Raw genomic sequence first — 443,945 nt, forward strand, 5'->3', positions numbered from 1 at the left:
AATGGTTCGAGGGCAACTTCGAGGATTACGAGGAAGACAAGAAGCGGAGGCTTGGGCCTGATGCCCTTGAGCCGAAGCGGATCAAGTACAAGAAGTTTGCGCGGTAGGGACTTCATTTTCAGTGAAGCGACCGGCAGTACGAACCTGCTGGTACTAGAATCTTAGAGTTCATGTTACAGATAAGGCGCGCCCTAGGGTGCGCCTTGTTTTTTAATTTTTATGCCCATGGTATTTCTTCGCGGTGTGCCGTGTATTTGTTTCTTCTCGAATGATTTCTGGCGGAGGTTATTGTGCAATATTTGACGGACCATATTCGTGCAGCTTATCGGTGTGGGCATATTATCCTGTCGCGTCTCTGGGGGAGCCGCAGAAGCCTGCTTGCTATCATTCTCGTCCTGGGAATTTTTCTTGTTTGGAACGGTGCAGAGCGATCGAAATCCATCGAGGAAGCCTACGGTGATACGGTCGCGAACCTGGGGCTGATCCCTGTATATCCACCAAGAGAGGACATTCGCGTCGGTGATGTCTTCTTCGTGAGCCATGATGGTGATCCACGGGATGCTAGGATCGTTCTGGTGCATAGAATTGACAGCCAGGACCTGGTGGAAAGATACCTGAAGGACATTCCCGCCTATGAGCAGACGGTGCTTGATGGTGGAAAAGTGTCGTTGGCGCAGGCTGACTTGCAGAACGAGAATGTCGTTGCTGCCAGGTCTGAGGTTCCTACCTTTGGATTGCCGGTGGCCGCATTTCCGGACATCACGGGTGTATCTTCCAGCTCGATTGCAGCCCGAAACGGGCGTGTCCTTGGATTTCTCGGCGCTGGTGCGGCGAGGGAAGTGAGAGAAACGCTCTCGTTCGAAACCGTGCGAACATACGCGGCATATCCAGAGGACCTATGGCTGGAACTGACGAGCTTCCTCAAAAAGTCGGATGAAGAATGCGTCAAGTTTAGATGCCCTTCCGGCGGAGATGATTGCGCAGAAACAGCAATACCGCTTTGCACAGGAGAGGCGAACTCTATTCGTCTGGGTGTAAACCTGCTTCGAGCGACTGAAAGCTTCCGGCCCGAGAGCCGCTACTGCAAAGGCGAAAATGTTTGCAGCTTGTATGTCGTCACTCGGCTCTATTTGACCCGAGAGATCAGATACACCTACTCGGGGTCCGTGTCTGGATATCTTGGGGATCCTGAAATATCCACCGCCGATAGTATTGATGTCGGTAATCCCAATTTGGATGCTGCCAATCGAAAAGAGTCTGCTGTGCGCATTCCAGTCAGCGCAAGTCACCAGCAGAGCCAGGGGGTCGGATACTCGACGGTTTTCCCTCGGCCTTTGGTGATCGCTTGGGAAGGCCTCTCTTTTACGTTTGACGCAGATGAGGTGAAGTCAGTGCTGGATAGTATGAACTGAAACATATTCGGAGTTGAGATTATGCTTGCTAGAAGATTTGCGATCCTGGCGCTGTTGAGTTTTCCATCTGTTTCGCTTGCAGAGGAAGATCTGTCTTCGCTTATCGGCGTGGAGAGCGGTGGCTATGGCTGGATGCGGTACGACGTTACCATTCCAGAACTTCATAACTATAGCGAACCTGGACCATATTCGATCTTTGTCAGCCCCCAGGGTGAGTGGGACGTGCTTTCCAAAGGAACTCAGCCAATAGATTGTCCAAATCTGTGCCCCAATCCCAAGTACTGTATTTGCCTTGGCGGTCCCACGCCGCGGGGTGAAGAGGTCGACGCATTGTTCCAGGACATGATGTCAATTGACTGGGATGAGAGTGATGCTGGGGTTGTGGACTTTGACAGCGTGCGGATCGAATTTCAGAGATTGATGTTCCCCCAGACGGAATAGAGGGTCGAGAGCGGGCGCGTTGCTTGACACCCGTGCTCTGCGCCGGACAGTTGAGCGTGATGACATTTCGAACCTACAACCTGAGCAGGCGCCATGTCTGGGGCCCCCGCCGATGAGCGGCGCCGAGGCCCCCCTGGCCGGCAACCGCCGCGTGACCGCCTCGGACGTGGCGAAGGCGGCTGGGGTGTCGCAATCGACCGTGTCGCGCAGCTTCAGTGACGACAAGCGGATCTCGGCGGCCACGCGCGACCACGTGCGCGCCGTGGCGACCCGCATGGGCTATACGCCCAATGCCCTGGCGCGCTCGCTGATCACCAGCCGGTCGGGCATGGTGGCGGTGATCGCCACGCGGCAGTCGATCCTGGCCATGCCCGAGATGCTCACCGCGATCTCCGAGGCGCTCGGGCGGCGGGACCAGCGCATGTTGCTCTTTGCGCCGGCGGATGAATCCGACGTGCAGAACGCCGTCAACGAGGCCTGGAGCTTTCCGCTCGAGGGGGCGATCTCCTGCGTGACGCTCGATCCGGTTCACCTCGAGGGGTTCCGCCGCAATCGCATTCCCGTGGTGCTCTACAACCGTCGCGCGCCGGGGCTGGCGGATTCCGCCTGCACCAGCCATCGCAGCGCCGCCGCGGAACTGGCCGAGCGGCTCTGGCAGCGCGGGCAGCGGCGCTTCCTCTGCCTGGCCGGCCCCGATGATGCCCCCGTCGGGCGCGAGCGGGCCCTGGGTTTTGCCGAGCGAATCACCGCCCTCGGAGGGGCGCCCGTGACCATGGTTGCCACGGACTTTTCCTATGACGGAGGCCATGCGGCGCTGCTTGCCGCCCTGCGGAACAGCCCGCTTCCCGATGCGGTTTTCTGCGTCAACGACCAGTTGGCCATGGGCGCCGCGGATGCGTTGCGCCATGAGATGGGGCTGTCGGTGCCCGCGGATATCTCGGTCCTGGGCTTCGATGACGTGCCCGAGGCGCGGCGCCCCGCCTACCTGCTGACAACCGTGCGCCAGGACCTGAAATCCCTTGCGGAACAATCCGCTGCGCTGCTCGAGGCGCGCAGTGCCGACCCCGCGTCGCCGGTGCGGGAACTGGACATCCTGGGCGAGCTGATCGAGCGGCAGAGCGCAAGGCTCTGACGGAAGATCTGCCCGAGAAATAGACAATTGCCACGAAAATTCCCGAAGCCGACAAGAAGCGATTGAAATCGGCTGCACGGATATGCATACGTATGCATAAGGGCATAGACCCAGAAGACAGAGAAGGCGGCACACCGCCCGGACCAGCCAACCGCAGAGAGGAAACCTCGTGAACCGACTACTCAACGTATCTGCCGCCGCCCTGCTGAGCGCGCTTCCCTTCGCAGCCCAGGCCGATTGCGGCATCGCCGAAAGCGGCTCTGTCCGCATCCTGGCGAATGACTTCGGCGCGCTCGACCTGGTGATGGACCGGGCCGCGTCCTGCGCCTCGGACGGCGTGACGGTCTCGATCAACCAGACCGAAGAGCACAAGAACCTGCAGGTGCCCGCGCTCTCCATCGACCCGGCCGAATACACCGTCGCGGTGATCGCCAACAACTCGCTGCCGCCGCTCCTGAACGAAGATCTGGTGCAGCCGCTGGACGAGCTGGTCGCCGAATATGGCCAGCAGCTGACCCCCTCGCAGCTGATCCGCATCGACGGCAAGGTCATGGCCATCGCCTTCATGGTGAACGGCATGCACCTGTTCACCCGTTCCGACATCCTGGAAGAGGCCGGCATCGAAGAGACCCCGACCACCTGGGCCGAAGTGCTTGAGGCCGCCGAGGCGATCCGCAGCGCCGGCATCCTCGAATACCCGCTGGCCGGCGCCTATGCCCCCGGCTGGGAACTGGCCGAGGAATTCGTCAACATGTACACCGCCACCGGCGAGCCCTTCTTCAAGCCAGGCACCGCGGAACCGGCGATCAACTCCGCCGCGGGCGTCGAAGTGCTTGAGACCATGAAGGCGCTGACCGAGTACATGGACCCCGATTACCTGTCGATCGGCTCGCTGGAGGCCTCGAAGATGTGGGGCGCCGGGGAAGTGGCGATCATGAACCTCTGGGCCAGCCAGGCCGGCCCGCTGATCGACGCCGAAGGGGATTACCCCGAGGTCGCGCCGCAGACCGTGCTGACCGCCGCGCCGACCCTCGGCGAAGGCGAGATCCCCTCGGGCGCGCTCTTCTGGGACGGTTTCTCGGTCGCCGCGAACATCTCGGATGAGGATGCTGCGGCGTCCTTCCAGGCGATGATGCATGCCATCGCGCCCGACCTGGCCACCGAGCACCCGAGCGGCGCCAGCTGGATGATCGACGGCTACGTGCCGACCGCCAATGCCGTTGGCATCATGGCCAATGTCGCCGAAGGCGGCCGGTCCTACCCGACGCTGCCCTACATGGGGCTGATGCATTCGGCACTGGGCACCGAGCTGGTGGACTTCCTGCAGGGCAACGAGACCGCCGAAGAGGCGCTGGCCGGGGTCGAAGCGGCCTATACCGCCGCCGCCCAGGAAACCGGCTTCCTTCAGTAGGCCTGACCTCCCCGGCCCGGATCGCGCCCTGGCGCTGTCCGGGTCCCCCGGTCCGCAAGGACCATGGCGGGCGGCCTTGCCCCGAGGCCGCCCGCGCATCCGCCCCGAATGTGTCCCTTTCCCATGCAAATCAGATCCGTTTCTGTAGGCTGGTAGCGCGTTGCGTTGCCGCGCCCGCCCCCGCCTTGGCCAATGCCTGGCCGACCATCCGATAAAAGCGCCCCTGGTGCCCCCGCCTTCGTCCGTCTTCTCCCGCCCTCAAGGAGTACCCCATGCCCCATAAGGCCTTCGCATGGTTCATCCTGCCCTCCGCCCTCGCGATGCTGCTGTTCATCGCGCTGCCGCTGGTATCGATCGTGATCCAGTCCCTCTACGTCGAACATCCGCAGGTGCTTGAGCAGGTCGAAAGCTGTTCGCCCTTCGGCGGATGCACGATGGAGACCAGGGTCGATGCCCAGGCCACCGCCGCCCTGCGCGAGGCCGAGCCGCTTGGCCGTTTCAACGGGCTGGGCACCTACCTGAACCGCAGCCACCTCGCCACGGGCGAGATCGCAGAGATCCTGCGCAGCTCGGACGGTTTCGCGGACAGCCTGCGCCAGATCTACCAGCTGCCCTTCTACCGGGCGCTGCTCTTCACCCTCTGCTACACCTTCCTGGTCACGCCGCTCGGCATGCTCATGGGCTTCTGGATCGCGCTGGCGGTGAACCGCATCCCGGCGATGCTGAAGGGGCCGGTGATCTTCGTGTCGCTGCTGCCGATGATCATCACGCCGCTGATCGGCTCGCTGGTGATCTACTGGATGGTCAACAGCCGCGGCATCCTGGGCAGCCTGCTGCAATGGGTGACCCAGGACCCGACGCTCTCCATCGCTGCCTCCGGGCCCCTGACCTGGGCGATGCTGTTCCTCTACGGGATCTGGATCGCCGCGCCCTTCAGCTTCGTGGTCTTCTATGCCGGTCTGCAGACCGTGCCGCAGGACACGCTGGAATCGGCGATGATCGACGGCGCCAACCGCTGGGAGCGGGTGCGCTTCGTCATCATCCCCCACCTCGTGCCGCTGGCCACCTTCGTCTCGCTGGTGCAGCTGATGGACAACTTCCGCGTGCTGGAACCGATCATCGGCTTCAACGCCCAGGCCCGTGCCACCTCTCTCAGCTTCAGCATCTACAATGATCTGCAGGCCGAGAATGGCCAGCTCTTTGCCTCGGCCGCGGCCACCTCGCTGCTGACGATCCTCTTCGTGATCGTGCTGCTCTTCCCCGTCCTCATCCGTACCTGGCGCGATTTCTCGCGCAAGGGCGCCCACTAAGGAGGCCTGACATGAGTTCGACCCCTTCCCGCCCGAACCATACGCTGACCATCATCGCCACGCTCTTCGTGCTGGTATGGCTGGTGGTCGCGGGCTTCCCCTTCCTCTGGACCACCTGGGGGTCCTTCAAGGTCGAGGCCGACTTCTTCAGCCGCGCCGACTGGACCAATGCCCTGAGCGGGGTGAACACGATCCGCCAGACCGGCGGTGCCTTCACCCTGGACGGCTACGAGGGCGCCTGGATTCAGAACGAGTTCTGGCGCGCCGGGCTGAACACCGCGATGGTGACGGTGGTGGTGACCTTGCTCAGCCTGGTGCTGGGCACGCTGGGGGGCTACGCCCTGGCGCGCTCGGGCTATCGCTATGCCTTCTGGATCCTGATCATCGCGCTGGTCTTCCGGGCCATGCCGCATATCACGCTGGTCTCGGGCTACCTGGTGCCCTTCTTCGAGCTCAACATCTGGGGCACCCTGCCGACGGCGATCATCGTGCTGGTGGCGATCAATCAGCCCTTCACCCTGTGGATGCTGCACAGCTTCTTCCTGTCGATCCCCAAGGATCTGGACGAAAGCGCCATGGTCGACGGCTGCACCCGCTTCCAGGCCTTCCGCGAGGTGATCGTGCCGGTCATGTGGCCGGGCATCATCACCACGGGCCTCTTCAGCTTCCTGCTGGCCTATAACGACTTCGCGGTCACCGCGATGCTGCTGCGGCAGGAAAACCAGACCATGATCCCCAAGATCGCCTCTTTCCTTGGCTCGATCGAGAGCGAGGGCAACGTGATGTTCGCCGTGTCCTCCGTGGTCTCGGCTACCGTGCCGCTCTTCCTTCTTGTCATGTTCTTCCAACGTCAGATCGTGGGCGGCCTGACCGCCGGCGCCGTGAAAGGATAACCCGATGGCCGAAATCAAGCTCAAAGGCATCACCCGTCGCTGGAACGACTTCATCGGCGTCGACAACCTGAACCTCGATATCCCGGACCGCGAATTCCTTGTCCTGCTCGGCCCCTCGGGCTGCGGCAAGTCGACCACGATGCGGATGATCGCCGGCCTGGAAGAGGTCAGCTCGGGCGAGATCTGGCTGGGCGACCGCATGGTCAACAACCTCGAGCCCAAGGACCGCGACATCTCGATGGTGTTCCAGAGCTACGGGCTCTATCCGAACATGTCGGTCTACGACAACATCCGCTTCCCGCTGCGCATCCGCAAGGTGCCGGCCTCCGAGCACAAGGCCCGCGTCATGCGCGCCGCCGAGATGGTCGAGCTGACGCAGTTCCTGGATCGCCGCCCCGCCGCCCTGTCCGGTGGTCAGCGCCAGCGGGTGGCGCTGGCCCGCGCCATCGTGCGAGAGCCCAATGCCTTCCTGATGGACGAGCCGCTGTCGAACCTCGACGCCAAGCTGCGGGTCTCGACCCGCGCCCAGATCGCCAACCTGCACCACGAGCTGCAGACCACCACGGTCTATGTCACCCACGACCAGGTCGAGGCGATGACGCTGGCCGACCGCGTGGTGGTGATGAAGAACGGCGTGGCCCAGCAGATCGCCCCGCCGATGGAGATCTACAACAAGCCCGCCAATACCTTCGTCGCCAGCTTCATCGGCGCCCCGGCCATGAACCTGATCGAGGGCGAGCTGAACGATGGCACCTTCAGCTCTCCGGTGCTGAAGGTCAGCGGTCTGCCGCATCGCCACTCGGGGCCCGTGACGCTTGGCTTCCGGGCCGAGGACGTCGAGGTGGTCAGCGAGGGCGGCAACCTGGCCGCGCCGGTCTATTCGGTGGAACGTCTGGGTGACAGCACCATGTTCGCCATCCGCGCCAAGGAGGACCTGATCTCTCTCAAGGCCGACAAGGCCGCCAGCCTCGAGATCGGCGAAACCGTCCGTGCAGAGGTCACCCCCGAGGTCAGCCATATCTTCGACGGCGCGACAGGTCAGCGGATCGAACCCGTGCTGACGGCGGCGTAACGGATCAGGGCAATGACAGAAGCAACCAACTCCACCGCGCCGGCGCGGATCAACGGCATGCGCAAGATCTGGTGGAAAGAGGCCGTGGCCTATCAGATCTACCCGCGCAGCTTCATGGACAGCGATGGCGATGGCGTCGGCGATCTGCGCGGCATCATCGGCAAGCTCGACTACCTGGCCGAGCTGGGCGTCGACCTGATCTGGCTCTCGCCGCATTACGACAGCCCCAATGCCGACAACGGCTACGACATCCGCGACTACCGCAAGGTGTCAGAGCAGTTCGGCAGCATGGAGGATTTCGACGCCCTGCTGGAAGGTCTGCACGCGCGTGGCATCCGGCTGATCGTCGACCTGGTGGTCAACCACTCCAGCGACGAGCACGCCTGGTTCGCCGAGGCCCGTCAGGGCCGCGACAGCGCCACGCGCGACTACTACATCTGGCGCGATCCGGCGCCCGACGGCGGCGTGCCCAACAACTGGCCCAGCTTCTTCTCCGGTCCCGCTTGGACCTGGGACGAGGCCTCGGGGCAATACTACCTGCACCTCTTCGCGCAGAAGCAGCCGGATCTGAACTGGGACAACCCCGCCCTGCGCGGCGAGGTCTGGGACCTGATGCGCTTCTGGCTGGACAAGGGCGTGGATGGCTTCCGCATGGACGTGATCCCCTTCATCTCGAAGGACCCGACGCTGCCCGCGCTGCCCGAGGGCGTGAAGCCGCAGCGCCATTATGCCGAAGGCCCGAAGCTGCACGACTACCTGCGCGAGATGCGCCGCGAGGTGCTCTCGCACTACGATTGCGCCACGGTGGGCGAGGGCAATGGCCTCGACCAGGAGCAGATGCGCCGCGTGGTCGATGAGCGCCGCGAAGAGCTGGACATGATCTTTCAGTTCGACGTGGTGGAATTCGACCGCGACGCGGCGGGCAATCCCCGCGACTGGACCCTGCCCGAGTTCAAGGAGATCTTCGCCCGACAGGCCGCCAGCATGGACGGACACGGCTGGACCACGGTCTACCTGGCCAACCACGATTGCACCCGCCCCGTCAGCCGCTACGGCGACGACAGCCCCGAATGGCGCGCGGCCTCGACCAAGGTGCTGAACGCGCTCTTGCTGACCCAGAAGGGCACGCCCTTCCTCTACCAGGGCGACGAGTTCGGCATGACGAACTTCCCCTTCACCGAAATCGGCCAGTTCGAGGATATCGCGGTGCGCAATGCCTGGGCCGCCGCTGAGGCCAATGGCACTGCGGATGAGGCCGCCTTCCTCGCCCGTCTCAACCGCACCAGCCGCGACCACTCGCGCACGCCCATGCAATGGAACGCCGCGCCCCAGGGCGGTTTCACCACCGGCACCCCCTGGTTGGCGGTGAACCCCAACCACGCCACGATCAACGCCGAGGCCGCGCTGGCCGAGGTGGACGGCCCCTGGCAGTTCACCCGCGACCTGATCGCCCTGCGCAAGGCGCAGCCCGCGCTGGTCTATGGCGACTACGAGGATCTCGCGCCGGATCATGCCGCGATCTTCGCCTACAGCCGCGCCATCGGCGGGGCAGGCATCGCCGTTGTGCTGAACTTCGGTGCCGAGGCGCAGGTTTTCGACCTGCCAGAGGCGCTCTCGGCACCGCAGGTGCTGCTGTCGTCCGGCGCGACGTTGCAGGGGCAAAGCGTCTCTCTGCCCGGCTGGACGGCGCTGATCTGCGCATGGGGGCAGGCATGACCTCTCGCCCTGATCCGATCCCTTCGAGCCGCCCCGAGGTCCATGACAATCACGGCGGCCTGATGCTGCTACTGTCGCTGGCCTGCGGCCTTCTGGCGGCGAATGTCTATTACGCCCAGCCTCTTGCGGGCACCATCGCGGCGGATCTGAACATGTCCGAGAGGGCGGCGGGTCTGGTCGTGACCCTGACCCAGATCGGCTATGGCGCCGGGCTGCTGCTGGTGGTGCCGCTGGCCGACCGGCTCGAGAACCGCCGCCTGATCCTGGGCCTCGTCGCGCTGGCGGGGCTGGCGCTTTGCCTTGCGGGGTTCACCGGCATGGCCGGGGTCTTCCTGGCGGCGAGCCTGGCCATCGGGCTTGGCTCTGTCTGCGTGCAGGTGCTGGTGCCCTATGCCACCCACATGGCCCCGGAAGAGCGGCGCGGCCGCACCGTGGGGACGGTGACCACCGGGCTGATGCTGGGCATCATGCTGGCGCGCCCTGTCTCGGGCTTCGTCGCGGGGGCCTTCGGCTGGCGGGCGATGTTCTGGATCAGCGCTGCGCTGATGCTGGCGCTGATCCTGACGCTGGCGGCCCGGCTGCCCGCCCGCCGTCCGCCCCATGATCCGAACGCCGAGCCCATGCTGCCCGCCATGGCCCGCGCCCTGGCCTCGATGCCGCTGCTGCGCCAGCGCATCCTCTACCAGATGGCGCTCTTCTCGGGCTTTTCGCTGTTCTGGACCACGGTACCGCTGTGGCTGTCGGGCCCCGGCTGGGGCTGGAGCCACGCGCAAATCGGCCTCTTCGCCCTCGCCGGTGCCATGAGCGCCATTGCCGCGCCGATCGCCGGCCATCTTGCCGACCACGGGCATTCCCGCGCCGGCACCGCTGCCGCGCTGGCCTCGGGCGTGCTGGCCTTCGCCCTTGCCGGGATCGCGCCTGCGGGGACGGTGACAGGCGCCGTGACTCTGGTGGCCGCCGCGCTGCTGCTGGATCTGGGCGTGACGCTGAGCTTCGTCATCGGGCAGCGCACGATCTTCGGGCTGGCACCGGGCAACCGGGCACGGCTGAACGGGGTCTACATGGCCAGCTTCACGGCAGCGGGCGCCGTTGGCTCTGCTGCGGGAGCATGGATCTTTGCCACCAAGGGCTGGGGCTTCGTCGCCCTGCTGGGCGCGGTGCTGATCCTGCTGGCGGGGCTGCGCTTCAGTCTTGCGAAAGAGCGCGCGTAGAGCCGCGCCGCACCAGTTCGACCGGCAACATGACCTGGCGCGGGCCCTCTTCCTTGCGGGCCAGCGCCGCCATCAGGGACGAGACCGCCTGCGCCACCATCGCCCTCCGGTCCTGGCGCAGGGTGGTCAGGTCGAAGCTGGGCCAGGCGGCGGCGGGCACGTCGTCGAAGCCCACCACGGCCACGTCATCAGGCACCGAAAGCCCGAACTCGTACCGGATCACGTCGAGTGCGGCGAAAGCCATGTGATCATCGGGCACGAAAAGCGCATCGGGCCGGTCGGGCCGGTCGAAGATCCGACGGGCGGCCTCGCGGGCGGTGTCGTAGTGATAATCCCCGGCCTCGGTCAGGGCGATCTCGGCGCCGGCCTCGGCCAGGGCCTCGGTGAAGCCGGAAACCCGGTCGCGGTCGGTCGAGGCGTTCTCGAAACCGCGCAGCAGGGCGATCCGCTTGGGCTGTGCTTCCAGCAGCACCTTGGCGGCCATCCAGCCGCCGGTGTGGTTGTCACTGGTCACCGAACGCAGCCCGCTGCCGGGCTGGTCGCGGTTGAACAGCATCACCGGGATCGACAGGCCGACGCAGCGCTCGGCCAGCGTCGATGAGAGCGAGACAGAGACCAGCACCAGCGCATCGACCCGGTAGTCGAGGATGCGTTGCACCACGTCCTCGACATCGCCGACGGTGCGTTGCGCCATGAAGAGCAGCACGTGGTAGCCCTCGTCCTGGAGCGCAATGGACAGGCGCTCGACAAGATCGGGGTAAAGCTGGTTCTCGAAGTAATGCACCACCAGCCCGATGATCCGGCTCTTGCCGGTGATCAGCGAGCGGGCCAGTACGTTGGGACGGTAGCCCAGTTCCTCCGCGGCTTCGCGGATACGCTCGGCCATCTTCTTGGACACGGAGGCGCCCGGGGTGAAATACCGCGACACGGCGGATTGGCTGACGCCCGCCTTGCGCGCAACGTCAACGGAAGTCACCGGCTTGTCGGTCATGCCCGGACGGGTCCTCTCTGGTCAGGTGCCCCCGCGCCGGGAAGGGCGCGGGGGCGGAAGGCTCAGCCCTCGATATCGGCCACGGCGGGCCGATCTGCAAGCTGTGCCAGTTTCACCTGTACCAGCATGGAGAGTTCATCGTAGACCGTCCAGTCATCGACGATGCGGCCATCCTTGTAGTGGAAGTGGGACATGCCCATGACCTGGATGCGCTTGCCGGTCGGATCGCCGAGCGATTCCAGCCCGCCGAAGCCCAGGTGGTGGCCCTCCATCACCCAGCGGACGGCGACCTTGGTGCCGCCCTCGACGCAATCGACAGAGCAGACATGCTGCGGCATGAAGACCGCATCCGGGATGGCGCCGACGAGGCCGATCATCTGGTGGCTGACGGCGGTGACGCCATAGAGCTCTTTCATCAGGGGGCCGTGGTACATGACGGTCGGCGCATAGACATCGCGCAGCACGCCGAACATCTTGCGGTTATAGGCCGCATGCAGCCATTCCAGCGTCTTCCGCTCGAGGTCGGTCTCGGCGATGGAGGTATCCAGCGGCAGCTCGGAGGGCGGGTACTGACCCATCATCAGGCCGTTTTCGCCGATATCGAGGCTGGTCAGCCCCTGCGACAGCTTGGTTGCGGCGATCTTCTCGGCGAAGGCATGGGGGTCGAGACCCAGCTGACGGATGATCGCCATCTGATCAGCGACGACCCATTCGCGGTAGATCTTGTTCTCGAAGACCATGCAGTCCGCCACGGTGCGCGAGACGAAGGGACGCCCCGTCGCCGGGCCATAGTGCCCGTTCTGGCTGTGACGGCCCGAGCCTGTCACCAGGTGCGAGGTATAGAAACCGTCGACGTCATTGCCCTTCCAGACCACCTGGGTGGCCATGCCGCGGCGCTCGGGCAGCGAGACCAGGCGCTGGATCGTGTCGCGCACCACGTCTTCGCGGTTATACATGGTGCCCATGGTGCCATAGAGGACGCAGTTATGAGTGTAGTGCGTGTAGATCAGGCCCACGTCGCGCTCGTCCCAGATCTTGTGGGTGCAGCGGATGATGTAATCCACGATGTCCGTGTAGCAGTCGTCGAAACCCTTCATGGACTGGGCGCGGGGACGGTCCTCGGGCACCAGGTCGGTGAAGTCGAGCCGCTCGCACTGCAGGACCTCGGGGGCCGCCTGCTTGGCGGGCTTGGGGGCAGCGGGGGCTGCGGATTTCTCGGGTGTCGTCGCCATGTCGGTCTCCTGTTGTGTCACGGCCTGCGGCCCGGTTCAGAGGTCTCGGGCGCTTGCCTCTTGCCAAGTCTTGTGCCGCATGTTGAATACGTATGCAATACGAGTTTTCGGGGAAGCCCCCGAGGACGAGAGATGAAACGGAGGGCAGCCCATGGCTGATGAAAAGCTGAGCCTTGAGGATCTGCTGGTGCGGCTGGAAGAGAAGGGCGTGACGCTGGCGGAGGATGAGCAGGCGGCCGCCCTTGCTGCGGCGCGGGACCTGCGGCGGCGCGCGGCTCTCCTTGCGCAGCAGAGAGGGCAGGCCGATGACTGACTGGATCGACCGATCGCTGAGCGCCCAGGCCGAAGCGCTGAGGGCGGGACAGGTGAGCGCTGTCGCGCTGATGGAGGCTACGCTGGCGCGAATCGATGCGCGCAGCGCGCTGGACGCGGTGACCTGGATCGCCCCGGACGCGCTTGAGCAGGCCGCCGCCGCGGATCGCGCCCTGGCCGAGGGCCAGGAGACCGGCCCGCTGCACGGGCTGCCCGTGGCGCTTAAGGACCTCTTCGAGGCGGAGGGGCAGCCGAACACCTGCGGCTCCCGCTCGATGCCAGAGGGGGGGATGCCTGCCGACAGCGCCCCGGTCGCGGCCCTGCGCCGAGCCGGTGCTCTGCCGGTGCTGCGGGTGGCCACCTACGAGTTCGCCCTGACCGGCCCGGCCTGGGATCAGCCCTATCCGCCCGCCCGCAATCCCTGGAACCCCCGGCATATCACCGGCGGTTCCTCCTCGGGCTCTGCTGCCGCTGTTGCCGGCGGGTTGGTGCGCGTGGCGCTTGGCACAGATACCGGCGGCTCGGTCCGCAGCCCCGCGTCCTACTGCGGGATCGTCGGCTTGAAACCGACGCGGGGCCGGGTGCCGGACAGCGGGGTATTCCCCCTTTCGGGCACGCTCGACACCGTCGGGCCGCTGGCGGCCAGTGTCGCGGAAGCGGCGCTGATTCTCGACGTGATCTCGGGGGAGGGCATGGCTCCGGCCTCGGGCGAACTGGGGCAGGACCCCGCGGGCATGCGCATCGGCTTCGCCCGCGACTGGGTGCTGGACCCCGAAGCCGATCCGAGTCTGTTGCCGCTGCTGGACGATGCGGTCGGTGTGCTGTCGCGCCTTGGGTTGGGCGTCGATCTGATCGAGATGCCGGATTACGCCCTGGCCGAGGCGGCGGGCTGCGTCATCATCCAGCACGAGGCCTGGCAGATCCACGCCGCGCGGCTGGCCGAAAATGGCGCTGCCTACGGGCGCGATGCGCGGCTGAACCTCGTCACCGGCGCGGCCTTGGATCAGGCGGATGTGCAGGCGGCAGAGGCCCATGCGCGGGACCTCACCCGCGCCGTGGACCGCGCGCTTGAGGGACGTGATGCCATCGTCTCCGCCACGACGCTGACCCCGGCTCCGGCCTTCTCGGATTTCGAGAATGGTGCGGTCTGGACCCCGATGCGCACCTTCCCCTTCAACATCACCGGCCACCCGGCGATCTCACTGCCCTGCGGCCTGCTGGACGGGCTGCCCATTGGCCTGCAGATCATCGGTCGGCATGGAGAGGAGGCGCGGATCTGCCGGATCGCCGAGGCCTTCGAGCTGGCCACGGATCACTGCCTGCAACACCCGCCGCTCTGATCCGCGAGGGGGCGGAAAAAAGCCCGGCCGCGATCGCTCGCGGCCGGGCTTTTTTCATGCCTGAAGGCGGTCGAGGCGCAGTTGCGCGGCGCGGCGGTGACCTTCCAGGCCCTCGCTCTTGGCCTGGCGCGCGGCGGGCGGAGCCACCTGCTTCACGCCTTCCGCATCCAGCCACTGGTGCGTGGCGGTCTTGATGTAGGCGCCGACCCAGAGCCCGCCGGTATAGCGGCCCGCCGCCATGGTCGGCAGCGTGTGGTTGGTGCCCGAGCACTTGTCGGAATAGACCACGCTGGACAGCTCTCCGATGAAGAGCGAGCCGTAGTGGCTGAGCTTCTTGGCGAAGTCGCGCGGCTCGGCGGTGTGGACCTGAAGGTGCTCGGCGGCGACCTCGTCGGAATAGGCGATCATCGCGGCCTCGTCGGCGACCAGGGCGATTTCGCCGTAGTCGTTCCAGGCGGGGCGGGCCACCTCGGCGGTCGAGAGCGTCTCGAGCTGCTTTTCCACCTCGGCCAGAACGGCCTCGGCCAGCGGGCGGTGCGTGGTGATCAGGCCGACGCGGGTGCGCACGTCGTGCTCGGCCTGGGCCAGCAGGTCGGTGGCGATCATCTCGGCGTCGCCGGTCTCATCGGCCAGCACGAAGATCTCGGAGGGGCCGGCCAGCTGGTCGATGCCCACGGGGCCGAAGACCTGGCGCTTGGCCTCGTTGACGAAGGCGTTGCCGGGGCCGACGATCTTGTCGACGCGGGGCACGCTCTCGGTGCCGAGAGCCATCGCGGCGATGGCCTGGGCGCCACCGATGCGGAAGATCCGGTCGGCACCCGAGAGGTGGCAGCCGGCGATCATCGCGCGATGCGCATTCGGCGGCAGGCAGGCCACGACCTCTTTCACGCCGGCGACCTTGGCGGGCACGATGGTCATGATCGGCGCCGACAGAAGCGGGAAGCGACCGCCGGGGACGTAGCAGCCGACGCGATCCAGCGGGATGTTGCGGTGACCAAGGTGGACGCCCGGCAGGATCTCGACCTCCAGCTCACCCAGGGTGCCCAGCTGGGCCTCGGCGAAGGCGCGCACGTTGGCGATGGCGAACTCGGTATCCGCGCGGGTCTGCGGGTCCAGCTCGGCCAGGGCCGCTTCGCGGTCCTCTGCGCTGACCTCGAAGACCTCGAGGTCGGACTTGTCGAAACGCTGCGCATAATCGCGCACGGCCGCATCGCCCTCGGTGCGCACACGGGCGATCACCTCGGCCACGGTCTTTTCGACGGGGGCGTTGTCGGCCACGGCGTTGCGGCCCGGTGCCTTGATGAATTCGGGAGCTTGGGAGCTGGTTTTGCTGTTGGTCATGGCCTCACATCCACTGTCTGATGCCCCGTCGATAGCAGTTTTGCATACGAATGCAATATCCCTGTTCGCCCAGCCGCCTTCTGGTGTCTCCGCTGCCTGTCGCGGCAGCAGGAAAGGCAGGGCGGGCGGGAAGATCCGGCGCGGGGCCGGGCAGAAAACTGGACAAGAGCGGCCCGGATGGGGATGATTCCCGTCAACAGTTCCGGATTTTCCGAGATTGACCGATGCTCATCAGACGTTCCTTCCTGCTGCTCATCCTACCTGTCTTCCTGGCGGCCTGCGCCACCGCGCCGGCGGAGTTTCAACCCGGCACCCAGTTGATCCTGGTGCGTCATGCGGATCGCTCGGGCGATCTGCTGAACCGGATCGGAGAGGCCCGCGCGGCGGCGCTGCCGGACGCCTTGCAGGATTACGACATCGCGGCGATCTACCTGCCGGACGTCACTCGCAACCGGCAGACCGCGGCGCCGCTGGCAGCGAAACTGGGGCTCGAGCCGCAGGTCATCAACGCCGAAAACCCGACTTTCGAGCTGCTGCGCGCAGGCGCGGGACAGACCATTCTTTGGGTCGGAAACAAGGGAAATCTGGTCAGAATCTGGGAGACCCTGAACGCCCAGGGACCACCCCCGGTAGAATACGGTGACGTTGCCGTAGTCATGCTTTCGCCGGGCGGAAATCTTGTAGTGCACAGATTTGATTGGGAAATTTGAGGCACTCCTGCCTGGGGATAAGACCAAAGGCCCCTGTGGATACCCTCTTCCCGGAGCGCTTCTGATCTGCGATAATTGGGCTGCTAAAGCGACTTCTATCGATACCCTGTTACTCTACCCGGCGACAGTCTCGACTAGACGAAACTGATGCCACTCCGTCGCAATGACGCGGACGGTATGACAAACAGGAGATACGGATCATGGCCACTGGCACCGTAAAATGGTTCAACACCACCAAGGGCTACGGCTTCATCGCCCCCGAGGGTGGCAGCAAGGACGTCTTCGTCCACATTTCCGCCGTCGAGCGCGCAGGTCTGACCGGCCTGCAGGATGGCGCCAAGATCAGCTTCGAGATCGAGACCGGCCGGAACGGCCGCGAGTCCGCCACGGATCTCGCCCTGCTCTGAGCCCATACGGGCCCTGTCCCGGTGCTCTCGCAGTGCCGGGGCTTCTGCCCCCGAGCTGGCCGCACCCCGCCTTGCCTGCAAGGCCCGCGAGCGCCAAGGGGGCAACCTTTTCCCAGATACCGACCGTACCCGACACGGCGCGCGCGATGATCACCGCTGCGCCGAGCCTGCGCTTGCCGCTGGCCTCGGTCCAGGTGCGATGGCCGCGCTATTCCCTCGGTGCGCCGCCCTGGAAGGCATTGTCGACGTCGTAGCGGCAGGGGTCTTCCTGCATCTGCAGATGCAGCTGCCCGCCCTCGAAGGGATGGGCGCGGGCCAGAGCCTCGTCGACCTCGATCCCCAGCCCCGGCGCGTCCGAGAGCATCACATGGCCTTCCTCGACCCGGATCGCGCTCTTGATCAGGGCGTCGTGGAAGGGGGTCTCGATGGTCTCGGCCATCAGCAGGTTGGGGATGGTCGCCGCCAGCTGCAGGTTGGCAGCCCATTCCACCGGTCCGGCATAGAGATGCGGCGCGACCTGGGCGCCATGTCCCTGGGCAAGTGCCGCGATCTTGCGGGTCTCCCAGAGGCCGCCGGCGCGGCCCAGGGCAGGTTGCAGGATCGCCGCCCCGGCCTCCAGCGCGGCGCGGAACTCGGGCAGGGTGGTCAGGCGCTCTCCGGTGGCGACGGGCAGGCCCGAATTGCGGCAGACCTCTGCCAGCCCCGTCAGATCATCCGGCGGCACGGGCTCCTCGAACCAGAGCGGATCGTAGGGGGTGATCGCACGGGCCATCCGCAGGGCACCGGCCGCGGTGAACTGCCCATGGGTGCCGAAGAGCAGATCCGCATGGGTTCCCACGGCCTCGCGTACCGCCGCGCAGGTGCGGGCCGAGAGCGACAGGTCCGAGAGCGCGGGCATGTGACCACCGCGAATCGTATAGGGCCCCGCCGGGTCGAACTTCACCGCGGTATAGCCTCGTGCCACCAGGTCGCGGGCGCTTTCGGCGGCCATCTCGGGGTTGCTCCAGAAGGCGGAAGCGTCGTGGTGGGGCAGGGGGTAGAGGTAGGAATAGCAGCGGATGCGCCTGTTCATCATCCCGCCGAGCAGCGCCCAGACGGGTCGCCCGCGCGCCTTGCCGAGGATGTCCCAGCAGGCGATCTCGAGACCGGAAAACGCGCCCATGACGGTCAGGTCCGGGCGCTGCGTGAAACCGGCGGAATAGGCGCGGCGGAACATCAGCTCGATGTTCTCGGGGCTCTCGCCCTGCATGTGGCGGGCGAAGACATCCTCGATCACCGCCCGCATCGCGCCTGGCCCGACCGAGGCGGCATAGACCTCGCCCCAGCCGGTGATGCCGCAGGCGGTCGTCAGCTTGACCAATATCCAGTAATGCCCGCCCCAGCCGGGTGCCGGCGGGGCGGTGACGATGATCTCTAGCTCGCTCAGTTTCACAGGGTGGCGGCCCCCCTCGGGCCTATTTCAGCATGATCACGTTGCGCCGGGCGCGGCCCTCCAGCGTATCGGCGATTGCCTCGTTGATCTGTTCAAGCTGCCAGCGCCCCGAGATCAGCTCGTCCAGCTTCAGGCGGCCCTGGCGATACATGTCGATCATCCAGGGGATGTCGCGCTTGATCACCACGTTGCCCATCTTCGAGCCGACGATGCCCTGGCCTGCATCCGCCATGATCAGCGGCGAATAGCTGGAGGTCTTGTCGCCATGCGGCATCCCCACCATGACGACCCTGCCGCCACGCGCAAGGTAGCGCGGTGCCATGTCGTAGACCGGAGCCACGCCGACGGTGACCAGCACTGCGTCTGCCCCGCGGCCGAGGATCTTCTTCACGGCGCTCCAGGGTTTGCCCTCGGCGCTGACCACGTCGGTGGCGCCGAACTCCTTCGCCGCTTCCAGTTTCTCGTCCACCAGGTCGACGGCGACGATGCGCCGGGCGCCGGCAATGCGCGCGCCCTGGATGGCGTTGAGGCCGACGCCGCCGGCGCCGATCACCACCACGTCGTCCCCGGCGCGGATCTCGCTGGCGTAGACGGCGGCGCCGACCCCGGTGATCACCCCGCAGGAGATCAGCGAGGCCGCATCCATCGGCATGTCATCGGGGATCGTCACCACCTGGCTCTGGTCCACCACCATCTTCTCGGCAAAGGCGCCCGAGGCCATGGCCTGCATCACCGGCGTGCCGTCGGGCAGGCTGAGAGGGCTCTGGCCGATGGGATCATGGGGGGTCTCGCAGATCGTCGGTTGGCCCGAGCCGCAACAGTCGCAATGGCCGCAGGCGCGGATCAGGGTGACGCAGACCGCATCGCCGACCTTCACCCCCTGGACGCCCACGCCGATGGCGGTGACGCGGCCCGCAGCCTCGTGGCCGAAGACCGCCGGCGCAGCGCCGCCGAAACCGCCCTGCCAGAAAGAGATATCCGAATGGCAGATCGCCACCGCTTCCAGCTCTACCTCGACCTCGCCCATCTCCGGCGCGCGCAGCCGCACCTCCTCGATGGTCATCGGTGCGTTGAATTCCCGGCAAACCGCCGCCTTGATCGTCTGCATTTCAAACTCCCCTCGGGTTCTCCGGGACCTTCGTAGCGCGTTTAGGCGATCTGCGAAATAAATTTCCTCATGTCGGAATTAGCTTCCCGCTGCGGTGGAGCGACGCGGCAGGTAGAGCGCGATCAGCACCATGGCGGGCAGCATCAGCAGGGCCGAGGCGCCGAAGGGCGCGCCGGGCAGGTAGACGGGGGCGTCCTCGGCGGTGAAGATGCGGAAGATGGTGGTCATCAGCATCGGTGTGAAGATCATCGCCACCGCCTGCAGCGACGAGAGCACGCCCTGCAGCTCTCCCTGCGCGTCCTCGGGGGCGGCATCGCTGGCGATGGCCGACATGGCGGGCTGGCTGATCTCTCCGAGCGCGGTGAAGGGGGTCATCACCAGGGTCAGGGTGCCGTTCTTGATCACGGTCAGCCAGGCAAAGAAGAAGGTGTTGATCCAGAGCCCGGCCAGCACCGTCGTGCGCGGGCCGAGGCGGCGGTAGATCGGGCCGAAGAGCACCGCCTGCACCACCGCCAGCGCGACGCCGTAGATGGTCAGGGAAAGGCCCACCAGGGTGACCTCCCAGCCGAATTGCGCCTGGGTGAAATAGGCCCAGATCACGCCATAGACATGCAGCCCGATGAGATAGAGCAGATAGGCCAGGAGCAGCGGCTTCAGCCCCGGCAGCTTGCTGGCGGCCAGCAGGGCGCCGAGCGGATTGGCGCGGCGCCACCGGAAGGCGCGGCGCGCCTCGGGGCGCAGGCTTTCGGGCAGGATCAGGAAGGCCATGGAGAAGTTGAAGACGCAGAGCAGCGCGGCCGCCCAGAAGGGGGCGCGGACCCCCAGCCCCGCCACGAGCCCGCCAAGCGCCGGACCCAGCACGAAACCCATGCCGAAGCAGGCCTGCACCAGCCCGAAGTTGCGCGCCTTGTCCGATCCCTTCGAGATATCGGCCATGTAGGCGCTGGCCGTGGCCACCACCGCCGCCGTCGCCCCGGCCACCAGCCGGCCCGCGAAAAGCAGCCAGATGTTCTGCGCCAGCGCCATGATCACATAGTCCAGCGCCATCACCGCCAGGGCGATCAGCACCACCCGCCGTCGCCCGTAGGCATCCGAGAGATTGCCGATCAGCGGGCCGCAAAGGAACTGCGTCGCGGCGAAGGCGGTGATCAGCACGCCGCCCCAGATCGCCGCTTCCGAGAGCGTGGCATCCAGGATCTCTCGCAGCAGGTCGGGCATGACCGGGAAGATCACGCCGACGCCCATGGCCTCGATCACCACCGTCAGCAGGATGATCAGGCGGGGCAGGCGGCTGGCGGCTTGCTGGGGGTCGGCATTGATGGTCATCGGCGCTCCTCGTCGTGGCGCCGAAGGGCGCGCCGCCAGCTAGGACCGTGGCGCGCCCGTGGTCAATTCCGGAATGAGCCCCTTTGCCCGGCTGTGGTCAGATTGCTGCCACGGCGGCGGCGAAGGCGCGGGCATTGGCGGGGGCATCGCCCATTTGCTCTTCCGGCGTGAACAGGCCCGAGAGGTCGAGATCGGGCAGCGCTTCGGCGGCCAGCTCTCCCAGCGGGCGGCCGGTGGCCAGCACCTGCTGGGCCAGCTCCTTGACCTTGGCCTGGGCCTCGGGGCGGGGCATCTGGCCGGCCAGCCGGAACGACAGTGCCTCGGCGTGCAGCAGGCCCAGGGCCTCGGTGAAGACGGCGCGCATTTCGGGGGCCTTGGGGCTGAGGCCGGGCGCCATGGCGCGGGCCGTTTCCAGCGCGGCGGAGGCCGAGAGGCAGAGCTGCGGAAAGACCAGCCATTCGGTGAACCAGGCGGCGCCGTCGCGTTCCTGGCGCGGCATGCCCGCGCCGTCCATGACGGCTTTCAGCCCCATCACCTGCCGCGCCAGCGCCAGCAGGGCCGAGGGCTGCACGGGGTTCTGTTTCTGCGGCATGGTGGAAGAGCCGCCCGAGGCCGACAATTTGACCTCGGAGGCAGAGCTTTGCGCCATCAGGATCAGGTCGTCGCCCATCTTGCCCAGCACCTGCGCCATGCGCGCCAGCCATCCGGCGATGCGCAGCACCGGGCCACGGTCGGCATGCCAGGAGCGGCCTGGATCCCCCAGGCCCAGCCCCTTGGCCAGCGCGGCGCGCAGCTCGGCGCCCTTGCCGGCGAATTCCGCGCCGGTGCCGGCGGCACCCGACAGCGAGACCCAGAGAGAGCCTTCGCGCAGCGCGGGCAGCTCTTTCAGCAGATCCAGCAGCGGCCAGCCCCAGGCGGCCACGTGGCTGCCGAAGCTGACGGGGGTGGCGAACTGGCCGTAGGTGCGGCCCGCCATCGGCAGCTCTGCGTGATCGGAGGCCTGGGTTGCCAGCGCCGCCAGCAGCTCTTTTAGCCCATCCTCGCAGAGCGCCAGAAGCTGGCGCAGGCGCAGCATCTGGCCGGTGTCCGCGATGTCCTGCGAGGTCGCGCCCCAGTGGACGTATTGCGCGTGCTCCGGCGCCTCCATGGCCTTGCGGAAACCGGCCACAAGTGAGGGCACCGGCACCCCGTTCTTGCCCACGCCCTCGGCCAGCCCCCCGGGATCCAGTGGGATCTCGAGCGAGGCCCGGTGGATGAAGGCGGCCGAGACCTCGGGGATCATGCCAAGCTGCCCCTGCGCCTTGGCCAGCGCCCCCTCGACGATCAGCATCGAGCGCACCTCGGCGCTGTCGGTGAAGAGCCGCCCGGCCTCGCCCGCGTTGAAAAGCTTCGAGTAGATCAGGCTGTCATGCACGGAACCGGCCATCAGATGTCCTCCGCGATGCGCGAAAGCAGGGCGGCGAGGCCCTCGGGGTCTTCGAGGAAGGGGGAATGTCCGGTGGGCATGTCGTATCTGTCCTTCGGGTCACAGCGTTGCGCCATCTCGGTCTGGGCGTCCGGCGAGATGGTCAGGTCCTTGGTGCAGCGGATATAGGATCGCGGCACCCGGCGCCAGTTCTCGCCCAGGGCAATCGGCTGGGTATGGGGCCGCATGGGCTCCGCGACGAGACGCGCGCGGGCCTCGGCGCGCAGACCGCCGGGCAGGCCGTGGTAGAAGCGGCTATCGTCGGCGGCCTCGTCGACCTCGTAGCCTGCGCGGTCGGCGGTCTGCCGGGCGATGCCCTTCAGTGGCGGTTCGGGCCAGGCATTGGCCATGTCGACAAGCGAGCGCCCGTCCTCGGGCAGGAAGGCGCAGAGGTAGACCAGCCGCTGCACCCGCCAGGGTGCCAGCTCGGCCGCGCGGGAGATCGGGAAGCCGCCCGCGGAATGACCGACCAGCACCGAGGGTTGCTCGGCGTGGTCGAGGACCGTGTGGGCGTAGTCCTCGAGCGTCAGGTCTGAATGGGGGCGGGGGTCGCCACCGTGACCGGGCAGGTCGGGGGCCGTAACGAGATGTCCCCGAGCCAGAAGCTCGGGGATCACCAGGTGCCAGCACCAGCCTGTGTGGCAGGCGCCGTGGATCAACACGAAACGGGCCATCAGGAGAAGGCCATCAGATGTCCAGGAACACCGTCTCGCCTTCGCCCTGCAGGCGGATGTCGAAGGTGTACTTGCCCTCGGCGGTCTTCTTGGCGATCAGCGTGTCCACGCGGGGGCGCTGTTCGATCCGGTTCAGCAGCGGGTCTGCGGAGTTGTCCTCATCCTCGAAGTAGATGCGGGTCTGCAGGCCAATGTTGATGCCGCGCGCCACGATCCAGACCGAGATATGCGGCGCCTGGACCATGCCGCCCCGGCCCTTGGTCGCGCCGGGCTTGACGGTGCGCAGGGTGAAGAAGCCGGTTTCCTTGTCCGCGGTGAAGCGGCAGAAGCCCGAGACCTTGGGGTCCGCGCCGTCGGTGCCGGGGTAGATCCCGGCGGCATCGGCCTGCCAGCTTTCCATCATCGCGTCACGCATCGCCCAGCCGGTGCCGTCGAAGACCTGGCCGGTGATCTCGATGATCTCGCCCTTGGCGCCATCTTCGATGGGCGAAAGGGCCAGGTCCTCGGGGTAGATGCCTTCCAGACCGGCGAAGGTCGGGACACAGCCGATGTGGACGTAGGGGCCAGCGGTCTGCGACGGGGTTTCCTGCAGCGTATCGAGTTGCTGTGCCATGAGTTACATCCCCTCCAGCTTGTTTTCGAACATCGTCTGACGGCGGCCGCGCAGGACCACGTCGAACTTGTAGGCCAGGAAGTCCATCGGACGCGCCTTGGCCATGTCCAGCGGCGCGACCAGGCGGTCGAGCTGGCTGCGGCTCTTGATCGTCGCGGCGATCGGGCAGCGGTCGATCAGCGGATCGCCCTCGAAGTAGAGCTGGGTGATCAGGCGCTGGCCGAAGGAATGGCCGAAGACCGACATGTGGATGTGCATCGGGCGCCAGTCATTGCCACGGTTGGGCCAGGGATAGGCGCCGGGGCGGATGGTCAGGAACTCGTAGTAGCCGTTCTCGTCGGTGATCGTACGGCCGCAGCCGCCGAAGTTGGGGTCGAGCGGGGCAAAGTAGGTGTCCTTCACGTGGCGGTAGCGACCGCCCGCGTTGGCCTGCCAGATCTCGACCAGGGTATGGGGCACGGGGCGCCCGTTCTCGTCCAGCACGCGGCCATGCACGAGGATACGCTCACCCACGGCGGGGGCGGCGCCCTTGGTCCAGTTCAGGATCAGGTTGTTGTCCAGCGCGCCCAGAAGACCGTGACCGAAGCGCGGCCCCGTTTCCTCGGACGGGGTCGATTCCATCGACAGCAGCGGCAGGTAGGGCGAGCGGGTGATGCTCGTCTTGTAGCCCGGATCATAAGGAACCGGGTGGACCTCGCGGTTTCGCGGGATCAGCGGGCCGAGATCGGTCATTGGTCTTGCTCCTCCATTTCGGCGTAAGTGGCTTTTGCGAGCTTCAGCGCATGGTTGGCGCGCGGAACGCCCGCGTAGATGGCGACATGCTGGAACGCCTCCAGCACGTCCTGTTTGCTGGCGCCGGTGCGGGCCGTGGCCCGGATGTGCATCGGGATCTCCTCGAAATTCCCGGTGGCGGCGAGCAGCGCGAGGGTGATCATCGAGCGTTCGCGGCGCGAGATGCCGTCGCCGGCCCAGACGTTGCCCCAGGCCCCTTCTGTGATCAGGGTCTGGAACTGCAGGTCGAAGTCGGTCTTCGCGGCCTCGGCGCGGTCGACATGGGCGTCGCCCAGGACCTCGCGGCGGACCTTCATGCCTTTGTCGAAGCGATCATTGGACATGGCCGGTCTCCTTGATGAAGTCAGAGAGGATACGGGCGTATTCCTCGGGTTTCTCGACGCAGGGCAGGTGACCCGCCCCGCGGATCAGCTCAAGCCGCGAGCCGGGGACCAGGTCCACGGTCTCGCGCACCAGGTCGGGCGGGCTGGCGCCGTCCTCGGTGCCGGCGATGCCCAGGCAGGGCAGGCGCAGGCCTGAGGTCGGCGTGTAGAAATCCGTGCCCGCGATGGCGGCGCAGCAGCCGGTGTAGCCCTCGAGCTCCTGCCGGGCGAGCATGTTTTGCCAGGCGGCAAGCTCGGGCGTGGCGCGGAATTTCTTGCCGAACCAGCGCTCCATGGTGGGCGCGGCGATCGAGGCGACGCCCTCGGCGCGGCACTTGGCGATGCGGTCGTGCCACATCTCCGCCGTGCCCATCTTGGCCGCCGAGTTCGAGATCACCAGCGCGCGCACCAGGTCCAGCCGTTTCACCGCCAGCCCCTGGCCGATCATGCCGCCGATGGACAGGCCGACGAACAGCGCATCCTTGACCTTCAGGTGGTCCAGCAGCGCTTCCACGTCCGAGATCAGCGTGCCCATGGAGTAGGGCGCGGGCGTGCCCTCGGTCAGCCCGTGGCCGCGCTTGTCGTAGCGGATGATCCGCAGCCCGGCGGGCAGCAGCGGCACCAGCTTGTCCCAAAGCCGCAGATCCGTGCCAAGCGAGTTGGCAAAGACGATGGGCGCGCCCTCGGGGTCGCCCTCGTCGGTATAGTGGATCTTGAGTCGGTCGAGGTCGGCGATCTTCATCAGTAAGGCAACCCCACGTAGTTCTGAGCCAGAACCTTCTGCGCCTCCTTGTTGTCGCGCAGGAAGTTCAGTTCGGCCTGCTGCATCTTGATGTCGAAGGGCCCCTGTTCGGGGAAGCGGTGCAGCAGGTTGGTCATCCACCAGGAGAAGCGCTCGGCCTTCCAGACGCGCAGCAGGGCCTTTTCCGAATAGCCCTCGATGCCGCTGTCATCACCCTCGAGGTAATGCGCCTTGAGCGCCTCGAAGAGGTAGTGGATGTCGGAGGCCGCGGTGTTCAGACCCTTGGCCCCCGTGGGCGGCACGATATGGGCTGCGTCGCCGCAAAGGAAGAGGCGGCCCCAGGACATCGGCTCGGTCACGAAGGAGCGCAGCGGCGCGATGCTCTTCTCGATCGACGGGCCGGTGACCAGCTTCTCGGCCACTTCAGCGGGGATGCGGCGCTTGAACTCGTCCCAGAAGCGCTCGTCCGACCACTCCTCGACCTTGTCGGTGAGCGGGACCTGCACGTAGTAGCGCGACAGGTTGGCATTGCGCATCGAGCAGAGCGCGAAGCCATGCGGCGAGTTGCAGTAGATCAGCTCTTCGTGCACCGGGGGCGTTTCCGACAGGATGCCCAGCCAGCCGAAGGGATAGACCTTCTCGAACTCCTGTCGGACGTCCGAGGGGATGGTCTGGCGGCTGACACCGTGGAAGCCGTCGCAGCCCGCGACATAGTCGCAGTCGATGCGGCGCTCTTCGCCGTGCACGGTATAGGTCAGGTAGGGCGCATCGGTCTTGGCATCGTGGATCACCACGTCCTCGACCTCGTATTCGATCTGGCCGCCGGCCTTCTCGCGCGCCTCGTAGAGATCGCGGGTCACCTCGGTCTGGCCGTAGACCAGCACCGGGGTCCCGGTCAGCTCGGTGAAGTTCAACTCGATCAGCTCGTCGGCATTCGAGATGACGGTGCCGTCGTGGACGAAGCCCTCGGCATCCATCCGTTCCGAGCAGCCCGCCTTGCGCATCAGCTGCACGAAGCCCTGCTCCAGCACACCGGCACGGATGCGGCCAAGGACATACTCCTTGGTCTTCCGCTCCAGCACGATGGAGGAGATCCCGACGGTGTGAAGAAGTTGAGAAAGCAGAAGCCCCGAGGGGCCACCACCGATAATGGCGACTTGTGTTTTCATGTCGTCCTCCCGTTCGCTGACAAGACAAGTGACAAATATGATTGTCTGCGTCAATTAAAATCCGGGTGAGCGGGTGCAGGAACGGCATTTCTCGGGGTGTGGCAAACGCGAAGGGGCCGCCCGGCCTTGCGGCGGGGCGGCCCCTGAGAGCGGTCTTCAGATGCTCTGCTCTAGAGCGTGGCGAGGGCGCGGCTGAACATCTCGGGGTCGACATTTCCCCCGGAAATCATGGCGATCACCGTATCGCCCTCAAGCTCCTGCGCGTGGTAGAGCGCGGCGGCCAGAGCCACGGCGCCGCCCGGTTCGGCGACGATCTTCAGCCGCAGGAAGGCCTGGGCCACCGCGGCCAGAGCCTCGTCCTCAGAGACCGCGATGCCGGGGCCGCAAAGCTCTTTCATGATCGGGAAGGTGATCTCTCCGGGCTGGGGAGTGATGATCGCGTCGCAGATATTGCCCGACAGCGCCGGGTTGCGGCGAATCTCTCCGTCCTCGAGCGAGCGCTTCACATCCTCGAAGCCCTCGGGCTCCACGGGGCGCACACGCAGGCCCGGCGCATGGGCGGCGCAGGCCAGCGCCACGCCCGAAGTCAGCCCGCCGCCACCGCAGCAGATCAGCACCTCGGCCTTGTCGATGCCAAGCGCCTTCGCGTCCTCGGCGATCTCGAGCCCCGCAGTGCCCTGCCCGGCGATGACCAGCGGCTCGTCGAAGGGCTTGATCAGGGTCAAGCCGCGTTCCTCGGCCAGCCGGCCACCGATCTCGTCGCGGTCCTCGGTGGCGCGGTCATAGGTGACCACCTCGGCGCCAAGGGCGGCGGTATTGGCCAGCTTCAGCGCAGGCGCATCGGCGGGCATGATGATGACCGCAGGCGCGCCATGCATCTTCGCCGCCAGCGCCACGCCCTGGGCATGGTTGCCCGAGGAAAAGGCGATGACGCCGCGCGCGCGCAGCTCGGGGTCCAGCGCGGAAATCGCCGACCAGGCGCCGCGGAACTTGAAGCTGCCCGTGTGCTGAAGGCACTCGGGCTTCACCAGCACCCGGCGGCCCGCGATTTCGTCCAGGAAGGGCGAAGAGAGCAGCGGCGTGCGGCGGGCATGGCCCTTGAGGCGCGTTGCGGCGGCCTCGATCATTTCGATGTTCATGTCAGGTCTTCCAGCCAGGTTCCGAGGACAGAGAGCGCTTCGGGCTCATCCAGGAAAGGGGTATGACCCCGGTTCGGCACCTCTGCAAGATGCAGCCCCGGCGCACGCGCCTGCATCCCCGCGACTGTCTCTTTGCTGAGCAGGTCCGAGTTCAGCCCCCAGATCAGCGCCAGGGGTTTCGTGGCCAGGGCCTCGAAGAGCGGCCAGAGGTCGGGGGCGACCTCGGGGGCGTTTTCCAGCACCGCTTCGCGCAGGGCGGGGTCGTAGTCGATGACCAGCCCCTCCATCGTCTCGCGGGTGTTGTTGGAGATCATCTGGCGCCAGCGGGCGGCGGGCACATCGGGGAAGGCGGGATCTCCGACACGCACGGCGGCGGCTTCGTCCAGGGTGGCGAAGCCGGGGTTGCGGCCCAGGTAGCCCGCGATGGCGCCGATGCCCTGGGTCTCGATCACCGGGCCCACGTCATTCAGCGCCGCGCCCAGAAGCCGGTCCGGGGCCATTACGGCCAGCAGCATGGCAATCAGCCCGCCGCGCGAGGTGCCGAGGATCGCCGCCTTGTCGAGTCCCAGATGATCCAGCAGCGCCAGCGCGTCCTTCGCCTCTTGCGGCAGCGTATAGGTGGCAGCGCCGGTCCAGTCCGAGCGCGCCCGGCCCCGGTAGTCCATGCGGATCAGGCGGACCCCGGCCAGATGCGGGGCGACGAAGTCGAAGTCGCGCCCATTGCGGGTCAGCCCCGAGAGGCAGAGCAGGGGCAGGCCCTCTCCGGCGTCTTCGTAATAGAGCGAGGCGCCGTCGGCGGCAGTGAAATGAGGCATCAGTAGAAATCCAGATCGGGCAGGGAAGTGAGGTCGGAAAGTTCCAGCGCCGGGGTGCCCGGCAGGCGCTCTCGTGGCTGGCCAGCGCGATTCACCCAGGCGGTGACGAAGCCGTAATCCGCCGCGGCCGAGGCATCCCAGCCGTTGGACGAGACGAAGAGCACCTGGTCCGGCGCGCAGCCGAAGTGCTGGCCCACCAGGTCGTAGACGGGGCGCGCCGGCTTGAAGATGCCGACGCTCTCGACCGAGAGCACGGCATCCAGCAGCTCCTCCAGCCCCGCTGAGCTGACCGCGCCGTCCAGCATGTCGGGCGCGCCGTTCGACAGGATGCCGGTGGCCAGCCCTCGGCCGCGCAGGGCGGCCAGCATCTGCGGCACCTCGGGGTAGGCGTCGAGTTCCCAGTAGAGCGCCAGCAGGCGTTCGCGCAGCTCCGGGTCCTCCAGCCCCTCCGAGGCCATGGCCCAGTCCAGCCCGTCCTGTGTCACCTGCCAGAAGCTGCAATGTCGGCCGCGGATCGCGCGCAGCCAGGAATATTCCAGCTGTTTCAGGCGCCACTTCTCGGCCAGGGCGGGCCAGCGTGCGGCAAAGGCCTCCCGTCCCGGCTCGGCAGCGGCGGCACGGGCGGCGGCGCCGACGTCGAAGAGCGTGCCATAGGCGTCGAAGATGCAGGTTGTAACGGCCATGGGCAGTCCTCTCCCGGCCCGTTCGGCGGGCCCTCGGCAAGAGCCTGCCACGGGGCCCTCGGGGTGGAAAGGGGCGATCCTGTCGCTTGTTTGCGGTTTTTGGCGCGTTGCGATAGCATCGGGGTTGAGAGCAGGCACCCGCGGGCAAGGCCCCGGCCCTCCAAACCCACCCCGACACGATTGGACAAGCGATGAGCACAGCCAAAGCGGGCGATACCGTCCGGATTCACTATACCGGTACCCTGACCGATGGCACCAAGTTCGACAGCTCCGAAGGCCGCGAGCCGCTGGAGTTCACCGTCGGCTCCGGCCAGATCATTCCCGGCCTCGACAACGCGATCCCCGGCATGGCCGTAGGCGACAGCAAGACCGTCGAGATTGCCTGTGAAGAGGCCTATGGCCCGCACAACCCCGACGCGCTGCAGGAAGTGCCGCGCAGCGCCATTCCCGACACGATCCCGCTGGAGGTTGGCCTGCAGCTGCAGATGCAGACCCCGCAGGGCCAGGCCGTGCCGGTGACCGTGACCGAGATCAACGACGAGGCCGTGACCCTGGACGCCAACCACATGCTGGCCGGCAAGGACCTGGTCTTCGCCGTGGAGATGGTCGAGATCCTGTGATCTGACCCCGCCGAACATGGCACCCGAACATGGCCCCCCGCCCCTGGACTGCGCTCCCGTGGGCGGGGGGCATCCCCCTTCGGAGCCGCCTCCGACGATATCCCCCCTTCCGGAAAGACTTGACCGTCATCGCCCTGTCATGGCCCGATCCTATTTCGACGGGATCGTGATGGAGGCCTGGAATGAACGACAGGGTCGAAGAGCTGCGCGCGCGGATCGGCGCGTTGCAGGTGCAGCTTGAGCAGGAATACGAGGCCCGCCGGGCTCGCATCCGGCACCGCATCGAAAACGGCAGGGTAATCTGGGAAGACGGCGTGCGCCGCAGCCACCTGGCCCTGCGCCAGCGCATCCCCGCCTTCCTGCGCAACAGCTCGGTGCGCTACACGATCACCGCGCCGGTGATCTACTCGCTGATCATTCCCTTCGCGCTGCTGGATCTCTTCGTCTCTGCCTACCAGGCGATCTGCTTCCCGGCCTACCGAATCCCCAAGGTGCGCCGCGCCGATTACATCCGCATCGACCGCCATCAGCTGGCCTATCTGAACTGGATCCAGAAGCTGAACTGCGTCTACTGCGGCTATTGCAACGGGCTCATCGCCTATGTCCGCGAGATCTCTGCCCGGACCGAGGCCTTCTGGTGCCCGATCAAGCATGCCATGCGCGCCAGCGGCACCCACCCCTACCACGACCACTTCTCGGACTACGGCGATGCCCAGAACTTCCGCCCTGAGTGGGAGGCCTCCCGCGCGCGGATGCAGGCGCTGAATTGCGAGGCCCTGAAATGCGACAAATGCGCGGGCGGTGACCGGGATGAGTGACGGCGGCAAGTGACGGGGGCGGGGTCCGGGGGACAGACAGCAAAAAGGCCCGCGCCAGAGGCCGGGCCCTTCATCGGTCTTGCGGGCGCTCAGCCCTTCTTGCGCAGGCGGATCACCACGTCGACCTTCGAGATCGCCGCCCCGTCCGGTGCCTTCGGCAGCCGCGCGATTTCCAGCTCGTCCGACGGCGCATCCGACAGGGAGCCGTTCTCTTCCCAGAAGAAATGCGGGTGGTCGTGCATGTTGGTGTCGAAGTAGCTGCGCGAGCCGTCGACGGTGATTTCCCGAAGCAGCCCGGCGTCACAGAAGGCGCGCAGGGTGTTGTAGACGGTGGCAAGCGAGACCGGCTGGCCGGCGTCCTTGGCCGCGGCAAAGAGGCTTTCGGCCGTGACATGCCGATCCTCGCCGTCACCGACGAGAAGGGCCGCCAGGCCAAGCCGCTGCCGTGTGGGGCGCAGGTCGGCCTTTGCCAGCCAGGTCGCTCCGCGTTCGGTTGCCGATGTGCTCATGCCGTTCTTGTATCCTTCAGCTCAGCCGACAATATAGGAAAAAAGACCCCTCCAACGCAACCGCTCAGCAGATTGAGCGCTGCGGCGGCGGGTGGCTCGCACCTTGCATGGTTCGCGCACGCGGTGATAGAGGGGTCGGGATGCATAGAAAGACATGGAAAGGGGCGCGCCTTAATGGCTGACTATCCCAGCAGTTTCGATCGGGACGATCTTCTGAAATGCGCACGCGGAGAGCTTTTCGGCCCCGGCAACGCGCAGCTGCCCGAGCCGCCCATGCTGATGATGGACCGGATCACGGATATCTCTGCCGATGGTGGCGCCCATGGCAAGGGCCATGTCCTGGCCGAGTTCGACATCACGCCGGACCTCTGGTTCTTCGATTGCCACTTCCCCGGCAACCCGATCATGCCGGGCTGCCTCGGCCTTGACGGCCTGTGGCAGCTGACCGGCTTCAACCTGGGCTGGCGTGGCTGGCAGGGCCGCGGCTATGCGCTTGGCGTCGGCGAAGTGAAGCTGACCGGCATGGTCCGCCCGGACCGCAAGATGCTGACCTACAAGATCGACTTCACCAAGGCGATCCAGACCCGCCGCCTCACCATGGGTGTGGCAGACGGGATCGTGGAAGCTGACGGCGAAGTCATCTATCAGGTCAAGGACATGAAGGTCGCTCTCTCCGAGAGCTGATCCAGCGAAACGACAGCTCCCAGGAGCGAAGGAGGGCACCATGCGTCGAGTCGTGGTCACCGGATTGGGGATTGTCTCCTCGATCGGGAATAACGCCGAAGAGGTCGAGGCCTCTCTGAAAGCGGGCAAATCCGGGATCGAAGCATCCCCGGAGATGGCCGAGCACGGCTTCCGCAGCCAGGTTGCCGGGACGCTGAAGATCGACCCTGCCGAGTTCGTGGACAAGCGCACCCTGCGCTTCATGGGCGGCGGTGCCGCCTATGCCCATATCGCCATGCAGCAGGCCATCGCCGATGCCGGGCTCGAGGAAAGCGATATCGTCAACGAGCGCACCGGCCTCGTGGCGGGCTCTGGCGGCCCGTCCACCTCGGCCATGTTCCAGGCGCACCAGACCGTGCTGAAGACCGGCGCCACCAAGCGCATCGGGCCCTTCGCCGTGCCCAAGTGCATGTCTTCGACGATCTCGGCCAACCTGGCGACGGCCTTCAAGATCAAGGGCATCAACTACTCGATCACCTCGGCCTGCTCGACCTCGCTGCATTGCATCGGCAATGCGGCCGAGCAGATCATGATGGGGAAGCAGGACGTGATGTTCGCCGGTGGCGGTGAAGAGCTCGACTGGACCCTCAGCTGTCTCTTCGACGCCATGGGCGCCATGAGCTCGAAGTACAACGACACGCCCGCGCTGGCCTCGCGCGCCTTCGACGCGGACCGCGACGGCTTCGTGATCTCGGGCGGCGGCGGCATGGTGGTGCTGGAAGACCTGGACCACGCCCTGGCGCGCGGTGCCAAGATCTATGCCGAAGTGACCGGCTTTGCCGCCACCTCGGACGGCCACGACATGGTGGCCCCCTCGGGCGAGGGCGGCGAGCGCGCGATGCGCCTGGCGCTGCAGACCCTGCCGGAAGGCCGCAAGGTCGGCTACATCAACGCCCATGGCACCTCGACCCCGGTCGGCGACGTGGGCGAAGTCGAGGCGGTGCGCCGGGTCTTCGGCGAGGGCTCGACCCCGCTGATCTCGTCCACCAAGTCGATGACGGGCCACGCCCAGGGTGCAGCCGGCGCGCTGGAGGCGATCTTCTGCCTGATCATGCTGACCCGCGATTTCATTACGCCGTCGATCAACATCCAGAACCTCGATGAGGCCCTGAGCCCCTCCGAGATCGCCCGCTCGCTGGTCGAGAAGGCAGGGCTGGATACGGTGATGACGAATTCCTTTGGCTTCGGCGGCACGAACGGCTCGATGCTGCTGTCGCGCTATACCGGGTGAGTGAGTGATGACAGGACAGATGCAGGGCAAACGCGGTCTCGTTATGGGGGTCGCGAATGACCGCTCGATCGCTTGGGGTATCGCCAAGGCAATGCGCGAGGCGGGGGCCGAGCTGGCCTTCTCCTACCAGGGCGACATGTTCGGCAAGCGGGTCGAACCCCTGGCTGCCTCGATCGGTGTCGAGTACCTGCTGGACGTGGATGTCTCAGACGATGCGTCGATGGATGCGGCCTTCGCCGACCTGAAGGAAAAGTGGGGGCAGATCGACTTCGTCGTCCATGCCATCGCCTATTCCAACAAGGACGAGCTGGCGGGGCGGTTCATCAACACCAGCCGGGACAACTTCAAGCACTCGCTGGATATCTCCTGCTACTCGCTGATCGACGTGGCGCGCCGCGCTGCCCCCCTGATGAAGGATGGCGGCACGATCCTGACCCTGACCTACCAGGGCTCGAACCGCGTGACGCCCTATTACAACGTCATGGGCGTGGCCAAGGCGGCGCTGGAATCGGCGGTCCGCTACCTGGCCAACGACCTGGGCCCCGATGGCATCCGCGTCAACGCGATCTCGCCCGGCCCCATGAAGACCCTGGCCGGCGCCGCGATCTCGGGCGCCCGCAAGACCTTCCGCCAGACCGAGGCCAATGCCCCCCTGCGGGCCAACGCCACGCTGGAGGCGGTCGGCGGCACCGCGGTCTACCTGGCCTCGGACGCCGGCAGCTGCACCAGCGGAGAGATCATCCGCGTCGATGGTGGCTACCACGTGCTGGGCATGCCGCAGCCCGAGAACCTCTAAAGGCAATCGGCGCGCCCCTTGCGGGCGTGCCAATGCCTCCGGCGGCAGTATTTTCGGCCGTCGGATAGAGAATATTAACTCTGCTCCAGAATGATCGAAGCGCGGTACAGGGTGCAGACCCGATGACCGCGCCGAAGGATGGGCCTCTCGTCACGTTGGTTCGGGCGAGAGGTTCTTCTTTATCTATCCGACGGCTGAAAATACTGCCGCCGGAGGCATCGGGCCGTCCTGCGGCCCGAACCCCTCAGCGCTTGCGGAAGGTCAGGTAGTGGGGCGTGCGGTCTTCGCGCAGCGCCTTCTGCTCGTAGCGGGTCGAGATCCAGTCATCCCAGCTCTGGCGCCAGTCCTCGGGGCCTTCCGCCAGCCATTCAAACCCGGCCTTGGGCACTTCCTGCAGGGTCTGGCGGACGTAGTCGGGGATATCCGTGGCCACGCGGAAGATCGCGCCGGGCTTCAGCACGCGGTTCAGCGGCTCCAGGTGTTCCGGCGTGACGAAGCGGCGGCGGTGGTGGCGCTTCTTCGGCCAGGGGTCGGGATAGAGCAGGAAGGCGCGGCTGATCGAGGCCTCGGGCAGCACGTCGAAGAGGTCGCGCGCATCGCCGGGATGCACGGCCAGGTTCTCGACCCCCGCCTCGCGGATCTTGCCCAGGAGCATCGCCACGCCGTTGATATAGGGTTCGGCGCCGAAGATGCCGACATCGGGATTGCGGGCGGCCTGGTGGACCAGGTGCTCGCCGCCGCCGAAGCCGATCTCCAGCCAGACATCCTTGCCGCCGAAGAGCGCCTCGAGATCCAGCAGGGAGCGCTCGGGGTTTTCCTCCCAGGTCACGGCACCGGGCGAGAGCTTGGCAAGGTCCTCTTCCAGGTAGGCTTCCTGGTTGGGGCGCAGGCTCTTGCCCTTGAAGCGGCCATAGAAGTTGCGCCAGGGCGCGCCGGAGGGGTGTTTGTCGGGGTTCTGGGTCATGGCCGCTCTGTTAGCCGCAGCCGGGGCGCAGATCAATGGCCGGGACAGCCTGCCAGGAAGTGACGTACCGCGCGGGGCTTCGCAAGGGATGCGGCGGTTTGCAGTCCGGCCAGTGCTCCGGCAGCCGCGCCATGCCGGGTGCGCGGCGGGGCGTATAGCGAAGCGGGCGGTGCGCGCTGCCGAGGAACGGGGCGCAGCCGGGGCAGCAACACTGGTCGCAATGGGTGACCGGCAGGGAGAGGGCCAGCGTCGGCTCGCCTGAGCCTGGCCCGCCGATGATCATGATCCGTTGCAGGGCAGCCTCAAAGCAAAACGCCCGGCCCGCAGAGAGCGGGGCCGGGCGTTTCAGATCAGGCGTATCGCCTCAGATCGCGGCTTTCAGCGCCTCGACCAGGTCGGTGTTCTCCCAGGAGAAGCCGCCGTCTTCATCGGGCGCGCGGCCGAAGTGGCCGTAGGCCGCGGTGCGCTGGTAGATCGGCTTGTTCAGCGCGAGGTGCGAACGGATGCCGCGCGGGGTAAGGTCCATGACCTTGGCCACGGCCGCCTCGATCTCGGCCTCGTCGACCTTGCCGGTGCCGTAGGTGTCGGCATAGATCGACAGCGGCTTCGAGATGCCGATGGCATAGGAGAGCTGGATCGAGCATTTGCCCGCCAGACCCGCCGCCACGACGTTCTTGGCCAGGTAGCGCGCCGCATAGGCCGCCGAGCGGTCCACCTTGGTCGGATCCTTGCCCGAGAAGGCGCCGCCGCCGTGCGGGGCTGCGCCGCCGTAGGTGTCGACGATGATCTTGCGGCCCGTAAGGCCCGCGTCGCCGTCAGGGCCGCCGATGACGAACTTGCCGGTGGGGTTCACCCACCACTCGGTCTTGTCGGTCAGCCAGCCCTCGGGCAGGACCTCGCGGATGTAGGGCTCGACGATCTCGCGGATATGGGCCGAGGTCTGGCCTTCGTCCGCGTGCTGGGTCGAGAGCACCAGCTGAGTGACTTCGACCGGCAGGCCGTTCTCGTAGCGCAGCGAGAGCTGGGACTTGGCATCGGGGCGCAGGGTCGGCTCGGTGCCGTCCTTGCGCACTTCGGCCAGCCGCTTGAGGATCTTGTGAGCGTAGAGGATCGGCGCCGGCATCAGCTCGGGCGTTTCGTCGGTGGCGTAGCCGAACATGATGCCTTGGTCGCCTGCGCCTTCGTCCTTCTCGTTCGAGGCGTCGACGCCCTGGGCGATATGGGCCGATTGCTCGTGCAGCAGGTTGGTCACTTCCACGGTCTCGTGGTGGAACTTGTCCTGCTCGTAGCCGATGTCCTTGATGCAGGCGCGGGCGATGTCCTCGATCGAGGCCATGTAGTCCTGCAGCTTGTCCTGGTCGGCCAGGCCGACCTCGCCGCCGATGACGACGCGATTGGTGGTGGCGAAGGTTTCGCAGGCGACGCGCGCCTCGGGCTCCTCCGCGATGAGCGCGTCCAGAACAGCATCGGAAATGCGGTCGCAGACCTTGTCGGGGTGACCCTCTGAAACGGATTCAGAGGTGAAGATGTAGTTCTGGCGAGTCATGAGAATTGCTCCGATAATTTCAGACCTGCCCCGTCAGGAAGCCGTTGGGGCGGCGTGTAATCTTGGTTAAGACGCTCGGCGGTCAGGGTCAATTCCCTTTATTGCAAAGGGCCTAATCTACGGTGAACAAGCCGAGGCAGGGCGGCAAAGAGCAGCAAAAGGGCCCCGAGAAGCGCCGGGATGTCGCCGAAACGGCTGTAGGGCGTCGGCGCGGAGGGCGGAGGCAGGGCCACGTCGAGGTAGCCCGCCTGGCCCAGGGGCAGGCTGTCGAGCAGCTCGCCATCGGCCGAAATCAGCGCCGAGACACCGGTGTTGGCGACGCGCACCATGGGCAATCCGCTCTCGACGGCGCGCAGCCGGGCCTGGGCCAGGTGCTGGTAGGGACCCGCCAATTGCCCGAACCAGGCATCATTGGTGATCTGCAGCAGCAGCTCTGGGCGGGCGGGCGCGGCGCGGATATCGCGCGGGAAGATCGCCTCGTAGCAGATCAGCGGCAGGGCCATGCCGATGCCCGGCAGATCCAGCAGGCGGGCGCCGGGGCCGGGGCGGTAGCCGTAGCCCTGCTGCGAGGCCAGCGCCGAGATCCCCAGTTTCGCCAGCTGATCGCCGAGGGGGACATATTCGCCGAAGGGCACCAGGTGGTGCTTGTCATAGGTCTGGGCCAAGGTGCCCTCTGCGTCGAGCAGGGCGAGGCTGTTGTAGTAGCTGCCCGCCTCGCGGCGCTGGATGCCGACAACCAGCGGGCTGCCTGCGGCGGCACGGGCCAGGATGTCGGTCAGGGACTTGCCCTCGTTCAGCAGGTAGGGGACCGAGGTCTCGGGCCAGATCACCAGGTCGGGGCGGCGCCCGTCCGGGCGCTCGGCGGCGGTGTAGTCCAGCAGGCGGCGAAAGAAGATGGGTACGAACTCGGGCGCCCATTTCAGCCGTTGCGCGGCATTGGGCTGTACCAGGCGCAGCAGCGGTGCCTCGGGGGCCGCGGGCAGTGCGCGGGGCGGCAGCATCAGCGCCAGAGCCAGCGGGGCGGCCAGGAGCAGCGCGGCCAAGGCGCCGGGCAGCAGCGCCCGGCCAGCCGAGGGGCGCGCCAGGGCGAGCCCCAGCAGGGCGGCGGGCAGCAGCAGCAGCAGGGTCAGCCCATGGGCGCCGATGTAGCTTGCCAGGGCCAGTTGCGGCGCGCCGATCAGCGCATGGCCGATCTCGGCCCAGGGGAAGCCGGTGAAGATCCAGCCGCGCAGCGCCTCGGCCAGAGTCAGGGCCCCGCAGAGCACCAGCACGGCGGCCAGCCCCCTTGGCGCCAGCGCCTTGGCCAGCCAGAGCGCCCCGCCCCAGAAGAGCGCCAGCCCGCCTGCCATGAAGACCAGCGCGAAGGGAGCCATCCAGCCATCGCGGGCCAGATCGACCAAGAAGGGCTCGACGATCCAGAAGAGCGCCCCGGCGAAATAGCCGGTGCCGAAAAGCCATCCCATGCGCGCTGCGCGGCGCGGGGAGGGGGCTGCGAGGTGGGCGTGAAAGAGCAGCGCGTAGCCGAGAATCGCAACGGGCCAGAGCGCCAGTGGCGCCTGGCCCGAGGCCGTGACAAGACCCGCCAGGGCGGGCCGCAGGACGGGCCAGAGACGTTGTAGCCTCGACATCGACATCGGCGTGTCCGGGCTCACTCCGCCGCGTGGGCGCCGAGCCGCACCCGCAACCGCTTGATGCGGCGGGGATCGGCGTCGACCACTTCAAACTCGTGCCCGTCGGGATGCACGACGACCTCGCCGCGAGCGGGCACGCGACCGGCCAGCATGAAGACCAGCCCGCCGAGGGTGTCGATCTCTTCCTCGTCCACCGAATCGTCTTCCGTCAGGTTGACCGAGGTCGCCTCTTCAAAGTCCTCGAGCGGCGCCTTGGCCAGCGCGAGATAAGAGCCCGAGGCCTCGCGGGTCCAGAGCGCGTCCTCGTCGACGTCGTGTTCATCCTCGATCTCGCCGATGACTTGTTCGATCAGGTCCTCGATGGTCACCAGGCCATCCACGCCGCCGTATTCGTCGATCACCAGCGCCATGTGGCGCCGCTCGCTCTGCATCTTCTGCAGCAGCACTCCGATGGGCATCGAGGGCGGCACGAAGAGCAGCGGGCGCAGCAATTGGCTGAGATCGAAATCGCCATGTCCGTTCCAGCCGTGCTTCAGGGCGAAGTCCTTGAGGTGGACGAGGCCCTTGGGGCTGTCCAGCGTCTCGTCATAGACGGGCAGGCGAGTCATGCCGGTGTCACGGAAGACATCCACCAGGTCATCCTGGGTGATGGTCATCGGCACCGAGACGATCTCGACCTTGGGGATGGCGACATCCTCGACCCGCATGTTGCGCAGGTTCAGCAGCGAATGGCGGCGGCCGTTCTGCTGCGGGTTCTGCGGGGTGCCGGCGGTGGTCCCGGAGCGGGTGTCGCCCCGGCGCTGGCCCAGCAGGCGGCCGAAGAACCCCGGACGTGACCCCGTAACGGGCGCGGCCGTGGTCGCCGGCTGCGCCATGGTGGCGGCCGGTACGTTGGCGGTCTTGCCGTTCATGGGGGTCCCGTGGGCCGAAGTCATGCCGGTCGACATCTGGCCCGCAACGGGGCCCGATATGGGGGTGGTTCTGCCCGTGTTGTCGACCATGCGAGCCGCATTGTGCGGAGCGGGGTCGGGGGTCTGGGGACGCGCGCGCTGCGCTGCGTTAGAAGACCCGTCTATACTGTCGCCCATCGTTCCTTTCCAGATACCGGCCGCAACGGTGCGGCCTCGCGCTATATGGGTATTAATATGGGTCAGCGATACCCATCTTGCCAAGTATTTCCGTCTCGAGCCCTTCCATCAGCTCCGCGTCGCCGTCCCGGACGTGGTCATAACCCAGAAGATGAAGGATTCCGTGAACCAGCAAATGGGTCACATGGTCGGAAAAGGACAGCCCGCCGGCTGTGGCTTCGCGGGCACAGGTGTCCCATGAAATGGCGATATCTCCCAGCTCGGCGGGGCCGAAGAGCGCCTCTTCGGGATCGACCTGGGGCAGCTCGGGCGTGGCGCCCTCGTCTTCCGGGGCCAGCTCTTCGGCAGGCCAGGAGAGCACGTTGGTCGGCGTGGGCTTGCCGCGGAACTCGGTGTTCAGCGTGGCGATGCGGGCATCGTCGCAGCCCATGACGCAGATCTCGAAGGCGGCGGGGTCAAGCCCCAGCCGGTCGCAGACCGCCAGCGCGGCGCGCGCGGCATGCTCGGGCAGCGCGGCGTCTTCCCAGCGGGGATCTTCGATCACGCAATCGACGATATCGGGGGTCTCGGTCATGGCAGGCCCATACAGCAACAGCCCGGAGCCGCCAATCCTTGATCGCGGGCTGCCCCGGCGGGGACAGCCCGAAAGCCGTCAGCTTTCCTCGTCGGCCTCGTAGGCCTCGATGATCTTGGCCACCAGGTGGTGGCGTACCACGTCCTTGGCGGTGAAGTAGTTGAAGCTGATGTCGGGGATCGCCGAGAGCAGGCGCTCGGCATCCCTCAGCCCCGACTGCACGCCGCGCGGCAGGTCGACCTGGCTGCGGTCGCCGGTGATCACCATGCGAGAGCCCTCGCCGAGGCGGGTCAGGAACATCTTCATCTGCATGGTGGTGGCGTTCTGGGCCTCGTCGAGCACCACGAAGGCATTGGCCAGGGTCCGGCCGCGCATGAAGGCCAGCGGCGCGATCTCGATCTTCTTGGCCTCGCGCAGCTTGCCCACGTCCTTGGCGCCGAGGAAGTCGTTCAGCGCGTCATAGAGCGGCTGCATGTAGGGATCGACCTTCTCTTCCTGGGTGCCGGGCAGGAAGCCCAGGCGCTCGCCCGCCTCGACGGCGGGGCGGGTCAGGATGATCTTGTCGACATTGCCCTCGATGAAATGGTTCACCGCCACGGCGACGGCGAGATAGGTCTTGCCGGTGCCCGCCGGGCCGATACCGAAGCTCAGCTCGTGCTTGAACAGGTTGCGGACGTAGTCCTTCTGCGCCTCGGTGCGCGGCTCGACCATCTTGCGGCGGGTCTTGATCTCGACATCGCCACCCCGGAACATTTCCAGCTGGTCGCCGTCCGGCGTCGCGGTCGAGGGGTTCTCGGCACCCGGTTCGCGCATGCGGATTTCGCGGTCGATATCGGCGGGCCCGACCTCGCGGTCCGCTTCGAGCCGGGCATAGAGCGCGCGCAGCACGTCGACGGTTTCCTGGGCAGCGACTGCCTCGCCATGGGCGACCAGGTGATTGCCGCGGCGCAGGATCTGTATGCCCAGTTGCTGTTCCAGGTAGGCCAGGTTCCGGTCGTACTCGCCGCAGAGCTCGATCAGGAGGCGGTTATCGGGGAATTCGACGGCAACTTCGGCAAGGGGGGTGTCGTCCGTGCCGGGGGTCAGCAGGCTGGTGGCCAAAGAGCGCTCCTTCAGATCTTGGCCGGTGCGTGGCACCGGCGAGCCATGGTCTCAGCGTGGCAGGGGCCGGGGCGGGGGGCAAGCACCGATTGCGCGAAGGCCGACCATGGGACGGAAAATGCCGCAAGCGAAGGCTTGCGGCATCTGGGTGGTTACTCTGCGGCAGGGCGCTCGCCCCCTCGTCTCGGGGCGATCTCCGGGGAGCTGCCCCAGCTCCGGGTCTCAGGTTCCGGGCGCCTGGGTCGGGTCGGGAACCGGCGAGCCGCGCTTGAAGCCGCCGGTGGCGGTGTTGGGCGGCGCGGTGCCCGAGCAGACCGGCTTGCCGTATTTGTCCAGCCGCTGCGACAGGTAGCCTTCCAGGCCATCGTCGATGATCCAGTGGTCACAGCCGTTGGGGTCGACCCAGATGCCGGCCTTCATGGTCGACAGGTGGTGCGAGTTGAAGCCCCGGTCGATGCTCTTGTCACCGGGCACGTTGGACGGGTGTCCGCAGGCGGCCAGAGAGGCCAGCAGCAAGATACCCGAGGCAGCTTTCATGAGTTGCATGTCGCGGGTCCCCTCAGCGGATGCAGATGATTTCGACGCGCCGGTTGGCAGCCATGCCGGCGACGGTGGTATTGGGCTCTGCGGGCATGCGCTCGCCATAGCCGCGCACATCGGCGATCCGCGCGCCGACGGAATTGGCCACCTTGGCCACCGAGTTGGCGCGGTTGTACGAGAGCCGCATGTTGTAGGCATCCGAGGCCCGGCTGTCGGTATGGCCGACGATGATGTAGGAGGTGGCATTCGCCTGGCGGAAGAAATCGGCCAGACGCTGCTTGTTCGCCGCGCTGATGGCGTAGCTGTCGGTGGCGAAGAACTGGTCGCTCGGCATGACGCCGCAGACGTTGCCTCGTCGGCAGACCGGGATGCCCTCGCGGGTGACGTGGGGCGTCATGTAGCCCTCGGCGCCGTCATCCATCACCCAGTGCTCGCAGCCATCCGGATCGACCCAGATCGTCGGCACATAGGGTTCGTTCCAGCCCTTGCCCTGGGCCCGTGCCGTGCCTGGCACGATTGCCAGCATAAGCATCATGGCGCAGGCCATGGCCACGACAGCCAAGGGCCGGAACCGCGTTTTCTCCGCAGTTTCAACTACCACAACCAATTCCTTTCTGTCCCCGCGGGCTTTGGGGCGGCTGCTGTCCCGGCATCCGTCCAAGTCCGGCAATCATATGCGCTTTCACCATGACGCAGCGAAAAGCGCTTGTGAAGAGCGATCGCCCCGGCCGCGACCCAAATATGGTTTTGCGGCCACGCGGCTGAACTAGCTGTGGGGAGAGTGCCGAAGGATTGCGCCGCAGGGGCGCGGCAGGTCCGGCGGCGAGGGGCAGCGCAGACTGGCGAGGTAGCGGGGGCTTGCCGGGGGCAGGCTTCGGGGGCGGGTGGCCCCCGGCGCGGGCGCTCAGACGAGCTCTGCGGCCAGGGAGTTCGCCCCGGCGCTGGTCACCCGCACGCGGCGCAGATCGCCCGGCTTCAGGCCCTCGGCGGTGACATGCACCGCATGGAGGTGGTCGGACTTGCCGACCATTTGGCCCGGATGGCGGCCCGGCTTCTCGAAGAGCACGCCCACCTCTCGGCCCACCATGTCCTGCATGAAGGCCTGCTGCTGACGGCTCAGCAGCGCCTGCAGCTCGATCAGCCGGGCAGAGGCCACGTCGCCGGGCACCTGGCCGCCGCGATCGGCCGCCGGGGTGCCGGGGCGCGTGGAGTACTTGAACGAGAAGCAGGAGGCGTAATTGACCCGTTCGACCAGGTCCATGGTGTCGCGGAAGTCCTGGTCGGTTTCCTCCGGGAAGCCGACGATGAAGTCACCGGAAAGCGCGATATCGGGGCGCGCCTCGCGGATGCGCTCGATCAGCGCCATGTAGCTATCGCGGGTATGGCTGCGGTTCATCCGCTTCAGGATGCGGTCGCTGCCCGATTGCACCGGCAGGTGCAGGTAGGGCATCAGCTTCTCGCAATCGCCATGGGCGGCGATCAGGTCGTCCTCCATGTCGTTGGGGTGGCTGGTGGTGAAGCGGATGCGCTTGAGGTCGTCGATCTCGGCCAGGGTGCGGACCAGCCGCGCCAGGCCCCAGTCCCGGCCATCGGGCCCCTCGCCGTGGTAGGCGTTGACGTTCTGGCCCAGCAGGGTGATCTCGCGCACGCCGCGCTCGACCAGGTCGCGGGCCTCGCGCAACACGCGCTCGACCGGGCGAGAGACCTCGGCGCCACGGGTATAGGGCACCACGCAGAAGGCACAGAACTTGTCGCAGCCCTCCTGCACCGTCAGGAAGGCGGTCGGGCCGCGCTTCGCCTTGGGACGGGCCTTCAGCTTCTCGAACTTGTCCTCTTCGGGCATCTCGGTATCGAGCGCCTTCCTGCCCGAGCTGACCTGCGCCTCCATCTCGGGCAGGCGGTGGTAGCTCTGCGGCCCCACCACCAGGTCGACCATGGGCTGACGCAGCATGATCTCGCGCCCCTCGGCCTGGGCCACGCAGCCAGCCACGCCGATCTTCAGATCGGGCTTCTCGGCCTTCAGGTGCTTGAAGCGACCAAGCTCGGAGTAGACCTTCTCGGCTGCCTTCTCGCGGATGTGGCAGGTGTTGAGCAGGATCATGTCCGCCTCGTCCGGCGAAGAGACCTCGGCATAGCCCTGACCGCCCAGGGCCTCGGCCATGCGCTCGCTGTCGTAGACGTTCATCTGGCAGCCGTAGGTCTTGATGAAAAGCTTCTTGGGCTCGGACATCTGGGGCCTCTTCGGGGTAGCGGGTCAGGGCGTGTTGCTACACCGAAACGCGGGGTGCTTGCAATCGCCGGGCGGGTCGGGCTTCCTTGGCGGCAGACGCGACGACGGGGTGCCGGGGGCATATGCAGTTCGATTCTCTTCAGACCTTCCTGCGAAAGGGCCGGGACCTGCTGGCCAGGGGGCCCGTGGCGATGATCTTCGCCGAGGACGAGGTCGAGCTCGACAGCACCCTGCGCCACCACCGGGACGCCGGTTTCGCCGAGGTGCTGCTCTTTGCCCCCGAGGCGTTTACGGTCGCCGCCGACCTGGCCCGCGACATCCACCGCATCAGCTACCTGATGACCCGGCCCGAGGCCCTGAGCCAGGCTGTCAACGCGGTGATCGAGGCGGCGGCTCCGGGCACCTGGCTCTACTATTGCTACAACGCGGAATATCTCTTCCACCCGTTCTGCGAGACCCGCAACGTCGTCGAGCTTCTGGCCTTCCACGCCGAAGAGCGCCGCGATGCGATGCTGACCTACGTGATCGACCTCTACGCCGACGACCTGCAGGCGGCGCCGCAGGCGGTGTCGATCGAGCGGGCCCACCTGGACCGGGCGGGCTACTACGCCCTGGCGCGGCTGGACGAATGGGGCAACGAGCGCGAGCGTCAGCTGGATTTCCACGGCGGTTTGCGCTGGCGCTTTGAAGAGCACGTGCCCGAGAACAAGCGCAAGATCGACCGGATCTCTCTCTTCCGGGCGCGGGCGGGGCTGGTGATGGGCGAGAACCACCTTTTCAACGATCCCGAGTACAACACCTATTCCTGCCCCTGGCACCACAACCTGACCGCCTGCATCTGCTCTTTCCGCACCGCCAAGGCGCTGACCACCAACCCCGGTTCGCGCTTCGATATCCAAAGCTTCACCTGGCACAATTCCGCGCCCTTCGAGTGGCACTCGCGGCAGTTGCTGGACCTGGGGCTGATGGAGCCCGGTCAGTGGTTCTAGACCGGGCGCGGATCGCCGGAGGCAATGGGGCCGGAAGATTGTATCAACCGTTCCGCCCCGGCTCGTCTGGGTTGCTTGAGAAGAGCGCGATCTTGTTGCCCTGCGGATCGCGCAGGTAGCCCACGTAGAAACGTGGCCCATAGGCCTCGCGGAACCCCGGCGCGCCCTCGTCCGTTCCGCCGGCTGCCAGCGCTGCGGCATGCAGCCTGCGCACCTCTGCCTGGGTGCCCGCCTCGAAAGCCACCATCGTTCCGTTCCCGGCCGAGGCCGGGGCTTCGTCGAAGGTCGGTTTCACGTAGAAATCCGGGGCCGCCCCGCCCGCGCGCGGCAGATAGCTGAGCCCCTCCGGCCCGGTCTTGAGCGTGAAACCCAGATCGGGCAGGACGGCCGAGTAGAAACGCTCTGCGGCGGCAAGGTCATCGGCGCCGAAGGTGACATAGGCGATCATGGGGGCGGCTCTCCTGTCCTGCCGGGGGTGCTTTGCTTCTACAGCATGGGCGACGCGGGCTCACCCCGCGATCAGGAAACTTCGGGCGGCATCGCGGATCGCGCGGGTCAGCGGTGCAAGGCCCGGCGCCATGAGGCGCGAGACCTGCCAGAAGAGCGGCGTGTCGTGGGGCGTGTCGGGGATCAGCTCTACCAGCCGCCCCGAGGCCAGGCCCGGCGCCATCAGCACCTCTGGGTTCAGGCCCCAGCCCAGCCCCGCCTCGGCGGCCAGCACGAAGCCCTCGGTCGAGGGCAGGCGGTGAGTCGGGGGCCGCAGGCCGGGTCCGAAATGGGTCTGAAGCCAGAGGCCCTGCAAGCCGTCCTTGTCGTTGAAGCTCAGCATCGGTGCCCGCGCCAGCGCCTCGGCGGTCGCGCCCTCGGGCAGGTGGCGCGCCATGTAGCCGGGGCTGGCGGTGGCGCGGTAGCGCAGGGCGCCGAGCGGCAGTGCATCGCAGCCCAGCAGGCTGGCCCCCTCCGACGTGATCGCGCCCGAAACCTGGCCCTCGCGCAGCCAGCGGGCCGAATGGTCCTGGTCGTCGACCTCGACCTCGAAACTTGTGCCGGGCATGGCGTCCTGGGCGCGGGCCAGGGCGGCGGGCATCCAGGTGGCCAGGCTGTCGGCATTGACCGCCAGCCGCACCCGCGCCGCGCCGGGGGCCAGGTTCATCCGCTGTAGGGTCTGGGCCTCCAGCAGGGCGATCTCGTCGGCGTGCCGGGCCAGCTGTGCCCCCGCCTCGGTGGCGCGGGCCGGCGGGCCCCGGCGAATGAGCGGCGTGCCGATCCGCTCTTCCAGCGCCCGAAGCCGCTGCGAGACGGCGGATTGGGTGATCCCCAGCTCGGCCGCGGCCCGGTCGAAGCTGCCATGGCGCAGGATCGCCGCCAGGGCGGCCAGTTGAGCGCGGTCGAGTTGCATCAGTTTTTCTAATCCATACTGAAAATCATTCATTGGATATATCGCCCCGCCCGGCATAGGCCAAGCGCCTGAGCATATGGGACCGGGTGAAGGACGAGCGGCATGGGTGAGGCATTCTGGGCGGGGTTGGGACTGGGGCTGTCACTGATCGTGGCGATCGGTGCGCAGAATGCCTTCGTGCTGCGGCAGGGCATCCTGCGCCAGCACGTGGGCCCTGTGGTCCTGCTTTGCGCGGCCTCGGATGCGGTGCTGATCCTGGCGGGCGTGTTGGGCTTCGGCGCGCTGAGCCAGGCGCTGCCCTGGGCGGTGGAACTCATGCGACTGGGCGGCGCGGCCTTCCTGCTGGTCTATGGCGCGCTGGCGTTGCGCAGCGCCTGGCGCGGCGGGCAGGCGCTGGAGGCCGCCGAGGCCGCGGCAAGGCCGCTCTGGCAGAGCCTGGCGATCTCGGCGGCGCTGACCTGGGGCAACCCGCATGTCTACCTGGATACGGTGGTGCTCCTGGGGGCGGTCTCGGCGGATTTCGCCGACAAGCGTGCCTTTGCCACCGGGGCCATCTGCGCCTCCTTCGCCTTCTTCGTCACGCTTGGCTACGGCGCGCGGCTGCTGGCGCCGGTCTTCCGCCGCCCCCTGGCCTGGCGCTGCCTCGATCTTTCGGTGGCGCTGGTGATGTGGAGCGTCGCCCTGTCGCTGCTCTGGTCCTGAACAGCCTCGCGCGCGGACGGCCGCATCCGACCCCGAGGCGCTTGCCTCGACGCCGCAAGGCGCCTAGGACAAATGCATGACGAAAGCACGCAATTCCCCGGCCCCAGAGCCCGAACCCCCCGAGGCACAGGCCACGGAGTTCCAGCCGCTCGTGGCCATCGGCTGGATGCTGGCGACGGGTTTCTGCTTCGTCGGGGTCACGGCGCTGGTCAAGACACTGGGCACCGAGGTGCCCGCGCCTCAGGCGGCCTTCCTGCGCTTCCTGATGGGGCTGGTGTTCCTCGCGCCGGTGCTGCCACGGCTCCTGCATCTCAGGCTTTCGGGATTCCAATGGCGGCTCGTGGTGGGGCGCGGGGTCTTCCACTCCTTCGGTGTGGCGCTGTGGTTCTTCGCCATGGCGCGGCTGCCGCTGGCCGATGTCACCGCGCTGAATTACCTCAACCCTATCCTGATCACCCTCGGGGCCGGGATCTTCCTGGGCGACAAGCTGGCCGCGCGGCGGCTGGCGGCGGTCGGCGTGGCGCTGATCGGGGCGCTGATCATCCTGCGGCCGGGGCTGCGCGAGATCAGCCTGGGCCATATCGCGATGCTGGGCACGGCCAGCGCCTTCGCGGGCTCCTACATGATCTCGAAGCGGCTCTCGGATGACCTGGATCCGGCGCTGATCGTGGCGCTGATGTCGGTGACGGTCTCCATCGGGCTGCTGCCCGTGGCGCTGCCGGTCTGGGTGACGCCCACGGGGCTGCAACTGGTGCAGCTGGCGGGCGTGGCGCTGCTGGCGACCCTGGGGCATTACTTCATGACCCTGGCCTTCCGGGCCGGGCCGATGACGGTGACACAGCCGGTGACCTTCCTGCAACTGGTCTGGGCGGTGCTCCTGGGCGCGCTGGTCTTCGGCGAAGAGCCCGACCCCTACGTGATCTTCGGCGGCGGGCTGATCCTGGCCGCGGTCAGCTTCATCACCTTCCGGGAAGCGCAGCTGAAGCGCCGCGACGCGGGTCGCGCGGTCGAGGCGACGAAACCCTGAGCCTTCGGCGTCCGCGCTTGATCAAGGTCAAAGCCGCAGGGCGGAATCACCATTAGACCTTTGCTTCGGACAAGAAGTGAAAGGACAGGGCGATGTCGCATACCCCTCATACGCTGGACCAGGAGTTCCCGGAATTCGTCGAGCTCATCGACGCTCTGAAGGGCACGGATGCGCATTTCGCGCGACTGGCAGAAGAGTACCACGAGGTGAACCGCAAGATTCACCGCCAGGAAACCAACGTCGAGCCGGTCGAGGACCTGGTGCTGATCGAGGCGCGCAAGCGGCGCGGCGCGCTGAAGGACCAGATCTACGCCGTTCTGCGGGCCAACCATCTGACTGCCTGAAACGTGAGAACCGCGCGCGGCGTTCAGCCCACCTCGTAGGGCAGGGTACCGCGCGCATTGCTGTCGATGGTCAGGCGCCGTTCCAGCGGCGGGACCGAGCGCTGGTGGCAATGCTCGCGCTCGCAGATCCGGCAGGAGATCCCGATGGGCTCGAAGGTGCCGGGGCCCGACAGGTCCAGGCCATCCGCGTAGACGAGCTTGTCCGCATGGGCGACCTCGCAACCAAGCGAGATGGCGTAGCGCCGCACCGGCGCCCCCCAGCGTCCCCCCGATTTCGACACGTCCCGCGCCAGGCTGATGTAGCGCACCCCGTCCGGGGTCTCGGCCAGCTGGCGCAGGAACTGGCCCGGAGTCTCGAAGGCGCGGTGCACGTTCCACAGCGGGCAGGCCCCGCCGTAGCGGGCGAATTGCAGCCGCGTGGCCGAATGGCGCTTGGTGATCGTGCCGGCCTGGTCGACGCGGACGAAAAAGAACGGAATGCCCTTTGCTCCCGGCCGCTGCAGGGTCGAGAGACGGTGGCAGACCTGTTCGATCGAGGCGCCGAAACGCATCGAGAGCACCTCCAGGTCGTGGCGCGTCTCCTGCGCGGCCTCAAGGAAGCGGGTGTAGGGCATCAGCGCCGCCCCGGCGAAGTAATTGGCCAGGCCGATCTTGGCGATGGCACGGGCGGTGTCGGACTGGAAGCGCGCCAGGTCCAGCGTCGCCTCCAGCAGCTTGTCCTGCTCCAGCAGCGCGACCTGAAGCAGCAGCTGGAAGGTCTGGGTCTCGGGCGCGGCACGCAGGGAGAGCGTCAGCTCCTTGCGCTCGGGGTCGTAGCGGCGCAGCTCGTGGATGTCGTCGAACTTGGTGCGCACTCCGAGGTTGCCGAGCGCCGAGACGGCGCGCACGCGGATGTTGTTCTCGTTCCGCAGGGGCGTGGCGAAGCGTTCGGCGGCGCGGTCCACGGCGTCGATGTAATTGTCGCAATAGTGGAAGAAATCGCGCACTTCGTCCCAGGGGCTGGGGGTGGCGCGGGCATCGTCGCGGCCAAGCGCCTCGTCCAGCGAGGCCAGGCGTTCGTGGGTCTGGCGGTAGGCGCGGTGCAGGTGCAGGAAGGCCCGTGCCAGGGCCGGCGCATTCGAGGCCGTCAGCCGCAGATCCGCCATCGGCGGCGACAGATCGGCCAGCACCGGATCCGCCATGGCCTCTCGCATGTCCGAGACCAGGCGCTCGCTGTCGCCGGTCGAAAGCTCGGTCACGTCGAAGCCGAATTCCTGCGCCAGGGACAGCACAACCGAGGTCGAGACCGGCCGGTTGTTGTTCTCCATCTGGTTCAGATAGGGCAGCGAGATGCCCAGCTTGGTGGCGAATTCCTTCTGGGTCAGGTCCAGCTTCTGGCGCGTCTCGCGCAGCTTCGCCCCGGCGTAAAGTTTCTGATTGCCCATGCCCACCTGTCCCGACGCTGCAAGGCCACCGGAAATCCCGGTGGCTTTGCAGATTAACATCCCGAGAGGCTAACTTTGCAAATCTTGCTTAACAAGCCGTAAGACAGGACGTGGCACATGCGTGTCAGAGCGTCGCGGCATAGGCCTCGAGCTGGCTGGCCACGGTGCCCCAGCCATCGAAGAAGCCCATCTGTTCATGTTGGGCGCAGGCCTCGGGCGAACGGTGCCGCACGGTGACGGTATAGCGGGTGCCTTCGCCGTCGTCCTCGAAGTCGAGGATGGCGGTCATGAAGGGATCGGGGGCGGGCTTCCAGCCCTCTGAGTAGGCATCGGTGAAGACCAGCCGGCGCCCCTCGATCACTTCGAGGTAGACTCCGGTGTTCTCCATCACGTTGCCCTCGACTTCGAAGGTCGTGTTGAAGCGCCCGCCGACGCGCAGGTCGATGTCGCAGGCCGTCACGCGGTGCGGCGCGGGGATGAAGAAATGCGGGATATGCTCGGGGCGGGTCCAGCATTCCCAGACCAGTGCGCGGGGCACCGCGAGGTGGCGGGTGAAGCTGAGGTCGGTGCGCGGGCTCTGGTCGGTCATGGCTTTCTCTCTTCCGAAATTTGGGTGACATAGGCGTCGAAACGATCAAGGCGGCCCTGCCAGAGGGCGCGCTGTTCGGCCAGCCAGTCCTGCACCGGCGCGAAGGCCTCGGGCGAGAGCGCGCAGCTGCGCACCCGGCCCTCCTTCTTGCTGGTGATCAGCCCCGCGCTTTCCAGCTTCTTCAGATGCGCAGTGAACGAGGGCAGAGACATGTCATGGACAGCGTGCAGCTCGCTCACCGTGGCAGGGCCACGGGCGAGACGTTCCAGGATCCGACGTCTGGTCGGATCGGAAAGGGCCGCGAAGGCCATGTCGAGGGCGGGATCAAGCTTAGCCATATGGCTAAGTAATCAGCCTGCCGCGAGTCGGGCAAGCGAAAACTTAGCTGAGTGGCTAAGTGTCTTCAGGCCACGCCAAGGCGGCGCTCACGCCGCATGACCGCCAGGATGCAGCAGACCGAGGCGATGCCGCAGACCAGCATCAGCCAGATCAGCGGGAAGGCCCCCGTGCCAGGTGCCAGCAGGCTGCCCGCCAGCGCCGAGAGCGCGGCGCCGCCACCGATCATGATCGCGCCGCCAAGTCCCGCCGCCGTGCCCGCAAGGTGGGGCCGGACGGACAGCATCCCGGCATTGGCCGAGGGAATCGTCATGCCATTGCCGAAGCCCACGAAGATCATCGCTCCGAAGAAGGCATAGGGGCCGCCGAAATCGGCCAGGGCGCAGAGCAGCGACAGCAGCATGCCGAGGGTGACGATGAGGCCGCCGGACAGGATCATCCGGTTCATCCCGACGCGCGAGGCATAGAGGCCGGTGAACCAGTTGCCGATGAAGTAGCCGATCCCGGCGGCGGCGTTGAACATGCCGAACTGCGCCGGCGACAGGCCGAAGACCGAGGTGGCAACGAAGGGGCCGCCGCCGATATAGGCGAAGAAGGCGCCGGACGAGGTCGCGGCGGCCATCGAGTAGCCCCAGAAGCGCGGCGAGGTCAGCAGCTCGGGGTATTCGCCGAACTGGCGCAGGATCGACAGGTCCGAGGGCGCGGCGGTCTCACCCAGGTCGGCCCAGGTGATCCAGAAGATCACCAGGCCAGAGGCCAGCAGCAGCCAGAACGAGGCCTGCCAGCCGAAGAATTCATCCAGCACCCCGCCGAGGACCGGGGCGAACATCGGCACCATGGACATGCCCATGGTGACATAGCCCATCATCGCCGCGGCGCGGTCGGGGGTGTTGATGTCACGCACCACGGCCCGCGACAGCGCCATGGAGGTGGCGACCGAGGCCTGCAGGATGCGGAAGACCATGAAGGTGGCGAAGTTCGGCGCCAGCAGGCAGCCGATGGTCGCCAGAACGAAGATCCCCAGACCCCAGAGCAGCAGCGGACGCCGCCCGTAGCGATCGGCGAAGGGCCCGACAAAGAGCTGCAGGAAGCCGCTGGCCGCCAGGTAGCCCGCGACGGAAAGCTGGACCACCTTGTAGTCGACGGCGAAATAATCTGCGATCTTCGGCAGCGACGGCAGGAAGACGTTCATCGTCATCGCACCGATTCCGGCAAGCAGGATCAGCGTCGACAGATGCGGAGGGGTGCTGCGGTCCAGGTACCGGCGGGGTTTGGTCTGGGTCATTGCATTGTGCTAGACGTATGAAACTCGCATGTCCATGCGCCTGTCACGTAGTTTGCAGTTTTGCAGTTTGCTAGAGGGGCTCTGCCAAGACTTTGCAAATTTGCCCCTTTTCCCTTTTTACCTGTTCTTTCGGACTCTATGCTTCCCCTGCATGCATGCGAAGATCCGGCAAGGCCGGACCTGAGGGAAGGAGAGCGCGATGACGGATATCCTGGAAGAGCTGAAGGCACGGCGCGAGACGGCCCGGCTGGGCGGTGGCGAAAAGCGGATCGCGGCACAGCACGCCAAGGGCAAGCTGACCGCGCGCGAGCGTATCGACCTGCTGCTGGATGCCGACAGTTTCGAGGAATTCGACATGTTCGTCGCGCATCGCTGCACGGACTTCGGCATGGAGAAGCAGCGCCCCTACGGCGACGGCGTGGTCACCGGCTGGGGCACGATCAACGGTCGGCAGGTCTATGTCTTCAGCCAGGATTTCACCGTCTTCGGCGGCTCGCTCTCTGAAACCCATGCCCAGAAGATCTGCAAGATCATGGATATGGCGATGCAGAACGGCGCGCCGGTCATCGGGCTGAACGACTCGGGCGGGGCCCGCATCCAGGAAGGCGTCGCCTCCCTGGCCGGCTACGCGGAGGTCTTCCAGCGCAACGTGATGGCCTCGGGCGTGGTGCCGCAGATCAGCGTGATCATGGGCCCCTGTGCCGGTGGCGCGGTCTACAGCCCCGCCATGACCGACTTCATCTTCATGGTGAAAGACAGCTCCTACATGTTCGTCACCGGCCCTGACGTGGTGAAGACCGTTACCAACGAAGTGGTGACCGCGGAGGAACTGGGCGGCGCCTCGACCCACACCAAGAAATCCAGCGTCGCCGATGGCGCTTTCGAGAATGACGTGGAAGCCATGGCCGAGGTGCGCCGCCTGGTGGACTTCCTGCCGCTCAACAACCGCGAGAAGCCGCCCGTGCGGCCCTTCTTCGACGATGTGAACCGGATCGAGACCAGCCTCGACACGCTGATCCCCGACAACGCCAACAGCCCCTACGACATGAAGGAGCTGATCCTGAAGATCGCCGACGAGGGCGATTTCTACGAGATCCAGGAAGACTTCGCCAAGAACATGATCACCGGCTTCATCCGACTGGAAGGCCAGTCGGTGGGGGTGGTGGCGAACCAGCCGCTGGTGCTGGCCGGGTGCCTCGACATCGATTCCAGCCGCAAGGCCGCGCGGTTCGTGCGTTTCTGCGACGCCTTCGAGATCCCGATCCTGACCCTGGTCGACGTGCCGGGTTTCCTGCCGGGCACCAGCCAGGAATACGGCGGCGTCATCAAGCACGGCGCCAAGCTGCTCTTTGCCTATGGCGAAGCGACGGTGCCCAAGGTAACGGTGATCACCCGCAAGGCCTATGGCGGCGCCTACGACGTGATGTCCTCGAAGCATCTGCGTGGTGATTTCAACTATGCCTGGCCGACCGCCGAAATCGCGGTGATGGGCGCCAAGGGCGCGACCGAGATCATCCACCGTGCCGACCTGGGCGACGCCGAGAAGATCGCGAAGCACACCAAGGACTACGAGGACCGCTTCGCCAATCCCTTCATCGCCGCGGAACGGGGCTTCATCGACGAGGTGATCCAGCCGCGTTCGACCCGTCGGCGTGTGGCGCGGGCCTTCGCCAGCCTTCGCGGCAAGAAGCTGCAGAATCCCTGGAAGAAGCACGACAACATCCCGCTCTGAACGGGCATTCACGAAGGGCAGAGGCCACATGGCGCGCAAAGGCTGGCATATCCTGAAGGACGAGGGGCGGGTCACCGTGACCCGTCGCCTGCCGGTGCGCTTCGATCTCTCGGTCGAGGCAGAGCTGCCCTGTGCCCGCACGGTCTCTCTCACCCGCGTGGCGCAGCAGGTGCGCCAGGACATGTGGCGGCGGCTGCAGGATCTGCGCGGCTTCGCCCCGGCGGTCGAGGTCTCTCGATCCGAGGGCGGGCTGGTGATCCGGGCCGGCGGCGCGCTGGCGGACCCGGTGACGGGCCGGGTGCGCGACAGCCTGGCCGACCTGCTGGAAAGCCCCACCCACCAGGCGCGCTGGATCGCCCATGCCGGGAGGCGCAGCCATGGCTGATCTTCGCCGCAGGGCCCCCCGCAAGCGCCAGGACCTGTCACGCCCAGACCCCGCGCATGTGCCGCATCTGGAGGCACCTCGCCTGCGCCCACAACATGTTGCGGGTCCCCGGCCAAACCCCTATCAGGCTGAGCTTTTCGCACCACAGGAAGTGACCGTGAAAGCGCCCAGATATGAAATCCATCGTGATCGGGCTATGCTTGTCTCATGCCGCCATGGCGCGGCTGAACCGGAATGTCCCCATGTTGAAGGGCCGCAAAGGCTCCGGGGGACCCAGAGGCATGTCAGGAGTTTAGAATGTCCCGATCCATCCACCTTCTTCTCGCCCTCGCGTTCGCAGGCAGCCTTGCTGCCTGCGCCAAGCCCGCGACCGAGGAATACGTCGTGGTCGAGCCCGAGCCCATCTCGAGCGAACCCGTCTACACCGGCAAGTACAAGTAAGACTGGCGGGCGCACGCATCGCCGTGCGCCCCACCCCCTGAAAGGGGGGAAAAGCGCCGATTTTCGTGTGCCGGCGGAAAACTCTTCCAATGGTTGTATTGGCGGATACGGTTTCTCCCATTCGTGTAGTGTAAATGGGAGTTTTGTTTCATGCCGACCTTCAGCCTTCTGCGTCTTGTCGCCGGCGGGTCATGCCTGGCCCTCGTGGCGGCCTGTACGCCTCCTCCGCCAGAGCCGATGCGCCTCTCGCCGCAGCCTACCTACAACAAGATGGGCGGGCTCGAATCCTGTGGCCAGGGCTACACGATCCGCAACGAGACCTGCGTCCCGGATGACGAGTGCTACGAGCTCGACCGCCAGACCGGGCGCGAAATTCCCTGTCCGCCTCCGGGCCGTGATCCCGGCGACGACGACGACGGGCCCAACTACCCGGATCCCCAGTAAGACCTTCCGCGAGGGTCCGGTCTTTGCCCGGGCCTTCGTCCCCGTTTCGCTGCCGGTCCTTCCCGGCTTGCCTCGTACCACCACCAACAAGGGAAGGGCCGAGGCATGCTGAAGCACCGTGGCTTCCCCGGGCGTCTGCCCGGTTCCGATTTCCAGTTCACCATCCGCCGCGCCAATCCCAAGGGCGTGACGCCGATTACCAAGCGCGAGCGCTACAAGGATCGGCGCACCCCCGACAAGCGCGCCGACGAGGCCTTCATGGCCGCCCTCTGGGAGCACTTCGGCGACCAGCCCTTCGAGCGCGGCAACCTCGATGCGGGGCGCCTGTCCTGGCTTTTTGGCCGCGAGGTGCTGCCCGCGGAAGAGCCTTTCGATCCAGAGAGTTACGAAGCCCTCCTCGTCATCGACGAGGCCGCCGCACGTGCCGCTTTCCCAGGCGCCTTTGAAGAGGAGGACTGGGCGTGATCCTGCCTATGTCCGTCCGGATTGCGCGGGTTTCGGCCCAGCTTCGCGGGGCTCCGGTCAAGGGGCTTGCGGGCGTGCGTCCGACGGGCAGCAATGGGCGGGCCGTCATGCCGGGTGCAACGCCCGGAGGCGCGGCGTGTCAATACCGTTACCCTTCCCCTATCGGGCAGCCGCTCGTCCCCAATTCGCGGCTGCCCGTTTTTTCGTCCCGGTCGCGTATCGCCGGGGTGCAGGATCGGCGGCAACGGAACAGATGTGTCGCGGCGGCGGAACTTTTTTCAAGTCTCGGCGTTTCTATCCGCAGAACGCTCCAACACGAAGGTAGGTATCTATGTTCAAGAAAACCTGGATTCTCGCCGGTCTGCTTTGCACCGGTCTCGCAGCATGTGGTGACACCCTCGGCGAACAGGCCGTGCTCGGCGGCGCCGCAGGCGTTGGCGCAGCAGCCGTCACCGGCGGCAGCGTCGGCAGCGGCGCCCTGGTCGGCGCAGCCGGCAACGTGGCCTACTGCCAGGCCAACCCCGGCGCCTGCCGCTAAGGCCTTCGGCGCCTGCGCCGTTGACGCCTGCGATGGTGCGGCAACTGCCGCCCGTCTGACAGTACAATCCAAAGCATGCCCCTCGTTGCGCCTTCCGCGCGGCGGGGGGCTTTCGTTTGCGCGCCGCACAGCTCCGGCGGGCGCTCCAAGACCTCGGGGAGGGGCCTGACATGTTCCAGAAGATCCTGATCGCCAACCGGGGCGAGATCGCCTGCCGCGTCATCAAGACGGCGCGCAAGATGGGTATCTCGACCGTTGCCATCTATTCGGATGCCGACCGCCATGCGCTCCACGTGGCCATGGCCGACGAGGCGGTGCACATCGGCCCGCCGCCCGCCAACCAGTCCTATATCGTCATCGACAAGGTGATGGAGGCGATCCGGGCGACCGGCGCCGAGGCGGTGCATCCGGGCTATGGCTTCCTGTCCGAGAACCCCAAGTTCGCCGAGGCGCTCGAGGCCGAGGGCGTGGCCTTCGTCGGCCCGCCGGTGAAGGCCATCGAGGCCATGGGCGACAAGATCACCTCGAAGAAGATCGCCCAGGAGGCCGGGGTCAGCACCGTGCCCGGCTACATGGGCCTGATCGAGGACGCCGAAGAGGCGGTGAAGATCTCGGGCGAGATCGGCTACCCGGTGATGATCAAGGCCTCCGCCGGCGGCGGTGGCAAGGGCATGCGCATCGCCTGGAACGACGATGAGGCGCGCGAGGGCTTCCAGAGCTCGAAGAACGAGGCCGCCAGCAGCTTCGGCGATGACCGTATCTTCATCGAGAAGTTCGTCACCCAGCCCCGCCACATCGAGATCCAGGTGCTCTGCGACGCGCATGGCAACGGCATCTACCTGGGCGAGCGCGAATGCTCGATCCAGCGCCGCAACCAGAAGGTCGTCGAAGAGGCGCCCTCGCCCTTCCTCGACGAGGCCACCCGCCGCGCCATGGGTGAACAGGCGGTGGCCCTGGCCAAGGCCGTCGGCTACGCCAGCGCCGGCACCGTGGAATTCATCGTCGATGGCGACCGCAACTTCTACTTCCTCGAGATGAACACCCGCCTGCAGGTGGAACACCCGGTGACCGAGCTGATCACCGGCGTCGACCTGGTGGAACAGATGATCCGGGTGGCGAACGGCGAGCCGCTCGGCATCACCCAGGACGACGTGACCCTGACCGGCTGGGCCATCGAGAACCGTCTCTACGCCGAGGACCCCTATCGCGGCTTCCTGCCCTCCATCGGTCGCCTGACCCGTTACCGCCCGCCGGAAGAGATCGCCGCCGGGCCGTTGCTGGAGAACGGCAAATGGCAGGGCGAGGCGCCTGCGGGGGCCGAGGCCGTGCGCAATGACACCGGCGTCTTCGAGGGCGGCGAGATCTCGATGTACTACGACCCGATGATCGCCAAGCTCTGCACTTGGGCGCCGACCCGCGAGGCGGCAATCGAGGCCATGCGCGTGGCGCTGGACGGCTTCGAGGTCGAGGGCATCGGCCACAACCTGCCCTTCCTGTCGGCCGTGATGGACCACGAGATCTTCATCAAAGGCGAGATGACCACCGCCTTCATCGCCGAGCAATACCCCGATGGCTTCGAGGGCGTGGAGCTGCCCGAGGCCGAGCTGCGGCGCATCGCTGCCGCCACGGCCGCCATGCACCGCGTGGCCGAGATCCGGCGCACCCGCATCTCGGGCCGCATGGACAACCACGAACGGGTCGTGGGCACCGAATGGGTCGTCTCTCTGCAGGGCGCCGAGTTCGCCCTGTCGATCAAGGCCGACCGCGAGGGGGCCTCTGTCTCCTTCGCCGATGGCAGCGCGCTGCGTGTCGAGGGTGCCTGGACGCCGGGCGATACGCTGGCCCGGATGAGCGTGGACGGTGCGCCGCTGGTGCTGAAGGTCGACAAGATCTCGGGCGGGTTCCGCATCCGCAACCGGGGCGCCGACGTGAAGGTCCATGTGCGCAACCCGCGCCAGGCCGAGCTGGCCCGGCTGATGCCCGAGCGCGTGGCCCCCGATACCTCGAAGCTGCTGCTCTGCCCGATGCCGGGCCTTGTGGTGAAGACCTTCGTGGAAGAGGGCGAAGAGGTGCAGGAAGGCCAGCCGCTCTGCACCATCGAGGCGATGAAGATGGAGAACATCCTGCGCGCCGAGAAGAAGGGCGTGGTCTCCAAGATCAACGCGGGCCCCGGCGACAGCCTTGCCGTGGACGAAGTGATCATGGAGTTTGAATGAGCCATGCGCGGCAGCCTGCCATATCCCCAGGGGCCCTACGGGGCCCGGACCGGAGCCGGGCAGTGCCGCGCATTTTCGATGAATTCACCGTTTAAGCGCTTCGTCATTCCCCTCTCCCATAAGGCCGAGAGCATTCTCACCTGGGGGCCGGTGACCGATGGACGTGATCCTGCATATCGGAGCGCATCGCACCGCGATGACCTCGTTTCAGAGCTACCTGCGGGCCAATGCACCGGCGCTGGCCGGGCGTGGCGTGGATGTCTGGGGCCCGCGGCGGACGCGGGGCGGGGTGCTGGCGGGGGTGATCCCCGGACCGGGGCCGCTGCCGCCCGCCCGGCAGTTCGACCGGGCCTGCGGGCGCATCGCGCTGAACCTTGCCAAGGCCGAGGCGCGTCTCGTGACCCATCTGCTGGTCAGCGACGAGAACATCCTTGGCCATCCGCGCGCCAACCTGCGACGCGAAAGGCTTTACCCGGATGCGGGGCCTCGGGTCGCGGCCTTCGCGCGGGCCTTCTCGGGGCGGGTCAGGCGGATCGTGATCTCGGTCCGCGCGCCGGAGCGCTACTGGACCTCCGTGTTGTGCTTCGCCCTGGCGCGCGGCCATGCGCTGCCGGGGCGTGCCACCCTGGACCGTCTGGTGACTCAGCCCAGGGGCTGGCGCGAGGTGATCGAGGATGTGGCCAGCGCCGCGCCGGGGATCGAGATCCTTGTCATGCCGCACGAACGCTACGCCGGCCTGCCCGAGCGGCGGCTGGCGCGGATGCTGGGGCTGCCCCCTTGCTTGCCGCAGGCCCATGCGCGGGACTGGCTGAACCGCTCTCCCGATCTTGCCGTGCTGCGGGCGCGCCTGGCCGAACGCGGCGAGGCGGGACTGCCGGAGGGGCAGGGGGCCTGGCACCCCTTCGACACGGCACAGCGCCGGGCACTGAACGATATCTACCGGGACGACATGTCCTGGCTCTCTGCCGGGGCCTCGGGCCTCGCCCGGCTTGCGCCGGACCCCTGGGAGGAGGGGGTGGAGGAGGCTTACCCGACAGGACCAAACGGCGGGCAGCAGGCGGCGATAGATCCGCGCGCCCGTCTCAGGAAGAGAGGACAAGGCGATGACGACGAAGAAGGACGCATGGTCCGCGCGCGCTGAGAAAGAGCTGCGCGGCCGCCCGCTTGAGGATCTGACCTGGCAGACGCTGGAGGGGATCGACGTCCAGCCTCTCTATACCGCCGAGGACACCTCGGACCTGCCCCATATGGACAGCCTGCCGGGCGAGGCGCCGTTCACGCGGGGCGTGCGCTCGACGATGTATGCGGGCCGCCCCTGGACGATCCGCCAATACGCCGGCTTCTCGACCGCCGAGGAAAGCAACGCCTTCTACCGCCGCAACCTGGCCGCCGGTCAGCAGGGCGTCAGCGTCGCCTTCGACCTGGCGACGCACCGGGGCTATGACAGCGACCACCCCCGCGTGATGGGGGATGTGGGCAAGGCCGGCGTGGCCATCGACTCGGTCGAGGACATGAAGATCCTGTTTGACGGCATCCCGCTGGACAAGGTGTCGGTCTCGATGACGATGAACGGCGCGGTGATCCCGATCCTGGCCAATTACATCGTGGCTGGGGAAGAGCAGGGCGTCGACCCTGCGCAGCTCTCCGGGACGATCCAGAACGACATCCTGAAGGAGTTCATGGTCCGCAACACCTATGTCTATCCGCCCGAGCCTTCGATGCGGATCATCTCGGACATCATCGAGTACACCTCGAACGAGATGCCGAAGTTCAACTCGATCTCGATTTCCGGCTACCACATGCAGGAAGCGGGCGCGAACCTGGTGCAGGAGCTGGCCTATACGCTGGCCGACGGCCGGGAATACGTGAAGGCCGCGATCGAGGCCGGAATGGACGTCGACAAGTTCGCCGGCCGGCTGTCCTTCTTCTTTGCCATCGGCATGAATTTCTTCATGGAGATCGCCAAGCTCCGCGCGGCCCGCACCCTCTGGCACCGCGTGATGACCGAGATGGGCGCACAGAACGACCGCTCGAAGATGCTGCGCACCCACTGCCAGACCTCGGGTGTCTCCTTGCAGGAGCAGGACCCCTACAACAACGTCATCCGTACCGCCTACGAGGCCATGTCGGCGGTGCTCGGCGGCACCCAGTCGCTGCACACCAATGCCCTGGACGAGGCCATCGCCCTGCCCACCGATTTCTCGGCCCGCATCGCCCGCAACACCCAGCTGGTGCTGCAGGAAGAGACCGGCGTGACCAAGGTCGTCGACCCGCTGGCGGGCTCCTACTACGTCGAGAGCCTGACCAACGAGCTGATCGAGAAGGCCTGGGCGCTGATGCAGGAGGTCGAGGAGATGGGCGGCATGACCAAGGCCGTGGCCTCGGGCATGCCCAAGCTGCGCATCGAGGAAAGCGCGGCACGGCGGCAGGCGATGATCGACCGCGGCGAAGAGGTGATCGTCGGGGTCAACAAGTACCGCAAGGACAAGGAAGACCCGATCGACATCCTGGATGTCGACAACGTGAAGGTGCGCGACAGCCAGATCGCGCGGCTGGAGAAGATCCGCGCCAGCCGTGACGAGGCTGCCTGCCAGGCGGCGCTCGACGAGCTGACGCGCCGCGCCAAGGAGGGGGGCAACCTGCTGGAAGCCGCCGTCGAAGCCGCCCGCGCGCGGGCCTCTGTCGGAGAGATCAGCATGGCAATGGAGAAGGAATTCGGCCGCCACCAGGCCGAGGTGAAGACCCTGGCCGGGGTCTACGGTGCCGCCTACGAGGGCGACGAGGACTTCGCCGCGATCCAGCGCTCTGTCGAGGCCTTCGCCGAGGAAGAAGGGCGCCGCCCCCGGATGCTGGTGGTCAAGCTGGGCCAGGACGGTCACGACCGCGGCGCCAAGGTGATCGCCACGGCCTTTGCCGATATCGGCTTCGACGTGGATGTGGGTCCGCTCTTCCAGACCCCGGAAGAGGCGGCGCAGGATGCCATCGACAACGATGTGCATGTCATCGGGCTCAGCAGCCAGGCGGCGGGGCACAAGACGCTGGCACCGCAGCTGATCGAGGCGCTGAAAGAGCGGGATGCGGGGGATATCCTGGTGATCTGCGGCGGGGTGATCCCGCAGCAGGATTACGACTTCCTGAAGCAGGCCGGCGTGAAGGCGATCTTCGGGCCGGGCACCAATATCCCCTCGGCGGCGCAGGACATCCTGCAGCTCATCCGCGCCGCGCGGGCCTGAGGGTCGGGGCTAGGCCTCGGGCCCGTCGCGCCCGGGGGATCAGCCCGGCGGCTGCCCCGGTACCCAGCCGGGGCTGGCCAGCTCCCAGCCGTCGAAGGTGAAGCCCGGCGTCACCACGCAAGACACCAGGGTCCAGCCCTTCACCGCCTCGGCGGCCTGCCACATGTGGCGGGGTATGAAATGGCTGGGGCGCTGGCCTGCGGTGACATCGGTGCCCAGCCAGGTCTCGGTCGGTGGCGTGTCGTCGTTCGGAGACACCAGGCAGCGCAGGGGGCTGCCGATGTGAAAATACCAGGTCTCGTCGCAGTCGATCCGGTGCCAGTGGCAGGTCTGGCCCTCTTCCAGAAGGTAGTAGATGGCCGAGACGCCGGGCCGGTTGCCGCCGGTCCAATCCGGTTGCCAGGTGTCCCGGTGCCAGCCCCCCTCGGGGTGCGGCGTCAGTCCGAGAACGTCGATCAACTCCTTCGCGGTTGTCATCTTCTGCTCCATTGTGTCCCGCCCCAACTCTTGGGGGAGGGGCTGTGAAAGGCCAGAGCACCGGGGGCCTATGGGCGTTTCTCGGCACGCAAATGCGCATTTGCATTTGTGTGACGCCCTCAGGCGTCACATATGCTCAGCCGTGAGGCACTTGCCAATCCTGCTGCGCTGCGGAAAGATGGCCTCCGCCAGCCGTGTCGGAGCCCCCATGAGCCTCATCGTTCGACCAATCATTTCAAGTGATTACCCTCGAGTCCTGGAAATCTGGACGCCCTATTACCGCACGACGACCGTCACCTTCGCCTCTGCAGAGAAAACGGCAGAGACCTTGCCGCTCTACGTGGAGACCCGCCGGGCCGCGGGGCGCGAGACCTTCGTGGCCGAGCGCGCGGGCGAGGTGCTGGGTTTCGCCTCCTACGACCAGTTCCGCGGCGGAGACGGCTATGTCCACGCCATGGAGCACACGATCATCCTGGCGCCCGAGGCCAGGGGGCGCGGTGCCGGGCGGGCGCTGATGACGGCGATCGAAGAGCATGCGAAGGCCCAGGGCGCCCATGTGATGGTGGCCGGGGTCTCGGCCGAGAACGAGGCGGGCGTCGCCTTCCATGCGGCTGTCGGCTACCAGACCGTGGGCCGGATGCCGCAGGTCGGGCGCAAGTTCGACCGCTGGCTGGATCTCGTCCTGATGCAGAAGTTGCTTTAGACGCGGGCGCCGCGACCATTGGCCCCGTGATCTGGGCCCCTCGCGGGCCCAGGGGCACGGGACATCCCCAGAGAACCACGCTAGACTTCCCCCATGTCCATCTGGTCCCGAATTCTTGAGGCGCTGCAGGCGCTGGCGAAAGGCGAAGCGCTCTCGGCGGTGTTCGAGAAGCTGCGCACGCCCCGCGAACGCTCGGTCGGCTTCACCATTGCCGTGATCGCCCTTGGCGCCAAGATGGCCAAGGCCGATGGCCTGGTGACCCGCAACGAGGTCACCGCCTTCCGCGAGGTCTTCCGCATCCCGCCCGAGGATGAGGCGGGCGCGGCGCGGGTCTTCAACATGGCGCGCCAGGACGTGGCGGGCTACGAGGAATATGCGCAGCGCATCGCCCGCATGTTCGGCCCCGACAGCCCGGTGCTCTGCGACCTTCTGGAGGGGCTCTTTGCCATCGCGGTGGCCGATGGCGAATACCACGAGGCCGAGGACCTGTTCCTGCGCCGCGTGGCCGAGATCTTCGGGCTGACCGAAAGCCGCTTCCTGCGCGCGCGCTCCCGCTGGGTGCCCGATGCCCGTCCCGATCCCTTTGCCGTGCTGGGCCTGCCCTCGGATGCCACGGTGACCGAGGCCCGCGCCGCCTGGCGCGAGGCGGTGCGCGAGAGCCACCCGGACCGGATGATCGCCCGTGGCCTGCCCGAGGAAGCGGTGAAGATGGCCGAGCACCGCATGGTCGAGGTCAATCGGGCCTGGGAAGAGATCCAGGCGCGGGAAGCTGCCGGCTGAAACCGCCCACCTTTGAGCTGCCGCGACGGGCCCCTATATCTGAGGGTATGAAACAGCTTCTTGCGATTCCCCTCTGTGCCCTGCTGCTGTCGCCGCTGCCGGCGCTGGCCCAGGATGACCCCGCACCCGAACCCGAAAGCGGGTCCGAGAACTCGCAACTGATGCGGGAAGGGCTGCGGCTGCTTTTCGAGGGGCTCTCGGGCGGGCTGGACGAGACGCTTGAAGACATGGGAGAGGCGGCCTCGGAAGCGGCGCCCAAGCTGCGCGACTTCGTCGCCCGCATGGGGCCCGCGCTGATCGAGGCGCTCGGCAAGGTCGGGGATCTGGCCAATTACGAGGCGCCGGTGGTGCTGCCCAATGGCGACATCCTGATCAAGCGCAAGGACGAGGCGCCGGACTACCTGCCGCCTGTGCCCGGAGAGAACCCCGACGGCTCGGTCGATCTCTGAGCCCCGCCCGGCGCCGCTCAGCCGCCGCGCGGTCCGGTCTTCAGGGAAACCTCTGCGTTCAGCGACGAGGCCAGCGAGTTGAACCGCGCCTCGGCCACCTCGCCGAAGAGCGGCCAATGGGCCTCGGCAAGTTGCAGCTCAAGCACCTTCTTCTTGGGGAACCAGCGCAGCTGACCGATGGGGGTGTCCTTCTCGGGCCAGATCATCGCGCCGAAGCGCATGGCCTTGCCCAGCACCTCGGCCTGTAGCTTCTCGTCGTCCGGGATCAGCTCGTAGAGCTCGTCGAACTTGGTGCCCTCGCGCCGGTTGCGGTAGCGGTGCAGCAGCGCCAGGCCCAGGAAGACGCGCTCCGAATGTTTCAGCCCGCCCAGGTTGGCGCGGGTGGCATTGTCGAAACAGACCTCGGCCCGGTAGTCGGGATGGGCGCGCCAGGTCACGTCGTGCAGCAGGCAGGCGGCCTTGACCAGTCGCAGACGCTCGGGCCGCCAGGAGCGGAAGAGCGGCAGGATGAAATCATAGAGCGTGCGTCCGAACCCCGGCAGGCGGGCGTCCTTCTTCTCGGCAAAGCGGCAGGCCTCGATCAGCGGATCGCGGTCGCGCAGCTTCTCGGGCATCTGCTCGTACAGAAGCCCCTCGCGGATCCCGTAGGACGAGATGGCGATGTCGTGGGGCCTGTAGCGCTTCACCACCTCCAGCAGCACCTCCGAGGCCATGGGCACCAGGCCCATCCGGCTGGAGGAGAGCGAGCACCGCTTGCGCAGAACCTCCAGGTCCTGCTCGGCGATCCAGGCGGCGGTGTCGCGCACGGTCTTCGCCGTCATGCGGTATTCGTGCAGCACGTGCAGCGGGTAGCCGCGGCGCTCCATGTCGATGCGGGCGATGGCCCGCCAGGAGCCGCCGACCAGGAACAGCCGGTTGCGGTCGGCGGGAATGGTCTGGGCCAGCTTCTCGACCTCGGCCTTGATATAGGCCCGCCGCCCCTTCTTGCCGCCCTTCACGTCGGCCAGCTTCAGCGGCCCCAGCGGAGAGGTCTGCCGGTCGCCCACGTGGCCATCGTTGATCCGCGCCAGCTCCATCGACGAGCCGCCGATATCGCAGACCAGGCCGTAGGAGCCGGGCCAGCCCAGCAGGACGCCCTGGGCCGAAAGCCGCGCCTCTTCATCGCCGCCGATCACATGCAGCTTCATGCCGGTCAGCCGTTCGACATCCCCGGCGAACTCGGGGCCGTCCTCGGCTTCGCGCACGGCGGCGGTGGCCACGGCCGAAAGCGGCGTCGCCCCCATGCCCTGCGCCAGAAGCTGGAACCTGTGGATCGCGGAAAGCGCACGCTTGCGGCCCACGGGGTTCAGCCGCCCGGTCTCGGACAGGCCGGCACCGAGGCCGCACATGATCTTTTCGTTGTAGAAATAGGCCGGACTGCGCGCGGCGCCGTCAAAGACGACCAGCCGGACCGAGTTCGAGCCCACGTCGACCACGCCAACGCGGCTCAGCTTGCGCGCTTCTGGGTCGTCGAAGAGAGGGCGCCCGAAGGGACCCCAATCGGCAGAGCTTTGCAGGTTATCCCCATCCATCGGCGACAGACCCCCAGACGTGTTTCATCCCTTGTGACAACTGCGCCGCGTCAGGTCAACCAACAGGCGACTGATGGGTCAAATCCGGCACATCCGAAGCCCCGGCAGAGCCGCGCCCCGAGAGCGAGGGATGCTCCATGAAGAAACGGTGGCAGTTGAAGGACCCGCCGGAGGCCGGCGGATCGGCGCGCAGGAAACGGCCATCGGGCTGCATCACCCAGCTCTGCTCGGTGTCGCGCAGGTTGGCGGCCATGATCTGGTGCACGATCTGGTTCTTCACCGTCTGGGTCTTGCATTCCACCAGCGTCTCGACCCGGCGGTTGAGGTTGCGCCCCATCCAGTCGGCGGAAGAGAAGAACACCCGGCAGCCATCCGAAGGCAGCCCCGCGCCATTGCCGAAGCAGACGATGCGCGAATGTTCGAGGAAGCGGCCGACGATGGATTTGACGCGGATGTTGGGGCTCAGCCCCTCGACGCCGGGGCGCAGCCCGCAGATGCCACGGATCACCAGGTCGATCTGCACTCCGGCCTGGCCTGCGGCGTAGAGCGCGTCGATCACGTCGGGCTCGATGATCGAGTTCATCTTGGCCCAGATCTGCGCCGGTCGCCCGGCGCGGGCGTGCTCGGCCTCGGCCCCGATCATGCGGATCAGGTCTCTCTTCATCGTGTGCGGCGAGATCGAGAGGTTCTCGAGCGCCTCGGGCTGGGCATAGCCCGAAAGGTAGTTGAAGACCCGCGCCGCGTCGCGCCCCAGACCCTCGTCACAGGTGAAGAACGACAGGTCGGTGTAGATCCGCGCGGTGATCGGGTGGTAGTTGCCGGTGCCGTAGTGCGAATAGGTGACCAGCTCGTCGCCCTCGCGGCGCACCACGGTGCTGATCTTGGCATGGGTCTTCCAGTCGACGAACCCATAGACCACATGGGCGCCCGAGCGTTCCAGTCGCCGGGATTGCTGGATGTTCGCCGCCTCGTCGAAACGCGCCTTCAGCTCGACCAGGGCGGTGACGGATTTGCCCTCTTCCGCCGCCTCGCAGAGCGCCTCGGTGATCGGGGAGTTCTTCGACGTGCGGTAGAGCGTCTGCTTGATCGCCACCACGTCGGGATCATGGGCGGCCTGCTGCAGGAAGCGGACCACCATGTCGAAGGTTTCGTAGGGGTGGTGCAGCAGCATGTCCTTCTGGCGGATTGCCGCGAACATGTCGCCGTCGTGATCCTGCACCCGCTCGGGCACGCGGGGGGTGAACTTGGGCCACAGCAGGTCGGGCCGCGTGTCGAGCACCAGCTCAGAGAGCGAGGCGATGCCGATCAGCCCGTCGACCTCGATCACCTCGTCGTCGATGACCTTAAGCTCGCGCTTGATGACCCGCGTCAGGGCCTCGGGCGCGCCGGTAGAGATCTTCAGCCGCACCACCTCGCCGCGCCGGCGGCGCTTCAGCGCGGTCTCGAATTCGCGCACCAGGTCCTCGGCCTCTTCCTCGATCTCGAGGTCGCTGTCGCGCAGCACGCGGAAGGTGCAGTGGCCGGTGGCGCGATAGCCCGGAAAGAGCCGTTCCAGGTGGACCAGCAGCACCTCTTCCAATGGCAGGAAACGGTGCTGGCCCTCGGTCGAGGGCAGCGCGACGAAACGGTCGATCTGGTGCGGGATCGGCAGCAGGGCCTGCAGCGGGCGGCGGTCGCGCTTGCGTTCGAGCTGCAGCGCCAGAGAGAAACCGAGGTTGGGGATGAAGGGGAAGGGATGCGCCGGGTCGATGGCCAGCGGCGAGAGCACCGGGAAGATCCGGCGCAGGAAGATATCCCCCAGGAAGGCACGGTCGTCCTCGGTCAGGTCCTCGCGGGTCAGGATCGCGATGTCCTTTTCCAGCATCAGCTCGCGCAGCTCCGAAAGCACCTTCTGCTGGTGCTCCATCAGGCGGCGGGCGTCTTCGTTAATGCGTCCGAGCTGCTCGGCCGGGCTCAGCCCGTCGGCCGCCGGGTTGGTGTTGCCGGCCTTGGCCAGCTCGCGCAGACCCGCGACGCGGACGGTGTAGAATTCATCTAGGTTGGTGGCGCTGATCGACAGGAAGCGCAGCCGTTCGAGCAGCGGAACCGAGGGGTTCTCGGCTTCCTCCAGCACCCGCCAGTTGAAGCCCAGCCAGCTCAGCTCCCGATTGTGGAACCGCGAGGGGCCCTCGGGGTCGATCTCGGGCATCTGGACAGGGGCACCGGCGGGGCGGTGAAGGAAATTCGCGTCGATCATGGGACCTGAATGAAGGAAAAACGTAACGGTTTTACGGGGCTGGCCCCGATGAACCTAGGTTATTCCTTCGCCGCGTCATCTTCCAGACGTTCCAGCAGCCGAGCGGCCATGGCGCGGGTGACGGGCTTCTTTTCGGCCAGCGATTGCGCGTCCAGCGCCGCGGCGACCTGCCGGGCGGCGGTAAAGGAGCGCTCGATCCGCCGCAGCAGGTAGGGGATGACATCGGGATTGGGCATGACCTGGCGCTCGGCGAAGAACTTGGTCAGCAGCGCGCCCAGCAGGATGTCGTCGGGGGCCTCGATGGTGACGGCAGGACAGGCCTGCATGCGGCTGGCCAGGTCCGGGATCACCAGGGGCCAGCGCGCGGGCGGCTGGTCGGCGGTGACCAGCAGCGAATGGCCCTCGGCCAGCACCAGGTTGTGCAGATGGAAGAGCGCCTCTTCCGCGGCGCGGTCACCGGCGATGGCGGGCACGTCCTCGACCGCGACGGGGCCATGGGCCAGGGCGGGGATGTCCTGGTGGGGCAGGGCCGTGGCGGGCAGGATGCGGGCCCCGGCGGTCTCGGCCCAGATATGGGTCAGGTGGGTCTTGCCTGCGCCGCGCGGCCCGACCAGCGCCAGCTTGCGCGAGGCCCAGCTGTCGGGCCAGCTCAGCAGCATCGCCAGGGCCAGCTCGTTGCCCGGTCCGGTGATGTAGTCTTCACGCGTCATGGGCCCCGGCGGCAGGCGCAGGTCGAGGGGTTTCTGCGGTTCGCTCATGTTTCAGCTCTGCGCATCATCGGGGTCCTGCCCCTTGTAGAGCTTGCTCTGCCGGTACTGGCGGACCATGAAGCGGGCCAGCACGCCGATGGCAGCGGCCAGCGGCACCGCGGCCAGCATGCCGACGAAGCCGAAGAGCGACCCGAAGACCGAGAGCGCGAAGATCAGCCAGACCGGGTGCAGCCCCACCGACGAGCCCACGAGGCGCGGCGTCAGGAAGTTGCCCTCGGCCACCTGGCCGGCGACGAAGATCGCCACCACGATGCCGATGTGCAGCCAGTCGCCCCAGAACTGGAACAGCGCCAGCCCGATGGCCAGCGCGCCGCCGACCAGCGCGCCCACGTAGGGGATGAAGGTCAGGATGCCCGCAACGGCGCCGATCACCAGCCCGAAATTCAGCCCGGCCAGCATCAGGGCGGCGGCGTAATAGGTGCCCAGGATCAGGCAGACGGAGCCCATGCCCCGGATGAATCCCGCCATGGACTTGTCGATGTCGCGGGCGATGGCCCGGATCGTCGGGGCATGGTCGCGCGGCAGCAGGCTGTCGATCTCGGCCACCATGTTGTCCCAGTCGTAGAGCAGGTAGAAGGCCACCACCGGCACGATGACGAAGAGCGTGACGACCGAGATCAGCGAGCCGACCGAGGCCAGCGCCGTGTTCAGCACCTCTCCGCCCTTGGACTGGATGGTCTGGCCGAGCGCCGACAGGGACTGACGCAGGACCGAACCCTCGTCGGCCAGCTCGGGGAAGCGCTCTGTCAGGAAATTCTGCAGGTTCTGGAAGAGCTTGGGGGCCGTGTTGAAGAGGTCGAGCGCCTGGTTCACCGCCGTTGGCAGGATCAGCAGGGCGCCAACGACGAAGATCACCACCGCGCCGAGGGTGATGATCGCCGTGGCCGCGGCGCGCGAGGTGCCTATGGCCTCGAGACGGTCGGCGACGGGGTCGAGGAAATAGGCGATGGCCATGCCCAGCAGGAAGGGCAGGATCACGTCGCCGAGCCACCACATCATGAGCAGGAACACCGCTGCCGCGATGCCCCAGTATTTCATCTGCTGACGAACCGGCAAAGCCACCCCGATATCCTTTCTCCGCTTTTCCCCTATGTCGCCTTGCAGGGCGCAATTTTCAAGCGCGAAGGGCGCAGGCCATTGCCGGGCCGCGTGGGTTTCAATAAACCAAGGCCCAACCCTAGATGAGAGGCCCAATATGCGTCTGTCCCGCTATTTCCTGCCCGTCCTGAAGGAGACCCCTTCGGAAGCGCAGATCGCCAGCCACCGCCTGATGCTGCGTGCCGGCATGATCAAACAGGCCAGCGCGGGGATCTACTCGTGGTTGCCGCTTGGCTTCAAGGTGTTGCGCAAGCTCGAGAACATCGTCCACGAAGAGCAGATCCGCGCCGGTCACGTGCCGATGCTGATGCCGACCCTGCAGTCCGCCGAGCTCTGGAAGGAATCGGGGCGTTACGATGCCTACGGCCCCGAGATGCTGCGCATCCGCGACCGCCAGGACCGTGACATGCTCTATGGTCCGACCAACGAGGAGATGATCACCGACATCTTCCGCAGTCATGTGAATTCCTACAAGGACCTGCCGCTGACGCTCTATCACGTGCAGTGGAAGTTCCGGGACGAGATCCGCCCGCGTTTCGGCGTGATGCGCGGCCGCGAGTTCTTCATGAAGGACGGCTACAACTTCGACCTGACCAAGGAAGACGCGCTGCACGCCTACAACCGTCACCTGGTCAGCTACCTGCGCACCTACGAGCGCATGGGCCTGCAGGCGATCCCGATGCGCGCCGATTCGGGCCCCATCGGGGGCGACGACACCCACGAGTTCCTGGTGCTGGCCGAGACGGGTGAGTCCGAGGTCTTCTACGACAGCCAGATCACCGAGCTGACCTTCGGCGACCGCGAGATCGACTATGATTCCGTCGAAGCCTGCCAGGCGGTGATGGAGGAGTTCACCTCGCGCTACGCCCGCACCGACGAGACCCACGACGAGGCCGTCTTCGCCGAGGTCCCCGAAGAGCGCCGCCGCGTGGCGCGTGGCATCGAGGTTGGCCAGATCTTTTACTTCGGCACCAAGTACTCGGACGCCATGGGCGCCACGGTGCAGGGGCCGGATGGCAAGTCGGTGCCGGTTCACATGGGCTCTCACGGGATCGGCGTCAGCCGCCTGGTGGGGGCGATCATCGAGGCCAACCACGATGACCGCGGCATCATCTGGCCCGAGGGCGTGACCCCCTTCCACGTCGGTATCGTCAACCTGAAGTCCGGCGACGCCGAGGCCGATGCGGCCTGCGATGCGCTTTATTCCGCCTTTGTTTCCAAGGGGCTGGAGCCGCTGCTGGATGACACCAACGAGCGCGCCGGTGGCAAGTTCGCCACCATGGACCTGATCGGTCTGCCCTGGCGCATCACCGTCGGTCCGCGCGGTCTGAAGAACGGCGTGGTCGAGGTCACCTCGCGCCGCACCGGCGAGAGCGAAGAGATGTCGCCGGAAGCCGCGATCGAGAAGATCGTGGGCATCTACGCGGCGCTCTGACGTTGCGCCCGGCCGGGGGCGGGGCCTCCGGCGGGAGTATTTTCAGCCTGGTGATGAATGGGGCGGGTGCGTAATCCCGCCCCTTCTGCTTTTTGGGGGAGAGATCTGATGGGCAATGTGCTGGTGCCTGAGCTCGCGGTTTCGGACTGGCAGGCTTCGCGCGAGTTCTACTGCGATCTTCTAGGTTTTTCATGTCGTTACGCGCGCGAGGAAGAGGGGTTTTGCTATCTCGAGCGCGAGGGGGCCGAGATCATGCTGGACCAGATCGGCGCGGGGCGTGATTTCGACGGGGGCCATCTGCCCGAGACGCGGCCCTTCGGGCGTGGCGTGAACCTGCAGATCGAGGTCTCGGACCTGGGGCCGATACTGGCGGCGCTGGAGGCGGCGCGGGTGGATCTGTTCCTGGGACCGGAAGAGAAATGGTATCGGATCGGGGATGAAGCGGGTGGCAACCGGCAGATCGTCGTGGCCGATCCCGATGGCTACCTGCTGCGTTTCTTCGAGGATCTCGGGCGGCGCCCGGCCTGAGGTTCAGGCCGGGTTAACGCGGCGAACGGGACGTCGGTATGACGTCGGTGTCACGTCGGTATTGCGTCGGTGGATCTGCCGACACTCCGGCCGGGGGCGATCAGTAGCCGCGCGCGCGGTCGACGAGGAATTTCAGCGGCTCGCCGGCCTCGCCACGCGAGACGTTCTCGGCCACCACCTCGGCGGCGGTGCGGGGCCGGGTCTCGGAGGCGATATGCGGGCAGACCGTGACCTTCGGGTGGGACCAGAAGGGATGCTCTGCCGGCAGGGGCTCGGTCCGGAACACATCCAGGGTCGCGTGGCGCAATTGGCCCGAATCGAGCGCTGCGACCAGGTCCTGATCGACGATCATCGGGCCGCGTCCGGGGTTGATCACCACCGCGCCCCTGGGTAGCTGGGCCAGGCGCCTTGCGTCCAGCAGGTCGGTGGTTTCCGGGGTCAGGGGCAGCAGCAGGATCAGGATCTGGGCGGTCGAAAGCGCCTCGTCCAGGCCCGCGTCGCCCGAGAGGCAGGTGATGCCGGGGATGTCCTTCTGCGAGCGGCTCCAGCCGGTGACCGGGAAGCCGAGACCCGCCAGCGCCTGGGCGCAGGCGCTGCCCAGCTCGCCGAGGCCCAGCATGGTGACCGGGCGTTCCTCGGCCAGCGGCGGGATCATGCGCGCGCCGTCCCAGTCGCCATCCTGGTGGGCCAGGAAGTGGTCGATATGCAGGTGATGGCGCAGCACGTGGCCGGTGACCCATTCCACCATGCCGCGCGACAGCCCGTGGTCGACCATGCGGGCCAGCGGCTGGGTCAGGGTTTCATTGCCGACGATGGCCTCGACCCCGGCCCAGAGGTTCAGCACCGCCTTGCAGCGGGTGTAGGGGGTGAAATCCTGCAGCGGCGAATTGGGCGCATAGACGATGTAGTCGACCTCTTCGGGGGCAAACTCGGTGCGCAGGTCGACGGCCAGGTCGCGCGCGGCGAAGGCGGCGCGCAGGGGCGCCTCGTAGTCGGTCCAGCGCTCGGCGGTGGCGGCGAAGAGGACGTTGATCATCTGGGGCTCCCTTGGTCTTTCGGGCGGACGCTATCAGGCGGCGGGGAGCTTGCCAAACAGGCTTAGCTGCGCGCCAGCCGGGCCAGCAGGGCCACGGCGCGCAGGGGATCGGCGGGCAGGGTCAGATCCGGGCGCTCGCGCAGCACCTGCGCCAGCTCCGGCGCCTCGGTCTCGAGGAAGGCGGTCAGGGTCTGGGTGTCGCGGATGGCGCGGATGTCGTCGTCCAGCAGGTCCTCGCGGCTGGCCGCCCAGAGGTCGGGGCGGCGGGTGCGGGTCAGCGTCTCGGACATCTCGCGGCGCCAGCGGGCGATCTCGCCGTGGTTGCCGGACATCAGCGTCGGCGGGATCTCTCGCCCCTGCCATTCGGCGGGGCGGGTGTATTGCGGATGCTCCAGCATGCCGTCCGAGAAGCTTTCCTCGACCGTCGATGCCGCATTGCCCAGCACGCCGGGCAGCAGGCGCACGGTGGCATCCAGCATGGCCTGGGCCGCCGGTTCACCGCCGGTCATGACGAAATCGCCGAGGCTGACTTCGCGGATGCCGTAGTGTTCCAGCACGCGTTCGTCGAGACCCTCGAAGCGGCCGCAGATCAGCGTCACGCCGGGGCCCGAGGCCCAGGCGCGGGCCATCTTCTGGTCAAAGCGCGGGCCGCGCGGCGAGAGGTAGTAGATCGGCCGGGGGAAGGGCGCGCGCGCATGGGCCTCTTCGATGGCCGCGCCCATGACATCGGCGCGCAGCACCATGCCGGCGCCGCCACCGGCCGGCGTGTCGTCGACGTTGCGGTGCTTGGTCAGCCCGTGGTCGCGCAGGTTCACCGTGTCGAGCTGCCAGAGCCCGTCCTTCAGCGCCTTGCCGGTCAGGCTTTCGCCCAGCAGACCGGGGAAGGCCTGGGGCAGCAGGGTGATCACCTGCGCCATCCAGACACCGGCGAGGCGTTCGCTGTCGTCCATCAGCGAGCGGGGCTTGAGGCTGGCCGAGATGCTCTTGCGACCATGGGATTTCAGCGCCATCGGGTGTCCTTCCTGTGAGCCCCGGCTATTAGCCCTGCCGGGCCTTGCGGATCAATGCCTTCTTGGCCTCTTTCAGCGCCTCGCGGTCAAGCTCGGAGCGGTTCAGGGCCAGGAACTGATCTGCCAGGCCGCGCAGGCTGGCATTGGCGGGGGGCAGGGCGGGGATGCGGTCGCGGATCTCGCCCGGCACCCCGGCCAGGTCGAGAAGTGGCGTCAGCGGCCCGTGGGGCAGGTCCGAGGTCTCTTCCAGAGCGCGGGTGGCCAGTGTCACTTCGGGCAGGGCCCTGGCAATGCGTCTGGCCATGGCGCGCAGGTCGGTGGCATCGCCCTGGGCCGCCGCATAGCTTGCCGCATCGTCGCGCATCCGGGCGACGCGCAGGTGGTGGTGGTGGCAGGAGCGCACCCAGGCCTCGGGCGCGCGGGTCGAGAGGTAGAGCGTCACCTCGGGCAGCGCGCCCCAGCTTCGGGCAAGCCCGTGCAGCAGCGCGGTCAGCAGCGCCGGCGCCTCGGGGTAGCCCCGCCTGCCCAGGCGGCCGGGGATCAGGCCCGAGAGATCCTCGGACGAGATCAGCAGCGGGCGTGGATCGGCGGGATCGAGTCTGTCGAAAAGACGCGCCGCCTCGGTCTCGACCCGGCCCAGGCTTTCGGGAGAGGGCGCACCGCCATGGTCGCGGGTGGCGGCGGTCAGCGCCTCCATGTCCCGTTTCAGCAGGATGCGGAGCTGGGGCGAGAGGACCTCGCGCGCGGCGTCCAGCATCTCTTGCACGGAAGAGGTGCCGGTCTTGTGGAAACCGGCGTGCAGGATCAGCCGGGGCAGGGCGCGGGGCTTGTGGGCCCCGGCCATGTCAGAAGAGGCCTTCGGGCGGGTCGGCGACGATGCGGCCCGCGTCCAGGTCGACGGTGGGCACGGCCTCGAGCGTGAAGGGAAGAAGGACCGTGTTCGTCTGGCCGGGAGGGGCGATCTCGAGCAGGTCGCCGGCGCCGTGGTCCATCACCGCGCGGACGCGGCCCAGCAGGGTGCCGCCGGTGTCGACCACGTCGAGGCCGATCAGGTCGGCGTGGTAGAATTCATCGTCGGGCAGGGCGGGCAGCCGGTCGCGCGGCGCATAGAGGCGCAGGCCCTTCAGCGCATCGGCCTCTTCCTTTGTCTCGATCCCGCCGATGCGGGCGGCAAAGCCGTTCTTGATCGCCCGCGTCAGGGTGACCGGGTAGCTCTTGCTGCCGTCCTCGGTGCTGAGAGGAGAGTATTCGGCGATATCAGAGGGCTCGGCGCAGAAGCTTTTCAGCCGCACCTCGCCACGCACGCCGTAGGAGCCGGCGAGGGCGCCGAGACAGATCAGGTCGGGGGATGTCTTGTCGGTGGTCATTGGGGGCCTCGGGGCCGTCTGTCGGTCTGCTTCTGGATCTACTCGCACAGGATGTCGGACAGAAGGTCGGCCTTGTCCAGACATTCCTGAGCCACGCGGTCGCGTTCGTAGACAATCCCCGCCAGGAAGGCGAGGCCGAGAAGGATCGGCAGGCGAAACAGACGAAACAACATTCAGGGTCCCGGATGCACGGCAGACAGGCCGCCACGTGGTCGTGGCCATGGGGGGCCAATAGCGCGGAATCGGGACAGAATGATGGCAGGGGAAAGGGAACGGGCTGCGAGGGGAAGTGCTAATGCTTTCCGGGGCCGTGGTTTTTTGCCGTCGGGGCGGCTCGGGCGGCGAAGCCTTGCCGAGCGGTGCCCCCTCCGCATGGCGCGGAGGGGGCGGCCTGAGAGGATTACTCCTCGGCGGCGTCTTCTGCGGGGGCAGCAGCGGCTTCGGCTTCTTTTTCAGCCTTGGCAGCGGCGCGCTCCTGGGCGGCTTTGCCCGGGGTGCCCTTCTTCAGGTTGGCGCGCTCTTTCTTGTCGAGCACACCCGCGGCTTCCAGGAAGCGCGAGACGCGGTCGGTGGGCTGGGCGCCCTGGTCCAGCCAGTACTGCACGCGCTCCATGTTCAGCTTGACGCGGTCTTCGCTGTCCTTGGCGAGCAGCGGGTTGTAGGTGCCCAGTTTCTCGATGAAACGGCCATCGCGCGGCATGCGCGAGTCGGCGGCGACAACGGCGTAGTGGGGGCGCTTCTTGGAGCCACCACGGGCGAGACGGATCTTCATGGCCATTTTATTTCTCCTTCAATGGCGTTCATTTGGCGGCGGGGCCGCGTCTGGTGTGACGGCAGGTGCCGCCGGGTTGGGTGGCGGGGGGAACCCCACCCTTAGGGGGTCCTCCGCCTGGTCTTCACGGGGAGGACGGGATGTCATCCCGTCTGCCCCGGCTGGGCCTCAGCCCTGGTGCTGCCGGTGATGCCGGATCACCTCCTGAATGATGAAGTTCAGGAATTTCTTGGCGAATTCGGGATCGAGATCCGCGGCTTTCGCCAGTTCTTCGAGGCGCGCGATCTGCGCGTCCTCGCGTGCGGGGTCGGAGGGCGGAAGGTCGTGTTCGGCCTTCAGCTTGCCGACGGCCTGGGTGTGCTTGAAGCGCTCGCCCAGGGTATAGACAAGGATGGCGTCCAGCCGGTCGATGCTTTCGCGGTGGCCCTTCAGCACTTCGGCGGCGCGGGCGACGACATCTTCAGTCAAGGGCATATCCTTTCGGCGTGAACAGGGGGTCCTGGTAGGAGCGGATTTCCAGCTCGATCCCGTCCGCCAGCTGGCTGGAGCGCAGCACGGAGGGGGCCGGGTGGCGATAGCAGTACTCGTTGCCATCGACCGAGGCCGCGGTGGTGTCACGGGTGGCGCCGAGGCGTTCGCAAAGCCGGATCGAGGCCAGGTTCTTGGGGTCGACGTAGGACACCGCACCCTCCCAGCCGAGCTGCTCGTAGAAGTAGCGCCGGGCGGCATGGGTGGCCTCGAGGGCGTAGCCCTTGCCGGCGGTCTCGGGCCAGATGATCCAGGCCAGCTCGGCCTCGGGCCAGGTGGCGGGCTTCCAGCCGCCGGCCATGCCAAGCGGCTTGTCCGTGATCTTGTCGTGCATCATCCACATGCCGTAGCCGCGGATCTGCCAATGGCCGATCTCGGCGGCGTAGAGCATCCAGGTCTCGTAGCCGTTCAGCGGCCCGCCCATGAAGCGCGAGCGGTAGGAGCTGAAGGTGGCCTTGAAATCCGGGTAATCCTGCGGCTCGGGGCCACGCAGGATCAGACGGTCGGTCTCGATCACGGGGATATCGGTCATGCGTCCCCCTTCGCCGCTGAGGGGTGGCGGTAGACCAGCACCGTGGTGCCGAAGAACTCGGGCTTCTCGCGCTCGACCGTGGCGCCGAGGCGTTCGGCCAGGGCGCGCGAGCGGGTGTTGTCCGGGTCGATGTAGGAGATCAGCCGGTCGAAGCCCCAGGTCTCGGCGGCGTAGCGGCGGGCGGTGAGCGCGGCCTCGTAGGCGAAGCCGCGGCCCTCGTGATCCGCGAAGATGTGCCAGCCGATTTCGGGCTCGTCCCATTGCAGGTGGTCGATCACGCCGACCCGGCCGACGGTCTCGCCCGAGGCCTTTTCCTGCACGGTCCACATGCCGTGGCCGCGCCACATCCAATGGCCCATGTTCGTCAGGAAGCCGCGCCAGACCTGATCATGGTCGGTCACCGGACCGCCGAGGAACCGCATGCGATCGGCATCGCTGTTGAAGTCGCAGAGCGGGGCGAAGTCCCGCGGCTCGGGGCCGCGCAGGATCAGCCGTTCGGTCTCGAGGACCGGGATCGGCAGCTCGTGGGCGCGTTGTCCAAGGGCGGTCATGCGTAGGCCTCCACGCCGCCTTCGGCCAGCGCCTCGGGGCCGGGGTGACGATAGACATGCACCGGGGTCTCATAGCCCGGAGGGGTGGCCATGCCGTCGGGCGCGGCACCCATGCGGCGGGCCACGGCGGCGGAGCCTGCGTTGTCGGCATCGACCAGCGAGATCGCGGTGGTCCAGCCCAGCACGTCATAGGCATGGGCGCGGGCGGCCAGAGCCGCCTCGGTGGCGTAGCCGCGGCCTTCGTGGCCCTCGAAGAGGTCCCAGCCGATCTCGGCCTCGGGCCATTCCAGCGGGTTCCACAGTCCGACCATGCCGACGGTCTCTCCGGTCTCGGTCAGGTCGACCATCCAGCGACCGTAGCCGCGCAGGGTCCAGTGGCCGATCTCGGTGGCCAGCTGACGCCAGGCCATGGCGCGGGTTTTGGGCCCGCCGACGAAGGCAGAGCGCTCGGAGGCGTAGAAGGTGACCAGCGTATCGACATCCTGGGGGTCGGGGGCGCGCAGGGTCAGCCGTTCGGTGGTCAGGGTGGGGATGGTGACTGCGGTCATTGCAGGCCCTCCAGCAATTTGCGGCCCGCGACGGTGCGCGGCAGGTGACGCCAGATCCGCATGTCGCCGGCCATCCGGTGGTGGAACATGCCCTCGGAGCGCGCGCCGAGGCGCTTGACCATGGCGATGGAGCGGTCGTTCTCGGGGTCCACGAGGCTGATGCAGGAGGCCCAGCCCTTGTCCTGGAACAGCCAGTCGAGCACGCCGCGCGCGGCTTCGGTGGCATAGCCCTTGCCCTCGGCGCCGTCGAGCAGCTGCCAGGAGAGCTCGGGCTCGGGCCAGCCGCGCGGGAACCAGGGGCCGACAAGGCCCACGTCGAGGTCGGTCTCGCGGTCGATCACCGCGAAATGGCCGTAGCCGCGCAGGTGCCAGTGACCGATGATGGTGGCGATGGACCACCAGGCGGCTTCCTCGTCGGGGTGCTGGTCGACGAAGAGGCGGGCGCCGGGCATCAGGTAGGCGGCGACCGGGTCGAACTCGGGCGAGGCGGGGCAGACCAGGCGCAGGCGCTCTGTCTCGATGATGGGCCAGGAGGGAGCGGAGGCGATCATGCGGCGTCCTCCCGCTTGGCGGGCCAGCCCTTGGCGCGGGAAGTGTGGGCAGGCTGGCGGTCGCAGGCACGCTCCTCATCCGTCGGCGCCGTGATGCGGGCCGGGGTCGCCGCGCGATGCGGCGCGATCATGAGCGCCGCGAAGGCGTCACAGGATATGAGGAGCTGGGCGCTCACTTCTTCTTGCCGAAACCGGAGAGGCCGGGGGGCAGGGCACCGCCGCCGAGACCGGGCAGGCCGCCGGGCATGCCACCCTTGCCGCCGAGGGCCTTGGCGGCCTGTTCCAGCTGCTTGGGGTCCATCTGCGAGGGGTCCATGCCTTCGGGCATGCCGCCCTTGCCCATCATCTGCTTCATGGCCTGTTTCATCATGCCGCCTTTGCCCATCTTGCCCATCTTCTTCATCATGTCCGCCATCTGGCGGTGCATCTTCAGAAGCTTGTTGAGGTCGCTGACCTCCTGGCCGGCACCGGCGGCGATGCGCTTCTTGCGCGAGGCCTGCAGCAGCTGCGGGTTGGCACGTTCCTTCTTGGTCATCGACTGGATCAGGGCGATCTGGCGGGTCAGCACCTTGTCGTCCATGCCGGCGGCCTGGGCCTGCTTGGCCATCTTGCCCATGCCCGGCATCATCCCCATGATGCCCTCCATGCCCCCCATCTTGAGCATCTGCTCAAGCTGCATGCGCATGTCGTTCATGTTGAACTGGCCCTTGGTGAAACGCTTCATCATGCGTTCGGCCTGTTCGGCCTCCAGCACTTCCTGCGCCTTCTCCACCAGGGCGACGATATCGCCCATGCCGAGGATGCGGCCGGCGATCCGGTCGGGCTCGAAGGTTTCGAGCGCTTCCATCTTCTCGCCCAGGCCGACGAACTTGATCGGCTTGCCGGTCACGGCCCGCATCGAGAGCGCCGCACCGCCGCGCCCGTCGCCGTCCATACGGGTCAGGCAGACGCCGGTGATGCCGATGCGCTCGTCGAAGTTCTGCGCGGTGTGCACCGCGTCCTGGCCGGTCAGGCCATCGACCACCAGCAGCGTCTCGCGCGGGTTGGCCACGTCGCGGACCGCTTCCACCTGGGCCATCAGCTCTTCGTCGATCGAAAGACGGCCGGCGGTGTCCAGCATGTAGACGTCATAGCCGCCCAGGCCCGCCTGGGTCTTGGCGCGCTTGGCGATGGCCACGGGGTCCTCGCCCTTGACGATGGGCAGGGTGTCGACGCCGATCTGGGTGCCGAGGATGGCCAGCTGCTCCATCGCCGCGGGACGGTTCACGTCGAGCGAGGCCATCAGGACCTTCTTGCCCTCGCGCTCCTTCAGCCGCTTGGCCAGCTTGGCGGTGGTGGTGGTCTTGCCGCCGCCCTGCAGGCCGACCATCAGGATCGGCGCGGGCGGGTTGTCGATCTTCAGCGCACCGGGCTCGCCTTCACCGGCCAGCACCGCGATCAGCTCGTCATGGACGATCTTCACGACCTGCTGGCCCGGCGTCACCGACTTGGTGACCGCCGCGCCGGTGGCCTTCTTCTCGACCGCCTTGATGAAGTTGCGCGCCACGGGCAGCGAGACGTCGGCCTCGAGCAGCGCCACGCGGACCTCGCGCAGGGCGGTCTTGACGTCATCCTCGGAGAGGGCGCCAGCCTTGGTCAGTCGGTCGAAGACGCCGGAGAGGCGTTCGGATAGATTTTCAAACATGCCCCGGCCCTCCTGCGGCCTTCGTGAAGTGCGTTGCCCTCCACTTGGGTGGAGGAGGTGAAAAGCTCAACCACCGGGAGGGTGGTCAGATCGGTCTGTGGTCCCGAGGCCTGCGCCGGAAGCACAAAGGTCAAGCGCACCAGTGGGCGCAACGCGCTGACTGGTGGCGATCCCCGCATAAGGCGATGGGACCGGAATCATTATGGACTCCGGGTATTGGCGGCGCGTTTACGCCCGCCCGGTGAGCGAGTCAACCCGGACGGGCGCCGGCAGGGCAGGAGACACCCGGCCGGAACCGGGCGTGCTTGCGCCCGGCAGCACGGCGCGGGACGGGGAGACCCGGCCGGCTATTGTCACACGGGGGTCGCGTGACGCGGCTCTGCGGGAGCGGCGACGGGGAAGCCCATGCCGCGCAGCATCGCCATGTTGACGTTGTAGGCGGCAAGCCAGAAGGCCGTGCCGGCCATGCAGGTGTAGATGGTGGCCTGCGCCGGGGTCATGCTCAGGGCAAGATCCGGCAGGAATACCGTTGGATACGTGGTCATCTCACTACCCTCTCTGGGGCCCCTCCCGAGGGCGGCCAAGCCTTGCAGCCGGACCCGGTGGCGACGCCCCGATACTGCGGCCGGAGCCGAAATGGCCCGGTCCGCGATGAGGGAAGTATAGCAGAAGACCCCTGAAACGCCTTGCGCCATGTCAAATGCGCCGGATTTGCCCGGTGGCGGAGGGTGCGTCAGAGCGGGGAGGGCCGCTCTCTGCGCATTCCCTGTTGCAAATGCGCACGAAAGCCGCTCTGATTGCCAGGTCGCGTTAGTCTGCGCACAACTTCTGGCAGGACACACATGGATAATTGGGACGAGATCCGCACGGCCTATCAGGTGGCCCGACTGGGCACCGTATCCGGCGCCGCAGAGGTGCTGGGCGTGCACCATGCCACCGTCATCCGTCATATCGACGCGCTTGAGAAGCGCATGGGCGTGAAGCTGTTCCAGCGCCATACCCGAGGCTACACGGCGACCGAGGCCGGTCAGGACCTGCTGCGCGTGGCCCAGGCCACGGACGATCAGTTCAGCCAGCTTTCGGCCCGGATCAAGGGGCGCGGCAACGAGGTCTCGGGCGAGCTGGTGGTCACCACCATCGGCGGGCTGAGCCAGTTGCTGGTGCCGATCCTCGCCGGTTTCCAGGCCGAATACCCGGATGTGCAGCTGCGCTACCTGACCTCCATGCGGCTCTTCCGGCTGGAATACGGCGAGGCCCATGTGGCGATCCGCGCCGGTTCGCCGCCGCAGCAGCCCGACAACGTGGTGCAGCCCTTCCTGACCCTGAGAAGCGCCATCTACGGCAGCAAGGATTACGTCGAGCGCCACGGCATGCCGAAGATCCCCGAGCGCATGGCCGGGCATCGATTCGTCGGCCTCGACGACGTGAACAGCCGTGCCCCCTGGGCGCAGTGGATGCGAGAGACCGTGCCCGCCCACCAGGTGGTCTTCCGCTCGGGCGACACGCGGGCGGTGCGCCAGGCGGTGCTTTCGGGCGTCGGCATGGGCTTCCTTGGCACCTATGAATGCACCCAGGACAACAACCTGGTCGAGGTGCATCCGCCGCTGCCCGAATGGGAAAGCCGGCTCTGGCTGGTGACCCATATGGATCTGCACCGCACGACCAAGGTGCAGGCCTTCCTGCGCTATCTCAAGGACCATACCGAGCACCTGCGCGAGGAAGTCGAGTGACAGCACTATCCCTGCGTGAGAACGCGGCGGAGGTTCGGAAGGGGCATCTGGCGATGCTGGCCTTCTCGGGCCTTGTCGCGGGAAGCTTCCCCCTTGGCTCCATGGCCTCCCAGCATGTCGATCCGGCGGCGCTCACGGCGCTGCGGCTGCTGCTGGCGGCGGTGGCGGTCGGCTCCATCGCGCTGATGCGCACGGGCATGAGTGCGGCGCAGTTCCGCGCGCCCTGGCGCTACCTGCTGCTCGGGGGGCTTTTCGGGGCCTACTTCGTGCTGATGTTCGAGGGGCTGAAGACCACGCGGCCGGTGTCCAGCGCCGCCATGTTCACCCTGGTGCCGCTGATGTCGGCGGGCTTCGGCTGGCTGCTGCTGCGCCAGATCACCACGGCGCGGATCGCGCTGGCGCTGAGCATCGGCGCAGCGGGGGCGCTCTGGGTGGTCTTCGATGGCGACCCGCAGGCTCTTCTGGCCTTCGAGATCGGCCCCGGAGAAAAGATCTACTTCTTCGGCTGCGTCGCCCATGCCATCTACACCCCGCTGGTGCCGCGCCTGAACCGCGGCGAGCCGACGCTCGTCTTCACCTTCGGCACGCTGCTGGCGGGCGCGCTGGTGGTCGGCGCCTGGGCCCTGCCCGAGATCCTCTCGACCCAGTGGCTGACCCTGCCCGCCATCGTCTGGATCACGCTGGTCTATGTTGCCATCATCGCCTCGGCGGTGACCGGCGTGCTGCTGCAGTTCGCCTCGATGCGCCTGCCGGCAGCCAAGGTCATGGCCTATACCTACCTGACGCCCTCCTGGGTGATCCTGTGGCAGGCGGCCCTGGGCCGTGGCCTGCCGCCGGCGATCATCTTCGGTGGGGTGGCGCTGACCGTGGTGGCGCTGCTGCTGCTGCTGAAGGAATAGCAGCGCGCTATTCTTCCTCGTCGTCCGAGCCGTCGTCCTCGGGGTCCGAAAGCCCAGGGTCCGACAGCTCTGACGCAAGGAAGCGCTCGAAGGCGTCGAGGTTCACCGCCTCGAACTGACCGAAGCCCTGCATCCAGATCGAGGCCTCGCGCAGGGCGTCGGGTTCCAGCTTGCACCACTTCACCCGGCCGCGCTTCTCCTGGGTGATCAGACCGGCATTGGCCAGGATCACGAGGTGCTTGGAGACGGCGGCCAGCGACATCTCGAAGGGTTCGGCCACATCGGTGACCGCCATGTCATCTTCCAGCAGCATCGACAGGATGGCCCGACGGGTCGGGTCCGAAAGAGCTGCAAAGACCATATCGAGAGAAGGCGCCATGGCCCCGGATAGGCGGGCAGGGGGAGGGTGGTCAACGCAAAAGCTCAACCGGGGTGTTGAATGTCGGGCGCTGTGCAAGGGGCCGAAATGGCGCGAAAAACCCGGCTGGCGGCAAGCTTAACCGAAAGGTTGAGAATGCCTTTTGCGGCCCTGAGGCGCCTCATGTCGGCGAAACCCCTTGAAACATCACCTATCTGACAGGGGTAAATTCGCCTGTTAACAATGGCTTGGGTCGGCCACGGCTGCGCATTCACGAAGCGTTGACTCGGGCCCCCTGCACCCTTAGCAAAGCGCTAACCAACGCGGGATCTCTCTGCCATGCCCGACACCGACCACCGCAGCAAACTGGCCGCTCTCGAGGCCCGGATCGCCGCGGCCAAGGCGGGTGGCACGAAGCAGGGGCACGCGCATGGACAGGAACATTACTCCGCCGCGCAAGTCGGTTGGAGGATGGTGACGGAGCTGGTGGCGGGACTGCTGCTGGGTTTCGGGATCGGGTTCGGGCTGGATTGGCTTTTCGGTATCCAGCCGGTGATGATGATCCTCTTCACCCTCCTCGGCTTCGTGGCCGGAGTTAAGACGATGCTCCGCTCCGCTCAGGAGCTGCAGGAAAAACCATCCGGCCCAGGTGCCGGGGACGATGACGAGGGATAAGCATGGCGACTGAAGCGCACGGTGCAGAAGAAGGTTCCAGCCTGGTCTTCCATCCGATGGACCAGTTCATCGTGAAGCCGCTCTTCGGTGGGACCGAGGTGCATTGGTACACGATCACCAACGTGACCCTGTGGATGGCGCTGACGATCGTCGCCGTCCTGGCCCTGATGGTGCTGGGCACCTCGGGCAAGAAGCAGGTTCCCTCGCGTGGTCAGTCGATGGCGGAAATGGCCTACGGCTTCGTCTACAAGATGGTGGAAGACGTGTCCGGCAAGGACGGTCTGCGTTACTTCCCCTACATCTTCACGCTTTTCATGTTCATCGTCTTCGCCAACGTGCTTGGCCTGCTGCCGATGTCCTTCACCACGACCTCGCATTTCGCGGTCACCGTGGTGCTGGCGCTGGCGGTGTTCCTGGGCGTGACCATCCTGGGCTTCGTGCTTCACGGCACCCACTTCCTCGGCCTGTTCTGGGTCAGCTCGGCCCCCGGCCCGCTGCGTCCCGTCCTGGCCGTGATCGAGATCATTTCCTACTTCGTGCGCCCCGTCAGCCATTCCATTCGTCTGGCCGGCAACGTCATGGCAGGCCACGCGGTGATCAAGGTCTTCGCAGGTTTCGCAGCGATCGCGGCGGTCTCGCCGGTGTCGATCCTGGCCATCGTCGGCATGTACGGTCTTGAGGTCCTGGTGGCCTTCATCCAGGCCTACGTGTTCACGATCCTGACCTGCGTCTACCTGAAAGACGCGCTGCATCCGGCGCACTGAGTTTCGAATACCCGCGGGGTGGGATCCTCCTCCTCGCGGACCCTATCCAGCCAATTCCAACGTAAGGAGAAAACGAGATGGAAGGCGATATCGCAGAACTGGGCAAGTACATCGGTGTTGGTCTGACCGCCATCGGCATGGGCGGCGCAGCCATGGGTGTGGGCAACGTGGCAGGCAACTTCCTGTCCGGCGCGCTCCGCAACCCCTCCGCAGCAGCCAGCCAGACCGCCACGCTGTTCATCGGCATGGCCTTCGCAGAAGCCCTGGGGATCTTCTCGTTCCTCGTCGCTCTGCTGCTGATGTTCGCCGTCTAAGACTGCCGGAACAGATCCTTACGCGCGGGTGGGTCCTTTTGGGCTCACCCGTGGTAACTTGACTACAGATCCAGTTCCCGGGAGTTCGCAGAGATGGCGACCGAAACGCACGACGCCGTGGAAGGCGCTGCCCACGCAGCGGAATCCGCAGGCATGCCGCAGCTCGATTTCTCGACCTGGGGCAACCAGATTTTCTGGCTGATCGTCACGCTCGTCGTGATCTACCTGATCCTTTCCAAGATCGCGCTGCCCCGTGTGGGCGCGGTTCTGGCCGACCGGGCGGGAACGATTGCCAATAACATCGCCGCAGCGGATGAGCTGAAGCAGAAGGCCAAGGACGCGGAAGCGGCCTACGACAAGGCCCTCGCCGATGCCCGCGCCGAAGCTTCCTCGATCGTCGAGGCCACCCGTGCCGAGAACGCCGAGAAGCTGAAAGCCGCCACCGCAGAGGCCGATGCCAAGATCGCGGCCAAGACTGCCGAAGGCGAAGCGGCGATTGCCGAAATTCGCGCCGGCGCTGCTGTCGCGGCCGAAACCGTCGCCCGCGAGGCCGCAGCCGAGATCGTCTCGGCCATGGGCTTCAAGGCATCCGACGAAGAGATCGCCGCAGGCGTCTCGTCGCGGCTGAAAGGATGAGGACCATGAAGAAACTCGCCCTGACCGCCGCTGCGCTGGCCCTGACCGCAAGCCCCGCCTTCGCGGCCTCCGGTCCCTTCTTCTCGCTCGGCAACACCGATTTCATCGTGCTGATCGCCTTCATCGCCTTCATCGCGGTGCTGGTGTACTTCAAGGTCCCCGGCCTGATCGGCGGTCTGCTGGACAAGCGGGCCGACGGCATCAAGTCGGAGCTCGAGGAAGCCCGCGCGCTGCATGAAGATGCCAAGGACCTGCTGGCCTCCTTCGAGCGCAAGCAGAAGGAAGTGCAGGACCAGGCGGACCGGATCGTCGCCACGGCGAAATCCGAAGCCGCTGCCGCAGCAGAGCAGGCCGACGCGGAGCTGGAGAAGTCCATCGCCCGCCGCCTGGCCGCCGCAGAAGAGCAGATCGCTTCCGCAGAGGCTTCGGCCGTCAAGGAAGTGCGCGACACCGCCGTGACCACCGCGATTGCAGTGGCCCGCGAGGTGATCGCCAAGCAGATGACCGACAGCCAGTCCGCCGCCCTGGTGGACAGCGCGATCGAGGACGTGAAGACCCGTCTCAACTGAGACCCGCTTCACGGCTGATTATCTGAGACCCCCGGCCCTGCGCCGGGGGTTTCGCTTTTGGAGAGGTGCAATCCGGCTGGGCGATTGCGGCGCAGGTGATATCAGCCGCCGGGTCCTTAGCTCCGCGCCAGTCGCATCTGGGCGATTTCTTCCCGCCGTGCCCGATCCAGGTGGCCCTTGTAGGCCTCGCGCACGTAATCCAGATGCGCCTCGACCGCCTGCCGTGCGGCCTCCGGGTCGCGCGCCTGCAGGGCGGTGTTGATCGCCCGGTGCTGTGCCAGCAGCCGTTCCGAGGTGCCCGGACCGTCGAACATGATGTCCCGATTGTAGAAGACACCCGAGCGCAGCAGGTCCAGCATCGAGCGCATCATGTGCAGCAGCACGATATTGTGGCTGGCCTCGAGGATCGCCAGGTGGAACTCGGCATCCAGCCGCGCCTCCTCGGCGGGATCTGCGCGGTCCTTGGCCTGCTCCATGCGGTTAAAGCAGCGATCGACCAGCGCCAGGTCCGCCGCCAGCCCGTCCCGCGCCGCGCGCTCCGCCGCCTGGCCCTCGAGGTCGCGCCGGAAGGAGAGGTAGTCGAAGACCGCTTCCTCGTGACGCTGAAACAGCGCCACCAGCGCCGGAGAGAAGGCCGCGCCCAGCACATCGGCCACGTAGACGCCCGAGCCCGCCCGGCTTTGCAGCAGCCCCCGCGCCTGCAGGTCGGCCAGCGCTTCGCGCAGCGAGGGGCGAGAGACCTCCATCCGCTCGGCCAGCTCACGCTCGGCGGGCAGGCGTTCGCCGGGGCGCAGCAGGCCGCGCAGGATCAGCAGCTCGATCTGGCGGACCACCGCGTCGGCGCGCTTCTCTGAGGGGATCGGCTGGAAAGGCATCTTGGCTCCGTCTTGGATTGGTCAGAAATTATGACCGCGTGAGCCGCGACGCAAGGGCGCTGCGCATAGGAGACGATTAACCCTGCTGCGCCAAGACTGGGCCATGCGCCTGCTCCTGCCTCTTGCCCTGCCTCTCCTGCTGCTGCTCACCGCCTGCGGCCAGCCCGACCCCTACTTCAGGGAGAGCGCCGTGACCCGTGTCGAGGTGCAGGGCGACATCTTCGACGTGCGCCTGCGCGGCCGCCTGGCCGAGGCGGTCCGCCGCAACCCGCGCTATGCGCCGCGCCTCGGGCCGGTCGGGCCCCGTGCGGCAAATGCCATGCAGGCGGTCTCGGGCTGCCGGGTGGCCGAGATCCGTGGCGATGCCGCCATGGTGCTGGGCCTGCTCGATTGCGGCGCCGGCAGCAGCGCCGGCGACCGCCGCAAACGCGCCCCCGCCAGCTGCGAGATCGTCGAACGCTGGCGGCTCCTGGGGGGCCAGGAAGAGGGGCTTTTGCTGGACTGCCTGCGGATCTGAGGCCTCAGGCCCCGGTCACCGCCTTCTCGAAGGTCAGGCTGGTCGGGCGGTCATAGCCCGCATGGGCGGTCCGGGCGATCTCGACAAAGCCAAGGCGCTGGAAGGTGGCGTGGTTCTCGGTGAGTTCGACGCGAGTCTGCAACCGCAGGCAGGGCAGACCAAGCGCCCGCGCCCGCGCCTCGGCATGGACCACCATGCGCCGGGCCATCCCCCGCCCCCGCGCCGCATCCGCGACGGCGAGCTTGCCAAGGTAGAGATGATCGGCCTTCGGCGTCAGCAACATGCAGGCCAGCGGCGCGGCGACGGGCGGCAGGACCCAAAGCTCCTGCGCAGCCGCTTCCCGTGCCAGCGCCTCGGGCGGCAGACGCCCCAGGGACGAGGGCGGGTCGATCCGCCCCTCCATGTAGGCGAAGGCGCGCGTCAGCAGCGCATGGGTCGGCAGGATGTCCTGCTCCGGACCAAGGCGTATCGGCGTCATGGTCTGCACACCCGCTCTCGGCCAGGGCCTTCCGCCCGGCAGGCCGGGCGCAAGACCGCAACCGGCGCTGGTCCTTTCCCCATCCGACGGCCAGCAATACTGCGGGGGAGACAGGCGCAGCCTGGCGGGGGCAGAGCCCCCCTGACCGCCTTGACCGGGGCGCGGGGCCAGCCCGTTTCCCAGACCATCTCAGGCCTCGGCCGTCACGAGGTCCTTGGTCATGAAGACCGACACCCCGTTGTCCTCATAATCCCCGAAGACGCCGCAGCGGGCAAAGCCATTGGCCTCGTAGAGCCGGCAGGCGGCGGCCAGCGCGTCTCCGGTCTCGAGCTTCAGCACCGAGAGCCCCTCGTCCCGTGCGGTGGCCTCGATATGGTGCAGAAGCGCCGTGCCCACGCCCTTGCCGCGCGCGGCCTCGCTGACGAAGAAGCTCTTGACCTCGCCATAGCCCGCCTTGATCTGCAGCGCCCCGCAGCCAAGGGCGAGATCCCCCTCGCGCGCCAGGAAGAAGCGGATGGAGGGCGCGCAGAGCGCCTCGTGGGACAGGAAGTTGTTCTCTTCCGGCTTGTAGAGCGTGCGCATCAGAAGCTGCGAAGCGTCAAGCAGGGCCGAGGCTTCGGGATCGAGCGGCGAGGCGGGGGAAATGGTCAGCGTCATGGGCATCCTGTCGTATTGGCCCTTGGGCCGTTGGATCGGCCATATCTCTGCGGGCCGCGCCGGGAAGGTCAAGGCCCCCCGGCCCCCTGACGCCACCGCATGGAAGGCCGTTTTCAGGCGAGGTTTCGCCATTTACCCACAGTATCTTGTGGAAAACCCAAGGTGCACTCCAAGATACTGCGTCGGCATTGTTGACTCAGGCCACGCTGCTTCGCACCATTCCTGTTCAATATGGAATCACTAAAGGCCAGCGCGAAGGACCGCTCCACTTGCATTTCTCACGCCTCAGACTGACCGGCTTCAAGAGCTTCGTCGATCCGACGGACCTGATGATCAACACCGGCCTGACCGGGGTTGTCGGGCCCAATGGCTGTGGCAAGTCGAACCTGCTGGAAGCGCTCCGCTGGGTCATGGGCGAGAACCGCCCGACCGCCATGCGCGGCGGTGGCATGGAGGACGTGATCTTCGCCGGTGCCGCCTCGCGCCCGGCGCGCAACTTCGCCGAAGTCACCCTGCATATCGACAACTCGGACCGGCTGGCGCCCGCGGGCTTCAACGACGAGGACCAGATCGAGATCGTTCGCCGCATCACCCGCGACGTGGGCTCGGCCTACAAGGCCAATGCCAAGGACGTGCGGGCGCGGGATGTGCAGATGCTCTTTGCCGATGCCTCGACCGGCGCGCATAGCCCGGCGCTGGTGCGGCAGGGCCAGATCTCGGAGCTGATCAACGCCAAGCCGAAGAACCGGCGCCGCATCCTGGAAGAGGCGGCGGGGATCTCGGGTCTCTACCAGCGCCGCCACGAGGCCGAGCTGAAGCTGAAGGGCGCCGAGCAGAACCTGACCCGCGTCGATGACGTGATCGAGCAGCTGGCCACCCAGCTGGCCTCGCTGGAACGCCAGGCCCGCCAGGCCGCCCGCTACCGTGCCATCGGCGCCGAGCTGCGCCAGGCCGAGGGCATGCTGCTGTATCGTCGCTGGCGCGAGGCCGACGAGGCGCGCAACGCCGCGCTCGGGGCGTTCCGCGAAAGCTCGACCCTGGCCTCGCAGGCCGAACGCGCCGCCCGCACCGCTGCCGAGTCGCGCCAGCAGCTGGAAGACCAGCTGCCGCCGAAGCGCGAGGAAGAGGCCATCGCGGCGGCGGTCCTGCAACGCCTGACCGTGCAGCGCGACAGCCTGGGCGCCGAGAAAGAGCGCGCCATGCAGCAGATCCTGACCCTGAAGGCGAGGATCGAGCAGCTGGTGCGCGACCGCGAGCGTGAGGCCGGGCTGAACAAGGACGCCGGCGAGACCATCGAGCGTCTCGACTGGGAAGCGCGCGAGATCGCCAAGGCCCATGAAGGTCATGACGCCCGCCTCGCCGAGGCCGTGGAACTGGCAACCGAAGCCGCCTCGGTCCTCTCCGACCGCGAGGCCGACCTGGCCGAGCTGACCGAGGACGTGGCCCGTCTGGCAGCCCGCCACCAGTCGGCGCAGCGCCTGCTGGAAGACAGCCGCAAGAGCGCCGAACGCAGCGAGGCCGAGGCGCTGAAGGCCCGTGACGCCGTGGCCGAGGCGCGCGGTCGTACCGCCGCCGCCGACGAGGCCTTCGAGCAGGCGCAGGAGGGCGAAGAGATCGCCCGCGCGCGCGTCGAGGCCGCCGAGGAAACCCAGGCCGAGGCCGAGGCTGCCCGCGCCGAGGCCCAGTCGGACGAGGCCGATGCCCGCGCCGCCCGTTCCTCTGCCGAGGGCGAGGCGAAGGCGCTTCAGGCCGAGGTCTCGGCCCTGGCCCGGCTGGTGCAGCGCGATGCCTCGGAAGGGGCGCAGCTGCTGGACGACGTGCGCGTCGATCCCGGTTTCGAGAAGGCCCTGGGCGCGGCCCTGGCCGACGACCTGCGCGCGCCCGTGGTGGGCGGCGAAGAGGTCTCGGGCTGGGTCGACCTGCCCGGATATGACAGGGCGCAGGCGCTGCCCGCGGGCGTGGCGCCGCTGGCGGCCCATGTGCAGGTGCCGGGCGTGCTGGCCCGCCGGATGAGCCAGATCGGCGTGGTGGAGCCCTCGGAGGGCGCCGCGCTGCAATCCGCCCTGCAACCGGGTCAACGGCTGGTCAGCCGCGACGGCGACCTCTGGCGGTGGGATGGCTACCGTTCGGGCGCCGAGGATGCGCCCTCTGCCGCGGCGCTGCGGCTGGAACAGATGAACCGCCTCGACGCCCTGCGCGCCGATCTCGAAGCGGCCGAGGAGCGCGCCGAGGGCGCCCGAATGGCCCATGAGGACCTGGCCGAGGCGCTGTCGCGCGCCTCGGAGGCCGACAAGGCCGCCCGCCAGGCCCGTGCCGAGGCCGACCGCCAGCTGACCGAGGCCGCCCGTGCCCTGTCGCGCGCCGAGGCCGACCGCAGCCTGGCCGCCAGCCGCGCCGAGAGCCTGGCGCAATCGGTGGCCCGCCACGAGGAAGAGGCGCTGGAAGCCCGCGCCCGCCTGCGCGAGGCCGAGGCGGCCGTGGAGGATCTGGAAGATCTGGACGAGGCGCGTTCGGGCATCGAGCAGCTGCGCATGGCGGTCGAGGCCGCGCGCATGGCGATGATGTCGCGCCGTACCGCCCATGACGAGATCCGCCGCGAGGGCGATGCCCGCACCCGCCGCCGCCAGGAGGTGGCGAAGGAGGTCTCGGGCTGGCGGCATCGCCTGGAAAGCGCCGACAAGCGTATCGCCGAGCTGGACGAGCGCCGGGCCGAGGCCGAGGCGCAGCTGGAGGAGGCCCAGGCCGAGCCCGAAGAGCTGGAGATGCAGCGCGAGGAACTGACCGAGGCCATGGAAGAGGCCGAGGAACGCCGCGCCCGCGCCGCCGATGCCCTGGCCCTGGCCGAGGCCGCCCTGCGCGAAGCCGTGGCCGGCGAGCGCGACGCCGAACGGACCGCCTCGGAGGCCCGCGAGGGCCGCGCCCGCGCCGAGGCCCGCGCCGAAAGCGCCGCCGAGGCCGTCACCCAGGCCGCCGAGCGTATCGCCGAGGTGCTGGAACAGACGCCGAAGCAGCTGCTGGAAACGCTCGACATGGCGGTCGAGGACATGCCCGCCTCGGACCAGGTCGAGGCCGATGTGAACCGCCTGAAACGCCAGCGCGACAGCCTAGGCGCGGTCAACCTGCGCGCCGAGGAAGACGCCCAGGAGGTCCGCGAGGAACATGATACCCTGGTCGCCGAGAAGGCCGACCTGGAAGAGGCCATCCGCGCCCTGCGCAACGGGATCTCGGGTCTCAACCGCGAGGGCCGCGAGCGCCTGCTGACCGCCTTCGAGCAGGTGAACACCAATTTCTCGCTGCTCTTCCGTCACCTCTTCAACGGTGGCGAGGCCAACCTGGTGCTGGTGGAAAGCGACGATCCGCTGGACGCGGGCCTGGAAATCATGTGTCAGCCGCCGGGCAAGAAGCTCTCGACGCTGTCACTGCTCTCGGGCGGCGAGCAGACCCTGACGGCCATGGCGCTGATCTTCGCGGTCTTCCTGGCCAACCCGGCGCCGATCTGCGTGCTCGACGAGGTCGACGCGCCGCTCGACGATGCCAACGTGACCCGCTTCTGCGACATGCTGGACGAGATGTGCCGCCGCACCGATACCCGCTTCCTGATCATCACCCACCACGCGGTGACCATGGCCCGCATGGATCGCCTCTTCGGTGTGACGATGCAGGAACAGGGCGTCAGCCAGCTGGTCTCGGTCGATCTGAAGAAGGCCGAGCAGCTGGTCGCCTGACAGCACCCTGACGGCCCGTGCCTCCGGCGGGAGTATTTCCGGCCCGGTGATGGAACAAGGCGCTCCTATTCCCATCACCAGGCTGAAAATACTCCGGGGGAGTCTCCGGTACGGAGACGGGGGCAGCGCCCCCCAGGGCCTTTTCCCGGCTCCCCGCGGGGCGGGGAAAGGCCACCTTCTAGAGACGGTTCAGCAGCGCCGCCGTCGGCCAGCCATCCACGTCCATGCCCAGCTCGCCCTGCACCGCGCGCACCGCCGCGCGCGTACCGGCGCCGAGGATGCCGTCGATCTCGCCCACGTCGTGGCCCCGCGCGGCCAGCTTCTGTTGCAGCTGCTTCATCTGCGCCCCTTCCAGCCCCGGGGCCGGGTTGCCCGCGTCGAAGATCGGCGCGCCCTCCAGGCGGGTGGCGAAATAGGCCGCGGTCAGCACGTAGGTGAAGCTCTGGTTCCACTCGAAGAGCACCGAGAAATTCGGATAGGCCAGGAAGGCCGGGCCGCCCTTGCCCTGGGGCAGGATCAGCGAGGCGGGCTGATTGCCCTGCCAGCCGCCCGCACGGGGCGAGACGCCAAGCGCCTGCCAGTCGCGCGGGGCGAGCTGCGTGTCCAGCCCCGCCTTCGACCAATCCATCGAGGCGGGCAGCACGACCTCCTGCAGCCAGGGCTCATTGGGGCGCCAGCCAAGCGCGCGCAGCATCTTCGCGCCCGACATCAGCGCATCCGGAGCCGAGCTCTTCAGCCGCACGTGGCCGTCGCCATCGCCGTCGACGCCGTTCTCGATGATATCAGCGGGCAGCATCTGCACCTGGCCGATCTCTCCGGCCCAGGCGCCGGTGGTGGTGGCGGGATCGAAATCGCCGTGCTCGTAGAGCTCCAGCGCCGCGAAGACCTGCGGCCGGAAGAGCTCGGGGCGGCGGCAGTCATGGGCCAGGGTGACCAGCGCATTGGCGGTGTTGAAATCCCCCTGGTAGCCGCCGTAGTCGGTCTCGAAGGCCCAAAAGGCCAGAAGGATGCCCCGCGGCACCCCCATCTCGCTCTCGATCCGGTCGAAGACCTTCGCGTATTGCGCCTCCTTGGCGCGGCCATTGTCGATGCGGTTCTGCGAGATCAGCCGCCGCGCGAAGCTGGTGAAATCCAGCTGGAAGACCCCCTGCCGGCGATCCGCCGCGATGACGGCGGGATCCTGGCGGATGGGGGCAAAGAAGGCCGCGGCGGTGGCGGGGGAATGGCCCCGGCGGATGGCCTCGGATTTCATCTCATCGACAAAGGCGGGGAAACTGCCTCCGCAGCCCTGGGCAAGGACGGGCAGGGGGCTGACCAGAAGGCTGGTCAGCAAAAGCGCGTGGCGGATCATGGGGGCTCCCTTTTTCTCTCCTTGGGCAACCTAGCAGGAGACCGCCTTCGGGCAATGCCCGATCCGGGGGGCGGTGCTAAAGCAGGGAGAGCAGCAGGCAGACGGCAAGCAGCACGCCCCAGAGCCGCCACAGCCAGCTGCAGGCGGCCTCGATCCGGGCGGGGCCGGGATTGCGATTGCCGGCCGGGTGGACGAAGGGATAGTCGCGGATCTGCCCGTCGTAGCTGCGCGGCCCCGACAGCGCCACGTCCAGCGCGCGGGCCATGGCGGCCTCGGGCCAGCCGGCATTGGGCGAGCGGTGGCGGCGCGCCTCGGTTGTGATCGCCTGCCAGTCGGACAGCCGTCCCGAGAGCGCCGCCAGCACCAGCGCGGTCAGGCGGGCGGGGACCAGGTTCAGAAGGTCATCGAGACGGGCCGCGGCCCAGCCGAAGTCCTCGTGCCGGGGCGTGCGGTAGCCCACCATGGAATCGGCGGTGTTGACCAGCTTGTAGATCAGCATCCCCGGCAGGCCTGCGACGAGGAACCAGAAGGCCGGTGCCACCACCCCGTCCGAGGCATTCTCGGCGCCGCTCTCGATGGCGGCGCGGGACATGTCGGCGGGCTGCATCGAGCGCGTGTCACGGCTGACGATACGGGCCACGGCGCGGCGGCCCTCGCCGGGCGACATGCGCAGGCCAAGTGCCACGGCGCGCACGTGTTCCACCAGCGAACGCTGGGCCAGAAGCACGGCAGCCACCAGCACCTGAGGCAGCCAGCCGAAAAGTGAGATGAACCAGCCCAGCCCCCAGCCCAGCAGGACCAGCCCGGTCACCATGGCGACCCCCTTCAGGCGGCGGTCACGGCCCTCGTTGAGCCGTGCGTCGGCCAGGCCGATCAGCCGGCCCGCCAGCACGGCGGGATGGGGCAGGCGATCCCACAGCCAGCGCGGCTCGCCGAAGCAGGCGTCCAGGATCAGCGCCAGGGCCAGCATCAGGGCAGCGCTCATGACAGCGCCTCCTGCAGGCGGTCCCAGCCCTCGGGGCCCGGCATGCCGAGGCGGATGGCATGGCGCGACCAGGGGAAGATGCGGCTCCAGATGTGGTGGCGGGCCAGGTGCTCCTGCATGCGGGCGGCATCGGGCACCTCGTAGAGGCGGAAGAGCGACGTGCCGCCCGAAAGGTCGGCCCCGGCCCCGGTCATCAGCGCATCGAGCCGCGCGGCATCGGCTGCCAGCCGGGCGCGGGTCTCTTCGGCCCAGGCCAGGTCCGACAGCGCGGCAGTGCCGGCGATCAGCGCAGGCCCCGAGACCGCCCAGGGGCCCAGCATGTCCTCGAGCCGCTGCAGGGGCTTCTCGGCGCCGATGACGAACCCCAGGCGCAGCCCGGCCAGCCCCCAGAACTTGCCGAAGCTCTTCAGCACCAGCAGGTCGAAGCGCGGGCAGAGACCCACATGAGAGCGCTCGGGCGCCACGTCGCAGAAGCTCTCGTCGATGACGGTGAGGCCGCGGGGCGCGGGCGCGGGGTGGAAGGCGCCCGTGGGGTTGTTGGGATGCACCAGGACGCGGCCGCGCGCCGGGCCCGTCTCGCGGACCTGCCAGCGGTGGCGGTCGAAGGCGGCGGCGTGCTCGTTGTAGGTGGGTCCGGGGATCTCGACGCTGGCGGGGGGCGCCAGGCGGGGGATCTGGGCGATGGCGGCAGAGGCGCCGGGCACCGGCAGGATCGAGGCCTCTTCGGGTATGTTCCAGAACCGCCGCGCCGCCGCGATCAGCGCCTCGCGGGCGCCGGCGTCGGGCAGGGCGGTCCAGGCCTCGCCGGGAAGATCGGGCAGGGGGTAGGGCACCGGGTTGATGCCGGTCGAGAGGTCGAGCCAGTCTGCCCGCGTGCCGCCATGGCGGGCGCAGGCCGCGTCCAGGTTGCCGCCGTGGTCTCGGGCGATCACCTCGGAGCTCATTCGGGCACCCCGCCTTGGGTGCGCGGGCAGAGGGGGCGGCGGTCTGTCTTGGGCATCGGGCTCTCGTTCCTGCTGTCGCTGTCCTTTCACCACAGGCAGCGCGCTTTGCCAAATGGCAAAGCGCCGCCGGTCTTCACGCCGGTCCCGGCGGCGGAACGCCCATTCCCCCCCCGCAAACACAGGGGAGTCGCGGCGATGGTTAACAAGTTGGGAGCTTTGTTAACCGATTGTTAGCATGTGAAGCGGAGACTTCCGGCAGACGACATCGCCGGGCGGCTGATCTCAAGGGCCATGAACCGGCAAGGAGCAGCGCTTTGGGCAAGGTGGTTGAAATCGGGGGGCGATGCCCTCATCCACGCCAGGAGATTGCCGGTTGGACCGGCGATCATATCCGCGCGCTGATCGTCGAGAGCGAACCGAACCTGGGCTGGCTCTGGAAACGCCACCTCGACCGGATCGGCGCAGAGACCTGCCTGGCCCATGGCCAGGACGCGGCCATCGCCTACCTGCAATGCGTCAGCTTCGACGTGGTGGTGCTGGACCTGGTGCTGGACCATGGCTCTGCCCTGGCGGTGTCGGATTTCGCCAGCTACCGCCAGCCCGACGCCAAGGTGATCTTCGTCACCAACACCAATTTCTTCTCGGACGGCTCGATCTTCCGGCATGCCAGCAATGCCTGCGCCATGATGCACTCGGACGCGCCGGCCTCTGACCTGGCCGCGCTGGTCGAGCACTACGGCCGCGCCCCGAAGCCCGAGACCGAGGTGCCGGGCAGCCTGCTGGGCGGCAAGTAGGGGCCCACTTGCCGCCTGGGGCCTCAGCCCCGCCCGTGCGGTGCCAGCAGGTCGAGCTCTGCGGTGATCGGCACGATGCGGTGCGGATTGATGTTGTCGTGGCTGTAGTAATAGTGCCGCGTGATGTGGTCGAAGTTCACCGTGCCGGCGACGCCGGGCGTCTGGTAGAGCTCGCGCAGGTAGCCCCAGATGTTGGGGTAATCCACGATCCGCCGCAGGTTGCACTTGAAGTGGGTGTGATAGACCTTGTCGAAGCGGATCAGAGTGGTGAAGAGCCGCCAGTCGGCCTCGGTCAGCGTGTCGCCGGCGAGATAACGGTTCTCCGACAGGATCTCCTCGACCCAGTCCAGGGTCTCGAAGAGCGGCGCGACGGCCTGGTCATAGGCCTCCTGGGTGGTGGCGAAACCGGCCTTGTAGACACCGTTGTTCACGTTGTCATAGACCCGCGCGTTGATCTCGTCGATGCGGGGCAGCAGGGCCTCGGGGGCGTAATCGTCGGTATTGCCGGTGATCTCGTTGAATGCGCTGTTCATCATGCGGATGATCTCGGCGCTCTCGTTCGAGACGATCTTGCCGGTCTGCTTGTCGAAGAGCACGGGCACGGTGACCCGCGTGGTCACGTCGGGGGTGTCCTTGAGGTAGATGTCCCGCATGTAGCGCGAGCCGAAGAGCTTGTCGCCGGTGGCGCCGTCGAAGTCCTCGCGGAACTCCCAGCCGTCGGACAGCATGTCGGGATGCACCACCGAGACGTCGATATGCTCTTCCAGACCCTTCAGGGCGCGGAAGATCAGCGTCCGGTGTGCCCAGGGGCAGGCGAGAGAGACGTAGAGGTGGTAGCGGCCGCTTTCGGCCTTGAAGCCGTCAGAGCCGCTCGGCCCCGCGCTGCCATCGGCGGTCACCCAGTTGCGGAAGCTTGCGTCCTGGCGGACGAACTTCCCGCCGTTGCTTTCCGTGTCATACCATTTGTCGGCCCATTCGCCGTCGACGAGCAATCCCATGATGAAGTCCTTGTCTGTTGATGCCGGGTGCCTCCCGGAGTGTTAACCCTTAGCTAGCGGCCTCCGGGCCCATGGCAAACAGGCGAGGCCGCGCAGTTGGGGTGCATGATTGCACATTGGCGCCCGCAATGGCATGGCGTTGCGCGTCAGTCGCAGGTTTCCTCAGGGTTGATTTGGCTCTGTCCCCACTTGTGCAATTTGGTTAACCTCAATGAAACGAGTCCTGTCCCAGATTGCGCGGACCGGAGCAGATCGGAGCCTTGGGCCATCATGTCGACTTTTCTCCCGAAAGAGCTTGAAGAGGGGCTGCAGGAGGCCCGCAAGTATCGTGCGCGCAAGGCATCTCGCCTGCGGGTCGAGGCTGACGGCAAGAGCTTTCCCGTCCTGAAGCGTTGGGAAAACGGCTTTTCTGTCGACGCAGAGGTCGTTCCCCCCCTGCGCGGCAACGTCGAATTGTTCGAGGGCAGTCGATTCCTCTCCACCTGCCTGATCATCGCCTCGGCGGAAGAGGGTGGCCAGATGCGCTACGAGTACAAGCGCTCGACCCCCGCGCGGGATGCGGCTCCGCTGGACTTCCAGAAGGACGCCGATGCGCCCGTGGCCCTGCTGGGTCGCGCGACGGACTAGCCCCCGGCCCCTCTGCCCCTGCCTTTGCATGGCCCCTCTGGCCGTCCGCCCCGTGCCGTGCCCCTGATGGCGCGCGCTTGCTTCAAGGCAGAGCGCCGGGGGATGCGTGCAACCTGAGCAATAGGGAAAAGTTGTCAGTGTCAGTATTCTCGCGGATTTGACATGACGCCGACAGCTTTGCATTCTGCGCTGCAAGTGACGCCCTGTCAGGTGTCCGGTTGCGGCCCTGTTCGGATCGCGAGAAGGAAGGGGCGTCCTAGATCCCTCCCATGCCGGAAACCGTCCCGACAGACGCGCACTGTCAGGGAGGATTGACATGACATTTATCAAAACGGCTCTTCGGGGCCTGACCGCGACGGCTATGCTGGCCGCAACCACCTTCGCCGTTTCGGCGCAGGAGGTGACGCTGAAGATGCACTACTTCCTACCGCCTCAGGCCATCGTGCCCAAGGATGTGCTGGATGTCTGGGCCAAGAAGGTCGAGGCCGAGAGCGAAGGCCGCATCAAGATCCAGCAGTTCCCGGCGATGCAGCTTGGCGGGCGCCCGCCCGAGCTGGCCGACCAGGTGCTGGACGGCGTGGCCGACATCATCTGGACCCTGCCGGGCTATACCCCCGGTCGCTTCCCCTCGACCGAGGTCTTCGAGCTGCCCTTCATCGCCGCCGGTCCCGAGGCCACCTCGAAGGCGTTCTGGGAATTCACCGAGAACAACATGATGGACACCGAGTTCGCCGGCATCAAGCCGCTGGGTCTCTGGGTGCATGGCCCCGGCGTGATCCACTCGGAAGATCCGCTGGTCAGCCCTGACGACCTGAACGGCGTCAAGCTGCGCGCGCCGTCGCGGGTGACCAACATGTACTTCAGCCGTCTCGGCGCCACCGCCATCGGCATGCCGGTGCCCGCGGTGCCCGAAGCGCTGTCGAAGGGCGTGATCGACGCCACCGTCCTGCCCTGGGAAGTCACCACCTCGCTGAAGATCGCCGAGCTGGTCGACAACCACACCCAGTTCCCCGACGAGACGCTCTATGTCGCCACCATGTTCATGGGCATGAACCAGGGCGTCTATGACGACCTGCCCGATGACCTGAAGGCGGTGATCGATGCCAACTCCGGGCTCGAGTTCTCGGGCTTTGCCGGGGAAGTCATGGCCAAGGGCGACGTGATCGGTCACCAGATGGCGGTCGATGCGGGCAACAACATCATCTCCCTCACCCCCGAGCAGATCGCGCCGTGGAAAGCACCCGCGGCCGAGATCGAGGCGGAGTGGATCGAAGAGATGAACGGTCGTGGTCTTGATGGCGCTGCAATGGTCGAAGAGGCCAAGGCACTGATCGCCAAGTACGACGCGATGTAATCGCCTGTCTCATGGCGCCCCGTTCCGGGGCGCCGGTTGCGCGGGCTGCCAGGAGGCGCGCCCGCGACTGCCTCAAACCCCGCTCCCGGATCAGGTCCGGGGGCGCCTCCCTGGAGAAAGCTCTTGCGAATTTACCCTCTATTCCTGTGGCTTGCGCGGATCATGGCGATCCTCGGCGGGCTGGTTCTGACGGTGCTTGTCTTGTTGACGGTGGTTTCGGTCACCGGGCGCGCACTCAACGGTGTCATGCATCTTGGCTGGGTCGAGAGCCTGGCCGGGCCGCTGGCCCAGGGGCTGCTCGATGCGGGGCTTGGCCCGATCACCGGCGATTTCGAACTGGTCGAGGCTGGCATCGCCTTCACCATCTTCGCCTTCCTGCCGCTGGCGCAGATCAGCGGCTCCCATGCCACGGTGGACATCTTCACCTCCTTCCTGCCGATCAGCGCCAACCGCGTGCTGATGGCGCTCTGGGAGGTCCTCTTCGCGGCGGCGCTGATCGTCATCGCCTGGCGTCTCTACGAGGGGATGCAGGGCAAGATGCGCTACAATGAGACCACCTTCCTGCTGCAGTTCCCGGTCTGGTGGGCCTTCGCCGCCTCCTTCGCCGCGGCCGTGATGGCGGCACTGGTGAGCAGCTTCACCGCCGCGGCGCGGGTCTGGGAAATGCTTACCGGCGCCTCTGTGCTGCCCGAGTTCGGGGAGGTCGACCATTGACCGATTTTGCCATCGGGATGTGGTCCTTCCCCATCCTCCTGCTGCTGATCTTCCTGCGCATGCCCATCGGGCTTGCCATGTTCGCGGTCGGCTTCCTGGGCCTGTCCTGGGTCACCGGCGGCACCACCGTGGTGCTGTCGAAACTCAAGCTCGAGACCTATTCGACGTTCTCCAGCTACTCGCTGTCGATCGTGCCGATGTTCCTGCTCATGGGCCATTTCGCCACCCTGGGTGGCATGAGCCAGGCCCTCTTCCGCGCCGCCGAGGCCTTCCTGGGCCATCGCAAGGGCGGGTTGGCCATGGCCGCCGTCGGTGCCTGCGCCGGCTTCGGCTCGATCTGCGGCAGCTCGCTGGCCACCGCCGCCACGATGAGCAAGGTGGCCCTGCCCGAGCTGAAGCGCAACGGCTACTCGGGCGGCTTCGCCACCGCCACCCTGGCCGCAGGTGGCACCCTGGGCATCCTGATCCCGCCCTCGGTGATCCTGGTGATCTACGCCATCCTGACCGAGCAGAACATCGCCAAGCTCTTCATGGCGGCCTTCGTGCCCGGCATCCTGGCGGCGGCAGGCTACATGATCACCATCATGGTCTATGCCCGCCTGCATCCCGATGCGGCAGGCCAGCGCCCGCCCATGCCCTGGTCCGAGCGCCTGCGCGCGCTGCTGGATGTCTGGCCCGTGCTGCTGGTCTTCCTGGCCGTGGTCGGCGGTATCTACCTGGGCATCTTCACCCCCACGGAGGGGGCGGCCGTCGGCGCCTTCGGCACCGGACTCATCGCCATCATCAACGGCGGCCTGCGCGGCCGCGCCTGGCTCGAGAGCTTCTATTCCACGGCGCGTTCCACGGCGATGATCTTCTTCATCGTGCTGGGCGCGGGCTTCTACAACGGCTTCCTGGCGCTGACCCAGGTCCCGCAGGAGCTTTCGGTCTGGGTCACCTCTCTGGGCCTGAGCCCCTGGATGGTGCTGGTGCTGATCCTGGTGCTCTACCTGGTGATGGGCTGCGTGATGGATTCGCTGTCGATGATCCTGCTGACCATCCCGATCTTCTGGCCGATCATCTCGGCGCTGGACTTTGGCATGGACCCCGAGGAGCTGGCAATCTGGTTCGGCATCATCGTGCTGATCGTGGTCGAGGTGGGGCTGATCACGCCTCCGGTGGGGATGAACCTCTTCGTCATCAACTCGATGGATCGTGAGACGCCGATTTCGCACACCTACCGGGCGGTCATGTACTTTGTCGCCTCGGATATCCTGCGGGTGGCGTTGCTGGTGATCTTCCCCTCCATCTCGCTGTTCCTGCTGCGTATCTTCCACTAGGACCAGTTCCGCCGGTCCTCGCACAGGGGGCCGGCGGGGGTTTCTCGTGGCGCGTACTCGCCTTAAAGTGGAGCGGCGGGGCCACAGGCAGGAGAGGCAGGATGACAGCGCGGACCGAAAGCAGCGTGACGGCGGCGGACGAGGCCCCCCCGGAGCTCTTCATGCGCGGCCTCGTCGGCCATGCGCTGAAGCGAGCGCACCACCACCTGCATTCCGAAGCCGGGCGCCAGCTGGAAGGGCTGGGCCTGCGCGGCGCGACCTTCTCGGCGCTCTCGGTGATCTGTGACCGGCCCGGCCTGCGCCAGGGCGAGCTGGCAGAGCTGCTCTCGGCGGAGCGGTCCAACATCGTGGTCACCGTCGAGGCGCTGGAAAGCGCGGGGCTCGTGGTGCGGCACCGGATCGAGGATGACAGGCGGGTCTGGCAACTGCATCCGACCGAGACCGGGCGGGCGCTCTGTGCCCGCGCCAATGCCGAGATGCGCGCGCTCGAGGACCGGCTCCTGCGGGGGCTGAACGGGCGCGACAAGGCGCGGCTGATCAGCCTGCTGGAGCGCATCGCTCCGCCGGAAGGCTAGGCCGTTCAAGAATCCTCTGCGCGCTTTCGGGTGCCGATGCTATCCTTTGCGCAGCGTAAAGCCAGGGAGGGCGGCATGGGCGATGTGACAGTTCTCATCGGGACCACCAAGGGGGTCTTTCTGCTGGAGGGCGGCGCGAGGCGCGAGGGCTGGAAGGTCTCGGGCCCACATTGCGGCGGCTGGCCCATCAACCATGTCATCGGAGATCCCGAGACCGGCCGCATCTGGGCCGGGGGCGGGGGCGATTGGTGCGGCGCCGGTGTCTGGCGTTCTGACGACGGCGGCGAGAGCTGGACATGCTCGCGGATGACGCAGGGCATGATGGACGACTGGGCCGCCAATGATCCCGATTTCGCCGCCATGATCGGCTGGACGGAAGAGCCGCTGCCCTTCGGCCATGATTTCAGCCAGGTCTGGTCGCTGCACTATGCCCATGGGGTGCTCTCTGCCGGAACCAAGCCCGCGCGGCTGCTGCAAAGCCATGACGGCGGAGAGACATGGGCCAAGGTCACCGGTCTTTCCGAACATCCCTCTGCCGAGAGCTGGCAGCCCGGTGCCGCCGGGCTGACCCTGCACACGATCCTGTCGGACCCCGACGACCCGGCGCGCAGCTGGCTGGGGATCTCGGCCGCCGGTGTCTTTGCCACCGAGGATGGTGGCGCCACCTGGGACCGGCGCAACCGGCTGTCCAATGCCCAGGCCTGCGACGACCACGATCACCCCGCCGCGCCGCGGGACGGAGAGATCGGCCATTGCGTGCACAACATGGTGCTGGCGCCGGGCGGCGGAGAGCGGCTCTATCAGCAGAACCACCACGGCGTCTGGCGTTCGGAGGATGGGGGCCGCAGCTGGGAGGACATCACCAGGGGCCTGCCCTCGACCTTCGGCTTCCCGGTGCGGGTGCATCCGCGCGATCCCGATACGCTCTGGAGCTTCCCGCTCAACGGCGACATGCAGGGCCGCTTTCCGCCCGATGCCGCCGCCGCCGTCTGGCGCTCGCGCGATGCCGGGGCCACTTGGCAGGCAATGCGCGAGGGGCTGCCGCAGGAGGCCTGCTTCTTCACCGTGCTGCGTCAGGCCATGGGCGGTGACAACCATGATCCGGCGGGGGTCTATTTCGGCACCAACTCGGGCTCTGTCTTCGCCAGCCTCGACGAGGGCGAGACCTGGCAGGAGATCGCCCGCCACCTGCCCACGGTGCTGGCGGTCGAGGTCCTCGACCGCCGCTAGCCCTCAGGAGGCAGGCAGGTTGTAGGGATCGAAGCCGCACATCTCGCCTGCGGCCTGCATGGCCTCGCGGTAGCCCGAGGCCGAGAAGAGCCCGTAGAGCCAATCTTCGCCCAGCCGGTTGCGGCGGATCACCATGCCGATGTCCTGCTGCGCCCCCGCGAAGGCGGCCAGCACGTCACCGACGAAGCCTGCGGTCAAGTCGCCGCGCCCGCCTGCGGGCCAGGCCTCAAGCCACATCTCGTCGCCCAGCCAGGTTTCCACCCCGTCGATCTCGAGCACCGCCTCGTCGATGTCGTCCCAGGGGGTGTCCTCGTCCGGGGACCAGGGCGAATATTCATAGTAGAAGGCCGCGTCGTAGCCGCCGGGGCTGAACTGGAAGACCAGCGCGCCAGAGGTGTCCCGCGCGGCGCGGGTGGTGAAGACATGGCAGCGCTCGCCGATGCGCACGGCGCCCCAGTCCCCGACAGAGACGCCCTGGGCCAGGGCCGGGGGCGCAAGCAACAGCATCAGAATGGCGATCAGGTGGCGCATCGTGGTCTCCTTCCGGGGTTTCAGGTGAATGCCCCGCCCCCTGTCAGCGCCCGGTTAAGGCGGGGCAGGAAACTGCGGAGCATTCTAGCCATCACACCTGGCGCAGCGGCAGGTCCAGGATCTCGCGGGCTTGCTGCCAGCTGGCAACGGGGCGCTCGTACTTCTCGCAGAGCGCGGTGACCCGCTGCACGAGCGCCGCGTTGGAAGGCGCAAGGGTGGTCCGGTCGAGGCGGACGTTGTCCTCGAGCCCGCAACGGGCATGGCCGCCGGTCTCGACCACCCACTCGTTCAGCGTCAGCTGATGCGCGCCGATCCCGGCGGCGCACCATTCGCTGTCGGGCAGCAGGCGGGCCATGGTGGCGCGGTAGTAGTCGAAGACATCGCGGTCCACCGGCATGGCGTTCTTCACCCCCATGACGAATTGCACGTAGGGAGATTTCTCGAGCCGCCCGTCGGCATACATCTTCGCCGCCTGGTGGATGTGGCTCAGGTCGAAGGCCTCGATCTCGGGGCGCACACCGTAGGTCTTCATCTCTGCCGCCAGCCAGTCGACCAGATCCGGCGGGTTCTCGTAGACCCGCGTCGGGAAATTGTTCGAGCCGACCGAGAGCGAGGCCATGTCGGGCGCCAGCGGCAGCATGCCGCCCCGCGTCTGCCCCGCGCCCGAGCGCCCGCCGGTGGAAAACTGGATGATCATGCCCGGACAATGCCGTTCCAGCCCCTCTTTCAGGGCGGCGAATTTCTCGGGGTCCGAGCTGGGCGTCTCGTCGTCGTTGCGCACATGGGCATGGACGATGCTGGCGCCGGCCTCGAAGGCCTCATGGGTCGATTCCACCTGCTCGGAGACCGAGATCGGCACGGCGGGATTGTCGCTCTTGCGGGGCAGCGAGCCAGTGATGGCAACGCAGATGATGCAGGGTTTGGGCTCCATCAGGGCAGTTAGGCGGGCGCTGCGAAAGCTGTCAACCGCGGTGCCTCACGCAGCTGTCACGCAGGCGTGACCAACGAATTGAGAACCGAAGCGACATCGCCGCCGTACTTCCATCAACCAGCCAGCAAGAAGGCTGCCTGGGAACAAATTCTGGAGGAATATGAAGATGACCCGCAAGATCGCACTCACCGCCGCCCTGATCGCTGGTACCGCAACCGCCGCATTCGCAGCTGACAACCCGATGGTCGGCGGCGCGCCGATGATGGCCGACATGACCATCGTCGAGAACGCCTCTGCTGCCCCCAACCTGACCACCCTGGTCGCTGCCGTAAAGGCCGCGGGCCTGGTTGACACCCTGGCCAGCGAAGGCCCCTTCACCGTCTTCGCCCCCACCAATGACGCCTTCGGCATGATCAAGGAAGACAGCCTGAACGCGCTGCTGATGGAAGAGAACAAGGACCAGCTGACGCAGATCCTGACCTGCCACGTGGTCGCCACCGAGGCCTTCTCGACCGACATCGCCGGCATGATCGCCGATGACGGCGGCATGCACGTGGTGCCCACCGTCGGCGGCTGCGAGCTGAAGGCCTACATGGAAGGCGGCGAGCTGAAGCTGGAAGACGAGAACGGCCGTGTCTCCACCGTGACCATCGCCGATGTCGACCAGTCGAACGGCGTCGTCCACGTCATTGACCGCGTCATCCTGCCCGCCGGCCAGGCAGGCTGATACCCAAGCGGTATGTAACGAGTGGCGCGTGTATCGCCGGGACGGGTCACCTTCGGGTGGCCCGTTTTCTTGTGCGCGGTCCGCGACGCGCGACTAGTTCGGGATGTAGGAGATATATTGAACGGGCACCCAGCCCTGTCGCGGGGCGCTGACCTCTCGCCGTTCCAGCGCGCCGCAGACCTCGCGGTTCTGGCCATAGACGATGCCGGCCCAGGTGCCGCGGTACTCGAAGACCAGGAAGGTGTCGCCATGGCTCAGGCCCTGCCGGGTGCGATATTCCTCGCCAGGTCCGGTGCGTATGGGAAAGGTCCCGCCCTCGCCCGGCCCTTCGCCCAGGAAAACCGCCGCCTCGCAATTGCGCCGCGCGTCGCGGGGCAGCTCGTGAATGGCCACGTCAGGCGGTCCCGAGAGCCCTTCGATCTCGACCTGGGTGAAGAGCACGCCAATGCCGCCCACCATGAAGAGCGTACCAAGGAGCAGGCCTAGTCGGATCTGGAATTGCATGGGTTCCTCCGGGCGGCAGTTCCGCCCGCGCCACGCCTATCCCTGGCACCCCCGCGAAGTCACATGAATTCCCCGAAGGATTAGAGGCAAAGGCGCTGCAAACCGCGCCCCTTGCCTCTATCCGACGGCTCGAAATACTGCGGGGGTCCGGGGGCTGGCCCCCGGTCCCGTGCGCTCCACCCGCTCAGGTGCTGCTTCGGCGTCAGGCCAGCAGCCGCCGGGCGATGACCTGGGCCTGGATCTCTGCCGCGCCCTCGAAGATCGACAGGATGCGCGCATCGCAAAGCAACCGCGAGGCCACGTATTCCAGGGCGAACCCGTTGCCGCCGTGGATCTGCAGCGCATTGTCGGCGCAGGCCCAGGCCACGCGGGCGCCAAGCAGCTTGGCCATCCCGGCCTCAAGATCGCAGCGGCGGTCGTTGTCCTTCTCGAAGGCAGCGAAATAGGTCAGTTGGCGCGCTACCATGATCTCGACCGCCATCATGGCCAGCTTGCCCGAGACGCGCGGGAATTGTGCCAGCGGCCCGCCGAAGGCCTTGCGGTCCAGCGCATATTGCAACCCGACGTCCAGCGCAGCCTGGGCCACGCCGATGGCGCGCGCGGCGGTCTGGATGCGGGCGCTCTCGAAGGTCTGCATGAGCTGCTTGAAGCCCTTCCCCTCTTCCCCGCCCAGCAGGTTCTCGCCCTTCACGGCGAAATTGTCGAAACCCAGTTCGTATTCCTTCATGCCGCGATATCCCAGCACCTCGATCTCGCCGCCGGACATGCCCGGCGTGGGGAAGGGATCGTCATCGGTGCCGGGTGTCTTCTCGGCCAGGAACATCGACAGCCCGCGGTGATCGGTCGAGGCAGGATCGGTGCGCGCCAGCAGGGTCATCACATGGGTGCGCGCCGCATGGGTGATCCAGGTCTTGTTGCCGGTGACGCGGTAGTCCTCGCCCTCCTTCACCGCGCGGGTGCGCAGGCTGGCCAGGTCCGAGCCTGTATTGGGCTCGGTGAAGACGGCGGTCGGCAGGATTTCCCCCGAGGCGAGCTTCGGCAGCCAGTGTTCCTTCTGCGCCTCGGTGCCGCCGCAGAGGATCAGCTCGGCCGCGATCTCGGACCGGGTGCCAAGGGAGCCGACGCCGATATAGCCGCGCGACAGCTCTTCCGAGACCACGACCATCGAGGCCTTGGACAGGCCGAAGCCGCCGTGTTCTTCGGGGATGGTCAGGCCGAAGACGCCCATCTCGGCCAGTTCCTCGATCACCGACATGGGGATCAGCTCGTCCTTCAGGTGCCACTCATGGGCGAAGGGCGCGACCTTCTCGGCGGCATAGCGGCGGAACTGGTCGCGGATCATCTCCAGCTCTTCATCCAGGCCGGTGGTACCGAAATGGCCCTGGCCCTGGCGCTCGATCATCAGCTCGGCCAGCCGGGTACGCGCGGCCTGGGTATTGCCGGAGTTGCACAGGGTCATCACCGCATCGGACATCAGCCCGCGCTGGTCCTCCTGGGTCAGGCCAAGGTCCTGCAGGCGCACGATCTCCTGCTGCGACATCTGGATGCCGCCGTAGATCTGCCAGAGGTATTCACCGAAGGCGATCTGACAAAGCAGCCCCTCCATCTCGCCGAAACTGCCCTCGTCAGAGAGCCGCGTGGCCCAGAGGTGCACCTGCCGCAGCGCCTCGGCATAGGTGGCGAGCCAGGCCAGGCCATGGGTGGCGGTCTGTTCGGCCTCCACCGCGCGGGCCGAGACGCGATCCTCGACCACCACCCTCTCGCGGACGCGGTTCCGGGCGCGGGACAGGATATCCTCGACCGGGCCAAGAGCTGCGCCGGTGAGGGTCAGCAGGTCGGGCAGAAGGGCATCGGGCTGCATCGCGGGGTCCTGTCCGTCATGGGGCATCTGGTTTCTCCTCTTCTCGGGCACCGGAATAATCCTTTCGCAGTTGCAGCGCAATATGTTTGCGCAAATCCCCAATCTGAGGATCTAAAGTTACGTGACAGATTTCACTTCTGGCCGGTGCCCTGCGGGTGTAGTCATTTGCCATGACTGAATTTTTGCACCTTCCGGGCCCCGAGGGCCTGACCGCGCTGGCCTGGGTCGCGATCTTCGCCGTGGCGCTGATTGCCGGGCTGGTGAAGGGCATGGTGGGATTCGCCATGCCGATGATCATGATCTCGGGCCTGGGCAGCCTGGTGGGACCGGACTGGGCGCTGGCGGGACTGATCCTGCCGACGCTGGTCACCAATGGCTGGCAGGCGCTGCGCCAGGGGCCGGCCGCGGCCTGGGAGGTGGTGAAGCGGTTCCGCATCTTCCTGGGCGTGGCCTTCGTCATGCTGATATTCTCGGCCCAGCTGGTGCGGGTGCTGCCGCAGCAGGTGATCCTGCTGATGATCGGCGGCCCCATCGTTCTCTTCGCGCTGACCCAGCTGATGGGGAAGGCGCTGACCCTGGCGCATCCGCCGAGACGCAGTGTCGAGCTGGCGGTGGCCAGTTTCGCCGGGTTCATCGGTGGCTTCTCGGGCGTCTGGGGGCCGCCGACCGTGGCCTATCTGACGGCCCTCGACACGCCCAAGAGCGAACAGGTTCGCGTGCAGGGGGTGATCTATGGCCTCGGCGCGCTGGCGCTGCTTGGCGCCCATCTGGGCTCGGGCGTGCTCAGGGCGCAGACGCTGCCCTTCTCCATCGTCATGGTGCCGGTGGCGCTGGCGGGCATGTGGATGGGCTTCCAGCTGCAGGACCGCATCGACCAGAAGACCTTCCGCCGCGCCACGCTCGTGGTGCTGCTGGTGGCCGGGCTGAACCTGCTGCGCCGCGCCCTCTTCGCCTGAGCGCTACCGCTTGCCCGCCCGCTTGGCGCGCGGGCTGCGCGGCGCCACCTTGGCCTCGATATGTTCGATCACCATGGCGGCGATGTCCTTCTTCGAGGTGCGCTCGATCCCTTCCAGGCCAGGCGAGGAGTTGACCTCCAGCACCTTCGGCCCGTCATCGCCCCGCAAGAGATCGACGCCTGCGAGATCCAGCTTCATGGCGCGGGCGGCGCGTACGGCGGTGTCGCGCTCGGCCTTCGAGATCCGCACGGTCTCGGCGGTGCCACCCTGGTGCAGGTTCGAGCGGAAGTCGTCCGGCGCGCCGCGGCGGCGCATGGCGGCGACGACCTTGCCGCCGACGACCAGGCAGCGGATGTCCTCTCCGGCAGCTTCCTTGACGAAGCTCTGCACGAGGAAATCGGCCTTGAGGCCCCGGAAGGCGGAAATCACCGTCTCGGCGGCCTTCTTGGTCTCGGCCAGGACGACCCCCTTGCCCTGGGTCGATTCGAGCAGCTTCAGAACTAGGGGCGCGCCGCCGACCAGATGGATCAGGTTGCCGGAATCCTTGGGGCTGCGGGCGAAGGCGGTGGTGGGCATGCCGATGCGGTGCCGGGCCAGGACCTGGTGGGCATAGAGCTTGTCGCGCGACATGGCGATGCCCTCCGAGCCCGCAAGGCAATAGGTGCCCAGGCTCTCGAACTGGCGCACCACGGCGGTGCCGTAGGAGGTGATCGAGGCGCCGATGCGCGGGATCACAGCGTCGTAGTGGGGCAGGCGGCGGCCGTCGTAATGCACCTCGGCGCCGACGGCGCGGATGTTCATGTAGCAGCGCGAGGTGTCGATGACCTCCAGCGTGTGGCCGCGCGCCTCGGCGGCTTCGATCAGCCGGCGGGTCGAGTAATTGCCGGGCTCGCGCGTCAGCACCGCCAGGCGCAGGGCGCGGCGATGCTGCTTCAGGCGCGGCGTGTCGCGGTAGGCGTCGAAGGAGAGCTCGGGCTGCTGGTAGCTTTGCGAGGGATTGACGATCATGTCCTCGCAGATCGCCGAGCGGCCAAGCAGCATCCGGTAGGCCATGGCGCCCCGGTCGGTCAGGGTCACTTCCAGCGGCCAGCGGCGATCCCCGATCACCACCTCGGTCTCGATGACGAAGCGCAGCTCGGTCTCGCCGTTCGACGAGGTGACCTCGCGCCGGTCCTTGAGCGGCGCCGAGCAGATGATTTCCAGCTCGGGATCGCTGGGGTCGGGGTGGATCGCGAAACGCACCATGGGCTTGTCGGGCGAGCCGAAGGGTTCGATCGAGAAGGCATGTAGCGCGGAGGTCCGCGCCCCGGTGTCCACTTTGGCGCGGATCGCCGGCAGTCCGAGGCCCGGAAGCGAGAGCCATTCTTCCCAGCCGAGAGTGAATTGCGCCATGTCAGGTCCTTCTGAGCTGTCCGCTGCGGGGTGGGGGGAATCGGCGGCCTGGGGCCACCCTATTCAAGTCGCGGCCTTATGACAGGGGCAGGTCTGCCGCAATGGGCCACCTGAGGCGGAGATGATCTTCTCGGGGGCAATGTAGCGGGGGCGCTGCCCCCGTCGAGCAGGGCTCGACTCCCCCGGAGTATTTTCAGCCTGGTGATGATGGCTGGGGGGCGCCAAGAAGGCTCCCTCCTTCTCCGTGAAGAGCGTGCCACGGCCCCGGTTGAGAAGGAGGGAGCCCATCCGGGCAGGGGCCCGCTGCATCACCAGGCTGAAAATACTCCCGCCGGAGGCATGGCCCGGAATGGGCCGGCTCCGCGGGCTGTCCTGGTCTCAGCTGAGGAAGGTATTGCCGAAGCAGATGTCGATGGCCTCGGGGGCCTGCATCGGCTGGACGACCTGGAAGCTCTGACGCAGCAGCAGCTCGTCGCCCTGCGAGACCTCGAAGGTCCAGGTGCCGGTGACCAGCTCGCGGTCGAACTCGAAGTTGAAGCTGCGCACCCCCCAGCGGCTGTCGAGCGCGGGGTTCCAGCTTTCCACTGTCACCTGGCGCGGCCCGACCGGCGGGTGGCGCACGGTGAGAACGTAGGGGCCGGGAGGCGTGTCGGGGGCCAGCCGGATGCGGATGCCGAAGGAGATGCCGATATAGGCCGGGACCACGCGGGTCGAGAGCGCCAGCTCGGGGTTCTCGTCGGTCAGCAGGATGTAGCCCGATTCGGTGTCCGGTGCCGGTTCCCGGGCCACGTGATCGGCAGGGCAGTAGATCCCCGCCTCGGCGAGCTCGAGCGGTGGCTCCAGGATATCGCCGGGCAGGCCGGGGGCCGTGCCTTCGGCCAGGAGCGGCTGCGCCAGGGTGGGCAGGGCCAGTGCGGGCAGTGCTAGGCAGAGGAGAGCGCCGCGCAGAACGGCCATGGCCCCGCCCGGAAGGACGGGGCCAAGAGCCCGGATGGGATGCGCGGCGCGGCTCATGATCAGCCGATCGCGGCGGCTTTCACGTCGTCGTCGATATAGGGCAGGTACTGCTCGAAGTTCTCGGAGAACATGGTGACCAGCTTCGCTGCCTGGGCGTCGTAGCCCGCCTTGTCTTCCCAGGTCTGGCGCGGGTCCAGCAGGGCCGGTGCGACACCGGGGACGGCCACGGGAACCTCGAAGCCGAAGTTCTGGTCCTTGCGGAACTCGGCCTCGTTCAGCGAACCGTCCAGTGCCGCGGTCAGCAGGGCGCGGGTGGCGCGGATCGGCATGCGCGAGCCGGTGCCGAAGCCGCCGCCGGTCCAGCCGGTGTTCACCAGCCAGCAGGTGGCGCCGTGCTTGGCGATCTTCTCGCGCAGCAGGTTGCCGTATTCCTCGGGGCGACGCGGCATGAAGGGCGCGCCGAAGCAGGTCGAGAAGGTGGGGATGGGTTCCACCACCCCGCGCTCGGTGCCCGGGGTCTTCGAGGTGAAGCCCGACAGGAAGTGGTACATCGCCTGCGCCGGGGTCAGCCGCGAGATCGGCGGCAGCACGCCATAGGCGTCGCAGGTCAGCAGGATGATGTTCTTCGGGTGGCCGCCAAGCGCGGTGTCGGACGCGTTGGAGATATACTCCAGCGGGTAGGCGCAGCGCATGTTCTCGGTCAGGCTCGAATCCTCGAAGTCGAGATCAAAGGTCTCTTCGTCGAAGACCATGTTCTCGATCACCGTGCCAAACATCGAGCAGGTGGCGTAGATCTCGGGCTCGGCCTCGGCCGAGAGGTTGATCGTCTTGGCGTAGCAGCCGCCCTCGAAGTTGAAGGTGCCGCGGTCGGACCAGCCATGCTCGTCGTCGCCGATCAGCACGCGCGAGGGGTCGGCCGAGAGGGTGGTCTTGCCGGTGCCCGAGAGGCCGAAGAAGATCGCCGTGTCGACCGGGTTGCCCTTGGCGTGGTTGGCCGAGCAATGCATCGGCATCACGCCCTTTTCGGGCAGCATGTAGTTGAGCAGGGTGAAGACCGACTTCTTGTTCTCGCCCGCGTATTCGGTGCCGCCGATCAGGATGACCTTCTTTTCGAAGTTCAGCGCGATGACGGTCTCGCTGCGGCAGCCATGCTTGGCGGGGTCCGCCTGGAAGCTGGGGCAGTTGATGATGGTGAAATCGGAAACATAGTCATCCAGCGTGTCGCGGTCGGGGCGACGCAGCAGGTGACGGATGAACAGGTTGTGCCAGGCCAGCTCGGAGACCACGCGGACGTTGATCGCATAGGCCGGGTCGGCGCCGCCGATCAGGTCCTGGACGTAGTAGTCCTTGCCCTTCATGTGCGCCAGCATGTCGGCGTAGAGCACGTCGAAGGCCTCGGGGGCCATCTCGGCGTTGTTCTCCCACCAGATCTTGTCGGCCACGTCGGGGGTCTTCACGACGTGCTTGTCCTTGGGCGAGCGGCCGGTGAATTTACCGGTCGTGACCAGGAAGGTCCCGCCCTTGCCCAGGGTGCCTTCCTTGCGCTGCAGGGCAGCTTCGATCAGTGCGGGCTCCATCAGGTTGTAATAGACATTGCCCAGCTCCTCGATCCCTTGATCCTCGAGCCGGAAGTGCGGGTTCACCCGTCCAAATGTCATCTCTAACACTCCTGTAGCCGCGCTGGCGCGGCGGTCCTGTTCTCCTGCGCCGACCTGAAAGGTATCGGAGTGGCCGGACGGAGGAACCGGGGCAAAAGGTCCCGATATCGGGCCTCATAACACGTCAACTTCGATTGTGAACAGTGCGCCGCGGGAGGTTAGCGCAACCATAATCGGTTTAGCGCAACCACTTGCGGGAAGCTGCCGCAGGCTTGGCAGGTCTCTGTCCCTCAAGGAAAAATTCAGGCCATCCTAAGACATTTTCGCCACAATTTCGCCATGGACCGGGGCGATTCGCGTTTCTCGATTGCCTGTAATGCGTGGAAAGGTGATTATTGTGGTAAAATCATGTCGATAAGACCTCCGGACCTGGCCTAAGGATGCGGGCCCCGCAGACCCGCGGGGTGACAGAATGTCCCGGTCGGAATGAGCAGTATGGAAGGAACAACCATGTCCAAGATCGCTCTTGTGGACGACGACCGGAATATCCTCACCTCGGTAGCCATCACGCTCGAGGCGGAGGGCTTCGAGGTAGAGACCTATTCCGACGGCCAGGCCGCGCTCGAGGCCTTCAACAAGGCCCTGCCCGACATGGCGGTGCTGGACATCAAGATGCCGCGGATGGATGGCATGGACCTGCTGCAGCGGCTGCGCCAGAAGACCACCATGCCGGTGATCTTCCTGACCTCCAAGGATGACGAGATCGACGAGGTGCTGGGCCTGCGCATGGGCGCCGACGACTACGTCAAGAAGCCCTTCAGTCAGCGCCTGCTGGTGGCCCGTATCCGGGCGCTGCTGCGCCGCCAGGAAGCCCAGGCCGGCGACATCATCCCCGAGACCGACGACACCAAGGTGATGGAGCGTGGCCACCTGCGCATGGATCCGCTGCGCCACTCGGTGACCTGGAAGGGCCAGGACGTGACCCTGACGGTGACCGAGTTCCTGCTGCTGCAGGCCCTGGCACAGCGTCCGGGCTTCGTGAAGAGCCGCGACCAGCTGATGGACGTGGCCTATGACGACCAGGTCTATGTCGACGACCGTACCATCGACAGCCACATCAAGCGCCTGCGCAAGAAGCTGCGCAACGCCGACCAGGATTTCTCCGCGATCGAGACCCTCTACGGTATCGGTTACCGGTACAACGAAGAATAAAGTCTCGTCCATGGCGCTCGCCGAAGGGATCAGCGTGCAGGACAACTCTCCCCAGGAACGACGCAAGGGTGCCGAACGGCGCGGGGACGTCGTTCTGGGCGAGGAATTCGTCGCGCCCGGCGCGGTGGTGGACGAGGAGTTCCGCGAGCGCCGTGAGCGGCGCGGGATCTTCGCCCTCAAGGCCTCGCCGCTTACCCGCAAGATCATCATCTTCAACCTCATCGCGCTGAACGTGCTGGTGGCCGGGGTGCTTTACCTCAGCTCCTCGCGGGAAAGCCTGCTGTCGCAGCGCCAGGCGGCGCTGGTCAGCGAGGCCGGGCTGATCGCCAATGTCTTCGAGGCGCAGATCGCCCCCGGAGCCGAAGTCGACCTGCGCGCCCGGCGCGGGGTGGACGTGGCCGGCACGCTGGCGGCGCTCGACCTGCGCGCGGGCCTGACCCTGATGGTCTTCGATGACGCCGGAGAGCTGGTCGCCCGCCGCGCCGGGCCCCGCCCCGAGATCATCGAAACCACACCCACCTACGTCACTGATTTCCTGACCACGACCTGGGACGGGATCGCCAGCATCTTCTCGTCGGGCCGGGTGCCGTTGCCCACCATCGCCATCGAGGAAGAGGCGCGCCGCCTGATCGCAGCCAATGGCGTCGCCGGCTCCGAGACCACCACGGCGCGTGGCGCCGAGGGCCGCTTTCATACCGCGCTGACCCCGATCCTGGCCGGAGAGCAGCCCGTCGGTGCCGTGGCCCTGGCCGGCACGGTCGGAGAGATCGACGCCCTGGTCCGCCAGGAGCGTGAGCGCGTGTTGCAGATGTTCATCATCGCCACCCTGGTTTCGGTGGGCCTCAGCCTGGTGCTGGCCTCGACCATTGCCAATCCGCTCTCGGATCTGGCTGCCGCCGCCGAGCTGGGCGGGGACCGGGGCAACACCCGGCCCAAGCCCTCTCGGGTGCGCATCCCCGACCTGACCGCGCGGCCCGACGAGATCGGCCGCCTCTCGGGCGCGCTGCGGGGCATGGTCAGCGCGCTCTACGACCGCATCGACGCCAACGAGCAGTTCGCCGCGGATGTCGCCCATGAGATCAAGAACCCGCTGGCCAGCCTGCGCTCTGCGGTCGGCACCCTCAGGGTGGCCAAGCGCGACGACCAGCGCCTGCAGCTGATGGACGTGATCGAGCATGACGTGCGCCGCCTCGACCGGCTGGTCAGCGATATCTCCAACGCCTCTCGGCTCGATTCCGAGCTGGTGAAGGAAGAGGAAGAGGAATTCGACCTGCTGCGCATGCTGGGCAGCCTGACCGAGTACCTGGGCGAACAGGCGGCGGGCAAGGGCATCGACTTCATCACCGACCTGCCGCGCGAGGACCTGGTGCTGAGCGGGCTGGAAGCGCGGCTGGCGCAGGTCTTCGTCAACCTGATCACCAATGCGATCTCCTTCTGCGAAGAGGGCGACGCGATCCGCGTCTGGGCCCGGCGCCGTGAGAACCGCGTGCTGGTGGTGGTCGAGGACACCGGCCCCGGTATCCCCGACCAGTCGCTGCAGAAGATCTTCAAGCGCTTCTACTCGCATCGTCCGGCCTCGGACTTCGGCAACAACTCCGGCCTCGGGCTGGCCATCTCGAAGCAGATCGTCGAGGCCCATGGCGGCGTGATCTGGGCCGAGAACATCCGCCCCACCGATGCCGACATCACCTCGGATCCCCTCGGCGCGCGTTTCGTCGTGGGCCTGCCGATCTGAGATGGCGGGCGCGAGCGAAGCCCGCGTGATGCACGCCAGCTGCGTGGCGCTTCAGGGCCGCGCGGTGCTGATCCTGGGCGCCTCGGGCAGCGGTAAGAGCAGCCTGGCGCTTGAGCTCATGTCGCGGGGCGCCGCGCTGGTGGCGGACGACCGGGTCATTCTGACCCGAGAGGGCTCCCGCCTGATCGCCCGCGCGCCCGAGACGCTCTCGGGGATGATCGAGGCACGGGGGGTGGGCCTGCTTGGGGCGGCACCGGCGGGGCCGCAGCCGGTGCAGCTGGTGGTCGACCTCGATCAGACCGAGGAAAACCGACTTCCGCCGCATCGCAGCACGAATTTGCTGGGGCTTTCCCTAACCTTGCTTCACAATACCGACACCGCGGCTTTCGCTGCGGCGATTCTGCAATACTTGCGTGAAGGTCGGCGTGCATAGACATGCGCTGCGCGACTTTTCGCCCAGACCAACCAGCGACGGCACCCATGGCCACCGCAGAAGAGCTTAGCCAGAAGACCAGCCGTCTCGTCCTCGTGACGGGACCGTCCGGCGCTGGCCGATCCACGGCGATCCGCGTGCTCGAGGACCTGGGCTTCGAGGCCATCGACAACCTGCCGCTGTCGCTGCTGCCCCGGCTGCTGGATGGCCCGCCGCTGCGCCGCCCGCTGGCACTTGGCCTCGACACCCGCAACCGGGATTTCTCGACCAATGCGCTGATCGAGGCGCTGGACAGCCTGCGTCAGATCCAGGGCGTGCCGCTGGAGCTGCTCTACCTCGACTGCCGCCCCGACGTGCTGTCGCGCCGCTTCTCCGAGACCCGGCGCCGGCACCCCATGGCCCCCGAAGAGACCCCCGAAGACGGGATCGCGCGCGAGTTCGACCTGCTGGGCCCGATCCGGGCGCGGGCGGATGTGCTGATCGACACCTCCGAGATGACGGTGCATGACCTGCGTGCCGAGGTGGACGGCCATTTCGCCCGGCAGGGCGGGCAGGGTCTGGCGGTCTCTCTGCATTCCTTCAGCTACAAGCGCGGTCTGCCGCGGGGCATCGACATGGTCTTCGACGTGCGCTTCCTGAAGAACCCCTATTGGGAGCCCGCGCTGCGCGGGCTCGACGGCACCGATCCCGCGGTGCAGGAGCACGTGGCCTCGGACGCGCGTTTCGCGCCCTTCCTTCGACAGGTCACCGACCTCACGCAGATGCTGCTGCCGGCCTATATCGAAGAGGGCAAGGCCCATCTGGCCATCGGATTCGGCTGCACCGGCGGACAACATCGTTCCGTCACATTGGCCGAAAGGCTGGGCCGGGCCCTTGCGGAGGCTGGCTGGCAGGTGTCTATAAGGCACCGCGAACAGGAACGGCGCCGGGCCGGCGAGGGGGTGAAATGACCTCTGCCAGCGACCCGCAGCGCATACCCGAGGGAAGACCGGCCTTGATCGGAATCGTCATCGTCGCCCATGGCGGGCTGGCAAAGGAATACAAGTCCGCCGTCGAGCATGTCGTCGGCGCCCAGCCGGGCATCTCCGCCATCTCGATCGAGAACAACTGCGACCGCGCCGGCAAGGAGGCAGAGATCTGTCTTGCCGCCGAGGACGTGGACCAGGGCCGGGGCGTGGTGGTCGTCACCGACATGTTCGGAGGTTCTCCCAGCAATCTCTCGCTGATGGCCTGCCGCCCCGATGATCGACGGATTCTTTACGGCGTGAACCTTCCGGCCTTGATCAAACTGGCCAAGTCGCGCCATAAATCGCTGCCGGAAGCGGTGCGCGATGCAACCGAGGCCGGACGCAAATATATTGATAGCCGCAATCTGAGCATGGGGACCTAGGACCCGGCCGGACAGGCAGGAACGGGTTTCGGGATAGGGACGAAGATGAGCGACAGTATTACGCGTGAGCTGACCATCGTGAACGAGAAGGGTCTGCATGCGCGTGCCTCGGCCAAGTTCGTCGAGGTGGTCGAGGCCTTCGATGCCCGCGCCGAGGTCAGCCGCGACGGCATGTCCACCGGCGGTGACTCGATCATGGGCCTTTTGATGTTGGCAGCCGGCAAGGGAAGCTCTATTGAGGTCGAAACCTCGGGCCCCGATGCAGGGGCGCTGGCGGACGCGCTGGAACGGCTGGTTGCAGACCGTTTCGGGGAAGAAATGTAGCGACGGAACTTCTGGTACTTTGCGTTAGACGCTATAAGGGGCCGGAAGACGACGGACAGGTGACCTCTTGGTAGATCAGACGCAAAACCAGTTGAGGAGCGCGGACGGCGCCCCGGAGCAGGTTGCCTACACGAAGTACGACCGTCGTTCGCTGACCTATTCCAACACCTTCGACAATCCGCTGCAGCGCAATACCATCCTCGGCCTGGAATGGCTGACCGGCAAGCTGACGATCCTGCGGCTGATCCGCAAGTTCGAGCGTCAGGGCGCCCCCCAGGGCCAGGCCTTCTGGAAGGCCTGCCTGGATGTCATGGGCATTCCCGTGGTCACCCCCCAGGCCCAGCTCGAGAAGATCCCGGCCGATGGTCCCGTCGTGGTGGTGGCCAACCATCCCCATGGCATGGTCGACGGCATGATCCTGGCCGAGCTCGTGGGCCGTCGGCGGCTGGACTACAAGATCCTCACCCGCTCGGTGCTGACCGGCATCGACGAGGTTGCCTCGTCATACATGATCCCCGTGCCCTTCCCGCACGACCCGGAAGCGCAGAAGAAGATGATCGAGATGCGCGCCAAGGCCATGGCGCACCTGAAGGAGGGCGGCATCGTGGCGCTCTTCCCTTCGGGCGTGGTGGCCAGCTCCGAGACCATGTTCGGCCCCGCCATCGAGGCCGAGTGGAACGTCTTCACCGCGCAGATGATCCGTCGTTCGGGGGCCAAGGTCGTGCCGATCCGCTTCACCGGCTCCAACTCGCGCTGGTACCAGATGGCCAACCAGGTCTCTGCCACCCTGCGCCAGGGCCTGCTGCTGCACGAGATCGTCCATGCGCTGAACAAGCCCCAGGCTCCGGTCATCGGGGATGTCATCGACGACGAGGCGATGGAGCGGCTGACCAAGGACCCGCGCGGCTTCATGGCCTGGCTGCGGGAACACACCCTCTCTCTCGAGCCCGCCCGCGGCTGATCCGGGTGCCGGGGGCTTTGCCCCCCGCCTTGAAGGGGGCTCGATGCCCCCGCGAAGGCGCGCCTGTGTGGGATGTGGGAAGCTGCCCCGCCCGGAGCGGCAGCCGGCCTTACTGGCGGCGCAGAAGCCGGAAGCCTTCGGAGGCGGCCCAGCCCGAGAGCACGGCCACGACGATCGCCATCAGCGCATAGATCACCGCGTTCTCGCGCGAGAGCGCAAAGAGCCATTGCTCAAGCCCCACCTTGCCGACGCGGATCGCGGTCTCGTGCTTCGAGGCGAGCGCCCCGTTGCGCAGCAGGTAGACCTTCACCGTGTAGAGCCCGACGGGCAGGCTCGAGGGCAGCGGCACCTCGGTGCGGAACAGGGTCTGTTCGTCGAAACGCACCGTCCCCTCGCGCATCTGGTAGAGACCCGCGCCCTGGCGGATGCGCAGCAGGGCCTCGACGAAGGAATCCTCGTCCGTCACCTCGTCGCGCGAGCTGATCGAGCGGACGGCGCGGGGGATCGAGATCCGCTGGCGCAGGTCCTCGGTGGCGGTCAGCACCTGTTCGAGCGGAGCGCTGGTGGCCACGGCGTAGAAGCTGGGGGCCTGGTGGATGGTCACCTGGTCGGTGTTGACCCAGATCCCGGCCCGGCGCTCCTTGCGCAGCACGGCGACGGATTCGGTGGGTCCCTCGACGGTGATCACCACGTCCGCACCGGGGCTCAGCTGCGGGCCGGCGCGTTTGACCGCGCCGAAGATCAGGATCTCGGAGCCGTCGAAATTGGCAGTGATCGCCACGCGGTTCTGCGACAGGCCCAGCACCAGCTCTTCCTGGACCAGCTCCTCTTGCGGGGGTACGTCCGTGGCGGGGGCCTCCTGCGCCGGGCTTTGCAGCGGCAGGCCGAGCAGGGTCAGCAGGGATACCAGGCGCAGCAGGCGCATCAGAGCACCTCCGCGATGGTGTAGATTTCCGACGGCGGCAGGAAGAGATCGAGCGCCAGCTTGAAGCAGACCGCCAGCACCAGCATGGCCAGCAGGATTCGCAGCTGCTCGGCCTTCATGCGGGCGCCGATACGGGTGCCGAACTGGGCGCCGACGACGCCGCCGATCAGCAGGAAGAGCGCCAGCGCCACGTCGACCGTGTGGTTGGTGACCGCGTGCAGGAAGGTGGTGAAGGCCGCCACCACGATGATCTGCAGCAGCGAGGTGCCGATCACCACCTTGGTGGGGATGTGCAGCAGGTAGATCATCGCCGGGACCATGATGAAGCCGCCGCCGACCCCCATCACCGCCGAGAGCACACCCACGGCCGCGCCGACCAGCAGCGGCGGGATGACCGAGATATAGAGCCCCGAGGTGCGGAAGCGCATCTTCAGCGGCAGCGTGTGCACCAGCCCGCGGCTCTTGCGCTTCTTGACCGGCGCGCCGCCCTTGGCACGGCGCAGGGCCGAGAGGCTCTCGATGAACATCAGCCCGCCGATGGCACCGAGGAAGACCACGTAGCAGAGGTTGACCAGCAGATCGACCTGGCCCAGCTGTTTCAGCCAGTTGAAGAGCGCCACGCCCGCGCCTGAGCCGACAAGGCCGCCGGCCTGTAGCACCAGCCCCATGCGCAGATCGACGTTCCTTCGCCTGAGATGGGCAAAGAGCCCCGAGACCGACGAGGCGATGATCTGGTTGGCGGAGGTGGCCACGGCCACGGCGGGGGGAATGCCGATGAAGAACAGCAGCGGCGTGATCAGGAAGCCGCCTCCGACCCCGAACATGCCCGAAAGTACCCCCACCATGCCGCCGAGACCCAGCAGCAGGAAGATGTTCACCGAAACCTCGGCAATGGGGAGGTAGATCTGCATGATCTCTGTTAGCGCGACTGCCGCAACGCCGCAATGACGGGGCGCGGCTTGCCGCGAAAATTTCACCGGCTGTTCAGCTTATGGACGTCTGCGCGCTGGCCTCGGGGCCGGGGGAGGGGAGAAGGGCTTCAAGGCGGACGGCCCCGCAACGCAAAAGGCCCACGCCGGGGCGCGGGCCTTCGCAAGGGTCCTGGTGGCTGGCTCAGCGCTCTTTGACGTAGGGCTCGCCCGAGGCGCGCGGCGGGATGGCCGCGCCGACGAAGCCCGCCAGGATGACGATCGTCAGGATGTAGGGCAGGGCGTTCATGAACTGCACCGGGATGACGAAGGCGCCCAGGTCGATGTTCTGGTAGCGCAGCGCGATGGCCTGCAGCAGGCCGAAGAGCATCGTGGCCGAGAGGCAGTACCAGGGCCGCCACTTGGCGAAGATCAGCGCCGCCAGGGCGATGTAGCCGCGGCCTGCGGTCATCTCGCGCACGAAGCCCGCCTGCAGCGCGGTGGCCAGGTAGCTGCCCGCCAGGCCGCAGAGCACACCGGCGATGATGATCGCGGCAAAGCGCAGACGCTGCACCGAGATCCCGGCGGTATCCACCGCGGCGGGGTTCTCGCCGACCGCGCGCAGGCGCAGGCCGAAGCGGGTGCGGAACAGCACCCACCAGGACAGCGGCACCAGCAGGAAGGCCACGTAGACCAGGATCGAATGGCCCGAGATGAGCTCGTAGTAGATCGGGCCGATGATCGGCACGTCTTGCAGGCTCTCGGCGAAGGGCAGGGTGATGTTGCTGTAGCGGCCCTCTTCCAGCGTCGGGGTCCGGCCGCCCTGGGCGAACCAGGTCTGCGCGATCAGCACCGTCACGCCCGAGGCCAGGAAGTTCAGCGCCACGCCCGAGATCAGCTGGTTGCCGCGGAAGGTGATCGAGGCCAGCCCGTGGATCATCGAGAAGGCGATGGCGGCCAGCACACCCGCGAGCAGCCCGACCCAGACCGAGCCCGAGTAATAGGCGAAGGCGGCCGAGAAGAAGGCGGCGGCCAGGGCCTTGCCTTCAAGCCCGATATCCACCACGCCCGCGCGTTCCGAGAAGAGCCCGGCGAGGCACATCAGCAGCAGCGGCGTGCCCAGTCGGACGGTGGAGTCGAGGATCTGGAGAAGTGTCATCAGGTCCATGGGTCAGCTCTCCGATGTGGCGATCTTGAAGGCGGCGAAGGCGAAGAAGACGCCGAGCGCCCCCTCGATCCAGCGCCGCCCGGCAGCATAGGCATGCCGCACGGGGGCGGAGGACAGGATCAGCGCCCAGGCCGCGTGGCAGGTGAAGGAAATCACGAAGGAACAGGCGATGAAGGCCGCCACCACAAGGGCGGAACCGCCCTGGGTCGCGCCGACCGCCGCGATGGCCAGCCAGAAGGCGATGGCCTTGGGGTTGGTCACCTGCATCAGGTAGCCCGCCGCGAAGAGCCGCGAGGCGCTGGCGGGGGCCACTCTGGCCGCTTCGATCTTCGGCGGGTGGATGGCCTTGCGGAAGGCCCCCCAGGCCAGCCAGACCAGGTAGCTGGCGCCGATGATCCGCAGGACCTCCATCGCCCAGGCAAGCTGGCTCAGCAGCAGTCCCACGCCCAGCAGGGTCAGCACGTTGATCGTGCTGGAGCCCGCCGCGATCCCCGTGGTGGCGACCATGGCCGCGCCGCGCCCGCGCGAGGCGGAAACGCCCAGCAGGAAGGCCACGGCGGGACCGGGAGAGATCGCCGCGAAGGTCAGGATCGAGAAGGCCGCCACGAAGCGGGGCAGGTAGGTGATCAGCTCATCCACCCCTCAGCCCTCCTTGCGCAGGGCCATGAAGACCCGCTCCAGCGGCCAGCGGACGATGTTGTCCATGGCGCCGGTGAAGAGGATGACGAGGGCCTGGATGACCACGATCAGCTCGCGCGGGATCGAGGTCCACATCGCCAGCTCGGCGCCGCCCTGGTAGAGGAAGCCGAAGAGGATCGAGGCCAGCAGCACGCCAACCGGGTGGTTGCGCCCCATGAGCGCCACGGCGATGCCGATGAAGCCCGCGCCCTCGGCGGAGTTGAGGATCAGCCGCTCGGCCTCGCCCTGGGTCACGTTGATGCCCATCAGGCCCGACAGCGCGCCCGAGATCAGCATGGCGACGATGATGATGCGGAAGGGCGAGATGCCGGCGTATTTGGCACCGCTCTCGGAATTGCCCTGGGAGCGGATCTCGTAGCCCAGCTTGGTGCGCCAGATCAGCAGCCAGACCAGCACGCAGGCCGCAAGCGCGACGAAGAAGGTCACATTGGCCGGCGCGCCGCGGAACAGCACGCCCTCACCGCCCGCGAAGATGTCGCGGAAGGTGGGCAGGTGGGTGGCATCGGGGAAGGTGGCCGAGGCGGGCTCCATCGCGCCGACGGGGCGCAGCAGGTTGACCAGCACGTAGTTCAGGAAGGCCGCGGCGATGAAGTTGAACATGATCGTGGTGATCACGATATGGCTGCCGCGCGCCGCCTGCAGGTAGGCCGGGATCAGCGCCCACAGCGCGCCGAAGAGCGCCGCGCCAAGGGTCGAGCCCAGAAGCGCCAGCGTCCAGTGCGGCCAGGGGATGAAGAGACAGCAAAGCGCCACGCCGAGCGAGCCGATCACCGCCTGGCCTTCGCCGCCGATGTTGAAGAGCTTGGCATGGAACGCCACCGAGACCGCGAGGCCGGTGAAGATGAAGTTGGTGGCGTAGTAGAGGGTGTAGCCCCAGCCGGACGAGCGCATCAGCGCCCCGTCGACCATCAGCGAGAAGGCCTCCCAGGGGTTTTCACCGATGGCCCAGATGGCCACGGCGGACAGCACCGCCGCCAGCAGGAGCGAGATCAGCGGGATCAGGACCACATCGGCCCAGACAGGCATCCTATCCATGTTTCGGTGCCTCTCCTTGTTCGACGGCGGCCATGTTTTCCTCGACCGCCTTGAAGTCTTCGGTAGCGGGCTCGCCCGAGATCCCGGCCATCAGGAGGCCCAGCTCGCGCTCGTCCGTTTCGTTCGGGTCGCGGAAGCCCATGATCTGGCCGTCGAACATCACCGCGATACGGTCCGACAGCGACATGATCTCATCCAGCTCGACCGAGACCAGCAGGATCGCCTTGCCCGCGTCGCGCAGGCGGACGATTTCCTGGTGGATGAACTCGATGGCGCCGATGTCGACGCCGCGGGTCGGCTGACCGACCAGCAGCAGGTCGGGGTTGCGCTCGATCTCGCGGGCCAGGACCACCTTCTGCTGGTTGCCCCCCGAGAAGCTCTTCGCCTTCAGGTTCGGATCCGGCGGGCGCACGTCGAAGCGCTCCATCTTGGCGGCGGCTTCCTTCTGGATCGCCGCGTTGTCCATCAGCGGGCCCTTCTGCCACTGCGGGTCGCGGTGGTAGCCGAAGACGGTGTTCTCCCAGGCGGTGAACTCCATGATCAGGCCTTCGCGCTGACGGTCCTCGGGCACGTTGCCGATCGAGGCCGCACGTCGCGCCGCCCCGTCCGAGCCCTTGCCCGAAAGCGGCAGCTCGGCGCCCAGCATGGTGATCTCGCCGGTGCCGTCCATGATGCCGCCCAGCACGTGCATCAGCTCGGACTGGCCATTGCCGGCAACCCCCGCGAGACCCAGGATCTCGCCGCGGCGGATGTCGAAGGAAATGCCCTTCACCCGCTCGACGCCCTTGTCGTCGACGACCTTCAGATCCTTGACCGACAGGACCACGTCACCCGGAGTGGCGGGCTTCTTGTCGACGCGCAGCAGAACCTTGCGACCGACCATCAGCTCGGCCAGCTCCTCGGGGCTGGTCTCGGCGGTCTTCACGGTCGCGGTCATCTGGCCGCGCCGCATGACGCTGACGGTGTCGGTGATTTCCATGATCTCGCGCAGCTTGTGGGTGATCAGGATGATCGTCTTCCCCTCGCGCCGCAGGTTGTCGAGGATGCGGAACAGGTGGTCGGCCTCTGCGGGCGTCAGCACGCCCGTGGGTTCGTCCAGGATCAGGATGTTGGCCTCTCGATAGAGCGCCTTCAGGATCTCGACCCGCTGCTGGTGGCCCACCGAGAGATGCTCGATCAGGGCATCGGGGTCCACGTGCATCTCGTATTCTTCTGCAAGCTGTTTCAGCGACTTGCGCGCTTTCGAGATCGAGGGTCTCAGCGAGGCGCCCTCTTCGGCGCCCAGGATGATGTTCTCGACCACCGAGAAATTCTCGACCAGCTTGAAGTGCTGGAAGACCATGCCGATGCCGGCCGCGATGGCGTCCTGGCTGTCGTTGATCTGGGTCTTTTCCCCGTTGATGAAGATCTCGCCCGCATCGGCCTTGTAGAAGCCGTAGAGGATCGACATCAGGGTGGATTTGCCCGCGCCGTTCTCGCCGATGATGCCGTGGATCGTACCCGGCATGACGCGGATGGAAATGTCCTTATTGGCCTGGACCGGGCCGAAGGCTTTCGAGATGCCCTTGAGCTCGATGGCCGGCTGGGTGGTCTCGGAGGCAGGTGCAGTCATGTTCGGCATCCCGTGAAAGGAAACAGGGACCGCATTGGCCGCGGCCCCTGTCAAAGTGGGGCGGGGCAGGTTGCCCCGCCGGCCCGATCAGAATTCCACTGCCGGGCAGGTGTTGTCGACGGTGTAGTCGTGCACTTCGATCTCGCCCGAGACGATGTCGCCGGCGGCGGCATAGACGGCCGAGAGGGTGTCGAAGTCGATCATGGTCTCGTTGTAGCCGTCCAGCGCGAAGCCGACGCCACGGTTCGAGAGGTCCTTGACCTGCACGCCGGTCTCGAGGTCGGCGCCTGCGGACATCGCGTCATAGACGGCGTTGTCGACACGCTTCAGCATCGAGGTCAGCACGGAGCCGGGGTAGAGGTAGTTCTGGTTGCTGTCCACGCCGATGCCATAGGCACCTTCGTCGGCGGCGGTCTGCAGAACACCCAGGCCCGAGGCGCCGGCGGCGGCGAAGATCACGTCAGAGCCCTGGGACATCTGGGCCTTGGTCAGCTCGGAGGCCTTCACCGGGTCGTTCCACGCGGTCGGGTCGGTGCCGATCATGTTGGCGATGATCTTGGCATCGGGGTTCACGGCCTTGGCGCCCTGGGCAAAGCCGCAGGCAAACTTGCGGATCAGCGGGATGTCCATGCCGCCCACGAAGGAGACGGTGCCCGATTCGGAGGCTTCACCGGCGATCATGCCGACCAGGTAGGAGCCTTCGTGCTCGGAGAAACCGATCGACAGGACGTTGGGGTTGGCATCCGGGTCGACCCAGCCGTCGATGGTGACGAACTTGGTGTCGGGGTAGTCGCCGGCCACGTTGGCGATCGGGGTCGAGAACGAGAAGCCGGTGGTGATCACGGGCGAGAAGCCCTGCTCGGCGAAGCGGCGCAGCGCCTGCTCACGCTGGGCTTCCGAGGTCAGCTCGATGTCCTTGAACTCGCCACCGGTTTCAGCAGCCCAGCGGGTTGCACCGTTGAAGGCGGCTTCGTTGAACGACTTGTCGAACTTGCCGCCGAGGTCGTAGATCAGCGCCGGGTCGGCGAAGGATGCGGTTGCGGTCAGCGCCAGGCCGGTGGCGGCGGCGCCGAGGATCTTGGTCATCAGGGTCATTTGGGTCTCCCAGTTGCGTGGCCGTCTCTGTCCGAACGGAGGCCTGCGGCCATTGCTGTCAGATCTCAGTGATCCCGACGATTTAGGACAGAGCGGCTGAACGTGGTCAATAGCATTCTCTGACCGTTTGGTAGGGAAAAATGACTTCCGACGGGGGGTCACCCGAGGTCTTTGCTCATGATTTCAGCGTCTTTCACCGCGCCGTCCGGTGTCCGGTAGTAGCCCGGCCGCCGGCCGGTCTTCTCGAAACCTGCGGAAAGATAGAGCGCGATGGCGGGGCCGTTGTCCGCCGCGACCTCCAACAGGGCACGGCGGGTGCCACGGGCGCTGGCCTCGGAGAGAAAACTCTCGACCAGGGCGCGGCCCAAGCCCCGGCGGCGGGCGGCGGGATCGACGGCGAGGGTGAGGATCTCGGCCTCGTCCAGCAGCTGCCGGGCCAGCAGGAAACCACCCGGCGTCTCGAGCAGGAAACAGTGGCGGTCCCCGATCAGCTGCGCGATCTCGGCGGCGGACCAGGGGCGGGGGGTGGTGAAGCAGGCGGCGTGCAGGGCAGCCAGCGCCTGGGCGCGGGAGCTGGCCTCGGTGCTCATGGGATGATCCGGGGCGGGGCGTCGCGCGGCGGGGCCGCATCGGCGGGGCGCAGGTAGAAGGGCGCCGGGGCGCCATGGGCCGCGTCGATGCGGGTGGTGGCCACGGCGGCGATCAGCGGCGCGGGGTTTTCGGGCGCCGGGCGCGCGCCCGGAGCAGCGCCGATGATCAGCGTGTCCTCGGGCGTCAGCTCTGCCGGGATTTCCTCTGCGGCAAAGAGCCGGGCCTCGCCGGGGCCCTCGTCCAAAAAGAGCTGTCCGTAGAGCTGGTTACGCGGCGCGGGCAGGGTGGCCAGCAGGGGCCGGGGCTGGCCATGGGCCAGCATGTCGAAGCCGGTGACGCCGATGGCCGGGATGCCAAGGCCGAGCGCCAGCCCCCGCGCCAGCGAGACAGAGATGCGGATGCCGGTGAAGTTCCCCGGCCCGACGCCGACGGCCAGGGCCGAGAGCTCGGACCAGTTGCGGCCGGCGGTGGCGAGCAGCTCTTCCAGCAGCGGTACCAGGCGTTCGGCCTGGCCACGGGCCATCTCCTCGCGCTGCGAGGCGATCAGGCTGTCACCGTCCAGAAGGGCGGCGGCGCAATGGGGGGCGGAGGTATCGAAGGCGAGGATCAGGGACATGCTCTGGGTCTGGTCACTGTCTTGCAGCTTGCGCCGGTAGGGCTGCTGCCTGCGCCTGGGAGGGGCGGGCCCGCGCGGGGCCCGGCCCGGAAGGTGTCGGGCCGTCCTCAGACGGCAACGGGCCGAACCTCGGTCACCTCGGGGATATAGTGGCGCAGCAGGTTCTCGATGCCCATCTTCAGCGTCAGCGTGGACGAGGGGCAACCGGCGCAGGCGCCCTGCATGTGCAGGTAGACAACGCCGCGCTCGAAGCCGTGGAAGGTGATGTCGCCACCATCCTGGGCCACGGCGGGGCGCACGCGGGTGTCCAGCAGCTCCTTGATCTGGCCGACAATTTCGCCGTCGGGGCCATCATGCTCGGCATGGCCGGAGCTCATGCCCTCGGCGCCGCCCATGACCGGCTCGCCGGACTGGTAGTGCTCCATGATGCCGCCCAGCAGGGCCGGCTTCAGGTGGTCCCATTCCAGCCCGTCGCGCTTGGTGACGGTGATGAAATCGGTGCCGAAGAAGATCCCCGTGACGCCGTCGACGGAAAACAGCCGCTTCGCCAGCGGAGATTTCTCGGCCGTCTCGGCAGAGGGGAAATCGGCTGTGCCGGCGTCCAGCACGGTCTGGCCGGGCAGGAACTTCAGCGTGGCGGGGTTGGGCGTGGATTCGGTCTGGATGAACATCGGCGGACCCTTTCTGGTTGACCCCCGATATGCGCTCTCGAGGGGCAAGTGTCAAGAATTGGAACCATTCTAAGGAGGCGCCGGACTCCCTGTCGGCCCCCTGTCTGTATCGCGTCGGTACAACGTCGGTATTACGTCGGTGCCGGGAGCGCGGTGCGGTAAGGGGCGGGAAAGGACCGGGCCCGCAGGGCAGGCGGGCTCAGGTGATCGCTTCCAGGCGGTCCTTCGACAGGTCCTCGGGCACGATGGTGATCGGCACCGGCAGCGAGCCCGCGTTGCGGCTCATGGCGGTGACCAGGGGGCCGGGGCCGCCCTTGCCGGCCGCCGCACCCAGCACCAGCACGCCGATATCACCGTCTTCCTGGATCTGGCCCAGGATCTGCTCGTAGGCCTCGCCCTCGCGGATCACCAGCTCGGGCTCGATCTTCTGACGATCGCGCATCCACTTGGCGAAGACCTCGAAATGGGCCTCGATCCGCTCGCGGGCCTCGGCGCGCATGATGTCGGCGACACCCATCCAGTGATTGAACTCGTCAGGTGCGATGATCGACAGGATGGTCACCCCGCCGCCGGTATTGGCGGCGCGCATGGCGGCAAAGCGCATGGCGTTGAGGCATTCGCGGCTGTCGTCGAGAACGACCAGGAACTTACGCATGGATCTCCCCTTTGGGCAGATCATGGCGCATGGGGGCGTCAGGGGCAATGGGGATGGCTCTTCGCGGCGGGGGTGATTGACCGCGTGCCGGGCTATGGCTATTGCGCGGGATGCGCGGAGGGCCGGATGGCCGCGAGGGGCAACTCTCGAGGAAAGTCCGGACTCCACAAGGCAACGGTGCCGGGTAACGCCCGGCGGGGGCAACCCCAGGGAAAGCGCCACAGAGAACAGACCGCCCGCGTCCCCTCGGTTCGCGGGTAAGGGTGAAACGGTGCGGTAAGAGCGCACCGCGGGACTGGCAACAGGACCGGCAAGGCAAGCCCCACCGGGAGCAATGCCGAATAGGAACCTCGCGCGGGGCGTAGTCGGGCAACCGAAACCGTCACCGCAGGGCCGCCTTGGCCCGGAGGTTCGGGTTGGCAGCTGGAGGGCGGGGGCAATCCCGCTCCTAGATGAATGGTCATCGAACCGGCGCAAGCCGGGGAACAGAATCCGGCTTACAGGCCCTCCGCGCATATTCTGATGCATCGCTTTTTCTCGAGCTGAGAGGGAACCCGCCCACGGCGGGCGCGCCCTGAGCCATTCCCCGCCAATGGTCGGGGGGAGGGGGCCTGAGCGTCGGGAACGCGCGGCCTCGGGCGGTGTTGTGGGAGTACAAGCCCTCGCCGGAAGCGGGGAGCGACAGTTCCACCAGGAGACTTTCCATGAAGACCCTCATTGCAAGCACCAGCCGTACTGCCCTGATCGCCCTGGCCCTGGCGGCCCCCGTCATGACGCCGGTCCATGCCATCGCCCAGGATACCGAGATGAAAGAGGACGGCACCACCGATCCGCTGCTGGCGCCGAAAGCCGGGGCCGAGGTCGATGCCGAAGCCGATACCTCTGCCGATCCGCTGGCCCCTGAAGGTGCCGATGTGGCCCAGGACGGCGCGCCCGAAGGCATGGCCGATCCCATGGCCGACCCGATGGCCCCGGTCGGCGCCGAAACCGAGATGGCCGAAGGTGAGCCCGAGGCACAGGCGGTCGAAGGCCAGATCACCCTGCAGGATCAGGACACCATCCTGGCCGAAGACCTGCTGGGCGCCCCCGTCTACAACAATGAAGACGAGAAGGTCGGCGACATCAACGACCTGATCATCGCGCTCTCTGGCAATGTCGAAGGCGTCGTCATCGGTGTCGGCGGCTTCCTGGGCCTGGGCGAGAAGGATGTGGCCATCGAGATGGCGCAGCTGCAGGTTGCGACCTCGGAAGGCGACGTGCAGCGCCTGGTGACCAGCGCCTCGCGCGCCGACCTGGAATCGGCCCCCGAATTCGTCACCGCCCAGGAGCAGGCCCGCGAGGCCGAGGCCCTGAAGATGCAGAGCGAGACCACCGGCGGCACCGAGATCCCCGTGGAGTGATGCTCTGCTCCGCGGAACGGAAAGCGAAAGGGGGCCTTTGGGCCCCTTTTCACGTAGGGGAGTTTCGGATTTCCCCCGCTGGGAACAGGTTTTCGTGATTTTTCCGCCAATCCCCGGTTGACTCGGAGACGCGCCCGAGTAAAAGGCGGGGTTCATGAGATTTCGCGGGCCGCCCGACGTGCGCCTGCTGTAGGAGAAGCACAATGGCGAAGCCGACGACTATCAAGATCCGTCTGAACTCGACCGCGGGCACGGGCCATTTCTACGTGACCAAGAAGAACGCGCGTACCATGACCGAAAAGATGACCGTACGAAAGTACGATCCCGTGGTGCGGAAGCATGTCGAGTACAAGGAAGGCAAGATCAAGTAAGATCTGAAAACCTTGAAGACCTTGCAAGCCGCGCCGCAGAGCGCGGCTTTCTTCATTTCTGGCCGCGCCCTGTCTCCACCCTCCCCAGCAGACCCCGGTTCCACCGGGATGAGAGACAAGGACCGCCCTCATGCCCCTTTCCAGCGACCCCGTCGACGAGACGCCGCCTGACAGCCTCGAGCTGCTTGACCTGCCCCGGCGCGCCACTGCGCCCCGCACCGGGCTGGCCAAGGATCTTTTCACCCGTCCGGCCATGCCTGCCGATACCGAGGCCGTGAGCCGGATGCTGGCGCGCAGCTATCGCGCGCTGCTGGCCCCCGACTACCCGACCGAACTGCTGCGCGAGGCGCTGCCCTTCATCAAGCGGCCGCGTCCGGGGCTGCTGACCTGCGGCACCTATTTCGTCACCCTGACCGGCGATGACGAGCGGGTGCTGGCGGCGGGCGGCTGGACCGATACCTCGCCGCATGGCGCGGCCGGACGCGCTGGAGAGGGCCATGTCCGCCACGTGGCCACCGATCCCGACGCGGCCCGGCAGGGGTTGGGGCGGACCCTGATGGGGCATGTCCTGCGCTCGGCGCGGGCGGCCGGGGTCGAGCGGCTGCACTGCCAGTCCACCCTGACCGCCGTGCCCTTCTACGAATCGCTGGGGTTCACCGCGCGTTCGCTGATCGAGCTGCGGCTGCCGAACGGGGTGCTCTTCCCGGCGGTGCAGATGATCCTGCGGGATTGATCAGCGCTCGGTCGCGCCTTTCCCGGCAAGGATCCTGTCGCGGAACCTGGCGATCCGGTTCACCCGGGTCGCCGCCTGCTTCGCCCCGGCGAGGTTGATCACGTAGCTGCGCTGGCGGCCCGGGGTCAGGGCGGCGAAGGCCTCGGCCAGCTCGGGGTCGGCGTCCAGCGCCTCGGTCAGCTCGTCGGGCATGTCGAGGTCGCGGTCTTGCTTCGGGGGCTTCAGGCCCTGTTCGGCGTAGGACATGGCCTCGGCCAGGTAGGACAGGATCTGCGGCGCGAGGGCGGCGACCGGGGTCCTGGCGTCAAAGCGCAGCATGTCGGGGTTGCGGGTGTTCGGCCCCTGGCGTTGCAGCAGCGCCTCGGGGTCCTTCATCAGGGCAGCATTGAAGAAGGTGAGGCGGATATTGTCGCGGAAGGCGCCCAGGATCACGATGTTACGCCCGGCGTGCATGTAGCAGGGGTGGCCCCACTTGGCATGTTCGCTGAGCCCCGCCTGCAGGCAGAGCGCCCGCAGCGCCGCCAGCTCTGCGGCCCAGAGCTGGGCCGAGCAATCGGCGGTGTCGAACCGCGCGCAGCGGCCGCAGCCCTTGGCGAAGAAGTCGTCGGGGTCGGTGATCATCGGCCTGCCTCGTGACATTTGCAGCCGACCCTAACCTGTCCTCCGAAACGAAAAAAGCCGGCCCGAGGGCCGGCTTTCCGATGCGATGTGCCTGCGATCACTCGCGGTTGCCGAGGAACTGCAGCAGGAACATGAACAGGTTGATGAAATCCAGGTAGAGCGACAGGGCGCCCATGATGGCGGCCTTGCCCAGCCATTCGCTGTCACCCGAGTGGGCGTGCTGCAGGTAGGTCACCTTGATCTTCTGGGTGTCATAGGCGGTCAGGCCGGCGAAGATCAGCACACCGATGATCGAGATCGCGAAGTGCAGCGCCGGGGAGCCCAGGAAGATGTTGATGACCGAGGCCACCAGGATGCCGATGACACCCATGATCAGGAAGGAGCCCCAGCCCGAGATGTCCTTCTTCGTGGTGTAGCCCCAGAGGGACAGGCCGGCGAAGGCGATCGAGGTGACCAGGAAGACCTGGGCGATCGAGATGCCGGTGAAGGCCACGAAGATCCAGCTCAGCGACAGGCCCATCACGGCCGCGAAGGCGTAGAAGAAGGTCTGTGCGGCGGCGGCCGAGAAGCGGTTGATCATCGCGCCGAAGCCGAAGACCATGGCCAGCGGGGCGAACATGATGATCCAGCCCAGGATGTTGGGCTGCAGGGTCACCGGATCACGGAAGATGCCGAGCAGCTCGGGCGAGGAGCCGATGGCCCATGCCACGAGGAAGGTCAGCAGGGTGCCCACGGACATGGTGCCGTAGACCTTGTTCATGTGGGCGCGAAGGCCCTCGTCGATTGCGGCGGTACGGGCACCTGCCGTCGCCTGCATGGTTCTGTAGTCAGCCATTATTGCCTCCGGTAAGGACTGTTCTGCCCAGATGAGGGCTTCGCCTTCCAATATCGTGAACCGGACGGCCTATTTCAAGATTTTCAGGAGCGCGGGCAGGGCAATAACGTGAATGTCAGCTGCCATTTTCGCGCCGGGGGCCGCGAAAGGGCGGCCAGAGCCCGTGTGGCATGGCTTTGCCCGCGGATGAAGTATTGAAAAATCAGAAGAAAAAAGGTCCGCGACGCCGCCGGGAAGGCTGGAAAAAGCCAGGGGCGGGCGTCGCGGGGCCAGTCACGCACCACCGGGGAAGGTGGTCACGGGGAGAGAAGGGGCCCGCGCGGCCCGGACCGGGGTCGGGGAAACCCCTGGGGGCGGGGTGGGCGCGCGGACCAATCCACGGCTTGGGTCCGCGGATAGAGGTCTGATCGGTCGGACCGGGGGCGCCGGACGGGACGTGTCCGGCAGGCCGGCCCGGTTGGGGCGGGACCGATCAGTTGGACCACCGGCAGGGAAAGCCCGGTGGCCGGAATGGTGTCGGGCGCCGGGCGCCCGCTGTCGGCCTCAGAAGGGGCGGACGGGCAGATCCCAGATCGGCTTGGAGGCTTCGCGGCGGGCCGCGTCGCGGGTGATGCCGAGATCTTCGAGGCGCGAGACATCGAGGCTGTTCAGCGCGCGGCGCTCACGGCGCACGGCCAGCATCGAAAGAACGCGGGAGAAAGGCGCGCGGGACGCGCGCGGGAGGGCGGAGACGTTGGTCGTCAGGCTTTGCGTGCTCATCTTCAATACCTTTCACTATCGTGATGCGATTCGATTGGGTCATTATTTCTGTTGATATGTATGCCGCCCTGTGATCAATATTGGAAATGAATGTTTATTGGCGATGATATCACGGGATTTGATGATATGCGTAATCTGGACATGACCTCGCTGCGCAGCTTTGTTGCCGTGGCCGACCACGGCGGGGTCACCAAGGCCGCCGGCATGCTGAATTTCACCCAGAGCGCGGTGTCCATGCAGTTGAAAAGGCTCGAGGAAACCCTCGGGATCTCGCTTCTGGACCGCTCCAGCCGGCGCATTGCCCTGACCCCCGCCGGTGAGCAGTTGCTGGGATACGCGCGACGTATCATCGACATGAATGATGAGGCGCTGACCCGGCTGACGAGCAAGAGCTACGAGGGGGAAATCGTCGTCGGCGTGCCCCATGACATCGTCTACCCGGTGGTGCCCTCGGTGTTGCAGCAGTTCGCGCAGGAGTTCCCGCGCATGAAGGTGCAGCTGGTCTCGGCCTATACGCGCAGCCTGAAGGAAAGCTTCGACCGCGGAGAGGCCGATGTGATCCTGACCACCGAGGCCGAGCCCGATGCGCGCGGAGAGATCCTGGATGAACGCCCCCTGGCCTGGATCGGCGTGCCCGGCGGCCAGGCCTGGCGCCAGCGCCCGCTGCGCTATGCATCGGGGCGCAACTGCCTGTTCCGCCCGCTGACCATCCGCGCCATGGAGAACGAGGGCGTCGACTGGGAAAACGCCGTCGATACCGCCAGCGACCGTACCGTCGAGGCGACGGTCAGCGCCGACCTTGCCCTGACCACGATGATCGCCGGCACCGAGCCTTCGCAGCTTGAGCAGGTCGACCATGGTGGCGACCTGCCCGAGCTCGGGACCCAGAAGATCTGCATGTACCGCCAGGACCGCGGCGCCGGAGAGGTGATGGAGCGCATGGCCGAGATGCTGCGCCTGGGCTATGCCACCGACGTTCACAAGATGACGCCGGCGCAGGCCCGCGACGTGCCGAACAGCGGCCTTGGCCGCTATGCCTGGCGCCAGGAGCTGAATCGCGCCCGCCGCACCGGCGGTGCCCCCGCCTGAACCGGCGACAGGTTGAGAGTATAGAGAGGACCCGCGCCCGAAAGGGGCGGGTCCTTTTTCATGCCCGGCGCTGCCCGGCCGGGACATCCTTTCGATGGGCCTTCACCGGGCCGCGCTTCAGATGGTGATGACGACCTTGCCCTGGGCCTCGCGCCGCCGCAGCACCTCCAGGCCGTCGAGGGCCTCTTCGAGAGGGAAGCGGTGGCTGATATGGGGATGGATGCGCCCCTCGCTGTGCCAGGCGAAGATCTGCGCCAGGGACGAGGTCACGGCCTCGGGGCGGAAGGCGAAGTAGCTGCCCCAGTAGACGCCCAGCATGTCAATGTTCTTGACCAGCATGTGGTTGGGCTTCAGCCGCGGCAGCTCTCCGGAGGCGAAGCCGATGAGCAGGAAGCGGGCCTCGGGATTGCAGGCGCGGAAGGCCTGTTCCGAGAGCGTGCCGCCGATGGCGTCATAGACCACGTCGGCACCGCCAAGGGCCTTCACCTCGGCGCGCAGGTCGGTGGTGTCGGACTCCAGGTAGTGATCGGCACCGGCGTCACGGCAGACGGCCTCTTTCTCGGGGCCGCGCGCCACGGCGATGACCCGCGCCCCCATCAGCTTGCCCAGCTCGACCGCGGTCAGCCCGACACCCCCGGCGGCCCCGAGCACCAGCAGGGTCTCTCCGGGTTGCAGGCGGGCGCGATGGTCCAGCGCCAGGTGCGAGGTGCCATAGGCGATCTGCAGGGCGGCGGCCGAATCGAAGCTCATGCCCTCGGGGAGGGGCACGACGCGATCGGCGGGAACGATGGCGTAATCGGCCAGACCGCCCTGGCCGGGGAAGGCTGCCACTCTCGTTCCGGTTGCAAGATCCGTGCCCTCACCAACAGCCTCTACGACGCCCGAAAGCTCCATTCCCAGCGTGAACGGGTGAGTCGGGGTGTCCTGGTATGTCCCCTTTATCATGAGCAGATCTGCAAAGTTCAGGCCACATGCGGCGGTCTTGATCAGTATTTCACCGTGTCCGGGCGGACCGAGTTCAATGTTTTCAAGCCTTGCGGGGCTGTCCGGGGCTGTACATCGCCATGCACGCATGGAGGCTCCTATTCTCGAATGATTACGGGGTGATAGTTTGCTTAGAAACGAATACCCCGACCGGTGCGGCCTGCCCAAATCTTGCGACAACAACCGGGGCGCCGCAAGATTGGGAAAGGAGGGAGCTTGATACACATCCGGCAATTGAGCTAACCATTGCGTCAGTCAGCTCTTTCGTGAGCGTTTAAGTTGCGTAAAAGTTGAAAGCTGATACGATCCTCTCACGCTGTAGGGATGTGCGGCGTGTCAAAACGAAATCCAGGCCAAAGTATGCCGCGCGGGGGGGATTCCTGCGGGGTGGAAACGGCCATGACAGGAGCCGCGAATGACTCATCCGGTTGACGTCCACGTTGGGAAACGAATCCGGCATCGCCGCTGGCTGGTCGGTATGACCCAGCAGCAGCTTGCCGAACGCGTGGGAATCAAGTTCCAGCAGATCCAGAAGTATGAAACCGGCGCGAACCGCGTCAGCGCATCCCGGCTTTGGGACATTGCCGATGCGCTGGAAGTTCCGGTCAGCTTCTTCTTTGAAGGTATCGAAGCCGAAGGCGCCGTTGCCGAGCCCGTCGCTGCCGTTCCGGCAGACGTCATGGGTGACAAGGAAGCGCTGGACCTGATCCGGTCCTACTATGCGATCCCCGAAAACCAGCGCCGCCGCCTGTTCGAACTGGCCCGCGTGCTGAGCGACGTCGCCTGATCCGATCAGGCGGGCCCCGAGGGGCCATGACAAGACGATCCGATCCCGGTTGGGGTCAGGTCAGGGAAGTACCAGGATCTCGTTTCGTGGGTGGCGAAACGGGTCTCGGGCTCCCTCAGGGACGCCGGAAGACGGGCTGAAGGCCCGAAGCAGCACCGGCACCGTAGGCAGACCCTTGCCTCCTACCGCTGCAACGGCTAGCCCTTCACGCGATGAACGCGCCGGAGGGGCCAATGCAGGCGGATCACAAGGAAATCCTGGACACTGCACATGAGATGGCCGACGCCGCGCGTCAGGCGATCCTGCCGCATTTCCGTCGCGCCGACCTGGTCGAGGACAACAAGCTGGCCGGGGGCTACGACCCCGTGACGCTGGCCGACCGCGCTGCAGAGCAGGCCATGCGCGAGGTCCTGGCCCGCCGTCGCCCGCAGGATGCGATCCTCGGCGAGGAATACGGCCAGGTGGCCGGCGAGAGCGGGCTGACCTGGGTGCTGGACCCGATCGACGGCACCCGTGGCTTCGTCAGCGGCACCCCGACCTGGGGCGTGCTGATCGGTCTCAACGACGGCGAGAAGATCCTCATGGGCATGGTCGACCAGCCCTATACCGGCGAGCGCTTCTGGGGCGGCTTCGGCGCTGCCCGGATGACCGGCCCCCTGGGCGAACGCGAGCTTGCCACCCGCGCCACCGCCGCGCTGGAAGAGGCGGTCATCTTCACCACCTTCCCCGAGGTCGGCACCCCGCGCGAGGCCGAGGCCTTCCGCACCGTTGCCAGCCGCTGCAAGCTGACCCGCTACGGCATGGATTGCTACGCCTATGCGCTGATCGCCGCGGGGCAGGTGGATCTGGTGATCGAGGCGGGCCTGCATCCCTATGACATCCAGGGCCCCATCGGGGTCATCGAGGCCGCCGGTGGCCTGGTCACCGACTGGCGGGGCAACCCGGTTCTGGGCGGAGGGCAGGTGATTGCCGCGGCGAACCCGCGCATTCACCGGCTGGCGCTGGACATGCTCGGGGAATATGCGGAATAGATGCATCATGGATAAAGCAATCCTGATCCGTAACGCGGACCACATCCTGACGATGGATGATCGGCGCACCGAGCTCTTCGGCGCCGACATCCTTGTCACCGGCGGCAAGATCCGCGCCATCGGCCCGCGCCTCGGGCAGGCCGGCGCCGAGGTGATCGACGCCTCGGGCTGCGTGGTCACCCCCGGTCTCGTCAACACCCACCACCATCTCTACCAGACCCTCACCCGCGCGGTGCCCGGCGGTCAGGATGCGCTGCTCTTCGGCTGGCTGCAGACCCTCTATCCGATCTGGTCGCGCTTCGGCCCCGAAGAGATGCGGGTCTCGGCCATGGTGGGGCTGGCAGAACTGGCGCTTTCGGGCTGTTCGCTCAGTTCCGACCACCTCTATCTCTATCCGAATGGATCGCGTCTGGAGGACACCATCGAGGCCGCGGCCGAGGTGGGCCTGCGTTTCCATCCCACGCGCGGCGCCATGTCCATCGGCGAAAGCGCGGGGGGCCTGCCCCCCGACAGCCTGGTCGAAGCAGAGGCCGCGATCCTCGAGGATTGCATCCGGGTGATCGACGCCTTCCACGATCCGTCGGAGGGCTCGATGTGCCGTGTCGGCGTGGCCCCCTGTTCGCCCTTCTCGGTCTCGCGGGAGCTGATGCGCGACGCCGCCCTGCTGGCGCGTGACAAGAAGGTCATGCTGCACACCCACCTGGCCGAGAACGACGAGGACATCGCCTATTCGCTGGAGAAATTCGGCTGTCGCCCCGGACAATATGCCGAGGACCTGGGCTGGACCGGCGATGATGTCTGGCACGCCCATTGCGTGAAGCTGGACAGCTCAGAGATCTCGATGTTCGCCCGAACCGGCACCGGCGTGGCCCATTGCCCCTGTTCCAACTGCCGCCTTGGCTCCGGCATCGCGCCGGTGCGCGAGATGCGGGACGCAGGCGTCTTCGTCGGTCTCGGTGTCGATGGCTCGGCCAGCAATGACACCGGCAACCTGATGGCCGAGGCGCGCCAGGCGATGCTGCTGCAGCGGGTCAGCCGTGGCGCAGACGCCATGTCGGCCCGCGAGGCGCTGGAGATCGCCACCCGTGGCGGTGCCGATGTGCTGGGCCGCCCCGATTGCGGCCGGCTGGCCCAGGGCAAACGCGCCGATATCGCGATCTGGGATGTCTCGGGCATCGAAAGCGCCGGCAGCTGGGACCCGGCGGCGCTGCTGCTGGCCGGCCCGATGAAGGTGCGGCACCTGCTGGTCGAAGGCCGCCAGGTGGTGCGCGACTACGGCATGCCCCACCTCGACCTCGGCGCCGTCATCGCCCGGCAGAACCAGCTTGCCCGGCAGCTGATGGAATGACCCTTCTCGACAAGGCCGCCCTGGTTCTGGCGGTGCTCCTTTGCCTCGCTGGCTGCAAGGCCGCCGAGACCGCACCGGCGTCTTCGCCGACGGCCTCGGTGGATCTTCTGCCTGAAATCAATGCCCTGCGCCTTGCGCGCGGGCTGCCGGTGATGGAACGCTCGCTAGCCGCCACCGCCGCCGCCGGTCGCCACGCGGCGGACCTGCAGCGCACAGGCGGTCTCGGCCACCAGGGCTCTGACGGCTCGACACCGGGCGAGCGGCTGAGCCGCGAGGGTCAGACCTGGTGCCGGGTGGCCGAGAATGTCGCGCGGGGGCAGGGCTCTGGCCAGGAGGTGCTGGCCGACTGGACGCTCAGCCCGCGCCACCGGGCCAACCTGCTGGGACGCTACACCGCCCTCGGCACCGCCAGGGCGGGGGATATCTGGGTGGCGATCTTCCTGTCGCCCTGCTGATTGCCGGGCGACAGGGGATGCGGTCGGGGTTCGGCAGGGCTCAGCCCCGCGCGCGGATCACCTGCAGCAGCGGCAGCACCTGGCTCATGTCCGGGCCATGGTCCATGCCGGTCAGCGCCTTGCGCAGCGGCATGAAGAGGCCGCGCCCCTTGCGCCCGGTCTGCTCTTTCACCGCCTTGGTCCAGCTGCCCCAGGTGGTCTCGTCATGGGGGCCTTCGGGCAGCAGGGTCAGCGCCTCGGCGATGAAGTCGCGGTCCTCGTCGTCGATCAGCGGCTCGGCCCCGTCGCGGAAGAGCGCCCACCAGGCGGGCAGGTCCTTCAGGGTCGAGATATTGTCGCGCACCACCATCCAGAAGGCCTCGGCCTTGTCTTCGGGCACACCGGCGGCGGCCACGGCCCCGGCAACATCGGCCAGGGGGCGGTGCTGCAGGATATGGGCGGTGAGCGGGAAAAGATCCTTCTCGTCGAACTTGGTCGGCGCCGAACCGAAGGTGGCGAGATCGAAGTTCTCGGCCAGCTCGTCGATGGAGGAGGCGACCTCGACCGGCTGCGAGGAGCCGAGGCGGGCCATCAGGCTGAGCAGCGCCATGGGCTCAAGCCCCTGGGCCCGCAGGTCGCGGATCGACAGCACGCCCAGGCGCTTCGACAGCGCCTCGCCCTGGGGGCCGGTCAGCAGCGAGTGATGGGCGAAACCGGGCACGGTGCCGCCGAGGGCCTCGATGATCTGGATCTGGGTCGCGGTATTGGTCACGTGGTCCGAGCCGCGCACGACATGGGTGACGCCCATCTCGGTGTCATCGACCACGGAGGCCAGGGTGTAGAGCATCTGCCCGTCGGCGCGGATCAGCACCGGGTCCGAGACCGAGGCCGCGTCGATCGAGATCTCGCCGAGGATGCCGTCTTCCCAGTTGATCCGTTCCTGGTCCAGCTTGAAGCGCCAGACACCGGGGCCGCGCTCCTCGCGGAGCTTTGCCTTCTCCTCCTCGGAGAGGCCCAGGGCGGCGCGGTCATAGACCGGCGGCTTGCCCATGTTGAGCTGCTTCTTGCGCTTCAGGTCCAGTTCGGTGGGCGTCTCGAAGGCCTCGTAGAAGCGGCCCATGTCGCGCAGCTTGTCGGCGGCGGCCAGGTAGCGGTCCATGCGCTTGGACTGGTATTCCACCCGGTCCCAGGTCAGGCCCAGCCATTCCAGGTCCTGCATGATCCCGTCGATATACTCCTGCTTCGAGCGCTCCTGGTCGGTGTCGTCGATGCGCAGGATGAAGGTCCCGCCGGCCTTGCGGGCGATCAGGAAGTTGAAGAGCGCGGTGCGCAGGTTGCCGATATGGATGTATCCGGTCGGCGAGGGGGCAAAACGGGTGGTGGTCATGGTGAACTCCTGTTGGCCGCCTCTAAGCATGGCCTGCGTGAATTGTCCAGAAATGGCAGGGGCAGGGCCGCCTGAGGCCGCCTCCGGCGGGAGTATTTTCGGCCTGGTGATGAACCGGGCCTTGCCGGTAGGGCACCCGCCGTCTCGTTTGGGAGCGTGCACCCTCTCAACGGAAAAGTAGGGTGCCTGCCCTGGCACTGTCCAGCTTCATCACCAGGCTGGAAATACTCCGGGGGGAGTCGCGCAGCGACGGGGGGCGGAGCCCCCCCTCCCTTCAGCCGGGTGATCACGTCTGGAAGGACAGCACCTCGGCCTCGGTCACGATCATGTCGAGGGGCTGGTCGGTGGGCTCCAGCGGCAGCGCTTCGGCCTCCTGCGCGGCATAGGCGAAGCCGATGGCCAGCGTGGGGCGCGCGGCGCGCAGGCCTTCCAGCGTGCGGTCGTAGAAGCCGCCGCCATAGCCCAGGCGGTTGCCGGCGCGGTCGAAGGCCACGAGGGGCACGATCAGGATCTCGGGGGTGATCCAGTCGAGCGTTGCGGGGATCTGCGCGCCGAAGGGGCCTTCGGTCATGGCAGAGCCGGGCTCCCAGCGGGCGAAGCGCAGCGGCTGGCCCGCGGCCTCGATCACCGGCAGGGCGACGGGACCATGGGCGGCGGCTTCCTCCATCGCCGCGATCGGCGGGATCTCGGTGCGGATCGGCCAGTAGCCCGCCAGCGGCACGCCGCGATAGCCCGCCAGCACCGAGGACAGCATCCCGGCGCGGCCCGGAGACGCGGTCTCGTGCGCGGCCTTGCGGCGGGCGAAGGCGGCCTTGCGGGCCTGGGCTTTCCGCTCGGCCAGGCTCATAGCAGCACCAGGCCTGCCAGCCCCAGGAAGGCGAAGAAGCCCACCACGTCGGTGACCGTGGTCACGAAGGTGCCCGAGGCCAGGGCCGGGTCGACCTTCAGCTTGTCCAGCAGCACCGGCACCCCGATGCCCGCCAGCCCCGCCACCGCGAGGTTGATCACCATGGCCACCGCCAGCACCAGCGCGATCTGCAGGTTGCCGAACCACAAGATCGCCAGCAGCGCCATTGTCAGCGCGAAGGCCAGCCCGTTCAGCAGCCCCACCGCCAGCTCCCTTCGGATCACCCGCCAGACGTTGGAGCCGGTAAGGTCCTTGGTGGCAATGGCGCGCACCGCCACGGTCAGCGACTGGGTGCCCGCATTGCCACCCATCGAGGCGACGATGGGCATCAGCACCGCCAGCGCCACGAATTGCGCGATGGTCTCGTCGAAGACCGAGATCACCAGCGAGGCCAGCACCGCCGTCAGCAGGTTCACCGCCAGCCAGGGCAGGCGCTGCTTCAGCGTCTCCGAGACCCGGTCGTTGAGGTTGCCCTCGCCGACACCGGCCAGGCGCATGATGTCCTCTTCATGTTCCTCGTCCAGCACGATCATCGCATCGTCGATGGTGATCACGCCGACCAGCCGCTCGTCTTCGTCCACCACCGGGGCCGAGATGATGTGGTACTGGTTGAAGGCATAGGCCACGTCGCCCTCGTCCTGCTGGGCGGGGATGGTGCGGAAGCCGGGTTCGGTGATCTCCGAGAGCGCGGTGCGGCGCGGCGAGGCCATCAGCTTGCCCAGGGTCACATGGGCCACGGGGCGCATCTTCGGGTCGATCAGGATGACGTGGTAGAATTGCTCGGGCAGGTCCTCGCGTTCGCGCATCATGTCGATGGCCTGGCCGACGGTCCAGAACTCGGGCACCGCGACCACCTCGCGCTGCATCAGGCGGCCGGCGGATTCCTCGGGGTAGGAGAGCGCCTGTTCGACGGCGACCCGGTCGCTGTCCTCCAGCGCATCCAGCACCGCTTCCTGCTGCTCTTCCTCGAGGTATTCGACCAGGTCGACCACGTCGTCCGAATCGAGCTCGCGCACCGCGTCCTGCAGCACGCCGGGGGTCAGCAGGCTGATGACCTCTTCGCGGATGCTCTCGTTCAGTTCCGACAGGATCTCGCCGTCGAACTCCAGGTCATAGAGCAGCACCAGCCGTCGCCGGTCGTAGGCGTTTATCTGTTCCAGCAAGTCGGCGATGTCTGCCGCGTGCAGCGGCTCCATCTGCGCGATGAGCTCTTCGCGGTCCTCGGCATCGACCGCATAGAGAATCGCCGAGACCTTGCGCCGGTCGAGCGTATAGCCCTGGTCGTCCTGACCGGTCTCGTCCTCGGGCGCGGGGGTGCCGCCGGGGCCGGTTTCGGGGTCGATGTCGTGCTCGATCTCGGTCATTGGCGGCCCTCTTCTGATCACCGCAACCATATCTGAGCACGGGGGCGGGAAACAATGGCAGAGGCGCAGTTTACCCTTTCGACGGCGACAGATATCCTGCGCGCCATGCGCCGGGGCAATGCCTTAGGCAGGGGCGGGGCTTTGGCAAGGGAAGTACAGGCGATGGGCGAGGATATTCTGCTGACAGGGCAGTTGGTTGATTTCACCGACGATCCCTTCTCCAACCCCTTCGAGGAGTGCGCCCTCTACGAGCGTCGCGGCGGAATCGTGCTGCGCGATGGGCTGATTGTCGCCCGTGGCGGCGCGGATGCGCTGCGCGCCGCCCATCCCGCGGCCCGCGTGGTCGATTACGGCGACGGGCTGATCCTGCCCGGCTTCATCGACGCCCACGTGCATTATCCGCAGACCGCGATGATCGCCTCCTGGGGCAAGCGGCTGATCGACTGGCTGAATAGCTATACCTTCCCCGAAGAGCTGAAGTTCTCGGACCCCGCCTATGCCGCCGAGATCGCGGCGCGTTACCTTGACCTGACCACCTCCCATGGCACCACCACCATGGTCAGCTTCTGCACGGTGCATGCGGGCAGCGTCGATGCCTTCTTCGCCGAGGCGCAGGCGCGCGGTCAGCGGGTGATCGGCGGCAAGACCTGCATGGACCGCAATGCGCCCGAGGGGCTTCTGGACACCGCCCAGAGCGCCTATGACGACAGCAAGGCGCTCTTGCAGAAGTGGCACGGCCAGGGTCGCCTCGAATATGCCATCACGCCCCGCTTCACCCCCACCTCGACCGAGGCGCAGCTGGAAGCCATGGGCGCGCTCTGGGCCGAGCATCCCGACTGCCTGATGCAGACCCACCTCAGCGAACAGCTGGACGAGATCGCCTGGGTGCGCAGCCTGCGCCCCGAGGCGCGCGACTACCTCGATACCTACGAGGCCCATGGGCTGCTGCGCGAGGGCGGGTTGTTCGGACATGCCATCCACCTGGAGCCGCGCGAGATCGACCGGCTGGCCGAGACCGGCGCCTCGGTGGTGCATTGCCCGACCTCGAACACCTTCATCGGCTCGGGCCTTTTCGACATGGCGGGGCTGAAGGCGCGGGGGCTGAAGGTGGGCCTGGCGACGGATACCGGGGGCGGGTCGGATTTCTCGATGCTGCGCACCATGGCGGCGGCCTACGAGATCGGCCAGCTGCGCCATGCGCCGCTGCATCCTTCGCAGCTGCTCTGGCTGGCCACTGCCGGGTCCGCCGGAGCCATCGGCATGGCGGATCGCATCGGCACCCTGGAGCCCGGCTCGGAAGCCGACGTGGTGGTGCTGGATCTTGCCTCGACCCCGGCCATCGCGCAGCGCGCCGCCCAGGCCGGCGACATCTGGGAGGCGCTTTTCCCGACCATCATGATGGGCGATGACCGCGCCGTGCAGGCGGTCTGGATCGGCGGCGCCCCGGCGGCGGGCTGAGATGGCGCAGCTCTTCCACCAGATCTGGATCGGCTCGGTCCTTGTCGTCCTTTCGGTGCTGGTCTCGGCGGTGATCTTCCTGGCCATGGAGGCCGCCATGGCGCGGTTCCACCGCTGGCTGGTCCGCCCGCCGCATCGCCCGAAGCTGGCGCTGGTGCTGGTCTCGACCGTGCTGGGGGCCCTGGGGATGATCACCACCAGTGTCTGGATCTGGGCCCTGGCCTATCTGCACCTGGGCGTCTTCGGCGGCATCGAGGAGGCGCTCTATTTCTCGCTGGAAAGCTTTACCACGCTGGGCTTCGGAGACCTGCTGCCGCCGCTGCAATGGCGCATCCTGTCGGGCATGACGGCGGTGAACGGCTTTCTCAACATCGGCATGATCTCGGCCATCGTGCTGGAGGCCGTGCGCTGGGTCCGGCGGGCGCAGCTGGCAAGCTAGGGGGCGGCGCGGGGCACATTTGGTCCGAACCGCTGTGCGGGGCCGGGTGTTGCGCTGCGCTGCCCGAGTGAGCCATCATCGCGGTGAAATCCAAGTGGCACCAAGGGTGCCGGAAATCGGAGAGCGACATGCGGGTATTCTTCACGGGCGGCAGCGGCAAGGCGGGCAAATGGGCCATCCGGCACCTGCAGGCGCAGGGTCACCATGTGGTCAACGTCGATCAGACGCCCTCGGGGCTGGATTGTCCCGAGCTGCTGGTCGATCTCTGCGATGCGGGCCAGGTCATCGGGGCCATGTCGCAGTTTGTCGACTTCCCCGAGCTGGACGCCGGCACCGGCGTGCCGACCTATGACGCCGTGGTGCATTTCGCCGCCATCCCGCGGGTCATGATCGGCACCGATGGCGAATGCTTCCGGCAGAACACCCTGACCACCTACAACGTGATTGAGGCGGCGGTGAAACTGGGCGTGCCCAAGGTCATCTTCGCCAGCTCCGAGACGACCTATGGGGTCTGCTTCGCCGATGGCGAGGTGAAGCCCGAGTTCGTGCCCATCGACGAGACCCACCCCACGGTGCCCCACGACAGCTACGCCATGTCCAAGGTCTGCAACGAGGCCACGGCCCGCTCCTTCCAGGCCCGCACCGGCCGCGACATCTACGGGCTGCGCATCAACAACGTGATCGAGCCGCAGGAATACACCGAGATGTTCCCGGCCTTCATGCAGGACCCCGCCCTGCGCCGGCGCAACATCTTCGCCTATATCGACGCCCGCGACCTGGGGCACATGGTCGATTGCTGCCTGAAGACGGACGGGTTGGGCTACGAGGTCTTCAACGTCGCCAATGACGACCTTTCGGTCGGGATCACCTCGCAGGAGGTGATCGAGCGCTTCTACCAGGGCGTCGAGGTGCGGCACGAGATGGGCCCCCGCGAGACCTTCTTCTCGAACAGGAAGGCGCGCAGCATGGTGGGCTTCAATCCGCAGCACTCCTGGCGCGACGTGCTGGCCTGAGGGCATTCCCGCCCCCGCACCGCATGCGGCGCGGCGCATCTCTTCGACGGCACCATGGGCAGCCTTGGCCTGTGGCACCGCAATGATCCCGGTCCGGGGTCGGGTCAGCCGAAACCGAGCGCGACCTTGCTGCGGGCGTAGTGGCTGAAGCTGCGGTCGGAGGAGGAGCATTTGCAGAGGAAGGAAGCCTCTGCCCTTGTCATCCTCCGCAGCAAGAGCTCGATGTCCTGGTATTCGGCGGACCCGTCGAAATGGGACTTCCTGCGAATGGCCGCCTCCGTCCTGGCATAGAGCTGCCCGGAGAACTTGAAGTGCTCGAGGGGAAGGACGTAGCGGGTCGAGACGGGCTTATTTATCCGGTGGGGATTGAGGTAGTATGTGCCGGTCTCGAATTTCACCAGCGGCACCTTCCGGATCAGGTTGTAGCGCGGGATGCGGTAGAGGGCTTCCAGGCGTCTTGTCAGGGACTTCGGGCGGATGTTCCACTGGTGCATCAACCGTGCGCGGGAACCGGGGTAGGTGACATTCGGCTGCGACCACCTTGGCCCGCGGAAGGCTCCGGGCAGGGTGAAGTGCTGCCTGGCGTCGTAGTACCAGGCCCGCCCGGTATCGAGCGAGCTGTCCTCCTTCATCGCCGCAAGATCAGAGATATGCGCCGGGTAGAGGTCGATCATCACGCAGGACAGCGCCTTGTCCCCGCGCCTGTCCAGCATCCGGGCCAGCTCTGGCAGGCCGAGGCCTTCGGGCAGGCGCATGAACTCATCCGCATCCACCTGCACCGACCAGCGGCCCTGCGTGTATTTCTGCGCCAGGAGGGTCATCCAGATGTCGCGGACACGGGCAGTGCCGTCGTCCGCAGCGATGGGGTGGTCGATCCGTTCCCGGTCGTTGAAGCGTCTCTGGCTCTCGACCACCATGCAATCTGCCTGGCAGGCCAGATAGCTGCGGCTGCCGTCGGTGGAGTGATCGTCCAGGAAGATGAACCGCGAGACCCCCAGGCTTCTGTAATGCGCGAGCAGGCTGGGCAGGTAGAAGAGCTCGTTGCGGACCACGGCGATGAGCGTGAGGCCATCGGCCCCGGTCAGATCGTTGGACACGAGGCCGAGGTCATCAAAGCGATTGATGGCGTCCTGGTATTTCTGGTCCGCGCTGGCGCTTCTGGTCATCGGTCCTGGTATATTGGTCCGGCAAGCAAGGGATGTCCTTTCTGGATACCCATCGGTCGGGGCCAAGTCCACTCTGCCGATAGGCGATTGAGCCGTGCCGCCCCCGCTGTCGCCTTTCAGTCCCACCATGCATCCGGGCGGGGGAGGGCGGGGCGGGCCCGCACCATGGCGCCTCAGCCGAGCTCTGACAGCCAGCGGTCCACCAGTTTGGTCTCTTGCGCGCTCAGTTTCTGTGCGCGCGGGTAGAGAGGCGCTGCTCGGTCGTCCAGGACGGGTGCGTCCCAGCCGTCGGTGGTCTCGAAGAACCGCGCCACGCCGGCTTCTCCGAAGACGTCGAAATAGCCCTGAACCACCACGTCCAGGTAGGACAGCAGGATCGAGCAGGGCGCGGGTGCGGGCGGGTGCTTGGTTTCGGGGATCGAGTAGATGGCGATATGGCCCGCGTCGCTGTCGTGGCGGATGGCCCCGGTGGCGGGCAGGCGGTCATAGGCTTCTTCGCGCAGGTCCAGCGCGGCCCAGTCGCCGCCCGGCACCGCGGCGATCAGGCCTTCGATGCTGTCCGAGGGCGCCGCGGGCACGGCGGTGAGGATGGCGATGTCGCGGCCCGCCGTATGGCGCCAGAGGCGACGCCAGCCCTGGGCCTCGGCGGGGTGGGCGCGCTCGTAGACATGGGTGCGGCGGTTCACCAGGCTGCCATAGCCGAAGAAAAACGGGTCCTGCATCGGGATTCTGCCCTCCTTTGATGTGGGTCAAATACATCTTGGCGCGGCTGAGGCAAGTCTTGCCCCGGGAGAGAACGGTCACAAGGGCGGCCGTTTTCGCCGGGCCGGTGTGAAGGTATCGGGACCGGACCTGGAAAGGGGACTGGGATGCGGCTGACGAAACGGACCACGATTTCCATGCGGGTACTGATGTACTGCGCGGTCCACAAGGATCGCCTGGTCACCAAGTCCGAGATTGCCCAGACCTGCAACATCTCGGAGAACCACCTGGCGCAGGTGATCAACAAGCTGGGCCAGCTGGGCTTCCTGCAGACCCAGCGGGGGCGCAATGGCGGTGTCACCCTGGCCAGCCCGGCAGCCGAGATCCGCGTCGGGGACGTCTTCCGCGCCATCGAGGCAAAGGTGCCGGTGGCCGAGTGCTTCTCGGACGAGGACAACACCTGCCCGCTGGTCGCGGTCTGCCGGTTGCGCCTTGCCATCCAGAACGCCGTCGAGGCCTTCTATCTGACCCTGGACGAGGTCCTGCTGGACGAGCTGGTCCGCGAGAACGACGGGCTTGCCGAACTGATGAGCCCCGCCGCCTGCGCAGTTTGACGCTCCGGCAGCCTTTCCGCCCGACAATCCCTCCGGTCCTGCGACTGACAATCAGGCAGACATCAGGTTTTGTCCGCCTGCGACGCTTTTGAGGGCTTGCGCGGCGCGCGGGGCGTTTGTATTCGGAAAGGGTCGGAACGGGAGAACTGGCCGCAAGGCCGGTGCCGAAGGAGCAACCGCCCCGGAAACTCTCAGGCTTCAGGACCGCCCGACATACAGACTCTGGAGAGAGGCCCTTGAATGGGTCCGCCGAAGGGATAGCGATCTCAGGCAGAAGAACAGAGGGGGCATCGGGCAGGGGGATCTACCCCTGCGATGGATGCCCCGGTGCGAACTCCGTCCGGGACCGAGAACCGGGAGAGCGCAATGGCAGAACCAGCCGACGACGACCTTAAGGATCTGCCGCTGGCAGGGCTGCACGCCGAGCTTGGCGGCAAGATGGTGCCCTTCGCGGGCTACTCCATGCCCGTGCAATATGCCGCTGGCGTGATGAAGGAGCACCTGCACACGCGCAGCGCCGCGGGCCTCTTCGATGTCAGCCACATGGGGCAGGTGATCCTGAAGGGCGCCGACCCCGAGACCCTGGCCCTGGCCTTCGAGAGCCTCACCCCCGCCGCCGTCCTGGGCCTGAAGGAAGGTCGCCAGCGCTATGGTCTGCTGACCAATGCGACAGGTGGTATCCTTGATGACCTGATGTTCGCCAACCGCGGCGATCACCTGTTCGTGGTGGTCAACGCCGCCTGCAAGGCCGCCGATATCGCCCATATGCGGGCGGGCCTGCCCGGCATCGAGGTCGAAGAGATCACCGGCCGCTGCCTGCTGGCCCTGCAGGGCCCCGGTGCCGAGGCCGCGCTGGCGAAGCTGGCGCCGGAAGTGGCCGAGATGCGCTTCATGGACGTGGGTTATGTCACCCTCGCGGGGGCCGAGTGCTGGATCTCGCGTTCGGGCTATACCGGGGAAGACGGCTACGAGATATCGGTGCCCGATGACGCCGCCGAGGCGCTGGCCCGTGCGCTGCTCGACGACGAGAGCGTGCTGCCCATCGGTCTTGGGGCCCGCGACAGCCTGCGCCTTGAGGCCGGGCTCTGCCTTTACGGGCATGACATCGACGAGACCACGAGCCCCGTCGAGGCCGCGCTGCAATGGTCGATCCAGAAATCGCGCCGCGCCGGTGGCGACCGCGCCGGCGGCTTCCCCGGTGCCGAGCGCATCCTGGCCGAGCTTGAAAGCGGCCCGAGCCGTCTTCGTGTCGGTCTCAGCCCGCAGGGCCGCGCGCCGATGCGCGAGGGGGTCACGCTGCACCACGGTGGCGAGGAGGTGGGTCACATCACCTCGGGCGCCTTCGGGCCCTCGGTCGAGGCCCCCGTTTCCATGGGATACCTGCCCGCCGCCCTCGCGGTGCCGGGCACAGAGGTTGAGGGCGCGCTGCGGGGCCGCCTCGCCCCGGTCACCGTGACCGGCCTGCCTTTCCGCCCCGCCAACTTCAAACGCTGAGCTCCAGGGAGAACCCCCGATGAAATTCACCGAAGAACATGAATGGCTGCGCCCCGAAGACGACCTGATCGTGGTGGGCATCACCGAGCACGCCGCCGAGCAGCTTGGCGATATCGTTTTCGTCGAGCTGCCCGAGGTTGGCACCGAGGTCAGCAAGGATGACGAGGTCGTCGTGATCGAAAGCGTCAAGGCCGCCTCGGACATCCTGGCCCCCATCGACGGCGAGATCGTCGAGGTCAACGAGCCGCTGGTCGAAGATCCCGGCAAGGTCGGCGAGGACCCCACGGGCGAGGCCTGGTTCTTCAAGATCAAGCCTGCCGATCCGTCCCAGATGGACGATTACATGGATGAGGCCGCCTACCTCGCCTACATCGGCTGATCGCCATCGCCATGCGCCGCCCGTCACGGGTGGCCCCACGAAAGGACCAGCAGGCAGGCCATCCGGCCCGCCTGACCCCCTGCGCATACCCGCGCGCCCGCGCATCTGACAGGAGCTGACATGCCCTTCACCCCGACCGATTACCGCCCCTACGACTTCGCCAACCGCCGCCATATCGGCCCCTCGCCCGCCGAGATGGCCGAGATGCTGAAGGTCGTCGGCGCCGAGAGCCTGGACCAGCTGGTCGATCAGACCGTGCCCAAGGGCATCCGCCAGGATGATCCGCTGGACTTCGGCCCGGCGCTCTCGGAGGCGGATCTGCTGAAGTTCATGCGCGGCGTGGCGAAGAAGAACCAGGTCTTCACCTCGCTCATCGGGCAGGGCTACGCCGATACGATCACCCCGCCGGCAATCAAGCGCAACATCCTGGAGAACCCGGCCTGGTACACCGCCTATACGCCCTATCAGCCCGAGATTTCCCAGGGCCGCCTGGAAGCGCTGCTGAACTACCAGACCATGGTGTCGGACCTGACCGGGCTGGAGATCGCCAATGCCTCGCTGCTGGATGAATCCACCGCTGCGGCCGAGGCGATGACCATGGCGCAGCGGGTCGCCAAGTCGAAGGCCGCGGCCTTCTTCGTCGATGAGGGCTGCCATCCGCAGAACATCGACGTGATCCGCACCCGCGCCGAGCCCCTGGGCATCGAGGTGATCGTGGGCAAGCCCGAGGACCTGGACCCCGAGGCGGTCTTCGGTGCCATCTTCCAGTACCCCGGCACCCATGGCGAGGTCACGGATTTCACCGCGCAGATGGAGGCCCTGCACGCAGCCAAGGCCGTCGGTATCGTGGTGGCCGACATCATGGCGCTCTGCCTGCTGAAGGAACCGGGGGCCATGGGCGCGGATATCGCCGTGGGCTCGACGCAGCGCTTCGGCGTGCCGCTGGGCTATGGTGGCCCGCATGCCGCCTACATGGCCTGCCGCGACGCCTACAAGCGCTCGATGCCGGGCCGGATCGTCGGCGTCTCGATCGACGCGCGCGGCAACCGCGCCTATCGCCTGGCCCTGCAAACCCGCGAGCAGCACATCCGGCGCGAGAAGGCGACCTCGAACGTCTGCACGGCGCAGGCGCTGCTGGCGGTGATGGCCTCGATGTACGCGGTCTTCCACGGCCCCGATGGCCTGAAGGGCATCGCGCAGCGCATCCACCGCAAGGCGGTCCGGCTGGCCAGGGGCTTTGAGGAGGCGGGCTTCGAGGTCGGCCCAGAGGCCTTCTTCGACACGATCCACGTCGAGGTGGGCGCGCTGCAATCGGCGGTGCTGAAATCGGCCCGCGACGAGGGTCTGAACCTGCGCGCCGTCGGCGAGACCAAGGTCGGCATCGCGCTGGACGAATGCACCCGGCCTGCCACCATCGAGGCGGTCTGGCGCGCCTTCGGGATCGAGCGGACGGACGAGACCGAGCCCTACGAGTACCGCATCCCCGATGCGCTGGCCCGCGAGAGCAGCTATCTCACCCACGAGATCTTCCACATGAACCGCGCCGAGACCGAGATGACCCGCTACATGCGTCGTCTCGCCGACCGCGACCTGGCGCTGGACCGGGCGATGATCCCGCTGGGCTCCTGCACCATGAAGCTGAACGCGGCGGTGGAGATGGAGCCGATCTCCTGGCCCGAGTTCAGCGCGCTGCATCCCTTCGCGCCGAAGAGCCAGGCGGCGGGCTATCACCAGCTTTTCGACGACCTGTCGAAGAAGCTTTGTGACATCACCGGCTATGCGGCCTTCTCCATGCAGCCCAACTCGGGCGCGCAGGGGGAATACGCGGGCCTGCTGACCATCCGGCGCTACCATGCGGCGCGGGGCGAGGCGCATCGCAACATCTGCCTGATCCCGACCTCGGCCCATGGCACCAACCCGGCCTCGGCGCAGATGGCGGGCTGGAAGGTCGTGCCGGTGAAGTCGCGCGACAATGGCGATATCGACCTGGGCGATTTCCTGGAAAAGGCGCAAAAGCATTCCGAGAACCTTGCCGCCTGCATGATCACCTATCCCTCGACCCATGGTGTCTTCGAGGAGACCGTGCGCGAGGTCTGCAAGATCACCCATGACAACGGCGGCCAGGTCTATATCGACGGGGCCAACATGAACGCCATGGTGGGCCTCGCCCGGCCCGGAGACCTGGGCGGCGATGTCAGCCACCTGAACCTGCACAAGACCTTCTGCATCCCCCATGGCGGCGGCGGCCCCGGCATGGGCCCGATCGGCGTCGGTGCCCACCTGGCCTGCCATCTGCCGGGCCATGTCTCCGAGGGCACCTCGGGGGCGGTTTCGGCGGCACCCTATGGATCACCGTCGATCCTGCCGATCTCCTGGGCCTATTGCCTGCTGATGGGCGGCGAGGGGCTGACCCAGGCGACGCGCGTGGCGATCCTGAACGCCAATTACATCGCGGCGCGGCTGAAGGGCGCCTACGAGGTGCTCTACAAGGGCCCGACGGGCCGGGTGGCACATGAGTGCATCCTGGACACCCGTCCCTTCGAGAAGAGCGCCGGCGTGACCGTGGACGACGTGGCCAAGCGGCTGGTGGACTGCGGCTTCCACGCGCCCACCATGTCCTTCCCGATCCCCGGCACGCTGATGGTGGAGCCCACCGAGTCCGAGACCAAGGCCGAGCTCGACCGCTTCTGCGATGCCATGCTGGCGATCCGCGCCGAGGTGACGGATATCGAGGAGGGCCGCATGGGCCCCGACGCCAGCCCGCTGAAGTTCGCCCCCCATACCGTCGAGGACCTTGTGGCGGCGGATTGGGACCGCGCCTATGGCCGCGAGCAGGGCTGCTTCCCTCCGGGTGCCTTCCGGGTCGACAAGTACTGGCCGCCGGTCAACCGCGTCGACAACGCCTGGGGCGACCGCAACCTGACCTGCACCTGCCCGCCGATGAGCGAATATTCCGAAGCGGCGGAATGACGAAGAAGGGGGCGGGGCAAGCCCCGCCCCCCAATGGTGCCATTGGCACGGATGCGCCCTGACCTGACGGCGCGCGTCTGGGGCTGGGGGCAGGGGGCTCTGCCCCCCTCTCCTGCGGAGAGTCCCCCGGAGTACTTTCGGCCTGGTGATGCAATTGGGGGGGGGCGAAGCAGCGGGACCTGCGCCGCCGGCATGGCTGGCACGCGCCCTTTGGCCAAAGGAGGTCGCTGACGGGCGCGGTCGGAGAGCCTTTCGGAGGATCTCGGGCCGGCAGATCCGGGCGGCAGGCTCCTGTCCCATCACCAGGCTGAAAATACTCTGGGGGGAGGCCCGCAGGGCCGGGGGGCGAAGCCCCCCCCTGCCTCAGTCCTGAGCGCGCAGGACCTGCGCCGGGCGTGCCGAGAGCGGGCGCCAGGCGAAGATCAGTCCGGCGGCCAGGTTCAGCGCCAGGCCGCCCAGCACCACCGCAAGCGCATTGGGCCAGATCACCGCGTAGCTGGTTTCCAGCACGAAGTGGCAGATCGCCCAGGCGCCCAGGATGCCGGCGAGCAGCGCCACCAGCCCCGCGCCCGCGCCCATGAGCGCCGCGCGCAGGGCGAAGCTTGCCAGGATGCGGGCCCGGCTGGCGCCGAGGCTTTTCAGCACCGCCGCCTCGTAGGCGCGGGCGCGCTCGCCCGAGAGGGCCGCGCCGATCAGCACCAGGAAGCCCGTGACCAGGGTGATCGCCGCGCCCCAGGAGGTGGCGGCGGCGATGGAATCCAGCAGGTCCGTCACCAGGGCAATGGCCTCGCGCACCGAGATCGCGGTGACATTGGGGAAGTCACGGCCAAGGTCGCGCAGCAGGGGTGCCTCTGCGGCGCGCTCGGCGTAGATCGTGGCGATCCAGCTATGCGGCGCGCCGGCCAGCGCGGCCTCGTTCATCACCAGGATGAACCCCATGCCGGCGGTCGAGAAATCTACCTCTCGGAACGAGGTGATTTCCGCCTCGATGTCGCGGCCCAGGATGTTCACCGTCAGCTTGTCGCCAAGCTTCAGGCCCAGCTCGGCGCCCTCTTCGGCCGAGACCGAGACCTGGGGCGGGCCGGAATACCCCTCGGGCCACCAGGTGCCGCTGGTCACCGTGGTGTTGTCGGGCAGGGCCCCGGCGTAGGAGACCCCCCGGTCCCCGCGCAGGACCCAGTGATCGCCGGCCACCTCGCGGGCGGGCGCACCGTTGATCCGGGTGATCACGCCGCGCAGCATGGGCGCGCGGTCGACCCGCGAGACGGCCGCGTCGCCCTCGGTACGCTCGAGGAAGGCCGGGATCTGGTCGGGCTGGATATCCACGGCGAAGAAACTGGGCGCGCGGGTCGGCAGCTCTTCGGCGATGGCCGCGCGCATGTTGCCGTCGATCTGGCCCACGGAGGCCAGCACCGACAGGCCCAGGCCCAGGGACAGGATCACCGGCAGCACCTCGGTGCCGGGGCCCGCGATGGCGGCGAGCGACCAGCGCAGGGCAGGGCGTCCGCGCGACAGCGCGCCAAGGCGTGCGGCTGCGGCGCGCAGGGCGCGGGCCGCGAGGGCGAGCAGCAGCAGGGCGGCGAGAATGCCCGCGAAGGCCCAGAGCGTCAGGCTTGCCGCGCCGGAGAGCAGCGCGGCGCTGCCCGCGAGGGCCAGGGCCAGCAGAACCAGGACCGCAAGGAAGGCGGGGCGCGGCAGGGCCTGGCCCGCGCCTGGGTCGCGGAAGAGCTGCGCGGCGCGGATCTCTTCCACCCGCGCCAGTGGCCAGAGGGTGAAGAGCGCCGCCGTCAGCGCACCATAGAGCGCGGCTTCGGCCAGGGCGCCCGGGTAGAGGCCAAACTCGGCCGGCACGGGCAGCAGGGCCGAGAGGATCGGCGCCACCAGCAGCGGCAGGAGCGCGCCGAGCGCCAGTCCCAGCAGGATGCCGATCAGCGACAGCGCCCCGATCTGCAAGCCGTAGGTCAGCAGGATCACCCGGCCCGAGGCCCCCAGCGTCTTCAGCGTGGCGATGATGCCGATCTTGCCCGCCAGGTAGGCGCGCACCGCGGCCGAGACGCCGACCCCTCCGACCGCCAGGCCCGCCAGCCCGACGAGGACGAGAAAGGCCGAAAGCCGCTCGACGAAGGCCTGGATGCCGGGGGCGCCGTTGCGCGCATCGCGCCAGCGGATGCCGCTGTCGGAGAAGCGCGCCTCTGCCTCGGCCTCGAGCGCGGCAAGGTCGGTGCCGGGTGGCAGGCTCAGCCGGTAGCGGCTGTCGAAGAGGGTGCCGGGGGCGAGCAGCGGGGTGCCTGCAAGGGCGCTGCTGGCGACCAGGGTGCGGGGGCCCAGTGAGAAGCCCGAGGCATTGGCGTCGGGCTCGCTTTCCAGTGCGGCCATCAGGCGGAAGGCGGTGCCGCCGATCTCGACCCGGTCGCCCGTCTCGGCACCCAGCCTTGCGATCAGCGCCGGGGCCATCACCGCGCCCGGCAGGTCGTCGCCCGCCAGCGCCTGTGAAAGCGGGATGTCGGGAGAGAGGGCGAGCTCTCCGATCAGCGGATAGGCGGCGTCGACGGCCTTCACCTGGGTCAGCACCCGGTCCTCGCCCAGAACGGCCATGGAGCGGAACTCGGCGATCTCCGACACCGCGGTGGCGCGGTCCTGCATCCAGGCGCGCTCTGCCGCGTCGGCGAAACGATAGGTCAGAGAGAGCTCGGCATCACCCCCCAGCATGGCGGCACCTTCGCGGGCGAGGCCTGCCTCGATGGCGCCGCGGACCGAGCCGATGGCGGCAATCGCCGCCACGCCGAGGGCAAGGCAGGCGATCAGGATGCGGAAGCCCGACAGACCGGCGCGCAGTTCGCGCGCGGCGAAGCGTGTGGCGAGGCCGAGCGCCCGCGGCTGGCTCTGGCTCATGCGGGGGCCCCGGCGGGCAGGGCGACCAGGCCGTCGCGCAGCGGCAGGGTCCGGTCGCAGCGGGCGGCAAGCTCGGGCGCATGGGTGACCATCACCAGCGTCGATCCGTGGCGGTCGCGCAGGCCGAAGAGCAGGTCCATGATGGCCGTCCCGTTGGCCTCGTCCAGGTTGCCGGTGGGTTCATCGGCCAGCAGGATCTCGGGGCGCGGGGCGGCGGCGCGGGCCAGGGCCACGCGCTGCTGCTCTCCGCCCGAGAGCTGCGAGGGGTAATGCCCGGCGCGATGGCCGAGGCCCACCTGCGCGAGCTCTTCGGCGGCGCGGTCGAAGGCATCGGCGTGGCCTGCAAGTTCCAGCGGAGTTGCGACGTTTTCCAGCGCGGTCATGGTGGGAATGAGGTGGAAGCTTTGGAAGACCACCCCCATATGATCCCTGCGGAACCGCGCCAGCGCATCTTCGGAAAGCCTGGTCAGGTCCTGCCCCAGCACCAGGACCTCGCCGCCGGTGGCGCGTTCCAGCCCGCCGAGAAGCATCAGGAGAGACGACTTGCCCGACCCCGAAGGCCCGATCAGCCCCAGTGTTTCACCGCGCCCCACTTCCAGGTCGATGCCGCGCAGGATCTCGACCTCGCCGGCATTGCCCGAAAGCGACAGCGCCGCGCCGCGCAGCTGGATGACGAGGTCGTCCCGGTTCATGGCGGGCTTGGTCATGGCGGGGGCTCTCCGGTTGGCTGGGCGTCCTCTTCGATATGGGCAGGGCCGGCGCGACGGCAAGGGGGCGGGTGCAATGCGATCTATCTCGCCGCTGCTGGCCGGGCTCATGGCGTTGCTGCTGGTCCTGCCTGCCGGGGTGCGGGCCGAGGTGCGGCTGCTGGCCTTCGGGGACAGCCTGGTGCAGGGCTACGGGCTGCCGCAGGGCGAAGGCTTCGTGCCGCAGCTCGAGGCGCGGCTGCGCGATGGCGGCCACGAGGTCTCGGTGATCAACGCCGGGGTTTCGGGCGATACCAGCGCGGGCGGGCTGTCACGGATCGGCTGGTCGCTGGCAGAGGATGTCGATGCGGTGATCGTGGTGCTGGGCGGCAATGATCTGCTGCGCGGGCTCGATCCGGGGGACACGCGCGAGAACATCGGCGGCATCCTGGAAGAGATCCGCGCCCGTGGGCTGCCGGTGCTGCTGGCGGGGATGCAGGCGCCGGGGAATTACGGCGCCGCCTACAAGGAGGCCTTCGACGGGCTTTATCCCGCGCTGGCCGAAGCCAATGGGGCCCGGCTCTTCCCCAGCTTCATGGCACCGCTCATGGGCGATCCCGAGGCGCCGGACCTGGCCGCGGCGCGCGCATTGCTGCAACCCGATGGCGTGCATCCCAATGCCGAGGGCGTGGCGCGGATCGTCGAGGCGATGCTGCCGCAGGTCGAGGCCATGCTGGCCGAAGTGGAGTGAAGGCAGCGGGCGGCGGAGCCCCTGCGCGGGCATCGAGCCCCCACAGGGACTGGGGGCTGCGCCCCCTTGCCCCTGGCCGAGGGGGCACCCGGAATGTGATGGCGCCGGACGGGCGGGGGCTCAGTCGACCTGTAGGTTGGTCGCAGAGAGGCGCCCGTCGCGGCCCTCTTTCAACTCGAAACGGACCCGCTGGTTGTCCGCGAGACCGGGTATCCCGGATTGCTGGAGAGCGGACATGTGGACATAGATGTCCCTCGCCCCGCCCTCGGGCGCGATGAAACCGTAGCCCTTCTGGGCGTTCCACCATTTGACGACGCCGTTGATCATCGGTTTGATCATCCATGCTGTTCGGCCGCAGCCGAAGGGTCTGCCCGCGACATGCGGCAGCGTGGCCCGGTGTGATGGCTGGTGGCCCCGGCCCCTGGGTCGGAGGGTCATGAGCTGTCCCCGTGCGGGGATACAATGCGCTTGTTTCAACGCCCGTTCAAGCTTTTTACCGTGCGTTCAGCTGCGCTTGTCTCCGGCGCGGCCGGAGTCGCCCATTTGTAGACCACGCAGCAGAAATCCAGGCAGCCGCCGCAGGGTCGCGCGGGCCATGTCGCCGTATTCGATCTCTCCGGCCAGGAGCCGCATGTAGAGGTGGCGCAGCCGCCCCGAGCCCCGGAAGGCCGCGATGAAGGCGGGCCGGAACAGGCGCGAGAAGAGCAGCACGCGGATCGCCCGCGCCTGGCGCATGGCGCGATGCACGGGGCGCAGTGCCTTGCGGTAGCGCCGCAGGGCAGAGGCCGGGGCCCCCTCTGCCAGCGCCTCGGCGGCGGCAAGTGCTGCCAGCTGGCCGCTTTTCATCGCATAGGCGATGCCCTCGCCGGTGATCGGATCGACCAGCCCCGCCGCATCGCCCGCAAGCAGCACCGCCCGGCGTCCGGGCGTCTTGCGGACCTCGCCGAAGGGCAGATGGTGGCCCTTGCAGGGCAAGGCCGGGTCGCGTCCGAGCCGGTAGAGATAGGCGGCCATGGAGGCCTTCATGTCGGCGTTGCGCGACAGGACCCCGCCGATGCCGATGGTCGAGCTCTCGCGCTTGGGAAAGTGCCAGCCATAGCCCCAGTCGGCGGCGCCGAAGTCGATGCGCAGGGGGGCGGCGGCATTGTCGGGGCCGGGCGTGGCCTCGACCTCGAGCCCGAAGCCGATCTGCGCCCGGTCATAGCTTCGCCCGAAGAGCGCCTTGGCCACCTGGGAGTTCACGCCATCCGCGCCGATCAGCACGCGGGCGCTCAGGCGGCGTCCGTCGGCCAGCACCAGAGCCGGGGTGGCGGTGTCGATCTGCGAGACCCGGCAGCCGCTGAAATCCCGCGCCCCGGCAGCCAGGGCGCGCCGCTGCATCTCGGCGTCCAGGTCGACGCGCATGGTCAGATGCATCGGCGGGATCTGCGGCAGCAGGCCAAGGGGCTGGCCATCGGCGTGAAACTCCACCGCCGTCTTGGTCTCGATCAGCCGGGCGGGGATCTCTTCGCCGAAAATCTCGGTGAAATAGAGGTAGCTGCGCCCGGTGAAGCCACCACCGCAAAGCTTGTCGCGCGGGAAACGCGCCTTGTCTACGAGCGCCACGCGCAGCCCCCGGCTGGCCGCCACATGGGCCGCCGCCGCGCCCGCAGGCCCCGCCCCCAGCACGATGATGTCGAATTGCGTCTCGCCGGAAGGCACTGACGTGGCTGGGGAAATTGGATCTTGCAAGGGTCAGCTCTCGGAAAAGAAGAAATGATGAATATCGTCAAAAAGCCGACCCGAGGTTTCAAATAGCAGGTGGCCTTGGCCTTGATAGAATGTAATCCGGTCCGCCGGAAGGCGTCGTGCCAGCCTGCGCGCGCCATTGGGGGTGAATACCGTGTCCTCTGCCCCGTGAAAGAGCGCAATTCGGGCATCCGCCAAGGCGCCGGGGCGCGAGAGGGTCCAGAACATCAGGCTGGAGGTATGCGCCATGGTGCGCCTCAGGGAGGGCGTGGACATGTTCTGTCGCTGCGCCTCGGCGCGGCTGGCGCTGTCGCGGGCGCGCTCGGGATCGCTGAGGGCGGCCTCTCCGTAGAGCAGCGTGCGGTAATTCTCGGTCCAGGCGTCCTGCGGTCTGAGAGAGCCGCTGCGCAGCATGGCCTTGGCGACCTCGACGCCGGAGCGAAGCGAGGAAAGCGCCGCGTCCGGGGCTGGGCCTGCGGTGGAGATCAGCGCCAGCGCCACCTCGGGGGCATCGAGACGCGAGACGGTCTCGATGGCGATGGGGCCGCCGGTGGAATAGCCGATGAGGTAGACCTCGGAGGCGCCGAGGTCGTTGACGTAGTCGGCGATGACCTGGGCCGAGCCCTCGATATCGACCCGGTGATCCAGCGCCAGCCCATCCATGCCGGGGAAGCGATAGGCGACGACCGTGCTGTCGTCTTCCTGCCAGCCCAGCACCGGGGCAAAGATGCCGACCGAGGCAAAGGCACCGGGCACCGTGACGATGACCTTGCCGACGCCGGGGCGCGCATTGCCGTCCTGCAACAGGGGGAATTCGCCCGCCCTGTCTGGGCCGGGCAGGAAAGAGCACCCCGCCAGCCCCAGCCAGAGCAGCGCGGCCAATCCTCTCAGCGAGAGGTTAAAGTACCGTGACCGGCGTTCCGATGGGGACCTGTTCATAAAGCGCGATGACATTCTCGTTCAGCATGCGGAAACAGCCCGAAGAGGCATTGCGGCCGATCGAGCGCGGCTCGGTCGTGCCGTGGATGCGGATCGCCGTATCCCGACCGTCCTGGTAAAGGTAAAGCGCGCGGGCGCCCAGAGGGTTGCGCGGTCCACCGGGCATGCGGTCCGAGTTCCCGGCGTATTTCCCGTAGATATTCGGATCGCGGGCGATCATGTCGGGGGTCGGCCGCCAGGAGGGCCATTCGACCTTGCGCCCGATGACGGCCTTGCCGGTGAAGCCAAGCCCAGGCCGCGCCACGGCGATCCCGTAGCGCATCGCCTCGCCCGGTGCGGTGACGTGGTACAGGAAATAGGCGCGCGGCAGGATCACGATGGAGCCCGCCGCATGGGCCTTCGAGATGCCGACCCGGCGCGGCGCGAGGATCGGCGCGGCCTCGACGGCGGCGGCGGGGCGGGTGGCGGCAAGCAGGGCCGGGGCGGCAAGCCCGCTGGCAAGGGCCGTGGTCAGGAATTGGCGGCGATGGAACATGGGGGCACCTGTAGAATCACTCGGAAAGCATTGGCTTGTTGTTGGTAAATAAAGCTCTTGCATCGGGATCACGTTCCCGCGGAAGGCCAATTCGCCTGCGAATTGTTGCCTTCCCGCAACGCTGCCCATTCCGCCTTTTCCAGTGTTTTCGCTTTATTTTGAACAATTTGGTCGTAGAAAGGGAAAATCAACCTATCCCGGTTTTAACGCCCCCCGGCGAATGCGTTAGAACACCCTCGGATGCCGGGGCCCCGGTCCAACCAGGGGCCGAAAGACCATGCGAAGTGCGGAGCCAGAATGGACGTCACGCCGACCAAATTGCCTGAGGTGCTGATCCTCGCCCCACGCCGGTTCGGCGATGCCCGTGGCTTCTTCAGCGAGACCTGGAATGCCGCGCGGATGGCCGAAGCCGGGCTGGACCTGGATTTCGTGCAGGACAATCACTCCTTCTCGGTCGAGACGGGAACCCTGCGCGGGCTGCATTACCAGGCGCCGCCGCGGGCCCAGGGCAAGCTGGTACGCTGCGGGCGCGGGGCGCTTTGGGACGTGGCGGTGGACTTCCGTCGCAACTCGCCGCGTTTCGGCCAGTGGGTCGGCGTCGACCTCAGTTTCGAGAATGGTTGCCAGTTGTGGATTCCGCCAGGCTTCCTGCATGGCTTCGTCACCCGCGTGCCAGAGACCGAGATCTGCTACAAGTGCACGGACCTCTACGACGCCGGGACAGAGGGCGCCGTGGCCTGGGATGACCCGGATCTTGCCATCGACTGGGGCGTCAGCGCGCCGGTCCTGTCGGACAAGGATCGCGCCGCGCCCCGGCTGGCGCAGGTCGAAAGCCCGTTTCTGGAAGAGGTGAGCGCATGAAGCTGCTGGTAACCGGCGGTGCCGGGTTCATCGGGTCCGCCGTGGTGCGCCATGCCATCGCCGCGGGCCACGAGGTCATCAACCTCGATGCGCTGACCTATGCCGCCTGTCTCGAGAACCTCGCATCGGTCGAGGCGAGCCCGCTCTACCGCTTCGAGAAGGCCGATATCCGCGACCGCGACGCCCTGGCCCGGATCTTCGAGACGCATCGCCCGACCGCGGTGATGCACCTGGCCGCGGAAAGCCATGTGGATCGCTCGATCGACGCGCCGGATGCCTTCATCGACACCAATGTCACCGGCACCGCCCACCTCCTGCAGGAGGCCCGCGCCTACTGGGAGCGGCAGGGCCGCCCGGAGGGGTTCCGCTTCCACCATGTCTCGACCGACGAGGTCTTTGGCTCCCTCGGGGCAGAAGGGCTTTTCACCGAAGAGACCCCCTATGCGCCGAACTCGCCCTATTCGGCCTCGAAGGCGGCTTCGGATCACCTGGTGCGCGCCTGGCACGCGACCTATGGGCTGCCGGTGGTGCTTTCCAATTGTTCCAACAATTACGGGCCCTTCCACTTCCCCGAGAAGCTGATCCCCGTGGTCATCCTGAACGCCCTGGCGGGACGTCCGATCCCGGTCTACGGCGATGGCGGCAACGTGCGGGACTGGCTCTTCGTCGAGGATCACGCCGAGGCGCTGCTGACCATCATCGGCCAGGGCGAGGTCGGGCGCAGCTACAACGTCGGCGGCAATGCCGAGGCGAAGAACATCGACCTGGTGCGCATGATCTGCCGCATCCTGGACCGGCTCCTTCCCGGTGCCGCCCCGCATGAAGATCTGATCACCTTCGTCACCGACCGTCCCGGCCACGACCGCCGCTATGCCATCGACGCCAGTCGCCTGCGCGACGAGCTGGGCTGGCAGCCCCGCGTCACGCTGGAAGAGGGGCTGGAACAGACCGTGGCCTGGTACCTGGAGAACCGGCCCTGGTGGCAGGCCCTGCAGGACCGCGCGGGCGTTGGCGACAGGCTGGGCCTGGGATGAGGTTTCGGCTGATACACCAAGGGGTTGGCGCATGAGCGAGGCGCAGGACCAGCGGCCGGTTCTGGTCTTCGGACGCTCCGGCCAATTGGCGACGGAGCTGGCCCGGCGGGCCCGTGTCACCTGCATGGGCCACGAGGCCGCGGACCTGGTGCAGCCGGGCGCGGCGGCCAGGGCCATTGCCTCGGTCCGGCCCTCGATGGTGATCAATGCCGCCGCCTATACCGCCGTCGACCGGGCCGAGAGCGAGGCCGCGCTGGCGCAGCGGATCAACGCCGCCGCGCCGGGGGAGATGGCCGAGGCCTGTGCCGAAGCGGCGATCCCCTTCCTGCATGTCTCGAGCGACTACGTGCTGGATGGCAGTGGCGAGAGCCCCAGGGAGGAAAGCGCGCGCCCCGCGCCGCTGAACGCCTATGGCGCCACCAAGCTGGCGGGCGAAGAGGCGATCCGCGCCGCCGGAGGCCACTGGGCGGTGCTGCGCTGCTCCTGGGTGTTCTCGGCCCATGGGACGAATTTCGTCAAGACCATGCTGCGCCTGTCGGAAAGCCGCGATGCCCTGACCATCGTCGCCGACCAGGTGGGCGGGCCGACACCCGCGGCCGATATCGCTGCGGCGCTGCTCGAGATGGGGCGCCAGATGGCAGCGGGCAAGCGGGGTGGGCTTTACCACTACGCGGGCGCGCCGGACGTCTCCTGGGCCGATTTCGCCCGCGAGATATTCGCGCAGGCCGGCCGCGAGGTCTCGGTCACCGACATTCCGACCGAGGCCTATCCGACCCCGGCGGTCAGGCCGCTGAATTCGCGGCTGGATTGCCGGCGGCTGGAGGTCGACTTCGGCATTGCCCGCCGCGATTGGCGCCTCGGGCTGCGGCAGGTACTGGAAGAGTTGGGAGCACTGGCATGACACGCAAGGGTATCATCTTGGCGGGGGGCTCTGGCACGCGGCTCTACCCGATCACCATCGGGGTCTCGAAGCAGCTGTTGCCGGTCTACGACAAGCCGATGATCTACTACCCGCTGACGGTGCTGATGCTGGCCGGTATCCGCGAGATCGCGGTGATCACCACGCCGGATGATCAAGAACAATTCCAACGCCTTATGGGGGATGGCAGCCAGTGGGGGCTCAGCATCACCTGGCTGAAACAACCCCGTCCCGAAGGGCTGGCCCAGGCCTATCTGCTGGCCGAGGAGTTCCTGGCGGGTGCGCCTTCGGCCATGGTGCTGGGGGACAATCTCTTTTTCGGCCATGGCCTGCCTGAGCTTCTGGCCAAGGCCGGTGCCCGCGAGGTCGGCGGTACGGTCTTCGGCTACCGCGTCGCCGATCCCGAGCGCTATGGCGTGGTCGATTTCGCCCCCGATGGCGAGGTCCGCGCGATCATCGAAAAGCCCGAGGTCGCGCCCTCGCGCTATGCGGTGACCGGGCTTTATTTCCTTGATGGGACGGCGCCCGAGCGGGCCAGGGCGGTGCAGCCCTCGGCCCGTGGCGAGCTCGAGATCGTCTCGGTGCTGGAAAGCTACCTGGCCGATGGCGGCCTGGGGGTGGAGCAGATGGGGCGCGGCTATGCCTGGCTCGACACCGGCACCCTTGGCTCGCTTCTGGATGCGGGGAACTTCGTGCGCACCCTGTCGGAGCGGCAGGGCCAGCAGATCGGTTCGCCGGACGAGGTCGCGCATATGCTTGGCTGGATCGACGATGCGGCCCTGGAAGCGCGCGCCAAGCTCTTCGGCAAGAACGCCTATGGTGCCTACCTGCGCAGCCTGCTGGGCTAGCGCACGGTGGGGTCAAGCCACGTTTACGGCTCGCCGCCTAGCGTCTGGGCAGGGCACGAAAGCCCCCAGATTGCCAGGAGCCCCAGATGCCGGACCGTTCTGCCAGCCTGTCGCTGCCCTTCCTGCAGCCCAGCCAGGCGCAAAAACATGTGACCCACAACGAGGCGCTGATCCTTCTGGATGCGCTGACCCAGCTGGCCGTCGCCGACCGCGACCTGACCACGCCGCCCAGTGATCCCGGCGAGGGGGATCGCTACATCGTGGCCAGTGGCGCCACCGGCGCCTGGGCCGGAGAGGACGGCAATGTTGCTGTGCATGACGGCACGGCCTGGCTCTTTTGCACCCCGCAGACGGGATGGCGCGCCTGGGTCGAGGATGAAGAGCGGCTGGTGACATGGCGCGGCGGCGCCTGGCGGGACGACAGCGGCCTGCCGCTCGGGGCCACCACCCTTGGGGTGAATGCTTCGGCCGATGCGGTGAACCGGTTGGCGGTCTCGGCCCAGGCGGTGCTTTTGACCCATGCAGGCAGCGATCACCAGGTGAAGGTGAACAAGGCCGGCAGCGGCGATACGGCGAGCCTGCTCTACCAGTCGAACTGGAGTGGCCGCGCTGAAATGGGCCTGGCCGGAGACGATGATTTCTCGATCAAGGTCAGCGCCGATGGCAGCGCCTGGGTCACCGCGCTGCGCTTCGACGGAACGGACGGCAGCGCCTCCGGCGATGCGGTGCAAAGTGATGCGGGTGATGATACCATCGGCCGGCTGATGACGGTCGGGGCCTTCGGTCTGGGGGGCGGCGCCGTGGCCGCGCCCTCGGACGATGCGGACAATTGCACCCTTGGCGGGCTCTGGGACTTCACGGCCTCGGGGGCCAATTGCCCCCTGGCGGATCCCTCGGGCGGCACGCTTCTGGCTCTGCCCGGCGGCAGCGGCACGCGCCAGGTCTTCGCCAATGAAGAGGGGACGCGGCTCTGGCTGCGCAGCCATGACGGCGCGAGCTGGAGCAACTGGTCAGAGCTTTTCACCCAGGCCAGCGTCGTGGGCACCGTCTCGGAAACTGCGGGGGTGCCCAGCGGGGCGGTGATCGAGAGCGGCGCCAACGGCAATGGCGAATACATTCGTTGGGCCGATGGCACGCAGATCTGCACCAATGGCGGGGCGGCGATCAGCACGGACCCCGCGGCATTCACGGGCACTGCGGTGTCGATCGACGGCGGCAAGCTGAAGATCGGCCGCTGGTTCTGAGCCCATGGGACGCATGGAGCGCGACCCGCTGCTGGACCCCGCCCTGGCGGGCGACCCCAGGCTGGCGCGGCGGGCGCGGGTGCAAGGCGAGTGCCGCAACCGTATCCGCGCCGAGATCGACCTGCCCGCACAGGTGAACCTGCAGGGCGCGGCACTGACCGGGCTGTTGAGCTACGAGGAAGCCGAGCTTTTCCGCGCCGGGCAGGAGTGGATCCTCGACATGCTGCGCAGCGCCCGCGCGCGGGCAGCCGATCCTGGTCGCTGCGGGGAGTGGCCCAGCCCCCCAGAGGGGTTGGCGGCCCTGGCGAAGCGGTTCTGATCATCGGCGCAGGATCTCCTGGTGGTGGCGGCGCAGGAAGAGCAAACCGAACGCCAGAGTCCCGAGGCCCAGTAGCGCCACATAGGCGGGCGAGGCCCAGTTGGCATCGTAGCTTGGATAGATCCCGCGTCTGAGAATGGCGATGACATGGACCATCGGGTTCCACCAGAGCCAGTCGCGGAAGGGCTGCGGGACGCTTTCAAAGAGGAAGAAGATCGTCGAGATGACGAACATCGGTCGCATCAGGATCGACCAGCCGTGCACCCAGACCGGGTAGAGCCCCTGCAGCAGGCAGTTCAATGTGCCAAATCCCAGGGCCAGGAGGGCGCAGAGGCTGTAGGCCTCGACGATTGCTTGGAAATTCAGGATCGCGCGGGTGCGGTAGAAGATCAGGATGCCGGCGATCAAAACGTAGCTCACCATCAGCTGTGTCACCAGGTTCAAGGCGAATCGGGCCAGGATCGCATCGCGCCAGCTGACACCCGGAAAGGCCAGCAACGGACGGGAGAACTCCAGCGACTGCGCCAGGCGCCCGACCAGGTGGGTGAAGAGCGTGAAGGGCAGCATCCCCGTGGCGTAGAAGAGCGGGAAGGTCACGCCCAGGCCGGGGTTCCTCAGCGCCATGGAAAAGACCATGGAAAGCAAGGCGATACCGGCGACAGGCTCGATCACCGCCCATAGGTACCCCCCCGGCGTACGGCCCGAACTGGTCGCCATTTCCCGCAACATCAGCGCGAAGACCCGGCGCAACGGTGCTGCCCGGCCCCCGTTGCTGACGCGGAGCGGCGGCGGATAGGAAATCGTCTCTGACACCTTGGCTATTAACCCTTTCCTGACGGTTGCCGCTCTAGTCTCGGGGATATGAGTGAACAAACCGCAAACAGTCCCATGGCGCGGAAGCTGCCGGCTCTCGCAAGGGTCCGGATGCCCTCGCCGCAGGTGGTGAGTCCACGCGGGTCTCCGACACGGCGACGACAGTACTGGGTCGCCGTGACCTTCGTGGCCTGCGTCGTGCTGCCGGTGATACTGGCGGCCTGGTACCTCTGGACACGGGCGGCGGACCAATATGCCTCGACCCTGGCCTTCACCGTCCGGTCCGAGGAAAGCACGCCCACCCTGGACCTGCTTGGCGGGCTGTCCGAATTCTCGGGCGCCAGTTCCTCGGATACGGATATTCTCTATTCCTACCTGCAGAGCCAGAACATCGTCGCCGCGATCCAGCGGGACCTGGACCTGCGCGGCATCTGGTCGGCTCCGGGCACGGATCTCGCCCATGGTGATCCGGTTTTCGCCCTCTCGCCGGAGGCCACGATCGAAGAGCTGGTGGATCACTGGCAGCGCAAGGTGAAGATCTTTTACGACGCCGGTACGGGCCTGATCGAACTGCGTGTGCTGGCCTTCGATCCCGCCGATGCGACCCATCTGGCCGAAGAGATTTACGAGAAAAGCTCTCTGATGATCAATGCCTTGTCCGATGCGGCGCGGGAAGACGCCATCGGCTACGCGCGCGATGAGGTAGAGCTGACGCTGGACCGGCTGAAGGGCGCGCGCCAGGCGATGACGGAGTTCCGCAACCGCCACCAGATCGTCGATCCTGGGGCGGAGCTGGAGGTCCGCGTGGGGGTTCTGGCGGGGCTGCAAAGACAATTGGTCGACGCGCAGGTCGAGCTGGACATGTTGCGCACCCGGCCTGGTCGCAATGATGTGCAGGTCTTGAACGCCGAACAGCGGATCGAGATGATCGAGCGTCGCATCGGGGCAGAGCGCGCGCGCATGGGCGCGGTCGGAGACGAACCGGGTGGCCAGGCCCTGGCAGAGCTCATGGGCCAGTATGAAGTGCTTGCGGTAGAACGGGAATTCGCCGAGGCGACACATCGTGCCGCGCTGGCGCGTTTCGATGCGGCGCAATCGGAGGCGCGACGACAGAGCCGCTACCTTGCCGCCCATGTGCGGCCGACCGTGGCGGAATCCGCGCGCTACCCGGAACGGCCGCTGTTGCTGCTCTATGTCGGGCTGTTCCTCGGGCTTGGTTGGGCCATCGCCGTGCTCAGCGCCTATGCGGTGCGGGATCGGGGGTGAGCAGGTGCGACCATGATTCGACTGCAGGATCTGACCAAGGAGTTCCGTCGCAACGGGCAGCGGGTTCTGGTGGCGGACCGGGTCTGCGCGACATTTCCCGCCCGCCGCTCGGTGGCCTTGCTGGGGCGCAATGGGGCGGGCAAGTCGACATTGCTGAAGCTGATCGCCGGGACAGAGGATGTGACCTCGGGGGCGGTGATCTCGACCGGGACGATCTCATGGCCGGTGGGGTTCACGGGGGCCTTCCACCCTCGGTTGACCGGCCTGCAGAATGTCCGTTTCGTGGCCCGCATCCATGGCGTCGACAGTGATGCCCTGCTGGATTTCGTGCAGGATTTCGCGGAGTTGGGCGCAAAGATCCGTCTGCCCTATGCCAGCTACTCCTCGGGCATGCGGGCGCGGCTGGCCTTCGGCCTGTCGATGGGCCTGGGCTTTGACACCTACCTGGTGGACGAGATCACCGCCGTGGGGGACGCGGCGTTTCGTCGTCGCAGCGCAGAGCTTTTCCGCGAACGGCTGACCCGCGCCGGGGCGGTGGTGGTCAGTCACTCCATGCCCCAGATGCGAGAGTTGTGCGACATGGGCGCCGTGTTGGAGCAAGGGAAGCTGAGCCTGTTCGACGATGTCGAAGAGGCGATTGCCCGCCATGAAGAGAACATGGCGCGGGCGGCCTGACGGATCGGGGCTGGTCAGAGCCCTGCTCTGAGAGGGCGAGCTGGAGGGAAGGAGGTGAAAAGCGAGGCGGGTCTGCGCGGCGGCGGCACCTTAAGAGCTGGAAGCAGCGCAGCCCCGCTTGCATGGGAGTCGGGCCGGCAGCCGGCCTGCACCGGGAACTGGATTCCACTGGGAACTGGCTCGGGCTTCTGCTCGTCGCCAAAACGGCCCGTTGATCTGCGGCAGTAAGGGGCTGCGCGCAAGACCCTGAGAATGAAAGGATTAATCCGCGCGCTGCTGCCGCGTAGCGTTGTCGGCAGGTTCGCCCTCGGGCTGCCCCCTTCGGCGCCACCGGCCGGGAGGCCGGGGCGCGCAGCGGGCTACATGAGGCCGAACTGGTCCTTGGTCAGCGCATCATAGGTGCGCAGCTGCGTGATCAGCGCTTCCATCTGCTCGATGGGGATCATGTTCGGACCGTCGGAGGGGGCGTTGTCAGGGTCCTCGTGGGTCTCGATGAAGAGCATAGACACACCGACCGCGACGGCGGCGCGGGCCAGGACCGGAGCAAACTCGCGCTGGCCGCCCGAAGTGGTGCCCTGACCGCCCGGCTGCTGCACCGAGTGGGTGGCGTCGAAAACCACCGGGTAGCCGGTCTTGCCCATGGTGGGCAGGCCGCGGAAGTCGGTCACCAGGGTGTTGTAGCCGAAGGAGGTGCCGCGGTCGCAGAGCATGATCCGCTCGTTTCCGGTCGACGCGATCTTGTCCGCCACGTTGCCCATGTCCCAGGGCGCCAGGAACTGGCCCTTCTTGACGTTGATGGCGCAGCCGGTCTGGCCCGCGGCCAGCAAGAGGTCGGTTTGACGACAGAGGAAGGCCGGGATCTGCAGCACGTCGACGGCCTCGCCAGCGGGGGCGCATTGGGCCGCGTCATGGACATCGGTCAGCACCGGCACGCCGAATTCCTCGCGGATCTTCGACAGGATGGTCAGGCCCTCATCCATGCCGAGCCCACGCTGGGTGGTGATCGACGAGCGGTTGGCCTTGTCGTAGCTGGCCTTGAAGACGAACTTGGTGTCCGTCGGCGCGCAGGCCTCGGCGATCTTCTCGGCCATCATGCGGGCATGATCCAGGCTTTCCAGCTGGCAGGGCCCGGCGATCAGGGCCAGGGGCAGCTTGCCGCCAACCTCGAAGTCACCGATGGCGACGGTCTTCTTCTGGATCTGGGTCATCGGGTCATCCTTTGATGGGCTCAGGCCATTGCGCGGAGAGCGGATTCGATACGGGGCACGTCTTCGGGGTTGTTGAGCTCCCAGAAGACACGGCCGCGGGCCTCGACCTCGACGCAGGTGACATCGATGCCGTTCTCGAGGAAGCGAAGTTGTTCAAGGCCCTCAAGCACTTCCAGTTTGCCGGGCGTGGCGTCCATATAGGCGCGCAGGGCGTCGGGGCGATAGGCGTAGACGCCGACGTGGTGGAAGACCGGCACCGGGTCGGGCAGGGCGCCAGGTGCGACATAGGGCACGACTTCCTTCGAGAAGTAGAGCGCCCGGTTGTCGTGGCCGAAGACCGCCGTGGTCCCGCCGACGCGACCGTTCTTCCGGTCGTCGACGAAATTGGCACAGGTCTGGGGATCGCAGCGCAGCACCGGGGTGGCCATGGGGATCGAGGGGTCGGCCTCCATCGCGGCGATCAGCTCTTCGACGAACCAGGCAGGCGTCAGCGGCGCATCGCCCTGGAAGTTGACAACTAGGTCGGCTTCGACCCCGGCGCGGGCCAGGGCGTCGGCGCAGCGTTCGGTGCCATTGGCGCAATCTTCCGAGGTCATCACCACGTCGGCGCCGAAGGCGCGCGAGGCCTCGGCGATGCGGTCATCGTCGGTGGCCACGTAGACCGCATCCACCCCGGAGATCGAGCTGGCGGCTTCCCAGGACATCTGGATCAGCGATTTCACCTTGCCATCCGGCAGGTTCAGCGTCACCAGCGGCTTGCCCGGGTAGCGGGTCGAGGCATAGCGGGCGGGGATGAAGATCACGGTTTTCATAGTCAGGTCAGTCCCTTACATGACGCCTGCGCGCAACAGGTCATGGATGTGCAGCACACCTTGGGGCACGCCATCGGCATCGACCACCAGGAGCACGTTCAGCTTGCGGGAATTGAGAAGCGCCAGGGCCTCGGGGGCCAGCATCTCGGGCGGGGCGGTCAGCGGGTTGCGGGTGGCGACATCCATGGCGGCGCGGGACATCAGCCCCTCCATGTTGCGGCGCAGGTCGCCGTCGGTGATCACACCGGCCAGCTTGCCGCCCTCGGTCAGCCCGGCGATGCCGAACCCATGCGAGGTCATCGTCAGCAGCACATCGCTCATGGAACTGTCGGCGGGCAGGCAGGGCAGCTCTTCGCCGCCATGCATCAGGTCGGCGATCCGGGTCATCTGCGCCCCCAGCTTGCCACCGGGGTGATAGATGCGGAAGTCCTCGGGCAGGAAGCGACGTTCCTCCATCAGCGCCACGGCCAGCGCATCGCCGATCGCCAGGGTCAACGTGGTCGAGGTCGTGGGGGCCATGCCGATCGAGCAGGCCTCGGGCAGGTCGGGCAGGGTCAGTCGGAAATCCGCCGCCTGCATCAGGGTCGAGCCCGCGCGCGAGGATATCCCGATCACCGGGATCGAGAAGCGCTGCGAGTGATAGAGGATGTCGCGCAGCTCGCTGGTTTCACCGGAGTTGGATATCAGCAGGCAGATGTCCTCGGGCGTGATCATGCCCAGGTCGCCATGGCTGGCCTCGCCGGGATGGACGAAATGCGAAGGGGTGCCGGTAGAGGCCAGGGTGGCGGCGATCTTGCGTCCGATATGGCCGGATTTACCCATGCCCGAAACGATCACCCGGCCCTTGGAGCCAAGGATCTTGCGGATCGCGGGGGCGAAATCCTCGGGCAGGTGCTCTGCCAGATGGGCCAGGGCATCGGCCTCGGTGCGCAGCACGCGGCGGGCCGTTTCCAGCATTGGATCGTTGGGGAGTTCGTTGTGCGGGGCCAAACTGGACATGTCCGAATCCTCTGGCCGGCGGGGTCGCGGCACTGGTCTTGTCAGGGCCGCACGGTTAGCACGACTTTCCCGACTTGACCAGTTGAGCGGCAGGACAGGGCGAATGGCGGCGACCCCTGTCGCCGCCGGCAGCGCGTCAGCCCTGTTTCAGTGCAACGGCGGGCGCATAAGCGATGAAGAAGGGGTTGGCATAGCCCTCCTTGCCGTAGGTCAGCGGGGTCAGATCGTCGAAACGCACCACCTTGCCGCCAGCGCCGCCGAGCACCGCGTGGCCTGCGGCGGTGTCCCACTCCATGGTGCGGCCAAGGCGCGGGTAAAGATCCGCTTCACCCGTGGCCACCAGGCAGAACTTCAGCGAAGAGCCGGCGCTCTTCATGTCCTTCACGGCATATTTGCCGATGTAGTCGTCGGTGGCCTGGTCGCGGTGGCTTTTCGAGGCCACGACCATCAGCGCGTCGTTGTCGCTTTCGGCCACGCTGAGCGGCTTCAGCTCACCCGGCTCGGTGCCGAAGGGGCCCAGCTCTTCGACGGTGGAGCCATCGGCCAGGGTGTAGAACATGCGGTCGCGGGCGGGCGCATAGACCACGCCGCGGGTCGGCACACCGTTCTCGACCAGGGCGATGTTGACGGTGAAGTCGCCGCGCCGGTTGATGAATTCCTTGGTGCCGTCGAGCGGGTCGACGATCAGGAAGGTGGGTGCGGTCTGACCATGCGAATCCGCTTGCTCTTCGGTGACCAGCAGCACCTCGGGGAAGGCTGCGACCAGCCCGGCCGAGATCAGCGCATCGGCGGCCTCGTCAGCGGCGGTCACCGGGCTCTCATCCGACTTGGTCTTCACCTCGAAGTCGTCGGAATTGTAGATCTCCATGATCTTGTCACCGGCCTCCAGCGCCAGCTGGCGCATCACGGTCACGAGCTTTTCGTAGTCCAAGGGGCTCTCTCCAGGAAATATCGGTCTTGCGAAAGCGCCGCCCCGAAGGGCGGCGCGAAGGTATCAGGGGATGAGGCGCGCGATGATCGCATCGGCGGCTTCTTCCGGTGTCATCTCGGTCGTGTCGACGCGGATCTCGGGGGCGTCGGGGGCCTCGTAGGGGCTGTCGATGCCGGTGAAGTTCTTCAGCTGGCCCGAACGAGCCTTGGCATAGAGACCCTTAACATCCCGTGCTTCCGCCACTTCCAGCGGCGTGTCGACGAAGACTTCGACGAATTCGCCCGGCTGCATCATCTGGCGCACCATCTCGCGTTCGGAACGGAACGGAGAGATGAAGGCGGTGATCACGATCAGCCCGGCATCGGTCATCAGCTTGGCGACCTCGCCGACGCGGCGGATGTTCTCGATCCGGTCGGCCTCGGTGAAGCCCAGGTCCTTGTTCAGCCCGTGGCGTACGTTGTCGCCGTCCAGCAGGAAGGTGTGGCGGTTCATCCGCGCCAGCTTCCTCTCGACGATATTGCCGATCGTGGACTTGCCCGAGCCCGAGAGGCCGGTCAGCCAGACCACCGCGGGCTTCTGGTTCTTCATCGCCGCATGGGCGTCGCGGTCGATATCCGTGGCCTGCCAGTGGATGTTCTGGGCGCGACGCAGGGCGAAGTTGATCATGCCCGCCGCAACGGTCTGGTTGCTGATCTTGTCGACCAGGATGAAGCCGCCGAGGTCGTGGTTCTCGACATAGGGCGCGAAGGGGATCTCGCGGTCGGTGGTGATATTGGCCACGCCGATGGCGTTCAGGTCCAGGGTCTTGGTCGCCAGCTGCTCCTGGGTGTTGACGTTCACCTCGTACTTGGGCTGCTGCACGGTGGCCGAGACCATCTGCGTGCCGATCTTCAGCCAGTAGGCGCGACCGGGCACCATCTCCTGCTCGTCCATCCAGATGATCGTGCTTTCAAACTGGTCGGCCACTTCCAGCGGGCTTTGCGCCGCCACGATGACCTGCCCGCGCGAGCAGTCGATCTCGTCTTCCAGGGTGAGGGTCACGGCTTCGCCGGCCACGGCCATGGCGCGGTCGCCCTCATAGGTGACGATCTTCGCCACCTTCGAGGTCTTGCCGGAGGGCAGCACGCGCACCGGGTCGCCCGGTTGGATCACGCCCGAGGCGATCAGGCCCGAGAAGCCGCGGAAGTCGAGGTTGGGGCGGTTCACCCATTGCACCGGCATGCGGAAGGGGGCGGACTTGGGCTCCTTGGTGCTTTCGATCTCGACGGTTTCGAGATGCGGCAGCAGGGCGGTGCCCTTGTACCAGGGGGTGTTTTCCGACGGCGCGGTGATGTTGTCGCCCATGTAGCCCGAGATCGGGATCGGCACGAAGGCCTCGATGCCGATGGAGGCCGCGAATTCGGTGTAATCGGCGACGATCTGGTCGAAGACCTCTTGGGAGTAATCCACCAGGTCCATCTTGTTGACCGCCAGCACGACGTTCTTGATGCCCAGCAGGTTGACCAGGTAGCTGTGCCGCTTGGTCTGGGTCAGCACGCCCTTGCGTGCGTCGATCAGGATCACCGCCAGATCGGCGGTCGAGGCGCCGGTGACCATGTTGCGGGTGTATTGCTCGTGGCCCGGCGTGTCGGCGACGATGAACTTGCGCTTCTCGGTGGCGAAGAAGCGATAGGCCACGTCGATGGTGATGCCCTGCTCGCGCTCGGCGGCCAGGCCGTCGACCAGCAGCGCAAAGTCGATGCCTTCGCCCTGGGTGCCGGATTTCTTGCTGTCGGCCTCCAGCGTCGCCAGCTGATCCTCGAAGATCATCTTGGAATCATACAGCAGCCGGCCGATCAGCGTCGACTTGCCGTCATCGACCGAGCCGCAGGTGATGAAGCGCAGCATGGTCTTGTGCTGGTGCGTCTCGAGGTAGGCGTCGATGTCCTCGGCGATCAGCGCGTCGGTCTTGTAGATCGGGTCTTTGTCTTGGGTCGTCATGGGGTCACCTGAAATCTGAAGAAGCCTGAAAAAGCGAAGCGGTCAGAAGTAGCCTTCCTGCTTCTTCTTCTCCATCGAGGCCGCCTGGTCGTGGTCGATGGCGCGGCCCTGGCGTTCCGACGTGGTGGTCAGCAGGGTTTCCTGGATGACCTCGGGCAGGGTCTTGGCGGTGCTCTCCACGGCGCCGGTCAGCGGGTAGCATCCCAGCGTGCGGAAACGGATGGAGCGCATGACGGGGGTCTCGCCCTCTTTCAGGGGGAAGCGATCATCGTCGACCATCAGCAGCATGCCGTCGCGCTCGACCGTGGGGCGCTCTTCGGCCATGTAGAGCGGCACGATCTCGATGCCCTCCAGGTGGATGTACTGCCAGATATCCAGCTCGGTCCAGTTCGAGATCGGGAAGACGCGCATGCTCTCGCCCTTGGCCTTGCGGGCGTTGTAGAGCCGCCAGAGCTCGGGGCGCTGGTTCTTCGGGTCCCAGCGGTGGCTGGCGGTGCGGAACGAGAAGACACGCTCCTTGGCGCGCGATTTCTCTTCGTCGCGGCGGGCGCCGCCGAAGGCCGCATCGAAGCCGTGCTTGTCCAATGCCTGCTTCAGACCTTCGGTCTTCCACATGTCGGTGTGCAGGCTGCCATGGTCGAAGGGGTTGATGCCCTTCTCCCTGGCTTCGGGGTTCTGGTAGACGATCAGCTCCATCCCCGCATCGCGGGCGGCCTTGTCGCGCAGCTTGTACATGTCCTGGAACTTCCAGGTGGTATCCACATGCATCAGCGGGAAGGGCGGCGGCGAGGGGTAGAAGGCCTTCTTGGCCAGGTGAAGCATCACCGCGCTGTCCTTGCCGACAGAGTAGAGCATCACCGGGTTCTCTGCCTCGGCGGCCACTTCGCGCAGGATGTGGATGCTCTCGGCTTCGAGCCGTTGAAGGTGGGTCAGGGTCTTCGAGGTCATGGCCGGTCCTGTAAGTTCGTGCTTGGCGCCCAACCTAGGTTTTCGGGGTGAATTGCGAACCTCCCATATGGGGGGTATAGTCATTTCGCCGCCCGTTTTGCCGCGAAAGCCCCGCCATGGCCGATGAGCCCGAGATCCTCAATGCGCTGTTCGCTGCTGCCAGCAGGGCCGAAAGCCTGCCCGAAGATCAACGGCTTGGCCGCGATGCCGGGGGCGGTTGGGAAGCCTTCCTGGCGCTTCTGGCGGAAGAGACACGGGCGGAAGGGGCGGCCCTTTTCCTGACGCAGCAGGACCAGATCGAGCACGGCTGGCAGGTCGGAGCGGCTCCGGCCCCCCCGGAAGAGATCCTGCGGATGCGTACCAGCCGGGTTTATTCCCAGGTGGATCTGCCGGGTCTGTGGCAGCGCGACTCGCCGATCAGGGCGACCCGCTGCAATGTCGGGGCCGACCGCAGCGTGCTGCTGATGCTGCAACGGCGTGGAGAGGACTTCCGCGCCATCGACGGCTCGCAGCTCTCGACCCTAACGCCCTACCTGGGGCCGGCGCTGTCCACCTGGCTGCGCCTCGGCCAGGAGCGCAACCGCGCGCAGCGGGACCGTGATCTCTTGCGGGATCTGGGGGGCGGCTGGCTGGTGTTCTCGACCACCGGCGCGGTGCAGGAGGCCTCGGAGGGCGCGGCGGAGCTGCTGGCCGGTCATGCCGGGTGGCGGATCGCCAGCGATGGCCGGATCACCTTCCGCGAGCCGGCGCAGGGCTCGGCTTTGCTGCAGGTCCTGCAGGGCGCGCGGCCGGGGCAGCCGCCGGCGGTGCTGCGCCTTGCCGATGAGCCGGTGACAGAGCTTCTGGTCTCGGCCGAAGAGACCCGGGCGGGGCGGGTGCTCCTGGGGCGCCTGCGTCAGGCCCCCGCGGCCGCGCGCCTTGCGCCAGAGAGGCTTGCGGCGCATTGCGGCATAAGCCTGTCCGAGGCGCGCCTCGTGCAGCTGCTTTGCGACGGGATGTCGATTGCGGATGCCGCGGCAAGGCTTGGCTGGACGCTGGAGACGACCCGAAGCACCTCGAAGCGCATCTTCGCGCGGATGGAGGTGACGGGGCAGACCGGCGTGCTGCGGCGGGTTCTGGGAGGTGCGGTCTGGCTGGGTGCGGAGCGGCGCAACTGAGCCTGGCCCATGCCATCCGGTTTCCCGGTCCCGCCCAAGGCGGGATGCCCGATGTGGAGGATCTGACGGCGCTGGCGACCCCTGAAGGACTCGAACCCTCAACCTGCTGATTAGAAGTCAGCTGCTCTATCCAGTTGAGCTAAGGGGCCGCACGGGGCGCTTTTCGAGGAAAGTTGCGGCCTTGGCAAGCGCCGCCTACAGGTTTGCCGTCAGGATCTGCAAGATTCCGATGAAGGCCAGAATCGCGACAATCGCAATTATCGCGTACCAGAAGGCCGGCTGCTGGAGCGGCTCCTTCCTTGCGTAGCATTTTCCGCAATGTCTGCCACCAAATCGCATCTGGTGGCCGCAATCTTTGCAAGTAAAGACCCTGAGTGCCATGGCCGGATATGTCCCCAATCCGTTCCTGATAGCGCCTTGCGGCGCTTGAAAAATAATTTGTCCCTGTTTGTCCAGATATCGTTCCCCTTGCGTCAGGTGCAATAAGGAAACGTACTATCTCAAGGATTCTTGCGCGAGCGCCACATTCTGGCACCAGGTTTAGCTGAAGTGATCAAACTTCCGGCGAGATATGATTGTTACTTATCAATGTATTAACAGCGTGTATCGTTAAAAAACCGGCAAATTCGCGCGGAAATAGATTGGGCTCTTGCCCAATCTTTCTGTAATTCCCGTGGTTTCGTGCCGGAGCCCAAGGGCTTTAGTGGGTCCATGCTCCGCGGCGATTGGTGGCGAAATTCTCACCATACCCAAACGGACGGACATTGGCCTTGCGCGACTGCGGTTCGGTCACAACGGCGTCAATTCCGTGCTCGGCGGCATATTCCAATGCGGCTTCCTTGCTGTCGAAGCGCAGACGCACCTGGCTTTGGGTGTCCGAGGACGAGGTCCAGCCCATGAGGGGGTCAACTTCCCGCGCCGAAGCCTGGACGTAGTCAAGCACCCAGGTCCGCGTCTTCGCGGTGCCGGATTGCATGGCGGTCTTGGCGGGGCGATAGATTCGTGCGCGCATGGCAAACCTCCTTAGGTACGGACCTCTTATCCGGAATTTCTTGACGATCTGCAAGCGGCAGAGGGCATCTGTCAGCATCGCGGCGGCAGCCGGGGTTGAACCTGGGCGGAAAGAGGACAAATCTGGAACGAACCCGGATCGGAGCCCCCATGCCCTACGCCCACAACGATCAGACCATGCCGCTCATGCATGCCCCCGCGCCCGACGTGAAGTCGCGCGAGAAGCTGGAAGGCGGCAAGCGTCTGGTGATGAAGACGGATTTCTCTGCGGCGGGGGACCAGCCGACGGCCATCGCCGAGCTTTCGCAGGGGCTGATGGCGGGCGACCGCGACCAGGTCCTGCTGGGTGCCACCGGCACCGGCAAGACCTTCACCATGGCCAAGATCATCGAACAGACCCAGCGTCCGGCGATCATCCTGGCGCCGAACAAGACCCTGGCGGCCCAGCTCTACGGCGAATTCAAGGGGTTCTTCCCCGACAACGCGGTGGAATACTTCGTCTCGTACTACGACTACTACCAGCCCGAGGCCTACGTGGCCCGCAGCGACACCTATATCGAGAAGGAAAGCCAGATCAACGAGCAGATCGACCGGATGCGCCACTCGGCCACCCGTGCCCTGCTCGAGCGCGATGATGTGATCATCGTGGCCTCGGTCAGCTGCATCTACGGTATCGGTTCGGTCGAGACCTATGGCGCCATGACCCAGGACCTGAAGGCGGGGGGCGAATATGACCAGCGCGCGGTGATCGCCGACCTGGTCTCGCAGCAGTACAAGCGCAACGATCAGGCCTTCCAGCGCGGCAGCTTCCGGGTGCGCGGCGACAGCCTGGAGATCTGGCCCGCCCACCTCGAAGACCGCGCCTGGAAACTGTCGTTCTTCGGTGAAGAGCTGGAAAGCATCACCGAATTCGATCCGCTCACCGGCCAGAAGACCGATACCTTCGACCATATCCGCGTCTATGCAAACAGCCACTACGTGACCCCCAAGCCGACGATGAAACAGGCGGTGATCGGCATCAAGAAGGAGCTGCGCCAGCGGCTGGATCAGCTTGTGGGCGAGGGCAAGCTGCTGGAGGCGCAGCGGCTGGAGCAGCGCACGAACTTCGACCTCGAGATGCTGGAGGCCACCGGCGTCTGCAACGGCATCGAGAACTATTCCCGCTACCTCACCGGCCGTGCACCGGGAGAGCCGCCGCCCACGCTGTTTGAATTCATCCCCGATAACGCCATCGTCTTCGCCGATGAATCCCATGTCAGCGTGCCGCAGATCGGCGGCATGTACCGGGGCGACTACCGGCGCAAGTTCACCCTGGCCGAACACGGCTTCCGGCTGCCCTCCTGCATGGACAATCGCCCCCTCAAGTTCGAGGAATGGGACGCCATGCGCCCGCAGTCGGTCTATGTCAGTGCCACGCCCGGTGCCTGGGAAATGGAGCAGACCGGCGGCGTCTTCACCGAGCAGGTGATCCGCCCCACGGGCCTGCTTGATCCCCAGGTCGAGATCCGGCCGGTCGAGATGCAGGTGGATGATCTGCTGGACGAGGTGCGCAAGGTCACCGCCGATGGCTACCGCACGCTGGTCACCACTCTGACCAAGCGCATGGCCGAGGATCTGACCGAATACATGCATGAGCAGGGGATCAAGGTCCGCTACATGCACTCGGACATCGACACCATCGAACGTATCGAGATCCTGCGGGATCTCAGGCTCGGCGCCTTCGATGTGCTGATCGGGATCAACCTGCTGCGCGAGGGTCTGGATATCCCCGAATGCGGCCTGGTGGCGATCCTCGATGCCGACAAGGAGGGCTTCCTGCGCTCAGAGACCTCGCTGATCCAGACCATCGGCCGGGCGGCGCGGAACGTCGACGGCCGGGTGATCATGTATGCCGACCGGGTCACCGGCTCGATGGAGCGCGCCCTGGCCGAAACCGAACGCCGCCGCGAGAAGCAGATTGCCTACAACGAGGAACACGGGATCACGCCGGCGACGGTGAAGAAGAACGTCGATGACATCCTCGCCGGTCTCTACAAGGGCGACGTGGACATGAACCGGGTGACCGCCAAGGTCGAGAAGCCGCTGGTGGGGGCCAACCTGCAGGCCCATCTCGAGGGGCTCCGGGACGACATGCGCAAGGCCGCCGAGAACCTGGAGTTCGAAGAGGCCGCCCGTCTGCGCGACGAGGTCAAGCGGCTGGAGGCCGTGGATCTGGCCATCGGCGACGATCCCATGGCGCGGCAATCGGCCGTCGAGGCCGCGGGCGAGGCGGCGACCAAGTCCAGGGGCCGCTCTACCGCCGGGCGCCCCGGCCAACGGGGCGGCAACGTCAAGCGTCGGAAAAGATGAGCGAAACCGCCGTCACCGCCATTGTCTTGGGCGCTGCCGTGCGCCCGGACGGGACGGCCTCCCCGCAGCTCAGGCGGCGCACGCTGCATGGGGCGAAGCTTTATCACGCCGGCGAGGTCTCTCGCCTGGCGCTGTGCGGCGGGGTGGGCCGCTACGGCGCCTCCGAGGCCTCGGTGATGGCGGATATCCTGCGCGCCGAGGGGGTGCCCGAAGCGGCGCTGATCCTCGAAGAGCGGTCGACCGACACGATCACCAATATCTCCAATGCGCTGGCGCTCTGCCCAGACATGAAGGAGGTCGTGATCGTCACCGCCCCCTACCACGCGCCAAGGGCCCGGCTGATCGCCCGTCACCTGGGACTGCGCGCGCGCAGCTCCTGCCCCGAAGGCGGGCTGAGTGGCAGGAAGTTGCGCCGCGCGAAGCTGCGCGAATTGGGGGGGCTGGTGAAGGTGCTGATCTGGATGGTTACCGGGTATCGATTGACCTGAGGGAACCATTTGCCCGGTTTCATGCGTTGTATCCCCAGAACAACCTGCTGAAGCAATGGAGCCGAGAAAATGGAATATGGACTTCTGGGACTTATCGTCCTGATCGCCGACATCTACGCCATCTACCAGGTGCTGACCTCTGCCAGCTCCACCGGGGCCAAGATCCTCTGGACCCTGCTGATCCTGATCCTGCCGGTGCTGGGCTTCGTGATCTGGCTGCTGGCCGGACCCCGCGGCGGCCGTGCGATGCGCGTGTAAGCCTTGCGGGATGCTCTGCCCGAGCGCCCATCAAGACAGCGCGGCCGTTGCCCGAAAGGGTGACGGCCGCGTCTTTTTGCGTGCGCGGCTTGCCAAGGCGCGCGCCCTGGCCAAGCCTGTGGCGACACGTCAGACGGAGCACCCCATGGACCCGAAATTCCACCTCTTTTCCAACGGCCCGCGCCCGGTCGCGCCCTTTTCCCACGCAGTGGAAAGCGATGGCTGGGTCATGCTGACGGGGCAGATGCCCACCGATCCCGCCGCCCCCGATGCGCCCCTGCCCGAGGGGATCGAGGCGCAGACCCGGCGGGTGATGGACAATCTCTCTCTGATCCTGGCCGAGCTGGGGCTGGACATGTCGCACGTGCTGCAATGCCGCTGCTACCTGACCGAGTTCGAGCGCGATTACGCCGCCTTCAACGAAACCTACCAGGGCTATTTCCCCAAAGACCGCCGCCCTGCGCGGACCACCATCGGCGTCACGGCATTGGCTGTCGGCGCGCTGGTCGAGATCGACTGCATCGCCCGGCGGCCCGATGCCTGAGCGCCCCCGCGACGCTGGCCCCCGAGGGGCGGGGGAAGGTGGGTTTGCACCCGCCCTGCACCCGCGGTGCGGCCCGGTTTTCGGGCAAGCGACAGCGCTTTCTGACGCGCAAAGGCCACAGGGCGCGCGGGGCAGGGCGGTGTTAGCTTTCTTGAAGGGCTTTTCTGCGCTAGCTTCATGGGGCCGGGGGGCAGATTGACGGGATGGACATGCGCAGCCTTTTCGCCGCCGGCACTCTACTTTTTCTGATCGCCCTCGGGCTCGCCGCCCCTGCCTCTGCGCGGGAACGGCTGGGCTATGGGCGGTTGATCTCCAACGATTTCATCGGCGGCGGCCAGGACCGCTGGCGCACGGGCTCCGTGGCCTCGTCGCGGGTCTGGGGGCCAGGCTGGGACGGCCAGCTGCCCGACCGCGCCGGCGAGCTGCTGGAACTGCGCTTCCTCGGCCAGATCATCGCCCCCGACAACCTCGAGACACCGGCACCCGGCGACCGGCGCTATGCCACGGCGCTGTCCTTCGGGCTGCACAGCCATTTCGACCTCGGCGGATACGAGACCGCCCTTGGCGGCGATCTGGTGATCACCGGCGAAGAGACCGGGCTGCCGGGGTTCCAGGATGCGTTGCATGACCTGCTGGACGTGCCGGGCCCCTCGGATGCCACCCGCGCCGCGGCGGTCCCCTCGGGGGTGCATCCGACGCTGGTGCTGGAAAGCGGTCGCAGTTTCTCGGCCGGGCCGGCGCAGCTGCGGCCCTTCGTCGAGGGCCGCATGGGCGACGAAACCCTGCTGCGCGCCGGTGTCGACATCAGCTTCGGCGCCATAGGTCGAGGCGAGCTCATGGTGCGCGACCCGGTCACCGGCCAGCGCTACCGCGTGGTGCAGGACGAGGCCGCGCGGGGCTCCAGCTTCGTGCTGGGCGGGGACATCGCCCATGTCGCCTCTTCCATCTACCTCTCGGACGCTGAGCTGCGCGAGGACCGCAGCCGCCTGCGGGCGGGGATGCATTGGCAGGGCGACACGATGAGCGGCTTCTACGGTCTCACCTGGCTGGGAGAGGAGTTCTCGGGGCAGGACGAGGGCCAGCTGATCGGCTCGGTCCGGTTGAAGTTCGAATTCTGACCGCCCGCGGGGCGGTGTGGTGACAGGCGGCGACGCCCCGGCACAGGGGCGCGGCGCGACAGGGGCAAGAGCAGAGCATGGGCAGAGGGTTCGCGGGCACTTACGCGCTTTCGTGGAAGCAGACAGAGATCGACGGCCAGCCGGGGCTGGGGCCGGAGGCGCTGCGCGTCGGTGTGCCCTGGCGCTGGCGTGGCGAGGCGCTGCGACTGGACGGCCCGTCAGAGCTCTTGCAGCTGGCGCGTCCCGGCGAGGCGCAGGAGCTGCATCGCAGCGCGGCACGGATGTTGCGGCGCATGGCGCTTTCGCGCCCCGTTGCGGCCCGGCCGGAGCCCGGCGAAGAGGACAGCCCGCTGCTGGAGACCGGCTTCGTGCTGACCGACGGGCGCCACGGATATACCGCGACACTGGTGCCCCAGGACGGCGGGCGGGCGCCATTGCTGATGTTCCGCGACAGCCTGCCCGAGGCAGGCCGAGAGCATTGGGTGGTGCGCACCGCGCTGGAGCCGCGCCGCCGCCTGCGCCCGGCACCGGGCGGGCTGGGCAGCGGGTTGGTGGCCGGCACCCGGATCGCCACCCCCTCGGGTCCGCGCCTGGTCGAGGATCTCTGCATCGGCGACCTGGTCCAGACCCGCGATGCCGGGCCGCAGCGCCTGCTCGGGATCGAAGCCAACCGGATCAGCGGTGCCCGGCTGCACATGATGCCGCATCTGCGCCCGGTGCATATCCACACCGGAGCCTTCGGCCTGCTGCGCCCCGAGGAAAGCCTGCTGGTCTCTCCGGACCACCGGATGCTGATCGGGGCTCCGGCGGCGCGGGCGTTGTTCAACACTGACGAGGTGCTGGTCCGGGCCCGGGACCTGATCAACGGGCGCTCCATCGTGCAGGACCTGGCGGTGACCGAGGTCCTTTATGTGCAGCTGCGCCTGCGTGGCCACCACGTGCTGATCGCCAATGGACTGCCCTGCGAAAGCCTCTTGCCCGCCGAGGCCCTGCGGCCGGGCCTGCGCCCCGGCCTGGGCGATGTGCCCCCGGCGCGCCGGCTCCTGAGCCAGCCCGAGGCGGCGATCCTCATGCGCGACGCGGCGTGAGGGCCCGAGTTTCACCGAAAACAGCGGGAATGGTCGATTGACTCTGCCCCGGCAGCCTCTATAAGCGCGGCTTCATTGGTGTTGGTGGCCCCCGCAAGGGGAACCCTGTCAACCTGGGTCGCCTGCCCCGCAAGGGGGAGGTCCGGGGAGAGGACAACGCCCTTCGAACTCATATGAAGGAGATCAGTCGTGACCAAACGCACGTCTGCCAAGTACAAGATCGACCGCCGCATGGGCGAAAACATCTGGGGCCGTCCGAAGTCCCCGGTGAACCGCCGCGAATACGGCCCCGGCCAGCACGGTCAGCGCCGCAAGGGCAAGATGTCCGACTTCGGCCTCCAGCTGCGCGCCAAGCAGAAGCTGAAGGGCTACTACGGCGACATGACCGAAAAGCAGTTCCGCCGCATCTTCGCGGAAGCCGAGCGTGTCAAGGGCGACACCGGTGAGCTGCTCATCGGCCTGCTGGAGCGCCGCCTGGACGCCGTCGTCTACCGCGCCAAGTTCGTGGCCACCGTCTTCGCGGCCCGTCAGTTCGTGAACCACGGCCACGTCCTGGTGAACGGCAAGCGCGTGAACATCCCCTCCTACCGCGTGAAGGAAGGCGACGTCATCGAGGTCCGCGAGAAGTCCAAGCAGATCGCAGCCGTCCTGGAAGCCACCCAGCTGCCCGAGCGTGACGTCCCCGATTACATCGAGGCCGACCACTCCAAGCTGACCGCGACCTTCGTGCGCACCCCCGGCCTGTCGGACGTGCCCTACGCCGTCCAGATGGAACCGAACCTGGTCATCGAATACTACGCCCAGAACTAAGTTCTGGACGATCCTGTCGGAAAGGGCCGTACCTTCGGGTGCGGCCCTTTTTCGTTGCTGCCTAGCGTGGTGCCAGGCTGCGGCGGTAGTCGCGGGGGCTTTGCCCGGTGATCTCGCGGAAGCCCGTGTTGAAGCCGGAAAGAGAGCCGTAGCCGCAGGCAAGCGCCACCTCGATCACCGGCATGTCGGGCGCGCAAAGCAGCTCGGCCGCGCGCATCACGCGCATTCGGCGCATCAGGTCGCGCCAGCCCATACCGGTTTCCGCCTGAAGGTGGCGGGCCAGGGTGCGTGGGGTGGTGGCCAGCTCGCGCGCCAGCTCCGGTATCTCGGGCGGGTCCTCGAGCCGCGCCTCCACCAGCGCCAGGGCCCGCTGCACCATGGCCGAGCGCCCGACGGGCCGCGACAGCGGCAGCGGCCTTGCCGCCAGTCTCCAGGCGGTCGAGATCAGTGCCGCGCCAAGAGCGCGGGCATGGGTGGGGTCGCTGTCGTCCTCGGGCATTTCGGCCAGCAGCGCCCTGAGCAGGGGCGAGCTTTCAAAGACCCGCAGCGGCGCCGGCGGTGCAGGGGCAGCCTCGGGCGGGATCAGCACGCTCAGCGCCTGCAGCCTGCGCGGCAGGGCGATGGTGATCTCTTCCCCGGCTGCGACAAGCGCCGCGCGGGCCGGGGGCAGGGTCCAGAGCTGGCCCTTCGCCTCCATCCGCATCACCCCGTCGCTGGCATGCAGCAGGTAGTGCGCCTCTTGCCGGAAGGACCGGGGCGGGGCGGCGGGGAAATCACCCCGCAGAAGCTGGAAGACCGGCGCAGACATCTCAGGGAGGTTACGCCCGCTGTGCTATCCCGTCACCAGGATATCTTCCTGCGCCTCGAGCCGCAGCGAGACCGGCGGCGCGGTCATGCCGGGCCGCAACAGGGCGCCGAGTGCCGCGAAATGCTCAGAGGCCAGGTAGCCCTCGAAAGCGGGCTTGTCCTGCCAGCGGTGCAGCAGGATCAGCCGGTCCGGGGCCTCGCTGTCCGAAAGCACCCGGTAGTCCAGGCAGCCCGCCATCGCGCGCACCTGGGGAAGGGCGGCAAGAACCTGGGGCAGGAGCGGGACCGGGTCGCGGTGCGGGAAGTCGACAAGGGCGATATACATGGGGCATTCCTTCGCGAGTTGCAGGTCCCAACCTGGCCTTTCACGGCCCCATACGCCGCCGATGAATGCGCAAAACGTACCGCTCAGCGGACATTCAGCAACGGAACTCGGGCGCGGTGCCTTTCACTGAAACTTCATCTTTCCATGCACCCAACCCCCGGCTAGAAGGACCCCGGTGCGAAAAGGTGACATGATGACCAACAAGATCGAGCCACAGCCGGGGATCATGGAGATCGACCTCTACGTAGGTGGTGCCTCCAAGGTCGACGGCGTGAGCGACGTGGTGAAACTCTCGTCGAACGAGAACCCATATGGCCCCGGCGATGCCGCCAAGGAGGCCTATGCCCGCGCGGTTCACGATCTGCATCGTTACCCCTCGACCGACCATGCCGAGCTGCGCGAGGCGATTGCCGCCCACCACGGGCTCGACCCGGCGCGGATCATCTGCGGCGTGGGTTCGGACGAGGTGCTGCAATTTCTCTGCCAGTCCTTCGCCGGTCCCGGCGACGAGGTGCTCTTCACCGAACACGGCTTCGGCATGTACCGCATCCTGGCCCATGCCTCGGGCGCGACGCCGGTCGAGGTGAAGGAAAAGGACCGCGTGACGGATGTCGACGCGCTGATCGCGGGCATGAGCGAGAAGACCAAGCTGGTCTTCATCGCCAACCCCAACAACCCGACCGGCACCATGATCGGCGGCAACGAGGTGGCGCGCCTGGCCGACAGCCTGCCCGAGGGCGCGATCCTCGTGCTGGACGGCGCCTATGCGGAATACGTGCAGGGTTTCGACGGCGGGGCCGCGCTGGTCGAGGCGCGCTCGAATGTCGTCATGACGCGCACGTTCTCGAAGATCTACGGCCTTGGCGGCCTGCGCATCGGCTGGGGCTATGGCCCGCAAGAGATCATCGACGTGCTGACCCGCGTGCGCCAGCCCTTCAACCTGTCCAACGGCCAGCTGGCAGCGGCCACGGCGGCGATGAACGACCAGGCCCACGTGGCCCGTTCGCGCCGCGAGAACACCCGCCTGCGCGACTGGCTGCGCAATGCGCTGGCCGAACATGGCGTGCCCTCGGACCCGTCCTTCGGCAACTTCATCCTGGCCCGTTTCGCCGATACCGAAGAGGCCCAGGCCTGCGATGCCTTCCTGCGCGCCCGCGGTCTGCTGGTGCGCCAGGTGGCGGGTTACAACCTGCCCCATTGCCTGCGCATCACCATCGGGGACGAGCCCTCCTGCCGCCGCGTGGCCCATGCCATCGGCCAGTTCAAGGCCGGGGACGAGGCATGATCTACGAGCGGATCACGCTCATCGGCCTCGGTCTCATCGCCTCGTCGATCATTCGCGCGGCAGAGCGTGGCGGGCTGGCGGGCGAGATCCGCGGCTATGACCTGTCGGACGAGGCCCGTGCCACGGCACGCGAGATCGGTCTGGGCGACGTGATCTGCGACAGCCTGGAAGAGGCCGTGACCGATGCCGACCTGGTGATCCTGGCCGTGCCCGTGGGCGCCATGGGTGGCCTGGCAGAGCGGATCGGCCCCCACCTCAAGCCCGGCGCGGTGTTGTCGGACGTGGGATCGGTCAAGGGCTCGGTCGTGGCCTCGGTCGGCCCGCATGTGCCCGAGGGCGTGCATTTCATCCCCGCGCACCCGCTGGCCGGCACCGAGCATTCCGGCCCCCGCGCCGGCTTCGCCGAGCTCTTCGACAACCGCTGGTGCCTGATCGTTCCGGCGGGCGAGACCGATCCGCAGGCCCTGGCCGGGCTGCGTGCCTTCTGGGAAGGCATGGGCGCCCATGTGGACGAGATGGACCCCGAGCACCACGACCTGGTGCTTGCGGTGACCAGCCACACGCCGCACCTCATCGCCTACACGATGGTCGGCGTGGCCGACGACCTGCGCCGGGTGACCGACAGCGAGGTCATCAAGTACTCGGCCGCCGGTTTCCGCGACTTCACCCGGATCGCCGCCTCTGATCCGACCATGTGGCGCGATGTCTTCCTGTCCAACAAGCAGGCGACGCTGGAGATCCTGCAGCGCTTCACGGAAGAGCTTTTCCGTCTGCAACGCGCCATTCGCCAGGACGACGGCGATCTGCTGCACGACTACTTCACCCGCACCCGTGCCATCCGCCGCAATATCATCGAGGCGGGGCAGGATACCGATGCGCCGGACTTCGGGCGCGGAGCGGTGCGCAAGTGACCCGCCGGCGGCTGGCTGCAGCAGGGCTCCTTCTGGGGCTTGCGCTGGCGGCCAGCGCGCTGACGACAGCCGCGCTGATGGCCCAGGTGGCCGGTTCGCTGGCGCCGGAGCGCTCTTTGCGCCCGGTGGCGCGGGGGCAGATGCTGCGCGGCGTGGTGCTGCCGGCAGAGGTCTTCGTCCAGCGTGACGTGGCCCTGGAGGTGGCGCAGCAGGTCCTCTCGGAGGCCCGCAACCCGCAGCAGGTCGAGACCGTGGGTCTCAGCCGCTATGCCCCGGACAGCTCGACCACCCCCACCCGTTCCCTGCGCCCGAAGCTGCGGCCGGCGACCGTGGTGCAATTGGCGCGGGCGGTCGAGGCGCGGCGCAGGCAGGGGGCGGTCTGTGGCGATCTGTCGATCCAGGGGGTCGAGATCGGGGCCGTGCCCTCTCAGACGCAGGGCTGTGGCATCGACCAGGCGGTGCGCATCCGCTCTGTCTCGGGCGTCAGCCTGTCGACCCACGCGGTGATGGACTGCAAGACCGCGCAGGCGCTGAAGAGCTGGATCGACCGGGGGCTGTCTCCGGCGGTGCGGCGCTATGGCGGCGGGGTCCGGGAGTTGCGGGTGGTGGCCCATTACGCCTGTCGTCCGCGCAACAACCGCAAGGGCGCGCGGATCTCGGAGCATGGCAAGGGGCGGGCCATCGACATCGCCGCGATCCGGTTGAACGACGGCAAGGACCTGGTGGTGCTGGAAGATTGGAACAATGGCCGCGAGGGCAAGATCCTCAAGCGCGCCCATGCCGCCGCCTGTGGCCCCTTCGGCACCGTGCTGGGCCCGGAGGCCAATGCGCTGCACCGCGATCACTTCCACTTCGACACCGCGCGCTATCGCTCCGGCGCCTACTGCCGCTGAGCGCCCGGCCCGGCCCGGCCCGGCTCGGGGCCGGGTCAGCGCAGTATGAAGCTCGGCGCCGGTCCCAGCGGGATGAAGCCCAGCCAGACCTGTCCGTCCGAGAGCGTCACGCTCAAATCCAGGGTCTCGGGGTTGCCGCGGATGCTGGCCATCGAGCTGAGCGCCCGTTCGGCGGTCTCGGCCAGCCGGGCATCCACCGCCCCGAGGCTGACGGCCATCTGCAGCATCTGTCGCCAGTTGCGCGCCTGCACATCCACGTCGCCAGAGGCCATGCCGGTCTCGTCCACCGTCAGATCCGCCGAGAGCTGCAACATCAGCTCGCCCCATTCGGCGCGCGCCAGGTGCAGCTCGATCCGGCGCGGCTGCGGGCGGGCGTCCTGCAGGGCGCGGATGTCCCAGGGATCGGCGAAGGTCACATGGGCGTCGAGGTTGAGCGCCCGGATGCGGCGCGGCAGGCCCCGGTCCGCCGCCAGCCGGGTCACGAAACCGGCGGGCAGCTGCACCGCTTCGGCCGACAGGCCCAACCGGTAGCGCTCGGCCTGCCCCTCGTCCTGGGCCAGGGCCATGTTGAGCGGGCCGCTGGCCACCAGCGCCGGGGCGCCGGCGCCATCCAGCTGCAGGCTCTCCAGCGTGAACTGCGCCCGCTGCAACTCCAGCGCCGTGTTGGGCTTCAGCACCAGCGAGGCGCGCATGCCTTCGTTCTGCACCTGGTAGCGATCCGAGAGGGTGCGCAGGGCGAAGGTCTCGGGCCAGGCGGCGATGACGTGGTTGGGCTTGTAGGACAGGGCAAAGATGCCGAAATCGGGCAGTTCGACCGCCAGCCCGCTGTCGGGGTCGGCCACCGCCAGGTTATGCCACGTCAGGTCGAAGCGGTTGGGGAAGCCCTTCACGCCGAAGCTGGCGTAGTCCAGCTGCCAGCCCTCGGCACGACGGGCGGACATCCAGCCCTCGACCTCGTCCTGCAACTTCGACGAGCCTGCGAACCAGTAGCCGGACCAGAGCAGTGCCAGCACCGCGATCACGATCGTAAGACGTTTCATGGCGCCCCTTCACCTCTGCCTTTGGCTGTTGTTTACAGGGGGCAAAGGCAAAGGGAAATATCACCATGTGGGTCTTCGGCTATGGATCGCTGCTGTGGAAACCGGGTTTCGAGCCGGCCGAGTCGGTCGTGGCCCACCTGGCGGGCTACCGGCGCTCCTTCTGCATGACCTCGATCCACCATCGCGGCACGGAAGAGGACCCCGGCCTGGTGCTGGCGCTGGACGCCGAGACCGGCGCGGGCTGTACCGGCCTGGCCCTGCGCGCCGCCGACCACGAGGCGGACAGGGTGCTGGACTACCTGCGCGAACGCGAGCTGGTCTCATCGGCCTACGTGGAAACCCCCGTCGAACTGGATCTCGCCGATGGTCGCCGCATCGAGGCGCTGGCCTATGTCATCGACCCGCACCACCGCCAATATTGCGGCGGCCTGCCGCTGGAAGACCAGGCGCAGATCATCGCCCAGGCCCATGGCGGCATGGGGCCGAACGCGGAATATCTGCTCAACACGGCGGCGCATCTGGAACAGCTGGGCCTGGGCGATGACGAATTGACCTGGCTGGCCGAAAGGGTGCGCAATTTGCGCGGATAAGCCCTTTTTCTGGAAGGCGAAACCTCCTAGAGTCCGGGCAACGAAACCACATCCGGGACCGTCCTGATGGCTCATAGTGAGAGCGAGGCCGCTCCGCAGTTTTCCCAGCCGATCCGCCAGATTCTGCTGATGCTCGTCGTCCTCGGGCTCTGCGCGGCGGGGACCTTCGTCGTCGGCCCCAGCCTGCTGCCTGTCTTCGAGGCCAACCCCTACCTGAACGGCTTCATCGGCTTCGTCTTCTTCATCGGCGTGCTGGCCTGTTTCTGGCAGGTGGCGCAGCTGATCTCCTCGGTGCGCTGGATCGAGCGTTTCGCCCAGACCCGCGACGGCGAGGCGGCGGGCCGCGCGCCGCGCCTGCTGACCCCGCTGGCCACGCTGCTGGGGCGCAGCGACCGGCGGATGCAGATTTCCTCGACCTCGGCGACCTCGATCCTGGAATCCGTCGCCACGCGGATCGACGAAGCGCGCGAGATCACCCGCTACCTGACCTCGCTGCTGATCTTCCTCGGGCTCTTGGGCACCTTTTACGGCCTAGCCACCACGGTTCCGGCGGTGGTCGACACCATCCGCTCGCTGGCGCCGCAGGACGGCGAGGCGGGTACCTCGGTGTTCAACCGGCTGATGACCGGGCTTGAGGCGCAGCTTGGCGGCATGGGCGTTGCCTTTGCCTCGTCGTTGATCGGCCTGGCGGGCTCGCTCGTCGTGGGCCTGCTGGAGCTCTTCGCCGGCCACGGTCAGAACCGCTTCTACCGCGAGCTGGAAGAGTGGATGTCGACGATCACCCGCCTCGGGCTGTCGGACGGCGAAGACGGGACCAGCGACTCGATGCTGGTCACCGTGCTCGACAACATGGGCGAGCAGATGGCCCGCCTGCAAGAGATGTTCATGCGCTCGGACGCGGCCCGTGCCGAGGTCGACAGCAAGCTCTCGACCCTGGCCGATACCATCGAGCGGCTGACCGACCGCATGGCGGCGCAGAACAATTCCTCTGGCCAGACCGCCGATGCGATGATGCGCCTGGCCGATCAGCAGGAAGCGCTGCTGGGAAAGCTGATGGAGCAGGGCCTGGCCGAGGGGCTGGACGCGGAAAGCCGCATGCGCCTGCGCTCGATGGACGTGCAGCTGCTGCGCATCCTCGAAGAGATCAGCGCCGGCCGGCACGAGACCATGGCCGAGCTGCGCACCGATATCGCGGCCCTGTCGCGGCTTCTGTCCCACAGCAGGCCCCACCTGGACCGGGACGGCTGATCCATGGCCCTGTCCCGCAGATCCGGCGCCCGGCTGCAGGCCAATATCTGGCCAGGCTTCGTGGATGCGATGACCGGCCTGCTGATGGTTCTGATGTTCGTGCTGACCATCTTCATGGTGGTGCAATACACGCTGCAGGAAACCATCACGGGCCAGGAAAACGAGCTGGACGACCTGACCCAGGACCTGGCGGCCCTGTCGCAGGCCCTGGGGCTTGAGCGCGACCGCTCGGCCCGGCTGACCGAGGAGGTCGGCACGCTTAACGCCACCCTCGACGACCGCCAGCAGCGGCTGGACCAGCAGACGGCGCTGATCGCCTCGCTGACCCAGCAGCGGGATGCGGCGCGGGCGGGGCTTGCCGATGCCAACGCCCGGATCACCGATTTCGAGGCCCAGGTCTCGGGCCTGTTGGCGCAGCGCGATGACGCGCGCGCCCAGGTGGCGGATCTGCAAAGCGAGCAGCAACGCCTGATCGGCGAACAGGAGGCTCTGCAACTGGCCCTGTCGCAGGCGCGCAGCGAGATCAGCCAGCAGGAAGAGCAGGCCCGCCTTGCCGCTGCCCGCCGCGAGGCGCTGGAAGCGCTGGTCGACAGCCTGCGCACCGAACGCGATGACGCCCGTGCCCTTGGCTCTGACCTGACCGCGCAGCTGGATGATCTGGAAACCCAGCTCTCCGAGGAAGAAGCCGCCCGCATTGCCGAGGCCGCCGCGGCCCAGGCCCTGCGCGAGCGGCTGAAAAACTCGCAGGACGAGCTGACCGCGATGACCCTGGCGCTGGAGGAACAGCGCCGCCAGGCCGAAGAGACCCTGACCCAGCTGGCCGCCGCCGAGGCCGCCACCGATGACCTGGACGAACGCCTGATGGCCGCGCTGCTGGCCCGCGACGAGGCGACGGCGCAGGCCAGCCAGACCTCGGATGAGCTGGCGCGCACGCAAGAGCGCCTGGCCGAGGCGGAAGAGGGGCGTCAGGCCAGCTTCGGCCAGCTCTCGCGCCTGGAGGCGGCCCTGGCCGATGCCCTGGCCGATGTCGAGGACCGGGACTCGAAGCTGGCAGAACTTGAGGCGCGGCTTGGGGTGCTGGAGCGCGCGCTCACCGGCGCCGAGGGCGATCGGGACGCGGCCCGCAGTCAGCTGGCCGTGCTGCGCGAGGACCTCTCGGCGGCGCGGGAAGACACCGCCACCGCCCGCGCCCGCGCCGACCGCGCCGAGGCAGAGACCCTTTCGACCCGTGAAGATATGCAGGCCGAGATCGACCGCCTGCGCGCCGAGGCCGCCGCCCGCGAGGCCGAGCTGACCGCGCGTCTAGATGCGGCAGAGGAGCAGACCGACGGCCAGATCGACGCGCTCGAGCAGGTCCGCCTGCGCATCGTCGCGCTGGAATCGGCCCTGGCCCGCGCCGAGGAAGAGAAATCCGGTCTCTCGGATCGTCTCGCCGCCGCGCTGGAAAGCGAGGACCAGGCCGAGGCGCTGGCCGCCGACAAGGCCGCGCTGGAAGCGGACATGGCCCGCCTGCAGGATACCGCCGAGGCGCGGCAGACCACCATCGGCGAGCTGGAACAGAAGCTGCGCGCGCTGGAAGCCACGCTGACCCGTACCCGCACCGAGCTGGAAGAGAACGAGACCCGGCACAGCGAAGAACTGGCCTCGATACAGCGCCGTCTGGCCGAGGCGCTGGCCGCCAAGGAGGCCGCGCGGAGCGACTCGGGCGACCGCGAGGAGCTGCGCCGGCAACTGGCCGCGGCGCTGGCGGCAAAGATCAAGGCCGAGGAAGAGGCGGCGGCCCAGCTCTCGGAGGCCGAGCAACGGCAGATCCTGCTGTCCCAGGCCAATCGCGCGCTGGAAGCGGAAGAGGCACAGAGCGCCGAGGCGGCGCGCCGTTCGGCGCTGCTCAACCAGCAGGTGGCGGCGCTGCGCACCCAGCTGGCCTCGCTGCAATCGCTGCTGGACGACTACAAGGAACGCGAGGCCACCAGCCAGGTGCAGATCGAGAGCCTGGGCCAGGACCTGAACGCCGCCCTGGCCCGCGCCGCGGCGCTGGAACGCAAGGAGCGCCAGCGCGCCGAGGAAGAGGCACGCCGCCTGGCCGCCGAAGCCCGTCAGCTGGAAGAAGAGGCCCGCCGCCTGGAGGCCGAGAAGCAGGAGCTGTCGCAGTACCGGTCCGACTTCTTCGGCCGCATGCGGCAGATCCTGGCGGGGCAGGACGGCGTGCGCGTCGTCGGCGACCGTTTCGTCTTCTCTTCAGAGGTGCTCTTCGCGCCGGGCCGGGCCGAGCTCTCGGACGAGGGCCGCAGCCAGATCGCACAGATTGCCGGTATCCTGCGCCAGGTGGCGGCCGAGATCCCCTCGGGCATCGACTGGATCATCCGCGTCGACGGCCATACCGACAAGGTGCCGCTCTCGGGCGGTGGCGAGTTCGCCGACAACTGGGAGCTCTCGCAGGCCCGCGCCCTGTCGGTGGTGCGCTACATGATCGAGCTGGGCATCAGCCCGCGCAACCTCTCGGCCAATGGCTTTGGCGAGTACCAGCCCATCGAAGAGGGCGACAGCCCCGAGGCGCTGGCCGCCAACCGCCGTATCGAACTGAAGCTGACCGAACGCTGATGGCGGGCGCTAGTCGGCGCGGATCTGAACGGCGCCGGTCTTTTGCGACAGGACCTCTCCGTCCCGGATCAGCCGCGCCCGCCCGGTATAGAGCCCCGGCGGCAGTGCCGCGCGCAGGCGCTTGCCCGTGGCGCGATAGAGCCGGGCCTGGTCCTTCTCGAGGGTGAATTCCTGGGACAGCCAGGGCGCATCCGGGGCGGTGATCGCCAGCTCCAGCACATCGCCGTCGCGGGCGCCGAAGACATAGGCCCAGAGCACCAGGGCCGGGGTATCGGCGGGCAGGCTGTCGCGGGCCATGCCGCCTGCGGCGACCTCCTCGAACTCGGGCAGCCGGTCGAGGAACCCCAGGGAGATCAGCCCGCCGGGGTTGTATTCCAGCGGATCGGCCCAGAGCGGATCGCCAAGCGGCGCGCAGCCGCCCCTGCTCTCTGTCGTGCCATCTGGGGCGAAGGGATCGACATCCTCCCCGTCACGGCGCAACGCGATATGCAGATGCGGGAACTGGCTGCGCCCCGAGAGTCCGACGAGGCCGAGTGGCGTGCCGGCCTCGACCAGCTGGCCCTTCTGCACCGCGACCGAGCCCCGGCGCATGTGGCAATACTGGGTGACCCAACCCCCTTCATGTTCGATCAGCACCCCGTTGCCGCAGTCCCGGCCGTTGATCCGCGGGGCCTCGGCCTCGGTATAGAGGCGGTCGATCATGCCGTCGCGGGTGCCCGCAACCCGCCCCGGCGCGGCGGCCAGGATGCGCACGCCGCGCTCCATCTGCTGCTGCGACAGCAACGAGAAATCGGTGCCGCGGTGGCCGTCATAGGTGAGCGGGCCGCAGGTGAAATCCGCAGCACCCGGTCCGGGGTCATGGTCGAGGTAGTTCTGCAGGAAGCAATCCCGCCCCGGCGTGCAGTCGATGGGCAGGGCCAGGCGCGGCGGCTCGGCATGCAGGCGGGGGGCCAGCAAGGGCGTGGCAAGCAGCAGGAGCAGGGGAAGGATCAGGCGCATGCGGGCTCCGGTCTTGGGCGGTCCGGCAAGTCTGGGCGCTGCGCCCGGCGGAGGCAAGGGGCCCGCCCGAGGGCATCCCGGACGATGGCGCCATGGCAGGGGCCCACGCGGGGCCCAAAGCGGGGTGCCCAAAGCAGAAGGGGCGGGGAAAATCCCCACCCCTTCGATCTTGCACGGCTGCGGGCCGGTTACTCTGCGGTCAGCAGGGGCGGCTTGTTGCCCGAGAGCTGCAACTTGTCCGGGCCCTTGATCTGCAGGTCCAGCTCGCCGTTCTTCACCGCGACGCGGACCACGCCGCCCTTGGCGAGCTTGCCGAAGAGAAGCTCTTCCGCCAGGGGCTTCTTGATGTGCTCCTGGATGACGCGACCCAGCGGGCGGGCGCCCATCTTGTCGTCGTAGCCCTTGTCGGCCAGCCATTCTGCGGCGGGCTTGGTGAGCTCGATCGAGACGCCACGGTCCAGAAGCTGGGCCTCTAGTTGGAGGACGAACTTCTCGACCACCTGCAGGATGGTGTCCTTGGGCAGCGGCCCGAAGGAGATCACCGCATCCAGGCGGTTGCGGAATTCCGGCGTGAAGGTGCGCTCGATGGCGGCGGTATCCTCGCCCTCGCGGCGGTCACGCCCGAAGCCGATGGCCGACTTGGCCTGTTCGGCGGCGCCCGCGTTGGAGGTCATGATCAGGATCACGTTGCGGAAGTTCACCGTGCGGCCGTTGTGGTCGGTCAGCTGGCCGTGGTCCATCACCTGCAGCAGGATGTTGTAGACATCCGGATGCGCCTTCTCGATCTCGTCAAGCAGCAGCACGCAGTGCGGATGCTGGTCGACGCCATCGGTCAGCAGGCCGCCCTGGTCGAAGCCCACGTAGCCCGGAGGCGCACCGATCAGGCGCGAGACCGCGTGTTTCTCCATGTACTCGGACATGTCGAAGCGCAGCAGCTCGACACCCAGCGTATCCGCCAGCTGCTTGGCAACCTCGGTCTTGCCGACGCCCGTGGGGCCCGCGAAGAGGTAGTTGCCAATGGGCTTCTCGGGTTCGCGCAGGCCCGCACGGGCCAGCTTGATCGCCGAGGAGAGCGCCTCGATCGCGGTGTCCTGGCCGAAGACCACGCGCTTCAGCGAGCCTTCGAGGTCCTTCAGCACCTCGGCATCGTCCTTGGTGACGTTCTTCGGCGGGATGCGGGCGATCTTGGCCACCACGGCCTCGATCTCCTTCACGCCGATGGTCTTGCGCCGCTTGGATTCGGCCACCAGGTGCTGCGCCGCGCCGGCCTCGTCGATCACGTCGATGGCCTTGTCGGGCAGCTTGCGGTCGTTGATATACCGCGCCGAAAGCTCAACCGCGGTCTTCACCGCGTCATTGGTGTACTTGATGCCGTGATGTTCCTCGAAATAGGGCTTCAGGCCCTTGAGGATCTTCACCGCGTCTTCCACCGAAGGCTCGTTCACGTCGATCTTCTGGAACCGGCGGCTCAGCGCGCGGTCCTTCTCGAAGTGCTGACGGAACTCCTTGTAGGTGGTCGAGCCCATGCAGCGCAGCTTGCCGCCCTGCAGTGCGGGCTTGAGCAGGTTCGAGGCATCCATGGCACCGCCGGAGGTGGCACCGGCGCCGATCACCGTGTGGATCTCGTCGATGAAGAGCACCGCATCGGGATGCGCCTCCAGCTCGGTCACCACGGACTTCAGCCGTTCCTCGAAATCGCCGCGGTAGCGGGTGCCGGCCAGCAGCGCGCCCATGTCGAGCGAGAAGATGACCGTGTTCGCCAGCACTTCCGGGGTCTCGCCCTGGATGATCTTGCGCGCCAGCCCCTCGGCGATGGCGGTCTTGCCGACGCCCGGATCACCCACCAGCAGCGGGTTGTTCTTGCGGCGGCGGCAGAGCACCTGGATGCAGCGCTCGACCTCGTGGCCGCGGCCGATCAGCGGATCGACATCGCCCTCGCGCGCCTTGGCGTTCAGGTTGACGCAATACTTGTCGAGCGCCGATTCCTTGCCGTCGCCCTCGGGCTGGGCCGAAGCGGTGCCCGAGGCGCGCTTCTGCTCTTCCTCGGCGCCGGAAACCGGGCGGCTTTCGCCATAGGCCGGGTCCTTGGCCACGCCATGGGCGATGAAGTTCACCGCGTCGTAACGGGTCATGTCCTGCTCTTGCAGGAAATAGGCCGCATTCGATTCGCGTTCGGCGAAGATCGCCACGAGCACGTTGGCGCCGGTCACCTCGGTGCGGCCGGAGCTCTGCACGTGGATTGCGGCGCGCTGGATGACGCGCTGGAAGGCCGCGGTGGGAACCGCTTCCGAGCCGTCGATGTCGGTGACGAGGTTCGCCAGCTCTTCGTCGACGAACTCGACAAGGGTCTGGCGCAGCTCTTCGGTATCCACCGAACAGGCTTTCATCACCCGCGCGGCGTCGGGTTCGTCTATCAGGGCCAGAAGAAGATGTTCCAGCGTGGCGAATTCATGGTGCCGGGCGTTGGCCAGCGCCAGGGCCGCGTGGATCGCCTGTTCCAGGGTGGTCGAGAATGAAGGCACTGTGGTGCTCCTTTTCGATCTGTGTCGGAGCGGGGGTGGCCCCAGATCCAACCATGGCCTCTTAGTCTTAAAGTTTGGTCGATCCTGACCGCGCTTCAAGGGTTTTCTGCGAACGCTCGATCACATTTACCGGCTTGCTTCGACCGAATCGTCTCGAAACGGCTATTCAGAAGGCGTCCTTGCGGCGGCGGATCTCGGCGAAGACCTCTGCCGGGGTGGCATCGGAGAGGCCGAGGTTCGCTGCAACACCCGGTACATGGGCGCGCAGGAAGGGGTTGGTTGCCAGTTCTTCGGAAAGGAGCGACGGGACAGTCTGCCGTCCTGCGGCCCTTGCGGCCTCGACGGCTTCGTAACGCGATATAAGCTCGGAATTCTCCGGTTCAATCGTGCGGGCGAACTTTGCGTTGGCCAGGGTGTACTCGTGACCCGAGCAGATCGTGGTCTCGGGGGGCAGGGCCGCGAGCTTCGCGAGGCTCTCGTACATCTGCGGGAAGGTGCCCTCGAAGACGCGACCGCAGCCGAAGGCCATCAGGCTGTCGGCGGTGAAGGCGATGCCGCTCTCGGGGAAATGGAAGGCCAGGTGGCCGATGGTATGGCCCGAGACATCCAGCACCGTGCCGCTTTCGCCGCCAAGGGTCAGGCTGTCGCCCTCTTCCAGCGCCACGTCGAGCGCCGGCAGGCGATGCGCATCCGCCGCGCCGCCGTAGATCTTCGCTCCGGGGTAGCTGGCCTGGATCTCGGGCAGGCCCTGGACGTGGTCCGGGTGGTGGTGGGTCAGCCAGACCTGCGACAGTTCCCAGCCACGGGCGTCCAGCTCGGCCAGGATCGGCGCCGCCTCGGGCACGTCGACGAGGGCGGTCTCGCCCGAGGCCTCGTCGCGCAGGAGGTAGGCGTAGTTGTCGGACAGACAGGGGATGGTGACGAGGGCGAGAGCCATGGTCATTTCCTTCGCACTTGCTATTGTTGGTGAGTGAAACCGATTGCGGGACGGCTTGCAATGCACCTGGATGTTCAGGATCTGCGCAATTTCTACTACCGCTCGACCCTGGGCCGGGCGGCGCAGGCCAATATCCGTGGCCGCGTGCTTCAGTTCTGGCCCGAGGCGCAGGGCCAGACCGTGCTGGGCTATGGCTTTGCCGTGCCGCTGCTGCGTCCCTACCTGCCCGACGCCCGGCGCGTGATCGCCCTGATGCCCGCGCCGCAGGGGGTGATGCCCTGGCCCGCCGCCATGCCCAATGTCTCGGTCCTGTGCGAAGAGACTCTCTGGCCGGTCGAGACCGGCCATGTGGACAAGCTGGTGGTGATGCATGGGCTCGAGACCACGGAGCGGCCCTCGGACCTGCTGGAAGAATGCTTCCGCGTGTTGGGGCCGGGGGGCAAGGCGCTGTTCATCGTGCCGCATCGATCGGGGCTATGGTCGCGCTCTGACCGCACGCCCTTCGGCTACGGGCGGCCCTACAGCCAGGGCCAGCTCGAAGCGCAGCTGAAGCGGCACAACTTCCTGCCCGAGCGGCATCAGCACACGCTTTACCAGCCGCCCTCGTCGCGGCGCTTCTGGCGCAAGACGGCACGGTTCTGGGAAAGCTTCGGAGACCATCTTTCGGTGGTGCTCTCGGGCGGCGTGCTGATGGTCGAGGCCAGCAAGCGCGTGCAGGCCTCCAGCGGTCCCGGAGAGAAGGTGCGTTCGGGCTCGGGTCTGCGGGTGCTGGAAGGACTGACCGGCGCCAAGCCCGAAACCGCGAGCGCCCGCAGGAGCTAGGGGCAGGCGGGGCCACCGGCGCAGGGTGGGTGAGACCCACCTTCCGGCTACGGCCCCGCAGTGGCCCCTTAGAGGGCCGAAGCCGCCGTGGTCGTTCCGCCTGATTCCACGATGAAGATATCGTCGAGGGTAATGTCGGTGCCGTCGCTCGCCACGCGGATCGACTGGACCACATCCTCGCCCGAGCCATGCGAGAGCGTGATCTCGACATCGACGTAGCCCGCCACGCCCGAGTCGACGATCTCGACACTGGTCTCGGCCAGGTTGTAGCTGGCGGGCAGCTCCACCTGCAGGATGTCCTCTGTGCCGTCGAAATCCTGGATGACGCCCATGTCGCGGATGTAATCGTCCCCGCTGAGCGCATCGAAGGCGGTCTGGGTCTGCAACGAGCTCTCGGGGAGGATGAAGGTATCCGCGCCCTCGCCGCCATATGCCTCGGCCGAGCCATAGGCGATGATCTGGTCCTCGCCGCTGCCACCGTAGAGGGTCGTGCTCTCGCGCCCGATCAGCGCGTCGTTGCCCGAGCCGCCGTAGGCCGAGCTTTCGTTGTCAGCGATCAGCAGGTCGTCGCCCGAGTCGCCGTGGATAGAGCTTTGGTCGTCGCCGATCATCAGATCGGCCCCGGCCCCGCCATGACCCTCTGCGAGATCCGCGACGCTTATGGTGTCCTCGCCGTAGCCGCCATACATCGAAGAGGCGTTGATGCCGTAGAGGATATCCTCGTTCAGCCCGCCATAGCCCGAGACGGAGTCATCTCCGAAGATATCGTCCGCCCCGGCGCCACCGTAGAGCGAGGCCGAGCCGCCGCCGTCCACGAGGTTGACCCCCAGCGTATCATTGCCGGCCTCGCCGCGAAGATCCGCATAGCCTGCACCATATAGCTGATCGTCACCGCCGCCGCCGCGCCCCTGTGCATCGTCGAAGGCATGGATCTCGTCCGCGCCGGACCCGCCCTTGCCAAAGGCAGAGTCGTAAAGCTCCAGCGTATCGCTGCCCTCACCACCGTAGAGAGAGGACTCTTCCCAGCCGGCCAGGACGTCATCACCCGAGCCGCCGTAGGCGCGCCCGGTGTCATTGGCGCTCAGGGTGTCATCGCCTTGCTCCCCGAAGGTCTGGGCGTCGCCCGCGGGCAGATAATTTGTGGCGCTGTCGTCGATCCCGCGCCCGAGGTAGAGCCTGTCGTTGCCCTCGCCCCCATGGGCCTCGGCGTAGTCATAGGCCGAGAGAACATCGTCGCCGGAGTCGCCATGGAACTGCGCCTCGCCTGCAGCGAAGCCGGCATCACTGCCCGCACCGCCGTAGGCCACCGAACGATCGAGCGCCCCTATGACGTCATTGCCGCTGCCGCCGTAGATCGTGCTCTCTTCGAGCCCGATCATATCGTCGTCGCCCTGCAGCCCGAAAGCTGTCCCGTCGCCGGTGTAGATACCGTGGTCCGCCTCTGCTGTGCCCGGGAGCGGGCCTTCCCGCCCGGTCTCGTAGGTTTCCCAATCCGTGGCTTCCACCTCTTCCCGGAAGTAATCCTGCGCCGGGGTCTCCAGCATGTCGCCGAGGTCATCCTCGGGGCCGGGGGTCTCGAGCTCGTCGTCGCCGGAGGCTTCCGAGGTGTCGTCCGAGTCGTCGTCATCCCAAAGCACGAAGCCGGCGAGCAACGGAAGGATCAATAATGCGAGCAATTCCATGGAGTTAAGGCTTCTTGCAGTGGGGCCGCGATGCGGGACCGGGTTGTATACCTGAGCCGAGCATCATGTTTTTCTGCGGCGTAACAATGGCTTGGGCATGGAAACAGAGTGTTTCGCCACAGTTTTGCCACAAAGTGCCGGATTCTGATGCTAACCCGCAACAGGAGGGGGTTCCATGCGCCTGCGTAGAGCCGCTCGCGCCGCCGCGACGGGGCCAGCGAGAAAACCTGCCCGAGGCTTTTTGCCGCCGAATCTTTGACTAAGCATGAGACCCCTAGCAAGGCAAAACCCAAAAAGGTGAACAAATACTTGTGCTTTGGTGCAGGGGGCCGCTAGGGAAGGGCTCGAAAAAGCGTCAGCTTTCGCTGAACCTACTGAAAAACAAGGCCCTTGGCCGATAGGATAGGTGCTTCAAGCGGGTTGATGGGTGGGGAGGCCTCTGCTACACCCCCACCGATTTTGATGCTCTGCTATGACAGGGCTGCAAACCCCCTGCGCCGGTGCCACGCCCGGACGGGGCCGAAAATCGGAAGGGTGGACGTGTCCGAACCAGCTTCGATCTCCTACGGCATCGCCTCGCGCTATGCTCAGGCCGTCTTCGATATCGCGAAGGAAAACGGCAAGCTGAAAGAGCTTGAAACCAACGTCAAGGATCTGGCCGAAGCCCTGGCTTCCAGCGAAGACCTGAACGAGATGATCTCTTCGCCGATCTATTCGCGTGAAGACCAGGAAAAGGCGATCCTTGCCCTGGGCGACGCCCTGGGTCTCAAGCCCGTTTCCAAGAACGCCCTGGGTCTGATGGCCCAGAAGCGCCGCCTCTTCGCCCTGCCGCAGTATTGCCAGCGCCTGCTGGAACTGCTGGCCGAAGAGAAGGGCGAAGTGACCGCCGAGGTGACCTCGGCCGCGCCGCTCTCTGCCGAACAGCAGGAAAAACTCTCCGCCATGCTCGCCGACAATCTCGGCAAGCAGGTGGCCCTGAACACCGCCGTCGATGAATCCCTCATCGGTGGCCTCGTCGTCAAGGTTGGGTCCCGGATGATCGACACGTCGATCCGCTCCAAGCTCAACTCCCTTCAGAATGTCATGAAAGAGGTCGGATAAATGGGAGTCCAAGCAGCCGAAATTTCTGCTATCCTCAAGGAGCAGATCAAGAACTTTGGCCAGGAGGCCGAAGTGGCCGAAGTCGGCCGGGTGCTGTCCGTCGGTGACGGTATTGCCCGTGTCCACGGCCTCGACAGCGTCCAGGCGGGCGAGATGGTCGAATTCCCCGGTGGTATCATGGGTATGGCGCTGAACCTCGAAGCCGACAACGTCGGCGTCGTGATCTTCGGCTCCGACCGTGACATCAAGGAAGGCGATGTCGTCAAGCGCACCAACTCCATCGTGGACGTTCCCGCAGGCCCCGCCCTGCTGGGTCGCGTCGTCGACGGTCTGGGCAACCCGCTGGACGGCAAGGGTCCGATCGAAGGCATCGAGCGTCGCGTCGCCGACGTGAAGGCGCCGGGCATCATTCCCCGTAAGTCTGTGCACGAGCCGATGGCCACCGGCCTGAAGTCCGTGGACGCCATGATCCCGATCGGCCGTGGCCAGCGGGAACTGATCATTGGTGACCGTCAGACCGGCAAGACCGCCGTGGCTCTGGACGCGATCCTGAACCAGGCGTCCTACAACGCTGCCGCCGGCGACGACGAGAGCAAGAAGCTCTACTGTATCTACGTCGCAGTCGGTCAGAAGCGCTCCACCGTTGCTCAGCTGGTGAAGAAGCTGGAAGAGACCGGCGCCATCGAATACTCGATCGTCGTCGCCGCCACCGCTTCCGACCCCGCGCCGATGCAGTACCTCGCGCCCTACACCGCAACCGCGATGGCCGAGTACTTCCGCGACAACGGCAAGCACGCACTGATCATCTATGATGACCTTTCCAAGCAGGCCGTGGCCTACCGCCAGATGTCCCTGCTGCTGCGTCGTCCGCCGGGCCGTGAAGCCTATCCGGGTGACGTTTTCTACCTGCACTCCCGCCTGCTGGAGCGTTCGGCAAAGCTGAACGAGGACTTCGGTTCGGGCTCGCTGACCGCACTGCCGATCATCGAAACCCAGGGCGGCGACGTGTCGGCCTTCATCCCGACCAACGTGATCTCGATCACCGACGGCCAGATCTTCCTGGAAACCGAACTGTTCTACCAGGGCATCCGCCCCGCCGTGAACACCGGTCTGTCGGTTTCGCGTGTTGGTTCCTCGGCTCAGACCAAGGCCATGTCCTCGGTTGCCGGCCCGGTGAAACTGTCGCTCGCCCAGTACCGCGAGATGGCCGCCTTCGCCCAGTTCGGTTCCGACCTGGACGCCGCAACTCAGCGTCTGCTGAACCGTGGTGCCCGTCTGACCGAGCTGATGAAGCAGCCGCAGTACGCGCCGCTGACCAACGCTGAAATCGTCTGCGTCATCTTCGCGGGCACCAACGGCTACCTGGACAACGTCCCGGTCAAGGAAGTTGGTCGCTACGAGGCTGAGCTGCTCTCCTTCCTGCGCACCAAGAAGCCGGAAGTTCTCGAGTGGATCACCACCGAAGATCCCAAGATCAAGGGTGAGCCCGCAGACAAGCTGAAGGCAGTGCTGGACGAATTCGCAGCTGACTTCGCCTGAGCCTAGGGAGGTAACACATGCCTTCTCTGAAGGACCTCAAGAACAGGATCGCGTCGGTCAAGTCGACCCGCAAGATCACCAAGGCCATGCAGATGGTTGCCGCGGCGAAACTTCGCCGCGCGCAGGAGGCCGCCGAGATGTCCCGCCCCTACGCGGAACGTTTCAACGCGGTCCTCGGCCAGCTGGCATCCTCGGTGGGCGGGTCTGACACCGCGCCGCTCCTGCTGAAGGGCACCGGAAAGGACGACGTGCATCTGCTCGTCGTCATGACCGCTGAACGCGGGCTTTGCGGCGGGTTCAACACGAACATCGTCAAGCTGGCCCGGACGAAGATCGAAGAGCTGAAAGCAGCCGGCAAGACGGTGAAGATCCTCACCGTCGGCAAGAAAGGCCGCGAGCAGCTCAAGCGTAACTACGGTGACAGCTTCGTGGGTCACGTCGACCTGAGCGAAGTGAAGAACGTGGGCTACGCCAATGCCCAGGAGATCGCGGCCAAGCTGCTCTCGTCCTTCGATGAAGGCGAGTTCGACGTGGCGACGATCTTCTTCGGCAAGTTCGAGAACGTCGTCAGCCAGGTGCCGACCGCGCAACAGGTGATCCCGGCCGAGTTTGAAGAAACCGATGGCCCGGCCACCGATTACGACTACGAGCCCGGTGAGGCCGAGATCCTGGAAGAGCTGCTGCCCCGTGGCGTGGCGACCCAGATCTTCGCGGCCCTGCTGGAAAACGCTGCCTCGGAGCAGGGTGCCCGGATGTCCGCCATGGACAACGCGACCCGCAACGCTGGCGAGATGATCGACAAGCTGTCCATCGAGTACAACCGTACCCGTCAGGCGGTCATCACCAACGAGCTGATCGAAATCATTTCGGGCGCCGAGGCGCTCTAAGGAACCGGAGACAACGACATGGCATTGAAAGGCAAAGTGACCCAGGTCATTGGCGCCGTCGTGGACGTGCAGTTTGAAGACGGCCTGCCGGCCATCCTCAACGCGCTGACCACTGACAACAACGGCAACAAGCTGGTTCTGGAAGTCGCACAGCACCTGGGCGAAAACACCGTCCGTACCATCGCGATGGACGCGACCGAAGGTCTCGTCCGTGGCCAGGCAGTGGAAGACACCGCGGGTCCGATCTCGGTTCCCGTCGGCAAGGCCACCCTGGGCCGCATCCTGAACGTCATCGGCGAGCCGGTTGACGAAAAGGGCCCCGTCGCCGCAGACGAGACCCGCCCGATCCACGCTGAGGCCCCGGCCTTCAGCGAACAGGCGACCGAGACCGAGATCCTCGTGACCGGCATCAAGGTCATCGACCTGCTGGCCCCCTACTCGAAGGGCGGCAAGATCGGCCTCTTCGGCGGTGCCGGCGTGGGCAAGACCGTTCTCATCATGGAACTGATCAACAACATCGCAAAGGTGCACTCGGGCTACTCCGTGTTCGCCGGTGTTGGCGAGCGGACCCGTGAGGGCAACGACCTCTACCACGAGATGATCGAATCCAACGTGATCAAGCCGGACAACCTGGAAGAATCCCAGGTGGCCCTGGTCTACGGTCAGATGAACGAACCTCCGGGGGCCCGTGCCCGTGTTGCTCTGACCGGCCTGACCCTGGCCGAGCAGTTCCGCGACAGCTCCGGTACCGACGTTCTGTTCTTCGTCGACAACATCTTCCGCTTCACCCAGGCAGGTTCCGAGGTGTCCGCACTTCTGGGCCGTATCCCCTCCGCCGTGGGTTACCAGCCGACGCTGGCCACCGACATGGGCGCCATGCAGGAGCGGATCACCTCGACCAAGTCGGGCTCGATCACCTCGATCCAGGCCGTCTACGTTCCCGCGGACGACCTTACCGACCCCGCACCGGCGACCACCTTCGCCCACCTCGACGCAACCACCAACCTGAACCGTGCGATCTCGGAACTGGGTATCTACCCGGCCGTTGACCCGCTCGACTCCTCCTCGCGCCTGATGGATCCGCAGATCATCGGCGAAGAGCACTACCAGGTGGCCCGCGACGTCCAGGGTATCCTCCAGCGCTACAAGTCGCTGCAGGACATCATCGCCATTCTCGGCATGGACGAACTGTCGGAAGAGGACAAGCTGACCGTGGCCCGTGCCCGGAAGATCCAGCGTTTCCTGTCCCAGCCCTTCGACGTGGCAAAGGTCTTCACCGGCTCCGATGGCGTCCAGGTTCCCCTGGAAGACACCATCAAGTCGTTCAAGGCAGTTGTCGCCGGCGAATACGACCACCTGCCCGAAGCCGCCTTCTACATGGTCGGTGGCATCGACGAGGTGATCGCCAAGGCCGAGAAACTCGCAGCAGAAGCCGCGTAAGGGGCTGATCTGATGGCAAACACGATGGACTTCTCCCTTGTCTCTCCGGAACGGAGCCTGGTCTCCGGCCCGGTGAGCGAGGCGCAGATTCCGGCAGAGGAAGGCGATCTGACGGCCATGCCCGGGCATGCTCCGATGATCACCACCCTCCGTCCCGGTCTGCTGCACCTCAAGGGGCCGGATGGAGAGGACGATTACGTCGTCTCCGGCGGTTTCGCCGAGATCTCGGCCGAGGGCGTGACCGTCCTTGCCGAACGTGCGCTGCACACCAAGGAAATGACCCAGGAAATCCTGACGGACTGGGTCAAGGAAGCTCACAAGGCCTGGAAGGACGCGACCGACGACAATGGCGTCGCGCGTGCGGGCAAGCTCCTGGCCGACATGGTCGCCATGGGCACCCATATCGGCCTCGACCCGGACCACGCGAACTACATCGAGTGATCCGAAAGAGCATTCGCTTCTCGCAGAGGCCCCGGCAATCGCCGGGGCCTCTTGCGTTTCGGCGCCCGCATTCCGGTGCATGCAGTCCGCCCCGGTCCTCCGGCTCCCGTATTTCGGGGCGGGCGCACACGATTTCTCAATCCTCTCAGGTCTTCCTCCGACAGGGGTTTTGCGCTCTCGCGTGACCGGAACCCTACGGACGCGGATATTTTTTTCGCCGGGGGGCTCCACATTGCCAATTGAAACGATCAGGATGCAGCCAGAGCCAGAAGATCGGACAAGATGAAGAAGCTGACTTCCCATTGCATCGGGGTGGAGGACGGAGAGATCGTCCTTTTCTCCGATTTCCAGGACGAGGGTGAGATGTGGACCGGCAAGGGCCCGCGTGAGCGCCGCCGCAAGGTCTCGTTCTCGGAAAGCTACCTGAGCCCGCCTGCGGTGCATTGCGCGCTGTCCATGTGGGACATGGACAATGCCACCAACCTGCGCGGCGAGATCCAGGCCGAGAACATCACCTGCGAGGGGTTCGAGGTGGTCTTCAAGACCTGGGCCGACAGCCGCATCGCCCGCGCCCGTGCCCATTGGATGGCCATAGGCGCGGTCCGCGCTCCCGGCGATTGGGACGTCTGAGCAGGGGCGCACCCGAGGCAGCCGGGCGCCCTTCATCATCACCAGGCTGAAAATACTCCGGGGGAGTCTCCGGCACGGAGACGGGGGCAGAGCCCCCGCGACCTCTCAAAGTTCTATGGCGTCGAGCACCTCGGGTTCGATCACGTCGACACCGGGCAGCTCGGCCTTCAGCACCTCGGCGCTCTGCTCGAGCAGCGGGAAGGTGCGGTAGTGCATGGGGATGACCGTCTTGAAGTCGAAGAAGGTCTTCGCCGCATAGGCCGCGCGCTTCATGTCCATGGTGAAATGGCCGCCGGCGCAGAGCACGCCGATGTCGGGCTTGTGCAGATCGTTGAAGATCTTCATGTCCGCCATGACGTCGGTATCGCCCGAGAAGTACAGCACCTTGCCCTCGCCCTCGATCATGAAGCCGGCTTCGGTGCCGAGGTAGACCGGCCCATTGGGCCCCTCGGTGGAAGAGGAGTGCGTGGCATTGACCATGGTCACCTTCACCCCGCCGATATCCACCGTGCCGCCCTTGTTGAAGCCGGTGGTCTCGACCCCGAACTTGTCGGCGACGTATTTCATCAGCTCGACCATGCCGAAGACCGGGATGCCCAGCTCCTTCGCCACGGGGCCGACGTCCGAAAGGTGATCGCCATGGCCATGGGTGCAGAAGATATGCGTCGCGCCGGCGATGGCCTCGGCGCGCTTGTCGTCGGGCAGCATCGGGTTCCCGCCCAGGAAGGGATCGAGCAGCAGCACCTTGTCCGCGATCTCGAGCCGGAAAGATCCATGTCCGAGCCAGATCAGTTTCATCTTGAACCTCCAGGTGATTGCGCCGAGCCTGTCAGGGCCCGGCCATTCCGGCCCAGAGCCTAGCGCCCCGACCGACGAAGGAAAGCCCCTTGGACTGGACCCGCCCGATTGATGCCTATTGCGAACGCCTCGGACCGGGGCTCTGGGCCGAGCCCGTCAATGCGCTGACCAACCTGGCCTTCCTGCTGGCCGCGCTCTGGTCCTGGTCACGGCTGCGGGACAGGAGCAGGGGCACGGGCATCGGGCTGGGCACCGGCCAGCTGCTGGCGGCGGTGCTCTTCGTGATCGGCCTGGGCTCGGGTCTCTTCCACACCCTCGCCAACAGCTGGTCGAGCCTCGCCGACACGCTGCCGATCCTGGCCTTCATCCTGATCTACATCTTCGCCGCCACCCGCGACTTCCTCGAGCGCCCGGTCTGGCTGGCAGCGCTGATCGCCGTCGCGTTCCTGCCTTTCGCGGCGCTGACCGCGCCGCTCTTTGCCAAGCTGCCGCTCTACGGGGTCAGCGCGCCCTACCTGCCGGTGCCGCTGCTTATCGCGATCTATGCCGGGCTGCTGCGCCACTGGAAGCCGCAGACGTCGCGGGGATTGTTCATCGGGGCGGGGCTCTTGATGCTCTCGCTCACCTTCCGCTCTGCCGACGAGCTCGTCTGTCGCCAGACCGCCGGCATCGGTACCCATTTCATCTGGCATCTGCTGAATGCGGTGATGCTGGCCTGGATGATCGAGACATGGGCACGTCATCAGGCGCTGCATGTGCTTGCGGGCAAGGCGCGCGGGCGCTAAACCCGACCCGATCCAGAACCAGGAGCATCCGATGTCGATCGACAAGGCAACCGCCGCGAAAGTGGCGAAACTGGCCCGCATCAAGGTGGAAGAGGACGCGCTGCCCGCGCTGGCAGGCGAGTTCAATACCATTCTTGGCTTCATCGAGCAGCTGAACGAGGTCGATGTTGAGGGCGTCGAGCCCATGACCTCGGTCACGCCCATGCGGCTGAAGCGGCGCGAGGACGTGGTGACCGAAGGCGGTCAGCAGGACAAGATCCTGGCCAATGCCCCCGATGCCCGCGAAGGCTTCTTCGCCGTCCCCAAGGTGGTCGAGTAAGACCCTAGCCGCAACGCCCGTTCAAGAGAGGCGAGACGACATGACCGAGCTGAACACACTGACCATCGCCCAGGCCCGCGACGCGCTGAAGGCCGGCGAGACGACTTCGACCGCGCTGACCGAAAGCTGCCTGGCCGCTATCGACTCCGCCGATGCGCTGAACGCCTTCGTCCACAAGACGCCCGAGCTGGCGCTGGAGCAGGCGAAAGCCGCCGATGCCCGTATCGCGGCCGGTGACGCGCCGGACCTCTGCGGCATCCCGCTGGGGATCAAGGACCTCTTCTGCACCAAGGGCGTGCCCTCGCAGGCGGCCTCGAACATCCTCGAAGGCTTCAAGCCGCAATACGAATCGACGGTCAGCCAGAACCTCTTCGACGCCGGCGCCGTGATGCTGGGCAAGCTGAACATGGACGAGTTCGCCATGGGCAGCTCGAACGAGACCTCCTGCTACGGCAATGCCGTGAACCCCTGGCGCCGCGGCAATGACGACACCGCGCTGACGCCGGGCGGCTCTTCGGGCGGCTCGGCCTCTGCCGTGGCGGCAGACCTCTGCCTGGGCGCCACCGGCACCGACACCGGCGGCTCCATCCGCCAGCCCGCCGCCTTCACCGGCATCACCGGCATCAAGCCCACCTATGGCCGCTGCTCCCGCTGGGGGATCATCGCCTTCGCCAGCTCGCTGGACCAGGCCGGCCCGATGACCAAGGACGTGCGCGACAGCGCGATCATGCTGCAGGCCATGTGCTCGCATGATCCCAAGGATTCGACCTCGGTCGACTTCCCGGTGCCCGATTTCGAGGCGGCGCTGACCGGCGATATCCGCGGCAAGACCATCGGTATCCCGAAGGAATACCACCTCGACGGCATGCCCGACGAGATCGACCAGCTCTGGACCCGCGGCAAGGAAATGCTGGCGGATGCAGGGGCCAAGGTCGTCGATATCTCGCTGCCCCACACCAAGTACGCGCTGCCCGCCTACTACGTGATCGCCCCGGCCGAGGCCTCGTCCAACCTGGCCCGCTACGACGGCGTGCGCTACGGCCAGCGCGCCACCCTGGCCGCCGGTGACGGTATCACCGAGATGTACGAGAAGACCCGCGCCGAGGGCTTCGGCCACGAGGTGCAGCGCCGCGTCATGGTCGGCACCTACGTGCTGTCGGCCGGCTTCTACGACGCCTACTACAACCGCGCCCGCAAGGTCCGTGCCCTGATCAAGAAGGACTTCGACGATGTCTTCGCGGCGGGTGTCGATGCGATCCTGACCCCGGCCACCCCCTCGGCCGCCTTCGGCCTGGGCGAGATGACCGAGGCCGACCCGGTGCAGATGTACCTCAACGACGTCTTCACCGTGACGGTGAACCTCGCCGGCCTGCCCGGCATCTCGGTTCCCGCCGGCGTCGACAAGCAGGGGCTTCCGCTGGGTCTGCAGCTGATCGGCAAGCCTTGGGAAGAGGGCGACCTGCTGAACACCGCCTATGTGCTCGAACGCGCGGCAGGCTTTGTTTCCAAGCCTGCGAAATGGTGGTAATCCACCGCGGGTGATCCCTGTCGGCCCGTGTCGCGCTTGAGGCGCTGATCCCTGCGCGGCAGTATGGATCTGCCGCTGAACGAGAGAGAGCGAGATGCGCGAACTGACCCTGGCCATGGCCCTTCTGGGCCTTGCCTCCTGTGCCCCTGCCGTGCCCGACAGCGCGGCGGGCGTGGGCTTCGGAGATTACGAAAGCTACCAGCAGAGCCGCGAGGCCGAGCTTCAGGCCCGGACCATCGCGCCGCCGGCGCAGGTCTCCTCCGAGACCCTGCCCGGCGAGTCCGGCGCGCCGCTTTCCGCCATGGCGACGCTGCCGCCGGGCGCAGAGACCACCCAGGCTGGCCCTGCCGCCGGTGATCCCGACAGTGCCGAGGCGCTGGCCGCGGATACCCAGGCCGCGCTGATGGCCGGGCTGAACTCGGGCGAGACCCCGCTCGAGGCCAGCCCCTCGAACCCGGCGCCCGAGGCAGTCAACGCCCTGGGCATTTCGGCAGAGAACGATTTCGCCGCCGTGGATGCACAGCGTTCGATTGCCGAGGACCGCGAGTTCATCCAGGAAAACCGCCAGAAGTACGAACAAGTTGCGCCCGAGGCTCTGCCCGAGCGCACGGCGGCACGTCCCAACCTGGCAGCCTATGCGCTTGAGACCACCCATGCGCCGGGCACGCCGCTCTACACCAGGCTGGGGCTGAATGCGGAAGCTCGCTACACCAGAAATTGCGCCAAGTATCCGTCGCCCGACATGGCTCAGGCAGATTTCCTGGCAAAGGGCGGGCCGCAGCGCGATCGTCTCGGGCTTGATCCGGATGGTGACGGCTTCGCCTGCACCTGGGACCCGGCGCCCTTCCGCAAGGCCGCCGGAGGCGGGAACTGATCTCTTGATCGGAGACCCCTCTGCCCGGTCGCATCGCTCGCCCAACCAGGGCGCGCGGCGCGACGGCTTGCGGCCCTCGCTGGTGGTCCTTCATCACACCGACATGCAGAGCGCCGAAGCGGCGCTGGAGCGGCTTTGCGACGAGACGCGCGCCGCGCCGGTGTCTTCCCACTACCTGATTGCAGAGGATGGGCGTCTCTGGCAGCTCGTCGACGAGTCCCGGCGGGCCTGGCACGCGGGGCTGGGAAGCTGGGGCGGGCAGGGCGACGTGAATTCGCGCTCCATCGGGATCGAGCTGGCCAACCCGGCGGCCAATCCCTTCGCCGAACCACAGATGGCGCGGCTCGAGCGCCTGCTTCCGGGCATCCTGGCGCGCTGGCAGATCCCGCCCGAGGGCGTCATCGCCCATTCCGACCTGGCCCCTGACCGCAAGGTCGATCCCGGTCCGAAGTTCGACTGGCGCCGGTTGGCCCTGCAGGGTCTGGCAGCCTGGCCCGATGCAGAGGCCCGGCAAGAGGGCGAGCTGGCCCGCGACCTGGCCCGCATCGGCTATCCTGTCGCAGACATGGCGCTGGCACTGCAGGCCTTCCGCCTGCGCTTCCGTCCCTGGGCCACGGGGCCCGCGTGCGCCGAAGACCGGATCGCCGCGCGCGACCTCGCCTTGCGCTATCCGGCAACAGCGGAGCGGTAGCCTTCCGCAGGCGCGTTGAAGATACCGAGGGCAGGGGGCTCTGCCCCCGTCTCCGTGCCGGAGACTCCCCCGGAGTATTTTCAGCCTGGTGATGATGAAGGGCCTCCTGCCTCGACCGGGCCGCCAGGACGGCCGCTGCCGGCGGCGGGCTGAGGCCCCGGATTGGGTGTGGGATCGGGGCCCCAGCAGGTCTGGCCCTTGCGAAATACTTGCCTCCCGCGCTGCATAGGCATAGGGCTTGGCGCCATGCGGATGATGTTTCTCGGAGATGTGATGGGGCGCGCCGGGCGCGCGGCTGTCACGGAGTGGCTGCCCAAGCTGCGTGCAGCGTGGCGGCTGGATTTCGTCGTGGTCAATGGCGAGAACGCCAGCCATGGCGCCGGTCTGACCGGCGCCCATGCCAAGCTGATCCTCGATGCCGGAGCCGATGTGGTGACACTCGGCGACCATGCCTTCGACCAGAAGGACATGCTGCAGGCCATCGAGGGCGACAAGCGCATCATCCGGCCGCTGAACTTCGCCAAGGAATGCCCCGGCGTCGGCGCTCGGGTCTTCGATGCGCCGGGTGGGCGCAAGGTGCTGGTGACCCAGGTGCTGGGCCAGGTCTTCATGAAGCGTCCCTTCGAGGATCCCTTCAGCCATCTCGACGCGGTGCTGCGCAAGTACCCCCTGGGCGGGCTGGTGCAGGCGGCACTGGTCGATGTGCATTGCGAAGCCACCTCGGAGAAGATGGCCATGGGCCATTTCTGCGACGGGCGGGCCTCGGTGGTGGTCGGCACCCATACCCATGTGCCCACGGGCGACGCGCAGATCCTGCCGCGCGGCACCGCCTTTCAGTCGGACGCGGGCATGACCGGCGATTACGATTCGGTCATCGGCATGGACAAGGCCGAGCCGCTGCGCCGCTTTGTCACCGGCATGGCCAAGGGCCGCTTCACGCCGGCCGAGGGCGAGGCCACCGTCTCGGGCCTCTACGTCGAGACCGATGATCGCACCGGCCGTGCGACGCGGGTCGAGATGGTTCGCCAGGGCGGACGCCTGTCGCCCTCGGGGCCCGGCCCGGTCTGAGCACAGGTCCCGCAATCCGCAATCATGGCCATACCCGTCAGAAATGCAGCGCCCGGCGTGACCAGGGGCGCGGTTTCGCAGGAGGCGCTTGCGTGGCGTGGGGCTCAGCGCCTAGATCATTCAAAGCGCATGCGATTTGCCCGAGGGAGCTGTCCGAATGCTGGCGCCTGAAATGACCGGAGCGACACCGGGGCTTTTGGCCCTTGGGGTGGTGCTGGTAATGTTCATCCTCTTCGTGAGAGAGGACTACCCGACCGAAGTCGTGGCCATCGCCGGTGTCTCGGTGATGCTGCTGGCCGGGCTCTTGCCATATGACATGGCGCTTGCGGTGCTTTCGAACCCCGCCCCCTGGACCATCGCCGCGATGTTCCTGGTGATGGGGGCCCTGGTGCGGACCGGTGCGCTGGAGGCCTTCACCCGTGTCGCCACGGCGCAGGCAAGTCAGCGGCCGATCCTGGCGCTGACGGTGCTTTTCGCCTTCGTCGTCGGCTCTTCGGCCATCGTGTCGAACACCCCGGTGGTGGTGGTGATGATCCCGGTCTTCGTGCAGATGGCCAAGACGCTGGGGATACTGCCCTCGAAGCTGCTGATCCCGCTCTCTTACGCCGCTGTCATGGGCGGCACGCTGACCCTGATCGGGACCTCGACCAACCTGCTGGTCGATGGGGTCGCCCGTGCCCAGGGCATGGCGCCCTTCACCATCTTCGAGGTCACGCCGATCGGCCTCATCGTCGTTGCCTGGGGTGGTCTCTACCTGCTGGTCGCGGGACGTTTCCTGCTGCCGAAGCGCGAATCCATGGCCTCGATGCTGTCGGACCGCTCGAAGATGAAGTTCTTCACCGAGGCGGTGATCCCCCCCGACAGCAACCTGGTGGGCCGCGAGGTCACCGGAGTGCAGCTCTTCAAGCGCGAGGGCGTGCGGCTGATCGACGTGATCCGTGGTGACGAATCCCTGCGCCGCAACCTGAAGGGCGTGGTGCTGGAGGTGGGCGACCGGGTGGTGCTGCGCAGCCAGATTTCCGAACTGCTGAGCCTCCAGCGCGACCGCAGCCTGAAGCGCATGGACCAGGTGAGCGCGGTCGAGACCACCACCGTCGAGGTGCTTATCACGCCGGGCTGCAAGATGGTGGGACGTTCGCTGGGGTCGCTGCGCCTGCGTCGCCGCTACGGGATCTATCCGCTGGCCGCGCATCGGCGGAACCAGAACATCGGCCGCCAGCTGGACGAGCTGGTGGTTCGGGTCGGTGATACGCTGCTGCTGGAAGGCGCGCCCGACGACATCAAGCGGCTGGCGCGCGAGATGGACATGGTGGACGTGGCGACACCGACCGAGCAGGCCTATCGCCGCTCCCATGCGCCGATCGCCATTGCCGCGATCCTGGGGATCGTGGTGCTGGCCGGCATGGGCGTGGCGCCGATCCTGCTCTTGTCGGTGCTGGCCGTGGCGCTGGTGCTGGTGACCCGCTGCGTCGATGCCGACGAGGCCTTTGCCTTCGTCGACGGGCGCCTGCTGGCGATGATCTTCTCGATGCTGGCCATCGGCGCGGCGCTGGAGCACACCGGCGCGGTTGAGATGATCGTGCGCATCATTGCCCCCGTGATGTCCGACCTGCCGCCCTTCCTGGTGATCTGGGGGGTCTACCTGCTGACCTCGGTGCTGACCGAGCTGGTCTCGAACAATGCCGTGGCCGTGGTCATGACGCCGATTGCCGTGGGCCTGGCCCAGGCCATGGGGATCGACCCGCGCCCGCTGGTGGTGGCGGTGATGATCGCCGCCTCGGCCAGCTTCGCCACGCCCATCGGGTATCAGACCAACATGCTGGTCTATGGTCCGGGCGGCTATCGCTTCACCGATTTCATGCGCATCGGCATCCCGCTGAACCTGTCCATGGGGCTGGTGGTCAGCGCGGCGATTCCCTTCTTCTGGTCCGTCTGAGACGAGGAGGGGGAGGGGGCTCTGCCCCCGTCGCTGCGCGACTCCCCCGCAGTATTTTCAGCCGTCGGATAGATACAAGGGCCGCTTGCGTCTATCCGACGGCTGAAAATACTGCCGCCGGAGGCTTCTTCGGCCTACGGGCAGCACCGGGGTGTCGTGGTCCGGGCTGGCGGCGGCCAGGGGCGCGCGCCCTTACATTGAGGCGAGAGCCTGGCGGACCGTGGCCATGCGTTCGGAGTTGGGCGGGTGGGAGCCCAGGAACTCTTCGCCGGGATCCGGGATGCGGGTGAAGTACTGCGCGCCGATCAGCGGATCATACCCGGCGGTAAAGGCGATGCGGGTGCCAAGGGCATCGGCCTGAAGCTCGAACTGCTTGGAGTAGGAGCGGGCGGTGAAGGCCGCCCCCATGGCAGAGGCGCGGCGCACGGCCGATTTCGAGGCGCCGGAGCGCGCGGCGATCTCGGCATATTCGCGGGCGCCCTGTTCGGCGTAGCGGCGCTGCTGGCCCAGGTGATCCAGGATATGGTGGCTGGCCTCATGGGCCATGACGAAGGCCAGCTCGTCGGGATTGCGCATGTCGGCGATCAGCGCCAGCGTGAAGATCAGCACCGGCTGGCCGTTCTCGTCCAGGGTCTGGAAGGCATTGGGCGCGCTGCGCCGGCGGTGGTCGATGGCGATGCGGAAGGCGCAGCGGCCATCGGCGCGGCGGGCGCGGCAGTAGCGCTCGATCTCGGGCTCGACGGTCTGCACCACCAGGGCGAATTGCCGGGCCGCGGCCTCGGAGCCGAGGCGGGCCGGGGTGCCGGGTTGGGTGTCTCCGGTCTGGGGCAGGTCGCAGCCGGCGACCAGCAGCGCCAGGACACATGCCACGAGCGGGCGAAGGAGACGAGCAGGGGAAATCAGGGTCATCGCGGGCCAGGATCGTTTCATTCCACCTACCATATAGCGCAACTGGGCGCCGAAGGCAGGGGGAGGCTGCGCCAAACTGCAAGGCCGCGATTGACGCGCCCCCTGCTTGGGATAACCTGAGCACATCATGTTTACCATCGAACACGAATTCGACTGCACCATCGTGACCCTCGTCGATGACGGCCGCGCGCCGCTCCAGGAGGATGTCGCCATCTCGGCCTTCGAGGAATGCATCACGGTCGAGCAATTCGACCCCCGTACCGATGAGGTCCAGAAGGTCACCCTGTCGATGTCGCAGCTGCGCGACCTGGCGGCGGCGCTGAACCTGCCCGAGGGCACCTACCAGACCGTGCGCAAGCGGCGCTGAGCGCTACGCCTCGACCCGGAACACCTTGTCCCGTGACGTCTGCCCCCTGAGCAGCGTCAGCCTGGTCTTGGCCAGGCCAAGGGCCTTTGCCAGCAGCTTGCGCACCGCCTCGTTGGCCTTGCCATCTTCGGGCGGCGTGGTGACGTAGACGCGGATCGCCCCGTCCTCTTCCAGCGTGATCCGGTTGCGCGAGGCCTTGGGCGTCACCCGTACCGCGATCTCGGCGCCGGGACGGGCGAGCGGGGCAAGGTCGGGGGTCTTCGGGGCCATGCAAGCACTCCGGCGGGGTTGCGTCCGGGCAGTCCCCGGACCAGTCTGGCCCCGGAAAGACACCAGGAGGCAAAGCGATGTCAATCGAGGGCAAACCCACAACGGGCTTCTACTGGGACGAGCGCTGCTTCTGGCACGCGGGCGGCAACTACGCCATGACCCTGCCGATCGGCGGTTTCGTCCAGCCTCTGGCCGCCGGCGGCCTGCCCGAAAGCCCCGAGACCAAGCGGCGGCTGAAGAACCTGATGGATGTCTCGGGCATCACCGCCGATCTGGCCATGCGCTCTGCGCCCGAGGCCAGCCGCGAGGACCTGCTTCGCGTCCATCCCGAGGCCTACCTGGATGCCTTCAAGGCCATGTCCGACGCAGGCGGCGGAGAGCTGGGCCTGCGCACGCCCTTCGCCCAGGGCGGCTACAAGATCGCTACGCTCTCGGCTGGCCTGGCCACCACGGCGCTGGCCGATATCATGGCGGGCCGGGTGCGAAACGCCTATGCGCTGTCGCGCCCGCCGGGGCATCACTGCCTGCCCGACTGGCCCAATGGCTTCTGTCTGCTGGCCAATATCGCCATTGCCATCGAGGCCGCCAAGGCACGTGGCGAGGCCGGGCGCGTCGCCGTGATCGACTGGGACGTGCACCACGGCAATGGCACCGAACATATCTACTACGAGCGCGACGACGTGCTGACGATCTCGATCCACCAGGAGCGGAACTACCCGCTGGATACCGGCGACATCCAGGACCGGGGACGGGGCGCGGGAGAGGGGTTCAACATGAACATCCCCCTGCCGCCGGGCGCGGGCCACGACACCTACCTCGAGGTGATGGAACGCATCGTCCTGCCCGCCCTCGACAGCTACAAGCCCGATGTGATCATCGTCGCCTGCGGCTTCGATGCCGGGATCTTCGACCCGATTGCCCGCATGCTATGCACCGCCGAGACCTTCGGCGCCATGACCGGCCAGCTGAAGGAGGCCGCCGGGCGGCTCTGCGAAGGGCGGTTGCTGATGGTCCACGAGGGCGGCTACTCCGAGGTCTACGTGCCCTTCTCGGGGCACCGGGTGCTCGAGGTGCTTTCGGGGTCTGACAAGGTGGTGCCCGACCCCATGGCCGCCACCGTGGCGCAGCGCCAGCCGGGGCCGGCGGCGCGGGCCTTCTTCTCGGGGCTGGTCGGGGAAATGGCGCAAGAGTTGCTCTGAGGCGGCACTGGGCGCCTCACCGGGGGCTTTCTGCTTGAAACCCCCGGTGCGAGGGCCGACATGTCCTGCGACCGACAGGAGTAAGACATGCCCGAAAGAAATCAGCCTGCCCTGGATTTCCTGCTGAGCCGCCGCTCGCGCCCGGCCAAGACCCTGACCACCCCCGGCCCCTCGCGCGAGGCGCTCGAGGTGATCCTGACCGCCGGTGCCCGCACCCCCGATCACGGCAAGCTCGAGCCCTGGCGCTTCATCGTGCTGGAAGGCGCGGCCTTCGCCCGGCTGGCCGAGCTGGTCAGGACGCGCGGCGCGGCCCTTGGCAAGAGCGAGCAGGACATCGCCAAGAGCGTGAAGCAGTTCGAGGATGGCGTGACCTGCATCGCCGTGGTGGAAAGCCCCAAGGACTCTCCCAAGGTGCCCGCCATCGAGCAGACCTATTCCGCCGGCGCCGCCTGCCTGGCGCTGGTCAATGCGGGCCTTGCCTCGGGCTGGGGTGCCAACTGGCTGACCGGCTGGCATTGCTACGACCGGGGCTTCGTCGAAGAGGGCCTTGGCCTTGCCGCCCATGAGAGCATCGCCGGGCTGATCTATTTCGGCACCGAGCAGATCACCCCGCCCGAACGTCCCCGTCCAGAGCTGCAGGAGATCACCACGTGGATTTCGGACTGATCCTTTCCGGCTTCTTCCGGGCGCTCGGGCAGACCGGGGACCGTCGCTTTCGCCGGGTGCTGCTGATCGGTGTCGGCCTGACGCTGGCGCTGCTGATCGGCGCCTGCTGGATCACCTTTGCCGGGATCGGCTGGATGGTCGGCGACGATGCCTCCCTGCCGCTGATCGGAGAGGTCTCCTGGTTGAATGACCTGGCGGCCGTCGGCGGGCTGCTGGCGATGATGGTGGCCTCGGTCTTCCTAATGGTGCCCGTGGCCTCGGCCATCACCTCGATGTATCTCGACCAGGTCGCCGATGCGGTCGAGGACAAGCACTATCCGGGCCTGCCCCCGGTCGAGGGCGTGGGCTTCGCGGAGGGGCTGCAGGATACGCTGAGCTTCCTCGGCGTGATCATCGCCGCCAACCTCGTGGCGCTGATCTTCTACATCTTCCTCGCGCCCTTCGCGCCATTCATCTTCTGGGGGCTGAACGGCTACCTGCTGGGGCGGGAATATTTCACCCTGGCGGCCATGCGCCGCCTTGGCCGCGAGGGCGCCAACCAGCTGCGCAAGCGGCACATGCTGACGATCTGGGCCGGCGGCATCCTGATGGCGGTGCCGCTGACGGTTCCGGTGCTGAACCTGGTGGTGCCGATCCTGGGCGCTGCGACCTTCACCCATATCTTCCACGGGCTGGCCGCGAAGCGCGGCTGATCACGTCGGAAGGAACGAAAAGACCCCGCCGGGCCTTCTGGCCGCGGCGGGGTCTGTCATTTCAGGACCGGGTTTTTCAGCCCTCGGCGGTCGAGCCCATGCGGCCCCACCAGTCGAGATCCTCGATGGTGATCCAGCCCGAGAGGATGATCGTCGCGGCGATGGCAAAGAGCACCGTGGCAATGCCGGTCGTGATCCAGAGCTTGGGCTTGAGATTGTGCACCTCGAGCGAGCCTGCCTGCGTACCGGGCGTCACCTTGCCCACATCGGCCTGCGTCTTCAGGCGCAGCGGCGCGATACACATCAGGGTCATCCACCAGATGACGGCATAGAGGACGAGACCGGAGGTAATGCCCATCAGACCTGCTCCAGTTCGATCAGTGTGCCGTTGAAGTCCTTGGGGTGCAGGAAGAGCACCGGCTTGCCATGGGCGCCGATCTTCGGCTCTCCACCGCCCAGCACGCGGGCGCCTTCGGCCAGAAGGTGGTCGCGCGCGGCCAGGATGTCTTCGACCTCGTAGCAGATGTGGTGAATGCCGCCCGACGGGTTCTTTTCCAGGAACCCCGCGATCGGAGAGCCCTCGCCAAGCGGGTAGAGCAGCTCGATCTTGGTGTTGGGCAGGGTGATGAAGACCACGGTCACGCCGTGATCGGGTTCGTCCTGCGGCGCGCCGACCTCGGCACCCAGGGTCGAGCGATATTGCGCGGACGCGGCCTCGAGATCCGGCACGGCTATGGCGACATGGTTCAGACGACCGATCATCTGGGCTCCTCCAAGTTTCCCCGCTTATCACCTGTCCGCCCGCCTTCGCGCAAGACACATGCGGTCGCAGGGTCGAGCGGTCGGTGTGATTAACGTGGCGTTCATCCAACCGGGCCTAGCCTGAGGGCGCGTCTGAAAGACGCCGGAAGGTCAGGAAAACATGGAACCGCTCGACACATTCGCTTCGCCTACCGCCAGCCGGCCCATGCTGGGCCTGACGGTGCTGGTGGTAGAGGATTCGCTCTACGCTTCAGAGGCCCTGCGCCTGCTCTGCCTGCGCTCGGGCGCACGGATCAGACGGGCCGATTGCCTGAAGTCGGCACGACGACATCTGCAGGTCTACCGGCCCTCGGTGGCGGTCGTCGACCTTGGACTGCCCGATGGCTCCGGCGCGGAGCTGATCCGCGAACTCACGCGAGGCGGGCCCAAGCTGGGTGTGGTGGCGGCAATGTCCGGCGATCCCGGCACCGAAGAGATCGCGCGCGAGGCGGGCGCGCAGTGCTTCTTCGCCAAGCCGCTGACCAGTCTCGGTGCCTTCCAGAGGGAAATCCTGGCGCTCATGCCGCCCGAGTACCGGGTCTCGGGGCCGCGGCCCGTGGGCACCGACCCGATCGAACCCGACCCGGTGGCCTACAAGGACGACATGGCCCATGCGGCGGAGCTGTTGGAAGAGGCCGCGGGCACCGAGATGCTGGCCTACCTGGGCCAGTTCTTGCGCGGCGTGGCCCATTGCGCCGGTGATGAAGAGCTCATGGCCGCCGCAGCCGAGCTCGACCGCAAGCGAGAGGCGGAGGAGCCGCTGCGATCGGAACTGGCCGCTCTGGCCGGGCTGCTGCAACGACGGGTTGGCCAGCGGCTGGCGATCTAGGGGCGCGGCAGGCTTCGCGTCACCAGCTGTGGCGTGGCCGGGCTTGGGCACGCTTCTTGCCACGGATGGGCAAAGGGCGATCTGCAAGGGTCTGCGCCGGCAGGTGGTTTCTCGCGGGGGCTGGAAGAGGCCTGTCCCACGGTCTTTGGGGCTGAAAGTATCATCCGAGGGCATTGTTGCCCTGAACTCAATGGATTTGCAGCCTGTCGGTTCCAAACGAGATGTCCGGTTACGAAACGGCCTCCGGCAGCCAGTGCCCAGGCACGAGCGCGCAACAAGGGCCGCGCGTATCAGGGACATCGCAGATGAAAAAGGCGCGGGGCGGGAAACCCGCCGCCGCGCCTCCGAGAGAAAAGCCGGGGAACTGGATCAGGCGATCAGTTTTTCCGTCACTTCGATCAGGCGCTTGGCCTGGTGGGCGATGGCCGCCTTGCCCTTGTCGTCGACGCCACCGGGGGTGGTCGAGAAGCCATAGGGGTTGCCGCCCGCGGCGCCGATGGTGTCATCGGTGTAGCCGGGGGTCACGACGATGGCACCCCAGTGCATGACGGTCGGGTAGAAGCTGAGGATCGTGCCCTCCTGTCCGCCATGGACGTTGCCGGCAGAGGTGGTGGCAGTCACGGTCTTGTTGGCCAGCCCGCCCTGGGACCAGACACCGCCGAGGGTGTCGATGAAGGCCCGCACCTGCGAGGGCGCAGAGCCGAAGCGGGTCGGGAAGGAGAAGAAGTAGCCATCGGCCCAGGCCATGTCGTCAGCGGTGGCTTCGGGGATGTGGCTGGTGGCTTCCAGGTGCTGCTTCCAGGCATCCTGGGTCTCGATCACCTCTTTCGGGGCGGTCTCGGGGATGCGCAGCAGGCGCACCTCTGCACCGGCTTCACGGGCCGCGCGGGCGGCCTCTTCGGCGACGGTGTGGTTGGTGCCATAGGTGGAATAATAGAGAACTGCAATTTTGGGGGCGGTCATGGGTGTCACTCCTGAAGGTGTAGTTTGACCTACAGGTAGCCCTGACTCTGGCGCACGGAAACAGGTCTGAGCGCATAGCGACTGTGCAAATGCGCGCGGAACCCTCTCGACTTATTTCTTAGCGGAAGGCTGGCCCATGAGCCCAGACGGTCAGAGAGAATCGCTCTCCCTGCGTGACCGGCTGCACCCTGTGCAGCGCGAAGGAGGGAAAGAGCACTGCGGTGCCCTGCTTCAGCGGCGCGGTCGAGACATTGGCGTTCATCCAGACCTCCAGCGTGCCGCCCTTGTAGGCGACATCCTCTGAAAGCTGGGTGACCAGCGTCAGCTTGCGGCGGGCGGCGAGGGGGCTGTCTCCGATGTCGGAATGCCAGCCGAAGTGGCCCTCGCGCTCGGCCCCATAGCGGGCAATCTGGGGCGATTCCCCGAAGTCCTGCAGATCGAAGTCGAAGAGCGCCCGATTGGCCTCGCGCACCAGGGCGATCAGCCGGTCCATCACCCAGTCGGTCTCGGGCAGATCATCGACCCAGACCAGGTCGGCGCGGCGCAGGTTGTGGTCACGCCCGGCCCGCACGAGGCCAGCGTCACGGGTGGGGGCCGCGCGGGCAATTTCGACCAGCTGGGCACATTCGACCGCCGAGAAGGCGGCCTCGACAGGGTGGAAGGCGATCATCGGAACATCCTGAAAGGAAAGCTCTCGTAGCCTGCGCCCCTCTCCGATACTGCGCCGCAAGCGACCTGCAAGAGGTCGCTTTTCGCCCATGCGCCGGGATCTAGCCCTCGTCGCGCCAGCGGTTGGCGATGGGATAGCGGCGGTCCAGCCAGAAGGCGCGGTTGGTCAGCCGGGCCCCGGGGGCGGACTGGAAGCGCTTGTATTCCGACAGGTAGATCAGCCGCTCGACCTTCTTCACGTCGTCCCGGTCAAAGCCTGCGGCCACGCAATCGCCGACCGAGGCCTCCTGGTCGACCAGCAGGTCGAGGATGGCATCCAGCACCGGGTAGTCGGGCAGCGAATCGCTGTCCTTCTGGTCCTCGCGCAGCTCGGCCGAAGGCGGCTTGGTGATGATGCGCTCGGGGATGACCTCGCCCGCCGGGGCCTGCATCCAGTCGCGGTGGTTCAGGTTGCGCCAGCGGCAGGTCTCGAAGACGCGGGTCTTGTAGAGATCCTTGATCGGATTGTAGCCGCCCGCCATGTCGCCGTAGATCGTGGCATAGCCGACCGCGACCTCGGACTTGTTGCCGGTGGTCAGCAGCATCTCTCCGAACTTGTTCGACAGCGCCATCAGCAGCAGGCCGCGCAGGCGGGACTGGATGTTTTCCTCGGTCAGATCGGCATCGCGGCCGGCGAAGAGCGGCGCCAGCGCCTCGGTCACGGCGGCGCGGGGGCCGGAGATCGGCAGGTAGTCGTAGTGGCAGCCAAGCGCCTTGGCGCAGGCCTCGGCATCCTGCAGCGAGTGCTCGGAGGTATATTCCGAGGGCAGCATGACGCAGCGCACGTTCTGCGGCCCGAGCGCATCGGCGGCGATGGTGGCGACCAGCGCCGAATCGATGCCGCCGGACATGCCCAGCAGGACCTGTCCGAAGCCCGTCTTGCGGCAGTAGTCGCGCAGGCCCTGCACCATGCAGCGATAATCCTGTTCCCATTCGTCGGGGACATGGGCCTTCTCGCCTTCCGCGATGCGCCAGCCCTCGGGGCCGCGTTCCAGGTCGACGTGAGAGATCGCCTCGTCGAAGACCGGCATCTGGAAGGCCAGCGCGCCGCCGGGGTTCAGCCCGAAGGAGCCGCCGTCGAAGACCTGGTCATCCTGCCCGCCGGCGAGGTTGAGGTAGAGCAGCGGCAACCCGGTCTCGACCACGCGGCCCACCATGTGATTGAGCCGGGTCTCCATCTTGTGCCGCGCATAGGGAGACCCGTTGGGCACGACGAGGAACTCGGCGCCGGTCTCGGCCAGGGTCTCGGCGACCTCGGGGTGCCAGGCGTCCTCGCAGACCGGGAAACCGATGCGGATATCGCCGACGGCCAGGGGGCCGGCCAGCGGGCCGCTGTCGTAGAGGCGCACCTCGTCGAAGACGGTGTCATTGGGGCGGTCGTGCTTCAGCGCGCGGCCGGTGACGCGGCCGCCGTTGCAGATGTGGTAGGCGTTGTAGAGCCCGGTGCCCTCGACCCAGGGGCCGCCGATGGCCAGGGCGGGACCTTCCGCGCAGCGGGCGGCCAGGGTCTCGATCGCGGCGATGGCGGCCTGGTGGAAGGCGGGTTTGCGGATCAGGTCCTGGGTCTGGTAGCCGGTGATGAACATCTCGGGCAAGCAGACCAGGTCGGCGCCGGCGCTGGCGCCCTCCTGCCAGGCGGCAAAGGCCTTTTCGGCATTGCCCGCGATATCGCCGACCGTGGCGTCCAACTGCGCCAGGGTGATCCGGAACCTGTCTGCCATGGGGCTCTCCTTCGCGGTCTGCCGGGCGCAGGGCTGGCCCCTTGCCTGTCATCCGCCTGCTTAGCCGCCAGACCTGCCGAGGAAAAGGCGATTTGGCGAAAGGCGTTGTCTCGGGGGGCGGGCTCGCTTAGGTTTTGGCCAAACCAGCAAGGCCACCCGATGGGGACGTCGGGGCCCAGCGAATGCGGGTTCAGGGAGACACCATGGTTCAGGTTCTGAGAAGCTTTCTGGTTGCCGGGGCAGCGGGCCTGGTGACCATGGCAGGCGCCGTGATGGCGCAGGACGGGTCGGTTCAGACCAAGCAATACGAAGACGGCGGCGTCTACGAGGGCTCGTTCAAGGACGGCCTGCAGGATGGCTTCGGCACCTACCGCCTGCCCAATGGCTACGAATACGCCGGCGATTGGGTGGCCGGAGAGATTCGCGGCCAGGGCAAGGCGATCTTCCCCAATGGCTCGGCCTATGAAGGGGCCTTTGCCAAGGGCAAGCCCGAGGGCTTCGGGCGCATCACCTTCTCGGACGGGGGCACCTACGAGGGGGAATGGGTCGACGGCAAGATCACCGGCCAGGGCATCGCAGAATACGCCAATGGCGTCCGCTACGAGGGCGGTTTCCGCAATGCCATGCACCACGGGCGCGGCAAGATGGAGGACCCCGACGGCTACGTCTACGACGGTGACTGGGTCAACGGCGTGAAGGAAGGCCAGGGCCGGATCACCTATACCGATGGCAGCACCTACGAGGGCGGCATCCACAATGGTCAGCGCGAGGGGCAGGGCCTTCTGGTGATGGCCGATGGGCTGACCTACGAGGGCGACTGGAGCGCCGGCCAGATCGAGGGCGAAGGCAAGCTGACCCAACCCAATGGCGATATCTACGAGGGCACCCTGGTCGCCGGCCAGCGCGAGGGGCAGGGCCGCGTGACCTACGCCAATGGCGATGTCTACGAGGGCAGCTTCGTCGCCGATCAGCGCCAGGGCCAGGGCACCTTCATCGGCGCGGACGGCTATCGCTACGAGGGCCAGTGGGACGCGGGCAAGATCTCGGGCGAGGGGAGCGTCACCTATCCCGATGGCTCGGTCTACGAGGGCCAGTTCCTGGGCGACCTGGCCGATGGCAAGGGCAAGATCACCTATCCTGACGGTGCCACCTACGAGGGCGACTGGAAAGGCGGCGTGATCGAGGGCGAGGGCCTGGCCACCTTCCCCTCGGGCCTGACCTACGAGGGCGGCTTCAAGGCGGCGCAGAACCACGGCTACGGCGTGATGCGCGACGCCGACGGCTATGTCTACGAGGGCATGTGGGCCGAGGGTCACCGCGAGGGCGAGGGCCGCGCCACCTATCCCGACGGCATGATCTACGAGGGCTCCTTCAAGGCCGGGCTGCGCGACGGCACGGGCAAGATCACCATGCCGGACGGCTTTACCTACGAAGGCGACTGGGTCGCGGGCGAGATGACCGGCGAGGGCCGGGCGGTCTACAAGAACGGCGATGTCTACGAGGGCGCCTTCGTCGAAGGCCGCCGCGAGGGCGAAGGCACGCTGACCTATGCCACCGGCGAGGTGCTCTCGGGCACCTGGATCAATGGTGTCCTGGACGAGGGTGCTGCCAGCCAGTGACCGACGGAGCGGCGCTGGCTCCGTACCGGAGCCTCGCCCCGCCCGCCGTCCCGCAGGCCCGAGAGAGGATCACCCGCTGCGCGGTGCTGCAAGGTCGCCAACATGAAAACGCCCCGGAGCCTGCAGGCTCCGGGGCGTTTCGCATTCGGTTGAAGCGCGCTCTGATCAGAGCTGCTCCATCACCTCGTCGGAGGCCTCGAAGTTGGCGGTGACGCGCTGCACGTCATCGTCGTCTTCCAGGGCGTCGATCAGCTTCATCAGCTTCTGCATGCCCTCCAGGTCCATCTCGGTGGTGGTGGTGGGCTTCCAGATCAGCTTGGTCGATTCCGATTCGCCCAACTGGGCCTCCAGCGCGTTCGACACTTCGTTAAGGTCGGTATCGAGGCAGTAGATCACATGCCCGTCTTCCGAGCTCTCCACGTCTTCCGCGCCGGCTTCGATGGCTGCCATCATGACGTCATCGGCATCGCCGACGGAGGCGGGGTAGACCACCTCGCCCTTGCGCTCGAACATGAAGCCGACCGAGCCGGTCTCGCCCAGGTTGCCGCCGTTCTTGGAGAAGGTCGAGCGCACGGTGGACGCGGTCCGGTTGCGGTTGTCGGTCATCGCCTCGACGATCACCGCCACGCCGTTGGGGCCATAGCCCTCGTAGCGGATCTCTTCGTAGTCGTCGCCGTCACCGGCCTGCGACTTCTTGATCGCGCGGTCGATCACGTCCTTGGGGACGGAGTTCGACTTGGCTTCCTTCACCGCCATGCGCAGGCGCGGGTTCTTGTCGGGGTCCGGGTCGCCCATCTTGGCGGCCACGGTGATCTCTTTCGAGAGTTTAGAAAAAAGCTTCGAACGGGCGGCGTCCTGCCGACCCTTGCGATGCTGGATGTTCGCCCATTTGGAGTGGCCGGCCATCAGTGCCTCCAGTCTCGTCTGAATTCGGTCGCGTCTCTATAAGGCACAGGCGCCCATGGCTGCAAGGTGCAGGCGCAAACCACAAGCGAAGGTGGAATTTGCGCTTGCGACTTGCCGTCAGGAAGGCGACGCCTCAGATAGCACGGGAGCCCTGCCTTCCCCCGACCCGCCGACCCGAGCCGTGCCAAGGATGCCCCAAGGATGACCGTGACCCTTTTTGAACAATTCGTCGTCCTCTGGGTGGTGATCGATCCCATCGGAACCATCCCGGTCTTCGTCGCGGTGACCAGCAAGTATGGGCCGAAGGCGCGGCGCAAGATCGCCATCGAGGCAGCGCTGACCGCAGCCGGCGTGTTGCTCTTCTTCCTGGTCGTCGGGCAGTTCCTGATCAATGCCCTGGGCATTTCCCTGCCCGCCTTCCAGATCGCCGGGGGGCTGATCCTGTTCCTCTTCGCGCTGACCATGATCTTCGGGTCCGGCGACAGCTCGGCGGAGCTTGCCGACGGGCAGAGCCCGGCGATCTTCCCCCTCGGCGTGCCCTCGCTCGCTTCGCCAGGCGCCATGCTGGCCATCGTGCTGCTGACCGACAACAGCCGCTTCTCGGTGCCGGAGCAGGCGGTGACGGGGGCGGTGATGCTGGGGGTGCTGCTCTGCGCGCTGGTGCTGATGCTGGCGGCCGGGCCGATCCTGCGGGTGATCCGGCCCAGTGGCGCGGCCATCGTCAGCCGGGTCATGGGGATGATCCTGGCGGCCGTGGCCACCGACAACGTCATCGAGGCGATCTTCCAGCTTGTCGCCCAGGGCCCCGGCGGCGGGCCGCTGTAGCGGCATCGGCAGAGTGGCGCGCAGGCGGCGGAAACGGCCATGCCTTTTCCCGTGACCTTGCCGCGGCCCGCGCTATTGTCGCCTCATGACCAGCGATCAGATCATCCTCTTTTCCCTCTTCTTTGCCGTCTTCGCCCTGCTGCTCTGGGGCCGATTCCGCTATGATATGGTAGCCTTCGGCGCGCTGATGGTGGCCGCCGTGACCGGCGTCATCCCTCATGAAGAGGTCTTTTCGGGTTTCGGCCACGAGGCGACGCTGATCGTGGCGCTGGTGCTGGTGGTCTCGGCCGGGCTGGTGCGCTCGGGCGCGGTCTACCTGATCACCCGGACTCTGGTGAACGCGGCACGCCCTCTTGGTGCGCATATCGCGCTGATGGGGGGCATCGGCGGGGTGCTGTCGGCCTTCATGAACAACGTGGCGGCGCTGGCGCTGCTGATGCCGGTCGATATCCAGACCGCGCGCAAGGCCGGGCGGGGGCCGGGGCTTTCGCTGATGCCGCTCTCCTTTGCCACCATCCTTGGCGGCATGGCCACTCTGATCGGTACGCCGCCCAATATCATCATCTCCTCGATCCGGGCCCAGACCCTGGGCGAAAGCTACAGCATGTTCGACTTCGCCCCGGTGGGCGGGCTGACGGCGATTGCCGGTCTGGCCTTCGTGGCGCTGATCGGCTGGCGGCTGATCCCGCGCGCCGAACAGGGCCTGCTCTCAGAGGGCGAACTGGCGCAATACGTGGCCGAGCTGACCGTGCCGGAAGAGAGCAAGTGGATCGGCCGCCGCCTCTCCGAGACCTACGAGGAGGCCGAGAAATGCGACGTCGCGGTGATCGGCCTGATCCGCAACGGCGCGCGCCTCTACGGTCAGGCCCGCAACTCGCGGCTGCGCGCCGGCGATGCGCTGGTGCTGGAAGCGGTGCCCGAGGCGCTGGACGAGTTCCGCTCGGCGCTGAACCTGGCGTTCTCGGACGTGCAGCGCGAAGAGAAGCTGAAGGCGGCGGGCGAGGGCTTGGACGTGCTGGAGGTCGTGGTGCCCGAGGATGCGCGCATCGCGGGCAAGACCGCGCAGGCCGTAGGGGTCTCCTGGCGGCACCGGGCCATTCTGCTGGGGATCTCGCGGCAGGGGCGGCGGATCACCAAGCAGGTGCGCCGTACCCAGATCGAGCCCGGTGACCTGCTGCTGCTGCTGGTGCCCAAGGACACCGGCGCCCAGGTGGCTGACTGGCTTGGCTGCCTGACACTGGCCGACCGCGGCCTCGCGGTGACCGAGAACACCAAGACCTGGGCGGCCATCGGCCTGTTCGGCGGCGCGGTCGCGCTGGCCAGCTTCGGGCTGGTGGATCTGCCGGTGGCGCTTGGCCTGGTGGTCATCGCCTACCTGCTGATGCGCATCCTGCCGCTGGATGAGCTTTACGATCATATCGAATGGCCCGTGGTGGTCCTGCTCGGCTCGATGATCCCGCTGGGCTCGGCACTGGAGAGCTCGGGCGGGACGCAGCTGATTGCCGACGGGCTGGTCTCGCTCACCGGGGGCTGGCCCGCCTGGGCGGTGCTGACGGCGCTGATGGTGGTGACCATGACGCTCTCGGACGTGCTGAACAACACCGCCACGGCGATCGTCGCGGCGCCCATCGGGATCTCTATGGCGCAGAGCTTCGGCGTCTCGCCCGATCCCTTCCTGATGGCGGTGGCCGTGGCGGCCTCGGCGGCCTTCCTCACCCCCATCGGGCACAAGAACAACACCCTCGTGCTGGGCCCCGGCGGCTACCGCTTCGGCGACTACTGGCGCATGGGCCTGCCGCTTGAGCTGCTGGTCGTTGCCGTCTCGATCCCGCTGATCCTGCTGTTCTGGCCGCTCTGAGCCCCGTCGTTCAGGCGCAGCCAGACCCACCGCAGGCTGCGGAAATTTGATTGCGCTTGTCAACTTGATCGAGATCAAGGTGCCGGATCGAATCCGATCCTAGCTTGCTGCAAGACCCGGAACCTCCGGGGCGCGGCAAGGAGGACGGCAGAATGGCACCGAAAGGCGATCCCAAAGTCCACTACTGGCACGTCCAGCGCATGGCGAAATCCCTGGGCTGCGACATGGCGCAGGCCATGTCCGAGGGGCGCCTGAGCTCCGAGGATTGGGTGGCCATGGTCGAGCGTTGCCGCGATTGCCAAAGCACCTGCGCCTGCCGCCGCTGGCTGCGGGCCGCCGAACTGGAAGACGCGCCGCGCGAGGCTGCCATGCCCGGCTGCGAGAATGCACTGGTCTTTGCCCATGTCTGACCGGGTCTGACACCCGGCAGCAGGCGAGGGCCGCGCGGATCGGCACGGAGCACAGCCGATCCGCATCAACATCAGGGCCCGATCTTGGGGCCACAAGGGACAAGGAACGAAACCGATGGGACTCTTCAGCCGCCTCGACAAGCACATGGATCTGATGACCGGCATGGCCGACAGGATCGGGGTCGACCTCGACCGGGCCCTGCAGAACGAGACCATGGCCGCTAGCTATCGCTCGGCCGTGCTGCGCTGCGCCACCTGCCGCGAGGCCGGGGCCTGCGCACAGTGGCAGGCCGCCCATGGCAAGGCCCATGTCACCCCGGACTACTGCCGCAACGCACAGTGGTTCTCTGGCATTTCCCGCTCCGAGTGATCCCTGGCCAGCCGGCCCCGAGAGATCGGGGTCGGGGCGGGACCCGGTTCCGGGCCGTGCCTTGGGGAAGGTGAGGCCCGAGATCGCCACGCGGGACGTCGACTGTCCACGCCGCTGGAGGGCGCGGTCGGACAGGGTCATGGCGACAGACCCCGTGGCGCAGGCGCCGGTGCGAGGAGAGATCCTCGGGCCGGCGCTCTAGTTTGCAAAGCCCCGTGTCGGGTCCTTTGCAAACCATCCCGTCCCGCTTTGCAAAGCGGGGCAGGCGGTCAGTTTTCCCGAGAGATTGCGGGGCGGGGCAGGGCAAGGCCCCTTGCGCCCTCAGCGGTCCAGGCGCTTGCCCCAGAGGTCGTATTCGCTGGCCTCGTCCACCTCGACCTGCAGGATGTCACCCGGCTTCAGGTCCTCGAAGTTCTCGTCGATGAAGAGGTTGCCGTCGATCTCGGGCGCATCAGCCCAGGTGCGGCAGGTGGCGCCATCCTCGTCGATCTCGTCGACGATGACCTCAAGCCGCTTGCCGACCTTGGCCTCGAGCCGCGCTTCCGAGATCGCTTGGGCCTTCTCCATGAAGCGGTCCCAGCGGTCCTGCTTCACCTCGTCGGGCACGTGGTCCGGCAGCTCGTTCGAGCGCGCGCCCTCGACGTTTTCGTACTGGAAGCAGCCGACGCGATCGAGCTGCGCCTCGTCCATCCAGTCCAGCAGGTACTGGAATTCTTCCTCGGTTTCGCCGGGATAGCCGACGATGAAGGTCGAACGCAGGGTGATGTCGGGGCAATCGGCGCGCCAGGCGGCGATCTCGTCCAGGGTTCTGGCGCTGGCCGCGGGCCGGGCCATGCGCTTCAGCACATCCGGGTGGGCGTGCTGGAAGGGGATATCCAGGTAGGGCAGCAGGCCATTGGCCGGGTCCGCCATCAGCGGGATCAGCTTGCGCACATGGGGGTAGGGGTAGACGTAGTGCAGCCGCACCCAGGCCCCCAGCGTGCCCATCTCGCGGCTCAGATCCAGGATGTGGCTCTTGACCTCTTCGCCCTTCCAGGGGTGCAGGTCATGCTTGCGGTCCACCCCATAGGCCGAGGTGTCCTGGCTGATCACCAGCAGCTCCTTCACCCCCGCCTCGACCAGCTTCTCGGCCTCGCGCAGCACCGCATGGGCGGGCCGCGAGGCCAGCTTGCCGCGCATGTCGGGGATGATGCAGAACTTGCACTTGTGGTTACAGCCTTCAGAGATCTTCAGGTAGCTGTAGTGGCGCGGGGTCAGGCTGACCCCGGACGCGGGCAGCAGGTCGACGAAGGGATCGGGGTCCGGCGGCACGGCGGCATGGACGGCATCCAGCACCTGCTCGTATTGATGCGGGCCGGTGACGGCCAGCACCTTGGGGTGCACGCCGGTGATATACTCGGGCTCCGCGCCGAGGCAGCCGGTGACGATCACCCGACCGTTCTCCTTCAGCGCCTCGCCGATGGCCTCGAGGCTTTCCGCCTTGGCACTGTCGAGGAACCCGCAGGTGTTCACGATCACCGCATCGGCGCCGGTGTAGTCGGGGCTGATGGCATAGCCCTCGGCGCGCAGCCGGGTCAGGATGCGTTCGCTGTCCACCAGCGCCTTGGGGCAACCAAGAGAGACCATGCCCAGCGAGGGCTGGCCGGGGCGCACGGGACCGTCGCCCAGGCGGGCGGCTGGGGCTAGATCGGGGCGGAGATCGGGCGGGTTCTGCATGGGCGGCATATAATGCAGGCCCGCGCACAGGGAAAGCCCCCGCGACGCCAGGGCGCTTGCCGCCCGGCGCGGGGGTGCTATCTTTCCCAAAAGACCCGAGGGAGGGGCTCATGCGGTGGATCATGCGGATAATCGGCGCGTTGGTGGTGGCGGTGATCCTGCTGGCAGCGGCCCTGCTGGCCTTGCCGGGCGACAAGATCGCCCGCATCGCGGCGGACCAGATCGAGGCCCGCACCGGCCGCGCGATCGAGATCAGCGGCGATACCAGCATCAGCTACTACCCCGTGCTCGGGGTCGAGACCGGCCCGGTCAGCCTGGCCAATGCGCCCTGGTCCGACAATGGCCCGATGTTCCGCGCCGAGGCGCTGAAGATCGGTGTCGACCTCGCCGCGCTGCTGGGCGGTGATATCCAGATCAAGGTGCTCGACGCCGAGGCGCCGCAGATCCTGCTGGAACGCAATGCCGAAGGCCTGGCCAACTGGCAGATCGCGGGCCCTGCCGATGCCGGGGCACCGACGGCCAGCCAGGCCACCGGCGGCGCGCTGACGCTCGAGACGCTCTTCGTCCGTGATGCGCGCATCCGCTACATCGACGCCCGCGCCGGGGCCGACCGGCGGCTGGAGGGTCTGGAGATGACGCTCTCCCTGCCCGAGGCCCGCGGTCCGGCAGAGCTGACGCTGAAACTGGCCATGCCCGGCGGCGAGATCACAGGCGAGGGCCGGGTCGAACGCGCGGCCGATTTCCTGGATGGCCAGGTCTCGCCCCTGTCGCTCAGCTTCGAGGCGCCGGGCGGCACGGCGACTTTCGACGGGCGCGGCGGTCTGGCCCCCGAGGCCACGGGTCGGCTTGAGCTTTCGGTCAGCGACGCGGCGCGGCTCTTCGAGGTGCTGGGAGAGGCGGCGGATCTGCCCGCGGCCCTGTCGCGGGATCTGGGGTTTGCCGGCGATGTCACGCTGACCCCCAATGGCCAGGTGTTCCTGCGCGATGGCATGCTGCGCGGCGCGGGCAACCAGGCCGGGATCGAGGCAGATCTGCGACCGGGCAAGGTCACGCAGGTCACCGCCCAGATCGCGGCGCAAAGCCTGGACCTGACCGGCTTCACTGGCGGAAGCGGCAGCGCCTCCTCGGGCGCGGGCTGGTCGCGCGCACCCATCGACGCCTCCGCCCTGGGGCTGATCGAGGGCGATATCGCACTCAGTGCGGGCACCCTCGCGCTCGGGGTGACGGAGCTGCGCAACCTCTCGACCCGGATCACCATCGACCGCTCCCGCGCCGTGGCGCAGATCTCGCGGCTTTCGGTCTTCGGCGGCTCGGTCACCGGGCAGTTGGTGGCCAACAACCGCGCGGGCCTGTCGATCGGAGGCGATCTTTCGGCCAGCGAGGTCGACCTGAACCGGATGCTCCGCGACCTGGCGGGCATCACCCGTTTCACCGGCAGCGCGGCGGCCCGGCTGAACTTCCTCGCTTCCGGCTCTTCGGTCGCGGCCTGGATGTCCTCGCTCTCGGGCGACGGCAGCCTCGAGACCGGGCGCGGCACGATCAGCGGCATTGACCTGGACCGGCTGTTCCGCTCGGGCGATGCCTCGGGCGGCACGACGATCTTCGACGCCACAAAGGCGAGCTTCTCGATCTCCGAGGGGGTGCTGCGCAACGATGACCTCAACATGCAGCTGGCCTCCATCACCGCCACGGGCGAGGGCACGGTGGACCTTGGGCAGCAGCGGCTGAACTACCTCTTCACCCCGGCGGCGCTGAAGGACGATCAGGGCCGGGGCATCGCCATCCCGGTGCGCATCCGCGGGCCCTGGTCCTCGCCGCAGATCCTGCCGGACCTGGAGCGGGCCATCCAGCTGAACGCCGATATCGACAAGCAGGAGCTGGAGCAGCGCGCCAAGGACAAGGTGCAGTCCGAGCTGCAGGATGCCCTCGGCGTCGAGCAGGGCGAGGGCGAAAGCGGAGAGGATGCCATTCGCCGTGGCCTGGAAGACAAGCTGAAGAACGAACTGCAAAATCTTTTCAAGTGAGCGACGTCCCGGAAACGATCCGGGGGATCGTTTCCGTCGCGAACGGGCGGAGCCCCAGACGTCCCGGAAACGATCCGGGGGATCGTTCCTGCTGCGAACGGGCGGAGCCCCAGGTCATCCGTTTGGGCACCGCCTGCGGCCCGCGTCGTGCCAACCGCCAATGCAGGACACCTCCGGCGGGAGTATCTGGAGCCGCCGAATGGATGCAGGCCCCCCTATACCCATCCGATGGCCACAAATACTGCGGGGGAGTCCGCCTTTGGCGGACGGGGGCAGCGCCCCCAACCCCACCAACGAAAAAGAGCCCCTGCGGGGGCTCTTCTCAACTCGGCTGCAGGGGCGCTCAGCGTTTGCGGTCGCGGCGCGAGGACATGGGCTGAAAGGCCACGCCCACATGGGCCTCGCAATAGGGCTTGCCGTTCTGGGCCGGCAGGCCGCAGAACCAGAAGTCGTCCGTTGCCGGATCGCCGACGGGCCATTTGCAGGTCCGCTCGGTCAGCTCCATCAGGGTCAGCTTCTTCGACTTCTTCTCGATCTCGCTGACCTTGGCCAGGGCCTCGGGGCTGATCTCGTTGGCCGAGGGCTGGGGCGGCAGGGGCTGGCCGGCGGGAATGATCGCCTTGCGCGCAGGCGAGGGCGCCGGGGCGGCAGCCTGGGCTGCGGGTTCCGGCTTGGGCTCGGGCGCCGGCGCTGCGGCCTCGCGCTTTGGCGCGGCCTTGGCCTTGGGCTCTGCCTTGGTTTGCGCGGCAGCGGGCTGCTGCGCTCCACCGCCAGAGCGGTTGGACAGGCCAAGACGGTGCACCTTGCCGATCACCGCGTTGCGGGTCACCCCGCCCAGTTCCTTGGCGATCTGGCTCGCCGACTGGCCTTCCGACCACATCTTCTTCAAGAGCTCGACGCGTTCGTCGGTCCAGGACATTGCGCTCTCCAATCCTTGTTCCGGCCGCGGCCCGCGGTCACGGGGGGCGGGGCCTCCCGCCTTGCGGCAGGGGCCCCGTCCTGAATTCAGTCCCCTATACTAGTCAAGGGGCGCGGAGTTACAAGGTATCATTGCCGCGGCAGGATACCCCCGGCCCGCTTCCGCCGGGACATCAGAGCCCGAGGCACCAGCGCATGACGGCCTTCTGGGCGTGCAGGCGGTTCTCGGCCTCGTCGAAGATCACCGACTGCGGCCCGTCCATCACCTCGGATGTCACTTCCTCGCCGCGATGCGCGGGCAGGCAGTGCATGAAGACGGCCTGTTCGCCGGCGGCCTGCATCAGGGGCGTGTTGACCTGGTAGGGGCGCAGCATGTTGTGGCGCCGCTCGCGGGTGCTTTGCGCGTCATGCATCGACACCCAGGTGTCGGCGACGATGATGTCGGCGCCCTCGACGGCGCGGTTCGGGTCGCGCTCGATCACCACGTTGCTGCCCTGGTCGCGGGCGAAGCCGATGGCCTTGGGATCGGGGTCCAGCTGCATGGGCCCCGAGAAGGTCAGGTCGAAGCCCAGCTGGCCCGCCGCGTGCAGCATCGAGGCGCAGACGTTGTTTCCGTCTCCGACCCAGACCACCTTCTTGCCCTTTATCGGGCCGCGGTGCTCTTCATAGGTCATCACGTCGGCCATGATCTGGCAGGGGTGGCTTTCGTTGGTCAGCCCGTTGATCACCGGCACCGAGGCATGTTCGGCCAGCTCGTGCAGGATCGATTCCTCGTTGGTCCGGATCATGATCATGTCCACGTAGCGGCTGAGCACGCGGGCGGTATCGGCGATGCTCTCGCCGTGACCCAGCTGCATCTCGCCGCCCGACAGCACCATGGTCTGCCCGCCCATCTGGCGCACGCCGACGTCGAAGCTGACACGGGTCCGGGTCGAGGGCTTCTCGAAAATCAGGGCCACCATGCGACCGGCCAGCGGCTGGATGTCATCGGGCATGCCCTTGGGGCGATCCTCGCGGGCCACCTTCATGGCGCGGGCCTCGTCCAGCATGTGCCGGATCTCGTCGCGGTCGGTGGTGTGGATATCAAGGAAATGTTTCATCTGGTCTCTCGCGGGCCGCACCTGGCGACCCGCCCTCTGATTGGCGCAGGCTCAGCCGGCTTTCGTCGTTTCAAGGGCGGCCTTGGCGGCCCGGTCCAGCCGGTCGACGGCCTCGCCGATCTCTTCGTCACTGATGGTCAGCGGCGGCAGCAGGCGCACCACGTTGTCGGCGGCGGGCACGGTGATCAGCTCCTTTCCATAGGCGGCCTGGACCAGCTCGCCGCAGGGCAGCTTGCACTTGAGCCCGACCATGAGACCCTGGCCGCGCACGGCCTCGAAGACCTCGGGGTTCCCGGCCACCAGCCCTTCCAGCTTCTGGCGCAGCAGGCTGCCCTTGCGGGCGACCTCTTCCAGGAAACCGGCGTCGGCCACCTTGCGGATCACCGCGTTGCCGATGGCGCAGCCCAGCGGGTTGCCGCCGTAGGTCGAGCCATGGGTGCCGGCGACCATGCCCTTGGCGGCCTCCTCGGTGGCCAGCACGGCGCCCAGCGGGAAGCCGCCGCCGATGCCCTTGGCGACCATCATGATGTCGGGCGTGATCGAGGACCACTGGTGGGCGAAAAGCTTGCCGGTCCGGCCCACGCCGCATTGCACCTCGTCCAGGATCAGCAGGCAGCCCTTCTCGTCGCAGAGCGCCCGCAGGGCCTTCATCTCGGCGGGCTCGAGCGGCCGGATGCCGCCCTCGCCCTGCACCGGCTCGATGATCACGGCAGCGGTCTCATCGGTGATGAGGGCCGAGAGGGCCTCCCAGTCGCCCCACTTGGCCTGCTTGAAGCCAGGCAGCAGGGGGCCGAAGCCCTTGACCATCTTCTCGGTGTTCACCGCGGCGATGGCAGCGGAAGAGCGGCCATGGAAGGCCCCGTCGAAGGCGATGATCTCGACCTTCTCGGGCTTGCCGCTCTCGTACCAGTATTTCCGCGCCATCTTCACGGCCAGCTCCATGGATTCGGTGCCGGAATTGGTGAAGAAGACGGTATCGGCGAAGGTGGCCTCGACCAGGCGCCTGGCCAACTCTTCCTGCTGCGGGATCTCGTAGAGGTTGCTGAGGTGCCAGAGCTTCTGGCCCTGCTCGGTCAGCGCCGCCACCAGGTCGGGGTGCGAATGGCCAAGCGCATTGACGGCGATGCCCGCGCCCATATCGAGGAATCGGCGCCCGTCCTCCTCGATCAGCCAGGAGCCTTCGCCCTTCACGAAATGAAGCGGCGCACGGTTGTAGGTCGGCAGAACAGGAGGGATCATCTGATGTCCTTCAGTTGCAGGAGGCCCTGAATGAGCATGCGCTCGTGGGCCAAGTCAAGTTTTCGAGGGTGGGAAAAGCGCGCCCTGTTGTGCGGGCGCAGGATCGGCAGCAGCCGCGCTCCTCGGGGGGAGGCGGATCTCAGACGCTTCGGCGTCGGCGGATATCTGCAGTGCAAGCGATCATGTCGTGGCCCTTACGGCAAGCGCGGCGCCTTGCAAAGCGAAAAACTGCGCGCCCCATCCCGCTGCGTCCCGCCCGTGGCGCGGTTGCACCGCCTCCGGCGGGAGTATTTTCAGCCTGGTGATGAAACAGGTCCTGCCGAAATGGCGCCCTCCTTCTGTTTCGAGGGCTTGCACGCTCTCGTAGGCAGAAGGAGGGAGCCCGGAAGGGCACTGTCCCGCTGCATCACCAGGCTGAAAGTACTCCGGGGGTGAATTGAGCCCGCGAGGGCTCAAGAGGGGGCAGGGCCCCCTTCGCGCCTCTAACCTTTGCGCAGGCTTTCCAGCATCTGCGCCGCCGCCAGCGACGGCGTCAGCGCGCCCGAGGCCACCTTGCCGGCCAGCCTCTCCATCTGCGCCTTCGCCGCGCCGCGTTCCAGTTCGGCCAGCAGGGCCTGGCGGACCTCTTCGGCGAACCAGTAGCGGGCCTGGGCGGCGCGGGCGCGATCATGGTGACCTTCCGCGCGGCGCCAGTCGGCCAGCGCGGACATCTCTTCCCAGGCCTTTGCCAGCCCCTCTTCGGCCAGTGCCGAGACCATCATCGCCTTGGGGAAACCCTCGGGGTCCTGAGGGCGCTTGCGCAGCAGGCGCAGGGCGCCGGCGTAATCGGCGCAGGTGCGGGTGGCGGTGGCTTTCAGGTCACCGTCGGCCTTGTTGACCAGGATCATGTCGGCCATTTCCATGATGCCGCGTTTCACCCCCTGCAGCTCGTCGCCGCCCGCAGGCGCCAGCAGAAGCAGGAAGAGGTCGGAGATCTCGGCCACCACGGTTTCCGACTGGCCCACGCCCACGGTCTCGATCAGCACCACGTCGAAGCCCGCCGCCTCGCAGAGCGCCACCGCCTCGCGGGACCGCCGCGCGATGCCGCCGAGGTGGGTCTGGCTGGGCGAGGGGCGGATATAGGCGAGGGGGGCACGGGCCAGGCGCGGCATCCGGGTCTTGTCGCCGAGGATCGAGCCTCCGGTACGCGCCGAGGAGGGGTCGACCGCCAGCACGGCGACCTTCAGCCCCCGTTCAGTCAGCATCATGCCGAAGCTCTCGATGAAGGTCGACTTGCCGACCCCCGGCGTGCCCGAGAGACCGATGCGCAGGGCCTGCCGGCCGGTTGCAGAGAGCGCCTGCAGCAGCTCTGCCGCCTGCGCCCGGTGGTCGTCGCGGCCGCTTTCGACCAGCGTGATGCCACGGGCCAGCGCGCGGCGGTCGCCCGCGCGGATCTGATCTGCAAGCTTGGTGATGTCCATGCGGCTCCTCCGGTTCCCGTCGGGTCTAGCCGCTGGCGGGGCGCTGCGTCCAGAGGGCGGCGGTGGCGCAGAGGGCGTTTCCAGGGCAAGGCCCGACACCCGGCGAGCGGCAGGTGGTGGACCTTGGCCGCGCCGCTGGCGCATAAGGCGGCATGAGCGCTTCCAACCTTCGCCTACCCATCGACGATGCCCTGCCAGAGCTGATCGCGGCCCTGCGCGCCTCGGGCCGTGCCGTGCTTCAGGCCCCGCCCGGTGCGGGCAAGACCACGCGGGTGCCGCTGGCGATGCTCGACGCGGGCCTGACCCCTGACCGCATCCTGATGCTCGAGCCCCGCCGCCTCGCCGCCCGTGCCGCGGCCGAACGCATGGCGCAGACCCTGGGCGAACGCGCCGGCGAGACCGTGGGCTACCGGGTGCGCGGAGAGGCGAAGGTCGGCAAAGCCACGCGCATAGAAGTGGTGACCGAGGGCATCCTGACCCGGATGATTCAGTCCGACCCCGAGCTGTCGGGTGTCGGCGCGGTAATCTTCGACGAATTCCACGAACGCTCCCTGAACGCCGACCTCGGGCTGGCGCTCTGCCTCGAAATCGCAGGGGCGCTGCGCGAGGACCTGATCCTGGTGGCCATGTCCGCCACCCTCGATGCCGCGCCGGTGGCCGAGCTGATGGGCGGCGCGCCGGTCGTTACCTCCGAAGGTCGCGCCTTCCCGGTGGAGCTGACCCATGCCGACAAGCCGCTGCGCAAGGGGCGGGATCTCTGGCCCGACCTCGCCGCCCTTGTCACCCGCGCTGTTGAGGAAACCGAAGCCGGGGTTCTGGTCTTCCTGCCCGGCGCCGGAGAGATCAACCGACTGGCAGGCCTGCTGGAGGGCCGGGTCCCGAAGCACTGTCATATCCGCCCCCTCTACGGCGCGATGAAATTCGCCGATCAGCGCGCCGCGCTGGAGCCTGCCGCCTCGGGGCGCAATATCGTGCTGGCGACCTCCATCGCCGAGACCTCGCTGACCATTCCCGACGTGCGCGCGGTGGTGGATGCGGGGCTGTCGCGCCGCGCCCGCTTCGATCCCGGCGCGGGCATGTCGCGGCTGGTGACCGAGAAGGTCTCTCGTGCCGAGGCCGATCAGCGCGCCGGTCGCGCGGGTCGCGTGGCGCCGGGCCGCTGCTACCGCGCCTGGACGAAGGGCGAGGAGGGGGCGCTGCCCGCCTATCCCCCGGCCGAGATCGAGGCGGCGGATCTCTCGGGGCTGGTGCTGGAGCTGGCGCTCTGGGGCGCGGGCCCGGATCAGCTGGCCTTCCTGACCCCGCCGCCCGAGGGTGCCTATGCCGAGGCGCGGGCCCTGTTGCGCCTGCTGGGCGCGCTGGATGATCACGGCATCACCGAACATGGCCGCAAGCTGGCCGGGCTGCCGCTGCATCCACGGCTGGCCCATATGCTGGCGCTGGCAGGCCCCTCTGCCGCGCCGCTGGCCGCGCTTCTGGCCGATCGTGATCCGATGGCGCGCGGCGCGCCGGTCGACCTGACCCTGCGCCTGAGGGCGCTGGCAGGCGAACGCGAGGCCCGCGCCGATGCCGGGGCCCTGGCCCGCATCCGCACCGAGGCCCGGCGGCTGGCCCGCCAGGCCGGCCCGGAGGCCCATCTGTCGCCCGCCGAGATGGCGGCGTTGGCCTATCCCGACCGCATCGGGCTGCGCCGTCCGGGCGAGGCGCCGCGCTTCCTGCTGTCGGGGGGCAAGGGGGCGGTGCTGCCTTCCGAGGACCCGCTGGCGGGCGCGCGGCTCATCGTGGCCATGGACCTGGACGGAGACCCGCGCGAGGCGAAGATCCGGCAGGCGGCGCAGATCGGCGAGGGCGAGCTGCGCGCGCTCTTTCCCGAGCGAATCGAAACCTGCCACATCTGCGAGTGGTCGCGCCGCGACCGCCGCGTGCTGGCGCGCGAGCAGGAGCGTCTGGGGGCCATCGCCCTTTCCGACCGCGCCTGGAAGGATGTCGATCCGCAGATGCAGGCCGAGGCCATGCTGGAGGGGGTGCGCGAGCTGGGGCTCTTCCCCTCGAAAGCGGCTGAGCTGTTCCTGGCGCGGGCGCGGATGATGGGCGAGGATTTCCCGGATTTCTCGGAGGCCGCGCTGATGGACAGCCTGGAGGAGTGGTTGCTGCCGCATCTGACGGGGGTGCGCAGTCAGGACGACTGGAAGCGATTCGATCTGCTGCCCGCGCTGCGGGGGCGGCTCAGCTGGGACGAGGGGCAGATGCTGGACCGCGAGGTGCCGGCGCAGTTCACCACGCCCCTGGGCCGCAAGATCGCCATCGACTATTCCGGAGAGGACCCGGCCATCGCGCTGCGCCTGCAGGAGATGTTCGGCCAGACCCGCCACCCCACCGTGGCGGGCCGCCCGCTGGTGGTGACGCTGCTCTCTCCGGCGGGGCGGCCGGTGCAGGTGACCCGCGATATCCCCGGATTCTGGACAAATTCCTATCCCGATGTGCGCAAGGACATGCGCGGCCGCTACCCCAGGCACCCCTGGCCCGAGGATCCGCGCGAGGCCGATCCGACCCTGCGGGCAAAGCGCAGGTCCTGAGGGCAGGGGGCAGGCCGCCCAGGGCGAGGCCACCAGTTGACCCTTCGTCGCTCGCCGAATGTCATCCTTGCGAAGCTCTTGACCTCCCCTCCGGCAGCGCGTAATGACGCGCAACGAGATTCAGGGCGCCGCCCATAGCGGTGCCCGTTTGTATTGTACGGGGCGCGAACTGCCCTTCTGACCAGACGAGGATAGACCCATGTCGCGCCGCTGCGAACTGACCGGTAAAGGCCCGATGACTGGCAACAACGTCAGCCACGCCAACAACAAGACCCGCCGCCGTTTCCTGCCCAACCTGAACGACGTTTCGCTGCGTTCGGAGACCCTGGGCCGTAACATCAAGCTGCGCATCTCGGCTTCGGCCCTGCGCTCGGTCGACCACCGCGGTGGCCTCGACAAGTTCCTGGAAAAGGCGAAGGACGCGGAACTCTCCGACACCGCGCTGAAGGTCAAGAAAGAGATCGCCAAGGCACAAGCTTCGGCCTGATCCTTTCGATCCCTTGAAGATTTCGACAGCCCTGCCATTCGGCGGGGCTGTTTGCTTTTCGGGGGGTGGCGGAAGAGGGGGCTCTGCCCCCATCTCCGTGCCGGAGATTCCCCCGCAGTATTTGTGGCCATCGGATGGGAGCAAGGGGCTCTTTCCCCTATCCGATGGCTGAAAATACTGCCGCCGGAGGCCCCCGGTGCAGCGCGTGCGAGGGCGGGGCAGGGCGCTCAGCCCTCCGCCAGAAGCTCTTCGACCCAGACCGGTACGATCTCTGTGGCCCTGCCTTCGCGCGCCTCGGCGAAATCGCTGCGGACCGAGGAGGCTTCCAGGTTCAATTCGACGCAATGGGCGCCTGCGGCATCGGCGATCTGAACGAATCCGGCGGCCGGGTAGACATTGCCCGAGGTGCCGATGGCGGCAAAATAGCTGCAGGTCTCGAGGTGGGCGAGGATCTCGTCCATGTGGTAGGGCATCTCTCCGAACCAGACGATATCGGGACGGCCGGCGGGGGCGGCGCAGGCGGGGCAGGGCTCGCCCACGCGCATATCGGCAGGGGCCGTCCAGCGGTGGCCGCAGGCGGCGCAGAGGGCCTGGGCCAGCTCTCCGTGCATGTGCAGAACCGAAGTGGCGCCACCGGCCTCGTGCAGGGCGTCGACGTTCTGGGTGACCAGCACGACCTCTCCGGGGTGCGCGTCTTGCAGCTTCGCCAAGGCGTGATGAGCGGCATTGGGCTGCGCCTGCGCGGCGGCGGCACGGCGGGCGTTGTAGAAGCCCTGCACGAGCGCGGGATCGCGCGCGAAGCCTTCCGGAGAGGCAACGTCCTCGATCCGGTGACGCTCCCAGAGGCCGCCCGCATCGCGGAAGGTTCCCAGCCCGCTCTCGGCGGAAATACCCGCGCCCGTCAGCACCACGATTTTGTCCATCGGCCCTTTTCCTTCCCCGTGTCAGCCCCTAGCCTGCCTGCGAGACTGCCGCAGGAGCGCCGCCATGACCACCTCGATCCTCTTCGTCTGCCTCGGAAATATCTGCCGTTCGCCCTCTGCCGAGGCGGTGATGCGGCAGGTGGCGCCGGAGCTTTCGCTGGACAGCGCAGGCACCGGCGGCTGGCATGCCGGAGAGCCGCCCTATGGCCCGATGCAGGCCGCCGCACGGGCGCGGGGCTACGAGATGTCCGACCTGCGCGCGCGCCAGTTCCGCAGGAGCGACTTCCAGGATTTCGACCTGATCCTGGCCATGGATGCCCAGAACCTTGCCGATATCGAGGCGCAGCGACCGCAGGGCAGCACGACCCCGGTGAAGCTTTTTACCGATTACCTGCCCGAGACCAGCGGCTTTGCCGGGGCGAGCGAGGTGCCCGATCCCTATTACACCCGCGATTTCGACGGCGCGCTGGCTCTCATCGAGGACTGCGCCGCGGGGCTCAGGGCCGCCACCGTGGCGGGCTGAGCGCCATCTGCGTCGCGGACCCGGCTCGGGGCCTGTCACGGGTCTCGTCCCGCTTGCCTGCGCGCCGCTGACCGGGCTATCCTGAGGGTGGTCGGCAGAACCAAGGCGCGCTGCCCCGAGAGGGGATGCTAAACCCTGCCATTTCGCACAGGTCTGACGGATATCCCTCCTGCCCTGTCGTCCAAGCAGCGACCGACGTGTTTCCGGGGCATGCCACGAGGACGATATGCCACGACAGATGATTCCGCTGACCCATGCGGACCTTTCCAGCTTTGCCCGAAACCTCTCCGGTCAATTGGCCGCGCACGAGGGTGCCCCTTCGCATCTGCAGTTGCTGAACATGCTGGCGCGGGCGGCGGGCTACCGAAACCTGCAGCAGATGCGCGCCTCTGCCGCCGCTGGCGGGCGGCTGGCAACACGGTCCGAGGCGCCTGCCGACCTGCGCCGGGTGGAACGCGCTCTGCACCAGTTCGATGCCGAGGGGCGTCTGCGCCACTGGCCCGCGAAACGGCAGATGCGGGCGCTTTGTCTCGCCGCGCTCTGGGCGCGACTGCCGGCAGAGCGGCTGATGACCGAGAAAGAGGTCAATGCCTGCCTGGATGCCGCCCATCTCTTTGCCGATCCGGCGCAGCTGCGCCGCGAGCTGGTCTCGGAAGGGTTGCTGAGTCGCAACCGCGATGGCTCTGACTACCGGCGCATCGAGGCCGCGCCATCGGCCGAGGCCCGGGCCCTGATCCGGGAACTGGCGCAGTGCATGAAGGCGCGGGCCGATGTCTGAGCTGCATCACGGAAGCTGCCTCTGCGGCGCGGTGCGCTTTACCGCGCGCGGCGCCCTGGGAAAGGTCACCGCCTGCCATTGCAGCCTCTGCCGCAAGCATTCGGGCCATTTCGACGCCAGCTGCGAGGTCAAGAAGTCAGACCTGCGGATCGAAGGTGAAGAGGCACTGCGCTGGTACGCCGCCACGCCGAAGGCCCGGCGCGGTTTCTGCGCTACCTGTGGGGCGTCGCTTTTCTTCGACCCGCCGCACCTGGATTGGGTCGGGGTCTCGATGGGCGCCTTCGACGGGCCCACGGGGACCCGGCTGGCGCTGCACATCTTCTGTGCCGACAAGGGCGACTACTACGACATCACCGACGGGCTGCCGCAGAACGCCCAGTAGCCCCGGCCAGCGCAGGGGCAGGCGTCAGGAGGCGCATTGCTCCTGCGCGATCGAGCCGAAGTAGCTGTACTTTTCCCAGAAGCGCTCATCCGAGCGGGAGGCGGACATCTTCATGTCCTGCGCCTTGTCGGGGCTGCGAAAGAGCTTGGCCGCCGTGCGCTGGTCGCGCGAGGAAAGCACAAGGTCCGCCACCCCCTGGATGCAGCCGCAAAGCTGGTAGGAGGCCGCGCCATTGGGCGACTTCAGGCAGGCCTTGCGAATCGTGTCCGCCTGGGCGCCGCCCGGAATGGTCAGAAGTGCAAAAGCCGCTGCGGCCAGCGCCGCTCGGGTGGAAATCGTCATGCCGTCACTGCCTTGTCCCCGCCGGCCCGAGAGTTGCTCCCCCCGTGGTCCGGCCTCGTTAACAAATCGGCGGCACGTGCCTGTAGCCGCCAAGAAACATGGCGCGGAGGATGCCATATCCTGTGAATTTCTCAACCTTGCCGCAACGACGGCGGGCGGATCGGCGGGCCTCGGCCCGTCGGGCGGTGTGGCGCAAGTGGATGGGCTTGCCGGAACGGCGAACGGGCGGGGAAATGCCCCGCCCGCTGCCTGATCCGATGAGTCGCCGAAGGCGACGAGGGCCGATACTCAGGCCCCGTTACTCAGTCCCCGTACCAGCCGCCGCGCTTGACCTCGGTGCCCTCGCCCTCGTCGGCCAGCAGTTGCTCGAAGAGGTCCAGGTCGGAGCCGCGGTAGTGGTAGGGGTAGACCACCTTCGGCGCGAAGGCCGCGACACCGGAGGCCGCCTGGGCCTCGGTCATCGTGTAGGGCAGGTTGAAGGGCACGAAGGCCAGGTCGATGCCTTCCAGGGCGCGCATCTCGGGCGTGTCCTCGGTATCGCCGGCGATGTAGATCCTCAGCCCGTCGACCGTGATGACATAGCCGTTATCGCGTCCCTCGGGGTGATAATCCAGCCGGCCCTCGGTGTAATTGTAGGCGGGGATGGCGGTCAGCTCATAGCCCAGGAGGCTGCCGCTGTCGCCATTGGCCATGACGGTGTTGGAGCCCTGCAGGCTCTCGTCCAGGCTCTCGGCCACCGTGGGATTGGTGATCATCGGCACGGCGCCGGCGCGCTCGGTCAGACCGGCGAGGGTCTCGGGGTCGAAGTGGTCGCCGTGGTGGTGGGTGATCAGGATGGCATCGGTGGCGGGCAGGGCGGCATAGGCCTCGGCTCCGCCGACGGGATCCACGTAGATCCGGCCCGCCGGCGTGTCCATGACGAAGCTGGCATGGGCGACGGGGTGGATCGAGACCTGCCCCGAGGCGGTCTCGTAGACATCTCCGGTCAGGTTCTGCGCCATGGCGGCGAAGGGCCGAAGAAGCGGGGCCCCGGCAGCGGTGGCAATGGCGGTGGTCATCAGTCTTCTGCGTGTCAGCATCACGTCCTCCTCGGATTTGCTGGCGTCACATTTCTGCTGTTCCGGGCAAAAGGTAGCGCGCAGGGCGCCTGCGTCGTCTCACATTCACGTCAGACGCAGGGGCCTGCGCGCCTTGCCGCCGGGGTAAGGCAAAGGCCCGAGGCGATCGTTGCGCCTCGGGCCCCTGCCTGTCCGCTCTGGATCTGACGGCGCGGTCTAGGCCGTCGCCGCGCCCCTGCGTTCCTGCTCCAGCAGGTAGAAGGAGGCGGCGACGATCAGCGCCGAGCCCGCCCACATGCTGCCCGGCGGCACGAAGCCGAAGGCCAGCACGCCGAGGCCCACGTTCAGCGGCAGTTTCACGTGGTCGAAGGGTTGCAGGTAGCCCGCATCCGCCAGGCTGTAGGCCCGCGCGATGGCATATTGCGCCGCCGCGGTCAGCAGCCCGGCCAGCACCAGCAGCCCAAGGGCGAAACTGCCCGGCACCAGGCTGCCGATGGCCGCGCCCTCGGGCAGGGCCACCAGGGCGAGCACCGCATTGGCCGGGGTGAGCAGCAGCAGCAGGTGAAGGGTTAGCGCCTCGGGGGCCTCCTCGCGGGTTAGCCGCTTGGTCAGGAGCGAGGTCCCGGCCCAGAGCGCCGCCGCGCCGACGGGCATCAGGGCGGCGGTCGAGAAGGCCTCGGACCAGGGCGCCAGCAGGATCATGCCCCCGCTGAGCCCGCCCAGCACCGCCAGCCAGCGGCGCGCGGGCGTGGGTTCCCGCAGGATCAGCGCCGCGCCCAGGGTGACGAAGAAGGGCGAGAGCAGGATCAGCGCCGAGGCCTGCCAGATCGGCACCCAGGCCAGGCTCGCCACCCAGAGCTGCACGCCGAGCACGGCGCAGCTGGCGCGCATCAGGTGCAGGCCGGGCTGGCGCATGGCCCAGGCGGAGCGCGCCCGCGACAGGGCCCAGGGCAGGGCCAGGGCGGTGGCCGTCAGGTACTGCCAGAAGGCGATGGTGGGGCCGGGGAGGTGCAGCTCCATGGCGATGTATTGTGTGAGGGTGTTGTAGAGCGCGAAGATCGCGCCCGCGGTGACCATCATCGCCGCGCCACGCGCGGGGTTCCGGGTCGAGTGAGTCATGCGGTGTCCTTTCCAAACGCATAACCCAAGGCTGTCCGGGACAGGTCCGCCGGCCCGCGAGGCGGGGGCGGGATCTCTCCCGTTCTCTTCCATCCGGACTATGACCGTCGGCCCCGGAGTTCCACCGGATCTGCTGTCCCTCTCGCTGAGAGGCGCTCGCGGGCTATCACCGCCGGTGGGGAATTCCGCCCCGCCCTGAGAACAACACGGCCTGACTGGCCGCGGGCGGAAGGTATGGGGGCGGGGAGGGGAGCGCAAGGCAGGACGGTGCGGAGGAGGATGTGCGGGGATGTGGAGGTGGGGGATGCTCGTTGCGACGCGTGGATGGGGGCTTCGTCCCCCGTCGCCGGAGGACGGCAGGTAGAGGGAGGAGGGGGCACTGCCCCCCCCCGTCGCCGGATGGCGACACGTAGAAGGGGAAGGGGGCTCTGCCCCGTCGCTGCGCGACACTCCCCCCGACGTATTTTCGGCAAGCTGAAAGAGGGGGCGGCTTGCTTTGTGGTTGGCGGGGCGCGAGCGGCCATGTCGGAGGCGTTGAACGACAGCGCAGAGGTGCCGCGTGCGGGACCAAGTGGTGACGCCTGCCAGAGATCTCGCCCGGCGGCACGCCGGGCGGCGCCCGACTGCGGGGCGCGCGATCGGCGCTCAAACCGTCCCCTGGACGGTTTGCCATGCTGTGCATGGATCGCACCTCATCCCCGGGAGGGCGCATCGGCAAGGTCTTTCGCTAAAGGCTGTACGGTGCTTCTGGAGGGCGCCGCGCGATGAGCTGGCGTTGCGGAGCGCCCACCCAGGGTCGGGCGCCGCCCTGGGGGTTCAGGCCTCGATAGTCGCGTAGGGTGGGTGAAACCCACCGCCAAGGCTGGTCCCATCTTCTTGCTTGCTTAGACCGCACAATTTTCGCACGCTCCGATCAGCTACCTGATCACGCGGCTGTCATTTTCTGAATTGCCGCAAGCGTTCGGACGTGCTTATCTTGGGGCGCCGATCGCCGAAGAGGTCCTGAATGCTCAACGCTCTCATTCACGCGAAGCACGGCAAGCATGAAGATGGCGAAGAGCGGGTGTCGTGGCGGCAAACATTTCGTGCCATCGAAGATCATGTGACAGCCAGTATTTTTGAACGCCTTTCCTATCTGAGCGCACCCTGTGCGATGCGCCTACTCCATGGCACGACCCGTCGAAACCGGCCGAAGGATGCGGAAACGCTTTTTTCCTGGCGCAGTGTGTCGCTTGACAGAATGGAGTTCTGGCCGTGCTGGGACGATCCGTCCGACAACCGAAGAAGCCGTGAGCCTGACGTCTATTGCGAATGGCAAGTCGGTGACCCTGTCCGAAGTCTGCATCTCATCGTCGAGGCAAAGCCTGGATCCATTGCCCAGTTGAAGGACCAATGGGTTGGAGAACTCAAGAGCTATCACCATGTACAGGAACTGGAGGGGGCTGAAGAACCCGACATTATCGGTTTTCTTGCGATCGGTGGGAGGATCTCAGACCCACAGGACTTTATGAAAGCAGTCCGTGCCGCGAGTCCCGAAGTGCAAGTCGCCATCGGTGGTTGGGAAGACCTTGCCCGCGCGCTATATTTCGAACTGAAGGCCAACACGCTACCGTGGGAGCGGCGTATCCTGCAGGACATGTCTGATGCGCTCCGACTTTTTGGCTACATCTACGTTCCTTTCTTGCCCACTCTAAAGAGTATGCCCGTCATCTCGGAAGGTGCTATTAATAGGATAGGGATCCGGACATGACGGATCTGACCTGGGGCGAAAGTCTGAAGAACTTGCGCGTGGCCTACCGTACCGTCGCGGCCTATCAGGAGCGGGTGCTGTCTATGGCCAAAATCGCCGGGGAGGCTTTCGAGCCGCTCAGTTTCGCCGTCTGGTTCGCGACCGAACATGCCATGGCACCGCAAAGGACAACGGATCCGCGGAACAAGTGGACATGGGACTTCCTTCCGATGAACAGTTTCGCCCTCTGCCTGAACAGTTCCGGCAAGCGGCGCTGGACAATCCGCGAAGGAGAACTGGTGGTCTTCCTGTACTTTTGCGCCGACGATGGTTTCACCAGTTACGGTCACGCGAACCCCGCTCCGGAGGGGCCCGACCCAGCAATGCTGCCCTCTGCAAGCGAAGCGGACAGCTGGTTTGAAATGTACGCGTATCGCTGGCTTGGCTCGGACTGCGAAATCGATTGCTATGATGACCTCTGGGCCACCGATGATCTGCCTGGCTCTGATCTCTGTCCGGTTACAAGCAAGAACGGCGAGTTCTCTCTTTCCTACTTTGGGGTGTCGATCAGCGAGTTGGAAACCCAGGAGAGCTTTTCCTCTGCCGTTAGCGGCTTCAAGGCACGCCTTGAGGCGGAGGTCGAACGGGCCTGAAAACGCAGGTAGTGTGATACGGCAACCGGGATGCTCTCGGCGAGGGACAGCGATCAGCGCCATCCCTCTCACAGACCCTTGCCAAACGCCCTTTTCCCCCGCATATGCTGCCGATCATGACCGATCTCGCGCACATTCGTAACTTCTCCATCGTCGCCCATATCGACCACGGGAAATCCACCCTGGCCGACCGGCTGATCCAGTCCACCAACACCGTCTCGGACCGCGAGATGAAAGAGCAGCTGCTCGACGCCATGGACATCGAGCGGGAACGCGGGATCACCATCAAGGCGAACACCGTCCGCATCGAGTACATCGCCGACAACGGCGAGCTCTATATCCTGAACCTGATCGACACCCCCGGTCACGTCGACTTCGCCTACGAGGTCTCCCGCTCCATGCATGCGGTCGAGGGCTCGCTGCTGGTGGTCGACAGCACCCAGGGCGTCGAGGCGCAGACGCTGGCCAATGTCTACCAGGCCATCGACGCCGACCACGAAATCGTGCCCGTGCTGAACAAGATCGACCTGCCTGCCAGCGAACCCGAACGGGTCGCCGAGCAGATCGAGGATGTCATCGGCATCGACGCCAGCAATGCGCTGCTGGTCTCGGCCAAGTCGGGCCTCGGCATCAAGGAGACGCTGGAGGCGATCTGCCACCGCCTGCCCGCGCCCACGGGCGACCGCGATGCGCCGCTGAAGGCCATGCTGGTGGACAGCTGGTACGACCCCTACCTGGGCGTCGTCGTGCTGGTCCGCATCATGGACGGCGTGATGAAGAAGAACGACCGCGTGAAGTTCATGCGCAACGGCACGGTGCACCAGATCGACCGGATCGGTGTCTTCCGCCCGGCGATGCAGAACGTCGATCAGCTGGGACCGGGCGAGATCGGCTTCATCACCGCCTCGATCAAGCAGGTGCGCGACACCAAGGTCGGTGACACCATCACCCACGAAAAGAAGGGCTGCGAAACCGCGCTGCCCGGCTTCAAACCCTCAATCCCCGTCGTCTTCTGCGGCCTCTTCCCGGTCGATTCGGCCGAGTTCGAGGACCTGCGCGATGCGATCGAGAAACTGGCGCTGAACGATGCCTCCTTCTCCTTCGAGATGGAGACCTCGGCGGCGCTTGGTTTCGGCTTCCGCTGCGGTTTCCTTGGCCTTCTGCACCTCGAAGTGATCCGCGACCGTCTCGAGCGCGAATACAACATCGAGCTGATCACTACCGCGCCCTCGGTGGTCTACCATGTCTACATGAAGGACGGGACGATGCAGGAGCTGCACAACCCCGCCGACATGCCGGACATGACCTATGTGGATCACCTGGAAGAGCCTCGCATCAAGGCCACCATCATGGTGCCCGACGAATACCTGGGCGATGTGCTGAAGCTCTGCCAGGACCGCCGCGGCATCCAGGAAGAGCTTACCTATGCCGGCACCCGTCCGCTGGTGGTCTATGACCTGCCGCTGAACGAGGTGGTCTTCGACTTCTACGACCGGCTGAAATCGGTGACCAAGGGCTACGCTTCCTTCGACTACCACCTGACCGGCTATCGCCAGGACAACCTGGTGAAGATGTCGATCCTGGTAAACGACGAGCCGGTGGATGCGCTGTCGATGATGGTCCACCGCGACCGCGCCGAGATGCGTGGCCGCGCCATGTGCGAGAAGCTGAAGGACCTGATCCCGCGCCATATGTTCAAGATCCCGATCCAGGCCGCAATCGGCGGCAAGGTGATCGCCCGAGAGACGCTCTCGGCCATGCGCAAGGACGTGACGGCCAAGTGCTACGGCGGCGACGCGACGCGGAAGCGCAAGCTGCTGGACAAGCAGAAGGCCGGCAAGAAGAAGATGCGCCAGTTCGGGAAGGTGGATATCCCGCAAGAGGCGTTCATCTCGGCGCTGAAGATGGACAATTGAGGCAAACCCGGAGCGAAAGCTCCGGGTTTTTCCTTTGCGGGCGCTTGGGGTGGTGCATTGGCATGCCCCCTACGCCAGCAACCCCGGTTGCCGCTCCTGCTCTGCGTCCCGCTCTCCGAAATATCCCTCCGGCACCTCTCCGTCCCACCCCGGTGCCACCAATCCTGCGCGCACCTCCCGATGGAAGGACGAGAATTGCCAGTCCGCCGCCCGCGCCACCAGGCCATGTCTGACCGGGTTGCCCCAGCAATAGCGCAGGTGCAGTTCCATATCGCGGTCGTCGCGGATGTGGTGTTCCCAGTAACGGCGCTTCCAGATGCCGACCTCGCCCCTGCGCCGTTTGCCGTCGCTGATGGCGACGCGGTCCTTCACCCGCTTGCTGAACTCGGCCTTGATCGCCTGCCAGCGCACCGGATAGTCCGCGTCGCCCGGCGGCAGGGTCCAGATGCAATGCATGTGGTCGGGCAGGACCACCCAGGCGTCGATGCAGAAGGGGCGGCGGGCGCGTTCGACCATCACCGCTTCGCGCAGCGCGGTGACCTCGCGCACCAGCAGGTCGGAGCTGCGGTCGCGCAGACAGACGGTAAAGAAGATCGATGCGCCGGTCTGGCGCGGGCGGGTGTAGCGGTCCATGGCCCAGCTTGGACCGAACCTGGTTAACAAAGCGTAGGGTGGATGCCATCCCACCATCCCCGCGCGCAGAACGTACAATCGCAGCGAAGGACCAGACGGTCGTGACAGGGGGGGCGAACCCGGCCCCCTTGACCAGGCCAGCAAAACGCCGGACATGAAAAGACCGGCCACCCAGGGGGCGCCGGTCTTCGTGGCCATCGGGCTGGCTTACATGCCCGCCTGGGTCTGCGCGGCCTCGCCCTCGATGATGGTGCCGGCCTTCTGGATGTCGCGCCCCGCGCCCTTCACGGTTTCGCAGGCGGCAAGGCCCGACAGGGCCAGCAGGCAGATGGCGATTCTGATCATTTTATCCCTCGACATGATGTTGATCCCGGAGCGAATCCTAGAACCGCGCCGCAGCGCCGTCCAGCCTGAGAGTCCGGCTTCATGCGAGGGCGGGATTTACATCTCGGACTGGGTCTCGGCGGCTTCGCCTTCGATCACCTGACCGGCGGTCTGGATGTCTTCTCCGGCGCCTTTGACGGTCTCGCATGCCGCGAGAGAAAGCAGGGCGGCGACAAGGGCGGTGCTGCGCAGGGCAAATCGGGTCATCGTTCTTTCCTTCTGTTGAGGTCTGGTCATACAACCCGCGAAACCCTTCCCAGGTTCCGCTGCCGCCACAGGGCCCAGGCCCGCGTCAGCCCCCAGGTCACGCGGTTTTTCATTTGCCCTGCGGCTTCGGCCCCATAACCTCCGGGCATTGAACATCAATTCATTTCGCAAAGGACCGGTCATGCCCGGAAACAAAGACATCGGCATGGTCTTGCTCGTCGGCGCCTTCATCGTCCTCATCTCTCTGGGCGGCGGTGGCGGAGGGCTGATCTCCTACGCGGCGCTCCTCGTCGGACTGGCGCTCGTGGTCAAGCTGGCCCTGGCGATCCGGGGCCGGAATGCCGGTGCGCCCGACCCGGCGACGCGGCGCGCCTCCGAAGTTGCCATGGGGATGATGCGCACGTCGATCGCCATGGCCGCGGTCGATGGTCAGCTGGCGGGCAGCGAGAGGGTCGTGATCCGGGCCATCGCCCGCGAGATCGGGTCCCATGATCTCGACGACAGGGGGGTGGAGAAGATCTTCCTCCACTTCATCTCCGACAGCAGTGCCCTGGCGCAGGAGGTGGCCGCGCTGGCGGCTCTGCTCAATGCGGGCGAGGCGCGGCAGCTGCTGAAGTTTGCCGCCATGGTCGCCTATGCGGACGGAGACCTCTCGGAGGCCGAAACCGCGGTGCTGGACGGGCTGTGCCGGGATCTGCAGATCCCGCCGCGCGATCGCTCGATCCAGCTGCAGGTGGCCTTCGGAGAGATCCAGCGCATCGTCCGCGAAGAGCAGCAGGTCAGCACGGATGTACCCGAGGGCTGATCAGCCGAGGAAGGCCGCTACGGCAGCCTCGAACTCACGCGGTTTCTCGGCATGCAGCCAGTGGCCGGCACCGGGGATCTTGGCGAACTTCGCCTCGGGAAAGAGCGCCTTGATCCCGGCGCGGTACTCGGGCTGCACGTAGTGGCTCTCGGCACCTGACAGGAAGAAGGTGGGGCCGGTGAAACTGCCCTCGATCTCGGGCCAGGAGAGGATCTTGCCCATTTCGGCCTCGAGCACATCGAGGTTCAGACGCCACTGGCGCTCGGTCACGTCGAGGCTCTGGGTGAAGAAGCTCTGCAGCGCCTTCTCGACCCCGGCTTCGGCCAGCTGCGCCTCGGCGTCCGACCGGCGCGAGACCTGCGACAGGTCCACCTTGCGCATGGCGTCGATATATTGCTGCTGGCTGTGGCCATAGGAGACCGGGGCGATATCGGCGACGATCAGCCGCTCCACCAGCTCGGGATGGAGCAGCGCCAGCGCCATCGCGGCCTTGCCGCCCATGGAATGGCCCAGCACATGGCAGGGCCGCCCCTCGGCGCGGATCACCTCGGCCAGGTCGGCGGCCATGGCAGGGTAGGAATGCTCGTCCTCGCGCGGCGAGAGCCCGTGGTTGCGCATGTCCACCGCGAGCACCGGCCGCTTGGCCGAGAGCCGCTTGGCGATGACACCCCAGTTGCGCCCGGAGCCGAAAAGCCCATGGGCGATCAGAAGGGGCGTGGCATCGGCGGGGCCATCCTGGCGGATCACGTTCAGCATGGGGCAGCCATAGCTTGCGTCCGCGCGCGATGCCAGATGCTTCCGCGGCGGCCAGCCGCCGCATTGCGGGATGAAAGCGCAATGACTTGCCCTCCCGCCTGGCTGAGCGCTATTCTGGGGGTCATCGTCAGGGAGGCCGCCGACATGGGCTCGGATATTCTGGATCGCGGCCTGGGCCGCAGCGAGAAGGCGCTGAAGCGCAAGATGGGCGGGCGCCGTCCGTTGAAGCGCGGCGACTTCGACCGGCTGGTTGCCCGCGCCGGGCGCGACCTGCCGGGCGCTGCCCGCCGCGAGGCGAAGAAGATCCAGAAGGTCCGCTCCGAGATGGATAACCCCCGCCTGGCCGCCCGCATGGACCCGGCGCAGCTCTCGGGCTCTTTCCGCAGGCTGGAGCGGGCCGTGTCGCATTGGAACCCGGCCCGAAAGCGTCGCAACATGTGGCTGAACGCCCTGGCGGGCTATGCCTTCAACATCCTGCTCTTCTTGGGCCTGCTGGCCGCCTTCCTCAGCTGGCAGGGCTGAAGGGCGCGCGGCGCAGGTTCTGGCGCTGCACCAGCGTCACAGTGGTGAAGCTGACGAAGAAGAGCAGATACCACGACCCCATCTTTGCCAGCGAGACAAGCTCCAGCCGCGCCTGGCCGTGATAGGCCCAGGTGCCCGAAAGCGTGCCGATGTTCTCGGCCAGCCAGAGCGCGAAGGCGATGAGCAGCGCGGCCAGCGGGAAGGGCATCCAGTGCCAGTCGCGCAGGCGGAACCACATCTTCGTGCGGGCAAAGAGCAGCAGGGTGGCGGCGAAGAGCCCCAGCCGGATGTCCGGCAGCCAGTGATGGGCGAAGAAGTTGACGTAGATCGCCACCGCCAGCAGGACCGAGGCCCAGAACGGCGGATAGGGGGCGATCACCGCATCGAAGAGCCGGAAGGCCCGCGCGATATAGGAACCCAGCGAGGCATACATGAAGCCGGTGAACAGCGGCACGTCGAAGGCCTTCAGCACGCCCGGCTCGGGATAGGACCAGGAGCCCGCGTGGACCTTGAACCACTCCATCACCGTGCCTGTCAGGTGGAAGAGCAGGATCACCTTGGCCTCGTCCCAGCTTTCCAGCTTGGTGGCGATCAGCAGCACCTGCACCGAGACCGCCAGCAGAACCAGGAAATCATAGCGCGCCAGCGCCCAGTCCTCCTGCCAGATCTGCGCGGTGATCAGCAGCGCCGCCAGGATGATCCCGGCAAAGAGCCCGGCCCAGGCCTGGCGCAGCAGGAACAGCAGCACGGATTGCGCCCAGCCGGGCAGGGGGCTCTGCGCCAGCAGCGCGGCATCGGACCGAAGGGAGGAGGTGCTCATGGCCGCCATCTTGCGCGATTGGCTGCGCCTGTCCAGAGACCAGATGTCGGATGCCTCCGGCGGGAGTATTTCCGGCCTGGTGATGAAACAGGCCGTGATATCAGGGCGACCTACTTTCGCCACGGAGGGCGCGCAGGTTCTCCAATTCAAAAGTAGGGTTCTTCAAAGGGCAATGCACGGCTTGCATCACAAGGCTGAAAATACTCCGGGGGGGGAGGCGCAGCCGACGGGGGCGGAGCCCCCCCACCCAGCCTTGCTCCAGGCGCCTCAGTCGAACTTCTTGGACGGCGCCAGCACCATGGCCTCGCCGGCCAGCACCTTGGTGTCACCCACCATGCAGCGGCAATCCAGCTTCACCCGGCGCCTTGCATGGTCGATGTCGATCACCTCGACTTCGGCCAGCACCACGTCTCCGGGACGGACAGGGGCCAGGAACTTCAGGCTCTGGCCCATGTAGACCGTGCCATGGCCCGGCAGCTGCTCTCCGATCACCGCCGAGATCAGCCCGGCGGTCAGCATCCCGTGGGCAATGCGCCCCTGAAAGATCGTGTCGCGGGCATAGTCGTCGTCCAGGTGGACCGGGTTCCGGTCGGTCGAGATCTGGGCGAACATCTCGATGTCCTCATCCGTCACCTCTTTCCTGAGGTAACGGACCATGCCCATCTCGAGGTCCTCGATCGGCACCGTGCCGCGCGGGAAATTGTCCAACATCCACCCCTCCCTTCGGATCGCGCCCCGCCAAGAAGGCGCGAATCCATCACGTAATTATTGGGCGCACTGATGCGCTTGAGGGAAATAATATTACGCTGCGGATGCGAAATCAACCCTCAGCGCAGGAAGCCGATGGAATAGGTCGGGGTCATCTGCTGGGCCTCGATATAGGCCTCCAGGGCTTCGGGTTCGGGCTGGTCGGTGGTCTTGGTCTCTTCCAGGGCCAGGCCGCCGGTGATGAAGAGCGTATCGATGCCCTCGCCCATGCCGCCGCGTACATCGGTGTGGATACCGTCGCCGATGGCCAGGATGCGCGCCTCGGCGGGATCGGTGCCAAGCTGGCTCAGTCGCTTGCGGGCTAGGTCGTAGATCGGCGGATGGGGCTTGCCGAAATAGAGGCTCTCGCCACCCATCTCCGCATAGAGCTCGGCCACCGCTCCGGCGCACCATTCGCGCAGCTCGCCGCGGTCGACGACGATGTCGGGGTTGGCGCAGAGCAGCTTCAGCCCCTTGGTCTTGGCCAGCAGCAGCTCGGGGCGCAGCACGGAAGGCTCGGCCATGGGATCGAAGGGCCCGGTGCAGACGATGCCCTCGGCCTCGTCCAGCGGCACGCGGGTGATGGTCACCGGGTTTTCCTGGATCTCCAGCGGGTGGAAGAAGGGATCGTCATGGGCCTCGCCGATGTGAAAGACCTTCTCGCCGACGGTGCCGTTGTACATGGCGGCCCGCGCAGAGTCGCCGGAGGTGGCGATGATGTCCCAGGAATCGCGGGCGACGCCGAAGCCGTCCAGCTGGATCTCGACCTGGGCGCGGGGGCGCGGAGAATTGGTAACCAGGACCACCTTCTTGCCCTTCTTGCGCACCTCCTGCAGCGCTGCCACGGCGGCGGGGAAGGCGGTCACGCCGTTATGCACGCAGCCCCAGAGATCGACGAAGAAGGCGTCGTAGTCATCGGCGATATCGGCAAGGGTCTGGACGATCCGGGTCATGGCGGGCTCCTCGGGCTGACGTTTGTTTCCATATGGCCCATGTGGCGCGGCGCGACCAGTCCGCTTTGCGCCACTGTGGCCCGGTCATCGAATTGTCACGTGGCAAAGCCGGGGGGTATCCGACGGGCTTTGCGCTCGCGCCCCGTGAGATCCGGCAGCCAGGGCTGCCCCGTCTTGCCGCCTAGCGAAAGATCCGCTTGTACTCGTCAAGCGACCGGCTCAGCGCCTTGGTGCGTGGCCTGCTTTTGGAGGGCAGATCAAGTTCGGCCTCGTTGATCACCAGGATATGGGCCTCGAGCGCCTGGGCGGCCTTCTCCAGGTCCCCGGCCTCGAGGTGCTGCACGATCAGCTGGTGCTCGGCGAAGGATTGTTCGCGGTAGTCACCCGCGCCGCGTTGCAGACAGACGCGCAGGGCCTCTATGCCCGAGGCGGTGAGGTCATAGGCCTGGGGCAGGTAGCTGTTGCCCGAGTTGCGGATGAAGGCCTGGTGGAAGGCCATGTCCGCGGCCTCGTATTGCTTCCAGTCGGCGCTGCGCAGGGCGCCCTCCATGCTCTTGATGGTCGCATGGAGCGTCGCCAGCACAGAGGCGCCCGCCGCCTGCATCGATAGCCGCAGGGCCGCCGTCTCCAGCACGGCGCGGAAGGTGCTCATCTCGCGCACGTCCTCGCGGCTGGGAGAGAACACATAAGTCCCCGCCTGGGGCACGATGGTGACCAGGCGCTTGTCGCGCAGCTCGAAGAAGGCGGTGCGGACCGGGGCCTTGCTCATCCCCAGGGCCTCGGCGATCTGCACCTCCGAGAGGCGCTCGCCAAACACCAGCTCGCCCGAGACGATGGCTTCCCTGATCCGCGTATAGGCTTCCTTGCTCAGCGACACGTTGCTTTCCTTTCAATCGAAAACCGCGGACTGGAACCCGTTCAGGTCGCACAATTTTCCACGCTCTGGGCCGCCAGGTCGCAGCTGTCTTACCGCCACTCCCCGGCCAAGTCTATTTTGGCGGGTTGACAGAGTAATTGAAATACTAGAATTCTAGTTGTGCCAGTTTTCTTTCAAGGGATGCACAACAAATGACCACCTTCCGCCTCTTGACCCCGGATGCGCAGTATCCCGACGACGCGCTGATCGAGCGCGAGACGGCCGGGTCGGACGTTCACTGGAGCATCTTCCGCGAGCGGACCCCCGCCGCGATTCCCGCCGAGGAATGGAGCCGCGCCGATGCGCTGGTGGTCTGGCACGAGATGCCGGTCGACGCCGATGTCATCGCGCGGCTGGACCGCTGCCAGGTGATCGTGCGGGCCGGTGTGGGCTTCGACCATATCGACCTCGAGGCCGCCGCGGCGCGGGGCATCCCTGTGTGCAACACGCCCGACTATGGCACCAGCGAGGTTGCCGACCATGCCATCGCCATGATGCTCAACTTCAAGCGCGGCCTGACCTCCTATCACCGAGAGCTCGTCGCCTCTCCGCAGGAGGGTTTCGACCATGCGCGGGCGCCGCTGATGGGCCGTCTGCGCGGGCGCACCTTCGGAATCGTCGGGCTGGGCCGTATCGGCACCGCCACGGCGCTGCGGGCCAAGGCCTTCGGGCTGAACGTGGTCTGCTATGACCCCCATGTCTCGCGCGGGACCGAGATCGCCGTCGGCGTGCAGCGGGTGGAGTCGCTGGAGGCGCTGCTGAAGGTCTCCGACGTGGTCTCGCTGCATTGCCCGCTGACGGAGGAGACGCGCGGCATGATCAACGCCCGGACGCTGCGGCAGATGAAGCCCGGCGCCGTGGTCATCAACACCGCCCGCGGCGCCATCGTCGATGTGCCCGCCCTGCTGGAGGCCCTGCGGGACAACGTGATCGCCGGTGCCGGCCTGGACGTGCTGCCGGTAGAGCCGCCCAGCCCCGACGATCCCATTTCGCTGGCCTATGCCGGCTGCAGCGATCCGCTGACGGGCGAGCGCCTGCTGCTCTCGCCCCATGCGGCCTGGTCGAGCCCGGAAAGCGTGGCGGACGCACGCCGGCTGGCGGTCGAGACCGCGATGCTGCGTCTGCGGGACGGCACCATCAGAAACCTGGTGAACTCACCGGAGAAAGTCTTGGTCCCGGCGACGGAGTAAGCCGCCGCGGGCAAGGGAGGAGGCCCCGGCACGGTGAGCGTTCCGGGGAAGGTTGCGCCGCAAAAACAAGGCCAGCCGCACATGCCAGTTTATCCATAGGGAGGAAAAAATGGCCAAGAATATCACTATGACACTCGTTGCCGGGTTCTTTACGGCGACGGCGGGGATTTCGGCGCAGGCGCAGGATTTCTCGTTCACCTTCCAGTCGGTCGACCCGGCGGGGAACCCGAATTTCCAGATCCAGAAGGAATGGACCGAGCGCGTCGGCGTCATGAGCGGCGGCCGCATCGAGATCGAGCTCCTGCCCGTGGGCGCAGTGGTGGAATACAACGAGACGCAGGACGCCGTCGGCGCCGGCATCCTCGATGGCCATATCACCGATGTCAGCTATTTCTCCGGCAAGGACCCGGCCTTCGGCCTGATCGCCAACCCCATCGGTGCATGGTCCTCGCCCGAAGAGATGCTGCGTTTCATCCGCTATGGCGGCGGCCAGGAGCTGATGACCCAGCTGGAAGAGCCCTACAACCTGCACTTCGTCGGCGCGACGACGACGGGTCTGGAAGGCTTCGTCTCTAAGCGCCCGCTGTCCGGGGTCGATGATCTCAAGGGTCTGAAGGTGCGCGCGCCCGAGGGCCTGATCCAGCAGGTCTTCGCGGCCGCCGGTGCTGTGCCGGTGAACCTGCCCTATGCCGAGGTTTTCACCGCCCTCGACAAGGGCGTCATCGACGCGGCGGATTCCACCGTCTTCTCGACCAACCATTCGCAGGGGCTGCACAAGGTGGGCAACAACCCGGTCTATCCGGGTTTCCACTCGATGCCGCTGGTTGAAGTGTCGATGAACCTCGATGCCTGGAAGAAGCTGCCCGAGGATCTGCAGGAGATCATGACCGTCTCGGTGCGCGACCTGGCCTCCGACATGGTGGCGCAGCTGTCGATCAAGGATCTCGAAGCCGCGGCCGAGGCCAAGGCCGACCCGGATATCACCGTGCACAACTGGTCCTCGGACGAGCGCGCCCGGTTCCGCACCATCGCCATGGGCCAGTGGGAAAATGTGGCCAGCCAGTCCGAGAATGCCCAGCAGGTCTATGACACGCTGACGGGCTACCTCGAGGAGCAGGGTCTGCTCGACTAAGGCTGCAAGGCCTTCGGGCGGGCAACCGGGTTGCCCGCCCCCTTTCCCCCTGAAATGAACCGGACGACATTCAATGGCGCAGCCTGACGACATCCCCACGATGGCGATCCCCGATGCGGTCGAGATCCCACCAAGAACCCTGCCGGAAGCTGGCCGCCTCGGATGGCTGATGGAGAAGGTCTCGGCGGTCTTCGCGATCGGGATCATCCTTGCGATGGCGATCCTGGTGCTGGAAGTGGTCAGCCGATATTTCTTCGGCGCGCCCACCACCTGGGCGCATGAGACCTCGACCTTCCTCAGCGCCATCACCTTCATCTTCGGCGGATTGCTCTGCGTGGTGCGCAATTCCCATATCCGGGTCGTGCTGCTCTATGACCTGTTCCGGGGCAGGGCGCTGAAGGCGCTGAACGCCGTCATCTCGCTGGTCTGCACCATCTCGACCGGCTTTTTCGCCTGGGCCGCCTGGCGCACGGTCGAGAAGGCGATCTTCCGACCCTCGGGCGACTTCTACCTCGAGACCAGCGGCAGCGCCTGGAATTCGCCGGCACCGGCGCTGATCAAGATCTTCCTCTTCCTGGTGCTGATCGTGATGAGCCTTCAGTTCCTGATCCTCGCCTTCAACTACATGCGCGCCGCGCGTGGGGGGATGCGCTGATGGATGCTCTTTCCTCGCTTCTGGATCTCTCGGCCCTCGGCATCGGCAGCGGCACGCTGGTGATGTTCGCCATGCTCGTCTTCCTGCTGCTGACCGGAATGCCGCTGGCACTGGTGACCCTGCTGGTCGCGCTGATCTTCGCGCTGGGCTGGTTCGGACCCATGGCCGTGCCGCTGATCACCAGCCGGGTCTATTCCTTCGTCTCCTCCTTCGTCTTCGTCTCGGTGCCGATGTTCGTGCTGATGGCGGCGATCCTCGATCGTTCGGGCATCGCCCGCGATCTCTTTGACGCGATGAAGCTGGTGGCCGGCCGGATCCGCGGCGGTGTCGCGGTGCAGACGATCTTCGTGGCGGTGATCCTGGCCGCGATGAGCGGCATCATCGGCGGCGAGATCGTGTTGCTGGGCCTCGTGGCGCTGCCGCAGATGCTGCGCCAGGGCTATGACCGCCGCCTCGCCATCGGCGTGGTCTGCGCGGGCGGATCGCTGGGCACCATGGTGCCGCCCTCGATCGTGCTGATCATCTACGGGCTGACTGCCAATGTCTCGGTCGGAGAGCTCTTCACCGCGGCCTTCGTGCCGGGCTTCATGCTGGCCTCCTTCTACGTCGCCTACGTGCTGTTTCGCTCCTACACCGACCCGACCGCCGCCCCGCCGCCCGAGACCGAGCGGATGGAGGTGCCCGAGCAGCTGAAACTGCTGCGCGGCCTGATCCTGCCGATCCTCGTCGTGGTCTTCGTGCTGGGCTCGATCTACGGCGGCATCGCCTCTGTCACCGAGGCCTCCGCCGTCGGTGTCGCCGGGGTGATCCTGTCGACGATCCTGCGACGGGAGTTCACCTTCCGCATGCTGCTGGACGCGGCGATGCACACGCTGACCACCGTCGGCATGATCGTCTGGATCGGCATCGGCGCCAGCGCCCTGGTCGGGGTCTACAACCTGATGGGCGGGATCGAGTTCATCTCGTCGCTGATCACCGGCGTCTCGGACAATCCGACGATCATCATCCTGACCATGATGCTGATCCTCTTCGTGCTGGGCATGTTCCTCGACTGGGTGGGCATCGCGCTGCTGACTATGCCGATCTTCGTGCCGGTGATCCGCGAGCTCGGCATGGACCCGATCTGGTTCGGCGTGCTCTTCGCCATGAACATGCAGGTCTCGTTCCTGACCCCGCCCTTCGGCCCGGCCGCCTTCTACCTCAAGAGCGTGACGCCCCCCGATATCTCGTTGGGAGAGATCTTCCGCTCGCTGGTGCCATTCATCTGCCTGCAGGTGCTGGCGGTTGGCCTTCTCATCTTTTTCCCGCAGATTGCGGTTTACTAGAGCAGGCCTGACAGCCGCCCGACCGATGCCGGGCAGGACCCTGCTCTTTATCAACAAGACAAAGGACATGACATGAAACTCGTGCGCTATGGAGACGCAGGCCAGGAACGGCCGGGGCTCATCGACAGCAAGGGAGAGCTGCGCGACCTGTCCGCGGAAGTCGCCGACATCGACGGTGCGGCGCTGGCCCCCGAGACCCTGGCCCGCCTGGCGGCGCTGGACACCGACGCGCTGCCCAGGGTCGAGGGCAATCCCCGGCTCGGCCCCTGTGTCGGCAATGTCGGCAAGCTGATCGGCATCGGGCTGAACTACTCTGACCACGCCGCCGAATCCGGCATGGCGGTGCCGAGCGAGCCCATCGTCTTCCTCAAGGCCACCAGCGCCATCTCGGGCCCCTACGACGACGTGCAGCTGCCGGCAGGCGCCGAGAAGGTCGACTGGGAGGTCGAGCTGGCCTTCGTGATCGGCACGCGGGCGAAGAACGTCTCGAAGGCAGAGGCCCTGTCCCACGTGGCGGGTTACATGATCGTCAATGACGTCTCCGAGCGCTCCTGGCAGGCAGAGCGCCAGGGCCAGTGGACCAAGGGCAAGAGCCACGACACCTTCGCGCCCATGGGGCCGTGGATGGTCACTGCGGACGAGGTCGCCGACCCCCATGACCTGGGCATGCGGCTGGATGTCGACGGCGAGCGCCGCCAGGACGGCTCCTCGAAGACCCTGATCTTCGGCATCGACCACCTTGTGTCCTACCTCAGCACCTTCATGACGCTGGAGCCCGGCGACGTGGTGACCACCGGCACGCCTCCGGGCGTGGGCCTTGGCATGACACCGCAGGTCTTCCTGCGTGACGGCCAGGTCATGCGGCTCGAGATCGACGGGTTGGGCGTGCAGCAGCAGACCTGCGTCCGCCAGGCAGCCCCCACGGGGACCAGCCAGTGAGCAACCGGCCCGACAGCAGTGCGTCCAACGGCGGTTGGGCCGACAGCGGCACCTATGACTACATCGTCGTGGGTGCCGGTTCCGCGGGCTGCGTGCTGGCCAACCGGCTGAGCGCCGACCCCCGCAATCGCGTGCTGCTGCTGGAGGCCGGCGGCAGCGACAACCGCTTCTGGGTGCATGTGCCCATGGGCTACCTCTATGCCATGGGCAATCCCCGCATGGACTGGTGTCTGTGCACCGAACCCGAAGAGGGGCTCGGGGGACGCGCCCTGAACTATCCGCGCGGCAAGATGCTGGGCGGCTGCTCGTCGATCAACGGCATGATCTACATGCGCGGCCAGGCGCGGGACTACGACCAGTGGCGGCAGATGGGCAATGCGGGCTGGGGCTGGGACGAGATCCTGCCCTACTTCCGCAAGTCCGAGCGCCACTTCGGCCCGGCGGATGAGAACCACGGGACCGAGGGCGAGCTGCGGGTCGAGCAGCAACGCCTGAACTGGCCCATCCTGGATGTCGCCGCAGATGCCGCCGAAGAGATCGGCATCGCGCGGACCGACGACTTCAACGATGGCGACAACGAGGGCACCGGTTATTTCCCGGTGAACCAGAGGCGCGGCATCCGCTGGAACGCCCGCAAGGCCTTCCTGAACCCCGCCCGCAAGCGGCCCAACCTGCGCATCGTCACCGGCGCCCAGGTGCAGCAGCTGCTGCTCGAGGGGCGCCGGGTGACAGGCGTCAGCTTCACCGTGAAGGGCCGCTCTCACCGGGCCCGGGCGGGGCGCGAGGTGGTACTGTCGGCCGGGGCCATAGGCACGCCGCAGATCCTGGAGCTTTCGGGCATCGGCGATCCGGACCGCCTTGGCCCCCTTGGGGTGACGCCGGTTCACGAGCTGAAGGGCGTCGGTGAAAACCTGCAGGATCACCTGCAACTCAGGACGGTATGGAAGATCTCGGGGGCACGGACGCTCAACGACCGGGTGGCAAGCCTGCCGGGCCGGATCGGCATCGGGCTGGAGTACCTGTTGCGCCGCTCGGGGCCGATGTCGATGGCACCCAGCCAGCTCGGCATCTTCTGCCGCTCGTCCGAGCGCGAGACCTCGGCCAATATCGAATTCCACGTGCAACCGCTGTCGCTGGATCAGTTCGGCGCGCCCCTGCACCGTGATCCGGGGCTGACGGTTTCGGTCTGCAACCTGCGCCCCGAGAGCCGGGGCAGCGTCCACCTGCGCAGCGCCGAGGCTCAGGACGCCCCCGAGATCCGGCCGCGCTATCTCAGCGCCGAGCGGGACCGGACCGTCGCGGTCGAGAGCCTGCGCACCGCCCGCGCCCTGATGCAGACCGCCGCCATGCAGCCCTATGGCCCAAGGGAGGTCCTGCCGGGCCCGGCCCTTGAGAGCGACGCCGATCTGGTCGCCGCCGCCGGTCAGATCGGCACGACGATCTTCCATCCGGTGGGCACCGCGCGCATGGGCAGCGATCCCCTTGCGGTGGTCGGGCCGGATCTGCGGGTGCATGGGATTGCGGGTCTCTCCGTCGCCGATGCCTCGATCATGCCGACGATTGTCTCGGGCAATACCCATGCCCCGGTCACGATGATCGCCGAGAAGGCCTCGGACCTGATCCTGTCGCGGCAGGGCCAGTAAGGAGGGGCCAGCGGGGAAGGGCGGCCTCTGCCCTTTGCGCGGGACGGACAACGAAAAAGGGCGCCCTGCGGGGCGCCCTTCCCGTCTGCTGCGGCAGGTCTCAGACCTTGAGCGAGGGGATGATCTGCTTCTTGCGGCTCATCACGCCGGGCAGCACCACCTGGTCGCCCTCGACGCTGGCGCCGAAGCTCTTCTCGGCCACGGTCTTCACCAGCTCGTTCGGCACGAAGAGCGTGGCTTCCTCGTTCAGGATGTCGACCACGAAGAGCAGCACCTGGTCGACGCCATCCTCGGCTTCGACGGCCTTGAAGCTCTCCATGATCGAGGCCTTGCGGTCCAGCACCAGCTTCGGCGCGGTGGTTTCCAGCACGGAGACGCGGAACTTGGTGCCGTCGACGGCATATTCCTTGCTGTCCATGCGGATCAGCTCGGCGTCCGAGAAGGCAGAGATGTCGGACTTGGCCTCGAACATCTCGGCGGCATAGGCGCCCAGGTCCAGGTTCAGCTCGGCGGCAAGGGTTTCCGCCAGCGCGCGATCCACCGGGGTCGTGGTCGGAGAGCGGAATTCCAGCGTGTCCGACAGGATGCAGGAGAGCATGGCGCCCTTGATCTGGTCGGGCATCTTGGCGGCGTCGTCACCCATCAGCTGGTGCATGATGGTGGCGGTGCAGGCCAGCGGCTTGATGGTGATGTCGATCGGGCCCTTGGTTTCCAGCCCCCCGGTCAGCTTGTGGTGGTCGATGATCTGGATGACATTGGCATCGTTGATCGCCGCCGGCAATTCGGCGGGGTTGTTGGTGTCGACGATCACCACGGTGTCCTCGGCGGTAACTTCCGAGATGATCTCGGGCGTCTCGAAGCCCCATTTCTCGACCACGAAGGCGGCCTCGGTGTTGGGGGTGCCCAGGAGCTTTGCCTCTGCCGGGGTGCCCATCACCTCGGAGAGATACCAGGCCCAGATCAGCGGAGAGCCGGTGGAATCGGTGTCGGGAGACTTGTGGCCGAAGACCTTGATCGTCATGGGAAGCATCCGTTCTTGGAAAAGCTGAATTCGGCGGTCTTATAGTGGCCCCTCCGGGCGCTGTCACCCGGTTGCGGCGCCGCAGCACGCGCCGCGCTTGCCGCTGCCGGGGCGGGCGCATAATCATGCGCCATGACCCGCGTGCCCGAGACCGATCTCTATCCTCCCGTGAAGGCCTTCCTCGAGGCCCAGGGCTACGAGGTCAAATCCGAGGTGGCCGGTGCCGATGTGGTGGGCATGCGCGCCGATGACCCGGACCCGGTGATTGTCGAGCTGAAACTGGCCATGAGCCTGGCGCTGCTGCAGCAGGGGATCGACCGGCTGGGGGTCTCGGATTTCGTCTATCTTGCCATTCCGCAGGTGAAGGGCCGCAAGACGCTGGCGCGGCACGTGGCGCTCTGTCGCCGGCTGGGGCTGGGGCTGCTGACGGTGCGGCTGTCGGATGGCCACGTGGAGGCCCAGTGCGATCCGGGGCCCTACGCGCCGCGCAGGGTCAAGGCGCGGGCCGGGCGGCTCTTGCGGGAATTCCAGCGCCGCGACGGCGATCCCAATCGCGGCGGTGCGGCGGGCAGGATCGTCACCGCCTACCGCCAGGACGCGCTGCGCTGCGCGGCGCATCTGGCCGAACATGGCGCCAGCCGGGGAGCTGCGGTGAAGGCCGCCACCGGCGTCGCCCGCGCCACCACCCTGATGCGCGACAATCATTATGGCTGGTTCGAGAAGGTCGCCAAGGGCACCTACGCCTTGACCGAGAAGGGCAGGCAGGAGACCGGCGCGTAGGGGGAGGTATCCCACCATTCGGGCCACCTTTCCGTTCACCCTTCCGGCTGTTCTGGCGGTCGCCGTTGCCGCCGGGGGCGGATATCTCCCACCCTGCACCGGTGGCCCGCGACGGTGCCGTCTGCCGGGCGTTAGCAAAAATCGACCTCCGCCGTTGACTCGTCCCCACCATATCCCTATCTCCGTGCCGTTAGCACTCGGACGACCTGAGTGATAACGCCCGACCCCGAGCGGGGAAGGGACAGGGAAAAACTTTGAGCCAAGGAGCCTCAGAGATGGCATTTCAACCGCTGCATGACCGTGTGCTCGTCGAGCGTGTCGAAGGTGAAGAAAAGACCGCCGGCGGTCTGATCATCCCCGATAGCGCCAAGGAAAAGCCCGCCGAGGGCATCGTCATCGCCGTGGGCGCTGGCGCCAAGGACGACGATGGCGAGCGTATCGCCATGGACGTCAAGGAAGGCGACAAGATCCTGTTCGGCAAGTGGTCCGGTACCGAGATCACGCTGGATGGCAAAGAGCTGCTGATCATGAAGGAAAGCGACATCATGGGCGTCATCTCCTGATCCCTCGCGGATCGGACTGACCACCCCAACTCGCTTACCCGAAACCCAAATTCAGGAGAAAGAACATGGCTGCAAAAGACGTCAAGTTCGACACCGACGCCCGCAACAAGATGCTGAAGGGTGTCAACACTCTCGCCGACGCGGTGAAGGTGACCCTCGGTCCGAAGGGCCGTAACGTGGTTCTGGACAAGTCCTTCGGTGCGCCCCGCATCACCAAGGACGGTGTCTCGGTCGCCAAGGAAATCGAACTGGAAGACAAGTTCGAGAACATGGGCGCCCAGATGGTGAAGGAAGTCGCTTCCCGCACCAACGACGAAGCCGGTGACGGTACCACCACCGCAACCGTGCTGGCCCAGGCCATCGTCAAGGACGGCGTCAAGGCCGTCTCCGCCGGCATGAACCCGATGGACCTGAAGCGCGGCATCGACCTGGCAACCGCCAAGGTCGTCGAGGCCATCAAGGCCGCCTCGCGTCCGGTGAACGACAGCGCCGAAGTCGCGCAGGTCGGCACCATCTCCGCCAACGGCGAAGAATCGATCGGCAAGATGATTGCCGAAGCCATGCAGAAAGTTGGCAACGACGGTGTCATCACCGTTGAAGAAAACAAGGGCATGGAAACCGAAGTCGAAGTCGTGGAAGGCATGCAGTTCGACCGCGGCTACCTCTCCCCCTACTTCGTCACCAACGCCGACAAGATGGTCGCCGAGCTGGAAGACTGCATGATCCTGCTGCACGAGAAGAAGCTCTCGTCGCTGCAGCCGCTGGTCCCGCTGCTCGAGCAGGTCATCCAGTCGCAGAAGCCGCTGCTGATCATCGCCGAAGACGTCGAGGGCGAAGCCCTGGCGACCCTCGTCGTGAACAAGCTGCGTGGTGGCCTGAAGATCGCCGCCGTCAAGGCACCGGGCTTCGGTGATCGCCGCAAGGCCATGCTGCAGGACATCGCGATCCTGACCGGCGGCCAGGTGATCTCGGAAGATCTGGGCATGAAGCTCGAGTCCGTGACCATGGACATGCTGGGCACTGCCAAGACCGTCAACATCACCAAGGACGAGACCACCATCGTCGACGGCAATGGCGACAAGGCAGAGATCGAAGCACGCGTCAGCCAGATCCGCACGCAGATCGAGGAAACCACCTCGGACTACGACCGCGAGAAGCTGCAGGAACGTGTTGCCAAGCTGGCAGGCGGCGTTGCCGTCATCCGCGTCGGCGGCCTGACCGAGATCGAAGTGAAAGAGCGTAAGGACCGCGTCGATGACGCCCTGAACGCAACCCGCGCTGCCGTTCAGGAAGGCATCGTGGTCGGCGGCGGCGTCGCCCTGGTCCAGGGCGCCAAGTCGCTCGAAGGCCTGACCGGCGCCAACCCCGACCAGGACGCAGGCATCAAGCTGATCCGCAACGCCCTGGAAGCTCCGCTGCGCCAGATCGCCGAGAACGCAGGCGTCGACGGCGCCGTGGTTGCCGGCAAGGTGCGCGAATCCTCCGACCTGAAGTTCGGCTTCAACGCTCAGACCGAAGAATACGGCGACATGTTCGCCTTCGGTGTGATCGACCCCGCCAAGGTGACCCGCACCGCTCTGGAGGACGCTGCCTCCATCGCCGGCCTGCTGATCACCACCGAGGCCATGGTTGCCGACAAGCCCTCGAAGGAAGGTGCCGGTGGCGGCGCCCCCGACATGGGCGGCATGGGCGGCATGATGTAATCTGCCGTTCCAACCGGAACTACGGGAAAGGGGGCCTTCGGGCCCCCTTTTTCATTGGGGGTGGACGCCCGTCGGACGCCACCTCGGCGCCGGTCCCTTGGCCGGCAGGCGGCGGGACTTTTCCCTGCCCGCCAGGCCATTGCCGCCTGGGATTGCTCCGCTTTCCTCTGCCACCGGGCTGCTCTGCCGCTTGTTTCAGCATATTTGCCACCTCCGGGGCCTATTCGCTGCCCGGCGGGCGGGCGGGGCTGCCCTCTTCGCTGCACTGCGGCTAGGGTGAACGTTAGGGTCTTTGGGCCCGAAGATCGGTGACGTCCATACAGAGGATTTCGAGATGGCGCGCAAACCCGAGATCACCCACAAGCTGTATTCCCCCGTTCACGGGATCGGAGTCGGCAACCTTCTGACCCAGGCCTATGACGGCCCGGCCCAGGCCCAGCTGGTGCAGGCGATGCGCAGCTCGGGCGACATGGTGGTCGAGCTCATGGCGCTGCACGAGGAGTCGGTCGTGGGCTATGTCGGCTTCTCGCGTCACCTCTCGCCGCAGGGCTGGATGGCGCTGTCGCCGCTCGGCGTGCTGCCGGCCTGGCGCAGCCATGGCATCGGGGCCGAACTGGTGCGCTACGGGCTCGACCATGCCCGCCGCGCCGGCGCCAAGGCGGTGACCGTGCTGGGCGATGGCCGCTACTACCAGCGCTTCGGTTTCACCTATCGCGCGGCAGAGAACCTCGAGACCCCCTATTCCTCGGAGAAGACGCTGCTCTTCCCGATCGCGCCGGGCACCGCCTTCTCGGAAGAGAAGCTGGTCTATTCGCCGGCCTTCCGCGAGCTGGGCCTCGAGCCCACCAACTGAGCCGCTTTCCTCGTCCCGGTGCAGCGTGTAGCTAGGCGACATGCTGCGCCCCTTGCTTCTTCGCCCCGTGCTCCTTCTCTGTTTTGCCCTGCTGTCACGCCCCGTGGCGGCGGCGGACTGCGTGGTGCTGATCCACGGGCTGGGCCGCTCCGGGGCCTCCTTCACCGTGATGACCGAGGCGCTGCAATCGCGCGGCTACCAGGTCGAGACGGTGAACTACCCTTCGACGAGTGCCGAGGTCGAAAAGCTTGCCGAGACCTGGCTGCCCGAGGCCTTCGCCCGCTGCGAGGGCCCGGCCGATGTGGTCACCCATTCCATGGGCGGTATCCTGCTGCGCGCCTTCCTGGCCGCCGATCCCGCCCGCCTGACGCGGATCGACCGTGCGGTGATGCTGGGACCGCCGAACCAGGGCTCCGAGATCGTCGACACCTTCGGCGGGCTGGATCTCTTCCGGGCGATCAACGGCCCGGCGGGGCTGCAGCTCGGCACCGGGGGCCTGCCGGGGCGACTGCCGCCCGTGCGCTTTCCCCTGGGCGTGATCGCGGGCAGCCAGAGCCTGAACCCCCTGTTCTCGGCGCTGATCGAGGGCGAGGATGACGGCAAGGTCTCGGTCGCCTCGACCGGGGTCGCGGGGCAGGCGGCGCAGATCACGCTGCCGGTGACCCATACCTTCATGATGAACGACCCGCTGGTCATCGCCCAGACCCTGGCCTTCCTGGAGCAGGGCAGCTTCCGCGCGGAGCTGAGCTGGGGCGCGGCCCTGCGTGAGCTGCTGGAGATCCGCTGATGCACCTGACCCTTGTCGGCGCCCGCGCCCTGCGTCCCGAAGGCTGGTCCGAGGCGCCCCTTGGCCTGGCGGACGGGCTGCTGACCGACGAGACCTCTGGCCGCGTGCTGGACCTCACGGGCTATTGGCTGCTGCCGGGGATCGTCGATGTCCATGGCGACGGCTTCGAGCGCCATCTCGCGCCCCGGCGCGGCGCCCTGTCGAGCCTGGAGGACGGTCTGGCCATGGCGGCGGCCGAGCTGGCGGTGAACGGCATCACCACGGCGCTGCTGGCGCAGTTCTTTTCCTGGGAAGGCGGCATGCGTGGCCCGGATTTCGCCGAGGCCATGTTCGCGGCCCATGCGCGGCTTGCCCCCGGCCAGCCCGTCGATCTGCGGCTGCAACTGCGGCTCGAGCTGGGGATGGCCGAGCACTTCCCCCGCGCGGCCGCGCTGATCCGCCGGCACGACATCCGCTATGTGGTTCTCAACGACCATCTGCCCCATGCGGCGCTGCTGAAGGGCAAGCGGCCACCGCGCCTGACGGGGCAGGCGCTGAAGTCGGGCCGCAGCCCCGAGGCGCATCTGGCGCTTCTGCAGGCGCTTCACGCCGCGACCTATGACACCCCCGGCCCGGCCCGTGACTTCATCGCGGCGCATCCGCATGTGCTTTTTGGCAGTCACGATGACCAGGGCGCGGCCGAGCGCGCCCATTGGAGCGCCCTCGGCGCGACCGTGTCGGAATTCCCCGAAACGCTGGAGGCCGCGGAAGAGGCCCGCAGGCGTGACGAGCCGGTGGTTCTGGGCGCGCCCAACGTGGTGCGCGGTGGCTCCCATGCCGGGAAGGTCTCGGCGGCGGAGCTTGTGGGGCGGGGGCTCTGCACCGCGCTGGCCTCGGATTACCACTACCCGGCGCCGCGCCAGGCGGCGTTGAAATTGGCCGCGGAGATCGGGATGGAGCGCGCCTGGGCGCTGGTGTCCTCGGGGCCTGCGGCGATGCTGGGTCTGACGGATCGCGGAGAGCTGCGTGCGGGCAAGCGCGCCGACCTGGTGGTGCTGGACCCGGCCACGGGGCGGGTGGCCGCGACCTTCGCCGCCGGGCGGCTGGCCTGGCTCGGACCCGAGCTGGCCGGGGTGGTGCTGGGCTGAGCGGGCAGGGGGCTGCCGCCCCCTCGGCTGCGCCTCACCCCCGCGAGTATTCTCAGCCTGGTGATGCGTGCAAGAGGGGCCCTGCGGGGCGGTGTCGCGCCTGGCATCGGCGGGCCCGAGCGCCCTTGGGCAAAGTCGGGCGCCCCTGCGGGCGGGCGCGATTTCGGCCTGTCGGTGGTTGCGCCACGGGGGCCGCACGTTGCCGGCTGATGCCGAGTTGGCGCTTTGGGCCGCGCTTTGCGGCTTTGCTGGCTTGCCCCGATTGCCCCCTGTGGCAAATCCTCTATAAGTCGCAATTCCGGACCCCTTTGGAGGCAGGCAGATGAGCGCAATCAAGGTCGGTATCATCATGGGGAGCCAGTCGGACTGGCCCACCATGAAAGAGGCAGCTTTGATCCTGGACGAGCTGGGCGTGGCCTATGAGACGAAGATCGTCTCGGCGCACCGGACTCCGGACAGGCTTTGGACCTACGGCAAGGAAGCCGCGGGCCGGGGCCTGCAGGTGATCATCGCGGGCGCCGGTGGTGCGGCGCATCTGCCGGGGATGATGGCGTCCAAGACGCGCGTGCCGGTGATCGGCGTGCCGGTGCAGACGCGGGCGCTGTCGGGGGTCGACAGCCTTTACTCCATCGTCCAGATGCCCAAGGGCTTCCCGGTCGCCACCATGGCCATCGGTGCCGCCGGTGCCGCCAATGCGGGCCTGATGGCCGCCGGTATCCTGGCCAATGCCGATGCCGATCTCGCTGCCCGTCTCGATGCCTGGCGCGAGGCGCTCTCGGCCTCCATTCCCGATGAGCCCGCCGATGACTGACATGCTTCCCACCGGTTCCACCATCGGCATCCTGGGCGGCGGCCAGCTGGGCCGCATGCTGGCGGTCGCGGCCTCTCGGCTGGGTCTGAAGACCCATGTCTACGAGCCCGCCGCCAATCCGCCCGCCGGCCAGGTCTGCGATGCGCTGACCACCGCCCCCTACGAGGACGAGGCCGCCCTGCGCGCCTTCGCCGGCTCGGTCGACGTGGTGACCTACGAATTCGAGAACATCCCGACCTCGGCGCTGGACGTGATCGAGGCGCTGCGCCCGATCCGCCCGGGCCGCGAGGCCCTGCGGGTCAGCCAGGACCGGCTGACCGAGAAGGACTACCTGTCGGAGCTGGGCCTGAAAACCGCGCCCTATGCCGATATAACCGATCTCGCCTCGCTCGAGTCGGCGCTGGAACGCTTCGGCACCCCCGCGATCCTGAAGACCCGCCGCTTCGGCTACGACGGCAAGGGCCAGGTGCGGATCTCGGATCCCTCCGAGGCCGCCGAGGCGCTGGCAGAGCTCAATGGCGCACCGGCCGTGCTTGAGGGGTTCGTGGATTTCACCGCCGAGATCTCGATCATCGGGGCGCGGGCCCTGGACGGCGCCGTGGCCTGTTTCGACCCCGGCGAGAATGTCCACAGCGCGGGTATCCTGCGCACCACAACCGTGCCCGCCTCGGTCCCCGCCAGCCTGCGCACCGATGCGATCCTGCTGGCGGCGCGCATCCTCAATGCGCTGGACTACGTGGGTGTCATGGGGGTGGAGCTTTTCGTCACACCCCAGGGGCCGATCGTCAACGAGATCGCGCCCAGGGTGCATAACTCGGGCCACTGGACCCAGAACGGCTGTGCCGTCGACCAGTTCGAGCAGCACATCCGCGCCGTGGCCGGCTGGCCGCTCGGGGACGGGCAGCGCCATGCGGACGTGGTGATGGAGAACCTCATCGGTGACGACATGGACCGGGTGCCCGAGCTGGCGGCCCGCCCCGGCGCGGCGCTACATCTCTACGGCAAGGCCGAGACCCGCGAGGGCCGCAAGATGGGCCATGTGAACCTGGTCAAGCCGAAGGGCTGAGCGCCCGAGACGGACGAGACGAGACAGAAAGGCGCCGCAGGGCGCCTTTTTCATGCTCGGAACGGACCGGGCCTGGTGGCGAGGCCCGCAGGGCTGCGGGGCCCCGGCGGGTCAGGCGATGATGTCGGGGGTCAGACGGTCCTCGATCAGCGCGATTCGGTCCTTCAGCGCCAGTTTCTTCTTCTTCAGCCGCTGGATGGTCAGCCGGTCCGAGGTCGCCTTCTCTTCCAGCGCGCGGATTGCCTCGTCGAGATCGCGGTGTTCGGCGCGGAAATGCTCCAGCTCCACCCGCAGAACCTCGTCGGTCTTCATGGAGAGGTCGGTGAGGGCATTCATGGCGGGACTCGCTAAAAGGGACTGTTGGCCCGCAGGATACCCCAAAGCGGACAATTCGCAAAAGCCTTGCAGCCCCTCTTCCGGCTCCCCATATTGACGGGGAGGGCCCTTGCCGTACCGGGAGGGCCACTTCGACGTCGCTTTTGCCAAGGACGCATGGAAATGAGCAAGCTGACCCTGGGGTCGCACCCCTATCTTCTCGGATTCGAGCAGCTGGAACGGCTGCTGGAACGGAGCGCCAAATCCGGCAACGAGGGCTATCCGCCCTTCAATATCGAACAGACCTCCGATCACTCCTATCGCATAACTCTCGCTGTCGCGGGCTTCATGGAAGAAGACCTGGCGATCACGCTGGAGGACCGCCAGCTGGTCATTCGTGGCCGCCAGGGGGACGACGCCGAAGGGCGTATCTTCCTGCATCGCGGTATCGCCACCCGCCAGTTCCAGCGCAGTTTCGTGCTGGCCGAGGGCGTCGAGGTCGGCGAGGCGGTGATGGAGAATGGATTGCTGCACGTGGATCTGACCCGCGCCGAGCCCGAGCGGGTCGTCCAGCGGATCAACATCCGCAGCAGCTGAAGCAAAGGGAAGGGCTAGTACCATGAACGACAAGTTTGATTTCGACCATCCCGCGGGCGGCCACGTGGCCGAGAAGATCGTCTACGTGCGTCCCGTCGAGGCCCGCGAACTGCCCGACGAGCTGCGCGAGCAGGTCGAGGGGGTAGAGACCCTCTTCGCCGTGCACAACTCGGACGGAGAGCGCCTGGCCCTCGTCGAGGACCGCCAGACCGCCTTCATCCTGGCGCGCGAGAACGACCTGGCACCGGTGACGGTGCACTGAGGTCCCGCAGGCCTCTCGGCCTTCCGGATGCAACGAAAAGCGGCCTGCCGGTTCTCTGGCAGGCCGCTTTGGTTTCAGCGTGGCGCCTGCCTCAGAACGAGCGCGAGTAGCGCAGGGACAGGGCGGTGTCCGTCGTGTCCGCGGTCAGGTAGCTGTAGTCGATCCGCAACGAGAGCCTGTGGTTCGCCCCCCGGTAGCTCAGCCCGGCCCCGAGGCTGGGCTTCACGAAGCTGCTGGAGATGCCGTCGCTGTCGATCTTCTGCGCGTCCACCGCCAGGCTCACCCAGGGCTCCAGGTCAGAGCCGTGGTTCCAGGTCGCCTTGGCGCCAAAGCTGCCCCTGGTGCGGGTGTTGGTGAAGTCGGGATGGGTCTCGCTGGCCGCATCCAGGCTGCCGAAGCCCGTCAGGTAGATGGCCCCCAACTCCTTGCCGAGCGAGTAGCGCAGGCCCAGGCCCTTGCGGGTTGCCACATGGCTGACCCCGTTCACGGTCACATCCGGCTTGGCGAAAGCGGCCCAGGCCGAGAAATCTCCGCCTTTCAGGTCCGCGTTCAGGTAGGCACCCAGCGTGACCGTCTCGTAGCTGATGGTATCGGCGCCCTCGAAGTCGTTCTTGCCGATGGAAAGCAGCAGACCTGCCCGCGCCTGGGGAGAGATCTCCATGTCCACACCGAGGGTCAGCTCGACGCCGCTGCCGTCGAGGGCCCCGTTGTAGTTGTGACCAGAGATCTGGGCCCAGGCCCGCGGCGCGCCATCCGTGGCCTCGTCGACCGGCGTGCTGAAGAAGAAGCCGTCGGCAGTGGGGCCACTGCCGGTGCCCGCATTGCCGACCGCGCTGGAGATATCGCTGCTCCAGCCCGAAAGGGCGCTGGAGCTGGCCTGCGCCTCGTCGTCGATCACGGGCGTTGCGGCGCAGCTGAAGGTTACCGTGAAAGCGTCGTCGGCCGTCGCGCGCGCGCCCTTGGTGCGAAACCAGAGCGAGAATTTGTCTGAAACGAATTCAGCGCGGGCGCCATCACAGCTTGCGCCCGAACACAGGGGGGCGGGGTCGGACTTGTCAGCCGAGACGTAGATTTCGAGGTCGCCGATATTCTCCGGATGGTCGATCTCGATGAGAATGCTCTCACCACCGGGTGAGTAGAAAGTGGCGTCATAGCTGGCACCCGTAGATTGGTCGACGGTCCAGGTGTTGGTCCGGCCAGCACATGAATCTGGTTCTCTCGGCGTGGATGCAATCGCTATCCCCGGCACCAGAAGTGCGAGTGTCAGAATGGAAAAGGCACTTTTAAATCTAATCATGGGTCCCCCCTTACAATCGTCGCGCTTCCGGCGTCCCGTCCCGGAAACCTATGCGGTCAGAGCATATACGGTGGGGTATTGTCTTGATGGCTGAATACGGCTGAGGCAGGTGATTTGTTGCTGCAAAGCCCCTGAAATCGCGCGCGACTTCCTCAGTGCGGTATGGCGTACTGGTAGCATTCCCTGCTGGGTTGAGCCGCACGGTGAAATGCCGGGCAGAAAGCTCTGCCCGGCATTGCAGGTTGTCCAAGGGGATTCGGGATGAAGCCGGTCGGGCGCTGGCGCGGGCCCCGCCGTTTCGGCCAGGAACCTAGCCTTCCAGGCCCCAGCCGTCCGGGGCGAAACCGTGCTCCAGCGCGGTGCGGGTCGCGGTTTCCTCACCGATCCAGATGCCCTCTGCCGAGATCGCCTGGTCGGGCAGGGTGGCGACCAGGTAGGGGAGCTCTGCCTCTTCATCGTCGTCGATGAACTGGCAGTCGAAGCCCTGAAGGGTCAGGGCCTCGGCCAAGGGGCGCCAGTCGGCCTCTTCGGAGGTGGGGACGAGGAAATAATCCACGTCCGCCACCTCGGGCAGGCCGTGTTCGGCCTGCATCTCTTCGTAGACCGCACGGGTCTCGGTCTTCTGGGTGGCGAAATCGTGGCTCATCGGATCACTCGTTCTCGGCAATGAAGCGCTCGGCGTCGAGCGCGGCCATGCAGCCCATGCCCGCCGAGGTCACGGCCTGGCGGTAGACGTGGTCGGTCAGGTCGCCCGCGGCGAAGACACCGGGGATCGAGGTGCGGGCCGTGCCCGGCTCGACCTTGACGTAGCCGCCGTTGTGCAGCTCCAGCTGATCCTTGACCAGCTCGGAGGCGGGCGCATGGCCGATGGCGACGAAGACGCCCTTGGCGGGGATCTCGGTGATCTCGCCGGTCTCGACGTGCTTCACCCGCACGGCTTCGACACCCTTCGGGTTGTCCTCGCCCACGACCTCCTCGAGGACGTGATGCCAGAGCGGCTCGATCTTGGGGTTCTTCATCAGCCGGTCGATCAGGATCTTCTCGGCGCGCAGCTCGTCGCGGCGGTGGATCAGCGTGACCTTCGAGGCGAAGTTGGTGAGGAAGAGCGCCTCTTCCACGGCGGTATTGCCGCCGCCGATCACCACGATCTCCTGGCCGCGGTAGAAGAAGCCGTCGCAGGTGGCGCAGGCCGAGACGCCGAAGCCCTTGAAGGCCTCTTCGCTTTCCAGGCCCAGCCACTTGGCGCGGGCGCCGGTGGCCAGGATCACCGCATCGGCAACATATTCGGTGCCGCTGTCACCCTTGGCGACGAAGGGACGCTTGCTGAGGTCGAGGTCGGTGATGATGTCGCTGACGATCTCGGTGCCCATGGCGCGGGCGTGGGCCTCCATGTTGACCATCAGGTCGGGGCCCTGGATCTCGGTGTGACCGGGCCAGTTCTCGACCTCGGTCGTGGTGGTCAGCTGACCGCCCGGCTCGATCCCCTGGACCAGGATCGGCTCCAGCATGGCGCGGCTCGCGTAAACGCCGGCGGTATAACCCGCCGGGCCGGAGCCGATGATCAGAACCTTGGTCTTGCGCGTCTCGGACATTCTCGGCATCCCCCGGAAAGAAAACTCTTGCCTACTTAAGCTGCGGCCCCGGCCCTTGCAAGGCGAGCTCAGAGGGCCCGCCGCCGGGGCATTCTCCCGAGAAAGAAACAAAACTGGCGGCTGTAGCGACCATATATTGCGCCTCAGGGAAACTTTATTGCGCAACCTTCGGGGTATGGTATAAGAAGTGCAATTTTCCGGAGAATGACATGCCTGGCAGCAGACTGGACCCCATCGACAGAAAGATCCTGGCCGAGCTTCAGGCCGATGGCCGCATGACCAACGTTGAGCTGGCCAAGCGCGTCGGCATCTCGGCGCCGCCCTGCCTGCGGCGGGTGCGCACGCTGGAAGAGCAGGGCTTCATCCGCGGCTACCACGCCGAGGTCGACAGCCGAGAGCTGGGCTTCGAGGTGCAGGTCTTTGCCATGGTCGGGCTGCAGAGCCAGGCCGAGTCGGACCTGGTCGCCTTCGAGACCCGCTGCCGCGACTGGCCGCTGGTCCGCGAATGCCACATGCTGAACGGTGAGGTGGACTTCATCCTGAAGTGCGTGGCGCCCGATCTCTCGACCTTCCAGAGCTTCCTGACCGGCGACCTGACCTCGGCCGAGAATGTCGCCAGCGTGAAGACCTCGCTGGTGATCCGCTGTGCCAAGGATCAGCCCGGCGTGCCCTTCGAGGTGCTGGAAGAGCGCCTCAGCCGCGACGCCTGATCAGGGGCCTTTCGGGGCCGATCATCGACAGGCACCGAACGTGAAACGGCCCCCGCCAAGGCGAGGGCCGATTGCGTTCCATGGGAAGCGGCACCGCTCAGGTGCCGGGCCGCTCAGGCGGCAGAGCTGGCCTTGCGGGTGGCCGCGATGCGCAGACGTGCCACGGGGCCACGGCTGGCAGTGCCGGGCATGGGCTTCTCACCGGCCTTCTTGGCGGCCTCGATCGCGGATTTCATCCAGCGCTTGTCCTTGACACTCATCACTGGTTACCTCTTCTACCACGCCGGAAAGCCCGGCAAATGTCTTCTTTCGTTAACCATGACCCGGCAATGGGGCGAGGTTAGGGTGAAATATGACATATTTGTGGAATCTGTCCGTCTGGACAGCAGAGGCGCTCTAGAGGCGGATCGTCGCGATCAGGCGACCGTAGTCGGCTTCGCCGGCATGGGTCGTGCGGCGGTAAGAGAAGAAGCGATCGGGATCGGCATAGGTGCAATGCCGGGTCCACTCGGCTTCGGCCACGCCGGCTTCACGCAGGCGGTGCAGCCCGTAGGAGGGCAGGTCGAAGTGAAAGCGGTCACCCTCTCCATTGACGAAGAAACGGGCGTTCTGGGGGTCCTCGTCGAGGAAGTCCTCGAGGAACTCGGGCCCCACTTCATAGGCGCGCTGACTGATCGTCGGGCCGATGACGGCACGGATCTGATCGCGCCGCGCGCCGAGATCCACCATGCAGTCGAGCGTGGCTTCCAGCACCCCCTCGCGGGCGCCGCGCCAGCCCGCATGGGCGGCACCGATGACACCCGCCTCGGCATCGGCAAAGAGCACCGGCTGGCAATCGGCGGTCAGCACCGAGAGCACCACGCCGGGGGTCGCCGTGGCCATGCCATCGGCCTCGGGCGCGGGGGCCAGCGGGGCAGAGAGGGGCACCGCGCGGGCGGAATGCACCTGCCGGACCGAGGCCATCCCGGCGGGAGAGACCTCCATCGCGGCGGCGACGCGGGCGCGGTTGATCGCCACGATCTCGGCCTGATCGGACGAGCCTGTGCCGCAGTTCAGCCCGGCAAAAATGCCCGAGGAGGCGCCTCCCTTGCGGGTGAAGAACCCGTGGCGCAGGGGGGCGAGGGCGCGGGAAGTGATGATTTCGAGCGTCATGATCCGTCTGCAGCTGCCGGGCAAGTGGGGCCTGCGGCATTCTGCCTGCAAGCGATTGATTTCAGAACGTGACTCCCGGCTCCAGTCCGGGCGGAGGCCGTTGCCCCGGTGGCGTCAGCGCGAGAATCTTGAAGAGCGTCCCCATTTCCTCGGGGTGGGTCAAGCGGCGATGCGCCTTGACGTGGGCGTCGAGCGCGGCGCCGCTCAGCCCCTTGGCGAGAGCCTGGGCACGTGCGGTGATCCCCAGCTTCTCGAGAAAGACGCCCTGGGTTTCCAGCCGCGTGGCAAGTGCCGGCATGGCGGCGCGGGCCAGTTCGGCGAAATCCACATGGGCGGTCAGATCGGCCTCTCCGGGATGCTGGAAGGGGTCGGCGGGGGCTTTCTGGTAAAGCGCCTGCAAGGTGTCGCCAAGCGAGCGCCAGCCGCCGTAGTCCACCAGCAGTGCCGCGCCGCCGTGACGCGCCACATGGGTGCCGATGGCCTTCGCCCAGCCCTGCGCCTCGGGCGAGAGCTCGACGATATCGCCGGGATTGGTGTCGCCCAGCCGGTAGTCCAGCACCGGCATCGAACGCGCGGGGCCGAAGCCGGCGCGCAGCCCCTCGGGGCTGGCCTCGACCTGGCGCTCCTGCCAGGTCTCGCCCTCGGCCCGGCGGAACTGGCGGATCGGCAGGGCGTCGAAGAACTCGTTGGCGACCAGGAAGAGCGGATGCTGCGGCAGCGCCGAAAGGTCCTCTCGCCAGCCCAGGTCGACCTCGGGCAGGGCGGCGCGCTGGATCTCGCGCAGCCGTGGTGAGGCCTCGACCAGCAGCAGGCGCATGGACTGGTGGAAGCCCGGCACATGTCGCGTGGCGCGCAGGATATCGGCCATCAGCGTGCCCCGGCCCGGCCCCAGCTCGGCCAGCAGGAAGGTCGAGGGCGCGCCCTGGTCCATCCAGGTCTGCGCCAGCGCGAGCCCCATGAGCTCTCCGAACATCTGGCTGATCTCGGGTGCGGTGGTGAAATCCCCCTCCGCGCCGATGGAGGCGCGGGTGGTGTAGTAGCCGTGCTCGGGGTCCAGCAGGCAGGCCCGCATGTAGGCGTCGATGCCCATGGGGCCCTGGTCGGCGATCTGCACCAGCAGCTTGTCCCGAAGCGCGCTCATGCGGGGGCCCGCGTGCGGAAGCTCAGGGCCACCAGCGCCAGGCCGATGATCACCATCGGCAGCGACAGCAGCTGGCCCATGGTCAGGCCCAGGGTCTCGGTCAGGCGCAGCACGTGGCCATGGGGGTTGCCGGGGGTGATGAACTGCGCATCGGCCAGGCGGAAGAACTCCACCGTGAAGCGCGCCAGGCCGTAGCCTGCCACGAAGATCCCGGTCAGCCGCCAGGGGCTGCGCAGGGTGCGGGTGCCGAAGGCCAGCACGATCAGCAGCAGGCCCAGCAGAAGCCCCTCGAGCCCCGCCTCGTAGAGCTGCGAGGGGTGACGGGCGCAAAGCCCCTCGACGCCGGGGCAGTTCTGCGCCGCCGCGCCGGGGAATACGACGGCCCAGGGCGCGTCAGAGGGCCGGCCCCAGAGCTCGGCGTTGATGAAATTCGCCAGCCGTCCCAGCATCAGGCCCGGCGGCGTGGCCAGGGCCAGCATGTCGGCGGTCTGGCCCAGGGGGATGGCATTGCGGCGGCAGAAGACCAGCGCCGCGATACAGACGCCCAGGAAACCGCCGTGGAAGGCCATGCCGCCCTGCCAGACCTGCAGGATCTCTGCCGGATGCGAGAGGTAGTAGGCGGGCTGGTAGAACAGAACGAAGCCCAGCCTGCCGCCGATGATCACGCCGAGGATCAGCCAGGTCAGCAGGTCATCCAGCTGCTCGCGCCGCATCGGTGCCGAGGCCGCGGGCCAGAGCCGGGCCCGGCCAAGCGCGGCGCGGGCCAGAAGGTAGCCCAGCAGGATGCCGACCAGATAGGCCATGGCATACCAGCGCAGGGCGAACTCCATGCCGAAGAGCTGGAACGAGAGGATCTCGGGTGAAATGTCGGGGAAGGGGATCACGGCGCGCATTGGGGCTATCTGCCTGTACGTGGGAATGACTGTCAAGCGGCGGCAAGGCGCCATGGCGGGTTGAGGCCGGGCCCATAGAGCCCCATATTACGGGGCAAGGTAACACTTACATGCGAGAGACCCATGCAGACACGCTCCAAGTTCTTCGACGACATGTCGCAGCTGATGACCAATGCCATGGGTGTCGCCCAGGGCGCCAAGGACGAGGCCGAAACCGCCTTCAACTCCATGGTGGACCGCTGGCTGGCCGACCGTGATTTCGTCACCCGTGAAGAGTTCGACGCCGTGCGGGCCATGGCCCAGAAGGCGCGCGAGGAAAACGAGGCACTGAAGGCGCGGCTCGATGCGCTGGAGGCCGCGGCCAAGCCCGAGTAACCCGGCAGGCATCACAGATGCGAAGGGCCCGGCGAGAGATCGCTCGGGCCCTTTCCTGTTCTGGTCCCGTCGCATGGGACCCCGCCGGCCCCGACGCGCTTCAGCAGCTCTGGTCTTCGCTCAGGGTGACACGGCCGCTCTGTGCCTTGGGGAAGGACTTCAGCGCTGCGCCCAGCATCAGGGCGATGACCCTGGGGGTCTGGTCGCAGGTGTCGCGGCTCAGGGCGCTGGTCTCGAAGACCGGGGCGCCGCTCCGGGCGTCGCGCATGGTGATGCGCAGCTGGCGCGGATAGACCACGCGGGTCTCGTATCTGGTGCGGTAGCCGATGATGCCACGGATCGGCACGGTGCGGAAAACCCCCGGAGAGGTCTCCTGCGTCTCGTAGCCGGTGATCCCGCGTACCGGCACACGCACCGGGTAGCGTTCCGTCTCGGGCGCGGCGGTGCTGTAGGAGAACCTTGCCAGCAGCCGCGCCTCGCCCCGCGCGACCGAGGTATAGCCGCGCCTGGCCAGCTGGGCTGCCAGCGCCTGGGCATTGCTTTGCCAGGCCAGGCTTTCGCCGCTCATGCCCTCGCCCGGCGCGATATGCACGGTCTTCGGAGCGATCCCTTCGGGGATGGTCGAATAGCCCTCGACGGTCGAGGTGACGCTGGTGCAGGCCGCCAGCAGCAGCGCCAGCGTGGCGGCGAGAATGGGCAAGAGGCGCATGGGCCCTCCGGTAGGTCGTCGCATGGGAACCGGCCCAGCCTAGCGCGGAGCGGCAGACATGAAAACGCCCGCCGGTTGGGGCGGGCGTTCTCGGCGGATCATGTCCGGGTCTGGCAGGACCCTCGGCCAGGCGCCGTCAGAGGCAGGCCTTGACCACGGGGGTCAGGTTCTCGGTGGTCAGCGCCACCGGGTTGCCGCCGCAGGAGGGGTCCTGCAGGGCCATGGCGACGATATCGTCGACGCGGTTCTCGGTGACCCCGAGGTCCGACAGCTTGCGCGGGATGCCCAGGCGGTCGTTCAGCTTCTGCACGTAGTCGCAGAAGCCGTCGAAGCCGCCCTCGACACCGAGGTAGGGGGTGGCCTCGTCGAAGCGGGTGCGGATCTTGTCGGCGTTCAGCTGCAGCACAGCGGGCATGCAGACGGCGTTGGTGGTGCCGTGGTGGGTGTTGAAGATTGCCCCCACGGGGTGGCTGATCGCATGGATCGCGCCCAGGCCTTTCTGGAAGGCGGTGGCACCCATCATCGCGGCCGACATCATCTGCGCGCGCGCCTCGATATCGGTGCCGTCCTCGAAGGCGCGGGGCAGGTAGTCGACCACCAGCCGCATGCCCTCCAGCGCGATGCCCTGGGACATCGGGTGGTAGTGGGGCGAGGAGAAGGCCTCGACGCAATGCGCGAAGGCATCAAGCCCGGTGCCGGCGGTGATGAAGCCCGGCATGCCGACGGTCAGCTCGGGGTCGCAGATGACGACCGAGGGCAGGACCTTCGGGTGGAAGATGATCTTCTTCACGTGGGTTTCGGAATTGGTGATGACGCTGGCACGCCCCACCTCCGAGCCGGTGCCGGCGGTGGTCGGCACGGCCACGATGGGCGCGATGCCCGCCGGGTCGGCGCGGGTCCACCAGTCGCCGATGTCCTCGAAGTCCCAGACCGGGCGGGTCTGGCCGGCCATGAAGGCCACCATCTTGCCCAGGTCGAGGCCCGAGCCGCCGCCGAAGGCGATCACGCCGTCATGGCCGCCCTCGCGGTAGACCTTCAGGCCTTCTTCCAGGTTCTTCTCGGTGGGGTTCGCATCCACGCCCGAGAACATGGCGCGGCCCAGGCCACCCGCGACCATCAGGTCGAGGGTCTTCTGGGTGATTTCCATCTCGGCCAGGCCACGGTCGGTGACCAGCAGCGGCTTGCGGATGCCGGCGGCCGCGCAGGCCTCGGCGATCTCTGCGATGCGACCGGCGCCGAAGCGGATCGCGGTGGGGTAGGACCAGTTTCCGGTGAGGCTCATCTGGGGTTCCTCAGGCTTTGCGATAGTGGTGCGATTTGGGACGGGTCAGGGCCATGTAGCCCAGCTCCGACAGGCCCTGGCCGTGGCCGGTCTGCTTGCAGCCGGTCCAGCACAGCGCCGGGTCGAGGTAGTCGCAGCGGTTCATGAAGACGGTGCCCGTCTGCAGGCGCGGCGCGATAGCGTTCACCGCGTCGATATCCTTGGTGAAGATCGCCGCCGTCAGGCCGTACTGGCAATCGTTCATCAGGGCGATGGCTTCCTCGTCGTCCTTGACCGGCATGATGCCGACCACGGGGCCGAAGCTCTCCTCGCGCATGACTTCCATGTCGTGGGTGACATTGGTCAGGATCTGCGGCGTCAGGTAGGCGCCGCCGTCGTCGGCCTCCATCTTCTCGATATGGGCCTTGGCGCCCTCGGCCACGGCGTATTGGATCTGGGCGCGCACGGTGCCGGCGAAACGCACGTTGGCCATCGGGCCGATGGTGGTTTCCTGATCGAGCGGGTTGCCCAGCTTCTGCGCCTTCACCCAGGCCACGGCCTTCTCGACGAAGGCGTCAAAGAGGCTCTCGTGGACATAGATGCGCTCCATGCCGCAGCAGCACTGGCCAGCGTTGAACATGGCGCCATCCATCAGCCCGTCGACGGCCGCATCCAGGTCGGCATCGGCGCGCACGTAGCCCGGATCCTTGCCGCCCAGCTCGGTGGCCACCGGTGTGAAGGTGCCCGCTGCATCGCGTTCGACCTGCTGGCCGCCGCGGACCGAGCCGGTGAAGTTGATGAAGTCGAACAGGTTGTCCGCGATCAACGCCGAGCTCACGTCATGGCTCAGCACCATGTTCTGGAACACCGCCTCGGGCACGCCGGCGGCGTGGAAGGCCTCGGCCAGGTGCTCGCCGACCTTCAGGGTCTGGGTCGCATGCTTCAGCACCACCGCGTTGCCCGCGATCAGCGCGGGGGCGATGGTGTTGATGGCGGTCATGTAGGGGTAGTTCCACGGCGCGATCACGTAGACCAGGCCCTGGGGCTCGCGGGTCAGCTTGCGGGTGAAGCTGTCGCTGTCCTCGATGACCTTGGGCGCCAGCGCCTCTTCGGCGATCGAGGCCATGTAGAGCGCGCGCTCTTCAAAGCCGCCGAATTCGCCGCCGTAGCGTACCGGGCGGCCCATCTGGTGGGCCAGCTCTTCGGTCATCCGGTCCTGCTGGGTGCCGATGATCGCGATGGCCTTCTTCACCAACTCGATCCGCTCGGCCAGGGGGCGGGCAGCCCATTCGGGCTGCGCCGCACGGGCGGCCTCGATGGCCGCGCGGGCGGCCGCCTCGGAAACACACTCCCGCGACAGGTAGACGGACCCGTCGACAGGAGAAATCAGATCCACTTTGCTCATCGTTACGCTCGCTCAAATCCGCGTTGAATTTCCCAGTCGGTGACCACCGCGTCGAAGGCTTCCTGTTCCCAGTCGGCCGCGCGGGTGTAGTGGTCGATGACTGCATCGCCGAAGGCCTCCCGGAGGAAGGCCGAGTTGGTCAGGGTCTCGCGCGCGGCGCGCAGGGTCGAGGGGATCTCGACCACGGAGCCCTGTTCGTAGACATCGCCATCGGCGGGCGGTGCCAGTTCGAGACCCTCTTCGATTCCCTTGATCCCGGCGGCCAGTTGAACGGCCATGGCCAGGTAGGGGTTCACGTCAGAGCCGGGGATACGGCATTCCATGCGCACGGCCTTGCTGCCCGCGCCGCAGAGGCGGAAGCCCGCGGTGCGGTTGTCCACCGACCAGACGGCCTTGGTGGGGGCGAAGCTTCCGGCCTGGAAGCGCTTGTAGCTGTTGACGTTCTGGGCAAGGAAGAAGGTGTATTCGGGGGCGTACTTGATCAGGCCCGCGCAGTAGCTCTTCATCAGCGCCGACATGCCGAGGCTGTCCTCGGGGTCGTAGAAGGCGCTGTCGCTGCCCTGCCAGAGGGACTGGTGCACATGCGCCGAGCTGCCCACCTTGTCGCGGTGCCACTTGGGGATGAAGCTGGCCGCATGGCCCTTCATCAGCGCCACGTCCTTCACCACGTGCTTGCCGATCACGTGGTAGTCGGCGGCCAGCATGGCCTCATCATACTTGATGTTCAGCTCTTCCTGGCCGGTCTCGGCCTCGCCCTTGGTGCATTCCACCGGAATGCCCATGGCATAGAGCGCGTTGCGCACCGGGCGCAGGACCACCTCGTCACGCAGCGAAAGCTGCAGCGAGTAGTCCTCGTTGTAGGGGGTCAGCGTGTCGAGGGCGGTGTAGCCCGACTTGCGGATCTCGTCGAAGCTCTTCTCGAAGAGGAAGAACTCCAGCTCGGTCGCCATCTTGGCAGAAAAGCCCATGGCCTCAAGCCGCTTGACCTGGGCCTGCAGCATGGCGCGGGGGGAATGGGGCACCGGCTGGTGCGTGTGGTGGTCCAGGATGTCGCAAAGCACGATGGCCGTGGCCTCGAGCCAGGGCGCGGGGCGCAGCGTGGCGAGGTCGGGCTTCATCACGTAGTCGCCGTAGCCACCCGCCCAGGAGGTCGCGGCATAGCCCTCGACCGTGTACATCTCGAGGTCGGTGGCCAGCAGGTAGTTGCAGCAGTGGCTCTCTTCCCAGGCGCTGCTCACGAAATGCGCCGCGTGGAAGCGTTTGCCCATCAGGCGACCCTGCATGTCGATGACACAGGCCAGGACCGTGTCGATCTCACCTGCTTCCACCTGCTCTTTCAACTTGTCCAACGTCAGCGCTGCCATGTCTCAATCCTCCTGACCAGAGAGAGGCGGCCCGACGGGGCCGCCTCGTCTTTTGCGTTTTCGAACCGGCGATCAGCCGAAGGTGTAGGGCGGGCCCGCTTTCGAGGTCACGTCCTTGTAGTCGCGGAAGATCTGCACCAGCTTGGCGGCCACTTCGCCCTGCTCGGCCATCTCGTCCCAGAAGGTGACGGCGGCGTCTTCGACGACCTTCCACTCTTCCTGCGGGATCGAGCGCAGCTGCAGCTTGTCGCCCTGGGCGCGCAGACGCGCTTCGCCGCCCCAGTACCACTGGTTGCGGTAGGTGTGGCTGGCTTCGATCGCGCTGGAGACGATGGTCTTCAGGTGATCGGGCAGGTCGGCCCAGCGTTGCTGGTTGACGAAGAACGACCCGATCCAGGCGCCCGAGATGTTGTTGGTCAGGAAGTAGTCGGTCACGTCGGCCCAGCCCACGGTGTAGTCTTCCGTGATGCCCGACCAGGCCATGCCGTCAAGCTCGCCGGTCTGCACGGCGACCTGCGCATCCTCGTAGGGGATGTTCATCGGCACGACGCCGAACTGCGACAGGAACTCGCCCGCGGTCGGGAAGGTGTAGAGGCGCAGGCCCTCGAGGTCGGCCAGCGAGGTGACCTCTTTCTTGGTGTTGAAGTTACACGGGTCCTGGCCAGCGGCGGAGAGCCACTTGACGCCGACCTTGGCGTATTCCTCTTCCCAGATCTCGGCCAGGCCGTACTGCTTGAAGAGCACGGGCACGTCCAGCGCGTGCTTGGTGGCCAGCGGGAAGTAACCGCCGAACTGGCGCAGCGGGGTCGGCGAGGCCATCGAGTCATCGTCCGAGTGGACGCCGTCGATGGTGCCGCGCTGCAGGGCCTGGAACAGCTCGCCGGTGGGGACGATCTGGTCAGCGTAGTAGAGCTCGATCTCGAGCTCGCCCTGGGCCGCCGCGTTGATCGCGTCGATGGCGGGCTTGGTCACTTCCTGACCCAGGGCCGAACCGGCATAGGTCTGGAAACGCCACTTGATGGCTTCCTGGGCCTTGAGGACGGCCGGGGCCGCCAGAGCTGCGGGGGCGGCCATTGCGGCGCCGCGCAGGAAAGAACGTCTGTTGGTCATCTCGGGAACTCCCTTGGTTTTTGGTGTTGAGCCCCGCTTCGCCGCGGGATCTGGTTGGTTATCACTGGTAGACGTAATTCGGCAGCCATGTGGCGATCTGCGGGAAGACCATGGTCAGGGTCAGCGCGAGGATCATCACCGCCACGAAGGGCGCGATGGAGCCGTAGATATCTTTCAGGCTGATCTCGGGCGGGGCCATGGCCCGCATCAGGAACAGGTTGTAGCCGAAGGGCGGCGTCATGTAGGCGATCTGGCAGGTGATCGTGTAGAGCACACCATACCACACCAGGTCGAAGCCGAGCGCCCCCACGAGCGGCACGTAGAGCGGTGCCACGATGACCAGCATGGCCGTGTCATCGAGGAAGCTGCCCATCACCAGGAAGCTCAGCTGCATCAGGATCAGGATGACCCAGGGCGACAGGCCAAGCTGCTCGGTGAAGAGGAAGCTGATCGCCTTCACCGCGCCCAGGCCGTCGAAGACCGCCCCGAAGGCCAGCGCGGCCAGGATGATCCACATGAACATGCAGGAGATGCCCAGGGTGTTGCGGGTGGCGGTGAGGAAGACGGTCTTCGTCATCCGTCCCTTCAGCACCGCGGCGATGAAGGCGGCGATGGCGCCGATGGCCGAGGCCTCGACCAGCGAGGTCCAGCCCTTGACGAAGGGCACCATCATAACCGCGAAGATGCCAAGCGGCAGCAGGCCGGCGCGCAGCAGGCGCATTTTCTCGGCGCGGGTGACCTGGGCGCGCTCGGCCTCCGGCAGGGCAGGGCCAAGGGCGGGGTTCAGCGCGCAGCGGATGACGATATAGGCGATGAAGAGCGCGGCCATCATCAGGCCCGGCCCGACACCGGCCAGCCAGAGGTGGCCCACGGGCTGCCGCGCGATCATCGCGTAGAGCACCAGCACCACCGAGGGCGGCACGAGGATGCCCAGCGAAGAGCCCGCCTGGATCACGCCGGTGACCATCTTCTTGTCGTAGCCGCGTTTCAACAGTTCGGGCAGCGCGATGGTCGAGCCGATGGCCATGCCGGCCACGGAAAGCCCGTTCATGGCAGAGACCAGCACCATCAGCCCGATGGTGCCGATGGCCAGGCCGCCCTTCACGCCGCCCATCCAGACGTGGAACATCTTGTAGAGATCGTCGGCGATCTTCGACTCGGACAGGACGTAGCCCATGAAGACGAACATCGGCAGCGTCAGCATCGGATACCAGTTCATCAGCTTGATGAGTGCGCTGTAACCGATGTCGTAGCCGCCCCGGTCCCCCCAGAGCAGCAGCGCCGCGACGACGGCGACAAAGCCGATGGCTCCGAAGACCCGCTGGCCGGTCAGCAGCATCAGCATCATCGTGCTGAACATCAGCAGGGCGATCAGTTCATAGGACATCAGATCTCTTCCCCGCGCAGACGCAGCAGGTCCTTGAAGAATTCGGAAAGCACCTGCAGCAGCATCATGAAGAGCCCGATGCAGGTGATCAGCTTGATCGGCCACATGACGGGCCCCCAGGACGAGCGGGAGGTCTCGATATAGCCCATCACGTCGGCCGCCGCAGCCGGGCCTCCGGTCACGAAGGCGGCGATCAGCTTGCCGAAGAAGGACAGCGGAGAGCCCATGAAGTTGCCCAGCGAATAGGCCAGCGAGGCCAGGCCGCCGTAGATCATCACGCCGAGGTAGAAGATCAGGAAGAAGACCGTGAAGGCATCCATCCAGGCCTTACGGCGGTCGGTCAGCTCGGAATAGATCAGGTCCATGCGGACGTTCGAGCCCAGCTGGATCGAGTAGGGTCCGCCGAGGATGTAATAGGCCACCATGACGAACTGGGCCATCTCGAGGGTCCAGAGCGAGGGCAGGAAGAAGACCTTCGACATCGAGGACCACAGCAGGATGCCCATCAGGACGAAGAGGAAGAACATCGTGATCCGCCCGATCAGGCGGTTCATGCCGTCGATCCACGAGATGTAGCCGCGCATGAAGCTCATGCCGAAGCCCCCCGCTTGGGATCGGCGGCGGATTCGAGGCTGCCGCAGGTTGCCAGCCGGGCCAGCGAACGACTGAGCGAGGCGCAGAGCATTTCGGCCACCCGCGACACCCCGGCCTCGTCGGCCAGCAGGTCGTTGCGCACCTCGATCATCACGTTGAGCCTTCCGCGCGGCAGGGCCTGCTCGCGCAGGGTATGGGTCACCCCGTCGGAGGCGGCATAGGGGGCGTTGAGCTCGGCCTGGATCGAGCCGTGCCAGCTGTCCATCATCGCCAGGGCGAGGCGGTCGTCGCTGTCATGCAGCAGCCCGATCTCGGTCGAGCGCGGCTGGCCATGCCAGAGCGGAGTGAAGGAATGCACCGTCACCAGGGCGCCGCCGTGCCGGTCCAGCACGTTCGACAGGGCCGTGGTGAAGGGCCGGTAGACCTCGCGCACACGGGCGGCGCGGTCGTCTTCGGTGAGGTCACGGTTGCCCGGCACCTCGACCACCTCGGACTTCCGCGGCATGGCGCTGTCCGAGCTGGGCGGGCGGTTGCAGTCGTAGACCAGCCGCGAGACCCGGCTGGCAACCAGCGGGGCGCCCATGCGCTCCGACATGGCCAGCGACAGCGCCAGCGCGCCGGGGTCCCAGGCGGCATGGCTCAGGCGATCTTCCTCGGCCAATCCCAGCCCGTCGAGCGAGGCGGGAATCGTCGGGCTGGCATGTTCGCAGCACAGCACGATCGGGCCCGTACCACCCGGATGAATGACCTCGGCGGCGGGGCGCTCGGCCTCGGTCAGGAGATGTGACTCGTTTCCCATCATGGGCGCAGGGAAACCGTCTGGGCGCCGGGGTGTCAATTCATTTCTGTAGACATGACTACAGAGCGTATCTAGTTTGTAACTATTGCTACAAGCGGAGGCGTGAGGCGTGACAGGTGGCAGCTCAGAGGGCAAACCCGACGGGGCCGAGACATCGGTCCGGGCGCGGATACTGTCCCAGGAACAACGCCTGACCGCCTCCGAGAAACGGGTCTGCGAGGTGCTGCTCTCGGATTACCCGATGGCTGGAATGCAGAGCATTACAAAGCTCGCAGAGCTCTCCTGCGTCTCTTCGCCCACCGTCATCCGCATGGCCCGCAAGCTGGGCTACGAGGGCTTCCCCGAGTTGCAGAACGCGCTGCGCGACGAGGTCGCGGATCGCATAAAGGCCCCCGCCCTGAAGCGTGATGCGCGTGGCGGAGACGGCCATGTCCTGCACCGTTTCGCCGATGCGCTGATCGGAAACCTGACCCGCTCGCTCGAGCGTATGGACACGGCTATGTTCGACGAGGTGGCCGAGCTCCTGGCCGATACCTCCCGACATGCCTACTTTTTGGGCGGACGGATCACCGGAGCCAATGCCGCCTATTTCCACAATCACATGCAGATCATCCGCACCGGGGTGACGCTTCTCGACCAGGGGCCCTCGGTCTGGCCGCATTACCTGCTGGACATGGGCGAGCGCTCGGTGCTGGTCCTGTTCGATATCCGGCGCTACGAGAAGGACCTGCTGCGGCTGGCGGAGCTGGCCCAGGGGCGGGGGGCGACCATCGTGCTCTTTACCGACCAATGGGGCTCTCCCATTGCGCAGGTGGCGCGGCATGTCTTCCATTTGCAGGTCGAGGCACCGTCGAACTGGGACAGCACCACGGCGATCCTTGCGGTCGTCGAAGCGCTGATCGCAGAGGTCCAGGCAAAACGCTGGGACGAGAGCCAGGAACGCCTGGAAGAGCTGGAGGCGATGTTCTCCAGCACGCGGGTCTTCCGCTCGGGCGGCTAGCTCAGGCGGTCAGCACGGCCATGCGGCGCAGGGCCAGCTGGTAGCCCTGGGTGCCGAAGCCCGCGATCACCCCATCCGCGCGCAGCGAGACATAGGAATGGTGCCGGAAGCTTTCGCGCTTGTGGACATTGGAGATATGGCACTCGATCACCTTGCCGTCGAAGGCATTGAGCGCATCGAGAATGGCGACCGAGGTATGGGTATAGGCACCGGGGTTGATCACGATGCCGGCGCAGGTCTCGCGCGCCGCATGGATGCAGTCGATGATCCCGCCCTCGTGGTTGGACTGGTAGAAGGACAGCTCAAGCCCCAGCTCGGCGGCCAGCGCCTCGCAGTCGCGGGCCACGTCATCCAGAGTCTCGGCGCCGTAGATCTCGGGCTGGCGCTTGCCGAGAAGGTTCAGGTTCGGGCCGTTGATGATCTGGATTCTGGGTGCCATTGGGATCTCCTTGCCTTGCGCGTGCCGGACGCGTTGCTGCTCTTCCCTAAGCCGGGGCGGCGCAGGGGGCAAGCGGCTGCGTGCCAGCGGCGCGGGATTCGACCGCTTCCGGGATTTGACTGATTGCTCAAATATCTGCGGCATGTTTGCGGCAGGGGCCGCCTTTTTCTTGCCGCATTTGGGCCGCGTCTTGGCCCGCTATCGTTCCAATTTTGGCCATCCATGCGTGCTGAGCTTACCCTAACGGAACGCAACAAGACGATCCGCTGACAAGGCGTAATGCCGAAAGGGTAGAGATGACCTGCAACGGGGTGACGAAAGCCAGCAGAGAGCTTGCGCGCGAATTATGCGCGCGGGGCCATGTCGGTCTGAGAATGATGCCAGAGCGATGGTCCGACATCTCGGAGGCCCTGCGCTGGCAGGTGTCCGGCGGTGACAGCGGAGGTCTGGACGCGCGGCTGAAGGCCGGCAGCCGAGGCCCGCTGGAAGCCGACAACCAGCCCTTCATCGGGCGACGCGTCGGCACCTACCGGACCAGGGGCCAGCTGCGGATGATCTCGACCGATCACGTCACGCCCTTTCCCGCCGGTCTGACGATCTGCACCCCCACGGGCCGCCGCGCGGTCGAGGACCTGCGCCCCGGCGACATGGTCTCGACCCTCGACAACGGCCCGCAACGCATCCTCTGGACCGGGCGCCGCCGGGTCGCCGGAGACGGGCGCCTCGCTCCGATCGAGCTTCGGCCCGGCCTGCTGGGCAACCGCGCTCCGGTCGCTGTGGCCGCGGCCCAGCACCTTGTGCTGAAGGACCCCAGCATTGCCATGCTCTTTGGCGGCGACGAGGCGGTGGTGGCCGCAAGATACCTGCTGGATGGCCATTTCGTCACCCGCCTGCCACGCCGTCATGCCGATTACGTGCTGCTGGTGACCGAGGGCTATCAGGTGCTGGACCAGGGCGATTTCGGCCTGGAGTGCGCCGAGCCGCTGGTGATCTGCGATGTCGATCCGGCGACGCTGCAGAAGGTGGGCGACATGGCCCGCCCCGAGCTTCTGCAAAGCCGCCTGCGCCACGCCCGTGGCCACCGCCCCGGCCTCACCGGCTACGAGAGCCGCCTTCTGGGTGCGATGATCGCCGCCAAGGAGACCGCCGCCACCGCACTCAGCCGCCAGCCGGAACCGATGGGCTCACGCTAGGGCCAACCCTCGTCAGCCGCGCTTCAGCGCTTGCCGGGCAATCTCGGGATCGTAGCCGAGGCCGAGCGCCTTGCAGACGGGCTCCAAAGGGCTCGGGTCCCCGGCCATCAGGGTTTCTGCCCGGATCTCGAACAGGGTCACGCCGCTCTGGCGCAGGGCGTCAAGCCGCGTGTCGTAGCAGGCGCAGAAGGGCTTCCAGAACTCGGGCGAGGTCGAGTGCCTGCGCATGAAGCTTGCCTTGGCGATGGACGAAAGCACCCTGTCGCGTTCACGGGTGACCACCACCCAGGTGGCCTGGGGGAAAGCGCGGGCGAAGAGTGGCCAGAGCAGGCTCAACTTCGGGTCCTTGTAGCCCCAGGGCTGCCGCCCGTCGTAGCCCTCTTCGCGGATCGTCTTCAGCAGCCGGCGCGCCAGCGCCGGGCAGGGCGGCAGGGCCTCGGTCCGGGGCAGCGGCGCGATGCCGCGCGGATCGGCCCCCAGAAGGGACAGCAGCGGCTTCAACTGGGTTTCGCGCAGGGCGCGGTTCTCGGCGTAGCCCTCGGGGTTGTCGGGATTGCCGGGGATGGTGTCGCCCAGCCACAGACCCTGGCCGGCCAGCGCCCGCATCACCATCGAGGTGCCCGAGCGCGGCAGGCCGGTCAGGAAGAGCGGCCGGGCCTCGGGCGGAAGCTCGGGCGGGGTCACGTGGCGCAGGGGCATCGGCGCCACCGGGCGGGCCTGCCACTGGCTGCGCGCCTCGGCGATCCAGTCGCTGATGGCGGGGGCGCAGAGATCCTCCTTGCGCAGGGTGGTGGCCGAGGGGAACACGCTGGCCGCATCGGCATCGGGGCCCCAGAACCAATGCGCGGTCTGGTTCATCACGGCCAGCAGCGGCACGCCCGAGAAACCGGCCATGTGCCAGTTGGCACTGTCGACCGAGATCACCCCCGCCAGCGGGCGGATCATGTCGATGGTCTGGGCCGGGTCCTGGGTGATATCGGCCAGCGGCACCTCGCAGCGCGGATCGGCCTGCAGGATCTTGCGCTCGGCCTCGGTCAGGTCGAATTGCAGCGCCAGGAAGCGGGCGTCCATGGGCAGCATGTCCAGCAGGAAGCGCAGCGGGATATGCCGCTCCTCGCGCCGGTTCTGGCCCGAGCCGCCGCGCCAGCAGATACCGAAGACCGGCTGGTCGAAGGCATGACGGGTGGGGCTGTCGAGAAGGATGCCCGGCGAGATCGTGCCGCGCCGCGCATAGCCGCGCCCGGTGAAATCGGCCGCCAGGTGGGCGCGCGGCTTGCCAAGCGCATCCGAGAGCTTGCCCGCCGGGGTGAACGTGGCCTTGGGAAAGTAGCGCCGCACCAGGGAGCCATATTTCGCCAGCCCGGTGAAGGCAGAACGCTCATGGGCACCCTCGGCCTTGATATGGGCCAGGTGGAACAGCACGTCCCCCAGCCCCTGTTCCAGCACGATCAGGCCCGCGTCCTGGGCCGGGTCGGCGGTGAGCGGGGCGTGGGTCACGCGTTCGGGCAGCACCTTGGGAAAGTTGATCGCCTGCCAGCGCGCGGCATAAAGCGGAAAGCCGATGCGGTAGCGATGTGCCCAGATCTCGTGCAGCCCGGCAGAGGTGCGGAAATCGGCCAGCTCGCGGGCGCCGTTGGACGGGTCGCTGCGCAGGCGCCGGGCCTGGAGCGGATCGCGTAGCCGCAGCGAAAGGCGGTAGCGCAGCGGGGTGAACTGATCGGTGGGCAGGTCGCGGTTGAGCTCGCGCGCCGCATCCATGTCGCCCACCTGGTAAAGCGCGCATCCCAGTTGCAGGTAGTGCAGCGCCTGCCGGTGTGCTTCGGGCAGCTGGTCGCCGATACCTGCGGCAACCATGGGCTCCAGCACCTGCCAGGCACGAGAGATATTGCCGTTGCGAAAGGCGGTCTGGGCCTCTTTCAGCAGGCTGGCCGTATTGACCCGCCGGGCCCCTCGGGCCTCGGCCACGGGCTTGCTCATCTGTCGCGCACCTTCAGCAGCTTGGCGGGCCGCACCCGCTCTGCCGCCTCGAAGAGAGAGAAGGTCTGGTTCACGTAGTTCACCGCGCCGCCGATGTGATCCATGTAGGTCTTCAGCTCGTCCGTCATCTCGGCCTCGACCATCTGCACCGCGCGGTCCGGGCCGTCGGCCTCGAAGAGACAGTAGAACAGCGGCTCGCCGCGCCGGATCAGGATGGGCTTTTCGATGTCATGCCACTCGAAGGCCCACATCAGCGGGCGCGGCCAGAGGTTGATTGGGAAACGTCCGCCGAAGATCGTGCCGGGCAGCGGCGTCTTGCGGTAGTACATGTAGGCTTCGAGCTGGGTCAGGTAGACCGGCTCGTCGGTGATGAAGTAATAGGGCAACTTGAGCTGCAGCATGGGCCGGTCGGCAAAGCGCCATTCGCCCTCGGGGACCAGCGACAGCCGCTTGCCCAGGGTCGAGCCGCGCACGGCGGATTTCTCGCCCGAGAGGTTGCGGAGCTGGGCCTTGCCGTCCTTGTCACGGGTGAAGCCGATGTGCAGGTCGAAGGGGCAGGGCACTTCGAAGTAGCGGCTTTCAAGACCCACCACGGCGGGGCAGCGCGAGGCCGACTTGGCGTGCTCGCGCCGGGCGTCGCGGGAATGGACGCGGCGCGGCGGCTCGTAGATCACCGGCGCGTCGACGGGGCCAAGCAGCCATCCCACCCGCACCGGGCCTGCGCCGGGATCGGTGGGGCCACGCTGATAGGTCACGTTGATGTCCATGGGATCTCCTGCAGGCCGCTGCCTTTAGGGAAGATGGGTAGCCCGAAGGCGACACGCGCGCAAGCGCGCCTAAGGCAGCAGCGACAACCAGAACCAGGATGTGAAGAGGCAGACGCCAGTGGCGATGAGCAGCGCCGAGGCGGCCGAGCGCTTGGCCCGGTCGTAGAGATTGGCGAAGACATAGGTGTTCACCCCCGGGGCCACGGCCGCCGTCAGGATGGCCGAGCGGAAGCCCTCGGTCGAGACCCCGTAGAGCTTGCCGAGCGTCCAGGTGATTGCCGGATGCACCATGAGCGACAGCAGGCAGATCATGCCGATCAGCCGCCAGTCGCCCTCGATCTTGTATTGCACCAGCACGCCGCCGACCGCGAAGAGCGCCGCCGGCAGGGCCGAACGGGCGATGATCGCGAGCGCGTCCTGCAGGGGCACCGGAACGGTCAGGCCCGAGAGGTTGACCACGAAGCCCAGCATCAGCGCGATCACCAGCGGGTTGGTGAAGATCTGCCGCAGGATGCGCCGGATCAACGCACCGAGCGCCAATCCCTGGCCGCCGGCCCGCGTGAGCTCCATGGCGACGATGCCCAGAGTGTAGCAGAAGGGGGCGTGGATCGAGATGATGGCGAAGTTTGCATCCAGGGCCGAGGTGCCGAAGGCGCGCTCGGTGATCGGCACGCCCAGCATCATCGAATTGCCGAAGAGGCAGCAGAAGCCGATGACCACCGCGTCCTCCGGCGACCGCCCGATGGCCCGCGCGCCGATCATGCCGAGGAAGAAACAGGCCGTGGCACCGGCGTAGTAGCTGACCAGCAGCGGCGCGTGGAACTGCTCGCCCAGGTCGAAGCCCGAGATGGCGAGGAAGAGCAGGCAGGGGAAGGCCATGCTCTGGGTGTAGGACATCAGCCCCTCGGCGACCGAGAGCTTCAGAAGACCCGTCCTCGTCGAGACATAGCCGGCCCCCAGCACGAGGAAGACAGGCAGGATGATATACAGCAGCGCGCTCATCGCGGCGGTCCTCGCAGGGCCGGGCTGGTCGCGGCGGTCAGATCCGGTAGGTGATCTTCATGCCGTCATAGGCCGGGGTGATATGGTCCGGGGTCTCGGCCTGCAGAGTGTCGTAGTCCAGGTCGATATGCATGTCGGTCAGCACTGCGCGCTCGGGCGCGGCGCGGGCGATCCACTCCAGCGACCGGGCGAGGTGCGAATGGGTCGGGTGCGGGTCGCGGCGCAGGGTGTCGAGAATCCAGCAGTCGAGGCCGGCGCAGGCCTCCCAGGCCTCTTCCGACATCTCGGCCACGTCGGGCAGGTAGGCCAGGTCGCGCACCCGGAAGCCGAGCGCGTCGATGGAGCCGTGGTTCACCCGGAAGGGCAACAGCGTGATGGTGCCGCCGGCGCCCGGGATGCTGACCGCGCCCTCGATCAGGTTCAGATCGAGGATCGGCGGATAGGACGAGCCCTCGGGCTGGGTGAAGACATAGCCGAAACGCGAGGTCAGGTCCTTCTGCGTCGGCGCATCGGCCCAGACCGGCAGGCGTTTGCGGGTGTTGAAGACCACCTGGCGCAGGTCGTCGATGCCATGGACATGATCGGCATGGGCATGGGTGTAGACCACCGCATCCAGTACGCCGACCCCCGCCGACAGCAGCTGCTCTCGCAGGTCCGGCGAGGTGTCGATCAGCACGGTCGTCTTGCCCTCGTCCCCCTCCTGCTCGATCAGCAGGGAACAGCGGCGGCGGCGGTTCTTCGGATTCTCGGGATCGCAATCGCCCCAGAGACCTCCGATCCGGGGAACGCCACCGGAAGAGCCGCAGCCGAGGATGGTGAAGGTCAGCGTAGCCATCAGGCGGCCCTTGCCTGCCAGGCGCCGACCTTGGTGAAGAGCCGGTCGAAGTTGGACTGGGTCTGCGCGGCGAAGGCGGCGTAGTCGAGGCCGAAGACCTCGGCGCCGACCTGGGCGGTGAGGGCGGTATAGGCGGGCTCGTTGCGCTTGCCGCGATGCGGCGGCGGCGCAAGATAGGGGCTGTCGGTTTCCACCAGCACGCGCTCCAGCGGCACGGTGGCGAAGAAGTCGCGCAGCTCCTGGCTTTTCTTGAAGGTGGTGACGCCGGACATCGACAGGTAGAAGCCCAAGTCCAGGGCCTTCCGACCCAGTTCGGCCCCCGACGAGAAGCAATGCATGACGCAGGAATAGGGCGCGTTGCGGTATTCCTCTTCGAGGATGCGCGCCATGTCCTCGTCCGCGTCGCGGGCGTGGATCACCAGCGGCAGGCCGGTCTCGGCGGCGGCCGCGCAATGCACGCGCAGGCTGGCCTTCTGCGCCTCGGCGCTTTCGGCGGTGTAATGGTAATCAAGCCCGGTCTCGCCGATCGCCACCAGCTTCGGGTGCTGGGCCACCTCGACCAACTCGTCGAAGCTGACCGGGGCCTCATCGGCCACCGACATCGGGTGCAGCCCATAGGCCCAGAAGACCGAAGCATGGGCCTCGGCGATGGCGCGGACCTTGGCGATGGAGCCGGGCTTGGTGCAGATCGAGACCATGCGCGACACCCCCGCCGCATGGGCGCGGGCGATCACCTGGTCCAATTCGCCGTCGAAATCCGGGAAGTCGAGATGGCAATGGCTGTCGGTGATCTGGGGCGTGTCGGTCATGTCTGTCCTGAAAGGTCTTCGCGGCGGGTCAGCCCCCGCCCGCTGCGCGTTGCAGCCTGAAGACCGTATCAAGGATGAGCGCGGCAGGGTCAAGGTTGACCGCCGTGCCGTGGCGCAGCCGGGCCCCGATCTCCTGCGCTTCTGCCGCCCAAAGACGCGCATGATGCGGCGTGGGGGCGAGCCGGGCAAAGACCTCGGCCTCGCCGGGCGCCGCTTCGGGCATGGGGGGCTGGCCGGTGGCGCCTGCGCGCGACAGCCGGGCGAGGGCCTGATCGAGCAGCGACAGCAGCAGGGCGCGGCTTTCCTCGGCGCCGCGCGCGGCGGCGGCATCGGCCAGCGCCTGGGCGCGGGCGCGGTCGAGGCGCGGCAGCGAGCCCAGGATGGCGATCCATTCGCCGTAGAGCTTCAGCCCGTCCAGCATCGCCAGCCGCACCGCCGCCCCGACAGAGCCTTCGGCCAGCGCCGCCAGGCGCTCTGGCTGGTTGATGGTGATCCCGGCCTGTTCAAGCGCGGCTTCCATCGCCTGCGGCTCGAGCGGCTTCAGCCGCAGCAGGCGGCAGCGCGAGCGGATGGTGGGCAGAAGGCCCGAGGGCTGGTGCGTGACCAGCAGCAGGGTGGTGCGCGCGGGCGGTTCTTCCAGCAGCTTCAGCAGCGCATTGGCGGCCGAGGTGTTCAATTCGTCCGTGGCGTCGACGATGACCACGCGGCGACCACCATCGGCGGCCGAGAGCGTGAAGAAGCCCTTCAGTCGCCGCGCCTCGTCAACGGTGATCTGGGCCTTCAGGCGGCCCGTCGTCTCGCTGACCCCGCGGCGCAGCACGAAGAGGCCTGGCTCGGCGCCGGCCACCATGCGACGGGTCACGGGGTGGTCCTCGGGGATGGCCAGGCTTTCGGCCCTGGCGGGGGCCAGCATCTCGCCGAACATGCCGCCGTCATCTGCGCCGGGGTCGGGGGTGGCCAGCAGGAAACGGGCGATGGACCAGGCCAGCGTGGCCTTGCCCGTGCCGCGCGGGCCGGTGATCATCCAGCCATGGTGCACGCGGCCCCGGTTGAAGGCGTCGAGAAACTCGGCCTCGGCCTCTTCCTGCCCGAAGAGCCGCAGCGTGTCGCGCGGATGCGGCGCGCCTTCGACGCGGTCGGGTTCCGGCTGGCCATCCTCGCTCATGCGGAGGCCCCGAAAAGCTCGGGCAGGGCGGCCTGCAGGCGGTCGAAGACCACATCCGGCGCGCCGGCGCCCTCGACGACGCGGAAACGGTCGGCATATTCGCGGGACAGCTCCAGGTAGCCCCGGCGCATGGCCTGTTGCAGCTCGAGCCCGAAGGTCTCGAAGCGCTCTTCGGCGCCGGTGCGCGACAGGGCGCGAGAGAGCCCCTCTTCAGGGTCCATGTCGATCAGCAGGGTGATATCGGGCTCACGCCCGATCATCAGCGCATGCAGCCGGTCGACCTGGGCACGCAGATCGCCACGCGACAGGCCCTGGTACATCCGGGTGCTGTCGGCGAAACGGTCGCAGATCACCACCGCGCCACGCTCCAGGGCGGGCAGGATGGTGCGTTCCAGGTGGTCGCGGCGGGCGGCGGTGAAAAGCAGGATCTCGGTCTCGGCGGACCAGCGGTCGGGATCGCCGTTGAGCACCAGCGCCCGGATCTCCTCGGCGCCGGGCGATCCGCCGGGTTCGCGTGTCAGCACGACCTCGCGGCCCGCCTCGGTCAGCGCCTCGGCCAGCCGCCGGGCCTGGGTGGACTTGCCCGAGCCGTCGATCCCCTCGAACGAGAGAAAGAGCCCCGTTCCTGCGCTCAAGAGGCAGCCTCCGGCGCGTCTTCGTTCATCCGGCGCAGCAGATAGCGGGCGGCGCTTTGCACGCGGGCCTTGAAGCCGCCATGGGGCACGGCCTCGGCGGCGATCAGCTTGACGCGCTTCTCGGGCAGGCCCTCGGGGCGCAGGATCAGTTCGCCCAGCTCCTGGCCGGCGGCGACGGGGGCCTTGACCGGGCCGTTGAAGACCACCTCAGAGGGGATGCCCTGGGCCGAAAGGACCGGCACCAGCGTGGTCAGGTCCTCGGTCACCGTCAGGCCCACGTCGGGCAGGCTGCCCTCGTGCACCGGCAGGCGGGTCTCCAGCACTTCGCCGGCTTCGATCAGGGTGCTTTGCTTGAACTGGCGAAAGGCCCAGTTGACGATCGAGCGCCCCTCTTCGGCCCGCGCCTGGGTGCTGTCGAGCCCCGAGTAGACGAAGACGATACGGCGGCCAGAGAGCTCGTCCACCGCGGAACCGACAAGGCCGTAGCCCGCTTCCTGGGTGTGGCCGGTCTTCAGGCCATCGGCGCCGATGCCCATCGAAAGCAGCGGGTTGCGGTTGTAGACGTTGTCTGGCGCGCGGCCGTCGAAGGCGAACTCACGTTCGGCGAAATACTCGTAGAACTCGGGGAAGTCCTCGATGATATGGGTGGCCAGCAGGGCCAGGTCGCGCATCGACATGCGCTGCATCGGGTCGGGCCAGCCGTTGGAATTGGCGAAGGTCGAGTTGGTCATCCCCATCTGCTGTGCGCGCTGCGTCATGTAGCGGGCAAAGCCGGCCTCGGTGCCATCCGGCGAAAGCGCCTCGGCCAGCACGGCGCAGGCGTCATTGCCCGAAAGCACGATGATCCCTTGGATCAGGTCCGAGACCTTCACCCGGTCGGTGGTGTCGAGGAACATGGTCGATCCGCCGTAATCCATCGCGTGCTGCGACACGGGCAGCTCTTCATCCAGGCGCAGGCGGCCATCCCGAATCGCCTCGAAGGTGACGTAGAGCGTCATCAGCTTCGACATGGAGGCGGGGGGCAGGGGGGTATCGGCATCCTTGGCCAGGATTGCCGTATCGGTGGTGATATCCACCACGTAAGCGGCACGGGCCTTGGTGTCGAAGGCCTGGGCCGGCATGGCCGCAAGGGTCATTGCGGCGGTCAGACCGGCGAGGAGGGCTCGCAGCGGACGAAATTGCATGGGCGGATCACTCCTGCTTCGCGGATGGGCTCGAAGATTGGTCGGGTTGCAGGCCCCGAGAGGCCGCGCCCGAAGATCGCGCCCTTTCTATCATGGGCCGGATCAGTTGGTAACCGCATAGGCGTCGGTGAAGCCGGCGTCCTTGGTCACCTGCAGCATCGAGGCGCGTTCGGCCTCCGAGCGCGCCGGGCCGACGATCACCCGGTAGAAGGTCTTGCCCTGGCTGACATGGGTCACGACCTCGGGCGAGAGCGCGCGCTGGCGCATGGCAACGGCGGTGTTCTCGGCGTTCTGCTTCACGCTGAAGATGCCGAGCTGGATATAGGGTTTCTCGAGGCTCGAGACCGCGGCCAGTTGCTGGGCCATCGGCGTGGCCTCTGCCTGGGGCGCATCCAGCGGCGTGGCCGAGACCTCGGGGGCGGCGATCATCGCGGGCTCGGGCGCCGGGGCCTCTTTCTTGCGCAGCCAGCCGAAAAGGCCCTTCTTCGCCGGCGCTTCGGTCACGGGCTCTGAGGGCTCTGCGGTCGCGGCGAGGACCGCGGAGGTATCGGAGGCCAGCGGGTCGAGCGTTTCAGCTTCGACCGTGGCGCTGGCGGGCAGGGTCTCGGGCGCCACGGTCTGCGCGGAGGCAGGCAGTGGCGCGGGGGCCACGGGCTCGGGGTCGATGGTCTCGCGGCGCAGGGCGGTGACGTTCAGCTGCTCGGGGGCGCCGGCCAGCATGCCAAGCGCCGCGGCCGCATCGGAGGAGACCTGAAGGCGCGGCCCCGGTCCCATCGTCTCGCGCCGGAAGAGGGCGCCGATGACGAAATTGTCGTTGTCGGTATTGCGGATCAACACCCGCTCGGGCTCGGTCACATCCGGGTGCGCGACCCAGACACCGCCAAGCGAGGGGCGGCCATCCCAAAGCCCGGCCTCGGTCACCTGGAAGACATCGGGCGCCTCGACGTCGCGTTCGATCAACTTGGTCGAGCGGGTCTGGCCACGGCTGGCCTCGGGGCTTTCCTGGCTGGCCTTGAAGAGCTGCATCTGCCCGCCTTCCTGGCAGGCCGAAAGCGCCAGCAGCGCGGAAAGCGCAACGGCGCCACGCATGAGGGTCGGCCCGGTGGGGCGGGGGGATTTGCCCTGTGTCATCTGTCCTGCTCTCGCCTCGGCGGGATGCCCCGCATCGCGGCCTCTTGGCCATGCTCGTCCGTGACCCGACTTGCGCGGGCCTTAATTGACGGGACTTTAGCGCGAAGCCCCCTGCAAGGAAAGCCCGCCATCCGCCATCGGCGGGTTTTCCCGCCCGCGTGAGGCCGATTGTCCGCTTCCAGAATCGCCGGCGGGCGGATAGGAGCTTGCGGGCCGGAGGAGTGGCAGAGTGGTCGAATGCACCGGTCTTGAAAACCGGCGTGCGTGAAAGCGTACCGTGGGTTCGAATCCCACCTCCTCCGCCACCATACATTTTTCATGGTTTTGATTAGGTCGCCTTTGGCGGCCTTTTTCATTTCATATCAGGTCTTTCGTGGGGTCTGCATGTTTCCTGTGGTTTCTTTCGATTTGTCCTGTATGCTTTCATTGGGTGGTACAAATCGTGGTATGAACTATGACCCTGCTTACCGGAAAGCTCACGAAGAAGCTGGTTGAGAATCTCGGCCCTGGTCGCCACGGGGATGGCAACGGCCTCTACCTCGTAGTTGATCCTTCCGGCGCCCGGCGCTGGATCGTCCGTGTCACGGTGAAGGGGCAGCGGAATCGCAAGGGCGCGCCGCTCAGGACTGACTTTGGTCTTGGGGGTGCCGACCTGGTGACGCTGCACCAGGCACGCGAGCGAGCGCTGGAATATCGCCGCATGGCCCGGCAGGGCCTGAACCCGCGCTTCAATGCGCAACGCGAGGTGCCAACCTTCGAAGAGGTGGCGCAGCAGGTTCACATTGATCGCATGCCGACCTGGAAAAATGCCAAGCACGGCCAGCAATGGATCAACACTCTGCGGGACTACGCTTTCCCCAAGATCGGGAGAATGCCGATCGACAGTATCGGCCAGCCCGAGATCCTGATGTGCCTCTCTCCGATCTGGACAGAGAAGCATGAGACGGCGCGTCGCCTGGCTCAAAGGCTGAAGGTCGTTCTGGACGTGGCGAAGTCCAAGGGCTTTCGATCCGGCGAAAACCCGGTCACGGCGATCAAGGAGGGTCGCGTGCTGCCGAAGGTGGTCGCGAAACCCAAGCACCACAAGGCAATGCGCTGGCAGGAGGTGCCCGCGTTCTACAGGGAGCTGACGGGTAAGTCCGCGGTGGCAGCAAAGGCCTTGATGTTCACCTGTCTCACGGGATCGAGGACCGGCGAGGTCCTGGGGATGAGATGGGAGGAGCTTGATCGCGACGCAGGGATCTGGACCTGCCCGGCTGTCCGAATGAAGACGGGCGAAGATCACCGTGTTCCCCTGACCGATGCCATGCTCGAGTTGGTCGAGCCTTTGCGGGCGTTACGGTCAGAGGTCGTTTTCGAAGGCCAGAAACGCCACAAGCCGCTGTCGAACATGGCAATGTTGATGCTGTTGCGCCGGATGGGAGTCGAGGGCGTCACGGTCCACGGCTTCAGGTCGACGTTCCGCGACTGGGCGGCAGAGGTCGCGAATGCGCCGCGAGAGGTGGCGGAGATGAGCCTTGCCCACAAGGTGGGCTCGGATGTGGAGCGCGCCTATGCGCGGTCCGACCTGCTGGACCGCAGGCGCGCGCTGATGGCGCAGTGGTCCGCATTCGTGACGAGCGAGACGCCCGGGCAGGAGAACGCGCGATGACCGAGACGTTAGAGGCCTGGCAAGGGGATCTCTACGAGTTGAGCCTTGGCGAGCTTCTTGCCCTGCAGGGCATGTCGCTCGCGGACAAGCAAGCGCGGCGGGAAGAGCTGGCCCGCGTCGTACCCACGCGGGACTATGGTGATGGTACTGACACCTACGAGGACTTCATCGAACCTCAGCACGCCACGGGCCCGGAACAGGCTGCTGCGGCAAAGGAGCTCTTCTGGATCCGGTCGGATTTGGGAGAGATCGAACGCCTCTATCCAAATGCCGAGAGCGACCTGTTTGTTATCGCCGTCATTCGGGCGCGCGTCTACCTGCGCGAGGTCGGGATAGACTACCGGGGTGACCAGAAGACCGTGGTCTTCTGGTCCGAGCAGCGTGGCCGCCATGTCCAGGTCGATCTCGATCTCTACCAGAGGCTGATCCTGAAGGGGGAGCGCGAGATCGGGTATCGGTTTGGCCGGTTGCTCAGGTTCGAACCGAATGACCCGAACAGGGATCTGCCGCGCGCGGATCACACCTCGATATCTCGGGAACAGAAAGCCCAGGCAGAGGCCTGGCTGCAGAAGTATCCGTGGCGCAATGGGTGCCGCAGGCTCGCAGCGTTGTTCTCACAGGGAGAGATCGAATCGAACACGCCATTCTGGCATGCAGTCGCCGTGCTGACACACCATGAGACGTTTGCCCGAGGTCTCAAGGCATCTGCCCGGGATGCGGAGAATGGTGGGTTAACTGCCGAAGAGGCGGAAGAGGCCCTGAAGGAAGCCTCTGAAGTCAGCTTTGCCGCTGGTCTGAGTGCGGCGGCCTTCGTCAGGAAGCCGCTGGAATACGATGTCATGGCGATGCGCAAGGCGAAGCTCAAGCGGGCCGAGGCCTCGGGCAAGGCCTCCAACAGCAAGCGCGCGGCCCGCGTGGCGGCCTTCTGGACGGAGATCGAGGCCCTGGCGCCGCTCTATCCGCAGATCAGCGAGGACCGCCTGGTCGATCAGGCCTTCGAACATGCCGTGGCGAAGGATCCGGATCTGTGGCGGCAGGGCAGGGGTCAGAAGGAGGCCTACCTGTCGGAGGACATCCGCTCGAAGGAGCCCTACAAGTCCCGCTACTACGCCCTTTTCTCCAAAACCGCTTAAGCGGTTTGGCAGCGGGCACGAGCCACTTGAGGGCCCGGACAGCCCTGTTCCAAAGTCCGAAAGGCTGAAGATAATTGGAAGCCTGGCAAAGAAATGCGAGGCAATCCAATGAACAACCTCTTCGACGAAACTCGGGTCTATCTGCCCGACGATCCCGAGATCCTGGCGCTGCTGGGAAGCAAGGCGCGCCAGGCTCAGCTGCGCCATTACGGGCGGTCGCCGGTCTACTTCCGTCTGGGGCGCAAGATCGTCTACCACGGCGCGGATCTGAATACCTGGGCCAACGCCCGGCGCGTCTCGCCGCAGGCGGAGGGCTGAGCCATGGCGAAACGGGACAAGCGGGGCAATGCCGCGAGCTTCATCAAGCTGGACACCTGGATCTTCGACCGTCCGGCCTACCGGCGCCTCGGCCCCGGTGCGCGGTCCCTGCACTGGGAGCTGATCCGCGTCTTCAACGGCCACAACAACGGGCGGCTTTTCCTCTCGCAGCGCCTGGCGGCCGAGCGTCTCGGCTGTTCGCGCAACACGGTGAGCCGTTACTACCGTGAACTGGAGGAGGCGGGCTTCATCACCAAGACGCGCGGCGCCTGTCTTGGCCCCGAGGGTGTCGGCCAGGCCGCCCATTGGGCACTGACGCATCTCGGGGTCGACGGCAGGCCCGCCACCCTCGACTTCAAATCCAGAACCCCCGCATGATTTTGGGGCATGCCATGGCACGCTTTTGAAACAGGGTGGCGCAGAAAGTGAGCCTGGGCAGTGTTCGTAAGCACGGATTGTGAGCCATAGAATCTGACGCCAGCCCCGCGCAAAAGCTGCGCCATATCTATATCCTACCATACCAGCGAAGACACAGGCGCCTCTCCGGCACCCCCGGGGGGTATCTGAAATCTAGGGCAAAATGCTCCTGACCGGTGAGGGGACTGCCGTTTTCGTGCGCGGCTAATTGGAGAAAAAAGCCCATCTAGAACAAGTGCGGAACCGGGGCGCAGCTCCATCTGTGCTAACTCGTTCGAGAGGCCGGAGGCAATTGGTGTGCTGCGAGGGCAAGGGTGCGCACTTGCTCAGGCGTGTTCGGAGCGAGAACATTTTCATGATCCCCTTCTCCTAGTGGAGTGCCGTCCAGGCCTTGGTGAAGCCGAGCAGGGAGATCTCTGGGGAAACTCTCGTTTCTGTATCTCAAGGCGACGCTCGAGGCGATCGCGGCAGGGCATCCCGCGAACCGGATCGACGAGTTGCTACCCTGGAACTTCAAGCCGTCGAGCTGAACTCCGATGGAGCGTAGACGCCGCTTACAATGGAACGCCGGTTACGGACAGCTTGTGTCAGCGTCCGAATTTCGAGGGGGCGCTCACCTTGGACTCAAGAGTGCTAGAAGCCATGCTGACATAAGGCGACAACTTGCCAGAAAGCCGTAGTCTTTTTAGGCACTTACATCGTCGATAAGCTCATAAATGGAAAAGAATGTCGCGATTCCGACCTGACTAAATATCTGGTTCCGTGTCTAGAGCATCCAGATACTTCGCCCAAGCTTTACCGAAGTCACCTAGAGGCACAAGATGCCTATAGAGACGTAGTCCCAATTCGGTTAAAGCATACCCGGCGTCCACTCGATTTATGAAACCCGCCGCCTGAAGCTCTTTCAGCCTGGTGTTCAAAGCCGCGGGGGAGATTGTTTCACAGTGCTTTTGGAGCCTTCGGAAAGTGCACGGACCATTTTCGCTCAGTATCCACAAAACACCCATTGCCCACTGCCGACCTAGCAGATCAAACAAAGCCATGATGGGGGCACCGCTCTTTGAGCCACGAACGGGTTGGCCCGGCATCGGAATTTTTGTCACTTGCTATACTTTCTGTATCAATCTAGCGTACTACAGAAAGTATAGCACATGTGTGAGCGCTGCCAATGATAAAGACTGACAACTACGAAATTCGCGACGATCGGTTTGAACGCAGCGTCAAGCTTGATGAACCCATCGAACAAATTTGGACTGGTGGAAAATGGACCGAAGGACCGGTTTATTCACCAGCGTTCAGATGTCTGATCTTTAGCGATATTCCCAATGACCGACGGCTCCGTTGGGATGAGCTGAGTGGTACGGTTTGCGACATCCGGTCAGGCCTCGCGTGCTATACCAATGGGTCAACGCTTGACCGGCAAGGTCGGATCGTTGCTTGCGAGCACGGAACGCGAAGCGTTACGCGGATTGAGCATGACGGATCGGTCACGGTCTTGGCCAGCCACTTTGAGGGCAAACGATTTAATAGCCCCAACGATGTCGTGGTGCGCTCTGACGACACGATCTGGTTCAGCGATCCGGCCTACGGGATCGAATCGGATTATGAAGGTTTCCAAGCGGAACCGGAACTGGATGGCGAACATGTCTATCGCCTTGTCCCGTCGACAGGCGATGTCACTCAAGTGACAAGCGACTTTGCCTGCCCAAACGGACTCGCCTTCTCTTTGGATGAGAAAACGCTCTACATCGCCGATAGCGGCGGAACGCGCTATCCTAATGGAGGGCGCCACATTCGGAAGTTTTATGTCGGCAACGACGGAACACTTTCAGGCGGAACGGTCTTCGCAGAATGCGAAGAAGGTGTATTTGACGGGTTCCGGCTAGATACGCAGGGGCGAATTTGGACGAGTGCGAGAGATGGTGTTCACTGCTACCATCCAGATGGGAGTCTGCTGGGTAAGATCTTTGTTCCCGAAGAGGTCTCAAACGTTTGCTTTGGTGGGCTAAAGCGCAACAGGCTATTTATCACCGCATCTAAGAGCCTCTATTCCGTTCTGTTAGCAACAACAGGGGCATCGCTACTCTGATGAATAATACTTTCACATTAATGGCCCGCACAGGTCGAGCGTTCCATCTGGCGCAAGGAGCGCAGTTGAGAATTACCAACATTTTCGGCTCTCAGGTGGTTGATACTTGGGCCTTCCGGGCGGATGATATTAACGAGTACATGTCAATGGAGCATACCCGTGTGCATTCCACCTGCCCGACTCCGGGAAAGGGTACAGTTTTTCGATCAAACATGCGACGACCGTTGCTGAAATTCACGGCAGACTCCTCGCCAGGCGTCCATGACTGGTTCTTCGCAGCTTGTGATGGTGCTCGGTACGAAATGTTGGGTTTTTTGGGTGAGCACGAAAATTGCAGTGACAATCTCAGGCGAGCAATGACCAAACTCGGACATCCGATTTCTCACATCCCGTGTCCACTTAATCTGTTTGAAAACGCACCTCTTCTCAAAGGTGACATTGGTATCTATCCCCCAGCAAGTCGGCCCGGGGACTTCGTTGAGCTTACCGCTTTCGTTGACCTAATTGTGTGCCTATCGGCCTGTCCACAGGATATGGCGGACACGAACGGACTTGATCGCGAGCCAAAGAATGTTCAAGTCAGTGTTGTTCACTACTGATTTCGTCCTGGGACCGTTCAAAACCGCGGGGCTATGCTGCCCTGAACAAGGGTGGTGTAGGACTGATGAAGCTCGCGATGTTGGCTGGGGTTGGCAGTTTCGGTGCTTCGTATTTCGTTCGTTCGGGCAGGTCACCGTTGAGCACGGATGCTCGAACTTTCAGTAGGAAGTGCGCTCCGGTACGAGACCATTTCATTTGTTGCTTTTTCACAAATCGCTTGGCGACTAGCCGATTGACGCTCGCTTCGGCCGGTGCGGTCGAAACGCGCTTTCCTTCGTGGTATCGGCCGGCATAGTTGACCACCGATCCCCTGTTCCGTCCAATGTAGACTTGCAGCGTTTCGAGCAATTTGTCGGCACGGCTCGCCCAAATGCTCGGGACCGTGTCTCTGGACAGATCTCGTCGAACCCTTGCGATCAGGGACAGCGCGCGACCCGCTTGCCCGTTCCACAGTCGCCACCGTATTCGTTCGATACGGCCTCCAAAGCTCGAGAGGTGCTTCGGCGCTGTTGCGGCCAGTTGAGCGATTGGCTGAACCTTCATTGAAATGTGAAACCAGTCGAGGATGTGGGTCACCGGTTGTGGAAGCATGCCGGCCAGGCGCTTCAGACATTCCGCCCCATCCGAAATAACTGTGATTTCACCCTGGTCAGCATAGCCCTGCCTTTTGAGAGCCAGAGCTGCCATCGTCTTCAGGTCTCTGGGATGCGTACCCTCAAAAGCAAAGATGGGTCCCGGCGGATCGCCTCTTCCTCCGCGTCCGCAATGGCCTACAACTGCTTCGAAGGTTCGTCCGCCATATCGCTTGATCATGGGAATATGTGCCGTGTCGACGTTGAAGACAAATTCACGGGCTGGATCGCCAGTGAGCTTAAACTCAAGCTGTTTTCTGTCCGGATAGGCCAGGTCTTCGAACCAGCGTTGCTGCCTTTCGGCCTCTTCGATCCGTTTCCCCAGAGCCAAGGTTCGGTTGCGAAGCGTGGTGAAAGTTCTCGCCGATTGATCTGGCAAGAACCTTGCCAACACGTCTGATGCTTCCCGATATGAGAATTTGGCACCCAGTCGTGCGGAAAGCTCCAACAATTCCGGCGTGGCTCGGTCTTTGCAGATGTCAGCTGCAGGAGAAAAGGTGAAACAACATGCCGGATTGCACTTCTGGCAGACCATCAGGCGAGGGACGCGCACAGGTATTTCACCAAAGACCGTCAGTATCTTCCGATGGCTGTAATCCTTGATCGGCAGCAGTCCCTCGCAGGTTGGACACACCCGGCAGTAGCGAACCCAAAGATCGAGCTGCCGCTCGACAATGATCTTCTGAACCTCTTTCATGATCGCCTTGCCGTCTTCGATCGAACAGCCCAGCTTCCCATCAGCCAGGCCATCAAGATCGTTCTCGATCATGAATTCCTTGCGATATTGATCCCCAGTCGGGTCAACGGCTTCCAAAGTAATGCGCCAATGCATGTGCGTCTCCAAAATTATGATCTCTGGAGACCGAGATTACCTCACAATTCTGATTGCACCCCGTGGTTTTGACCGGTCCCTCGCATGCTTCGGTGCGGCCATTCTTTCATCGCGGGCCATCTTTGTAGCGGGTTGTTTCAGCTGCTTTGGGCTAGGCTGTAATATCTGCAGAAGAAGAGCATCGCATGCTGTTTTATTTAAACGTGGTTCCGCCAGTCCTGCCGCCGAATTCCCCTGTCGTCAGAATGATGAAAAGCGAAACTGCTGCCATCACGGCCGCAAAGACCAAGATTCCTCCGAAGTGCCCACGGTAAACATCGATGTAACCCCCAAACCACGCATTCCCGGCACCGTGCATGACGGCTGCCAGAAGAACGCTGCCACGGGTGTTATTGAAAATCCAAGTGTATTGAACCGACCAAGCCATACAGAACAGTGTGTATCCGCCGATAGCAAGCAGCCATCCCCCATCGTGAAGCCACTCGTTTTGAACGGTCCCCGGGGTGACGAAGAGTGGGATGTGCCAGACGCCCCAGAAAAACCCGATAATCAGGCTTGCCTTGAGCGGCGCGCGCGCGCCGTTCAGTCTTGGCAAAAGGAAACCGCGCCAACCAAATTCTTCGCCAAGGCCTGCGAAAATCGTCAACAGAATAATCATTGGGATCACCTGCCATAATGGTTTGAGTGCACTCCAATCTGGCAGCGGGCCACCAATGGCGTGAAAGAGGTAGAGTGCCGCAATCGAAGGAAGAATGGGGAAGAATAACGCGAAGCCCCACCAGAACCAGCCCACGCGCCAGATCAGCACGCGGCGCGCCAGGGCCTTCACGCCATCCTTGCCACTTTCCAAGGCAACCAGCACAAACGCGGCGAGACTGGCGCTGAATGCGCCGATCTGGCTGGCTCCGTCCGGTAATAGTCCGGTAGAGACAGCCAAGATCGGTGCAGCCCCGAAAAGGATGGCAAGCAAGGCAAGTGATGCGGAAGGGTGAGCCTTGATGAACCATCGCATGGTTGTGAACCTTTTGAAAATGATCAGTTTTGTTCAGTCGCACAAAATTTACTCAAGCCACCCTACGCCTTGGCACCACAGTGGTTTTGCGCTTGCTCAGTGGACAGGTGGGAGCCAACACGACGCATTTCAAGGTTGATTAATGCGGATATCCGTCTCTTGTAGAGGGTAGCACCATAAGACCTGTCATGGCCGAAGTCTGGCTGTGATTTCCAATCGCACGCACCACCCGAAAGAGGTTTTTCGGGTTCGTCAGACAAGGATGCAGGGCACCATGCTGTCCCAGACAATTGCAACGGATTCTCTGGTGACCATCACGTTTGCCATCGCTGTGTTTGGCGCGGTTTCGATGTTCGGTGACCAAGAGCAACGACAATTGAATGGTGGCTTGATCGTTTTCCTGGCCGTCGCTGCTTTTGACGCTTTGGCGGTTCTCGTCGACCTATGGGAAGCGCGCGGCCCGCTTTTGTGGATTGGTCGCCTGGAGCCTGTGGTCATTTTCCTTTATGGACCCTCCATTTATCTCTACGTTCTGCGCGTAACGGGGAAAACGCCACCCTTTCGGCGTGCCGCACTCCTCTATGCGGGGCCCATGGCGGTCGCTTTGCCGTTATTTGGTGCAGCCGCGATGCTTCCGCGCGACGTACAGGTGGCGATGGTTGCCTCACTCCCAATGCCGGATAGTGTTGAAGGTGAACGGGCCGCGGCACTGATGATTGCAATGCAGGCGTCCTTTGTTGCCATCACCTTCGGCTTTCTCGTCGCCTGCTGGCGTGTTTTGGACGACAACCTGCGCAGGGTCGGGTCGCTGTTCTCCTCAATCGAAGACCGGACGCTCAACTGGCTGCGCGTCGTGATCGTCCTGATTTTCTTTGCCTGGATGCAAGCGGCACTACAGCCCTTGCTCGCAGGCTTCTATGAGACGGGCGGTTGGTCCGATGCGGTCGATGCGGGTGTAACGCTAAGCTGGGTTGCGATACTGGTGTACTTCGGCATCCGCCAACACTCTGCACTGCAGGAACCTGCGCCGCGGGCGCGGTCTTTGCCTGGGGATGACGAAGTCCCGGAAAAGTACGCGCGTTCCGCGCTAAGTGCAGACCGGATGCGTCAGTTGGGCGATCGTATGACGCACCTGATGCAGCGAGATGCACTTCACCGCGACCCCAGCCTGTCATTGCGTCGTCTGGCCGAGCATGTCGGTGCCAGTCCGAACTATGTCTCACAGACGCTGAACGATCATCTGGGCGTCAGTTTCTTCGATTTCGTCAACGGCTTCCGGGTCGACGAGGCTGAACAGTTGATGCGCACAACGGATCGCACATTCACCGAAATCGCACTGGATGTTGGCTTCAACTCCCGTTCGACCTTCAACTCTGCGGTGCGCAAACATCGGGGCACTTCCCCGACCGCCCTGCGAAAACGCTGAATCTGTCGCAGATCGGCTGTCCTGACCCTCCCGTCCGGACAGAACACCTTCCTAGCCTGCCTGATCGGACGCGGCGCACGCCGCATTCTGCCAGAACATGATTGTCGCGAATTCGCGACGTCATCCTCGGTCACGCAAAGAAGGGTTTAAGACGTGCATCTCCCTATTCACAAAAACTTACGGGCACTGGCACTTGCCGCCCCCATCATCGCAGCCCTTGGCCCGCGTCCTGCATTTGCCGAGCAAGAGGCTTCCGGTTTCACAATCGGCGTTCTGGGGGTGGCGACGACATCACCATATGACGCTGACACTGAGGAAAGCAGTTTCCTGCCTGACTTGGAGTACACGCGAGACCGGTTCAGCATCGGTATCACCGGCGCCTCATACGATGTCTTCGACAGCGAAAGCGTCGTCTTGTCCGCAATACTGGCTCCGCGGTTCTTTCCCGACCCCAGCGAGGTTGCGGGCCTTGGGCACCTAACACGCGAGACGGCGGCAGAGGCCGGACTGGCAGGCACGCTTCGTTTCGGGCCACTTTCAACCGGCCTCGAAATCCTGACTGACATCTCAGGGATTCACGAAGGAACCGCAATCGAAGCGACTGTCGGAACAGCCTTTTCGCCGACACCGCGCCTCGGGATCGCGGTACAGGCTGGCGCGACCTGGATGGACAGCGATCTGGCAACCTACAGTTTCGGCATTCGTCCCAGCGAAGCAACCGACATGCTCGCGGCCTACAAAATAGAAGACACGGTTGTACCGTCTGTCGGTCTGCAGTTGCGCTATGCGCTGACCGATCACGTATCGCTCATCGGAGGGCTGTCCGTCGAATTTCTTCCTGATCGTGTCACCGACAGCCCGATCATCAATCGGGAGGTTCTGACCTCTGGCATGATAGGTTTTCGCTATGGTTTCTGAGACAAATTTGCCGGCGGTAATTTACCCTGCCGACTTGGGTGATGAGGACATTCCACACTGGTCACCGGCGCAGCTGTTCAGCCTTTGGCTACTGGTCGCCCTGCCGATGGCGGGACTTTCCTTGGGACTTGCTCCGTTTCTTGTCGCACGGCTGCCTGATCTGAACCCAGGACTCATTTACTGGGGCACGATCATCGCTGGTATGGCATGGCAGACGGCGGTCGCTTTAGGTGTTCTGTATTGGGAGGGACAGGCCCGGACGGGCGAAGCGCTGCGGCGTAGCCTTTGGTTGATTGCACCGCGCATTCCGGGGACATCAAAGCCGTCATGGGGTGTGTTGTTGGGTATTGTACCGCTTGGAATAGCCCTCGTGTTCATCTTGGGCGCCGCGTTCGGTTCGCTCGACTCGCTGCTTGCCGCGCGATTACCTGAATGGATGGCGCCGACCTATGGTGACATCACCAGTCTTGCCACAGCCGAGAACACAGGCAACTGGAACCTGCTTTGGATCGCTCTGCTTTCAAGCCTGTTTAACTATGTCCTGGGTGAGGCCTTCTTCTTCCACGGGATACTGTTGCCCAGAATGGTCAGGACCTTTGGCGGGCGGGGCTGGATTGTGAACGCAGTGGCCTTTGCGGCGTATCACAGCCACAAGGCACCTTATCTCCCCACAATCCTTCTGTCCTGCCTCGTCTATGCGCTGTCAGCGCACGTCACCCGTTCAAGCTGGCCCGCTGTCCTGATCCATGGCTTCGAAGGACTCATCCTGATTGGTGTCGTCATTTTCGTCGTACTGGGCGGAATGCCTGCAGACCCATCCTAAAGACTTTCTGGACGAAGCTGAGTGGCCGAGTTCCGCTATATGTATCAAATTTCAAGGGTTTAAGCGAAATTCGATCCCTCAGGTATTCCACCAAGAGAAGCCAACCCATAGCTTTTGAAGGAGCTTATCGTGCGAACGTCATTCCTCATTCCCGCGGCACTTGTCACGAGTCTCTACGCCGCTACGCTTTATCTTCTGGCACTGCCGGATTGGAACTTTGAACGCCCTGACACGGCGCGGGTCACAGACCAAACCCTCGCCGACCCGAATGAAGCATTGACCTTTGCCTTCAGCGGGAATGCCGGTACTTCTACTGAGGACAGGCAACTGTTGCTTGTGACGTCTGTCTCCCCGGCACAGGCGACGGCCATCGATCTTGCACCGCATCTTCCGTCAGGACAACACGACGCATTTGATGCGATCAACATACTTGGCTGGGAGGCCCTCGTGCGACTTGGTGCGACCGGGCAAAGTGAGGTGTATCCTTTCGACGCGCTGTTGCCGGTCTCCGATGCACAGGCTCACGTGGCATTCGGAACAAACTTTGCCAGCCACGGAGAAGAAGTCGCCAACGAGACCCCTTTCGCATTTCCAAGACTGCTGCAACCTTCGGCACCAACCAGTGAACTTGCGGTAGATACCCGGACGGCACTGATGGACTATGAAGTTGAACTCTGCATGAGTTTCGACCGAGACATCGCGTCGCTCACAGAGTTTGATTCCGCCCGTAAGGCGGTGTTCCTGTGCGGCGATTTCACCGATCGGGCTGCGATGTTACGTGGCATGCCCGATGGCGAGGACACCTTTAGCGGCATCGGATTCACTGACGCCAAAAGCCTTCCCGGAGCCTTTCCGACAGGTCCTCTGCTCGTCATTCCGCAGGATTGGCGCAGCTTCGTGGCCAGTGAGGCCATCGCAACAGAGTTGGATGGACGCTCCATGCAGTTCACGGAAGGATCGGATATGCTGATGGATTTCCGGCAAATGGTCGGCTTCGCGTTGGAGCATGGCAACCAGGACAATTGGACCTATCAGGGGGCCGCTGTACCTCTGGCGCGCGATGGCGTGATCCGGCGCGGGCAGGTGGTTCTCTCTGGTACAGCCGACGGGGTGCTTTTCCGTCCGCCAAGCAGGCGCACTATGGCGGCGCATATTGGCGGGTATTTGCTTCTCGGGGGTTTCCTTTCAGGAGACACACCTCGTCGCTACATCATTGAACAGTTCATCGAAAACGGGATCGACGAAAAGGCCATGCTTCAACCCGGGGACACAGTTGTCCACCGCGCAACGCGGCTGGGTACTATCAAGACGACCGTCGTGAGTAGGGCAAATGCGCAATGACGCTGTCTGTATTCACCGAACAGAGCACAGGCTGTAGGAAAACGGCGCTGCCAGACGAAGGAAAAACCGCGTGACCCTCGAAAGAAAAGTTGCACAAGTTTTCAAGCTGACGGATGAGAACTGGATGAAACATGCCAATCCCTGGAGTGTATGGACGAGATACTCGGTTCTTCCATTGATCGTATTGGCATTCTGGAGCCGTGTTTGGATCGGTTGGTGGTGTTTGATCCCAGGAATCCTGTCCCTGCTTTGGGTATTCCTGAACCCAATCTTCTTCTCAAGGCCCGCCTCGACCCGCAACTGGGCGTCAAAGGCTGTCTTGGGGGAACGGGTCTACCTGAACAGGGACCAAGTCCCGATCCCTAAGATCCATCAATCGCCGATATTTCCTCTGCTGAATATCGTGTCTTTTATTGGTCTGCTTGTGGCAGTTTGGGCAACCGTCACCCACTCGATCTGGGGTGCAGTTCTGGGGGTGAGTTTGGCATACATGGGCAAGAGCTGGTACCTTGATCGCATGGTCTGGCTCTACGAACTGATGAAGGACGAACATCCGGACTATCGCAAATGGGACTTCTAGGATGACGAGGCGTCTGAGCTACTCCCCAATGTTTGGACAGCTTTCCGCGTAGATTAAGCTACTCTTTGCTCCTGCTGACCGGGTTGGGTTTCATTTTTTTTCAGCCAATAGACCACGGCTGGAGGTTTGCCGCCAAGGGCTGAATGGGGGCGTTTGCGTTTGTAGAACTCGATCCATTTCCCGACGCCGGCCTTTGCCTCTGATCCGGTCTCCCAGGCGTGCAGATAGACGCACTCATATTTCAGGCTCCGCCAGAGCCGCTCAACGAAGATGTTGTCGAGGAACCGGCCCTTGCCATCCATCGAGATACGGATACCAGAGCGCCGCAACCGATCAGTCCAGGCAAAGGACGTGAACTGCGATCCCTGGTCGGTGTTCATGATCTCGGGCGGGCCGAACCTAGCGATGGCCTCGTTCAGCGCATCGACGCAGAAGTCTGCCTCCAGCGTGTTCGAGATGCGCCAGGCCAGCACCTTTCGGGTGTGCCAGTCCATGATCGCCACCAGATACAGGAACCCACGCCGCATCGGCAGGTAGGTGATGTCGGCCGCCCAGACCTGGTTGGGCCGCTCCACCCGCAATCCACGCAGCAGATAAGGGTAGATCTTGTGGCCCTTGGCGGCTTTGCTGGTGTTGGGCTTCTGGTAGATCGGCATCAAACCCATCAGCCGCCGGATGCGCTTCTCATTCACCTGATGGCCCTCATTGCGCAGATGCCAAGTCATCTGGCGCACCCCGAAGAATGGTGTTTCCAGGGACTGCTCATCGATCTGGCGCATGAGTGCGAGGTTCAGCGCAGTCTCGCCCTTCGGGCGGTAGTAGAACGACGACCGTGGGATCGACAGCAGCTTGCACTGCTTGCCGATGGACAGGTCGGGATTGCCCGGTTCGATCATCTGGCGCCTCACGTCACGCCCCAAGGCTTGAGCTTTCTGGCCAAAAAATCGTTGGCCACAGCCAGCTCCCCGATCTTGGCGTGCAGTTCTTTGACCTGCTCCTCGCCGATCTCCGGAGCCTTCCTGACGCCACGTTCGAACACGCCCGACGCGCCTTCCAACAAGGCCCTCTTCCATGTGTGGATCATCGTCGGATGAACCCCGAACCGGCTCGCCAGCTCCGCCACCGTCTGCTCACCCTTCAGCGTTTCCAGCGCCACCTTCGCCTTGAACTCAGGCGAATGCTGCTTCCGTTTCGACATCTCTGATCTCCTTCTCGTCGAAGATCAGCAGACAGCAAATCGTAGCATACGTCAGTGTCCGATTTTCGGGGGGTAGCTCAAGGTACTTGTCATATGCTTGGGTGGTGCAAAGTGTGGTATGCTGCCTGAGAATAAAAATTTATAGATTTTAAATCAGTATCTTGTAGCAACTTAAATGCGGACACCTCCTCCGCCATCATGCATATTCCGTGGTTTTGATCGGGCCTCGCCTGGTGTCGCTGACCGCGTGCAGTCCGGTGTTCATGCAGCTCTTCGTCCTGTCGATCGGACGTCTACGCGCCCCTGGGCCTCGGTGCGCGCCTGTCCGAAGACAGAGCCCGCCACCGCAAGGCAGCAATGGCGGGCTCATGTCGCCTCGGGAGGGCTGCATGGCTACCTGGCCTGTGCGCCTGCCGTGGTCCGCGTTGGATCGACAAGGATCTTGCATTGCGTTGTCCGTGTCCTCAGGGCCTCGAAGGCATCCGGCATGTCCAGCAGGGGCACCTGGGAAGAGACCAGGTGCTGGGGGGCATAGGTTCCGCCGTCGAGGGCGCGGATGGCCGTTTCAAACTCGGGCATGGTGAAGAAGACCGACATGACGATGGTCACTTCCTTCGAGATGGCGCGGAAGCTGTCCAGGTGATCCGGGGCGGTGCAAAGACCCAGCACCACGACCTTGCCGCGCGGGGCGGCGAGGTCGATGCAGTGGTCGATGAGGCCGGCCTTGCCGACGCATTCAAAGACGATCTCGGGCGCCGTGCCGCCGCAGGCCTCGGCCGTGCGGGCGGCCATGTCGTCTCCCGAGAGGATGAAATCGGTGGCGCCGAGGTCCATGGCGCGGTCGCGCTGGTGCTCGTGCAGGTCGGCAACGACCACCTGCGCCGCGCCCATGCGCCGGGCCCAGAAGGCAACCGCCAGCCCGATGGCGCCGGCCCCGACGACCAGCACCCGCGCCCCCGGCTGCAGCCCCGCGCGCAGCACCCCGTGCAGCGCCACGGCCAGCGGCTCGGCCAGGGCGCCATCGGTCACGGTGATCCCCCAGGGCAGCTTGCGGCACTGGAACTCGTCGAGGGCGGCGTATTCCGCGTAGCCGCCGCCGATCAGCTCGAAGCGGCTGCACCAGGCGGGTTCTCCGCGCTGGCAGGCCGGGCAGGTGCCGCAGCCCCGCAGGGGGGCGGCGGCGACATGGTCCCCGGGCTTCAGGTGCCGGACGCCGCGACCGACATCGATCACCTCGCCCGAGAACTCGTGCCCGATCACCTCTCCGCCCTGCAGGCCGAACGTGGGGTCTTCGGTCATGTGCAGGTCGGACCCGCAGATCCCGCAGCGGCAGACCTTCAGCAGGACCTGGCCTGGGCCGGCCTCGGGCGTGTCCACGTCGGTCACGCGCAGCGGCTGGCCCAGGCTGTCGAATACGGCGGCCTTCATGCCTTGTCCTCCACGATCAGCTTGCGGCGTACCGGGAACCAGGGGTGGTCCCCCAGCTTCTGCAGCAGGCCCCAGACCCCGCCTCGGGCGTAGAGCGCGATCACCAGGGTCAGCAGGCCCAGGACGATCAGGTAAGCGGAGCCGAACTCGCCGAAGAGCCGGTCGGCGAAGAAGTAGATCAGCGCGCCGATGATCGCCCCCTCGATGGAGCCGATGCCGCCCACCATGACGATGAAGATCGACATGGAGGCCCAGAACGGGTCGAAGCCGGCGCCGGGGGTGATGCGCAGCTGCGCCATGTAGTAGATTGCGCCCGCCAGCCCGGTGCCGACAGCGGCGGCGACGAAGATGCAGAACCGCAAGCGGCCCACGTTGACACCCTGGCTGGCCGCCGCGACGGGGTTGTCGCGCATCGCGGTCAGCGCCAGCCCGTGGCGCGAGCGAAGCAGCCAGTAGCTGCCGCCGATGGTGGCCAGCAGCAGCACGGCACAGAGCAGCACGAAGGCTACCTCGCGTTCATGCTGGCTGTATTGGGTCATCACCCGCAGGGTCATCCCGGCGCCTGCGTTGACGTAGTCTATGTTCGACGTGGCCAGGCGAACGGCCTCGGCCACCACCCAGGTGCCGATGGCGAAATAGGGCCCGTCGAGGCGGCGCAGCAGCAGGTAGGTCGGCACCGCCAGCACCGCCGGTGCGATGACCGACAGGAAGACCGCGACGAAGGGATTCACGCCGAAGTTCTGCGCCAGCACGAAGAGCAGGTAGCCTGCCACCCCGATGAAGGCCTGCTGGCCAACCGAGACCAGCCCGGCGTAGCCGGCCAGCAGGTTCCACATCTGGGCGATGGCGATGTAGCAGCAGAGCTCGATGGCCCAGCGGATATTGCCCGAGGTCGCCCACCAGGGCATGGCGACGAGGGCGAAGAGCACCATGATCCCGAAGGTCATCGCGATGCGGCTTGAGGTCGTGGCGCGGGCCACGCGCATGTGTTTGATGGTTTCCATGTCCGACCTCTATTTCTTGCGTGCCATGATGCCTTCGGGCCGCGTCGCGAGGACCAGAAGGAAGACGAGGTGCCCGAAGAGAATCCCCAGGCCGGGGTCGATCCTGAGGCCGATGGCCTGGGCGATGCCCAGCACCATGGAGCCCAGGAAGGCCCCCCAGATGGAGCCCATCCCGCCGATGATCACCGCCTCGAAGGCATAGATCAGCTGCGCCGAGCCGTCCGAGGGCGAGACCGTGGCCCGCAGCGCGGCGAAGACCGCGGCCAGGCCGAGGATGCCGACCGCGATGGCGGTGGCCGTGGCGTAGATCCGTTTCGGATCGACCCCTGTCATGGCCGCGGCCTCGGTATCGGCTGCCGCGGCGCGCAGGCCGCGACCGAAGCGGGTGTAGCGCATCACCGCGTCCAGCCCGCCGGTCAGCACGAAGGCGCAGACCAGCACGATCACCGGCAGCAGGCCGACGTAGATCGACCCGATCTGGAAGGACTCGCTGGCGATGCCCGAGTTGGGCAGGCTGCGGGTGTCGGCGGACCAGATCTCGAGCATCAGGTTCTGCAGCGCGATGGACAGCCCGAAGGTGGCGATCAGCGAGGGCAGGGGGTCCGCCCCCACCACGCGGTTGAGGATGAAGGTCTGCAGGGCCCAGCCGATGGCGACGGCGATGGGGACGATCACCACGATCAACCCGATGTTGCCCACGGGCAGCACGCCCGCCAGCGAGACGGCGATCAGCGACAGCAGGATCATCACGTCGCCATGGGCGATGTTGACGATCCGCATCACGCCGAACATCAGCGCCATGCCAAGCGCGTATTGCGCATACATGCCGCCCAGCAGGATTCCCTGGATGATTGCATCAAGCCACTGCATCTGACGCTCCGAAATAGGCCGCGGCGATGGCGTCGCGGGAGATGTCACTTGAGGCACCCGTCAGGGTGATGCGCCCTTCAAGCATGCAATAGAGCCGGTTGGAGGCTTCGCGGGCGAGGCTCACGTCCTGCTCCACCAGGACAATCGAGGTGCCGGCGGCGGTGATCTCGGGCAGGATCGCGTAGATCTCGCGGATCACCTTCGGCGCCAGGCCGAGGCTGATCTCGTCGCACAGAAGCACGCGCGGCTGGCAGAGCAGCGCGCGCGAGATCGCGACCATCTGCTGCTGTCCGCCCGACAGGTCCTCGATGGGCTGGCGGCGTTTCTCGCGCAGGATCGGGAAGAGCTCGAACAGCCGCTCGCGGGTCCAGTGCCCCTCGGCCTCGGGCAGGCGGGCGTTGTCGATGGCGACGAGCATGTTTTCCTCGACGGTCATGCCGACGAAGAGCCGCCGCCCCTCGGGCACCATGGCGATGCCGCGTCGCACCATCCGGTGCGCCGGGGTGCCGCCGACGGCCTGGCCGTCATAGCGCACCATCTCGGGCTGCACGGGCAGCAGTCCGAAGATGGATTTCAGGTAGGTCGACTTGCCCGCGCCATTGGCGCCGATGAGCGAGATCACCTCTCCCTCGTGCAGCTCCATGTCGATCCCGAAGAGGGCCTGGAAGTCGCCATAGCCCCCGGTCAGGGCGTGGGTCGACAGAATGGGTGTTCCGGTCATGCCTCTATCCCCATGTAGACGCGCTGCACCTCTGGGTCCTGCATGACGGTGTCGGGGGTGCCCTCGGCGATCTTGACGCCGAAGTTGAGCACCAGGACCCGGTCGGCCACCGCCATGAGGGCGTGCAGAACGTGTTCGATCCAGATGATGGTGACGCCGCGGTCGCGCAGGCGGCGGATCAGCTCCACCAGCTCGGCGCCCTCGGCATCGGTCAGGCCGCCGGCGATCTCGTCGAGCAGCAGCAGCTTGGGCTTGCCGGCCAGCGCGCGGGCCAGTTCCAGCCGCTTGCGGTCCAGCAGGGTCAGCCCGCCCGCAAGGGTGTTCGCCCGCGCCAGCAGACCGCAATCGGCGAGAATTCCGGCGCAATAGTCAGAGGCCTCGGCCTCCTTCATCTTAGCGCTCAGCATCGCCGGGACCATCAGGTTCTCGAAGGCGGTCATGTCGCCGAAGGGCTGGGGCACCTGGTAGGTGCGCCCGATGCCCCGCTGGCAACGCTTGAACGGCGGTTCGGCCTGAAGGTGGGAGCCGTCAAGCGACAGCTCCCCCCCGTTCGCGGCATGATCGCCGCTGATCAGGTTGAACAGCGTGGTCTTGCCGGCACCGTTCGGGCCCAGGATCCCCAGGACCTCTCCGCGCGCCACATCGAAGGTCACGTCGTCCACCACGGTGACCGCGCCGAAGCGCTTGGTCAGTCCGCGGGCCGACAGCAGCACCTGATCAGACATGCGATCCCTCACGACCAGTCGAGCGGTTTCATCTGCGCATCCGGCTCGAGCACGTCCGGATAGAGCGAGTTGTCCACGATCTTCAGGTCGAAGGGCCAGGTTTCGCCCTCGACCCACTGACCGCCGAAGATCGGCGTCTTGCAGACGTTGGGGTGCGGACCATCGGCAAAGCTGATGTGGCCGACGAGGGTCTCCAGGTCGGTGGCGGCCAGCGCGTCGCGGTTGGCCTCGCGGTCCAGCGGATCGGAGGAGCGTTTCAGCGTGTCCAGGATCACTTCCCACAGGGCGTGGGAATAGCCCAGAGGTTGCGTCCACTGCTTGCCGGTCTCCGCCTCCCAGATGTCCGCGATCTCCTGGCTGGTCTGGCCGGTCAGGGACGAGGTGTAGGGGAAGGCGGGCGTCCACCAGACTTCCGAGGACATGCCCTCGCCAAGCTCGCCCATGGCCTCGATGCCCGAGGGGAAGAGCAGGGCCGCGGCCACGGTCACCACCTTGGGCGTGTAGTTCTGCTGCTTGCACTGGGTGATGAAGGTCTTCAGGTCGGCCACGTAGGTGATGCCGCCGACGATCTCGCAGTCGTTGGCCTTGAAGGTCGAGATCTGGGCCGAGAAGTCGTTGGTGCGGGGCTCGAACATCGAGGGCGCGAAGGCCTCAAAGCCGGCGTCACGGACGGCAGGCGGCAGGCCGTAGTCCTCGTTGCCCCAGGTCTCGCCATCGGCGTTGCGCGGGAAGAGCATGCCGACCTTGCCGTTGGTCTCGATCGACTTCCACATGCCGGTGAAGGTGCCCAGCACGTCTTCCAGGCCCCAGAAGAAATGGTAGGTCCAGTTGAAGGGCGCCTCGCCGCCGCCACGGGGCATGACGAAGGCCTGCCAGGGCGAGTTGGACGAGATGCAGGGCACGCCGTAGAGCTCGCACTGATCGGCGGTCGGGTTGTTGATGTCGGTGGTCGAGGCGGGCAGCATCAGCGCCACCTCGTCGTTCAGGATCAGGTCGCCCGCCAGTTCCGCCGCACGGTTGGGGTTCGACTGGGCGTCGCGCAGCAGGATCTCGATGTTGTAGGTCTCGCCGTTCACCTCGATGCCGTCGGCCACCAGCTCCATGATCTTGGCGGTGGTGTATTCGTCGGTTTCCCCGAAGAGAGACAGCGGGCCGGTCATCGGGCTGATGACGCCGATCTTGATGGTCTTGGCGCCCCGGGCCCGTGCCGCGTGGGGCAGGGCGATGGTGGCGGCGGTGACCGCGCCCAGGCCCTTGAGCAGCGTGCGGCGGTCGAGATGGTCTTTCGGATTGATCTTGAGTGTCATGGTCTTCCTCCCTGATTGAATCCCGCGGCGGGCTCCTCCTGCCTTTCGCGGGACCTGTCTTGGCTGGCGGCGGAGCGCCGCCAGACCCTTCGTCAGTCGATTTCCTGCGCAGGTCGCAGGATCAGGCCGCCGTCGATCACCATCTGCGCCCCGGTCACATAGCCGGAGGCCTGCGAGGCGAGGTAGAGCGCCAGGGGCTTGATCTCGTCGGTTTCCGCCACGCGGCCCAGGCAGGACCAGCGTATGAAGGCCTGCCGGTCCTCGACATTGGCCATGCGTCCGCCCGCGATATTGGTGATGAACGGCCCCGGACAGATCGCGTTGACGCGGATCTGGTAGCGCCCCAGTTCCATCGCCAGCTGCTTGACCAGGTGGCTCACCCCGGCCTTGGCCGGCATGTAGGGGGTGCCGACGATGCCGTCGGCGTAGAAGGCGGCAATGGACGAGGTGGCGATGATCGACCCGCCCCGGCCCTGGGCCTTCATGTGGCGCGCCGCCAGCTTCATGGTGTTGTAGATCGAGGTCAGGTTGATCCCGATCACCTTGTCCCAATGGGCATCGTCCAGCGCGTCGATCTGGCCGTCCGGGTTGCGCCGACCCTCGGGTGTCAGGAAACCGGGGCCCGCGTCGACGCCCGCATTGGCGAAGACGACATCCAGGCCGCCCTGGCGCTCGGCGACGGCCTCGAAGGCCTCGGCCAGCGCCGCGCGGTCCGTCACGTCGACCACCGCACCCGTGACCTGCCCCCGGAGGCCGCTGTCGCGAAGTTCACCCAGGGTCCGGTCGAGCTGATCGCCGTTGATGTCCAGCAGGGTGACGTTGGCCCCCTGGCTGGCCATGATCTCGGCATAGGCGCGGCCAAGGCCATAGGCGGCGCCGGTCACGAGGACGGATTTCCCCGCCACGTCGAACATCGTCTCAAGCGACATGTCGTCTTCCTTCCTGCGATCCAGCGCGATCACATGAACATGTCCTGGTTGACCGGGATGCCGTTGGCTTCGCAGTAGGTCACGTAGTGGTCGATGAACCAGAAGACGTCGGCCGTGAAGTCGAAGTTGGCGTCGTCGTCATAGAATTCGATCGCGCCATTGATCCAGAACAGCGCCTTCATGCCGTTCGGGTCATCGGAATAAAGGGTATGGGCCGTGCCCGGCAGCTCGTAGACGAAGTCTCCGGGGCGGGCGACCCAGTCGTATTCGTAGTAGCCCCAGGAGCCCTCCAGCGTCACGGCAGAGACCACGCCGCGGTGCTTGTGGGTGCCGATGCGCCCGCCGCCCTTGACCCAGAGGATGTTCGCGACCGAGTTCTGGCGGATGTCGAAGGCCAGGTGCTTGATCGCGGCGGCCTCTCCGAAGGGCACCCAGGGGGTGTTCTTGTCGTCGCCGGGAATGAAGGCGCCCTCCTTGCCGAAGCGATTGATCATCGCCTCGTGGGGCTCGTCCGGCAGCTTGGTAATCAGGTCTTGCTTGGTCATGTGTTCCTCCCTTTGCCCCCGGTTCCCGAGGGCGACAGCAAGGAGGCCGCCGATAGCTGTATCTCGTCAAAATCTTTTTTCCATGCTGCGCGGCAGCGTCAGAAGGGCACGCCTTGTTTCCCAAGGGTGAGGGGCCGAAAATTACTTGAGGAGTCTCCTGTTTCGCGGCGAAGGGGCAGGATTTCTCTGCGCCGCGGCTCAATCATTTGATGAAGTCTTTGCACCATATGATTAAATGGGGGCATGAGAATCTCACGCGAAGAAATGAGCCTTCTGGACCGCGGCGGGCGTCCGACCCTGGCGGACATGCTCGAGAAGATGACCTTCAGTCCGACGCGCGGCAGTATCGAGCTGAACGGTGCCCGGATGGTTTTGGCGCGCGCGACCTTCGGGGTGGACCTGCAGGACGAGCTGGTGCGCCGTTTCGGAGAGCGGGAGGCGATGGTCCTGATGCTGCGCCTGGGCTATCGCAGCGGCCGGGAGGATGCGGAATTCGTCCGGCGCGCCTGGCCCAACCTGGACGTGGGCGACGCCTTCACCGCCGGGACGCGGCTGCACATGGTCACGGGCACCGTGCGGGTCGAGACGATGCACAACGACTTCGACTTCCGCAACGACCGGTTCTCCGGCGACTTCCTCTGGCATGAATCGGTCGAGGCGACGGAATACCAGCGCCGCCACGGGCGGGCGACGAAGCCCGTTTGCTGGGCCCAGACCGGCTATGCCGCAGGCTATGCCAGCGTCTTCTTCCGCAAGCTGATCCTCTACAAGGAGGTCAGCTGCGCGGCCATGGGCGACAAGGCATGCCGGGTCGTCGGCAAGACTGTCGACGATTGGGGGCGGGATGATCCATTCGTCCGCATGTTCCTCGAAGAGGTGCTGGTCACCAAGGCCGAGAGCCTGCCCCGTTTCGACAGGGAAGAGAGCGGCGGCACAACCGCCGATGCGGCACGGATCGAGGACCTGATCGTCGCGCCCGTGCGCAGGGACCTGGAGAGGATCGCCGAACATCGTCTGAACGCGCTTGTCACCGGGCCCGACGGCTCCGGCCGCTTCGCGGTGGCGAACTGGTTGAAGGCAAAGCGGTTCCGCACCGCCGAGCTGCACAATGTGCACGGCGCCTCCCCGGCCTTGCCCGAGGTGCTGCAGAAGATCTCGCAGGCGCTGGCGAAGGGGGCCGCAGGCGGGCAGGTCCTTGTCATCGACGCGCCGGAAAGCCTGCCGGACCCCTTGCAGATAGACCTCCTGCGGCTCATGCGATCCGCCCAGGCACGGCCCGAGAAATTTCTCCTCGTCGGGATTTCCACGGCCTCCCCGCCGCAACTGCAGCGGCAGGGAGGGCTGCGGGCAGAGCTCTTCTACGCCCTGTCGACCGCCTGCCTGGCGATGCCGCCGCTGGATGACAGGCCAGAGGACATCGAAGCCCTGGCCACGGCCTTGCTGGCACGGAGCGCGCAGCACGGGGCGGGGGCTGCTCCGGTGCTCTCGGACGGTGCTCTCGAGGTTCTGCGGAACTTCCGCTGGCCGGGCAACCTGCCGCAACTCGAGCAGACGGTCCGGCGCGCGGCCCTGATGGCGGAAACGCCGGGGCTGATCACGGCGGCGGATATCCACGCCGCGACCAGCGACCAGGCAACGCCGGTCCCGGATGCCGCGGGCCCGGCATCTCAGCCGGAGGACGACAGGATCGACCAGCTCTGGCGGGAGCTTCACCCGCTGTTGCAGCAGGGGCAAACCCTGGACCAGATCGTCTCGGCGCTGGAGCACCGCGCGCTTGCCGAAGCCGGAGGGAACACATCGGCGGCGGCCCGGCAGCTTGGGCTTACGCGGGCCAAGCTCGACTACCGTCTCAACAGGAAGCGGGACTAGGGAAGGCACCGACGGCATTCCCGCAAGCCGTCACCAGTGGGCGATGCGGCCATCGCCGTGAATGGCTTCAAGCGCCGGAATTTCCTCCTGCTTGAATGGGTACTTGGCGGCGGTCTTCTCGTCGATCTCGATCCCCAGCCCAGGAGCATCGGGGACGGCCCAGGCGCCTGAGACCAGCTCCAGCGGATAGGAGCTGCAGATGTCCTCGAACCAGGGCACGAGACCGACGGCTTCTTCCTGGATCACGAAGTTCGGCGTGGCGACATCGAACTGCAGCGCCACCGCCCCCGCTACAGGGCCCATCGGGTTGTGCGGGCAGACGCCCATGCCTGCCGCCTCGGCGATGGCGGCGATGCGGCGTCCTCCGCTGAAACCGCCGCAATGGGCCAGGTCCGGTTGGACAAAGGCCACGGCGCGGGTTTCGGCGACCTCGGCGAATTCGCGGGGCGAGAAAAGGCGCTCTCCTGTTGCCAGCGGGCAATCGACGCGCCGGGCAAGATCCGCCATGGCGGGGGTGTTGCCCGGCTGGATCGGCTCTTCGATGAACATCGGACGGATCGGCGCGATCGCGTCGATATAGGCCTTGGCCGCGTCAAGGCTTTCGGGGCGGCCATGGAAATCGGTCATGATGTCGACCTCGTCTCCGACCCGCTCGCGCACGGCCTGGGCCAGCTTGGCGGTATGACGCACCGCCGACAGCGGGGCATCATGGCCGGTGTAGGGGATCAGGCCCAGCTTGACGGCGGAATAGCCCATTTCGACCGTTTCCTGCACCGCGTCGCAGAAGGCGCTGATGTCCTCGATGCCGACCTGCGCTCCGATCTTGGCGCGGCGCAGGTGGGTATAGACCCGGATGTTGTCGCGTACCCTGCCGCCGAGCAACTCCCAGACCGGGACGCCCAGGGCCTTGCCCTTGATGTCCCACAGCGCCTGTTCGATGCCCGATACGGCCGAGCCGCTCACCGCGCCGAGCGGCCAGAAGCCGAAGCGGGTCATGCGGGCGACCAGATGCTCGATCCGCATCGGGTCTTCGCCGATGACCAGGGGGGCGAGATCCTCGATGGCGCCGTTGACGGCACGGGTCTTCCATTCCAGCGTTGCCTCTCCCCAGCCATGAAGACCGGGTTGATCGGTTTGCACTTTGACGAAAACCCAGTTGCGGTGGATCGCGTTGACGATGGTGGTTTCGATGGATGTGATCTTCACGAGAGGCCTATTGGGATCAGGGATTGAGCAACACCGGCAGCCATGTGGACAGCTGCGGGACGAGACAGAGAAGGACGACCGCCGCCAGTTCCGCGACGAGGAAGGGCGTCAGGGCGCGCATCAGGGGAAGCATGCCGATCTTGCCGACGCGCATGACGACGAAGAGGACGACGCCGACCGGTGGCGTGACGAGGCCGATGGCAAGGGTGATCATCACCACCATGCTGGCCTGCAGCGGGTCGATGCCGAGCTCGCGCACCGGCGGCAGGAGCAGCGGCACGAAGATCAGGATCGCCGCGCCGATATCCAGGAAGGTCCGCAGCACCAGCATCAGCAGCGCGATGGCCAGGAGGAAGAGCACCGGCTGTCCGCCAAACATGTCCGCGGCGGCGCTGATCCCCGAGGCGATGCCAAGCAGGTTCAGGGCGTAGGACAGGATCGTTGCCGCCGCCACCAGCAGGTAGATTGTCGCCGAGACCCTCGCGGCCTTCATGAAGGCGCGCCAGAGCCCGGCCAGGTCTATGCCGCGGAAGACGAAGACAGAGAGGAAGATGGCATAGGCAACGGCGATGCCGCCTCCTTCGGTCGCCGTATAGGCGCCGGCGACCATGCCGCCGACAATGATGACCGGCAGGGTGGCGACAGCGACGCCTTCGATGACCATGCGCCGGACACTGTCCCCCGAGGGCGCGGGTGTCGGTCTGGGCAGCTTGCCCCGCATCGCGTCGATTGCCACCACGACGGCGCAGGCCCCGCCCAGCAACAGGCCGGGGATGACGCCGGCCAGGAACAGGTCGACCACCGAGAGCCCGGAGACCGCCGCCAGCAGGATCGCCAGACCGGAAGGGGGGATGATCGGCCCGATGATCGAGGACGCGACAGTGACCGCCGCGGAATAGGGCTTGCTGTAGCCCTCCTTCGGCATCTCGGTGACGAACACACGGCCTAATGCGGCCGCATCGGCCACCGCCGAGCCCGAGATGCCGGCGAACAGCACCGAGGCCCCGATATTGGCAAAGGCGGTCCCGCCGGGCAGCCACAGGAAGGCGCGTTGGGCGATGGTGATGAGCCGGGTGGTGATGCCGCCCTGGCTCATGATCTCGGCGGCGAGGATATAGAAGGGCACGGCGAGGAAGACGAAGCTGTCAACGCCGGTGAACAGGCGCGTGGCGACGATCGCCAGCGGGATGTCGGCGACCCAGACACCGACAAGCCCGGCCAGGCCGATGGCGAAGGCGACGGGGACACCCAGGAACAGCAATCCCAGCCCGGTAATGGCGACCCAGATCATGCGGCGCTCCCGGTTTCGGTGGCATTGTCCTCATCGGGTTCGAAACCTGCGAACCAGGTCAGCGCGATCTGCACGAGCATCAGGGCGGCGCCGACCGGCAGCGCCATGTAGGGATAGATCATCGGAATTCCCGAGGCCGGGGCAACCTGGGCTGCGTTGCGCAGGGCCAGCGGCCAGCTGTAAACCAGAACATAGAGGCAGAAGATCGCCCCGACGGAATAGAGCGCCGATTTCACCAGGGGCGCGCGCCTGGGGCCGGCAAGGGTCTCGAGGAATTCGATGCCCATGTGTTCGGCGCGAAAGATGCAGGCGACAGAGCCCAGCATCATCAGCCAGATCATGAGATACCGCATGTATTCTTCGGTCCAGCTGAAGCCGGTATTGAACAGGTAGCGCCCGCCAACCTGCGTCAGGTTGAGGGCCGTAACGACGACAATGAGCAAGGTCGCCAGGATTTCCGTGGTCCGTGTCAGCAGCCTTGCGGCGGCGAGGGCGGTTCTGTGCATGTTGGAAGCTCCGGTTGCGCCGCCCCTTGCCTGCAATGGGCAAGGGGCGGCGGCCTGTTGTGGCCTTAGTCGTAGAGACGGTCTTTGGCCGCATCGACCTGGCCCAGAAGCTCGTCGACCAAGTCGTCTCCGACCTTGGTGCGGATGAAGGCCTCGACCGGCGCCTGGGTGATCTCCTTGAACGCGGCTTTCTCGTCAGGCGTCGAGACGTGGATTTCCATCCCCAGCTCTTCGCGCAGCTTCTCGGAGAAACGCCAGTCGCCTTCGGTCTTCTGAAGGTTCTCGGTCCAGGCCATCAGCAGCGCCGCGTCCTTGATGATCTGGCGGTTGCCTTCCGACAGGCCGCTGAACCATTCCTCGTTGGCGATGATGACGTGCAGGCCGAAGACATGCTCGTCGAGCGTGTAGTACTTCTGCACTTCCCCCAGGCCACCGCCATAGACGACCGCCGGCGGGTTCTCCTGTCCGTCGACCACGCCCTGGCGCAGCGACATCAGCACCTCGGACCCCGAGATCGGCGTCGCCGTGGCGCCCAGAGAGTTCACGAGCTCCATGAACACGGGGCTTTCCATGGTGCGGATCTTCATCCCGGCCATGTCTTCGGGGTTGACGATCGGGCGGATGTTGTTGGTGAAGGAGCGGAAGCCGTTCTGCGAGAAGGCAAGGGCGCGCAGGCCCGTCTTCTCGAGGATATCGGCACGCATGTCATCGGCGAACTCGCCGTTCATGACCTCCCATGCCACCGGCGCGCTTTCGAACAGGTAGGGGATCGACCAGACCTGCATGGGCGGATAGAAACCGGCCATCGCGCCATCGGCCGCGAAGGTCAGTTCCAGGCTGCCTTGCTGAACCTGCTCGAGCATCTCGCGTTCGCCGCCCAACTGGTTGTTGGGGAAGAGGCGGACGTTCATCTCTCCGTTGGATTTGAACTCGACATATTCCTTGAAACGCACAAGGGCGTTGTACTCGGGGAAATCCCCCTCGGGGATGCCGATGCCGAACTTGATGTCCTGCGCATAGGCTGCCGTGGACAATAGTCCGCTGACTGCCGCGGCGCATGCCGTGGCAACGATTTTCTTGATCAACATGTAATCCTCCAATTAGTCATCGCAGCCAACGAACTTGACAGGCTCCTCCCGTGTCCGCTGCAATGCTGATGTGCAGACTGTGCATCCTCTAGATCATATGTAAAGGCAAAAGTATGAAGGTCACTCGACCAGGGCTGCGTGTGGGCGATCTGGAGTTCCCGCTGGAAGTCGGCTCGCCCCTGCCAACCGGCGCGGCACAGGAGGCCGTGACGGTGCTGGGACGACGCATCACCAATGGCGTCTATGCGCCGGGTGAGACCATGCCGACCGAGCCCGAGCTTGCCGCCTCTCTGAACGTCAGCCGGGCCACGGTGCGCGACGCAATAAAAGTGTTGTCAGGCAAGGGGTTGGTGCGCACCGCTCGGCGCTACGGCACCCGCGTGCGCCCGCTCGAGGAATGGTCTCTGCTGGATGCGGATGTGGTCTCGTGGCACGATCCGGAGCACCCGCGCATCCACCAGATGTTCGCCGAAACCACCGAGTTGCGCTGCATCATCGAACCGGCCGCCGCGGCCCTGGCGGCCGAGCGCGCGAGTGACGACCAGATCGCGCGCATTTTGCAAAGCGCCCATGCCATGCATCCCGGCGAAGCGGATGTTCAGGCCATGTTCAACGCCGATTGCATCTTCCACGCCACCGTTCTCGAGGCCACCGGCAACATGATGATGCGGCAGATGCAGAAGATCATCCTGACGATTCTGCGGATTTCCTATGAATACGGCGTGCTGGTCGTGGACGGAGAGCCTGTCTCGCGCGAGGGCCACATCCACGTCGCCGAGGCGATCCGCGACCGCAATCCGGCGAAGGCCGAGCGGACCATGCGCGACATGCTGCAGATCAACCGCCGCACCGCCACCGATTTCTGGCAGCGCAACACGCTGACCACGGACATGTCTTCTTAGTCTCTTCGGGCCCAGTTTAGGCCCGCGCAGCTTACAGGTAAGCGGCTCTCACTGGCTTGATGGCTCGGACTTTCACCGCAGCTTGCCCTGGACGGGCCAAGCCCGCGCCGATTGTCGGTCCGGGCAAGCTCAGGGGGCGGCCAACCCCTGTGCGAGGATCGCAGAGGCCAGGACACCGTCGACCAGCACCGTGCCGGTGCGCTCGGACAGGCCACGCCGCAGCCGGGACATGCCGGCGCAGCCAAGGACGACGGCCCCGGCTCCGGCGGCTTTCGCACCGGCGATGGCCAGCGCCATCCGGTCTTCGACAGCGGGGCCGCCGGCCTCGACCTCCAGCACCGGCAGGCCCGAGGCGAAGACACCGGCGCAGGCCTCTTGGTGGCCATAGCACTCGACGTTCGCCGCGATCACCGGGACCGATACTTCAAGGGTCGTCACGATGCCGAAGCGGTCGCCATGCAGCGCTGCAAGGGCCATGGCGGCCTGTCCGATGCCGATCACCGGACAATGGGCGGCCTGCCTGAGCTGCTCCAACCCGGTATCGTCGAAGCAGCCGATGATGATCGCATCCACCGCAGCGGCCTTCGCCTCTGGCAGCAGCGCCAGCAGCCCCTCGACGGCAGCGGCGCCATCTTCGGGCCCCTGGATGGTGGCGGGTCCCCGGTGGTTGGTCCAGCCAAGCACCTCTGCAGCGGGCGCGCCGTCGCGCGCCACAGAGACCATGCTGTCGGTCATCGCCTCGGTGGCATTGGGGTTCAGGTAGAGCAGGCGCATGATCAGAGCCGCGACCGAGCATGGCTGGCCCAGGCCTGCAGGATCTTCGTGGCCTCCGCGTCCAGATGCTGCTGCGCGGGCATGATCCTCTCGGCGACCGCATGCCCGCATTCGTGGGTCAAGCGCCCGACATCTATCGGAAACCGCACCGTCTCGGGCAGATCGCCGAGGACGTCTCCGGCCTGGGCCTTGTCAGCGGCATAGTAGAGCGCAGCGATCCCGGCGATGTTCATCGCCGCCACGCAGAGCGCGCAGGGCTCGCAGCTGGAATAGAGCTCGCAGCCGCGCAGATCGACGGTTTCGAGATTGCGGCAGGCATCGCGGATCGCTTCGGTTTCGCCGTGGGAGGTCGGGTCATGGTTCATCACCGAGCGGTTGATCCCCTCGCCGACGATCTTGCCGTCCTTGACGATGACCGCGCCGAAGGGCTCGGTGCCGGGGGTGTCGAGCGCCTCTGCCGAGATCTCGATGGCGCGGCGCATGAAGGATTCATTGTACATCGGTTCGGCCTTCTTCTGCCGCGAAACAGGCGACGCGGCGGTTGTGGACTTTCGCGCTGCGCTGCGGGCGTTCGGCCTTGCAGCGCTCGAAGGCCAGCGGACAGCGCGGGTGGAAGCTGCACCCCGAGGGCGGCGAGACCGGCGAGGGGACCTCTCCGCCCATGGGGCTACGGTCGCGGCGCGGCGCTTCGAGATCGGGGATCGTGTCGAGCAGCAGCCGGGTGTAGGGGTGCAGCGGGTTGGCAAAGAGATCGGCCGTCGGCTGGATCTCGACGATGCGGCCCAGGTACATCACCGCGATCACATCGGCCATGTGGCGCACCACGCTCAGGTCGTGGCTGATGAAGAGATAGGTAAGATCCATCTCCTTCTGCAGCCGCTTCATGAGGTTCAGCACCTGCGCCTGAACCGAGACATCCAGCGCCGAGGTCGGCTCGTCACAGACCAGGAACTCGGGCTCGCCTGCCAGGGCGCGGGCGATCGAGATGCGCTGCCGCTGCCCCCCAGAGAACTCGTGCGGGAACTTCAGACCATCGGCGGGCGCCAGCCCCACGGTGCGCAGCAGCTCGTCCACGCGGGTCGAGACCTCGGCTTCGGGCGTGTCGGGCCTGAGCGTCCGCAGCGGCTCGGCGATGATCCGGGCCACGCGCCAGCGCGGATTGAGGCTGGCAAAGGGATCCTGGAAGATCATTTGCAGGCGATCCCGGTCGCCATGGAAGCGGATGCTGCCGCCCGAGGGCGCATGCAGCCCGGTGACCAGCTTGGCGATGGTGCTCTTGCCGCAACCCGACTCGCCGACCAGCGCCAGCGTCTGGCCGCGCTGGATGGTGAAATCGACGCCATCGACGGCCCGCAGGGTCTTGCGCGGCTTGCGCTCGATCAGCCGGTTGAGCCAGGGGGCAGAGACGTCGAACCGGCGTTCCAGCGCGTCGACCTCGAGAATGGCATTGGGGCGCAGGGTCATGCGGCTTCTCCGGGGTTGAGGGTGGTTCCGGCCTGCGCCAGCCAGCAGGCTGCGCCGGCGGTTTCGCCGCTTTCGATACGCGGCACCTCGGCCCGGCAGCGCGGCCCCGCATGGGCGCAGCGCGGGTTGAAGGCGCAACCCGGCGGGATCGCGTTGAGCCGCGGCATCGAGCCGGGGATCATCTGCAATTCCTCCACGTCCTTGCGCAGCGACGGGATCGAGCCCATGAGCCCCACGGTGTAGGGGTGCTGCGGACGCCGCACCACGTCTTCGACGGCGCCGATCTCGGCCAGTCTCCCGGCATACATCACCGCGACCCGGTCGGCGGTCTCGGCGATCACGCCCATGTCATGGGTCACCAGCATCACCGCCGTGCCCCGCTCGCGGCAGAGGCGTTTCAGCAGCGCGGTGATCTGCGCCTGGATCGAGACGTCGAGCGCGGTTGTCGGCTCGTCCGCCACGATCAGTTCCGGCTCGGCGCAGAGCGCCAGGGCGATCACGATCCGCTGCCGCATCCCGCCCGAGAACTGGTGCGGATAGCTGTCGATGCGTTCCTCGACCGCCGGGATGCCCACCTCGCGCATCAGCTCCTTGGCGCGCTCGCGGGCTGCGGATTTGTCGAGGTCGGTGTGCAGGCGGATGGTCTCGACCAGCTGGTCGCCGACCCGGAACAGCGGGTTGAGCGAGGTCAGCGGGTCCTGGAAGATGGCCCCGATCCGGCGGCCGCGCACCGCCTGCATGGCGCGGTCATCGAGGTTGTCGATCCGATCACCAGATAGGTGGATGGTTCCGGCGGCAATGCGCCCCGGCGGCTCGAGCAGGCCCAGGATGGACATGCCGGTCATGGATTTTCCGGCACCGGATTCACCGACCATGCCCAGGATCTCGCCGCGCCGGATCTGCAACGAGATGTCATCGACAGCGGTCAGCACGCCCTTGCGGGTGGGAAATTCGACGCGCAGGTTCTGCACGTCGAGAACGACATCGCTCATGGCATGGCCCTTTCGTAGCTGGGGGTGAAGATCCGGCTCACCGACGGGTGGCCGGCGGTGCGGTCAGGGTATTTCGAGATCAGCCCGTCGAACTGCGCCTGGGCGCGGGCGGCGTCGCAGGCCTCGTCGATGCCGGGGATCACGCCATCGGCCATCACCTGGCGACCGTCGATGAAGACATCGCGCACGTCGCGGCCCGAGGCAGAGGTCATCAGCGTCTGCACCGGGTCGGGGGTCTGCAAGCTGCGGCGCAGGTCGATCACCGTGATGTCGGCCTTCGCGCCGGGGGCGAGGCGGCCAAGATCGGGGCGGTTCAGGGCTGTGGCGCCGCCCAGGGTGGCCGCGTCGAACATCTCTTCGGAGCGGATCGCCCCCACGCCCTCGGCCAGCCGTGCGGTCATCATGCCGATCTGCATGTTGAGGATCATGTCGGCGGGATGGGTGTCGGTGCCGAGGCCGATGGTGATGCCCCTGGCGCGGACGCCGGGGAAGCTCTTCAGCATCCCGCCATGTCGCGCGGCGACCAGCGGGCAATGCACCAGCGTCGCGCCGGCCCCGGCGATCAGGTCGAACTCTGCCTCCGTCGCCTGGGTGCCGTGGGGCAGCAGCCAATTGCCGCGCAACACCCCGATCCGGTCCAGCCATTCGATCGGCGCGCAGCCGTGTTGCTCGCGCACCAGGCGCAGTTCCACCGGCGACTGGCTGCAATGCTGGCGCACCGGAGCGCCCATCTCGGAGGCGATCTCGGCGGTGCGCTGCAGCAGGGTCTCGGTGCAGGTCTCGATGCGGTCGGGGGCGAACATCGCCCGGATGCGGCCGCCCGCGATCCCGTCGATGCGCCGGGCAAAATCGGCCGCATCCGCCAGGCCCTGCAGCCCGCGCGGTTCGTCGTAGATCGCGCGGATATTGCCCGCCTCATCCGTCACCTGCCCGCCGGTACGATAGGCCGGTCCCAGGTAGGCCCGCAGGCCGAGGTCTTCGGCGGCACTGGCGGCGGCCTCGAACTCGGCAACCGTCTCGCCCCATGCGCGGTAGAAGAGCGAGGCGATGGGCAGCGCCGTGGTGATGCCGTTGCGGATCAGTTGCGCGAAGGCGTGGCGTTTCTGGAAGGCCAGCTCCTCGGGCCCGTACATCTCGTAGGGACCGCGCGCGATGTAGGTTTCCGGCCAGACCCGCCCCGTCTTCCAGGCGGGGCCGTTGTCGTAGCCCAGGATGGTGGTGTCGAGATCCGAGAGCGCATCGAGGTCGATGAAACCGGGCGAGATCACCGCCTCGCCATAGTCGATCCGCCGCGCCACCTCGCCCTCGAAGGAGGCGCCGACATGCAGGACATCGGTCCCCTCGAAGACCACCACGCCGTTTTCGTGAACGACGTGGCGGCCATCGCGGTGGCCGATCACCCAGCGGGCAGAGAGAAGCGTCCGGCCCTGCATCGCGTCCTCCATCGCGTCCTCCATCACGGGGCCTCGATGACGCAGGCGCCATCGCGGGCGATGACGGCACCGCCCTTCAGCACCAGCTTGCGCGGGGCGTGATTGACGATTGCCTCGGCCAGGGTTTCGCCCTCGACCAGCAGGCAGTCGGCGCGGCAGCCCAGGTCCAGGCCATAGCCCTCGGCGCCCATGATCGCGGCTCCGCCGAAGGTGCAGATGTCCAGCGCGAGTTCGACCTCGTCATCGCGGCGCAGGTTGTTGCGCATCCCGATGTGCATGGCCTTTTCCAGCATGTCCGAGTTGCCATATGGGCCCCAGGTATCGCGGATGCCGTCACAGCCGGCGCCGGTCAGGATGCCAAGCGCATGCAGCTCCTTCACCGCGGGCACCGGGGCGGAGGCCGGTGCGGTGGTCAGGATGTGGATGCGGGTCTCGGCCAGCTTTTCCTGCAGGCCCGCCACATAGGCGCGGTCCACCGCGCCAAGGCAGAAGGCGTGCGAGATCGACACCATGCCCTGCATCCCCAGGGCGACGGTCCGGTCGATGATCTCTTCCATCGAGAACCAGCCAAGCGCGTCACGCTCGTGCAGGTGAATGTCGATGGGCTTGCCGTGTTTCTCGGCCAGCGCGAAGACCGTATCGAGGTGCCCCTTGGGGTCATGCTCCATGCCGCAGGGGTCGATGCCGCCCACCAGGTCCGCGCCCATGGCCAGGGCCTCGTCCATCAGCTCGGCGGTGCCGGGGCGGGTCATCATGCCGGACTGGGGGAAGGCGACGATCTGGATATCCACCATGCCGGCCAGTTTCTCGCGCGTGGCCATGACGCCTTCGATCCCGGCCAGCCCGTGGTGGGTGTCCACGTCCACGTGACTGCGGATATGGGTGCAGCCATGCGACATGGCGAGGATGGAGTGGCGTTCGCTCTGGACCTGGGGATCAAGGCCGAGAGAGACCTTCACCTCGCGCTCGTTGTTGATCTTGTCGATCAGCCGAGGCCCTACCTCGTTGCGGTACCACGGCAGGCCCAGCAGGGACTTGTCGAGATGCGTATGCGCCTCGACGAGGCCGGGGATCACGATGCGTCCGCCGCCGTCGATGACCTCGGCCGCCTCTGCGGGCTGGGCCACGAAGACGCCATCGGCGATATGCAGGTCGGTGGCCGGGCCACCCATGGGACGGACGTTCTTGAGGGTCTTGGAAGTCACTGGAATCACCGCAGTTTGGGGTTGAGGGCGTCGCGCAGCCAGTCGCCGATCATGTTGACGGACAGCACGATCAGGCAGAGCTGGATCGAGGGGAAGACCACGATCCACCACAGGCCCGAGAAGAGATACTGGTTGCCGATCCGAATGAGCGTGCCCAGAGAGGGCTGGTCGGGCGGCATGCCCACGCCGAGAAACGACAGCGTTGCCTCCGACAGGATGGCGAGGCCGAAGTTCAGCGTCGCTGCGACCATGATCGGTGTCAGGCAGTTGGGCAGGATGTGATGCAGCATGATGCGCCAGGGCTTCACCCGGATCAGCTTGGCCGCCTGCACGTATTCCTTCTTCGCCTCGACCATGGCCGAGGCCCGCACCGTGCGCGCATATTGCACCCACGAGGGCACTGCGATGGCCACGATCAGGATCGGCGCCGCCAGCACGTCCTTGAGGCCCGTGGGCAGCGAGGCACTGGCAATGGCGGTGATCAGGATGGCGATCAGGATGAAGGGCATCGACAAGAGCACGTCGCCGACCCGCATGATCACGTTGTCGATCCAGCCGCCGAAGTAGCCCGCCACCAGCCCCAGTGCGAGGCCAACGGCCAGCGCCAGCAGGACGGAGGCAAAGCCGATGATCAGCGAGATGCGAGAGCCATAGAGCACCGCCGACAGGATATCGCGGCCCTGCGTGTCGGTGCCCAGAAGGTAGGGCCATTGGCCGCCTGTCTCCCAGATCGGCGGGATCTCAGAGTTCCAGAGCTCCAGCGCGGCCAGGTCATAGGGGTTCTGCGGCGTGATCAAAGGCGCAAGGAAGGCCGTGAGCGCCACCACCAGCAGCAGCGCGGCGGCAAAGAGCGCCGAAGGATGCGCGCGGAAGGAGTGCCACAGGTCGCTCTCGCGCAATCGCGCCAGACGCGAGGGGCGGGCCGGGGCCTCGGGCGTGGTCAGGGGAATGGACTTTTCCATCGGGGTCTCCGGTTCAGCCATTGCCACGGGCGCTGTCGTCGCGCAGGCGCGGATCGACCCAGGCATAGGTGATGTCGACAAGGGTATTCAGGACGACGAAAATCAGGGAAACGATCAGCAGATAGGCGGCCATCACCGGCAGATCGACGAAGGTGACCGCCTGGATGAAGAGCATCCCCATCCCCGGCCACTGGAACACCGTCTCGGTCACCAGGGCAAAGGCGATCAGGTTTCCGATCTGCATCCCCGTCAGGGTGATCACCGGCATCAGGCAATTGCGCAGGGCGTGGCGCCACTGCACGCGCCGGGTGGGCACGCCGCGGGCGCGGGCGAACTTGATGTAATCGGCCCGCAGGGTCTCTAGCATCTCGGCGCGCACCAGGCGCATCACCAGCGTCACCTGGAAGGTCGAGAGCGAGACCGCGGGAAGGATCAGCGCCGCGCGCCCCGAGGGGGTCAGCAACCCGGTCGACCACCAGCCGATGTCCACCGTTTCGCCGCGACCAAAGGCCGGCAGCCAGCCGAGCGAGACCGAGAAGGCCAGGATCAGCAGGATGCCCACGACGAAGCTCGGCAGCGAGACCCCGACGATGGAGCCCAGTTGCAAGGCGTTGGCCAGGCGGCTTTCGCGGTAGACCGCCGTGATCACGCCGGCCGGGATGCCCACCACGAGCGAGATCACCGTGGCCACCAGCACCAGCTCGAAGGTGGCCGGGAAGCGTTCCTTGATCAGCACCATGACATCCTGCTGGTTGCGATAGGACACGCCGAAATCACCCTGCACCGCATTGGTCACGAAGCGCGTGTACTGGGTGACGAAGCCGTCGTTCAGGCCCAGGCGTTCGCGCAGCTCGATACGGTCCTGCTGGGTGGCCTGCTCGTTGACCATCATTTCGACCGGGTCGCCGAAGAAGCGGAAGATCACGAAGGCCAGCAGCGCCACCGCCAGCATGACGAAGACCGCGTTGGCCGTGCGTTTGAGGAGAAAGGCAATCATTCCGTTGTCCATTCTGATGTTGCGGCGATCGAATGCGCCGGGCCGATCTAGGGGCGATCGGCCCGGCGCAGGGCGTCAGGAGCCCTCGCCCATCCGGGCGAACCAGAGCCGCGGCTTGGCATCGGGGAAGAGCGGCATCTCGGAGACGTCCTCGGTCACCGCCCAGGCCATGGGCTGCTGGTGCAGCGGGATCATGATGATCTCGTCCTTCACGATCTGCAGGGCCTCGGTCTGCAGCGCCAGCCGCGCCTCGAGATCCAGCTCGCTGCCCGCCGCGTCAATCAGCGCGTCGAGCTCGGGGTAGGACCAGCCGCCCCAGTTGAAGACGCCGGCATTGCCGTCCTTGGAGTGGAAGATCTGCAGCAGCGGCGAATAGCTGTCGAGCAGCGGCAGCGTGGCCCAGCCCAGGGTGTAGAGGTCGGTCTTGGCATTCGTCCGCTTCGGCGATTGCACCGCGCGCGGCGCCACGTCGAGCTTGGGCGACAGGCCAATCCGGCTCCACATCGAGGCGATGGCCTGGCAGAACTGTTCCTCGTTCACCAGCCCGTCGCTGAGGCAGTTGAACTCGAACTCCAGCCCCTCGGGCACGCCGGCTTCGGCCAAGAGCTTCTTCGACGCCTCGGGGTCGTAGCCCGGCAGGGTGTCCAGCGCCTCGGTATAGCCCGGAATCGGCGGGGCGATGGTGGCACCGGCATTGCGGGACTTGCCGCGCATCACCTTCTGCTGGATCAGGTCGAGGTCGATCGCCTTGTAGAGCGCCTCTCGCACCGACTTTTCGACGAAGGGATTCGGCTCGCCCGTGGTCAGGGTCTCGCGGAAGGGGAAACCGATCATCACGGTACGCAGGTCGACACCTTCCAGCACCTCGACGTTCGGCGCGGCGGCGAGGCGCGGCAGATCCTGCACCGGGGCATCATTGGTGAAGCTGATCTCGCCCGAAAGCAGGGCGGCGACGCGGGTCGCGGCCGAGTTCACCGGCGTCAGTTCGATCCGGTCCAGATTGTGCTGCGGCTCGTCCCACCAGTCGGCGTTGGTCACGAAGACGGTCTTGGCATCGGGCTGGCGGCTTTCGACGATGAACGGGCCGGTGCCGTTGGCATTGTAGGTCGCATAGCCCTCGGTGCCCGCGCCCACGTCGGTCGGCATCAGCGCGTCGTTCTCGGTCATCCACTCGGCGTCGAAGATATGGATGTTGGTCAGGTCGTTGAGCAGCAGCGGATAGGTGCCGTTCAGCGTGATGTCGACGGTGTAGTCATCCACCACGGCAGAGCTGACATAGGCCGGCAGGTTGCCCTTCAGCGGCGAGGTCTCGTGGCTGACGCGGGTCAGCGAGGCGACCACGTCCTCGGCGGTGAAGGGGTTGCCGTTGTGGAAGGTCACGCCCTCGCGCAGCTTGAAGCGCCAGGTGATCTGGTCGTCGAGGATTTCCCAGCTTTCCGCCAGCGCCGGCTCGATCTTCAGGTCCTTGTTGTAGCGCACCAGCCCTTCGTAGACGTGGTTGAGCACGTTGATGGTGAAGCTGTCGCCGAAGGAATAGGGGTCAAGCGAGCCGATGTCGCGGTTGGCGCCCCATTTCAGCACGTTCTCGGCCTGCGCCGTGCCCGACAAAGTCGCAACTGCCGCAGTCGCAAGCAGGAGGTGTCGAAGTGTCATGTGTCTTTCCCTTCCTCTGTGGATTGTCTCTGATGGTCGGTCTAAATTGGATACGATGTACTTTGGATTGCACAGAGACTCTCACAGCGCAACAGGATTGTATCCAATTGACGGGCAAAAATGTATGCGCTATCGAATATGCAAATGCGATAGGCAGAGCGGACCATGAGTGAAAACAAGACGACGCTGACCGACGCAGTGCATGACCTGCTGCGCAAGGCGATCATCGAACAGGCCCTGAAGCCGGGCATGCGGCTGCCCGAGGACACCGTGGGCGAGCAATTCGGCGTGTCGCGCACCATCGTGCGTCACGCCCTTGTGCGGCTCGAGCACGAGGGGCTGGTGGTCACACGCCGCAATCGCGGTGCCTTTGTCGCGGAACCCAGCCGGGACGAAGCCCAGCACGTTTTCGAGGTGCGCCGCTGTCTGGAAAATGACGTAATCAGAATACTTTGCGAGAGAATGCCACCCAGTGGCTACGACCGTCTCGAAGCGCATGTGCGCCAGGAGGAGGCGGTCAAGGGCAAGGATGGCCCGGTGTCGATTCGCCTCGCTGGCGAGTTCCACGTCCTCTTGGCCGAGCTCACGGGCAACCCGGTTCTCACCCGTTATGTATCCGAGATCGTGCTGCGCTGTTCGCTGATCATGTCGCTCTATGCCCGCAGCCATTCTTCCGATTGCGCGGTCGATGAGCATTCGCAGATCATTGATGCGATCCGCGCCGGGGATGCCCCGCGCGCCATCGAGATCATGGAGCACCATCTGGGCGCCGTCGCCGGCCGGGCCGAGTTCTCTGCGCCGCCGGATAGTATCCAATTCATCCTCTCACACTACGGCAAGGAATTGGCCCAATGACCCTGCACAACGGCTATCACGCCTTCGACTTCGCCGATCTCTCTGCCCGTGAGGCCTACAAGGTGATGATCGGGACCATCGTGCCGCGCCCGATTGCCTGGGTGACCACGATCTCGCCCGACGGGGTGGTCAATGCCGCGCCCTATTCCTTCTTCAACTGCCTGTCCGCTGACCCGCCGATTCTCGCGCTCGGGGTCGAGAACAAGCCGGACCGCAGCTTCAAGGACACGGCCTACAACATCCGCATGACGGAATGCTTCACCGTCAACATCGTCGACCGCGCCAATGTCGAGGCGATGGCGGTGACCGCTGCGGCGGTCGGGCCCGAGGTGGACGAGCTGGAGATCGCGGGGCTGACGGCGGCACCTGGCGACCGGGTGGCCTGTCCGCGCATTGCCGAGGCGCCGGTGGCCTTCGAGTGCGAACGCTACCTCGGCATCGCGGTCAGCTCTGCCCGCGAGATCATCCTGGGACGGATCGTGCGGGCCCATATCCGCGAAGACATCATCGACCCGGCCACATTCTATTCCGATCACGAAAAGCTCGACGCCCTGGGGCGGATGGGTGGGAACGGCTACGCCGGAACCTTCGACTATTTCGATCTGCCGACGCCCTCGGCCGAAGAGGTTCTGCGCCCAAGCCGGAAACAGGTCCAGGTCGGCAATAGCTGAAGAGCGTATCGGGCATAGTCCGCGCCCCTTGATCGCTGCCCCGAGATATCTCGGGGGCTCCAGCCGGTTGAGCGTCGGGCTTGGGCAGGGGCCATCACGTGCGGCTCTGAGCGCTCGACCTGCTGCAAGAGGCCGTCAGCGATGAGCCGCGCCATGGCCTGCAAGATGGATATCTGGCTTTTCTCGCCCGAACCATGGATAAGCCTGCCCTGAACCGGGGCGAGCGATCCCGATGGGACAGGACGGGCCAGATGACGAAAGCCGATCCGCAGGCGCAGCAGAAAGCGCGGTTGCAGCTCGAGGCGGTCTCATTGGAGATCGACGGGCGCCCGATCCTGCGCGAGCTCGAGCTGTCGGTGGCGTTTCACCGCATGGGCGTGCTGGGGCGGAATGGCTCCGGCAAATCCACCCTGTCGCGGCTGATCAGCGGGCTCGTCACGCCAAGCGCCGGGCGGGCGCTGCTCAACGGTGCCGACATGGCCGCTGATCGTCGCGCCGCGCTGTCGGAGGTTGGCATCCTCTTCCAGAACCCCGATCACCAGATCATCTTCCCCACGGTGCTTGAGGAAGTCTCTTTCGGCCTCGCGCAGCAGGGCCGCAAGCAGCGTGATGCCGAGGCAGAGGCCCGCGCCACGCTGGAGCGATTCGGCAAGGCTCATTGGGCCGAGGTGGCGGTGGCGACGCTCTCGCAGGGGCAGAAACACCTGGTCTGCCTGATGTCGGTGGTGGCCATGGCGCCCAGGGTGCTGGTGCTGGACGAACCCTTCGCGGGTCTCGACCTGCCGACGAAAATGCAACTCCGTCGGGCGCTCGGGCAGTTTCCCGGCGCTCTGATCCATGTCTCGCATGATCCCGAGGATATCGCCGATTGCGATGTCTGCCTCTGGCTCGATGCCGGCCGCCTCGTCGAGGCGGGAGAGGGGGCAAGGGTCGGTGCGGCCTATCTCGAGGCGATGCGGAAGCTGGGGGCTGGCGATGATCTCTCTGACCTCTCCGGTTAGAACCCGCGCCCATGGCTGGCCCGCGGGTGCAAAGCTGGGCGGGCTGTTGCTGGCCACGGTGGCGCTGGCCGCGAGCAGCTCGCTCGTGGTGCTGGGCGCCGGGGCCGGGTTGGTGCTGCTGCTCTACGCGCTGCCGGGGCGGGTCTTCCTGGCCCATGGGCTGCGGCGACTGGCGGTGCTCTTGCCCTTCGTGCTGGTGATCCTGGGCTGGCATCTGCTTGCGGCGGAGCCGCTGGTGGGGCTTGCCATCTGCCTTCGCATGGTGGCCGCTGTCGCCCTGGCCAACCTCGTCACCATGACCACCCGCCTCAGCGACATGATGCAGGTGCTGCGCCGGCTCGGGGCACCGCTGGCGCGGTTCGGCTTCAACATGCGGGCGCTCGAGATCAGTATCGCGCTGCTCATCCGCATGATACCCGTGCTCTCCGAGACCGGAGGACACTTGCGCCAGAGCTGGCGCGCACGCTCGGCCAGGCGACCCGGCTGGCGGATCATCATGCCCCTGACCCTGGCCACCCTGGATGACGCCGATCACGTGGCTGAAGCGCTGAAGGCGCGGGGCGGCATCGGCGGGGCGGGGCCCGAGATTTCAGACACTGACGAAAGGAAAAGCCAGTGGAAAAGACCGTGACTCATGTGGCGTTGTTCGCCGCGATCATTGCCGTTCTGGGCCTTCTGCCCAACTTCCAGCTGGGCTTCGGCGTGCCGATCAGCGCCCAGAGCCTTGGTGTGATGCTGGCAGGCACCGTTCTGGGCGCAAAGCGCGGTGCGCTGGCGGTCATGCTGCTGCTGCTCGTCGTGGCGCTCGGCCTGCCGCTGCTGGCCGGAGGTCGGGGCGGCCTTGGCGTCTTCGTCGGCCCGACCGCGGGCTTCCTCTGGGGCTGGATCGCCGCCGCCTTCGTCACCGGCTGGGTGATGGAGCGCTGGAGCTCGGCCCCGGTGCTTCCGGTCGCCGCCGTGGCCTCGGTGCTGGGCGGGATCGTCGTGCTCTATGCCTTCGGCATCGCGGGCATGGCCATGGTGCTGCAGAAATCGCTGCCCGAAGCCGCCCTGCTGGTCACCGCCTTCATCCCCGGAGACTTAATCAAGGCGGGCATCGCCGCCGCGCTGACAGCCTCGCTGGCCCGCGCCCGTCCGGGCAGCCTGATGTCGCGCCGGGCCTCCTGAGCCGCGACCGGGGCGCGCACGCTCAGCGCAGCCCTGCGAAGACCTGCCGCGCCCAGTCGAGGAAGACCACGATCCGGCGCGGCACCATGCGGTCTCCGGTGTGGATCGCATTCAGCGGCAAGGGTTCCGGCGGTGTCTCCGCCAGGACCTCGACCAGCGCGCCCAAGGCCAGATCCTCGGCAAAGCGGTAGCGCGGGGCCTGGATGAGGCCCAGCCCCCGCAGCGCCAGTTCATGGGCGGTGTCGGAATTGTCGGTGCTGACCTGTGCCGGCAGCCGACGGCTGAGCAGCCTGCCATCCCGTTGAAACTCCAGCGGCAGCACCTCGCCGCTGCGCGACGAGACGAAGCCTACCACCCGGTGGCCCTCCAGGTCGTCCGGATCGCGCGGCGTGCCGTGGCGGGCGAGGTAGGCGGGGCTGGCGCAGGTGATCTCGGGCAGGGCGCCGAGCCTGCGCATCCGCAGGCTGCTGTCGTCGGGGTGGCCCGCGCGCAGGGCCACGTCGACCCCCTCCCGCACCAGGTCCACGTAGCGATCGCCCTGCCGGAACGAGACCGTCAGAGCGGGATGGCGTTGCAGGAAATCGGGCAGTCCGGGCACCAGGAAATGGCGGGTCAGCAGGCCGGGTGCGTCGATGGTCAGATGGCCGCGCGGCCCGGCCCCGTCCAGCGCACCGAAGGCCTCTTCGTAGTCCGACAGGATCAGCTTGCTGCGGCGATACAGTGCTTCGCCCTCTGCGGTCGGCAGCACCTGCCGGGTGGTGCGGGCGAGCAGCCGCACGCCGGCCTCGGCCTCGAGCTGCTGGATCGCCTCGGTCGCGGTCGAGCGCGCCACGTTCAGCTCGCGCGCCGCACGCACGAAGCTGCCGCCCTCGACGATGCGGGTGTAGAGTTCCAGCCGGTCGATCTTGTCCATGCACATTGTTAGCTTCAAACGAATTATCTTGTCAATTTCACCCGGATTGTTCGGAGTTTCGGTCGGGCCTAACTTTACCTCACACGGAAAGGACATGAGATGACCGATACTCAGAAGATTGCCCTGGTCACCGGCGCCTCGCGCGGGATCGGGGCCGAGATCGCCCGCGGGCTGGCCGCCGATGGCGTGGCCGTGGCGGTGAACTACGCCTCCAGCCCCGAGGCCGCCGAGGCGGTGGTTCGCCAGATCGAGGCCGCTGGCGGGCGGGCTGTGGCGCTCAAGGCGGATCTGTCGGACGCCGAGGCGCCCGCGGCCCTCTTCGAGGCCGCCGAGGCGGAGCTGGGTCCCGTCGACATCCTGGTCAACAACGCCGGGACGATGCGCCTCGGCCCAATAGCCTCGCTCGACGAGGCGGCGCTTGCGGACCAGCTGGCGCTCAACCTCGCCGCCCCGCTGCGGCTGATGCGCGAAGCGGCGGCGCGGCTGGCCGATGGCGGGCGCATCCTCTCGCTCTCGTCCTCCGTCGTCGGGCTCTACCAGCCGGGCTACGGGGTCTATGCGGCGACCAAGGCGGGGCTGGAGGCCGTCACCAATGTGTTGGCCAAGGAGCTCGCGCCGCGCGGCATCACCGTCAATGCGGTGGCGCCGGGGCCGGTGGCCACCGACTTCTTCCTGAAGGGCAAGAGCGATGCGCTGGTGGCCCAGATCGCCGCGATGAACCCCTTCAAGCGTCTCGGCACGCCCGAGGATATCGCCGGCGTCATCCGCCTGCTGGCCCGCGATGAGGCGGGCTGGATCAGCGGCCAGGTGATCCGCGCCAATGGCGGCGTGGTCTGACCCGATATTCCCGAAACCCAGTCACTCCAAGGAGACCCAAATGCCCTTCATCAACATCAAGACCCCCGAAGCCGCGCTGAGCACGGCCCAGAAGACCGAGATCGGGCACCGGCTGACCGAGCTGATTGTTGAGTATTTCTCTGAAGCCGTGCGGCCCCATACCATGGTGCTGATCGAAGAGGTTCGGGACGGAGGCTACTTCCGCGCCGACGAGCTCTTCGTGCTGCCCGAGGCCTATCGGGCCGAATAGGCAGGTGCCTTGCGCCATGCGCCCATGAAGAAGGGGCCGGAGATCATCGGATCTCCGGCCCCTGTCATTCTGTTCAGCCGATCATGCGATCAGGCGGCGCGACGACGACGGCGACGCTGGCCGTTGCCGGGCTTGGCCTGGGCCTTGTTCTGGCCCTGACCCTGACCCTGGCCACCACCGCGACGGCGGTTGCCCGAGGGACGGCCCTTGCCACCACCCTGGCCCATGGCCGGGGCTTCGCCGCTGGCGACGGGGATGTCGATCTTCATCAGCTTCTGGATCTGGCGCAGCAGGTCGCCTTCTTCCGGAGAGCAGAAGGCGATGGCCTCGCCCTCACGGCCCGCGCGGGCGGTCCGGCCGATGCGGTGGACATAGTTGTCGGGCACTTCCGGCAGATCGTAGTTGATCACGTAGGCGACGCCCGGAATGTCAATGCCACGGGCGGCCACGTCGGTGGCGACCAGCACGGTGATCGTGCCATCGCGGAAGGCCTTGATGGCGCGGTCACGTTGGCCCTGGCTCTTGTTGCCGTGGATCGAGGCGGCGTTGTAGCCGTCGGCCACGAGGCTCTTCATCAGCTTCTCGGCGCCATGCTTGGTGCGCGAGAAGACCAGCGTCAGGGCATCGAGGTCCTTCGACAGGATCTCGCGCAGCTTCTTCGGCTTCTCGGCTTTCGAGATGAAGTGGATCGACTGGGTGATCTTGTCGGCGGCCTTGCCCGGAGGCGAAACCTGCACGCGCTGCGGGTTGCTCAGGTAAGCGCGCGAGAGCTCTTCCATCTGCTTCGGCATGGTGGCCGAGAACAGCATGGTGCGGCGCGGCGTGCCGAGCTGCGGCGCGATCTTGCGCAGGGCGTGGATGAAGCCCAGGTCGAGCATCTGGTCGGCCTCGTCCAGCACCAGCTGGCGGGTCTGCGACAGGTCGACGGCGCGGCGGTCCATCAGGTCGATGAGGCGGCCTGGGGTGGCGACGAGGATGTCGGTGCCCCGTGCCAGCGCGTTGATCTGGCGGTTGATCGACTGGCCACCGACGACGGTGGTGACCTTCATGCGGGTCTCGCCGGTCAGGGCGCGCAGGTTGTCGGCGATCTGGTTGACCAGCTCGCGGGTGGGGGCCAGCACCAGCGCCTTGGCGGTGCGCTCCTGCGGCTTGCCCTTCATCTGGAACAGGTGCTCCATCAGCGGCAGGCCAAAGGCAAGGGTCTTGCCGGTGCCGGTCTGGGCGAGGCCCAGCACGTCATGGCCTTCCAGGGCCAGCGGGATCGCCTTTTCCTGGATCGGGGTGGGTTCGGTCAGACCGGCGGCGGTCAGGGCGTCAGTGATCTTCGGCGACAGGCCGAGGTCGGGGAAAGTGGTCAAAAGGATATCCTTCAGTGGCCGCATGCACGGCCGTGCTCCGGCCCATCGGGAACCGGAAAGGGTTCGCGCTGGCCTCTGGACAGGCGGGCTTGTCCCGCGCCATCCGGCCGTCGCGTCGAGAACCCTGCGTGATGGGGAACTGGAAAAGGGGTGCGCTGATGGGCCCTGAAGGGCACGGCAAGCTCACGCGGCTGCGCAGCGCACGATCCGCATATGAAGCTTCCGGGGCGGAAAGTCAAGGTGCCGCGCCGCAGCACACGCGACGTCGCGGGCCCGAACCCGGCGCTGACCCTACCGCCCTGCGCATGGGGTGAAGGCCCGGTGGGGGAGCAGGACACAGCCGTTGCAGCTGGCCCGGAGATCTCCTTGCTGCAGTGGGCGCCCGCGCGATGCCGACCGCTGGAGGTGGCCAGGTGGGGCAGAATTCGGAAATTGTTTTCATGAATTCGTCCAAGCTGGCCAAAATCCGTTGCGCGCCATGGGATTCCGGGCGAGAAACAAGAAAACAAATTTCGTGGAGCTCCTCTCATGTCGATTCCCGGTCTCACCCGTCTTGATGTCGCCGATGCCCAGGCAGGCGGTCAGGAACGTCCCTTCTCGAAGGCCGTCCGCGCGGGCGATTTCGTCTATGTCTCGGGCCAGGTCCCGACCCGCGACGGCGAGGTCGTGGTGGGCAATATCACCGTGCAGACCGAAGTGGTGATCGAGAACATCAAGGAAGTCCTGGCGCTGGCAGGCTGCGGCATGGAGCACGTGGTCAAGGTCGGTGTCTGGCTGGATGATGCGCGCGATTTCTCCTCCTTCAACGCGGTTTTCAAGAAGCACTTCAGCGCCCACCCCCCGGCCCGCTCCACCGTGCAGTCTCCGCTGATGGTCGATGCCAAGGTCGAGATGGACGTGGTGGCCTACTGCCCGCTGGAAAGCTGACCGGCTATGAAGATCCTCATCCTCGATGACGCAAAGGCGGCCTCGGCCCGTGCGGCGGGGCTGATCGCGGCGCAGGTGGCGGCAAGGCCGGCCTCGGTGCTGGGGCTGGCGACCGGCGGCACGATGGAGGCGGTCTATGCCCGTCTCATCGCGCTTTACCGCGCGGGCGAGGTCAGCTTTGCCGGGGTCTCGAGCTTCAACCTGGATGAATACGTGGGGCTCGCGGGGGATCACCCCTGCTCCTACCGTCACTACATGCGCGAGCTTCTGTTCGATCACATCGACATGGCGCCCGGCGCGGGCCATCTGCCCGCGGGCGAGGCCCCGGACCCGGAAGGCGAGGCGCTGCGCTACGAAGAGGCCATCGTGGCGGCGGGGGATATCGACCTGCAACTGCTGGGGCTGGGGCTGAACGGGCATATCGGCTTCAACGAGCCGACCTCAAGCCTGGCCTCCATCACCCGGCTGAAGACCCTGACCCGCGAGACCCGCGAGGCCAACGCGCGGTTCTTCCCCGCGGGCGAGACCCCGCCGCGACTGGCCATCACCATGGGGATCGGCACCATCATGCGGGCCCGGCAGGTGCTGCTGGTGGCCACCGGCGCGGCGAAGTCCGAGGCCGTGCGGCAGGTCATCGAAGGCCCCGTCTCGGCGCGCTGGCCGGGGTCGGTGCTGCAGATGCACCGCAATGCGACGCTGGTGCTGGACCGCGACGCGGCGAGCGGGCTGGAGCTGCTGGACTATTACCTCGATATCCACCCCGAGTAGGGGCCGCCCCGGCAGCGCCTAGCCAAGCAGCGCCTTCAGCTCTGCCACCCGCGCCGGATCGGTCTGCCGTGCGGTGTCCGACTGGAAACCGAAGCGGGTCAGCGGCTCTTGCAGATGCGCCGGTGAGGAGGCCGAGGCATGGACCTCTGCCGGATCGAGCGCCGCCAGGATCTGTGGCAGGGTCGCGGCATTCACACCAGCACCCGGCATGATCGAAAGCCGACCCGCCGCGACCTCCTTCATCGCCTTGAGCCGCGCCAGGCCCTCTACCGCGTGCAGGGCGCCGCCGGAGCTGAGGATGCGGTGGATGCCAAGCTCTGCCGCTTCCTCGACCGCCGTCAGCGGATCTTCCAGCAGGTCGATGCAGCGGTGCAGGGTGACCTGCATCCCCTCGGCGGCACGGATCAGACGGGCCAGCACGGCAAGGTCCAGCCTGCCGCTTCGGGTGGCGCCGATGACGACGCCCGCAAGGCCCGCCTCGCGGGCGGCCAGTACCTCGACCTCCATCGCGGTGATCTCTTCCACCGACCAGTTGAAGCCACCGGCGCGGGGGCGGATCATGGCGAAGGCGGGCAAGGGTGCCTGCGCCGCCAGCCGCATCAGCCCGGCAGAGGGCGTCAGCCCTCCAAGGTCGAGCGCCGAGCAGAGCTCCACCCGGTCCGCCCGGCCTTCGGTGGCGGCATGCAGCCCCTCGGGGGTGTCGATGCAGATTTCCAGAACGCGGGTCATGGGTTCAGCCTGTCACAGCGGGGCCCTGAGGCGCCAGCCTTCGAGCACCAGAAGGCCCAGGGCGCCGAGCGCTCCGGCCCCGGCGCCCAGAAGGGCGACAAGCGGGTAGTCCCCGATGGCGGTTCCGATGGCAAAGAGCGCCGCGGCAATGGCCCCGGCGAGGAAGATGTTCACCGAGATCAGCGACGCCGAGAGGCCGGGGCGTTCGGCGATCAGCTCTTGCAGGTAGCCAAGCGGCAGGGTGATCAGCGCCGCGGCACCGACGCCGCCGACAACCGATGCGGCGATGACCGAGGCGGGCGAGAGCGCGAAGGCCAGCCAGACCAGGTAGATCATGTAGAGCCCGGTGCCGATGGCCAGGGCCGCGACGATCGAGATCGAGCGCACGATGCGGGCCCAGACCAGGATGAAGGCCACTTCCAGTGCGGCGACGAGGCCGACGATGACGCCCACGTCTCCGGGTTCGCCGCCGGCCTGGCCGGTGACGATCAGCGGCATGACGGCGGCATTGACGTGGATCATCGCGGTGATGACAGCCGCGCCCAGAACGCGGGCAGCAACGGGCAGGCGGGTCAGCAGGCGGAAGGCCGCGCCGAGCGAGACCCGTGGCGGGCGCTGGCTGGGGTCGCCGCTGCCGCCACGGGGCATCATGACATTGATCACCACCATGCAGACCAGCGCCGCGCCCCCCGCGATGGCGAAGGCGGGCAACAGGCTTTCCGCGCCCGAAAGGGCGAAGCCCACGAGGCCTGGCACCAGGATCCAGGCCAGAGAGATCAGCCCGCGCAGCACCGAGCTGACCGCCGCCTGATCGCCCTTCGGCAGGTCCGACGAGAAGACCCGCCCGGCGCCGAAGAGCAGCGAATTCAGCCCGTGGTAGACCGAGATCGGCAGCAGCAGAGAGATCACGAAGATCCAGGCCGAGGGGAAGAGGAAGATCGCCATGTAGCCCGCGACCCCGATGAAAGCGAGACTCATCAGCAGCTTGCGATAGCCGGTGTCGCGGTCTGCAAGGATGCCGAGGTAGATCGCCGCGGTGACATTGATCACTGCGGCCGCCAGTGTCAGCGCCGAGAAACCGGCATCCGAGAGGCCCAGCTCTCGGATCGCCACGACGGACTTGTAGGGCGCCGTGGCCGCGCCCGAAAAGCCGAAGAAGAAGATGGCCAGTGCGCAGGCGCGCAGACCGGCATTGTTGCGGATGGTGCTCAGGGTCGAGAACATGTGGCCTCTGGGCTTGGCCGGGGCGGCTCCGGCGGGTCTGAAAAGCGGCAGCGGCAGACCCTCGGGGGAGGGCCTGCCGTGTCGGGATACTCGTCTCGGGGCCGGGCCATGCCGGCTCCTCTGGTCTGGACCTCAGCCCGGCGCGCGGGCCGAGCGAAGGGGGGTGGGCGTGAAACGCGCCTCTGGCTCCCATGGGTAGAGGCCGGGGGTGCGGTTCAGGCTTTCCAGCTTCGGAATGTCCTGGTTCACCACGCCCTCGGTCAGCGCCATCAGGTTGGGATTGGCAATGGGGGCAAGTTCGGGCGAGAGATAGCCCGATTTCACCACCAGAAGCGAGACCGTTTTGGGATCAAGCCCCAGCAGGGTGAAGTCCTCGATGTTGTGGTAGGGGCGACGGCGCGCGGCAAGGACCACGGTGATGCCGCCGGTGCGGACCACGGCCTGGCGGAAGGCGCCGCCAGCGCCCTCGACGAGGGTCAGCACCTTGAAGGGAGCGGTGACGCGGACGCTCTTTGGATCAAGCGCGCCGCCGACGGTCAGCTCCAGCTCGGCCCCTTCACCGGCGGCGAAGGCGGCATCCACGGCGGGGGCATCGGTGATCCCTGCGATCAGCGCATCCTGCCAGTCGCGCTGGATCAGCGCGTCGAGCACGAGGCCGTTGTCTCCGACACCGCCGCCGGTGGGATTGTCACCGCTTTCGGCCAGGATAAGCGGCGCTGTCTCGGTCTTGGCGGCGATATCGAGCATCTCGTCCAGCGGGCCGGTGACCGGGCCGAAGGCGAAGTCGGTGCGGGCGTCCCAGTAGGCCTGCGCCAGCTCGGTGGCGACGGCCTCAGCCTCCGAGGCCTCGGTGGCGGTGACCACGGCGCAGGCGGTGCCGCGCGGCTCATCTGCCCAGACATAGCCCACCATCTGATCGGCGCTCCAGATGCCGGGGCGCGTGTCGTGGCCGGGCAGGGCGGCGTAGAGCGCATCCGCCGGCGCGTCCTCGGTCGAGGAGCGCTCGCCGGGCATCAGCACGGGGATCTTGGCCCAGGTGACGAAGGGCCGCTCGCCGGTGCGCAGGCAGCGCAGCAGCATGTTCCAGGCGCGCTGCATGGTTTCGCGCACGTCGATATGGGGGGCGGTGCGATAGGCGGCGAACATGTCGATCTGGTCGATGATGCGCTGGCTGACATTGCCGTGCAGGTCGTAGCTGACCGAGATCGGGACATCGGGGCCGACGACCTCGCGCACGGCAGAGATCCAGTCGCCTTCCGCGTCCCACATGCCGTCCACATGCATGGCGCCATGCATGGCCAGGTAGACCCCATCCAGCGGCAGCGCGGCCTTAAGGCGCGCCAGCAGGTCGGCCTTGAAACCCTCGTAGGCAGGGCGGTCGACCGGGCCGCCGGGGACGGCGCGGGCGTGCAGAAGCGGGAGCACCTCGACGTCGTCTTCGGGCAGGAAGGAGAAATACTCGTAGGCGGTCAGCTCATCGCCGCGCACCACGTGGAAGTCCTCGGCGCGGATCAGGACCGGGTTGTAGGTGGAGCATTCGGTGTGGATGCCGCCAACGGCAATACGTTTCATCTGGCTCATCTGATTGTCCTTTCCGGCCCCGGAGGAGGGGGCCCTTCGGCGCACGACGTAGAGGGGGAGGGGCGCCGGCGGACCCGCGCGGGGTCCGCTCGTTGTGGTTGGCCGGGGACGCACCCCCGGAGCCCCGGCTCAGAACGCCGGGTGCAGTTTCACGATCGCCGCGTAGCGGTGCAGGTCCTTGCGCTCTTTCGGCGTCCAGGCGGCCTCGGCCACGCCGCAGAGGCGCGGGAAGACCAGGCGGTTGAAATAGGCGCGCGAGGTGAAATGCTCGCACCAGATGCAGGCCTGGATGCCCTTGAGACGGGGGCGCAGCTCTTCCGGGAACTCGCCCTCGGCCTCGTAGGTGTAGGAATGCACCGGGGTCGAGGTGCCGGCCCAGGCCGCGCCCGGTTCCAGCCATTCCTCGGCCTGCGCCATGTCGAGGTAATAGGCCTGGCCGGGGGTCATGACGACGTCATAGCCCTCCTTGGCCAGTTCGATGCCGACCTCGGGCTTTTCCCAGGCCATCAACAGCGTACCCTCGGGATCGACGCCCCCGCCATGGGCGACCTCGTTCCAGCCGGCCAGAACGCGGCCACGCTCGGCCAGCATCCCCGCCACGCGGCGCATGAAGTAGCTTTGCAGCTCGAAGGTGCCCGAAAGCCCCTCCTTTTCCATCAGCAGGCGCGCGTAATGCGAGTTCAGCCAGGAGCCATCCGCCACCTCGTCGCCGCCGATATGCAGGTACTTGGCGGGGAAGAGCTCGACCATCTCGTCGAAGAGCTTGGCGAGGAAGTCGTAGGTCTCTTCGCGGGCCGGGTTGAGCGCGTTGTTCGCAAAGCCCTGGACCGAGTGGTAGCTTTCGGGCGCTTCCTGGGGATCGGCGAGCTCGGGGATCACGGCCAGGGCGGCGGTGCAATGGCCGGGGATGTCGACTTCGGGCACCACCGTGATGCCAAGCGCCCCGGCATGGGCCACCACGTCGCGGATCTGGTCCTGGGTGTAGTGGCCGTGCACCTCGTCCACGCCATTGCCAAGCTGCGGCGTCAGCAGGGCGTCGGGGCCACGGGTGGCCCCGGCCTCGGTGAGCTGGGGGTAGGCCTTGACCTCCATCCGCCAGCCCTCGTCATCGGTGAGGTGCCAGTGGAAGATGTTCATCCGGTGCCAGGCCAGGATGTCGAGGAAGCGGGTCACGTCCGCCGCGTCCCAGAACTGGCGCGAGACATCCAGATGGCTGCCGCGCCAGCCGTAGCGCGGGGCGTCGGTGATGGTGCCGGAGGCGGGGAAGCGGAACGAGGCCGCATCCACAGTCGCGCCGTGCAGCATCTGCGCCAGCACGATGAGGCCATGGCGGATGCCGTCGTCGTCCGCGGCCTTCAGGGTGATGACCTCGGCAATCTCCAGCGCATAGGCGCCTTCGGCAAAATCGCCGCCCATCTCGATGGCCACGGCGCGGGTGCCGGGCATGGGGACCATCGACAGGACCGTGCGCGCCTCGGGGTAGAGACGGCGGTGCAGCGCCTCGACCTGGCTGAAGGCGGCCAGTGCTTCGCGCGAGGCGCCGGGGGCGGGGCAGAGCGCCAGCGGCGTCTCGCCCGCCTCGAGCTCCAGCGCGGCGGGCCAGGGCAGGATGGCATAGGGTTCGGTCAGCTTGCCCTCGGGCAGCAGGGGGCCGGGCTCGACCAGTTCGCGGCCCTCGGGGTAGAGGTCCGAGACCTCGACCTCGACGTGGGTCTTCGCGCCTGCCGGGTCCAGCGTCAGGATTGCCGACTTGGCGCCATCGGTGATGTGGCGCGGGTCGCGGTTGAGGTTGGTGACCTCGAAGCTCCAGCTCTCGCCGGGGGCCACGACCAGGTCGGCGGGGGGCGCGTAGCGGTGATAGTTGGCATCGCGCAGCTCAAGCTCGGCGCCCGAAACGGTGAAGGGCTTCATCGCGCGGGTGAGCGAGGTATAGGCCAGGCGGAAATCCGACAGCGGCGTCTCGGACAGGTTCCACAGGGTGACTTTGAGCGTGCCGAAGGGCGCCGGTTCAGGCGACCAGGTGTTTTCCAGGCGATAAGAAGACATGGAACCTCTGAGACTGTTGGGATCTTGTTTGTTGGCTTCGGGCTGCTTGGCTTTGGGATTCAGTCGCCCAGAAGCTGGCTGTCGTCGCCATCGCGGTGACGGATCAGGCTTTCCTTGATCCGGCGCAGGGTGGCGGCAGTCGCGGTGCGGTCCTGGTAGGCCACCAGGTTGGCCAGGATATCCAGGACGGCGAGCATGGCGTAGCGGGTCGAGGTGGGACGGAAGATGTTCTCTCCCTCCGGCAGGTCGACGGTCAGGACGATATCGGCGGCATGGGCCACGGGGCTGTCCGACTGGGTCAGCGCCACGGTCTTCGCCCCCTGGTCGCGGGCCAGGTCGAAGCAGCGCACCAGCTCGGCATTGCGCCCCGAGAAGGAGCTGCCGACCAGAACGTCGCGCGGGCTGACCGCCGAGGCCTGCATCAGCTGCATCCCGTGGTCGGTCGAGGCCGCGATCCGGCAGCCCAGACGGAACAGCCGGTTCTGCATCTCGCCGACGAACATCGAGGAATTGCCGCCCGAGCCGAAGGCATAGATCATGTCCGCGCCGCGCAGCAGTTTCGCCGCCTCTTCCACCGCGTCGAGGTCGAGCTGCTGGTGGACCGAGAAGAGCGCGTTCTGTGCCTTGGTGACGATATCCTCTGCCACCTCGGGCGCGGTGGTCGAACGCGCCTCGGGGCGCAGGTAGCGCAGGCCGACGTAGGAGGATTTGGCCAGCGTCACCTTGAAGTCCGAGAAGCTCTGGCAGCCCAGGCGGCGGCAGAAGCGGGTGACCGTGGGCGGCGAGACCTCGGCGCGGGCGGCCAGGTCGGTGATCGAGGCATTGACCGCAAAGTCGAGATCCTGCAGCACGATGTCCGCGAGCCGCTGCTCGGATTGCGAGAGCTTCAGGCCCTCTTGCATCAACGTGGCGAAGATATCCATCGCGGGGTACTCTCTCGCAGGTTCGGAACGTGGCGCGAGGGCGTGATTTGGCCCATTTCCGAAAATCATTTTCGTATTTTCGTTGACACTCTGGCATGGACTGCCAAGACTGACTAGGAAAATCCGCAATCCATGAAAAGAATTTCACGATGACAGCAGAGACTGCCGCGCCGCTGCGCGATCCGTTCAAGAACCCCTTCCCCGAGTCCGACACGGCCCGCCGCGCCATCTGGGAGATGCTGGTGCCGCGCGATATCACCGCCTACCTGGCGGCCGACTGGTCCATCGTCGCGGATGACTTCGTCGAAGCCAACTTTACTGGCATGAACGGCAATCGCGACGAAAATCCGCAGAACTGGTCGCTGTCCTTCGCCTCGCTCGAGGCTTACCGCAACGAGTGGCTGCGACAGGCCAAGGAAGGGCAGGGCACCGAGTACGCCGAGGACGCCCGCACCGCCATCTTCACTGCCACGAAGCTGGAAGAGATCGAGATCGACGGCTCGGCCGCGCTGGTGCGCAAGAAGTTCGATGGCCGCATCCAGCGCAAGGATGGTGGCGAGGACCGGCTGCTGTGGCAGACGCTCTATATCTGCCGCGAAACCGCGGATGGCTGGAAGATCGCCGGTTTCGTCGGCTACCTGCCCTACGAGGGTCACTGATGGTGGCGGATATCTGGCCCCAGCCGGGCACGCCCCTGTCGCAGGTGATGACGCCCCTGCCGGTGATCGACGAGCGCCGGCTGGCGGCCAATATCGCGCGCGGACAGGGGTTCCTTGACGGGCTGGGCCGCGCCTTTCGCCCCCATATCAAGACCCACAAGCTGCCCGAAGTCGCGCGGATGCAGATCGAGGCTGGCGCCTGTGGCATCAACTGCCAGAAGGTGACCGAGGCCGAGGTCTTCGCCGAGGCCGGCTTCGACGATGTCCTGATCACCTACAACATCCTCGGTCCCGCCCGGCTGGCGCGGCTGAAGGCGCTGAACAGCCAGGTGGCGAAGCTATCGGTCACCGCCGACAGCGCCTTGGTGGTCGAGGGGCTGGGGGCGACCTTCGCCCCCGATGCCCCCCTGACGGTGCTGGTCGAATGCGACACCGGCGGCGCGCGCTGCGGGGTGCAATCGCCCGAGGCGGCCTTTGCCCTGGCGCAGCAGATCGCGGGGGCTGCGGGGCTGCGTTTCGGCGGGCTGATGACCTATCCCGGCCCCGGCGGCGCGGCGCAGGTCGAAGCCTTCATGGCGGCGACACTGGCCAAGCTGGCCGAAGCGGGGATCGACTGCCCGGTGGTGACGGTCGGCGGAACGCCCGACTTCTTCAAGGCCGGAGAGATCCCCTCGGCGACCGAGCACCGGGCGGGCACCTATGTCTACAACGACCGTGCCATGGTGCGCGCGGGGCACGCGACGCTGGAAGACTGCGCCATGCATGTGCTGGCCACGGTGGTTTCGCGGCCCACCCCGGACCGGGCGGTGCTGGACACCGGATCGAAGGCGCTGACCTCGGACCTGCTGGGGTTTGACGACTTCGGGTTGATCGAGGCCTACCCGGCGGCGCGTATCACTGGGCTGTCGGAAGAGCACGGCGTCGTGGATCTGAGCGCGGTCGAGGGCCGTCGCCCCGAGGTCGGCGAGCAGGTCCGCATCATCCCCAACCACACCTGCGTCGTCACCAACATGTACGACCGCATGGTCTTTCATGATGGCGAGGTGGTGACACGGGTGCTGGAGGTCGCGGCGCGCGGCACGGTCTGGTAAGCGGGCCAGCCCATATCAACGAGAAAGGGAGCGGCAGGGCCGCTCCCTTTTCATTTGCCGAAGGGGAGTCCGGTCTCAGCCCGCGCTGGCGGCCGCGGGGATGGGCATGGCGCTGTCGACCCGGCGCTCCAGCGCCTGTCCCTCTGCGTCGAAGAGGTGGCAATCGGCGGCGCTGAACGAAAGCCTGGCCGGCTGGCCCGGTGCCACGTCGGCAGAGCCCGAAAGCAGGGCCGAGACATTGCCGACGCCTTCGAGATCCGCATAGGTCACCGTATTGACGCCCAGGTGCTCGACCACGGTCGGGGTGATCTCGACCGACACGTCGCCCGCGCCCTGGGTCAGGTGCTCGGGGCGGATGCCCAGGGTGACGGGCTGGCCCTGCAGCATGCCTGCGGCGGTGACGGGCACCGTGACGCTGGCGCCGGTGACCAGCTCGACCGTTGCGCCCTCGGGGCTGACGGCGGTGCAGGTGCCGGGGATGAAGTTCATCTTCGGATTGCCGATGAAGCCCGCGACGAAGAGGTTGGCGGGCTTGTGGTAAAGCTCCAGCGGCGCGCCGACCTGGCTGATCGACCCGCCGTCCAGCACCACGATCCGGTCGGCCATGGTCATGGCCTCGACCTGGTCGTGGGTGACGTAGATCATCGTCGCCTTCAGCTTCTGGTGCAGGGCCGTCAGCTCGATCCGCATCTCGGCGCGCAGGGCGGCGTCGAGGTTCGACAGCGGTTCGTCGAAGAGGAAGATCGAGGGTTCCCGCACGATGGCGCGGCCGATGGCGACCCGCTGGCGCTGACCGCCCGACAGGTTGCCCGGCTTCTGGTGCAGGCGGTTTTCCAGTTGCAGGACGGCAGCGGCGCGGCCGACCTTTTCCTTGATCTCGGCCTCGGGCCGCTTCTCGACCCTGAGGGGGAAGGCGATGTTCTCGAAGACCGACATATGGGGGTAGAGCGCGTAGCTCTGGAACACCATGGCGATGCCGCGCTTGACCGGGGGCAGGTCGTTGACCCGCGTACCGTCAATGGTGCAATCGCCCTCGGTGATTTCCTCCAGGCCGCAGATCATCCGCAGCAGGGTGGACTTGCCGCAGCCCGAGGGGCCGACGAAGACGACGAACTCGCCGTCCTTGATGTCGAGGTCGATCCCGTGGATCACCTCAAGTTTCTCGAAGCGCTTCTTGACACCGCTCAGGGCCAGCTGTCCCAAGGGAAGTTCCTTTCTCAACATGGGGTGCGGACCCGGAGGTCCGCACCTGAGAACCCGGATAGGGTCCGGGGTTTACTCGAGTTCTTTCAGCTCGGCATCGGCCTTGGCAAGCGCCTCGGCGGGCTCTGCGTCACCGGTGACGACCGACTGCACCATCTCGATCATGATGTTCTGGAAGGCGCGGTAGTCGGTGAAGAGCGGCTCGGGGCCACCGTACTCGATGCCCTCGATGTAGGGCGCCCAGTAGGGCTTCTCTTCGACCAGGGCGTCGATGGTGGGCGAGGGACGCAGGGGCGTCAGGCCGGCGTTCAGGTCATATTCCTCCTGTGCGGCGGGCGCGGTGAGGAACTTGGCCAGGCTGATCGCCTGCTCTTCGACGCCGGTGCCCGAGAAGACGGCCAGGCTGTCGGTGATCAGCAGCGTGCCGGGGCCCTTGGCCTCGGGGCCGAGGGGCAGGTTGGCGACACCCCAGTTGATGTCGGTGTCCTGCAGGCGCGAGACGGCGCCGATCGAGGCGTGGATCATCGAGACGCCACCATCGAGGAAGATCGCGCGGACCTCGTTCTGCTCGTAGGCGGTCGGGCCTTCTTCAGAGTAGGGCACGAGGGTCTTGTAGGCTTCCAGCGCGGCCAGCACTTCGGGGCTGTCCAGGACGATGTTGCCTTCGTCGTCGATGACCTGGCCGTTGTTGGTGTAAACCCAGTGCAGGAACTGGTGCATCGTGTTGTCGAAGGTCTTGGCGACCAGGCCGAAGCCGGCGGCATCGGTGTTCTCGGTCACGGCCTTGGCGGCGGCGATCACGTCATCCCAGGTGGCGGGCGGCGTTTCGGGGTCCAGGCCGGCTTCCGCGAAGAGGTCCTTGTTCCAGTAGAGTGCCTTGGTCGAGAAGGCGACCGGCACGCCCCACTGCTGGCCCTGGTAGGTCACGGTGCCCACCACGTTGGGGTAGTAGGAGGCCTTTTCCTCGTCGGTCATGGGGATCGGTTCGATCAGGCCGAACTCGGCGAATTCCTTCAGGGTCCGCGAGCCGACATAGGCCAGGCCCACCGGGGTGCCGGCGACGGCAAGGGTGGTCACCTTGTCCTGGCACTGGCCCCAGCCCACGACTTCGGGGGCGACGGTCCAGCCTTCGTTCTGGGCCTCCCACTCGGCGATGTACTTGTCGTGGATCGGGTCCATGGTATCGCCGCAGACGATCATCGTGATCTCTTCGGCCATGGCCGGCGCGGCTACCGTCAGGGCGGCAATCGCGGCGCCGGTGCGCAGCAGGGTCTTTGTCATGGTTACTTTCTCTCCTGTTGGTGCCCTTTGCGGGCCTTGGGCCTTCTGGCCCGTTCTGCGCCCCTTGCGGGGCGCGGGTTTTTTCGCGCCGGGCGGTGGCGAGTTACTGCTTCACCGCCCCGGCCGTCAGGCCGGCAACCAGGTAGCGTTGCAGCGCGAAGATCAGGATCATGGCCGGGGCGATGCCCACGAAAGAGGCGGCCATGAGCTCGTTCCAGATGACCTCCTGGCGGCCGAAGTAGGCAAAGAGGCCGATGGGAAGCGGCATGAATTCGGTCTTCGAGTTGAAGGTCAGCGCGAAGATGAACTGCTGGGCGTAGGCGCCGATGAAGGTGGTGATGGCGACCACGATGATGCCGGGCATGGCCAGAGGCAGGATCACCCGGCGCAGGATGTAGAAGTGACCCGCTCCGTCGACATAGGCGGCCTCGTCCAACTCGCGCGGGATGCGCTTCATGTAGGTCGAGAGCAGCCAGATCGCCGTGGGGATCAGGAAGGCCACGCCGGGCACGATCATCGACCAGTAGGTATTCAGCAGCCCGTAGCTGCGCATCAGCCGGAACAGCGGGATCAGCAGCACCGCGCCCGAGAACATGTTGACCGCCAGGAAGCCGCCAAGCAGCGAGCCGGCGCCCTTGAACTTGATCCGGGCGAAGGCATAGGAGGCCGGGACCACCAGGGCCAGCACCACCATGGTGATGATGGTCGAGATGTAGAACGAGTTGAAGATGTAGCGCCCGAAGCCCGGCACGCTCTCCCACATGGTGATGTAGGCCTTGAACGAGCCATTCTCGGGGAAGAACTTATAGGGCGTCGAGAAGAGCAGCCCGAGCGGCTTCAGCGAGACCAGGAACCCTTCGATGAAGGGGGCCAGGATGAAGAAGAGGAAGAGCGCGATGCCCATATACATCAGGACCACTTCCCACCAGCGGTAGCGGTCGATCATGGCGTTTTTCTTCATCATGTCGTCATCCTCCGGGAGAGTTTGGTCACGGCCTGGAAGTAGAGGATCGCGAAGGCCGACAGGAACAGGCAGATCACCACGGCGCGGGCCGCGCCCTCACCGAACTTCTTCGAGCCGATGGCGGTGGAGTAGGTGTCGATGATCATCGTGGTGGTCGAGCCCGAGGGGCCGCCCTGGGTCAGGATCCAGATGATGTCGAAGCTGTTGAACGTCGAGATGAGAGAGATCATCGACATGGTGATCGCCGCCGGGAAGATCATCGGCAGGGTGATCCGGCGCAGGCGGTAGAAGCGGCTGGCGCCATCGGTCCAGGCGGCCTCGTGCAGGTCGACGGGCACCGACTGGATGGCGGCCAGCATGTACATCGTCACCATGGGCACGCCGATCCAGACGTCGGTGATGATCGTCGCCCAGAACGCGGTCGAGCCATAGGCCAGGAAGGCCACCGGCCCATCCGACAGGCCGAAGCGCTGCAACAGGCCCGAGATCATCCCGAACTGGCCGTTGTACATCCAGCCCCACATGAAGATGCCGATGGCCATCGGCACGATCCAGGGCGGCATGGTCAGGATGCGGAAGACGGCGCGGCCGGGCAGGGCGGCGTTCAGCAGCACGGCGCCGCCGGTGCCGATGATCATCTTCAGCGAGACCGACAGGAAGGTCCAGACGAAGGTGCGCCCGATGATCTCGGCAAACTCGGTGTCGAAGATCTTCTGGTAGTTCTTCCAGCCCACCCAGTTCGTCGTCTTGCGCAGCGAGGCGTCGGTGAAGGAGAGGTGGAAGGTATCGACCAGCGGATAGGCCACGATGGCCGCCACGTAGAGAAGCGCCGGGATCAGCAGGATCCAGGCGAAGAGAACGGCTGATTTATGTCCGGGCATCAGGCCACGACCTTTCCGGAGGCCAGCGCCTCGTCATACTTGTCCCAGACCGGCGCCATGTCGATCACCCGGCGCGCGGCGCGGGCCTCGTCCATGGTGATCGCCAGCAGTCCGGCTTCCAGCGCATCCAGCACCGAGACAGGCTGCTCGGCGCCCGTCTTCACAGCCGCGATGACGCCCTTGGCCATTTCCTCGTCCGCGCCATAGTGCTGCGACAGCTCCGAGGCCTGGTAGGTCTTGCGGATCAGCGGCTGGCTGGTGTGGCTGTCGGTCACGTTCAGGAAGCCGCGGACGAAATCGCCCTCTGCCATGCCCTGGCTGCCGATCACCGCGAAGCGGCGGAAATCGTCGGGCACGTTGAGGTTGGTGTGGAAGCTCAGCGCTGCGCCATTGGCGTATTCAACGATGGCCACCTGGTAGTCGATGATCTCGGCGTCGCTGTCGAAGACCTTGTCCGTCCCATTCCAGCCCGAGGGCTTGCGGTGATAGACCTCCATGTCGTTGATCCCGCGATTGCCGGGATCATTGGCGGGCACGAAGGTGCGCCGGCCACCGAAGGAGCTGACCCGCTCGGGTCGCGCGCCGATGACCCCGTTGTAGAGGTCGATGTCGTGGCAGCATTTCTCAAGCATGAAGCCACCGGCGTAGCGGTCATAGCGCCGCCAGTCGCGCATGAAGAAGGCGCCGTGGTAGGGGGGGATATGCTCGCTCGCCTCGATCGAAACCACGTCGCCCAGCTCGCCCCGCGCCTGTGCCGCGCGCAGGTCGCGGTAGAGGGGGGCATAGCGCAGCACCAGGCCGATCAGCAGGTTCTCGCGGCCATACTTGGCCAGCAGGGCCGCCATTTTCAGAGTGTCCTCGGTGGTGGTCACCACCGGCTTCTCGGAAAAGACTTTCACGCCGGCCTCGAAGCCCGCGCGGATGTGGTCCAGGTGCATGTGGTTGGGCGAGCCGACCATCAGCAGGTCCAGGGACTCGGCCTTCAGCAGCTCTTCGACCGTCTCATACCGGGTCCCGGCAGGGATCCCGTGCTTCTCCAGGTTCTCCATACCCACGGGGGCGGGGTCGACGTAGCCCGCGATCTCGAATCCGGGGTCCATCTGCTTGAAAACCTGGCCCAGGTATCCAAGGCGATACCCAAGCCCGACGATGCCGACTCTCATTGCAAGTCCCTGTTGTTGTCTCGGGTTTTGGAGGAGCCGATGCGTGCCGACTCTGCCCGAATTACGAAATTTATTTTCGTAGACTGCGGCGGAGATTCATGGCAGTCAATATAAAAATGACAAAGACAGCAGCGATGATGAAATTCATTTTCAGCAACTGCCCGAGCAAGAGGCAGCCTGTGCAGGGGTGGCGGAACCCGTTCCGCAGCCGGGGCCGGTTGGCCGCATGAGCACAGGGACAAGCACCGGGATTTCCCCCGCCGCGCGGCGTCTGTTCGACGGTCGGCGCTGGCATGAAAATGCCGCGCTCCGCATCGAGGAAGGGCGCGTGGCCGAGGTGATTCCCGGCGTCCCGGTGGCCGATCTTCTGGTGCCGGGCTTCGTCGATCTTCAGGTCAACGGCGGCGGCGGCGTGCAGTTCAACGACGCCCCCGATGCCGCGGGACTGGCGCGGATCGTCGAGGCGCATCGCGCGGGCGGCACCACCTGCCTGCTGGCGACCCTGATCACCGACACGCCCGAGATCACCGAGGCGGCAATCTCCGCCATGGCAGAGGCCCTGGCCGCGGGTCAGGAGGGTCTGGCCGGGCTGCATCTTGAAGGCCCGCATCTCGACCCGCGCCGCAAGGGCACCCATGCGCCGGAGCTGATCCGCCCGATGGAGACCGCCGACCTCGACCGCATTCTTGCCGCCGCGCCGGTCTGCGGCCATCTGCTGGTGACCCTCGCGCCCGAAAGCGCCACGGCAGGGCAGATCGCGGCCCTCGTGGCCGGCGGAGTGCAGGTCAGCCTTGGCCACAGCGATTGCACCGCCGAAGAGGCCCAGGACGCCTTCGCCGCTGGTGCCAGCATGGTCACCCATCTCTTCAACGCCATGAGCCAGCTGGGCCACCGCGCCCCCGGCCTTGTCGGTGCGGCGCTTGAGGCGGGTCCGGTTCATGCCGGGCTGATCGCCGATGGCTACCATGTCTCGGACCTTGCCATGCAGGTGGCGCTGCGCGCCAAGGCGGGGCCCGGTCGGATCTTCCTGGTCTCGGACGCCATGGCTGCGACGGGATCCGATCTGACCGAGATCCAGCTGAATGGCCGCACCATCCATCGCGCGGGCGGACGGCTCACCCTGGCCGACGGCACCCTTGCGGGGGCCGATATCACCATGCTGGACGCCCTGCGCCATTGCCACCGCCAGCTTGGCCTGCCACTGGACGAGGCGCTCAGGATGGCGGGTCTCTACCCGGCGGAAGCCGCGGGTCTTGCCGGAAAAGGGCACCTTCAGCCCGGCGCCGCAGCAGATTTCCTTTTGCTCGACGCGGAATTGCAGCTTGAATCCCTTTGGGTCTCGGGCACGGAGAGGTGGGTCGCATGATCGTCTGTTTCGATATCGGTGGCTCTGCCATCAAGGGTGCCGTGGCCACCAGCGCCGAGGACATCCGCCCGCTGCCGCGGCGCAAGACGCCCGGCCACAGCTTCGAGGCCTTCGTCGCGGCGCTGCAAGCGGACATCGCCGAGGCGGGCAGCCGCCCCGAAGCGGTGGCGATCTCGATCGCCGGGGTGGTCGATCCGCGCGATGGCCGCGCTATCGTCGCCAATATCCCCTGTCTCCATGGGCGCCCCCTGGCCTCCGAGCTGCAACAGGCGCTTGGTCTGCCGGTGCGTATCGCCAATGACGCCGATTGCTTTGCCCTTGCCGAAGCCTCGCTTGGCGCGGGCCGGGGCCACGAGGTGGTCTTCGGCGCGATCCTCGGCAGCGGCGTCGGCGGTGGCCTCGTGACCGATGGTCGGCTCGTGGCCTCTGGCGGAGGCTATGCGGGCGAATGGGGGCACGGCCCCGTGGCGCGCCGCAGCCTCGACTGCCTGCCCGAGCCGCTGCCGCTGTTCCAATGCGGATGCGGGCTGAAGGGCTGCCTTGATCCCACCTGTTCGGCGCGCGGGGTTGAAAGGCTCTATACCCATTTGACCGGCCGCGAGCTGCCCTCGACCGAGGTGCTGGCGCGCTGGCACGCGGGCGAGGAGGGCGCGGCGCTGACCGTCGCCGCCTGGCTCGAGCTTCTGGCCGGACCGCTGGCCATGGTGATCAACATGACCGGCGCCACGGTGGTGCCGGTTGGCGGCGGCCTGGCCAATGATGCCCGGCTGATCGACGCGCTGGACCGCGCGACGCGGCCGCTGACCCTGGCCAAGCAGGAAGATCCGCTGGTCGTCCAGGCCCATTGCCGGACCGAGCCGGGTCTGATCGGTGCTGCGATCCTTGCTCTGCAGGAGGGCCGTCGTAATGCGGCCTGACCTCAGCCTCACGACTGGCAGGCCCGGCCTGCCCCATGCACGGAAGGATGCTGTGTGAGAGTTTTCACCGCCTCCCTGGCGACCGAGACCAATACATTCTCGCCCCTGCCCACCGACCGCGCCGCCTTCGAGGCCGCCTTCTACGCCGCGCCCGGCATGCATCCCGAGACGCCGACGCTCTGCTCGTCTCCGGTGCCGATCCTGCGCCGGCGCGGGCGGACCGAGGGCTTCACGGTGATCGAGGGCACCTCGGCTTGGGCCGAACCCGCGGGGCTGATCAAGCGCGAGACCTATGAAGAGCTGCGCGACGAGATCCTTGACCAGCTGCGTGCCGCGCTGCCCGTCGATGGCGTGGTGCTTGGCCTGCACGGCGCCATGGTGGCGCAGGGCTACGACGATTGCGAGGGCGACCTGCTGGAGCGCGTGCGCCAGATCGTCGGCCCGGATGTGCTGGTGGCCGCCGAGTTCGACCCGCACAGCCATCTGACCCGCCGCCGCGTGGCGCAGCTGGATATCGCGGCGATGTTCCTCGAGTTCCCCCATACCGATTTCCAGGAACGCGGAGAGCATGTCGTGGACCTGGCCCTGCGCGCCCTGCGCGGCGAGATCCGCCCCGTGATCTCGACCTTCGACTGCAAGATGATCGGCATCTACCCGACCAGCCAGCAGCCCATGCGCGGCTTCGTCGACCGGATGAAGGCGCTTGAGGGGCAGGGCCGTATCCTGTCGGCCTCTGTCGTGCATGGCTTCATGGCGGGGGACGTGCCCGAGATGGGGACGCAGATCCTTGTGCTCAGCGATGACGCGCCCGACGAGGGCGCGGCGCTGGCGCGACGCCTGGGCGAAGAGCTCTACCGGCTGCGCGGCCAGACCGCGATGCCGATCCTCGATTTCGAGGCGGGGATCGACCAGGCGCTTGCGACCCGCGCCAAGGACCCATCAATGCCGGTCACCATTGCCGATACCTGGGACAACCCAGGCGGCGGCTGCGCGGGAGATGGCACCCACGTTCTGCTGTCGCTGATGAAGCGCGGCGTGGACCGGGTGGCCGTGGGGGCCATCTGGGACCCGATCGCGGTCAGCTTCTGCCATGCGGCGGGCGAGGGTGCGACGCTGCGCTTGCGCTTCGGCGGCAAGGCCGGCGCCGAGGCCGGTCCGCCCATCGACGCCGAGGTCATCGTGCGCCACGTCGCCGCCGAGGGCTGGCAGAGCTTCCGCGCCAGCCGCGTGACCCTGGGGCGCACCGCCGTGGTGCGCATCGCGGGCACCGAGATCGACGTGGTGCTGATCTCGTCGCGCTCGCAGACCTACGAGCCCTCGATGTTCTCGAACCACGGGATCGATTTCGCCGGCAAGGAGATCCTGCTGGTCAAGTCGACCAACCATTTCCACGCCGGGTTCGACCCGGTCTCGTCGCGGATCATCTACGTCGACAGCCCCTCGAGCTATCCGACCAACCCCGCGGCGACGCTCTACCAGAAGGCGGGGTCGGATTTCTGGCCCAAGGTCGAGGACCCGCTGGGCCTCGGCATCCGTGACACGGCAGAAGAGGAAGTCCGATGATCAACCTGGCAGGCAAGCGCGTCGTGGTCACCGGCGCGGGGGGCGGCATCGGCACGGCGCTGATGCGGGCCCTGGCAGAGGCCGGCGCCCATATCGTCGCCTGCGACCGCGCAGGCACCGAGATCTCGGGGGCTGCCGAGGTCGAGCTTTTCGACATCACCGACGCCGAAGAGGTCGCCGCCGCTGCCCGGCGCATTGCGGCCCGGCCCGTCGACGTGCTGATCTCCAACGCCGGTGGCACGCGGGTTGAGACGATGGAGGCCACCGACCGCGCTGCCATTGACTTCGATCTCTCGCTGAATTTCACCGGCGCGGCACAGTTCAGCCGTGCCCTGCTGCCGGCGATGCGGGACGCCGGTGGCGCCATGGTCTTCGTGGCGTCGGTCAACGGGCTGGCGCACTTCGGCAACCCGGCCTATTCGGCGGCCAAGGCGGGGCTCATCGCCTGGTCCAGGGCCATCGCCACCGAAGAGGGCAAGCACGGCATCCGCGCCAACGTGGTGGCGCCGGGCTCTGTGCACACGCCCGCCTGGGACGACCGCAAGGCGCGTCAGCCAGACATCTTCGCCAAGGTCACGGCGCTTTACCCGCTGGGACGGCTGGTCAGGCCGGAAGAGGTGGCCAGCGCCGCGCTCTTCCTTGCCTCGCCGCTGGCCAGCGGAGTCACCGGCACTGTGTTGCCGGTGGACGCGGGCCTGACGGCGGGCAACCTGCCCTTCATCGACATCATCACCGCCTAGGTCAGCTTTCCAGCGGGTGCAGCCTCAGCGGCAGGCTGAGCGGGCCATACTCGGGCCAGCGGGTCATCTCGGGCGCGGCCAGCGCCTCGAGGCGCCCGGTCCTTGCCGTGAGCTGCGCCAGCACTTCGCGCAGCAGCAGCCGGGCGAGCGGGGCTCCGGGGCACATATGCGCACCGCGTCCGAAGGTCAGCAGGTCACGTGCCGTGCGGTCGAGGCGATAGCTCGCCGGATCGGGGAAGACCTCGGGGTCGCGGTTGGCGGCGGTGAAGACCACGGCCACCGGATCGCCCGAGTGCACGGGGCAGCCACCGATGGTCGTGTCCTTCGTCGCCGTGCGGGCAAAGCCGCGATAGGGGGTGTAGAGGCGCAGAAGCTCTTCCAACGCCACGGGCACCAGCGCGGGATCGTCGCGCAGCTCGGCGTGGTGCTCGGGGTGGCGGGAAAGGTGCATGGCCATCGAGCCGATGAAGGTCGTCGGCGCGATGATCCCCACCAGCAGGAACTGCCGGAGCGCTCCCAGCACCAGCTCATCCGCCAGTGGCTCTCCCTTCACCCGCACCGCCAGCAGGCTGGCCACCGGGTCGTCCTCGGGCGGACGCGGATTGGCCTGGCGGTCGGCGATCAGCGCCGCGGCCAGGTTGTAGAGCGCATCGCTGCGCTCGCGCAGCGTCTCGAAGTCCTGCCGTTGCAGGGCCATGTTGAACTCTGCCCCCACGGTGCGGATCTCTTCGGCGGCCTTGGGCGAGAGGTTGAAGAACTCCGCCAGCAGGGCAATCGGCAGGGTGAAGGAGAAGTCGGCGCAGATGTCGCCCTCTCCCCGCGCCAGGAGCGGGGTCAGATGTTCGTCGACCATGGCCTTCACACGGGGCTCCCATGCCGCCAGCCGGGCCGGTGTCAGGAAGCGCAGCAGGGCGCTGCGGTAGGGGATATTGTCCGGCGGATCGAGATGCAGCGGCGGGCGGCGCTGCGTGGTGGCCACGGGCGGCACCACGTTCTGCACGCGGGTGGTGAACCGTCGCCAGTCCTCCAGCACCTCGCAGGCATCGGCGTGACGGGTCACGGCCCAGAAACCGCCCAGGTCCTCGGTCCAGGCCACGGAGCAATGGCTGCGCAGCTCGGCGAAAAGCGCGTGCGGGCTGTCGAAATCCTCGACGTCCGGCAGGGTGAAATCGGGCGTATGGCTCATGCCTCGCCCCGCAGATCGAGCCGCAGCGAGGCCACGCCGTATTCCGTCCAGCGGGACCACGTGGGCTCGGCCGCCAGGCCAAGGCCGGGCGCGCGCAGCAGCTGCGCCAGGGTCAGCCGCGCCTGCCTGCGCGCCAGGCTTTGCCCGATGCACATATGCGGGCCGATGCCGAAGGCGATATGGCGGTTGGGGGCACGGTCGGGGCGGAACTCCATCGGCGCCTCGAAGACCGCTTCGTCGCGGTTGGCCGACAGGAAGTTGAGCGCCACGGGGCAGCCCTCGGGGATCTCGGTGCCGGAAAGCTCGGTGTCCCTGGTGGCCACGCGCACCAGCGCCTGGTTGGGCGAGTAGAAGCGCAGGAGCTCTTCCAGGAAGGCGCGTTCGCTGGAGGGATCCTCGCGCAGCATCTGCGCGTGCTGCGGATGGGTCGCCATGTGCCAGGCCAGCGAGCAGAGGAAGTTGCGCGGCACCACGTGCCCGCCGATCAGGTTCAACCGCACCATCCCGGCGAGTTCCTCGGGGGTGAAGGCGCCGCCCTCGGGCTCATGCGCCATCAGCCCCGAGACCATGTCGACCTCGGGATCGCGCGGGGCGGCGATACGGTCGGCCACCAGATCGATGGCGAACTGGTCGACAAGGCGCGACAGGCGGCCCGCCTCGGTCAGGTCCTCGACCTGCACCGCGGCCACGTAATCGTGGCTGAGCCGGCCCACCTCGTCGGCCTCGGCCAGGTCCATGCCGACGAGGATGCACAGCGCACCCTGGGTGAAGGGCCCGGCGAAGCCATTGCCGAAATCGGCATCCTCAGGGGTCTCGAGCATGCGGTCGAAGAGACGGGTGGCAAGCGCTTCCAGCTCGGGCTCCATCCGCCGCATCCGGTTCTCCTTGAAGAACAGGTTCAGCCCCTTGCGGTAGCGATCCGAGTCCGGCGGGTCCTTCTGCAGCGGCAGGCGCGGCAGGCCCTTGCGCGGGGACGAGGGGATGACGGTCATCTTCGTCGCCGTGAAGGTCTCGGGGTCGCGCGAGGCGGCGCAGACATCCGCATGCCGCATCAGCGTGACGAAACCGCCCCACTCCTCGGACCAGGCCACGGGGGCCTCGGCGCGCAGGCGCTCGTGGACCTCGGCCGGGTTCGACAGGGCCTCGGGGTCAACCGGGCTCCAGTCCGCGCGGCGTTTCACATCATTGTCCTGGGCAGCCATAGCGAGATCTCCGGGATATAGGTGACAAGGAGGAGGAAGAGCGCCATCAGTGCCACGAAGGGCAGCATGCCGCGGATCGCCTCGGACATCGGGGCACGGGCGATGGAGCTGAGCACGAAGATGTTCAGCCCGATGGGCGGGGTGAGGAAGGCGATCTCCATGTTGACGATCAGCACGATGCCGAAGTGCATCGGGTTGATGCCCAGCTGGGCCAGCAGGGGCAGCACGATGGGGGTGACGATCAGCATCACCGCCACCGCATCCAGGAACATGCCCAGCACGATCATGATGACGTTGAGCGCCAGCAGGAACTGCCAGGGCTTCAGGTCCCATTCGATGGCCAGGTTGACCAGTGCCGTCGGCACGCCCGATCCGGTGATCCAATGGGCGAAGAGCATGGCGAACATGACGATGAAGGTCACGGCAGAGGCCGCTTTCATCGCCTCGGTCGCCATGCGGAAGACTTCCGAGGGTTTCACCTCGCGGTAGACCAGCAGCGCCACGAGGACAGAGGCCACGGCGGCGACGCCCGCGCTTTCGGTGACGGTGGTGTAGCCCGAGTAGATCCCCGCGAAGACCGACAGCGGGATGGCCACGGCGGGCAGGGCGCGCAGGTTCTTCGACACGAACTCGGACCGCGTCGCGCGGCTGCCCGAGGCATAGCCCTTGCGGCGCGAGTAGAAGATGACCCAGGTGGCGAGGATCGCGGCCTGGATGAGGCCGGGGATGACGCCCGCCAGGAAGAGCTGCGGCACCGAGACCTCGGCGATGAGCCCGTAGAGGATCATCGACAGCGAGGGCGGGATCAGGATGCCAAGCGTGCCAGAGGCGCCGACGAGGCCCAGGGCGAAGGGGCGGTCGTAGCCGCGCGCCATCATGGCCGGGATCAGCACGGTGCCCATGGCCATGGCGGTGACGACCGAGCTGCCCGAGATCGCCGCGAAGAGCGTCGTGGCGATGACGCAGACCAGCCCCAGGCCGCCGCGGATATGGCCGACCCAGGTTTCCGCCGCCTCGATGATGATGCGCGCGATGCCGCCCTTCTGCATGAAGGTCGCGGCCATGACGAAGAAGGGCACGGCCAGGAAGGTGGTCGAGTTGATCCCCGAGACCGAATGCGCCGCCGCATCCATCAGGGGCTTGCCCTCGATCCCCAGCATCACCAGGGCCACGGTGCCGAGCGCCACGAAGATGGGCGCGCCAAGAGCCATCAGCACCAGCATGGCGCCAAGTCCGATCAGAGCTTCCATGTCAGTGTTCCTCGCCGGTGGTCATGCGGGCAGGTGCCGCGTCGATGGGCGCCAGGTCGGCGCCGAAGGGGCGGTGGCCCTCCAGCAGGATCAACCCGATGCGGCCCAGGATCAGGACCATGCCCACGGGCAGGGCGAGGAAGACCGCCCAGGCCTGCGGCACCCGCAGGGTCGAGGCAGAGCGTTCGTCCAGCAACAGGGCGAAATCGACGGCCTGGTAGCCGTAGAGCGCCATGAAGGCGCAGAAGCCGATGGTCAGCAGGGTGACGCCCCAGCCCAGCACCAGCTGCAGGCGCGGCGGCAGGGAGGCCACCACCACCTCGGTTGCGATATGGCGGCGCTCGGCCACCAGGACAGAGCCCGAGAGCACGCTGGCCCAGATGATGCAGTAGATAGAGACCTCCTCGGCCCAGTCGACCGCATGCAGGGGCGCGAGGGCGCGGACGACGGCACCGCCGAGGAAGCAGATGAGGGCCGCGAAGATGAGGCATCCGATCAGGATCATTTCGATCCTGGTCCAGATGCTGAGAATTCTGGTGATCATGACAGCTAGGGGTCTCGGAGTTCGGGGGGCTTGGGGCAGCCGGGAAGGGGGGCGGGGGCGCAAAGGCCCCCGCCCGGACGGCTTACATGCCGTTCAGAGCGGCATCCGCGCGTTCGACGAAATCGGCATCCATGCCGCCCGACTTGACGATATCCGCCTGGGCAGCCAGCAGGGTGGCCTTCATCGACTCGATCTGCTCGGGCGTCGCCTCGGTATAGGTGATGCCGTGGCTTTCGTTGACCGAACGCGCCTCGGCACGATCCGCCGCAGATTGCTCGCCCGCCCAGCCGACGGTCTCGGCCCAGGCCTCTTCGATGGCGGCCTGCTCGGCCTTCGAGAGCTTGTCGAGGCTGCGCTGGCTGATTAGCGGGATGTAGATCCCCCAGCCGGCGTTATCGACGAAGACATGGTCGATACCCGCTTCCCAGAGCTTGCCGCCCATGATGGTCAGGTCGGTCACCGCGCCCAGGCCGTCGATCTGGCCCTGGCTCAGCTGCAGCACGATCTCGGACCGCGGCGTCGCCTGCGGTGCGGCGCCGAGTGCCTTCAGCAGGTTGACCACGATGGGGCTGGGCGGCGTCGCCAGCTTGACCCCCGAGAGATCCTCGTAGGAGCTGATCTGCTTGCCGGCCGTGTAGGCGGTGTTGTTCGGCGCATAGAGGAAGGGACCGGCCTCGGGCACGTGGATGTTCAGGCGACCCACCATGTCCCAGAGCTCGTCCCCGACGGGGCCCGCGAGCAGCTCGAGCACATCGTCACCGCTGGCGCCGTAGAAGGCGGGCAGCGACAGCACCGAGAGGTTGGGCTCGAACTGGCTGAGTGTCGGGTTGGCCTGGATCGACATGTCCAGCGCGCCCGAAGCCAGGGCCCGCACCGCATCGGCGGACTTGTAGAGCTGGGCGGCGGGGAAGATCGACACGGTGACGGACCCTTCGGTCTTCTGTTCGATCAGCTCGGCCCAGTGTTCGGCCGTGCGGTTGCGCAGGTGGCCCGGCGGTGTCTCGACGGACAGCCGCAGCTCTGCGGCGCTGGCCGCGCCCGCAGCCAGGCCGGCGCCCAGAAGCGCGACATAGGTGCAGGTCCTCTTGATGAATGTCTTCATGGTCTCCTCCCAAAGAACATCTGGCGGCGCATGTCTCCTCTCATGCGCCATTGGCCGTGCCCCGTGGCACGGCATGCAGGGCTCCGATCTGCCTGCCCGCTCAAAGGCAATCGAGGGCAGTTCGGAAATCGCCTCCATATGGTTCAGTTTGTGAACTGTTTTTGATTCTGTCAACTGGCTGGCGCAGGTAAACATATGCTGCACAAGCAGCATATGTGCAGTCGCAGCATGGGTCACCAAGGCTGACATTTGGTTCATTTCCTGAACTCGACGTCGTGTAACACCTTGGCGCGAGGCGCCTGGATCGGCTATCCCTTGGACAAAGGGAGGGCACCCGGTGGCCGACAGGATCGAAGAAGAGGCCCGCGAAGGCGGTGCGGCGGCGGTCGAGCTTGGCCCGCTGGCGCGCGAGGTCATCTTCATGGTGCGCAACCTCAACGCGCTGCTGCGCCCCGAAGGCCAGCGCATGCGCGCGGCGCTTGCGGTGGAAAGCGGTGCCATCGGGGTGCTGGCGCTGATCTGGATAAACCCCGGCATCTCGCAGAACGACCTGGCGGCCAGCCTGGCGCTGAAGAAGTCCGCCGTGGCACGTTCGGTCAAGATGCTGGAGGAGCAGGGGCTGGTGGCGCGCCGCCGGGCGGCCTCGGACCGGCGCGCCAATGCGCTGACCCTGACCGAGGCGGGGCACGAGAAGATGGCGATCTTCCGGCCGCTCTCTGCCGCGCTGCACGAACGCCTTTTCGAGGATATCCCGGCCGAGGACCGCGAAACCTTCGTGCGGGTTCTGGGGGCATTGGTCGAAAAGCTCTCGGCCCAGCCCCAGGGCTGACTAGCGCCCGCGCGTGGGCGCGCGGCCGGTCCAGCCGCGATAGGCGCGCCAGAAGACCGTGCCGTCGGAATAGCCAAGCGCCTGCGCCACCTGCTTCAGGCTGAGGCGCGGATCGACCAGGTAGGTCTCGGCGATCTGCTGGCGGTGGTCCTGCAGGATGGCCCGCAGAGAGGTGCCTTCGCCGGCCAGCGCCCGTTGCAGCGACCGTGCGGCCATGCCCAGCTCTGCGGCGATGCTCTCTAGATCCACCGGGCGCTGACCAAGGTGACGCACCACGACCGAGCGCACCCGGTCGCTGACGGCGCTGTCTTCATCCTGCTCCAGCACCAGGTCCCGCACGTGGCGTTCGATCACCAGGATCAGCGCCGCATCCTCGACCCGGTGCACCCGGTCCAGCCCCTCGGCGCCGAAGACCAGCCGGTTGGAGCTTTGCCCGAAGAGCACCGGCGCCCGGAAGATCCGGCTCAGCAGATCGGTGCGGCGCGAGGGCGCGTGCTCGAAATGCACCTCCAGCGGCTGCCAGCGCGGATCGAAGCCCATGCGGATCATCCGCACCAGGGTCGAAAGCGAGAACTCGCTGTCCTGTGCCATGGGCCGCACGCGGGGAGAGTTGATGTGGTAGCTGATCGACTGCAGCCCCTGCGCCTCGGAGAACTGCATGTCGGTGGCGCTTTGCAGCGCCGAGAGCGCGCCGGCGAACCGCTGCAATCCGCGCCTCAGCGTGCCCGACTGCAACATCAGCAGACCCGTGGGGCCAAGGTCCGCCGGCTGGATCTTCTGGCCCAGTCGCGCCCCCAGCACCGGATCGCCCGCCAGCTCTGCCGCATCCTCGAAGATCTCGAGGTAGGCCTGAAGGGGAATCACCTCGTAGGGATCGCGCACCCGCGCGGTCGACAGGCCATGCCGCCGCAGCACCGTTTCAATCCTGCCCGGTTTGTCACCAAAACGCGCCAGAACCGGCGCGAGAGCAGACGCGCGCAGGGACGGCATTTCGGGCAGCGGGCGGCTTCGGGGCCCTGAATCGCTCATTTCTGCAGGTCTCCGGCAGTTTGGCGCAAATTATCGGATGTTTGGCGTTTACCGCAATAGGTGTGCCGCAGCCTCTCCTTACGCTTTTGGCCAACAGACGACGCGAACAGGGAAGTGACCATGAGCGAGAGCCTTCAAGCGGCGGTGAAACACCCGCTGGACCCGATCAGCGCGGCAGAGGTCGTGCGGCTGAAAGAGATCCTGGCCGAGGCCGGGATCGCGGGCGAAAACACCCGCTATTCCTACGTGATGCTGCGCGAGCCGGACCATGCCACCCTGGCGGCCTGGACCCCCGGTGCGGAAATCCCGCGCGAGATCGGCGTGCTGGTCATGGATATCGTCGAACAGACCCTGCGCGAGATGGTCGTCGATATCCCCGCCGGGGCCATCGTCGTCGACAAGGCTCTGGACCCGGCCAAGGACGGCTGGGGCCCTGTGCTGGACGAAGACTACGTGGCGGCCGAAGAGATCAGCAAGGCCGATCCGCGCTTTGTCGAGGCGCTGGCCAAGCGCGGTATCACCAACCTCGACCAGGTCTTCTGCTGTCCCCTCTCGGCGGGGATGTTCGGCTGGGAGGGCGAAGAGGGCCGCCGCATGCTGCGCGTGCTCAGCTTCTACGCCCCCAACCCTGACGCCATCCACGAGCTCTGGGCGCATCCCATCGAGGGCGTCGTCTGCCATGTCGACCTGCTCAGCCGCGAGGTGCTGCGCTTCGTCGATACCGGCTACATGGAGATCCCCGAGACCAGCGGCGACTACATGGACCGCGACCTTGGCGGCCCCCTGCGGACGGACATGAAGCCGCTGAACATCACCCAGCCCCAGGGCGGCTCCTTCACCATGCAGGACAACATCCTGCGCTGGCAGAACTGGGAGGTCCGCGTCGGTTTCAACGGCCGTGAGGGGCTGACCCTGCATGACATCAGCTTCAACGACCGGGGCCGCAAGCGCCCGATCCTGAACCGGGCATCCGTCAGCGAAATGGTGGTGCCCTACGGCGAGCCGCAGCCGACCCATGAATGGCAGAACTACTTCGATGCAGGCGAATACCAGTTCGGGCGGCTGGCAAACTCGCTGGTCCTTGGCTGCGACTGCCTGGGAGAGATTCACTACGTCGACGCCACCGTGGTCGATGACCATTGCAACCCGGTCGAACTGAAGAACGCGATCTGCATCCACGAGGAAGACTTCGGCACCCTCTGGAAGCACACCTGCGTCTTCTCGGGCCGTTCGGACGTGCGCCGCCAGCGCCGTCTGGTGGTCAGTTTCTTCGTCACCGTTGGCAATTACGATTACGGCTTCTACTGGTACTTCTACCTCGACGGGAAGATCGAGCTGGAGTGCAAGGCCACCGGCGTGGTCTTCACCTCGGGCCGTCCCGAAGGCGATTACGAATGGGCCACCGAGATGGCCCCCCGCCTCGGCGCGCCGCAGCACCAGCACATGTTCTCGGCCCGCCTCGACGTGGCGGTGGACGGCCAGAAGAACTTTGTCGACGAGATCGACGTCAAGCGCCTGAAGATAGGCGAGGGCAACCCGGTGGGCAATGCCTTCACCCGCCAGATCACCCGGCTGGGCTCCGAGGCCGAGGCGCAGCGCTGCGCCAGGAACGAGGTCATGCGGACCTGGCGTATCTCCTCCGCCGAGACGAAGAACTGGGTTGGCGAGGCCCCCGCCTATGCGCTGATCCCCGAAGGCCTGCCGCTGCTCCTGGCCGATGACGAGGCCTCGATCACCAAGCGCGCAGGGTTTGCCACCAAGTCGCTCTGGGTCACCCAGTTCGACCGGGATGAGCTTTGGGCCGCGGGCTACACGCCGAACCAGCATCCGGGCGGCGCCGGTCTGCCCGCCTATGCGGCAGGCAACCGCAACGTCGATGGCGAGGATATCGTCGTCTGGCACAGCTTCGGTCTGACCCATTTCCCGCGCACCGAGGACTGGCCGGTCATGCCCGTCGACTACGCGGGCTTCACCCTGCGCCCCGAGAACTTCTTCGACCGCAACCCGACGCTGGATGTGCCCGAGGACCCGAACGGCAAGGAGTGCTGCCACTCCAACAAGACCCGCGCGGCGGATGCCTGCGGCTGCGGAGACTAGGGCATGAGCGCCTATCACCTCTGCCTCCTGGCCCTGGCGGCCCTCGGCACGCTGGCCTGCGCCCGCGACTGCCGGGGGCTGGAACGGGCCGAGGCCCTCGCGGCGCTGGCCGCCATGGGGCTGGCGATGACGGGGGCGCTGCCCCTGCTCATCGGCGGGTCCGGGGTGCTGGCATTGATCGCCCTGCGCCCGCTGGCCTGGCCGCGAGAGGGTGGGGCGCTCTGCTACCACCGCGCGGCCTCGAACCTGCTGATGGCGGCGGTGCTGCTGGCGCTCTTCACGCTCAATGGCGCGGTGATCTGCGGGGCGGGCGCGCTGCCTCTGCTGACGCTCGACGGCGTGACGCTGGTCCCCATGGCCAGCTCGGCGCTGACCTTCCTGCAAGGGACCGCGCTGGCGCTTCTGGCCTATCTCGCCCTCTCGCTCGGCCTTGGCCTGCGGCTGGCGGGGCGGGGCCGGGCCCATGCGCTCTACGAGATCCTGCCGATGACGCTCGCGACCTTCGGCATGGCGGTGCGGCTGACCTAGCCGCGCCCAAGACCCCGTTCCCCGCGCCGTGGCGGGGAAGGTTCAGGGACACTACGGCCAAGAAAGACAGACCCAACAGATCCAACAGGAGACGCCCTCATGAAGACCCTCCCCAAGACACTCGCCCCGACCCTGGCCCTGGCGGCCGTGGCCCTTGCCACCCCGCTCACCGCCCAGGCTGACTACCCCGAAAAGCCCGTCGAGTTTGTCATCCCCTTCCCGCCGGGAGACCTGGAAGACATCCTGACCCGGATGATCGCAGACGAGTTCACCAAGGAATACGGCGTCCCCGCCGGCGTGGTGAACAAGCCCGGTGGCGGCGGTGGCCCCTTCCCCGGCGCGGTCGAGGTCGCCAATGCCGATGCTGACGGCTACACCGTCGGCTCCTTCGTCTCGGACGTGGTGCTGACAGGCCCGCAGATCGGTATCCCGGCGCTCAGCCCCAACCCCTTTGAACCCATCGGCGTCTTCGTCACCTATCCCTTCGTCATCGCCACCTCGGGCGATGCCCCCTACAGCTCCATCGACGAGCTGGCGGCCTATGCGCAGGACAACGAGGTGGCGCTCGGCCACTTCGGTGCCATGCTGACGCCCACCCAGATCACCTTCGCGCTGGCCAAGGCAAAGGGCTTCGACTTCGCCTATGAAGCGGCCTTCGATGCGCTGGATTGCAACAGCCTGGCCTCGGGCGACGTCGACGTGATGAACACCACGCTGCAGCTGATCATGCCCTGCCTCGATGACGTGAAGGTCCTGGCCTCCATCGGCGCCGAGCGCATCCCGCTGACCCCAGACACCCCCACCGTGGCCGAGGTCGAACCGGCGCTGAACATGGCGCTGTGGAACGGTCTCTTCGTCAAGGCGGACGTGCCGCAGGACGCCCGCGACAAGATCGCCGCCGTGGCCGAGAAGGTCATGGCCTCGGAGGCCGCCAAGCAGCTGGCCGCCGACACCGGCGCGCTGATCTACTGGCAGGACGCCGCCGAGGCCGAAGCCCAGATCGAGGCCGACATGGAGACCCTCGCCACCATCTCGGGCCTGCTTGAATGAGCCCCGAGCCCGCCAACAAGACCCCGCGCGCAAAGCCTCCGCGCGCGGGGTCACGCTTTCAGAACGTCATCCGCATCCGCAATTTCCAGGCGCTGTTCCAGCGCTATGCGCGACCCGGAGACCTGATCTTTGCCAGCGCCTTCATGGTGCTGGCCCTTCTTCTGCTCGCCCTGCTGCCGGTGGAAACCACCTGGGCCGCGCGCACCAAGCTCTACCAGCAGCCGGCCTTCTGGCCCGGCGTCGCCATCCTGTCGATGGTGCTCTTCGCCGCTGGTCACCTGCTGGGCGCGCTGGTCTCGACCCGCCGCCCCGGCTGGCAGGCCGAGCTCTGGGCTTGGCTGCGCAGCCTCGAGTTCGCCGCCTGGTTCCTGGCCTATGTCTGGCTGGTGCCGCAGGCGGGCTACCTGCCCTCGACCGTGGCCTTCTGCTGCGCGCTCGCCTTCCGCATGGGCTATCGCTCCTGGCGCTGGATGGGCATCGCGGCGCTCTTCGCCCTGGCCGTTGTGGTGGTCTTCAAGAGCTTCCTGCAGGTGAAGATCCCCGCAGGCGCCGTCTATGACCACCTGCCCGACCAAATCCGTACCTTCGTCATGATCAACTTCTGAGGCCCCCGATGGAGATGTTCCTTTCCGGCATCCAGATGCTGATGCATATCGACGTGCTGGTCGCCCTGTTGATCGGCTCGATCGGTGGCGTGGTGATCGGCGCCATCCCCGGTGTCGGGCCCGCCGTGGCCATCGCCATCCTGCTGCCGGCCACCTTCGCCATGGAGCCGCTGGTCGGCCTGACCATGCTTCTGGGCATCTACGGCTCGTCGATGTTCGGCGGCGCGCTGCCCGCGATCCTGATCAACACCCCCGGCACGGCGGTCAATGCGCTGACCACCTATGACGGCCACCCGATGACCCGGCGCGGAGAGGCCCTGCGCGCCCTGGGCCTGGCCTATGGCGCCTCCTTCGCGGGCGGCATCCTGTCGATCATCGCGCTGATCCTTCTGTCGCCCGTCCTGGCGAAGATTGCGCCCATGTTCGGCTCGCGCGAGATCTTCCTGGCGGCCCTGCTGGGCCTCGTCCTCGTGGTGCTGGCACACCGGGGCCAGACCTTCGCCGCCGGCATGCTGGCAGCGCTCGGCATCTTCCTCGGCACCGTCGGGCTGGAACCGGTCAAGTACACCCAACGCTTCACCTTCGGGCAGCAATGGCTGGGCTCCGGCTTCGACCTGATCGTCGTGGTGCTGGGCCTCTTCGCCCTGTCGCAGGCCTTCCTGCTGCTGACCGAGCCCGAAAGCGCGCCGAAGACGGAAAAAATCACCGGCTCCATGGGCCGCGCCATGTCAGAGGTGCTGGGCTTCAAGCGCATCGCCGGGGTCGGCGCGGGCTTCGGCGTGCTGATGGGGATGATCCCCGGCGTCGGCGAATTCACCGCCCAGTTCCTCAGCTACACCTACGCCCAGAAGACCTCGAAGACCCCCGAGGCCTTCGGCAAGGGCAGCCCAGAGGGGCTGGTGGCCAGCGAAAGCGCCAACAACGCGGTGCCCGCCGCCACGATGATCCCGCTGCTGGCCCTCGGCATCCCGGGCGAGGCGCTGACCGCGATGATGCTCTCGGTCTTCTATGTCCACAACGTGATCCCCGGCCCGCAGCTCTTCCAGGGTCAGCTGGATTTCGTCTACGCGCTCTACGTGGCGATGATCCTTCTGAACGTGATCGTGGTCTGCTTCATGCTGGTGGCCTCGAACGGGCTTCTGAAGATCATCCGCATCCCGACGCGGTTCCTCGGCGTGATGATCCTCACGCTCAGCTTCGTCGGCGTCTACTCGCTGCGCAACTCGACGGTGGATTGCGCCATCGCGGCGGGCTTCGGCGTGCTGGGGCTGATCCTGAAACGGCAGAACCTGCCGGTGGTGCCCATCGTGCTGGGCATGGTCCTGGGCGGCATCATGGAGGTCAAGCTGCGCCCCGCCATGGCCCGCGTGAAGGTATTCACCGACTTCTTCGACCGACCCATCGCGGCCTTCCTCGGCCTGGCGATCCTCACCCTGATCACCCTGCATTTCGTCGGCCTCTACCGCGAAAACCGCAACCGTGACCCGGAAGAACAACCCTGAGCAAGAAGGGCGCCCCGCTATCCACGAGGCGCCCTTTCACATCACCAGGCTGAAAATACTCCGGGGGAATCCGCGTCAGCGGATGGGGGCAGAGCCCCCCCCCTGACATCCGACGGCCCTCACACCACCGGATCAATCGGCCCGAGCGGCCCGCCCATGGCGCGTTCGATGATCCGGGCCGCGGTCAGCAGCGCCGCTTCACCCCGCGGCTTGCCAATCAGTTGCAGACCCACCGGCAGGCCGCGCGGACCCAGCCCCACGGGAACCGAGATCGCAGGCAGTCCGGTCACCGGCGAGACGAAAGAGAACTTCAGCCAGGCGATGTAATCCTCCAGCGGGCGGCCGTCGATCTCGACCGGGTATTCCTGCTCGACCGGGCCGGGCATCAGGCCCACCACAGGGCACGCCAGCACGTCGAAGCCCCGCATGAAGCCCGCCACGATATCGAAGAGCCGCGACTTGGCGCGCTGCGCGTCATAGATGTCGGTGACGCTCAGCATGCGGCCGTATTCGATGTTCTCGCGCAGGGTCGCCTTGAAGTGCTTCGACATCCGCGGCTCGGCCTGGCCCAGCTCGGCGGCCCAGAGCATGGCGCGCAGCACCCGGTAGGTGCCGTCGAGCTCGGGCAGCGGCGGGCAGGTCTCTTCCACCACCGCGCCATCACGGGCCAGCAGATCCATCACGTCGCGCAGATGCGCCTCCATCTCGCTCGACACCGGGGCAAAGCCGCCGAGGTCCGGCGAGAAGGCGATGCGCAGCCCGCCCTCGGCGCGCGCCACCGCCTGCTGGTAGGGCGCATCCGGCGCGGGACAGGAAAGCGGCTCGGCGGCATCGAAGCCGGCCATGGCATCGAGGAACAGCGCCGCATCGGTCACCGAACGGGCCATGGGGCCCTGCACGGCCTCGCTGTGAAAACGCATGTGCCCCGGCGCGCCGGGCACGATGCCGGGAGAGGGCCGAAGGCCCACGACCCCGCAGAAGGCGGCAGGTGTCCGCAGCGAGCCCGCCAGGTCCGACCCATGGGCCAGCCAGACCTCGCCCGAGGCCAGCGCCGCCGCCGCCCCGCCCGAGGATCCCCCGGCGCTCATCGCCGTGTTCCAGGGGTTGCGGGTATAGCCGAAGACATCGTTGAAGGTATTGGCCCCGGCACCGAACTCGGGCGTATTGGTCTTGCCGATCACCAGCCCGCCGCGCGCCTCGATGCGCCGCACCACAGCGCCCGAGGTCTCGGGGACATGGGCGGTCAGGGCGCGGGTGCCCATGGTGGTGCGCACGCCCGCCACCTCGGTCAGATCCTTGATCGCCACCGGCAGACCGGCCAGCCAGCCGGGGTGGGCCGTGTCCCCCGAGAGCGCCCCGGCCGCAGCCAGCGCGCGTTCGCGGCACAGGGTCGGCATGGCGTTGATCAGGGGCTCCGCCTCGTCCAGCCTGGTGAAGGCCGCGTCGATCAGTTCCGGCGGCGAGACCTCGCCCCGCCGCAGCATTGAGACCACCTCATGGGCCTCGAGACGGCACAGATCCGGACCGGTGAAGGAGGGGGGGCTGACGGCGCTCATGGCGACCTCTCGAAGAAACCTGACACCCCCCGAGTTAGGGGGGTGTCAGCGCAGAAGTCAAAGCGAGCGCCGGTGCGGGTCGACCTTTGATCAGGTCTGCGGCAGGGCGATCACATCACCTCCGGCATGGATCTCCGCCAGCAGCTGGCGCCAGCCGCTGATGGTCTGCTGCTCTTCGATGCGGCGCGCGGGAAGGGAGGTCGGCATCTGGGTGCCGGCGATCTGCGCCATGGCGGCGGTCCAGCCCTCGACCGACAGATCGGGGACGCGGATCGCGCCCATCTCGACGTGATCGGCCAGCCCGTCGACGCCCGAGACCAGCAGCGGACGCCGCGCGGCGCGGGCCTCGGCGGCGGCGATGCCATAGGGCTCCCAGCGGGACGGCATCAGCATCACGTCGCATTGCGCCACGGCGCGAACGGGATCGGGGGCGAAGCCGGCGAAGCGGATACGCACGTCGCCCGAGGCCAGCTCTTCCAGCCGGGCGCGCTCGGGGCCATCGCCGTAGAGGGTCAGGCGCAGGTCGTTGCCCGGCAGGTCGCGGAAGGCCCGGATCATCACGTCGAAGCCCTTCTGGCGGTCGAACCGACCGATGGCCCCGAAGTTGTGCAGGCGGCCCTCGGGGGCGGGCAGGGCGCGGAATTCGGACATGTCGACGCTGGGACGGATCACCGCCAGCGTCTCGGGCCGGACGAGGCCACGGCGGGTCAGCCAGTCGCCCTGGGCCTGGCTGACCGCGACTACACGGTCAAAGAGCGCATAGGCACAGCGCAGCAGGGTGTGGAAACGGGCCCGCGCGGGCACATTGGCGGCGGTGAAACCTTCCGAGTAGCTGTGCTCGACATGGACCATGGGCGTTCCGGCGTGGCGCGCGCGCAGCGTGATCAGGCCGGGCAGCCCGCGCCAGCTGACGGCCAGGTGCGAGACGATCAGATCGGCCTCGAAGCGGACCGAGGCCGGGTGGGTGCGCGGCACCGGCACGATCATGTGGCGCGCCAGCTTGGCCATGCCGGGGGTGTGGGCGATGAAGTCGAGGTAGCGGGTGACGCCGCCGGGGGATTGGTCGTCGATCAGGTGGGCGATGCGGAGCATGGTCTGTCCTTTCAGGCCGAACGGCGGCCGACGAGGGCGAGGGCGCGGTTGATGGCTGCGGGGCCGGCCATGGCCAGCACCAGGGTGGCGCCAAGGGTGGTGACGGTCTTCACGGGTTCCTCGAGCAGCGGCCGTTTCGAGCAGGCAAGAGAGGCGCGCATGCGGTTCACTGCCTCGGCACCGTTGCCCGCACTGACGGCGCGGCGGGCCAGGTAGCGGTTCTGGTAGGCGCGGGCCACGGGCGTCTCGCGGGCGAAGAACTCGGGCGCCAGCGGGGTCAGCTTCTCGACCATGCGTTCCCAGAAGGCGAACTGGCGGGTGATCCCGGCCGAAAGCCCCCCTGGTGCCACGCGGTAGCGGGTCAGCAGGCCGCGCAGGCCCTCGATTTCCCAGTCGGTGGTCAGCATCATGCGCAGCCAGCATTCGATATCCTCGGACTGGCGGAAGCTCTCGTCGAACCACCAGTCACGGGCGGTTTCCTGCGCCGGGCGGAAGGCGATGGCATCGAGCGCCGCGCGGCGGATCACCGGGGCCGAGCCGTTGCCGATCGGGTTGCGCTTGAAGACATGGGCGGCGGTGATCCCGGTCAGCCGGGGGCGCTGTGCGAGACCGGTGGCCTGGCTTTCGCTGTCGATCAGCTCGGAGCCCGAGAAGGAGATGCCGACATTGGGCCTGGTCTCGAGGTGGCGCACATGGGCGGCCAGCTTCTCGGGGCGCCAGAGGTCGTCGGCATCGCAGAAGCCGATGTATTCCCCACGGGCGTGGTGAATGCCGGAGTTGCGTGCTCCGGCCAGGCCCCGGTTGGGCTGCTGGATCAGGCGCAGGCGACGGTCGCCGAAGCTGCGGGCGATGGCCGGCGTGCGGTCGCTGGAGCCATCGTCGATGACCAGCAGCTCGAAGTCCTGGAAGGTCTGCGCCAGCAGCGAGCCGAGCGTCTCGGCCAGGGTTTCGGCCGCGTTGTAGGCGGGCACCACGATCGAGACACGGGGGGCGGTCGAGGAGATGAGATGGGGCATGTCAGGTCTCCGGTCAGTTTGCAAAGACGGGGGGCTTAGTTTGCAAAGAGCGTTTTACGCAGGGCGGCGGGCAGGATGGGGGCCATCAGGGCTCCCCCCAGAGTGAGGGCGCCACGGCGCAGGTCGGAGAACCAGCCGCGCGGGCTGGCGCCCAGACCGCGCAGGGCCAGGCCCAGGGTCTGGCGGCGCGGGGCGCCGGTGCGCAGGGCACGGCGGGTCAGGTAGCGCAGGTGGATCGCCTCGTCGCGCGGCGAGGGGCGGTTGCCGTAGCGGGCGGCCGTGGTCAGCGCGGCGAGACGCCCCGCGGCCATGGCGGGCAGATCCGCCGAGAGGCCGGTGACCGAGGTGCGGTACATCACCTGGACCTCGTCGATCCCGGCAAGGCGGTGGCCTTCACCGACGAGGCGGATCAGGAACTCCAGATCCTCGTTGTGCACGATGCGCGCATCTAGCCCGCCGCGGGCGCGGAAGACATCGGCGCGCAGGGCCAGGTTCGACATGGTGCAGACCGGGTTCTCGCCCAGCAGGTCGCTGACGGTGACGTCGCGCGACAGGATGCGGCTGCTGCTGCGGGTGCCCTCGGCGTCGAAGAAGGCCACGCGCGCATAGGTTGCGTCGATGGTCGGATCGGCAAAGCGCCTGGCCAGGCTCTCCAATTTGCCGGGCAGCCAGAGGTCATCGGCGTCGCAGAAGGCCAGGATCTCTCCACGGGCTTCGGACAGGGCGAGGTTGCGTGCCTCTGAGGGGCCCTTGCCGGAATTGCGCATCGGGCGGAAGCGGGGGTCCTGCTGGGCGAAGCGGCGGGCAATGTCGAGGCTGTCGTCCACCGAGCCATCGTCGATGACCAGCGCTTCCCAATCGCCGAGGCTCTGCGCGCGCAGGCTGTCGAGGGTCGCGCCGAGGGTGGCGGCGGAATTGTAGCAGGGGATGACGATCGTGAAGCGGGGCATCAGGCAAGCTCCATCCGGCGAGAGGTCACGAGGGCGGGGCCGATGGCGGGCAGGGCGGCTCCGATCTGGGTCACCAGGGCGACCACGAGGTAGCCCATGGCAATGGCGGTGAGGCCGTAGGGGGCCAGGACGATGGTGTTGGCGATCAGGGCGGCGGTCATGGCGAGGGTGGCCAGGAACTCGACCTGCGGCTTGTCGTGGGCGCGCAGCCACTGGGCGGCGGCGGACCAGATGACGCCGGGGATGGCGGCGAGGCAGAGGATCGAGACCACGTCCTCGATGCCCGACCAGCCGTCTCCGAAGAGCACCGGCACGTAGTAGGGCGCGGCCAGGGCCTGCAGCATCACCGCCGGGGCGATGATCGAGACCGACAGGATCAGCGAGCGGCGCAGCGCGGCGGCGCGGTCAGGTGCGGTGACCAGGTGTGGGAAGAGCACCGTGGCGAAGGCCTGGCTGAACGAGGTGGCGAGACCGAGACCGGCGTTGAAGGCCATGAAGTAGAGGCCCAGCATCTCGGTGCCCAGAAGCGCGCCGATGACCAGCTTGTCGGCCTGCAGGCGCAGCGCCTTGACCACCTCGACCCCCAGCACGGCCCAGCCATAGGCCAGGAAGGGGCGCAGCGGCGCTGCCGTGGCAGAGCGGTCGGGGCGCCAGGGGCGCAGGCGGCGCATGGCGACAAGCCAGACCGGCGCCGCCATCAGGCGCGGCAGGACCAGCGCGATGGGACCGGGGAAGATCAGCGCCAGCAGGGCAGAGGCGACATTGGCGGCGACGACCTGGCCCCCGGCGATGGCGGCGGTCTGCTTCATCTTGCCTTCGCGCATGGCCAGGGCGCATTGCACGAGGCCTGCGGGCATGAAGAGGTATTCTCCGGCCAGCACCGCGATCAGGGCAAAGAGCATCACGTCGCCGGTCATCGCCCAGATGGCGCCGCCGGCGGCCACCTGCAGGGCGAAGAGACCCAGGCACCAGGCCCAGAAGATGCGATGCGCGGTGCGGGTGGTGGCGGCCAGGTCCTCGTCGCGGGCGGCGATGACGCGCTGGCCGACGCCGTTCTCGGTCAGCGACTTGACGATATCCGAGGCGGCCATGGCGGCGGCGGCCAGGCCGATGGCACCGGCATCCATGGTCCGGGCCACCGCGATGACGACCAGCAGGCGCGATCCCTTGGCCGCAGCCTCGGAGAGGCTGTAGGCAAGAAGATGCGCAGCGAAGCTGCCGGGGCGGAGGAAGCGGATCATCGAGAAAGTCCTGGTGAATATGCGGTGATGCCCCCTGATAAGGGCTCTTTGGCCCTTGCGTCTTTCGCGCCCTAGGAGAGTGCAGGGGGGCAACAGGCAAAGAGACCTATCCATTCGGATGGGCGGCTGACCCTGAGTAAGCTGGACGCTTGAATCCCGCCCGGTATAGGGTGACTGCAAAGCCCGAGATCAAAGCCCAAAGCTATTCGGACCAGACAGTGACCCGCATCCGCTCTTTCCTGCCCCTCCAAGGCGCCGCGACGCTGGCCCTCGCCCTGGCCGCCTGCAGCGCGCCGCCTGCGGCCCGCAACATAGAGCCGGTGGCCGAGGGCGCTGCCTTCCAGGCGCAGTATCGCGCCTTCGAGGAGGCCTCGCGCGGCGAGACGGTGGTGCTGCGCGCTCCGGCGATGAATGCCGCGCGCTGCCTGCCGCCGGCGGGCGACCTGGGCGGTGTCGGGGGCAAGGGTGGCGCGGCCACTCCCGTGGCCTTGCAGGGCGAGCTGCTGAGCCGGGGCGACCTGGTCCAGGTGCAGCTGCCCCAGGACGAGACCTTCACCGGCGAATACGTGATCTCGCGCGATGGGACGCTGAAGCTGCCCTATCTGCCGCCGATCATGGCGCAGGGCCGCAGCGTCCAGCAGGTCTCGCGCGAGATCCGCGCGGCGCTGACCGATGGCGCCTTCTACGCCGCCGAGCCGCAGCTGTCGCTGCTGGTGATGGACCTGGCCCCGGTGCGCGTCGCCGTGCGCGGGGCCGTCTTCGAGGCCCATGCGCTGGATATCGGCGGTGTGCCCGGTGATGCGGTGGACAGCCGCCGCCAGGCCGCCCTTGGGGCCTCGACCGAGGGGCGCAACCTCTCGGTGGCGCTGCGCAGCGCGGGCGGGGTGCGCCCCGATGCGGATCTCTCGGCGGTGCGGCTGACCCGTGGCGGGGTGAACTACACCCTCGACCTGCGTGGCGTGATCGAGGGCCGTGCGGCGCCGGACGTGATGCTGGTCACCGGAGACGAGATCTTCGTGCCCTCGCGCGGCTGCTTCCAGGATGACCTGATGCGCCCCAGCCCGATTTCTCCGCCGGGGATCTCTCTTTACCTGTCGAACCTGACCCAGCCGGCCAGCAACAACGCCAGCTCTGCCATCGGCCAGACCGTGCGCGAACTGCCCTACGGCGCGCGCTACATGCAGGCGGTGGTGAATGCCAATTGCGTCGGCGGGGCGCGGGCCTCGAGCGCGGCCCGCTCGGCGGCGCTCTTTACCCGCAACCCGATCAGCGGCGTCTCGGCGGTGATCGAACGCCCGGTGGAAAAGATGCGCCAGCGCGCCGACCGGGATGACTACGATCCCTACCTGCTGCCGGGTGACGCCATCGCCTGCTACGACAGCTCGGTGACCAACCTGACGGAGGTGGGCCGGGTGCTGGGTGTGCTGGGGGCCGTGGCGGTGCTGGGACGCGACTGAGGCAGCGGGCCTCGGCGCGCGCCTTGTCTTGCCGGACGCAGGACGCCCTCAAGATCCATGATCCGCCCCCGGCGGCTGCGCGCCGTCCCAGGTCGTCCGAGGTTTCTGACGGCCTTGGCTCAGGCGGCGGTCAGGCGCTTGTCGATGACCTTGAGCTGCTCGAGGCTGTCGCGCCACAGGGGCTCCAGCGCAGAGAGTTCCGCCTGCTCGACCTCCTGGTTGCGCTTCGTCTTGGTCTCGATCTCGGCGAGGGCCTGGCGCAGGGCGGTCAGGCCGAAGGTGCCGCAGGTGCCAGCGGTGGCATGGGCCAGGCGGGCGATCTCGGAGCGGTTGCCGGGGCCCGAGACGAGGGCGGCGATGCAGCCGTCGGTCTCGGCGATGAAGCGATCCAGCAGCTTGCGGCCGGTGGCGGCGCCGGTGCCGCTGAGCAGGGATTCGATCTGGCTGCGGTCGATCAGGGTGACCGGGCTGTGCGGCGCATCGGTCTGCGGATCGGGCGACGAGAGCCGCCCGTTGGCCACGTCGTCGAGGCAGCGGGCCAGCACGTTGCGGTCGATGGGCTTGGGCAGCACGTGGGACATGCCGACGGAGCGGAACCGCTCGACCTCTTCGGGCAGCGCATGGGCGGTCAGGGCGATGATCGGCACCTCGGCGGAGGCACCATTGCCCGAGCGGATGCGGCAGGCGGCTTCGGCGCCGTCCATGACCGGCATCGAGATATCCATCAGGATCACGTCGAAGCGCTGCGCCATGGCCCATTCCACGCCGGCCTGACCGTCGACGGCCTCGGTCACCTGGTGGCCTTCGCTTTCCAGCATCTCGCGGGCAATGAAGCGGTTGATCTCGTTGTCCTCGACCAGCAGCACTTCCATCGGGGTGATGGCGTTCTGCGGACGGTCGCCCGAGGTGTCGTCTTCGACGTCCAGCGCATTGGCCGGGGTCACGGGCAGGCGGACCCAGAACAGGCTGCCTTCGCCGGGTTCGCTCTCGGCACCGACTTCACCATCCAGCAGCTCGACCAGGCGGCGGACGATGCCAAGGCCAAGGCCGGTGCCGCCAGCCTGGCGCGCATAGGAGGAATCCAGCGTCTCGAAATCGTTGAAGATGCGCTGCAGGTCGCCTTCGGCGATGCCGATACCGCTGTCGATGACGCGGAATTCGATCTGGTTGTGCTCGGGGCCGAGCATCTCGACCTCGATCTCGATGCCGCCGCCGCGGGTGAACTTGGCGGCATTGCTGACCAGGTTGAGAAGGATCTGGCGGATCTTGCGGCTGTCGCCCAGCAGGCGGTCTTCCGAGGCGCCGATCCAGGACCAGTTCAGGTCGTTGCCATGGGTGCTGGCCAGCGTGGCGGTGGATTCGACCACCCCATCCATCATGCGCGAGATCGAGAAGGGGCGGGACTCGGTGGTCATCTTGCCCGCTTCGAACTTCGCCAGGTCCAGAACGTCGTTCACCAGGCCCAACAGGTGCTGGCCGGAGCCCTGCATCAGGTCCAGCAGCTCGCCCTGGGCCTCGTTCAGACCGTGGTCGCGCAGCAGCTGCATGGAGCCCAGCAGGCCGTTCAGCGGGGTGCGCATCTCGTGGCTCATCACCGCGAGGAATTCCGACTTGGCCCGTTCGCCCGCAAGCGCGCGGTCGCGGGACTGGGTGATCATCTCTTCCTGCGCCTTGCGCAGCGAGATGTCGCGGACGAAGAAGACGTAGAGATGCTTGTCGTCGGCGGCCTGGTCGAAAGAGATTTCCGCCGGGAAGCGGCGTCCGAAGCGATCGACGGCGATGATCTCGTGGGGGTGCAGCACCTGGTCGCCGCGCTGGCGCGAGCGGATCACGGTCTGCACCACGCTCTGCAGCTCGGCGGCCTGCTCGTCGCTGAGAAGGATCTCGCTGACACGGCGCCCGATGGCCTCGTCGCGGCGATAGCCGAAGACGCGCTCGGCGGCGGAGTTGTAGTCGCGGATCATCCCCATGTCGTCGGTCACGACGATGGCGTCGATCGAGGTCTCGACGATGGTGTGCATCCGCTTGGCGCGGCCCTCTGCCTGCTCTGCATGTTCGCGGGCTTCGCGGGCCAGGCGGGTCAGCACCAGGGCGATCAGCGACAGGCCGGCGATAAAGGCAAAGAGCACCGCCGCCACCATCGACAGCTTGCGGATCAGGCTGTCTTCGCGCTCGTCGCCGACGCGCACGAAGGTTTCGAGCGCGGCCAGCGAGAACTCACGCACCAGCGGGCTGGTTTCCTGCGCATCGGCGACCAGGGTGCCGATATCGGCGGCAAGCGCCTCGTCGTCGCTGTCGATCAGCGGCACCGAGCGCTGCAGGAAGTCCTCGACCGCGCGGCGCGGTGCCTCGAAGGCCTCGACACCGATCAGCGCCTGGAACGGATCGGCGTGGTCGATGGTATACATGCGGCTGTAGAAGACGTCGAAGCGGGTCCGGGTCTCGTCCAGCGCGGTCGAAAGCGCCTCGGGGGAGGTCGTCTCTCGAACCTCGTTCAGCGCCTTGTAGGCGGCGATGCGGAAGTGCAGGAAATCGACATCGGTCTGCGACAGGCTCCATTGCAGGCTGTCCGACTTCGACGCCGAGAGTTTCTCGATCTCGTTCAGAATCCCCCAGGCCATGCCTGCCATGAGAGCGACGCAGAGCCCTAACGTGGTAATGGCCGCTACTGGTTGTTGCCAGAAAGCGGGCCTGTAGGGTTTCTGTTCAAGGGTCATCCGTTGTCCTTCTGCGGCTCTCCCGCCGGTCAGTCGATGACCTTCAGGCGGTCGAGCTGCCAGATGCTGCGCGAATAAACTACATCACTACGGTACGCAGCGCCCGAATCGAAGGGATAAATGACCCAGAGAGGCCCCTTTGCCCTTACGGACATCGGTTTGCCGTGGTTCTTGTAGGCGATGATCGGAAATTCCTCGTCCCAACCGTCGGCCGGAATCTGCACCGCGTAGTCGTTGATCGCGGTCGCATCGACCGCGCTGGCCTCGGGGGCGATATCCGCGATCAGGCTGGCCAGCGGCACGCCGGTGAAGTCCTGCATGCCCTCGGTCCAGTTGGTCGTGGTCTCGACCTGGGTCGATGGCATGGCTTCGAGATCGGCAAGGGTGAACTCTGCCAGAACCTCGTCTTCCTCGTTCAGCACGGTCAGAAGCACCTTGTCGTCTGCCTGCACGGCGACGGTTCCGGCGAGAAGGGTCAGGGCCGCAAGGAGGGGGGTGATGCGAGAGCGGATGGTCATGGAGCGATTCCCTAATTTTTCGTTCAAGTCTCGCATGTTTCCGAGTATTTTTCTTGGCGCATTGGAAGACCCGACCTATCCGAAAGGATAGGTTGTTCACGTTTACGTGGGGAGGAGGCTACCTATTTCGACCCCTGGGTCAATAGGCTCCCCGTCCTCCGATGACGGCCCGTGCCGTCAGCGCCAGCAGGAGGGTATCCAGCAGCAGCGAGCGGGAACGGATGTAGGCGAGATCCATGTCGATCATCTTGTCGAAGCCGATTTCAGCGCGTCCCGAGACCTGCCAGAGGCCGGTCAGGCCGGGTTTCACCTCGAGGCGGCCCATGGCGCGCTCGGGGTAGGCCGCCACCTCTTCGGGCAGGGCGGGGCGGGGGCCGACGATCGACATGTCGCCCTTCAGCACGTTCAGGATCTGGGCCAGCTCGTCGATCGAGAGGCGGCGCAGGATGCGGCCCACCCGCGTGATGCGGGGGTCGTTGCGGGACTTGAAGCAGATGCCCTCTCGGTCCGAGGTCGCAAGCAGCGCGGCGCGGCGGGCCTCGGCGTCGGGATACATCGAGCGGAACTTGAGCATGGTGAAAGGGGTGCCGTCCTTGCCGACGCGGGTCTGACGGAAGAGCACCGGGCCGCCGCTTTCCAGCCGGATCGCCAGGGCGGTGAGCAGCAGGATCGGTGCCAGAATAATGAGCGCCGCGGCAGAGACCGTGACATCAAAGACACGGCGCGCGGTGTCTCCGGCGGGGCGTTGCGCCCGTGCATCGAGGTAGGCGCGGCCGAGGAAGGCGAAATTGCCGATCAGGTAGCGGCGGGCCATGCGGCGGGGCTCCATGGCCAGGCGCCAGGCCCATTCGGCGCGCGCCTTGCGCACGATTGCCGGGGCGCGCTTGACGCGACCGGCCAGGAAATCGAGGAGCGCGCCGACGCCCATGGTGATGCGCGGCGACAGCCGGGCCTCGTGCTTGGCCAGCCAGTTGTCCTGGAAGGGCACGCCAAGGGCAACCAGCAGGATATCGGCCCCCGATGCGTTCACTGCAGCGACCGCGGCGTTCTCGTCGGTCATGCCGTCGTAGCCGTCACGGGTGCCGGCGATCTTCAGTCCGGGGATGTCGCGGCCCAGGCGCTCGGCGGCCTCGGCGGCAACACCGGGCTGGCCGCCCAGCAGGAAGACGGACAGGCCGCGCCGTGCCGCTGCCTGCAGCAGGCGGGGGGTGAAATCGGTGCCGTTGAGGTTCTCGGTCAGGCTCTGGCCGCTCATCCGGGCGGCCATCTCGACGCCGATCCCGTCGGGCAGGATCATGCCGGCGGTGACCAGTGCATCGCGGTAGGTCGGATTGCGCGCGGCGATATTGCCGCAATGGGCATTGAGGAAGGCAAGCCGGGTGCGGCGACCGGGCTGAAGCAGGCGGGTGATCACCGCATCGGTGGTGGCGTCTACGATATCGAGACCGAACAGACGGATGCGCGACAGGGCCTTGGGAGCCGGTGCGGGGCGGACATCGTGCAGTCGGGCGAGCTGGGCAGTGGCGTTCATGGTGAGCATCCGAAGTTGCGTTGAAGTTGCATTCAGATGGATGACGCTGCGGCATGAACTCCAGCGCGCGGCGGGTGAGGTTGCGGGGACATTAGCCGAGCACTGCGCCTGCACGGGGGGTCTGGACACCCCAGGCGGGAATGACCCTTGATCCGGGGGAGTCAGGCAACTATCCCTAAGAATAGGATACCACTCCGAGGGGTCTCCCCGATTTGGTCACATTCTTGGTGTCGGGTTAACCAGTGGCTAACGTCTTGATTCGGAATGGCGGGATTTACGATTGATTACGGCAACACCCAGTCAGGAAGCTTCGGTGCGAAAGATGTCTCAGGGCGGTATGCGGGTCCTCATCGCGGATGATCACGATCTGCTCAGGGATACCCTGCAAGCATTTCTCAACGCCGAGGGCGGTTTCGAGACCGTGACCGTGGCCTCTTATGACGAGGCCGTGGAGCGGGTCGAGAACGACGAGAGCTATGATCTCGTGCTTCTGGACTACTCCATGCCCGGCATGTCCGGCATCGAGGGGTTGCAACGTATGATGGAACAGACCGGCCACAGCCGCGTCGCCATCATCTCTGGCACCGCCAGCCGCGAGATCGCCGAAGAGGCCCTGGCCATGGGCGCCGCAGGCTTCCTGCCCAAGACGCTTTCCGCCAAGTCGCTGATCAACGCGGTCCGCTTCATGGCGATGGGAGAGCAATATGCGCCGCTAGAGTTCATGCGCGCGCCCACCGAGGAAGAGAGCAACCCGCTGGCCGACAAGCTGTCTCATCGCGAGCTGCAGGTGCTTGAGGGCCTGACCCAGGGCAAATCCAACAAGGAGATTGCCCGCGACCTCGATATCCGCGAGCCGACGGTGAAGCTGCACGTGAAGACGCTCTATCGCAAGATCGGCGCGTCGAACCGCACCCAGGCGGCCATCATCGCCAAGGAGGCGGGGCTCTTCTAGGCCCTCCCGCCAGCCCCGTTGCCGGGAAGCCCTATCCTTGGGGATAGTTAACATGGGCTTTCGCGCGTCCCCGCAACCCTTGGGCGTCCCCCTGCAATCCAGTGATGTCAGGTAGAACCTGGGGCAAGGAGATCAGCCATGCCCCATGCCTCGAATGACGATCTGACGCCTCGCACCAAAACTGTCCGGCCTGCGCCCGAGGGTGGGCGCCGGCTTGTGCCGCGTCTCATTCGCAAGCCGCTGGGGGCGCTTACCGCCATGCGCCTGCTGCGTGGCGGGCGTATTGCCGATGCCGGGCGCTTGCCGCGCTACCTGGCGCTGCTGGCCCTGGGCGGCGTCGCCATCTGGGCGCCGATCCTGAGCTATCTCGACCGCGCGCCGTTGCGCTACACCTCCAGCATGTCGCTGATCCTGCCCGGCTCCGGTGCCTCGGCCTCGGTCAACCTGGCGCAGATCGGCCAGGCCTCCTCGTCCTCCAATTCGCCCTTCAATGGCGGTTCGGTCAGCCCGACCGAGACCTACAAGCGCCTGCTGGCTGCCGAGCGCATCGTCGCCGGGGCGGCGGGGGCGCTGGACATGCCGTTGCGCGATTTCGGACAGCCGCGGGTCGAGCTGGTCGACCAGACCGGGCTGATCCATATCGCGGTGACCGGCAATTCGCCCGAGGATGCCCGCGCCCGAGGTACCGCCCTGCTGGACAACTTCTTCCAGGAGATCGACCGTCTGCGCTCGGACGAGATCGCCACCCGAGAGCTGCGCGCCGGCTCCGCGATCGAGGAATACCGTGCCTCGGTCATGGCCACCCGCGACGAGATCACCCGCCTGCAGACCGAAACCGGCCTGCTGTCGCCGGACCAGTACAACACCCTGGTGGCGGAAACCGACACCCTGGCACAGCGTGTGCAGGATCTTGAGGCCAAGCTGCAGGAGAGCTCTCGCGCGGTGGATGCGCTGGCGGGGTCCCTGGGCACCAGCCCGCGTCTTGCGGCGGCAGCCCTGCGGCTGCATGCGGATACCGAGTTTGCCGCGCTGAACGACGAGGTGTCCCAGCGCGCAACCGAGTTGTCGCAGGCCCGTGCCCGCTATGGCGCCTCGCATCCCACCTTGCAGAACGCGGCGGCGGGGCATCGTTCGGCCCATGCCGAGGCTCTTGGCCGTGCCATTCGCCTGACTGGCCTCTCCGAGGCCGAGATCGAGGCGCTGGACTTCTCGCACGTCGGCTCTCGCACCAGCCTGCTGAGCGAGCTGGTCACCCTCGACAGCGCGCGCGCCGGGCTCGAGGCCGAATACCGGAGCGTCGCCAGCCAGCTGGCCGTGGCCGAAGCGCGCCGGACCTCGCTGATCGAGCCGGCCGCGCGGCTGGAGGATCTGCAGCGTGATTTCTCTGTGGCCGAGGCGGTCTTTGCCTCTGCCATGGCGCGCAGCCAGACCGGCAAGGCCGATCTCTATGCCTCCTACCCGCTGGTGCAGGTGCTGGAAGATCCCTCGCTGCCCTTCGAGCCCTCCTCGCCGCGCCGCATGCTGGCGCTGGCCGCCGGTGTCGCCGCCTCGCTGATGTTCTTCATCGGCCTGACCCTTGCCTGGATGCGCCGCCCGATGATCGACCGGCTGATCGACAGCGGCAAGAACCGCTATGGCGAGCCCGGCCTGATCGTGGCGGCGGAATGACCGAGAGGCTGGCCCCGGCCAACCCCGCCGAGGGGCTGATCTGGTTCACCCTGCGCTGGACCTGGCCCTTCTATTTCATCGGCGCGCTCTATGTCGTCGGCCCCGTGCTGGCCTGGTTGCTGGCGGGGCTGGCGGCCTTCACGCTCTACTTCGGCCCGGTGATGCGGGACGGCCTGAAACCCCGAGGCCCGATCCCCCCGGTGATCTGGGGCTGGATCTTCGGCATGGCGGTGATGCTGGTCGTGCTCTGGATCGGCCATCTCAACTGGCACCTTGGCACCGGCCGCACCATCAAGAGCTCTATCGGCTGGGCCAAGGGCTGGGCGTTGCTGGCGCTCTTTCCGCTGGCCGGCGCGGTGCTGCCGATCCGCCGCGAGATCCTGATCCGCGCGCAATGCATCGTCGGACTCTGGACGCTCTGCCTGCTGCCGATCATGTTGGCCGCGCCCTACGTGGGCCTGCCCGAGCGCATCTTTACCTCTCCCTTCCGGGCCATCGGCGGACCGGGGCCCGAGTACTTCAGCGTCTACTTCTTCACCTGGGATCCGGCCAGCTGGACCCCGCGCTGGCAGTTCTTCGCCCCCTGGGCTCCCTTCGCGGCGCTTCTGGGCGTCCTGCAGGTCTGTTTCGCGCTGGAAGAGAGCGACCGCAAATGGCGCAGCATCGGCATCGCGGCCGGCATGGCGATGATCTTTCTGTCGAAGTCGCGCATGGGGCTCGTGGGCGTGGTGGCCTGCACCCTCGGCCCGCGCCTGCTGCCGCTGGTGCTGAAGGGCTGGGCCTGGATGATGCTGGCGGCGCTGACCGCCTCGCTTGCGGTCTTCGGCACCTGGGCGCTGTCGACGCTGAAGGACGGCGTGGCCGCCTTCAAGGGCGCGCGCGCCGACAGTACCCGCGTCCGCGCCACCCTGCAGCGCATCGCCGGAGAGCGCTGGCAGAACGAGGCCTTCTGGTTCGGTCACGGTACCGTCCAGCCCGGCCCGCACCTGGTGGAATACATGCCGATCGGCTCTCATCACACCTGGTGGGGGCTGTTGTTCGTGAAGGGCCTGGTTGGGATGCTGGCGCTGCTGCTGCCGCTGGCCTGGCATACGCTGATCGTCATGGTCGATGCGGCGCGCCATCCGCGCGGCCGGCTGCCACTGGCGGTGATCATGACCATCGTGCTGCTGTCCTTCGGCGAGAACCTCGAGATCGAGGCCTACATGATCTGGCCCGGCCTGGTGATCCTGGGGACGCATGCCCAGGACGTGGCCCAGGATGCACGGCGCCGCCTTGCGGCGGGGGCGGAGGTCACTCCGGAGGCAGGACCCGGCCCTGCCCAAGCAGATCCGCGGGATTGAGCGCGGCGCGCAGGCGCCGCAGCAGCGCGATCTCGGTCTCGGTGCGCACCAAGGGCAGGTAGCGCACCTTGTCCTGGCCCAGCCCGTGCTCGGCGGTGATCGAGCCACCCATGCTGGCGGCCAGGGCATTGAGCCCGCCCGTGACCTCGGAGCCCTTCCCGGTATTCACGATGTAATGCAGGTTGCCGTCGCCGATGTGACCAAAGACGAAGGGCTGCGCCTCGGGGTCGATCCGGGCCAGCAGGCTGCGGGCGGCGTCGAGGAACTCGGGCAGGGTGCGGGCGGGCAGGGACAGGTCGTGCGCCACCAGCTCTCCCAGGCTGAAGGTATATGCCACGCAGGCTTCGCGCAGCGCCCAGAGCTTGTCGTATTCGCTTGCCGACTGGGACACCACGATATCCGAACAGAGCCCGGCCTCGTAGGCCTCGATCAGCGCCGCCTCGAAGGCCTCTTCGCGCAGGACCTCGGCCATGCCCTGGACCTCGAGCAGCACGTAGAGCCCGGCGCCGGGGGGCAGGGGCGGGGTGCCGATGCGGGCGGCGGCGCCCTCGTAGACCTCTGGCCAGATGCCCTCGCAGGCTGAGAGCAGCGGGCCGAGCCTCGCCCGCATGTGTGCCAGCAGCTCCTGCGCGCGGGCCGCATCGGGCACGGCGCAGAGCGCGTTGATCTGCAGGCTGGGGGCGGGGTGCAGGCGGAGCAGGGCGCGGGTGATCACCCCATGGGTGCCCTCGGATCCGATGAAGAGCTGCCGCAGGTCGGGGCCTGCGTTGTCCTTTTCGAGCCCCCGCATGGCATCGATTACCGAGCCATCGGGCAGCACCGCCTCGAGCCCCGCCACCTGGGCGCGCATCATGCCGTAGCGCAGCACACGGATGCCGCCCGCATTGGTGGCGATCATGCCGCCGATGGTGGCCGAGGCTCGGGCGCCCAGGTCGACCCCGAAGATCATCTGCTGCGCCTGGGCGACCTGCTGCACCGATTGCAGCGTCGCACCCGCCTGGACCTCGACCTGCGCCGCGATCCGGTCCACCGGGGCCACGTTGGTCATCCGTTCGAGCGAGAGCACCACCTCGCCCGCGCGGGGACGGGCGCCGCCGGAGAGGCCGGTCAGCCCGCCCTGCACGATGATCGGCCTGCGGACCGCGAAACAGGCCGCAAGGGCGGCCGAGACGCCGGCCGTATTCACCGGGCGCAGGACGAGCCTTGGCTGGGCTCCGCCACGCCGCGTGGCATCCGTGGAAAACCTCGCGGTGTCCCTGGGAGCCGTCAGCGGCGCCAGGTCATGACCCGCCAGCTGTGCCAGCAGCAGCGCTTCAGGCATCGTTTCTGGAACCGGTGCAGATCATGATCAGTACCTACCTTCATTCCGGTTTTGCCAAATGTGCCTCGGAGCAAAGCCGGGCGGCGGACTCGGCCATACCCTTGGGGATCGCGGCGGATAAGAGAAGCCCTCCTTTGGACGTACACACAGGGATTACCCCCGTGCGCTGAGTCACCCGCGCGGGTGCCCTCACCGGCATGGCAAGGGTGGCCAATTGCGGTGCGGCGCGGGGCATCGGGCCGAGGTGCCGCCCTCGCGCAGCTGCCCCCGGCCTTGTGCCGTTAGGCGCGCGGGCTTCGCCGGGCCGGCCATGGCATGGCTCTGGTATGAAGGCCGAAAAGGCGGTAGTTTTTAGGACTTGCAGGCAAGGGAGGCGTCATGACCGACGCGGCATTCGATATCGGCGCCAGGCTTCTGGCGATGCGGAAGGCGGCGCAGCTCTCGCAACGGCAGCTGGCCGAGCGGGCAGGCGTGCCCCATGCGCAGATCTCGATCATCGAAAAGAACAAGTCCTCGCCCTCCATCGCTACACTGCGCAAGATCCTCTCGGGTCTCGGCATGACCATGGCCGATTTCTTCGACAGCGAGCGCACCGCCCCCGAGGGGCCCTTCTTCGGCCCCGAGGACCTGCTGAACCTGACCTCGAAGCTGCCGGTGACCGGCGCGTCCGACGTGGTGGGGCAGGTGGCCTTCCGCCAGATCGGCGATGCCCGCCGTCACAACCTGCAGATCCTGCACGAGGTTTACGAGCCCGGCTCCGACACCGGCGAAACCATGCTCGAGCATTTCTCGAACGAGGGCGGCTATGTCATCGAGGGCGAGCTCGAACTGACCGTGGGCGAGGAGGTGCGCATCCTGCGCCCCGGTGATTCCTACCTGTTCGACAGCCGCATCCCGCATCGCTTCCGCAATGTAGGTGCGGTGCGCACCGTGGTGATCTCGGCCTGCACGCCCCCCTATCTCTGAGACCGAAAGCGCCGCAGGAGACGCGCTGCCGACGTTGGGTCGGGCCCGTGCGCGGGCGGCGCTTTCTCTTGTTTGAACTCCCGCACGCCCACCTGGCTGCTCACCTGCGCATCCGGCCCTTTCTGATGCGCTTCCTTGCGCGGGTTCACAGGTTTGAAAGAGCATCATTACCGGAACTTCATCGAGGTGAATCAAATCTGTCACGGAGCGCCCGTAGCAGGACGTCATTCACTACGTCCTCTTCGATGGAGTTTCCCGATGCAGCGTTCCCTGATGGCAGGCCTTGTCCTGACCAGCGCCCTGGTGGCCCCCCTGGCGGCTTCCGCTCAAACCGAAATCACCTGGTGGCATGCCATGGGTGGCCGTCTGGGCGAAAAGGTTGACGAGATCGTCGCCGCCTACAACGACAGCCAGGACCAGTTTCACCTGACCGCCACCTACAAGGGTGGCTATGCCGAAACCATGACCTCGGCCATCGCCGCCTTCCGCGCCGGCGAGCAGCCTGACCTGGTTCAGGTCTACGAAGTCGGCACCGGCACCATGATGGCCGCCGAAGGCGCCGTCTATCCGATCTACCAACTGATGGAAGATCACGGCCAGGACTTCGACCCCTCGGCCTACCTCTCGGCCGTTGCCGGCTACTACACCAACACCGACGGCCAGATGCTGTCGATGCCGTTCAACTCGTCGACCCCGATCCTGTACTACAACAAGGACATCTTCGCGGCCGCCGGTCTGGACCCCGATGTCGCCCCGGTAACCTGGGCCGACGTCGAGGCTGCCTCGCGCGCCATCGTCGAATCCGGTGCGGCCACCTGCGGTTTCACCTCCGGCTGGATTTCCTGGGTGCAGCTCGAGAACTTCTCGGCCTGGCACAACCAGCAGATCGGCACCAACGAGAACGGCTTCGGCTCGATGGACAGCAAGCTGACCGTCAACGGTCCGGTCCAGGCCCGTCACTGGGAAAACCTGGCCAAGTGGCAGGCTGAAGGCCTGTTCAAGTACGGTGGCCCCGCCGGTGGTGCCGATGCTCCGCCCGCCTTCTACTCGGGTGAATGCGCCATCTACATGAACTCCTCCGCTTCGCGCGCCGGTGTTCTGACCAACATCGACTTCGACCTGGGCCTGGGCATGCTGCCCTACTACGCCGACGTCGAAGGCGCGCCGCAGAACTCGATCATCGGCGGTGCCACCCTCTGGGCCCTGGCCGGTGCATCCGACGACGAATACGAAGGCCTGGCCGACTTCCTGACCTTCCTCTCCTCGGCCGAGGTCCAGGCGGACTTCCACCAGTTCTCGGGCTACCTGCCGATCACCAACGCAGCCTACGAGCTGTCGATCGAACAGGGCTACTACGACGAGAACCCCGGCGCCGACCTGGCGATCAAGCAGATCACCCTGAACGAGCCGACCGCGAACTCCAAGGGTCTGCGCTTCGGCAACTACGTCCAGATCCGTGGCGTGATCGACGAAGAGTTCGAGGCCCTGCTGGCCGGTGACAAGACCGCCCAGGAAGCCCTGGACGATCTGGTCGAGCGCGGCAATTCGCTGATCGCCGACTTCGTCGAAGCCAACGGCTGACCCTTCGCACTTCCAGACAGGCCCGCGTGTTGCGCGCGGGCCTGTTTCCATTTCCGCCCTTCGGGTTCCCCATGCAGACCAAGCGCACAACTTTCCGCAGCTACTGGCTGCCCTACCTGCTGATCGCGCCACAGCTCGCGATCACGCTGATCTTCTTCATCTGGCCCGCCGGCCAGGCCGTCTGGCAGAGCTTCCTGCAGGAAGACGCCTTCGGCCTGTCGACGAAATTCGTCGGGCTCAGGAACTACGTGAAGCTCCTGAACAGCCCCGAGTACCTGGCCTCCTTCGAGACGACGGTGATCTTCACCGTCTGTACCGCCGGCCTCTCGCTTGGTCTGGCGCTGCTCTTTGCCGTGGCGGTGGATCGGATGATCCGGACCGCCAGCGCCTATACGACCTTCATCCTCTGGCCCTACGCCGTGGCCCCCGCCATTGCCGGTGTGCTCTGGTGGTTCATGTTCAATCCCTCGGTGGGGGTGCTGACCTATGCGCTTCAGACCATGGGCTATGACTGGAACCACCGCCTGTCGGGCACCGACGCCATGATCCTGGTGGTGCTGGCTTCGAGCTGGAAACAGATCAGCTACAACTTCCTGTTCTTCCTCGCCGGGCTGCAATCCATCCCGCAGAGCTTGCGCGAAGCGGCTGCCATCGACGGCGCGGGTCCGGTGAAGCGTTTCTTCACCGTGGTCTTTCCGCTGCTCTCGCCGACGACCTTCTTCCTGCTGGTCGTGAACATCAACTACACGATGTTCGACACCTTCTCGACCATCGACGCCTCGACCGCGGGCGGCCCCGGCCAGTCCACGACCATCCTCGTCTACAAGGTCTACGAGGACGGCTACAAAGGGCTCGATCTTGGCTCCTCCGCGGCCCAGTCGGTGATCCTCATGGGGATCGTCATGGTCCTGACCTTCATCCAGTTCCGCTACATCGAGCGGCGCGTGCAATACTGAGGAGGCGCACCCATGGTCGAAAACCGTCCCTTCCTGACCTTCCTGGCGCATCTGGTGCTGATCCTCGGCGTGGCCTTCGTGGCCCTGCCGGTCTGGATCGCCTTCGTCGCCTCCACCCATGACCAGGCCACCTTCCTGGGCGGCTCCATGCCGCTCTGGCCCGGCTCGAACATGTGGGAGACCTACCGCACGATCCTGACGGATGGTGTGCCCAACTCCGGCACGCCGCCGCTGACGATGATGATGACGAACTCGCTGATCATGGCGCTGATCATCACCTTCGGGAAGATCGCCATCTCGGTGATCTCGGCCTTCGCCATCGTCTACTTCCGCTTCCCCTTCCGGGTGCTGGCCTTCTGGATCATCTTCGTGACCCTGATGCTTCCGGTGGAAGTGCGGATCATGCCCACCTTCAAGGTGGTCGCCGACCTCGGGCTGCTGAACAGCTACGCGGGCCTGTCGATCCCGCTGATCGCCTCGGCCACGGCGACCTTCCTCTTCCGTCAGTTCTTCCTGACCATCCCCGAAGAGCTGGTCGAGGCCGCGCGCATCGACGGCGCCGGGCCGATGAAGTTCTTCCGCGACATGGTGCTGCCGCTCAGCCAGACCAATATCGCGGCGCTCTTCGTCATCCTCTTCATCTACGGCTGGAACCAGTACCTCTGGCCGATGCTGATCACCACGGACGAGAAATTCTACACTGTCGTCATGGGCATCAAGCGGATGTCCGACGTGGCCGACAGCGACCCCCAATGGAACTTCGTCATGGGCTCGGCCATGCTGGCCATGCTGCCGCCCGTGCTCGTCGTCATCTTCATGCAGAGGCTTTTCGTCAAAGGCCTCGTGGAACAGGAGAAGTAATCATGGCCGGTATCAAGCTTTCCGCCGTGAAAAAGACCTACCCCGGCAGCAGTGAGCCTGCCGTGAAAGGTGTGGACCTGGATATCCAGGACGGCGAATTCGTCGTGCTGGTCGGCCCCTCGGGCTGCGGCAAGTCCACCCTTCTGCGGATGATCGCGGGGCTCGAGACCATCTCGGCCGGCGAGATCGTCATCGGGGACAAGGTGGTGAACACCATGGAGCCCGCCGAGCGCGACATCGCCATGGTGTTCCAGAACTATGCGCTCTACCCGCATATGTCGGTGCGCCAGAACCTCTCCTACGGGCTGAAGAACCGCAAGATGGCCCGCTCCGAGATCGACCGCCGCATCGAAGAGACCGCCGCCATCCTGCAGATCGGCGACTACCTGGAGCGCAAGCCGCGCGCCCTTTCGGGGGGCCAGCGCCAGCGGGTCGCCATGGGGCGGGCCATCGTGCGCGACCCCGCGGCCTTCCTCTTCGACGAGCCGCTCTCGAACCTCGATGCCAAGCTGCGCCTGCACATGCGTGGCGAGATCAAGCATCTGCACAACCGCCTGCGGACGACCTCTGTCTACGTGACCCACGACCAGCTCGAGGCGATGACCCTGGCCGACCGGCTGGTGGTGCTGAACAACGGGCTGATCGAACAGGTGGGCCGTCCGCTGGATCTCTACCAGAAGCCGGCCTCGACCTTCGTCGCGGGCTTCCTGGGCGCACCTGCGATGAACCTGATGGAGGCCGAAGTGGCCGAGGGCGCCCTGATGCTGGGCGGCGCGGCGCTGGCGGGCGGGCTGCAGGCCCGGCCGGGCCGCGTCACCGCCGGTATCCGCCCCGAGGCGATCCGCCTGCGCGCAGAACCCGGCAACTTCCGTCTCGACTACGTGGAAGAGCTGGGCGGCACGCGGATCGTGCATGGCCATATCGGCGCGCAGCGCATGATCGCCCAGACCGACCTGGCCACCGAACTCTCTGACGAGATGACGGCGGAGCTGCCCGGCGCAGAGCTGCACTTCTTCCACGCCGAGACCGGCCAGCGTCTGTGAACCAGGACGCCTCCGGCACCTGACCAGAGCGGCCCGGATCATGTCCCAAATGTGGCATGATCCGGGCCGTTTGCCTTGGCGGCCCCCTCTGCGGCACCGATTCGCGCGGTTGCGCAAACATGTCGGTACGCATCTGAACTTTGGCAAAACGAGGCTAATTCGCGTCAGAAATGTGGCGATCCGCGATTTTTGCAACTGTGGACTTGTGCGAAAGAAGCGGCTTCAAAGCGCTTTTATAGGGTCCTGTACCCCCGCGTATGCTTCTCAGCCCCCACTTCGCTTGGTACGATTTTCAGGACGAAAGTCGTGTGTGTCAAAATTTTTACCTAGTGGGGTGCTCCATGGAGCTGGTGTGTGTTCTGTGCCTTATTGTGTTCTTGTCTCTTTCCGCGATGGGACAAGCGAACGGTTTAACCCCTGCCCAAGCGATGGCAGGACGCGGTCTTCATTCTCTTCGCAACATGCAGCGCAAGCGTGCATGGGAACGGGCCACCGCGCGGCCCGAGCCGGTCTGCCGTCAGGGCGGTGCCGAGGTCGACGCGCCGGTGCCGGCTTCCGCCGGGGGCTCCCGCCCGGCGGAAGCGCCGAACATGATGCTGGTGGTCGAGGGTCTTTGCCTCGACACACATCGCTTCCCTGCCGAACTGGGCGATGGCTCTGCCGAAACCGAAGGGCGTGACTGGCTTGATATCACGCGGCTCCGTCGCGGCCCCGACGGCGTGCCGCGTCTGTCCGAGGAACTTCTGGTGGCGCTCGACTGGGCGCGCGATCCCGAAGGCCTCGGCCAGGCGGGCACGTCCGAGGCGCTGACCCTGGTGATCCCGGTGCGCCATGTGCCGCTGGCCGATTACGCCGCCTATGCCCGCGAGCTGGCGCTCTTCGCCGCCCTCGTCTTGCGCCGCGCCGGTGGCCAGGTCCGGGCCTTCGAGATCGGCACCGCCGACTGGACCGAGATCGGCGCCGGTGAATATGCCACCAAGGCCCGCATGGTGATCGCCGCGCTGGAAGGCGCGATGGATGCGATGGACCTGCGTGGCGGCGCGCGTCCCGAGATCCTGGTGCAATTCCCCCTGCCGCCGCGCCCGCCCTGCGCCCGTGACGAGACCCCCGCAGCCGATCGTGCCATCGGCAAGGGTCTCGAGGCCCGCAAGGCCGAGGTTCTGGGCGCTGCCCGTGCCATCGACACCCGGTTCACCGCCGAAGACGGCGCGGTCGAGATCTCGGCCTTCGAGGACGAGGGCCGCGTGGTGGCCTATGTCCGCTCGCGGGTCGCCACGCCGCTGGCGCTGGATGTCGACTTCTCCGACCTGGTGCCCTCCTGGCAGATGGTCCAGGCGCGCCGCATCGGCCTGGCGGGCGGCTCTGCGCGCCGGGGTGGCGCGATGCGCCAGGGCAACGTGATGCGCCTTTCGGCGCCCGTGACCGAGGCCGAGGGCTGGGCCCTGAGCATGGTCGAGATGGATGACGGTCTGCTGGACGTGGAACTGGCGCCCTTCGAGGCGGTCGAGGTGGTCTTCCATCTTTCCGCCACCAGCTCCGAGGCGCAGCAGATGCGCCTGGTGGATGGTGGGCAGTCGAGCTTCGACACCGCCCGCGACCCGCGTCGTGGCTCTGCCGCGACGGGTCGGGAGGGCGGCGGCCTGAAGGGCAGCCCGCAGCCCGACGAGATGATCGGCTGGATCGGAGAGGATGTCTTCGTCTTCGGTCAGGACTGTGACGAGACCGGCCCGGTGATCCGCGATTTCGCCCCCGGCCGCGACGTGATCGACCTGGTGCTGCCGGGCCTCAGCGCGTCGGACCTGCGCCTGCGCGACCACGCCGAGGGCGTGCTGATCGAAGCCGGCCCCGATGCGCGTTTCCTGCTGGGCGGCCTGCTGCGCGCCGAGCAGATCGACCTGTCGCGGGATATCCGGGTGCTCTGATCTCTCCACGCCCCAAGCCGCGACCGAAACGGGCTCCGCCATGGCGGGGCCCTTTTGCGTCGCGCGGACGGGCTCAGAGCCGGCGGAACGGTCCCCGGAAGCGCCAGAGGTGGAACGCCAGTGACAACGCCCCCAGCCAGGAGGCGACCGTGATCATCAGGAAGACCATCTCGCTCAGTCCACGCACCGGAATGCTGTAGCCAAGAGCGATGAGCCCGGCGCCGAGCGCGGCAATGAAGCCCAGCCAGCCCAGCCCGCGGATGCGCCGCAGGAGCGCGGTGGCCAGCACGCCCCAGAAGATCCCCGCGAAGAGCAGCGCCAACAGGTGCTCACCATGGCTCAGTGCCGCCGCCACGAGGTGCATCAGAGCCGAGACATAGAAGGCGCTGGCGGCCAGGAAGAACCCGTCAGTGAAGTTGCTGCGCATGTGGTGTTCCTCTCAGCTTTCCGGGCAGGGCATGCCCGCCGCGCCCCAGGTCAGGATATCCTCGACATGGGTCTGCAGCGAGTAGGGGGCGGGTTCGCGGTTGCCGCCGGGGTTCCAGCCCCAGAGCACGAAACCGCGGTGGCCCGCGTCCTCGGTCAGGTGCCGGGCCAGCTCGACCCAGTCGCGCCCTCCGGTGCGCTCGGGGTCCGAAAGCTGGGCGCAGACCTGGGCCGCGCTGCGGTCGAACCACTGGAATTCGACCGGCGGCAGGCGCCAGTCCAGCCCGGCGCGGGGCGGGGCATGGGGGTCGGTGTCGAAATCGCCGTTGGTACGGTGGCAGGTCGAGCAGAGCAGCGTCTCGGCGCCGATCCGGCTCTCGCCCGCGGTGATGTTCATCCCATGCGGGCGCGGCGCGCCGTAGGAGGGGCCGGACCACATCGGCCGGTTGTCCTCGCCCACGTGGCAATTGGCGCAGCGCGGGTGGCTGACCACCTCGTAGATCCGCTCGAAAGCTTCGGCGCCCAGGGTCGGCGGGACCGAACCGGGCTCGGGGATCTCGAAGGAGATCTCTGGCCCGCTGGTCTCGGCACCCGCCGGGCCGAGCGCCAGAGAGAGCGGCGCCAGGGCACAGAGCAGGGCGGCCAGCCCGAGGCCCGCGCGTCTGGTGATGGCTTGGCTCATGGCGGGCTCCTCAGGCGAAGGTGACGAATTTGTCGAAAGGCATCTCGCGCAGGCGTCGCCCGGTGGCGGCGAAGATCGCATTGGCCAGAGCGGGCGCGGCGGGGGGCACGGGCGGCTCGCCGATGCCGCGCACCTTGGGGCCGGTTTCCAGCACCCGCACGTGGATCGGCGGGCATTGGTAGAGCCTGAGCCCCGCGTGGGCGTGGTAATTGGTCTGCTGGGCCATGCCGTCGGCATAGGTGATCTCCGAGTTGATCGCATGGCCGAGGCCGAATACCACACCGCCCTGGATCAGGTTCTCGATGTTCACCGGGTCCAGCACCCGGCCCACGTCGGCGGCCACCCAAGCATTGGTCATGCGCAGCCCTGCCGGCGTGTCCTCGACCTCGATCACCTCGGCGACGGGGGTGCCGAAGGACATCACCATGGCCACGCCGCGGCCGCGCCCCTCGGGCAGCGGCTCGCCCCAGGAGCACATCTCAGCCACCGCTTCCAGGCAGGCGCGGGCGGGGGCGTAGTTGCACAGGCGCAGGCGTTCCAGCAGCGGATCGGCCTGGCCCTCGTGGATCAGCTCGTCCAGGGCGCTTTCGGCGAAGAAACCCGCATGCGAGGCACCGACAGAGCGCCAGGAGCTGATCGGCGCCAGGTCCGGCGCGCGATGGGCCGTGACCCTGAGCGCGGGGATCGCGTAGGGCATGGACCAGGCGCCGGCGACGATCTGGCTGTCGGGACCCGGCACCGACAGGCCGATCCGCGACATCTGCGACGCGGTCACCGAGGGCGCGGCAATGGAAAGGTCCAGCGCCTCGACCTCTCCGCCCAGGATCGTGCCCTGGGCCCGCGCCATGGCGATCTGGCGGGGGAAGTCATGGGCCATGTCCTCTTCGCGCGAATAGGTCAGCTTGACCGGGGTGCCACGCAGGGCGGTGCCGATCTCGGCGGCGCGGGTGACGTTCTCGAATTCCAGCCGGTGCCCGAAGGAGCCCCCGGCATATTGGTTGTGCAGATGCACGGCCTCCAGAGGCAGGCCGGTGATTTCGGCCACCATCTGCTGCGCCATGCCGGGGAACTGATGCGCCACCCAGATGTCGCAGCGGTCCGCGGTGACCTTGATCAGCGCGCCGATGGGTTCCAGCGGGGCATGGGCCAGGTAGGGCGCGCGGTATTCCATCGGCCAGCCGGTGGCCCGGCTCTCGGCATCGCCCTCGTCACGCCAGACCTTCTCGGGCGGGGCGTCCAGGGCATCGCTCAGCGCCTGCCAGTGGTCGGCCTGTTCGGCGGGGAAGGCGGCGGGCCCCCAGGTGCATTCCAGCGCCTCCGCTCCCTTGAAGGCGGTCCAGGTATCACTTGCGATGACAGCCAGGCCGCCGGTCACGGGCAGCACCCTCTCGACCCCCGGCAGCGCCCGTGCGGCGCTGTCGTCATGAGCCTCGAGCACGCCGCCGGGGCGGGGGTTCAGGCGCACCGCGGCATGGACCATGCCGGGCAGCCTCAGGTCGATGCCATAGGTCAGGGTGCCGGTGGACTTGGCCAGCACGTCCAGCCGCTGCATGGGCTTGCCGAGGATGCGCCACTGGCCGGGGTCGCGCAGGGGCACGTCGTAGCGCGGCCGAAGCTCTGCGGCGAGCTCTGCCAGCTCGACATAGGGCAGGGCGCGACCGTCGGGCAGATGGACCGCACCGCGCTCGGTGCGCAGCTCTTCGACCGCCACCCCATGGGCCCTGGCAGCGGCGAGCTTCAGCGTCTCGCGGGCCATGGCCCCGGCCTGACGCAGCTTCTCGTAGCTGTCGGGCACCGAGGACGAGCCCCCCGTCCCCTGCAGCCCGAGCGCCCCCATAAGCCGCCCCGCCACATCGCGCGAGATCTCGGCCAGCGGGGTCATGTCCTGGGTCATGAAGGGCAGGCCCTCGTCGGCAAGGGCGCGGTTGGCATAGGCGGCAGCGGGCGGGCCGGTCTCGATCACCAGCTCGGGCTGGTCGAGGTCCACGTCCAGCTCTTCGGCGATCAGCGCCGCCTGCATGTGGCGGATGCCCTGGCCCAGGTCGGTATGCGGCGCGATCAGGGTGATCCTGCCATCGGCGATCCGAATCCAGGGATTGAAGCTGACCGCCTCGGGGGGCAGGTCTTCGGCCAGCGGGTTCTCGGGCTCGCGGTTGAGCGCATAGACCCCGAAGGCCACACCCCCGGTGACGGTGACGGAGCCCAGGATGAAGGCGCGGCGGGTCAGGCGGGTCAGGCGCGACATGGCTCAGCCCTCCAGCTTCTGGGCCGCGGCGTGAATGGCGGCTCGGATACGGGGATAGGTGCCACAACGGCAGAGATTGCCCGACATGGCGGCGTCGATCTCGTCATCCGAGGGGGCGGGGTTGAGATCCAGCAGGGCCGCGGCCTGCATGATCTGGCCCGATTGGCAGTAGCCGCATTGCGCCACCTGGTGCTCGACCCAGGCGTCCTGCACCGCGTGCAGCGCCTCCGGGCGGCCCAGGCCTTCGATGGTCAGCACTTCGGCGCCCTCGAGCTCCTGCGCCTGGACCTGGCAGGCGCGCACAGCCTGGCCATCCAGATGCACCGTACAGGCCCCACATTGCGCGATGCCGCAGCCGTATTTGGTGCCCGTCAGCCCGAGGTGGTCGCGCAGCACCCAGAGCAGGGGCATCTCGGCGGCCACGTCAACGCTTTGCGCTGCACCATTTACCTTGAAGCTGACTTTCATCGCCCGTCCTCGCTACCAGCGCATTGCGCGTCACTAAACACTTCCCGACCAGCCTATCAGAACATCCGGCAAAGGCACTCGCAATACGCGACAAAGCTCCAACGGATCCTGCCAGACGGGCAGAATGACTTGGCGGGACCAGGGGGCCGGGGCAAGTTGACCCCGAGGGGCCCAATGCCCAATCTAGCCGAAAAGAAAGTTAGTTTCATGAGTCATGTCCGCAAGTACCCGGTCCGAGCCTCTATCCGCCAAGCTTGTGCGCTGCTTCATCTTTCCGAGGGCCGGGTGCTCAGCCGTGCGGGGCTGTCGGCGGATTTCTTCAATGGCCCGGAAGAGCTGGTGGATGTGCGCGGCTTCTTCCGCCTCTGGCATGCGATCGAAAGCGAGGCCGAAAGCCTCGAGGTGCTCTTCCTCGCGGGGATGGAGGCGGCACGGGGCCCGTTCAATCCGGCGCTTCTGGCCTTTTCCTGCAGTCCCGACATCAAGACCGGGATCGAGCGGATCGCCCTTTTCAAGCCGATTGTCGGGCCCTTCCGGCTGGACAGCAGCCTTGCCGGCGGGCGCCTGAGCGTGGTCTGCCGCTCTTCCCTGTCTGCCATGCCGCTGCCGCCGACCCTGGCAGCGCTCGAGGCGGTTTTCCTGGTCAGCTGCGCGCGGGTCTTCACCGGCAAGCCCGTCATGCCGCTGGAGGTGGCCGTGCCCGACCCGACACTCTATTCTGAGGTGATCCGGAACCAGCTCGGGGTGACGCCGCGCCGGGGGGCGGGCTGCACCGTGGTCTTCTCGGAGCAGGACGCGCTGCGGCCGCTGATCTCCGAGGACACCGCCTTCTGGGGGCTCGTGCAGGCAGAGCTGCACAGCCGGCTGAACGCCGAACAGGCGCGGGCGGAAGAGCCCGCCCTGTCCGAGCGGCTGCGCGACGTGCTGGTCGACATGCTGCCGGGCGGGCAGGTCTCGGTCGCGCAGGCGGCGGCCCGGCTGGGTCTGTCGGAGCGTTCCCTGCAGCGGCGGCTGAAGGCCGAGGGGACCTCTTTCCAGTCCCAGCTCGACCGGGTGCGCTCGGACCTGGCGCGTGCCTACCTGGCGCGGGGCGACATGGGGGCGGAAGAGATCTCGTACCTCCTGGCCTACCGCGATCCGAACAGCTTCTACCGCGCCTTCCAGGGCTGGACCGGCATGACCCCGGCCCAGGCCCGCGGCGAGCTGGCCGAGTAAGCCGCCGAAAGGCTGGCAAAATCGCGCGCCACCTGCCACTTATGGGGTGGGTAAATGCGGAGTGGCGGCATGGCTGTGACCCAGTCGGATTGGATCGAGAATTTCGAGGGGCTGAACCAGCTGCCCTCCGAGCTGAAGGAGGAGCTGGTCGCGGGCTCGCGCATTGTCGAGATGAAGGCCGGGACGGTGGTCTTCTCTCCGGGCCAGTCGGCGGACAACCTGCTGCTTCTGCTGCGTGGCACGGTCCGCGTGCAGCAGAAGTCCGAAACCGGGCGCGAGGTCTTCCTCTACCGGGTTCACGCCGGTGACAGCTGCGTGCTGAGCACCGCCTGCATGCTGGCCTTCGAGGATTACGCCGCCGATGGGATCGCCGAGACCGATATCCGCGCCGTGGCCATTCCCCGCGCGACTTTCGACGATCTGGTGGGGCGCTCGAAGCTGTTCCGCCAGTTTGTCTTCCGGGCCTATTCGCGGCGGCTGACGGATCTCTTTACCTTGATCGACGACATCGTCTTCCAGCGCATGGACGTGCGCCTGGCCGCGCGGCTGCTGGAGCTGGCCGAGGATGACGTGGTCCGCGCCACGCATCAGTTTCTGGCCAATGAGCTGGGCACGGCTCGGGAGGTGATCTCCCGGACCCTGGCCGAGTTCCAGCGCCGTGGCTGGGTCGAGCTGGCCCGTGGCGAGGTCCGCATCGTCGGCCGCGCCGGGCTGCAGCGCCTGGCGCGTTCGGCCGGGACCTCCTAGCGCACTTCGGGCGCGCGCGTCGGGGTCTGGCTTCGGGTCTAGTATCCGGGCGGCAGGGCGATTTCCCAGCCCGTGGGCCAGATGGCGACGATATTGCCCTCTCTCGCAGCCAGCGCCGGGGCCCAGGCGGGCCCGACGACGGGCATCGGAAGTTGCTGAAGAAAGACCAGCAGCCAGAGCCCCGCCACGACCGCCGCTGCTGGCGCCCAGATCCGCCGCAGCGCGAGGCCCAGCAGGTAGAAGAGGCCGGTCACCGGGTGCAGGAACCAGCACAGCAGGGCCAGGAAGAGCCACGGCGCGGGCTGCCGTCCGGCGACCAGCGCGGCGGCGAGCACCAGAAAGACCAGCGGAGCATGGTAGTATCGCGCGGCCGCGCTTGGGACGGTGAGGTATTCCTCGGGCGAACCGAGGGCCAGGAAGGTGCTGAGGATGGCAGAGAAGAAGGCCGTGGCAAGCATCAGCAGCGCCGCCAGGTTGCCCTGTCGCCAGGCGGCCCAGCCCAGGGCGGCATGGGGCAGCAGCAGCAGCAGGGGCAGCCAGATCAGTCGCAGGTCGCCGTCCCTCAGATCGGTCAGCCGGGCGAGGCTCCAGTCCAGGGCGATGCCATCAAGCAGCGGGTAGGCGGCGATCTTGGCCAGCGGGACCAGCAGCAGGGAGGCTTCCAGCGCAAAGTCCCGCCCGGTGACCGCGTCACGGTTCAGCATGATCAGCACAAGCTGCACGCTGGCGGTCAGCAACAGCACCGCAGCCTCGGCGCCGCGCGCCCGGTCGCGCTCCAGCAGGGCGCGCAGCAGGAAGAAGGGGCCAAGGAAATTGGCCGGCACCCCCGAGAAACCACAGAGCGCCAGCAGGGCCAGCCTTGCTCCCTGCTCGCCTCGGGAGCCGCAGGGCAGCGCCAGCAGCAGGCCGGCGATCACCGCCGTGTGGAAATGGGCATTGGTGGCATTGGCCCAGACCTCTGACGGGGTGATCATCAGCATGGCGGCCAGCACCAGCGCGCAGCCGCCGGCAGAGAGGCCCAGGCGTCGGGCGGGAAAGACCAGCAGCGCCGCCGCGCCCCATTGCAGCGCCAGGGTGCCCAGGGTGGTCACCGCAGGTGCCACCGCAAGCGGCACCTGTCCCGCAAGCCAGACCAGGAGGTTGGTCACCAGCTGAAGATGCCCCTGGAAGAGGAACCGCAGGCCCTCAAGCCCCGGCGCGCTCCAGATCGCGGGCGCGAAATAGGTCCCTTCCTCGGCCCAGAAGCGGCCCGGCGGCAGCAGGGGAGAGACCTTCCAAAGACTGAGCAGGACAAAAGCCAGGAACAACGCAGGGGCCAGGACTCTTCTTGTCTGCTGCGGGTCTGCGATCATCGAACGGGCCTCGTCTGTCCGCGCGGCGGGGCGGGTTTCAGGCTGGGCCGCGCGTCATCTGGAAATTTTTTGCGGATAAAAAGGTTTTTGTGTCAATGCATTGAACGATTTTTCATGGCAGATGTCCGCTTCTGTGACCAAGTCACCGAGTCCCAGGCCCCCGACATGCCATAAAGTGGGCGATCCGATTCACGGAGCCTGACTTTCGTCGGGGTAAACAGACAAGACGACCGGAGTGACCATGACCCGTTCCCGCTTCGCGCTCCCCCTCCGGGAGATGCAGAAATGATTACCGAATTCACCCCGCTGACCTCTGCGCTCGGCGGCATGATGGTGGGCCTTGCGGCCACCCTGCTGATGGCCCTTCACGGGCGTATCTTCGGTGCCACCGGCATCGTCGGCGGGTTGCTCAGACCCGGCGACCGCAATGACTGGATGATGCGCGCCGCGCTGCTGGCCGGCATGGTCGCAGCCCCGACGCTGCTTCTGGTGCTGACCGGGAAGATGCCGCAGATCCAGGTGCCCGTCTCGACCCCCGCGATCCTCATCGGCGGTGTCGTCGTCGGTGTCGGCGTCTTCTTCGGCGGCGGCTGCACTTCGGGCCACGGCATCTGCGGCAATGCCCGCTTCTCGCGCCGTTCGATCGCCGCAACCCTGACCTTCATGGCGGGCGCCTTCCTCAGCGTCTTCGTCATGCGCCACCTGATCGGAGCCTGACCCATGCGCCTTCTGACCGCTTTCCTCATCGGCCTGCTCTTTGGCGCAGGCATCCTGATCGCCGGCATGTCCAACCCTGCCAAGGTGCTGAACTTCTTTGACATCGCGGGCACCTGGGATCCCTCGCTGGCCTTCGTCATGGGCGGCGCCCTGCTGGTGGCCGTGCCGGGCTACCGCCTGGTGCTGGGCCGTCCGAAGCCGCTCTTCGAGCAGGGCTTCCAACTGCCCGACACCAAGCGTATCGACCTGCCGCTGATCGCGGGTTCGCTGACCTTCGGCCTGGGCTGGGGTGTCGCGGGCTTCTGCCCCGGTGGCGCACTGCCGGCGCTCGGCACCGGACGCACCGAGGTGCTGATGTTCGTCGGCGCCCTTGTCACCGGCCTGCTGCTGGCCCGTTACATCCGCAACTTGATGCAGAACAACCTGCAGACCGCCTGAACACCTTCGCCTGGAAAGGAGACGATCATGACCTATCAGACCCACCCCGAGGTGACCCCTCAGGTCACCGGCTTCTTTGACGAGGCCACCAACACCATTTCCTACGTGGTCAAGGACCCGAACTCCAACTCCGTCGCCATCGTCGATTCCGTCATGGACATCGACTATGCGGCGGGGCGGATCTCCTACCATGCCGCGGATGAGCTCATCGGCTTCATCAAGGGCAATGGCTACAAGCTGGAATGGCTGATCGAGACCCATGTCCACGCCGACCACCTCTCGGCCGCGCCCTATATACAGGGCAAGCTGGGCGGCAAGCTGGGCATCGGGCGCAACATCACCACGGTGCAGGATACCTTCGGCAAGATCTTCAACGAAGGCACCGAGTTCCAGCGTGACGGCAGCCAGTTCGACCGGCTCTTCGACGATGGCGACACCTACATGGTGGGCGGCATGGAGTGCCTTGCAATCCACACCCCCGGCCATACGCCCGCCTGCATGACCCATGTCATGGGCGATGCGGCCTTCGTCGGCGACACGCTCTTCATGCCCGACGGCGGCTCGGCCCGCGCGGACTTCCCCGGCGGCGATGCCGGAGAGCTTTACGACAGCATCCAGAAGGTGCTGGCCCTGCCGGACGATACCCGTCTCTTCATGTGCCACGACTACGCCCCCAATGGCCGCGAAATCCGCTGGGAGAGCACGGTGGCCGAGGAGAAGGCCCACAACATCCACGTCGGCGAAGGCCGCAGCAAGGAAGAGTTCGTCAAGTTCCGCACCGAGCGCGATGCCCAGCTCGACATGCCGAAGCTGATCATCCCCTCGCTGCAGGTGAACATGCGCGGTGGTGAGCTGCCGCCGAAGGACGAGGACGGAAAGACCTTCCTGAAGGTGCCGATCAACGGCCTCTGATCGCGAGGCAGGGCCCTCCGCCGCAGCGGGGGGCCGGCAATTGCGAGTACCCCGGAGGGGTCGGGACCTGGTCCCGGCAGGGGCAGGACCTCCGGGGAATGTTAATCTACTGCCCCCCAAGATTTCCGGGCGCGGCCCCGGTGCGACAGCGCCGGACCGTGCCGAGCCTGACTTGGCCCGAGCCCTTCATGCGGGGGGCAGGGCCACGGGGCGCGGTTCCCGCAAGCCGCTCCCCTGGTGCCGCAGGCCTGTCCCTGCCGGCGGCAACCAGGGGCGAACGGGGCGTCCCGACCCCGTTCGCCCCAGATTTCCCGGTTCCGGCGCCGCGCGCCGGCCTTACGAAAGATGAGACCCATGCTGCAAGGCCTTCGCCAATACCTCCCCATTCTCGACTGGGGCCGGAGCTACAGCCGCAACCAGCTGTCCAACGACCTCGTTGCGGCGGTGATCGTGACCATCATGCTGATCCCGCAGTCGCTGGCCTATGCGCTGCTGGCCGGGCTGCCGGCCGAGGCGGGGATCTATGCCTCTATCGTGCCGATCCTGCTCTATACGGTCTTCGGCACCTCGCGCTCGCTGGCCGTGGGGCCCGTGGCGGTGGTCTCGCTGCTGACCGCGGCGGCGATCTCGGACGTGGCGCAGCAGGGGACCATGGGCTACGCCGCCGCGGCGCTGACGCTGGCGATGCTCTCGGGGGCCATGCTGACGGTGATGGGGCTCTTCCGGCTGGGGTTCCTGGCCAACTTCCTGTCGCATCCCGTGATCGCCGGCTTCATCACGGCCTCGGGCCTGCTGATCGCGGCCAGCCAGCTGCGCCACGTGCTGGGCGTTGAGGCGGGTGGCGGCACGCTGATCGAGCTGGGTGAGACGCTGCTGCCGCAGCTGAGTGCCACCAACCTGGTGACGCTGGCCATCGGCCTGCCGGCGATCGGTTTCCTCTTCTGGGTGCGCAAGGGGCTGAAGCCCATGCTGCGCCGGGCGGGCCTCGGGCCGCGCCTTGCCGATGTCATCGCCAAGGCCGGACCCGTCGCCGCCGTGGTCGTCACCACCGTGCTGACCTGGGGCCTGGGCCTTGAAGAGCGCGGCGTCGCCATCGTCGGTGCCGTGCCGCAGGCGCTGCCGCCCTTCACCCTGCCGGATCTTTCGCCCGCGCTCATCAGCCAGCTCTTCGTGCCGGCGCTGCTGATCTCGATCATCGGCTTCGTCGAGAGCATTTCGGTTGCCCAGACCCTGGCCGCGCGCAAGGGCCAGCGCATCAACCCCGACCAGGAGCTGATCGGCCTCGGCGCCGCCAACCTCGGCGCGGCCTTCACCGGCGGCTACCCGGTCACCGGCGGCTTCGCGCGCTCGGTCGTGAACGATGACGCAGGCGCCGAGACCCCGGCGGCAGGCGCCTTCACCGCGCTTGGCCTGGCCTTCGCCGCTGCCTTCCTGACGCCCCTGGTCTACTTCCTGCCCAAGGCGACCCTGGCCGCGACGATCATCGTCGCCGTCCTCGGCCTCGTCGATTTCTCGATCCTGCGCCGCACCTGGGCCTATTCGCGGGGAGACTTCTGGGCCGTTGCCGCCACCATCGCCCTGACCCTGGGCTTCGGCGTCGAGACCGGCGTCTCGGCTGGGGTGCTGATCTCGATCCTTCTGCACCTGCTGAAGACCTCGAAACCCCATGTGGCCGAGGTGGGCCTGGTTCCCGACACCCACCATTTCCGCAATATCGACCGCCATCCGGTGCAAAGCGATCCCACCCTGCTCAGCCTGCGCGTGGACGAGAGCCTCTATTTCGTCAATGCCCGCTTCCTGGAGGATTGCGTGATGAACCGCCTTGCCGAAGGCTCGCCGGTCGAGAACGTCGTGCTGATGTTCTCGGCGGTGAATGCGGTGGACTTCTCGGCGCTGGAAAGCCTCGAAGCACTGGACGCCACCCTGCGCCGTCGCGGCATCAAGCTGCACCTGAGCGAGGTGAAGGGCCCGGTGATGGACCGCCTCAAGGGCAGCCATTTCATCGAGCACCTCAGCGGAGAGGTCTTCCTGTCGCAATATGATGCCTGGTGCCGGCTGGCACGGCAGGGTCAGACGCCCGGCCCGGTGAAGGCCGCTGCCGAATAGGTGGACGTATCGACTGGTCCTTGCAGGATGATCTTTGCGGGATATGATCTTTCCCGGAAACATCTTCGCGGCGTACCGATGGCCCTGATCCTGTTACTTGAAGACGAGTTTGACCAGGCGGTCCTCTTCCAGGAGTACCTCTCCAGGGAGGGGCACGAGACCCGCATCTGCACGGGTGCCCGCGAGGCGATGCAGTATCTCGCTGCCACGCCCCACGACCTGGTGATCACCGATATCTTCGTGCGCGACCGTGGCGCGGTGGTGCCCGATGGGGGGCTGCGGCTGATCGGTTCGATCCGCCGCGCCTGGAAACCCGAAGGCTGCGCCACCCCGGCCAATGTGCCGATCCTGGCGGTCTCGGGGGCCTTCGACGGGCCCAGCAAGGAGTATTTCCTGGAACAGGCCCAGGCCATCGGTGCCGACCTGGCGCTGCCTAAGCCGGTAGAGCCGGAGGCCCTGCACGAGGCGCTGGAAAAGCTGCTGAGCGCCTAGACGGTTTCGTCCCAGTCCCTCGGGCGGTCGTCCTTGCCCCCACCGGACCCGCCGCCGCTCGTGGCCAGCGCCTCGGCCAGCGCGTCCAGCAGGACCTCGGGGGGGCAGGGCTTGCGCAGCATGCGGCCTTCGACCTCCAGCCGCCGCCCGGCTTCGGCATGGCCGGTGTAGCCGGTCAGGTAGACCACGGGGATGTCCGGACGTAGCACCCGCGCCTCGCGGGCCAGGGCGAAACCGTCGAGGTGGGGCATGGCGATATCGGTCAGGATTATGTCGGCCGCCGAAGGGTCCTTCAGCAGGATATCCAGCCCGATGGAGCCGTTCTCGGCCCCGATCACCCGGTAGCCCGCGCTGGCGACCGTGGCGGTCAGCAGGGCGCGCAGGGGGTCCTCGTCTTCCGCCAGCAGCACGGTCTTGCCGTCTCCGGGCGTGATCTCTGCCTGGGCCTCGACTGAGGCGGCGGCGGGGGCAGAAGCGGCGGACGCGGGCGTGGTGCGGGGCGGCAGCGGGGCGGCAGACCCCGCGGCGCGCGGTGGTTCCGGGACAATGCGCCCGGGCCTGGCGGCGGCGACCGGCGGATTGGCAACCATGTCGCTTTCCTGGCCCTGTGGCAGGATTAGGTGGATGACCGTGCCCAGTCCGGGTTCGGACTCGATGCGCAGATCGCCCTCGGCGCCGATGGCGAAGGCATGCACCATCGACAGGCCCAGCCCGTTGCCGGACTTGCCGGGCTTGGTCGTGAAGAAGGGCTCCAGCGCGCGCTCGCGGACCTCTTCGGGCATGCCGGGGCCGTCATCGGCCACGACGATCTCGAGGTAGCGCCGTTTGGTGTCGAACTTTGGCGCATCGGGCGCCTCGGCACGGATCAGCTCCTGCCGCCGGCCCCCGCGCAGCTCGCCACGGTCGAGGGCGCGGGCGGTGATGGTGATATGGTGGCCCTGCTCGGCATCGCGCATGGCGTCGCGGGCGTTGATCACCAGGTTCAGCACCGCATCCTCGAGCATGCCGCGATCACAGAGCGCCGCCAGGCCGGGCTGTTCGAGCTTCAGCTGCAGATCCAGGTTGGTCTCGGCCAGCTGCGGCCGCGCCAGCGCCTCGATATCAAGGAAGAGATTCGAAAGTTGCAGCACCTCGGGTGCGCCGCGCCGGGGCCGGGTCGAGGTCAGCAGCCGGCCGGTCAGGCTCTGGCCGCGCTCCACCGCCTTGCGGGCGCTGGTCAGGAAGTTGCGGGTCTTCTCGGGCAGCTCCTCGGACATCGACAGGTCGAGCGCGTAGTAGATCGTGGCCAGCAGGTTGTTGACGTCATGGGCGATGCCCGAGGTCACCTGGCCAAGGGTGGTCATCCGGCTGTGCAGCTCTTCGGCGCGGCGGCGGCGCTCCTGCTCGGCCGCGCGCGAGGTGAGCTGGAAGAAGATGATCACGCTGGCCAGCAGCAGCAAGAGCGCCGACAGCAGGATGGTCTGGAACCGCAGCTCGCGGGCCTGGGCGGTCTGCCACTCGCGGATGGCCGTCTGCACCTGTGTGTGGACCCGGCGCAGGTCCAGCGCCGCCTCGTCGTCGGGCACGCGCACGAGGGCGTCGATCTCGGGGATCGACAGGCCGCGTTGCTGTGCGTCGCGGGCCAGGTCGATGCGTTCGCGGTAGGCCTTCAGCGTGCCGCGCAGGTCCGAGATGTCGATCTCCTGGTCGATCTGGAGGCCAAGGCGCTGGATGCGCAGCATGGCGGCGACGGCCGCTTCATAGCTTTCGACGGCGCGGTCGAAGTAGGCGGGTTCGTCCGGGCGCAGGATGGCGTTCTTGAAGTGGTGGATGAAGCCCGCGTAGCCGATGGCGCGCTCGAGGTCCTGCAGCGCCGAGGGCAGGGATTGGGCGGCGACCTCGGTCTGCCCTCGACGGTCGCGGTCGAGCAGCCCGTAAAGCGGCGGCGCCAGGAAGGCCAGCGCCGCGACGATCCAGAGAAGCCGCCGCATGAACGGGCGGTTGAGCAGCAGGTAGAGCCGTTCCCAGGGTTTCAGCGGTCGTTGCAGATGTCGAAAGGGCAACCGGGAACCTCCTGCGGGATCCGGCCTGTCCAGGGAAACCCTGGGCTCCGGGTCAATCCACCGATAGCACGGCCCCCGCCTTGGGCGAAAGCCCTCGGCCATGAGACCATTCGGCAGGGTCGGTTTCCCGGTCTAGTTGCCCTGTTCGGCGGTCTGCGGCAGCAGGAAAAGCCCGTCCCGAGGGGCCACGCCAATGCGCAGGCGGCAGCCGTAGGCGGTTTCGAGAAGCCTGTCGGTCAGCACCTCTGCGGGCGCGCCAGCACCCAGCACCCGCCCCTGGTTCAGCAGCACCACCTCCTGGGCGAACATCGCGGTGAGGTTGAGATCATGCATCACCGCGACGACGCCGCCGCCGTTGCGGGCGAAGGCGCGGGCGATCTCCATGACCTGCAACTGGTGGCCGATGTCCAGCGCCGAGACGGGCTCGTCAAGGAAAAGCCAGCGTGGGCCATGGTGGCCGCGCGGGGCGTCGAGCTGGGCCAGCACGCGGGCCAGCTGCACGCGCTGCTGCTCGCCGCCCGAGAGCTCCTGGTAGTAACGTTCGGCGTAGTGGCCGAGGTCGACCTGCGCCAGCGCCTGGCGGGCCCGCGCCGCGCCGCCCGCGCCCTCGGCCCCGAGGCGTACCACCTCGAGCACGGTGAAGGGAAAGGCCAGCGAGGTCGCCTGGGCCAGCACGGCGCGGCGCTGTGCCAGCAGCCAGGGCTCGGCGCGGGTCACGTCGAGCGCGCCCATGCGGATGGTGCTGCCGGGGGCGCATTGCCCGGCGATTTCGCCGGTCAGGCAGCGCAGCAGCGTGGTCTTGCCAGAGCCATTGGGGCCGACGATGGCCGTGACCTCTCCGGGGCGCGCGGTGAAATCGACGCTGTCGAGGATCTGCTTGCCGCGCAGGCCGAGGCGGATGTTGCGGCCCGAGAGGTGCTCGTCCGCCTCCGCCGCGGCGGGCGCATGTGTCAGGGGGGCGTTCACAGGTCCAGCACTCCTCTCTGGCGCAGCAGGATCCACAGGAAGAACGGCCCGCCGAGGATGGCGGTGACGATCCCGATGGGCAGCTCTGCGGGGGCGATGACTACCCGGCTGATGATATCGGCGACAAGCAACAGCGCCGCGCCCAGCAGGGCGGCATTGGGCAGCAGCTCGCGGTGGTCGGGGCCCGAGACGAGGCGCAGCAGATGCGGCACCACGATGCCCACGAAGCCGATGCCGCCGGACATGGCGACGGCGGCGCCGGTGGCGGCGGCGACGGCGAGGATGGCCAGGTTCTTCACCCGCTGGATGCGGATGCCCAGGTGGTAGGCGGCGGCCTCTCCCAGGCTCAGCGCATTGAGCCCGCGCGCCAGCAGCGGCGCGGCGCAGAGCGCGGGCAGGATCACCGCCATGCCGGTCAGCACCTTGGGCCAGGTCGCCCCGGCGAGAGAGCCCATGCCCCAGAAGGTCAGGTCACGCAGCTGGTTGTCGTCGGCGATATAGACCATCACCCCCGAGGCCGCCCCGGTCAGCGCGCCGAGGGCGATGCCCGCCAGCAGCATCACCGCGACCGAGGTCCGCCCCGAGCGGGTCGCCACGCGGTAGAGCAGGATGGTCGAGAGCCAGCTGCCCAGGAAGGCCGCCAGCGGCACCAGGTAGAACCCGAGCGCCGTCAGCAGGCCCAGGGGCAGGAAGGCGCCCAGCACGATGGCCGTGATCGCGCCCAGGCCCGCGCCTGCGCTGACGCCGACGATGCCCGGATCGGCGAGCGGATTGCGAAACAGCCCCTGCATCAGCGCGCCCGAAACGGCCAGCGCCGCGCCCACGCCCATTCCCATCAGCGTGCGCGGCGCACGAATCTGCCAGAGCACGATGCTGTCGGACAGAGGGATCGCCTCGCCGCGCAGCACCGCCGCCAGTGACTGCCAGAGGCTGGTGCCCGCCGCGCCGACAGCAAGGCTGAGCAGCACCGTGACCAGCAGGACCCCGGCAAGCACGAGCCTCAGCTGTCGGGCGCGCCGCCGGCGGTCTCCATGTTCGAGGGCCGGCGCCTCGGGGTGGGGCAGGGCGACCATGGCTCAGCCCCCTTGGTTGAGGGCGGTGCCGCTGTCGCGCAGGGCGCGCGCCAGGTCCCGCACCGCATCCGCCGTGCGCACCGAGAAGCCCAGCATGTACATGCCGTCCATGGTGACGAAGGCCTCCGCCTGGCCCGCTGGGGTGGTGGCGATGGCCGGGTTGGCCAGCAGCATCTCGGTGGTCGAGGTATGCTCTCCGTTGCGCGACATCATCAGGATCACGTCCGGCGCGGCGCGGGTGATCGCCTCGTCGGTCAGGGTCTTGTAGCCGGGGTATTCGGACACCGCGTTCTGCGCTCCGACCATGTTGATGATCCCGTCGGCCGCGGTGCCGGTGCCCGAGGCCATGACCCGGCCGCCCTGCATCGAGATGATGAAGAGCACACGCTTGTCCATGGCCCCGGCCTGGGCCATGGCGGCATCCAGATCGGCGGCCACCTCCTCGGCCAGGGCCTCGGCCTCGGCGCTGACGCCCAGCACTTCGCCCACGCGGTGGATCTTGGCCAGGATCGCCGCGCGGTCGAAGCCCTGCGGCACTTCGCGGAAGGGGATGCCGGCGTTTTCCAGCAGTTCCACCGTCTCGGGCGGGCCGGCCCCCTCGTCGGTCAGGATCAGGTCGGGCTGCACCGAAAGCACCCCCTCGGGCGAGAGCCTGCGGATATAGCCCACGTCGGGCAGAAGCTCTGCCTCGGGCGGATAGGTCGAGGTCGTGTCGCGGGCCACCAGCCGGTGTTGCTGGCCCAGGGCGAAGACGATCTCGGTCACCCCGCCGCCGATCGAGACGATGCGGCTGGCCGGGGTCTCTGCCAGCGCGGGCGAGAGCGAGACGGGCAGCGACAGGGGCAGGGCGGCGAGGCCGGCGAGCAGGATGCGTCGGGTCAGGCTCATGCCGGGACCTCCTCGGCCAGGCGAGAGGTTTCCTCTTCGACCAGTTGCAGCCAGGCGGGGTAGTGGTCGCCCTCGGCGCTGCGCAGCCCGAAGACCTGGGCGATGAGCGCACCCTGGGCGTCGAAGAACTCGATCGAAACCGCCGGGCCGCGCCGCGAGGGCTTCTCGACCGCCCAGACCTCGGTGATATGGTCGCCGCGCAGGTGCATGTCGAAACCGGGATCGAGCACGTTCAGCCAGGGGCCCATGGTCTTGATCGGGCCGATGGGGCCCGAGAAGATCTGGATGCAGCCCGCGTTGCCGACGAAGATCATCGAGGGCGTGCCGGTCTCGGCCAGCCGGTCGAGGATACGGCCCACCGAAGCGATCTCGAGCCGGCGGGCATAGGGGGCGCCGACGATGCGATAGGCGCCGAGGCGGTTGATCTTGTGCTTGCGCATGAGGGCGGGGAACTTGTGGCTGTCGCCCATCCCGGCCCAGTCGCCGCGCAGGGCCTCGGTCACCTCGGGACGCAGGATCGGGGCCTCGACGGCGGCGCGGGGGGTGGTCTCCAGCTGTGGCGACTGGTCCTTCAGCCGCAGCGCATCGCGCAGGGCCAGCCAGCCCTCGGGCTCGGCGCCTTTCGGCAGGTAGATCTTGTGTACCGCATCGCCCGCGGCGTCGAAAACCTGGAAGGAGAGGCGCGGTCCGGCCTTGGTCTCGGCCACCACGGTGAAGCCATGCACCCAGTGACGGCGGAAGATGCGCAGGTCGATCCCGTCGCCCAGCACCAGGCCCGCGTGTTCGCCGGGACGGTAGCCGCCATAGGACCCCTCGACCTCGCTGACGATGCTCTCGTTGCGGGTCAGGGCCATCACCGGGCCCAGCGTCTCGACGCCGGGCAGCAGGTTGTCGGGGTCGGCGCTGATCCTCGTCACCTTGTCGCCATCGACACGGGCCGCCAGCAGGTCGGCCTCGGAGACCCCGAGGCTGGCGGCCAGGTCACGCGGGCGCAGGGTGCTGTCGGCCAGGGCCTGGCGGAGCTGCTCGGGGGTGGGTTTCGTCGTGTCGTTCATCCATCAACCTCTTGGAATTCCCGGAAAGGGGAGAAGGCTGGCATGGACGCAACACTGCGGAGCTGGCTCTCGTGTGATTTGTTGACAGAAATACTCGGATAGAATAGGCGGCGCAAGCCCTCCCTGCGGATCGACCCGCGGCGGGGCCTCGCGCCAGCCCCCAGGCCAGCCTTTTCCATGACATCAAGAACGAGCCCAGGGGATTACCATGCCCGCACGTCACCCCGTGCGCGCGCTGCTACTGTGCAGCGCCGCCTTCAGCCTTCCCGCTTTCGCCTTCGCCCAGGACGCGATGATCGAGCTTGCGCCGATCACGGTACAGTCCAAGCGCGAGGTGCAGACCGATACCGCCCTTGCCGAAACCATCGTCGATGCGGAGGAGATCCAGGACCGGCAGGCCGACACGATTGCCGACCTCATCGAAACCGCCCCCGGCGTGAACCTGATCAATGGTGGGACACCCACTGGTTCGGGTATCAACATCCGCGGCTTCGGGGCTTCCGGCTCCTACGGCACCGACAGCAAGGTCGGCGTCTTCGTCGGCGGAGCGTCCAAGGGCTCGGAAGAGCTCTACCGTATCGGCACCCAGCTCTACACCGACCCCAACCTGTACCGCGAAGCCAAGGTACTGCGCGGTGTCGGCGGGACGCTGGAGTATGGCTCCGGCTTCTTCGGCGGCATGATCCGGCTTGAGCCGATCCAGGCTGCGGACATGACCGACGGCGAACCCGGCTTCAAGCTGCGTCAGCTGTTGCAGTATTCCTCGAACGGGGATGGGGCCGTGTCCTCGACCACCCTTGCCTGGCAGCCCAATGACTGGATGGAGCTGCTGGCCAACTACACCTGGCGCGACACGGGCCTGCCCACCGATCCCAACGGTGCCGAGCTGACGACCGACAACTCGGTGCTGCCGTCCTGGCTGATCAACAGCCGCTTCACCTTCGGCAACAGCGGCGAGCAGCAGTTGAGCTTCCTGCTGTCCGAAACCGAAAGCGAAGAGCTGGACGTGCCCTATGATTCCTTCAGCTGGGACAACTCCATGTTCGGGAACGTGGATCGCCGCGTGAAGGACCGGACGGCGGCCCTGCGCTATGAGTATGCGTCTCCGACCTCGGACCTGCTGAACCTTCACGCCGAGTTGTCCTATTCGGATCAGGACATCAACCTCGAGGACCTGGGCGGCGGCATGTTCCCGCTGGACCTGAAGGATGCGGACTATCGCTATGAAACGACCGCGCTGCTGGTGAAGAACACCGCCAATATCCATGGCGCGCTGGCCTCGCACGAGCTGCGGACCGGGGTCGAGCTGCAGCACCGCGAGCGCTTCAACTCGAACAGCGATGCGCCCGGTGGCATCGACAAGCGCCTCTCGCTCTTCCTTGTCGACGACATCACCATGGGCGCCCTGACCCTGACGCCGCAACTGCGCGCGGAAAAGCAGTGGGTCAGCGGCACGAAGTACGGCTACGGCGAGTACGAGAACGATACCCTCATGGGCGGTGTCTCGGCGCTTTATGACCTGGGGGGTGGCTTTTCGGTTCTGGGCGGGCTGCACTACAATGAAAGCCTGCCGATCATCGACGATATCGCGGGATCCAACGCCGACGACTTCATGAACACGGTCGAAAAGGCGACGACCATCGAGGCAGGCTTTGCCTACGAGGGCGCCGACCTGCTGGCGGATGGCGATGCCCTGTCGTTCAAGCTTCTGGCCTATGACACCCACGTCTGGGACAACACCACCTACGGCATGCGTGCCGGGCCGGGAACGACCGTGCATTATGACGCGATCGACCTCTGGGGCGCCGAGATCGAGGCCAATTACTCCATGGCCAGCGGTTTCTACGTCGACGCCAATGCCAATATCGCGCGCGGCAGCTACACCCTTGGTGCAGACCGTGGCGACTTTAGCGGTGTGCCCAACGACGAGCTGCGCCTGTCCCTGGGCCGAAAGTTCGGCGACGAGCTTGATCTGTCCTGGGAAGCGGTCTTCGCCGCCGACATGGACCGTGCCAGCACGTCCTCGGATGGCTACGTCGTGCATAACCTGCGAGCCACCTACAAGCCGCAACTCGGCATGTTTGAAGGCACCGAGGTCCGCCTCGGGATCGAGAACCTGCTGGACGAAGTCTACAAGCCTCATCTCGCGCAGCGCAACGGACCCGGTCGCACGATCAAGGTGAGCCTGGCCAAGACCTTCTGATCAGGTTTTGCCCCCTGGGTGCCGCCGCGCGCACCACGGACCCCGCATGGCTCTGCCTTGCGGGGTTTCGCCTCTCCGGGGGGGGCTTGAAAGAAGGCTGAACGGGCCATTCATAATGACATGAATGTCATGTTGACATCCTTGTCACTCTGAATGACTGTCCGGTCAACATTCTGAGTCGGGAGTCGTTCATGGCGATGACAGCACGTATCCGAGGGTTGCTCCTGCTGGGCCTGGTGGCGGCGGGACCTGTCGCGGCGCAGGATGTGCCGCTGCCGGTGCATGTGGCCACCGCGACGCTCCAGGCGCCGCAAAGGGTCTTCCAGCTGACTGGCACCATCGAGGCGCTGGACCAGTATCCGGCGGGTTTCCGGGACGGTGGCCGGGTGATCTCGGTCGCGGTGGATGTGGGGGATGTGCTGCGCGCCGGTGACGAGATTGCCAGGGTCGATGCGGCCCGACGCGAGGCCAGCCTGCAGGCGGCACAGGCTGCTCTCGATGCGAACAGGGCGGCGCTGGCGCAGGCCGAACAGGCCCGCAGCCGGGCGAAGGGCCTGCTTGAGCGCGGCTCGGGCACCCAGGCCGCTCTCGACCAGGCGACCGAGGCCTTCCTGACCGCCCGCGCCGCCTGCGCCCAGGCCCGCGCCCAGCTGGCCACCGCCCGCCGCGCGGTCGAGGACACCCGCCTGACCGCCGACCGCGACGCCATCGTCATCACGCGCAGCGCCGAAACGGGGCAGGTGGTGGGCGCCGGGCAGCCCATCGTCACCCTGGCCTCGCTGGAGGGCCGCGAGGCTGTCTTCCTGACCCCGGACGATCCGCGCCTGAAAGAGGCGCTCGGCTCCGAGGTGACGATCCGCCCGCTTGGCGGGGGCGAGCGCACCACCGTTCCGGTCAGCGAAGTCTCTCCGGTGGTGTCCGGGACCGGCACCGTGACCGCCAAGGCCAGGATACCCGCTGCGGCGGCGCAGGGTTTCACCATCGGAGAGCCGGTGCTGGGCGAGCTGCGCCTCGATGACACGCCGGTGATCTCCGTGCCCTGGACCGCGCTCACCGCCAGCGCCGGGCAATCGGCGGTCTGGGTCCTGCCCGAGGGCAGGGACCGGGTGCGCCTTGTCCCGGTCGAGATCAGCGCCTTCAGCCGCGACCTGGTCGAGATCCGCTCGGGTCTTGCCGAAGGTGACCGGGTGGTGACCGAGGGGTCTCATCTGCTCTACCCCGGACGCAGCGTGACAGTGAAGGAGGGCAGGGGATGACCATGACCCGGAAGCCCTCCACCAGGACTGCCACCCGATCGGTGGCCCTTTTCCTGCCCCTGGCGCTGCTGGTGCTCTGCATCGGGCTGGCGCTGACCTTGCGCGCCGCCCATGCCGGCGGCGGCGCAGACGATCCAGCGGGCGACCCGCGCCCCGTGGTCTCGGAGCTGGTCATGGCCGATCCGACCCGCAAGCGCGCCTTCCCCGGCACCATCGAGGCCAAGCACGAGGCAGAGCTGGCCTTCCAGACCATCGGGCGCATCGCGCGGCTCGACGTGGCACCGGGAGATGTGGTCTCGAAAGGCGACGTGCTGGCGGTGCTCGACCGGGTTTCGCTGCAAGAGGACCTGCGCTCTGCAGAGGCGGCGCTGGCCTCGGCGCGGGCGGAGGCGGAATTCGCGGAAGCCAGCTATTCCCGCACCCGCGCCCTGGCGGATCGCGATATCGCCAGCCAGGCGCTGGTTGAACAGGCCGAGGCCCGGCGCAATGCGACCGCCGCCAAGGTCGCCGCCGCCGAGGCCGATCTGGATGCCGCCCGCGACGCGCTGAGCTTTGGCAGCCTGGTCGCGCCGATGGACGGGGTGGTGCTGTCGACCGCGGTCGAGGCGGGCTCGGTCGTTTCGGCGGGCACGACGGTGCTGACCCAGGCCGAGCTTTCGGGCCGCGAGGCGGTGATCGACGTGCCGACGGAATTTCTGGCCCTGCTGCCCGAGGATGCGCTCTTCGAGCTGCGCCGTCCGGGGAGCGATGCCGCGCCGATCCTCGCCCGCCTGCGGCTGATCGAACCCGTGGCCGATGACGTCCTGCGTGGCCGTCGCCTGCGCCTGGCCATCGAGGGCGACGAGACCGCCCTGCGCATCGGCTCGCTGGTCACGGCGACGCTGGCGGCCGAGAGCCTGCCGGTGATGACCCTGCCACGCTCTGCGATCACCGGCAGCGAGGCGGCGCCCATGGTCTGGCGGGTTTCGGGGGGTGGCAGCCGCAAGGTCCACCAGGTGCCGGTCACCCTGGGTGTGGCGGTCGGAGAGCGGATCGAGATCCGCAGCGGTATCGGGCTGGGCGACGAGATCATCGTCAAGGGCGCCCATTCCCTCAAGGACGGACAGACAGTCGGAGCGCGCGTCGAATGAAAACCGGTTTCAACCTCTCGGACTGGGCGCTGAACCACCGCTCCTTCGTCTGGTTCCTTATGGTCATCAGCCTGCTGGCCGGTGCCATCTCCTATACCTCGATGGGGCGCGAAGAGGACCCGAGTTTCACCATCAAGACCATGGTGATCTCTGCCGCGCTGCCCGGTGCCACCGCCGAGCAGACGGTGGTCCAGGTCACGGACCGGATCGAGAAGAAGCTGCAGGAGCTCGACAACCTCAAGAACACCCGATCGGTCACCTATCCGGGGCAGACGGTGATCTATGTCGACCTGATGGACACGGTGCGCGGCGATGCCGTCACCGATACCTGGCTGAAGATCCGCAACATGATGTCGGACCTCGAGCCGCAGATGCCCGAGGAATTCGCGGGCTTCTACTTCAACGATGATTTCGGCGATGTCTTCGGCTCTGTCTATGCCTTCACCTCGGACGGGTTCTCTCCGCGGGAGCTGGAAGAGCGGGTCGATGACATCCGCTCGGCCGTGCTGCAACTGGATGCCGCCGGCAAGGTCGAGCTGCTCGGCGTGCGCGAGCCTGTGGTGCATATAGAATTCTCGGCCGCCCGGCTCGCGGCGCTTGGGCTCGACAAGACCACGGTGATGAACACCCTGGCGGCCCAGAACGCCATCGTACCTTCGGGGTTCATCCACACCGGCGCCGAGCAGATCCTGGTGCGGGTCACCGGCCAGTTCGCCTCGGCCGAAGAGCTGGCCTATGCGCCGCTGCGCGCCGGTGAGACCTTCTTCACCCTCGCCGATGTGGCCGATATCACGCCGGGCTACGAGGACCCGCCCGCGTCGCTCTTCCGCTACAACGGGGACGAGGCCATTGCCCTGGCCGTCGGCATGCGCGCCGGAGAGAACATCCTGGACTTCGGCGAAGAGCTGCACGCCCTGATGGCGCGCATCTCAGCCGAGCTGCCGGTCGGCATCGAGATGAGCCTGGTCAACGACCAGCCCCATGTGGTCGACCATTCGATCAACCACTTCGTCCGCGCGCTGGTCGAGGCGGTGGTGATCGTGCTGGGGGTCTCCTTCCTGTCGCTCGGGGTGCGGGCGGGGCTGGTGGTCTCGCTGTCGATCCCGCTGGTGCTGGCCATCACCTTCGTCTTCCTCGACATGATGGACATCACATTGCAGCGGATCTCGCTCGGGGCGCTGATCATCGCGCTCGGCCTGCTGGTGGATGACGCCATGATCGCCATCGAGACGATGATCTCGCGGCTGGAGCTGGGAGAGAACCTGGCCAAGGCGGCCTCCTATGCCTGGACCTCGATCGCCTTCCCGATGCTGACCGGCACGCTGGTTACCGTGGCGGGCTTCATTCCCATCGGGCTGAATGCCTCGCAGGCGGGGGAATACACCCGCTCGCTCTTCTACGTCATCGCGATTTCGCTGATCGCCTCCTGGGTGGTGGCGGTGCTCTTCGCGCCGGTGCTGGGGGCAACCTTCCTGCCGCGCAAGATGAAGCATGAAGCCCATCGGACCGGGCGCATCCGCCGCGGCTTCCACGTGGTGCTGCGCGCTGCCATGCGCTTCAAGTGGGTCACCATCGCGGCCACCTTCCTGACCTTCGCCGTTTCGGTGGTGGGGCTGGGCATGGTCGAGCAGCAGTTCTTCCCCACCTCCGACCGCAACGAGATCCTGGTCGATGTCACCCTGCGCCAGAACGCCGATTTCGACGCCACCGACCAGGAGATCGCGGTCTTCGAGGACTGGCTGGCCGAGCAGGAAGAGGCGCAGTACTTCGCCACCTACGTCGGCCAGGGCGCGCCGCGCTTCGTGCTGACGCTGGATGCGCTGACCGCCACGCCGAACATCGGCCAGGTCATGATCATGACCGCAGACAACGCCAGCCGCGACGCGCTCAAGGCCAAGATCCAGGCCTTCGACCGCACCCGCACCGTGGCCGAGTACTTCCCCAAGTACCTCGAGCTCGGCCCGCCGGTCGGCAAGCCGGTGCAATACCGCGTCTCGGGTCCCGACTTTGAAGAGCTGCGCGACCATGCGCGCGAGCTGGCGGCGGTGATCTCGTCTGATCCCCGGCTCAGCGCGATCACGCTGGACTGGAACGAGCCCGCGCGGGTGGTCCGCGTAGTGCTGGACCAGGCGCGGCTGCGTCAGCTTGGGCTGACCCAGCAGGACGTGGCGCAGGCGCTCTATTCGCTCTTCGAGGGCGCGCCGGTCACCGATCTGCGCAGCGGCTCGAAGCTGATCTCGGTGCTGGCGCGCGGGGTCGAGGCCGACCGTACCACTCTCGAGGCGCTCGAGAACCTGCAGTTCGGCAATGCCAATGGCACGCCCATTCCGCTCTCTGCCTTCGCGCGGCTGGAGTGGGGCACCGAGCAGCCGGTCATCCACCAGCGCGACCGGGTGCCGACGATCACGGTCAAGGCGGCGATCCTCACCGCGGATCAGCCCGATACCGTGGTCTCGGATCTCGCCGGGGCGGTAGAGGACTTCCGCGCCTCGCTGCCTGCGACCTACAGCGTCGAGGTCGGCGGCTCGGTGGAAAGCTCTGCCGAGAGCCAGGCCCCCATCCTTGCCGTGATGCCCATCATGGTGCTGATCATGCTGACCCTGGTCATGGTGCAGATGCAGAGCTTCCGGCTGATGTTCGTGGTGCTCGCGGTGGCGCCGCTTGGCCTGATCGGCGTGGTGGCGGCGCTGCTGCCCGCCGGCGCCCCCCTGGGCTTCGTGGCGATCCTCGGGGTGCTGGCCCTGATCGGCATCCTGATCCGCAACTCGATCATCCTCTTCCAAGAAGTGAAGGACCTGCTGGCGCGCGGCCGCAGCCGCTGGGATGCGGTCTTCGAGGCCTCGGACAGCCGGGCCCGCCCGATCCTGCTGACCGCCGCCGCGGCCTCGCTGGCGCTGATCCCGATCTCACGTCAGGTCTTTTGGGGGCCGATGGCCTATGCAATGATGGGCGGTATCATTGCCGGCACGCTGATCACCCTGCTCTTCGCTCCGGCGCTCTATTGTGCAGTCTTCGGTGTGAAGCGGCCGCACTCGGGAGACGGAGAACCGGCTTGAGCCAGGACCATCGCAGCAAGGTCGCCGCCGAAAGGCGCGAGAAGATGCGCCGCCGCCTCGTCGAGGCGGCGGTGATGGTCTTTGCCGCCAAGCCCCAGGGGGACGTGGTGATCGAGGACGTGGTGGCCCGCGCCGAGGTCTCCCGCGGGACCTTCTACAAGTATTTCGACAGTCTCGACGAGTTGCTGGTCACGGTGAAGATGGCCATCGGCCACGAGGTGCTGGAGCATCTCGCCGCAAGGGGCCCGGTCTCGACCGACCCGGCCGAGGCGCTGGCCTATGACATCAAGTCCTTCATCCTCACCGTGCGCCGCTATCGCACCATCGGGCGCTTCTCGGCCAGCCTGGGGCTGGGACCGGGCGAGCTGATCATCGACATGGTGCCGGACTACATGACCTGGGGCGTCTCCAAGGGCCGCTTCTGCGATACGCCCTGCTGGCTTTTCGGCACCGTGCTGAAGGCCGGGGTGATCTCGGTGATGCTGCGCATCATGTCCGGAGAGGGCGAGGCCGAGGACAGCAACGAGGCGGTGGCGCTGATCCTGCGCAGCCTCGGCATCCCGCCCGACGAGGCGCAGCGCCTTTCGGCCACGCCGGGGCAGGAGCTGGAGGCGCCGCCGGGCACGCTCATCGCGCGGGTCGACGAAATCCGCCGTTCCCAGGGGGAAGTGGCCCACTGAAGCGGGCCTGTGATTTCGGTTTCTGAATTGGGCTTGCCGGTTTCGGATGCAGCCGCGCGGGGCCAGGTGACGCACAGGGCAGCTATGCAGTTCAGTTTGTTCATTTTGTATTGAACGGAAGCGACCGGCGTGGCAGGAGGCCGCCATGAGCGAGTCACCGATAGAAGATTTCATCCAGACGATGGGCCTGATGTGGAGCGCCGACGGCGGCCCCCGCATCGCCGGTCAGATCATGGGCTACCTGCTGCTCGAAGGAGAGCCGCGCACCCTGGCGCAGATGTGCGATGCCCTGCAGATCTCCAAGGGGTCGGCCTCGACCAATGCGCGCCTGCTGGAGGCCAAGGGCCTTGCCCGGCGGGTGCATCCGGTCGGCTCGCGGCAGGATGCCTTCCTGGCCGTACCCCATCCCGGCCCTTCGATGCTGAAGACCGTGGCCCTGCGGCTGCGGCGACAGGCGGACGAGATATCAAGGATCAGCGCGCAGTTCCCCGAAGACGAGGGCGCGGCGCAGCAAAGGGTCGTGGATTTCGCGGAATTCTACCGCAAATCCGCGGACTTCATGGACGAGTGGACCGCCCGGATCGAAAGCGATCGCGGCGACGATCCCAAGGAGAACTGACGATGGCGAAGAAGGACAAGGCAGCGAAGGCGGGCAAGCCCGCGGACGCCGCGCCGACCGAGGCCACACAGGCCGCTGCCGTGCAACCCGAGGACAAGAGCTCTGTCACGACGACGGACAAGACGAAAGACAGCCCCATGTCGCAGAAAGATCCCTCCAAACCCGATTGGGCGCTGAGCCGCCGCGAGCGCAAGGCCAAGGCCCGCGCCGAGGCAGGCCTGCCGCCGAAGAAGAAGCGCGGCTGGATCATCGCCCTGATCCTGGTGCTGCTGCTGCTGGGTGGCGGCTGGTGGTATCAGAATGGCGGCGCCGAGGTGCTGGCCGCGATGCAGTCGGACGAGGCAGAGGCCGGCGATGAAGCCGCCGCCGTTGCGCCAGAGCCCGAGGCAGAGGCCGCGCAGGACGCGGTCTCCGATCAGGCCATGCAGATCCTTCCGAGCGAGCTGACCGAGATCGAGACGATGCGCCTGCGCGAAACCGTGAAGGCCACCGGCGCGCTCTCGCCCTCGCAACAGGCCGCGATCTCGGCCGAGGTCTCGGCGCGGGTGACCGAGGTGCAGGTGCGCCCCGGTGATCGTGTCGAGGAAGGCGCGCTGCTGGCGCAACTCGATATCGAGGGTCTGACCAACCAACTGGAACAGCAACGGGCCTCTGCCGAGGCCACCCGCGCGCAGCTGCGCCTGGCCGAGACCCAGCTTGAGCGGACCCGCTCCCTGCTGGGCCGTGGCCTGACGCCCGAGTCGCAGCTGGACGCCGGTCAGGCCAATGTCGACCAGCTTGCCGCCAGCCTGGCCGCGCAGGAGAAGGGCGTGGCCAATGCCGAAGAGAACCTGGCCCATGCCCGCATCACCGCGCCCTTCACCGGCGTCGTGTCCTCGCGCTCGGTCGATCCGGGCTCCTATGTTTCCGTAGGCTCTCCGCTGGTGGCGCTGGTCGATCTGACCGTGCTGGAGTTCGAGGCCGCCGTGCCCGTGCGCTACACCCCGCGCCTCGCCGCGGGCCAGAAGGTCGAGCTGACGGTGGAAGGTGTGGGCGACCACGGTTTCACCGGCACGGTCGACCGCATCGCCCCGGTGGCGATCGAGGGTACGCGTATGCTGCCGGTATATGTCTCCATCGAGAACCCCGACGGGCTGCTGCGCGGTGGCATGTTCGCCGCCGGTCGCGTCGTGCTGGAAGAGACCGCCGAGGCCATCGGCATTCCTGCCGATGCGCTGCGTGAAGACGATGCGGGCACCTTCGTGCTCAAGCGCCAGGGCGACCTTGTGGTCCGCCAGGGTGTCGAGGTCGCACGCAGCTGGGAAGGCGGCCGCATGGTCGAGATCGCCTCGGGTCTGGAGCTTGGCGACGTGATCGTCTCGCAGCCCCTCGATCAGCTGCGTCCCGATACGCAGATCCTTGTTGTCGGAGAGTAACTGATGTTCCTGACCCGCATTTCCGTCGGTCAGCCGGTCTTTGCCACCATGGTCATGGTGGCAATGCTGGTGATCGGCCTCTTCTCCTACCAGCGGCTGCCGGTCGAGCAGCTGCCCGACGTGGATTTCCCTGTCGTCGCCGTGGTCACCGCCTATCCGGGCGCCACGCCCGAGGCGGTGGAGAACGACATCATCAAGCCCATCGAGGACGCGGTTTCGACCATCTCGGGGCTGGATTCCATCGAATCCACGGCCCAGACCAGCGCCTCCTTCGTGCTGATGATCTTCGAGCTGGAAGTCGACAGCGCCACCGCCGCGCAGGAGGTCCGCGACAAGCTGGCCCAGATCCAGGGCGATTTCCCCGAGGCTGCCAATGAACCGCAGATCCTGCGCTTCGACCCGAACGAGCTGCCGGTGCTCTCCATCGGCATTTCCTCCGAGGAGATCTCTCAGGGCAGCCTGACCCGCTTGGCCGATGACGTGATCGCCACCCGGCTGGCCAATATCTCGGGCGTGGGCCGGGCCTCGGTCGTGGGCGGCCTGCCGCAAGAGGTGCAGGTGCGTATCGACCCCGACCGCCAGGCCGCACTTGGCCTTGGCGTCTCGGAGGTGGTCGCGGCGCTGCAGTCGGACAACTCCGACCTGCCCGCGGGCCAGATCACCCAGGGAGATTCGGCGCAGTCGGTGCAGGTGCAGGGCCGTATCCCCGGCCTGCGCGACTTCGAGGATGTCATCGTCGCCCGTCGCGGCGGCCAGCCCGTGCGCCTCGGCGACGTGGCCGACATCCGCCTCTCGCTGGCCGAGGAAGAAAGCCTGGCCATGCTCGACGGCAAGCGCGCGCTGGCAGTGGACGTGGTGAAGACCCAGGGCTCCAACACGGTGGCCGTGGCCGAAGCCGTGCGCCACGAGATCGAGAAGATGTCCGCCGAGAGCCAGTTCGACGGCGTCAAGCTGGAGGTCATCCGCGACAACGCCAAGCCGGTGGAAGAGAGCTTCCACTCGGTCCAGTCGATGATGATCGAGGGCGCGCTGCTGGCCACGGCCATCGTCTTCCTGTTCCTCAACTCATGGCGCTCGACGGTGATCACCGGCCTGACCCTGCCGATCTCGATCATCGGCACCATGGCGGTGATCTACTTCCTGGGCTTCACGCTGAACATGATGTCGATGATGGCGCTCAGCCTCGCGGTCGGCATCCTGATCGACGATGCCATCGTGGTGCGCGAAAACATCATGCGGCACCTGCACATGGGCAAGAGCCACGTGCAGGCGGCGCTGGATGGCACCAACGAGATCGGCCTGGCCGTGCTGGCCACCACCCTTTCCATCGTCGCGGTCTTTCTGCCCGTGGCCTTCATGGAGGGCATCCTCGGCCGCTTCTTCCTGCAGTTCGGGGTGACCGTCTCTGTCGCGGTGCTGATCTCGCTCTTCGTTTCGTTCACGCTGGACCCGATGATGTCCTCGGTCTGGTATGACCCTTCGGCGGACCCCAACGTGAAGCGCGGCTTCATCGGCCGCATGATCGGCAAGTTCGAGCACTTCTTTGAATGGGTGGGGCGCCGCTACGCGGCGCTGCTGCGGATCTGCCTGCGCTGGCGCAAGATGACCCTGCTGGCGGCCCTTCTGGCCTTCGTGGGTGGCCTGATGACCTTCCCCATGGTCGGCGCGGAATTCGTGCCGCCGGCGGATAACTCCGAGATCCAGATCGAGCTCACCACCCCGGTGGGATCGACCATCGAGCGGACCTCGGAGAAGATCACCCAGGTCGACCAGGTCCTGCGCGAGACCTTCCCCGAGATCATCGCCACCTATGCGACGATCAACTCGGGCACCACCTCGGGCAGCAACGTGGCGACGATCTACGCCAAGATGACCCCGCCGCTGGAGCGCGAGCGCACGCCCGAGCAGATCAGCGGCCCGGTGCGCGATGCGCTGAAGTCCATTCCGGGTGCCAAGTACAATGTCGCCTCGGATCCGGGGCTGGGCGGGGTCTCGGCACCGATCCAGGTGAAGATCTTCGGCGACAACCTTGATGTGCTGGCGCGCCTGGCCGACGAGCTGCGCGTGTCGATGCAGGAGGTCGAGGGGCTGGTGGACGTGCGCACGTCGCTGGACGATCCGCAGCCCACCGTGGGTATCAAGATCGACCGCGATGCGGCTTCGGACCTCGGGGTGTCGCTGGGCCAGGTGGCCGGCGCGCTGAACCCGATGCTGGGGGGCTCTACCGTGTCGGAATGGACCGATACCCAGGGCCGTTCGGTCGACGTGATCGTGCGTCTGCCCGAGAGCTTCCGCGATGACATCACCGCGCTCGGCTCGCTGCCCATCACCACTTCCTCGGACGGCACCGGGGTCATCCGTCTCGACCAGCTGGCCGAGATCTCGATGACCGAGGGACCCGGCGAGATCAACCGCGAGGGCCGTCAGCGCTCTGTCCGCGTCACGGCAAACCTCGATGACGTGAAGGTGGGCGAGGTCACCCCCGCCATCCAGGCCAAGATCGACGCCCTGCCGACGCCTCCGGGCTATCGCGCCACCATGGGCGGCGACGCCGAGGATATCGCCGAGACCGCCGCTGCGGCGGGTGCGGCGCTGCTGCTGGCGGTGATCTTCATCTACCTGGTGCTGGCCTCGCAGTTCGGCTCATTCCTGCAACCGCTGGCCATCATGTCCTCGCTGCCGCTGGCACTGATCGGCGTGATGCTGGGCCTGCTGGTCGGAGGATCGACGCTGAACATGTTCTCGATCATCGGTTTCATCATGCTGATGGGTCTGGTGGTGAAGAACGCGATCCTGCTGGTCGACAATGCCAACCAGCGCGTGCGGGAGGGGCATCACCTCTTCGATGCGCTGGTCGAGGCGGGCTCGACCCGGTTCCGGCCCATCGTGATGACCACCCTGGCGATGATCTTCGGCATGCTGCCGCTGGCTCTGAACCTGCATGGTGGTTCGGGTCAGAACGCGCCCATGGCCCATGCGGTGATCGGCGGCCTGATCTCCTCGTCGTTGCTGACGCTGGTGGTGGTGCCGGTGATCCTGACCTACATGGACAGCTTCGGACGGCGGGTGTCGCGGCTTTTCCCCAAGGCCCCGGATCACGCCTGAATTAGAGATACGTATATTACGTATGTGGTATTAAATTTCGGGGCGTCGCCATTGTGGCGGCGCCCCGAAGTGCATTACGGCTATTGGAAAATCAAATTGCAGGGATGGTTCTCGAATGGGTCATCGTCTAGTAGAGTCTGATTCACGATGAATGGGAGGCGTATCTAATTTAGATAGTGATTTCAGATTATTCTCCTTAAGGGTGTATTTCTATTTTTGCTGTTTAAATTATTGAGTCTTCTCTTTTAATACGTGTCGGGCGGTCGGGACGCCGCCTGGGTAGAAAATCCGGTGCAGCGAAATCGAAAGGTTATTGTCCTTTCCTGTTCCGGATCATGTTGGGGAAATGGCAATGAAAGATAACGATTTCGGCGGCGGAGCGCGGGGACGTGACTATCCCTCTTCCATGGACGCCAAAGGGGCCGGTGGCAGAGGCAGCGGACGCAGGCTGCGGTCGGGCAGCGGGTTCGTCATCGCCCTGATCGCGGGCGGTGTCAGCCTGCTATTGGCGGCAGGGGCCTATCTCGCGGGTCTTGGACTTGGAGCGGCCATCGTGATCTATCTGCTCGGCTCTCCGTTGCTGGCTCTGGGCCTCGGTCTGCTGCTGCTACGTCCGCGCGAGGACGAAAATAGCGGCGCGAAGGTGTCCGAGCCGCAGCGTTGCCCAAGGATGCTCCTGCTCTGAGCGAGGGGGGCTTTCCCACAGGCCCTGCGCTTGCTTCGATCTCTCCGGGCAGGGATGACACCCCATCCCTGCCTTGCTAGAGTCGGCCATGGACCTGCAAGCGCGCCACGACAAACCCGCCCAGGCGGAGCGGGAAACCGACCGCTACCGGCTGAAACGGGACGAAATCGTGGCCGCCGCCGCGCGTCAGATCGCCGAGCGCGGCCTCAAGGGGCTGACGCTGGTCGGCGTGGCCGGCATGGTCGGGCTCTCGACCAACTCGGTCACCTATTACTTCCGCCGCAAGGAGCTTCTGGCCGAGGCCGCCGTCGAGGACGCGCTGGCCCGCTTTGCCGAGGTGCTGGCGCCGGACAGCCCGCCCTCGACGCCTCGCGACTACCTGCGCGATGTGCTGGCGCGCAACTTCGCCCTGGCCGCGGCGACCCGGCGCGGAGAGGCGCCGCCGCTGACTGTCCTGTCCGAAGTGCGCGCCCTCGAGGAACCGGCGCGGACCCGGCTGATCGCCGCGTATTTCGCGCTGGTGGCAAGGGTCTCTCGCCGCTTCGGAGAGGCCGGCGGCGATGCGCGAGAGAAGGGCCGTGCGGTGGCGCGGGCGCAGCTGCTCTGTGATCTGCTGCACTGGGCACGGACCTGGCTGCGGCTCTATGCGATCGAGGATTTCCCCAGGGTCGAGGCGCGGCTTTTCGACCTGATGGACCGGGGGCTGGCCCAGCCCGGAGCCCGATGGGCGCCGCCCGAGCTGCCCTTCGACCAGCGCGAGCCCGCCGTGACGGGCACCAATGTCGAGGCCTACCTGCGGGTCGCCACGCGGCTTGTGAACCTGCGCGGCTACCGTGGGGCCTCGGTCGAGCGGATCGCGGGCGAGCTGCAATTGTCCAAGGGTTCTTTCTATCACCACCTGAACGGCAAGGACGACCTCGTGCGGGCCTGTTTCGACCGTTCCTTCAACCGCGTCTCGGCGCGCCAGCATTGCGCCTTCGCGCTTGAGGGCAGCTATTGGGACCGGCTCTGTGGCGCCCTTTCGAGCCTGTTGGAGCTGCAGGTCCTGGACGAGCAGCCGCTCTTGCGCGACACCGCCCTGCTGGCGCTGCCCGAAGAGATGCGCCGCCATGCGATCAACCGTTCGGACCGGGTGGCGCGGCGTTTCGCGGGGTTGTTGTCGGACGGGATATCAGAGGGCTCGATCCGGCCCATCGACCCGCTCATTGCCTCGCAATGCCTGATCGGGCTGGTCAATTCGGCCAGTGACATGGCGCCCCGCAGCCATCGCTGGCCGTCCCGCGCCGCCCTGATCGAGGACTACGCGGGACCGCTGCTGTTCGGCTTCTTCCGCTGATCAGCTCTTCTTCATCGCGTCGAGCAGCGCGGCTCCGAGCGCGCCGGGCGCATCGTTGCGGCCCTGAGGCTTGCCCCTGGGCCCGCTGTTGCCGCCACCCTGTCCCCCGCGCGGGGCCTTGGGTCCGCCTTTGGGACCAGAGCGGAAGCCGCTGTCGCGCTCGCGTTTCTGATCCCGCGCCGAGGCACCGCCGTCCTTCTTCATGCTCAGCCCGATGCGCTTGCGCGGCACATCGACCTCGGTGACGGTGACCTTCACCACGTCGCCGGCCTTCACCACCTCGTGCGGGTCCTTGACGAAGCGATCCGCCAGCTGGCTGACATGGACCAGCCCGTCCTGGTGTACGCCGACGTCGACGAAGGCCCCGAAGGCCGCCACGTTGGTCACCGTGCCTTCCAGAACCATGCCGGGCTTGAGGTCGGTGATCTCTTCCACCCCATCGGTGAAGCTAGCGGTCTTGAAGCTGGGTCGCGGGTCGCGGCCGGGCTTCTCGAGCTCGGAAAGGATGTCGCGGACGGTAGGCAGGCCGAAGGTCTCATCGACGAATTGCTCGGCCCGCAGACCCTTCAACGCACCTTCATTGCCCATGATCTGGCGAAGGTCGCGGCCACAGGCGGCAACGATCTTGCGCGCCACCCCATAGGCTTCGGGGTGGACGGAGGAGGCATCCAGCGGCTCGTCCCCTTCACGGATGCGCAGGAAGCCCGCGCATTGCTCGAAGGCGCGGGGACCGAGGCGTGCTACCTCCAGCAGCTCCTTGCGCGAGCGGAAGGCACCCTTCATCTCGCGGTGCGACACGACCGCTTCGGCAAGCCCCGGTCCCAGGCCCGAGACATGGGCCAAGAGCGGCGCCGAGGCGGTGTTCAGATCGACACCCACGGCGTTCACCGCGTCTTCCACCACCGCTTCCAGCGACTTGGCCAGCCGGTGCTGGTCGACGTCGTGCTGGTACTGGCCGACGCCGATGCTTTTCGGTTCGATCTTCACCAGCTCGGCCAGCGGGTCCTGCAGGCGGCGGGCGATCGACACCGCGCCGCGCAGCGACACGTCCAACTCGGGGAATTCCCGCGCCGCCAGTTCCGAGGCCGAGTAGACCGAGGCCCCGGCCTCGCTGACCACGACCTTGGTGGGCTTCGTCACATGGTCGGGCATCATCTTCAGGGTTTCGGCGACCAGCTTCTCGGTCTCGCGGCTTGCGGTGCCGTTGCCGATGGCGATCAGCTCGACCCCGTGCCTGGCGACGAGCTGCAGAATCGCATGCTGGGCACCGCGCACATCGTTCTTGGGCTGGAACGGGTAGAGCGTATCTGTGGCCAGCAGCTTGCCGGTGCTGTCGATGACGGCGGCCTTGACGCCGGTACGGATGCCGGGATCGAGTCCAAGCGTCGCCTTTGACCCCGCTGGCGCGGCCAGCAGCAGATCCTTGAGGTTGCGGGCGAAGACGGCGATGGCCTCTTCATGGGCGCGGGCGCGCATCTCGCTCAGCAGGTCCAGCGTCATCGACAGCGAGAGCTTCACCCGCCAGGTCCAACCCGCCACCTTGCGCAGCCACTTGTCGCCCGGACCCTCGCCCGAGGCGCCAAGCTTGGCCGAGACCATGTCGAGCGGCCGGTCGGCCTCTTCCTCGGGCGGGGCGATTTCCAGCGTGACGATGCCTTCGTTGCTGGCCCGCAGCATGGCCAGCGCCCGGTGCGAGGGGACCTTGGCCCAGCCTTCCGAATGCTCGAAGTAGTCCGAGAACTTGGCGCCTTCCTGCTCCTTGCCCGCCACCACGCGGGCCGAGAGCACGGCGTTGGACTGCATGTAGCCGCGCAGCCGGCCCAGAAGGTCGGCATCCTCGGACAGGCGCTCCATCAGGATGTCGCGGGCGCCATTGAGGGCGGCCTTGGTATCTTCCACGTTTTCAGTGATGTAGCCCGCCGCCAGCGCCTCGGGATCGGCGGAGTGATCGGCCAGGATCGCCTCGGCCAGGGGCTCCAGCCCGTTCTCGCGGGCGATCATCGCCTTGGTGCGGCGCTTGGGCTTGTAGGGCAGGTAGATGTCTTCCAGCTGGGCCTTGGTCTCGGCGCCCGCGATGGACTTGGCCAGCTCGGGCGTCAGCTTGTCCTGGCTGTCGATGGACTTCAGGATCGCCCCCCGGCGGTCTTCCAGTTCGCGCAGGTAACCCAGCCGTTCGGCGAGGTTGCGCAGCTGCGTGTCGTCCAGCCCGCCGGTGACCTCCTTCCGGTATCGCGCCACGAAGGGCACCGTGGCGCCCTCGTCCAGCAGGGTCACGGCGGCGGTGACCTGCTCGGGCCGGGCACCGATCTCGGTGGCGATCAGGCGGGCGATACGGGGGGCGGCGTCGGTCGGGGCGGTGGTCGTCACGAGAAACCTCTTCTGCTCGGGAGGTTCTTCTTAGCCCCGCCGGCCCGCCCCGCCAAGTGCCGCCCGCCGCCCCGGCGGAGCTGTGCTGAGCCTTCAGGCAGATCGCACACAGGGAGCCCGGCGCGGCTTCCCCTGCGGCACAAATATTTGCATGGTCGGGGCAAAGCGTGAAAGCGTGGGGCAATAGCAATTTCCAGAAGGCGGACAGATGTCGATCAAGGCCGCGATCCATCACCTGACCCATTACAAATACGACCGTCCGGTCATGCTGGGGCCACAGATCATCCGGCTACGACCCGCGCCACATTCGCGGACACGGGTGATCTCCCATTCCCTGAAAGTCTCGCCTTCCAAGCACTTCGTGAACCACCAGCAGGATGCCTACGGCAACTGGCTGGCCCGTTTCGTCTTCCCCGAGCCGGTGCGCGAGTTCAAGATCGAGGTCGACCTGGTGGCCGACATGTCGGTCTACAACCCCTTCGATTTCTTCGTCGAGGAGGTGGCCGAGGACTATCCCTTCGACTACCCCGAGGCAGTGAAGGACGACCTGTCGATCTACATGCAGCCCGAACCGGCGGGCAAGCTGGTCGAGGCCTTCCTGAAGACCATCGACCGCAAGAAGCAGCGTACCATCGACATGCTCGTCGGTCTCAATGCCCGGCTGGCCGAGGACATCGGCTATGTCATCCGCATGGAGCCCGGAGTGCAGACCCCGGAAGAGACGCTGGAGAAGGCCAAGGGCTCGTGCCGCGATACCTCCTGGCTGCTGATCAACCTGCTGCGGCACCTCGGGTTCGCCGCCCGCTTCGTCTCGGGCTACCTGATCCAGCTGAAGCCCGATCTCGAGGCGCTGGATGGCCCCTCGGGCACCGACGTGGACTTCACCGACCTGCACGCCTGGTGCGAGGTCTACCTGCCGGGCGCGGGCTGGGTCGGGCTTGATCCGACCTCGGGCCTGCTGACCGGCGAAAGCCACATCCCTCTGGCCGCCACACCACATTACACAAATGCCGCGCCGATCTCGGGCGGGTTCAGCGCCGATGGCGAACCCGAGGTGGACTTCGACTTCGACATGTCGGTCAAGCGCGTGGCCGAGCATCCCCGGATCTCGAAGCCCTTCTCGGACGAGGCCTGGGATGCGCTGAACGATCTGGGCGGCAAGGTGGACGAGGCTCTGGCCGCCGCCGACATGCGCCTGACGATGGGAGGCGAGCCCACCTTCGTCTCGATCGACGATTTCGAGGCGCCCGAGTGGAACACCGCTGCCGTGGGGCCGATGAAACGCGGCTTGGCCGATGGCCTGATCCGCCGTCTGCGCGACCGTTTCGCACCCGGTGGCTTCCTGCACTACGGCCAGGGCAAGTGGTATCCGGGCGAGACCCTGCCGCGCTGGACCTTCTCCCTTTACTGGCGCCGTGACGGCAAGCCTGTCTGGAAGAACGCCGACCTGATTGCGAAGGAAAAGGACCAGCAGGAGATCGAGCCGGAGAAGGCCGGGGAGTTCCTGACCCACATGGCCGAGGCGCTCGGGGTCAATGAAGAGTGCATCATGCCCGCCTACGAGGACCCGGCAGAGTGGATTCTCAAGGAAGCGCAGCTGCCCGACAACGTGACGCCGACGAACTCCAAGCTGAAGGATGCCGAGGCGCGCAGCCGTATGGCGCGGGTCTTCGAGCGCGGGCTGACCAAGGCCTCGGGCTACGTGCTGCCGATTCAGCGCTGGCAGGGGCGCTCCAGCTCGGGGCGCTGGCAGACGGAGCTCTGGCAGTTCCGCCGGGGCCATCTGTTCCTGGTGCCCGGTGACAGCCCCGTGGGCTACCGGATGCCGCTGGATGCGCTGCCCTATGTGCCGCCATCGCAATATCCCTACATCAACCCTGCCGATCCCACGGTCGAGCGTGGCGAATTGCCCGACTTCGAGCGCCGCCCGCGCCACTCGGGCCATCCGTCCGGGGCCGAGGCCCGTGCCGAGGCGCGCGCTGCCGTGCAGGCGCGGCTGGAGAAGGACAAGGGCAAGTCCAGGGACCAGGCCCGCGCCAGCTTCCGCGCCGACAGCGAGGCGCAGCCTCAGCAGGAACAGAGCTTCGTCGGCGAGAGCATCGGCGGCTTCGTCCGCACCGCGCTCGCCGCCGAGCCGCGTGATGGCCGCCTTTGCGTCTTCATGCCCCCGGTGACCACCATCGAGGATTACCTCGAGCTGCTCTCTGCCGCCGAGGAGGCCGCCGAGGCCGTCGGCCTGCCGGTGCATATCGAAGGCTACGCGCCGCCCAATGATCCGCGCCTCAACGTGATCCGCGTCGCCCCCGATCCCGGTGTGATCGAGGTCAATATCCACCCGGCCGAGAGCTGGGAAGACTGCCGCGCCATCACCGAAGGGGTTTATGAAGAGGCCCGGCTGACCCGCCTTGGCGCCGACAAGTTCATGATCGACGGCAAGCACACTGGAACGGGGGGCGGCAACCATGTCGTCGTCGGCGGGGCCAATACCAACGACAGCCCCTTCCTGCGCCGTCCGGACCTGCTGAAGTCGCTGGTGCTGCACTGGCAGCGCCACCCCTCGATGTCCTACCTCTTCTCGGGGCTCTTCATCGGCCCGACCAGCCAGGCACCGCGGGTGGACGAGGGGCGGGCGGATGCGCTCTACGAGCTGGAAATCGCCCTGAACCAGATCCCG

The 443,945-nt window shown here is 66.8% G+C and carries 438 protein-coding genes, 2 tRNA genes, 1 other RNA gene, 2 pseudogenes and 4 riboswitches (2 of these 447 cut by a window edge); of the genes and pseudogenes, 220 read left to right on the plus strand and 223 right to left on the minus strand.

The window, feature by feature from the left end; translation table 11 throughout:
* The 10 genes from ettA to CRO50_RS04840 form a co-directional block, all read left to right on the plus strand.
* Window positions 1–107, plus strand: partial view of an energy-dependent translational throttle protein EttA gene (ettA, locus tag CRO50_RS04805; RefSeq protein WP_097144765.1) — the 3' end only. Its footprint begins 1,549 nt before the window's first position; 107 of the gene's 1,656 nt are visible here — the last part of the coding sequence; its start codon lies off the left edge, out of view; it ends in the stop codon at window positions 105–107.
* A 183-nt stretch (window positions 108–290) separates the two neighbouring features.
* Window positions 291–1,412, plus strand: coding sequence for a hypothetical protein (locus CRO50_RS19880; protein ID WP_143516857.1), 1,122 nt, complete (start codon window positions 291–293; stop codon window positions 1,410–1,412).
* Between the two features lie 21 nt (window positions 1,413–1,433).
* Window positions 1,434–1,853, plus strand: a complete 420-nt coding sequence (locus CRO50_RS19885) for a hypothetical protein (protein WP_143516858.1) — start codon at window positions 1,434–1,436, stop codon at window positions 1,851–1,853.
* 112 nt (window positions 1,854–1,965) lie between these two features.
* Complete coding sequence (locus CRO50_RS04810) at window positions 1,966–2,985, plus strand: LacI family DNA-binding transcriptional regulator (RefSeq protein ID WP_097144766.1); 1,020 nt, start codon at window positions 1,966–1,968, stop codon at window positions 2,983–2,985.
* A 169-nt stretch (window positions 2,986–3,154) separates the two neighbouring features.
* The gene (locus CRO50_RS04815; RefSeq protein WP_097144767.1) at window positions 3,155–4,396 is read left to right on the plus strand and encodes an ABC transporter substrate-binding protein; all 1,242 of its coding nucleotides are present in this window, start codon (window positions 3,155–3,157) and stop codon (window positions 4,394–4,396) included.
* Window positions 4,397–4,668: 272 nt separating this feature from the next.
* Window positions 4,669–5,706 carry a carbohydrate ABC transporter permease gene (locus CRO50_RS04820; protein WP_097144768.1) on the plus strand — a complete coding sequence of 346 codons (1,038 nt, stop codon included), beginning with the start codon at window positions 4,669–4,671 and terminating at the stop codon, window positions 5,704–5,706.
* A gap of 11 nt (window positions 5,707–5,717) precedes the next feature.
* Window positions 5,718–6,599 (plus strand): carbohydrate ABC transporter permease, encoded by an 882-nt coding sequence (locus CRO50_RS04825; RefSeq protein ID WP_097144769.1) that lies wholly within the window; start codon window positions 5,718–5,720, stop codon window positions 6,597–6,599.
* Between the two features lie 4 nt (window positions 6,600–6,603).
* Complete coding sequence (locus tag CRO50_RS04830; protein WP_097144770.1) at window positions 6,604–7,671, plus strand: ABC transporter ATP-binding protein; 1,068 nt, start codon at window positions 6,604–6,606, stop codon at window positions 7,669–7,671.
* Between the two features lie 12 nt (window positions 7,672–7,683).
* Window positions 7,684–9,387: an alpha-glucosidase gene (locus tag CRO50_RS04835; RefSeq protein ID WP_097144771.1), complete on the plus strand. Its 1,704-nt coding sequence runs from the start codon at window positions 7,684–7,686 to the stop codon at window positions 9,385–9,387.
* Window positions 9,384–10,598 carry an MFS transporter gene (locus tag CRO50_RS04840; protein WP_198431791.1) on the plus strand — a complete coding sequence of 405 codons (1,215 nt, stop codon included), beginning with the start codon at window positions 9,384–9,386 and terminating at the stop codon, window positions 10,596–10,598. Before CRO50_RS04835 ends, CRO50_RS04840 begins: the two co-directional genes overlap by 4 nt.
* Here the strand turns inward: CRO50_RS04840 and CRO50_RS04845 are convergent.
* Together CRO50_RS04845 and CRO50_RS04850 are read right to left on the minus strand one after the other, a co-directional pair.
* Window positions 10,573–11,589, minus strand: a complete 1,017-nt coding sequence (locus CRO50_RS04845) for a LacI family DNA-binding transcriptional regulator (RefSeq protein WP_097144773.1) — start codon at window positions 11,587–11,589, stop codon at window positions 10,573–10,575. The two genes, CRO50_RS04840 and CRO50_RS04845, sit on opposite strands and share 26 nt — an antisense overlap.
* Window positions 11,590–11,651: 62 nt before the next feature.
* Complete coding sequence (locus CRO50_RS04850; RefSeq protein ID WP_097144774.1) at window positions 11,652–12,821, minus strand: nuclear transport factor 2 family protein; 1,170 nt, start codon at window positions 12,819–12,821, stop codon at window positions 11,652–11,654.
* A 151-nt stretch (window positions 12,822–12,972) separates the two neighbouring features.
* Here CRO50_RS04850 and CRO50_RS20070 point away from each other — a divergent pair, with 151 nt between their 5' ends.
* Together CRO50_RS20070 and CRO50_RS04855 are read left to right on the plus strand one after the other, a co-directional pair.
* A complete protein-coding gene (locus CRO50_RS20070; RefSeq protein ID WP_157791738.1) occupies window positions 12,973–13,134 on the plus strand; it encodes a hypothetical protein in 162 nt (53 codons plus the stop codon).
* Window positions 13,127–14,473 carry an amidase gene (locus CRO50_RS04855; RefSeq protein ID WP_097144775.1) on the plus strand — a complete coding sequence of 449 codons (1,347 nt, stop codon included), beginning with the start codon at window positions 13,127–13,129 and terminating at the stop codon, window positions 14,471–14,473. Before CRO50_RS20070 ends, CRO50_RS04855 begins: the two co-directional genes overlap by 8 nt.
* Before the next feature lie 54 nt (window positions 14,474–14,527).
* On the opposite strand, the gene hisD is transcribed toward CRO50_RS04855, so the two are convergent.
* Window positions 14,528–15,814 carry a histidinol dehydrogenase gene (gene hisD / locus CRO50_RS04860; protein WP_097144776.1) on the minus strand — a complete coding sequence of 429 codons (1,287 nt, stop codon included), beginning with the start codon at window positions 15,812–15,814 and terminating at the stop codon, window positions 14,528–14,530.
* A 224-nt stretch (window positions 15,815–16,038) separates the two neighbouring features.
* Between hisD and CRO50_RS04865 the strand changes: the two genes are divergently transcribed.
* Together CRO50_RS04865 and CRO50_RS04870 are read left to right on the plus strand one after the other, a co-directional pair.
* Entirely contained in the window at window positions 16,039–16,524 is a 486-nt protein-coding gene (locus CRO50_RS04865) for a histidine phosphatase family protein (RefSeq protein WP_097144777.1), read from the plus strand.
* Between the two features lie 200 nt (window positions 16,525–16,724).
* Entirely contained in the window at window positions 16,725–16,931 is a 207-nt protein-coding gene (locus tag CRO50_RS04870; protein WP_097144778.1) for a cold-shock protein, read from the plus strand.
* A 208-nt stretch (window positions 16,932–17,139) separates the two neighbouring features.
* On the opposite strand, the gene CRO50_RS04875 is transcribed toward CRO50_RS04870, so the two are convergent.
* The 13 genes from CRO50_RS04875 to CRO50_RS04935 all read right to left on the minus strand — a co-directional run bounded on the left by CRO50_RS04875 (window position 17,140) and on the right by CRO50_RS04935 (window position 29,251).
* The gene (locus CRO50_RS04875; RefSeq protein ID WP_097144779.1) at window positions 17,140–18,363 is read right to left on the minus strand and encodes a mandelate racemase/muconate lactonizing enzyme family protein; all 1,224 of its coding nucleotides are present in this window, start codon (window positions 18,361–18,363) and stop codon (window positions 17,140–17,142) included.
* 22 nt (window positions 18,364–18,385) lie between these two features.
* Window positions 18,386–19,471, minus strand: a complete 1,086-nt coding sequence (locus CRO50_RS04880) for a zinc-binding dehydrogenase (RefSeq protein ID WP_097144780.1) — start codon at window positions 19,469–19,471, stop codon at window positions 18,386–18,388.
* Between the two features lie 78 nt (window positions 19,472–19,549).
* Window positions 19,550–20,797 (minus strand): MFS transporter, encoded by a 1,248-nt coding sequence (locus tag CRO50_RS04885; protein ID WP_097144781.1) that lies wholly within the window; start codon window positions 20,795–20,797, stop codon window positions 19,550–19,552.
* A gap of 97 nt (window positions 20,798–20,894) precedes the next feature.
* The gene (locus CRO50_RS04890; protein ID WP_097144782.1) at window positions 20,895–22,223 is read right to left on the minus strand and encodes a lyase family protein; all 1,329 of its coding nucleotides are present in this window, start codon (window positions 22,221–22,223) and stop codon (window positions 20,895–20,897) included.
* On the minus strand, window positions 22,223–22,936 hold the full coding sequence (locus CRO50_RS04895; RefSeq protein WP_097144783.1) for an alpha/beta fold hydrolase: 714 nt from the start codon (window positions 22,934–22,936) through the stop codon (window positions 22,223–22,225). The genes CRO50_RS04890 and CRO50_RS04895 overlap by 1 nt, the downstream gene beginning before the upstream one ends.
* Window positions 22,937–22,949: 13 nt before the next feature.
* Window positions 22,950–23,549 carry a protocatechuate 3,4-dioxygenase subunit alpha gene (gene pcaG / locus CRO50_RS04900; RefSeq protein WP_097144784.1) on the minus strand — a complete coding sequence of 200 codons (600 nt, stop codon included), beginning with the start codon at window positions 23,547–23,549 and terminating at the stop codon, window positions 22,950–22,952.
* A gap of 3 nt (window positions 23,550–23,552) precedes the next feature.
* Window positions 23,553–24,281: a protocatechuate 3,4-dioxygenase subunit beta gene (gene pcaH / locus CRO50_RS04905; protein ID WP_097144785.1), complete on the minus strand. Its 729-nt coding sequence runs from the start codon at window positions 24,279–24,281 to the stop codon at window positions 23,553–23,555.
* Window positions 24,278–24,664: a 4-carboxymuconolactone decarboxylase gene (pcaC, locus tag CRO50_RS04910; RefSeq protein WP_097144786.1), complete on the minus strand. Its 387-nt coding sequence runs from the start codon at window positions 24,662–24,664 to the stop codon at window positions 24,278–24,280. The genes pcaH and pcaC overlap by 4 nt, the downstream gene beginning before the upstream one ends.
* Window positions 24,654–25,445 carry a 3-oxoadipate enol-lactonase gene (gene pcaD / locus CRO50_RS04915; protein ID WP_097144787.1) on the minus strand — a complete coding sequence of 264 codons (792 nt, stop codon included), beginning with the start codon at window positions 25,443–25,445 and terminating at the stop codon, window positions 24,654–24,656. The genes pcaC and pcaD overlap by 11 nt, the downstream gene beginning before the upstream one ends.
* Complete coding sequence (gene pobA / locus CRO50_RS04920) at window positions 25,445–26,614, minus strand: 4-hydroxybenzoate 3-monooxygenase (RefSeq protein ID WP_097144788.1); 1,170 nt, start codon at window positions 26,612–26,614, stop codon at window positions 25,445–25,447. Before pobA ends, pcaD begins: the two co-directional genes overlap by 1 nt.
* Window positions 26,615–26,784: 170 nt before the next feature.
* Window positions 26,785–27,753 (minus strand): threonine ammonia-lyase, encoded by a 969-nt coding sequence (locus tag CRO50_RS04925; protein WP_097144789.1) that lies wholly within the window; start codon window positions 27,751–27,753, stop codon window positions 26,785–26,787.
* Entirely contained in the window at window positions 27,750–28,568 is an 819-nt protein-coding gene (locus CRO50_RS04930; protein ID WP_097144790.1) for an alpha/beta fold hydrolase, read from the minus strand. The genes CRO50_RS04925 and CRO50_RS04930 overlap by 4 nt, the downstream gene beginning before the upstream one ends.
* Window positions 28,568–29,251, minus strand: coding sequence for a haloacid dehalogenase type II (locus tag CRO50_RS04935; protein WP_097144791.1), 684 nt, complete (start codon window positions 29,249–29,251; stop codon window positions 28,568–28,570). Before CRO50_RS04935 ends, CRO50_RS04930 begins: the two co-directional genes overlap by 1 nt.
* 191 nt (window positions 29,252–29,442) lie before the next feature.
* Here CRO50_RS04935 and CRO50_RS04940 point away from each other — a divergent pair, with 191 nt between their 5' ends.
* Window positions 29,443–29,871 (plus strand): FKBP-type peptidyl-prolyl cis-trans isomerase, encoded by a 429-nt coding sequence (locus CRO50_RS04940; protein WP_097144792.1) that lies wholly within the window; start codon window positions 29,443–29,445, stop codon window positions 29,869–29,871.
* 182 nt (window positions 29,872–30,053) lie between these two features.
* Window positions 30,054–30,689, plus strand: coding sequence for a hypothetical protein (locus CRO50_RS04945; protein WP_179747204.1), 636 nt, complete (start codon window positions 30,054–30,056; stop codon window positions 30,687–30,689).
* Window positions 30,690–30,778: 89 nt separating this feature from the next.
* On the opposite strand, the gene irrA is transcribed toward CRO50_RS04945, so the two are convergent.
* Window positions 30,779–31,198, minus strand: a complete 420-nt coding sequence (gene irrA / locus CRO50_RS04950; protein ID WP_097144793.1) for an iron response transcriptional regulator IrrA — start codon at window positions 31,196–31,198, stop codon at window positions 30,779–30,781.
* A 174-nt stretch (window positions 31,199–31,372) separates the two neighbouring features.
* On the opposite strand from irrA, the gene fabA reads away from it, so the two are divergent.
* From fabA to CRO50_RS04965, 3 genes are read left to right on the plus strand one after another with little or no spacing between them, the layout of a single operon-like run.
* Window positions 31,373–31,882, plus strand: coding sequence for a bifunctional 3-hydroxydecanoyl-ACP dehydratase/trans-2-decenoyl-ACP isomerase (fabA, locus tag CRO50_RS04955; RefSeq protein WP_010138434.1), 510 nt, complete (start codon window positions 31,373–31,375; stop codon window positions 31,880–31,882).
* A gap of 40 nt (window positions 31,883–31,922) precedes the next feature.
* Window positions 31,923–33,152, plus strand: coding sequence for a beta-ketoacyl-ACP synthase I (gene fabB / locus CRO50_RS04960; protein WP_097144794.1), 1,230 nt, complete (start codon window positions 31,923–31,925; stop codon window positions 33,150–33,152).
* Between the two features lie 7 nt (window positions 33,153–33,159).
* Entirely contained in the window at window positions 33,160–33,948 is a 789-nt protein-coding gene (locus CRO50_RS04965; protein ID WP_097144795.1) for an enoyl-ACP reductase FabI, read from the plus strand.
* Window positions 33,949–34,192: 244 nt separating this feature from the next.
* On the opposite strand, the gene trmB is transcribed toward CRO50_RS04965, so the two are convergent.
* The 9 genes from trmB to miaB form a co-directional block, all read right to left on the minus strand.
* The gene (gene trmB / locus CRO50_RS04970; RefSeq protein WP_097144796.1) at window positions 34,193–34,912 is read right to left on the minus strand and encodes a tRNA (guanine(46)-N(7))-methyltransferase TrmB; all 720 of its coding nucleotides are present in this window, start codon (window positions 34,910–34,912) and stop codon (window positions 34,193–34,195) included.
* Between the two features lie 364 nt (window positions 34,913–35,276).
* Window positions 35,277–36,458 (minus strand): methionine adenosyltransferase, encoded by a 1,182-nt coding sequence (gene metK, locus CRO50_RS04975; RefSeq protein ID WP_097144797.1) that lies wholly within the window; start codon window positions 36,456–36,458, stop codon window positions 35,277–35,279.
* A gap of 6 nt (window positions 36,459–36,464) precedes the next feature.
* A riboswitch (SAM-SAH riboswitch) is annotated at window positions 36,465–36,514 on the minus strand.
* 42 nt (window positions 36,515–36,556) lie between these two features.
* On the minus strand, window positions 36,557–38,086 hold the full coding sequence (lnt, locus tag CRO50_RS04980; protein WP_097145333.1) for an apolipoprotein N-acyltransferase: 1,530 nt from the start codon (window positions 38,084–38,086) through the stop codon (window positions 36,557–36,559).
* A gap of 20 nt (window positions 38,087–38,106) precedes the next feature.
* Window positions 38,107–39,000, minus strand: a complete 894-nt coding sequence (locus CRO50_RS04985) for a hemolysin family protein (protein WP_097144798.1) — start codon at window positions 38,998–39,000, stop codon at window positions 38,107–38,109.
* A 229-nt stretch (window positions 39,001–39,229) separates the two neighbouring features.
* Window positions 39,230–39,751 carry an rRNA maturation RNase YbeY gene (ybeY, locus tag CRO50_RS04990; RefSeq protein WP_097145334.1) on the minus strand — a complete coding sequence of 174 codons (522 nt, stop codon included), beginning with the start codon at window positions 39,749–39,751 and terminating at the stop codon, window positions 39,230–39,232.
* A gap of 78 nt (window positions 39,752–39,829) precedes the next feature.
* Complete coding sequence (locus CRO50_RS04995; protein ID WP_097144799.1) at window positions 39,830–40,852, minus strand: PhoH family protein; 1,023 nt, start codon at window positions 40,850–40,852, stop codon at window positions 39,830–39,832.
* Window positions 40,853–41,074: 222 nt separating this feature from the next.
* Window positions 41,075–41,398, minus strand: coding sequence for a hypothetical protein (locus tag CRO50_RS05000; RefSeq protein ID WP_097144800.1), 324 nt, complete (start codon window positions 41,396–41,398; stop codon window positions 41,075–41,077).
* Window positions 41,399–41,411: 13 nt separating this feature from the next.
* On the minus strand, window positions 41,412–41,918 hold the full coding sequence (locus CRO50_RS05005) for an OmpA family protein (RefSeq protein WP_232617767.1): 507 nt from the start codon (window positions 41,916–41,918) through the stop codon (window positions 41,412–41,414).
* A gap of 378 nt (window positions 41,919–42,296) precedes the next feature.
* Window positions 42,297–43,622 carry a tRNA (N6-isopentenyl adenosine(37)-C2)-methylthiotransferase MiaB gene (gene miaB, locus CRO50_RS05010; protein WP_097144802.1) on the minus strand — a complete coding sequence of 442 codons (1,326 nt, stop codon included), beginning with the start codon at window positions 43,620–43,622 and terminating at the stop codon, window positions 42,297–42,299.
* A gap of 122 nt (window positions 43,623–43,744) precedes the next feature.
* Between miaB and CRO50_RS05015 the strand changes: the two genes are divergently transcribed.
* Window positions 43,745–44,611, plus strand: a complete 867-nt coding sequence (locus tag CRO50_RS05015) for a glycosyltransferase family 2 protein (RefSeq protein ID WP_097144803.1) — start codon at window positions 43,745–43,747, stop codon at window positions 44,609–44,611.
* Between the two features lie 43 nt (window positions 44,612–44,654).
* On the opposite strand, the gene CRO50_RS05020 is transcribed toward CRO50_RS05015, so the two are convergent.
* Window positions 44,655–45,059, minus strand: coding sequence for a VOC family protein (locus tag CRO50_RS05020; protein WP_097144804.1), 405 nt, complete (start codon window positions 45,057–45,059; stop codon window positions 44,655–44,657).
* Between the two features lie 60 nt (window positions 45,060–45,119).
* Window positions 45,120–46,010, minus strand: coding sequence for a LysR family transcriptional regulator ArgP (locus tag CRO50_RS05025; protein ID WP_097144805.1), 891 nt, complete (start codon window positions 46,008–46,010; stop codon window positions 45,120–45,122).
* A 102-nt stretch (window positions 46,011–46,112) separates the two neighbouring features.
* Here CRO50_RS05025 and CRO50_RS05030 point away from each other — a divergent pair, with 102 nt between their 5' ends.
* The 3 genes from CRO50_RS05030 (at window position 46,113) to CRO50_RS05040 (ending at window position 48,083) form a co-directional block, all read left to right on the plus strand.
* Complete coding sequence (locus CRO50_RS05030; protein WP_097144806.1) at window positions 46,113–46,712, plus strand: LysE/ArgO family amino acid transporter; 600 nt, start codon at window positions 46,113–46,115, stop codon at window positions 46,710–46,712.
* A gap of 76 nt (window positions 46,713–46,788) precedes the next feature.
* Window positions 46,789–47,739 carry a DMT family transporter gene (locus tag CRO50_RS05035; protein ID WP_416061092.1) on the plus strand — a complete coding sequence of 317 codons (951 nt, stop codon included), beginning with the start codon at window positions 46,789–46,791 and terminating at the stop codon, window positions 47,737–47,739.
* Window positions 47,740–47,831: 92 nt separating this feature from the next.
* Complete coding sequence (locus tag CRO50_RS05040) at window positions 47,832–48,083, plus strand: HP1242/YdcH family protein (protein ID WP_097144807.1); 252 nt, start codon at window positions 47,832–47,834, stop codon at window positions 48,081–48,083.
* A gap of 23 nt (window positions 48,084–48,106) precedes the next feature.
* On the opposite strand, the gene CRO50_RS05045 is transcribed toward CRO50_RS05040, so the two are convergent.
* The 4 genes from CRO50_RS05045 to CRO50_RS05060 all read right to left on the minus strand — a co-directional run bounded on the left by CRO50_RS05045 (window position 48,107) and on the right by CRO50_RS05060 (window position 51,717).
* On the minus strand, window positions 48,107–49,507 hold the full coding sequence (locus CRO50_RS05045) for a helix-turn-helix domain-containing protein (RefSeq protein ID WP_097144808.1): 1,401 nt from the start codon (window positions 49,505–49,507) through the stop codon (window positions 48,107–48,109).
* 124 nt (window positions 49,508–49,631) lie between these two features.
* Window positions 49,632–50,096, minus strand: a complete 465-nt coding sequence (locus CRO50_RS05050) for an SRPBCC family protein (protein WP_097144809.1) — start codon at window positions 50,094–50,096, stop codon at window positions 49,632–49,634.
* Window positions 50,093–50,434, minus strand: coding sequence for an ArsR/SmtB family transcription factor (locus tag CRO50_RS05055; RefSeq protein WP_097144810.1), 342 nt, complete (start codon window positions 50,432–50,434; stop codon window positions 50,093–50,095). Before CRO50_RS05055 ends, CRO50_RS05050 begins: the two co-directional genes overlap by 4 nt.
* Window positions 50,435–50,499: 65 nt before the next feature.
* Window positions 50,500–51,717, minus strand: a complete 1,218-nt coding sequence (locus CRO50_RS05060) for a multidrug effflux MFS transporter (protein ID WP_097144811.1) — start codon at window positions 51,715–51,717, stop codon at window positions 50,500–50,502.
* 199 nt (window positions 51,718–51,916) lie between these two features.
* Between CRO50_RS05060 and CRO50_RS05065 the strand changes: the two genes are divergently transcribed.
* The 9 genes from CRO50_RS05065 to scpA all read left to right on the plus strand — a co-directional run bounded on the left by CRO50_RS05065 (window position 51,917) and on the right by scpA (window position 61,171).
* Window positions 51,917–53,449, plus strand: coding sequence for an acyl-CoA carboxylase subunit beta (locus tag CRO50_RS05065; protein ID WP_097144812.1), 1,533 nt, complete (start codon window positions 51,917–51,919; stop codon window positions 53,447–53,449).
* A gap of 28 nt (window positions 53,450–53,477) precedes the next feature.
* Window positions 53,478–53,834 carry a hypothetical protein gene (locus tag CRO50_RS05070; protein ID WP_097144813.1) on the plus strand — a complete coding sequence of 119 codons (357 nt, stop codon included), beginning with the start codon at window positions 53,478–53,480 and terminating at the stop codon, window positions 53,832–53,834.
* A 297-nt stretch (window positions 53,835–54,131) separates the two neighbouring features.
* The gene (locus CRO50_RS20075; RefSeq protein WP_179747205.1) at window positions 54,132–54,275 is read left to right on the plus strand and encodes a hypothetical protein; all 144 of its coding nucleotides are present in this window, start codon (window positions 54,132–54,134) and stop codon (window positions 54,273–54,275) included.
* A gap of 150 nt (window positions 54,276–54,425) precedes the next feature.
* Entirely contained in the window at window positions 54,426–54,719 is a 294-nt protein-coding gene (locus tag CRO50_RS05075) for a hypothetical protein (protein ID WP_143516859.1), read from the plus strand.
* Window positions 54,720–54,824: 105 nt separating this feature from the next.
* Window positions 54,825–55,184, plus strand: a complete 360-nt coding sequence (locus tag CRO50_RS05080; protein ID WP_097144815.1) for a hypothetical protein — start codon at window positions 54,825–54,827, stop codon at window positions 55,182–55,184.
* A gap of 331 nt (window positions 55,185–55,515) precedes the next feature.
* A complete protein-coding gene (locus tag CRO50_RS05085; protein WP_097144816.1) occupies window positions 55,516–55,722 on the plus strand; it encodes a hypothetical protein in 207 nt (68 codons plus the stop codon).
* 170 nt (window positions 55,723–55,892) lie between these two features.
* Window positions 55,893–57,938: an acetyl-CoA carboxylase biotin carboxylase subunit gene (locus CRO50_RS05090; protein WP_097144817.1), complete on the plus strand. Its 2,046-nt coding sequence runs from the start codon at window positions 55,893–55,895 to the stop codon at window positions 57,936–57,938.
* 157 nt (window positions 57,939–58,095) lie between these two features.
* Complete coding sequence (locus tag CRO50_RS05095; protein ID WP_179747206.1) at window positions 58,096–59,079, plus strand: hypothetical protein; 984 nt, start codon at window positions 58,096–58,098, stop codon at window positions 59,077–59,079.
* Complete coding sequence (scpA, locus tag CRO50_RS05100; protein WP_097144818.1) at window positions 59,042–61,171, plus strand: methylmalonyl-CoA mutase; 2,130 nt, start codon at window positions 59,042–59,044, stop codon at window positions 61,169–61,171. Before CRO50_RS05095 ends, scpA begins: the two co-directional genes overlap by 38 nt.
* Window positions 61,172–61,210: 39 nt before the next feature.
* Here the strand turns inward: scpA and CRO50_RS05105 are convergent, their stop codons facing one another.
* Window positions 61,211–61,648 (minus strand): cupin domain-containing protein, encoded by a 438-nt coding sequence (locus tag CRO50_RS05105; protein ID WP_097145336.1) that lies wholly within the window; start codon window positions 61,646–61,648, stop codon window positions 61,211–61,213.
* Between the two features lie 217 nt (window positions 61,649–61,865).
* Between CRO50_RS05105 and CRO50_RS05110 the strand changes: the two genes are divergently transcribed.
* The 3 genes from CRO50_RS05110 (at window position 61,866) to CRO50_RS05120 (ending at window position 63,580) form a co-directional block, all read left to right on the plus strand.
* Window positions 61,866–62,351 carry a GNAT family N-acetyltransferase gene (locus tag CRO50_RS05110; protein ID WP_179747224.1) on the plus strand — a complete coding sequence of 162 codons (486 nt, stop codon included), beginning with the start codon at window positions 61,866–61,868 and terminating at the stop codon, window positions 62,349–62,351.
* 93 nt (window positions 62,352–62,444) lie between these two features.
* Complete coding sequence (locus CRO50_RS05115; RefSeq protein ID WP_097144820.1) at window positions 62,445–63,131, plus strand: molecular chaperone DjiA; 687 nt, start codon at window positions 62,445–62,447, stop codon at window positions 63,129–63,131.
* Between the two features lie 47 nt (window positions 63,132–63,178).
* The gene (locus tag CRO50_RS05120) at window positions 63,179–63,580 is read left to right on the plus strand and encodes a hypothetical protein (RefSeq protein ID WP_097144821.1); all 402 of its coding nucleotides are present in this window, start codon (window positions 63,179–63,181) and stop codon (window positions 63,578–63,580) included.
* Window positions 63,581–63,597: 17 nt separating this feature from the next.
* On the opposite strand, the gene CRO50_RS05125 is transcribed toward CRO50_RS05120, so the two are convergent.
* Genes CRO50_RS05125 through CRO50_RS05140 form a run of 4 tightly spaced genes read right to left on the minus strand, consistent with a single transcriptional unit; the run spans window position 63,598 to window position 69,219 of the window.
* Window positions 63,598–65,151, minus strand: a complete 1,554-nt coding sequence (locus tag CRO50_RS05125) for a Ppx/GppA family phosphatase (protein WP_097144822.1) — start codon at window positions 65,149–65,151, stop codon at window positions 63,598–63,600.
* A gap of 55 nt (window positions 65,152–65,206) precedes the next feature.
* Window positions 65,207–67,387 (minus strand): RNA degradosome polyphosphate kinase, encoded by a 2,181-nt coding sequence (locus CRO50_RS05130; protein ID WP_097144823.1) that lies wholly within the window; start codon window positions 67,385–67,387, stop codon window positions 65,207–65,209.
* Window positions 67,388–67,446: 59 nt separating this feature from the next.
* Window positions 67,447–68,145, minus strand: coding sequence for a DnaA/Hda family protein (locus CRO50_RS05135; protein ID WP_097144824.1), 699 nt, complete (start codon window positions 68,143–68,145; stop codon window positions 67,447–67,449).
* A gap of 3 nt (window positions 68,146–68,148) precedes the next feature.
* The gene (locus CRO50_RS05140; RefSeq protein WP_097144825.1) at window positions 68,149–69,219 is read right to left on the minus strand and encodes an AI-2E family transporter; all 1,071 of its coding nucleotides are present in this window, start codon (window positions 69,217–69,219) and stop codon (window positions 68,149–68,151) included.
* 133 nt (window positions 69,220–69,352) lie between these two features.
* On the opposite strand from CRO50_RS05140, the gene proS reads away from it, so the two are divergent.
* Window positions 69,353–70,690, plus strand: coding sequence for a proline--tRNA ligase (proS, locus tag CRO50_RS05145; RefSeq protein ID WP_097144826.1), 1,338 nt, complete (start codon window positions 69,353–69,355; stop codon window positions 70,688–70,690).
* 108 nt (window positions 70,691–70,798) lie between these two features.
* Complete coding sequence (locus CRO50_RS05150) at window positions 70,799–71,218, plus strand: bleomycin resistance protein (RefSeq protein WP_097144827.1); 420 nt, start codon at window positions 70,799–70,801, stop codon at window positions 71,216–71,218.
* Window positions 71,219–71,318: 100 nt separating this feature from the next.
* Here the strand turns inward: CRO50_RS05150 and CRO50_RS05155 are convergent, their stop codons facing one another.
* The 13 genes and pseudogenes from CRO50_RS05155 to CRO50_RS19890 form a co-directional block, all read right to left on the minus strand.
* Window positions 71,319–72,254, minus strand: a complete 936-nt coding sequence (locus CRO50_RS05155) for a 2-hydroxyacid dehydrogenase (protein WP_097144828.1) — start codon at window positions 72,252–72,254, stop codon at window positions 71,319–71,321.
* Between the two features lie 242 nt (window positions 72,255–72,496).
* A pseudogene (gene trmD / locus CRO50_RS05160) lies at window positions 72,497–73,264 on the minus strand (tRNA (guanosine(37)-N1)-methyltransferase TrmD); the annotation flags it as partial.
* A gap of 28 nt (window positions 73,265–73,292) precedes the next feature.
* A complete protein-coding gene (locus CRO50_RS05165; protein WP_097144830.1) occupies window positions 73,293–74,108 on the minus strand; it encodes a hypothetical protein in 816 nt (271 codons plus the stop codon).
* A gap of 1 nt (window position 74,109) precedes the next feature.
* The gene (rimM, locus tag CRO50_RS05170; RefSeq protein WP_097144831.1) at window positions 74,110–74,631 is read right to left on the minus strand and encodes a ribosome maturation factor RimM; all 522 of its coding nucleotides are present in this window, start codon (window positions 74,629–74,631) and stop codon (window positions 74,110–74,112) included.
* A gap of 38 nt (window positions 74,632–74,669) precedes the next feature.
* A complete protein-coding gene (locus CRO50_RS20450) occupies window positions 74,670–74,804 on the minus strand; it encodes a hypothetical protein (RefSeq protein WP_269778113.1) in 135 nt (44 codons plus the stop codon).
* A 227-nt stretch (window positions 74,805–75,031) separates the two neighbouring features.
* On the minus strand, window positions 75,032–75,409 hold the full coding sequence (rpsP, locus tag CRO50_RS05175) for a 30S ribosomal protein S16 (RefSeq protein ID WP_097144832.1): 378 nt from the start codon (window positions 75,407–75,409) through the stop codon (window positions 75,032–75,034).
* 162 nt (window positions 75,410–75,571) lie between these two features.
* On the minus strand, window positions 75,572–75,871 hold the full coding sequence (locus CRO50_RS05180; RefSeq protein WP_097144833.1) for a chorismate mutase: 300 nt from the start codon (window positions 75,869–75,871) through the stop codon (window positions 75,572–75,574).
* Window positions 75,864–76,463 carry a GNAT family N-acetyltransferase gene (locus CRO50_RS05185; protein ID WP_097144834.1) on the minus strand — a complete coding sequence of 200 codons (600 nt, stop codon included), beginning with the start codon at window positions 76,461–76,463 and terminating at the stop codon, window positions 75,864–75,866. Before CRO50_RS05185 ends, CRO50_RS05180 begins: the two co-directional genes overlap by 8 nt.
* Window positions 76,460–77,014: a GNAT family N-acetyltransferase gene (locus CRO50_RS05190; RefSeq protein WP_097144835.1), complete on the minus strand. Its 555-nt coding sequence runs from the start codon at window positions 77,012–77,014 to the stop codon at window positions 76,460–76,462. Before CRO50_RS05190 ends, CRO50_RS05185 begins: the two co-directional genes overlap by 4 nt.
* Window positions 77,011–77,562, minus strand: a complete 552-nt coding sequence (locus tag CRO50_RS05195) for a GNAT family N-acetyltransferase (protein WP_097144836.1) — start codon at window positions 77,560–77,562, stop codon at window positions 77,011–77,013. The genes CRO50_RS05190 and CRO50_RS05195 overlap by 4 nt, the downstream gene beginning before the upstream one ends.
* The gene (locus CRO50_RS05200) at window positions 77,559–78,113 is read right to left on the minus strand and encodes a GNAT family N-acetyltransferase (protein WP_097144837.1); all 555 of its coding nucleotides are present in this window, start codon (window positions 78,111–78,113) and stop codon (window positions 77,559–77,561) included. The genes CRO50_RS05195 and CRO50_RS05200 overlap by 4 nt, the downstream gene beginning before the upstream one ends.
* A gap of 172 nt (window positions 78,114–78,285) precedes the next feature.
* Window positions 78,286–79,797 carry a signal recognition particle protein gene (gene ffh, locus CRO50_RS05210; RefSeq protein ID WP_097144839.1) on the minus strand — a complete coding sequence of 504 codons (1,512 nt, stop codon included), beginning with the start codon at window positions 79,795–79,797 and terminating at the stop codon, window positions 78,286–78,288.
* Window positions 79,798–80,150: 353 nt separating this feature from the next.
* Window positions 80,151–80,342, minus strand: coding sequence for a hypothetical protein (locus tag CRO50_RS19890; RefSeq protein ID WP_100128044.1), 192 nt, complete (start codon window positions 80,340–80,342; stop codon window positions 80,151–80,153).
* 297 nt (window positions 80,343–80,639) lie between these two features.
* Between CRO50_RS19890 and CRO50_RS05215 the strand changes: the two genes are divergently transcribed.
* Together CRO50_RS05215 and CRO50_RS05220 are read left to right on the plus strand one after the other, a co-directional pair.
* Window positions 80,640–81,527, plus strand: coding sequence for a LysR family transcriptional regulator (locus CRO50_RS05215; protein WP_097144840.1), 888 nt, complete (start codon window positions 80,640–80,642; stop codon window positions 81,525–81,527).
* Between the two features lie 53 nt (window positions 81,528–81,580).
* On the plus strand, window positions 81,581–82,426 hold the full coding sequence (locus CRO50_RS05220) for a DMT family transporter (RefSeq protein ID WP_097144841.1): 846 nt from the start codon (window positions 81,581–81,583) through the stop codon (window positions 82,424–82,426).
* A gap of 7 nt (window positions 82,427–82,433) precedes the next feature.
* Here CRO50_RS05220 and CRO50_RS05225 read toward each other — a convergent pair whose 3' ends face one another.
* Window positions 82,434–82,805: an ArsR/SmtB family transcription factor gene (locus CRO50_RS05225; protein WP_097144842.1), complete on the minus strand. Its 372-nt coding sequence runs from the start codon at window positions 82,803–82,805 to the stop codon at window positions 82,434–82,436.
* Between the two features lie 318 nt (window positions 82,806–83,123).
* On the opposite strand from CRO50_RS05225, the gene CRO50_RS05230 reads away from it, so the two are divergent.
* The 5 genes from CRO50_RS05230 (at window position 83,124) to CRO50_RS05250 (ending at window position 85,742) form a co-directional block, all read left to right on the plus strand.
* Complete coding sequence (locus CRO50_RS05230; protein WP_097144843.1) at window positions 83,124–83,459, plus strand: AtpZ/AtpI family protein; 336 nt, start codon at window positions 83,124–83,126, stop codon at window positions 83,457–83,459.
* A 2-nt stretch (window positions 83,460–83,461) separates the two neighbouring features.
* Window positions 83,462–84,223 carry a F0F1 ATP synthase subunit A gene (locus tag CRO50_RS05235; protein ID WP_097144844.1) on the plus strand — a complete coding sequence of 254 codons (762 nt, stop codon included), beginning with the start codon at window positions 83,462–83,464 and terminating at the stop codon, window positions 84,221–84,223.
* Window positions 84,224–84,300: 77 nt separating this feature from the next.
* Window positions 84,301–84,537: a F0F1 ATP synthase subunit C gene (locus tag CRO50_RS05240; RefSeq protein ID WP_010142019.1), complete on the plus strand. Its 237-nt coding sequence runs from the start codon at window positions 84,301–84,303 to the stop codon at window positions 84,535–84,537.
* 93 nt (window positions 84,538–84,630) lie between these two features.
* Complete coding sequence (locus CRO50_RS05245) at window positions 84,631–85,173, plus strand: F0F1 ATP synthase subunit B' (protein WP_097144845.1); 543 nt, start codon at window positions 84,631–84,633, stop codon at window positions 85,171–85,173.
* Entirely contained in the window at window positions 85,170–85,742 is a 573-nt protein-coding gene (locus tag CRO50_RS05250; protein WP_179747208.1) for a F0F1 ATP synthase subunit B, read from the plus strand. Before CRO50_RS05245 ends, CRO50_RS05250 begins: the two co-directional genes overlap by 4 nt.
* 116 nt (window positions 85,743–85,858) lie before the next feature.
* On the opposite strand, the gene CRO50_RS05255 is transcribed toward CRO50_RS05250, so the two are convergent.
* Window positions 85,859–86,617, minus strand: coding sequence for a FadR/GntR family transcriptional regulator (locus tag CRO50_RS05255; RefSeq protein WP_097144847.1), 759 nt, complete (start codon window positions 86,615–86,617; stop codon window positions 85,859–85,861).
* Window positions 86,618–86,720: 103 nt separating this feature from the next.
* Here CRO50_RS05255 and CRO50_RS05260 point away from each other — a divergent pair, with 103 nt between their 5' ends.
* On the plus strand, window positions 86,721–87,134 hold the full coding sequence (locus CRO50_RS05260; RefSeq protein WP_179747209.1) for a hypothetical protein: 414 nt from the start codon (window positions 86,721–86,723) through the stop codon (window positions 87,132–87,134).
* A 4-nt stretch (window positions 87,135–87,138) separates the two neighbouring features.
* Here CRO50_RS05260 and CRO50_RS05265 read toward each other — a convergent pair whose 3' ends face one another.
* Both CRO50_RS05265 and CRO50_RS05270 read right to left on the minus strand, forming a co-directional pair.
* Window positions 87,139–87,612, minus strand: coding sequence for a GNAT family N-acetyltransferase (locus CRO50_RS05265; RefSeq protein WP_097144848.1), 474 nt, complete (start codon window positions 87,610–87,612; stop codon window positions 87,139–87,141).
* Window positions 87,613–87,801: 189 nt separating this feature from the next.
* Window positions 87,802–88,269, minus strand: a complete 468-nt coding sequence (locus CRO50_RS05270) for a GNAT family N-acetyltransferase (RefSeq protein ID WP_097144849.1) — start codon at window positions 88,267–88,269, stop codon at window positions 87,802–87,804.
* A gap of 269 nt (window positions 88,270–88,538) precedes the next feature.
* On the opposite strand from CRO50_RS05270, the gene smc reads away from it, so the two are divergent.
* Entirely contained in the window at window positions 88,539–91,994 is a 3,456-nt protein-coding gene (smc, locus tag CRO50_RS05275; RefSeq protein WP_097144850.1) for a chromosome segregation protein SMC, read from the plus strand.
* A 178-nt stretch (window positions 91,995–92,172) separates the two neighbouring features.
* On the opposite strand, the gene CRO50_RS05280 is transcribed toward smc, so the two are convergent.
* The 3 genes from CRO50_RS05280 to CRO50_RS05290 all read right to left on the minus strand — a co-directional run bounded on the left by CRO50_RS05280 (window position 92,173) and on the right by CRO50_RS05290 (window position 95,274).
* Window positions 92,173–93,345: a lytic murein transglycosylase gene (locus CRO50_RS05280; protein WP_097144851.1), complete on the minus strand. Its 1,173-nt coding sequence runs from the start codon at window positions 93,343–93,345 to the stop codon at window positions 92,173–92,175.
* 76 nt (window positions 93,346–93,421) lie between these two features.
* Window positions 93,422–94,330 (minus strand): adenosylcobinamide-phosphate synthase CbiB, encoded by a 909-nt coding sequence (gene cbiB, locus CRO50_RS05285; RefSeq protein ID WP_097144852.1) that lies wholly within the window; start codon window positions 94,328–94,330, stop codon window positions 93,422–93,424.
* On the minus strand, window positions 94,327–95,274 hold the full coding sequence (locus tag CRO50_RS05290) for a threonine-phosphate decarboxylase (RefSeq protein WP_179747210.1): 948 nt from the start codon (window positions 95,272–95,274) through the stop codon (window positions 94,327–94,329). Before CRO50_RS05290 ends, cbiB begins: the two co-directional genes overlap by 4 nt.
* A 323-nt stretch (window positions 95,275–95,597) precedes the next feature.
* Here CRO50_RS05290 and CRO50_RS05295 point away from each other — a divergent pair, with 323 nt between their 5' ends.
* Window positions 95,598–96,068, plus strand: a complete 471-nt coding sequence (locus CRO50_RS05295) for a hypothetical protein (RefSeq protein ID WP_332835699.1) — start codon at window positions 95,598–95,600, stop codon at window positions 96,066–96,068.
* A 23-nt stretch (window positions 96,069–96,091) separates the two neighbouring features.
* Here the strand turns inward: CRO50_RS05295 and CRO50_RS05300 are convergent, their stop codons facing one another.
* Window positions 96,092–97,066 (minus strand): glutathione S-transferase family protein, encoded by a 975-nt coding sequence (locus CRO50_RS05300; protein ID WP_097144853.1) that lies wholly within the window; start codon window positions 97,064–97,066, stop codon window positions 96,092–96,094.
* A 270-nt stretch (window positions 97,067–97,336) separates the two neighbouring features.
* Between CRO50_RS05300 and CRO50_RS05305 the strand changes: the two genes are divergently transcribed.
* The 6 genes from CRO50_RS05305 to CRO50_RS05330 all read left to right on the plus strand — a co-directional run bounded on the left by CRO50_RS05305 (window position 97,337) and on the right by CRO50_RS05330 (window position 102,885).
* Window positions 97,337–97,693, plus strand: a complete 357-nt coding sequence (locus CRO50_RS05305; protein ID WP_097144854.1) for a hypothetical protein — start codon at window positions 97,337–97,339, stop codon at window positions 97,691–97,693.
* 316 nt (window positions 97,694–98,009) lie between these two features.
* Window positions 98,010–99,047, plus strand: coding sequence for a TRAP transporter substrate-binding protein (locus CRO50_RS05310; RefSeq protein WP_097144855.1), 1,038 nt, complete (start codon window positions 98,010–98,012; stop codon window positions 99,045–99,047).
* A gap of 123 nt (window positions 99,048–99,170) precedes the next feature.
* Window positions 99,171–99,761: a TRAP transporter small permease gene (locus tag CRO50_RS05315; RefSeq protein WP_232617756.1), complete on the plus strand. Its 591-nt coding sequence runs from the start codon at window positions 99,171–99,173 to the stop codon at window positions 99,759–99,761.
* Window positions 99,758–101,080 (plus strand): TRAP transporter large permease, encoded by a 1,323-nt coding sequence (locus CRO50_RS05320; protein ID WP_097144857.1) that lies wholly within the window; start codon window positions 99,758–99,760, stop codon window positions 101,078–101,080. Before CRO50_RS05315 ends, CRO50_RS05320 begins: the two co-directional genes overlap by 4 nt.
* Before the next feature lie 101 nt (window positions 101,081–101,181).
* Entirely contained in the window at window positions 101,182–101,655 is a 474-nt protein-coding gene (locus CRO50_RS05325) for a MarR family winged helix-turn-helix transcriptional regulator (protein WP_097144858.1), read from the plus strand.
* Between the two features lie 75 nt (window positions 101,656–101,730).
* The gene (locus CRO50_RS05330) at window positions 101,731–102,885 is read left to right on the plus strand and encodes a WD40/YVTN/BNR-like repeat-containing protein (RefSeq protein WP_097144859.1); all 1,155 of its coding nucleotides are present in this window, start codon (window positions 101,731–101,733) and stop codon (window positions 102,883–102,885) included.
* A 3-nt stretch (window positions 102,886–102,888) separates the two neighbouring features.
* On the opposite strand, the gene CRO50_RS05335 is transcribed toward CRO50_RS05330, so the two are convergent.
* Both CRO50_RS05335 and CRO50_RS05340 read right to left on the minus strand, forming a co-directional pair.
* Window positions 102,889–103,416, minus strand: a complete 528-nt coding sequence (locus CRO50_RS05335; RefSeq protein WP_097144860.1) for a hypothetical protein — start codon at window positions 103,414–103,416, stop codon at window positions 102,889–102,891.
* Between the two features lie 91 nt (window positions 103,417–103,507).
* A complete protein-coding gene (locus CRO50_RS05340; RefSeq protein WP_097144861.1) occupies window positions 103,508–104,347 on the minus strand; it encodes a 3-oxoadipate:acetyl-CoA acetyltransferase in 840 nt (279 codons plus the stop codon).
* Window positions 104,348–104,513: 166 nt separating this feature from the next.
* On the opposite strand from CRO50_RS05340, the gene CRO50_RS05345 reads away from it, so the two are divergent.
* Window positions 104,514–105,074 carry a fasciclin domain-containing protein gene (locus CRO50_RS05345; RefSeq protein ID WP_097145339.1) on the plus strand — a complete coding sequence of 187 codons (561 nt, stop codon included), beginning with the start codon at window positions 104,514–104,516 and terminating at the stop codon, window positions 105,072–105,074.
* 93 nt (window positions 105,075–105,167) lie between these two features.
* Here the strand turns inward: CRO50_RS05345 and CRO50_RS05350 are convergent, their stop codons facing one another.
* Entirely contained in the window at window positions 105,168–105,578 is a 411-nt protein-coding gene (locus CRO50_RS05350) for an SH3 domain-containing protein (protein ID WP_097144862.1), read from the minus strand.
* Between the two features lie 202 nt (window positions 105,579–105,780).
* Window positions 105,781–107,466 (minus strand): acyl-CoA dehydrogenase family protein, encoded by a 1,686-nt coding sequence (locus CRO50_RS05355; protein WP_097144863.1) that lies wholly within the window; start codon window positions 107,464–107,466, stop codon window positions 105,781–105,783.
* Window positions 107,467–107,609: 143 nt separating this feature from the next.
* Between CRO50_RS05355 and CRO50_RS05360 the strand changes: the two genes are divergently transcribed.
* The gene (locus CRO50_RS05360; RefSeq protein WP_179747211.1) at window positions 107,610–108,395 is read left to right on the plus strand and encodes a sulfite exporter TauE/SafE family protein; all 786 of its coding nucleotides are present in this window, start codon (window positions 107,610–107,612) and stop codon (window positions 108,393–108,395) included.
* Between the two features lie 3 nt (window positions 108,396–108,398).
* Here the strand turns inward: CRO50_RS05360 and rimK are convergent, their stop codons facing one another.
* The 3 genes from rimK to CRO50_RS05375 form a co-directional block, all read right to left on the minus strand.
* The gene (rimK, locus tag CRO50_RS05365; RefSeq protein WP_097144864.1) at window positions 108,399–109,787 is read right to left on the minus strand and encodes a 30S ribosomal protein S6--L-glutamate ligase; all 1,389 of its coding nucleotides are present in this window, start codon (window positions 109,785–109,787) and stop codon (window positions 108,399–108,401) included.
* 378 nt (window positions 109,788–110,165) lie between these two features.
* Complete coding sequence (locus CRO50_RS05370; RefSeq protein ID WP_157791737.1) at window positions 110,166–110,744, minus strand: DUF3859 domain-containing protein; 579 nt, start codon at window positions 110,742–110,744, stop codon at window positions 110,166–110,168.
* A gap of 59 nt (window positions 110,745–110,803) precedes the next feature.
* The gene (locus CRO50_RS05375; RefSeq protein WP_097144866.1) at window positions 110,804–112,402 is read right to left on the minus strand and encodes a phosphoenolpyruvate carboxykinase; all 1,599 of its coding nucleotides are present in this window, start codon (window positions 112,400–112,402) and stop codon (window positions 110,804–110,806) included.
* A 450-nt stretch (window positions 112,403–112,852) separates the two neighbouring features.
* On the opposite strand from CRO50_RS05375, the gene CRO50_RS05380 reads away from it, so the two are divergent.
* The 7 genes from CRO50_RS05380 to CRO50_RS05410 all read left to right on the plus strand — a co-directional run bounded on the left by CRO50_RS05380 (window position 112,853) and on the right by CRO50_RS05410 (window position 118,397).
* The gene (locus CRO50_RS05380; RefSeq protein WP_097144867.1) at window positions 112,853–113,554 is read left to right on the plus strand and encodes a response regulator transcription factor; all 702 of its coding nucleotides are present in this window, start codon (window positions 112,853–112,855) and stop codon (window positions 113,552–113,554) included.
* Between the two features lie 10 nt (window positions 113,555–113,564).
* Window positions 113,565–115,289, plus strand: coding sequence for a sensor histidine kinase (locus tag CRO50_RS05385; protein ID WP_097144868.1), 1,725 nt, complete (start codon window positions 113,565–113,567; stop codon window positions 115,287–115,289).
* Between the two features lie 28 nt (window positions 115,290–115,317).
* A complete protein-coding gene (locus CRO50_RS05390; protein WP_342351761.1) occupies window positions 115,318–115,722 on the plus strand; it encodes an HPr kinase/phosphorylase in 405 nt (134 codons plus the stop codon).
* Between the two features lie 47 nt (window positions 115,723–115,769).
* Complete coding sequence (gene rapZ, locus CRO50_RS05395; protein ID WP_097144870.1) at window positions 115,770–116,672, plus strand: RNase adapter RapZ; 903 nt, start codon at window positions 115,770–115,772, stop codon at window positions 116,670–116,672.
* A gap of 44 nt (window positions 116,673–116,716) precedes the next feature.
* On the plus strand, window positions 116,717–117,112 hold the full coding sequence (locus tag CRO50_RS05400; RefSeq protein ID WP_097145341.1) for a PTS sugar transporter subunit IIA: 396 nt from the start codon (window positions 116,717–116,719) through the stop codon (window positions 117,110–117,112).
* A 45-nt stretch (window positions 117,113–117,157) separates the two neighbouring features.
* Window positions 117,158–117,436 carry an HPr family phosphocarrier protein gene (locus tag CRO50_RS05405; RefSeq protein WP_097144871.1) on the plus strand — a complete coding sequence of 93 codons (279 nt, stop codon included), beginning with the start codon at window positions 117,158–117,160 and terminating at the stop codon, window positions 117,434–117,436.
* A gap of 91 nt (window positions 117,437–117,527) precedes the next feature.
* Window positions 117,528–118,397: a lysophospholipid acyltransferase family protein gene (locus CRO50_RS05410; protein ID WP_179747212.1), complete on the plus strand. Its 870-nt coding sequence runs from the start codon at window positions 117,528–117,530 to the stop codon at window positions 118,395–118,397.
* A gap of 109 nt (window positions 118,398–118,506) precedes the next feature.
* On the opposite strand, the gene CRO50_RS05415 is transcribed toward CRO50_RS05410, so the two are convergent.
* From CRO50_RS05415 to CRO50_RS05465, 11 genes are all read right to left on the minus strand, one after another.
* Window positions 118,507–119,322, minus strand: coding sequence for a TIGR02186 family protein (locus tag CRO50_RS05415; RefSeq protein ID WP_097144873.1), 816 nt, complete (start codon window positions 119,320–119,322; stop codon window positions 118,507–118,509).
* Window positions 119,322–120,233, minus strand: a complete 912-nt coding sequence (locus CRO50_RS05420) for a sulfite exporter TauE/SafE family protein (RefSeq protein WP_097144874.1) — start codon at window positions 120,231–120,233, stop codon at window positions 119,322–119,324. Before CRO50_RS05420 ends, CRO50_RS05415 begins: the two co-directional genes overlap by 1 nt.
* Window positions 120,234–120,435: 202 nt before the next feature.
* Window positions 120,436–121,398, minus strand: coding sequence for an ABC transporter permease (locus tag CRO50_RS05425; protein WP_097144875.1), 963 nt, complete (start codon window positions 121,396–121,398; stop codon window positions 120,436–120,438).
* 3 nt (window positions 121,399–121,401) lie between these two features.
* The gene (locus CRO50_RS05430; RefSeq protein ID WP_097144876.1) at window positions 121,402–122,037 is read right to left on the minus strand and encodes a LysE family translocator; all 636 of its coding nucleotides are present in this window, start codon (window positions 122,035–122,037) and stop codon (window positions 121,402–121,404) included.
* A gap of 3 nt (window positions 122,038–122,040) precedes the next feature.
* Window positions 122,041–123,132 (minus strand): ABC transporter permease, encoded by a 1,092-nt coding sequence (locus tag CRO50_RS05435; RefSeq protein WP_097144877.1) that lies wholly within the window; start codon window positions 123,130–123,132, stop codon window positions 122,041–122,043.
* A complete protein-coding gene (locus CRO50_RS05440) occupies window positions 123,125–124,744 on the minus strand; it encodes an ABC transporter ATP-binding protein (RefSeq protein WP_097144878.1) in 1,620 nt (539 codons plus the stop codon). Before CRO50_RS05440 ends, CRO50_RS05435 begins: the two co-directional genes overlap by 8 nt.
* An 87-nt stretch (window positions 124,745–124,831) precedes the next feature.
* A complete protein-coding gene (locus CRO50_RS05445) occupies window positions 124,832–125,839 on the minus strand; it encodes a BMP family lipoprotein (protein WP_097144879.1) in 1,008 nt (335 codons plus the stop codon).
* Between the two features lie 158 nt (window positions 125,840–125,997).
* Window positions 125,998–126,429, minus strand: a complete 432-nt coding sequence (locus CRO50_RS05450; RefSeq protein WP_097144880.1) for a GNAT family N-acetyltransferase — start codon at window positions 126,427–126,429, stop codon at window positions 125,998–126,000.
* Complete coding sequence (gene tsaB / locus CRO50_RS05455; RefSeq protein ID WP_097144881.1) at window positions 126,426–127,046, minus strand: tRNA (adenosine(37)-N6)-threonylcarbamoyltransferase complex dimerization subunit type 1 TsaB; 621 nt, start codon at window positions 127,044–127,046, stop codon at window positions 126,426–126,428. The genes CRO50_RS05450 and tsaB overlap by 4 nt, the downstream gene beginning before the upstream one ends.
* Window positions 127,047–127,153: 107 nt before the next feature.
* Window positions 127,154–127,717: a NifU family protein gene (locus CRO50_RS05460; RefSeq protein WP_097144882.1), complete on the minus strand. Its 564-nt coding sequence runs from the start codon at window positions 127,715–127,717 to the stop codon at window positions 127,154–127,156.
* Between the two features lie 199 nt (window positions 127,718–127,916).
* The gene (locus tag CRO50_RS05465; protein ID WP_157791736.1) at window positions 127,917–128,372 is read right to left on the minus strand and encodes a universal stress protein; all 456 of its coding nucleotides are present in this window, start codon (window positions 128,370–128,372) and stop codon (window positions 127,917–127,919) included.
* A 114-nt stretch (window positions 128,373–128,486) separates the two neighbouring features.
* On the opposite strand from CRO50_RS05465, the gene rnpB reads away from it, so the two are divergent.
* The 4 genes from rnpB to CRO50_RS05485 all read left to right on the plus strand — a co-directional run bounded on the left by rnpB (window position 128,487) and on the right by CRO50_RS05485 (window position 130,876).
* Window positions 128,487–128,888: RNase P RNA component class A (gene rnpB, locus CRO50_RS05470), an RNA gene on the plus strand.
* 188 nt (window positions 128,889–129,076) lie between these two features.
* Complete coding sequence (locus tag CRO50_RS05475; RefSeq protein WP_097144884.1) at window positions 129,077–129,772, plus strand: PRC-barrel domain-containing protein; 696 nt, start codon at window positions 129,077–129,079, stop codon at window positions 129,770–129,772.
* A gap of 203 nt (window positions 129,773–129,975) precedes the next feature.
* Window positions 129,976–130,143 carry a 50S ribosomal protein L33 gene (rpmG, locus tag CRO50_RS05480; RefSeq protein ID WP_007799108.1) on the plus strand — a complete coding sequence of 56 codons (168 nt, stop codon included), beginning with the start codon at window positions 129,976–129,978 and terminating at the stop codon, window positions 130,141–130,143.
* Between the two features lie 130 nt (window positions 130,144–130,273).
* Complete coding sequence (locus CRO50_RS05485) at window positions 130,274–130,876, plus strand: GNAT family N-acetyltransferase (RefSeq protein WP_097144885.1); 603 nt, start codon at window positions 130,274–130,276, stop codon at window positions 130,874–130,876.
* On the opposite strand, the gene CRO50_RS05490 is transcribed toward CRO50_RS05485, so the two are convergent.
* The 3 genes from CRO50_RS05490 to CRO50_RS05500 all read right to left on the minus strand — a co-directional run bounded on the left by CRO50_RS05490 (window position 130,877) and on the right by CRO50_RS05500 (window position 133,091).
* A complete protein-coding gene (locus CRO50_RS05490; RefSeq protein ID WP_097144886.1) occupies window positions 130,877–131,497 on the minus strand; it encodes a YdeI/OmpD-associated family protein in 621 nt (206 codons plus the stop codon). It abuts the gene before it with no gap.
* A 97-nt stretch (window positions 131,498–131,594) separates the two neighbouring features.
* A complete protein-coding gene (locus CRO50_RS05495; protein ID WP_097144887.1) occupies window positions 131,595–132,332 on the minus strand; it encodes a Bax inhibitor-1/YccA family protein in 738 nt (245 codons plus the stop codon).
* 543 nt (window positions 132,333–132,875) lie between these two features.
* Window positions 132,876–133,091 carry a DUF1127 domain-containing protein gene (locus tag CRO50_RS05500; protein ID WP_097144888.1) on the minus strand — a complete coding sequence of 72 codons (216 nt, stop codon included), beginning with the start codon at window positions 133,089–133,091 and terminating at the stop codon, window positions 132,876–132,878.
* A gap of 126 nt (window positions 133,092–133,217) precedes the next feature.
* Between CRO50_RS05500 and CRO50_RS05505 the strand changes: the two genes are divergently transcribed.
* The gene (locus CRO50_RS05505) at window positions 133,218–134,180 is read left to right on the plus strand and encodes a LysR family transcriptional regulator (protein ID WP_097145342.1); all 963 of its coding nucleotides are present in this window, start codon (window positions 133,218–133,220) and stop codon (window positions 134,178–134,180) included.
* A 117-nt stretch (window positions 134,181–134,297) separates the two neighbouring features.
* Here CRO50_RS05505 and CRO50_RS05510 read toward each other — a convergent pair whose 3' ends face one another.
* A complete protein-coding gene (locus tag CRO50_RS05510) occupies window positions 134,298–135,254 on the minus strand; it encodes an NADPH:quinone oxidoreductase family protein (protein ID WP_097144889.1) in 957 nt (318 codons plus the stop codon).
* A gap of 325 nt (window positions 135,255–135,579) precedes the next feature.
* Between CRO50_RS05510 and CRO50_RS05515 the strand changes: the two genes are divergently transcribed.
* The 4 genes from CRO50_RS05515 (at window position 135,580) to CRO50_RS05530 (ending at window position 138,785) form a co-directional block, all read left to right on the plus strand.
* Window positions 135,580–135,951: a helix-turn-helix domain-containing protein gene (locus tag CRO50_RS05515; protein ID WP_097144890.1), complete on the plus strand. Its 372-nt coding sequence runs from the start codon at window positions 135,580–135,582 to the stop codon at window positions 135,949–135,951.
* A gap of 233 nt (window positions 135,952–136,184) precedes the next feature.
* The gene (hisN, locus tag CRO50_RS05520) at window positions 136,185–136,982 is read left to right on the plus strand and encodes a histidinol-phosphatase (protein WP_097144891.1); all 798 of its coding nucleotides are present in this window, start codon (window positions 136,185–136,187) and stop codon (window positions 136,980–136,982) included.
* A gap of 7 nt (window positions 136,983–136,989) precedes the next feature.
* Entirely contained in the window at window positions 136,990–138,330 is a 1,341-nt protein-coding gene (locus tag CRO50_RS05525; RefSeq protein WP_097144892.1) for an 8-oxoguanine deaminase, read from the plus strand.
* Window positions 138,327–138,785 carry a CAP domain-containing protein gene (locus CRO50_RS05530; protein WP_097144893.1) on the plus strand — a complete coding sequence of 153 codons (459 nt, stop codon included), beginning with the start codon at window positions 138,327–138,329 and terminating at the stop codon, window positions 138,783–138,785. The genes CRO50_RS05525 and CRO50_RS05530 overlap by 4 nt, the downstream gene beginning before the upstream one ends.
* 40 nt (window positions 138,786–138,825) lie before the next feature.
* Here CRO50_RS05530 and gltX read toward each other — a convergent pair whose 3' ends face one another.
* The 3 genes from gltX to mgtE all read right to left on the minus strand — a co-directional run bounded on the left by gltX (window position 138,826) and on the right by mgtE (window position 142,422).
* Window positions 138,826–140,151: a glutamate--tRNA ligase gene (gltX, locus tag CRO50_RS05535; RefSeq protein ID WP_097144894.1), complete on the minus strand. Its 1,326-nt coding sequence runs from the start codon at window positions 140,149–140,151 to the stop codon at window positions 138,826–138,828.
* Between the two features lie 286 nt (window positions 140,152–140,437).
* A complete protein-coding gene (locus CRO50_RS05540) occupies window positions 140,438–140,998 on the minus strand; it encodes a 5-formyltetrahydrofolate cyclo-ligase (protein ID WP_097144895.1) in 561 nt (186 codons plus the stop codon).
* The gene (mgtE, locus tag CRO50_RS05545) at window positions 140,995–142,422 is read right to left on the minus strand and encodes a magnesium transporter (protein WP_097144896.1); all 1,428 of its coding nucleotides are present in this window, start codon (window positions 142,420–142,422) and stop codon (window positions 140,995–140,997) included. Before mgtE ends, CRO50_RS05540 begins: the two co-directional genes overlap by 4 nt.
* A 162-nt stretch (window positions 142,423–142,584) precedes the next feature.
* On the opposite strand from mgtE, the gene guaD reads away from it, so the two are divergent.
* The 3 genes from guaD (at window position 142,585) to CRO50_RS05560 (ending at window position 145,332) form a co-directional block, all read left to right on the plus strand.
* Window positions 142,585–143,880, plus strand: coding sequence for a guanine deaminase (gene guaD / locus CRO50_RS05550; RefSeq protein ID WP_097144897.1), 1,296 nt, complete (start codon window positions 142,585–142,587; stop codon window positions 143,878–143,880).
* A 1-nt stretch (window position 143,881) separates the two neighbouring features.
* The gene (locus tag CRO50_RS05555) at window positions 143,882–144,319 is read left to right on the plus strand and encodes an ion channel (RefSeq protein ID WP_097144898.1); all 438 of its coding nucleotides are present in this window, start codon (window positions 143,882–143,884) and stop codon (window positions 144,317–144,319) included.
* Between the two features lie 128 nt (window positions 144,320–144,447).
* Window positions 144,448–145,332, plus strand: coding sequence for an NAD-dependent epimerase/dehydratase family protein (locus CRO50_RS05560; RefSeq protein WP_097144899.1), 885 nt, complete (start codon window positions 144,448–144,450; stop codon window positions 145,330–145,332).
* A gap of 104 nt (window positions 145,333–145,436) precedes the next feature.
* Here the strand turns inward: CRO50_RS05560 and CRO50_RS05565 are convergent, their stop codons facing one another.
* A complete protein-coding gene (locus CRO50_RS05565; RefSeq protein ID WP_157791735.1) occupies window positions 145,437–146,498 on the minus strand; it encodes a glycosyltransferase family 2 protein in 1,062 nt (353 codons plus the stop codon).
* A gap of 173 nt (window positions 146,499–146,671) precedes the next feature.
* The gene (locus tag CRO50_RS05570) at window positions 146,672–147,220 is read right to left on the minus strand and encodes a gamma-glutamylcyclotransferase family protein (protein ID WP_097144901.1); all 549 of its coding nucleotides are present in this window, start codon (window positions 147,218–147,220) and stop codon (window positions 146,672–146,674) included.
* Window positions 147,221–147,367: 147 nt separating this feature from the next.
* On the opposite strand from CRO50_RS05570, the gene CRO50_RS05575 reads away from it, so the two are divergent.
* The 4 genes from CRO50_RS05575 to gcvP all read left to right on the plus strand — a co-directional run bounded on the left by CRO50_RS05575 (window position 147,368) and on the right by gcvP (window position 152,657).
* Window positions 147,368–147,814 carry an RrF2 family transcriptional regulator gene (locus CRO50_RS05575; protein WP_097144902.1) on the plus strand — a complete coding sequence of 149 codons (447 nt, stop codon included), beginning with the start codon at window positions 147,368–147,370 and terminating at the stop codon, window positions 147,812–147,814.
* A gap of 128 nt (window positions 147,815–147,942) precedes the next feature.
* Window positions 147,943–148,030, plus strand: a riboswitch (glycine riboswitch).
* A gap of 4 nt (window positions 148,031–148,034) precedes the next feature.
* Window positions 148,035–148,098: riboswitch (glycine riboswitch) on the plus strand.
* A gap of 82 nt (window positions 148,099–148,180) precedes the next feature.
* Entirely contained in the window at window positions 148,181–149,308 is a 1,128-nt protein-coding gene (gcvT, locus tag CRO50_RS05580) for a glycine cleavage system aminomethyltransferase GcvT (RefSeq protein WP_097144903.1), read from the plus strand.
* A gap of 19 nt (window positions 149,309–149,327) precedes the next feature.
* The gene (gene gcvH / locus CRO50_RS05585) at window positions 149,328–149,687 is read left to right on the plus strand and encodes a glycine cleavage system protein GcvH (RefSeq protein WP_097144904.1); all 360 of its coding nucleotides are present in this window, start codon (window positions 149,328–149,330) and stop codon (window positions 149,685–149,687) included.
* A gap of 120 nt (window positions 149,688–149,807) precedes the next feature.
* Entirely contained in the window at window positions 149,808–152,657 is a 2,850-nt protein-coding gene (gcvP, locus tag CRO50_RS05590; RefSeq protein WP_097144905.1) for an aminomethyl-transferring glycine dehydrogenase, read from the plus strand.
* 363 nt (window positions 152,658–153,020) lie between these two features.
* On the opposite strand, the gene CRO50_RS05595 is transcribed toward gcvP, so the two are convergent.
* Together CRO50_RS05595 and CRO50_RS05600 are read right to left on the minus strand one after the other, a co-directional pair.
* Complete coding sequence (locus tag CRO50_RS05595; protein ID WP_097144906.1) at window positions 153,021–155,549, minus strand: ABC transporter permease; 2,529 nt, start codon at window positions 155,547–155,549, stop codon at window positions 153,021–153,023.
* Entirely contained in the window at window positions 155,546–156,256 is a 711-nt protein-coding gene (locus CRO50_RS05600; RefSeq protein ID WP_232617755.1) for an ABC transporter ATP-binding protein, read from the minus strand. The genes CRO50_RS05595 and CRO50_RS05600 overlap by 4 nt, the downstream gene beginning before the upstream one ends.
* Window positions 156,257–156,332: 76 nt before the next feature.
* Here CRO50_RS05600 and CRO50_RS05605 point away from each other — a divergent pair, with 76 nt between their 5' ends.
* Window positions 156,333–156,986, plus strand: coding sequence for an arylesterase (locus CRO50_RS05605; RefSeq protein WP_232617754.1), 654 nt, complete (start codon window positions 156,333–156,335; stop codon window positions 156,984–156,986).
* Between the two features lie 120 nt (window positions 156,987–157,106).
* On the opposite strand, the gene CRO50_RS05610 is transcribed toward CRO50_RS05605, so the two are convergent.
* The 4 genes from CRO50_RS05610 to CRO50_RS05625 form a co-directional block, all read right to left on the minus strand.
* The gene (locus CRO50_RS05610) at window positions 157,107–157,325 is read right to left on the minus strand and encodes a cold-shock protein (protein ID WP_416061091.1); all 219 of its coding nucleotides are present in this window, start codon (window positions 157,323–157,325) and stop codon (window positions 157,107–157,109) included.
* A gap of 165 nt (window positions 157,326–157,490) precedes the next feature.
* Window positions 157,491–158,717, minus strand: a complete 1,227-nt coding sequence (locus CRO50_RS05615; RefSeq protein ID WP_232617753.1) for an NAD(P)/FAD-dependent oxidoreductase — start codon at window positions 158,715–158,717, stop codon at window positions 157,491–157,493.
* Between the two features lie 3 nt (window positions 158,718–158,720).
* On the minus strand, window positions 158,721–159,596 hold the full coding sequence (locus CRO50_RS05620; RefSeq protein ID WP_232617752.1) for an alpha/beta fold hydrolase: 876 nt from the start codon (window positions 159,594–159,596) through the stop codon (window positions 158,721–158,723).
* Window positions 159,597–159,612: 16 nt separating this feature from the next.
* A complete protein-coding gene (locus tag CRO50_RS05625; protein ID WP_097144909.1) occupies window positions 159,613–160,188 on the minus strand; it encodes a L,D-transpeptidase in 576 nt (191 codons plus the stop codon).
* A gap of 297 nt (window positions 160,189–160,485) precedes the next feature.
* Here CRO50_RS05625 and rfbC point away from each other — a divergent pair, with 297 nt between their 5' ends.
* The 6 genes from rfbC (at window position 160,486) to CRO50_RS05655 (ending at window position 165,413) form a co-directional block, all read left to right on the plus strand.
* Window positions 160,486–161,049, plus strand: coding sequence for a dTDP-4-dehydrorhamnose 3,5-epimerase (rfbC, locus tag CRO50_RS05630; protein WP_097144910.1), 564 nt, complete (start codon window positions 160,486–160,488; stop codon window positions 161,047–161,049).
* On the plus strand, window positions 161,046–162,083 hold the full coding sequence (rfbB, locus tag CRO50_RS05635; protein ID WP_097144911.1) for a dTDP-glucose 4,6-dehydratase: 1,038 nt from the start codon (window positions 161,046–161,048) through the stop codon (window positions 162,081–162,083). Before rfbC ends, rfbB begins: the two co-directional genes overlap by 4 nt.
* A 31-nt stretch (window positions 162,084–162,114) precedes the next feature.
* Window positions 162,115–162,984, plus strand: coding sequence for a dTDP-4-dehydrorhamnose reductase (gene rfbD / locus CRO50_RS05640; RefSeq protein WP_097144912.1), 870 nt, complete (start codon window positions 162,115–162,117; stop codon window positions 162,982–162,984).
* Window positions 162,981–163,850 carry a glucose-1-phosphate thymidylyltransferase RfbA gene (gene rfbA / locus CRO50_RS05645; protein ID WP_097144913.1) on the plus strand — a complete coding sequence of 290 codons (870 nt, stop codon included), beginning with the start codon at window positions 162,981–162,983 and terminating at the stop codon, window positions 163,848–163,850. Before rfbD ends, rfbA begins: the two co-directional genes overlap by 4 nt.
* Window positions 163,851–163,936: 86 nt before the next feature.
* The gene (locus CRO50_RS20360) at window positions 163,937–165,094 is read left to right on the plus strand and encodes a DUF2793 domain-containing protein (protein ID WP_232617751.1); all 1,158 of its coding nucleotides are present in this window, start codon (window positions 163,937–163,939) and stop codon (window positions 165,092–165,094) included.
* Window positions 165,095–165,098: 4 nt separating this feature from the next.
* The gene (locus CRO50_RS05655) at window positions 165,099–165,413 is read left to right on the plus strand and encodes a hypothetical protein (protein WP_143516861.1); all 315 of its coding nucleotides are present in this window, start codon (window positions 165,099–165,101) and stop codon (window positions 165,411–165,413) included.
* Here the strand turns inward: CRO50_RS05655 and CRO50_RS05660 are convergent, their stop codons facing one another.
* Window positions 165,414–166,226, minus strand: a complete 813-nt coding sequence (locus tag CRO50_RS05660) for an ABC transporter permease (RefSeq protein ID WP_097144915.1) — start codon at window positions 166,224–166,226, stop codon at window positions 165,414–165,416.
* A gap of 111 nt (window positions 166,227–166,337) precedes the next feature.
* On the opposite strand from CRO50_RS05660, the gene CRO50_RS05665 reads away from it, so the two are divergent.
* Together CRO50_RS05665 and CRO50_RS05670 are read left to right on the plus strand one after the other, a co-directional pair.
* Window positions 166,338–167,492 (plus strand): KpsE/RkpR family capsule polysaccharide export protein, encoded by a 1,155-nt coding sequence (locus tag CRO50_RS05665; RefSeq protein WP_097144916.1) that lies wholly within the window; start codon window positions 166,338–166,340, stop codon window positions 167,490–167,492.
* 12 nt (window positions 167,493–167,504) lie between these two features.
* On the plus strand, window positions 167,505–168,167 hold the full coding sequence (locus tag CRO50_RS05670) for an ABC transporter ATP-binding protein (RefSeq protein ID WP_097144917.1): 663 nt from the start codon (window positions 167,505–167,507) through the stop codon (window positions 168,165–168,167).
* 359 nt (window positions 168,168–168,526) lie between these two features.
* Here CRO50_RS05670 and kdsA read toward each other — a convergent pair whose 3' ends face one another.
* From kdsA to cysD, 6 genes are all read right to left on the minus strand, one after another.
* The gene (gene kdsA, locus CRO50_RS05675) at window positions 168,527–169,375 is read right to left on the minus strand and encodes a 3-deoxy-8-phosphooctulonate synthase (RefSeq protein WP_097144918.1); all 849 of its coding nucleotides are present in this window, start codon (window positions 169,373–169,375) and stop codon (window positions 168,527–168,529) included.
* Between the two features lie 20 nt (window positions 169,376–169,395).
* Window positions 169,396–170,187 (minus strand): 3-deoxy-manno-octulosonate cytidylyltransferase, encoded by a 792-nt coding sequence (locus CRO50_RS05680; RefSeq protein ID WP_097144919.1) that lies wholly within the window; start codon window positions 170,185–170,187, stop codon window positions 169,396–169,398.
* A 15-nt stretch (window positions 170,188–170,202) separates the two neighbouring features.
* On the minus strand, window positions 170,203–171,186 hold the full coding sequence (locus CRO50_RS05685; RefSeq protein WP_097144920.1) for a KpsF/GutQ family sugar-phosphate isomerase: 984 nt from the start codon (window positions 171,184–171,186) through the stop codon (window positions 170,203–170,205).
* Window positions 171,187–171,322: 136 nt separating this feature from the next.
* The gene (gene cysQ / locus CRO50_RS05690; protein ID WP_097144921.1) at window positions 171,323–172,117 is read right to left on the minus strand and encodes a 3'(2'),5'-bisphosphate nucleotidase CysQ; all 795 of its coding nucleotides are present in this window, start codon (window positions 172,115–172,117) and stop codon (window positions 171,323–171,325) included.
* 63 nt (window positions 172,118–172,180) lie between these two features.
* Entirely contained in the window at window positions 172,181–174,097 is a 1,917-nt protein-coding gene (gene cysN / locus CRO50_RS05695; RefSeq protein WP_097144922.1) for a sulfate adenylyltransferase subunit CysN, read from the minus strand.
* Between the two features lie 42 nt (window positions 174,098–174,139).
* Complete coding sequence (gene cysD, locus CRO50_RS05700; protein WP_097144923.1) at window positions 174,140–175,045, minus strand: sulfate adenylyltransferase subunit CysD; 906 nt, start codon at window positions 175,043–175,045, stop codon at window positions 174,140–174,142.
* Window positions 175,046–175,161: 116 nt separating this feature from the next.
* Here cysD and CRO50_RS05705 point away from each other — a divergent pair, with 116 nt between their 5' ends.
* Complete coding sequence (locus CRO50_RS05705) at window positions 175,162–176,202, plus strand: helix-turn-helix transcriptional regulator (protein WP_097144924.1); 1,041 nt, start codon at window positions 175,162–175,164, stop codon at window positions 176,200–176,202.
* A gap of 72 nt (window positions 176,203–176,274) precedes the next feature.
* Here CRO50_RS05705 and CRO50_RS05710 read toward each other — a convergent pair.
* Window positions 176,275–176,351 (minus strand) — tRNA-Arg (locus CRO50_RS05710).
* A gap of 551 nt (window positions 176,352–176,902) precedes the next feature.
* Window positions 176,903–177,214: an ETC complex I subunit gene (locus CRO50_RS05715; RefSeq protein ID WP_097144925.1), complete on the minus strand. Its 312-nt coding sequence runs from the start codon at window positions 177,212–177,214 to the stop codon at window positions 176,903–176,905.
* Window positions 177,215–177,363: 149 nt separating this feature from the next.
* Between CRO50_RS05715 and uvrB the strand changes: the two genes are divergently transcribed.
* The 7 genes from uvrB (at window position 177,364) to rpsD (ending at window position 183,868) form a co-directional block, all read left to right on the plus strand.
* Window positions 177,364–179,562 (plus strand): excinuclease ABC subunit UvrB, encoded by a 2,199-nt coding sequence (uvrB, locus tag CRO50_RS05720; protein ID WP_097144926.1) that lies wholly within the window; start codon window positions 177,364–177,366, stop codon window positions 179,560–179,562.
* The gene (locus CRO50_RS05725) at window positions 179,559–180,050 is read left to right on the plus strand and encodes a YdcF family protein (protein WP_097144927.1); all 492 of its coding nucleotides are present in this window, start codon (window positions 179,559–179,561) and stop codon (window positions 180,048–180,050) included. Before uvrB ends, CRO50_RS05725 begins: the two co-directional genes overlap by 4 nt.
* Before the next feature lie 69 nt (window positions 180,051–180,119).
* Window positions 180,120–180,308, plus strand: a complete 189-nt coding sequence (locus CRO50_RS05730) for a PLDc N-terminal domain-containing protein (protein WP_097144928.1) — start codon at window positions 180,120–180,122, stop codon at window positions 180,306–180,308.
* Window positions 180,309–180,453: 145 nt separating this feature from the next.
* Window positions 180,454–180,852 carry a RidA family protein gene (locus CRO50_RS05735; RefSeq protein WP_097144929.1) on the plus strand — a complete coding sequence of 133 codons (399 nt, stop codon included), beginning with the start codon at window positions 180,454–180,456 and terminating at the stop codon, window positions 180,850–180,852.
* Window positions 180,853–181,061: 209 nt separating this feature from the next.
* Window positions 181,062–181,970 (plus strand): lipid A-modifier LpxR family protein, encoded by a 909-nt coding sequence (locus CRO50_RS05740; RefSeq protein ID WP_097145346.1) that lies wholly within the window; start codon window positions 181,062–181,064, stop codon window positions 181,968–181,970.
* Window positions 181,971–182,047: 77 nt separating this feature from the next.
* Window positions 182,048–183,058 (plus strand): Hint domain-containing protein, encoded by a 1,011-nt coding sequence (locus CRO50_RS05745; RefSeq protein WP_097144930.1) that lies wholly within the window; start codon window positions 182,048–182,050, stop codon window positions 183,056–183,058.
* 189 nt (window positions 183,059–183,247) lie between these two features.
* Window positions 183,248–183,868: a 30S ribosomal protein S4 gene (rpsD, locus tag CRO50_RS05750; RefSeq protein ID WP_097144931.1), complete on the plus strand. Its 621-nt coding sequence runs from the start codon at window positions 183,248–183,250 to the stop codon at window positions 183,866–183,868.
* Window positions 183,869–183,929: 61 nt separating this feature from the next.
* On the opposite strand, the gene CRO50_RS05755 is transcribed toward rpsD, so the two are convergent.
* Entirely contained in the window at window positions 183,930–184,676 is a 747-nt protein-coding gene (locus CRO50_RS05755; protein WP_097144932.1) for a helix-turn-helix domain-containing protein, read from the minus strand.
* Between the two features lie 24 nt (window positions 184,677–184,700).
* Window positions 184,701–185,000, minus strand: a complete 300-nt coding sequence (locus CRO50_RS05760; RefSeq protein WP_097144933.1) for a putative quinol monooxygenase — start codon at window positions 184,998–185,000, stop codon at window positions 184,701–184,703.
* 193 nt (window positions 185,001–185,193) lie between these two features.
* On the opposite strand from CRO50_RS05760, the gene hisC reads away from it, so the two are divergent.
* The 3 genes from hisC to CRO50_RS05775 are packed head-to-tail and all read left to right on the plus strand — an operon-like array spanning window position 185,194 to window position 188,089.
* Window positions 185,194–186,285: a histidinol-phosphate transaminase gene (gene hisC / locus CRO50_RS05765; protein ID WP_179747213.1), complete on the plus strand. Its 1,092-nt coding sequence runs from the start codon at window positions 185,194–185,196 to the stop codon at window positions 186,283–186,285.
* On the plus strand, window positions 186,282–187,196 hold the full coding sequence (locus tag CRO50_RS05770) for a prephenate/arogenate dehydrogenase family protein (RefSeq protein WP_097144935.1): 915 nt from the start codon (window positions 186,282–186,284) through the stop codon (window positions 187,194–187,196). The genes hisC and CRO50_RS05770 overlap by 4 nt, the downstream gene beginning before the upstream one ends.
* Window positions 187,193–188,089 (plus strand): extensin-like domain-containing protein, encoded by an 897-nt coding sequence (locus CRO50_RS05775; RefSeq protein WP_097144936.1) that lies wholly within the window; start codon window positions 187,193–187,195, stop codon window positions 188,087–188,089. The genes CRO50_RS05770 and CRO50_RS05775 overlap by 4 nt, the downstream gene beginning before the upstream one ends.
* 35 nt (window positions 188,090–188,124) lie before the next feature.
* On the opposite strand, the gene CRO50_RS05780 is transcribed toward CRO50_RS05775, so the two are convergent.
* Entirely contained in the window at window positions 188,125–189,129 is a 1,005-nt protein-coding gene (locus tag CRO50_RS05780; protein ID WP_097144937.1) for a DUF2125 domain-containing protein, read from the minus strand.
* 65 nt (window positions 189,130–189,194) lie between these two features.
* On the opposite strand from CRO50_RS05780, the gene CRO50_RS05785 reads away from it, so the two are divergent.
* The 3 genes from CRO50_RS05785 (at window position 189,195) to CRO50_RS05795 (ending at window position 193,568) form a co-directional block, all read left to right on the plus strand.
* Complete coding sequence (locus tag CRO50_RS05785; protein ID WP_097144938.1) at window positions 189,195–189,719, plus strand: gamma-glutamylcyclotransferase; 525 nt, start codon at window positions 189,195–189,197, stop codon at window positions 189,717–189,719.
* Between the two features lie 66 nt (window positions 189,720–189,785).
* Complete coding sequence (locus CRO50_RS05790) at window positions 189,786–190,967, plus strand: biopolymer transporter ExbB (RefSeq protein WP_097144939.1); 1,182 nt, start codon at window positions 189,786–189,788, stop codon at window positions 190,965–190,967.
* 3 nt (window positions 190,968–190,970) lie between these two features.
* Window positions 190,971–193,568 (plus strand): peptidoglycan -binding protein, encoded by a 2,598-nt coding sequence (locus tag CRO50_RS05795; protein WP_097144940.1) that lies wholly within the window; start codon window positions 190,971–190,973, stop codon window positions 193,566–193,568.
* Window positions 193,569–193,577: 9 nt separating this feature from the next.
* Here the strand turns inward: CRO50_RS05795 and CRO50_RS05800 are convergent, their stop codons facing one another.
* The 3 genes from CRO50_RS05800 to gloB all read right to left on the minus strand — a co-directional run bounded on the left by CRO50_RS05800 (window position 193,578) and on the right by gloB (window position 198,026).
* Complete coding sequence (locus CRO50_RS05800; protein ID WP_097144941.1) at window positions 193,578–194,567, minus strand: M23 family metallopeptidase; 990 nt, start codon at window positions 194,565–194,567, stop codon at window positions 193,578–193,580.
* Between the two features lie 188 nt (window positions 194,568–194,755).
* Window positions 194,756–197,089: an ATP-dependent Clp protease ATP-binding subunit ClpA gene (gene clpA, locus CRO50_RS05805; RefSeq protein WP_097144942.1), complete on the minus strand. Its 2,334-nt coding sequence runs from the start codon at window positions 197,087–197,089 to the stop codon at window positions 194,756–194,758.
* A gap of 166 nt (window positions 197,090–197,255) precedes the next feature.
* Window positions 197,256–198,026, minus strand: a complete 771-nt coding sequence (gene gloB, locus CRO50_RS05810) for a hydroxyacylglutathione hydrolase (protein WP_097144943.1) — start codon at window positions 198,024–198,026, stop codon at window positions 197,256–197,258.
* A gap of 60 nt (window positions 198,027–198,086) precedes the next feature.
* On the opposite strand from gloB, the gene CRO50_RS05815 reads away from it, so the two are divergent.
* On the plus strand, window positions 198,087–198,848 hold the full coding sequence (locus tag CRO50_RS05815) for a methyltransferase domain-containing protein (RefSeq protein WP_097144944.1): 762 nt from the start codon (window positions 198,087–198,089) through the stop codon (window positions 198,846–198,848).
* 68 nt (window positions 198,849–198,916) lie between these two features.
* On the opposite strand, the gene CRO50_RS05820 is transcribed toward CRO50_RS05815, so the two are convergent.
* Window positions 198,917–200,530, minus strand: coding sequence for a calcium-binding protein (locus tag CRO50_RS05820; protein ID WP_143516862.1), 1,614 nt, complete (start codon window positions 200,528–200,530; stop codon window positions 198,917–198,919).
* A 540-nt stretch (window positions 200,531–201,070) separates the two neighbouring features.
* Here CRO50_RS05820 and CRO50_RS05825 point away from each other — a divergent pair.
* From CRO50_RS05825 to CRO50_RS05850, 6 genes are all read left to right on the plus strand, one after another.
* Entirely contained in the window at window positions 201,071–201,631 is a 561-nt protein-coding gene (locus tag CRO50_RS05825; protein ID WP_097144946.1) for a F0F1 ATP synthase subunit delta, read from the plus strand.
* Window positions 201,632–203,170, plus strand: coding sequence for a F0F1 ATP synthase subunit alpha (atpA, locus tag CRO50_RS05830; RefSeq protein WP_097144947.1), 1,539 nt, complete (start codon window positions 201,632–201,634; stop codon window positions 203,168–203,170).
* Window positions 203,171–203,187: 17 nt separating this feature from the next.
* Window positions 203,188–204,057 carry a F0F1 ATP synthase subunit gamma gene (locus CRO50_RS05835; RefSeq protein WP_097144948.1) on the plus strand — a complete coding sequence of 290 codons (870 nt, stop codon included), beginning with the start codon at window positions 203,188–203,190 and terminating at the stop codon, window positions 204,055–204,057.
* Between the two features lie 18 nt (window positions 204,058–204,075).
* Entirely contained in the window at window positions 204,076–205,497 is a 1,422-nt protein-coding gene (gene atpD, locus CRO50_RS05840; RefSeq protein WP_097144949.1) for a F0F1 ATP synthase subunit beta, read from the plus strand.
* A 12-nt stretch (window positions 205,498–205,509) separates the two neighbouring features.
* Window positions 205,510–205,938 carry a F0F1 ATP synthase subunit epsilon gene (locus tag CRO50_RS05845; RefSeq protein WP_097144950.1) on the plus strand — a complete coding sequence of 143 codons (429 nt, stop codon included), beginning with the start codon at window positions 205,510–205,512 and terminating at the stop codon, window positions 205,936–205,938.
* Window positions 205,939–206,220: 282 nt separating this feature from the next.
* The gene (locus CRO50_RS05850; protein ID WP_097144951.1) at window positions 206,221–206,568 is read left to right on the plus strand and encodes an H-type lectin domain-containing protein; all 348 of its coding nucleotides are present in this window, start codon (window positions 206,221–206,223) and stop codon (window positions 206,566–206,568) included.
* 105 nt (window positions 206,569–206,673) lie between these two features.
* Here the strand turns inward: CRO50_RS05850 and CRO50_RS05855 are convergent, their stop codons facing one another.
* Window positions 206,674–207,366: a metal-dependent hydrolase gene (locus tag CRO50_RS05855; RefSeq protein WP_097144952.1), complete on the minus strand. Its 693-nt coding sequence runs from the start codon at window positions 207,364–207,366 to the stop codon at window positions 206,674–206,676.
* Window positions 207,367–207,455: 89 nt separating this feature from the next.
* Between CRO50_RS05855 and CRO50_RS05860 the strand changes: the two genes are divergently transcribed.
* The 7 genes from CRO50_RS05860 to CRO50_RS05890 all read left to right on the plus strand — a co-directional run bounded on the left by CRO50_RS05860 (window position 207,456) and on the right by CRO50_RS05890 (window position 214,567).
* Entirely contained in the window at window positions 207,456–208,151 is a 696-nt protein-coding gene (locus CRO50_RS05860; RefSeq protein WP_097144953.1) for a ceramidase domain-containing protein, read from the plus strand.
* Between the two features lie 31 nt (window positions 208,152–208,182).
* On the plus strand, window positions 208,183–208,470 hold the full coding sequence (gatC, locus tag CRO50_RS05865) for an Asp-tRNA(Asn)/Glu-tRNA(Gln) amidotransferase subunit GatC (RefSeq protein ID WP_097144954.1): 288 nt from the start codon (window positions 208,183–208,185) through the stop codon (window positions 208,468–208,470).
* Between the two features lie 40 nt (window positions 208,471–208,510).
* Window positions 208,511–209,998 (plus strand): Asp-tRNA(Asn)/Glu-tRNA(Gln) amidotransferase subunit GatA, encoded by a 1,488-nt coding sequence (gene gatA / locus CRO50_RS05870; RefSeq protein ID WP_097144955.1) that lies wholly within the window; start codon window positions 208,511–208,513, stop codon window positions 209,996–209,998.
* 94 nt (window positions 209,999–210,092) lie between these two features.
* Window positions 210,093–210,872 (plus strand): hypothetical protein, encoded by a 780-nt coding sequence (locus tag CRO50_RS05875; protein ID WP_097144956.1) that lies wholly within the window; start codon window positions 210,093–210,095, stop codon window positions 210,870–210,872.
* A 4-nt stretch (window positions 210,873–210,876) separates the two neighbouring features.
* A complete protein-coding gene (locus CRO50_RS05880; protein ID WP_232617750.1) occupies window positions 210,877–211,563 on the plus strand; it encodes an N-acetylmuramoyl-L-alanine amidase in 687 nt (228 codons plus the stop codon).
* A 246-nt stretch (window positions 211,564–211,809) separates the two neighbouring features.
* A complete protein-coding gene (locus tag CRO50_RS05885) occupies window positions 211,810–212,631 on the plus strand; it encodes a TIGR00282 family metallophosphoesterase (RefSeq protein ID WP_097144957.1) in 822 nt (273 codons plus the stop codon).
* Window positions 212,632–212,788: 157 nt separating this feature from the next.
* Window positions 212,789–214,567 (plus strand): SLC13 family permease, encoded by a 1,779-nt coding sequence (locus tag CRO50_RS05890; RefSeq protein ID WP_097144958.1) that lies wholly within the window; start codon window positions 212,789–212,791, stop codon window positions 214,565–214,567.
* A gap of 192 nt (window positions 214,568–214,759) precedes the next feature.
* Here the strand turns inward: CRO50_RS05890 and CRO50_RS05895 are convergent, their stop codons facing one another.
* On the minus strand, window positions 214,760–215,497 hold the full coding sequence (locus tag CRO50_RS05895; RefSeq protein ID WP_232617749.1) for a M48 family metalloprotease: 738 nt from the start codon (window positions 215,495–215,497) through the stop codon (window positions 214,760–214,762).
* A gap of 106 nt (window positions 215,498–215,603) precedes the next feature.
* Between CRO50_RS05895 and CRO50_RS05900 the strand changes: the two genes are divergently transcribed.
* Window positions 215,604–215,843: a hypothetical protein gene (locus tag CRO50_RS05900; protein ID WP_097144960.1), complete on the plus strand. Its 240-nt coding sequence runs from the start codon at window positions 215,604–215,606 to the stop codon at window positions 215,841–215,843.
* Between the two features lie 3 nt (window positions 215,844–215,846).
* On the opposite strand, the gene CRO50_RS05905 is transcribed toward CRO50_RS05900, so the two are convergent.
* Window positions 215,847–216,113 (minus strand): DUF167 domain-containing protein, encoded by a 267-nt coding sequence (locus tag CRO50_RS05905; protein ID WP_097144961.1) that lies wholly within the window; start codon window positions 216,111–216,113, stop codon window positions 215,847–215,849.
* Between the two features lie 77 nt (window positions 216,114–216,190).
* On the opposite strand from CRO50_RS05905, the gene CRO50_RS05910 reads away from it, so the two are divergent.
* From CRO50_RS05910 to CRO50_RS05920, 3 genes are all read left to right on the plus strand, one after another.
* Window positions 216,191–217,312 carry a class II histone deacetylase gene (locus CRO50_RS05910; protein WP_097144962.1) on the plus strand — a complete coding sequence of 374 codons (1,122 nt, stop codon included), beginning with the start codon at window positions 216,191–216,193 and terminating at the stop codon, window positions 217,310–217,312.
* Between the two features lie 87 nt (window positions 217,313–217,399).
* Entirely contained in the window at window positions 217,400–217,978 is a 579-nt protein-coding gene (locus CRO50_RS05915; protein ID WP_097144963.1) for a nitroreductase family protein, read from the plus strand.
* Complete coding sequence (locus tag CRO50_RS05920) at window positions 217,963–218,670, plus strand: EI24 domain-containing protein (protein ID WP_232617748.1); 708 nt, start codon at window positions 217,963–217,965, stop codon at window positions 218,668–218,670. The genes CRO50_RS05915 and CRO50_RS05920 overlap by 16 nt, the downstream gene beginning before the upstream one ends.
* 76 nt (window positions 218,671–218,746) lie before the next feature.
* Here CRO50_RS05920 and CRO50_RS05925 read toward each other — a convergent pair whose 3' ends face one another.
* Both CRO50_RS05925 and mce read right to left on the minus strand, forming a co-directional pair.
* Window positions 218,747–219,028, minus strand: a complete 282-nt coding sequence (locus CRO50_RS05925; protein WP_097144964.1) for a DUF1467 family protein — start codon at window positions 219,026–219,028, stop codon at window positions 218,747–218,749.
* Window positions 219,028–219,432: a methylmalonyl-CoA epimerase gene (gene mce, locus CRO50_RS05930; protein WP_097144965.1), complete on the minus strand. Its 405-nt coding sequence runs from the start codon at window positions 219,430–219,432 to the stop codon at window positions 219,028–219,030. Before mce ends, CRO50_RS05925 begins: the two co-directional genes overlap by 1 nt.
* A 160-nt stretch (window positions 219,433–219,592) precedes the next feature.
* Between mce and CRO50_RS05935 the strand changes: the two genes are divergently transcribed.
* Window positions 219,593–220,300, plus strand: coding sequence for a response regulator (locus CRO50_RS05935; RefSeq protein WP_097144966.1), 708 nt, complete (start codon window positions 219,593–219,595; stop codon window positions 220,298–220,300).
* A gap of 369 nt (window positions 220,301–220,669) precedes the next feature.
* Here CRO50_RS05935 and wrbA read toward each other — a convergent pair whose 3' ends face one another.
* From wrbA to CRO50_RS05950, 3 genes are all read right to left on the minus strand, one after another.
* Complete coding sequence (wrbA, locus tag CRO50_RS05940) at window positions 220,670–221,263, minus strand: NAD(P)H:quinone oxidoreductase (RefSeq protein ID WP_097144967.1); 594 nt, start codon at window positions 221,261–221,263, stop codon at window positions 220,670–220,672.
* Window positions 221,264–221,381: 118 nt separating this feature from the next.
* Window positions 221,382–221,933: a 2OG-Fe(II) oxygenase gene (locus tag CRO50_RS05945; protein ID WP_097144968.1), complete on the minus strand. Its 552-nt coding sequence runs from the start codon at window positions 221,931–221,933 to the stop codon at window positions 221,382–221,384.
* A gap of 100 nt (window positions 221,934–222,033) precedes the next feature.
* Entirely contained in the window at window positions 222,034–223,692 is a 1,659-nt protein-coding gene (locus tag CRO50_RS05950) for an NAD+ synthase (protein WP_097144969.1), read from the minus strand.
* A 203-nt stretch (window positions 223,693–223,895) separates the two neighbouring features.
* Here CRO50_RS05950 and CRO50_RS05955 point away from each other — a divergent pair, with 203 nt between their 5' ends.
* A complete protein-coding gene (locus tag CRO50_RS05955; RefSeq protein WP_097144970.1) occupies window positions 223,896–225,311 on the plus strand; it encodes an MORN repeat-containing protein in 1,416 nt (471 codons plus the stop codon).
* A gap of 165 nt (window positions 225,312–225,476) precedes the next feature.
* Here CRO50_RS05955 and CRO50_RS05960 read toward each other — a convergent pair whose 3' ends face one another.
* Window positions 225,477–226,217 carry a YebC/PmpR family DNA-binding transcriptional regulator gene (locus CRO50_RS05960; protein ID WP_097144971.1) on the minus strand — a complete coding sequence of 247 codons (741 nt, stop codon included), beginning with the start codon at window positions 226,215–226,217 and terminating at the stop codon, window positions 225,477–225,479.
* A gap of 201 nt (window positions 226,218–226,418) precedes the next feature.
* Between CRO50_RS05960 and CRO50_RS05965 the strand changes: the two genes are divergently transcribed.
* The 4 genes from CRO50_RS05965 (at window position 226,419) to CRO50_RS05980 (ending at window position 229,680) form a co-directional block, all read left to right on the plus strand.
* Window positions 226,419–227,042 (plus strand): MarC family protein, encoded by a 624-nt coding sequence (locus CRO50_RS05965; protein WP_097144972.1) that lies wholly within the window; start codon window positions 226,419–226,421, stop codon window positions 227,040–227,042.
* 85 nt (window positions 227,043–227,127) lie between these two features.
* On the plus strand, window positions 227,128–228,900 hold the full coding sequence (locus tag CRO50_RS05970; protein WP_097144973.1) for an SLC13 family permease: 1,773 nt from the start codon (window positions 227,128–227,130) through the stop codon (window positions 228,898–228,900).
* Between the two features lie 152 nt (window positions 228,901–229,052).
* Window positions 229,053–229,310, plus strand: a complete 258-nt coding sequence (locus tag CRO50_RS05975; protein WP_097144974.1) for a DUF6455 family protein — start codon at window positions 229,053–229,055, stop codon at window positions 229,308–229,310.
* Between the two features lie 115 nt (window positions 229,311–229,425).
* Window positions 229,426–229,680: a DUF6455 family protein gene (locus CRO50_RS05980; protein ID WP_097144975.1), complete on the plus strand. Its 255-nt coding sequence runs from the start codon at window positions 229,426–229,428 to the stop codon at window positions 229,678–229,680.
* Window positions 229,681–230,001: 321 nt separating this feature from the next.
* Here CRO50_RS05980 and rimO read toward each other — a convergent pair whose 3' ends face one another.
* Window positions 230,002–231,405, minus strand: a complete 1,404-nt coding sequence (gene rimO / locus CRO50_RS05985; protein WP_097144976.1) for a 30S ribosomal protein S12 methylthiotransferase RimO — start codon at window positions 231,403–231,405, stop codon at window positions 230,002–230,004.
* 101 nt (window positions 231,406–231,506) lie between these two features.
* On the opposite strand from rimO, the gene CRO50_RS05990 reads away from it, so the two are divergent.
* Complete coding sequence (locus CRO50_RS05990) at window positions 231,507–233,420, plus strand: AsmA family protein (RefSeq protein ID WP_097144977.1); 1,914 nt, start codon at window positions 231,507–231,509, stop codon at window positions 233,418–233,420.
* Between the two features lie 343 nt (window positions 233,421–233,763).
* Here CRO50_RS05990 and CRO50_RS05995 read toward each other — a convergent pair whose 3' ends face one another.
* From CRO50_RS05995 to meaB, 4 genes are all read right to left on the minus strand, one after another.
* Entirely contained in the window at window positions 233,764–234,339 is a 576-nt protein-coding gene (locus CRO50_RS05995) for a GcrA family cell cycle regulator (protein ID WP_097144978.1), read from the minus strand.
* Between the two features lie 172 nt (window positions 234,340–234,511).
* The gene (gene argF / locus CRO50_RS06000; RefSeq protein WP_097144979.1) at window positions 234,512–235,438 is read right to left on the minus strand and encodes an ornithine carbamoyltransferase; all 927 of its coding nucleotides are present in this window, start codon (window positions 235,436–235,438) and stop codon (window positions 234,512–234,514) included.
* Window positions 235,439–235,489: 51 nt separating this feature from the next.
* The gene (locus CRO50_RS06005; protein WP_097144980.1) at window positions 235,490–236,677 is read right to left on the minus strand and encodes an aspartate aminotransferase family protein; all 1,188 of its coding nucleotides are present in this window, start codon (window positions 236,675–236,677) and stop codon (window positions 235,490–235,492) included.
* Window positions 236,678–237,159: 482 nt separating this feature from the next.
* Window positions 237,160–238,137 carry a methylmalonyl Co-A mutase-associated GTPase MeaB gene (meaB, locus tag CRO50_RS06010; RefSeq protein ID WP_097144981.1) on the minus strand — a complete coding sequence of 326 codons (978 nt, stop codon included), beginning with the start codon at window positions 238,135–238,137 and terminating at the stop codon, window positions 237,160–237,162.
* Between the two features lie 152 nt (window positions 238,138–238,289).
* Here meaB and hrpB point away from each other — a divergent pair, with 152 nt between their 5' ends.
* On the plus strand, window positions 238,290–240,713 hold the full coding sequence (gene hrpB, locus CRO50_RS06015) for an ATP-dependent helicase HrpB (protein WP_097144982.1): 2,424 nt from the start codon (window positions 238,290–238,292) through the stop codon (window positions 240,711–240,713).
* A 199-nt stretch (window positions 240,714–240,912) separates the two neighbouring features.
* A complete protein-coding gene (rpmB, locus tag CRO50_RS06020) occupies window positions 240,913–241,200 on the plus strand; it encodes a 50S ribosomal protein L28 (RefSeq protein WP_097144983.1) in 288 nt (95 codons plus the stop codon).
* A gap of 227 nt (window positions 241,201–241,427) precedes the next feature.
* Here rpmB and CRO50_RS06025 read toward each other — a convergent pair whose 3' ends face one another.
* Entirely contained in the window at window positions 241,428–242,123 is a 696-nt protein-coding gene (locus CRO50_RS06025) for an NAD-dependent deacylase (protein ID WP_097144984.1), read from the minus strand.
* 64 nt (window positions 242,124–242,187) lie between these two features.
* Here CRO50_RS06025 and CRO50_RS06030 point away from each other — a divergent pair, with 64 nt between their 5' ends.
* The 3 genes from CRO50_RS06030 (at window position 242,188) to CRO50_RS06040 (ending at window position 243,806) form a co-directional block, all read left to right on the plus strand.
* Window positions 242,188–242,646, plus strand: a complete 459-nt coding sequence (locus tag CRO50_RS06030; RefSeq protein WP_097144985.1) for a low molecular weight protein-tyrosine-phosphatase — start codon at window positions 242,188–242,190, stop codon at window positions 242,644–242,646.
* Between the two features lie 226 nt (window positions 242,647–242,872).
* Window positions 242,873–243,424 (plus strand): DUF2087 domain-containing protein, encoded by a 552-nt coding sequence (locus CRO50_RS06035; RefSeq protein WP_097144986.1) that lies wholly within the window; start codon window positions 242,873–242,875, stop codon window positions 243,422–243,424.
* Window positions 243,417–243,806, plus strand: coding sequence for a GFA family protein (locus CRO50_RS06040; RefSeq protein WP_198431789.1), 390 nt, complete (start codon window positions 243,417–243,419; stop codon window positions 243,804–243,806). The genes CRO50_RS06035 and CRO50_RS06040 overlap by 8 nt, the downstream gene beginning before the upstream one ends.
* Window positions 243,807–243,830: 24 nt before the next feature.
* On the opposite strand, the gene CRO50_RS06045 is transcribed toward CRO50_RS06040, so the two are convergent.
* From CRO50_RS06045 to CRO50_RS06055, 3 genes are all read right to left on the minus strand, one after another.
* Window positions 243,831–244,148 carry a hypothetical protein gene (locus tag CRO50_RS06045; RefSeq protein WP_097144987.1) on the minus strand — a complete coding sequence of 106 codons (318 nt, stop codon included), beginning with the start codon at window positions 244,146–244,148 and terminating at the stop codon, window positions 243,831–243,833.
* 302 nt (window positions 244,149–244,450) lie between these two features.
* Complete coding sequence (locus CRO50_RS06050) at window positions 244,451–245,227, minus strand: MBL fold metallo-hydrolase (RefSeq protein WP_097144988.1); 777 nt, start codon at window positions 245,225–245,227, stop codon at window positions 244,451–244,453.
* Between the two features lie 195 nt (window positions 245,228–245,422).
* The gene (locus tag CRO50_RS06055; RefSeq protein WP_097144989.1) at window positions 245,423–246,325 is read right to left on the minus strand and encodes a DMT family transporter; all 903 of its coding nucleotides are present in this window, start codon (window positions 246,323–246,325) and stop codon (window positions 245,423–245,425) included.
* A 77-nt stretch (window positions 246,326–246,402) separates the two neighbouring features.
* A riboswitch (FMN riboswitch) is annotated at window positions 246,403–246,532 on the minus strand.
* 799 nt (window positions 246,533–247,331) lie between these two features.
* Here CRO50_RS06055 and CRO50_RS06060 point away from each other — a divergent pair.
* The 3 genes from CRO50_RS06060 to lepA all read left to right on the plus strand — a co-directional run bounded on the left by CRO50_RS06060 (window position 247,332) and on the right by lepA (window position 250,623).
* The gene (locus tag CRO50_RS06060) at window positions 247,332–248,075 is read left to right on the plus strand and encodes a hypothetical protein (RefSeq protein ID WP_097144990.1); all 744 of its coding nucleotides are present in this window, start codon (window positions 247,332–247,334) and stop codon (window positions 248,073–248,075) included.
* Window positions 248,072–248,707, plus strand: a complete 636-nt coding sequence (locus CRO50_RS06065) for a hypothetical protein (RefSeq protein ID WP_097144991.1) — start codon at window positions 248,072–248,074, stop codon at window positions 248,705–248,707. The genes CRO50_RS06060 and CRO50_RS06065 overlap by 4 nt, the downstream gene beginning before the upstream one ends.
* Window positions 248,708–248,823: 116 nt before the next feature.
* Window positions 248,824–250,623, plus strand: a complete 1,800-nt coding sequence (lepA, locus tag CRO50_RS06070) for a translation elongation factor 4 (protein ID WP_097145350.1) — start codon at window positions 248,824–248,826, stop codon at window positions 250,621–250,623.
* Between the two features lie 69 nt (window positions 250,624–250,692).
* Here the strand turns inward: lepA and CRO50_RS06075 are convergent, their stop codons facing one another.
* The 3 genes from CRO50_RS06075 to CRO50_RS06085 form a co-directional block, all read right to left on the minus strand.
* The gene (locus tag CRO50_RS06075; protein WP_097144992.1) at window positions 250,693–251,256 is read right to left on the minus strand and encodes an REP-associated tyrosine transposase; all 564 of its coding nucleotides are present in this window, start codon (window positions 251,254–251,256) and stop codon (window positions 250,693–250,695) included.
* Between the two features lie 207 nt (window positions 251,257–251,463).
* A complete protein-coding gene (locus CRO50_RS06080) occupies window positions 251,464–251,601 on the minus strand; it encodes an entericidin A/B family lipoprotein (protein ID WP_010140981.1) in 138 nt (45 codons plus the stop codon).
* Between the two features lie 96 nt (window positions 251,602–251,697).
* Window positions 251,698–251,847, minus strand: coding sequence for an entericidin A/B family lipoprotein (locus tag CRO50_RS06085; RefSeq protein ID WP_097144993.1), 150 nt, complete (start codon window positions 251,845–251,847; stop codon window positions 251,698–251,700).
* Window positions 251,848–252,028: 181 nt separating this feature from the next.
* Between CRO50_RS06085 and CRO50_RS06090 the strand changes: the two genes are divergently transcribed.
* A complete protein-coding gene (locus CRO50_RS06090; RefSeq protein WP_097144994.1) occupies window positions 252,029–252,652 on the plus strand; it encodes a tellurite resistance TerB family protein in 624 nt (207 codons plus the stop codon).
* On the opposite strand, the gene CRO50_RS06095 is transcribed toward CRO50_RS06090, so the two are convergent.
* Window positions 252,653–253,408, minus strand: coding sequence for an alpha/beta fold hydrolase (locus CRO50_RS06095; protein ID WP_097144995.1), 756 nt, complete (start codon window positions 253,406–253,408; stop codon window positions 252,653–252,655).
* An 81-nt stretch (window positions 253,409–253,489) separates the two neighbouring features.
* Between CRO50_RS06095 and CRO50_RS06100 the strand changes: the two genes are divergently transcribed.
* Window positions 253,490–253,930, plus strand: coding sequence for a hypothetical protein (locus CRO50_RS06100; RefSeq protein ID WP_218844977.1), 441 nt, complete (start codon window positions 253,490–253,492; stop codon window positions 253,928–253,930).
* Here the strand turns inward: CRO50_RS06100 and CRO50_RS06105 are convergent.
* The 4 genes from CRO50_RS06105 to CRO50_RS06120 form a co-directional block, all read right to left on the minus strand.
* Entirely contained in the window at window positions 253,914–254,750 is an 837-nt protein-coding gene (locus CRO50_RS06105) for a DUF817 domain-containing protein (protein ID WP_232617747.1), read from the minus strand. The two genes, CRO50_RS06100 and CRO50_RS06105, sit on opposite strands and share 17 nt — an antisense overlap.
* A 267-nt stretch (window positions 254,751–255,017) precedes the next feature.
* A complete protein-coding gene (locus tag CRO50_RS06110; RefSeq protein ID WP_097144998.1) occupies window positions 255,018–255,461 on the minus strand; it encodes a MaoC family dehydratase in 444 nt (147 codons plus the stop codon).
* Between the two features lie 116 nt (window positions 255,462–255,577).
* On the minus strand, window positions 255,578–256,450 hold the full coding sequence (locus CRO50_RS06115) for a TIGR01459 family HAD-type hydrolase (protein WP_097144999.1): 873 nt from the start codon (window positions 256,448–256,450) through the stop codon (window positions 255,578–255,580).
* A 181-nt stretch (window positions 256,451–256,631) separates the two neighbouring features.
* A complete protein-coding gene (locus CRO50_RS06120) occupies window positions 256,632–257,327 on the minus strand; it encodes a GntR family transcriptional regulator (RefSeq protein ID WP_097145000.1) in 696 nt (231 codons plus the stop codon).
* A gap of 191 nt (window positions 257,328–257,518) precedes the next feature.
* On the opposite strand from CRO50_RS06120, the gene CRO50_RS06125 reads away from it, so the two are divergent.
* The 6 genes from CRO50_RS06125 to CRO50_RS06150 all read left to right on the plus strand — a co-directional run bounded on the left by CRO50_RS06125 (window position 257,519) and on the right by CRO50_RS06150 (window position 264,250).
* On the plus strand, window positions 257,519–258,556 hold the full coding sequence (locus tag CRO50_RS06125) for a C-terminal binding protein (RefSeq protein WP_097145001.1): 1,038 nt from the start codon (window positions 257,519–257,521) through the stop codon (window positions 258,554–258,556).
* A 109-nt stretch (window positions 258,557–258,665) separates the two neighbouring features.
* Complete coding sequence (locus tag CRO50_RS06130; protein WP_232617746.1) at window positions 258,666–259,688, plus strand: TRAP transporter substrate-binding protein; 1,023 nt, start codon at window positions 258,666–258,668, stop codon at window positions 259,686–259,688.
* 73 nt (window positions 259,689–259,761) lie between these two features.
* Entirely contained in the window at window positions 259,762–260,343 is a 582-nt protein-coding gene (locus CRO50_RS06135; protein WP_097145002.1) for a TRAP transporter small permease subunit, read from the plus strand.
* Entirely contained in the window at window positions 260,343–261,668 is a 1,326-nt protein-coding gene (locus tag CRO50_RS06140; RefSeq protein WP_097145003.1) for a TRAP transporter large permease, read from the plus strand. The genes CRO50_RS06135 and CRO50_RS06140 overlap by 1 nt, the downstream gene beginning before the upstream one ends.
* A 72-nt stretch (window positions 261,669–261,740) precedes the next feature.
* The gene (locus CRO50_RS06145) at window positions 261,741–262,607 is read left to right on the plus strand and encodes a fumarylacetoacetate hydrolase family protein (protein ID WP_097145004.1); all 867 of its coding nucleotides are present in this window, start codon (window positions 261,741–261,743) and stop codon (window positions 262,605–262,607) included.
* Window positions 262,604–264,250: a GMC family oxidoreductase gene (locus CRO50_RS06150; protein ID WP_097145005.1), complete on the plus strand. Its 1,647-nt coding sequence runs from the start codon at window positions 262,604–262,606 to the stop codon at window positions 264,248–264,250. The genes CRO50_RS06145 and CRO50_RS06150 overlap by 4 nt, the downstream gene beginning before the upstream one ends.
* A gap of 100 nt (window positions 264,251–264,350) precedes the next feature.
* Here CRO50_RS06150 and CRO50_RS06155 read toward each other — a convergent pair whose 3' ends face one another.
* A complete protein-coding gene (locus tag CRO50_RS06155; protein ID WP_097145352.1) occupies window positions 264,351–265,271 on the minus strand; it encodes a manganese-dependent inorganic pyrophosphatase in 921 nt (306 codons plus the stop codon).
* Between the two features lie 132 nt (window positions 265,272–265,403).
* Here CRO50_RS06155 and CRO50_RS06160 point away from each other — a divergent pair, with 132 nt between their 5' ends.
* From CRO50_RS06160 to CRO50_RS06195, 8 genes are all read left to right on the plus strand, one after another.
* On the plus strand, window positions 265,404–266,051 hold the full coding sequence (locus CRO50_RS06160; RefSeq protein ID WP_097145006.1) for a DUF2161 domain-containing phosphodiesterase: 648 nt from the start codon (window positions 265,404–265,406) through the stop codon (window positions 266,049–266,051).
* A 275-nt stretch (window positions 266,052–266,326) separates the two neighbouring features.
* Window positions 266,327–266,614, plus strand: coding sequence for a co-chaperone GroES (gene groES, locus CRO50_RS06165; RefSeq protein WP_097145007.1), 288 nt, complete (start codon window positions 266,327–266,329; stop codon window positions 266,612–266,614).
* Window positions 266,615–266,679: 65 nt separating this feature from the next.
* Window positions 266,680–268,317: a chaperonin GroEL gene (groL, locus tag CRO50_RS06170; RefSeq protein ID WP_097145008.1), complete on the plus strand. Its 1,638-nt coding sequence runs from the start codon at window positions 266,680–266,682 to the stop codon at window positions 268,315–268,317.
* A 334-nt stretch (window positions 268,318–268,651) separates the two neighbouring features.
* Entirely contained in the window at window positions 268,652–269,170 is a 519-nt protein-coding gene (locus tag CRO50_RS06175) for a GNAT family N-acetyltransferase (RefSeq protein ID WP_097145009.1), read from the plus strand.
* Window positions 269,171–269,237: 67 nt separating this feature from the next.
* Complete coding sequence (locus CRO50_RS06180) at window positions 269,238–269,957, plus strand: esterase/lipase family protein (protein WP_332835697.1); 720 nt, start codon at window positions 269,238–269,240, stop codon at window positions 269,955–269,957.
* On the plus strand, window positions 269,957–271,084 hold the full coding sequence (locus CRO50_RS06185) for an alpha-D-ribose 1-methylphosphonate 5-triphosphate diphosphatase (RefSeq protein WP_097145011.1): 1,128 nt from the start codon (window positions 269,957–269,959) through the stop codon (window positions 271,082–271,084). The genes CRO50_RS06180 and CRO50_RS06185 overlap by 1 nt, the downstream gene beginning before the upstream one ends.
* A 322-nt stretch (window positions 271,085–271,406) precedes the next feature.
* On the plus strand, window positions 271,407–271,895 hold the full coding sequence (gene purE / locus CRO50_RS06190) for a 5-(carboxyamino)imidazole ribonucleotide mutase (RefSeq protein ID WP_097145012.1): 489 nt from the start codon (window positions 271,407–271,409) through the stop codon (window positions 271,893–271,895).
* Window positions 271,888–272,961 (plus strand): 5-(carboxyamino)imidazole ribonucleotide synthase, encoded by a 1,074-nt coding sequence (locus CRO50_RS06195; protein ID WP_097145013.1) that lies wholly within the window; start codon window positions 271,888–271,890, stop codon window positions 272,959–272,961. The genes purE and CRO50_RS06195 overlap by 8 nt, the downstream gene beginning before the upstream one ends.
* A 111-nt stretch (window positions 272,962–273,072) precedes the next feature.
* Here CRO50_RS06195 and CRO50_RS06200 read toward each other — a convergent pair whose 3' ends face one another.
* Window positions 273,073–273,297 carry a YdcH family protein gene (locus tag CRO50_RS06200; RefSeq protein WP_097145014.1) on the minus strand — a complete coding sequence of 75 codons (225 nt, stop codon included), beginning with the start codon at window positions 273,295–273,297 and terminating at the stop codon, window positions 273,073–273,075.
* A 162-nt stretch (window positions 273,298–273,459) separates the two neighbouring features.
* On the opposite strand from CRO50_RS06200, the gene CRO50_RS06205 reads away from it, so the two are divergent.
* Window positions 273,460–273,873, plus strand: a complete 414-nt coding sequence (locus CRO50_RS06205; protein WP_097145015.1) for an Hsp20 family protein — start codon at window positions 273,460–273,462, stop codon at window positions 273,871–273,873.
* Window positions 273,874–273,895: 22 nt separating this feature from the next.
* A complete protein-coding gene (locus tag CRO50_RS06210) occupies window positions 273,896–274,135 on the plus strand; it encodes a DUF1150 family protein (protein WP_097145016.1) in 240 nt (79 codons plus the stop codon).
* A 91-nt stretch (window positions 274,136–274,226) separates the two neighbouring features.
* On the opposite strand, the gene CRO50_RS06215 is transcribed toward CRO50_RS06210, so the two are convergent.
* From CRO50_RS06215 to trxB, 3 genes are all read right to left on the minus strand, one after another.
* Window positions 274,227–275,432: an autotransporter outer membrane beta-barrel domain-containing protein gene (locus CRO50_RS06215; RefSeq protein WP_143516863.1), complete on the minus strand. Its 1,206-nt coding sequence runs from the start codon at window positions 275,430–275,432 to the stop codon at window positions 274,227–274,229.
* A 310-nt stretch (window positions 275,433–275,742) separates the two neighbouring features.
* Window positions 275,743–276,078: a ribonuclease E inhibitor RraB gene (locus CRO50_RS06220; RefSeq protein WP_097145018.1), complete on the minus strand. Its 336-nt coding sequence runs from the start codon at window positions 276,076–276,078 to the stop codon at window positions 275,743–275,745.
* A gap of 4 nt (window positions 276,079–276,082) precedes the next feature.
* On the minus strand, window positions 276,083–277,024 hold the full coding sequence (gene trxB, locus CRO50_RS06225) for a thioredoxin-disulfide reductase (RefSeq protein WP_097145019.1): 942 nt from the start codon (window positions 277,022–277,024) through the stop codon (window positions 276,083–276,085).
* A 209-nt stretch (window positions 277,025–277,233) separates the two neighbouring features.
* Between trxB and CRO50_RS06230 the strand changes: the two genes are divergently transcribed.
* Window positions 277,234–277,734 carry an Lrp/AsnC family transcriptional regulator gene (locus tag CRO50_RS06230; protein WP_097145020.1) on the plus strand — a complete coding sequence of 167 codons (501 nt, stop codon included), beginning with the start codon at window positions 277,234–277,236 and terminating at the stop codon, window positions 277,732–277,734.
* A gap of 113 nt (window positions 277,735–277,847) precedes the next feature.
* On the opposite strand, the gene CRO50_RS20080 is transcribed toward CRO50_RS06230, so the two are convergent.
* The 4 genes from CRO50_RS20080 to lgt all read right to left on the minus strand — a co-directional run bounded on the left by CRO50_RS20080 (window position 277,848) and on the right by lgt (window position 280,920).
* Entirely contained in the window at window positions 277,848–277,994 is a 147-nt protein-coding gene (locus CRO50_RS20080) for a hypothetical protein (protein WP_157791734.1), read from the minus strand.
* 136 nt (window positions 277,995–278,130) lie between these two features.
* A complete protein-coding gene (pgeF, locus tag CRO50_RS06235; RefSeq protein WP_097145021.1) occupies window positions 278,131–278,886 on the minus strand; it encodes a peptidoglycan editing factor PgeF in 756 nt (251 codons plus the stop codon).
* Between the two features lie 61 nt (window positions 278,887–278,947).
* Window positions 278,948–280,027, minus strand: a complete 1,080-nt coding sequence (locus CRO50_RS06240) for a class I SAM-dependent methyltransferase (protein WP_097145022.1) — start codon at window positions 280,025–280,027, stop codon at window positions 278,948–278,950.
* The gene (lgt, locus tag CRO50_RS06245; RefSeq protein WP_097145023.1) at window positions 280,024–280,920 is read right to left on the minus strand and encodes a prolipoprotein diacylglyceryl transferase; all 897 of its coding nucleotides are present in this window, start codon (window positions 280,918–280,920) and stop codon (window positions 280,024–280,026) included. The genes CRO50_RS06240 and lgt overlap by 4 nt, the downstream gene beginning before the upstream one ends.
* A gap of 123 nt (window positions 280,921–281,043) precedes the next feature.
* On the opposite strand from lgt, the gene CRO50_RS06250 reads away from it, so the two are divergent.
* Entirely contained in the window at window positions 281,044–281,295 is a 252-nt protein-coding gene (locus CRO50_RS06250) for an accessory factor UbiK family protein (RefSeq protein WP_097145024.1), read from the plus strand.
* A gap of 100 nt (window positions 281,296–281,395) precedes the next feature.
* On the opposite strand, the gene CRO50_RS06255 is transcribed toward CRO50_RS06250, so the two are convergent.
* The 8 genes from CRO50_RS06255 to CRO50_RS06290 all read right to left on the minus strand — a co-directional run bounded on the left by CRO50_RS06255 (window position 281,396) and on the right by CRO50_RS06290 (window position 289,927).
* Entirely contained in the window at window positions 281,396–282,004 is a 609-nt protein-coding gene (locus tag CRO50_RS06255) for a DUF4136 domain-containing protein (protein ID WP_157791733.1), read from the minus strand.
* 136 nt (window positions 282,005–282,140) lie between these two features.
* Window positions 282,141–283,286: an iron-containing alcohol dehydrogenase gene (locus CRO50_RS06260; RefSeq protein WP_097145026.1), complete on the minus strand. Its 1,146-nt coding sequence runs from the start codon at window positions 283,284–283,286 to the stop codon at window positions 282,141–282,143.
* A 10-nt stretch (window positions 283,287–283,296) separates the two neighbouring features.
* Window positions 283,297–284,670: an aldehyde dehydrogenase family protein gene (locus tag CRO50_RS06265; protein ID WP_097145027.1), complete on the minus strand. Its 1,374-nt coding sequence runs from the start codon at window positions 284,668–284,670 to the stop codon at window positions 283,297–283,299.
* A 2-nt stretch (window positions 284,671–284,672) separates the two neighbouring features.
* Window positions 284,673–286,034: a glutamine synthetase family protein gene (locus CRO50_RS06270; RefSeq protein ID WP_097145028.1), complete on the minus strand. Its 1,362-nt coding sequence runs from the start codon at window positions 286,032–286,034 to the stop codon at window positions 284,673–284,675.
* A 72-nt stretch (window positions 286,035–286,106) separates the two neighbouring features.
* Window positions 286,107–287,144 (minus strand): TRAP transporter substrate-binding protein, encoded by a 1,038-nt coding sequence (locus CRO50_RS06275; protein ID WP_097145029.1) that lies wholly within the window; start codon window positions 287,142–287,144, stop codon window positions 286,107–286,109.
* Window positions 287,145–287,205: 61 nt separating this feature from the next.
* Complete coding sequence (locus CRO50_RS06280; RefSeq protein ID WP_097145030.1) at window positions 287,206–288,531, minus strand: TRAP transporter large permease; 1,326 nt, start codon at window positions 288,529–288,531, stop codon at window positions 287,206–287,208.
* Window positions 288,531–289,124, minus strand: coding sequence for a TRAP transporter small permease subunit (locus CRO50_RS06285; protein ID WP_097145031.1), 594 nt, complete (start codon window positions 289,122–289,124; stop codon window positions 288,531–288,533). The genes CRO50_RS06280 and CRO50_RS06285 overlap by 1 nt, the downstream gene beginning before the upstream one ends.
* Window positions 289,121–289,927, minus strand: coding sequence for an N-formylglutamate amidohydrolase (locus tag CRO50_RS06290; RefSeq protein ID WP_097145032.1), 807 nt, complete (start codon window positions 289,925–289,927; stop codon window positions 289,121–289,123). Before CRO50_RS06290 ends, CRO50_RS06285 begins: the two co-directional genes overlap by 4 nt.
* A gap of 106 nt (window positions 289,928–290,033) precedes the next feature.
* On the opposite strand from CRO50_RS06290, the gene CRO50_RS06295 reads away from it, so the two are divergent.
* Window positions 290,034–290,924: a MurR/RpiR family transcriptional regulator gene (locus tag CRO50_RS06295; protein ID WP_198431788.1), complete on the plus strand. Its 891-nt coding sequence runs from the start codon at window positions 290,034–290,036 to the stop codon at window positions 290,922–290,924.
* A 1-nt stretch (window position 290,925) separates the two neighbouring features.
* Here the strand turns inward: CRO50_RS06295 and aroQ are convergent, their stop codons facing one another.
* Window positions 290,926–291,363, minus strand: a complete 438-nt coding sequence (gene aroQ, locus CRO50_RS06300) for a type II 3-dehydroquinate dehydratase (protein WP_097145033.1) — start codon at window positions 291,361–291,363, stop codon at window positions 290,926–290,928.
* Between the two features lie 374 nt (window positions 291,364–291,737).
* Between aroQ and CRO50_RS06305 the strand changes: the two genes are divergently transcribed.
* The gene (locus CRO50_RS06305; RefSeq protein WP_157791732.1) at window positions 291,738–292,556 is read left to right on the plus strand and encodes a Hint domain-containing protein; all 819 of its coding nucleotides are present in this window, start codon (window positions 291,738–291,740) and stop codon (window positions 292,554–292,556) included.
* Between the two features lie 12 nt (window positions 292,557–292,568).
* Here the strand turns inward: CRO50_RS06305 and CRO50_RS06310 are convergent, their stop codons facing one another.
* The 9 genes from CRO50_RS06310 to CRO50_RS06350 form a co-directional block, all read right to left on the minus strand.
* Window positions 292,569–294,533: a sulfotransferase gene (locus tag CRO50_RS06310; protein WP_097145035.1), complete on the minus strand. Its 1,965-nt coding sequence runs from the start codon at window positions 294,531–294,533 to the stop codon at window positions 292,569–292,571.
* The gene (locus CRO50_RS06315) at window positions 294,530–295,300 is read right to left on the minus strand and encodes a hypothetical protein (RefSeq protein WP_097145036.1); all 771 of its coding nucleotides are present in this window, start codon (window positions 295,298–295,300) and stop codon (window positions 294,530–294,532) included. Before CRO50_RS06315 ends, CRO50_RS06310 begins: the two co-directional genes overlap by 4 nt.
* 69 nt (window positions 295,301–295,369) lie before the next feature.
* Entirely contained in the window at window positions 295,370–296,302 is a 933-nt protein-coding gene (locus tag CRO50_RS06320; protein ID WP_097145037.1) for an AEC family transporter, read from the minus strand.
* 37 nt (window positions 296,303–296,339) lie between these two features.
* Entirely contained in the window at window positions 296,340–297,137 is a 798-nt protein-coding gene (locus tag CRO50_RS06325; protein ID WP_097145038.1) for an MBL fold metallo-hydrolase, read from the minus strand.
* The gene (locus CRO50_RS06330; RefSeq protein WP_097145039.1) at window positions 297,137–297,946 is read right to left on the minus strand and encodes a TatD family hydrolase; all 810 of its coding nucleotides are present in this window, start codon (window positions 297,944–297,946) and stop codon (window positions 297,137–297,139) included. Before CRO50_RS06330 ends, CRO50_RS06325 begins: the two co-directional genes overlap by 1 nt.
* A gap of 28 nt (window positions 297,947–297,974) precedes the next feature.
* Window positions 297,975–299,111: a DNA polymerase III subunit delta' gene (locus CRO50_RS06335; RefSeq protein ID WP_097145040.1), complete on the minus strand. Its 1,137-nt coding sequence runs from the start codon at window positions 299,109–299,111 to the stop codon at window positions 297,975–297,977.
* Window positions 299,108–299,746, minus strand: coding sequence for a dTMP kinase (gene tmk / locus CRO50_RS06340; RefSeq protein WP_097145041.1), 639 nt, complete (start codon window positions 299,744–299,746; stop codon window positions 299,108–299,110). Before tmk ends, CRO50_RS06335 begins: the two co-directional genes overlap by 4 nt.
* Window positions 299,743–300,930, minus strand: a complete 1,188-nt coding sequence (locus CRO50_RS06345) for a D-alanyl-D-alanine carboxypeptidase family protein (protein WP_097145042.1) — start codon at window positions 300,928–300,930, stop codon at window positions 299,743–299,745. Before CRO50_RS06345 ends, tmk begins: the two co-directional genes overlap by 4 nt.
* 102 nt (window positions 300,931–301,032) lie before the next feature.
* Window positions 301,033–302,061, minus strand: a complete 1,029-nt coding sequence (locus CRO50_RS06350) for an SPOR domain-containing protein (RefSeq protein WP_097145043.1) — start codon at window positions 302,059–302,061, stop codon at window positions 301,033–301,035.
* 215 nt (window positions 302,062–302,276) lie between these two features.
* On the opposite strand from CRO50_RS06350, the gene CRO50_RS06355 reads away from it, so the two are divergent.
* The 6 genes and pseudogenes from CRO50_RS06355 to CRO50_RS06380 all read left to right on the plus strand — a co-directional run.
* Window positions 302,277–302,366, plus strand: a tRNA-Ser gene (locus CRO50_RS06355).
* Window positions 302,367–302,515: 149 nt separating this feature from the next.
* Window positions 302,516–303,712, plus strand: a complete 1,197-nt coding sequence (locus CRO50_RS06360; RefSeq protein WP_097145044.1) for a tyrosine-type recombinase/integrase — start codon at window positions 302,516–302,518, stop codon at window positions 303,710–303,712.
* Window positions 303,661–304,845 carry a hypothetical protein gene (locus CRO50_RS06365; protein ID WP_143516864.1) on the plus strand — a complete coding sequence of 395 codons (1,185 nt, stop codon included), beginning with the start codon at window positions 303,661–303,663 and terminating at the stop codon, window positions 304,843–304,845. The genes CRO50_RS06360 and CRO50_RS06365 overlap by 52 nt, the downstream gene beginning before the upstream one ends.
* Window positions 304,846–304,953: 108 nt before the next feature.
* Window positions 304,954–305,163: a MerR family transcriptional regulator gene (locus CRO50_RS06370; protein WP_097145046.1), complete on the plus strand. Its 210-nt coding sequence runs from the start codon at window positions 304,954–304,956 to the stop codon at window positions 305,161–305,163.
* Window positions 305,164–305,166: 3 nt separating this feature from the next.
* Window positions 305,167–305,541 carry a helix-turn-helix domain-containing protein gene (locus tag CRO50_RS06375; protein ID WP_097145047.1) on the plus strand — a complete coding sequence of 125 codons (375 nt, stop codon included), beginning with the start codon at window positions 305,167–305,169 and terminating at the stop codon, window positions 305,539–305,541.
* A 476-nt stretch (window positions 305,542–306,017) separates the two neighbouring features.
* Window positions 306,018–306,110, plus strand: a pseudogene (locus CRO50_RS06380) (transposase domain-containing protein); the annotation flags it as partial.
* 216 nt (window positions 306,111–306,326) lie between these two features.
* Here the strand turns inward: CRO50_RS06380 and CRO50_RS06385 are convergent.
* Window positions 306,327–306,668, minus strand: coding sequence for a winged helix-turn-helix transcriptional regulator (locus CRO50_RS06385; protein WP_097145048.1), 342 nt, complete (start codon window positions 306,666–306,668; stop codon window positions 306,327–306,329).
* An 80-nt stretch (window positions 306,669–306,748) separates the two neighbouring features.
* On the opposite strand from CRO50_RS06385, the gene CRO50_RS06390 reads away from it, so the two are divergent.
* Both CRO50_RS06390 and CRO50_RS06395 read left to right on the plus strand, forming a co-directional pair.
* Window positions 306,749–307,669 (plus strand): SMP-30/gluconolactonase/LRE family protein, encoded by a 921-nt coding sequence (locus tag CRO50_RS06390; RefSeq protein ID WP_097145049.1) that lies wholly within the window; start codon window positions 306,749–306,751, stop codon window positions 307,667–307,669.
* Entirely contained in the window at window positions 307,669–308,268 is a 600-nt protein-coding gene (locus tag CRO50_RS06395) for a DUF1989 domain-containing protein (RefSeq protein ID WP_097145050.1), read from the plus strand. The genes CRO50_RS06390 and CRO50_RS06395 overlap by 1 nt, the downstream gene beginning before the upstream one ends.
* 31 nt (window positions 308,269–308,299) lie before the next feature.
* Here the strand turns inward: CRO50_RS06395 and CRO50_RS19895 are convergent, their stop codons facing one another.
* Together CRO50_RS19895 and CRO50_RS06400 are read right to left on the minus strand one after the other, a co-directional pair.
* On the minus strand, window positions 308,300–309,733 hold the full coding sequence (locus CRO50_RS19895) for an ISKra4 family transposase (RefSeq protein ID WP_143516865.1): 1,434 nt from the start codon (window positions 309,731–309,733) through the stop codon (window positions 308,300–308,302).
* 193 nt (window positions 309,734–309,926) lie between these two features.
* Window positions 309,927–310,745, minus strand: a complete 819-nt coding sequence (locus CRO50_RS06400) for a CPBP family intramembrane glutamic endopeptidase (RefSeq protein WP_097145051.1) — start codon at window positions 310,743–310,745, stop codon at window positions 309,927–309,929.
* Between the two features lie 274 nt (window positions 310,746–311,019).
* Between CRO50_RS06400 and CRO50_RS06405 the strand changes: the two genes are divergently transcribed.
* From CRO50_RS06405 to CRO50_RS06425, 5 genes are all read left to right on the plus strand, one after another.
* Window positions 311,020–312,171, plus strand: coding sequence for a helix-turn-helix domain-containing protein (locus tag CRO50_RS06405; RefSeq protein ID WP_157791731.1), 1,152 nt, complete (start codon window positions 311,020–311,022; stop codon window positions 312,169–312,171).
* Window positions 312,172–312,324: 153 nt separating this feature from the next.
* On the plus strand, window positions 312,325–313,089 hold the full coding sequence (locus CRO50_RS06410) for a MipA/OmpV family protein (protein WP_097145053.1): 765 nt from the start codon (window positions 312,325–312,327) through the stop codon (window positions 313,087–313,089).
* The gene (locus tag CRO50_RS06415) at window positions 313,079–313,912 is read left to right on the plus strand and encodes a CPBP family intramembrane glutamic endopeptidase (protein ID WP_097145054.1); all 834 of its coding nucleotides are present in this window, start codon (window positions 313,079–313,081) and stop codon (window positions 313,910–313,912) included. Before CRO50_RS06410 ends, CRO50_RS06415 begins: the two co-directional genes overlap by 11 nt.
* A 129-nt stretch (window positions 313,913–314,041) precedes the next feature.
* Complete coding sequence (locus CRO50_RS06420; RefSeq protein ID WP_157791730.1) at window positions 314,042–315,253, plus strand: fumarylacetoacetate hydrolase family protein; 1,212 nt, start codon at window positions 314,042–314,044, stop codon at window positions 315,251–315,253.
* A 70-nt stretch (window positions 315,254–315,323) separates the two neighbouring features.
* A complete protein-coding gene (locus CRO50_RS06425; protein WP_097145056.1) occupies window positions 315,324–315,833 on the plus strand; it encodes a DUF6653 family protein in 510 nt (169 codons plus the stop codon).
* A gap of 53 nt (window positions 315,834–315,886) precedes the next feature.
* On the opposite strand, the gene CRO50_RS06430 is transcribed toward CRO50_RS06425, so the two are convergent.
* The 9 genes from CRO50_RS06430 to CRO50_RS06470 all read right to left on the minus strand — a co-directional run bounded on the left by CRO50_RS06430 (window position 315,887) and on the right by CRO50_RS06470 (window position 324,560).
* Window positions 315,887–317,031 (minus strand): IS3 family transposase gene (locus tag CRO50_RS06430; RefSeq protein WP_232617745.1). Its coding sequence is split into 2 segments (ribosomal slippage): window positions 315,887–316,740 and window positions 316,740–317,031, totalling 1,146 coding nucleotides; the frame shifts between segments, so codons are not numbered across the junction.
* Between the two features lie 393 nt (window positions 317,032–317,424).
* A complete protein-coding gene (locus tag CRO50_RS06435; RefSeq protein WP_097145057.1) occupies window positions 317,425–318,459 on the minus strand; it encodes a zinc-dependent alcohol dehydrogenase in 1,035 nt (344 codons plus the stop codon).
* Window positions 318,456–319,463, minus strand: coding sequence for a branched-chain amino acid ABC transporter permease (locus tag CRO50_RS06440; RefSeq protein ID WP_097145058.1), 1,008 nt, complete (start codon window positions 319,461–319,463; stop codon window positions 318,456–318,458). Before CRO50_RS06440 ends, CRO50_RS06435 begins: the two co-directional genes overlap by 4 nt.
* A 9-nt stretch (window positions 319,464–319,472) precedes the next feature.
* Window positions 319,473–320,333: a branched-chain amino acid ABC transporter permease gene (locus tag CRO50_RS06445; RefSeq protein ID WP_097145059.1), complete on the minus strand. Its 861-nt coding sequence runs from the start codon at window positions 320,331–320,333 to the stop codon at window positions 319,473–319,475.
* Window positions 320,320–321,054, minus strand: coding sequence for an ABC transporter ATP-binding protein (locus CRO50_RS06450; RefSeq protein ID WP_097145060.1), 735 nt, complete (start codon window positions 321,052–321,054; stop codon window positions 320,320–320,322). The genes CRO50_RS06445 and CRO50_RS06450 overlap by 14 nt, the downstream gene beginning before the upstream one ends.
* Window positions 321,051–321,779, minus strand: a complete 729-nt coding sequence (locus CRO50_RS06455) for an ABC transporter ATP-binding protein (protein WP_097145061.1) — start codon at window positions 321,777–321,779, stop codon at window positions 321,051–321,053. The genes CRO50_RS06450 and CRO50_RS06455 overlap by 4 nt, the downstream gene beginning before the upstream one ends.
* An 8-nt stretch (window positions 321,780–321,787) precedes the next feature.
* Window positions 321,788–323,086 carry an ABC transporter substrate-binding protein gene (locus CRO50_RS06460; protein WP_097145062.1) on the minus strand — a complete coding sequence of 433 codons (1,299 nt, stop codon included), beginning with the start codon at window positions 323,084–323,086 and terminating at the stop codon, window positions 321,788–321,790.
* 92 nt (window positions 323,087–323,178) lie between these two features.
* Window positions 323,179–324,015 carry an SDR family NAD(P)-dependent oxidoreductase gene (locus CRO50_RS06465; protein WP_097145354.1) on the minus strand — a complete coding sequence of 279 codons (837 nt, stop codon included), beginning with the start codon at window positions 324,013–324,015 and terminating at the stop codon, window positions 323,179–323,181.
* A 29-nt stretch (window positions 324,016–324,044) separates the two neighbouring features.
* A complete protein-coding gene (locus CRO50_RS06470; protein WP_097145063.1) occupies window positions 324,045–324,560 on the minus strand; it encodes a 2,4'-dihydroxyacetophenone dioxygenase family protein in 516 nt (171 codons plus the stop codon).
* Between the two features lie 264 nt (window positions 324,561–324,824).
* Here CRO50_RS06470 and CRO50_RS06475 point away from each other — a divergent pair, with 264 nt between their 5' ends.
* Window positions 324,825–326,429, plus strand: a complete 1,605-nt coding sequence (locus CRO50_RS06475; protein ID WP_179747214.1) for a XylR N-terminal domain-containing protein — start codon at window positions 324,825–324,827, stop codon at window positions 326,427–326,429.
* Window positions 326,430–326,459: 30 nt separating this feature from the next.
* Here CRO50_RS06475 and dgoD read toward each other — a convergent pair whose 3' ends face one another.
* From dgoD to CRO50_RS06495, 4 genes are all read right to left on the minus strand, one after another.
* Window positions 326,460–327,635, minus strand: coding sequence for a galactonate dehydratase (gene dgoD, locus CRO50_RS06480; RefSeq protein ID WP_097145065.1), 1,176 nt, complete (start codon window positions 327,633–327,635; stop codon window positions 326,460–326,462).
* Window positions 327,636–327,651: 16 nt separating this feature from the next.
* A complete protein-coding gene (locus CRO50_RS06485; protein ID WP_097145066.1) occupies window positions 327,652–328,926 on the minus strand; it encodes a TRAP transporter large permease in 1,275 nt (424 codons plus the stop codon).
* Window positions 328,923–329,432, minus strand: coding sequence for a TRAP transporter small permease (locus tag CRO50_RS06490; RefSeq protein WP_097145067.1), 510 nt, complete (start codon window positions 329,430–329,432; stop codon window positions 328,923–328,925). The genes CRO50_RS06485 and CRO50_RS06490 overlap by 4 nt, the downstream gene beginning before the upstream one ends.
* A 65-nt stretch (window positions 329,433–329,497) precedes the next feature.
* Complete coding sequence (locus CRO50_RS06495; protein WP_097145068.1) at window positions 329,498–330,520, minus strand: DctP family TRAP transporter solute-binding subunit; 1,023 nt, start codon at window positions 330,518–330,520, stop codon at window positions 329,498–329,500.
* 113 nt (window positions 330,521–330,633) lie between these two features.
* On the opposite strand from CRO50_RS06495, the gene CRO50_RS06500 reads away from it, so the two are divergent.
* Window positions 330,634–331,422, plus strand: a complete 789-nt coding sequence (locus CRO50_RS06500; protein ID WP_097145069.1) for a FadR/GntR family transcriptional regulator — start codon at window positions 330,634–330,636, stop codon at window positions 331,420–331,422.
* 129 nt (window positions 331,423–331,551) lie between these two features.
* Here CRO50_RS06500 and CRO50_RS06505 read toward each other — a convergent pair whose 3' ends face one another.
* The 9 genes from CRO50_RS06505 to CRO50_RS06545 all read right to left on the minus strand — a co-directional run bounded on the left by CRO50_RS06505 (window position 331,552) and on the right by CRO50_RS06545 (window position 340,902).
* Window positions 331,552–332,196, minus strand: a complete 645-nt coding sequence (locus tag CRO50_RS06505) for an aspartate/glutamate racemase family protein (protein ID WP_097145070.1) — start codon at window positions 332,194–332,196, stop codon at window positions 331,552–331,554.
* A 2-nt stretch (window positions 332,197–332,198) separates the two neighbouring features.
* The gene (locus CRO50_RS06510; RefSeq protein ID WP_097145071.1) at window positions 332,199–332,696 is read right to left on the minus strand and encodes a nucleoside deaminase; all 498 of its coding nucleotides are present in this window, start codon (window positions 332,694–332,696) and stop codon (window positions 332,199–332,201) included.
* On the minus strand, window positions 332,686–333,660 hold the full coding sequence (locus CRO50_RS06515) for an ABC transporter ATP-binding protein (protein ID WP_097145072.1): 975 nt from the start codon (window positions 333,658–333,660) through the stop codon (window positions 332,686–332,688). The genes CRO50_RS06510 and CRO50_RS06515 overlap by 11 nt, the downstream gene beginning before the upstream one ends.
* Entirely contained in the window at window positions 333,657–334,652 is a 996-nt protein-coding gene (locus CRO50_RS06520) for an ABC transporter ATP-binding protein (RefSeq protein WP_097145073.1), read from the minus strand. The genes CRO50_RS06515 and CRO50_RS06520 overlap by 4 nt, the downstream gene beginning before the upstream one ends.
* Window positions 334,649–336,109: a chlorohydrolase family protein gene (locus CRO50_RS06525; RefSeq protein ID WP_232617744.1), complete on the minus strand. Its 1,461-nt coding sequence runs from the start codon at window positions 336,107–336,109 to the stop codon at window positions 334,649–334,651. Before CRO50_RS06525 ends, CRO50_RS06520 begins: the two co-directional genes overlap by 4 nt.
* Window positions 336,109–337,290, minus strand: a complete 1,182-nt coding sequence (locus CRO50_RS06530) for an amidohydrolase family protein (RefSeq protein WP_097145074.1) — start codon at window positions 337,288–337,290, stop codon at window positions 336,109–336,111. Before CRO50_RS06530 ends, CRO50_RS06525 begins: the two co-directional genes overlap by 1 nt.
* Before the next feature lie 5 nt (window positions 337,291–337,295).
* Window positions 337,296–338,252, minus strand: coding sequence for an ABC transporter permease (locus tag CRO50_RS06535; RefSeq protein WP_097145075.1), 957 nt, complete (start codon window positions 338,250–338,252; stop codon window positions 337,296–337,298).
* Window positions 338,253–338,265: 13 nt separating this feature from the next.
* Entirely contained in the window at window positions 338,266–339,249 is a 984-nt protein-coding gene (locus tag CRO50_RS06540; RefSeq protein ID WP_097145076.1) for an ABC transporter permease, read from the minus strand.
* A 75-nt stretch (window positions 339,250–339,324) separates the two neighbouring features.
* Window positions 339,325–340,902 (minus strand): ABC transporter substrate-binding protein, encoded by a 1,578-nt coding sequence (locus tag CRO50_RS06545; RefSeq protein ID WP_097145077.1) that lies wholly within the window; start codon window positions 340,900–340,902, stop codon window positions 339,325–339,327.
* A gap of 165 nt (window positions 340,903–341,067) precedes the next feature.
* Here CRO50_RS06545 and CRO50_RS06550 point away from each other — a divergent pair, with 165 nt between their 5' ends.
* The 5 genes from CRO50_RS06550 (at window position 341,068) to CRO50_RS06570 (ending at window position 344,596) form a co-directional block, all read left to right on the plus strand.
* Window positions 341,068–341,757 carry a GntR family transcriptional regulator gene (locus tag CRO50_RS06550; RefSeq protein WP_097145078.1) on the plus strand — a complete coding sequence of 230 codons (690 nt, stop codon included), beginning with the start codon at window positions 341,068–341,070 and terminating at the stop codon, window positions 341,755–341,757.
* Window positions 341,754–342,428, plus strand: coding sequence for a flavin reductase family protein (locus CRO50_RS06555; RefSeq protein WP_097145079.1), 675 nt, complete (start codon window positions 341,754–341,756; stop codon window positions 342,426–342,428). The genes CRO50_RS06550 and CRO50_RS06555 overlap by 4 nt, the downstream gene beginning before the upstream one ends.
* A gap of 251 nt (window positions 342,429–342,679) precedes the next feature.
* A complete protein-coding gene (locus CRO50_RS06560; RefSeq protein WP_097145080.1) occupies window positions 342,680–343,429 on the plus strand; it encodes an energy-coupling factor ABC transporter ATP-binding protein in 750 nt (249 codons plus the stop codon).
* Window positions 343,404–344,060: an energy-coupling factor transporter transmembrane component T family protein gene (locus CRO50_RS06565; protein WP_097145081.1), complete on the plus strand. Its 657-nt coding sequence runs from the start codon at window positions 343,404–343,406 to the stop codon at window positions 344,058–344,060. Before CRO50_RS06560 ends, CRO50_RS06565 begins: the two co-directional genes overlap by 26 nt.
* Entirely contained in the window at window positions 344,045–344,596 is a 552-nt protein-coding gene (locus CRO50_RS06570; protein WP_097145082.1) for a biotin transporter BioY, read from the plus strand. Before CRO50_RS06565 ends, CRO50_RS06570 begins: the two co-directional genes overlap by 16 nt.
* Window positions 344,597–344,618: 22 nt before the next feature.
* On the opposite strand, the gene CRO50_RS06575 is transcribed toward CRO50_RS06570, so the two are convergent.
* The gene (locus tag CRO50_RS06575; protein ID WP_232617743.1) at window positions 344,619–345,527 is read right to left on the minus strand and encodes a LysR family transcriptional regulator; all 909 of its coding nucleotides are present in this window, start codon (window positions 345,525–345,527) and stop codon (window positions 344,619–344,621) included.
* Between the two features lie 81 nt (window positions 345,528–345,608).
* On the opposite strand from CRO50_RS06575, the gene CRO50_RS06580 reads away from it, so the two are divergent.
* Together CRO50_RS06580 and CRO50_RS06585 are read left to right on the plus strand one after the other, a co-directional pair.
* A complete protein-coding gene (locus tag CRO50_RS06580) occupies window positions 345,609–346,346 on the plus strand; it encodes an SDR family oxidoreductase (protein ID WP_097145084.1) in 738 nt (245 codons plus the stop codon).
* Window positions 346,347–346,386: 40 nt separating this feature from the next.
* Window positions 346,387–346,596: a tautomerase family protein gene (locus CRO50_RS06585; RefSeq protein WP_097145085.1), complete on the plus strand. Its 210-nt coding sequence runs from the start codon at window positions 346,387–346,389 to the stop codon at window positions 346,594–346,596.
* 89 nt (window positions 346,597–346,685) lie between these two features.
* Here the strand turns inward: CRO50_RS06585 and CRO50_RS06590 are convergent, their stop codons facing one another.
* Window positions 346,686–347,954, minus strand: coding sequence for a DEAD/DEAH box helicase (locus CRO50_RS06590; protein ID WP_232617742.1), 1,269 nt, complete (start codon window positions 347,952–347,954; stop codon window positions 346,686–346,688).
* Window positions 347,955–348,482: 528 nt separating this feature from the next.
* On the opposite strand from CRO50_RS06590, the gene CRO50_RS06595 reads away from it, so the two are divergent.
* Window positions 348,483–348,881, plus strand: coding sequence for a RidA family protein (locus CRO50_RS06595; protein WP_097145087.1), 399 nt, complete (start codon window positions 348,483–348,485; stop codon window positions 348,879–348,881).
* Between the two features lie 6 nt (window positions 348,882–348,887).
* Window positions 348,888–349,649, plus strand: a complete 762-nt coding sequence (nagB, locus tag CRO50_RS06600) for a glucosamine-6-phosphate deaminase (RefSeq protein ID WP_097145088.1) — start codon at window positions 348,888–348,890, stop codon at window positions 349,647–349,649.
* An 18-nt stretch (window positions 349,650–349,667) separates the two neighbouring features.
* Here the strand turns inward: nagB and CRO50_RS06605 are convergent, their stop codons facing one another.
* From CRO50_RS06605 to CRO50_RS06625, 5 genes are all read right to left on the minus strand, one after another.
* The gene (locus CRO50_RS06605) at window positions 349,668–350,378 is read right to left on the minus strand and encodes a copper homeostasis protein CutC (protein ID WP_097145089.1); all 711 of its coding nucleotides are present in this window, start codon (window positions 350,376–350,378) and stop codon (window positions 349,668–349,670) included.
* A 12-nt stretch (window positions 350,379–350,390) separates the two neighbouring features.
* The gene (locus tag CRO50_RS06610) at window positions 350,391–351,602 is read right to left on the minus strand and encodes an MFS transporter (protein ID WP_097145090.1); all 1,212 of its coding nucleotides are present in this window, start codon (window positions 351,600–351,602) and stop codon (window positions 350,391–350,393) included.
* A gap of 132 nt (window positions 351,603–351,734) precedes the next feature.
* On the minus strand, window positions 351,735–353,183 hold the full coding sequence (locus tag CRO50_RS06615; RefSeq protein WP_097145091.1) for a M81 family metallopeptidase: 1,449 nt from the start codon (window positions 353,181–353,183) through the stop codon (window positions 351,735–351,737).
* A gap of 129 nt (window positions 353,184–353,312) precedes the next feature.
* Window positions 353,313–355,229: a beta-N-acetylhexosaminidase gene (locus CRO50_RS06620; RefSeq protein WP_097145092.1), complete on the minus strand. Its 1,917-nt coding sequence runs from the start codon at window positions 355,227–355,229 to the stop codon at window positions 353,313–353,315.
* 59 nt (window positions 355,230–355,288) lie between these two features.
* The gene (locus tag CRO50_RS06625; protein ID WP_097145093.1) at window positions 355,289–356,152 is read right to left on the minus strand and encodes a MurR/RpiR family transcriptional regulator; all 864 of its coding nucleotides are present in this window, start codon (window positions 356,150–356,152) and stop codon (window positions 355,289–355,291) included.
* Window positions 356,153–356,301: 149 nt separating this feature from the next.
* Here CRO50_RS06625 and CRO50_RS06630 point away from each other — a divergent pair, with 149 nt between their 5' ends.
* Both CRO50_RS06630 and CRO50_RS06635 read left to right on the plus strand, forming a co-directional pair.
* A complete protein-coding gene (locus CRO50_RS06630) occupies window positions 356,302–356,811 on the plus strand; it encodes a hypothetical protein (protein WP_097145094.1) in 510 nt (169 codons plus the stop codon).
* On the plus strand, window positions 356,811–357,902 hold the full coding sequence (locus CRO50_RS06635; protein ID WP_097145095.1) for a D-TA family PLP-dependent enzyme: 1,092 nt from the start codon (window positions 356,811–356,813) through the stop codon (window positions 357,900–357,902). The genes CRO50_RS06630 and CRO50_RS06635 overlap by 1 nt, the downstream gene beginning before the upstream one ends.
* A 75-nt stretch (window positions 357,903–357,977) precedes the next feature.
* On the opposite strand, the gene CRO50_RS06640 is transcribed toward CRO50_RS06635, so the two are convergent.
* The 5 genes from CRO50_RS06640 to CRO50_RS06660 form a co-directional block, all read right to left on the minus strand.
* Window positions 357,978–359,105, minus strand: coding sequence for an ABC transporter ATP-binding protein (locus tag CRO50_RS06640; RefSeq protein WP_097145096.1), 1,128 nt, complete (start codon window positions 359,103–359,105; stop codon window positions 357,978–357,980).
* Window positions 359,106–359,177: 72 nt separating this feature from the next.
* Complete coding sequence (locus tag CRO50_RS06645) at window positions 359,178–360,386, minus strand: extracellular solute-binding protein (protein WP_097145097.1); 1,209 nt, start codon at window positions 360,384–360,386, stop codon at window positions 359,178–359,180.
* 103 nt (window positions 360,387–360,489) lie between these two features.
* Entirely contained in the window at window positions 360,490–361,350 is an 861-nt protein-coding gene (locus CRO50_RS06650) for a carbohydrate ABC transporter permease (protein WP_198431787.1), read from the minus strand.
* Entirely contained in the window at window positions 361,347–362,231 is an 885-nt protein-coding gene (locus tag CRO50_RS06655) for a carbohydrate ABC transporter permease (RefSeq protein WP_097145098.1), read from the minus strand. The genes CRO50_RS06650 and CRO50_RS06655 overlap by 4 nt, the downstream gene beginning before the upstream one ends.
* A complete protein-coding gene (locus tag CRO50_RS06660; RefSeq protein WP_097145099.1) occupies window positions 362,231–363,394 on the minus strand; it encodes a Gfo/Idh/MocA family protein in 1,164 nt (387 codons plus the stop codon). Before CRO50_RS06660 ends, CRO50_RS06655 begins: the two co-directional genes overlap by 1 nt.
* Window positions 363,395–363,620: 226 nt before the next feature.
* Between CRO50_RS06660 and nagA the strand changes: the two genes are divergently transcribed.
* The 4 genes from nagA to CRO50_RS06680 are packed head-to-tail and all read left to right on the plus strand — an operon-like array spanning window position 363,621 to window position 367,980.
* The gene (gene nagA, locus CRO50_RS06665) at window positions 363,621–364,760 is read left to right on the plus strand and encodes an N-acetylglucosamine-6-phosphate deacetylase (RefSeq protein ID WP_097145100.1); all 1,140 of its coding nucleotides are present in this window, start codon (window positions 363,621–363,623) and stop codon (window positions 364,758–364,760) included.
* Window positions 364,757–365,677 carry an ROK family protein gene (locus CRO50_RS06670; RefSeq protein WP_097145101.1) on the plus strand — a complete coding sequence of 307 codons (921 nt, stop codon included), beginning with the start codon at window positions 364,757–364,759 and terminating at the stop codon, window positions 365,675–365,677. Before nagA ends, CRO50_RS06670 begins: the two co-directional genes overlap by 4 nt.
* Before the next feature lie 54 nt (window positions 365,678–365,731).
* A complete protein-coding gene (locus CRO50_RS06675) occupies window positions 365,732–367,240 on the plus strand; it encodes a M81 family metallopeptidase (protein ID WP_097145102.1) in 1,509 nt (502 codons plus the stop codon).
* Window positions 367,237–367,980, plus strand: coding sequence for an SDR family oxidoreductase (locus tag CRO50_RS06680; RefSeq protein ID WP_097145103.1), 744 nt, complete (start codon window positions 367,237–367,239; stop codon window positions 367,978–367,980). The genes CRO50_RS06675 and CRO50_RS06680 overlap by 4 nt, the downstream gene beginning before the upstream one ends.
* Window position 367,981: 1 nt before the next feature.
* On the opposite strand, the gene CRO50_RS06685 is transcribed toward CRO50_RS06680, so the two are convergent.
* From CRO50_RS06685 to dctP, 5 genes are all read right to left on the minus strand, one after another.
* On the minus strand, window positions 367,982–369,166 hold the full coding sequence (locus CRO50_RS06685) for a cytochrome P450 (RefSeq protein ID WP_097145104.1): 1,185 nt from the start codon (window positions 369,164–369,166) through the stop codon (window positions 367,982–367,984).
* Complete coding sequence (locus CRO50_RS06690) at window positions 369,163–370,368, minus strand: cytochrome P450 (RefSeq protein WP_097145105.1); 1,206 nt, start codon at window positions 370,366–370,368, stop codon at window positions 369,163–369,165. Before CRO50_RS06690 ends, CRO50_RS06685 begins: the two co-directional genes overlap by 4 nt.
* Window positions 370,344–371,618 (minus strand): TRAP transporter large permease, encoded by a 1,275-nt coding sequence (locus CRO50_RS06695; protein WP_097145106.1) that lies wholly within the window; start codon window positions 371,616–371,618, stop codon window positions 370,344–370,346. The genes CRO50_RS06690 and CRO50_RS06695 overlap by 25 nt, the downstream gene beginning before the upstream one ends.
* A gap of 1 nt (window position 371,619) precedes the next feature.
* Complete coding sequence (locus tag CRO50_RS06700) at window positions 371,620–372,123, minus strand: TRAP transporter small permease (protein WP_097145107.1); 504 nt, start codon at window positions 372,121–372,123, stop codon at window positions 371,620–371,622.
* Window positions 372,124–372,244: 121 nt separating this feature from the next.
* Window positions 372,245–373,264 carry a TRAP transporter substrate-binding protein DctP gene (dctP, locus tag CRO50_RS06705; RefSeq protein ID WP_097145108.1) on the minus strand — a complete coding sequence of 340 codons (1,020 nt, stop codon included), beginning with the start codon at window positions 373,262–373,264 and terminating at the stop codon, window positions 372,245–372,247.
* Between the two features lie 337 nt (window positions 373,265–373,601).
* On the opposite strand from dctP, the gene CRO50_RS06710 reads away from it, so the two are divergent.
* Window positions 373,602–374,093, plus strand: coding sequence for a MarR family winged helix-turn-helix transcriptional regulator (locus CRO50_RS06710; RefSeq protein WP_232617741.1), 492 nt, complete (start codon window positions 373,602–373,604; stop codon window positions 374,091–374,093).
* Here CRO50_RS06710 and qhpR read toward each other — a convergent pair whose 3' ends face one another.
* Window positions 374,094–375,008 (minus strand): AraC-like transcriptional regulator QhpR, encoded by a 915-nt coding sequence (gene qhpR, locus CRO50_RS06715; RefSeq protein ID WP_179747215.1) that lies wholly within the window; start codon window positions 375,006–375,008, stop codon window positions 374,094–374,096.
* Window positions 375,009–375,242: 234 nt separating this feature from the next.
* Between qhpR and CRO50_RS06720 the strand changes: the two genes are divergently transcribed.
* From CRO50_RS06720 to CRO50_RS06740, 5 genes are all read left to right on the plus strand, one after another.
* Complete coding sequence (locus tag CRO50_RS06720; protein WP_097145110.1) at window positions 375,243–377,219, plus strand: primary-amine oxidase; 1,977 nt, start codon at window positions 375,243–375,245, stop codon at window positions 377,217–377,219.
* 3 nt (window positions 377,220–377,222) lie between these two features.
* Window positions 377,223–377,747, plus strand: coding sequence for a hypothetical protein (locus tag CRO50_RS06725; RefSeq protein ID WP_097145111.1), 525 nt, complete (start codon window positions 377,223–377,225; stop codon window positions 377,745–377,747).
* A 99-nt stretch (window positions 377,748–377,846) separates the two neighbouring features.
* On the plus strand, window positions 377,847–378,797 hold the full coding sequence (locus tag CRO50_RS06730; protein WP_097145112.1) for a tripartite tricarboxylate transporter substrate binding protein: 951 nt from the start codon (window positions 377,847–377,849) through the stop codon (window positions 378,795–378,797).
* Window positions 378,794–379,402 (plus strand): tripartite tricarboxylate transporter TctB family protein, encoded by a 609-nt coding sequence (locus tag CRO50_RS06735; protein WP_097145113.1) that lies wholly within the window; start codon window positions 378,794–378,796, stop codon window positions 379,400–379,402. The genes CRO50_RS06730 and CRO50_RS06735 overlap by 4 nt, the downstream gene beginning before the upstream one ends.
* Window positions 379,403–379,410: 8 nt before the next feature.
* A complete protein-coding gene (locus CRO50_RS06740; protein WP_097145114.1) occupies window positions 379,411–380,904 on the plus strand; it encodes a tripartite tricarboxylate transporter permease in 1,494 nt (497 codons plus the stop codon).
* A 119-nt stretch (window positions 380,905–381,023) separates the two neighbouring features.
* Here CRO50_RS06740 and CRO50_RS06745 read toward each other — a convergent pair whose 3' ends face one another.
* The 5 genes from CRO50_RS06745 to CRO50_RS06765 all read right to left on the minus strand — a co-directional run bounded on the left by CRO50_RS06745 (window position 381,024) and on the right by CRO50_RS06765 (window position 386,759).
* A complete protein-coding gene (locus CRO50_RS06745) occupies window positions 381,024–382,460 on the minus strand; it encodes an amidase (RefSeq protein ID WP_232617740.1) in 1,437 nt (478 codons plus the stop codon).
* 90 nt (window positions 382,461–382,550) lie between these two features.
* Complete coding sequence (locus CRO50_RS06750) at window positions 382,551–383,552, minus strand: glycosyltransferase (protein ID WP_097145115.1); 1,002 nt, start codon at window positions 383,550–383,552, stop codon at window positions 382,551–382,553.
* A gap of 11 nt (window positions 383,553–383,563) precedes the next feature.
* Window positions 383,564–384,568: a glycosyltransferase family 2 protein gene (locus CRO50_RS06755; protein WP_097145116.1), complete on the minus strand. Its 1,005-nt coding sequence runs from the start codon at window positions 384,566–384,568 to the stop codon at window positions 383,564–383,566.
* Window positions 384,569–384,603: 35 nt separating this feature from the next.
* The gene (locus CRO50_RS06760) at window positions 384,604–385,518 is read right to left on the minus strand and encodes a glycosyltransferase family 2 protein (RefSeq protein WP_097145117.1); all 915 of its coding nucleotides are present in this window, start codon (window positions 385,516–385,518) and stop codon (window positions 384,604–384,606) included.
* Window positions 385,518–386,759, minus strand: coding sequence for an oligosaccharide flippase family protein (locus CRO50_RS06765; protein ID WP_097145118.1), 1,242 nt, complete (start codon window positions 386,757–386,759; stop codon window positions 385,518–385,520). The genes CRO50_RS06760 and CRO50_RS06765 overlap by 1 nt, the downstream gene beginning before the upstream one ends.
* 218 nt (window positions 386,760–386,977) lie before the next feature.
* Here CRO50_RS06765 and CRO50_RS06770 point away from each other — a divergent pair, with 218 nt between their 5' ends.
* Window positions 386,978–388,216 carry a polysaccharide biosynthesis/export family protein gene (locus CRO50_RS06770; RefSeq protein ID WP_097145119.1) on the plus strand — a complete coding sequence of 413 codons (1,239 nt, stop codon included), beginning with the start codon at window positions 386,978–386,980 and terminating at the stop codon, window positions 388,214–388,216.
* A 119-nt stretch (window positions 388,217–388,335) separates the two neighbouring features.
* On the opposite strand, the gene CRO50_RS06775 is transcribed toward CRO50_RS06770, so the two are convergent.
* From CRO50_RS06775 to CRO50_RS06785, 3 genes are all read right to left on the minus strand, one after another.
* Window positions 388,336–390,837, minus strand: coding sequence for a hybrid sensor histidine kinase/response regulator (locus tag CRO50_RS06775; protein ID WP_218844979.1), 2,502 nt, complete (start codon window positions 390,835–390,837; stop codon window positions 388,336–388,338).
* 125 nt (window positions 390,838–390,962) lie between these two features.
* Window positions 390,963–391,451 (minus strand): putative pterin-binding protein, encoded by a 489-nt coding sequence (locus CRO50_RS06780; protein ID WP_232617739.1) that lies wholly within the window; start codon window positions 391,449–391,451, stop codon window positions 390,963–390,965.
* Window positions 391,452–391,590: 139 nt separating this feature from the next.
* The gene (locus CRO50_RS06785; RefSeq protein WP_097145360.1) at window positions 391,591–392,982 is read right to left on the minus strand and encodes a WecB/TagA/CpsF family glycosyltransferase; all 1,392 of its coding nucleotides are present in this window, start codon (window positions 392,980–392,982) and stop codon (window positions 391,591–391,593) included.
* Window positions 392,983–393,319: 337 nt separating this feature from the next.
* Between CRO50_RS06785 and CRO50_RS06790 the strand changes: the two genes are divergently transcribed.
* The 3 genes from CRO50_RS06790 to CRO50_RS06800 all read left to right on the plus strand — a co-directional run bounded on the left by CRO50_RS06790 (window position 393,320) and on the right by CRO50_RS06800 (window position 396,945).
* A complete protein-coding gene (locus CRO50_RS06790) occupies window positions 393,320–393,934 on the plus strand; it encodes a response regulator transcription factor (protein ID WP_097145121.1) in 615 nt (204 codons plus the stop codon).
* Window positions 393,935–394,072: 138 nt separating this feature from the next.
* Window positions 394,073–395,602, plus strand: coding sequence for a GumC family protein (locus tag CRO50_RS06795; protein WP_097145122.1), 1,530 nt, complete (start codon window positions 394,073–394,075; stop codon window positions 395,600–395,602).
* Window positions 395,599–396,945, plus strand: coding sequence for an O-antigen ligase domain-containing protein (locus CRO50_RS06800; RefSeq protein WP_232617738.1), 1,347 nt, complete (start codon window positions 395,599–395,601; stop codon window positions 396,943–396,945). Before CRO50_RS06795 ends, CRO50_RS06800 begins: the two co-directional genes overlap by 4 nt.
* Here the strand turns inward: CRO50_RS06800 and CRO50_RS06805 are convergent.
* The gene (locus CRO50_RS06805; protein ID WP_097145123.1) at window positions 396,896–398,266 is read right to left on the minus strand and encodes an FAD-binding oxidoreductase; all 1,371 of its coding nucleotides are present in this window, start codon (window positions 398,264–398,266) and stop codon (window positions 396,896–396,898) included. The two genes, CRO50_RS06800 and CRO50_RS06805, sit on opposite strands and share 50 nt — an antisense overlap.
* A gap of 378 nt (window positions 398,267–398,644) precedes the next feature.
* Between CRO50_RS06805 and CRO50_RS06810 the strand changes: the two genes are divergently transcribed.
* The 6 genes from CRO50_RS06810 to CRO50_RS06835 all read left to right on the plus strand — a co-directional run bounded on the left by CRO50_RS06810 (window position 398,645) and on the right by CRO50_RS06835 (window position 405,595).
* On the plus strand, window positions 398,645–399,232 hold the full coding sequence (locus CRO50_RS06810) for a cupin domain-containing protein (protein ID WP_097145124.1): 588 nt from the start codon (window positions 398,645–398,647) through the stop codon (window positions 399,230–399,232).
* Between the two features lie 258 nt (window positions 399,233–399,490).
* Complete coding sequence (gene ugpB / locus CRO50_RS06815; RefSeq protein WP_097145125.1) at window positions 399,491–400,813, plus strand: sn-glycerol-3-phosphate ABC transporter substrate-binding protein UgpB; 1,323 nt, start codon at window positions 399,491–399,493, stop codon at window positions 400,811–400,813.
* A 71-nt stretch (window positions 400,814–400,884) separates the two neighbouring features.
* Window positions 400,885–401,769 (plus strand): sn-glycerol-3-phosphate ABC transporter permease UgpA, encoded by an 885-nt coding sequence (ugpA, locus tag CRO50_RS06820; protein ID WP_097145361.1) that lies wholly within the window; start codon window positions 400,885–400,887, stop codon window positions 401,767–401,769.
* Window positions 401,770–401,781: 12 nt separating this feature from the next.
* The gene (ugpE, locus tag CRO50_RS06825) at window positions 401,782–402,630 is read left to right on the plus strand and encodes a sn-glycerol-3-phosphate ABC transporter permease UgpE (protein WP_097145126.1); all 849 of its coding nucleotides are present in this window, start codon (window positions 401,782–401,784) and stop codon (window positions 402,628–402,630) included.
* Between the two features lie 2 nt (window positions 402,631–402,632).
* The gene (gene ugpC / locus CRO50_RS06830; RefSeq protein WP_097145127.1) at window positions 402,633–403,673 is read left to right on the plus strand and encodes a sn-glycerol-3-phosphate ABC transporter ATP-binding protein UgpC; all 1,041 of its coding nucleotides are present in this window, start codon (window positions 402,633–402,635) and stop codon (window positions 403,671–403,673) included.
* A 461-nt stretch (window positions 403,674–404,134) separates the two neighbouring features.
* Window positions 404,135–405,595, plus strand: coding sequence for a hypothetical protein (locus CRO50_RS06835; RefSeq protein ID WP_097145128.1), 1,461 nt, complete (start codon window positions 404,135–404,137; stop codon window positions 405,593–405,595).
* Window positions 405,596–405,668: 73 nt separating this feature from the next.
* On the opposite strand, the gene CRO50_RS06840 is transcribed toward CRO50_RS06835, so the two are convergent.
* From CRO50_RS06840 to CRO50_RS06855, 4 genes are read right to left on the minus strand one after another with little or no spacing between them, the layout of a single operon-like run.
* Entirely contained in the window at window positions 405,669–406,022 is a 354-nt protein-coding gene (locus CRO50_RS06840) for a hypothetical protein (RefSeq protein WP_097145129.1), read from the minus strand.
* A 12-nt stretch (window positions 406,023–406,034) separates the two neighbouring features.
* Window positions 406,035–406,703, minus strand: a complete 669-nt coding sequence (locus CRO50_RS06845; protein WP_097145130.1) for a hypothetical protein — start codon at window positions 406,701–406,703, stop codon at window positions 406,035–406,037.
* Between the two features lie 10 nt (window positions 406,704–406,713).
* Entirely contained in the window at window positions 406,714–408,948 is a 2,235-nt protein-coding gene (locus CRO50_RS06850; protein ID WP_097145131.1) for a xanthine dehydrogenase family protein molybdopterin-binding subunit, read from the minus strand.
* A 3-nt stretch (window positions 408,949–408,951) separates the two neighbouring features.
* Window positions 408,952–409,416, minus strand: a complete 465-nt coding sequence (locus tag CRO50_RS06855; RefSeq protein WP_097145132.1) for a (2Fe-2S)-binding protein — start codon at window positions 409,414–409,416, stop codon at window positions 408,952–408,954.
* A gap of 207 nt (window positions 409,417–409,623) precedes the next feature.
* On the opposite strand from CRO50_RS06855, the gene CRO50_RS06860 reads away from it, so the two are divergent.
* Window positions 409,624–410,631, plus strand: a complete 1,008-nt coding sequence (locus CRO50_RS06860; RefSeq protein WP_179747216.1) for an AraC family transcriptional regulator — start codon at window positions 409,624–409,626, stop codon at window positions 410,629–410,631.
* A 69-nt stretch (window positions 410,632–410,700) separates the two neighbouring features.
* Window positions 410,701–411,378 (plus strand): Crp/Fnr family transcriptional regulator, encoded by a 678-nt coding sequence (locus tag CRO50_RS06865; protein ID WP_097145134.1) that lies wholly within the window; start codon window positions 410,701–410,703, stop codon window positions 411,376–411,378.
* 38 nt (window positions 411,379–411,416) lie between these two features.
* Here CRO50_RS06865 and CRO50_RS06870 read toward each other — a convergent pair whose 3' ends face one another.
* The gene (locus CRO50_RS06870; protein ID WP_143516866.1) at window positions 411,417–412,730 is read right to left on the minus strand and encodes a hypothetical protein; all 1,314 of its coding nucleotides are present in this window, start codon (window positions 412,728–412,730) and stop codon (window positions 411,417–411,419) included.
* Window positions 412,731–413,015: 285 nt separating this feature from the next.
* On the opposite strand from CRO50_RS06870, the gene CRO50_RS06875 reads away from it, so the two are divergent.
* From CRO50_RS06875 to CRO50_RS06895, 5 genes are all read left to right on the plus strand, one after another.
* Window positions 413,016–413,447 carry a YeeE/YedE family protein gene (locus CRO50_RS06875; RefSeq protein WP_097145136.1) on the plus strand — a complete coding sequence of 144 codons (432 nt, stop codon included), beginning with the start codon at window positions 413,016–413,018 and terminating at the stop codon, window positions 413,445–413,447.
* Between the two features lie 3 nt (window positions 413,448–413,450).
* Window positions 413,451–413,885, plus strand: coding sequence for a DUF6691 family protein (locus CRO50_RS06880; protein WP_097145137.1), 435 nt, complete (start codon window positions 413,451–413,453; stop codon window positions 413,883–413,885).
* Window positions 413,886–413,912: 27 nt separating this feature from the next.
* A complete protein-coding gene (locus tag CRO50_RS06885) occupies window positions 413,913–414,797 on the plus strand; it encodes an MBL fold metallo-hydrolase (RefSeq protein ID WP_097145138.1) in 885 nt (294 codons plus the stop codon).
* Between the two features lie 354 nt (window positions 414,798–415,151).
* Complete coding sequence (locus CRO50_RS06890) at window positions 415,152–416,903, plus strand: SulP family inorganic anion transporter (RefSeq protein WP_179747217.1); 1,752 nt, start codon at window positions 415,152–415,154, stop codon at window positions 416,901–416,903.
* A 78-nt stretch (window positions 416,904–416,981) separates the two neighbouring features.
* Entirely contained in the window at window positions 416,982–417,395 is a 414-nt protein-coding gene (locus CRO50_RS06895; RefSeq protein ID WP_157791729.1) for a response regulator, read from the plus strand.
* On the opposite strand, the gene CRO50_RS06900 is transcribed toward CRO50_RS06895, so the two are convergent.
* The 5 genes from CRO50_RS06900 to CRO50_RS06920 all read right to left on the minus strand — a co-directional run bounded on the left by CRO50_RS06900 (window position 417,392) and on the right by CRO50_RS06920 (window position 423,419).
* Entirely contained in the window at window positions 417,392–419,437 is a 2,046-nt protein-coding gene (locus CRO50_RS06900) for a hybrid sensor histidine kinase/response regulator (RefSeq protein WP_099459226.1), read from the minus strand. The genes CRO50_RS06895 and CRO50_RS06900 overlap by 4 nt on opposite strands.
* Window positions 419,438–419,569: 132 nt before the next feature.
* A complete protein-coding gene (locus tag CRO50_RS06905) occupies window positions 419,570–420,403 on the minus strand; it encodes a heme ABC transporter ATP-binding protein (protein ID WP_269778110.1) in 834 nt (277 codons plus the stop codon).
* Window positions 420,400–421,476: a FecCD family ABC transporter permease gene (locus tag CRO50_RS06910; protein WP_097145141.1), complete on the minus strand. Its 1,077-nt coding sequence runs from the start codon at window positions 421,474–421,476 to the stop codon at window positions 420,400–420,402. The genes CRO50_RS06905 and CRO50_RS06910 overlap by 4 nt, the downstream gene beginning before the upstream one ends.
* A 3-nt stretch (window positions 421,477–421,479) precedes the next feature.
* Window positions 421,480–422,364 (minus strand): heme/hemin ABC transporter substrate-binding protein, encoded by an 885-nt coding sequence (locus CRO50_RS06915; RefSeq protein WP_097145142.1) that lies wholly within the window; start codon window positions 422,362–422,364, stop codon window positions 421,480–421,482.
* Entirely contained in the window at window positions 422,361–423,419 is a 1,059-nt protein-coding gene (locus tag CRO50_RS06920; protein WP_097145143.1) for a hemin-degrading factor, read from the minus strand. The genes CRO50_RS06915 and CRO50_RS06920 overlap by 4 nt, the downstream gene beginning before the upstream one ends.
* A gap of 208 nt (window positions 423,420–423,627) precedes the next feature.
* Between CRO50_RS06920 and CRO50_RS06925 the strand changes: the two genes are divergently transcribed.
* The 10 genes from CRO50_RS06925 (at window position 423,628) to CRO50_RS06970 (ending at window position 438,904) form a co-directional block, all read left to right on the plus strand.
* Complete coding sequence (locus CRO50_RS06925) at window positions 423,628–425,622, plus strand: TonB-dependent receptor plug domain-containing protein (RefSeq protein ID WP_097145144.1); 1,995 nt, start codon at window positions 423,628–423,630, stop codon at window positions 425,620–425,622.
* Between the two features lie 191 nt (window positions 425,623–425,813).
* Window positions 425,814–426,878, plus strand: a complete 1,065-nt coding sequence (locus CRO50_RS06930; RefSeq protein WP_097145145.1) for an efflux RND transporter periplasmic adaptor subunit — start codon at window positions 425,814–425,816, stop codon at window positions 426,876–426,878.
* Between the two features lie 2 nt (window positions 426,879–426,880).
* The gene (locus tag CRO50_RS06935) at window positions 426,881–428,008 is read left to right on the plus strand and encodes an efflux RND transporter periplasmic adaptor subunit (RefSeq protein ID WP_218844980.1); all 1,128 of its coding nucleotides are present in this window, start codon (window positions 426,881–426,883) and stop codon (window positions 428,006–428,008) included.
* Window positions 428,005–431,064: an efflux RND transporter permease subunit gene (locus CRO50_RS06940; RefSeq protein ID WP_097145147.1), complete on the plus strand. Its 3,060-nt coding sequence runs from the start codon at window positions 428,005–428,007 to the stop codon at window positions 431,062–431,064. The genes CRO50_RS06935 and CRO50_RS06940 overlap by 4 nt, the downstream gene beginning before the upstream one ends.
* Window positions 431,061–431,744: a TetR/AcrR family transcriptional regulator gene (locus CRO50_RS06945; RefSeq protein ID WP_097145148.1), complete on the plus strand. Its 684-nt coding sequence runs from the start codon at window positions 431,061–431,063 to the stop codon at window positions 431,742–431,744. Before CRO50_RS06940 ends, CRO50_RS06945 begins: the two co-directional genes overlap by 4 nt.
* A 145-nt stretch (window positions 431,745–431,889) precedes the next feature.
* On the plus strand, window positions 431,890–432,363 hold the full coding sequence (locus tag CRO50_RS06950) for a GbsR/MarR family transcriptional regulator (protein WP_097145149.1): 474 nt from the start codon (window positions 431,890–431,892) through the stop codon (window positions 432,361–432,363).
* Window positions 432,364–432,365: 2 nt separating this feature from the next.
* A complete protein-coding gene (locus tag CRO50_RS06955; RefSeq protein WP_097145150.1) occupies window positions 432,366–433,778 on the plus strand; it encodes an efflux RND transporter periplasmic adaptor subunit in 1,413 nt (470 codons plus the stop codon).
* Window positions 433,779–433,781: 3 nt separating this feature from the next.
* A complete protein-coding gene (locus CRO50_RS06960; protein ID WP_097145151.1) occupies window positions 433,782–436,883 on the plus strand; it encodes an efflux RND transporter permease subunit in 3,102 nt (1,033 codons plus the stop codon).
* A 352-nt stretch (window positions 436,884–437,235) separates the two neighbouring features.
* Window positions 437,236–437,568: a hypothetical protein gene (locus tag CRO50_RS06965; protein ID WP_097145152.1), complete on the plus strand. Its 333-nt coding sequence runs from the start codon at window positions 437,236–437,238 to the stop codon at window positions 437,566–437,568.
* Between the two features lie 88 nt (window positions 437,569–437,656).
* On the plus strand, window positions 437,657–438,904 hold the full coding sequence (locus CRO50_RS06970) for a TetR/AcrR family transcriptional regulator (protein WP_097145153.1): 1,248 nt from the start codon (window positions 437,657–437,659) through the stop codon (window positions 438,902–438,904).
* Here CRO50_RS06970 and CRO50_RS06975 read toward each other — a convergent pair whose 3' ends face one another.
* Entirely contained in the window at window positions 438,905–441,271 is a 2,367-nt protein-coding gene (locus CRO50_RS06975; RefSeq protein WP_097145154.1) for a Tex family protein, read from the minus strand.
* A 208-nt stretch (window positions 441,272–441,479) separates the two neighbouring features.
* Here CRO50_RS06975 and CRO50_RS06980 point away from each other — a divergent pair, with 208 nt between their 5' ends.
* Window positions 441,480–443,945, plus strand: partial view of a transglutaminase family protein gene (locus CRO50_RS06980; RefSeq protein ID WP_097145155.1) — the 5' portion only. 954 nt of this gene lie beyond the right edge of the window; the window shows 2,466 of its 3,420 coding nt (coding positions 1–2,466); its start codon is at window positions 441,480–441,482; its stop codon lies off the right edge, out of view.

The sequence above is a fragment of the Pseudooceanicola antarcticus genome (genome assembly GCF_900215355.1).
GTDB lineage: Bacteria > Pseudomonadota > Alphaproteobacteria > Rhodobacterales > Rhodobacteraceae > Pseudooceanicola > Pseudooceanicola antarcticus.

Bases quoted from the DNA above. Each gene is read 5' to 3' on its own strand.
- CRO50_RS06750 (WP_097145115.1), bottom strand. From the start codon at position 383,552: ATGCTCCGCATCGCCCACCTGATCGACGACCAATCCCCCGGCGGCGTC.
- hisD (WP_097144776.1), bottom strand. From the start codon at position 15,814: ATGACCAACAGCAAAACCAGCTCCCAAGCTCCCGAATTCATCAAGGCA.
- CRO50_RS06435 (WP_097145057.1), bottom strand. From the start codon at position 318,459: ATGAAGGCCGCCGTATTCGACAGCCTGGGCCAGCCGCTGCGCGTGACC.
- CRO50_RS05260 (WP_179747209.1), top strand. From the start codon at position 86,721: ATGCGCCTGCTCCTGCCTCTTGCCCTGCCTCTCCTGCTGCTGCTCACC.
- rimO (WP_097144976.1), bottom strand. From the start codon at position 231,405: ATGCCGCCCATGCAGAACCCGCCCGATCTCCGCCCCGATCTAGCCCCA.
- CRO50_RS05560 (WP_097144899.1), top strand. From the start codon at position 144,448: ATGCGGGTATTCTTCACGGGCGGCAGCGGCAAGGCGGGCAAATGGGCC.
- CRO50_RS06970 (WP_097145153.1), top strand. From the start codon at position 437,657: ATGGACCTGCAAGCGCGCCACGACAAACCCGCCCAGGCGGAGCGGGAA.
- CRO50_RS06395 (WP_097145050.1), top strand. From the start codon at position 307,669: ATGAATAATACTTTCACATTAATGGCCCGCACAGGTCGAGCGTTCCAT.
- CRO50_RS06545 (WP_097145077.1), bottom strand. From the start codon at position 340,902: ATGACACTTCGACACCTCCTGCTTGCGACTGCGGCAGTTGCGACTTTG.
- CRO50_RS06375 (WP_097145047.1), top strand. From the start codon at position 305,167: ATGGCGAAACGGGACAAGCGGGGCAATGCCGCGAGCTTCATCAAGCTG.
- CRO50_RS06290 (WP_097145032.1), bottom strand. From the start codon at position 289,927: ATGATGGGAAACGAGTCACATCTCCTGACCGAGGCCGAGCGCCCCGCC.
- CRO50_RS05915 (WP_097144963.1), top strand. From the start codon at position 217,400: ATGCCCGAAAGAAATCAGCCTGCCCTGGATTTCCTGCTGAGCCGCCGC.
- CRO50_RS20080 (WP_157791734.1), bottom strand. From the start codon at position 277,994: ATGAGTGTCAAGGACAAGCGCTGGATGAAATCCGCGATCGAGGCCGCC.
- nagB (WP_097145088.1), top strand. From the start codon at position 348,888: ATGAAGATCCTCATCCTCGATGACGCAAAGGCGGCCTCGGCCCGTGCG.
- CRO50_RS05925 (WP_097144964.1), bottom strand. From the start codon at position 219,028: ATGGGCATTACCTCCGGTCTCGTCCTCTATGCCGTCATCTGGTGGATG.
- CRO50_RS05230 (WP_097144843.1), top strand. From the start codon at position 83,124: ATGCCCGACACCGACCACCGCAGCAAACTGGCCGCTCTCGAGGCCCGG.
- CRO50_RS06205 (WP_097145015.1), top strand. From the start codon at position 273,460: ATGAGCAAGCTGACCCTGGGGTCGCACCCCTATCTTCTCGGATTCGAG.
- rpmG (WP_007799108.1), top strand. From the start codon at position 129,976: ATGGCGAAGCCGACGACTATCAAGATCCGTCTGAACTCGACCGCGGGC.
- CRO50_RS05015 (WP_097144803.1), top strand. From the start codon at position 43,745: ATGCAGTTCGATTCTCTTCAGACCTTCCTGCGAAAGGGCCGGGACCTG.
- CRO50_RS05850 (WP_097144951.1), top strand. From the start codon at position 206,221: ATGAAGAAGCTGACTTCCCATTGCATCGGGGTGGAGGACGGAGAGATC.
- CRO50_RS04845 (WP_097144773.1), bottom strand. From the start codon at position 11,589: ATGACCGACAAGCCGGTGACTTCCGTTGACGTTGCGCGCAAGGCGGGC.
- CRO50_RS06310 (WP_097145035.1), bottom strand. From the start codon at position 294,533: ATGAGCAAGCCCGTGGCCGAGGCCCGAGGGGCCCGGCGGGTCAATACG.
- CRO50_RS05045 (WP_097144808.1), bottom strand. From the start codon at position 49,507: ATGGGCAATCAGAAACTTTACGCCGGGGCGAAGCTGCGCGAGACGCGC.
- CRO50_RS04870 (WP_097144778.1), top strand. From the start codon at position 16,725: ATGGCCACTGGCACCGTAAAATGGTTCAACACCACCAAGGGCTACGGC.
- CRO50_RS06525 (WP_232617744.1), bottom strand. From the start codon at position 336,109: ATGGAGGACGCGATGGAGGACGCGATGCAGGGCCGGACGCTTCTCTCT.
- CRO50_RS06100 (WP_218844977.1), top strand. From the start codon at position 253,490: ATGACTTGCCCTCCCGCCTGGCTGAGCGCTATTCTGGGGGTCATCGTC.
- CRO50_RS06875 (WP_097145136.1), top strand. From the start codon at position 413,016: ATGATTACCGAATTCACCCCGCTGACCTCTGCGCTCGGCGGCATGATG.
- CRO50_RS05610 (WP_416061091.1), bottom strand. From the start codon at position 157,325: ATGATCAAACCGATGATCAACGGCGTCGTCAAATGGTGGAACGCCCAG.
- CRO50_RS05725 (WP_097144927.1), top strand. From the start codon at position 179,559: ATGAGCGAAACCGCCGTCACCGCCATTGTCTTGGGCGCTGCCGTGCGC.
- CRO50_RS06950 (WP_097145149.1), top strand. From the start codon at position 431,890: ATGAGCGAGTCACCGATAGAAGATTTCATCCAGACGATGGGCCTGATG.
- CRO50_RS06610 (WP_097145090.1), bottom strand. From the start codon at position 351,602: ATGTTCTCGACCCTGAGCACCATCCGCAACAATGCCGGTCTGCGCGCC.
- rfbA (WP_097144913.1), top strand. From the start codon at position 162,981: ATGACACGCAAGGGTATCATCTTGGCGGGGGGCTCTGGCACGCGGCTC.
- CRO50_RS05510 (WP_097144889.1), bottom strand. From the start codon at position 135,254: ATGCGTGCATGGCGATGTACAGCCCCGGACAGCCCCGCAAGGCTTGAA.
- CRO50_RS06250 (WP_097145024.1), top strand. From the start codon at position 281,044: ATGCAGACACGCTCCAAGTTCTTCGACGACATGTCGCAGCTGATGACC.
- CRO50_RS06175 (WP_097145009.1), top strand. From the start codon at position 268,652: ATGGCGCGCAAACCCGAGATCACCCACAAGCTGTATTCCCCCGTTCAC.
- CRO50_RS06335 (WP_097145040.1), bottom strand. From the start codon at position 299,111: ATGAGCGAGGATGGCCAGCCGGAACCCGACCGCGTCGAAGGCGCGCCG.
- CRO50_RS06535 (WP_097145075.1), bottom strand. From the start codon at position 338,252: ATGGAAAAGTCCATTCCCCTGACCACGCCCGAGGCCCCGGCCCGCCCC.
- CRO50_RS06470 (WP_097145063.1), bottom strand. From the start codon at position 324,560: ATGACCAAGCAAGACCTGATTACCAAGCTGCCGGACGAGCCCCACGAG.
- CRO50_RS05075 (WP_143516859.1), top strand. From the start codon at position 54,426: ATGCCGACCTTCAGCCTTCTGCGTCTTGTCGCCGGCGGGTCATGCCTG.
- CRO50_RS06585 (WP_097145085.1), top strand. From the start codon at position 346,387: ATGCCCTTCATCAACATCAAGACCCCCGAAGCCGCGCTGAGCACGGCC.
- CRO50_RS06540 (WP_097145076.1), bottom strand. From the start codon at position 339,249: ATGATTGCCTTTCTCCTCAAACGCACGGCCAACGCGGTCTTCGTCATG.
- CRO50_RS05600 (WP_232617755.1), bottom strand. From the start codon at position 156,256: ATGACCAAGCCCGCCATGAACCGGGACGACCTCGTCATCCAGCTGCGC.
- CRO50_RS04880 (WP_097144780.1), bottom strand. From the start codon at position 19,471: ATGCAGACGATCAAGGCGGCGGTTTGCCGGGAATTCAACGCACCGATG.
- CRO50_RS05165 (WP_097144830.1), bottom strand. From the start codon at position 74,108: ATGGCCGGGGCCCACAAGCCCCGCGCCCTGCCCCGGCTGATCCTGCAC.
- CRO50_RS05130 (WP_097144823.1), bottom strand. From the start codon at position 67,387: ATGATCGACGCGAATTTCCTTCACCGCCCCGCCGGTGCCCCTGTCCAG.
- CRO50_RS06095 (WP_097144995.1), bottom strand. From the start codon at position 253,408: ATGCTGAACGTGATCCGCCAGGATGGCCCCGCCGATGCCACGCCCCTT.
- CRO50_RS05070 (WP_097144813.1), top strand. From the start codon at position 53,478: ATGGCGCGCAAAGGCTGGCATATCCTGAAGGACGAGGGGCGGGTCACC.
- CRO50_RS05340 (WP_097144861.1), bottom strand. From the start codon at position 104,347: ATGGAGCCCAAACCCTGCATCATCTGCGTTGCCATCACTGGCTCGCTG.
- CRO50_RS05350 (WP_097144862.1), bottom strand. From the start codon at position 105,578: ATGCAATTCCAGATCCGACTAGGCCTGCTCCTTGGTACGCTCTTCATG.
- CRO50_RS05435 (WP_097144877.1), bottom strand. From the start codon at position 123,132: ATGGATAGGATGCCTGTCTGGGCCGATGTGGTCCTGATCCCGCTGATC.
- CRO50_RS05240 (WP_010142019.1), top strand. From the start codon at position 84,301: ATGGAAGGCGATATCGCAGAACTGGGCAAGTACATCGGTGTTGGTCTG.
- mce (WP_097144965.1), bottom strand. From the start codon at position 219,432: ATGATCGGTCGTCTGAACCATGTCGCCATAGCCGTGCCGGATCTCGAG.
- CRO50_RS05735 (WP_097144929.1), top strand. From the start codon at position 180,454: ATGGACCCGAAATTCCACCTCTTTTCCAACGGCCCGCGCCCGGTCGCG.
- CRO50_RS05420 (WP_097144874.1), bottom strand. From the start codon at position 120,233: ATGCAGATCTACCTCCCCATTGCCGAGGTTTCGGTGAACATCTTCCTG.
- CRO50_RS05680 (WP_097144919.1), bottom strand. From the start codon at position 170,187: ATGAAAACCGTGATCTTCATCCCCGCCCGCTATGCCTCGACCCGCTAC.
- gcvP (WP_097144905.1), top strand. From the start codon at position 149,808: ATGCCCTTCACCCCGACCGATTACCGCCCCTACGACTTCGCCAACCGC.
- CRO50_RS06255 (WP_157791733.1), bottom strand. From the start codon at position 282,004: ATGCGCCTCTTGCCCATTCTCGCCGCCACGCTGGCGCTGCTGCTGGCG.
- CRO50_RS05475 (WP_097144884.1), top strand. From the start codon at position 129,077: ATGAAGACCCTCATTGCAAGCACCAGCCGTACTGCCCTGATCGCCCTG.
- CRO50_RS05085 (WP_097144816.1), top strand. From the start codon at position 55,516: ATGTTCAAGAAAACCTGGATTCTCGCCGGTCTGCTTTGCACCGGTCTC.
- nagA (WP_097145100.1), top strand. From the start codon at position 363,621: ATGAGCACAGGGACAAGCACCGGGATTTCCCCCGCCGCGCGGCGTCTG.
- CRO50_RS06345 (WP_097145042.1), bottom strand. From the start codon at position 300,930: ATGCAATTTCGTCCGCTGCGAGCCCTCCTCGCCGGTCTGACCGCCGCA.
- ybeY (WP_097145334.1), bottom strand. From the start codon at position 39,751: ATGACCGAGACCCCCGATATCGTCGATTGCGTGATCGAAGATCCCCGC.
- CRO50_RS06050 (WP_097144988.1), bottom strand. From the start codon at position 245,227: ATGCTGACACGCAGAAGACTGATGACCACCGCCATTGCCACCGCTGCC.
- pcaD (WP_097144787.1), bottom strand. From the start codon at position 25,445: ATGAAGATCGCCGACCTCGACCGACTCAAGATCCACTATACCGACGAG.
- CRO50_RS06125 (WP_097145001.1), top strand. From the start codon at position 257,519: ATGACCACCTTCCGCCTCTTGACCCCGGATGCGCAGTATCCCGACGAC.
- groL (WP_097145008.1), top strand. From the start codon at position 266,680: ATGGCTGCAAAAGACGTCAAGTTCGACACCGACGCCCGCAACAAGATG.
- CRO50_RS05055 (WP_097144810.1), bottom strand. From the start codon at position 50,434: ATGGCTAAGCTTGATCCCGCCCTCGACATGGCCTTCGCGGCCCTTTCC.
- CRO50_RS05970 (WP_097144973.1), top strand. From the start codon at position 227,128: ATGACCAGCGATCAGATCATCCTCTTTTCCCTCTTCTTTGCCGTCTTC.
- CRO50_RS04965 (WP_097144795.1), top strand. From the start codon at position 33,160: ATGACAGGACAGATGCAGGGCAAACGCGGTCTCGTTATGGGGGTCGCG.
- CRO50_RS06855 (WP_097145132.1), bottom strand. From the start codon at position 409,416: ATGAAAGTCAGCTTCAAGGTAAATGGTGCAGCGCAAAGCGTTGACGTG.
- lgt (WP_097145023.1), bottom strand. From the start codon at position 280,920: ATGCGCGCCGTGATCCCCTTCCCCGACATTTCACCCGAGATCCTCTCG.
- CRO50_RS06065 (WP_097144991.1), top strand. From the start codon at position 248,072: ATGACGGATCTGACCTGGGGCGAAAGTCTGAAGAACTTGCGCGTGGCC.
- CRO50_RS20450 (WP_269778113.1), bottom strand. From the start codon at position 74,804: ATGTTGTTTCGTCTGTTTCGCCTGCCGATCCTTCTCGGCCTCGCCTTC.
- CRO50_RS06850 (WP_097145131.1), bottom strand. From the start codon at position 408,948: ATGTCGCGCCTGACCCGCCTGACCCGCCGCGCCTTCATCCTGGGCTCC.
- CRO50_RS05855 (WP_097144952.1), bottom strand. From the start codon at position 207,366: ATGAAACTGATCTGGCTCGGACATGGATCTTTCCGGCTCGAGATCGCG.
- CRO50_RS05605 (WP_232617754.1), top strand. From the start codon at position 156,333: ATGCGATCTATCTCGCCGCTGCTGGCCGGGCTCATGGCGTTGCTGCTG.
- rpmB (WP_097144983.1), top strand. From the start codon at position 240,913: ATGTCGCGCCGCTGCGAACTGACCGGTAAAGGCCCGATGACTGGCAAC.
- CRO50_RS04865 (WP_097144777.1), top strand. From the start codon at position 16,039: ATGCTCATCAGACGTTCCTTCCTGCTGCTCATCCTACCTGTCTTCCTG.
- CRO50_RS05845 (WP_097144950.1), top strand. From the start codon at position 205,510: ATGGCAAACACGATGGACTTCTCCCTTGTCTCTCCGGAACGGAGCCTG.
- CRO50_RS05050 (WP_097144809.1), bottom strand. From the start codon at position 50,096: ATGACCGACCAGAGCCCGCGCACCGACCTCAGCTTCACCCGCCACCTC.
- CRO50_RS06695 (WP_097145106.1), bottom strand. From the start codon at position 371,618: ATGGAAGCTCTGATCGGACTTGGCGCCATGCTGGTGCTGATGGCTCTT.
- CRO50_RS06405 (WP_157791731.1), top strand. From the start codon at position 311,020: ATGCTGTCCCAGACAATTGCAACGGATTCTCTGGTGACCATCACGTTT.
- CRO50_RS06655 (WP_097145098.1), bottom strand. From the start codon at position 362,231: ATGCCCGGACATAAATCAGCCGTTCTCTTCGCCTGGATCCTGCTGATC.
- CRO50_RS06860 (WP_179747216.1), top strand. From the start codon at position 409,624: ATGAGTCATGTCCGCAAGTACCCGGTCCGAGCCTCTATCCGCCAAGCT.
- CRO50_RS05945 (WP_097144968.1), bottom strand. From the start codon at position 221,933: ATGATCGCCTTCCACCCTGTCGAGGCCGCCTTCTCGGCGGTCGAATGT.
- CRO50_RS05990 (WP_097144977.1), top strand. From the start codon at position 231,507: ATGCGGTGGATCATGCGGATAATCGGCGCGTTGGTGGTGGCGGTGATC.
- CRO50_RS05330 (WP_097144859.1), top strand. From the start codon at position 101,731: ATGGGCGATGTGACAGTTCTCATCGGGACCACCAAGGGGGTCTTTCTG.
- CRO50_RS04925 (WP_097144789.1), bottom strand. From the start codon at position 27,753: ATGAACATCGAAATGATCGAGGCCGCCGCAACGCGCCTCAAGGGCCAT.
- fabA (WP_010138434.1), top strand. From the start codon at position 31,373: ATGGCTGACTATCCCAGCAGTTTCGATCGGGACGATCTTCTGAAATGC.
- gcvH (WP_097144904.1), top strand. From the start codon at position 149,328: ATGAAATTCACCGAAGAACATGAATGGCTGCGCCCCGAAGACGACCTG.
- CRO50_RS05065 (WP_097144812.1), top strand. From the start codon at position 51,917: ATGACGGATATCCTGGAAGAGCTGAAGGCACGGCGCGAGACGGCCCGG.
- CRO50_RS05525 (WP_097144892.1), top strand. From the start codon at position 136,990: ATGGATAAAGCAATCCTGATCCGTAACGCGGACCACATCCTGACGATG.
- CRO50_RS06490 (WP_097145067.1), bottom strand. From the start codon at position 329,432: ATGCACAGAACCGCCCTCGCCGCCGCAAGGCTGCTGACACGGACCACG.
- CRO50_RS06795 (WP_097145122.1), top strand. From the start codon at position 394,073: ATGCCCCATGCCTCGAATGACGATCTGACGCCTCGCACCAAAACTGTC.
- CRO50_RS05465 (WP_157791736.1), bottom strand. From the start codon at position 128,372: ATGCGTAAGTTCCTGGTCGTTCTCGACGACAGCCGCGAATGCCTCAAC.
- CRO50_RS05290 (WP_179747210.1), bottom strand. From the start codon at position 95,274: ATGAGCTCCGAGGTGATCGCCCGAGACCACGGCGGCAACCTGGACGCG.
- CRO50_RS05345 (WP_097145339.1), top strand. From the start codon at position 104,514: ATGACCCGCAAGATCGCACTCACCGCCGCCCTGATCGCTGGTACCGCA.
- CRO50_RS06735 (WP_097145113.1), top strand. From the start codon at position 378,794: ATGAGCCCCGAGCCCGCCAACAAGACCCCGCGCGCAAAGCCTCCGCGC.
- CRO50_RS06700 (WP_097145107.1), bottom strand. From the start codon at position 372,123: ATGATCCTGATCGGATGCCTCATCTTCGCGGCCCTCATCTGCTTCCTC.
- CRO50_RS04820 (WP_097144768.1), top strand. From the start codon at position 4,669: ATGCCCCATAAGGCCTTCGCATGGTTCATCCTGCCCTCCGCCCTCGCG.
- CRO50_RS05875 (WP_097144956.1), top strand. From the start codon at position 210,093: ATGCGCGAACTGACCCTGGCCATGGCCCTTCTGGGCCTTGCCTCCTGT.
- CRO50_RS05185 (WP_097144834.1), bottom strand. From the start codon at position 76,463: ATGACCGATATCCCCGTGATCGAGACCGACCGTCTGATCCTGCGTGGC.
- CRO50_RS05005 (WP_232617767.1), bottom strand. From the start codon at position 41,918: ATGCTGGCAATCGTGCCAGGCACGGCACGGGCCCAGGGCAAGGGCTGG.
- proS (WP_097144826.1), top strand. From the start codon at position 69,353: ATGCGTCTGTCCCGCTATTTCCTGCCCGTCCTGAAGGAGACCCCTTCG.
- CRO50_RS05965 (WP_097144972.1), top strand. From the start codon at position 226,419: ATGACCGTGACCCTTTTTGAACAATTCGTCGTCCTCTGGGTGGTGATC.
- CRO50_RS05905 (WP_097144961.1), bottom strand. From the start codon at position 216,113: ATGGCCCCGAAGACCCCCGACCTTGCCCCGCTCGCCCGTCCCGGCGCC.
- CRO50_RS05195 (WP_097144836.1), bottom strand. From the start codon at position 77,562: ATGACCGCAGTCACCATCCCCACCCTGACCACCGAACGGCTGACCCTG.
- CRO50_RS06885 (WP_097145138.1), top strand. From the start codon at position 413,913: ATGACCTATCAGACCCACCCCGAGGTGACCCCTCAGGTCACCGGCTTC.
- CRO50_RS06115 (WP_097144999.1), bottom strand. From the start codon at position 256,450: ATGACCCGGATCGTCCAGACCCTTGCCGATATCGCCGATGACTACGAC.
- CRO50_RS06200 (WP_097145014.1), bottom strand. From the start codon at position 273,297: ATGAATGCCCTCACCGACCTCTCCATGAAGACCGACGAGGTTCTGCGG.
- meaB (WP_097144981.1), bottom strand. From the start codon at position 238,137: ATGGACATCACCAAGCTTGCAGATCAGATCCGCGCGGGCGACCGCCGC.
- CRO50_RS05415 (WP_097144873.1), bottom strand. From the start codon at position 119,322: ATGCGCCTGCTGCGCCTGGTATCCCTGCTGACCCTGCTCGGCCTGCCG.
- CRO50_RS06555 (WP_097145079.1), top strand. From the start codon at position 341,754: ATGACCCTGCACAACGGCTATCACGCCTTCGACTTCGCCGATCTCTCT.
- CRO50_RS05500 (WP_097144888.1), bottom strand. From the start codon at position 133,091: ATGAGCACGCAAAGCCTGACGACCAACGTCTCCGCCCTCCCGCGCGCG.
- CRO50_RS06725 (WP_097145111.1), top strand. From the start codon at position 377,223: ATGAGCGCCTATCACCTCTGCCTCCTGGCCCTGGCGGCCCTCGGCACG.
- CRO50_RS04935 (WP_097144791.1), bottom strand. From the start codon at position 29,251: ATGGCCGTTACAACCTGCATCTTCGACGCCTATGGCACGCTCTTCGAC.
- ugpB (WP_097145125.1), top strand. From the start codon at position 399,491: ATGCAGCGTTCCCTGATGGCAGGCCTTGTCCTGACCAGCGCCCTGGTG.
- CRO50_RS05485 (WP_097144885.1), top strand. From the start codon at position 130,274: ATGCCCCTTTCCAGCGACCCCGTCGACGAGACGCCGCCTGACAGCCTC.
- CRO50_RS06635 (WP_097145095.1), top strand. From the start codon at position 356,811: ATGGTGGCGGATATCTGGCCCCAGCCGGGCACGCCCCTGTCGCAGGTG.
- CRO50_RS06510 (WP_097145071.1), bottom strand. From the start codon at position 332,696: ATGTACAATGAATCCTTCATGCGCCGCGCCATCGAGATCTCGGCAGAG.
- CRO50_RS06135 (WP_097145002.1), top strand. From the start codon at position 259,762: ATGGCGCAGCCTGACGACATCCCCACGATGGCGATCCCCGATGCGGTC.
- CRO50_RS04825 (WP_097144769.1), top strand. From the start codon at position 5,718: ATGAGTTCGACCCCTTCCCGCCCGAACCATACGCTGACCATCATCGCC.
- CRO50_RS06780 (WP_232617739.1), bottom strand. From the start codon at position 391,451: ATGACCATCCGCTCTCGCATCACCCCCCTCCTTGCGGCCCTGACCCTT.
- CRO50_RS04835 (WP_097144771.1), top strand. From the start codon at position 7,684: ATGACAGAAGCAACCAACTCCACCGCGCCGGCGCGGATCAACGGCATG.
- CRO50_RS05090 (WP_097144817.1), top strand. From the start codon at position 55,893: ATGTTCCAGAAGATCCTGATCGCCAACCGGGGCGAGATCGCCTGCCGC.
- hrpB (WP_097144982.1), top strand. From the start codon at position 238,290: ATGAGCGCTTCCAACCTTCGCCTACCCATCGACGATGCCCTGCCAGAG.
- CRO50_RS05035 (WP_416061092.1), top strand. From the start codon at position 46,789: ATGACGAAAGCACGCAATTCCCCGGCCCCAGAGCCCGAACCCCCCGAG.
- CRO50_RS05375 (WP_097144866.1), bottom strand. From the start codon at position 112,402: ATGACATTTGGACGGGTGAACCCGCACTTCCGGCTCGAGGATCAAGGG.
- CRO50_RS06630 (WP_097145094.1), top strand. From the start codon at position 356,302: ATGACAGCAGAGACTGCCGCGCCGCTGCGCGATCCGTTCAAGAACCCC.
- CRO50_RS06030 (WP_097144985.1), top strand. From the start codon at position 242,188: ATGACCACCTCGATCCTCTTCGTCTGCCTCGGAAATATCTGCCGTTCG.
- CRO50_RS05305 (WP_097144854.1), top strand. From the start codon at position 97,337: ATGTCGACTTTTCTCCCGAAAGAGCTTGAAGAGGGGCTGCAGGAGGCC.
- CRO50_RS06810 (WP_097145124.1), top strand. From the start codon at position 398,645: ATGACCGACGCGGCATTCGATATCGGCGCCAGGCTTCTGGCGATGCGG.
- CRO50_RS05460 (WP_097144882.1), bottom strand. From the start codon at position 127,717: ATGTTCATCCAGACCGAATCCACGCCCAACCCCGCCACGCTGAAGTTC.
- CRO50_RS05125 (WP_097144822.1), bottom strand. From the start codon at position 65,151: ATGGATGGGGATAACCTGCAAAGCTCTGCCGATTGGGGTCCCTTCGGG.
- CRO50_RS06495 (WP_097145068.1), bottom strand. From the start codon at position 330,520: ATGTTGATCAAGAAAATCGTTGCCACGGCATGCGCCGCGGCAGTCAGC.
- CRO50_RS06080 (WP_010140981.1), bottom strand. From the start codon at position 251,601: ATGATCAGAATCGCCATCTGCCTGCTGGCCCTGTCGGGCCTTGCCGCC.
- CRO50_RS04810 (WP_097144766.1), top strand. From the start codon at position 1,966: ATGAGCGGCGCCGAGGCCCCCCTGGCCGGCAACCGCCGCGTGACCGCC.
- CRO50_RS05625 (WP_097144909.1), bottom strand. From the start codon at position 160,188: ATGTTCCATCGCCGCCAATTCCTGACCACGGCCCTTGCCAGCGGGCTT.
- CRO50_RS06955 (WP_097145150.1), top strand. From the start codon at position 432,366: ATGGCGAAGAAGGACAAGGCAGCGAAGGCGGGCAAGCCCGCGGACGCC.
- CRO50_RS06350 (WP_097145043.1), bottom strand. From the start codon at position 302,061: ATGACACAGGGCAAATCCCCCCGCCCCACCGGGCCGACCCTCATGCGT.
- CRO50_RS06580 (WP_097145084.1), top strand. From the start codon at position 345,609: ATGACCGATACTCAGAAGATTGCCCTGGTCACCGGCGCCTCGCGCGGG.
- pgeF (WP_097145021.1), bottom strand. From the start codon at position 278,886: ATGACGCTCGAAATCATCACTTCCCGCGCCCTCGCCCCCCTGCGCCAC.
- CRO50_RS05975 (WP_097144974.1), top strand. From the start codon at position 229,053: ATGGCACCGAAAGGCGATCCCAAAGTCCACTACTGGCACGTCCAGCGC.
- CRO50_RS05495 (WP_097144887.1), bottom strand. From the start codon at position 132,332: ATGGCTGACTACAGAACCATGCAGGCGACGGCAGGTGCCCGTACCGCC.
- cysN (WP_097144922.1), bottom strand. From the start codon at position 174,097: ATGACGACCCAAGACAAAGACCCGATCTACAAGACCGACGCGCTGATC.
- pcaC (WP_097144786.1), bottom strand. From the start codon at position 24,664: ATGTCCAATGATCGCTTCGACAAAGGCATGAAGGTCCGCCGCGAGGTC.
- CRO50_RS06110 (WP_097144998.1), bottom strand. From the start codon at position 255,461: ATGTTGGACAATTTCCCGCGCGGCACGGTGCCGATCGAGGACCTCGAG.
- kdsA (WP_097144918.1), bottom strand. From the start codon at position 169,375: ATGACCCAGATCCAGAAGAAGACCGTCGCCATCGGTGACTTCGAGGTT.
- CRO50_RS05225 (WP_097144842.1), bottom strand. From the start codon at position 82,805: ATGGCGCCTTCTCTCGATATGGTCTTTGCAGCTCTTTCGGACCCGACC.
- gltX (WP_097144894.1), bottom strand. From the start codon at position 140,151: ATGACCACCACCCGTTTTGCCCCCTCGCCGACCGGATACATCCATATC.
- purE (WP_097145012.1), top strand. From the start codon at position 271,407: ATGAGCGCAATCAAGGTCGGTATCATCATGGGGAGCCAGTCGGACTGG.
- CRO50_RS06745 (WP_232617740.1), bottom strand. From the start codon at position 382,460: ATGAGCGCCGTCAGCCCCCCCTCCTTCACCGGTCCGGATCTGTGCCGT.
- CRO50_RS06280 (WP_097145030.1), bottom strand. From the start codon at position 288,531: ATGTCCTATGAACTGATCGCCCTGCTGATGTTCAGCACGATGATGCTG.
- CRO50_RS06755 (WP_097145116.1), bottom strand. From the start codon at position 384,568: ATGCCCCATCTCATCTCCTCGACCGCCCCCCGTGTCTCGATCGTGGTG.
- CRO50_RS04930 (WP_097144790.1), bottom strand. From the start codon at position 28,568: ATGCCTCATTTCACTGCCGCCGACGGCGCCTCGCTCTATTACGAAGAC.
- CRO50_RS04830 (WP_097144770.1), top strand. From the start codon at position 6,604: ATGGCCGAAATCAAGCTCAAAGGCATCACCCGTCGCTGGAACGACTTC.
- ugpA (WP_097145361.1), top strand. From the start codon at position 400,885: ATGCAGACCAAGCGCACAACTTTCCGCAGCTACTGGCTGCCCTACCTG.
- dctP (WP_097145108.1), bottom strand. From the start codon at position 373,264: ATGAAGACATTCATCAAGAGGACCTGCACCTATGTCGCGCTTCTGGGC.
- gcvT (WP_097144903.1), top strand. From the start codon at position 148,181: ATGGCAGAACCAGCCGACGACGACCTTAAGGATCTGCCGCTGGCAGGG.
- miaB (WP_097144802.1), bottom strand. From the start codon at position 43,622: ATGTCCGAGCCCAAGAAGCTTTTCATCAAGACCTACGGCTGCCAGATG.
- pcaH (WP_097144785.1), bottom strand. From the start codon at position 24,281: ATGACCGATCTCGGCCCGCTGATCCCGCGAAACCGCGAGGTCCACCCG.
- CRO50_RS05980 (WP_097144975.1), top strand. From the start codon at position 229,426: ATGGGACTCTTCAGCCGCCTCGACAAGCACATGGATCTGATGACCGGC.
- CRO50_RS20360 (WP_232617751.1), top strand. From the start codon at position 163,937: ATGCCGGACCGTTCTGCCAGCCTGTCGCTGCCCTTCCTGCAGCCCAGC.
- CRO50_RS05795 (WP_097144940.1), top strand. From the start codon at position 190,971: ATGGCCCTGTCCCGCAGATCCGGCGCCCGGCTGCAGGCCAATATCTGG.
- CRO50_RS06275 (WP_097145029.1), bottom strand. From the start codon at position 287,144: ATGACCAACAGACGTTCTTTCCTGCGCGGCGCCGCAATGGCCGCCCCC.
- CRO50_RS06560 (WP_097145080.1), top strand. From the start codon at position 342,680: ATGACGAAAGCCGATCCGCAGGCGCAGCAGAAAGCGCGGTTGCAGCTC.
- CRO50_RS06670 (WP_097145101.1), top strand. From the start codon at position 364,757: ATGATCGTCTGTTTCGATATCGGTGGCTCTGCCATCAAGGGTGCCGTG.
- CRO50_RS06265 (WP_097145027.1), bottom strand. From the start codon at position 284,670: ATGAGCAAAGTGGATCTGATTTCTCCTGTCGACGGGTCCGTCTACCTG.
- metK (WP_097144797.1), bottom strand. From the start codon at position 36,458: ATGACTCGCCAGAACTACATCTTCACCTCTGAATCCGTTTCAGAGGGT.
- CRO50_RS06220 (WP_097145018.1), bottom strand. From the start codon at position 276,078: ATGAGCCACGATTTCGCCACCCAGAAGACCGAGACCCGTGCGGTCTAC.
- CRO50_RS04885 (WP_097144781.1), bottom strand. From the start codon at position 20,797: ATGACCATCAATGCCGACCCCCAGCAAGCCGCCAGCCGCCTGCCCCGC.
- CRO50_RS05770 (WP_097144935.1), top strand. From the start codon at position 186,282: ATGATCTACGAGCGGATCACGCTCATCGGCCTCGGTCTCATCGCCTCG.
- CRO50_RS06195 (WP_097145013.1), top strand. From the start codon at position 271,888: ATGACTGACATGCTTCCCACCGGTTCCACCATCGGCATCCTGGGCGGC.
- CRO50_RS05235 (WP_097144844.1), top strand. From the start codon at position 83,462: ATGGCGACTGAAGCGCACGGTGCAGAAGAAGGTTCCAGCCTGGTCTTC.
- CRO50_RS05000 (WP_097144800.1), bottom strand. From the start codon at position 41,398: ATGCAACTCATGAAAGCTGCCTCGGGTATCTTGCTGCTGGCCTCTCTG.
- CRO50_RS06085 (WP_097144993.1), bottom strand. From the start codon at position 251,847: ATGACCCGATTTGCCCTGCGCAGCACCGCCCTTGTCGCCGCCCTGCTT.
- CRO50_RS06320 (WP_097145037.1), bottom strand. From the start codon at position 296,302: ATGAGCGCGCTGCTGTATATCATCCTGCCTGTCTTCCTCGTGCTGGGG.
- CRO50_RS05900 (WP_097144960.1), top strand. From the start codon at position 215,604: ATGTTTACCATCGAACACGAATTCGACTGCACCATCGTGACCCTCGTC.
- rimK (WP_097144864.1), bottom strand. From the start codon at position 109,787: ATGGCGCAATTCACTCTCGGCTGGGAAGAATGGCTCTCGCTTCCGGGC.
- CRO50_RS19890 (WP_100128044.1), bottom strand. From the start codon at position 80,342: ATGACCACGTATCCAACGGTATTCCTGCCGGATCTTGCCCTGAGCATG.
- atpD (WP_097144949.1), top strand. From the start codon at position 204,076: ATGGCATTGAAAGGCAAAGTGACCCAGGTCATTGGCGCCGTCGTGGAC.
- tsaB (WP_097144881.1), bottom strand. From the start codon at position 127,046: ATGTCCCTGATCCTCGCCTTCGATACCTCCGCCCCCCATTGCGCCGCC.
- CRO50_RS05190 (WP_097144835.1), bottom strand. From the start codon at position 77,014: ATGACCGCCCTTGGACAACGCGCCCACGAGCTGCCGATCCCGGTCCTC.
- CRO50_RS05785 (WP_097144938.1), top strand. From the start codon at position 189,195: ATGTGGGTCTTCGGCTATGGATCGCTGCTGTGGAAACCGGGTTTCGAG.
- hisC (WP_179747213.1), top strand. From the start codon at position 185,194: ATGACCAACAAGATCGAGCCACAGCCGGGGATCATGGAGATCGACCTC.
- CRO50_RS06035 (WP_097144986.1), top strand. From the start codon at position 242,873: ATGCCACGACAGATGATTCCGCTGACCCATGCGGACCTTTCCAGCTTT.
- CRO50_RS06475 (WP_179747214.1), top strand. From the start codon at position 324,825: ATGAGCCTTCTGGACCGCGGCGGGCGTCCGACCCTGGCGGACATGCTC.
- CRO50_RS20070 (WP_157791738.1), top strand. From the start codon at position 12,973: ATGGCTGATGAAAAGCTGAGCCTTGAGGATCTGCTGGTGCGGCTGGAA.
- CRO50_RS06155 (WP_097145352.1), bottom strand. From the start codon at position 265,271: ATGACGATCAAGGTCTTCGGCCACAAGTCTCCCGACACCGATTCCACC.
- pcaG (WP_097144784.1), bottom strand. From the start codon at position 23,549: ATGGCACAGCAACTCGATACGCTGCAGGAAACCCCGTCGCAGACCGCT.
- CRO50_RS06315 (WP_097145036.1), bottom strand. From the start codon at position 295,300: ATGGACATCAACGTGACCTATCAGCGTGGCCCCACCGATCCCGGCGCA.
- gatC (WP_097144954.1), top strand. From the start codon at position 208,183: ATGTCGATCGACAAGGCAACCGCCGCGAAAGTGGCGAAACTGGCCCGC.
- CRO50_RS05030 (WP_097144806.1), top strand. From the start codon at position 46,113: ATGGGTGAGGCATTCTGGGCGGGGTTGGGACTGGGGCTGTCACTGATC.
- CRO50_RS05740 (WP_097145346.1), top strand. From the start codon at position 181,062: ATGCGCAGCCTTTTCGCCGCCGGCACTCTACTTTTTCTGATCGCCCTC.
- argF (WP_097144979.1), bottom strand. From the start codon at position 235,438: ATGAAACATTTCCTTGATATCCACACCACCGACCGCGACGAGATCCGG.
- CRO50_RS05835 (WP_097144948.1), top strand. From the start codon at position 203,188: ATGCCTTCTCTGAAGGACCTCAAGAACAGGATCGCGTCGGTCAAGTCG.
- CRO50_RS05425 (WP_097144875.1), bottom strand. From the start codon at position 121,398: ATGGACCTGATGACACTTCTCCAGATCCTCGACTCCACCGTCCGACTG.
- CRO50_RS06465 (WP_097145354.1), bottom strand. From the start codon at position 324,015: ATGTCGCTTGAGACGATGTTCGACGTGGCGGGGAAATCCGTCCTCGTG.
- CRO50_RS06650 (WP_198431787.1), bottom strand. From the start codon at position 361,350: ATGATGAAGAAAAACGCCATGATCGACCGCTACCGCTGGTGGGAAGTG.
- CRO50_RS05215 (WP_097144840.1), top strand. From the start codon at position 80,640: ATGGATAATTGGGACGAGATCCGCACGGCCTATCAGGTGGCCCGACTG.
- CRO50_RS05815 (WP_097144944.1), top strand. From the start codon at position 198,087: ATGCACCTGGATGTTCAGGATCTGCGCAATTTCTACTACCGCTCGACC.
- CRO50_RS06505 (WP_097145070.1), bottom strand. From the start codon at position 332,196: ATGCGCCTGCTCTACCTGAACCCCAATGCCACCGAGGCGATGACCGAC.
- rapZ (WP_097144870.1), top strand. From the start codon at position 115,770: ATGGCCACCGCAGAAGAGCTTAGCCAGAAGACCAGCCGTCTCGTCCTC.
- CRO50_RS05655 (WP_143516861.1), top strand. From the start codon at position 165,099: ATGGGACGCATGGAGCGCGACCCGCTGCTGGACCCCGCCCTGGCGGGC.
- CRO50_RS05910 (WP_097144962.1), top strand. From the start codon at position 216,191: ATGTCAATCGAGGGCAAACCCACAACGGGCTTCTACTGGGACGAGCGC.
- mgtE (WP_097144896.1), bottom strand. From the start codon at position 142,422: ATGACCGAGATCGAGCACGACATCGACCCCGAAACCGGCCCCGGCGGC.
- CRO50_RS05095 (WP_179747206.1), top strand. From the start codon at position 58,096: ATGGACGTGATCCTGCATATCGGAGCGCATCGCACCGCGATGACCTCG.
- CRO50_RS06690 (WP_097145105.1), bottom strand. From the start codon at position 370,368: ATGGCTGCCCAGGACAATGATGTGAAACGCCGCGCGGACTGGAGCCCG.
- CRO50_RS05280 (WP_097144851.1), bottom strand. From the start codon at position 93,345: ATGATCCGCCACGCGCTTTTGCTGACCAGCCTTCTGGTCAGCCCCCTG.
- CRO50_RS06130 (WP_232617746.1), top strand. From the start codon at position 258,666: ATGGCCAAGAATATCACTATGACACTCGTTGCCGGGTTCTTTACGGCG.
- ugpC (WP_097145127.1), top strand. From the start codon at position 402,633: ATGGCCGGTATCAAGCTTTCCGCCGTGAAAAAGACCTACCCCGGCAGC.
- CRO50_RS05705 (WP_097144924.1), top strand. From the start codon at position 175,162: ATGGCCGATGAGCCCGAGATCCTCAATGCGCTGTTCGCTGCTGCCAGC.
- CRO50_RS06360 (WP_097145044.1), top strand. From the start codon at position 302,516: ATGACCCTGCTTACCGGAAAGCTCACGAAGAAGCTGGTTGAGAATCTC.
- CRO50_RS06805 (WP_097145123.1), bottom strand. From the start codon at position 398,266: ATGCCTGAAGCGCTGCTGCTGGCACAGCTGGCGGGTCATGACCTGGCG.
- CRO50_RS05360 (WP_179747211.1), top strand. From the start codon at position 107,610: ATGACTGAATTTTTGCACCTTCCGGGCCCCGAGGGCCTGACCGCGCTG.
- CRO50_RS06145 (WP_097145004.1), top strand. From the start codon at position 261,741: ATGAAACTCGTGCGCTATGGAGACGCAGGCCAGGAACGGCCGGGGCTC.
- CRO50_RS06785 (WP_097145360.1), bottom strand. From the start codon at position 392,982: ATGAACGCCACTGCCCAGCTCGCCCGACTGCACGATGTCCGCCCCGCA.
- CRO50_RS04850 (WP_097144774.1), bottom strand. From the start codon at position 12,821: ATGGCGACGACACCCGAGAAATCCGCAGCCCCCGCTGCCCCCAAGCCC.
- CRO50_RS06880 (WP_097145137.1), top strand. From the start codon at position 413,451: ATGCGCCTTCTGACCGCTTTCCTCATCGGCCTGCTCTTTGGCGCAGGC.
- CRO50_RS06685 (WP_097145104.1), bottom strand. From the start codon at position 369,166: ATGAGCCATACGCCCGATTTCACCCTGCCGGACGTCGAGGATTTCGAC.
- CRO50_RS05515 (WP_097144890.1), top strand. From the start codon at position 135,580: ATGACTCATCCGGTTGACGTCCACGTTGGGAAACGAATCCGGCATCGC.
- CRO50_RS05025 (WP_097144805.1), bottom strand. From the start codon at position 46,010: ATGCAACTCGACCGCGCTCAACTGGCCGCCCTGGCGGCGATCCTGCGC.
- CRO50_RS05440 (WP_097144878.1), bottom strand. From the start codon at position 124,744: ATGACTGCACCTGCCTCCGAGACCACCCAGCCGGCCATCGAGCTCAAG.
- CRO50_RS05955 (WP_097144970.1), top strand. From the start codon at position 223,896: ATGGTTCAGGTTCTGAGAAGCTTTCTGGTTGCCGGGGCAGCGGGCCTG.
- CRO50_RS05760 (WP_097144933.1), bottom strand. From the start codon at position 185,000: ATGTATATCGCCCTTGTCGACTTCCCGCACCGCGACCCGGTCCCGCTC.
- aroQ (WP_097145033.1), bottom strand. From the start codon at position 291,363: ATGGCACCCAGAATCCAGATCATCAACGGCCCGAACCTGAACCTTCTC.
- CRO50_RS05685 (WP_097144920.1), bottom strand. From the start codon at position 171,186: ATGTCCAGTTTGGCCCCGCACAACGAACTCCCCAACGATCCAATGCTG.
- wrbA (WP_097144967.1), bottom strand. From the start codon at position 221,263: ATGACCGCCCCCAAAATTGCAGTTCTCTATTATTCCACCTATGGCACC.
- CRO50_RS06240 (WP_097145022.1), bottom strand. From the start codon at position 280,027: ATGAGCGCGCTTCGGGACAAGCTGCTGGTGCAGATCGCCGACCAGGGC.
- CRO50_RS06230 (WP_097145020.1), top strand. From the start codon at position 277,234: ATGCCTGGCAGCAGACTGGACCCCATCGACAGAAAGATCCTGGCCGAG.
- rfbB (WP_097144911.1), top strand. From the start codon at position 161,046: ATGAAGCTGCTGGTAACCGGCGGTGCCGGGTTCATCGGGTCCGCCGTG.
- CRO50_RS06105 (WP_232617747.1), bottom strand. From the start codon at position 254,750: ATGAGCACCTCCTCCCTTCGGTCCGATGCCGCGCTGCTGGCGCAGAGC.
- CRO50_RS05595 (WP_097144906.1), bottom strand. From the start codon at position 155,549: ATGAGCCAGAGCCAGCCGCGGGCGCTCGGCCTCGCCACACGCTTCGCC.
- CRO50_RS05385 (WP_097144868.1), top strand. From the start codon at position 113,565: ATGGCGCTCGCCGAAGGGATCAGCGTGCAGGACAACTCTCCCCAGGAA.
- hisN (WP_097144891.1), top strand. From the start codon at position 136,185: ATGCAGGCGGATCACAAGGAAATCCTGGACACTGCACATGAGATGGCC.
- CRO50_RS05060 (WP_097144811.1), bottom strand. From the start codon at position 51,717: ATGACCCAGACCAAACCCCGCCGGTACCTGGACCGCAGCACCCCTCCG.
- CRO50_RS05745 (WP_097144930.1), top strand. From the start codon at position 182,048: ATGGGCAGAGGGTTCGCGGGCACTTACGCGCTTTCGTGGAAGCAGACA.
- CRO50_RS05450 (WP_097144880.1), bottom strand. From the start codon at position 126,429: ATGAGCACCGAGGCCAGCTCCCGCGCCCAGGCGCTGGCTGCCCTGCAC.
- CRO50_RS06550 (WP_097145078.1), top strand. From the start codon at position 341,068: ATGAGTGAAAACAAGACGACGCTGACCGACGCAGTGCATGACCTGCTG.
- CRO50_RS06215 (WP_143516863.1), bottom strand. From the start codon at position 275,432: ATGATTAGATTTAAAAGTGCCTTTTCCATTCTGACACTCGCACTTCTG.
- CRO50_RS06450 (WP_097145060.1), bottom strand. From the start codon at position 321,054: ATGACCGGAACACCCATTCTGTCGACCCACGCCCTGACCGGGGGCTAT.
- CRO50_RS06615 (WP_097145091.1), bottom strand. From the start codon at position 353,183: ATGAGCCAGATGAAACGTATTGCCGTTGGCGGCATCCACACCGAATGC.
- CRO50_RS05715 (WP_097144925.1), bottom strand. From the start codon at position 177,214: ATGCGCGCACGAATCTATCGCCCCGCCAAGACCGCCATGCAATCCGGC.
- CRO50_RS06325 (WP_097145038.1), bottom strand. From the start codon at position 297,137: ATGGCTACGCTGACCTTCACCATCCTCGGCTGCGGCTCTTCCGGTGGC.
- CRO50_RS05105 (WP_097145336.1), bottom strand. From the start codon at position 61,648: ATGACAACCGCGAAGGAGTTGATCGACGTTCTCGGACTGACGCCGCAC.
- CRO50_RS06400 (WP_097145051.1), bottom strand. From the start codon at position 310,745: ATGCGATGGTTCATCAAGGCTCACCCTTCCGCATCACTTGCCTTGCTT.
- CRO50_RS05080 (WP_097144815.1), top strand. From the start codon at position 54,825: ATGCTGAAGCACCGTGGCTTCCCCGGGCGTCTGCCCGGTTCCGATTTC.
- CRO50_RS06500 (WP_097145069.1), top strand. From the start codon at position 330,634: ATGAAGGTCACTCGACCAGGGCTGCGTGTGGGCGATCTGGAGTTCCCG.
- CRO50_RS05135 (WP_097144824.1), bottom strand. From the start codon at position 68,145: ATGAGCGAACCGCAGAAACCCCTCGACCTGCGCCTGCCGCCGGGGCCC.
- CRO50_RS05935 (WP_097144966.1), top strand. From the start codon at position 219,593: ATGGAACCGCTCGACACATTCGCTTCGCCTACCGCCAGCCGGCCCATG.
- CRO50_RS06645 (WP_097145097.1), bottom strand. From the start codon at position 360,386: ATGACAAAGACCCTGCTGCGCACCGGCGCCGCGATTGCCGCCCTGACG.
- CRO50_RS06045 (WP_097144987.1), bottom strand. From the start codon at position 244,148: ATGACGATTTCCACCCGAGCGGCGCTGGCCGCAGCGGCTTTTGCACTT.
- fabB (WP_097144794.1), top strand. From the start codon at position 31,923: ATGCGTCGAGTCGTGGTCACCGGATTGGGGATTGTCTCCTCGATCGGG.
- gatA (WP_097144955.1), top strand. From the start codon at position 208,511: ATGACCGAGCTGAACACACTGACCATCGCCCAGGCCCGCGACGCGCTG.
- ugpE (WP_097145126.1), top strand. From the start codon at position 401,782: ATGGTCGAAAACCGTCCCTTCCTGACCTTCCTGGCGCATCTGGTGCTG.
- CRO50_RS06210 (WP_097145016.1), top strand. From the start codon at position 273,896: ATGAACGACAAGTTTGATTTCGACCATCCCGCGGGCGGCCACGTGGCC.
- CRO50_RS06910 (WP_097145141.1), bottom strand. From the start codon at position 421,476: ATGGTCGCCCTGCCCCACCCCGAGGCGCCGGCCCTCGAACATGGAGAC.
- CRO50_RS06660 (WP_097145099.1), bottom strand. From the start codon at position 363,394: ATGAGAGTCGGCATCGTCGGGCTTGGGTATCGCCTTGGATACCTGGGC.
- scpA (WP_097144818.1), top strand. From the start codon at position 59,042: ATGACGACGAAGAAGGACGCATGGTCCGCGCGCGCTGAGAAAGAGCTG.
- CRO50_RS06925 (WP_097145144.1), top strand. From the start codon at position 423,628: ATGCCCGCACGTCACCCCGTGCGCGCGCTGCTACTGTGCAGCGCCGCC.
- CRO50_RS06625 (WP_097145093.1), bottom strand. From the start codon at position 356,152: ATGGATATCTTCGCCACGTTGATGCAAGAGGGCCTGAAGCTCTCGCAA.
- CRO50_RS05405 (WP_097144871.1), top strand. From the start codon at position 117,158: ATGAGCGACAGTATTACGCGTGAGCTGACCATCGTGAACGAGAAGGGT.
- CRO50_RS05570 (WP_097144901.1), bottom strand. From the start codon at position 147,220: ATGCAGGACCCGTTTTTCTTCGGCTATGGCAGCCTGGTGAACCGCCGC.
- CRO50_RS06520 (WP_097145073.1), bottom strand. From the start codon at position 334,652: ATGAGCGATGTCGTTCTCGACGTGCAGAACCTGCGCGTCGAATTTCCC.
- CRO50_RS04895 (WP_097144783.1), bottom strand. From the start codon at position 22,936: ATGGCCCGTTTCGTGTTGATCCACGGCGCCTGCCACACAGGCTGGTGC.
- CRO50_RS06765 (WP_097145118.1), bottom strand. From the start codon at position 386,759: ATGATCCGCTTCCTCCGCCCCGGCAGCTTCGCTGCGCATCTTCTTGCC.
- CRO50_RS05780 (WP_097144937.1), bottom strand. From the start codon at position 189,129: ATGAAACGTCTTACGATCGTGATCGCGGTGCTGGCACTGCTCTGGTCC.
- rfbC (WP_097144910.1), top strand. From the start codon at position 160,486: ATGGACGTCACGCCGACCAAATTGCCTGAGGTGCTGATCCTCGCCCCA.
- CRO50_RS06055 (WP_097144989.1), bottom strand. From the start codon at position 246,325: ATGACTCACTCGACCCGGAACCCCGCGCGTGGCGCGGCGATGATGGTC.
- CRO50_RS05370 (WP_157791737.1), bottom strand. From the start codon at position 110,744: ATGGCCGTTCTGCGCGGCGCTCTCCTCTGCCTAGCACTGCCCGCACTG.
- CRO50_RS05895 (WP_232617749.1), bottom strand. From the start codon at position 215,497: ATGAAACGATCCTGGCCCGCGATGACCCTGATTTCCCCTGCTCGTCTC.
- CRO50_RS06025 (WP_097144984.1), bottom strand. From the start codon at position 242,123: ATGGACAAAATCGTGGTGCTGACGGGCGCGGGTATTTCCGCCGAGAGC.
- CRO50_RS06140 (WP_097145003.1), top strand. From the start codon at position 260,343: ATGGATGCTCTTTCCTCGCTTCTGGATCTCTCGGCCCTCGGCATCGGC.
- CRO50_RS05445 (WP_097144879.1), bottom strand. From the start codon at position 125,839: ATGACCCTGATGACCAAGATCCTCGGCGCCGCCGCCACCGGCCTGGCG.
- rpsP (WP_097144832.1), bottom strand. From the start codon at position 75,409: ATGGCCATGAAGATCCGTCTCGCCCGTGGTGGCTCCAAGAAGCGCCCC.
- ffh (WP_097144839.1), bottom strand. From the start codon at position 79,797: ATGTTTGAAAATCTATCCGAACGCCTCTCCGGCGTCTTCGACCGACTG.
- CRO50_RS05755 (WP_097144932.1), bottom strand. From the start codon at position 184,676: ATGTCTGCGCCGGTCTTCCAGCTTCTGCGGGGTGATTTCCCCGCCGCC.
- CRO50_RS06720 (WP_097145110.1), top strand. From the start codon at position 375,243: ATGAGCGAGAGCCTTCAAGCGGCGGTGAAACACCCGCTGGACCCGATC.
- pobA (WP_097144788.1), bottom strand. From the start codon at position 26,614: ATGAAAACACAAGTCGCCATTATCGGTGGTGGCCCCTCGGGGCTTCTG.
- gloB (WP_097144943.1), bottom strand. From the start codon at position 198,026: ATGGCTCTCGCCCTCGTCACCATCCCCTGTCTGTCCGACAACTACGCC.
- CRO50_RS05490 (WP_097144886.1), bottom strand. From the start codon at position 131,497: ATGATCACCGACCCCGACGACTTCTTCGCCAAGGGCTGCGGCCGCTGC.
- CRO50_RS06960 (WP_097145151.1), top strand. From the start codon at position 433,782: ATGTTCCTGACCCGCATTTCCGTCGGTCAGCCGGTCTTTGCCACCATG.
- CRO50_RS05575 (WP_097144902.1), top strand. From the start codon at position 147,368: ATGCGGCTGACGAAACGGACCACGATTTCCATGCGGGTACTGATGTAC.
- CRO50_RS05325 (WP_097144858.1), top strand. From the start codon at position 101,182: ATGACAGCGCGGACCGAAAGCAGCGTGACGGCGGCGGACGAGGCCCCC.
- CRO50_RS06870 (WP_143516866.1), bottom strand. From the start codon at position 412,730: ATGATCGCAGACCCGCAGCAGACAAGAAGAGTCCTGGCCCCTGCGTTG.
- CRO50_RS04855 (WP_097144775.1), top strand. From the start codon at position 13,127: ATGACTGACTGGATCGACCGATCGCTGAGCGCCCAGGCCGAAGCGCTG.
- CRO50_RS06270 (WP_097145028.1), bottom strand. From the start codon at position 286,034: ATGGCAGCGCTGACGTTGGACAAGTTGAAAGAGCAGGTGGAAGCAGGT.
- CRO50_RS04940 (WP_097144792.1), top strand. From the start codon at position 29,443: ATGAGCACAGCCAAAGCGGGCGATACCGTCCGGATTCACTATACCGGT.
- CRO50_RS06740 (WP_097145114.1), top strand. From the start codon at position 379,411: ATGGAGATGTTCCTTTCCGGCATCCAGATGCTGATGCATATCGACGTG.
- CRO50_RS06485 (WP_097145066.1), bottom strand. From the start codon at position 328,926: ATGATCTGGGTCGCCATTACCGGGCTGGGATTGCTGTTCCTGGGTGTC.
- rfbD (WP_097144912.1), top strand. From the start codon at position 162,115: ATGAGCGAGGCGCAGGACCAGCGGCCGGTTCTGGTCTTCGGACGCTCC.
- groES (WP_097145007.1), top strand. From the start codon at position 266,327: ATGGCATTTCAACCGCTGCATGACCGTGTGCTCGTCGAGCGTGTCGAA.
- CRO50_RS06940 (WP_097145147.1), top strand. From the start codon at position 428,005: ATGAAAACCGGTTTCAACCTCTCGGACTGGGCGCTGAACCACCGCTCC.
- CRO50_RS05220 (WP_097144841.1), top strand. From the start codon at position 81,581: ATGCTGGCCTTCTCGGGCCTTGTCGCGGGAAGCTTCCCCCTTGGCTCC.
- CRO50_RS06730 (WP_097145112.1), top strand. From the start codon at position 377,847: ATGAAGACCCTCCCCAAGACACTCGCCCCGACCCTGGCCCTGGCGGCC.
- cysD (WP_097144923.1), bottom strand. From the start codon at position 175,045: ATGACCTCGAAGACCCTGACCCACCTTCAACGGCTCGAAGCCGAGAGC.
- CRO50_RS05505 (WP_097145342.1), top strand. From the start codon at position 133,218: ATGCGTAATCTGGACATGACCTCGCTGCGCAGCTTTGTTGCCGTGGCC.
- CRO50_RS05250 (WP_179747208.1), top strand. From the start codon at position 85,170: ATGAGGACCATGAAGAAACTCGCCCTGACCGCCGCTGCGCTGGCCCTG.
- CRO50_RS06075 (WP_097144992.1), bottom strand. From the start codon at position 251,256: ATGGACCGCTACACCCGCCCGCGCCAGACCGGCGCATCGATCTTCTTT.
- guaD (WP_097144897.1), top strand. From the start codon at position 142,585: ATGGGCGAGGATATTCTGCTGACAGGGCAGTTGGTTGATTTCACCGAC.
- rimM (WP_097144831.1), bottom strand. From the start codon at position 74,631: ATGACCACCGACAAGACATCCCCCGACCTGATCTGTCTCGGCGCCCTC.
- CRO50_RS05885 (WP_097144957.1), top strand. From the start codon at position 211,810: ATGCGGATGATGTTTCTCGGAGATGTGATGGGGCGCGCCGGGCGCGCG.
- CRO50_RS06040 (WP_198431789.1), top strand. From the start codon at position 243,417: ATGTCTGAGCTGCATCACGGAAGCTGCCTCTGCGGCGCGGTGCGCTTT.
- CRO50_RS04840 (WP_198431791.1), top strand. From the start codon at position 9,384: ATGACCTCTCGCCCTGATCCGATCCCTTCGAGCCGCCCCGAGGTCCAT.
- CRO50_RS05355 (WP_097144863.1), bottom strand. From the start codon at position 107,466: ATGCCCCATGACGGACAGGACCCCGCGATGCAGCCCGATGCCCTTCTG.
- CRO50_RS05820 (WP_143516862.1), bottom strand. From the start codon at position 200,530: ATGGAATTGCTCGCATTATTGATCCTTCCGTTGCTCGCCGGCTTCGTG.
- CRO50_RS06775 (WP_218844979.1), bottom strand. From the start codon at position 390,837: ATGGCCTGGGGGATTCTGAACGAGATCGAGAAACTCTCGGCGTCGAAG.
- CRO50_RS05540 (WP_097144895.1), bottom strand. From the start codon at position 140,998: ATGAGCCTGGCCGAGCGGAAAGCCCAGGCCCGCAAGGCCGCCTTCGCC.
- CRO50_RS06415 (WP_097145054.1), top strand. From the start codon at position 313,079: ATGGTTTCTGAGACAAATTTGCCGGCGGTAATTTACCCTGCCGACTTG.
- CRO50_RS05265 (WP_097144848.1), bottom strand. From the start codon at position 87,612: ATGACGCCGATACGCCTTGGTCCGGAGCAGGACATCCTGCCGACCCAT.
- CRO50_RS19885 (WP_143516858.1), top strand. From the start codon at position 1,434: ATGCTTGCTAGAAGATTTGCGATCCTGGCGCTGTTGAGTTTTCCATCT.
- CRO50_RS05530 (WP_097144893.1), top strand. From the start codon at position 138,327: ATGACCCTTCTCGACAAGGCCGCCCTGGTTCTGGCGGTGCTCCTTTGC.
- CRO50_RS05565 (WP_157791735.1), bottom strand. From the start codon at position 146,498: ATGACCAGAAGCGCCAGCGCGGACCAGAAATACCAGGACGCCATCAAT.
- CRO50_RS06460 (WP_097145062.1), bottom strand. From the start codon at position 323,086: ATGACACTCAAGATCAATCCGAAAGACCATCTCGACCGCCGCACGCTG.
- CRO50_RS05150 (WP_097144827.1), top strand. From the start codon at position 70,799: ATGGGCAATGTGCTGGTGCCTGAGCTCGCGGTTTCGGACTGGCAGGCT.
- CRO50_RS06305 (WP_157791732.1), top strand. From the start codon at position 291,738: ATGATGCCAGAGCGATGGTCCGACATCTCGGAGGCCCTGCGCTGGCAG.
- CRO50_RS06440 (WP_097145058.1), bottom strand. From the start codon at position 319,463: ATGGAAACCATCAAACACATGCGCGTGGCCCGCGCCACGACCTCAAGC.
- CRO50_RS06790 (WP_097145121.1), top strand. From the start codon at position 393,320: ATGCGGGTCCTCATCGCGGATGATCACGATCTGCTCAGGGATACCCTG.
- CRO50_RS05120 (WP_097144821.1), top strand. From the start codon at position 63,179: ATGAAACAGCTTCTTGCGATTCCCCTCTGTGCCCTGCTGCTGTCGCCG.
- CRO50_RS05245 (WP_097144845.1), top strand. From the start codon at position 84,631: ATGGCGACCGAAACGCACGACGCCGTGGAAGGCGCTGCCCACGCAGCG.
- CRO50_RS06445 (WP_097145059.1), bottom strand. From the start codon at position 320,333: ATGCAGTGGCTTGATGCAATCATCCAGGGAATCCTGCTGGGCGGCATG.
- CRO50_RS06185 (WP_097145011.1), top strand. From the start codon at position 269,957: ATGCACCTGACCCTTGTCGGCGCCCGCGCCCTGCGTCCCGAAGGCTGG.
- CRO50_RS06455 (WP_097145061.1), bottom strand. From the start codon at position 321,779: ATGTCTGATCAGGTGCTGCTGTCGGCCCGCGGACTGACCAAGCGCTTC.
- CRO50_RS05995 (WP_097144978.1), bottom strand. From the start codon at position 234,339: ATGTCCTGGACCGACGAACGCGTCGAGCTCTTGAAGAAGATGTGGTCG.
- CRO50_RS06385 (WP_097145048.1), bottom strand. From the start codon at position 306,668: ATGCCGGGCCAACCCGTTCGTGGCTCAAAGAGCGGTGCCCCCATCATG.
- trmB (WP_097144796.1), bottom strand. From the start codon at position 34,912: ATGACCCAGAACCCCGACAAACACCCCTCCGGCGCGCCCTGGCGCAAC.
- CRO50_RS05020 (WP_097144804.1), bottom strand. From the start codon at position 45,059: ATGATCGCCTATGTCACCTTCGGCGCCGATGACCTTGCCGCCGCAGAG.
- CRO50_RS05665 (WP_097144916.1), top strand. From the start codon at position 166,338: ATGCCCTCGCCGCAGGTGGTGAGTCCACGCGGGTCTCCGACACGGCGA.
- CRO50_RS06835 (WP_097145128.1), top strand. From the start codon at position 404,135: ATGCAGCGCAAGCGTGCATGGGAACGGGCCACCGCGCGGCCCGAGCCG.
- CRO50_RS05555 (WP_097144898.1), top strand. From the start codon at position 143,882: ATGGCGCAGCTCTTCCACCAGATCTGGATCGGCTCGGTCCTTGTCGTC.
- CRO50_RS05390 (WP_342351761.1), top strand. From the start codon at position 115,318: ATGCACGCCAGCTGCGTGGCGCTTCAGGGCCGCGCGGTGCTGATCCTG.
- CRO50_RS05950 (WP_097144969.1), bottom strand. From the start codon at position 223,692: ATGGCAGACAGGTTCCGGATCACCCTGGCGCAGTTGGACGCCACGGTC.
- CRO50_RS05200 (WP_097144837.1), bottom strand. From the start codon at position 78,113: ATGATCGCCTCCGCTCCCTCCTGGCCCATCATCGAGACAGAGCGCCTG.
- CRO50_RS06680 (WP_097145103.1), top strand. From the start codon at position 367,237: ATGATCAACCTGGCAGGCAAGCGCGTCGTGGTCACCGGCGCGGGGGGC.
- CRO50_RS05730 (WP_097144928.1), top strand. From the start codon at position 180,120: ATGGAATATGGACTTCTGGGACTTATCGTCCTGATCGCCGACATCTAC.
- CRO50_RS05255 (WP_097144847.1), bottom strand. From the start codon at position 86,617: ATGCCTTTCCAGCCGATCCCCTCAGAGAAGCGCGCCGACGCGGTGGTC.
- CRO50_RS06915 (WP_097145142.1), bottom strand. From the start codon at position 422,364: ATGAGCCTGACCCGACGCATCCTGCTCGCCGGCCTCGCCGCCCTGCCC.
- CRO50_RS05310 (WP_097144855.1), top strand. From the start codon at position 98,010: ATGACATTTATCAAAACGGCTCTTCGGGGCCTGACCGCGACGGCTATG.
- CRO50_RS06160 (WP_097145006.1), top strand. From the start codon at position 265,404: ATGACCCGCGTGCCCGAGACCGATCTCTATCCTCCCGTGAAGGCCTTC.
- CRO50_RS05270 (WP_097144849.1), bottom strand. From the start codon at position 88,269: ATGACGCTGACCATTTCCCCCGCCTCGCCGCTCGATCCCGAAGCCTCG.
- CRO50_RS05790 (WP_097144939.1), top strand. From the start codon at position 189,786: ATGGCTCATAGTGAGAGCGAGGCCGCTCCGCAGTTTTCCCAGCCGATC.
- CRO50_RS06260 (WP_097145026.1), bottom strand. From the start codon at position 283,286: ATGAGCCTCACCGGAAACTGGTCCTACCCCACCGCGATCCGCTTCGGC.
- CRO50_RS06595 (WP_097145087.1), top strand. From the start codon at position 348,483: ATGTCGATTCCCGGTCTCACCCGTCTTGATGTCGCCGATGCCCAGGCA.
- trxB (WP_097145019.1), bottom strand. From the start codon at position 277,024: ATGTCCGAGACGCGCAAGACCAAGGTTCTGATCATCGGCTCCGGCCCG.
- CRO50_RS04945 (WP_179747204.1), top strand. From the start codon at position 30,054: ATGAACGACAGGGTCGAAGAGCTGCGCGCGCGGATCGGCGCGTTGCAG.
- CRO50_RS06285 (WP_097145031.1), bottom strand. From the start codon at position 289,124: ATGAGCTTCATGCGCGGCTACATCTCGTGGATCGACGGCATGAACCGC.
- CRO50_RS06895 (WP_157791729.1), top strand. From the start codon at position 416,982: ATGGCCCTGATCCTGTTACTTGAAGACGAGTTTGACCAGGCGGTCCTC.
- CRO50_RS06390 (WP_097145049.1), top strand. From the start codon at position 306,749: ATGATAAAGACTGACAACTACGAAATTCGCGACGATCGGTTTGAACGC.
- lnt (WP_097145333.1), bottom strand. From the start codon at position 38,086: ATGTCGAGGCTACAACGTCTCTGGCCCGTCCTGCGGCCCGCCCTGGCG.
- CRO50_RS06620 (WP_097145092.1), bottom strand. From the start codon at position 355,229: ATGTCTTCTTATCGCCTGGAAAACACCTGGTCGCCTGAACCGGCGCCC.
- CRO50_RS06605 (WP_097145089.1), bottom strand. From the start codon at position 350,378: ATGACCCGCGTTCTGGAAATCTGCATCGACACCCCCGAGGGGCTGCAT.
- cbiB (WP_097144852.1), bottom strand. From the start codon at position 94,330: ATGAGCGCTGCCCTGATGCTGGCCCTGGCGCTGATCCTGGACGCCTGC.
- CRO50_RS05040 (WP_097144807.1), top strand. From the start codon at position 47,832: ATGTCGCATACCCCTCATACGCTGGACCAGGAGTTCCCGGAATTCGTC.
- CRO50_RS05380 (WP_097144867.1), top strand. From the start codon at position 112,853: ATGTCCAAGATCGCTCTTGTGGACGACGACCGGAATATCCTCACCTCG.
- CRO50_RS05300 (WP_097144853.1), bottom strand. From the start codon at position 97,066: ATGGGATTGCTCGTCGACGGCGAATGGGCCGACAAATGGTATGACACG.
- CRO50_RS06565 (WP_097145081.1), top strand. From the start codon at position 343,404: ATGATCTCTCTGACCTCTCCGGTTAGAACCCGCGCCCATGGCTGGCCC.
- CRO50_RS06930 (WP_097145145.1), top strand. From the start codon at position 425,814: ATGGCGATGACAGCACGTATCCGAGGGTTGCTCCTGCTGGGCCTGGTG.
- CRO50_RS19895 (WP_143516865.1), bottom strand. From the start codon at position 309,733: ATGCATTGGCGCATTACTTTGGAAGCCGTTGACCCGACTGGGGATCAA.
- CRO50_RS06330 (WP_097145039.1), bottom strand. From the start codon at position 297,946: ATGACCGACACGCCCCAGATCACCGACAGCCATTGCCATCTCGACTTC.
- CRO50_RS06840 (WP_097145129.1), bottom strand. From the start codon at position 406,022: ATGCGCAGCAACTTCACTGACGGGTTCTTCCTGGCCGCCAGCGCCTTC.
- CRO50_RS06370 (WP_097145046.1), top strand. From the start codon at position 304,954: ATGAACAACCTCTTCGACGAAACTCGGGTCTATCTGCCCGACGATCCC.
- CRO50_RS06920 (WP_097145143.1), bottom strand. From the start codon at position 423,419: ATGAACGACACGACGAAACCCACCCCCGAGCAGCTCCGCCAGGCCCTG.
- lepA (WP_097145350.1), top strand. From the start codon at position 248,824: ATGACCGATCTCGCGCACATTCGTAACTTCTCCATCGTCGCCCATATC.
- CRO50_RS06890 (WP_179747217.1), top strand. From the start codon at position 415,152: ATGCTGCAAGGCCTTCGCCAATACCTCCCCATTCTCGACTGGGGCCGG.
- CRO50_RS04890 (WP_097144782.1), bottom strand. From the start codon at position 22,223: ATGGCCGGTTCCGTGCATGACAGCCTGATCTACTCGAAGCTTTTCAAC.
- CRO50_RS05890 (WP_097144958.1), top strand. From the start codon at position 212,789: ATGCTGGCGCCTGAAATGACCGGAGCGACACCGGGGCTTTTGGCCCTT.
- CRO50_RS06845 (WP_097145130.1), bottom strand. From the start codon at position 406,703: ATGAGCCAAGCCATCACCAGACGCGCGGGCCTCGGGCTGGCCGCCCTG.
- CRO50_RS04985 (WP_097144798.1), bottom strand. From the start codon at position 39,000: ATGAACGGCAAGACCGCCAACGTACCGGCCGCCACCATGGCGCAGCCG.
- irrA (WP_097144793.1), bottom strand. From the start codon at position 31,198: ATGAGCACATCGGCAACCGAACGCGGAGCGACCTGGCTGGCAAAGGCC.
- CRO50_RS05155 (WP_097144828.1), bottom strand. From the start codon at position 72,254: ATGATCAACGTCCTCTTCGCCGCCACCGCCGAGCGCTGGACCGACTAC.
- CRO50_RS06760 (WP_097145117.1), bottom strand. From the start codon at position 385,518: ATGCCCCGCTTCACGATCGTCATCCCCTGCTACAATTCCGCCGCCACC.
- CRO50_RS05670 (WP_097144917.1), top strand. From the start codon at position 167,505: ATGATTCGACTGCAGGATCTGACCAAGGAGTTCCGTCGCAACGGGCAG.
- CRO50_RS06515 (WP_097145072.1), bottom strand. From the start codon at position 333,660: ATGACCCTGCGCCCCAATGCCATTCTCGAGGTCGACGCGCTGGAACGC.
- atpA (WP_097144947.1), top strand. From the start codon at position 201,632: ATGGGAGTCCAAGCAGCCGAAATTTCTGCTATCCTCAAGGAGCAGATC.
- CRO50_RS06005 (WP_097144980.1), bottom strand. From the start codon at position 236,677: ATGATCCCTCCTGTTCTGCCGACCTACAACCGTGCGCCGCTTCATTTC.
- CRO50_RS05115 (WP_097144820.1), top strand. From the start codon at position 62,445: ATGTCCATCTGGTCCCGAATTCTTGAGGCGCTGCAGGCGCTGGCGAAA.
- CRO50_RS20075 (WP_179747205.1), top strand. From the start codon at position 54,132: ATGTCCCGATCCATCCACCTTCTTCTCGCCCTCGCGTTCGCAGGCAGC.
- CRO50_RS06060 (WP_097144990.1), top strand. From the start codon at position 247,332: ATGCTCAACGCTCTCATTCACGCGAAGCACGGCAAGCATGAAGATGGC.
- CRO50_RS06865 (WP_097145134.1), top strand. From the start codon at position 410,701: ATGGCTGTGACCCAGTCGGATTGGATCGAGAATTTCGAGGGGCTGAAC.
- CRO50_RS06800 (WP_232617738.1), top strand. From the start codon at position 395,599: ATGACCGAGAGGCTGGCCCCGGCCAACCCCGCCGAGGGGCTGATCTGG.
- CRO50_RS06090 (WP_097144994.1), top strand. From the start codon at position 252,029: ATGCCCGGAAACAAAGACATCGGCATGGTCTTGCTCGTCGGCGCCTTC.
- CRO50_RS06965 (WP_097145152.1), top strand. From the start codon at position 437,236: ATGAAAGATAACGATTTCGGCGGCGGAGCGCGGGGACGTGACTATCCC.
- CRO50_RS05335 (WP_097144860.1), bottom strand. From the start codon at position 103,416: ATGCGCCACCTGATCGCCATTCTGATGCTGTTGCTTGCGCCCCCGGCC.
- CRO50_RS05800 (WP_097144941.1), bottom strand. From the start codon at position 194,567: ATGCGCCTGATCCTTCCCCTGCTCCTGCTGCTTGCCACGCCCTTGCTG.
- CRO50_RS05960 (WP_097144971.1), bottom strand. From the start codon at position 226,217: ATGGCCGGCCACTCCAAATGGGCGAACATCCAGCATCGCAAGGGTCGG.
- uvrB (WP_097144926.1), top strand. From the start codon at position 177,364: ATGCCCTACGCCCACAACGATCAGACCATGCCGCTCATGCATGCCCCC.
- CRO50_RS06935 (WP_218844980.1), top strand. From the start codon at position 426,881: ATGACCCGGAAGCCCTCCACCAGGACTGCCACCCGATCGGTGGCCCTT.